Origin of the sequence: Bacillus sp. R86525 (assembly GCF_042466195.1) — a bacterium.
GTDB lineage: Bacteria > Bacillota > Bacilli > Bacillales > Bacillaceae_G > Bacillus_A > Bacillus_A nitratireducens.
Map to the genome: position 1 here is coordinate 1,092,493 of NZ_JAXHPX010000007.1, position 461,373 is coordinate 1,553,865.

General features: G+C 36.0%; 506 protein-coding genes, 1 tRNA gene, 9 pseudogenes, 7 riboswitches and 5 other annotated features (2 of these 528 cut by a window edge). Of the genes and pseudogenes, 383 read left to right on the forward strand and 133 right to left on the reverse strand.

The features are described from left to right. Together exsA and SJY24_RS08145 are read left to right on the forward strand one after the other, a co-directional pair. A protein-coding gene (gene exsA / locus SJY24_RS08140) for a spore coat assembly protein ExsA (protein WP_377864358.1) crosses the window boundary here: on the forward strand, positions 1–1,536 show its 3' portion. 567 nt of this gene lie to the left of the window's left edge; 1,536 of the gene's 2,103 nt are visible here — the last part of the coding sequence; its start codon lies off the left edge, out of view; it ends in the stop codon at positions 1,534–1,536. A gap of 179 nt (positions 1,537–1,715) precedes the next feature. Further along, on the forward strand, positions 1,716–2,360 hold the full coding sequence (locus SJY24_RS08145; protein WP_097808895.1) for a YhcN/YlaJ family sporulation lipoprotein: 645 nt from the start codon (positions 1,716–1,718) through the stop codon (positions 2,358–2,360). Positions 2,361–2,393: 33 nt separating this feature from the next. On the opposite strand, the gene SJY24_RS08150 is transcribed toward SJY24_RS08145, so the two are convergent. Further along, entirely contained in the window at positions 2,394–2,837 is a 444-nt protein-coding gene (locus SJY24_RS08150) for a branched-chain amino acid ABC transporter substrate-binding protein (RefSeq protein ID WP_098764390.1), read from the reverse strand. A gap of 435 nt (positions 2,838–3,272) precedes the next feature. On the opposite strand from SJY24_RS08150, the gene SJY24_RS08155 reads away from it, so the two are divergent. From SJY24_RS08155 to SJY24_RS08165, 3 genes are all read left to right on the forward strand, one after another. Then, positions 3,273–3,593: an ArsR/SmtB family transcription factor gene (locus SJY24_RS08155; RefSeq protein WP_377864359.1), complete on the forward strand. Its 321-nt coding sequence runs from the start codon at positions 3,273–3,275 to the stop codon at positions 3,591–3,593. A gap of 67 nt (positions 3,594–3,660) precedes the next feature. After that, on the forward strand, positions 3,661–4,590 hold the full coding sequence (locus tag SJY24_RS08160; protein ID WP_377864360.1) for a DMT family transporter: 930 nt from the start codon (positions 3,661–3,663) through the stop codon (positions 4,588–4,590). Between the two features lie 120 nt (positions 4,591–4,710). After that, entirely contained in the window at positions 4,711–5,226 is a 516-nt protein-coding gene (locus SJY24_RS08165; RefSeq protein WP_097830581.1) for a BofC C-terminal domain-containing protein, read from the forward strand. A gap of 11 nt (positions 5,227–5,237) precedes the next feature. Here SJY24_RS08165 and SJY24_RS08170 read toward each other — a convergent pair whose 3' ends face one another. After that, positions 5,238–6,182, reverse strand: a complete 945-nt coding sequence (locus SJY24_RS08170; RefSeq protein ID WP_377864361.1) for an iron-hydroxamate ABC transporter substrate-binding protein — start codon at positions 6,180–6,182, stop codon at positions 5,238–5,240. Between the two features lie 188 nt (positions 6,183–6,370). Here SJY24_RS08170 and ruvA point away from each other — a divergent pair, with 188 nt between their 5' ends. From ruvA to yajC, 6 genes are read left to right on the forward strand one after another with little or no spacing between them, the layout of a single operon-like run. Beyond that, on the forward strand, positions 6,371–6,988 hold the full coding sequence (ruvA, locus tag SJY24_RS08175) for a Holliday junction DNA helicase RuvA (RefSeq protein ID WP_098272019.1): 618 nt from the start codon (positions 6,371–6,373) through the stop codon (positions 6,986–6,988). A 5-nt stretch (positions 6,989–6,993) separates the two neighbouring features. Continuing rightward, positions 6,994–7,995, forward strand: coding sequence for a Holliday junction branch migration DNA helicase RuvB (ruvB, locus tag SJY24_RS08180; RefSeq protein ID WP_000344469.1), 1,002 nt, complete (start codon positions 6,994–6,996; stop codon positions 7,993–7,995). Continuing rightward, positions 7,992–8,192: a DUF2905 domain-containing protein gene (locus SJY24_RS08185; protein ID WP_000138162.1), complete on the forward strand. Its 201-nt coding sequence runs from the start codon at positions 7,992–7,994 to the stop codon at positions 8,190–8,192. Before ruvB ends, SJY24_RS08185 begins: the two co-directional genes overlap by 4 nt. Before the next feature lie 19 nt (positions 8,193–8,211). Further along, positions 8,212–9,264 carry a tRNA preQ1(34) S-adenosylmethionine ribosyltransferase-isomerase QueA gene (gene queA / locus SJY24_RS08190; RefSeq protein WP_000354022.1) on the forward strand — a complete coding sequence of 351 codons (1,053 nt, stop codon included), beginning with the start codon at positions 8,212–8,214 and terminating at the stop codon, positions 9,262–9,264. Between the two features lie 12 nt (positions 9,265–9,276). Further along, the gene (tgt, locus tag SJY24_RS08195) at positions 9,277–10,416 is read left to right on the forward strand and encodes a tRNA guanosine(34) transglycosylase Tgt (protein WP_000125371.1); all 1,140 of its coding nucleotides are present in this window, start codon (positions 9,277–9,279) and stop codon (positions 10,414–10,416) included. A gap of 27 nt (positions 10,417–10,443) precedes the next feature. Continuing rightward, the gene (yajC, locus tag SJY24_RS08200; protein ID WP_001068062.1) at positions 10,444–10,704 is read left to right on the forward strand and encodes a preprotein translocase subunit YajC; all 261 of its coding nucleotides are present in this window, start codon (positions 10,444–10,446) and stop codon (positions 10,702–10,704) included. A 36-nt stretch (positions 10,705–10,740) separates the two neighbouring features. Here yajC and SJY24_RS08205 read toward each other — a convergent pair whose 3' ends face one another. Next, positions 10,741–11,124, reverse strand: a complete 384-nt coding sequence (locus SJY24_RS08205) for a TIGR04086 family membrane protein (protein WP_377864362.1) — start codon at positions 11,122–11,124, stop codon at positions 10,741–10,743. A gap of 103 nt (positions 11,125–11,227) precedes the next feature. Here SJY24_RS08205 and SJY24_RS08210 point away from each other — a divergent pair, with 103 nt between their 5' ends. Then, positions 11,228–11,884, forward strand: coding sequence for a DUF421 domain-containing protein (locus SJY24_RS08210; protein ID WP_000455376.1), 657 nt, complete (start codon positions 11,228–11,230; stop codon positions 11,882–11,884). 29 nt (positions 11,885–11,913) lie between these two features. Here SJY24_RS08210 and spoVB read toward each other — a convergent pair whose 3' ends face one another. Then, positions 11,914–13,473 carry a stage V sporulation protein B gene (gene spoVB, locus SJY24_RS08215; protein ID WP_000198277.1) on the reverse strand — a complete coding sequence of 520 codons (1,560 nt, stop codon included), beginning with the start codon at positions 13,471–13,473 and terminating at the stop codon, positions 11,914–11,916. Positions 13,474–13,660: 187 nt separating this feature from the next. On the opposite strand from spoVB, the gene SJY24_RS08220 reads away from it, so the two are divergent. The 11 genes from SJY24_RS08220 to SJY24_RS08270 all read left to right on the forward strand — a co-directional run bounded on the left by SJY24_RS08220 (position 13,661) and on the right by SJY24_RS08270 (position 28,368). After that, positions 13,661–13,945, forward strand: coding sequence for a post-transcriptional regulator (locus SJY24_RS08220; RefSeq protein WP_002112000.1), 285 nt, complete (start codon positions 13,661–13,663; stop codon positions 13,943–13,945). A gap of 281 nt (positions 13,946–14,226) precedes the next feature. Beyond that, positions 14,227–16,491 (forward strand): protein translocase subunit SecDF, encoded by a 2,265-nt coding sequence (gene secDF / locus SJY24_RS08225; RefSeq protein ID WP_377864363.1) that lies wholly within the window; start codon positions 14,227–14,229, stop codon positions 16,489–16,491. A gap of 154 nt (positions 16,492–16,645) precedes the next feature. Beyond that, the gene (locus SJY24_RS08230; protein WP_377864364.1) at positions 16,646–17,539 is read left to right on the forward strand and encodes a cation diffusion facilitator family transporter; all 894 of its coding nucleotides are present in this window, start codon (positions 16,646–16,648) and stop codon (positions 17,537–17,539) included. Positions 17,540–17,640: 101 nt separating this feature from the next. After that, a complete protein-coding gene (gene recJ, locus SJY24_RS08235; protein WP_377864365.1) occupies positions 17,641–19,980 on the forward strand; it encodes a single-stranded-DNA-specific exonuclease RecJ in 2,340 nt (779 codons plus the stop codon). A gap of 46 nt (positions 19,981–20,026) precedes the next feature. Continuing rightward, a complete protein-coding gene (locus SJY24_RS08240) occupies positions 20,027–20,539 on the forward strand; it encodes an adenine phosphoribosyltransferase (protein ID WP_000346222.1) in 513 nt (170 codons plus the stop codon). A 210-nt stretch (positions 20,540–20,749) separates the two neighbouring features. Further along, the gene (gene relA, locus SJY24_RS08245) at positions 20,750–22,933 is read left to right on the forward strand and encodes a GTP diphosphokinase (protein ID WP_377864366.1); all 2,184 of its coding nucleotides are present in this window, start codon (positions 20,750–20,752) and stop codon (positions 22,931–22,933) included. A 17-nt stretch (positions 22,934–22,950) separates the two neighbouring features. Next, positions 22,951–23,391: a D-tyrosyl-tRNA(Tyr) deacylase gene (locus tag SJY24_RS08250; protein WP_001266955.1), complete on the forward strand. Its 441-nt coding sequence runs from the start codon at positions 22,951–22,953 to the stop codon at positions 23,389–23,391. Positions 23,392–23,663: 272 nt separating this feature from the next. Beyond that, complete coding sequence (locus SJY24_RS08255; RefSeq protein WP_001242605.1) at positions 23,664–23,840, forward strand: hypothetical protein; 177 nt, start codon at positions 23,664–23,666, stop codon at positions 23,838–23,840. 54 nt (positions 23,841–23,894) lie between these two features. Further along, positions 23,895–24,125: a binding site (T-box leader), on the forward strand. Between the two features lie 69 nt (positions 24,126–24,194). Further along, positions 24,195–25,466: a histidine--tRNA ligase gene (hisS, locus tag SJY24_RS08260; RefSeq protein WP_000027074.1), complete on the forward strand. Its 1,272-nt coding sequence runs from the start codon at positions 24,195–24,197 to the stop codon at positions 25,464–25,466. 12 nt (positions 25,467–25,478) lie between these two features. After that, positions 25,479–27,254 carry an aspartate--tRNA ligase gene (gene aspS, locus SJY24_RS08265; RefSeq protein WP_377864367.1) on the forward strand — a complete coding sequence of 592 codons (1,776 nt, stop codon included), beginning with the start codon at positions 25,479–25,481 and terminating at the stop codon, positions 27,252–27,254. A gap of 346 nt (positions 27,255–27,600) precedes the next feature. Then, positions 27,601–28,368 (forward strand): tRNA threonylcarbamoyladenosine dehydratase, encoded by a 768-nt coding sequence (locus tag SJY24_RS08270; RefSeq protein ID WP_000903181.1) that lies wholly within the window; start codon positions 27,601–27,603, stop codon positions 28,366–28,368. Positions 28,369–28,702: 334 nt separating this feature from the next. Here the strand turns inward: SJY24_RS08270 and SJY24_RS08275 are convergent, their stop codons facing one another. Both SJY24_RS08275 and SJY24_RS08280 read right to left on the reverse strand, forming a co-directional pair. After that, on the reverse strand, positions 28,703–29,344 hold the full coding sequence (locus SJY24_RS08275) for an RsfA family transcriptional regulator (RefSeq protein WP_377864368.1): 642 nt from the start codon (positions 29,342–29,344) through the stop codon (positions 28,703–28,705). 37 nt (positions 29,345–29,381) lie between these two features. Continuing rightward, on the reverse strand, positions 29,382–30,668 hold the full coding sequence (locus SJY24_RS08280) for a replication-associated recombination protein A (RefSeq protein WP_100061175.1): 1,287 nt from the start codon (positions 30,666–30,668) through the stop codon (positions 29,382–29,384). A gap of 291 nt (positions 30,669–30,959) precedes the next feature. Here SJY24_RS08280 and cymR point away from each other — a divergent pair, with 291 nt between their 5' ends. From cymR to SJY24_RS08315, 7 genes are all read left to right on the forward strand, one after another. Continuing rightward, complete coding sequence (cymR, locus tag SJY24_RS08285) at positions 30,960–31,376, forward strand: cysteine metabolism transcriptional regulator CymR (protein WP_000704117.1); 417 nt, start codon at positions 30,960–30,962, stop codon at positions 31,374–31,376. A 35-nt stretch (positions 31,377–31,411) separates the two neighbouring features. Beyond that, on the forward strand, positions 31,412–32,557 hold the full coding sequence (locus SJY24_RS08290) for a cysteine desulfurase family protein (RefSeq protein ID WP_377864369.1): 1,146 nt from the start codon (positions 31,412–31,414) through the stop codon (positions 32,555–32,557). 16 nt (positions 32,558–32,573) lie between these two features. Continuing rightward, on the forward strand, positions 32,574–33,689 hold the full coding sequence (gene mnmA, locus SJY24_RS08295; protein WP_377864370.1) for a tRNA 2-thiouridine(34) synthase MnmA: 1,116 nt from the start codon (positions 32,574–32,576) through the stop codon (positions 33,687–33,689). A 110-nt stretch (positions 33,690–33,799) separates the two neighbouring features. Beyond that, positions 33,800–34,459 (forward strand): tetratricopeptide repeat protein, encoded by a 660-nt coding sequence (locus tag SJY24_RS08300; RefSeq protein WP_097810848.1) that lies wholly within the window; start codon positions 33,800–33,802, stop codon positions 34,457–34,459. Positions 34,460–34,566: 107 nt separating this feature from the next. Beyond that, complete coding sequence (recD2, locus tag SJY24_RS08305) at positions 34,567–36,903, forward strand: SF1B family DNA helicase RecD2 (protein ID WP_377864371.1); 2,337 nt, start codon at positions 34,567–34,569, stop codon at positions 36,901–36,903. A gap of 127 nt (positions 36,904–37,030) precedes the next feature. Then, the gene (locus SJY24_RS08310; RefSeq protein WP_000469281.1) at positions 37,031–37,219 is read left to right on the forward strand and encodes a hypothetical protein; all 189 of its coding nucleotides are present in this window, start codon (positions 37,031–37,033) and stop codon (positions 37,217–37,219) included. An 18-nt stretch (positions 37,220–37,237) separates the two neighbouring features. Then, positions 37,238–37,366, forward strand: coding sequence for a YrzQ family protein (locus SJY24_RS08315; protein ID WP_001053553.1), 129 nt, complete (start codon positions 37,238–37,240; stop codon positions 37,364–37,366). A gap of 35 nt (positions 37,367–37,401) precedes the next feature. Here SJY24_RS08315 and SJY24_RS08320 read toward each other — a convergent pair whose 3' ends face one another. Then, the gene (locus SJY24_RS08320; RefSeq protein WP_377864372.1) at positions 37,402–37,614 is read right to left on the reverse strand and encodes a hypothetical protein; all 213 of its coding nucleotides are present in this window, start codon (positions 37,612–37,614) and stop codon (positions 37,402–37,404) included. A 176-nt stretch (positions 37,615–37,790) separates the two neighbouring features. On the opposite strand from SJY24_RS08320, the gene SJY24_RS08325 reads away from it, so the two are divergent. Next, positions 37,791–38,858 (forward strand): AI-2E family transporter, encoded by a 1,068-nt coding sequence (locus tag SJY24_RS08325; RefSeq protein ID WP_377864373.1) that lies wholly within the window; start codon positions 37,791–37,793, stop codon positions 38,856–38,858. 43 nt (positions 38,859–38,901) lie between these two features. Here the strand turns inward: SJY24_RS08325 and SJY24_RS08330 are convergent, their stop codons facing one another. Then, complete coding sequence (locus SJY24_RS08330) at positions 38,902–39,246, reverse strand: PH domain-containing protein (protein WP_377864374.1); 345 nt, start codon at positions 39,244–39,246, stop codon at positions 38,902–38,904. A gap of 237 nt (positions 39,247–39,483) precedes the next feature. Then, positions 39,484–39,702 (forward strand) — a binding site (T-box leader). Between the two features lie 40 nt (positions 39,703–39,742). Between SJY24_RS08330 and alaS the strand changes: the two genes are divergently transcribed. From alaS to SJY24_RS08390, 12 genes are all read left to right on the forward strand, one after another. Further along, on the forward strand, positions 39,743–42,385 hold the full coding sequence (gene alaS / locus SJY24_RS08335) for an alanine--tRNA ligase (protein ID WP_377864375.1): 2,643 nt from the start codon (positions 39,743–39,745) through the stop codon (positions 42,383–42,385). 78 nt (positions 42,386–42,463) lie between these two features. Continuing rightward, a complete protein-coding gene (locus SJY24_RS08340) occupies positions 42,464–42,730 on the forward strand; it encodes an IreB family regulatory phosphoprotein (RefSeq protein WP_000348591.1) in 267 nt (88 codons plus the stop codon). A gap of 3 nt (positions 42,731–42,733) precedes the next feature. Then, positions 42,734–43,147: a Holliday junction resolvase RuvX gene (gene ruvX, locus SJY24_RS08345; protein ID WP_001221203.1), complete on the forward strand. Its 414-nt coding sequence runs from the start codon at positions 42,734–42,736 to the stop codon at positions 43,145–43,147. A gap of 12 nt (positions 43,148–43,159) precedes the next feature. Continuing rightward, the gene (locus SJY24_RS08350; RefSeq protein WP_000392249.1) at positions 43,160–43,438 is read left to right on the forward strand and encodes a DUF1292 domain-containing protein; all 279 of its coding nucleotides are present in this window, start codon (positions 43,160–43,162) and stop codon (positions 43,436–43,438) included. Between the two features lie 216 nt (positions 43,439–43,654). Next, positions 43,655–44,725 (forward strand): endolytic transglycosylase MltG, encoded by a 1,071-nt coding sequence (gene mltG / locus SJY24_RS08355; RefSeq protein WP_377864376.1) that lies wholly within the window; start codon positions 43,655–43,657, stop codon positions 44,723–44,725. 215 nt (positions 44,726–44,940) lie between these two features. After that, a complete protein-coding gene (locus SJY24_RS08360) occupies positions 44,941–45,582 on the forward strand; it encodes an O-methyltransferase (RefSeq protein WP_000389099.1) in 642 nt (213 codons plus the stop codon). Between the two features lie 7 nt (positions 45,583–45,589). Further along, positions 45,590–46,519, forward strand: a complete 930-nt coding sequence (locus SJY24_RS08365) for a peptidase U32 family protein (protein WP_098499625.1) — start codon at positions 45,590–45,592, stop codon at positions 46,517–46,519. An 18-nt stretch (positions 46,520–46,537) separates the two neighbouring features. Then, positions 46,538–47,818 carry a peptidase U32 family protein gene (locus SJY24_RS08370; protein ID WP_377864377.1) on the forward strand — a complete coding sequence of 427 codons (1,281 nt, stop codon included), beginning with the start codon at positions 46,538–46,540 and terminating at the stop codon, positions 47,816–47,818. 17 nt (positions 47,819–47,835) lie between these two features. Next, positions 47,836–48,474, forward strand: a complete 639-nt coding sequence (gene udk, locus SJY24_RS08375; protein WP_000537077.1) for a uridine kinase — start codon at positions 47,836–47,838, stop codon at positions 48,472–48,474. Positions 48,475–48,753: 279 nt separating this feature from the next. Continuing rightward, the gene (gene greA / locus SJY24_RS08380; RefSeq protein ID WP_042980016.1) at positions 48,754–49,230 is read left to right on the forward strand and encodes a transcription elongation factor GreA; all 477 of its coding nucleotides are present in this window, start codon (positions 48,754–48,756) and stop codon (positions 49,228–49,230) included. Between the two features lie 92 nt (positions 49,231–49,322). Then, a complete protein-coding gene (locus SJY24_RS08385) occupies positions 49,323–51,077 on the forward strand; it encodes a peptidoglycan D,D-transpeptidase FtsI family protein (protein WP_377864378.1) in 1,755 nt (584 codons plus the stop codon). Between the two features lie 116 nt (positions 51,078–51,193). Further along, positions 51,194–51,844: a YrrS family protein gene (locus SJY24_RS08390; protein WP_377864380.1), complete on the forward strand. Its 651-nt coding sequence runs from the start codon at positions 51,194–51,196 to the stop codon at positions 51,842–51,844. 34 nt (positions 51,845–51,878) lie between these two features. On the opposite strand, the gene SJY24_RS08395 is transcribed toward SJY24_RS08390, so the two are convergent. Continuing rightward, positions 51,879–52,094 (reverse strand): YrzA family protein, encoded by a 216-nt coding sequence (locus SJY24_RS08395; RefSeq protein WP_000010984.1) that lies wholly within the window; start codon positions 52,092–52,094, stop codon positions 51,879–51,881. A 136-nt stretch (positions 52,095–52,230) separates the two neighbouring features. Here SJY24_RS08395 and SJY24_RS08400 point away from each other — a divergent pair, with 136 nt between their 5' ends. The 13 genes from SJY24_RS08400 (at position 52,231) to SJY24_RS08460 (ending at position 64,075) form a co-directional block, all read left to right on the forward strand. Then, complete coding sequence (locus SJY24_RS08400) at positions 52,231–52,869, forward strand: class I SAM-dependent DNA methyltransferase (RefSeq protein WP_000536335.1); 639 nt, start codon at positions 52,231–52,233, stop codon at positions 52,867–52,869. 14 nt (positions 52,870–52,883) lie between these two features. Continuing rightward, positions 52,884–53,579: a 5'-methylthioadenosine/S-adenosylhomocysteine nucleosidase gene (gene mtnN, locus SJY24_RS08405; protein WP_001217032.1), complete on the forward strand. Its 696-nt coding sequence runs from the start codon at positions 52,884–52,886 to the stop codon at positions 53,577–53,579. 82 nt (positions 53,580–53,661) lie between these two features. After that, positions 53,662–54,585, forward strand: coding sequence for an O-acetylserine dependent cystathionine beta-synthase (locus SJY24_RS08410; RefSeq protein WP_098499619.1), 924 nt, complete (start codon positions 53,662–53,664; stop codon positions 54,583–54,585). Positions 54,586–54,588: 3 nt separating this feature from the next. Continuing rightward, positions 54,589–55,722 carry a bifunctional cystathionine gamma-lyase/homocysteine desulfhydrase gene (locus SJY24_RS08415; protein ID WP_377864381.1) on the forward strand — a complete coding sequence of 378 codons (1,134 nt, stop codon included), beginning with the start codon at positions 54,589–54,591 and terminating at the stop codon, positions 55,720–55,722. Between the two features lie 260 nt (positions 55,723–55,982). Continuing rightward, a complete protein-coding gene (adhE, locus tag SJY24_RS08420) occupies positions 55,983–58,586 on the forward strand; it encodes a bifunctional acetaldehyde-CoA/alcohol dehydrogenase (protein WP_377864382.1) in 2,604 nt (867 codons plus the stop codon). Positions 58,587–58,712: 126 nt separating this feature from the next. Beyond that, positions 58,713–58,949 (forward strand): YrhC family protein, encoded by a 237-nt coding sequence (locus tag SJY24_RS08425; RefSeq protein ID WP_377864383.1) that lies wholly within the window; start codon positions 58,713–58,715, stop codon positions 58,947–58,949. A gap of 148 nt (positions 58,950–59,097) precedes the next feature. Next, positions 59,098–60,045 carry an ABC transporter substrate-binding protein gene (locus SJY24_RS08430; protein WP_377864384.1) on the forward strand — a complete coding sequence of 316 codons (948 nt, stop codon included), beginning with the start codon at positions 59,098–59,100 and terminating at the stop codon, positions 60,043–60,045. A 5-nt stretch (positions 60,046–60,050) separates the two neighbouring features. Beyond that, positions 60,051–61,079, forward strand: a complete 1,029-nt coding sequence (locus SJY24_RS08435; protein WP_377864385.1) for a FecCD family ABC transporter permease — start codon at positions 60,051–60,053, stop codon at positions 61,077–61,079. Next, complete coding sequence (locus SJY24_RS08440) at positions 61,066–61,884, forward strand: ABC transporter ATP-binding protein (RefSeq protein ID WP_377864386.1); 819 nt, start codon at positions 61,066–61,068, stop codon at positions 61,882–61,884. Before SJY24_RS08435 ends, SJY24_RS08440 begins: the two co-directional genes overlap by 14 nt. Then, a complete protein-coding gene (locus tag SJY24_RS08445; RefSeq protein WP_377864387.1) occupies positions 61,851–62,246 on the forward strand; it encodes an ankyrin repeat domain-containing protein in 396 nt (131 codons plus the stop codon). Before SJY24_RS08440 ends, SJY24_RS08445 begins: the two co-directional genes overlap by 34 nt. Before the next feature lie 303 nt (positions 62,247–62,549). Then, positions 62,550–63,056: a GNAT family N-acetyltransferase gene (locus SJY24_RS08450; protein WP_000469117.1), complete on the forward strand. Its 507-nt coding sequence runs from the start codon at positions 62,550–62,552 to the stop codon at positions 63,054–63,056. A gap of 71 nt (positions 63,057–63,127) precedes the next feature. Then, positions 63,128–63,586: a GNAT family N-acetyltransferase gene (locus SJY24_RS08455; protein ID WP_377864388.1), complete on the forward strand. Its 459-nt coding sequence runs from the start codon at positions 63,128–63,130 to the stop codon at positions 63,584–63,586. Between the two features lie 111 nt (positions 63,587–63,697). Further along, a complete protein-coding gene (locus SJY24_RS08460) occupies positions 63,698–64,075 on the forward strand; it encodes a hotdog family protein (RefSeq protein ID WP_071747409.1) in 378 nt (125 codons plus the stop codon). Positions 64,076–64,115: 40 nt separating this feature from the next. Here SJY24_RS08460 and SJY24_RS08465 read toward each other — a convergent pair whose 3' ends face one another. Further along, entirely contained in the window at positions 64,116–64,661 is a 546-nt protein-coding gene (locus SJY24_RS08465) for a helix-turn-helix domain-containing protein (RefSeq protein ID WP_097830618.1), read from the reverse strand. Positions 64,662–64,818: 157 nt separating this feature from the next. Between SJY24_RS08465 and SJY24_RS08470 the strand changes: the two genes are divergently transcribed. After that, a complete protein-coding gene (locus SJY24_RS08470) occupies positions 64,819–65,223 on the forward strand; it encodes a DoxX family protein (RefSeq protein ID WP_070144931.1) in 405 nt (134 codons plus the stop codon). Positions 65,224–65,244: 21 nt separating this feature from the next. Then, entirely contained in the window at positions 65,245–66,102 is an 858-nt protein-coding gene (locus SJY24_RS08475; protein ID WP_377864389.1) for a VOC family protein, read from the forward strand. A gap of 16 nt (positions 66,103–66,118) precedes the next feature. Here SJY24_RS08475 and SJY24_RS08480 read toward each other — a convergent pair whose 3' ends face one another. The 3 genes and pseudogenes from SJY24_RS08480 to SJY24_RS08490 all read right to left on the reverse strand — a co-directional run bounded on the left by SJY24_RS08480 (position 66,119) and on the right by SJY24_RS08490 (position 71,654). Continuing rightward, the gene (locus SJY24_RS08480) at positions 66,119–66,433 is read right to left on the reverse strand and encodes a 4a-hydroxytetrahydrobiopterin dehydratase (protein ID WP_000979550.1); all 315 of its coding nucleotides are present in this window, start codon (positions 66,431–66,433) and stop codon (positions 66,119–66,121) included. After that, positions 66,414–68,168: an aromatic amino acid hydroxylase gene (locus SJY24_RS08485; protein ID WP_377864390.1), complete on the reverse strand. Its 1,755-nt coding sequence runs from the start codon at positions 68,166–68,168 to the stop codon at positions 66,414–66,416. Before SJY24_RS08485 ends, SJY24_RS08480 begins: the two co-directional genes overlap by 20 nt. Before the next feature lie 161 nt (positions 68,169–68,329). Beyond that, positions 68,330–68,557, reverse strand: a binding site (T-box leader). Between the two features lie 51 nt (positions 68,558–68,608). Continuing rightward, positions 68,609–68,837, reverse strand: a binding site (T-box leader). A 70-nt stretch (positions 68,838–68,907) separates the two neighbouring features. Continuing rightward, positions 68,908–71,654 (reverse strand): annotated as a pseudogene (locus SJY24_RS08490) (S8 family serine peptidase). 228 nt (positions 71,655–71,882) lie between these two features. Between SJY24_RS08490 and SJY24_RS08495 the strand changes: the two are divergent. Then, positions 71,883–73,121 (forward strand): TolB family protein, encoded by a 1,239-nt coding sequence (locus tag SJY24_RS08495; protein ID WP_377864391.1) that lies wholly within the window; start codon positions 71,883–71,885, stop codon positions 73,119–73,121. Between the two features lie 42 nt (positions 73,122–73,163). On the opposite strand, the gene SJY24_RS08500 is transcribed toward SJY24_RS08495, so the two are convergent. Both SJY24_RS08500 and SJY24_RS08505 read right to left on the reverse strand, forming a co-directional pair. Beyond that, on the reverse strand, positions 73,164–73,286 hold the full coding sequence (locus tag SJY24_RS08500) for a DUF4023 domain-containing protein (RefSeq protein ID WP_000071861.1): 123 nt from the start codon (positions 73,284–73,286) through the stop codon (positions 73,164–73,166). A gap of 72 nt (positions 73,287–73,358) precedes the next feature. Continuing rightward, positions 73,359–73,697 carry a hypothetical protein gene (locus tag SJY24_RS08505; protein WP_000871134.1) on the reverse strand — a complete coding sequence of 113 codons (339 nt, stop codon included), beginning with the start codon at positions 73,695–73,697 and terminating at the stop codon, positions 73,359–73,361. A gap of 168 nt (positions 73,698–73,865) precedes the next feature. Between SJY24_RS08505 and SJY24_RS08510 the strand changes: the two genes are divergently transcribed. The 3 genes and pseudogenes from SJY24_RS08510 (at position 73,866) to SJY24_RS08520 (ending at position 75,551) form a co-directional block, all read left to right on the forward strand. Next, positions 73,866–74,441, forward strand: coding sequence for a histidine phosphatase family protein (locus SJY24_RS08510; protein ID WP_377864392.1), 576 nt, complete (start codon positions 73,866–73,868; stop codon positions 74,439–74,441). Positions 74,442–74,447: 6 nt separating this feature from the next. Next, a pseudogene (locus SJY24_RS08515) lies at positions 74,448–74,834 on the forward strand (hypothetical protein); the annotation flags it as partial. A 216-nt stretch (positions 74,835–75,050) separates the two neighbouring features. Beyond that, a complete protein-coding gene (locus tag SJY24_RS08520; protein ID WP_002122643.1) occupies positions 75,051–75,551 on the forward strand; it encodes a DoxX family protein in 501 nt (166 codons plus the stop codon). A 36-nt stretch (positions 75,552–75,587) separates the two neighbouring features. Here the strand turns inward: SJY24_RS08520 and SJY24_RS08525 are convergent, their stop codons facing one another. Continuing rightward, positions 75,588–76,472: an alpha/beta fold hydrolase gene (locus SJY24_RS08525; protein ID WP_377864394.1), complete on the reverse strand. Its 885-nt coding sequence runs from the start codon at positions 76,470–76,472 to the stop codon at positions 75,588–75,590. A gap of 15 nt (positions 76,473–76,487) precedes the next feature. Further along, on the reverse strand, positions 76,488–77,327 hold the full coding sequence (locus SJY24_RS08530) for a GNAT family N-acetyltransferase (protein ID WP_377864395.1): 840 nt from the start codon (positions 77,325–77,327) through the stop codon (positions 76,488–76,490). 269 nt (positions 77,328–77,596) lie between these two features. Here SJY24_RS08530 and SJY24_RS08535 point away from each other — a divergent pair, with 269 nt between their 5' ends. Further along, entirely contained in the window at positions 77,597–78,982 is a 1,386-nt protein-coding gene (locus SJY24_RS08535; RefSeq protein ID WP_000714901.1) for an alkaline phosphatase, read from the forward strand. Positions 78,983–79,036: 54 nt separating this feature from the next. Beyond that, positions 79,037–79,501, forward strand: coding sequence for a hypothetical protein (locus SJY24_RS08540; RefSeq protein WP_377864396.1), 465 nt, complete (start codon positions 79,037–79,039; stop codon positions 79,499–79,501). Positions 79,502–79,596: 95 nt separating this feature from the next. Here the strand turns inward: SJY24_RS08540 and SJY24_RS08545 are convergent, their stop codons facing one another. After that, a complete protein-coding gene (locus SJY24_RS08545; protein WP_002015229.1) occupies positions 79,597–80,247 on the reverse strand; it encodes a GTP pyrophosphokinase in 651 nt (216 codons plus the stop codon). Between the two features lie 425 nt (positions 80,248–80,672). On the opposite strand from SJY24_RS08545, the gene sigK reads away from it, so the two are divergent. Next, positions 80,673–81,386, forward strand: coding sequence for an RNA polymerase sporulation sigma factor SigK (gene sigK / locus SJY24_RS08550; protein WP_000051382.1), 714 nt, complete (start codon positions 80,673–80,675; stop codon positions 81,384–81,386). A gap of 291 nt (positions 81,387–81,677) precedes the next feature. Beyond that, positions 81,678–82,466, forward strand: coding sequence for a phosphatidylserine decarboxylase (locus SJY24_RS08555; RefSeq protein ID WP_071747392.1), 789 nt, complete (start codon positions 81,678–81,680; stop codon positions 82,464–82,466). A 152-nt stretch (positions 82,467–82,618) separates the two neighbouring features. On the opposite strand, the gene sda is transcribed toward SJY24_RS08555, so the two are convergent. Then, positions 82,619–82,774 carry a sporulation histidine kinase inhibitor Sda gene (gene sda, locus SJY24_RS08560; protein ID WP_265621871.1) on the reverse strand — a complete coding sequence of 52 codons (156 nt, stop codon included), beginning with the start codon at positions 82,772–82,774 and terminating at the stop codon, positions 82,619–82,621. A gap of 246 nt (positions 82,775–83,020) precedes the next feature. On the opposite strand from sda, the gene SJY24_RS08565 reads away from it, so the two are divergent. The 8 genes from SJY24_RS08565 to SJY24_RS08600 all read left to right on the forward strand — a co-directional run bounded on the left by SJY24_RS08565 (position 83,021) and on the right by SJY24_RS08600 (position 88,153). Next, positions 83,021–83,533 (forward strand): YqeG family HAD IIIA-type phosphatase, encoded by a 513-nt coding sequence (locus SJY24_RS08565; RefSeq protein ID WP_097830635.1) that lies wholly within the window; start codon positions 83,021–83,023, stop codon positions 83,531–83,533. A gap of 3 nt (positions 83,534–83,536) precedes the next feature. Then, positions 83,537–84,643 (forward strand): ribosome biogenesis GTPase YqeH, encoded by a 1,107-nt coding sequence (gene yqeH / locus SJY24_RS08570; RefSeq protein WP_000140802.1) that lies wholly within the window; start codon positions 83,537–83,539, stop codon positions 84,641–84,643. Positions 84,644–84,658: 15 nt separating this feature from the next. Next, the gene (aroE, locus tag SJY24_RS08575; RefSeq protein ID WP_377864397.1) at positions 84,659–85,492 is read left to right on the forward strand and encodes a shikimate dehydrogenase; all 834 of its coding nucleotides are present in this window, start codon (positions 84,659–84,661) and stop codon (positions 85,490–85,492) included. Positions 85,493–85,496: 4 nt separating this feature from the next. Then, positions 85,497–85,790: a ribosome assembly RNA-binding protein YhbY gene (gene yhbY, locus SJY24_RS08580; RefSeq protein WP_000955223.1), complete on the forward strand. Its 294-nt coding sequence runs from the start codon at positions 85,497–85,499 to the stop codon at positions 85,788–85,790. A gap of 135 nt (positions 85,791–85,925) precedes the next feature. Continuing rightward, the gene (locus SJY24_RS08585; RefSeq protein WP_377864398.1) at positions 85,926–86,495 is read left to right on the forward strand and encodes a nicotinate-nucleotide adenylyltransferase; all 570 of its coding nucleotides are present in this window, start codon (positions 85,926–85,928) and stop codon (positions 86,493–86,495) included. Continuing rightward, complete coding sequence (gene yqeK, locus SJY24_RS08590; RefSeq protein ID WP_001078255.1) at positions 86,485–87,054, forward strand: bis(5'-nucleosyl)-tetraphosphatase (symmetrical) YqeK; 570 nt, start codon at positions 86,485–86,487, stop codon at positions 87,052–87,054. Before SJY24_RS08585 ends, yqeK begins: the two co-directional genes overlap by 11 nt. Further along, the gene (gene rsfS, locus SJY24_RS08595) at positions 87,051–87,407 is read left to right on the forward strand and encodes a ribosome silencing factor (protein WP_000653209.1); all 357 of its coding nucleotides are present in this window, start codon (positions 87,051–87,053) and stop codon (positions 87,405–87,407) included. Before yqeK ends, rsfS begins: the two co-directional genes overlap by 4 nt. Next, the gene (locus SJY24_RS08600) at positions 87,404–88,153 is read left to right on the forward strand and encodes a class I SAM-dependent methyltransferase (protein WP_071747387.1); all 750 of its coding nucleotides are present in this window, start codon (positions 87,404–87,406) and stop codon (positions 88,151–88,153) included. The genes rsfS and SJY24_RS08600 overlap by 4 nt, the downstream gene beginning before the upstream one ends. A gap of 171 nt (positions 88,154–88,324) precedes the next feature. On the opposite strand, the gene comER is transcribed toward SJY24_RS08600, so the two are convergent. Next, positions 88,325–89,152, reverse strand: a complete 828-nt coding sequence (comER, locus tag SJY24_RS08605) for a late competence protein ComER (RefSeq protein ID WP_377864399.1) — start codon at positions 89,150–89,152, stop codon at positions 88,325–88,327. 77 nt (positions 89,153–89,229) lie between these two features. On the opposite strand from comER, the gene SJY24_RS08610 reads away from it, so the two are divergent. From SJY24_RS08610 to SJY24_RS08620, 3 genes are all read left to right on the forward strand, one after another. Continuing rightward, positions 89,230–89,829: a helix-hairpin-helix domain-containing protein gene (locus tag SJY24_RS08610; protein ID WP_377864400.1), complete on the forward strand. Its 600-nt coding sequence runs from the start codon at positions 89,230–89,232 to the stop codon at positions 89,827–89,829. A 62-nt stretch (positions 89,830–89,891) separates the two neighbouring features. Continuing rightward, on the forward strand, positions 89,892–90,449 hold the full coding sequence (locus SJY24_RS08615; protein ID WP_000439790.1) for a ComE operon protein 2: 558 nt from the start codon (positions 89,892–89,894) through the stop codon (positions 90,447–90,449). Positions 90,450–90,463: 14 nt separating this feature from the next. Next, positions 90,464–92,785: a DNA internalization-related competence protein ComEC/Rec2 gene (locus SJY24_RS08620; protein ID WP_377864401.1), complete on the forward strand. Its 2,322-nt coding sequence runs from the start codon at positions 90,464–90,466 to the stop codon at positions 92,783–92,785. Positions 92,786–92,814: 29 nt separating this feature from the next. Here SJY24_RS08620 and SJY24_RS08625 read toward each other — a convergent pair whose 3' ends face one another. Next, a complete protein-coding gene (locus SJY24_RS08625) occupies positions 92,815–92,949 on the reverse strand; it encodes a YqzM family protein (protein ID WP_001058627.1) in 135 nt (44 codons plus the stop codon). 346 nt (positions 92,950–93,295) lie between these two features. Here SJY24_RS08625 and holA point away from each other — a divergent pair, with 346 nt between their 5' ends. Continuing rightward, the gene (gene holA, locus SJY24_RS08630; protein ID WP_377864402.1) at positions 93,296–94,306 is read left to right on the forward strand and encodes a DNA polymerase III subunit delta; all 1,011 of its coding nucleotides are present in this window, start codon (positions 93,296–93,298) and stop codon (positions 94,304–94,306) included. An 84-nt stretch (positions 94,307–94,390) separates the two neighbouring features. Here the strand turns inward: holA and rpsT are convergent, their stop codons facing one another. Then, complete coding sequence (gene rpsT, locus SJY24_RS08635; RefSeq protein WP_001274011.1) at positions 94,391–94,648, reverse strand: 30S ribosomal protein S20; 258 nt, start codon at positions 94,646–94,648, stop codon at positions 94,391–94,393. A gap of 180 nt (positions 94,649–94,828) precedes the next feature. Here rpsT and gpr point away from each other — a divergent pair, with 180 nt between their 5' ends. The 32 genes from gpr (at position 94,829) to SJY24_RS08795 (ending at position 125,887) form a co-directional block, all read left to right on the forward strand. After that, entirely contained in the window at positions 94,829–95,932 is a 1,104-nt protein-coding gene (gpr, locus tag SJY24_RS08640; RefSeq protein ID WP_000662633.1) for a GPR endopeptidase, read from the forward strand. Further along, positions 95,932–96,294, forward strand: a complete 363-nt coding sequence (locus tag SJY24_RS08645; protein ID WP_377867226.1) for a YqxA family protein — start codon at positions 95,932–95,934, stop codon at positions 96,292–96,294. Before gpr ends, SJY24_RS08645 begins: the two co-directional genes overlap by 1 nt. A 210-nt stretch (positions 96,295–96,504) precedes the next feature. Continuing rightward, positions 96,505–98,328, forward strand: a complete 1,824-nt coding sequence (gene lepA, locus SJY24_RS08650) for an elongation factor 4 (RefSeq protein WP_377864403.1) — start codon at positions 96,505–96,507, stop codon at positions 98,326–98,328. 134 nt (positions 98,329–98,462) lie between these two features. Beyond that, positions 98,463–98,837: a winged helix-turn-helix transcriptional regulator gene (locus SJY24_RS08655; RefSeq protein WP_377864404.1), complete on the forward strand. Its 375-nt coding sequence runs from the start codon at positions 98,463–98,465 to the stop codon at positions 98,835–98,837. Between the two features lie 51 nt (positions 98,838–98,888). Next, a complete protein-coding gene (gene hemW / locus SJY24_RS08660) occupies positions 98,889–100,028 on the forward strand; it encodes a radical SAM family heme chaperone HemW (protein WP_377864405.1) in 1,140 nt (379 codons plus the stop codon). A gap of 133 nt (positions 100,029–100,161) precedes the next feature. After that, positions 100,162–101,178 carry a heat-inducible transcriptional repressor HrcA gene (hrcA, locus tag SJY24_RS08665; protein ID WP_000954960.1) on the forward strand — a complete coding sequence of 339 codons (1,017 nt, stop codon included), beginning with the start codon at positions 100,162–100,164 and terminating at the stop codon, positions 101,176–101,178. Between the two features lie 114 nt (positions 101,179–101,292). Beyond that, on the forward strand, positions 101,293–101,859 hold the full coding sequence (gene grpE, locus SJY24_RS08670; protein ID WP_377864406.1) for a nucleotide exchange factor GrpE: 567 nt from the start codon (positions 101,293–101,295) through the stop codon (positions 101,857–101,859). A 26-nt stretch (positions 101,860–101,885) separates the two neighbouring features. Beyond that, a complete protein-coding gene (dnaK, locus tag SJY24_RS08675) occupies positions 101,886–103,721 on the forward strand; it encodes a chaperone protein DnaK (protein WP_377864407.1) in 1,836 nt (611 codons plus the stop codon). Positions 103,722–103,925: 204 nt separating this feature from the next. After that, the gene (gene dnaJ, locus SJY24_RS08680) at positions 103,926–105,032 is read left to right on the forward strand and encodes a chaperone protein DnaJ (RefSeq protein WP_098499586.1); all 1,107 of its coding nucleotides are present in this window, start codon (positions 103,926–103,928) and stop codon (positions 105,030–105,032) included. A 28-nt stretch (positions 105,033–105,060) separates the two neighbouring features. Further along, complete coding sequence (gene prmA, locus SJY24_RS08685) at positions 105,061–105,999, forward strand: 50S ribosomal protein L11 methyltransferase (protein WP_377864408.1); 939 nt, start codon at positions 105,061–105,063, stop codon at positions 105,997–105,999. Positions 106,000–106,143: 144 nt separating this feature from the next. After that, the gene (locus SJY24_RS08690) at positions 106,144–106,893 is read left to right on the forward strand and encodes a 16S rRNA (uracil(1498)-N(3))-methyltransferase (RefSeq protein ID WP_377864409.1); all 750 of its coding nucleotides are present in this window, start codon (positions 106,144–106,146) and stop codon (positions 106,891–106,893) included. 6 nt (positions 106,894–106,899) lie between these two features. Next, the gene (gene mtaB / locus SJY24_RS08695; protein ID WP_071747371.1) at positions 106,900–108,252 is read left to right on the forward strand and encodes a tRNA (N(6)-L-threonylcarbamoyladenosine(37)-C(2))-methylthiotransferase MtaB; all 1,353 of its coding nucleotides are present in this window, start codon (positions 106,900–106,902) and stop codon (positions 108,250–108,252) included. Positions 108,253–108,597: 345 nt separating this feature from the next. Then, positions 108,598–108,771: a 30S ribosomal protein S21 gene (gene rpsU, locus SJY24_RS08700; RefSeq protein ID WP_000048061.1), complete on the forward strand. Its 174-nt coding sequence runs from the start codon at positions 108,598–108,600 to the stop codon at positions 108,769–108,771. 15 nt (positions 108,772–108,786) lie between these two features. Beyond that, positions 108,787–109,230: a GatB/YqeY domain-containing protein gene (locus SJY24_RS08705; protein WP_000054578.1), complete on the forward strand. Its 444-nt coding sequence runs from the start codon at positions 108,787–108,789 to the stop codon at positions 109,228–109,230. A gap of 107 nt (positions 109,231–109,337) precedes the next feature. Continuing rightward, complete coding sequence (gene yqfC, locus SJY24_RS08710; RefSeq protein ID WP_000732268.1) at positions 109,338–109,631, forward strand: sporulation protein YqfC; 294 nt, start codon at positions 109,338–109,340, stop codon at positions 109,629–109,631. 278 nt (positions 109,632–109,909) lie between these two features. Continuing rightward, positions 109,910–111,109, forward strand: a complete 1,200-nt coding sequence (gene yqfD, locus SJY24_RS08715; protein WP_377864410.1) for a sporulation protein YqfD — start codon at positions 109,910–109,912, stop codon at positions 111,107–111,109. 3 nt (positions 111,110–111,112) lie between these two features. After that, positions 111,113–112,072, forward strand: coding sequence for a PhoH family protein (locus SJY24_RS08720; protein ID WP_000840505.1), 960 nt, complete (start codon positions 111,113–111,115; stop codon positions 112,070–112,072). 196 nt (positions 112,073–112,268) lie between these two features. Beyond that, positions 112,269–114,413, forward strand: a complete 2,145-nt coding sequence (locus SJY24_RS08725; RefSeq protein WP_377864411.1) for an HD family phosphohydrolase — start codon at positions 112,269–112,271, stop codon at positions 114,411–114,413. Then, the gene (gene ybeY, locus SJY24_RS08730; RefSeq protein WP_000054678.1) at positions 114,410–114,880 is read left to right on the forward strand and encodes an rRNA maturation RNase YbeY; all 471 of its coding nucleotides are present in this window, start codon (positions 114,410–114,412) and stop codon (positions 114,878–114,880) included. Before SJY24_RS08725 ends, ybeY begins: the two co-directional genes overlap by 4 nt. Continuing rightward, positions 114,877–115,230, forward strand: coding sequence for a diacylglycerol kinase family protein (locus SJY24_RS08735; RefSeq protein WP_000715486.1), 354 nt, complete (start codon positions 114,877–114,879; stop codon positions 115,228–115,230). Before ybeY ends, SJY24_RS08735 begins: the two co-directional genes overlap by 4 nt. 99 nt (positions 115,231–115,329) lie before the next feature. Beyond that, a complete protein-coding gene (locus SJY24_RS08740) occupies positions 115,330–115,728 on the forward strand; it encodes a cytidine deaminase (RefSeq protein WP_377864412.1) in 399 nt (132 codons plus the stop codon). Next, positions 115,721–116,626, forward strand: coding sequence for a GTPase Era (gene era / locus SJY24_RS08745; protein WP_001080239.1), 906 nt, complete (start codon positions 115,721–115,723; stop codon positions 116,624–116,626). Before SJY24_RS08740 ends, era begins: the two co-directional genes overlap by 8 nt. A 176-nt stretch (positions 116,627–116,802) precedes the next feature. Further along, complete coding sequence (locus tag SJY24_RS08750; protein ID WP_000883924.1) at positions 116,803–116,946, forward strand: YqzL family protein; 144 nt, start codon at positions 116,803–116,805, stop codon at positions 116,944–116,946. A 33-nt stretch (positions 116,947–116,979) separates the two neighbouring features. Then, complete coding sequence (gene recO / locus SJY24_RS08755) at positions 116,980–117,726, forward strand: DNA repair protein RecO (protein ID WP_000487006.1); 747 nt, start codon at positions 116,980–116,982, stop codon at positions 117,724–117,726. A gap of 106 nt (positions 117,727–117,832) precedes the next feature. Next, the gene (gene ccpN, locus SJY24_RS08760) at positions 117,833–118,465 is read left to right on the forward strand and encodes a transcriptional regulator CcpN (RefSeq protein WP_002077328.1); all 633 of its coding nucleotides are present in this window, start codon (positions 117,833–117,835) and stop codon (positions 118,463–118,465) included. 29 nt (positions 118,466–118,494) lie between these two features. After that, complete coding sequence (locus SJY24_RS08765) at positions 118,495–119,307, forward strand: pyruvate, water dikinase regulatory protein (RefSeq protein ID WP_377864413.1); 813 nt, start codon at positions 118,495–118,497, stop codon at positions 119,305–119,307. Between the two features lie 598 nt (positions 119,308–119,905). After that, complete coding sequence (locus SJY24_RS08770; protein ID WP_377864414.1) at positions 119,906–120,061, forward strand: DUF188 domain-containing protein; 156 nt, start codon at positions 119,906–119,908, stop codon at positions 120,059–120,061. Between the two features lie 107 nt (positions 120,062–120,168). Beyond that, a complete protein-coding gene (gene dnaG, locus SJY24_RS08775) occupies positions 120,169–121,965 on the forward strand; it encodes a DNA primase (RefSeq protein WP_098499577.1) in 1,797 nt (598 codons plus the stop codon). A gap of 59 nt (positions 121,966–122,024) precedes the next feature. Further along, complete coding sequence (rpoD, locus tag SJY24_RS08780; RefSeq protein ID WP_000764062.1) at positions 122,025–123,152, forward strand: RNA polymerase sigma factor RpoD; 1,128 nt, start codon at positions 122,025–122,027, stop codon at positions 123,150–123,152. A 385-nt stretch (positions 123,153–123,537) separates the two neighbouring features. Then, the gene (gene cccA, locus SJY24_RS08785) at positions 123,538–123,894 is read left to right on the forward strand and encodes a cytochrome c550 (RefSeq protein ID WP_002015178.1); all 357 of its coding nucleotides are present in this window, start codon (positions 123,538–123,540) and stop codon (positions 123,892–123,894) included. 167 nt (positions 123,895–124,061) lie between these two features. After that, positions 124,062–124,769 (forward strand): tRNA (adenine(22)-N(1))-methyltransferase, encoded by a 708-nt coding sequence (locus tag SJY24_RS08790; RefSeq protein WP_044737727.1) that lies wholly within the window; start codon positions 124,062–124,064, stop codon positions 124,767–124,769. Next, positions 124,766–125,887 carry a Nif3-like dinuclear metal center hexameric protein gene (locus SJY24_RS08795; protein WP_377864415.1) on the forward strand — a complete coding sequence of 374 codons (1,122 nt, stop codon included), beginning with the start codon at positions 124,766–124,768 and terminating at the stop codon, positions 125,885–125,887. The genes SJY24_RS08790 and SJY24_RS08795 overlap by 4 nt, the downstream gene beginning before the upstream one ends. Before the next feature lie 40 nt (positions 125,888–125,927). On the opposite strand, the gene SJY24_RS08800 is transcribed toward SJY24_RS08795, so the two are convergent. Then, complete coding sequence (locus SJY24_RS08800) at positions 125,928–126,878, reverse strand: 4-hydroxy-3-methylbut-2-enyl diphosphate reductase (RefSeq protein WP_002067184.1); 951 nt, start codon at positions 126,876–126,878, stop codon at positions 125,928–125,930. Positions 126,879–126,967: 89 nt separating this feature from the next. Beyond that, positions 126,968–127,693: a VrrA/YqfQ family protein gene (gene vrrA, locus SJY24_RS08805; protein WP_377864416.1), complete on the reverse strand. Its 726-nt coding sequence runs from the start codon at positions 127,691–127,693 to the stop codon at positions 126,968–126,970. A gap of 179 nt (positions 127,694–127,872) precedes the next feature. Here vrrA and SJY24_RS08810 point away from each other — a divergent pair, with 179 nt between their 5' ends. Continuing rightward, positions 127,873–129,183, forward strand: a complete 1,311-nt coding sequence (locus tag SJY24_RS08810) for a DEAD/DEAH box helicase (protein ID WP_377864417.1) — start codon at positions 127,873–127,875, stop codon at positions 129,181–129,183. Between the two features lie 250 nt (positions 129,184–129,433). Then, on the forward strand, positions 129,434–130,330 hold the full coding sequence (locus SJY24_RS08815) for a deoxyribonuclease IV (RefSeq protein ID WP_000912450.1): 897 nt from the start codon (positions 129,434–129,436) through the stop codon (positions 130,328–130,330). Positions 130,331–130,349: 19 nt separating this feature from the next. On the opposite strand, the gene SJY24_RS08820 is transcribed toward SJY24_RS08815, so the two are convergent. Continuing rightward, the gene (locus tag SJY24_RS08820; RefSeq protein ID WP_001048955.1) at positions 130,350–130,604 is read right to left on the reverse strand and encodes a DUF2624 domain-containing protein; all 255 of its coding nucleotides are present in this window, start codon (positions 130,602–130,604) and stop codon (positions 130,350–130,352) included. A 151-nt stretch (positions 130,605–130,755) separates the two neighbouring features. Between SJY24_RS08820 and SJY24_RS08825 the strand changes: the two genes are divergently transcribed. The 4 genes from SJY24_RS08825 (at position 130,756) to SJY24_RS08840 (ending at position 133,844) form a co-directional block, all read left to right on the forward strand. Next, entirely contained in the window at positions 130,756–131,634 is an 879-nt protein-coding gene (locus SJY24_RS08825; RefSeq protein ID WP_000412586.1) for a YitT family protein, read from the forward strand. Positions 131,635–131,813: 179 nt separating this feature from the next. Next, complete coding sequence (locus SJY24_RS08830; protein ID WP_377864418.1) at positions 131,814–132,584, forward strand: metal ABC transporter ATP-binding protein; 771 nt, start codon at positions 131,814–131,816, stop codon at positions 132,582–132,584. Continuing rightward, positions 132,584–133,417: a metal ABC transporter permease gene (locus SJY24_RS08835; protein WP_000613830.1), complete on the forward strand. Its 834-nt coding sequence runs from the start codon at positions 132,584–132,586 to the stop codon at positions 133,415–133,417. Before SJY24_RS08830 ends, SJY24_RS08835 begins: the two co-directional genes overlap by 1 nt. A 13-nt stretch (positions 133,418–133,430) precedes the next feature. After that, complete coding sequence (locus SJY24_RS08840) at positions 133,431–133,844, forward strand: Fur family transcriptional regulator (protein WP_098499570.1); 414 nt, start codon at positions 133,431–133,433, stop codon at positions 133,842–133,844. Between the two features lie 85 nt (positions 133,845–133,929). Here the strand turns inward: SJY24_RS08840 and ispG are convergent, their stop codons facing one another. The 3 genes from ispG to SJY24_RS08855 form a co-directional block, all read right to left on the reverse strand. Next, a complete protein-coding gene (ispG, locus tag SJY24_RS08845; protein ID WP_180230854.1) occupies positions 133,930–135,027 on the reverse strand; it encodes a flavodoxin-dependent (E)-4-hydroxy-3-methylbut-2-enyl-diphosphate synthase in 1,098 nt (365 codons plus the stop codon). Between the two features lie 165 nt (positions 135,028–135,192). Continuing rightward, positions 135,193–135,558 (reverse strand): hypothetical protein, encoded by a 366-nt coding sequence (locus tag SJY24_RS08850; protein WP_377864419.1) that lies wholly within the window; start codon positions 135,556–135,558, stop codon positions 135,193–135,195. A 66-nt stretch (positions 135,559–135,624) separates the two neighbouring features. Further along, a complete protein-coding gene (locus tag SJY24_RS08855; RefSeq protein WP_000021680.1) occupies positions 135,625–136,392 on the reverse strand; it encodes a DUF1189 domain-containing protein in 768 nt (255 codons plus the stop codon). A 238-nt stretch (positions 136,393–136,630) separates the two neighbouring features. Here SJY24_RS08855 and SJY24_RS08860 point away from each other — a divergent pair. The 14 genes from SJY24_RS08860 to glcK all read left to right on the forward strand — a co-directional run bounded on the left by SJY24_RS08860 (position 136,631) and on the right by glcK (position 151,041). Beyond that, positions 136,631–136,704: transfer RNA gene (locus tag SJY24_RS08860), tRNA-Ile, on the forward strand. 224 nt (positions 136,705–136,928) lie between these two features. Next, positions 136,929–137,540: a superoxide dismutase [Mn] gene (sodA, locus tag SJY24_RS08865; RefSeq protein WP_071771673.1), complete on the forward strand. Its 612-nt coding sequence runs from the start codon at positions 136,929–136,931 to the stop codon at positions 137,538–137,540. Positions 137,541–137,661: 121 nt separating this feature from the next. Next, the gene (locus tag SJY24_RS08870) at positions 137,662–138,939 is read left to right on the forward strand and encodes an MFS transporter (RefSeq protein WP_002015154.1); all 1,278 of its coding nucleotides are present in this window, start codon (positions 137,662–137,664) and stop codon (positions 138,937–138,939) included. A 109-nt stretch (positions 138,940–139,048) separates the two neighbouring features. Next, positions 139,049–141,181: a peptidoglycan D,D-transpeptidase FtsI family protein gene (locus SJY24_RS08875; protein WP_377864420.1), complete on the forward strand. Its 2,133-nt coding sequence runs from the start codon at positions 139,049–139,051 to the stop codon at positions 141,179–141,181. A 437-nt stretch (positions 141,182–141,618) separates the two neighbouring features. Beyond that, complete coding sequence (locus tag SJY24_RS08880) at positions 141,619–142,536, forward strand: PstS family phosphate ABC transporter substrate-binding protein (RefSeq protein WP_377864421.1); 918 nt, start codon at positions 141,619–141,621, stop codon at positions 142,534–142,536. 27 nt (positions 142,537–142,563) lie between these two features. Next, complete coding sequence (pstC, locus tag SJY24_RS08885) at positions 142,564–143,514, forward strand: phosphate ABC transporter permease subunit PstC (RefSeq protein WP_377864422.1); 951 nt, start codon at positions 142,564–142,566, stop codon at positions 143,512–143,514. Between the two features lies 1 nt (position 143,515). Continuing rightward, positions 143,516–144,382, forward strand: a complete 867-nt coding sequence (gene pstA / locus SJY24_RS08890) for a phosphate ABC transporter permease PstA (RefSeq protein WP_377864423.1) — start codon at positions 143,516–143,518, stop codon at positions 144,380–144,382. A 28-nt stretch (positions 144,383–144,410) separates the two neighbouring features. Then, positions 144,411–145,226, forward strand: a complete 816-nt coding sequence (gene pstB / locus SJY24_RS08895; protein WP_000226692.1) for a phosphate ABC transporter ATP-binding protein — start codon at positions 144,411–144,413, stop codon at positions 145,224–145,226. A 323-nt stretch (positions 145,227–145,549) separates the two neighbouring features. Then, a complete protein-coding gene (phoU, locus tag SJY24_RS08900; RefSeq protein ID WP_377864424.1) occupies positions 145,550–146,206 on the forward strand; it encodes a phosphate signaling complex protein PhoU in 657 nt (218 codons plus the stop codon). A gap of 274 nt (positions 146,207–146,480) precedes the next feature. Continuing rightward, complete coding sequence (locus tag SJY24_RS08905; protein ID WP_377864425.1) at positions 146,481–148,832, forward strand: sugar phosphate nucleotidyltransferase; 2,352 nt, start codon at positions 146,481–146,483, stop codon at positions 148,830–148,832. A 69-nt stretch (positions 148,833–148,901) separates the two neighbouring features. Beyond that, positions 148,902–149,051, forward strand: a complete 150-nt coding sequence (gene rpmG, locus SJY24_RS08910) for a 50S ribosomal protein L33 (protein ID WP_001265616.1) — start codon at positions 148,902–148,904, stop codon at positions 149,049–149,051. 105 nt (positions 149,052–149,156) lie between these two features. After that, on the forward strand, positions 149,157–149,735 hold the full coding sequence (locus tag SJY24_RS08915) for a 5-formyltetrahydrofolate cyclo-ligase (protein ID WP_377864426.1): 579 nt from the start codon (positions 149,157–149,159) through the stop codon (positions 149,733–149,735). Positions 149,736–149,837: 102 nt separating this feature from the next. Then, positions 149,838–150,038, forward strand: coding sequence for a YqgQ family protein (locus SJY24_RS08920; RefSeq protein ID WP_002173470.1), 201 nt, complete (start codon positions 149,838–149,840; stop codon positions 150,036–150,038). Between the two features lie 19 nt (positions 150,039–150,057). Continuing rightward, positions 150,058–151,041, forward strand: coding sequence for a glucokinase (gene glcK, locus SJY24_RS08925; protein WP_377864427.1), 984 nt, complete (start codon positions 150,058–150,060; stop codon positions 151,039–151,041). An 81-nt stretch (positions 151,042–151,122) separates the two neighbouring features. On the opposite strand, the gene SJY24_RS08930 is transcribed toward glcK, so the two are convergent. Beyond that, the gene (locus SJY24_RS08930; RefSeq protein ID WP_097830682.1) at positions 151,123–151,296 is read right to left on the reverse strand and encodes a DUF2759 domain-containing protein; all 174 of its coding nucleotides are present in this window, start codon (positions 151,294–151,296) and stop codon (positions 151,123–151,125) included. A 170-nt stretch (positions 151,297–151,466) separates the two neighbouring features. Between SJY24_RS08930 and SJY24_RS08935 the strand changes: the two genes are divergently transcribed. Together SJY24_RS08935 and SJY24_RS08940 are read left to right on the forward strand one after the other, a co-directional pair. Further along, positions 151,467–152,096, forward strand: coding sequence for an MBL fold metallo-hydrolase (locus SJY24_RS08935; protein ID WP_377864428.1), 630 nt, complete (start codon positions 151,467–151,469; stop codon positions 152,094–152,096). Between the two features lie 9 nt (positions 152,097–152,105). Continuing rightward, positions 152,106–153,218 carry a class I SAM-dependent methyltransferase gene (locus SJY24_RS08940; protein ID WP_377864429.1) on the forward strand — a complete coding sequence of 371 codons (1,113 nt, stop codon included), beginning with the start codon at positions 152,106–152,108 and terminating at the stop codon, positions 153,216–153,218. A gap of 144 nt (positions 153,219–153,362) precedes the next feature. On the opposite strand, the gene SJY24_RS08945 is transcribed toward SJY24_RS08940, so the two are convergent. The 4 genes from SJY24_RS08945 to metI all read right to left on the reverse strand — a co-directional run bounded on the left by SJY24_RS08945 (position 153,363) and on the right by metI (position 157,028). Continuing rightward, entirely contained in the window at positions 153,363–153,653 is a 291-nt protein-coding gene (locus tag SJY24_RS08945) for an ArsR/SmtB family transcription factor (protein ID WP_000894375.1), read from the reverse strand. A 428-nt stretch (positions 153,654–154,081) separates the two neighbouring features. Next, positions 154,082–154,594 (reverse strand): cysteine hydrolase family protein, encoded by a 513-nt coding sequence (locus SJY24_RS08950; protein ID WP_377867227.1) that lies wholly within the window; start codon positions 154,592–154,594, stop codon positions 154,082–154,084. Positions 154,595–154,755: 161 nt separating this feature from the next. Beyond that, positions 154,756–155,919: a cystathionine beta-lyase gene (gene metC / locus SJY24_RS08955; protein WP_377864430.1), complete on the reverse strand. Its 1,164-nt coding sequence runs from the start codon at positions 155,917–155,919 to the stop codon at positions 154,756–154,758. Further along, positions 155,916–157,028 carry a cystathionine gamma-synthase/O-acetylhomoserine thiolyase gene (metI, locus tag SJY24_RS08960; protein ID WP_377864431.1) on the reverse strand — a complete coding sequence of 371 codons (1,113 nt, stop codon included), beginning with the start codon at positions 157,026–157,028 and terminating at the stop codon, positions 155,916–155,918. Before metI ends, metC begins: the two co-directional genes overlap by 4 nt. A 94-nt stretch (positions 157,029–157,122) precedes the next feature. Beyond that, positions 157,123–157,233: riboswitch (SAM riboswitch) on the reverse strand. A gap of 202 nt (positions 157,234–157,435) precedes the next feature. Then, positions 157,436–157,545, forward strand: a riboswitch (SAM riboswitch). Between the two features lie 70 nt (positions 157,546–157,615). On the opposite strand from metI, the gene SJY24_RS08965 reads away from it, so the two are divergent. The 6 genes from SJY24_RS08965 (at position 157,616) to SJY24_RS08990 (ending at position 165,299) form a co-directional block, all read left to right on the forward strand. Next, entirely contained in the window at positions 157,616–159,448 is a 1,833-nt protein-coding gene (locus tag SJY24_RS08965) for a bifunctional homocysteine S-methyltransferase/methylenetetrahydrofolate reductase (RefSeq protein ID WP_377864432.1), read from the forward strand. Next, complete coding sequence (metH, locus tag SJY24_RS08970; protein ID WP_377867228.1) at positions 159,448–162,846, forward strand: methionine synthase; 3,399 nt, start codon at positions 159,448–159,450, stop codon at positions 162,844–162,846. The genes SJY24_RS08965 and metH overlap by 1 nt, the downstream gene beginning before the upstream one ends. Positions 162,847–162,864: 18 nt before the next feature. After that, positions 162,865–163,923 (forward strand): undecaprenyldiphospho-muramoylpentapeptide beta-N-acetylglucosaminyltransferase, encoded by a 1,059-nt coding sequence (locus SJY24_RS08975; RefSeq protein ID WP_377864433.1) that lies wholly within the window; start codon positions 162,865–162,867, stop codon positions 163,921–163,923. Between the two features lie 96 nt (positions 163,924–164,019). Next, entirely contained in the window at positions 164,020–164,280 is a 261-nt protein-coding gene (locus SJY24_RS08980) for a DUF3966 domain-containing protein (protein ID WP_098498919.1), read from the forward strand. Between the two features lie 76 nt (positions 164,281–164,356). Next, positions 164,357–164,731: a nucleoside 2-deoxyribosyltransferase gene (locus tag SJY24_RS08985; protein WP_377864434.1), complete on the forward strand. Its 375-nt coding sequence runs from the start codon at positions 164,357–164,359 to the stop codon at positions 164,729–164,731. A gap of 79 nt (positions 164,732–164,810) precedes the next feature. Continuing rightward, positions 164,811–165,299 carry a hypothetical protein gene (locus SJY24_RS08990; protein ID WP_377864435.1) on the forward strand — a complete coding sequence of 163 codons (489 nt, stop codon included), beginning with the start codon at positions 164,811–164,813 and terminating at the stop codon, positions 165,297–165,299. A gap of 33 nt (positions 165,300–165,332) precedes the next feature. On the opposite strand, the gene SJY24_RS08995 is transcribed toward SJY24_RS08990, so the two are convergent. Then, a complete protein-coding gene (locus tag SJY24_RS08995) occupies positions 165,333–165,644 on the reverse strand; it encodes a hypothetical protein (RefSeq protein ID WP_001095549.1) in 312 nt (103 codons plus the stop codon). A gap of 252 nt (positions 165,645–165,896) precedes the next feature. Between SJY24_RS08995 and SJY24_RS09000 the strand changes: the two genes are divergently transcribed. Next, the gene (locus SJY24_RS09000; protein WP_128853403.1) at positions 165,897–166,112 is read left to right on the forward strand and encodes a DUF3912 family protein; all 216 of its coding nucleotides are present in this window, start codon (positions 165,897–165,899) and stop codon (positions 166,110–166,112) included. A gap of 87 nt (positions 166,113–166,199) precedes the next feature. Next, positions 166,200–166,592, forward strand: a complete 393-nt coding sequence (locus SJY24_RS09005) for a hypothetical protein (protein WP_377864436.1) — start codon at positions 166,200–166,202, stop codon at positions 166,590–166,592. 80 nt (positions 166,593–166,672) lie between these two features. Here SJY24_RS09005 and SJY24_RS09010 read toward each other — a convergent pair whose 3' ends face one another. The 3 genes from SJY24_RS09010 to SJY24_RS09020 all read right to left on the reverse strand — a co-directional run bounded on the left by SJY24_RS09010 (position 166,673) and on the right by SJY24_RS09020 (position 169,242). Then, complete coding sequence (locus SJY24_RS09010) at positions 166,673–168,067, reverse strand: L-cystine transporter (protein WP_098498647.1); 1,395 nt, start codon at positions 168,065–168,067, stop codon at positions 166,673–166,675. 106 nt (positions 168,068–168,173) lie between these two features. Then, complete coding sequence (locus SJY24_RS09015) at positions 168,174–168,416, reverse strand: DUF2626 domain-containing protein (RefSeq protein ID WP_002015110.1); 243 nt, start codon at positions 168,414–168,416, stop codon at positions 168,174–168,176. Positions 168,417–168,546: 130 nt separating this feature from the next. Further along, complete coding sequence (locus SJY24_RS09020; protein WP_377864437.1) at positions 168,547–169,242, reverse strand: helix-turn-helix transcriptional regulator; 696 nt, start codon at positions 169,240–169,242, stop codon at positions 168,547–168,549. 205 nt (positions 169,243–169,447) lie between these two features. Here SJY24_RS09020 and comGA point away from each other — a divergent pair, with 205 nt between their 5' ends. From comGA to SJY24_RS09070, 10 genes are all read left to right on the forward strand, one after another. Then, positions 169,448–170,491: a competence type IV pilus ATPase ComGA gene (gene comGA, locus SJY24_RS09025; protein ID WP_377864438.1), complete on the forward strand. Its 1,044-nt coding sequence runs from the start codon at positions 169,448–169,450 to the stop codon at positions 170,489–170,491. Continuing rightward, entirely contained in the window at positions 170,478–171,515 is a 1,038-nt protein-coding gene (comGB, locus tag SJY24_RS09030; RefSeq protein ID WP_377864439.1) for a competence type IV pilus assembly protein ComGB, read from the forward strand. Before comGA ends, comGB begins: the two co-directional genes overlap by 14 nt. Positions 171,516–171,526: 11 nt before the next feature. Then, positions 171,527–171,826 carry a competence type IV pilus major pilin ComGC gene (gene comGC / locus SJY24_RS09035; RefSeq protein WP_001178690.1) on the forward strand — a complete coding sequence of 100 codons (300 nt, stop codon included), beginning with the start codon at positions 171,527–171,529 and terminating at the stop codon, positions 171,824–171,826. Further along, positions 171,823–172,278, forward strand: coding sequence for a competence type IV pilus minor pilin ComGD (gene comGD / locus SJY24_RS09040; RefSeq protein WP_377864440.1), 456 nt, complete (start codon positions 171,823–171,825; stop codon positions 172,276–172,278). The genes comGC and comGD overlap by 4 nt, the downstream gene beginning before the upstream one ends. Next, a complete protein-coding gene (locus SJY24_RS09045) occupies positions 172,271–172,567 on the forward strand; it encodes a type II secretion system protein (protein WP_377867229.1) in 297 nt (98 codons plus the stop codon). Before comGD ends, SJY24_RS09045 begins: the two co-directional genes overlap by 8 nt. Then, complete coding sequence (comGF, locus tag SJY24_RS09050) at positions 172,551–173,012, forward strand: competence type IV pilus minor pilin ComGF (RefSeq protein WP_377864441.1); 462 nt, start codon at positions 172,551–172,553, stop codon at positions 173,010–173,012. Before SJY24_RS09045 ends, comGF begins: the two co-directional genes overlap by 17 nt. Continuing rightward, the gene (gene comGG / locus SJY24_RS09055; protein WP_377864442.1) at positions 173,009–173,380 is read left to right on the forward strand and encodes a competence type IV pilus minor pilin ComGG; all 372 of its coding nucleotides are present in this window, start codon (positions 173,009–173,011) and stop codon (positions 173,378–173,380) included. The genes comGF and comGG overlap by 4 nt, the downstream gene beginning before the upstream one ends. Positions 173,381–173,553: 173 nt before the next feature. Beyond that, complete coding sequence (locus SJY24_RS09060; protein ID WP_002167677.1) at positions 173,554–174,204, forward strand: 2OG-Fe(II) oxygenase; 651 nt, start codon at positions 173,554–173,556, stop codon at positions 174,202–174,204. A gap of 150 nt (positions 174,205–174,354) precedes the next feature. Continuing rightward, on the forward strand, positions 174,355–174,852 hold the full coding sequence (aroK, locus tag SJY24_RS09065) for a shikimate kinase AroK (protein WP_377864443.1): 498 nt from the start codon (positions 174,355–174,357) through the stop codon (positions 174,850–174,852). A 38-nt stretch (positions 174,853–174,890) separates the two neighbouring features. Continuing rightward, a complete protein-coding gene (locus SJY24_RS09070) occupies positions 174,891–175,091 on the forward strand; it encodes a YqzE family protein (RefSeq protein ID WP_071747116.1) in 201 nt (66 codons plus the stop codon). A gap of 137 nt (positions 175,092–175,228) precedes the next feature. On the opposite strand, the gene SJY24_RS09075 is transcribed toward SJY24_RS09070, so the two are convergent. Continuing rightward, positions 175,229–175,861: a VC0807 family protein gene (locus SJY24_RS09075; protein ID WP_377864444.1), complete on the reverse strand. Its 633-nt coding sequence runs from the start codon at positions 175,859–175,861 to the stop codon at positions 175,229–175,231. Between the two features lie 128 nt (positions 175,862–175,989). Continuing rightward, positions 175,990–176,108, reverse strand: a pseudogene (locus SJY24_RS09080) (GTP pyrophosphokinase). A gap of 73 nt (positions 176,109–176,181) precedes the next feature. Here SJY24_RS09080 and SJY24_RS09085 point away from each other — a divergent pair. Beyond that, positions 176,182–176,409 carry a hypothetical protein gene (locus SJY24_RS09085; protein WP_000032702.1) on the forward strand — a complete coding sequence of 76 codons (228 nt, stop codon included), beginning with the start codon at positions 176,182–176,184 and terminating at the stop codon, positions 176,407–176,409. Positions 176,410–176,506: 97 nt separating this feature from the next. After that, positions 176,507–176,638 carry a hypothetical protein gene (locus tag SJY24_RS09090; protein WP_377864445.1) on the forward strand — a complete coding sequence of 44 codons (132 nt, stop codon included), beginning with the start codon at positions 176,507–176,509 and terminating at the stop codon, positions 176,636–176,638. 51 nt (positions 176,639–176,689) lie between these two features. Here the strand turns inward: SJY24_RS09090 and SJY24_RS09095 are convergent, their stop codons facing one another. Both SJY24_RS09095 and SJY24_RS09100 read right to left on the reverse strand, forming a co-directional pair. After that, positions 176,690–177,484, reverse strand: a complete 795-nt coding sequence (locus tag SJY24_RS09095) for a YqhG family protein (protein WP_377864446.1) — start codon at positions 177,482–177,484, stop codon at positions 176,690–176,692. Continuing rightward, positions 177,471–179,153, reverse strand: a complete 1,683-nt coding sequence (locus tag SJY24_RS09100) for a DEAD/DEAH box helicase (RefSeq protein WP_377864447.1) — start codon at positions 179,151–179,153, stop codon at positions 177,471–177,473. The genes SJY24_RS09095 and SJY24_RS09100 overlap by 14 nt, the downstream gene beginning before the upstream one ends. Before the next feature lie 390 nt (positions 179,154–179,543). Here SJY24_RS09100 and gcvT point away from each other — a divergent pair, with 390 nt between their 5' ends. The 12 genes from gcvT (at position 179,544) to SJY24_RS09160 (ending at position 188,625) form a co-directional block, all read left to right on the forward strand. Further along, positions 179,544–180,644, forward strand: coding sequence for a glycine cleavage system aminomethyltransferase GcvT (gcvT, locus tag SJY24_RS09105; RefSeq protein WP_377864448.1), 1,101 nt, complete (start codon positions 179,544–179,546; stop codon positions 180,642–180,644). Between the two features lie 20 nt (positions 180,645–180,664). Continuing rightward, positions 180,665–182,008, forward strand: a complete 1,344-nt coding sequence (gene gcvPA / locus SJY24_RS09110; RefSeq protein WP_377864449.1) for an aminomethyl-transferring glycine dehydrogenase subunit 1 — start codon at positions 180,665–180,667, stop codon at positions 182,006–182,008. Continuing rightward, positions 182,005–183,480 carry an aminomethyl-transferring glycine dehydrogenase subunit 2 gene (gene gcvPB, locus SJY24_RS09115; RefSeq protein ID WP_000795709.1) on the forward strand — a complete coding sequence of 492 codons (1,476 nt, stop codon included), beginning with the start codon at positions 182,005–182,007 and terminating at the stop codon, positions 183,478–183,480. Before gcvPA ends, gcvPB begins: the two co-directional genes overlap by 4 nt. 276 nt (positions 183,481–183,756) lie before the next feature. Continuing rightward, entirely contained in the window at positions 183,757–183,960 is a 204-nt protein-coding gene (locus SJY24_RS09120) for a DUF3929 family protein (protein WP_000262494.1), read from the forward strand. A gap of 70 nt (positions 183,961–184,030) precedes the next feature. Further along, positions 184,031–184,222, forward strand: coding sequence for a hypothetical protein (locus tag SJY24_RS09125; protein ID WP_000535934.1), 192 nt, complete (start codon positions 184,031–184,033; stop codon positions 184,220–184,222). A gap of 116 nt (positions 184,223–184,338) precedes the next feature. After that, on the forward strand, positions 184,339–184,713 hold the full coding sequence (locus SJY24_RS09130) for a GntR family transcriptional regulator (protein ID WP_098498659.1): 375 nt from the start codon (positions 184,339–184,341) through the stop codon (positions 184,711–184,713). Between the two features lie 3 nt (positions 184,714–184,716). Further along, positions 184,717–185,589, forward strand: a complete 873-nt coding sequence (locus tag SJY24_RS09135) for an ABC transporter ATP-binding protein (RefSeq protein WP_377864450.1) — start codon at positions 184,717–184,719, stop codon at positions 185,587–185,589. Next, positions 185,570–186,235, forward strand: a complete 666-nt coding sequence (locus tag SJY24_RS09140) for an ABC-2 transporter permease (RefSeq protein WP_377864451.1) — start codon at positions 185,570–185,572, stop codon at positions 186,233–186,235. The genes SJY24_RS09135 and SJY24_RS09140 overlap by 20 nt, the downstream gene beginning before the upstream one ends. 14 nt (positions 186,236–186,249) lie before the next feature. Further along, positions 186,250–186,882, forward strand: coding sequence for an ABC-2 transporter permease (locus SJY24_RS09145; RefSeq protein WP_377864452.1), 633 nt, complete (start codon positions 186,250–186,252; stop codon positions 186,880–186,882). A gap of 74 nt (positions 186,883–186,956) precedes the next feature. Then, complete coding sequence (locus tag SJY24_RS09150; protein ID WP_377864453.1) at positions 186,957–187,580, forward strand: ABC-2 transporter permease; 624 nt, start codon at positions 186,957–186,959, stop codon at positions 187,578–187,580. Positions 187,581–187,597: 17 nt separating this feature from the next. Next, positions 187,598–188,191: an ABC-2 transporter permease gene (locus SJY24_RS09155; RefSeq protein WP_377864454.1), complete on the forward strand. Its 594-nt coding sequence runs from the start codon at positions 187,598–187,600 to the stop codon at positions 188,189–188,191. Positions 188,192–188,439: 248 nt separating this feature from the next. Continuing rightward, on the forward strand, positions 188,440–188,625 hold the full coding sequence (locus SJY24_RS09160; protein WP_377864455.1) for a hypothetical protein: 186 nt from the start codon (positions 188,440–188,442) through the stop codon (positions 188,623–188,625). 16 nt (positions 188,626–188,641) lie between these two features. Here the strand turns inward: SJY24_RS09160 and SJY24_RS09165 are convergent, their stop codons facing one another. The 5 genes from SJY24_RS09165 to SJY24_RS09185 form a co-directional block, all read right to left on the reverse strand. Beyond that, complete coding sequence (locus tag SJY24_RS09165; protein WP_377864456.1) at positions 188,642–188,899, reverse strand: DUF3975 family protein; 258 nt, start codon at positions 188,897–188,899, stop codon at positions 188,642–188,644. Positions 188,900–188,914: 15 nt separating this feature from the next. Beyond that, positions 188,915–189,229 (reverse strand): DMT family transporter, encoded by a 315-nt coding sequence (locus tag SJY24_RS09170; protein ID WP_000312621.1) that lies wholly within the window; start codon positions 189,227–189,229, stop codon positions 188,915–188,917. Between the two features lies 1 nt (position 189,230). After that, positions 189,231–189,563 (reverse strand): DMT family transporter, encoded by a 333-nt coding sequence (locus SJY24_RS09175; protein ID WP_000312339.1) that lies wholly within the window; start codon positions 189,561–189,563, stop codon positions 189,231–189,233. Between the two features lie 71 nt (positions 189,564–189,634). After that, positions 189,635–190,216 carry a TetR/AcrR family transcriptional regulator gene (locus SJY24_RS09180; protein WP_377864457.1) on the reverse strand — a complete coding sequence of 194 codons (582 nt, stop codon included), beginning with the start codon at positions 190,214–190,216 and terminating at the stop codon, positions 189,635–189,637. 98 nt (positions 190,217–190,314) lie between these two features. Further along, positions 190,315–191,292, reverse strand: a complete 978-nt coding sequence (locus SJY24_RS09185; protein ID WP_377864458.1) for a LacI family DNA-binding transcriptional regulator — start codon at positions 191,290–191,292, stop codon at positions 190,315–190,317. A gap of 317 nt (positions 191,293–191,609) precedes the next feature. On the opposite strand from SJY24_RS09185, the gene SJY24_RS09190 reads away from it, so the two are divergent. Next, on the forward strand, positions 191,610–192,146 hold the full coding sequence (locus SJY24_RS09190) for a DNA polymerase III subunit delta (protein ID WP_377867230.1): 537 nt from the start codon (positions 191,610–191,612) through the stop codon (positions 192,144–192,146). A gap of 36 nt (positions 192,147–192,182) precedes the next feature. Here SJY24_RS09190 and SJY24_RS09195 read toward each other — a convergent pair whose 3' ends face one another. After that, the gene (locus SJY24_RS09195; RefSeq protein ID WP_098498670.1) at positions 192,183–192,566 is read right to left on the reverse strand and encodes a rhodanese-like domain-containing protein; all 384 of its coding nucleotides are present in this window, start codon (positions 192,564–192,566) and stop codon (positions 192,183–192,185) included. A 170-nt stretch (positions 192,567–192,736) separates the two neighbouring features. On the opposite strand from SJY24_RS09195, the gene SJY24_RS09200 reads away from it, so the two are divergent. Beyond that, positions 192,737–193,573: a lipoate--protein ligase family protein gene (locus SJY24_RS09200; RefSeq protein ID WP_000514069.1), complete on the forward strand. Its 837-nt coding sequence runs from the start codon at positions 192,737–192,739 to the stop codon at positions 193,571–193,573. Between the two features lie 28 nt (positions 193,574–193,601). On the opposite strand, the gene SJY24_RS09205 is transcribed toward SJY24_RS09200, so the two are convergent. From SJY24_RS09205 to SJY24_RS09215, 3 genes are all read right to left on the reverse strand, one after another. Further along, complete coding sequence (locus tag SJY24_RS09205; RefSeq protein WP_377864459.1) at positions 193,602–194,444, reverse strand: dihydrolipoyllysine-residue succinyltransferase component of 2-oxoglutarate dehydrogenase complex; 843 nt, start codon at positions 194,442–194,444, stop codon at positions 193,602–193,604. Positions 194,445–194,645: 201 nt separating this feature from the next. Then, positions 194,646–195,317, reverse strand: a complete 672-nt coding sequence (locus SJY24_RS09210) for a DUF1129 family protein (protein WP_377864460.1) — start codon at positions 195,315–195,317, stop codon at positions 194,646–194,648. Positions 195,318–195,322: 5 nt separating this feature from the next. Beyond that, on the reverse strand, positions 195,323–195,640 hold the full coding sequence (locus SJY24_RS09215) for a PadR family transcriptional regulator (protein ID WP_000556083.1): 318 nt from the start codon (positions 195,638–195,640) through the stop codon (positions 195,323–195,325). A gap of 167 nt (positions 195,641–195,807) precedes the next feature. Here SJY24_RS09215 and splB point away from each other — a divergent pair, with 167 nt between their 5' ends. From splB to SJY24_RS09230, 3 genes are all read left to right on the forward strand, one after another. Next, positions 195,808–196,833 (forward strand): spore photoproduct lyase, encoded by a 1,026-nt coding sequence (gene splB / locus SJY24_RS09220; RefSeq protein ID WP_377864461.1) that lies wholly within the window; start codon positions 195,808–195,810, stop codon positions 196,831–196,833. Positions 196,834–196,978: 145 nt separating this feature from the next. Next, positions 196,979–197,407, forward strand: a complete 429-nt coding sequence (mntR, locus tag SJY24_RS09225) for a transcriptional regulator MntR (RefSeq protein WP_001143080.1) — start codon at positions 196,979–196,981, stop codon at positions 197,405–197,407. 53 nt (positions 197,408–197,460) lie between these two features. Beyond that, positions 197,461–198,108 (forward strand): HAD family hydrolase, encoded by a 648-nt coding sequence (locus SJY24_RS09230; RefSeq protein WP_377864462.1) that lies wholly within the window; start codon positions 197,461–197,463, stop codon positions 198,106–198,108. A gap of 79 nt (positions 198,109–198,187) precedes the next feature. Here SJY24_RS09230 and SJY24_RS09235 read toward each other — a convergent pair whose 3' ends face one another. Together SJY24_RS09235 and SJY24_RS09240 are read right to left on the reverse strand one after the other, a co-directional pair. After that, on the reverse strand, positions 198,188–198,589 hold the full coding sequence (locus SJY24_RS09235; protein WP_002129056.1) for an SA1362 family protein: 402 nt from the start codon (positions 198,587–198,589) through the stop codon (positions 198,188–198,190). A gap of 79 nt (positions 198,590–198,668) precedes the next feature. Beyond that, complete coding sequence (locus SJY24_RS09240; RefSeq protein ID WP_377864463.1) at positions 198,669–199,589, reverse strand: DUF1385 domain-containing protein; 921 nt, start codon at positions 199,587–199,589, stop codon at positions 198,669–198,671. 244 nt (positions 199,590–199,833) lie between these two features. Between SJY24_RS09240 and SJY24_RS09245 the strand changes: the two genes are divergently transcribed. Genes SJY24_RS09245 through efp form a run of 4 tightly spaced genes read left to right on the forward strand, consistent with a single transcriptional unit; the run spans position 199,834 to position 202,460 of the window. Next, a complete protein-coding gene (locus tag SJY24_RS09245; RefSeq protein ID WP_377864464.1) occupies positions 199,834–200,319 on the forward strand; it encodes a YqhR family membrane protein in 486 nt (161 codons plus the stop codon). 55 nt (positions 200,320–200,374) lie between these two features. Next, on the forward strand, positions 200,375–200,815 hold the full coding sequence (aroQ, locus tag SJY24_RS09250) for a type II 3-dehydroquinate dehydratase (RefSeq protein WP_070144825.1): 441 nt from the start codon (positions 200,375–200,377) through the stop codon (positions 200,813–200,815). A gap of 4 nt (positions 200,816–200,819) precedes the next feature. Continuing rightward, positions 200,820–201,881: a Xaa-Pro dipeptidase gene (pepQ, locus tag SJY24_RS09255; protein ID WP_070144824.1), complete on the forward strand. Its 1,062-nt coding sequence runs from the start codon at positions 200,820–200,822 to the stop codon at positions 201,879–201,881. Between the two features lie 21 nt (positions 201,882–201,902). Next, entirely contained in the window at positions 201,903–202,460 is a 558-nt protein-coding gene (gene efp, locus SJY24_RS09260; protein ID WP_000626521.1) for an elongation factor P, read from the forward strand. Positions 202,461–202,496: 36 nt separating this feature from the next. Here efp and SJY24_RS09265 read toward each other — a convergent pair whose 3' ends face one another. Together SJY24_RS09265 and SJY24_RS09270 are read right to left on the reverse strand one after the other, a co-directional pair. After that, the gene (locus tag SJY24_RS09265) at positions 202,497–202,817 is read right to left on the reverse strand and encodes a hypothetical protein (RefSeq protein ID WP_377864465.1); all 321 of its coding nucleotides are present in this window, start codon (positions 202,815–202,817) and stop codon (positions 202,497–202,499) included. Next, positions 202,798–203,376 (reverse strand): GNAT family N-acetyltransferase, encoded by a 579-nt coding sequence (locus SJY24_RS09270; protein WP_001164979.1) that lies wholly within the window; start codon positions 203,374–203,376, stop codon positions 202,798–202,800. Before SJY24_RS09270 ends, SJY24_RS09265 begins: the two co-directional genes overlap by 20 nt. A gap of 180 nt (positions 203,377–203,556) precedes the next feature. Between SJY24_RS09270 and SJY24_RS09275 the strand changes: the two genes are divergently transcribed. The 9 genes from SJY24_RS09275 to SJY24_RS09315 are packed head-to-tail and all read left to right on the forward strand — an operon-like array spanning position 203,557 to position 209,078. Further along, positions 203,557–203,838, forward strand: coding sequence for a YqhV family protein (locus SJY24_RS09275; protein WP_000816054.1), 282 nt, complete (start codon positions 203,557–203,559; stop codon positions 203,836–203,838). 27 nt (positions 203,839–203,865) lie between these two features. After that, positions 203,866–204,792: a stage III sporulation protein AA gene (gene spoIIIAA, locus SJY24_RS09280; RefSeq protein ID WP_377864466.1), complete on the forward strand. Its 927-nt coding sequence runs from the start codon at positions 203,866–203,868 to the stop codon at positions 204,790–204,792. Continuing rightward, a complete protein-coding gene (spoIIIAB, locus tag SJY24_RS09285; protein WP_000238700.1) occupies positions 204,786–205,301 on the forward strand; it encodes a stage III sporulation protein SpoIIIAB in 516 nt (171 codons plus the stop codon). Before spoIIIAA ends, spoIIIAB begins: the two co-directional genes overlap by 7 nt. Positions 205,302–205,315: 14 nt before the next feature. Continuing rightward, entirely contained in the window at positions 205,316–205,519 is a 204-nt protein-coding gene (spoIIIAC, locus tag SJY24_RS09290) for a stage III sporulation protein AC (RefSeq protein ID WP_000020914.1), read from the forward strand. 8 nt (positions 205,520–205,527) lie between these two features. After that, on the forward strand, positions 205,528–205,926 hold the full coding sequence (gene spoIIIAD, locus SJY24_RS09295; protein WP_255288848.1) for a stage III sporulation protein AD: 399 nt from the start codon (positions 205,528–205,530) through the stop codon (positions 205,924–205,926). Between the two features lie 10 nt (positions 205,927–205,936). After that, positions 205,937–207,109, forward strand: a complete 1,173-nt coding sequence (gene spoIIIAE, locus SJY24_RS09300; RefSeq protein ID WP_000944631.1) for a stage III sporulation protein AE — start codon at positions 205,937–205,939, stop codon at positions 207,107–207,109. 12 nt (positions 207,110–207,121) lie between these two features. After that, positions 207,122–207,754, forward strand: a complete 633-nt coding sequence (gene spoIIIAF / locus SJY24_RS09305; protein WP_001161029.1) for a stage III sporulation protein AF — start codon at positions 207,122–207,124, stop codon at positions 207,752–207,754. Beyond that, positions 207,744–208,406 (forward strand): stage III sporulation protein AG, encoded by a 663-nt coding sequence (gene spoIIIAG, locus SJY24_RS09310; protein WP_071747083.1) that lies wholly within the window; start codon positions 207,744–207,746, stop codon positions 208,404–208,406. Before spoIIIAF ends, spoIIIAG begins: the two co-directional genes overlap by 11 nt. A gap of 15 nt (positions 208,407–208,421) precedes the next feature. Next, on the forward strand, positions 208,422–209,078 hold the full coding sequence (locus tag SJY24_RS09315) for a SpoIIIAH-like family protein (RefSeq protein WP_000914727.1): 657 nt from the start codon (positions 208,422–208,424) through the stop codon (positions 209,076–209,078). A gap of 57 nt (positions 209,079–209,135) precedes the next feature. On the opposite strand, the gene SJY24_RS09320 is transcribed toward SJY24_RS09315, so the two are convergent. Then, positions 209,136–209,333, reverse strand: coding sequence for a hypothetical protein (locus tag SJY24_RS09320; protein WP_002094415.1), 198 nt, complete (start codon positions 209,331–209,333; stop codon positions 209,136–209,138). 468 nt (positions 209,334–209,801) lie between these two features. Here SJY24_RS09320 and accB point away from each other — a divergent pair, with 468 nt between their 5' ends. The 16 genes and pseudogenes from accB to SJY24_RS09400 form a co-directional block, all read left to right on the forward strand. Further along, a complete protein-coding gene (gene accB / locus SJY24_RS09325; RefSeq protein WP_000472877.1) occupies positions 209,802–210,290 on the forward strand; it encodes an acetyl-CoA carboxylase biotin carboxyl carrier protein in 489 nt (162 codons plus the stop codon). Positions 210,291–210,306: 16 nt separating this feature from the next. Continuing rightward, the gene (gene accC / locus SJY24_RS09330; RefSeq protein ID WP_377864467.1) at positions 210,307–211,659 is read left to right on the forward strand and encodes an acetyl-CoA carboxylase biotin carboxylase subunit; all 1,353 of its coding nucleotides are present in this window, start codon (positions 210,307–210,309) and stop codon (positions 211,657–211,659) included. Positions 211,660–211,681: 22 nt separating this feature from the next. Next, the gene (locus tag SJY24_RS09335) at positions 211,682–212,074 is read left to right on the forward strand and encodes an Asp23/Gls24 family envelope stress response protein (RefSeq protein WP_000807630.1); all 393 of its coding nucleotides are present in this window, start codon (positions 211,682–211,684) and stop codon (positions 212,072–212,074) included. 348 nt (positions 212,075–212,422) lie between these two features. Further along, complete coding sequence (gene nusB, locus SJY24_RS09340) at positions 212,423–212,815, forward strand: N utilization substance protein NusB (protein WP_000830246.1); 393 nt, start codon at positions 212,423–212,425, stop codon at positions 212,813–212,815. 23 nt (positions 212,816–212,838) lie between these two features. Beyond that, entirely contained in the window at positions 212,839–213,699 is an 861-nt protein-coding gene (folD, locus tag SJY24_RS09345) for a bifunctional methylenetetrahydrofolate dehydrogenase/methenyltetrahydrofolate cyclohydrolase FolD (RefSeq protein WP_377864468.1), read from the forward strand. A 26-nt stretch (positions 213,700–213,725) separates the two neighbouring features. After that, positions 213,726–215,084, forward strand: a complete 1,359-nt coding sequence (xseA, locus tag SJY24_RS09350; protein WP_097830732.1) for an exodeoxyribonuclease VII large subunit — start codon at positions 213,726–213,728, stop codon at positions 215,082–215,084. Next, positions 215,074–215,304 (forward strand): exodeoxyribonuclease VII small subunit, encoded by a 231-nt coding sequence (xseB, locus tag SJY24_RS09355; protein WP_098498688.1) that lies wholly within the window; start codon positions 215,074–215,076, stop codon positions 215,302–215,304. Before xseA ends, xseB begins: the two co-directional genes overlap by 11 nt. After that, positions 215,304–216,197, forward strand: coding sequence for a (2E,6E)-farnesyl diphosphate synthase (gene ispA, locus SJY24_RS09360; protein ID WP_377864469.1), 894 nt, complete (start codon positions 215,304–215,306; stop codon positions 216,195–216,197). The genes xseB and ispA overlap by 1 nt, the downstream gene beginning before the upstream one ends. Before the next feature lie 306 nt (positions 216,198–216,503). Then, on the forward strand, positions 216,504–218,396 hold the full coding sequence (gene dxs, locus SJY24_RS09365) for a 1-deoxy-D-xylulose-5-phosphate synthase (RefSeq protein WP_377864470.1): 1,893 nt from the start codon (positions 216,504–216,506) through the stop codon (positions 218,394–218,396). Between the two features lie 3 nt (positions 218,397–218,399). Beyond that, a complete protein-coding gene (locus tag SJY24_RS09370; protein ID WP_097830735.1) occupies positions 218,400–219,239 on the forward strand; it encodes a TlyA family RNA methyltransferase in 840 nt (279 codons plus the stop codon). Positions 219,240–219,381: 142 nt separating this feature from the next. Further along, positions 219,382–219,831: an arginine repressor ArgR gene (argR, locus tag SJY24_RS09375; RefSeq protein WP_001032581.1), complete on the forward strand. Its 450-nt coding sequence runs from the start codon at positions 219,382–219,384 to the stop codon at positions 219,829–219,831. Between the two features lie 266 nt (positions 219,832–220,097). Beyond that, the gene (gene recN / locus SJY24_RS09380) at positions 220,098–221,837 is read left to right on the forward strand and encodes a DNA repair protein RecN (protein WP_377864471.1); all 1,740 of its coding nucleotides are present in this window, start codon (positions 220,098–220,100) and stop codon (positions 221,835–221,837) included. Between the two features lie 118 nt (positions 221,838–221,955). Continuing rightward, positions 221,956–223,248, forward strand: coding sequence for a SpoIVB peptidase (gene spoIVB / locus SJY24_RS09385; RefSeq protein WP_377864472.1), 1,293 nt, complete (start codon positions 221,956–221,958; stop codon positions 223,246–223,248). Positions 223,249–223,535: 287 nt separating this feature from the next. Next, positions 223,536–224,330, forward strand: coding sequence for a sporulation transcription factor Spo0A (gene spo0A / locus SJY24_RS09390; protein WP_000411416.1), 795 nt, complete (start codon positions 223,536–223,538; stop codon positions 224,328–224,330). 419 nt (positions 224,331–224,749) lie between these two features. Further along, positions 224,750–225,106 carry a hypothetical protein gene (locus SJY24_RS09395; protein ID WP_377864473.1) on the forward strand — a complete coding sequence of 119 codons (357 nt, stop codon included), beginning with the start codon at positions 224,750–224,752 and terminating at the stop codon, positions 225,104–225,106. 38 nt (positions 225,107–225,144) lie between these two features. Then, positions 225,145–225,372 (forward strand): annotated as a pseudogene (locus tag SJY24_RS09400) (DUF6241 domain-containing protein); the annotation flags it as partial. A gap of 149 nt (positions 225,373–225,521) precedes the next feature. Here SJY24_RS09400 and SJY24_RS09405 read toward each other — a convergent pair. Next, positions 225,522–225,668, reverse strand: a complete 147-nt coding sequence (locus SJY24_RS09405) for a YycC family protein (protein WP_001247671.1) — start codon at positions 225,666–225,668, stop codon at positions 225,522–225,524. A gap of 50 nt (positions 225,669–225,718) precedes the next feature. On the opposite strand from SJY24_RS09405, the gene SJY24_RS09410 reads away from it, so the two are divergent. Continuing rightward, complete coding sequence (locus SJY24_RS09410) at positions 225,719–226,447, forward strand: glycerophosphodiester phosphodiesterase (protein ID WP_377864474.1); 729 nt, start codon at positions 225,719–225,721, stop codon at positions 226,445–226,447. Positions 226,448–226,499: 52 nt separating this feature from the next. Here the strand turns inward: SJY24_RS09410 and SJY24_RS09415 are convergent, their stop codons facing one another. Next, positions 226,500–226,733, reverse strand: coding sequence for a DUF2627 domain-containing protein (locus SJY24_RS09415; protein ID WP_001190193.1), 234 nt, complete (start codon positions 226,731–226,733; stop codon positions 226,500–226,502). Between the two features lie 137 nt (positions 226,734–226,870). Between SJY24_RS09415 and SJY24_RS09420 the strand changes: the two genes are divergently transcribed. From SJY24_RS09420 to SJY24_RS09510, 19 genes are all read left to right on the forward strand, one after another. After that, positions 226,871–228,943, forward strand: a complete 2,073-nt coding sequence (locus SJY24_RS09420; RefSeq protein WP_377864475.1) for a sigma 54-interacting transcriptional regulator — start codon at positions 226,871–226,873, stop codon at positions 228,941–228,943. A gap of 195 nt (positions 228,944–229,138) precedes the next feature. After that, positions 229,139–230,038: a phosphate butyryltransferase gene (gene yqiS, locus SJY24_RS09425; RefSeq protein WP_377864476.1), complete on the forward strand. Its 900-nt coding sequence runs from the start codon at positions 229,139–229,141 to the stop codon at positions 230,036–230,038. A 35-nt stretch (positions 230,039–230,073) separates the two neighbouring features. Then, entirely contained in the window at positions 230,074–231,174 is a 1,101-nt protein-coding gene (locus tag SJY24_RS09430; protein WP_377864477.1) for a leucine dehydrogenase, read from the forward strand. Positions 231,175–231,261: 87 nt separating this feature from the next. Next, complete coding sequence (gene buk, locus SJY24_RS09435) at positions 231,262–232,365, forward strand: butyrate kinase (RefSeq protein WP_377864478.1); 1,104 nt, start codon at positions 231,262–231,264, stop codon at positions 232,363–232,365. A 4-nt stretch (positions 232,366–232,369) separates the two neighbouring features. Continuing rightward, positions 232,370–233,791, forward strand: a complete 1,422-nt coding sequence (gene lpdA / locus SJY24_RS09440) for a dihydrolipoyl dehydrogenase (protein ID WP_002033960.1) — start codon at positions 232,370–232,372, stop codon at positions 233,789–233,791. 27 nt (positions 233,792–233,818) lie between these two features. Next, a complete protein-coding gene (bfmBAA, locus tag SJY24_RS09445; protein WP_000852549.1) occupies positions 233,819–234,820 on the forward strand; it encodes a 3-methyl-2-oxobutanoate dehydrogenase subunit alpha in 1,002 nt (333 codons plus the stop codon). Positions 234,821–234,833: 13 nt separating this feature from the next. Continuing rightward, the gene (bfmBAB, locus tag SJY24_RS09450) at positions 234,834–235,817 is read left to right on the forward strand and encodes a 3-methyl-2-oxobutanoate dehydrogenase subunit beta (protein WP_000290071.1); all 984 of its coding nucleotides are present in this window, start codon (positions 234,834–234,836) and stop codon (positions 235,815–235,817) included. A 15-nt stretch (positions 235,818–235,832) separates the two neighbouring features. After that, positions 235,833–237,152 carry a dihydrolipoamide acetyltransferase family protein gene (locus SJY24_RS09455; RefSeq protein ID WP_377864479.1) on the forward strand — a complete coding sequence of 440 codons (1,320 nt, stop codon included), beginning with the start codon at positions 235,833–235,835 and terminating at the stop codon, positions 237,150–237,152. Between the two features lie 340 nt (positions 237,153–237,492). Beyond that, positions 237,493–238,671, forward strand: coding sequence for an FtsW/RodA/SpoVE family cell cycle protein (locus SJY24_RS09460; RefSeq protein WP_000831174.1), 1,179 nt, complete (start codon positions 237,493–237,495; stop codon positions 238,669–238,671). A 106-nt stretch (positions 238,672–238,777) separates the two neighbouring features. Continuing rightward, positions 238,778–239,482: a DUF421 domain-containing protein gene (locus SJY24_RS09465; protein WP_002067069.1), complete on the forward strand. Its 705-nt coding sequence runs from the start codon at positions 238,778–238,780 to the stop codon at positions 239,480–239,482. 73 nt (positions 239,483–239,555) lie between these two features. Continuing rightward, positions 239,556–240,020, forward strand: a complete 465-nt coding sequence (locus SJY24_RS09470) for an NUDIX hydrolase (RefSeq protein ID WP_377864480.1) — start codon at positions 239,556–239,558, stop codon at positions 240,018–240,020. Positions 240,021–240,143: 123 nt separating this feature from the next. After that, complete coding sequence (locus SJY24_RS09475) at positions 240,144–240,551, forward strand: YjdF family protein (RefSeq protein ID WP_377864481.1); 408 nt, start codon at positions 240,144–240,146, stop codon at positions 240,549–240,551. A gap of 143 nt (positions 240,552–240,694) precedes the next feature. Next, positions 240,695–241,108: a BrxA/BrxB family bacilliredoxin gene (locus tag SJY24_RS09480; protein WP_002015097.1), complete on the forward strand. Its 414-nt coding sequence runs from the start codon at positions 240,695–240,697 to the stop codon at positions 241,106–241,108. Positions 241,109–241,356: 248 nt separating this feature from the next. Continuing rightward, positions 241,357–242,136 carry a transporter substrate-binding domain-containing protein gene (locus SJY24_RS09485; RefSeq protein WP_377864482.1) on the forward strand — a complete coding sequence of 260 codons (780 nt, stop codon included), beginning with the start codon at positions 241,357–241,359 and terminating at the stop codon, positions 242,134–242,136. 36 nt (positions 242,137–242,172) lie between these two features. Then, the gene (locus SJY24_RS09490) at positions 242,173–242,832 is read left to right on the forward strand and encodes an amino acid ABC transporter permease (RefSeq protein WP_002015099.1); all 660 of its coding nucleotides are present in this window, start codon (positions 242,173–242,175) and stop codon (positions 242,830–242,832) included. Then, a complete protein-coding gene (locus tag SJY24_RS09495) occupies positions 242,825–243,547 on the forward strand; it encodes an amino acid ABC transporter ATP-binding protein (protein WP_098498701.1) in 723 nt (240 codons plus the stop codon). The genes SJY24_RS09490 and SJY24_RS09495 overlap by 8 nt, the downstream gene beginning before the upstream one ends. Positions 243,548–243,647: 100 nt before the next feature. Beyond that, positions 243,648–244,616 carry an aromatic acid exporter family protein gene (locus SJY24_RS09500; RefSeq protein ID WP_377864483.1) on the forward strand — a complete coding sequence of 323 codons (969 nt, stop codon included), beginning with the start codon at positions 243,648–243,650 and terminating at the stop codon, positions 244,614–244,616. A gap of 15 nt (positions 244,617–244,631) precedes the next feature. After that, positions 244,632–245,192 (forward strand): L,D-transpeptidase, encoded by a 561-nt coding sequence (locus SJY24_RS09505; RefSeq protein ID WP_377864484.1) that lies wholly within the window; start codon positions 244,632–244,634, stop codon positions 245,190–245,192. Positions 245,193–245,404: 212 nt separating this feature from the next. Continuing rightward, positions 245,405–245,644: a DUF3894 domain-containing protein gene (locus tag SJY24_RS09510; protein ID WP_377864485.1), complete on the forward strand. Its 240-nt coding sequence runs from the start codon at positions 245,405–245,407 to the stop codon at positions 245,642–245,644. Between the two features lie 90 nt (positions 245,645–245,734). Here SJY24_RS09510 and prli42 read toward each other — a convergent pair whose 3' ends face one another. Continuing rightward, positions 245,735–245,827, reverse strand: a complete 93-nt coding sequence (gene prli42 / locus SJY24_RS09515; RefSeq protein ID WP_000549036.1) for a stressosome-associated protein Prli42 — start codon at positions 245,825–245,827, stop codon at positions 245,735–245,737. A gap of 188 nt (positions 245,828–246,015) precedes the next feature. Here prli42 and SJY24_RS09520 point away from each other — a divergent pair, with 188 nt between their 5' ends. After that, entirely contained in the window at positions 246,016–246,561 is a 546-nt protein-coding gene (locus SJY24_RS09520) for a GNAT family N-acetyltransferase (protein WP_071747056.1), read from the forward strand. A gap of 127 nt (positions 246,562–246,688) precedes the next feature. Continuing rightward, the gene (locus SJY24_RS09525; protein ID WP_377864486.1) at positions 246,689–247,807 is read left to right on the forward strand and encodes a tripeptidase T; all 1,119 of its coding nucleotides are present in this window, start codon (positions 246,689–246,691) and stop codon (positions 247,805–247,807) included. 48 nt (positions 247,808–247,855) lie between these two features. Here SJY24_RS09525 and SJY24_RS09530 read toward each other — a convergent pair whose 3' ends face one another. After that, a complete protein-coding gene (locus SJY24_RS09530; protein ID WP_000809197.1) occupies positions 247,856–248,062 on the reverse strand; it encodes a hypothetical protein in 207 nt (68 codons plus the stop codon). Positions 248,063–248,204: 142 nt separating this feature from the next. Between SJY24_RS09530 and SJY24_RS09535 the strand changes: the two genes are divergently transcribed. Further along, positions 248,205–249,443 carry a DNA polymerase IV gene (locus SJY24_RS09535; protein ID WP_377864487.1) on the forward strand — a complete coding sequence of 413 codons (1,239 nt, stop codon included), beginning with the start codon at positions 248,205–248,207 and terminating at the stop codon, positions 249,441–249,443. Between the two features lie 41 nt (positions 249,444–249,484). Here the strand turns inward: SJY24_RS09535 and SJY24_RS09540 are convergent, their stop codons facing one another. From SJY24_RS09540 to SJY24_RS09550, 3 genes are all read right to left on the reverse strand, one after another. Next, positions 249,485–250,186: an MgtC/SapB family protein gene (locus tag SJY24_RS09540; protein ID WP_000262360.1), complete on the reverse strand. Its 702-nt coding sequence runs from the start codon at positions 250,184–250,186 to the stop codon at positions 249,485–249,487. 76 nt (positions 250,187–250,262) lie between these two features. Continuing rightward, complete coding sequence (gene mgtA, locus SJY24_RS09545) at positions 250,263–252,968, reverse strand: magnesium-translocating P-type ATPase (RefSeq protein WP_377864488.1); 2,706 nt, start codon at positions 252,966–252,968, stop codon at positions 250,263–250,265. A 330-nt stretch (positions 252,969–253,298) separates the two neighbouring features. Then, positions 253,299–253,466: riboswitch (M-box (ykoK) riboswitch) on the reverse strand. A gap of 197 nt (positions 253,467–253,663) precedes the next feature. Continuing rightward, positions 253,664–253,915: a DUF3932 family protein gene (locus SJY24_RS09550; RefSeq protein ID WP_377864490.1), complete on the reverse strand. Its 252-nt coding sequence runs from the start codon at positions 253,913–253,915 to the stop codon at positions 253,664–253,666. Between the two features lie 189 nt (positions 253,916–254,104). Between SJY24_RS09550 and rnz the strand changes: the two genes are divergently transcribed. The 5 genes from rnz to sdaAA all read left to right on the forward strand — a co-directional run bounded on the left by rnz (position 254,105) and on the right by sdaAA (position 257,331). Continuing rightward, positions 254,105–255,028, forward strand: a complete 924-nt coding sequence (rnz, locus tag SJY24_RS09555; protein ID WP_377864491.1) for a ribonuclease Z — start codon at positions 254,105–254,107, stop codon at positions 255,026–255,028. 364 nt (positions 255,029–255,392) lie between these two features. Further along, positions 255,393–255,566, forward strand: coding sequence for a hypothetical protein (locus tag SJY24_RS09560; protein ID WP_377864492.1), 174 nt, complete (start codon positions 255,393–255,395; stop codon positions 255,564–255,566). Positions 255,567–255,591: 25 nt separating this feature from the next. Beyond that, entirely contained in the window at positions 255,592–255,729 is a 138-nt protein-coding gene (locus SJY24_RS09565; protein ID WP_377867322.1) for a hypothetical protein, read from the forward strand. Between the two features lie 45 nt (positions 255,730–255,774). Then, a complete protein-coding gene (gene sdaAB / locus SJY24_RS09570; protein ID WP_000877440.1) occupies positions 255,775–256,434 on the forward strand; it encodes an L-serine ammonia-lyase, iron-sulfur-dependent subunit beta in 660 nt (219 codons plus the stop codon). An 18-nt stretch (positions 256,435–256,452) separates the two neighbouring features. Beyond that, positions 256,453–257,331 (forward strand): L-serine ammonia-lyase, iron-sulfur-dependent, subunit alpha, encoded by an 879-nt coding sequence (gene sdaAA / locus SJY24_RS09575; RefSeq protein ID WP_098888588.1) that lies wholly within the window; start codon positions 256,453–256,455, stop codon positions 257,329–257,331. A gap of 57 nt (positions 257,332–257,388) precedes the next feature. Here sdaAA and proI read toward each other — a convergent pair whose 3' ends face one another. Then, on the reverse strand, positions 257,389–258,228 hold the full coding sequence (gene proI / locus SJY24_RS09580; RefSeq protein ID WP_377864493.1) for a pyrroline-5-carboxylate reductase ProI: 840 nt from the start codon (positions 258,226–258,228) through the stop codon (positions 257,389–257,391). Positions 258,229–258,393: 165 nt separating this feature from the next. Here proI and SJY24_RS09585 point away from each other — a divergent pair, with 165 nt between their 5' ends. After that, positions 258,394–259,347: an MBL fold metallo-hydrolase gene (locus SJY24_RS09585; protein ID WP_098498710.1), complete on the forward strand. Its 954-nt coding sequence runs from the start codon at positions 258,394–258,396 to the stop codon at positions 259,345–259,347. Between the two features lie 9 nt (positions 259,348–259,356). After that, on the forward strand, positions 259,357–260,151 hold the full coding sequence (locus SJY24_RS09590) for an SDR family oxidoreductase (protein ID WP_377864494.1): 795 nt from the start codon (positions 259,357–259,359) through the stop codon (positions 260,149–260,151). Positions 260,152–260,181: 30 nt separating this feature from the next. Here SJY24_RS09590 and SJY24_RS09595 read toward each other — a convergent pair whose 3' ends face one another. Continuing rightward, the gene (locus tag SJY24_RS09595) at positions 260,182–260,367 is read right to left on the reverse strand and encodes a YqzH family protein (RefSeq protein WP_377864495.1); all 186 of its coding nucleotides are present in this window, start codon (positions 260,365–260,367) and stop codon (positions 260,182–260,184) included. A gap of 224 nt (positions 260,368–260,591) precedes the next feature. Here SJY24_RS09595 and argC point away from each other — a divergent pair, with 224 nt between their 5' ends. From argC to SJY24_RS09630, 7 genes are all read left to right on the forward strand, one after another. Next, entirely contained in the window at positions 260,592–261,629 is a 1,038-nt protein-coding gene (gene argC, locus SJY24_RS09600; RefSeq protein WP_377864496.1) for an N-acetyl-gamma-glutamyl-phosphate reductase, read from the forward strand. Between the two features lie 10 nt (positions 261,630–261,639). Beyond that, entirely contained in the window at positions 261,640–262,863 is a 1,224-nt protein-coding gene (gene argJ / locus SJY24_RS09605) for a bifunctional glutamate N-acetyltransferase/amino-acid acetyltransferase ArgJ (protein WP_377864497.1), read from the forward strand. 11 nt (positions 262,864–262,874) lie between these two features. After that, positions 262,875–263,642 carry an acetylglutamate kinase gene (gene argB / locus SJY24_RS09610; protein ID WP_377864498.1) on the forward strand — a complete coding sequence of 256 codons (768 nt, stop codon included), beginning with the start codon at positions 262,875–262,877 and terminating at the stop codon, positions 263,640–263,642. After that, positions 263,639–264,799: an acetylornithine transaminase gene (locus tag SJY24_RS09615; protein ID WP_377864499.1), complete on the forward strand. Its 1,161-nt coding sequence runs from the start codon at positions 263,639–263,641 to the stop codon at positions 264,797–264,799. Before argB ends, SJY24_RS09615 begins: the two co-directional genes overlap by 4 nt. Positions 264,800–264,811: 12 nt before the next feature. Beyond that, the gene (argF, locus tag SJY24_RS09620; RefSeq protein ID WP_377864500.1) at positions 264,812–265,762 is read left to right on the forward strand and encodes an ornithine carbamoyltransferase; all 951 of its coding nucleotides are present in this window, start codon (positions 264,812–264,814) and stop codon (positions 265,760–265,762) included. Positions 265,763–265,911: 149 nt separating this feature from the next. Next, complete coding sequence (locus SJY24_RS09625) at positions 265,912–266,463, forward strand: DUF2062 domain-containing protein (RefSeq protein ID WP_377864501.1); 552 nt, start codon at positions 265,912–265,914, stop codon at positions 266,461–266,463. 59 nt (positions 266,464–266,522) lie between these two features. Next, a complete protein-coding gene (locus SJY24_RS09630; RefSeq protein ID WP_377864502.1) occupies positions 266,523–266,735 on the forward strand; it encodes a hypothetical protein in 213 nt (70 codons plus the stop codon). Positions 266,736–266,759: 24 nt separating this feature from the next. Here the strand turns inward: SJY24_RS09630 and SJY24_RS09635 are convergent, their stop codons facing one another. Continuing rightward, positions 266,760–267,206 carry a MarR family winged helix-turn-helix transcriptional regulator gene (locus tag SJY24_RS09635; RefSeq protein ID WP_377864503.1) on the reverse strand — a complete coding sequence of 149 codons (447 nt, stop codon included), beginning with the start codon at positions 267,204–267,206 and terminating at the stop codon, positions 266,760–266,762. A gap of 72 nt (positions 267,207–267,278) precedes the next feature. Continuing rightward, positions 267,279–268,058, reverse strand: coding sequence for a GDSL-type esterase/lipase family protein (locus SJY24_RS09640; RefSeq protein WP_377864504.1), 780 nt, complete (start codon positions 268,056–268,058; stop codon positions 267,279–267,281). A 409-nt stretch (positions 268,059–268,467) separates the two neighbouring features. Here SJY24_RS09640 and cpdB point away from each other — a divergent pair, with 409 nt between their 5' ends. Further along, entirely contained in the window at positions 268,468–270,882 is a 2,415-nt protein-coding gene (gene cpdB / locus SJY24_RS09645) for a bifunctional 2',3'-cyclic-nucleotide 2'-phosphodiesterase/3'-nucleotidase (RefSeq protein WP_377864505.1), read from the forward strand. Positions 270,883–270,934: 52 nt separating this feature from the next. Here cpdB and nhaC read toward each other — a convergent pair whose 3' ends face one another. Then, the gene (nhaC, locus tag SJY24_RS09650) at positions 270,935–272,308 is read right to left on the reverse strand and encodes a Na+/H+ antiporter NhaC (RefSeq protein ID WP_000253738.1); all 1,374 of its coding nucleotides are present in this window, start codon (positions 272,306–272,308) and stop codon (positions 270,935–270,937) included. 278 nt (positions 272,309–272,586) lie between these two features. After that, positions 272,587–272,807, reverse strand: a binding site (T-box leader). 142 nt (positions 272,808–272,949) lie between these two features. On the opposite strand from nhaC, the gene SJY24_RS09655 reads away from it, so the two are divergent. From SJY24_RS09655 to SJY24_RS09690, 8 genes are all read left to right on the forward strand, one after another. Beyond that, a complete protein-coding gene (locus tag SJY24_RS09655) occupies positions 272,950–273,306 on the forward strand; it encodes a hypothetical protein (protein WP_377864506.1) in 357 nt (118 codons plus the stop codon). A 77-nt stretch (positions 273,307–273,383) separates the two neighbouring features. Then, positions 273,384–274,817: an adenosylmethionine--8-amino-7-oxononanoate transaminase gene (gene bioA, locus SJY24_RS09660; RefSeq protein ID WP_377867231.1), complete on the forward strand. Its 1,434-nt coding sequence runs from the start codon at positions 273,384–273,386 to the stop codon at positions 274,815–274,817. Beyond that, complete coding sequence (bioD, locus tag SJY24_RS09665; protein ID WP_000012511.1) at positions 274,817–275,545, forward strand: dethiobiotin synthase; 729 nt, start codon at positions 274,817–274,819, stop codon at positions 275,543–275,545. The genes bioA and bioD overlap by 1 nt, the downstream gene beginning before the upstream one ends. After that, a complete protein-coding gene (bioF, locus tag SJY24_RS09670; protein ID WP_377864507.1) occupies positions 275,511–276,698 on the forward strand; it encodes an 8-amino-7-oxononanoate synthase in 1,188 nt (395 codons plus the stop codon). The genes bioD and bioF overlap by 35 nt, the downstream gene beginning before the upstream one ends. Beyond that, positions 276,695–277,435, forward strand: a complete 741-nt coding sequence (locus SJY24_RS09675; protein WP_377864508.1) for an alpha/beta fold hydrolase — start codon at positions 276,695–276,697, stop codon at positions 277,433–277,435. Before bioF ends, SJY24_RS09675 begins: the two co-directional genes overlap by 4 nt. Continuing rightward, complete coding sequence (gene bioC / locus SJY24_RS09680) at positions 277,401–278,210, forward strand: malonyl-ACP O-methyltransferase BioC (protein WP_377864509.1); 810 nt, start codon at positions 277,401–277,403, stop codon at positions 278,208–278,210. The genes SJY24_RS09675 and bioC overlap by 35 nt, the downstream gene beginning before the upstream one ends. 1 nt (position 278,211) lies before the next feature. Continuing rightward, on the forward strand, positions 278,212–279,210 hold the full coding sequence (bioB, locus tag SJY24_RS09685) for a biotin synthase (RefSeq protein WP_098665378.1): 999 nt from the start codon (positions 278,212–278,214) through the stop codon (positions 279,208–279,210). Between the two features lie 180 nt (positions 279,211–279,390). Then, positions 279,391–279,711 carry a hypothetical protein gene (locus SJY24_RS09690; protein ID WP_000280035.1) on the forward strand — a complete coding sequence of 107 codons (321 nt, stop codon included), beginning with the start codon at positions 279,391–279,393 and terminating at the stop codon, positions 279,709–279,711. 29 nt (positions 279,712–279,740) lie between these two features. On the opposite strand, the gene ribH is transcribed toward SJY24_RS09690, so the two are convergent. The 5 genes from ribH to SJY24_RS09715 all read right to left on the reverse strand — a co-directional run bounded on the left by ribH (position 279,741) and on the right by SJY24_RS09715 (position 284,003). Further along, on the reverse strand, positions 279,741–280,202 hold the full coding sequence (gene ribH, locus SJY24_RS09695; RefSeq protein ID WP_000230900.1) for a 6,7-dimethyl-8-ribityllumazine synthase: 462 nt from the start codon (positions 280,200–280,202) through the stop codon (positions 279,741–279,743). An 18-nt stretch (positions 280,203–280,220) separates the two neighbouring features. After that, the gene (ribBA, locus tag SJY24_RS09700; RefSeq protein ID WP_377864510.1) at positions 280,221–281,414 is read right to left on the reverse strand and encodes a bifunctional 3,4-dihydroxy-2-butanone 4-phosphate synthase/GTP cyclohydrolase II; all 1,194 of its coding nucleotides are present in this window, start codon (positions 281,412–281,414) and stop codon (positions 280,221–280,223) included. A 12-nt stretch (positions 281,415–281,426) separates the two neighbouring features. Continuing rightward, a complete protein-coding gene (gene ribE, locus SJY24_RS09705; RefSeq protein ID WP_377864511.1) occupies positions 281,427–282,071 on the reverse strand; it encodes a riboflavin synthase in 645 nt (214 codons plus the stop codon). Next, positions 282,053–283,165, reverse strand: a complete 1,113-nt coding sequence (gene ribD / locus SJY24_RS09710; protein WP_377864512.1) for a bifunctional diaminohydroxyphosphoribosylaminopyrimidine deaminase/5-amino-6-(5-phosphoribosylamino)uracil reductase RibD — start codon at positions 283,163–283,165, stop codon at positions 282,053–282,055. Before ribD ends, ribE begins: the two co-directional genes overlap by 19 nt. A 310-nt stretch (positions 283,166–283,475) precedes the next feature. Beyond that, positions 283,476–283,619: riboswitch (FMN riboswitch) on the reverse strand. 177 nt (positions 283,620–283,796) lie between these two features. Further along, a complete protein-coding gene (locus tag SJY24_RS09715; RefSeq protein WP_001151582.1) occupies positions 283,797–284,003 on the reverse strand; it encodes a CDGSH iron-sulfur domain-containing protein in 207 nt (68 codons plus the stop codon). Positions 284,004–284,142: 139 nt separating this feature from the next. Between SJY24_RS09715 and SJY24_RS09720 the strand changes: the two genes are divergently transcribed. Beyond that, entirely contained in the window at positions 284,143–284,388 is a 246-nt protein-coding gene (locus SJY24_RS09720) for a DUF2552 family protein (RefSeq protein ID WP_377864513.1), read from the forward strand. 10 nt (positions 284,389–284,398) lie between these two features. On the opposite strand, the gene SJY24_RS09725 is transcribed toward SJY24_RS09720, so the two are convergent. After that, entirely contained in the window at positions 284,399–285,322 is a 924-nt protein-coding gene (locus SJY24_RS09725; RefSeq protein ID WP_377864514.1) for an alpha/beta hydrolase, read from the reverse strand. Between the two features lie 82 nt (positions 285,323–285,404). Here SJY24_RS09725 and SJY24_RS09730 point away from each other — a divergent pair, with 82 nt between their 5' ends. Continuing rightward, positions 285,405–285,881, forward strand: coding sequence for a GNAT family N-acetyltransferase (locus SJY24_RS09730; RefSeq protein ID WP_377864516.1), 477 nt, complete (start codon positions 285,405–285,407; stop codon positions 285,879–285,881). 114 nt (positions 285,882–285,995) lie between these two features. Further along, on the forward strand, positions 285,996–286,922 hold the full coding sequence (locus SJY24_RS09735; RefSeq protein WP_377864517.1) for a LacI family DNA-binding transcriptional regulator: 927 nt from the start codon (positions 285,996–285,998) through the stop codon (positions 286,920–286,922). A gap of 25 nt (positions 286,923–286,947) precedes the next feature. On the opposite strand, the gene SJY24_RS09740 is transcribed toward SJY24_RS09735, so the two are convergent. Both SJY24_RS09740 and SJY24_RS09745 read right to left on the reverse strand, forming a co-directional pair. After that, a complete protein-coding gene (locus tag SJY24_RS09740; RefSeq protein WP_377864518.1) occupies positions 286,948–288,267 on the reverse strand; it encodes a Na+/H+ antiporter family protein in 1,320 nt (439 codons plus the stop codon). A gap of 116 nt (positions 288,268–288,383) precedes the next feature. Further along, entirely contained in the window at positions 288,384–289,385 is a 1,002-nt protein-coding gene (locus tag SJY24_RS09745; protein ID WP_377864519.1) for an alpha/beta fold hydrolase, read from the reverse strand. Positions 289,386–289,506: 121 nt separating this feature from the next. On the opposite strand from SJY24_RS09745, the gene SJY24_RS09750 reads away from it, so the two are divergent. After that, the gene (locus tag SJY24_RS09750; protein WP_000151918.1) at positions 289,507–289,983 is read left to right on the forward strand and encodes a ribbon-helix-helix domain-containing protein; all 477 of its coding nucleotides are present in this window, start codon (positions 289,507–289,509) and stop codon (positions 289,981–289,983) included. Between the two features lie 126 nt (positions 289,984–290,109). Here SJY24_RS09750 and SJY24_RS09755 read toward each other — a convergent pair whose 3' ends face one another. Next, entirely contained in the window at positions 290,110–291,699 is a 1,590-nt protein-coding gene (locus SJY24_RS09755; protein WP_377864520.1) for a bifunctional metallophosphatase/5'-nucleotidase, read from the reverse strand. 211 nt (positions 291,700–291,910) lie between these two features. Here SJY24_RS09755 and SJY24_RS09760 point away from each other — a divergent pair, with 211 nt between their 5' ends. The 3 genes from SJY24_RS09760 (at position 291,911) to SJY24_RS09770 (ending at position 293,722) form a co-directional block, all read left to right on the forward strand. Then, the gene (locus SJY24_RS09760; RefSeq protein ID WP_377864521.1) at positions 291,911–292,174 is read left to right on the forward strand and encodes a YqkE family protein; all 264 of its coding nucleotides are present in this window, start codon (positions 291,911–291,913) and stop codon (positions 292,172–292,174) included. Between the two features lie 66 nt (positions 292,175–292,240). After that, positions 292,241–292,765, forward strand: a complete 525-nt coding sequence (locus tag SJY24_RS09765) for a GrpB family protein (protein ID WP_377864522.1) — start codon at positions 292,241–292,243, stop codon at positions 292,763–292,765. Between the two features lie 129 nt (positions 292,766–292,894). Continuing rightward, positions 292,895–293,722: an aldo/keto reductase gene (locus SJY24_RS09770; RefSeq protein WP_377864523.1), complete on the forward strand. Its 828-nt coding sequence runs from the start codon at positions 292,895–292,897 to the stop codon at positions 293,720–293,722. A 56-nt stretch (positions 293,723–293,778) separates the two neighbouring features. On the opposite strand, the gene SJY24_RS09775 is transcribed toward SJY24_RS09770, so the two are convergent. Next, entirely contained in the window at positions 293,779–294,693 is a 915-nt protein-coding gene (locus SJY24_RS09775; protein WP_377864524.1) for an aldo/keto reductase, read from the reverse strand. A gap of 53 nt (positions 294,694–294,746) precedes the next feature. Next, positions 294,747–294,875, reverse strand: coding sequence for a Z-ring formation inhibitor MciZ (mciZ, locus tag SJY24_RS09780; protein WP_000870295.1), 129 nt, complete (start codon positions 294,873–294,875; stop codon positions 294,747–294,749). A gap of 74 nt (positions 294,876–294,949) precedes the next feature. On the opposite strand from mciZ, the gene SJY24_RS09785 reads away from it, so the two are divergent. After that, entirely contained in the window at positions 294,950–295,489 is a 540-nt protein-coding gene (locus SJY24_RS09785; protein ID WP_000067049.1) for an NUDIX hydrolase, read from the forward strand. Positions 295,490–295,515: 26 nt separating this feature from the next. Here the strand turns inward: SJY24_RS09785 and SJY24_RS09790 are convergent, their stop codons facing one another. Beyond that, positions 295,516–296,067 carry a GNAT family N-acetyltransferase gene (locus SJY24_RS09790; RefSeq protein ID WP_000803499.1) on the reverse strand — a complete coding sequence of 184 codons (552 nt, stop codon included), beginning with the start codon at positions 296,065–296,067 and terminating at the stop codon, positions 295,516–295,518. A 126-nt stretch (positions 296,068–296,193) separates the two neighbouring features. Here SJY24_RS09790 and spoIIM point away from each other — a divergent pair, with 126 nt between their 5' ends. The 9 genes from spoIIM to corA all read left to right on the forward strand — a co-directional run bounded on the left by spoIIM (position 296,194) and on the right by corA (position 304,225). Beyond that, positions 296,194–296,841 (forward strand): stage II sporulation protein M, encoded by a 648-nt coding sequence (gene spoIIM, locus SJY24_RS09795; RefSeq protein ID WP_000269098.1) that lies wholly within the window; start codon positions 296,194–296,196, stop codon positions 296,839–296,841. Between the two features lie 106 nt (positions 296,842–296,947). After that, a complete protein-coding gene (fur, locus tag SJY24_RS09800; protein ID WP_000392654.1) occupies positions 296,948–297,403 on the forward strand; it encodes a ferric iron uptake transcriptional regulator in 456 nt (151 codons plus the stop codon). A gap of 103 nt (positions 297,404–297,506) precedes the next feature. After that, on the forward strand, positions 297,507–297,737 hold the full coding sequence (locus tag SJY24_RS09805; RefSeq protein WP_001250436.1) for a YqzK family protein: 231 nt from the start codon (positions 297,507–297,509) through the stop codon (positions 297,735–297,737). Between the two features lie 6 nt (positions 297,738–297,743). Next, positions 297,744–298,634: a site-specific tyrosine recombinase XerD gene (gene xerD, locus SJY24_RS09810; protein ID WP_000390077.1), complete on the forward strand. Its 891-nt coding sequence runs from the start codon at positions 297,744–297,746 to the stop codon at positions 298,632–298,634. A gap of 143 nt (positions 298,635–298,777) precedes the next feature. Beyond that, positions 298,778–299,506: a FixH family protein gene (locus SJY24_RS09815; RefSeq protein ID WP_033656790.1), complete on the forward strand. Its 729-nt coding sequence runs from the start codon at positions 298,778–298,780 to the stop codon at positions 299,504–299,506. Between the two features lie 365 nt (positions 299,507–299,871). Continuing rightward, positions 299,872–301,056, forward strand: a complete 1,185-nt coding sequence (gene deoB, locus SJY24_RS09820; protein ID WP_001046076.1) for a phosphopentomutase — start codon at positions 299,872–299,874, stop codon at positions 301,054–301,056. A gap of 12 nt (positions 301,057–301,068) precedes the next feature. Next, the gene (locus SJY24_RS09825) at positions 301,069–301,890 is read left to right on the forward strand and encodes a purine-nucleoside phosphorylase (protein WP_001078440.1); all 822 of its coding nucleotides are present in this window, start codon (positions 301,069–301,071) and stop codon (positions 301,888–301,890) included. Between the two features lie 7 nt (positions 301,891–301,897). Further along, positions 301,898–303,202, forward strand: a complete 1,305-nt coding sequence (locus SJY24_RS09830; protein WP_377864525.1) for a pyrimidine-nucleoside phosphorylase — start codon at positions 301,898–301,900, stop codon at positions 303,200–303,202. Between the two features lie 60 nt (positions 303,203–303,262). Continuing rightward, entirely contained in the window at positions 303,263–304,225 is a 963-nt protein-coding gene (corA, locus tag SJY24_RS09835) for a magnesium/cobalt transporter CorA (RefSeq protein WP_377864526.1), read from the forward strand. 32 nt (positions 304,226–304,257) lie between these two features. On the opposite strand, the gene SJY24_RS09840 is transcribed toward corA, so the two are convergent. Both SJY24_RS09840 and SJY24_RS09845 read right to left on the reverse strand, forming a co-directional pair. Further along, a complete protein-coding gene (locus SJY24_RS09840) occupies positions 304,258–305,547 on the reverse strand; it encodes an NCS2 family permease (RefSeq protein ID WP_377864527.1) in 1,290 nt (429 codons plus the stop codon). Between the two features lie 134 nt (positions 305,548–305,681). Beyond that, a complete protein-coding gene (locus SJY24_RS09845) occupies positions 305,682–306,353 on the reverse strand; it encodes an SIMPL domain-containing protein (protein ID WP_377864528.1) in 672 nt (223 codons plus the stop codon). A 160-nt stretch (positions 306,354–306,513) separates the two neighbouring features. Between SJY24_RS09845 and SJY24_RS09850 the strand changes: the two genes are divergently transcribed. Next, on the forward strand, positions 306,514–306,933 hold the full coding sequence (locus tag SJY24_RS09850) for a MarR family winged helix-turn-helix transcriptional regulator (RefSeq protein WP_001004995.1): 420 nt from the start codon (positions 306,514–306,516) through the stop codon (positions 306,931–306,933). 100 nt (positions 306,934–307,033) lie between these two features. Continuing rightward, positions 307,034–307,579 carry a hypothetical protein gene (locus SJY24_RS09855; RefSeq protein ID WP_377864529.1) on the forward strand — a complete coding sequence of 182 codons (546 nt, stop codon included), beginning with the start codon at positions 307,034–307,036 and terminating at the stop codon, positions 307,577–307,579. 18 nt (positions 307,580–307,597) lie between these two features. Here the strand turns inward: SJY24_RS09855 and SJY24_RS09860 are convergent, their stop codons facing one another. The 4 genes from SJY24_RS09860 to SJY24_RS09875 are packed head-to-tail and all read right to left on the reverse strand — an operon-like array spanning position 307,598 to position 311,019. Next, positions 307,598–308,683: an ABC transporter permease subunit gene (locus tag SJY24_RS09860; protein ID WP_377864530.1), complete on the reverse strand. Its 1,086-nt coding sequence runs from the start codon at positions 308,681–308,683 to the stop codon at positions 307,598–307,600. A gap of 12 nt (positions 308,684–308,695) precedes the next feature. Then, positions 308,696–309,763, reverse strand: coding sequence for an ABC transporter permease (locus SJY24_RS09865; RefSeq protein WP_377864531.1), 1,068 nt, complete (start codon positions 309,761–309,763; stop codon positions 308,696–308,698). Next, positions 309,753–310,634 carry an ABC transporter ATP-binding protein gene (locus tag SJY24_RS09870; protein ID WP_377864532.1) on the reverse strand — a complete coding sequence of 294 codons (882 nt, stop codon included), beginning with the start codon at positions 310,632–310,634 and terminating at the stop codon, positions 309,753–309,755. The genes SJY24_RS09865 and SJY24_RS09870 overlap by 11 nt, the downstream gene beginning before the upstream one ends. Next, positions 310,600–311,019 carry a GntR family transcriptional regulator gene (locus SJY24_RS09875; RefSeq protein WP_377864533.1) on the reverse strand — a complete coding sequence of 140 codons (420 nt, stop codon included), beginning with the start codon at positions 311,017–311,019 and terminating at the stop codon, positions 310,600–310,602. Before SJY24_RS09875 ends, SJY24_RS09870 begins: the two co-directional genes overlap by 35 nt. A 166-nt stretch (positions 311,020–311,185) precedes the next feature. Between SJY24_RS09875 and dacF the strand changes: the two genes are divergently transcribed. From dacF to SJY24_RS09945, 14 genes and pseudogenes are all read left to right on the forward strand, one after another. After that, positions 311,186–312,376, forward strand: coding sequence for a serine-type D-Ala-D-Ala carboxypeptidase DacF (gene dacF, locus SJY24_RS09880; RefSeq protein WP_377864534.1), 1,191 nt, complete (start codon positions 311,186–311,188; stop codon positions 312,374–312,376). A gap of 165 nt (positions 312,377–312,541) precedes the next feature. Then, on the forward strand, positions 312,542–312,892 hold the full coding sequence (gene spoIIAA / locus SJY24_RS09885) for an anti-sigma F factor antagonist (protein ID WP_000059128.1): 351 nt from the start codon (positions 312,542–312,544) through the stop codon (positions 312,890–312,892). Further along, positions 312,893–313,333 (forward strand): anti-sigma F factor, encoded by a 441-nt coding sequence (gene spoIIAB, locus SJY24_RS09890; protein ID WP_001243400.1) that lies wholly within the window; start codon positions 312,893–312,895, stop codon positions 313,331–313,333. Positions 313,334–313,345: 12 nt separating this feature from the next. After that, complete coding sequence (sigF, locus tag SJY24_RS09895) at positions 313,346–314,104, forward strand: RNA polymerase sporulation sigma factor SigF (protein WP_000350730.1); 759 nt, start codon at positions 313,346–313,348, stop codon at positions 314,102–314,104. Positions 314,105–314,242: 138 nt separating this feature from the next. Then, entirely contained in the window at positions 314,243–315,769 is a 1,527-nt protein-coding gene (locus SJY24_RS09900; protein ID WP_377864535.1) for a sodium-dependent transporter, read from the forward strand. Next, complete coding sequence (locus tag SJY24_RS09905) at positions 315,769–315,867, forward strand: methionine/alanine import family NSS transporter small subunit (RefSeq protein WP_000016829.1); 99 nt, start codon at positions 315,769–315,771, stop codon at positions 315,865–315,867. Before SJY24_RS09900 ends, SJY24_RS09905 begins: the two co-directional genes overlap by 1 nt. 115 nt (positions 315,868–315,982) lie before the next feature. Next, the gene (locus tag SJY24_RS09910; protein ID WP_000438373.1) at positions 315,983–316,603 is read left to right on the forward strand and encodes a stage V sporulation protein AA; all 621 of its coding nucleotides are present in this window, start codon (positions 315,983–315,985) and stop codon (positions 316,601–316,603) included. Then, positions 316,596–317,012: a stage V sporulation protein SpoVAB gene (spoVAB, locus tag SJY24_RS09915; protein WP_377864536.1), complete on the forward strand. Its 417-nt coding sequence runs from the start codon at positions 316,596–316,598 to the stop codon at positions 317,010–317,012. Before SJY24_RS09910 ends, spoVAB begins: the two co-directional genes overlap by 8 nt. 14 nt (positions 317,013–317,026) lie before the next feature. After that, positions 317,027–317,485 carry a stage V sporulation protein AC gene (gene spoVAC, locus SJY24_RS09920; protein WP_000918879.1) on the forward strand — a complete coding sequence of 153 codons (459 nt, stop codon included), beginning with the start codon at positions 317,027–317,029 and terminating at the stop codon, positions 317,483–317,485. 13 nt (positions 317,486–317,498) lie between these two features. Next, entirely contained in the window at positions 317,499–318,515 is a 1,017-nt protein-coding gene (spoVAD, locus tag SJY24_RS09925) for a stage V sporulation protein AD (RefSeq protein WP_377864537.1), read from the forward strand. A 3-nt stretch (positions 318,516–318,518) separates the two neighbouring features. Next, the gene (gene spoVAE, locus SJY24_RS09930) at positions 318,519–318,869 is read left to right on the forward strand and encodes a stage V sporulation protein AE (protein WP_088292599.1); all 351 of its coding nucleotides are present in this window, start codon (positions 318,519–318,521) and stop codon (positions 318,867–318,869) included. Between the two features lie 5 nt (positions 318,870–318,874). After that, positions 318,875–319,444: a stage V sporulation protein SpoVABEA gene (gene spoVAEA, locus SJY24_RS09935; protein ID WP_001254416.1), complete on the forward strand. Its 570-nt coding sequence runs from the start codon at positions 318,875–318,877 to the stop codon at positions 319,442–319,444. Continuing rightward, a pseudogene (gene spoVAF, locus SJY24_RS09940) lies at positions 319,431–320,902 on the forward strand (spore germination protein SpoVAF). The gene spoVAEA and the pseudogene spoVAF overlap by 14 nt, the downstream one beginning before the upstream one ends. A 96-nt stretch (positions 320,903–320,998) precedes the next feature. Next, entirely contained in the window at positions 320,999–321,802 is an 804-nt protein-coding gene (locus SJY24_RS09945) for a Cof-type HAD-IIB family hydrolase (protein ID WP_377864538.1), read from the forward strand. A gap of 32 nt (positions 321,803–321,834) precedes the next feature. On the opposite strand, the gene SJY24_RS09950 is transcribed toward SJY24_RS09945, so the two are convergent. Continuing rightward, positions 321,835–322,701, reverse strand: a complete 867-nt coding sequence (locus tag SJY24_RS09950) for a DUF1002 domain-containing protein (protein ID WP_328021209.1) — start codon at positions 322,699–322,701, stop codon at positions 321,835–321,837. Between the two features lie 187 nt (positions 322,702–322,888). Here SJY24_RS09950 and SJY24_RS09955 point away from each other — a divergent pair, with 187 nt between their 5' ends. Continuing rightward, positions 322,889–323,326, forward strand: a complete 438-nt coding sequence (locus SJY24_RS09955; protein ID WP_000853785.1) for a peptidylprolyl isomerase — start codon at positions 322,889–322,891, stop codon at positions 323,324–323,326. Positions 323,327–323,812: 486 nt separating this feature from the next. After that, positions 323,813–324,181: a GNAT family N-acetyltransferase RibT gene (ribT, locus tag SJY24_RS09960; protein ID WP_000908403.1), complete on the forward strand. Its 369-nt coding sequence runs from the start codon at positions 323,813–323,815 to the stop codon at positions 324,179–324,181. A 20-nt stretch (positions 324,182–324,201) separates the two neighbouring features. Here the strand turns inward: ribT and SJY24_RS09965 are convergent, their stop codons facing one another. Together SJY24_RS09965 and SJY24_RS09970 are read right to left on the reverse strand one after the other, a co-directional pair. Further along, positions 324,202–324,720 (reverse strand): DUF309 domain-containing protein, encoded by a 519-nt coding sequence (locus SJY24_RS09965; RefSeq protein ID WP_377864539.1) that lies wholly within the window; start codon positions 324,718–324,720, stop codon positions 324,202–324,204. A 99-nt stretch (positions 324,721–324,819) separates the two neighbouring features. Then, a complete protein-coding gene (locus tag SJY24_RS09970) occupies positions 324,820–324,915 on the reverse strand; it encodes a YjcZ family sporulation protein (RefSeq protein ID WP_000510194.1) in 96 nt (31 codons plus the stop codon). A 169-nt stretch (positions 324,916–325,084) separates the two neighbouring features. Between SJY24_RS09970 and SJY24_RS09975 the strand changes: the two genes are divergently transcribed. The 6 genes from SJY24_RS09975 (at position 325,085) to phnF (ending at position 330,345) form a co-directional block, all read left to right on the forward strand. After that, positions 325,085–325,828 (forward strand): segregation/condensation protein A, encoded by a 744-nt coding sequence (locus tag SJY24_RS09975; protein ID WP_002138181.1) that lies wholly within the window; start codon positions 325,085–325,087, stop codon positions 325,826–325,828. Positions 325,829–325,987: 159 nt separating this feature from the next. Beyond that, the gene (gene scpB, locus SJY24_RS09980) at positions 325,988–326,560 is read left to right on the forward strand and encodes an SMC-Scp complex subunit ScpB (RefSeq protein ID WP_000375161.1); all 573 of its coding nucleotides are present in this window, start codon (positions 325,988–325,990) and stop codon (positions 326,558–326,560) included. Positions 326,561–326,638: 78 nt separating this feature from the next. Next, positions 326,639–327,541, forward strand: a complete 903-nt coding sequence (locus SJY24_RS09985) for a ComEC/Rec2 family competence protein (RefSeq protein ID WP_002165118.1) — start codon at positions 326,639–326,641, stop codon at positions 327,539–327,541. A 207-nt stretch (positions 327,542–327,748) separates the two neighbouring features. After that, positions 327,749–328,891, forward strand: coding sequence for an N-acetylglucosamine-6-phosphate deacetylase (gene nagA / locus SJY24_RS09990; RefSeq protein ID WP_377867232.1), 1,143 nt, complete (start codon positions 327,749–327,751; stop codon positions 328,889–328,891). Positions 328,892–328,895: 4 nt separating this feature from the next. Then, positions 328,896–329,684, forward strand: a complete 789-nt coding sequence (gene nagB, locus SJY24_RS09995) for a glucosamine-6-phosphate deaminase (RefSeq protein WP_001024197.1) — start codon at positions 328,896–328,898, stop codon at positions 329,682–329,684. Then, positions 329,614–330,345 carry a phosphonate metabolism transcriptional regulator PhnF gene (gene phnF / locus SJY24_RS10000; RefSeq protein WP_377864540.1) on the forward strand — a complete coding sequence of 244 codons (732 nt, stop codon included), beginning with the start codon at positions 329,614–329,616 and terminating at the stop codon, positions 330,343–330,345. Before nagB ends, phnF begins: the two co-directional genes overlap by 71 nt. Positions 330,346–330,415: 70 nt before the next feature. Here phnF and SJY24_RS10005 read toward each other — a convergent pair whose 3' ends face one another. Beyond that, on the reverse strand, positions 330,416–331,222 hold the full coding sequence (locus tag SJY24_RS10005) for a Cof-type HAD-IIB family hydrolase (protein ID WP_000594218.1): 807 nt from the start codon (positions 331,220–331,222) through the stop codon (positions 330,416–330,418). A gap of 165 nt (positions 331,223–331,387) precedes the next feature. Here SJY24_RS10005 and glcT point away from each other — a divergent pair, with 165 nt between their 5' ends. The 4 genes from glcT to ptsP all read left to right on the forward strand — a co-directional run bounded on the left by glcT (position 331,388) and on the right by ptsP (position 336,751). Beyond that, positions 331,388–332,236, forward strand: a complete 849-nt coding sequence (glcT, locus tag SJY24_RS10010) for a glucose PTS transporter transcription antiterminator GlcT (protein ID WP_377864541.1) — start codon at positions 331,388–331,390, stop codon at positions 332,234–332,236. Between the two features lie 340 nt (positions 332,237–332,576). Continuing rightward, positions 332,577–334,640, forward strand: coding sequence for a PTS glucose transporter subunit IIABC (ptsG, locus tag SJY24_RS10015; protein WP_000473171.1), 2,064 nt, complete (start codon positions 332,577–332,579; stop codon positions 334,638–334,640). Positions 334,641–334,775: 135 nt separating this feature from the next. After that, positions 334,776–335,039 carry a phosphocarrier protein HPr gene (ptsH, locus tag SJY24_RS10020; RefSeq protein ID WP_000411079.1) on the forward strand — a complete coding sequence of 88 codons (264 nt, stop codon included), beginning with the start codon at positions 334,776–334,778 and terminating at the stop codon, positions 335,037–335,039. Then, positions 335,039–336,751, forward strand: a complete 1,713-nt coding sequence (gene ptsP / locus SJY24_RS10025) for a phosphoenolpyruvate--protein phosphotransferase (RefSeq protein WP_000174202.1) — start codon at positions 335,039–335,041, stop codon at positions 336,749–336,751. Before ptsH ends, ptsP begins: the two co-directional genes overlap by 1 nt. Before the next feature lie 93 nt (positions 336,752–336,844). On the opposite strand, the gene SJY24_RS10030 is transcribed toward ptsP, so the two are convergent. From SJY24_RS10030 to SJY24_RS10040, 3 genes are all read right to left on the reverse strand, one after another. Continuing rightward, the gene (locus SJY24_RS10030) at positions 336,845–337,213 is read right to left on the reverse strand and encodes a DUF3915 family protein (RefSeq protein ID WP_377864542.1); all 369 of its coding nucleotides are present in this window, start codon (positions 337,211–337,213) and stop codon (positions 336,845–336,847) included. Positions 337,214–337,410: 197 nt separating this feature from the next. Continuing rightward, positions 337,411–337,629 carry a hypothetical protein gene (locus tag SJY24_RS10035; protein ID WP_377864543.1) on the reverse strand — a complete coding sequence of 73 codons (219 nt, stop codon included), beginning with the start codon at positions 337,627–337,629 and terminating at the stop codon, positions 337,411–337,413. A 236-nt stretch (positions 337,630–337,865) separates the two neighbouring features. Next, positions 337,866–338,483, reverse strand: coding sequence for a nitroreductase family protein (locus SJY24_RS10040; RefSeq protein ID WP_071771568.1), 618 nt, complete (start codon positions 338,481–338,483; stop codon positions 337,866–337,868). A gap of 331 nt (positions 338,484–338,814) precedes the next feature. On the opposite strand from SJY24_RS10040, the gene SJY24_RS10045 reads away from it, so the two are divergent. The 4 genes from SJY24_RS10045 to SJY24_RS10060 all read left to right on the forward strand — a co-directional run bounded on the left by SJY24_RS10045 (position 338,815) and on the right by SJY24_RS10060 (position 342,550). Then, positions 338,815–340,107 (forward strand): GGDEF domain-containing protein, encoded by a 1,293-nt coding sequence (locus SJY24_RS10045; RefSeq protein WP_377864544.1) that lies wholly within the window; start codon positions 338,815–338,817, stop codon positions 340,105–340,107. 91 nt (positions 340,108–340,198) lie between these two features. Beyond that, positions 340,199–341,329: a serine hydrolase domain-containing protein gene (locus tag SJY24_RS10050; RefSeq protein ID WP_377864545.1), complete on the forward strand. Its 1,131-nt coding sequence runs from the start codon at positions 340,199–340,201 to the stop codon at positions 341,327–341,329. 4 nt (positions 341,330–341,333) lie between these two features. Continuing rightward, a complete protein-coding gene (locus SJY24_RS10055; protein WP_144504333.1) occupies positions 341,334–342,212 on the forward strand; it encodes an NAD(P)-dependent oxidoreductase in 879 nt (292 codons plus the stop codon). Positions 342,213–342,217: 5 nt separating this feature from the next. Then, positions 342,218–342,550 carry a DUF3909 family protein gene (locus SJY24_RS10060; protein WP_000365603.1) on the forward strand — a complete coding sequence of 111 codons (333 nt, stop codon included), beginning with the start codon at positions 342,218–342,220 and terminating at the stop codon, positions 342,548–342,550. A 61-nt stretch (positions 342,551–342,611) separates the two neighbouring features. Here the strand turns inward: SJY24_RS10060 and SJY24_RS10065 are convergent, their stop codons facing one another. The 6 genes from SJY24_RS10065 to SJY24_RS10090 form a co-directional block, all read right to left on the reverse strand. Then, complete coding sequence (locus tag SJY24_RS10065; RefSeq protein ID WP_000054656.1) at positions 342,612–342,887, reverse strand: hypothetical protein; 276 nt, start codon at positions 342,885–342,887, stop codon at positions 342,612–342,614. Between the two features lie 303 nt (positions 342,888–343,190). After that, on the reverse strand, positions 343,191–343,703 hold the full coding sequence (locus SJY24_RS10070) for a 1,2-dihydroxy-3-keto-5-methylthiopentene dioxygenase (RefSeq protein WP_377864546.1): 513 nt from the start codon (positions 343,701–343,703) through the stop codon (positions 343,191–343,193). Beyond that, positions 343,681–344,319, reverse strand: coding sequence for a methylthioribulose 1-phosphate dehydratase (locus SJY24_RS10075; RefSeq protein ID WP_377864548.1), 639 nt, complete (start codon positions 344,317–344,319; stop codon positions 343,681–343,683). The genes SJY24_RS10070 and SJY24_RS10075 overlap by 23 nt, the downstream gene beginning before the upstream one ends. Beyond that, a complete protein-coding gene (locus SJY24_RS10080; RefSeq protein WP_377864549.1) occupies positions 344,316–344,975 on the reverse strand; it encodes a 2-hydroxy-3-keto-5-methylthiopentenyl-1-phosphate phosphatase in 660 nt (219 codons plus the stop codon). The genes SJY24_RS10075 and SJY24_RS10080 overlap by 4 nt, the downstream gene beginning before the upstream one ends. Continuing rightward, complete coding sequence (gene mtnW, locus SJY24_RS10085) at positions 344,972–346,216, reverse strand: 2,3-diketo-5-methylthiopentyl-1-phosphate enolase (protein ID WP_377864550.1); 1,245 nt, start codon at positions 346,214–346,216, stop codon at positions 344,972–344,974. The genes SJY24_RS10080 and mtnW overlap by 4 nt, the downstream gene beginning before the upstream one ends. 64 nt (positions 346,217–346,280) lie before the next feature. Next, positions 346,281–346,386, reverse strand: a riboswitch (SAM riboswitch). A gap of 52 nt (positions 346,387–346,438) precedes the next feature. After that, on the reverse strand, positions 346,439–347,629 hold the full coding sequence (locus SJY24_RS10090) for a pyridoxal phosphate-dependent aminotransferase (RefSeq protein ID WP_377864551.1): 1,191 nt from the start codon (positions 347,627–347,629) through the stop codon (positions 346,439–346,441). Between the two features lie 99 nt (positions 347,630–347,728). Here SJY24_RS10090 and SJY24_RS10095 point away from each other — a divergent pair, with 99 nt between their 5' ends. From SJY24_RS10095 to SJY24_RS10110, 4 genes are all read left to right on the forward strand, one after another. Next, positions 347,729–348,508: a carbon-nitrogen family hydrolase gene (locus SJY24_RS10095; RefSeq protein WP_377864552.1), complete on the forward strand. Its 780-nt coding sequence runs from the start codon at positions 347,729–347,731 to the stop codon at positions 348,506–348,508. Positions 348,509–348,580: 72 nt separating this feature from the next. Beyond that, a riboswitch (SAM riboswitch) is annotated at positions 348,581–348,721 on the forward strand. A 90-nt stretch (positions 348,722–348,811) separates the two neighbouring features. Beyond that, entirely contained in the window at positions 348,812–349,990 is a 1,179-nt protein-coding gene (gene mtnK / locus SJY24_RS10100) for an S-methyl-5-thioribose kinase (RefSeq protein ID WP_377864553.1), read from the forward strand. Then, complete coding sequence (gene mtnA / locus SJY24_RS10105) at positions 349,987–351,042, forward strand: S-methyl-5-thioribose-1-phosphate isomerase (RefSeq protein ID WP_377864554.1); 1,056 nt, start codon at positions 349,987–349,989, stop codon at positions 351,040–351,042. Before mtnK ends, mtnA begins: the two co-directional genes overlap by 4 nt. A 74-nt stretch (positions 351,043–351,116) precedes the next feature. After that, entirely contained in the window at positions 351,117–351,254 is a 138-nt protein-coding gene (locus SJY24_RS10110) for a YvrJ family protein (protein WP_000393342.1), read from the forward strand. A 60-nt stretch (positions 351,255–351,314) separates the two neighbouring features. Here SJY24_RS10110 and SJY24_RS10115 read toward each other — a convergent pair whose 3' ends face one another. After that, positions 351,315–352,091: a 3-hydroxybutyrate dehydrogenase gene (locus SJY24_RS10115; RefSeq protein WP_377864555.1), complete on the reverse strand. Its 777-nt coding sequence runs from the start codon at positions 352,089–352,091 to the stop codon at positions 351,315–351,317. 196 nt (positions 352,092–352,287) lie between these two features. On the opposite strand from SJY24_RS10115, the gene SJY24_RS10120 reads away from it, so the two are divergent. The 4 genes and pseudogenes from SJY24_RS10120 to SJY24_RS10135 all read left to right on the forward strand — a co-directional run bounded on the left by SJY24_RS10120 (position 352,288) and on the right by SJY24_RS10135 (position 354,434). Then, positions 352,288–352,632, forward strand: a complete 345-nt coding sequence (locus SJY24_RS10120) for a PadR family transcriptional regulator (RefSeq protein ID WP_166688087.1) — start codon at positions 352,288–352,290, stop codon at positions 352,630–352,632. Further along, on the forward strand, positions 352,619–353,386 hold the full coding sequence (locus SJY24_RS10125) for a DUF1129 domain-containing protein (protein WP_377864556.1): 768 nt from the start codon (positions 352,619–352,621) through the stop codon (positions 353,384–353,386). Before SJY24_RS10120 ends, SJY24_RS10125 begins: the two co-directional genes overlap by 14 nt. 13 nt (positions 353,387–353,399) lie before the next feature. Further along, positions 353,400–354,158: a DUF1129 domain-containing protein gene (locus SJY24_RS10130; protein WP_377864557.1), complete on the forward strand. Its 759-nt coding sequence runs from the start codon at positions 353,400–353,402 to the stop codon at positions 354,156–354,158. Positions 354,159–354,209: 51 nt separating this feature from the next. After that, positions 354,210–354,434, forward strand: a pseudogene (locus SJY24_RS10135) (DNA-binding protein). A gap of 15 nt (positions 354,435–354,449) precedes the next feature. Here the strand turns inward: SJY24_RS10135 and SJY24_RS10140 are convergent. After that, positions 354,450–355,067: an ImmA/IrrE family metallo-endopeptidase gene (locus SJY24_RS10140; RefSeq protein WP_377864558.1), complete on the reverse strand. Its 618-nt coding sequence runs from the start codon at positions 355,065–355,067 to the stop codon at positions 354,450–354,452. Between the two features lie 177 nt (positions 355,068–355,244). Here SJY24_RS10140 and SJY24_RS10145 point away from each other — a divergent pair, with 177 nt between their 5' ends. The 3 genes from SJY24_RS10145 (at position 355,245) to SJY24_RS10155 (ending at position 357,561) form a co-directional block, all read left to right on the forward strand. Next, entirely contained in the window at positions 355,245–355,538 is a 294-nt protein-coding gene (locus tag SJY24_RS10145; RefSeq protein ID WP_000288333.1) for a DUF3928 family protein, read from the forward strand. Positions 355,539–355,796: 258 nt separating this feature from the next. Next, the gene (locus SJY24_RS10150; protein WP_141533248.1) at positions 355,797–356,246 is read left to right on the forward strand and encodes an NUDIX hydrolase; all 450 of its coding nucleotides are present in this window, start codon (positions 355,797–355,799) and stop codon (positions 356,244–356,246) included. A gap of 139 nt (positions 356,247–356,385) precedes the next feature. Further along, on the forward strand, positions 356,386–357,561 hold the full coding sequence (locus SJY24_RS10155; protein WP_377864559.1) for an acetyl-CoA C-acetyltransferase: 1,176 nt from the start codon (positions 356,386–356,388) through the stop codon (positions 357,559–357,561). Positions 357,562–357,592: 31 nt separating this feature from the next. On the opposite strand, the gene SJY24_RS10160 is transcribed toward SJY24_RS10155, so the two are convergent. Together SJY24_RS10160 and SJY24_RS10165 are read right to left on the reverse strand one after the other, a co-directional pair. Beyond that, positions 357,593–358,318, reverse strand: a complete 726-nt coding sequence (locus SJY24_RS10160) for an AAA family ATPase (protein WP_377864560.1) — start codon at positions 358,316–358,318, stop codon at positions 357,593–357,595. 10 nt (positions 358,319–358,328) lie between these two features. Then, positions 358,329–358,592: pseudogene (locus SJY24_RS10165) on the reverse strand (hypothetical protein). 146 nt (positions 358,593–358,738) lie between these two features. Between SJY24_RS10165 and SJY24_RS10170 the strand changes: the two are divergent. Then, positions 358,739–359,458 (forward strand): annotated as a pseudogene (locus SJY24_RS10170) (DUF4184 family protein); the annotation flags it as partial. Positions 359,459–359,645: 187 nt separating this feature from the next. Continuing rightward, entirely contained in the window at positions 359,646–360,404 is a 759-nt protein-coding gene (locus tag SJY24_RS10175; protein WP_377864561.1) for a hypothetical protein, read from the forward strand. Between the two features lie 36 nt (positions 360,405–360,440). Here the strand turns inward: SJY24_RS10175 and SJY24_RS10180 are convergent, their stop codons facing one another. Continuing rightward, positions 360,441–360,872, reverse strand: coding sequence for a DUF3997 domain-containing protein (locus tag SJY24_RS10180; RefSeq protein ID WP_377864562.1), 432 nt, complete (start codon positions 360,870–360,872; stop codon positions 360,441–360,443). A gap of 131 nt (positions 360,873–361,003) precedes the next feature. Here SJY24_RS10180 and SJY24_RS10185 point away from each other — a divergent pair, with 131 nt between their 5' ends. The 3 genes from SJY24_RS10185 to SJY24_RS10195 all read left to right on the forward strand — a co-directional run bounded on the left by SJY24_RS10185 (position 361,004) and on the right by SJY24_RS10195 (position 362,408). Further along, the gene (locus SJY24_RS10185) at positions 361,004–361,459 is read left to right on the forward strand and encodes an RDD family protein (RefSeq protein ID WP_000769075.1); all 456 of its coding nucleotides are present in this window, start codon (positions 361,004–361,006) and stop codon (positions 361,457–361,459) included. Between the two features lie 278 nt (positions 361,460–361,737). Further along, positions 361,738–361,833 carry a hypothetical protein gene (locus SJY24_RS10190; protein WP_000145641.1) on the forward strand — a complete coding sequence of 32 codons (96 nt, stop codon included), beginning with the start codon at positions 361,738–361,740 and terminating at the stop codon, positions 361,831–361,833. A gap of 65 nt (positions 361,834–361,898) precedes the next feature. Further along, positions 361,899–362,408, forward strand: a complete 510-nt coding sequence (locus SJY24_RS10195; protein WP_377864563.1) for an SDR family NAD(P)-dependent oxidoreductase — start codon at positions 361,899–361,901, stop codon at positions 362,406–362,408. Between the two features lie 64 nt (positions 362,409–362,472). On the opposite strand, the gene SJY24_RS10200 is transcribed toward SJY24_RS10195, so the two are convergent. Next, positions 362,473–363,573, reverse strand: a complete 1,101-nt coding sequence (locus SJY24_RS10200; RefSeq protein WP_377864564.1) for an ABC transporter ATP-binding protein — start codon at positions 363,571–363,573, stop codon at positions 362,473–362,475. Between the two features lie 270 nt (positions 363,574–363,843). Between SJY24_RS10200 and SJY24_RS10205 the strand changes: the two genes are divergently transcribed. Then, complete coding sequence (locus tag SJY24_RS10205) at positions 363,844–365,520, forward strand: glycoside hydrolase family 13 protein (RefSeq protein WP_377864565.1); 1,677 nt, start codon at positions 363,844–363,846, stop codon at positions 365,518–365,520. A gap of 39 nt (positions 365,521–365,559) precedes the next feature. Here the strand turns inward: SJY24_RS10205 and SJY24_RS10210 are convergent, their stop codons facing one another. Then, positions 365,560–367,320 carry an alpha-glycosidase gene (locus tag SJY24_RS10210; RefSeq protein ID WP_377864566.1) on the reverse strand — a complete coding sequence of 587 codons (1,761 nt, stop codon included), beginning with the start codon at positions 367,318–367,320 and terminating at the stop codon, positions 365,560–365,562. Positions 367,321–367,645: 325 nt separating this feature from the next. Between SJY24_RS10210 and SJY24_RS10215 the strand changes: the two genes are divergently transcribed. The 4 genes from SJY24_RS10215 (at position 367,646) to malR (ending at position 372,526) form a co-directional block, all read left to right on the forward strand. Then, positions 367,646–368,905 (forward strand): extracellular solute-binding protein, encoded by a 1,260-nt coding sequence (locus SJY24_RS10215; RefSeq protein WP_377864567.1) that lies wholly within the window; start codon positions 367,646–367,648, stop codon positions 368,903–368,905. 65 nt (positions 368,906–368,970) lie between these two features. Beyond that, entirely contained in the window at positions 368,971–370,272 is a 1,302-nt protein-coding gene (gene malC / locus SJY24_RS10220) for a maltosaccharide ABC transporter permease MalC (RefSeq protein ID WP_377864568.1), read from the forward strand. Further along, positions 370,273–371,115, forward strand: a complete 843-nt coding sequence (malD, locus tag SJY24_RS10225; RefSeq protein ID WP_001022595.1) for a maltosaccharide ABC transporter permease MalD — start codon at positions 370,273–370,275, stop codon at positions 371,113–371,115. A 388-nt stretch (positions 371,116–371,503) separates the two neighbouring features. Next, positions 371,504–372,526, forward strand: coding sequence for a maltose operon transcriptional repressor MalR (gene malR, locus SJY24_RS10230; RefSeq protein WP_377864569.1), 1,023 nt, complete (start codon positions 371,504–371,506; stop codon positions 372,524–372,526). Positions 372,527–372,540: 14 nt separating this feature from the next. On the opposite strand, the gene SJY24_RS10235 is transcribed toward malR, so the two are convergent. Together SJY24_RS10235 and SJY24_RS10240 are read right to left on the reverse strand one after the other, a co-directional pair. Next, on the reverse strand, positions 372,541–373,704 hold the full coding sequence (locus SJY24_RS10235; RefSeq protein ID WP_377864570.1) for an aminotransferase A: 1,164 nt from the start codon (positions 373,702–373,704) through the stop codon (positions 372,541–372,543). 117 nt (positions 373,705–373,821) lie between these two features. Beyond that, on the reverse strand, positions 373,822–374,022 hold the full coding sequence (locus SJY24_RS10240) for a hypothetical protein (RefSeq protein ID WP_000929279.1): 201 nt from the start codon (positions 374,020–374,022) through the stop codon (positions 373,822–373,824). A gap of 309 nt (positions 374,023–374,331) precedes the next feature. Here SJY24_RS10240 and SJY24_RS10245 point away from each other — a divergent pair, with 309 nt between their 5' ends. Beyond that, the gene (locus tag SJY24_RS10245; RefSeq protein WP_377864571.1) at positions 374,332–375,606 is read left to right on the forward strand and encodes an ATP-binding protein; all 1,275 of its coding nucleotides are present in this window, start codon (positions 374,332–374,334) and stop codon (positions 375,604–375,606) included. A 58-nt stretch (positions 375,607–375,664) separates the two neighbouring features. Here SJY24_RS10245 and SJY24_RS10250 read toward each other — a convergent pair whose 3' ends face one another. Beyond that, positions 375,665–376,414: a DUF3967 domain-containing protein gene (locus SJY24_RS10250; RefSeq protein WP_377864572.1), complete on the reverse strand. Its 750-nt coding sequence runs from the start codon at positions 376,412–376,414 to the stop codon at positions 375,665–375,667. A 236-nt stretch (positions 376,415–376,650) separates the two neighbouring features. Here SJY24_RS10250 and nucA point away from each other — a divergent pair, with 236 nt between their 5' ends. Continuing rightward, the gene (gene nucA, locus SJY24_RS10255; protein ID WP_377864573.1) at positions 376,651–377,085 is read left to right on the forward strand and encodes a DNA-entry nuclease; all 435 of its coding nucleotides are present in this window, start codon (positions 376,651–376,653) and stop codon (positions 377,083–377,085) included. A 35-nt stretch (positions 377,086–377,120) separates the two neighbouring features. Beyond that, positions 377,121–377,510, forward strand: a complete 390-nt coding sequence (gene comJ, locus SJY24_RS10260) for a competence protein ComJ (RefSeq protein ID WP_377864574.1) — start codon at positions 377,121–377,123, stop codon at positions 377,508–377,510. 37 nt (positions 377,511–377,547) lie between these two features. Here comJ and metE read toward each other — a convergent pair whose 3' ends face one another. From metE to SJY24_RS10275, 3 genes are all read right to left on the reverse strand, one after another. Continuing rightward, positions 377,548–379,836, reverse strand: coding sequence for a 5-methyltetrahydropteroyltriglutamate--homocysteine S-methyltransferase (gene metE, locus SJY24_RS10265; RefSeq protein WP_377864575.1), 2,289 nt, complete (start codon positions 379,834–379,836; stop codon positions 377,548–377,550). 130 nt (positions 379,837–379,966) lie between these two features. Then, a riboswitch (cobalamin riboswitch) is annotated at positions 379,967–380,154 on the reverse strand. Between the two features lie 222 nt (positions 380,155–380,376). Beyond that, positions 380,377–380,934, reverse strand: a complete 558-nt coding sequence (locus tag SJY24_RS10270) for a PadR family transcriptional regulator (RefSeq protein WP_377864576.1) — start codon at positions 380,932–380,934, stop codon at positions 380,377–380,379. A 91-nt stretch (positions 380,935–381,025) separates the two neighbouring features. Continuing rightward, on the reverse strand, positions 381,026–382,567 hold the full coding sequence (locus SJY24_RS10275; RefSeq protein WP_377864577.1) for an MDR family MFS transporter: 1,542 nt from the start codon (positions 382,565–382,567) through the stop codon (positions 381,026–381,028). 613 nt (positions 382,568–383,180) lie between these two features. Between SJY24_RS10275 and SJY24_RS10280 the strand changes: the two genes are divergently transcribed. Then, positions 383,181–383,681, forward strand: a complete 501-nt coding sequence (locus SJY24_RS10280; RefSeq protein ID WP_377864578.1) for a hypothetical protein — start codon at positions 383,181–383,183, stop codon at positions 383,679–383,681. 31 nt (positions 383,682–383,712) lie between these two features. Here SJY24_RS10280 and SJY24_RS10285 read toward each other — a convergent pair whose 3' ends face one another. Continuing rightward, entirely contained in the window at positions 383,713–383,946 is a 234-nt protein-coding gene (locus tag SJY24_RS10285; RefSeq protein WP_377864579.1) for an SPP1 phage holin family protein, read from the reverse strand. Positions 383,947–384,128: 182 nt separating this feature from the next. On the opposite strand from SJY24_RS10285, the gene SJY24_RS10290 reads away from it, so the two are divergent. Then, a complete protein-coding gene (locus SJY24_RS10290) occupies positions 384,129–384,782 on the forward strand; it encodes a diguanylate cyclase domain-containing protein (protein ID WP_377864580.1) in 654 nt (217 codons plus the stop codon). A 552-nt stretch (positions 384,783–385,334) separates the two neighbouring features. Continuing rightward, positions 385,335–385,997 (forward strand): YkyA family protein, encoded by a 663-nt coding sequence (locus SJY24_RS10295; protein WP_377864581.1) that lies wholly within the window; start codon positions 385,335–385,337, stop codon positions 385,995–385,997. 31 nt (positions 385,998–386,028) lie between these two features. Here the strand turns inward: SJY24_RS10295 and SJY24_RS10300 are convergent, their stop codons facing one another. Beyond that, positions 386,029–386,487, reverse strand: a complete 459-nt coding sequence (locus SJY24_RS10300; RefSeq protein ID WP_377864582.1) for a YkyB family protein — start codon at positions 386,485–386,487, stop codon at positions 386,029–386,031. 141 nt (positions 386,488–386,628) lie between these two features. Between SJY24_RS10300 and ppx the strand changes: the two genes are divergently transcribed. Together ppx and SJY24_RS10310 are read left to right on the forward strand one after the other, a co-directional pair. Further along, entirely contained in the window at positions 386,629–388,203 is a 1,575-nt protein-coding gene (gene ppx, locus SJY24_RS10305; RefSeq protein WP_377864584.1) for an exopolyphosphatase, read from the forward strand. A gap of 108 nt (positions 388,204–388,311) precedes the next feature. Then, a pseudogene (locus SJY24_RS10310) lies at positions 388,312–390,419 on the forward strand (polyphosphate kinase). 165 nt (positions 390,420–390,584) lie between these two features. Here SJY24_RS10310 and SJY24_RS10315 read toward each other — a convergent pair. Further along, positions 390,585–390,821: a hypothetical protein gene (locus tag SJY24_RS10315; RefSeq protein ID WP_000283735.1), complete on the reverse strand. Its 237-nt coding sequence runs from the start codon at positions 390,819–390,821 to the stop codon at positions 390,585–390,587. A 97-nt stretch (positions 390,822–390,918) separates the two neighbouring features. After that, the gene (locus SJY24_RS10320; RefSeq protein ID WP_377864585.1) at positions 390,919–391,776 is read right to left on the reverse strand and encodes a metallophosphoesterase; all 858 of its coding nucleotides are present in this window, start codon (positions 391,774–391,776) and stop codon (positions 390,919–390,921) included. A gap of 195 nt (positions 391,777–391,971) precedes the next feature. Between SJY24_RS10320 and fadH the strand changes: the two genes are divergently transcribed. The 3 genes from fadH to SJY24_RS10335 all read left to right on the forward strand — a co-directional run bounded on the left by fadH (position 391,972) and on the right by SJY24_RS10335 (position 394,881). Next, positions 391,972–392,736, forward strand: a complete 765-nt coding sequence (gene fadH / locus SJY24_RS10325; RefSeq protein WP_097830865.1) for a 2,4-dienoyl-CoA reductase — start codon at positions 391,972–391,974, stop codon at positions 392,734–392,736. Between the two features lie 254 nt (positions 392,737–392,990). Further along, on the forward strand, positions 392,991–394,208 hold the full coding sequence (locus tag SJY24_RS10330; protein ID WP_377864586.1) for an EAL domain-containing protein: 1,218 nt from the start codon (positions 392,991–392,993) through the stop codon (positions 394,206–394,208). A 184-nt stretch (positions 394,209–394,392) separates the two neighbouring features. Next, positions 394,393–394,881: a DUF3993 domain-containing protein gene (locus SJY24_RS10335; protein WP_097830866.1), complete on the forward strand. Its 489-nt coding sequence runs from the start codon at positions 394,393–394,395 to the stop codon at positions 394,879–394,881. Positions 394,882–394,907: 26 nt separating this feature from the next. Here the strand turns inward: SJY24_RS10335 and SJY24_RS10340 are convergent, their stop codons facing one another. After that, positions 394,908–395,144, reverse strand: a complete 237-nt coding sequence (locus SJY24_RS10340; RefSeq protein WP_000717868.1) for a glutaredoxin domain-containing protein — start codon at positions 395,142–395,144, stop codon at positions 394,908–394,910. A 232-nt stretch (positions 395,145–395,376) separates the two neighbouring features. Here SJY24_RS10340 and SJY24_RS10345 point away from each other — a divergent pair, with 232 nt between their 5' ends. The 10 genes from SJY24_RS10345 to SJY24_RS10390 all read left to right on the forward strand — a co-directional run bounded on the left by SJY24_RS10345 (position 395,377) and on the right by SJY24_RS10390 (position 402,385). Then, complete coding sequence (locus SJY24_RS10345; protein ID WP_000055151.1) at positions 395,377–395,613, forward strand: YkuJ family protein; 237 nt, start codon at positions 395,377–395,379, stop codon at positions 395,611–395,613. A gap of 173 nt (positions 395,614–395,786) precedes the next feature. Next, the gene (locus SJY24_RS10350; RefSeq protein WP_000440500.1) at positions 395,787–395,936 is read left to right on the forward strand and encodes a hypothetical protein; all 150 of its coding nucleotides are present in this window, start codon (positions 395,787–395,789) and stop codon (positions 395,934–395,936) included. A gap of 74 nt (positions 395,937–396,010) precedes the next feature. Continuing rightward, positions 396,011–396,529, forward strand: coding sequence for a ribonuclease H-like YkuK family protein (locus SJY24_RS10355; RefSeq protein ID WP_071771534.1), 519 nt, complete (start codon positions 396,011–396,013; stop codon positions 396,527–396,529). Between the two features lie 127 nt (positions 396,530–396,656). Further along, positions 396,657–396,848, forward strand: coding sequence for an antirepressor AbbA (gene abbA / locus SJY24_RS10360; RefSeq protein ID WP_377864587.1), 192 nt, complete (start codon positions 396,657–396,659; stop codon positions 396,846–396,848). Between the two features lie 165 nt (positions 396,849–397,013). Then, a complete protein-coding gene (cbpB, locus tag SJY24_RS10365) occupies positions 397,014–397,457 on the forward strand; it encodes a cyclic-di-AMP-binding protein CbpB (RefSeq protein WP_016086509.1) in 444 nt (147 codons plus the stop codon). 177 nt (positions 397,458–397,634) lie between these two features. Then, on the forward strand, positions 397,635–398,519 hold the full coding sequence (locus SJY24_RS10370) for a transcriptional regulator CcpC (protein WP_377864588.1): 885 nt from the start codon (positions 397,635–397,637) through the stop codon (positions 398,517–398,519). Between the two features lie 71 nt (positions 398,520–398,590). Beyond that, entirely contained in the window at positions 398,591–399,313 is a 723-nt protein-coding gene (gene dapD, locus SJY24_RS10375; protein WP_097830870.1) for a 2,3,4,5-tetrahydropyridine-2,6-dicarboxylate N-acetyltransferase, read from the forward strand. Between the two features lie 61 nt (positions 399,314–399,374). After that, a complete protein-coding gene (locus tag SJY24_RS10380; RefSeq protein WP_098498809.1) occupies positions 399,375–400,505 on the forward strand; it encodes an N-acetyldiaminopimelate deacetylase in 1,131 nt (376 codons plus the stop codon). A 264-nt stretch (positions 400,506–400,769) separates the two neighbouring features. After that, positions 400,770–401,636: a hypothetical protein gene (locus tag SJY24_RS10385; RefSeq protein WP_001167314.1), complete on the forward strand. Its 867-nt coding sequence runs from the start codon at positions 400,770–400,772 to the stop codon at positions 401,634–401,636. Positions 401,637–401,719: 83 nt separating this feature from the next. Beyond that, positions 401,720–402,385 carry a potassium channel family protein gene (locus SJY24_RS10390; RefSeq protein ID WP_000504032.1) on the forward strand — a complete coding sequence of 222 codons (666 nt, stop codon included), beginning with the start codon at positions 401,720–401,722 and terminating at the stop codon, positions 402,383–402,385. Between the two features lie 38 nt (positions 402,386–402,423). Here the strand turns inward: SJY24_RS10390 and rnjA are convergent, their stop codons facing one another. Next, positions 402,424–404,091 (reverse strand): ribonuclease J1, encoded by a 1,668-nt coding sequence (gene rnjA, locus SJY24_RS10395; protein ID WP_000670370.1) that lies wholly within the window; start codon positions 404,089–404,091, stop codon positions 402,424–402,426. 4 nt (positions 404,092–404,095) lie between these two features. Beyond that, complete coding sequence (locus SJY24_RS10400) at positions 404,096–404,308, reverse strand: DNA-dependent RNA polymerase subunit epsilon (protein ID WP_000576436.1); 213 nt, start codon at positions 404,306–404,308, stop codon at positions 404,096–404,098. A 548-nt stretch (positions 404,309–404,856) separates the two neighbouring features. Here SJY24_RS10400 and SJY24_RS10405 point away from each other — a divergent pair. After that, positions 404,857–405,630, forward strand: a complete 774-nt coding sequence (locus tag SJY24_RS10405) for a Cof-type HAD-IIB family hydrolase (protein ID WP_097830873.1) — start codon at positions 404,857–404,859, stop codon at positions 405,628–405,630. 62 nt (positions 405,631–405,692) lie between these two features. On the opposite strand, the gene def is transcribed toward SJY24_RS10405, so the two are convergent. Both def and SJY24_RS10415 read right to left on the reverse strand, forming a co-directional pair. Further along, complete coding sequence (gene def / locus SJY24_RS10410; RefSeq protein WP_377864589.1) at positions 405,693–406,247, reverse strand: peptide deformylase; 555 nt, start codon at positions 406,245–406,247, stop codon at positions 405,693–405,695. 163 nt (positions 406,248–406,410) lie between these two features. Beyond that, positions 406,411–406,560 carry a YjcZ family sporulation protein gene (locus SJY24_RS10415; protein ID WP_000274565.1) on the reverse strand — a complete coding sequence of 50 codons (150 nt, stop codon included), beginning with the start codon at positions 406,558–406,560 and terminating at the stop codon, positions 406,411–406,413. Positions 406,561–407,073: 513 nt separating this feature from the next. Between SJY24_RS10415 and pdhA the strand changes: the two genes are divergently transcribed. The 5 genes from pdhA (at position 407,074) to SJY24_RS10440 (ending at position 412,431) form a co-directional block, all read left to right on the forward strand. Next, the gene (gene pdhA / locus SJY24_RS10420) at positions 407,074–408,189 is read left to right on the forward strand and encodes a pyruvate dehydrogenase E1 component subunit alpha (protein WP_000536893.1); all 1,116 of its coding nucleotides are present in this window, start codon (positions 407,074–407,076) and stop codon (positions 408,187–408,189) included. Positions 408,190–408,192: 3 nt separating this feature from the next. Beyond that, positions 408,193–409,170 (forward strand): pyruvate dehydrogenase complex E1 component subunit beta, encoded by a 978-nt coding sequence (pdhB, locus tag SJY24_RS10425; RefSeq protein WP_000068162.1) that lies wholly within the window; start codon positions 408,193–408,195, stop codon positions 409,168–409,170. 93 nt (positions 409,171–409,263) lie between these two features. After that, a complete protein-coding gene (pdhC, locus tag SJY24_RS10430) occupies positions 409,264–410,553 on the forward strand; it encodes a pyruvate dehydrogenase complex dihydrolipoyllysine-residue acetyltransferase (RefSeq protein WP_000863416.1) in 1,290 nt (429 codons plus the stop codon). 5 nt (positions 410,554–410,558) lie between these two features. Further along, positions 410,559–411,971, forward strand: coding sequence for a dihydrolipoyl dehydrogenase (gene lpdA / locus SJY24_RS10435; RefSeq protein ID WP_061678278.1), 1,413 nt, complete (start codon positions 410,559–410,561; stop codon positions 411,969–411,971). A 232-nt stretch (positions 411,972–412,203) separates the two neighbouring features. Further along, on the forward strand, positions 412,204–412,431 hold the full coding sequence (locus SJY24_RS10440) for a hypothetical protein (RefSeq protein WP_001221349.1): 228 nt from the start codon (positions 412,204–412,206) through the stop codon (positions 412,429–412,431). Position 412,432: 1 nt separating this feature from the next. Here SJY24_RS10440 and SJY24_RS10445 read toward each other — a convergent pair whose 3' ends face one another. Next, positions 412,433–412,825 (reverse strand): DUF1885 family protein, encoded by a 393-nt coding sequence (locus SJY24_RS10445; RefSeq protein WP_098765134.1) that lies wholly within the window; start codon positions 412,823–412,825, stop codon positions 412,433–412,435. A 135-nt stretch (positions 412,826–412,960) separates the two neighbouring features. On the opposite strand from SJY24_RS10445, the gene SJY24_RS10450 reads away from it, so the two are divergent. The 4 genes from SJY24_RS10450 (at position 412,961) to SJY24_RS10465 (ending at position 413,944) form a co-directional block, all read left to right on the forward strand. Beyond that, positions 412,961–413,257, forward strand: coding sequence for a DUF3055 domain-containing protein (locus tag SJY24_RS10450; protein WP_000462037.1), 297 nt, complete (start codon positions 412,961–412,963; stop codon positions 413,255–413,257). Positions 413,258–413,453: 196 nt separating this feature from the next. Continuing rightward, positions 413,454–413,582 carry a GapA-binding peptide SR1P gene (locus SJY24_RS10455; protein ID WP_000536778.1) on the forward strand — a complete coding sequence of 43 codons (129 nt, stop codon included), beginning with the start codon at positions 413,454–413,456 and terminating at the stop codon, positions 413,580–413,582. A 59-nt stretch (positions 413,583–413,641) separates the two neighbouring features. Next, positions 413,642–413,770 carry a GapA-binding peptide SR1P gene (locus SJY24_RS10460; protein WP_377864590.1) on the forward strand — a complete coding sequence of 43 codons (129 nt, stop codon included), beginning with the start codon at positions 413,642–413,644 and terminating at the stop codon, positions 413,768–413,770. A gap of 45 nt (positions 413,771–413,815) precedes the next feature. Next, complete coding sequence (locus SJY24_RS10465; RefSeq protein ID WP_000536797.1) at positions 413,816–413,944, forward strand: GapA-binding peptide SR1P; 129 nt, start codon at positions 413,816–413,818, stop codon at positions 413,942–413,944. A gap of 37 nt (positions 413,945–413,981) precedes the next feature. Here the strand turns inward: SJY24_RS10465 and SJY24_RS10470 are convergent, their stop codons facing one another. Together SJY24_RS10470 and speA are read right to left on the reverse strand one after the other, a co-directional pair. Then, positions 413,982–414,812, reverse strand: coding sequence for a protein-glutamine gamma-glutamyltransferase (locus SJY24_RS10470; RefSeq protein ID WP_377864591.1), 831 nt, complete (start codon positions 414,810–414,812; stop codon positions 413,982–413,984). 75 nt (positions 414,813–414,887) lie between these two features. Continuing rightward, positions 414,888–416,360, reverse strand: coding sequence for an arginine decarboxylase (gene speA, locus SJY24_RS10475; RefSeq protein ID WP_377864592.1), 1,473 nt, complete (start codon positions 416,358–416,360; stop codon positions 414,888–414,890). Positions 416,361–416,743: 383 nt separating this feature from the next. On the opposite strand from speA, the gene SJY24_RS10480 reads away from it, so the two are divergent. Beyond that, positions 416,744–417,013, forward strand: a complete 270-nt coding sequence (locus tag SJY24_RS10480; RefSeq protein WP_377864593.1) for a UPF0223 family protein — start codon at positions 416,744–416,746, stop codon at positions 417,011–417,013. 88 nt (positions 417,014–417,101) lie between these two features. Here SJY24_RS10480 and SJY24_RS10485 read toward each other — a convergent pair whose 3' ends face one another. Beyond that, entirely contained in the window at positions 417,102–417,728 is a 627-nt protein-coding gene (locus tag SJY24_RS10485; RefSeq protein WP_377864594.1) for a YktB family protein, read from the reverse strand. A 205-nt stretch (positions 417,729–417,933) separates the two neighbouring features. Between SJY24_RS10485 and SJY24_RS10490 the strand changes: the two genes are divergently transcribed. Both SJY24_RS10490 and SJY24_RS10495 read left to right on the forward strand, forming a co-directional pair. After that, positions 417,934–418,122: a hypothetical protein gene (locus SJY24_RS10490; protein WP_001250167.1), complete on the forward strand. Its 189-nt coding sequence runs from the start codon at positions 417,934–417,936 to the stop codon at positions 418,120–418,122. A gap of 88 nt (positions 418,123–418,210) precedes the next feature. Next, on the forward strand, positions 418,211–419,002 hold the full coding sequence (locus SJY24_RS10495; RefSeq protein WP_377864595.1) for an inositol monophosphatase family protein: 792 nt from the start codon (positions 418,211–418,213) through the stop codon (positions 419,000–419,002). Positions 419,003–419,047: 45 nt separating this feature from the next. Here the strand turns inward: SJY24_RS10495 and SJY24_RS10500 are convergent, their stop codons facing one another. Then, positions 419,048–419,227: a DUF5325 family protein gene (locus tag SJY24_RS10500; protein WP_000400129.1), complete on the reverse strand. Its 180-nt coding sequence runs from the start codon at positions 419,225–419,227 to the stop codon at positions 419,048–419,050. Positions 419,228–419,367: 140 nt separating this feature from the next. Between SJY24_RS10500 and typA the strand changes: the two genes are divergently transcribed. The 3 genes from typA (at position 419,368) to SJY24_RS10515 (ending at position 421,963) form a co-directional block, all read left to right on the forward strand. Further along, complete coding sequence (typA, locus tag SJY24_RS10505) at positions 419,368–421,212, forward strand: translational GTPase TypA (RefSeq protein ID WP_377864596.1); 1,845 nt, start codon at positions 419,368–419,370, stop codon at positions 421,210–421,212. A gap of 158 nt (positions 421,213–421,370) precedes the next feature. Beyond that, positions 421,371–421,673: a YlaH-like family protein gene (locus SJY24_RS10510; protein WP_098235792.1), complete on the forward strand. Its 303-nt coding sequence runs from the start codon at positions 421,371–421,373 to the stop codon at positions 421,671–421,673. A gap of 14 nt (positions 421,674–421,687) precedes the next feature. Continuing rightward, positions 421,688–421,963 (forward strand): hypothetical protein, encoded by a 276-nt coding sequence (locus SJY24_RS10515; protein ID WP_002033723.1) that lies wholly within the window; start codon positions 421,688–421,690, stop codon positions 421,961–421,963. A gap of 35 nt (positions 421,964–421,998) precedes the next feature. Here SJY24_RS10515 and SJY24_RS10520 read toward each other — a convergent pair whose 3' ends face one another. After that, complete coding sequence (locus tag SJY24_RS10520; RefSeq protein WP_002094429.1) at positions 421,999–422,199, reverse strand: YlaI family protein; 201 nt, start codon at positions 422,197–422,199, stop codon at positions 421,999–422,001. Positions 422,200–422,344: 145 nt separating this feature from the next. Here SJY24_RS10520 and SJY24_RS10525 point away from each other — a divergent pair, with 145 nt between their 5' ends. Next, positions 422,345–422,800, forward strand: a complete 456-nt coding sequence (locus tag SJY24_RS10525; protein ID WP_377864597.1) for a PNPOx family protein — start codon at positions 422,345–422,347, stop codon at positions 422,798–422,800. A gap of 246 nt (positions 422,801–423,046) precedes the next feature. Then, entirely contained in the window at positions 423,047–424,375 is a 1,329-nt protein-coding gene (locus SJY24_RS10530) for a PhoH family protein (protein WP_002066912.1), read from the forward strand. Positions 424,376–424,424: 49 nt separating this feature from the next. Here the strand turns inward: SJY24_RS10530 and SJY24_RS10535 are convergent, their stop codons facing one another. Next, entirely contained in the window at positions 424,425–424,922 is a 498-nt protein-coding gene (locus SJY24_RS10535) for a hypothetical protein (RefSeq protein WP_001289780.1), read from the reverse strand. Between the two features lie 150 nt (positions 424,923–425,072). On the opposite strand from SJY24_RS10535, the gene SJY24_RS10540 reads away from it, so the two are divergent. From SJY24_RS10540 to pyc, 3 genes are all read left to right on the forward strand, one after another. Then, positions 425,073–425,360 (forward strand): Fpa/YlaN family protein, encoded by a 288-nt coding sequence (locus tag SJY24_RS10540; RefSeq protein ID WP_000135698.1) that lies wholly within the window; start codon positions 425,073–425,075, stop codon positions 425,358–425,360. A gap of 125 nt (positions 425,361–425,485) precedes the next feature. Continuing rightward, positions 425,486–426,664, forward strand: coding sequence for a putative lipid II flippase FtsW (gene ftsW / locus SJY24_RS10545; RefSeq protein ID WP_377864598.1), 1,179 nt, complete (start codon positions 425,486–425,488; stop codon positions 426,662–426,664). Between the two features lie 331 nt (positions 426,665–426,995). Then, positions 426,996–430,442 (forward strand): pyruvate carboxylase, encoded by a 3,447-nt coding sequence (gene pyc, locus SJY24_RS10550; protein ID WP_377864599.1) that lies wholly within the window; start codon positions 426,996–426,998, stop codon positions 430,440–430,442. A gap of 80 nt (positions 430,443–430,522) precedes the next feature. Here the strand turns inward: pyc and ctaA are convergent, their stop codons facing one another. Beyond that, a complete protein-coding gene (ctaA, locus tag SJY24_RS10555) occupies positions 430,523–431,464 on the reverse strand; it encodes a heme A synthase (RefSeq protein ID WP_001188748.1) in 942 nt (313 codons plus the stop codon). A 496-nt stretch (positions 431,465–431,960) separates the two neighbouring features. On the opposite strand from ctaA, the gene ctaB reads away from it, so the two are divergent. From ctaB to ctaG, 6 genes are all read left to right on the forward strand, one after another. Continuing rightward, complete coding sequence (ctaB, locus tag SJY24_RS10560; protein ID WP_001015049.1) at positions 431,961–432,884, forward strand: protoheme IX farnesyltransferase; 924 nt, start codon at positions 431,961–431,963, stop codon at positions 432,882–432,884. 93 nt (positions 432,885–432,977) lie between these two features. Beyond that, positions 432,978–434,027: a cytochrome c oxidase subunit II gene (coxB, locus tag SJY24_RS10565; protein ID WP_377864600.1), complete on the forward strand. Its 1,050-nt coding sequence runs from the start codon at positions 432,978–432,980 to the stop codon at positions 434,025–434,027. Positions 434,028–434,087: 60 nt separating this feature from the next. Next, positions 434,088–435,923, forward strand: a complete 1,836-nt coding sequence (ctaD, locus tag SJY24_RS10570) for a cytochrome c oxidase subunit I (protein WP_176535342.1) — start codon at positions 434,088–434,090, stop codon at positions 435,921–435,923. Then, the gene (ctaE, locus tag SJY24_RS10575) at positions 435,923–436,546 is read left to right on the forward strand and encodes a cytochrome c oxidase subunit III (protein WP_000557861.1); all 624 of its coding nucleotides are present in this window, start codon (positions 435,923–435,925) and stop codon (positions 436,544–436,546) included. Before ctaD ends, ctaE begins: the two co-directional genes overlap by 1 nt. Before the next feature lie 3 nt (positions 436,547–436,549). After that, entirely contained in the window at positions 436,550–436,882 is a 333-nt protein-coding gene (ctaF, locus tag SJY24_RS10580) for a cytochrome c oxidase subunit IVB (protein ID WP_377864601.1), read from the forward strand. Between the two features lie 85 nt (positions 436,883–436,967). Beyond that, positions 436,968–437,873, forward strand: coding sequence for a cytochrome c oxidase assembly factor CtaG (gene ctaG / locus SJY24_RS10585; protein ID WP_377864602.1), 906 nt, complete (start codon positions 436,968–436,970; stop codon positions 437,871–437,873). Positions 437,874–437,908: 35 nt separating this feature from the next. Here ctaG and SJY24_RS10590 read toward each other — a convergent pair whose 3' ends face one another. Continuing rightward, positions 437,909–438,274: a YugN family protein gene (locus SJY24_RS10590; RefSeq protein ID WP_098498825.1), complete on the reverse strand. Its 366-nt coding sequence runs from the start codon at positions 438,272–438,274 to the stop codon at positions 437,909–437,911. Positions 438,275–438,479: 205 nt separating this feature from the next. On the opposite strand from SJY24_RS10590, the gene SJY24_RS10595 reads away from it, so the two are divergent. The 6 genes from SJY24_RS10595 (at position 438,480) to SJY24_RS10620 (ending at position 442,013) form a co-directional block, all read left to right on the forward strand. Beyond that, positions 438,480–439,514, forward strand: a complete 1,035-nt coding sequence (locus tag SJY24_RS10595; RefSeq protein WP_377864603.1) for a CAP domain-containing protein — start codon at positions 438,480–438,482, stop codon at positions 439,512–439,514. A gap of 186 nt (positions 439,515–439,700) precedes the next feature. Continuing rightward, a complete protein-coding gene (locus SJY24_RS10600) occupies positions 439,701–440,144 on the forward strand; it encodes a YlbD family protein (RefSeq protein WP_098765114.1) in 444 nt (147 codons plus the stop codon). 11 nt (positions 440,145–440,155) lie between these two features. Beyond that, the gene (locus SJY24_RS10605) at positions 440,156–440,401 is read left to right on the forward strand and encodes a YlbE-like family protein (protein ID WP_001200991.1); all 246 of its coding nucleotides are present in this window, start codon (positions 440,156–440,158) and stop codon (positions 440,399–440,401) included. 76 nt (positions 440,402–440,477) lie between these two features. Continuing rightward, entirely contained in the window at positions 440,478–441,050 is a 573-nt protein-coding gene (locus SJY24_RS10610) for a histidine phosphatase family protein (RefSeq protein ID WP_377864604.1), read from the forward strand. Between the two features lie 116 nt (positions 441,051–441,166). Beyond that, the gene (locus SJY24_RS10615) at positions 441,167–441,619 is read left to right on the forward strand and encodes a YlbF/YmcA family competence regulator (protein WP_000634367.1); all 453 of its coding nucleotides are present in this window, start codon (positions 441,167–441,169) and stop codon (positions 441,617–441,619) included. Between the two features lie 127 nt (positions 441,620–441,746). Then, entirely contained in the window at positions 441,747–442,013 is a 267-nt protein-coding gene (locus SJY24_RS10620) for a YlbG family protein (RefSeq protein WP_002088292.1), read from the forward strand. 54 nt (positions 442,014–442,067) lie between these two features. Here the strand turns inward: SJY24_RS10620 and SJY24_RS10625 are convergent, their stop codons facing one another. Further along, the gene (locus tag SJY24_RS10625) at positions 442,068–442,457 is read right to left on the reverse strand and encodes a DUF7147 family protein (protein ID WP_377864605.1); all 390 of its coding nucleotides are present in this window, start codon (positions 442,455–442,457) and stop codon (positions 442,068–442,070) included. 525 nt (positions 442,458–442,982) lie between these two features. On the opposite strand from SJY24_RS10625, the gene rsmD reads away from it, so the two are divergent. Together rsmD and coaD are read left to right on the forward strand one after the other, a co-directional pair. Next, positions 442,983–443,549 (forward strand): 16S rRNA (guanine(966)-N(2))-methyltransferase RsmD, encoded by a 567-nt coding sequence (rsmD, locus tag SJY24_RS10630; RefSeq protein WP_001266992.1) that lies wholly within the window; start codon positions 442,983–442,985, stop codon positions 443,547–443,549. Beyond that, positions 443,546–444,037 (forward strand): pantetheine-phosphate adenylyltransferase, encoded by a 492-nt coding sequence (coaD, locus tag SJY24_RS10635; RefSeq protein ID WP_000200601.1) that lies wholly within the window; start codon positions 443,546–443,548, stop codon positions 444,035–444,037. Before rsmD ends, coaD begins: the two co-directional genes overlap by 4 nt. Here coaD and ylbJ read toward each other — a convergent pair. Next, positions 444,029–445,258 (reverse strand): sporulation integral membrane protein YlbJ, encoded by a 1,230-nt coding sequence (ylbJ, locus tag SJY24_RS10640; protein WP_377864606.1) that lies wholly within the window; start codon positions 445,256–445,258, stop codon positions 444,029–444,031. The two genes, coaD and ylbJ, sit on opposite strands and share 9 nt — an antisense overlap. Positions 445,259–445,370: 112 nt before the next feature. Here ylbJ and SJY24_RS10645 point away from each other — a divergent pair, with 112 nt between their 5' ends. Then, positions 445,371–446,162, forward strand: coding sequence for a patatin-like phospholipase family protein (locus tag SJY24_RS10645; RefSeq protein WP_098498830.1), 792 nt, complete (start codon positions 445,371–445,373; stop codon positions 446,160–446,162). Then, positions 446,155–447,180: a SepM family pheromone-processing serine protease gene (locus tag SJY24_RS10650; protein WP_377864607.1), complete on the forward strand. Its 1,026-nt coding sequence runs from the start codon at positions 446,155–446,157 to the stop codon at positions 447,178–447,180. The genes SJY24_RS10645 and SJY24_RS10650 overlap by 8 nt, the downstream gene beginning before the upstream one ends. A 26-nt stretch (positions 447,181–447,206) precedes the next feature. Here the strand turns inward: SJY24_RS10650 and SJY24_RS10655 are convergent, their stop codons facing one another. Next, positions 447,207–448,433, reverse strand: coding sequence for a nucleotidyltransferase (locus SJY24_RS10655; RefSeq protein ID WP_377867233.1), 1,227 nt, complete (start codon positions 448,431–448,433; stop codon positions 447,207–447,209). A gap of 168 nt (positions 448,434–448,601) precedes the next feature. On the opposite strand from SJY24_RS10655, the gene SJY24_RS10660 reads away from it, so the two are divergent. The 3 genes from SJY24_RS10660 to SJY24_RS10670 all read left to right on the forward strand — a co-directional run bounded on the left by SJY24_RS10660 (position 448,602) and on the right by SJY24_RS10670 (position 449,973). Then, the gene (locus tag SJY24_RS10660; RefSeq protein ID WP_000872151.1) at positions 448,602–449,102 is read left to right on the forward strand and encodes a YceD family protein; all 501 of its coding nucleotides are present in this window, start codon (positions 448,602–448,604) and stop codon (positions 449,100–449,102) included. Positions 449,103–449,163: 61 nt separating this feature from the next. Beyond that, positions 449,164–449,337, forward strand: a complete 174-nt coding sequence (gene rpmF, locus SJY24_RS10665) for a 50S ribosomal protein L32 (RefSeq protein ID WP_001984764.1) — start codon at positions 449,164–449,166, stop codon at positions 449,335–449,337. A 129-nt stretch (positions 449,338–449,466) separates the two neighbouring features. Further along, positions 449,467–449,973: an RsfA family transcriptional regulator gene (locus tag SJY24_RS10670; RefSeq protein ID WP_377864608.1), complete on the forward strand. Its 507-nt coding sequence runs from the start codon at positions 449,467–449,469 to the stop codon at positions 449,971–449,973. A gap of 34 nt (positions 449,974–450,007) precedes the next feature. Here SJY24_RS10670 and SJY24_RS10675 read toward each other — a convergent pair whose 3' ends face one another. Then, the gene (locus SJY24_RS10675) at positions 450,008–450,481 is read right to left on the reverse strand and encodes an N-acetyltransferase (protein WP_377864609.1); all 474 of its coding nucleotides are present in this window, start codon (positions 450,479–450,481) and stop codon (positions 450,008–450,010) included. 295 nt (positions 450,482–450,776) lie between these two features. Between SJY24_RS10675 and panE the strand changes: the two genes are divergently transcribed. The 8 genes from panE to mraY all read left to right on the forward strand — a co-directional run. Continuing rightward, on the forward strand, positions 450,777–451,664 hold the full coding sequence (gene panE, locus SJY24_RS10680) for a 2-dehydropantoate 2-reductase (protein WP_377867234.1): 888 nt from the start codon (positions 450,777–450,779) through the stop codon (positions 451,662–451,664). Between the two features lie 79 nt (positions 451,665–451,743). Further along, positions 451,744–453,360, forward strand: coding sequence for a bacillithiol biosynthesis cysteine-adding enzyme BshC (bshC, locus tag SJY24_RS10685; RefSeq protein WP_377864610.1), 1,617 nt, complete (start codon positions 451,744–451,746; stop codon positions 453,358–453,360). Between the two features lie 366 nt (positions 453,361–453,726). Then, on the forward strand, positions 453,727–454,659 hold the full coding sequence (gene rsmH, locus SJY24_RS10690) for a 16S rRNA (cytosine(1402)-N(4))-methyltransferase RsmH (RefSeq protein WP_078172911.1): 933 nt from the start codon (positions 453,727–453,729) through the stop codon (positions 454,657–454,659). A 15-nt stretch (positions 454,660–454,674) separates the two neighbouring features. Further along, complete coding sequence (gene ftsL, locus SJY24_RS10695) at positions 454,675–455,037, forward strand: cell division protein FtsL (protein WP_377864611.1); 363 nt, start codon at positions 454,675–454,677, stop codon at positions 455,035–455,037. A gap of 22 nt (positions 455,038–455,059) precedes the next feature. Further along, positions 455,060–457,210, forward strand: a complete 2,151-nt coding sequence (locus SJY24_RS10700; protein ID WP_483861725.1) for a penicillin-binding protein — start codon at positions 455,060–455,062, stop codon at positions 457,208–457,210. Between the two features lie 81 nt (positions 457,211–457,291). Beyond that, positions 457,292–459,208, forward strand: coding sequence for a stage V sporulation protein D (locus tag SJY24_RS10705; RefSeq protein ID WP_219919775.1), 1,917 nt, complete (start codon positions 457,292–457,294; stop codon positions 459,206–459,208). Positions 459,209–459,426: 218 nt separating this feature from the next. Next, entirely contained in the window at positions 459,427–460,902 is a 1,476-nt protein-coding gene (gene murE / locus SJY24_RS10710) for a UDP-N-acetylmuramoyl-L-alanyl-D-glutamate--2,6-diaminopimelate ligase (RefSeq protein ID WP_377864613.1), read from the forward strand. A 22-nt stretch (positions 460,903–460,924) separates the two neighbouring features. Next, positions 460,925–461,373 carry the start of a phospho-N-acetylmuramoyl-pentapeptide-transferase gene (gene mraY, locus SJY24_RS10715; RefSeq protein WP_377864614.1) on the forward strand. The gene runs 526 nt beyond the window's last position, so the window shows 449 of its 975 coding nt (coding positions 1–449); it begins with the start codon at positions 460,925–460,927; its stop codon lies beyond the right edge, outside the window.

Genomic DNA, 461,373 nt, shown 5'->3' on the forward strand with positions numbered 1-461,373 from the left:
ACTAAATTTTCCATTAATGTATTACCGCAGCCACCGCAACCGCCAATTAAAGCGAAAAAAGAATATAAAATTTCAGATGTAATAAAAAAGGGAAGCGAGTTAATTGCTCCTCAAATTAATAAAATGAAACCTAACAACGTCATTTCTCCGCAAACGAAAAAAGACAATATAGGAAATGTCTCACCACAAGTGAAAAAAGAAAACGTAGGAAACATAATTTCACCGCAAGTGAAGAAAGAAAATATAGGGAGTATAGTCTCACCGCAAGTAAAGAAAGAAAATGTAGGGAGTATAGTCTCACCGCAAGTGAAGAAAGAAAATGTAGGGAATATAGTCTCACCGCAAGTGAAGAAAGAAAATGTAGGGAATATAGTCTCACCGCAAGTGAAAAAAGAAAATATGGGGAACATAGTGTCACCGCAAGTGAAGAAAGAAAATGTAGGGAACATAGTGTCACCGCAAGTGAAAAAAGAAAATGTAGAGAATATAGTCTCACCAAACGTATCAAAAGAAAATGTTATTATCCCGCAAGTAATACCGCCAAATATACAAGTGCCGAATATAATGCCAATAATGGATAACAATCAACCACCAAACATAATGCCAATAATGGATAACAATCAAATGCCAAACATAATGCCGATAATGGATAACAATCAAATGCCAAACATGATGCCGACAATGGATAATAACCAAATACCAAACATGATGCCGATAATGGATAACAATCAAATGCCAAACATGATGCCGATAATGGATAACAATCAAATGCCAAACATGATGCCGATAATGGATAACAATCAAATGCCAAACATGATGCCAATAATGGATAACAATCAAATGCCGAACATGATGCCGATAATGGATAATAATCAACCGCCGAATATGATGCCGATAATGGATAACAATCAAATGCCGAACATGATGCCGATAATGGATAACAATCAAATGCCAAACATGATGCCGACAATGGATAATAACCAAATACCAAACATGATGCCGATAATGGATAACAATCAAATGCCAAACATGATGCCGATAATGGATAACAATCAAATGCCAAACATGATGCCGATAATGGATAACAATCAAATGCCAAACATGATGCCGATAATGGATAACAATCAAATGCCAAACATGATGCCAATAATGGATAATAATCAATCGCCGAATATGATGCCATATCAAATGCCGTATCAACAGCCAATGATGCCGCCATATCCGCAACAAAATCCATACAATCAAATGCCGTATCAACAAATGGTGCCGCAATATACTTCTATGCCAAATCCAAATATGATGCCAATGGATAATAATATGCCGCCACTCGTGCAAGGTGAAGAAGATTGTGGATGCGGAGGAGAAAGTAGGTTATATAGTCCGCAACCGGGTGGACCACAATATGCTAATCCTTTATATTATCAACCAACTCAGCCAGCATATGCACCACAGCCAGGAACGATGTATTATCAACCAGATCCACCAAACGTATTCGGAGAGCCAGTTTCGGAAGAAGAGGACGAAGAGGAAGTTTAAAAAAGGTGGGATTATTCCCGCCTTTTTTGCATTCATGTTAATTAAAAAAATAAAGTTTTTTCATCAAGTGTTAGAAAATTCCTAGTGAAATATTAACAGTGTAAAAAACCTCTCTGTTACTCATCATAAGGGGGAGCTTTTCGAAAGAGAAGTCCATTCTAACAGAGGGGGTTTTTGTATTGAATACGAAAGTAAAAGTTATTGCTGCTTCTTTGTTAGTTACCAGTGCATTAGCTGCATGTGGTACACCAAAAAATAATAATGCCATGGATGGACGTAACTACAATTATGAGCGTACATCTTATAATGATACACACCAGTATCGTGATAATGTAGCGCGTAACGATCGTTATACAGATTATGTAACATATAGAAATGGTCGTAACGATACAGGATACAATTATTACCGCGATGTAAATTACAACGGGCAAATTGCTAATCCGCATCCAACTCGTAATATTACAATGAACAATTCATACATTAACAATGATGGTAAAACTGCAGAGAAAATTACGAATCGTGTAAAACGTATGAATAACGTAGATCGAGTTTCTACAGTTGTATATGGAAACGATGTAGCGATTGCGGTAAAACCACGTAATACAACGACGAATGAAACAGCGATGGCGAACGAAATTCGTCAAGCTGTTGTGAATGAAGTTGGAAATAGAAACGTATATGTTTCTGTAAGAAATGACATGTTTACTCGTGTCGATGCAATGAGTACGCGTTTACGTAACGGCACAGTTACAAACGATTTTAATCGTGACATAACAAATATGTTCCGAGACATTCGTTACGGTTTAACTGGTACTATGCGATAGCAAAATAAAAGAGGAAGGGCTAGCCCTTCCTCTTTATTCATCGTCGTCTTGTAAACGACGTTTTTTTATGAAATAACTAACGGAATAAGAAGTTAAAAAGCATATGAAGAAAATACTACCTGTAAGGATAGCTTCAAACAGAGGTCTTTCTGGACTGAAAATGATATAAATAATAGCTATAATAATTCCAACAATAAGAGAACGTAAAACAATTTTGTAATAGGGAGTTAACTTTATATCCTTTTCACTTTCTTCTACATCGATTGAAACGCTTAACTGTAAATAAGCAATTAAAATACTCGTAAGCATAAATAATAACCATAATGGAGATTTTGTAATTTGATCCATTCCTTCAGTGAATCCGATATACCCTAAAATTCCAATTATACCGAGTGATTGAAAAAGAAAGGCAATACGTATGTTTTTTAACGTTTGCAGAATGAGTCGTTCATCCTTAATTTTTTTCACAATATCCATCTCCTGTTAATTATGATTTCGCTGTTATATTAATTGTAACATATATATTACATTTATCAATTTATAATTTACATATAATTCATTTGGATGAAAGAGGAAATATAATATTTTTATAAACATGTTGCGCTTCTATCTTATTAATGTTATATTAGCAAAGCGATGAGCTAATTTACGTAAGACGAGAGATATGCTTAAGTGCTAAACACGCGAATGTGGTCGCCTGGTCTCTCGCCGTAAACGCATCAAGACGCCTGCTTTGCAGGCGTCTTTCATTTTATACAAATGTAAAGAGAAGAATGGAGGAATCCGGTCTTCTCTTTTTTATTGCTTTAAAGTCAGAAAATAAAGTTATTTACAAGTGTATGTGAAAGGGTTACTATTGAATGGTAATATATTACATGTGTTTCAGATATAAAAGGTTGGGATGAAGAGAATATGAAGAATTTTGAATGTAGAAATACAGAAGTTGTGTTAGAAAAATTTCAAATCGTAACACCTATATTTCAGGCGCTAGGAGATGCGAATCGTCAGCAAATTATTATGTTGTTATTAGAAAACAAACAGATGAATGTAACACAAATAACAGATGAAATGGGGATTTCTAGACCAGCTGTTTCGCATCATTTGAAAATTTTAAAACAAGCAGAACTAATTGTAGCGGATCGGAATGGAAAAGAAACTTTTTATTCTATAATAGCCGGAGAATTTTTAAAACAGGTAAAGGATTTACTTCAAGCAATAGAGTCAAATTATTAATTTTTTTTAACTAACATGTAAACAAGTTTAAACTTTTAAACTTGTTTACATGAAAGGGGTAATAAAAATGAACAGAATAAACCGTATGTATGTAATTATGTTACTTGTTCCTTTGTTTTGGGGTGGATCTTTTGCAACAGCAGAGCATGTTATTACTGAAATTCCACCGATTACCGCGGCAACAATTCGTTTTGGTTTAGCTGGTTGTATTTTAATAGGCATAGTTTTTATGAAATCTGAGTGGAATACAAGTTTGTTATTAAAGAATTGGAAAGGGTTGCTATTTGTATCACTAACAGGTATTTTTGGCTACAATGTTTTTTTCTTTATGGGACTTAACTATACTTCTACTATGAATGGCTCACTTATTATTGCTACAATGCCCGTTTTTGTAACATTGGGAGCAATATTATTTTTTAAAGAGTCTTGGAGTATAAAAGTGGGAATAAGTTTAATTTTGTCCCTTATCGGTGTAATAGTTGTTATTACGAGTGGTTCAATGAATATACTTATGTCTTTGTCATTTAATAAGGGAGATCTTCTATTTATAGCTGCTTTAATCTGTGGGGTGTTATATAGCTTAACAGGAAAAAAGGTTATGCGTGGCATATCCCCTTTGTTAATTACAATGAGTATGACGGTATTAGGTACTGTGTTTTTAGCAGGCCTTTCTCTATATGAAGATGGATGGGGAAAGGTTTTAACGCTTTCTTTACAAGGATGGATAGAAATGTTGTATATGGTCATATGTGGGACGTTAATTGGATATATCGTGTTTAATAAAGGAGTAGAAGAGCTAGGTGCAAGCAAAGCGAGTATGTATTTAAATCTAACTCCTATTGTGGCTACTGGTATATCAGTCGTATTATATGGAGCAGCTGTTACGTGGCAACAAATAGTTGGGATGATAATCGTATTAATTGGGGTTTATATAGCAACGGTACAATCAAATAAAGGTATAAAAAAGCTTTCACATAATCAATATGTTTCGAAATAGGTAGAAATAATTGGACTCTATAAGTCTTAATGGGAGCAATCTATGAATTAGGGATAAAACCCCCATTTCCGGAAAAACTACAAATGAAAGTATGATTTTGCCTAGAAGAGGTGAACGGAAATGAAATGGATACTAATTGCATTGCAAGCTTTCGTTATGATGTTTTGCTTAGCTTATGGATCCGATGTGAGGGCAGAAGTAGTAGAAAAAGAACCTCAAGTTACAATTTTATTAGAGCGCATGTATGTTGATGGAGAAGTAAGTGAGGAAATACTGACAGAAAAAGTAGCGGATTTAGAAAAGTTTTTGCAACAATATAAGGAATGGCAACTTGTTGATCGTGATGATGTACAAATTGTATTACAAAAGAAAGTTGATGATATTTCTCCTTTACTGAAAACGAGCGGTTATTTTGGTGTTTCAGAGGAAGGGATATTACAAATTTTCAAAGGGGTACCGAAAAGTGATAACGCGATCCACTCCTTCTTTCAAATTGATATGAAAAAGCTTGAGAGTTATGAGCGTGCGAAATTGAAACGTGGTATTCGCATAAAATCAAAAGAAGGTTTTGTGAAGACAATCGAAAAAATGAAGCAGTATGCAGTGCAAAATAAGAAAAAAAGCAGCTCATGGTAAGCTGCTTTTTCTTATTTATTTTTAGCTAAAATTTCTTTTGCAATTTCATCAATTAGCATATCTTTTCCGATTGGATTGAATGCTTTCGTATTGAAGACTTCATTTGATACTTCGTATACGTGATTGTTTTTTACTGCTTTATTATCTTTCCAAACGGCACTGTTTTTATAGTCTTCGTACACTTTATCAGCTTCACCGCCGAAGTTTACGACAAACATTTGGTCAGGCTGGAATGCAACAAGGCCTTCTAGTGATACTTGTGCCATCGTTTGTTTTAAATCTGTACCTTTTGTTGCTGGAAGCTTTAAATCGTTAAAGATGATGTCACCGTATCCGAAGCTACCGTATACACGGAAGTTTTGAGGTGTAACTGCGACGAACATAAAGTTTTCATCTTTTGTTTTTTCTTTAATTTTTTTTGATAAAGAGTCTGCTTTTTTATCGTAGTCTGCAATCCATTTGTCAGCTTTCTTCTCTTCGTCAAATAGTTTACCTACTTCTTTAAACTTACCACGCCAGTCTTCTAGATTTGTTTCTAGAACAACTGTCGGTGCAACTTTTTCTAGTTGATCATAAATTTTCAATTGACGATTGTTTAAAATAATTAAGTCTGGTTTTAAAGCTGTAACAGCCTCTAGGTCAACTTTAGGCGCCCAGTACCAGCCGACTGCCTTTACGCCGTCTAGCTTGTCAGTTAAGTGATTTTGGATTTTATCTTTATATGTGTTTGCTGTGCCAACAGGTTTATGTCCAAGGATTAATAATTCCTCTGTTGATCCAGATAAATCAACAATTCTCTTTGGATTAACTGGAATTGTTGCTTCCCCTTTAGCATGTTTTACAACTTTTGTTTTCGGTTGTTCTTTTGCTTTTGCTTCCTCTTTTTGAGAAGAACAGCCAACGATAGAAAGAACAACTAGCATAATAGTAAATAAAATAAATAGCTTTTGTTTCATCCTGATGTAACCCCTTTAATTAATATTGATAATCATTATCGACTTCTGTATATTAAGGTGCTTTATCCTTTCTGTCAATGGAAAATCACAGAAGTTTCAAATAGAGAACATTTGTTGGGGCAGTCTCGCTTTTCTATTGTTAAATATGTTAAAATGGAATACATGATTTGAGAGGGAGAGATCGTATTTTGTTTGAATATGTTACAGGTTACGTGGAGCATGTAGGACCGGAATATGTCGTAATTGACCATAATGGAATTGGTTATCAAATTTTCACACCAAATCCGTATGTATTTCAAAGAAGTAAGCAAGAAATCCGTGTCTATACATATCATTATGTGAGAGAAGATATTATGGCACTTTACGGGTTTAAAACACGTGAAGAGCGTTTATTATTTACTAAGTTGTTAGGTGTGTCTGGCATTGGACCAAAAGGCGCTCTTGCAATTTTAGCTTCTGGTCAAACTGGACAGGTCGTTCAAGCGATTGAACATGAAGATGAGAAGTTCTTAGTGAAGTTCCCAGGCGTCGGAAAGAAAACAGCGCGCCAAATGATTTTAGATTTAAAAGGAAAACTAGCAGATGTTGTACCAGATGCGTTTGTTGATTTGTTCTCAGATGTTGAAAGTTTTGATGAGAAGAAAGGTTCATCAGTGGAACTTGATGAAGCACTGGAAGCGCTGCGTGCACTTGGTTATGCAGAACGAGAAGTTTCTCGCGTTGTACCAGAGTTATTAAAAGAATCATTAACGACGGATCAATATATTAAAAAGGCACTTAGTCTTTTACTAAACGGTAAGAGGTGAGTATAATGGACGAACGTCTCCTTTCAGGGGAATCTGGATACGAAGATGCGGATTTAGAGTATTCATTACGGCCACAGACGCTCCGTCAGTATATTGGCCAAGATAAAGCGAAACATAATTTAGAAGTGTTTATTGAAGCGGCGAAAATGCGTGAAGAAACGTTAGACCACGTACTTTTATATGGCCCACCTGGACTTGGTAAAACGACGCTTGCGAATATTATTGCCAATGAAATGGGTGTTAACATTCGAACGACGTCAGGTCCCGCAATTGAAAGACCAGGAGATTTAGCAGCTGTATTAACAGCGCTTCAGCCTGGAGATGTATTATTTATTGATGAAATTCATCGTTTGCATAGATCTATTGAAGAAGTGCTATACCCGGCGATGGAAGATTTTTGCCTTGATATCGTGATTGGAAAAGGACCATCAGCGCGCTCTGTACGATTAGACTTACCTCCATTTACGCTAGTTGGGGCAACGACGCGTGCAGGTGCATTATCAGCACCACTTCGTGACCGTTTCGGTGTACTTTCACGCTTAGAGTATTATACAGTAGATCAGCTTTCTGCGATTGTCGAACGTACAGCAGAAGTGTTTGAAGTTGAAATAGATTCGTTAGCTGCACTAGAAATTGCAAGACGTGCTCGTGGTACACCTCGTATAGCGAATCGTTTATTACGACGTGTACGGGACTTCGCACAAGTTCGCAGCGACGGAACAATTGCAATGGAAATTACACAAATGGCGTTAGAACTACTGCAAGTAGATAAATTAGGTCTTGATCATATTGACCATAAATTATTACTTGGTATTATTGAAAAGTTCCGCGGTGGTCCAGTTGGACTAGAAACAGTTTCGGCGACGATTGGGGAAGAATCTCATACGATTGAAGATGTGTATGAGCCATATTTATTACAAATTGGCTTTTTACAACGAACTCCAAGAGGCCGTATTGTAACTCCGCTTGCATATGAACATTTCGGAATGGAGATGCCAAAAGCATGACGGAGATGCCAAAGCTGCTTATTACAGCTGGTATTTTACTCATTGTTGTTGGTCTAGCTTGGAAGTTCATTGGAAGACTTCCAGGCGATATTTTTGTGAAAAAAGGAAACGTTACCTTTTATTTTCCTATCATTACATGTATTGTGTTAAGTATTGTATTATCTTTTATTATGTATATAATAAATCGATTTAAATAAGAAATAGGTGGATATAGTTATGGATATTAATCTGTTTGATTTTCATTTACCAGAAGAACTTATTGCACAAGTCCCATTAGAGGATCGTGAAACATCAAGATTAATGGTGTTAGATCGTGAAACCGGTGATATTGAGCATAAACATTTTACAGACATTCTTTCTTACTTACATGAGGGGGATTGCTTAGTTTTAAATGAAACGAAAGTTATGCCTGCTCGTTTGCATGGTGTGAAGGAAGATACAGGTGCACACATTGAAGTACTTCTTCTAAAACAAGAAGAAGGCGATACGTGGGAAACGCTTGTTAAGCCAGCGAAACGTGTAAAAGAAGGAACCGTGATCTCTTTTGGCGAAGGGAAATTAAAAGCAACTTGCACAGGAACTGCAGATCAAGGTGGACGTCAGCTTGAATTTTCATATGACGGCATCTTCTATGAAATTTTAGATGAACTTGGGGAAATGCCACTTCCTCCATATATTAAAGAGACGCTAGAAGATCGCGATCGCTACCAAACAGTATATGCGAAAGAAATTGGTTCAGCAGCAGCGCCGACTGCGGGACTTCACTTTACAGAAGAGTTACTTGAGAAGTTAAAGCAAAAGGGTGTTCAATTAGCTTTCATTACACTTCACGTAGGGCTTGGAACATTTAGACCAGTTTCTGCAGATACGATTGAAGAGCACCATATGCACGCAGAATATTACCATATGTCTGAAGAGACGGCTGTGTTATTAAATCGTGTGAAAGAGAATGGTGGACGTATTATTACAGTAGGTACGACATCAACTCGTACGTTAGAAACAATTGCGACAGATCATGATGGTAAGCTTTGCGCTGCTTCTGGATGGACAGATATTTTTATGTACCCAGGTTATGAATTTAAAGCAATTGATGGTTTAATTACAAACTTCCATTTGCCAAAATCAACATTAATTATGCTTGTAAGTGCATTTTCAAATAGAGATAATGTACTTCATGCTTACAATGAAGCAGTAAAAGAAAAATATCGTTTCTTTAGTTTCGGTGATGCGATGTTCGTTGCATCTCACGCTAAAATGAGAAACAAATAAAAGGAGTAAATTATGACAGCAATTCGTTATGAATTTATTAAAACTTGTAAACAAACGGGTGCGCGTTTAGGTCGTGTACATACGCCACACGGTTCATTTGATACACCAACATTTATGCCAGTTGGTACACTTGCAACAGTTAAAACGATGTCACCAGAAGAATTAAAGGCAATGGATTCGGGCATTATCTTAAGTAATACGTATCACTTATGGTTACGTCCAGGTCATGAAATTGTACGCGAAGCAGGCGGTTTGCATAAATTTATGAACTGGGATCGTGCAATTTTAACAGATTCTGGTGGTTTCCAAGTATTTAGTTTAAGTGACTTCCGCCGTATCGAAGAGGAAGGTGTTCACTTCCGTAACCACTTAAACGGAGATAAATTATTCTTATCACCAGAAAAAGCGATGGAAATCCAAAATGCATTAGGTTCAGATATCATGATGGCATTTGATGAGTGTCCACCATTCCCAGCTACTTTTGAATATATGAAGAAATCTGTAGAACGTACAAGCCGCTGGGCAGAGCGTTGCTTAAAAGCACATGAACGTCCACAAGATCAAGGTTTATTCGGTATTGTACAGGGTGGAGAGTTTGAAGAGCTTCGTCGTCAAAGTGCGAAAGATCTTGTTTCAATGGACTTCCCTGGATATGCTATAGGCGGTCTATCTGTTGGTGAACCGAAAGATATTATGAACCGTGTTCTTGAGTTTACAACACCACTTCTTCCGGATAATAAACCACGTTACTTAATGGGAGTAGGTTCTCCTGACTCGTTAATTGATGGTGCAATTCGCGGTGTTGATATGTTTGACTGTGTACTTCCAACTCGTATAGCTCGAAATGGTACATGTATGACAAGTGAAGGTCGTTTAGTTGTAAAAAATGCGAAATTCGCTAGAGACTTCGGTCCGCTTGATCCGAACTGTGATTGCTACACATGTAAAAATTACTCTCGTGCGTATATTCGTCACTTAATGAAATGTGATGAAACGTTCGGAATTCGTTTAACGTCTTATCACAACCTTCATTTTCTGTTAAACTTAATGGAGCAGGTGAGACAAGCTATTCGTGAAGACCGTCTTGGCGATTTCCGCGAAGAGTTCTTTGAACAGTATGGCTTTAATAAACCGAATGCTAAAAACTTCTAATACATAATTTAAAAGGAGGAACAAAAGATGAATCCAGGTATGATGAATATCATTATGATCGTTGCGATGTTTGCGATTTTCTATTTCTTATTAATTCGCCCGCAACAAAAGCGTCAAAAAGCAGTTGCTCAAATGCAAAATGAGTTGTCAAAAGGTGATGCTATCATAACGATTGGTGGCTTACACGGTACAATTGAATCAGTAGATGAAACGAAAATCGTTGTTAAATCTGGTGGTTCACACTTAACTTTCGATCGCAATGCGATTCGTGAAGTTGTGAAAAACTAATGATGAAGGCCCTGCATGAAATATGCAGGGCCTTTTTTAGTTATTTTGTTTTGACATATTTACTCCGAAAATACCACCGAGTGTACTCGCACCCATTAATGCTAATTGGTAGAGTAACTGTGGGTTCGATAAAGTTTGAGAGAAGCCTAAATAGTTAACTAGAAAAACAAGTATGGCGAATGTAAGTCCTGTTGTGAAACCTACTAGCCAACCTTTCCCTTGCGCCTTTTTTCCAGCAATAAACCCAGACATAAGCATAGATAGAAGAGCTAGTATCAAAATAGTAACGGTTAATGTCCCTTCATTCATATTCGTAAACTTTAACAATAGAGCTATAACCATGCTAGTAATAGATGCGAGGATAAGTAGGGTAATAATACCGAAGCCGATTGCAGTTGATAATTTTTTCGTTCCATCCATTTATGAATTCCCCCTTTTTAATACAAGCATATTTTCATTTTGATCAAGTTAGACTAGTTTCTTTTTTGTAGGGAAGTCTATAAATAAAAAAGGAGATGTAGAAATGGAATGGGTATCAATAATTGGCCGGACGATGCTTTTGTATATCATTATCTTAATTATTTTCCGCCTTATGGGTAAACGTGAAATTGGAGAGCTAAGTGTATTAGATCTAGTCGTATTCATTATGCTTGGAGAAATGGCCGTAGTAGCAATTGAAAATACGGATAAATCACTTTGGCATCAATTAGTTCCGATGACTTTTCTTATGTGCATACAAATTATTTTGTCAGTCATTTCTTTAAAGTTTCAACGATTTCGGCATTTAATAGAAGGAGAGCCAGCTATTCTTATAAATGCGGGAAAGATTGATGAAAAAAAGATGCGGAAACAGCGCTATAACATAGATGATTTAATGATGCAATTAAGGGAGCAAGGAGTTGGAGATGTGCGGGATGTGGAGTACGCTATTTTGGAACCATCAGGGAAGTTGTCTATTTTTCAAAAACAAAAAAGTAAAAAGAGTAAAAATGATACGCCTATTTTTACTCTCCCGTTAATTATTGATGGAGAAATTCAATTCAATCATTTGCAAATGATTGAACATACAGACGAATGGCTCATTGGAAAATTAAAAAACTTAGGTTATAACGATATAGCACAAATTTTATACTGCAGCTTTCAAAATGGCCAATTTTTTGTGGATTTGAAAGGAAACTAGAGGCTTACCGTATTGAATAGTAAGCCTATTTACTTCAAAAATGAAAGTTTCCGAATGATAGGGAGGCGACTCAGCTCTTCTTTTCGAATGAGTTTGAAAGCAAAGAGGAGGAAAATATAAACGATTGTTGTTAAAGTGATTTCCCATAATGTTTGTACGCCAAGTGAATGAGAGAAAATAATATACTTATGAAGGTAAAAACCGAAGGCCCCTGCAATACCGATGGCAAGTCCTCCAAAAATATAGTCTTTTGCATAAATGGTAAATTTAATTTTCTTTAAAACAGTAGCATAGTGAAGGAATGTTACCGTCACTATATTTGCTGCAATAGCGAGGGCAACTCCCATCATTTGAAACTCTGGCTTTGAAGCTAGTACAAAAATAACGATTAATTTCACGATAGCGCCAATAAATGTGTTCATCATTGCAGCTCTTGCTAAGTTTAAAGCTTGCAACACAGATGTAAGTGGGCTTTGAAAATAATGAAATAAAAAGCAGGGTGCAAGAAGTTGGATGAACGCTGTTGCACTGTCCGATCCATACATAAGCGTTAAGACGGGTGAAGCAAATACATATAAAATAACGACTGACCATCCACCAGTAATTAAGGAAATTCGAAGGGCTTGTTGTAAACGGTGTTCCACTAATTTGTGCTGTCTCTTTGCCATTGCTTCACTAATGGAAGGGACGAGTGCTGTAGAAAGAGCGTATGTAATAAAGGCAGGTAGTGATAGAAGCGGGAAGGCGTAACCGTTCAATATACCGTATTGCTGTGTTGCGACAGAAGCGGCAACCCCGGCAATTGCTAAGCTTTGCATAACAACGATAGGTTCAAAGAAATATGAAACAGAACCGATTAAACGGCTTCCTGTAGTTGGAAGTGCGATATCCATAAGAGAATAAAATGTATTTTTGCTCTCCTTTACCGTAGTGAAAAACCCAGAGCGTATAGATAAATGTTTTTCGCGCTGGAATAAAGTAAGTAAAAATAATAAAGATGCAACTTCGCCAAGAACGGCTGATAGCATGGCGCCAGCTGCAGCATATTCTACGCCGTAAGGTAAAAATAACCGAATGCATACAGCGATAATTGTAATGCGGACAACTTGTTCTATGACTTGAGCATAAGCGCTAGGCTTCATATTTTGTTTCCCTTGGAAATAACCGCGTAAAACAGAAGAAACAGCAATAACAGGAACGACAGGTAAAATGGCCATTAATGGATAGTACGTTCTTTCATCGGTTAATAATGTTTTTGCTAAAATAGGTGTGAGGAGCATAATCCCAATTGTTAAAATGATGCTAATAAAGGAAGTGACAGCTAGTGATACGGTTAATATTTTTTTTATTTTTTGTTTATCGTTCACCGCTTCCGCTTCTGCTACAAATTTTGCGATTGCAACGGGAAGACCTATTTGTGTTAATGTAATTGCTAAAATGAAGGTGGGAACAGCCATCATATAAAGGCCAACGCCTTCTTCGCCTAAAATACGTGCCATTACAATGCGGTTAATAAATCCAAGGATTTTTGTAATAAAGCCAGCTATCATTAAAATAAATGCACCTTTTAAAAAGCTTTGTCTTGTCATACTCTTCTCCTACCTTCTCAAAATCAATGGAATGATTTACAATAATTTATATGCACGTATGAGACAAGAATGACAAGCATTTAAGAGAGTAAAGTGTGAATGGTACTCTTGAAAGAAGTTATTACTGTCCATTAGAGCGGGATTAAAAGCGACTTTTCGTGCTGAAATCAGAAGGAGATGTTTATATATGTTGGATAAAGAGGCTTTGGTAGAATCATACCGCGGACAGTTACAAGTCGTTTTAGAAAGTAAAGTAGAAGAGTTTCAAATGTTCGGTTACGACCGAGTGACAGATAATGATATTTGGAAGTTTCTCAAGGCGAAAAAGTGGAAAAAGATAGACAGTGATGTTAGGTTATATGAATTAGTAAATGATGTATTAAGAGTAAGTACTAATGAATATATGAATTATTTAACTGTTGAAGCATATCAAGCGCCACTTTGGTCGTTTGACGAATATGAAAATAAATAACCGACTGTAATTGGTTTGTTCTTCCTTTTGCAGTATAATGATAGGTATTGATAAAGAGGAAATAATTATGTCTAAGATTATATATAAAGGAGGTAGTGAAGAGGAAAAATAAATAATGAAAGTGAAGGTATGGTGACAAGCTTACCGACACAGCTAGTGATGAACTAGCGAAAATACATGTATTTTATAGAAAGGAAGTCTACTAACTAGGCGTATGCACACGTGTAAAAATGAATCGTAAGAGATTTATTGAAGGAGTTAGTAGCAGAAAGAGGGTACATATGGCAAAGCGTGGTACAAGAATTGCCGCCTTTTTCCTCATCGTTTTATTAATTGGTGGAGTAATTGGTGCGGCAGGAAAAGACATAGCAAAAGGAATTAGTCTAGGACTAGACCTTCGCGGTGGTTTTGAAATTCTGTATGAAGTAAAACCAGCCAAAAAAGGTGATAAAATCGATCGTAATGCACTTGTAAGTACAGTAGGTGCTCTTGAAAATCGTGTCAATGTTCTTGGTGTAAGTGAGCCGAACATTCAAATCGAAGGGGAAGATCGAATTCGTGTACAGCTTGCTGGTGTACAAGATCAGCAAAAAGCACGTGAAATGTTATCAACACAAGCGAAACTAACATTCCGTGATGTGGATGACAACCTTCTTATGGACGGAACGGATTTAAAAGGCGGCGGAGCAAAGCAAACATTTGATGAGCAAGGCCGTGCGAGCGTAGGTCTTACACTAAAAAGCGCTGACAAATTCCGTGAAGTAACTGAAAAAATTTCAAAAATGCCACCACCAACGAATTTAATGGTAATTTGGCTTGATTTTGAAGAAGGAAAAGATTCGTATAAAGCAGAGTCTGCAAAACCGAATCCGAAGTTCTTATCAGCGGCAACAGTAAGCCAAGTGTTTAACCAAGCTGAAGTATCTATCGTAGGTGGAAACTTTACAGTGGAAAGCGCGAAAGAACTTTCATCTTTATTAAATGCAGGTGCACTTCCTGTTGATTTAAAAGAAATGTATTCAACATCTGTTGGAGCGAAATTTGGGCAACAAGCATTAGAGCAAACGATTTTCGCTAGTGCGATTGGTATTGCTATAATCTTCTTATTTATGCTTGTATTCTACCGTTTACCGGGAATTGTAGCGGTTGTTATGTTAGGTTTATACATTTTCGTTACATTGCTTGTCTTTAACTGGATGCATGCGGTTCTTACGTTGCCAGGTATTGCAGCGTTAGTGCTCGGGGTAGGTATCGCAGTTGATGCGAATATTATTACGTACGAGAGACTGAAAGAAGAGCTGAAAATTGGTAAGTCCATGATGTCAGCATTTCGTGCTGGTAACCATCGTTCATTAGCAACAATTTTAGATGCGAACATTACAACACTTGCAGCAGCTGGTGTATTATTCGTTTATGGTAATAGCTCTGTAAAAGGATTCGCGACAAGTTTAATCGTAAGTATTTTAGTTGGTTTCATTACGAACGTATTCGGTACTCGTTTCTTACTAGGATTACTTGTAAAGAGCCGTTATTTTGATAAAAAACCAGCATATTTTGGTGTTAAGGAAAAGGATATTATTCCATTAACAAAAGGTGTGGTACATCCACCGACAAGATTTGATCGTATTAATTTCGTAAATATCGGTCATAAATTCCTTATCTTCTCGATGGTAGTTGTAATTGCAGGTGCAATTATACTACCAATTTTCAAACTGAATCTTGGGATTGACTTTGCAAGTGGTACACGTATCGACTTGCAATCTAAACAAGCACTTACTGTGTCAGATGTTCATAAAGATTTGAAAGAATTGAAGATTGATGTGAAGGAAGAAGATATTGTACCGACTGGGGACGACAATAAAGGTTTCGCCGTTCGTACATTAGGAGTTTTATCAAAAGATGAAATTGCGAAAGCAAAAACATTCTTCCAAGATAAATATGGTACAGAGCCAAACGTAAGTACAGTTTCACCAACAATCGGTAAAGAAATCGCACGAAATGCATTTATCGCAGTATTAATTGCTTCGGTAGTCATTATCTTATACGTAAGTATTCGATTCCGATTTACGTATGCATTATCTGCAGTACTTGCATTACTACATGACGCATTCGTTATGATTGTTATGTTTAGTCTTTTCCAGATAGAAGTAGACTTAACGTTTATCGCTGCGGTATTAACAATCATCGGTTATTCTATCAATGACTCAATTGTTACCTTTGATAGAAACCGTGAATTATACAAACAGAAAAAACGAGTTCGCGACATAAAAGACCTAGAAGAAATCGTAAATGCAAGTATTCGTCAAACGCTTGGTCGTTCGATTAACACCGTATTAACAGTGTTATTCCCGGTAATTGCGTTACTTATCTTCGGTAGCGAGTCACTACGTAACTTCTCGTTGGCGTTACTTGTTGGACTAGTTGTAGGTACGTACTCTTCTGTTTTCGTTGCCTCTCAAATTTGGTTAATGCTTGAAAACCGTCGTTTGAAAAAGGGGAAAAACAAGAAGAAGGTTGAGAAAGTAGAATCTGAACCGCAAGTATAAAAAAGATGATGTCTCTTTATGAGGCATCTCTTTTTTCGTTTGTGGATACAATAAGATAACAACTTTTGAAAGAATAAAATGGAAGAAAGTGGTGAAGTTATCGCTGTTTTTGTTAAAATAAAAAGATAGGTTAAGAAAAGAAGGGATTTTAATTATGGAAAAAGATGAACGTTTTAAACAGGCCGAGTTTGGTGCTATTGTCGGAATCGTTGGTAATATTATATTAGCGATTATAAAAGCGGTAATTGGTTATATTGGAAACAGTAAAGCACTATTAGCGGATGCAGTGCATTCTGGGTCAGATGTAATTGGTTCGCTAGCTGTACTTTTTGGATTACGAGCAGCGAAGCAGCCGCCTGATGAAGATCATCCGTACGGTCATGGCAAAGCGGAATCGATTTCAGCGATTATTGTTGCGGTATTATTATTTATTGTTGGACTAGAGATTGCGATTTCGTCTATAAAAGCTTTTTCACAAGAACTAGAACCGCCGAAGGGAATTACGATTTTTGCTGTTATTTTTTCTATTGTCGTGAAAGAAGGAATGTTTCAATATAAATTCCGATTAGGGAAAAGGATAAATAGTGATGCAATTATTGCAAATGCATATGAGCACCGTTCGGATGTATTTTCTTCAATTGCAGCTTTAATCGGTATTTGTGCAGCGATTATTGGTGGTAAGTTCGGTTTAGATTGGCTTGTATATGCCGATCCAATTGCAGGATTATTTGTTTCACTTCTTGTTGCAAAAATGGCGTGGAGTATTGGGGCAGAAGCGATTCATGCAACGCTTGATCATGTTCTTCATGAGGAAGATGTTATTCCGCTTAGAGGAGCAGTACTTCAAATAGATGGTGTGAAAAAAATCGGTTCTTTATATGCGAGGGAGCATGGTCATTACGTTATTGTTGATATTAAAGTTTCTGTAGATCCATACATTACTGTAGAAGAAGGGCACCGCATTGGAAAGCATGTGAAAGAAACGCTTATGAAACAAGATAACGTACAAAATGTTTTTGTACATATAAATCCGTATTCCCCAAATTAAATGGCATTAATATTTTAGTATATGGATATTGCATCGTAGCTTGCATCATATTGTCACCCCTTAATCTGTCTTGTATAATGGATAGGTTAAGGGGTGATTTCGTGTTACAACCGAAGACGCGTTGGAAAGAAAAAGAATATAATGACGAACGAGTGAGTGAATTAGCAAGTAAGTTGCAATTATCACCTCTTGTTGTTTCGTTATTCCTCGGTAGAGGATTAGATACAGAAGATAAGATTTTAGATTTTTTAAATACAGAAAATCAAGAATTTCACGATCCATTTTTATTAGAAGGAATGGATAGAACGGTAGAACGTGTAAATAAGGCGATTCAAAATGGAGAGCAAATATTAATATTTGGTGATTACGATGCGGACGGAGTAAGTAGTACGACTGTCTTATATCTTGCGCTTCAAGAATTAGGTGCAGATGTAGAATTTTATATTCCAAACCGTTTTACAGAAGGGTATGGACCAAACGAAGAAGCGTTTCGTTGGGCGCATAGCGCTGGGTTCTCACTAATTATTACCGTAGATACTGGTATTGCAGCGGTACATGAAGCGAAGGTAGCGAAGGACCTTGGAATAGATCTTATTATTACAGATCACCATGAGCCACCGCCGGAATTACCAGAAGCACTTGCGATTATTCATCCGAAATTAGAAGGCGGTGTTTATCCGTTTCACTATTTAGCGGGTGTTGGTGTTGCGTTTAAAGTTGCACATGCACTTTTAGGGCGCGTTCCAGAACATTTATTGGAAATCGCAGTAATCGGTACAGTAGCTGATTTAGTATCGCTACATGGTGAAAACAGATTGTTAGTACAGCGCGGGCTTAAACATATGCGTATGACAAGAAATATTGGTTTGAAAGCTTTATTTAAAGTTGCTAACGTTTCGCAAAGTGAAATTACAGAAGAAAGTATTGGCTTCTCGATTGCACCGCGTATTAATGCGGTTGGACGTTTAGAAGATGCAACACCTGCTGTTCATTTATTATTATCAGACGATCCGGAAGAAGCGAAAGAGCTAGCTGAAGAAATTGATGAGCTGAACAAACTGCGAAAAGATATTGTAAAGCAAATTACAGAAGAAGCTATCGCTGAAGTGGAAAATAATTTCCCGCCAGAAGACAATAAAGTACTAGTACTGGCGAAAGAAGGATGGAATCCAGGTGTAATTGGAATTGTCGCATCTAAATTAGTTGAACGTTTTTATCGTCCAACGATTGTATTATGCATTGATCCTGTAAAAAAAACAGCAAAAGGTTCAGCACGTAGTATTGCAGGATTTGATTTGTTTGCAAATTTGTCAGATTGTAGAGAGTTATTGCCACACTTCGGAGGGCATCCGATGGCAGCGGGAATGACGCTACATATGAATGATGTAGATGAATTACGCCGCCGTTTAAACGAACAAGCAGAGGTAATTTTAACAGAAGAAGATTTTATTCCAATTACAGCTGTTGATGTTTTTTGTAAAGTGGAGGATGTAACACTGGCAGCAATTGAAGACATGCAAAAGTTAGCGCCATTTGGTGTTGGAAATCCAAAACCACGTATTGCAGTGAAGGATGCAGAGCTAGAAAGTATTCGTGCAATCGGATCGGATGGATCTCATTTAAAAATGGCGCTTCGTGATGGACAAGCAACTCTGGATACAATTGGATTTGGATTTGGTGCTTATGCGAAAGAAATCTCTCCAGTTGCAAAAGTTTCTGTAATAGGAGAAGCATCCATTAATGAATGGAATAATTTTAAGAAGCCGCAATTAATGGTACAAGATATTGCTGTAGAGGCGTGGCAGTTATTTGATTGGCGTAGTATGCGTAATGTAGAAGCGAATGTAGCAGAACTTCCTACAGAAAAAATAACAATGGTGTATTTTTCTGAAGAGGTAATGAATAAATTTTCTTTAGAAGACTATAAAGAGCATATCGTGCATGCATCAGATGTAACGCATTTGGATGACCAATACATTGTGTTACTCGATTTACCGAAAGGAACAGATGAATTGCGCGATTTATTTAAAGTCGGGTTCCCATCTCGAATTTATACGCTATTTTATCAAGAGAACAACCATTTATTTAGTACAGTCCCAACGCGGGAACACTTTAAATGGTACTACTCTTTCTTGAACCAAAAAGCACCATTTTCTTTAAAACAATATGGGGAACAACTATGTCGTCATAAAGGTTGGTCAAAAGACACAGTAAATTTCATGACACAGGTGTTTTTTGAGTTAGAATTTGTTACAATAAAAGACGGTGTCATTTTTATGGCTGAACAAAAACAAAAGCGTGATTTAATTGAATCGAACACATATCGTGAGAAAATGAACCACTTACAATTAGAAAAAGAATTGGTTTATAGCACATATCAGCAACTATATACGTGGTTTGAAACGATTCGTAATCATAAAGAAGTAGAACAGTTAGGGTAAAGGATTTGTATTTACAAACCTTTAAATCTGAGGAGGATTCAGAAATATGGATTTCAAGCAACATATCGCAATTGTACCGGATTATCCAAAAGAAGGTATTGTGTTTAAAGATATTACACCTTTAATGAACGACGGCAAAGCATACAAAGCAGCAACAGACGCAATCGTTGAGTATGCGAAAAAAAGAGATATTGACGTTGTAGTAGGACCAGAAGCACGTGGCTTTATTATCGGTTGTCCGGTTTCTTATGCATTAGAAGTAGGTTTTGCACCAGTTCGTAAATTAGGAAAATTGCCACGTGAAGTAATTACAGTTGACTACGGCAAAGAATATGGTACAGATGTTTTAACAATCCATAAAGATGCAATTAAACCAGGTCAACGCGTATTAATTACAGATGATCTATTAGCTACAGGCGGAACAATTGAAGCGACAATTAAGTTAGTTGAAGAACTTGGCGGAGTTGTAGCAGGAATTGCATTCTTAGTAGAGCTTACTTACTTAGATGGTCGTAAAATGTTAGATGGTTACGATGTATTAGTATTAGAAAAATACTAATCACTATATAGGTAAAACTACGGTGATAAAAAGTACCCGTGAATCTCTTGGAGAGGAGCGGGTACTTTTGTATAATTGAACAAAAAAATAAGGTGAAATGTCAGTAAAATCTTTTCCTTTTCACAATTCACAATCATTGGGTTATAATGATAGAATATAATTTATTCTATTTAATAAAGACAAAGTCAATTTTCAATAAAAGGTGATTCGATGGCAAATGAGCAAGTACTAACAGCTGAACAGGTACTCGAGAAAGCAAGTCAATATTTAGCGGATGAAGATATTGAGCTAGTAGCACGTGCTTATGAATATGCACGCGATGCACATAGCGAACAATATAGAAAATCGGGTGAACCATATATTATTCACCCAATTCAAGTAGCAGGTATTTTAGTTGATTTACACATGGATCCAGCTACAGTATCGGCAGGTTTCTTGCATGATGTAGTAGAAGATACAGAGATTACATTAGAAGATATTGAACGAGAATTTAATAAAGAAATCGCTATGCTTGTCGATGGTGTTACGAAGCTCGGAAAGATTAAATATAAATCTCATGAGCAGCAACAAGCAGAAAACCATCGCAAAATGTTTATCGCAATGGCTCAAGATATTCGAGTTATTTTAATTAAACTAGCTGATCGTCTTCATAACATGCGTACATTGAAACATTTGCCTCAAGAGAAGCAGCGTCGCATTGCGAATGAAACGTTAGAAATCTTTGCACCTTTAGCACATAGACTCGGAATTAGTACTATTAAATGGGAGTTAGAGGATACGTCACTTCGCTATTTAAACCCGCAGCAATATTATCGTATTGTGAATTTAATGAAGCGTAAACGTGCAGAGCGTGAAGAATATTTAGATGAAGTAATGACTGGCATTCGCGAGAAATTAAAAGAGGTTTCAATTCAACCTGAGATTTCTGGAAGACCAAAACATATTTACAGTATTTATCGTAAAATGGCATTGCAAAATAAACAATTCAATGAAATTTACGATTTACTAGCCGTACGTGTCGTTGTGAATAGTATTAAAGATTGCTATGCGGTGCTTGGAATTATTCATACGTGCTGGAAACCAATGCCAGGTCGTTTTAAAGATTATATTGCAATGCCGAAAGCGAATTTATATCAATCTCTTCATACGACTGTAATTGGACCAAAAGGTGACCCACTAGAAGTGCAAATTCGTACGAAAGAAATGCATGAGATTGCAGAATTCGGAATCGCGGCACACTGGGCGTATAAAGAAGGAAAAGCAGCAGAAACAACAGGTACATTAGAGAAGAAACTAACTTGGTTCCGTCAAATATTAGAATGGCAAAATGAAGCTTCTAATGCAGAAGAATTTATGGAGTCATTAAAAATTGATTTATTCTCTGACATGGTATTCGTCTTTACACCAAAAGGCGATGTAATGGAATTACCACTTGGCTCTGTTCCAATTGATTTTTCGTATCGTGTCCATTCGGAAATTGGAAACAAGACAATTGGTGCAAAAGTAAATGGGAAAATGGTGACGCTTGATTATAAGTTGAAAACTGGTGACATCATTGAAATTTTAACATCAAAACATTCGTATGGTCCAAGTCAAGATTGGGTAAAGCTTGCTCAAACATCTCATGCGAAAAATAAAATACGTCAATTCTTTAAGAAACAACGTAGAGATGAAAATATTGAAAAAGGCCGTGAGCTTGTTGAAAAAGAAGTGCGTGGCTTAGAGTATGAGATGAAAGAAGTATTAGCGCTTGATAATTTAAAACGTGTTGCTGAGAAGTTCAACTTTGCAAATGAAGAAGATATGTTTGCAGCAGTTGGATATAACGGAATTACAGCAGCGCAAATTGTTACACGACTAACGGACAAGTTCCGTAAACAACGTGAAGAAGAAGACATCGTTGAAGTTAAAGAAGTTCGTAAACCGATGAAAATTCGAAAATGGGATTCTGGTGTAAAGGTAAGCGGTGCTGATAATTTACTAATTCGTTTATCAAAATGCTGTAACCCAGTTCCGGGTGATGATATCGTTGGGTATATTACGAAAGGCCGAGGTGTATCGATTCATCGTCGTGATTGTGTCAATGTGCATACAGAAGAAGCTGTAGAGCGTTTACTAGAAGTAGAGTGGGAAGGTAGCCCTGAAAAAGAAATTGAATACAATGTTGATATTGAAATTTCAGGCTATGATCGCCGTGGTTTATTGAATGAAGTATTGCAAGCTGTTACAGAAACGAAAACGTATATCTCAGCTGTTTCTGGTAGAAGTGATCGTAATAAGATGGCAACGATTAACATGTCGATTTCTATTCGAAACTTACAGCACTTGAAAAAAGTAGTGGAGCGCATTAAACGTGTTCCAGAAATTTATGCAGTACGACGCATGATGCATTAATAGGGAGTGTAGAAAAGATGAGAGTTGTTTTACAACGATCAAAAGAAGCGTCTGTCACAGTAGATGGTGAGATCGTAGGACAAATTCCGTTCGGTTTAACATTACTAGTTGGTATTACGCATGAAGATACAGAAAAAGATGCAACTTACATTGCGGAAAAAATTGCAAACTTACGTATTTTTGAAGATGAGAGCGGAAAGATGAACCATTCTGTACTTGATGTAGAAGGACAAGTTCTATCAATTTCGCAATTCACATTATACGGAGATTGCCGTAAGGGAAGACGTCCAAACTTTATGGATGCTGCCAAACCTGACTATGCAGAGCGTTTATATGATTTCTTTAATGAGGAAGTTCGTAAGCAAGGATTGCATGTAGAAACAGGGAAGTTCGGAGCAATGATGGATGTTTCTTTAATCAATGATGGTCCGGTGACCTTAATTGTGGATAGTAAATAGTGTTGCTTAAGAAGAGGGGATTATATAATCCTCTCTTTTTTATACATTGTTGTATGTTTTGTTCATTTATCCCGCTATTTGTGGGAGTAAGACTCTCACCTCAAAATTCGGCGACTGCGAGTCGGACGAATAGTCAGTGGAGATGGACAAAACCCACTGATTAAAGTTTCACTTTAATTGGAATCAATAGCTGTTTCAGTTATGTATAACTCTCTAATCAATATGGAACAATAACAAGTAAAACATCCATATTGAATGTGAGGGATATAAGTATGCGTATGAATGAAAAAGGGCATTCTGTTACAAATGGTGCAAATCAACTGTTTAACGTGAATTTTCATGATTTTATTTCAAAAGAGCAAAACAATACTTCAATGGAGCTTGCTTCAGAGTTCGGAATTTCACTGCAAGATGTAAAGCGCCTAAAGAAGCAAATTGAGCGCTCTTAGAGCACTTGACAATCCTACTCAACAAACGTATAGTAATTTTATATTTACATATGAATATAGCCGTTGATAGAGAAGAGTAAATGAGATACACATGGAAAGAGAAGAAATGTCCTAGGCTGAAAACATTTCTACATGATGACTGATTGAATGACACTCTGTAGGTTTCAACTTGAAAGGCTTATACGCCTAGTAGAGATGAACGCACATTTAAGCGTTATTAAAAAAGTGGAAGCATACGTGCTTCAATTAGGGTGGCACCACGGGTATAATACTCTCGTCCCTACTGTTCAAACAGTAGAGGCGGGAGTTTTTTTATTTTTATTAAGATTAAAACAATTTGAGGAGGAACTGAATATGTCTATTCAAATCCCACGCGGAACGCAAGATATTCTTCCAGGTAGTGTAGAGTTATGGCAGTATATCGAAGGGCAAGCGCGCGAAATTTGCCGTCGTTACAATTATAAAGAAATTCGTACACCAATTTTTGAACACACAGAGCTATTTTTACGCGGTGTTGGTGATACGACAGATATCGTACAAAAAGAAATGTACTCATTCCAAGACCGTGGAGAGCGTAGTTTAACATTACGTCCAGAAGGTACGGCACCTGTTGTACGTTCTTACGTTGAAAACAAAATGTTCGGTGATGCAACACAACCAACGAAATTATACTATATCGGTCAAATGTTCCGTTATGAAAGACCACAAGCAGGTCGCTATCGTCAATTCGTACAATTCGGTATTGAAGCAATCGGTAGTAACGATCCTGCAATTGATGCAGAAGTAATTGCACTTGCTGTAGAGTTTTACCGCGGCATGGGCTTAAAAAATATTAAAGTTGTATTAAACAGCTTAGGTGATGCAGCGAGCCGTCAAGCGCACCGCGATGCATTAATTGCACACTTTGAGCCGCGCATCGGAGAATTCTGCTCTGATTGCCAATCTCGCTTAGAAAAAAATCCTCTTCGTATTTTAGACTGTAAGAAGGACCGTAATCATGAACTAATGAGTACAGCACCATCTATTACAGAATACTTAAACGAAGATTCAGCAGTATACTACGACAAGGTTCAAGAGCTATTAACGATGATGGATGTTCCATTTGAAAAAGATCCGAACTTAGTACGTGGTTTAGACTACTATCAACACACTGTTTTTGAAATTATGAGTGAGGCAGAAGGTTTCGGTGCTATCACAACATTAAGTGGCGGTGGTCGTTATAACGGACTTGTACAAGAAATCGGTGGACCGGAAATGCCTGGTATCGGTTTTGCGATGAGTATTGAACGTTTAATTATGGCGCTGAAAGCTGAAAACATTGAATTGCCAATTGAGCATAGTATCGATTGTTACGTTGTAGCGCTTGGTGAAAAAGCGAAAGACCATGCTGCGAAAATTGCGTTTGATCTTCGTAAAGCTGGATTGTCAGTTGAAAAAGATTATTTAGATCGCAAAATGAAAGCACAATTTAAATCAGCGGATCGTTTAAATGCGAAATACGTAGCTGTATTAGGGGAAGATGAGCTAGATAAAGGCATCATTAACTTGAAAGATATGGCAACAGGTGGACAAGAAGAAGTAGCGTTAGATGTATTCGCTTCATACGTAGCAGAGAAATTAATATAGGGGGAACTTACAGTGGCTGAAAGAACACATGCATGTGGAAAAGTAACGGTAGAAGCTGTTGGACAAACAGTTCAATTAAAAGGTTGGGTACAAAAACGTCGTGACTTAGGTGGATTAATCTTTATCGACTTACGTGACCGTACAGGTATCGTACAAGTTGTATTTAACCCAGAAACATCAAAAGAAGCGCTAGAAGTAGCAGAAACAATTCGTAGCGAATACGTATTGCACGTAGAAGGTACAGTTGTTGAACGTGGTGAAGGTGCAATTAATGACAATATGGCAACTGGTCGTATTGAAGTACAAGCAACGAAAGTAAACGTATTAAATGCAGCGAAAACAACGCCAATTATTATTTCTGACGACACAGATGCATCAGAAGATGTGCGTTTAAAATATCGTTACTTAGACTTACGTCGTCCTGTAATGTTCAACACATTTAAAATGCGTCACGACGTAACAAAAACAATTCGTAACTTCTTAGATACAGAAGAATTCTTAGAAGTTGAAACACCAATTTTAACGAAGAGCACACCAGAAGGAGCTCGTGACTATTTAGTACCAAGTCGTGTGCATGATGGTGAATTCTATGCATTACCGCAGTCTCCGCAGCTATTTAAACAGCTTCTTATGGTCGGCGGATTTGAGCGTTACTATCAAGTAGCACGTTGTTTCCGTGACGAAGATTTACGTGCGGATCGTCAACCAGAATTTACACAAATCGATATCGAGGCATCATTCTTAACACAAGATGAAATTTTAGAAATGATGGAGCGTATGATGACGAAAGTCATGAAAGATGCGAAAGGTGTAGAAGTTAGTGCACCATTCCCTCGTATGAAATATGCTGATGCAATGGCTCGCTACGGTTCTGATAAGCCAGATACACGCTTTGAAATGGAACTAACAGACCTATCTGAATTTGCAGCAGGTTGTGGTTTCAAAGTATTTACAAGTGCTGTAGAAAACGGCGGACAAGTAAAAGCAATTAATGCAAAAGGTGCTGCGAGCAAATACTCTCGTAAAGATATCGATGCATTAACTGAATTCGTGAAAGTATATGGTGCAAAAGGTCTAGCTTGGCTTAAAGTGGAAGAGGACGGCTTAAAAGGACCGATCGCGAAATTCTTCGGTGAAGAAGATGCAAACGTGTTAATGACTACATTAGAAGCTACTGCTGGCGACTTATTACTATTCGTAGCAGATAAGAAAAGCGTTGTTGCAGATAGCTTAGGTGCACTTCGTTTACGTCTAGGTAAAGAGCTTGAGTTAATTGACGAAAGTAAATTTAACTTCCTATGGGTAACTGATTGGCCACTTCTTGAGTACGATGAAGATGCAGATCGTTACTTCGCAGCTCACCACCCATTCACAATGCCGTTCCGTGAAGATGTTGAGCTATTAGAAACAGCACCAGAAAAAGCACGCGCACAAGCATATGACCTTGTATTAAACGGTTATGAGCTTGGTGGTGGATCACTTCGTATTTACGAGCGTGACGTACAAGAAAAAATGTTCAAAGCACTTGGATTCTCACAAGAAGAAGCACAAGAGCAATTCGGATTCTTATTAGAAGCATTCGAATACGGTACACCACCACACGGCGGAATTGCATTAGGTTTAGACCGTCTTGTTATGTTACTTGCAGGTCGTACGAACCTTCGTGATACAATTGCATTCCCGAAAACAGCAAGCGCAAGCTGCTTATTAACAGAAGCGCCAAGCCCAGTTGCAGGAGCTCAGCTTGAAGAGCTAAGCTTAAAATTGAGCTTGAAAGAAGAGAAGTAAGAATAGAGTCTAGATGGTTATACTATAGCCGTCTAGGCTTTTTTTGAGGGGAAGTTTAAAAAGTCTGGTTCAGATAACTGTCGCATCTCATCGTTACGTATGCTAGTCCGGTGCTCGAGTAGTACTCCTACACTGCGCTCCTCCTAGCATACGTGCCTCGATCTGCTCGGCCATCTGAGTCCTCCTTTTTAAACGTGTATTTAGGAAAAAATAAAAGCCGGTTTACACTATGTTTTTATTCTCGAAATATGTATTTTTAGGAATTCTATAACTTTTTCTATACAAATAGTCGGAAAAACGCTAGAATACATGGTAGACCATTTTTGTAATAGGAGTGTAGAGCTGAATGTTACATCAATTTTCACGTAATGAATTAGCCTTTGGAAAAGAAGGCCTTGAAATATTAAAAAATAGTACAGTTGGTATTTTAGGAATTGGCGGCGTAGGATCATTTTCGGCAGAAGCGTTAGCACGTTCTGGCGTAGGACGTCTTGTATTAGTTGACAAAGATGTTGTAGATATTACAAACGTAAACCGTCAAATTCACGCTTTAGTATCTACTGTAGGACGTTCAAAAGTAGAATTAATGAAAGAGCGTATTGCAGACATTAATCCAGAGTGTGAAGTAATTGGACTAGAAATGTTTTATACTGATGAAACATATGAAGAGTTCTTCAAACATGGATTGGATTTCGTAGTAGATGCATCTGATACGATTACGTTCAAAATTCATTTAATTAAACAATGTTTACGTCGTAAAATCAAAATTATCTCATGTATGGGTGCGGCAAATAAAATGGACCCAACTCGTTTCCGTATTGCGGACATTTCTAAAACACATACAGATCCAATTGCGAAAGTAATTCGTACGAAGCTTCGTAAAGATGGTATTAAAAAAGGTGTAAAAGTTGTCTTCTCTGACGAAAACCCAATCGTAATTCGTGAAGAAGTACGTAAAGAAATCGTACCAGACGAAAATGCAAAAATTCGTAAAGCGAAATTACCACCTTCATCAAATGCATTCGTACCATCTGTGGCAGGTTTAATTATGGCAAGTCACGTTGTACGTGAACGTATTAAAAACGTTGAAGTGAAGCGTGTAGGGCAAGAATAAAAGGAAAGCATATATCCATTTCGGATATATGCTTTTTTATATGTATTAAAGAAATATGGATATTTGCATTACTACTAGTTCAAATGTAAGCAAGGCTAGTAAGTAATGATCATATTTATCTGATTTATAGGCGGATGTCTTTTTTAAGCTGTGAATGGTGAAAAGAGCTAAAGTTAGGACGAGAAGGCCAAGAGTTATTTTGAAGATTATTAATGAAATGATTACCAGCTCTTTTTGATAATAATTATTAGGTTTATAATAACATTACAGTTAAGATTATCCAATTAATTATTATGAAAAACTCCCCACCTTTTTATTTTTGGTGGGGAGTTTTTTAATTCTCTGCTGAATATATAATATCTAAATTACCATTTTGATCCGTCTTGAAAATCGGAGCAATTTGCTCCTCCTGCTCTTCAACTGAAACGAGTTTTCGAGCACGATCCATAATTCTGACAAGCATTGCGTAATCTTCTTCAATAGCTTGTTGTTTTTTTGTAAGTACAGCTAATTTTGTTTCAAGTTCATCGTTTGTTTTTTGCAGGGAAGTGAGCTGAGCTTGTAATACGTCATTTTCGGTTTGTAACTTTGCGAGTGAAGGATTATTGTGCTCTAAGTTTTGCAAAAATGAGATGACGTTTTGTATTGTAAGACCTTGTTTATGTGGCGTAATATCTTCTGAAAACTCGGCATCGATTACGAGCTGCCGAGTTTTTGTGAAATGCTCTTTTTCTATTTTAGCTTCGGAACGTTTTAATTCTTTACGTTGTTTTTTTGCAAGCTGCACCGCATCTTCGTAATTCGGTCTGACTTCAGCGTTCCATCTAAATCCACAAGCTGCGGAAGTACGGTTTAATGTATCGCCAACTTCATCGAACGCTTTTATTTGTGTGCTTCCGCCGCGAATATGTCGTAAAACAGTTTCTGCTAAAAGGAGATCGTCTTCTTTTGTCCATGCATCTTGACGTGTTTTCATAAGCGAAGCCTCCATAATGGTGACGTTTTCGTTTATGTTACCCTTTATTTTTCGTTTTATTCGAACTTTGTAATCTTTCATACACAGTAGAAAGTGCTTGCTCAAATTTCCCTGTCGTTTTCGGTTTATAATATTGCTTGTTTTTTATTTTATCAGGTAAGTATTGTTGTTGTACCCAGCCATTTGGATGGTCGTGTGGATATAAGTATCCAATGCCTCGACCTAACGATTCAGCCCCTTTATAGTGACTATCTTTTAAATGACTTGGAATATCGCCTGTTTGTCCGTTACGTAAATCGTGTAATGCGGCATCAAGTGCTTTATAAGCTGAATTTGATTTCGGTGATAGGCAAAGTTCAATAACAGCATTTGCAAGCGGTATGCGTGCTTCTGGGAATCCAACTCGTTCAGCTGATTCAATGGCTGCTAGTGTACGTGGCCCAGCTTGCGGGCTAGCAAGTCCGATATCTTCATATGCCATAATAAGAAGGCGTCTACCAATACTTTGTAAATCACCTGCTTCAATAAGGCGTGCTAAATAATGAAGTGCTGCGTTTACATCACTTCCGCGCACAGATTTTTGAAATGCTGATAATACGTCATAATGAGCATCTCCACCTTTGTCGTGAACGAAGCTCTTTTTTTGTAAACATTCTTCTGCGATTTCTAGCGTAATTTCCGCGGCTTTGTCGTCAGTTGTAAAGCTAGATAAAACAGCTAATTCAAGTGCATTATAAGCTGAACGCATATCTCCGCCTGACGCATTCGCAAAGTGATGTAATGCTTCATCCGTAACAGTTACATCATATTCCCCGAGCCCCTTTTCTTTATCTTCAAGAGCTCGTTTTAAACCAATTAAAATATCATCTTCTGTTAATGCGTGTAATTCGAAGATTTGACAACGACTTCGAATAGCAGAGTTAATAGCATGGAACGGATTGCTTGTCGTTGCACCAATTAAAGTAAGAAGCCCGCTTTCTAAATGGGGTAATAGAAAGTCTTGTTTCGCTTTATCTAGTCTATGAACTTCATCTAAAATTAAAACGAGGTGTCGATGCATCTTCGCTTCTTGTACGACAACTTCCATATCTTTTTTATTATGCGTAACAGCGTTTAAGAGGCGAAACGGGGTTCCAGTACTTCCTGCAATTGCGCTAGCGATTGATGTTTTACCTGTGCCTGGAGGACCGTATAAAATCATAGATTGAAAATGATTTGCTTGGACCATTCGCCATAAAATTTTTCCTTCACCAACTAAATGTTGTTGTCCGATAATTTCTTGAATATTTGTAGGGCGCATTCGATGTGCGAGAGGTTGTTTCATTTAGACCGTCTCCCTTAATATATAATCTCATTCTATCGTATCATTTTTTTTAATGGAATTTGAAATAGGATGCTGTTTTGTGGGAAAAATGAATATGAATATTTTCATTTTTCTTTCAATTGTAATAATTTCCGAGTTTTTCAATGTGATTTTATGTTATCATTTTGATACACAAGTTGAAATTTCTTATAATACTATATTATGCTATAATTTCATAGGATTTTAAATTGTGTTCTTTTATAAATAAGATATAACCAATAGAAGTGAAAATTTGAAATGAGGTGCAAATAGATGAAGATTTCAACGAAAGGCCGCTACGGCTTAACAATTATGATCGATCTTGCAAAAAAGTTTGGTGAAGGTCCAATTTCATTAAAATCAATCGCGCAGGCACATGACTTATCTGAACATTACTTAGAGCAATTAATTTCACCACTTCGTAACGCTCGTCTTGTAAAGAGTACGCGCGGGGCATATGGCGGATATGTATTATCTGATCAGCCAGTCAACATTACAGCTGGAGATGTAATCCGTGTACTAGAGGGTCCAATTAGTGTTGTAGAGATGATAGAAGAAGAAGAACCAGCGCAACGCCAATTATGGATGCGTGTTCGTGATGCGGTGCAAGAAGTGTTAGATAGTACAACTTTAGAAGATTTAGTACGTTATGAGGAAGAAAATCACGGGGGCTATATGTTTTACATTTAATTCCTTGTGAAACGATTTGGAAAGAAGGAGATTTAATGGAACGCATTTACTTAGATCATGCTGCGACATCTCCGACTCACCCAGAAGTGGTCGAAAAGATGATTCCATATATGACAGAAACGTTTGGGAACCCGTCTAGTATTCACTTTTATGGGCGTCAAACGCGCCATGCAGTAGATGAGGCGAGACGTGTGTGTGCACGTAGCATTCACGCGAGTCCAAATGAAATTATATTTACGAGCGGTGGTACGGAAGCTGATAATTTAGCACTTATAGGTGTAGCGCGCGCGAATCGTCATAAAGGTAACCACATTATTACAACGCAAATTGAACATCATGCGATTTTGCATACGTGTGAATTGTTAGAGCGTGAAGGGTTTGAAGTGACATATTTACCTGTTGATGAAACAGGGCGTGTTCAAGTTTCTGACATACAACAGGCATTAACGGATGAGACAATTCTCTTATCTGTTATGTATGGAAATAATGAAGTAGGAACAATGCAACCAATCGTGGAAATAGGTAAGCTGTTAAAAGAACATCAAGCTTATTTTCATACAGATGCAGTACAAGCCTACGGTTTAGTAGAAATTGATGTGAAAGAGTTGGGCATTGATTTACTATCAATTTCAGCTCATAAAATTAACGGACCAAAAGGTGTCGGGTTCCTATATGCTGGTGCAAATGTGAAGTTTGAACCGTTATTAATAGGCGGAGAGCAAGAAAGAAAACGCCGTGCTGGCACTGAAAATGTACCTAGTATCGCTGGACTGCAGCAAGCAATTTTGCTAGCTGCAAAAAATCGTGAGCAAAAAAATGCCCAATATGAAGAGTTTAAAGATATAATAGTATCTGTCTTCAAAAATGAAGGCATTACTTTCGAGGTAAACGGAAACTTGGAATATCGCTTACCACATGTGTTGAATATAAATTTTACAGGAATGAATATTGAACCGTTTCTTGTGAACTTAGACTTAGCTGGCATTGCAGTATCAAGTGGTTCTGCTTGTACAGCTGGTTCGATTGATCCATCACATGTATTAGTAGCGATGTTCGGAAAAGACTCCGATCAAATACGTTCATCCGTACGCTTTAGTTTCGGACTTGGAAATACGAAAGAGCAAATTGAAAAAGCGGCGTACGAAACAGTGAAAATCGTGAAACGATTAACACAAAATTAGTATAGGAGGTGACATGATGAACAAACTACCTCACGAAACACGCGTTGTCATCGGAATGTCCGGTGGCGTCGATTCATCAGTAGCAGCTCTTTTATTAAAAGAGCAAGGTTATGATGTAATCGGAATTTTTATGAAAAACTGGGATGATACAGATGAGAATGGTGTCTGCACGGCAACAGAAGATTACAATGACGTAATTGAAGTGTGTAACCAAATCGGTATTCCGTATTATGCAGTCAACTTTGAAAAACAATACTGGGACAAAGTATTTACGTACTTCTTAGATGAGTACCGAGCTGGTCGTACACCAAACCCAGATGTAATGTGTAATAAAGAAATTAAATTTAAAGCCTTTTTAGAGCATGCAATTGCACTGGGGGCTGATTATGTAGCGACAGGTCATTATGCACGCGTTGCATATATGGACGGCGAATATAAAATGCTTCGCGGCGTTGATGATAATAAAGACCAAACATATTTCTTGAATCAATTAAGCCAAGAGCAATTATCAAAAACGATGTTCCCATTAGGTGAACTGAAGAAACCGCAAATTCGTGAAATGGCGACAGCAGCTGGTTTAGCGACAGCGGCGAAGAAAGATAGTACTGGTATTTGCTTCATCGGTGAGCGTAACTTTAAAGATTTCTTAAGTAACTATTTACCAGCGCAACCAGGTGTAATGCAAACATTATCTGGTGAAGTGAAAGGGAAACATGATGGTTTAATGTACTATACAATTGGACAACGTCATGGCCTTGGTATTGGTGGTAACGGTGATCCGTGGTTTGCAGTTGGGAAAAACTTGAAAGAAAACATTTTATATGTTGATCAAGGATTCCATAACGAACTCCTATATGGTGATGAAGTTATCGCTACGAATATTGGCTGGGTAAGTAATGAAGCGAAAGAAAAAGAATTTAAGTGCACAGCGAAATTCCGTTATCGTCAAGAAGACAATAAAGTAACGGTTCAAATCGTTGATGAAAATACAGTTCGTATTCTTTGCGATGAGCCAATTCGTGCGATTACGCCAGGTCAAGCAGTTGTTTTCTATGATGGAGATGAGTGCTTAGGCGGCGCTACAATTGATGAAGTATACCGTAGTGGTAAGAAATTAGATTATTTAGGATAAAACGAGAAGCCTCTGCCGATTAGCGGTTAGAGGTTTCTTTTACATAAAGCGAATTTTCGTTCGCTTGGAAAATACATTCTTTGTTATAATTTGTTGTAGAGGTGAAGGATATGTCAAACAAACTTGAAACAGGTATTCAATATATGCAAGAAGGAAACTGGGAAGAAGCAGCTAAAAATTTTACAGAAGCAATCGAAGAAAATCCGAAAGATGCGCTTGGATATATTAACTTTGCGAATTTATTAGATGTATTAGGCGATAGTGAAAGAGCAATTTTATTTTATAAACGTGCATTAGAGTTAGATGATAAATCTGCAGCTGCTTATTATGGATTAGGAAACGTATATTACGGTCAAGAGCAATTTGCAGAGGCTAAAGCTGTATTTGAACAAGCTATGCAAGCTGGATTACAATCAGCTGATGTAACATTTATGTTAGGTATTACACATGTGCAGCTTGGAAATGATCGTCTTGCACTGCCATTTTTACAAAGAGCAACTGAATTAGATGAAAGTGATGTAGAAGCTGTTTTCCAATGTGGACTTTGCTTCGCACGACTAGAACATATTCAAGAGGCAAAACCTTATTTTGAAAAGGTATTAGAAATGGATGAAGAGCATGCAGATGCGTATTATAATTTAGGTGTTGCGTACGTATTTGAAGAAAATAACGAGAAGGCTCTTGCTTTATTTAAGAAAGCAACTGAAATTCAGCCAGATCACTTTTTAGCTGGAAATGGTGTTCGTTTATTAGAGCAAGAAGCTGAATAAAGTGAAATTATAGTTTAATGCGCAGTTACCCCTCATCTAAAGATTGTGAAAGAGGTGGGGGATGTACTGCCCATTAAGGTGAAAAGAACTCGGGAAGGAGAGGAAAGATGGGAAATCAACATGCCATGGATTTGTTTGAGGAAGAGAAAAAATTTATAAAAGCGCAAGTTCTTCATACCATTTTCCACAACGAAGAAAACCTCTATTCCGTTGTCAGTATGAAAATCATTGAAACGAATGAAACATACGACGAAAAAAAAGTAATGATAAACGGTCATTTTCCCCGTATGCATGAAGATGAAGTGTTTACATTAACAGGTCACTTTAAAGACCACCCGAAGTATGGGAAACAATATTTAGTTGAAACGTTTAAGAAAGAATTGCCGCAAACAAAAGCAGGTATGGTGCAATATTTAGCGAGCGATTTATTTAAAGGGATTGGAAAGCGTACGGCCGAAAAAATCGTAGATCACCTTGGTGAGCATGCTATTTCTAAAATTATGGATGATCCTGATGCGTTAAATGGTGTTGTTAACAAACAAAAAGCGCAGGAAATATATGAGACAATTGTTGAACATCAAGGGTTAGAGAAAGTAATGAGCTTTTTAAATGGTTACGGTTTTGGAACGAAGCTTTCTATTAAAATCTATCAGCAATATAAAGAAATGACATTAGAAGTGATTCGTAATAATCCATATAAGCTTATTGAAGAAGTGGATGGGATTGGCTTTGGAAGAGCGGATGATATAGGACGTGCGTTAGGTATATCGGGTAATCATGATGACCGTGTACGTGCGGGTTGTTTTTATACGTTAGAGAATGTTTCACTGCAACTCGGTCACGTTTATATGGGGAAAGATCAACTTGTAAGAGAAACGATGTCACTTTTAAACAATCAAGAAGGAAGAGTGACTGAGGAAGATATTGTAGGCTGCGTTGAAATGATGCAAAGTGAAGGGAAAGTCATTATAGAAGAAGAGCGAGTGTATTTAGCTTCGTTATTCTACTCTGAAAAAGGCGTTGTAAAGTCAATTCGTCGTCTTATGAACCAAGAAGAAACCCCTGCATTCCCTGAAGCAGAAGTGTTAAAAGCATTAGGAGAAATTGAAGAACAGCTAAAGGTACAGTATGCACCGCTTCAGCAAGAAGCAGTTCAAACTGCACTTCATAAGCCGATGATGCTATTAACAGGTGGACCAGGAACGGGGAAAACAACAGTTATTAAAGGGATTGTTGAAATGTATGCGTCACTGCACGGATTATCATTAAATACGAATGAATATAGTGATGATAATCCATTTCCAATATTATTAACGGCCCCAACAGGAAGAGCAGCGAAGCGTATGAGTGAATCGACAGGGCTTCCAGCTTGTACGATTCATCGTTTGCTTGGTTGGACGCCAGAAGGGTCTTTCCAGCGCAATGAAACCGATCCGGTACAAGGAAAGTTACTCATTATTGATGAGTTTTCAATGGTTGATATTTGGCTTGCAAATCAGCTATTCAAGTCACTTCCGACAAATATTCAAGTTATCGTTGTAGGTGATGAAGATCAGTTGCCATCTGTAGGACCTGGACAAGTGTTAAAAGATTTATTAAATGCAGGAGCCATCCCAACGGTAAAACTTACAGAAATTTATCGTCAGGCAGAAGGTTCGTCTGTTATTCAGCTTGCCCATGCGATAAAAGACGGAACACTTCCACCAGATTTAGCGCAAAATAAAAAAGATCGTTCATTTATCAGCTGTGCAGGGGCTCAAATTGTTGAAGTTGTAAAAAAAGTATGTGAAAACGCGAAGACGAAAGGGTTTAGCGCAAGAGATGTACAAGTGTTGGCACCTATGTATCGCGGACCAGCAGGTATTAATGTGTTAAATGAAGCTCTTCAAGAAGTGTTTAATCCGAAAAAAGAAAAAAGTAAAGAAATTGCCTACGGTGACGTTGTGTATCGAAGAGGTGATAAAGTACTTCAATTAGTCAATCAGCCGGAAAGTCAAGTATTTAATGGTGATATTGGAGAAATTGTTTCGATTTTTTATGCAAAAGAAAATGTCGAGCAACAAGATATGATTATCGTTTCATTTGATGGGATTGAAGTAACGTATACAAAGCCTGATTTGAACCAAATTACCCATGCATATTGCTGCTCGATTCATAAATCGCAAGGTAGTGAATTCCCAATAGTTATTATGCCGATTGTAAAGAGCTACTACCGTATGTTACGTCGTAATTTAATTTACACGGGCATTACAAGGAGTAAGAAATTCCTTATTATTTGCGGGGAGGAAGCAGCTTTTCAGTCTGGTGTAAATCGCCTTGATGATGCGATGCGTCAAACAACTTTAGCTGGTCGATTGCAAGAATCACAAGGAGAAGTACAGATGGTAACAGTTAATGGCGAAGAAATGGACGTGGAAAACATTTCACCGTATGATTTTATGTAACAAGGTGAAATTATATAGTGAAACTTTCAAACGTATAACGTTGAAAGGCTCCAGCAATGTATAAATGAATGCAGCTTGGACATAATGGCGAATAGTATCTGGGAGACTGTAAGGAGATGAAAGCCATATGTTCATTTGTCCAAATTGCAAAGGGAAAGACATTGGAAAAATAGGTGTCAACCAATTTTATTGCTGGAATTGTTATATCGAATTATCGGTTTCAAAGGGGAAAATCCATACACATCAAGTAGAGGAAGATGGTTCGTTAAGCTCTCTTGATGATTTATTTGATGAAAATGAAAGAACGATCGGATAACGAAAAGGGGGATTTACTTTGAATCTACGCAATTCATTAATCGCATTAGGTGTTGGAGCGGCAGCATATCAATATGCTCGCAAGCAAGATGTATTTTCAAAACGCAATATGAAAAAAGCACGTAAGATGATTAAATCTTATCTATAAGCGCAAAAAACTCCCTTCATGATAAGGGAGTTTTTTTATGCACTTGTATGTAAATATAAAAGTCCAATTTCAGAGAAGAGATAAGAGAGGCCGTAACATCCAACGCCAAGCATTCCATAATGCAATAATTGCTTCGCCCGTTCTTTTCGCGAGGAACGAATAAAGAAACCTTTCCAAATACCAAACCCAATACAAATCCATTCAAGAATCATAAAAAGCGCTGATAATACGAGCATAAATAAAACCATAATTAGCCCTCCTGATTATATTTTGACATTTTGTATTTTCAGGGGTGGTTGTCCTTATTATGTTAAATATATGTACGTCTTTAAAAAACAGTATGGTCTGTATAAAAAGATTTTAAAACTTTTGCACATAACCTAACCTATTTATTTTCAAAATAAAGGTGGAGGAGGTTTTTCGTGTGAAGAATCTTAAAATCATTTGGATATATCGTTTAGGATTATTGTTACTCATTTTTCTTTGTTTGCTTGTCTTTTTAAAAATTAAGCCATTATGGGCACCGATTATTTTTGTATTTAAAGTGGCAATTACACCGTTTCTTATCGCGTGTTTCATTGCGTACTTATTGCATCCTTTAATTGAAAGAATCCATAAAGAAGGAATGCCTCGCACACTTGCCATTTTGCTCATTTACGTACTTTTCTTCGGCGGGATTGGATATGGAATTTATAAAGGAACGCCAATTGTTATTAAGCAGTTGCAAGAGATTAATGAACAATTTCCGCAGTTTACAAAAATGTACGATTCTTGGATGGATGGGGTAACGGAACAAACAGCGAATTTCCCATCATTTATTCATGAAAAGGTGAAACAAATTTTTGGTGGTGTAGAAACGAAGATTCAAGCGCTTTTAAATAAAGTCATGAGCACAGCTCGTGGTGTACTGGATTCGTTACTGATTATTTTCTTAATTCCATTCATTGTATTTTACATATTAAAAGATTACGGTGAGTTTTATCATATCTTTTGGAAATTAGTTCCGAGTAAGTGGCGTAGTACGGGTCAAATGCTTGCAAAAGAAATTGATAAATCACTCGGAAGTTATATTCGAGGACAGTTATTTGTTTGCTTAGTATTAGGGGGAGTATCTGTTCTTTCTTTTTGGTTTATCGGTATGAAATATCCATTGCTGCTCGGCATTATTATTGGGATAACGGATATAATCCCATACTTTGGTCCTATTTTAGGGGCGATTCCGACGTTGATGATTGCGGCAACGGTATCAACGAGCTTACTCATTAAGGCGGGGATTACAATTGCTATTTTGCAATTTTTGGAAAGTAACATTTTATCTCCTTACATCGTTGGTAAGTCGCTTCGTATGCACCCTGTTATTATTATGCTTGCATTACTAGTTGGAGGAGAAGTGGCAGGAATTGTGGGATTACTAATATCGGTTCCTGTTTTAGCGGTCATTCGTACAGTGATTGTTCATGTGCGGCCTCTTTGGAAAAAAGAAGATGTTTAAAATGAAGCCCTCTATTTAAAAAATAGAGGGCTAATAATATGGATTATTTAGGGAGTTGTTCTTGTATTTTTTGAACAAGAGAGTTCACATCATTTGTTTGAATATGTTTTATTTTTTTCCATTCCGTATCATACATAAATACAATTTGATTGCTGAAAAGACGCTTCTGTTCTTTTAGATTAGAAATTTTTGCGAAAGAGTACTCTTCAAATATGGGGTTTTTGCTTACGTCAGGGCCATAAAAGAAGAGCCTTTTGTTCGTTAAGATTAACAGTCCTGGCCTTGCGACGGAACGATATATAAATATATTTAATGAACATGCTGCATAAAAAAGAATTTTTTCATCGGTTGTTAACATTTCTTTAGCTTGATTCAATAAAGTTGTCATTGTAATCGCTCCTTTATTGTTAATAATTTAATTATAACAAATAATGCAATATTTAGAAATTTGTATAAAGTATTTTTTGTGAGGAGATTCCTATTTAGTAATAAATGCATAATATATTTAAAGGCTGTTAAGAATGAATAGTAGAATAACTATGAGTAATAAGTAATTGATATAATATAAATGATTATCTACATTGACAAACTTAAGAGAATTCTATTATATTTAGTCATATAATACATTAAATCAATGACGGAACAAGTACGTTACAGTCCATTTGTAGAGAGAAGCTTCCACTGGCTGAAAGGAGCTTTAAATGAAGGGTAACAGAAAGCTAATCCTGAGAGCAGCTAATCACTGCCGTCTTGCCACGTTACGGCACCATGAGGTGATGAATTGATTGTTATAATAATCAATTCATAATTAGGGTGGTATCGCGAGTTAACTCTCGTCCCTTTTATAGGGGCGGGAGTTTTTTATATTTAAGGAGGAAAATACAATGAAACAACTAACAGGCGCACAAATTCGTCAAATGTTTTTAGACTTTTTCCAAGAAAAAGGACATGCAGTAGAACCTAGTGCATCACTAGTTCCACATGAAGATCCATCTCTTCTATGGATTAACAGTGGTGTAGCAACATTAAAAAAATATTTTGATGGGCGTGTAATTCCACAAAATCCACGTATTACAAATGCTCAAAAATCAATTCGTACAAACGATATTGAAAACGTAGGGAAAACAGCTCGTCACCATACATTCTTTGAAATGTTAGGGAACTTCTCAATCGGTGATTACTTCAAAGAAGAAGCAATTACTTGGGCTTGGGAATTCTTAACGAGCGACAAATGGATTGGATTCGATAAAGAATTACTATCAGTTACAATCCATCCGGAAGATGAAGAAGCATTTACAATTTGGAATGAGAAAATGGGTGTTCCAAAAGAGCGCATCATCCGTTTAGAAGAAAACTTCTGGGATATCGGTGAAGGACCAAGTGGACCGAATACAGAGATTTTCTATGACCGCGGAGAAGCTTACGGTAATGACTTTAGTGACCCAGAATTATATCCAGGCGGAGAAAACGAGCGTTACTTAGAAGTATGGAACCTTGTATTCTCTCAATTTAACCATAATCCAGACGGTTCATATACACCGCTTCCTAAGAAGAACATCGATACAGGGATGGGTCTAGAGCGTATGACATCTATCGTTCAAGATGTGCCTACGAACTTTGATACAGACCTATTCATGCCGATGATTGGTGCAACAGAATCCATTTCTGGTGAGAAGTATCGTAATGGCGACTTAGAAAAAGATATGGCGTTTAAAGTAATTGCTGACCATATCCGTACAGTAACATTCGCTGTTGGCGACGGTGCTCTTCCATCTAACGAAGGCCGTGGTTATGTATTACGTCGTTTATTACGCCGCGCGGTTCGTTACTCGAAAAAATTAAACATCAATCGTCCATTCATGTTTGAATTAGTACCGGTTGTTGGAGAAGTAATGAAAGACTTCTATCCAGAAGTACTTGAAAAGAAAGATTTCATTGCGAAAGTTGTGAAAAACGAAGAAGAGCGTTTCCATGAAACACTTCATGACGGAGAAGCAATTTTAGCTGAAGTTATTGCAAAAGCAAAAGAAGAAAAAACAACTGTTATTTCTGGGGTAGACGCGTTCCGTCTATATGACACATACGGTTTCCCAATTGAATTAACAGAAGAATATGCAGAAGAAGCTGGTATGACAGTTGATCAAGCAGGCTTTGAAAATGAAATGGAAAAACAGCGTGAGCGTGCACGTGCTGCTCGTCAAGACGTTGATTCTATGCAAGTTCAAGGCGGTGTACTTGGTGAAGTTAAAGTAGCGAGCGAGTTTGTTGGTTACGGTACAGTTGCAACAGAAAGTAACGTTGTTGCACTTGTGAAAAATGGTGAGTATACAGATAGCTTACAAGCTGGTGAAGAAGGACAGTTAATGCTTGATGTAACGCCATTCTACGCTGAGAGCGGTGGACAAATTGCTGACCGTGGTTATCTTCTTACTGACGGTGTGAAAGTTCTTGTAAAAGACGTACAAAAAGCGCCAAATGGTCAAAACTTACACAAAGTTGTTGTTGAAGAGGGTACATTAACGAAAGATGCGGCTGTAAAAGCTGTTATTGATACGAAGAACCGTAGTAGTGTTGTGAAAAACCATACAGCAACTCACTTACTGCACCAAGCATTAAAAGACGTACTTGGAATGCATGTTAACCAAGCTGGTTCTCTTGTAACTTCTGAACGTTTACGCTTTGACTTCTCTCACTTCGGCCAAGTACAAGCTGACGAATTAGAAAAAATTGAGCGTATCGTAAACGAAAAAATTTGGGAAAGTATTGATGTTGAGATTTCTCAAAAAGCAATTGAAGAAGCGAAAGAAATGGGTGCAATGGCATTATTCGGTGAAAAATACGGAGATGTTGTACGCGTTGTACAAGTTGGCGGTTACAGCTTAGAGCTTTGCGGTGGTTGTCACGTTGATAACACAGCTTCTATCGGTATTTTCAAAATTGTTGCTGAGTCTGGTATCGGTGCAGGAACTCGCCGTATTGAAGCAGTAACAGGTAAGTCTGCATACGAATTAATGAACGATCAAGTAGGTTTATTAAAAGAAGCAGCAGGTAAAATGAAAACAAATCCGAAAGATATTTTAACAAGAGTTGATGGTTTATTTGCTGAAGTAAAACAACTTCAAAAAGAAAACGAATCTCTTGCTGCGAAATTAAGCAATATCGAAGCTGGAAACTTAACTGATTCAGTAATGACAGTTGATGGCGTGAACGTATTAGCGGCGAAAGTAAATGTTGCAGATATGAACAACTTACGTACAATGATGGATGATCTAAAAAATAAATTAGAGTCTGCAGTTGTTGTATTAGCGTCTGTAAGTGATGACAAAGTAAATATTTTAGCTGGCGTAACGAAAGATTTAATTAGCCAAGGCTACCATGCAGGTAAGCTTGTGAAAGAAGTGGCTTCTCGTTGTGGCGGCGGTGGTGGTGGCCGTCCTGATATGGCTCAAGCAGGCGGTAAAAACCCAGCTCAAGTTGAGGAAGCTTTAGCGTTTGTACAAGAGTACGTTAAATCTGTTTCAAAATAAAGAGATAGTAGTGTACAATGGTAGGGAGAGGAGAAGTTCTTCTCCCTATACTTACTACTTACAAGTGAGGTGCTTGAAATGGACGGTTTTGATAAAACAATGAAGTTTAGCATTCAAGATGAAAAACAGAGTGTCCATGTAAATGATGTACTTTTAACTGTGTATGATGCACTTCAAGAAAAAGGCTATAATCCGATTAACCAAATCGTCGGTTATTTATTAAGTGGAGATCCAGCATACATACCTCGCCATAAAGATGCACGAAGCATCGTTCGCAAGCTTGAACGTGATGAGATAATTGAAGAGCTTGTGAAGTCTTACTTGAAACATCATCGTGAGGAGTAGTTTATGCGGATATTAGGTTTAGATGTTGGTACTAAAACAGTCGGAGTTGCAATGAGCGATGAAATGGGCTGGACAGCACAAGGGCTGGAAACAATCAGGATTAACGAAGAACGAGGCCACTTTGGTTTTGACCGTATTTCTGAGTTGGTAAAACAGTACAATGTGGACAAAATAGTAGTAGGTTTACCTAAAAATATGAATGGTACAATCGGCCCTCGTGGTGAAGCGTGCCAGCAATTTGCAGAAAACCTACGAGAGCTGTTACAATTAGACGTTGTAATGTGGGACGAGCGTTTGTCGACGATGGCAGCGGAACGTCTGCTCATTTCAGCTGATGTAAGCCGTAAGAAGCGAAAGCAAGTAATCGATAAGATGGCTGCAGTCGTAATCTTACAAGGATTTTTAGATAGTAAATAAGAGGTGACCAAAATGGAAGAAAATCAAATTACAATTGTAGACGAAAAAGGTAACGAACATTTATGTGAGATTGTTTTCACTTTTGATGCTGAAAAATTTGGCAAAAAATCATACGTAGTCTTCTCTCCAATCGGTGAAGTAGACGAAGATGGAGACCAAATTTATGATGCAATGGCTTATGAGCAAAATGAAGAAGAGGGCGGAACTTTACTTCCAATCGAATCTGAAGAAGAGTGGGAAATGGTACAAGAAATGTTCAACACTCTAGCTGATGAGCAAGAAGCAGAATAATAAGTACTGAAAAGATGGACGATATATAGTCCATCTTTTTTTATATGTAAGATGAAAGATTTTTTGTCGAAACTGTGTAAGTCTTTGTAGTATAATGAGACGGATTGTAGAAAAATAAAATGGATATTAAAAAGATAGGCGAATTTGTTGTGGCTTTCCATCATGCTGTATAGAAACATATACATATGGTCTACAATTAAATAAGGAGGAAGAGTTTTGATAGAGAATCAAGTGAAAAAGAAGCGTAGACGCATCTTTTTATTTTCGATTATTGCACTGCTTTTAGTTTGTGGTTCAGTCTATGCGTATATTTTATCGGCATTAGGACCGGTTGATAGCGGGAATAAAAAAGAGATCGAGGTAGAAATTCCGAAAGGATCATCTACAAGTAAAATTGGAGAAATTTTAAAAGAAAAAGGTGCTGTGAAAAACGGTACAGTTTTTAGTTTTTATACAAAGGCTAAATCGAAAAGTTTACAAGCAGGTACATATTTATTAAATCCTTCGATGAATGCTAAAGATGTTATCGAACAAATGTCATCGGGCAACGTACATCGTCCGGCTCTTTATAAAGTGACGATTAAAGAAGGAGCACAAGTAACTGAAATTGCAGAAGCGATTGCAGCAGAATTAAAGTGGAATAAAGATGATGTTGTGCGTCAATTAAACGATAAAGCATTCGTTCAAAAAATGCAGCAAAAGTATCCGAAGTTATTAACGGATAAAATCTTTGATAGCAATATTAAATACCCATTAGAAGGCTATTTATATCCTGCGACGTATTCGTTCTATAAGAAAGATACGACGTTAGAAGAAATCGTAATTCCAATGCTTGAGAAAACGAATGCAATCATTGTTCAAAATGAGGCGAAAATGAAAGCGAAGAACTGGGATGTTCATCAACTTTTAACATTGTCTTCACTTATTGAAGAAGAGGCAACGGGCTTTACAGATCGTCAAAAGATCTCTAGTGTTTTCTATAATCGTTTAGCAAAAGGTATGCCACTTCAAACAGATCCGACAGTATTATACGCGCTTGGAAAGCATAAACAACGCGTATTATATGAGGATTTAAAAGTAAACTCACCGTACAATACGTATGTTGTGAAAGGATTGCCAGTTGGGCCGATTGCAAACTCAGGGAAACATTCAGTGGAAGCGGCGTTAGAGCCTGCGCAAACAGAGTATTATTATTTCTTAGCTGCACCAAGTGGTGAAGTGTATTATGCGAAAACATTAGAAGAACATAATGCATTAAAGCAAAAATATATTACGAAAAAACAGTGAAATGGGGAGGGATAGCGAAAAAAGTCGCACATCCCTCTTTTTTGTGGTAAAATATATCGGGTTAAAAACTGGCAGAAGAATCGTTTTTAATATCAAAACGGGACGTACAAGCTAAGGGTGAAGCTGGCTTGTATTTTTATTGCATTCTATGTGTGAAAAGACAAAGATTGACGCGTCATAGAGGCACTTCTCCATGTAAATAAGGAGGACCAATTATGGAGGATGCAGTGAACGAGTACCTATTATCATTTATTGATCCAAAAGATAAATTAATTCTTGAAATGGAAGAGTATGCAACAGAAAACCATGTGCCGATTATGGATCGACTTGGAATGGAATTTATGCTGCAATTTTTACGTTTAATTGGGCCGAAAAGCATTTTAGAACTTGGAACAGCAATCGGTTATTCTAGCATTCGTATGATGGAAGCTATTCCAAATTCACGTATTGTGACAGTAGAGCGCAATCGTGAACGATATGAAAAGGCACTTGAATATATAGAACGTTCTCCAGTAACAGATCGCATTTCTGTTATTTACGGTGATGCTTTAGAAACAGGCGAACAAGTGAAAGAACATGGAACATTTGATGTTATTTTTATTGATGCAGCGAAAGGGCAATATCGTCGCTTTTTTGACTTATATGAACCGTTATTAAATCCTGGTGGCGTTATTATTTCAGATAATGTTATGTACCATGGCCTTGTAACGACAAAAGAGAAAATTGAAAATAGACGTACACGTGGTTTGATTCGTCGTATTAAGACGTACAATGAATGGCTTATGAACCATGAAGGATATGATACAACGATTTTCCCGATTGGTGATGGAGTGGCTGTAAGTAAAAAGAAAGGGTGACAAAGGTATGAAGAAACCTGAATTGTTAATAACGCCTAGAGCAGTGGCGGATATCGAACCTCTTGCAAAAGCAGGAGCAGATGCAGTAATGATCGGTGAACAAAAGTTTGGTTTACGTTTAGCAGGGGAATTTTCACGTGAAGATGTAAAACAAGCTGTTAAAATTGCACATGAAAATGGTGTGAAAGTATACGTTGCAATGAATGCGATGTTCCACAATGATAAAGTAGAAGAATTAACAGACTACGTTGCATTTTTAAATGAGATAAATGTAGATGCGATTGTTTTCGGAGATCCAGCGGTATTAATGGCTGTTCGTGAAGTTGCACCAAACATGAAGTTGCACTGGAATACAGAAACGACAGCAACAAACTGGTTTACTTGTAACTATTGGGGGCAAAGAGGGGCGAAACGCGCTGTATTAGCTCGTGAGCTTAGCTTAGATGAAATTGTTGAATTAAAAGAAAATGCGGAAGTGGAACTTGAAGTGCAAATTCACGGTATGACTTGCATGTTCCAATCAAAGCGTTCATTAGTAGGAAACTACTTTGAGTATCAAGGTCGTAATCTCGACATTGAAAAGAAAAAGTATGAAGAGAATATGTTCTTGTATGATCCAGAGCGTAATAATAAATATCCAATTTATGAAGATGAAAATGGTACACACATTATGAGTCCGAACGATATTTGTTTCATTGATGAGTTAGAGGAACTAATCGATGCTGAAGTCGATAGCTTAAAAATTGATGGTGTCCTAAAAAATTCTGAATACATTATTGAGGTAACGAAGAAATATCGTAAAGCAATTGATTTATGTGTAGAAGATCGTGATGCGTATTATGACGTGAAAGACGATTTATATAAAGAGATAGAAGAAATGCAACCAGTAAATCGTCCGTTAGATACAGGATTCTTCTTTAAAGAGACGGTTTACTAAACGAGGAGGGTGTAGGAAATGACTGTACAAGAAATTTCACGAGTGATCGATGGCAAACGCGTTATTGTGAAGAAACCTGAACTGTTAATCCCTGCGGGTAACTTAGAAAAATTAAAAGTAGCTATCCATTATGGGGCAGATGCTGTATATTTAGGTGGACAAGAATTTGGTCTTCGTTCGAATGCAGGTAACTTTACGCTGGAAGACATGGCAGAAGGCGTTGAATTTGCAAAGAAATATGGAGCGAAAATATATGTAACAACAAATATTTTTGCACATAATGAAAATATGGACGGGCTAGAGGAATATTTAAAAGGGATTGAAAAAGCTGGCGTAACGGGAATTATCGTTGCTGATCCGCTTATTATTGAGACATGTAAACGTGTAGCACCTTCTGTTGAGGTGCATTTAAGTACACAACAATCGCTATCCAACTGGAAAGCAGCACAGTATTGGAAAGAAGAAGGTTTACATCGTCTTGTATTAGCTCGTGAAGCAAGCTATGAAGAGATGAAAGAAATTAAAGACAAAGTGGATATTGAAATTGAAGCATTCGTCCATGGTGCAATGTGTATCGCATATTCAGGAAGATGTACATTAAGTAACCATATGACAGCGCGTGACTCTAACCGTGGTGGTTGTTGTCAATCTTGTCGCTGGGACTATGATTTAGTTCAAACGGTATCACAACATAAAGATGCAAAAGAGCTTCCTTTATTCCAAGAAGAAGATGCTCACTTTGCGATGAGTCCAAAAGATTTAAATTTAATTTTATCAATTCCGAAAATGATTGAAATCGGAATTGATAGCTTAAAAGTTGAAGGCCGTATGAAATCTATCCATTACGTAGCGACTGTAGCAACTGTATATCGTAAAGTAATTGATGCGTATTGTGCGGATCCAGATAACTTTGGGTTTAAACAAGAGTGGTTAGATGAGCTTGATAAATGTGCAAATCGTGACACAGCTCCTGCATTCTTTGAAGGGGTTCCAGGACATCAAGAGCAAATGTTTGGAAATCATAGTAAGAAAACAACGTATGATTTTGCTGGTTTAGTGTTAGATTATAATGAAGAAACGGGCATCGTAACGCTTGAGCAACGTAATCACTTCAAACCAGGACATGAAGTGGAGTTCTTTGGACCAGAAATAGAAAACTTTACGCAGACGGTGGAGAAAATTTGGGATGAGGATGGAAACGAATTAGATGCAGCGAGACATCCGTTGCAAATCGTGAAATTCAAAGTGGATCAACCAGTGTATGTGAATAATATGATGCGCAAAAACATACTTCAATAAGAAAGAGTGGTAGTCGAATGGGGACGAATAAGCCTGTTGTAATTGGAATCGCTGGTGGTTCAGGATCAGGAAAAACAAGTGTAACGAAAGCGATTTTTGACCATTTTAAAGGTCATTCCATTTTAATCTTGGAGCAAGATTATTATTACAAAGATCAAAGCCATTTACCAATGGAAGAGCGTTTAAAAACAAATTATGATCATCCGCTTGCGTTTGATAATGATCTGTTAATTGAGCATTTGCAGCAGTTGCTTGCATATGAGCAAATTGATAAGCCTGTATATGACTATACATTGCATACGCGTTCAGAAGAAATTATTCCAGTTGAGCCGAAAGATGTAATCATTTTAGAAGGAATTCTTATTTTAGAAGACCCACGTCTTTGTGAGTTAATGGACATTAAGCTATTCGTTGATACAGATGCGGATCTTCGTATTTTACGCCGCATGCAGCGTGATATTGAAGAGCGCGGTCGTACGATGGATTCAGTTATTGATCAATACGTAACTGTTGTACGTCCAATGCACAATCAATTTATTGAGCCTTCTAAGAAATTTGCGGATATTATTATCCCTGAAGGTGGACAAAACCATGTTGCAATTGATATTATGGTGACAAAAATTGCAACAATTCTTGAACAAAAAGTAAATTTGTAATAGCATAGTAAAAGATATACGATAGGAAGGGATTTTTTCCCTTCCTATCGAATACAATGAAACATGCAACCTCATCTATATATAGGTGAGGGCATATTTATATCAACTTTCCATACATATCTTCTTTATATAAAGAAGAATTGGGAATACGGGGTTGTATGTGACAACTCCGCTAGTACAAGCGTACTAGAAACCTCCGCTACACATATAAGTGGGGGAGTTTTCATATGGAACTCCTCTTTTTTTTCGGGGGATTGGTATATAAAAGGAGTGGAAAATATGGCAACAGAAAAAACATACCCAATGACGCAAGAGGGTAAGCAAAAATTAGAGAACGAACTTGAGGAATTAAAAACGGTAAAACGTAAAGAAGTTGTAGAGCGCATTAAGATCGCACGTAGCTTCGGAGATCTTTCAGAGAACTCTGAGTACGATGCAGCGAAAGATGAGCAAGCATTCGTAGAAGGACGTATTACACAACTTGAAAACATGATCCGTAATGCGGTTATCATTGAAGACAATGGTGAAGAGTCTACAGTTGTAACATTAGGTAAAACTGTAACATTTAAAGAGTTACCAGGTGGAGACGAAGAAGCTTACACAATCGTAGGTAGCGCAGAAGCAGATCCATTTGAAGGAAGAATTTCTAACGATTCTCCAATCGCAAAAAGTTTATTAGGTAAGCAAATTGGTGAGAAGGTAGCAATTCAAACACCAGGTGGAGAAATGCAAGTAGAGATTATCTCTGTAAAATAACGTGAAAATCACTCGTGTAAAAACGGGTGATTTTTTTATTTGTATAAAAGATGAAACACCTCGTCTAAACTACAGGAGACGAGGTGTTTTTTATGAAAATAAAACGGAGAATTACAGTTGTTTTAATTTGTTTTATGAGTGTAATGTTTTTACTACTTTGTCGCTTAATCCAAATACAGATTTTAGATACGGAATCATTTACTGACCAAAATATCAATTTAATTGAAAAAAGTGTTATGCAACGAACGCAATCACTTACAGTAGATAATGGAAGAGGGCACTTTACAGATCGAAATGGTAAGGAAATCGGTGAAGAGAAATATCCAGTTCTAATTATTTTTCCATTTTTACAAATAAAAAATGACATGTTAGAGAAAATTTCGCATATCATTGGTTTGTCGAGACAAGAGATAAGACTGCAAATGAAAAGTAAGAATAAAGCATTTATATTACAAAGGGGGAATATCCCATTTCAATTAACGGTTGATCAGATGGAGAAGGTAAATCAGTTAGATACTTTAGGCATTGTAGCAGCAGAAGTTCGATTGAAGAAAACGGGAGAGGCGAATCATTTAATTGGTGATGTGGGAGAGAATGAACAGGAATTTCAAAAGCGCTATGGAGAAATGAAAAAACTTTCGGAACAAACGCCCATTGGTATTTCCGGATTGCAACAATCATTTGATGAATTTTTACTTACTGATGGAGAGGCAAAAGTACTATATCAAGTAGATCGGCAAGGAGAGCCGATTTTCGGGAAACAGGCAAAATACACTTCACCAGGAAATCCATTTTATCCAGTTACTATTCAAACAACGCTACATAAAACGTTGCAACGGCAAGCTGAAAAGATTATAAATGAAAACGGAATAAAAAGAGGTGGGTTAGTATTACTAGACATAAAAAATAGTGAAGTTTTAGCAATGGTAAGTAAGCCATCTCTACAGATGAATGATAGGAGCGCATACAAAGCAACACTCGAAAATCAAATGTTAACTCCTCATTTTCCGGGATCTGTTTTTAAAACAGTAGTTGCAGCGGCGGTAATTGATCAAAATTTGGTGCGATTTAACCGTGTATTTAACTGTAATACGGATTTATACGGTGAAAATCTTCCACAAGTTATGATGGGGTCATTAAACTTTAAGGAAAGCTTTGCTAGAAGCTGTAATCGGACGTTTGCCCTATTAGGTGATGAACTAATGCAAAAGGATAGAGATGTGTTAGAAACGTATTTAGAGGCCTTAGGAGCAAGTAAGACGGTTGGTTGGAAAGGTTCGGTATTTCATACATCGGAATTTGAGCAGTTACCAGAAGAAAAGGATGCTGTTATTTGGAGAAGTGAAGAAAATAAAGTTAGTAGAAAAGCCATTGCTCAAACGATGATTGGACAAAAAGATGTACGTGTGTCGCCTCTAGCTATAGCGAATATGATGGCGACAATTGCTAGAGATGGAGAGAAGTTGGAAGTGAAAGCTGTAAAAAAAATAGTATATAAAAATGGAACCGACTTTTTTACATTTGAAAATCATAAATTAACGGGGAAACAGCTTTCTTATGAAACGGTGAAAAAACTACAAGAGTTATTAAGAGGTGTTGTGACGACGGAGAAAGGAACGGGAACAGTGTTCCGTTCGTTACCACTAAACGTTGCCGGAAAATCTGGAACGGCACAAACAGGAAAAGGAGAAAAGGTGAATCGCTGGTTTGCAGGTTATTTTCCATATGAAAATCCAAGGTATGCTTTAGTTGTAGTTGATATAGAAGCAGATAGTAACAAAAATGTAGTTACACCCGTTTTTACAGAACTGGTAGAAGCAATTCATAGATTAGAAAATGAAAAGTAATCTTGCAATTATTTATGAAATGTTTTCATTTCGTGAAAATATTATTGTAAATGTTCAACCTTTCTAGATTTAATGTTACAATAGCAAGTATGAAAAACTGCATGGAGGTTTGAAGAATGGCAGGAGGATCTAGATTTCAACAGAAACAACAAAAACGTCGTCAAAACGGTGTTTTAAATATTGCAATTGCAATTGTATTAATAGCAGTAGCTATTGTAGCATATCAATTGTTTGTTCCTGACACAAAAGAGCAAGCGTCTTCTAATGATAAAAAGGTAGCTCAGCAAACAACAAAAGAGAATAAAGCTGAGAAAGCTAAAGGTAAAGAAGAGACGAAGAAGAACGAGAAAGAGAAAACAGAGGCTAAGAAGAAGGAAGAAGAAGAGAAGCTAAAGGCTGAAGAAGAAAAGAAAAAAGCTGAAGAAGAAGCGAAAGCTAACGAGAAAGTATCAGCTGAAAAAACACAGCCAAAGGCAACCGATGCTTATACGAAATCTTCTTGGAAGCCAGTAGGTACAGAGCAAGGCGCAACACCTGCGATGACGTTTAAAAAAGGTACAGCAGATTGGAATGAGATGAATCAAGCAATTTCCGCTGCAATTGACGTTCCAGTAGAGCAATTAGTTATTCATAGAATCGGAAATAACGGTAAGAATAAAGCTTACGGTAACGTACAAGATAAACAATCAGGTAAAAAATATTATGTAAATATTGATTGGGTAGACAATGAAGGCTGGAAACCAGTACTCGTTCAAACTCTAAACTAAAAAAGAGAGGCTCTTATGAGCCTCTCTTTTTTAGTTAGCGTAATTTTTTTAATTTAAAATGAACAACCGCGCTATAATATGGTCTTTTGCTTTCCGGATCCATAACCATTTGATGCGAGATGTGATGAACCTCAAGCATAAGTGCTTTATTATTATCGATTTGTTCACTAATTTTTCTTTCTAAAGAAGCTAAGTCTCCCGCTTCAAAAAACTCTACTTTATCTTCTAACATTTCAAAGGTAAATGACACGAAGACGACCCCTCTCCTATGTAATCACCTATAGTGTAACAAAGAAAAGAAGGAAATACCATGTACATTTCAATTGACATTTTTAGAAAGAGGGCATATTATACTGATAAAACCGATAAGAAAAAGGGGAATTTTTATGGGGACAGAATTTAATGGTTTATTTGATGAGTGGGCTCATACGTACGACTCATTCGTACAAGGTGAAGATATACAATATAAAGAAGTTTTCGCCCGTTATGAGGACATTTTAGAGGATGTAGTTAACAAGTCATTTGGTAACGTATTAGAATTTGGTGTTGGTACTGGCAATTTAACAAATAAATTATTACTTGCTGGTCGTACAGTTTACGGTATAGAACCGTCACGTGAAATGCGCATGATTGCTAAAGAAAAATTGCCGCAAGAGTTTTCAATTACAGAAGGTGATTTTCTTTCATTCGAAGTTCCAAATTCAATTGATACCATTGTGAGCACCTATGCATTTCATCATTTAACAGATGAAGAAAAGGACGTAGCGATTGCGAAGTATAGTCAATTGCTAAACAAAGGTGGTAAAATAGTGTTTGCTGATACAATATTTGCAGATCAAGATGCATATGATAAAACTGTCGAGGTAGCAAAACAAAGAGGTTTTCATCAGTTAGCAAACGATTTGCAAACAGAATACTATACACGTATTCCGATCATGCAATCTATTTTTGAAAACAATGGCTTCCATGTAGCGTTCACGAGATTAAATCATTTCGTTTGGGTAATGGAGGCAACTAAGCAATAGAAAGAGGGATTAGATTGAGAATTGCTGTAATTGGAGCAATGGAAGAAGAAGTACGTATTTTACGTGACAAACTAGAACAAGCAGAAACAGAAACTGTTGCAGGTTGTGAATTTACGAAAGGGCTATTAGCAGGACATGAAGTAATCTTGTTAAAGTCTGGTATTGGTAAAGTAAACGCAGCGATGTCAACGACGATTTTATTAGAAAGATATAAGCCTGAAAAAGTAATTAATACTGGTTCAGCTGGTGGATTCCATCACTCTTTAAATGTTGGAGATGTGGTTATTTCAACAGAAGTTCGTCACCATGACGTAGATGTAACAGCATTTAACTATGAATATGGTCAAGTGCCAGGAATGCCGCCTGGATTTAAAGCTGATGACGCATTAGTTGCGTTAGCTGAGAAATGTATGCAGGCAGAAGAAAATATTCAAGTTGTAAAAGGTATGATTGCAACAGGCGATTCATTTATGAGTGATCCGAACCGCGTTGCGGCAATTCGTGATAAATTTGAAGATCTTTATGCAGTAGAAATGGAAGCAGCAGCTGTTGCACAAGTATGCCATCAATATGAAGTTCCATTTGTTATTATTCGTGCACTTTCTGATATTGCTGGTAAAGAATCAAATGTTTCATTTGATCAATTTTTAGATCAAGCAGCTCTTCATTCTACAAACTTTATCGTAAAAGTACTAGAAGAGTTAAAGTAATGTAACAAAAAGGCAACTGTCTCATATAAAGAAAATACATACAGTTGCCTTTTCTTTATTGGCAAATAAGGGGGAGAACACGATGAATGTATATCGTGGCGTTCATGAATTGATTGGTCATACACCAATTGTAGAAATTACTCGTTTTTCACTTCCAGAAGGAGTCCGTTTATTTGCAAAGCTTGAATTTTACAACCCAGGCGGAAGTGTTAAGGATCGTTTAGGAAGAGAATTAATCGAAGATGCGTTAGAAAAAGGGCTTGTCACCCAGGGCGGAACAATTATTGAACCGACGGCTGGAAATACTGGCATTGGACTGGCACTTGCAGCGTTACAACATGATTTACGCGTCATCGTTTGTGTACCAGAGAAATTTAGTGTTGAAAAGCAAGAATTAATGAAAGCGCTAGGTGCAACGGTTGTGCATACACCGACTGAGAAAGGAATGACCGGCGCAATTGCAAAAGCGAAAGAGTTAGTAAATGAAATACCGAATTCATACTCTCCAAGTCAGTTTGCGAATGAAGCAAACCCTCGCGCTTATTTTAAAACGCTAGGACCTGAACTTTGGTCGGCACTGAATGGAGAGATTAACATATTTGTTGCAGGGGCAGGAACTGGCGGTACGTTTATGGGAACTGCATCTTATTTGAAAGAGAAAAATATTGATATTAAAACGGTTATTGTAGAACCAGAAGGCTCTATTTTAAATGGTGGTAAAGCTGGTTCACATGAAACAGAAGGTATTGGTCTTGAATTCATTCCACCATTTTTGAAAACATCTTATTTTGATGAAATTCATACGATTTCTGATCGAAATGCATTTTTACGAGTGAAAGAATTAGCGCAAAAAGAAGGACTTCTCGTTGGAAGCTCTTCAGGAGCAGCATTTCATGCGAGCTTACTTGAGGCAGAGAAAGCAACACCAGGTACAAATATTGTAACGATTTTTCCTGATAGTAGTGAGCGCTATTTAAGCAAAGACATATACAAAGGATGGGAATAAAAAATGAGAGCAAAGACAAAGTTAATTCATGGTATTCGCATAGGAGAACCTTCAACTGGATCTGTAAACGTACCGATCTATCAAACAAGTACGTACAAACAAGAAGCAGTTGGTAAGCATCAAGGATATGAATATTCACGTACAGGCAACCCAACACGTGCAGCTTTAGAAGAAATGATTGCTGTATTAGAAAACGGTCATGCTGGATTTGCATTTGGCTCAGGAATGGCTGCTATTACAGCGACGATTATGTTGTTCTCAAAAGGTGATCATGTCATTTTAACAGATGATGTTTATGGCGGAACGTACCGTGTTATTACGAAAGTATTAAACCGCTTCGGTATTGAGCATACATTTGTAGATACAACAAACCTAGAGGAAGTTGCAGAAGCGATTCGTCCAAATACGAAAGCAATTTATGTAGAAACACCAACGAATCCATTACTAAAAATTACTGATATTAAGAAAATATCTACTCTTGCTAAAGAAAACGATTTATTAACAATTATTGATAACACATTCATGACGCCATATTGGCAGTCGCCAATTTCTTTAGGAGCAGACATTGTACTTCATAGTGCAACGAAATATTTAGGAGGACATAGTGACGTAGTTGCAGGCCTAGTCGTTGTAAATAGCCCACAGCTAGCAGAAGACCTTCATTTCGTGCAAAACTCAACAGGAGGTATTCTTGGACCACAAGATAGCTTCCTACTACTTCGCGGTTTAAAAACGTTAGGAATTCGTATGGAAGAGCATGAAATAAATTCACGTGCAATTGCTGAGTTTTTAAATAACCATCCAAAAGTAAATAAAGTATATTATCCAGGTCTTGAATCACATCAAAACCATGAATTAGCAACAGAACAGGCGAATGGATTTGGTGCAATCATCTCATTTGATGTAGATAGTGAGGAAACGTTAAATAGAGTACTTGAGAAGTTACAGTACTTCACACTTGCTGAGAGTTTAGGGGCAGTAGAAAGTTTAATTTCTATCCCGTCTCAAATGACACATGCATCCATTCCAGCAGATCGCCGTAAGGAATTAGGAATTACAGATACATTAATTCGAATCTCTGTTGGTATTGAAGATGGAGAAGATTTAATTGAAGATTTGGCACAAGCACTAGCATAATAAAAATGCACTGCTAATATAGAGCAGTGCATTTTTATTATATTAATTTGTGAAACATTTCACAAATTAGACATACACAAATGAAATGATTTCATGTATATTGAATTCATGAAATGTTATTCACGAACAAACTTGTGAAATGTTTCACAAATGATGAGATTCATGTAGGACGATAACTCTATTTTTTTTCGCTAATCGGGACTTATTATGACCTATAGGGACTTATAAAGACCGTGATAACAGAATAGGAGGAAATTTACATGGTAGTCAAAGAGAAAGTTGTAAATGAAATGCAAGAGGTAAAAGAGATGATTGATACGTTAGTGAAGAACGGTCAACAAGCTTTACAAGCATTAGAAAGTTTTACACAAGAGCAAATTGACAACATTGTTCATGAAATGGCGCTTGCGGGTGTCGATCAACATATGTCGCTTGCGAAGTTGGCTGTTGAAGAAACGGGCCGTGGTGTATATGAAGATAAATGCATTAAAAATATTTTTGCCACTGAATATATTTGGCATAGTATAAAGAAAGATAAAACGGTAGGAATTATTCATGAAGATCCTCATGAAGAAGTAATAGAAATCGCAGAACCTGTCGGTGTAGTAGCTGGGGTAACGCCAGTAACGAACCCAACGTCGACAACAATGTTTAAAGCGTTAATCGCGATAAAAACGAGAAATCCAATTATTTTCGCATTTCATCCTTCTGCACAAAACTGTTCCGTTGCATCGGCAAAAACAGTATATGATGCAGCAGTGAAAGCTGGTGCACCAAAGCATTGTATTCAATGGATTGAAAGACCTTCTGTGGAAGCAACGAAACAATTAATGAACCATGATGGTGTCGCACTCGTTCTAGCAACTGGAGGGGCTGGTATGGTGAAATCGGCTTATTCTACTGGTAAACCAGCGCTAGGTGTAGGTCCTGGTAATGTACCGTGTTATATAGAGAAATCAGCACATGTAAAACGAGCTGTTAATGATTTAATTTTATCGAAAACATTTGATAACGGTATGATTTGTGCATCGGAACAGGCAATCATTATCGATAAAGAAATTTATGATGATGTTAAAACAGAAATGATTGCAAATAATTGTTACTTTGTAACAGAGGAAGAGAGAAAGAAATTAGAAAAGCTTGTTATTAATGAAAATACATGTGCAGTAAATAGTGAAATTGTTGGGAAATCAGCACAGTATATTGCTGAATTAGTAGGAATTACTGTACCTGAACATACAAAAATGCTTGTAGCTGAAATTAAAGGTATCGGGGCAGCATATCCACTATCTCGTGAGAAACTGAGCCCAGTGTTAGCTTGTGTAAAAGCAAATTCATTAGAAGAAGGATTTACATATTGCGAAGAAATGTTAGACCTTGGTGGCCTAGGGCATTCAGCGGTTATCCATTCTACAAATAAAGAAGTACAAAAACAATTTGGGTTACGTATGAAAGCCTGCCGTCTCATTGTAAATGCACCTTCATCACAAGGTGGGATTGGTGATATATATAATGGATTTATTCCATCACTTACGCTTGGTTGCGGCTCCTACGGGAAAAACTCAGTTTCCCAAAACGTAACGGCGACTCATTTATTAAATATAAAAAGGTTGGCAAATAGAAAAAAGAATATGCAGTGGTTCAAATTACCACCCAAAATTTATTTTGAAAAACATGCGACAGCATATTTAGCAAACATGCCTAACATTTCCCGTGCATTTATTGTAACGGATCCAGGGATGGTTGAGCACGGTTATGTAGATACAGTTACGCACTATTTACGTAAGCATGCAAATGATGTGAAAGTTGAAGTTTTCTTTGAAGTTGAGCCAGACCCATCAGATGAAACTGTATTTAAAGGTGCGGACATGATGAAAAGCTTTAAGCCTGATGTAATTATTGCACTTGGTGGCGGTTCAGCTATGGATGCAGCGAAAGGGATGTGGCTTTTCTATGAGCATCCAGAAACAACATTCTATGGAATTAAACAAAAGTTTTTAGATATAAGAAAACGTACGTGTAAATATCCGGAATTAGGAAGTAAGGCGCAGTTTGTTGCTATTCCAACAACATCAGGAACAGGATCAGAAGTGACACCATTTGCGGTTATTACAGATAAGAAAAATAATATAAAGTATCCACTCGCGGATTATGAATTAACGCCAGATGTAGCAATTGTTGATCCGCAATTTGTAATGACAGTACCACCACATGTAACAGCAGACACTGGTATGGACGTATTAACGCATGCAATCGAGGCGTATGTGTCTGTTCTGGCAAATGACTACACTGATGGTTTAGCGTTAAAAGCAATTGATCTCGTATTTAAATATTTACCGAGAGCATATAAAGATGGAAATGATGAAGAGGCGCGAGAAAAAATGCATAACGCTTCTGCGATTGCAGGGATGGCATTTGCTAATGCTTTCCTTGGTATTAATCACAGTTTAGCACATAAAATTGGACCGGAATTCCATATTCCACACGGACGTGCAAATGCAATTCTTATGCCGCATGTAGTCCGCTATAATGCTATTAAGCCAAGAAAACACGCATTGTTCCCAAAATATGAGCACTTTGTGGCTGATGAACGCTATGCACATATTGCGAGAATGCTCGGGCTTCCAGCAAGCTCAACAGCGGAAGGTGTGGAATCACTCGTCCAAGCAATTATTGAGCTTGGAAAAAGCTTAAATATAAATATGAGTATTGCAGGACAAGGAGTTGCTAAAGACCAATTTGAAGAGGTTGTTGGATTATTAGCAGAAAGAGCTTTTGAAGATCAATGTACAACAGCTAATCCAAAATTACCGCTCATTTCAGAGCTGAAAGAAATCTATATGGAAGCATATAAAGGCGTATAATAGTTAAAAAAGAGCCGCGAGTAAGCGGCTCTTTTTTACTTTGGAAAACATCTCCCAGATTGGTTCTATTTACTTGTCTTTAAGCTTGATAGAATGTGATAAAGTGAGGATGGGAGTGATAAGCAGATGAAAGAATTACAAGGAAAAATAGCAGATTATACCCGGTTTGCACAAGTACTTTTAGCTATAAGTACATTTTTAATGATCGGTTTATTAATTCCAAGTGGAATAAAAAGTATGGTACAGTCTTTAGTTATGATGGGAAGTATTATTGTATTTTTAGTTCTTGCTTTTTTCTTCTTTAAGCGTGTTAGAACGATGCGTGACCAATTAGAGGAGAGCGAATATGAAGAAAATTGTTAAATAGGGCGCTACGAAAAGAAGAAATCTTTTTGTAGCGTTTTTTTGTTTTTTGTAGAAAATGTATGCGTTTCATATTGACAATGATAATCCTTATCAATTAAAGTAGAATAGTAGTCAATGATTATCATTATCAATTAGAGGTGAAAGAATGAAAAAATCTATTACGCTGTTCACAGCGATCTTATCTATTTTTTTCTTGTTAATAGGTTGCAGTGCAAAGGAAAACGAAAAAGCATCTGCAACAAAAACAGAAAAAGGAACAGACAAAATCGAAATTACCGATCTCTTAAACAGAAAGGTAACATTCAATAAAGTTCCTGAAAGTTTTGCTACGTTGAGTATGGGAGACATGGATATTATTCATGCTTTAGGTGGAAAAATAGTAGGTCGTCCTGATACAAAATTAACTCTCCCAGAGGAATTAAAGAAAGCACAAGTAATCGGGAATGCACATCAACCGAATTTTGAGCAAATTGCTAGTTTAAAACCGGATGTACTTGTTGCTAACAATGGATTCCAAAAGAACATTCCAACGGTCGAGGGACAAGGAACAAAAGTAATCATTTCCTCAGCCAACTCTGTAAAAGATATTCAAAAGAGTATTGAAATGTATGGAACAGTAATGAAGAAAGAAGATAAAGCAAAAGAACTTAATCAAAAAATTAATGATCAAATGAAGAAATATGAGAAAAAGAGTGACGTTAAAGCATTACTAGTGTATGGAGCACCAGGCACTTATTTAGCAGCGTTACCAACATCTCTGTCAGGTGATGTTTTAGAAAAAACGGGCGGTAAAAATATTGCAGCTGGTTTTCCAGAAATGAAAGAATATCCGCAATATGCACAGCTAAGTGTAGAACGCATTATTGAGGCAAACCCAGATGTAATTTATTTAATTACACATGGAGATCCAAATAGTGTGAAAAAAGCATTTGAAGGCGAAATGATGAAAAATGAAGCGTGGAAAAACTTAGATGCAGTCAAACAAAATCGTGTTGTTATTTTGCCGCCAGATTTATTTGGATCAAATCCTGGAACAAAAGTAACAGAAGCAATGGACTTTATGTATAAAAGTATACAAGATGTAAGGAAATGATGAGTATGGAGAGTAGTGAAGCAGTAAGAGAAAAGGAACATCCTTTTGCGAAAAAAAGATGGGTAACAGCAGTTACTTTAGTTGTGTTAACGATTCTAGGCCTTTTTTATGGTCTTTTCGCAGGAAGTTTATCCTTTTCTTTAGGAGACATTCTAACAGGGATACAAGATGAAGGTTCGACAGTTCATCGAATTGTATGGGATCTTCGTATACCTAGAGTGCTCGTTGGATTTATTGTAGGAACATGTTTAGCAGCCTCGGGAGCATTACTGCAAGGGGTTATGAGAAACCCTCTTGCAGACCCTGGCATTATCGGGGTTTCATCCGGAGCAGGTCTTGTAGCAATTGTAATTATGATTCTATTTCCTCAGCATATGGCTTTTTTACCGCTAGGAGCATTTTTAGGTGCGTTCATAACAGCGATGGTTATTTATGCTTTATCATGGCAAAAAGGGGCACCGCCTTCAAGAATAGTCTTAGTAGGTGTATCAATCAATGCATTAATTGGTGCAGCGACGTCAGCATTAATGTTATTACATAGTGATAAAGTACAATCTGTGTTACCGTGGTTAGCTGGTGGCATTGGTGGTGTAAGTTGGGCACATTTAAACATGATTATTTATTATGCAATATTCGCTATTATATTGGCTCTCTTTGGCATTAAGCATATTCGAGTATTAATGCTAGGAGATGAAATGGCGAAATTATTAGGGCATAACGTGGAGAAAAGTCGGTTTTATTTAATAGTAGTAAGTACATTATTAGCTGGAATTGCGGTTAGTGTTTCCGGACTTATTGGATTTGTCGGTCTTGTTGTACCACATATGTTACGTTTATTAGTTGGAAATGACTATAAATATTTACTGCCATTATCATGCCTTGGCGGAGGGATATTACTTGTTTTCGCGGATGCGATAGCTCGAAGTTGGTTCGATCCAATCGAATTGCCTGTTGGTATTTTATTGTCCTTCTTGGGTGGTCCGTTCTTCTTATATTTAATTCATAGAGGAGGAAAACAACGTGATTTCCGTTAACAAAGTGTTTTACGCACATTCTGAAAGATTTCAAATGCAAAATATGAATGTATATATTAAAGCTGGTGAAATCGTTAGTTTAATCGGTCCGAATGGATCGGGGAAGTCTACTTTGCTTCGTTTAATAGCAAGGCTACTTAAACAAAGCGAAGGAGATATCATTTTAGATGGGGAAAATATTCATACGATGAAGAGTGTGGATGTAGCGAAGCAATTAGCGATGTTACCACAAATGCATGATCATCAATTAGATTTAACAGTGAAAGAGTTAATAGAGTTTGGAAGAGGTCCTCATAAATCATGGAGTAGTCGCTTGAATAAAGAAGATGAAGAAATTGTTGATTGGGCATTGTCTGTTACAAATCTTGAAGGGTATGAATATCGTCTTTTACAGTCTTTGTCAGGAGGAGAAAGACAACGTGCTTGGATTGCGATGACGCTAGCGCAACGTACAAATGTCTTATTATTAGATGAACCAACAACCTTTTTGGATATCGTTCACCAGTTGGAAGTAATGGAACTTGTGAAACGATTAAACGAGGAGTTTGGTATGACAATTATAATGGTTTTACATGACATTAACCAAGCAGCTCAATATAGTGATCGTTTACTTGTATTAAAGCAAGGCAAGATTCAGTATGACGGTGTACCAGAAGAAGTATTATGTCAACAAATGTTTCAACATGTATTTGGCATAGAAGTAGATATTTTTCAAGGAAGCGACAAGCCATTTTTTACACCGAAACGAATTTCTAAAAAAGGAGCAGAGCGATGCAAACAGAAGAACGTATTACCACTGAATTAGTAAGAGAATTTGTTATGGCAGCTCATGGAGATCTAGAAAGGGTACAGGAGCTTTTGTTCGAATCACCTAGCTTACTTCATGCTTCTTATAATTGGGGCGGTTCAGATTGGGAAAGTGCTTTAGGAGCAGCAGCACATGTAGGCCGTAAAGATATTACTCTTTATTTACTAGAAAAGGGTGCTCGGATGGATATTTTCGCAGCAGCTATGCTTGGAGAGTTAGAAGTTGTACAAGCTATTTTAGTGGCACAACCAGAAGCATTACGTGCATCTGGCCCACATGGTATTTCCATTCTTCAACATGCTCGAATGGGTGGGGAAAAAGCACAGCGTGTATTTGAGTACTTAACGGTGCTCTCTTAATAACCGTAAAAGTTCTTATGTGCGGTAAACTTTTCACTTTAATATAATTGGAAAGTTTACCGCCCGTTAGAACGGGATAAGTATCTAGTATATTTGAAAATCCTACACCCCCCTCAGTTGTAGTTTTCTTTTTGCTAGTTATGATATGGATGCAGTAGACACTCTTTTGTTTACTGCTTTTTTTTGATATAATACACCTTTATAAGACTGAATTTTCTTTCTTTTATAAATTAGTTAACATTTATATAGTTTGAAATATATTGATATATAATAAGGTTCAAAATGATGGGAGTGAGTTAAAAAGTGTTCCATACAGATCGCTTACAATTTCGTAAATATACAAGGGATGATTTATCGTTTTATGCGTCTTTATGGGGGAATGAGAAGGTAATGCGCTATATTGGAAATGGGACGTTAAAAACATATATGCAATGTAAAAAAAGTTTGGAGGAATGGGTGCTTCCGAATTATAAAAATGGTCTCGGTTTATTTGTAATGATTGAAAAGGAGACGGGAATACGGATTGGTCATGCAGGGCTTGTCAAGCAGAAGGTAGATGGAAAAGAGGAAATTGAGATTGGCTATTGGCTACTTCCTAAGTACTGGGGGAAAGGGTATGCGAAAGAGGCTGCAGCGGCATTTCGAGACTATGGTTTTCAAGCATTACAAATGAATAAATTAATTTCACTTATTAATCCGAACCACCCAGCTTCAATATTTGTAGCTAGAAAAACAGGACTTAGCTATGAAAAAACAACTGCATTTCATGGGATTGATGTCTTAGTTTATTCTATTAAGAGAGTTGGATGAAAAAATTCACTTTTTTAAAGGTGAAATATACTTTTTGAAGAATGGTATATAAAAATAAAAGGAGGGATTACATGTATATTTATCATAATGGACTAATTATTCGTGAAGGAACGAATGGAGTGCCAGCCTATGCAATTAAAACATTATTTGAAGATGCTGGTTGGAGTAATGATAATATCCCTTCTTGGCAAATTGAAAAATTTTCGATAGCATTTGAAAATTCAACATGGGCTTTCACAATTTGGGATGAAGAAGAGATGGTCGCGATGGTTAGAGTGATTTCTGATCAAATCATGGTTGCTAACATAGTAAATTTAGTTGTGAAGTATGAGTATAGAGGGAAAGGATTAGGTAAGAAACTGGTAGCTCTTTGTTTGCAAAAGCTTCCTCATGGTGATTGGTTTGCACATACAGCCGCTAACAATTTTGATTTTTATAGAAGTTGTGGTTTTGAAGTAAGAGAGTTATCAAGAAATGGGACATGTGCGTACTACGGGTATCAAGTATCAAAAAAGGATGGGCACCGATAAACTTATAAGGTAGTGAAGAAAAAGGATTGCTATTTTAATAATATAAACTGAATTGAGACTCATTTTATGATAAAATGAAAGAAAATTCAGTTTATTAAACGGGGGATAAAAATGAATGTAAAAGTTGGGGATGTATTTAAATATGAAAGAAGATTTACCGAGGAAGAAGTTTTCGAATTTGCCAATATTACAGGTGATAAAGGTAGGCATCATATGGAATATGATGAGAACGGAAGGTTAATGGTTCATGGTTTATTGACGGCTAGTATTGGGACGAAAGTAGGCGAAGAGTTACATTACATAGCAAGGGAATTAGTAAGTGAATTTATTAGGCCAGTTTTTACAGGGGATACGATTACTTGTGAATTAACTTTAACAAATATTGAACAAATGGAAGGATATAAAAAAGTTTCAATTGAGTCAGTATATCGTAATCAACATGAAAAGACCGTACTAGTTGGGACAAGTTATGGAATTATAAGGGGATAAAAAAGAAGCCTGTTACGAAACAGGCTTCTTTTTTTATCAATTAGTAAACGCGTTTTCGATTTTCCGCATGACTAGAGATAAGTAATAACGCAGACTCTTCACCTATATTACGAACAATATGAGGAACGCATGCATTCCAGGAGAAAGAATCACCTTCTTCTACAATTGCAATATCTTCACCATGTTGAATTTCTAGTTTTCCGCGTAATACAAGATGACACTCTTCGCCTTCATGAGCATTTGGTGAGTTTTCTTTTGGAAACCCAGCAGGAATTTCTACGAGATTTAGGCGAAGGCCACCTTGCTCCGCAACATGCTCAATTCTTTGTTCATCTTTTCCATAAACACTGTATTTACGTTTTTCTTTTTTTACAATTTTTAAACGATCTTTTTGTTCTAACAATAAATAGGGAAGGGGAACATTTAAAAAATTAGAGATCGTTTCTAAAGTAGAGATAGATGGTGATGTTTTATTGTTTTCAACTTGACTCATAAAGCCTTTAGAAAGACCTGTTCCTTCACAGATTTGGGCAATCGTAATACCTCTACGTTGACGAATTTCACGAATTGCAGAACCGATATTCATAAAATCATGCTCCTTTTTTGTAAACAACTATTTGTATCATAGCAAAAAAAATATATTTTTTCTCATGAAAAATGAATTGACGAATAAAAATAATTAGTGTATGTTTTGTAATGTAAATAAAAGTTTTGTATAAGAAAACTATAAAGGAGAGAAAGAAATGAATCAACATATTGGTAACTTAATTATTCGTATCGTGTTAGGGGTAACGTTCTTTATGCACGGTTTAACAAAATTTCAATCAGGAATTGACAATATTGCAGGGTGGTTTACAAGCATTGGTTTACCAGGAGGACTTGCATACGGTGTAGCAACAGTTGAATTAGTTGGAGGTCTATTGTTAATTCTAGGTTTAGGTGTAAGATATATTGGCTTATTATTTGCACTTGTTATGGTTGGAGCAATTGTGAAAGTAAAATGGTCAGCTGGCTTGTTAGGAGACGGGAAAAATCCTGGGTTTGAGTTAGAACTTGCATTGTTAGCGATGGGTGCATACTTATTTGTTGCGAAAGCTGATGGTTTTGTAGATAATTTCTTAAAAGAGAAAATGTTAAAGAAGAATTAATTAAAATGGGGGTATAACAAAATGGGCTTTCAACTTCATCCCGAAACAACACTTGGGGTTGTTCATTTATATGTATCAAATTTAAAGAAATCGCTAGAGTTTTATACAGAAGTATTGCGTATGAAGGTATTGGAAGAAAAAAGTACAATCGTTACGTTTGGTAATGAGGAAAATGAGCCACTTCTCATAATAGAAGAAAAGGAAGACGCTCTTCCGAAGCAAAGAGGTCGAACTGGTTTATATCACTATGCAATTTTATTACCAAACAGACAAGACTTAGCAAATATTCTTCGTCATTTTGTTGAGAGAGTACACCCATTACATGGTGGGGCTGATCATTACTTTAGTGAAGCTCTTTATTTAGCTGATCCAGATGGAAACGGGATTGAAATTTATCATGATCGCCAAAAAGAAGTTTGGCGTGATGAGAATGGAGAGCTACCATTTGTTAGTAACCCGTTAGACGGCGAAGGATTATTGCAGCAAGGAAGTGCATGGAATGGGTTCCCGGTTGGTACTGTGATGGGGCATATTCATTTACATGTAGCTGACTTAGAAGAAGCGAAACGTTTCTACGTTGATGGTCTTGGCTTTGAAGTAACAATCCCAGCTCGCAATGGAGCGTTGTTCGTATCCGCAGGTGGTTATCATCATCATATCGGTTTAAATACGTGGCAAGGTGAAGGGATACCACCACAAATGCCAAATTCCGTTGGCTTGAAATATTTCACAATTGTACTGGCGGATGAAAAACAAAAAGAGCAAGTATGTGAAAGCTTAAAAAATATTGGCAAAATTGCTACGTACAAAGATGGAATATTACAGGCCAAGGATCCATTTGGACATTGTATATATTTCAAAATAAAAGGAGAAGCCTAAAAAAGGCTTCTCTTTTTTACTTTCTTATAATTGCTTTTTCGTTTTGTAAAAATAGTTGGTCAAATTGCTTTGCAAGGTCAAAATCTAGTTTCGTTAAACCTTTTGCATTCCAAGATGACAAAGTAATAATGACTGCTTTATACTGGATAAGGATAAATGGATGGTGATTATGTTCTTCTGATAGTTTGGCGGCTTCAGAGACAAATTCGACTCCTTTTAAGTAGTCGGAAAACATATATTTTCGTTCAATCCATTTTTCATCTTTTACCATCCATTTATCTACCTTTAATAATTCCCCTTGAACTTCTTCTTCAGTTAATCGTAGCATCATTTTTCACATCCTTTACCTGCAGTAGCGCAAGACCATTGTTAATAAGGCGTGTTACAGCTTCGTCAGTTGTGAAAGTAGAAAGTTGTTGTAATAATGCTGCTGATGTTTCGTGCCCTTTGTTATGCTCTAAAAGTAATTCTAATATTTCAAGGCGAAGCAGCCATTCTTTCGGATAAAATTTATTTAATACCTCTTGAATTGCTACTAATTGATCAGTGTGAGCATCGTGTAAAATATTTTCGTTACGAATATCCCGAACTGTTTGATACATACGTTCAAGCTCAGTCAGTACAAGCGGATCAGGAGTTTCTTGTACTTCTTCATCCATCGGGAAGAATGCGGCTGCATCTGCTGCTCCTGGGAATACCGAAGTGATCTGTGAGCCAACAGCCATATCAAATGCTCCCCACGAAGCATCAAATAATATGCGATCTTTATGAGTAACTGTGCAATCCATAAAGGAGATAAGAGCAATCTTTTTATCATTCTTTACAATGTCTGTTACTGTTCCTTTTACATGTATGCCACTTGCAAAAGTAAGTTCTACATTATTTCCAATTGTAATACCTAAAGATTGTAACTGTTCTTCTGCACAATTTTCTAATGCAATATCTCCATCTAGTAATCCGATCGGTGTCCCGAATCCATCACTATGTACAGATGTAGAATGATTTGCCAACTGTTTATTATGCATTGCTAATGCAGTTGGAGAGCTTGTTCTCATGTAAATGACTTCACCAGCATCATTTTTAATTGTTTCTGTAAATGTACCTGTAATTTGTAATCCGCTACTTAGCTCAGTTGTAGCATGATTTTCGGAGCGGATTGCTTTTTCTAATCCTTCTGAGCCACCTGTTTTAAACGCCATCGTTGTAGAGAACTGCTCAAGTGCCTCAGTCAACTCTTCAAATGATTCACAAACAAATAGCTGTGGCTGCATTTTTGTTACGTCATAAGTTGTCCCAGTGCAAGCTTGGATGGAAAAAGGAACTTTTTCCACAGCGTCTGTTAAGCAATGTTTGCTTTCACCAACAGAGGAAAGGAGACCGGCACCGTAGATTTTTGGAGCGTCTATATTTCCGATTAAGCCATACTCCACTGTCCACCAGAAAAGACGTGAAATTTGTTCTGCTTCTGATAAGCCAGAAACGAGTTTTTGTTTTTCGATTACAGCATTTTCAGCAGCTGCAACTTCTTCAGATGTAGAAGTCGGGCTCTCTTTTACAATCGTTAATGTACGAACAGCTTCAAAAGCATCATGTTCTTCTTTTGTAGAGAAAGCTTTTGCTCCAATTTGTCCAAAGCGTTTTACATATTTTGCATATGTACGATCAAGCAAAATTGGAGCGTGGCCCGCAGCTTCATGAACGATATCAGGAGCCGGTGTATACTCAATATTTTCTACTTTACGAATATCTGTTGCAATTGGTAATAATCCATGACCTTGAAAATCAAAGAATGCTACGCCGGGAATGAGTCCGTCAATCGTTACAGCTCCCCAGCCGCTTGGTGCTAAACAGTCATTCATTTCTTCTACTTTTGGAATCGCATCTATATTAATACCAGATGATTGTAGTCCATTCACATAGGCTGGATGAGCAACGTCTTTTAAGAAACTATGATTTTGTCTCATAATGTAACGCCAAACAGCGTGATTCACCGGTGTGTATTGATCATAATGCTGTGTGGATACGAATGGTTTTAAATGCGATGGGATTTCTGTTTTCTTTGTCATTTAGACATCCTCCTTGTTTTCTATAAAATTGAATATGAGTTTCGTATAGCTTATATCACCCCCTTTCAAATTGTAAGCGCTTATAAAATTTTATCATAAGATTCGGAATTATTTAACAATTGTTTCTTTGAGAAATAGAAAAAGCCCCTATCGGAAAATCCGATAGGGGCGAAAGAATCGCGGTACCACCCTATTTGTAAGTGAAAATATACTTACATCTCAACTAATGATAACGGAAAAATTCCGTCTCTTCCTTCATGCATAAAAGCACTACGAAAAAGAAGCTCCAGAATTGTAATTCGTACTTATATATGTGCTAATTTCCACCGACCATTAGCTCTCTGAAACAGGGATACAAGATACTACTGCGATTCTTTCAACGCGTATATATGAAGTTATTTAAAAGGGAAGGACGCAAAAAAGCCCCTATCGGAAAATCCGATAGGGACGATAAAAATCGCGGTACCACCCTATTTGTAAACAATCAATTGTTTACCACTTACTTTAAGATAACGGAAAGATCCGTCTTTCTCTTCATGCATTATGTGCACTACGGGAAAGAAGCTCCAGAATTGTAATTCACGCTTGTATATGTACTGATTCGCACCAACCATCAGTTCTCTGAGACAGGGATATAAGTCGCTACTAGTATTCCTTCAAAGCCGATATATAATTCGTTCAACTAAACTATGTTTTGTATTATAAAACTATATTTAAAAGCTTGTCAACAAAAAAATTATTACTTTACTTCTAAATCAACATTTAAATTAGATGTATTTCCAGCTGCATCGGTTGCTACAATATGAATTATATTTTTTCCTTGTTGTAATTGGTTACGATCGAAATAAATTTCAAAATTTTTCTCCCAAGGGTTTAAGAATGCACTTTCCCATACACCATTTCCGTTAATTTCATATTGCATTCTCACTGGAATGCCAGGTGCAACCCAACCAGATTCTGTCATCCAATCTAGTAGAATATCGTCAACTTTCCCTCTAATTATGAGATTTTCTTGATCAATTTCGTGTGTTAACTTAGGTGCTGTTCGGTCGATAAACACAGCTCCTGTTTGCTTTGTTTCTCCACCAGAGTTAGAAGCAACAGCTTCGATTTGGTATAAGCCATCAGGTAGAGAGGATCCATCAGTTTTTGTATCATTCCATTTGAAAGATTTATAACCAGGTGTTTCGTTTTTACCTTGATACACCATGCCTTGATATGTCACATGGTCTTTCGTAATTAAATTAGCATGAAACGCTATGTCCTCAACTGGTGTAACTAAATAGTAATTGATTAGGTTGTCATCTAGTATTTTGTCATTATTTGGACTGAAAGTAGAATTAACGATTTCAAGGTCATCAATTCGCTTGTATTCTTTTGGATCGATGCTAAATGTAAATGGAATACGCATTTCTTCAGTCTTCCCTTGTTCTTTTACATATAGATTTCCTGTATATACACCTTGTGGTAAGGAGCTATCAACAGTAATAGTAAAAGGCTTTTCGATGTTACTATTAGGTTTCATACTAATCGAAGAAGGGAAAGAAGTCTGGACTTTTGTTTTTGTATCTAGTAATTCAATACGAGTTGAAAAGTTTTTCTTTTTGTTAGAAAGATTTTGTAACGTAATATTTTGTGTTAACTTCACTTTACCGCTATTAGGTTTAATAAGGCCGAAACTTACATTGTTCGGTTTCACTAATGCATCTGTTTGAGCTGCTTTTAGAATGTTAATTAAACCAGATCCTTGTGCCATGACAGGATATGTATTTTCATTGACATCCTTTAATGTTTTTGCAGTGTTGGCAAGCGCAGATTTCAATTGTTCTGTCGTCCAATCAGGATGCATTTGACGTAGTAAGGCAACGGCTCCCGCTACTTGTGGCGCAGCCATACTTGTTCCGTTGTGAGATTCATAGCCACCTCGTGGTACAGTACTAGTAATTTGTACTCCAGGTGCAACTATATCAGGCTTTATTAGCCAACTTCCTTGTGATGGTCCTCTTGAACTGAAGTTACCAATAAGTTCAGTTTTGTTTGGTTGTCCAATCTTTATATTTTTCTTTCGTTTTGTAATTAAAGTTTTTAACTCTTCGCCATTTGTATTGGATAGTTGCATAACTGGGAGAGCTATATCTGCACGTCCAAAATATTCGGGCATAAGATCAATTTCTTTTTCGTTAGAAATGAGTAGCACGCCGAGAGCGCCAGCTTGTTTCGCTTGTTTTGCTTTTACTAATGCGCTCGAAGTTCCTTGTAAAACAAGGGCAAACTTCCCTTTCACATCTTGTTTAGCGTAATCGCTTGAATTACCGTAGCCAACATAGACAAGCTGAGCATCGTTTCCTACTTGGAAGTCTGCTTTTGATAACGGTAATCCTTGGTAAGATTTATTGGAACCAGCTACTTGGAATGTTGGAAATGGAATAGAAACGGTCGATGCTCCAACAGATATTACACTACTTGCGTTACCAGGAGCGTCAACAGACCAAGGTTTTGGTCCATCATTTCCATTTGAGACGACCGCAGTAACACCAAGTTTTGCTGCGCGCTCTAACGTCATTGTTACAGGTTGATCAGGTACATTCAAGTCTTGACCGAGAGATAGATTTAAAACATCGGCACCATCTTGAATAGCGCGCTCAATACCTTGAATAATATCTTCGGTCGTACCAGTACCACCATCATTCATGACACGGTAAGCGAGTATAGAAGCATTAGGAGCAACTCCCTTTATTTTTCCGTTACCAGCAATAATTCCAGCAACATGGGTACCGTGGACGTTTCCATCCATCGGATCATTATCTTCATCGACTGTATCGTAGCCACCAATATAATTTGCTTGTAAATCAGGATGGGTATAGTCTACACCTGAATCGATAATAGCGACTTTCATTCCTTTTCCATCAAGGGGTTTGCCAGTTGGATCTTTTAAATTCCATGCTTCAGGTGCACCAATTGTCGGTCCGCCGATATTTGGTGCTTCTTCGTTAGTAGCGCTTTTTGATGTCTCATGTAATTTATATGTTAAGTTCGGATAAATTGCTTTTACTTCAGGTAAAGAAGCTAAAGCAGCAATTTGATCTCCTGGGATAGAAATAGAAAACCCAGAAAATAATGTACTATATGTTTCTTTTATCGTTGCCTTCGGTGCTTTTTCTTTAATTTTTTTTGTTGTATCCTCTTGTGCCTTTTTTAGTTGTGCATGGTATGATTGCACATTGCTATTTTTTAGGTCCGGAGCATGCTGAATGTTACTTTGTGAAGCGAGTGGAGCATGTTGCAATTCTACAATGACTGAAATTTCTTTTGATGTTTTTGTTTCAACATTTTGCGCGATTTTGTTTTCTCCCATTGTTCAATATTCGCTTTTAACTGTGGACTAAATTGCTTCTCTTTTTGCAGTGATTCAGTATGGGCGCTTAAAGCTCCAAAACTTGAAAAGACGAGCGCCATACTTAATAGTGTAGATGTAGTTTTTTTCATTGAAACTCCCTCTAATAAAAAGTGTCAATATTTCGAAAAGTTATCTTACATTTTTATCATTAAATATAAAAACGAATGTTGGCTAAACTATATTTTCGACATAATTCATACCAATCCTCTTTGAATTGAAAATTTCTTGGGAAATTTTTTGGGATTATGTCGAATGGATATTTTTCACATATTGTAGGTGGGAAGTGAGGAATGCTATGAGGGAAATGGAGGGGTGTTATGAAAAGGCTCATAGTAAGTGGTAGCGTATTGTTGTTCATTTTTTTATGCTTAGTTACTATTATTAGCGCAGAAAATAATGAAGTGAAAGTTGCCTTTATTCGTAATCATAATCTATGGATTAAAGTCGGTGAGAAAGAAAAACAAATTACAAAAGGAGAGTACATAACAGGGCCGAAATGGTCCCATGATGGAGAATGGCTTGCATATGCAAAAGGAAAGAAGCGAAATCATTTTGAACTGTATCGGCTGAAAGATGGAAAGAAAGTTACACCATCTCAATCAGAAGCATCGAATTATCAATGGTCACCAACAGAGAATATAATTGCATTTATATTTACAGGTACATTAAACACATTTGATGCAGAAAAAAAGATTGCCGATTTTGAAAATGTAGCCAATGGTGTAGGGGATTATGCTTGGTACCCAGACGGACAGAGGTTTTTTGTTTCCTCTGAAGCGTACTTGCTTCCAACAGGGTGGACAGGTGCTCAGTTATATGAAATACAAAAGGATGCAAATATGAATCCGCACAAAATGAAACATATATATGCATTACCAAATGAGCACGATGATTTTTTAGCGTTAGTCGCAAGTGGATTTAAGTGGTCACCAAATCAAAAATGGATCTCATTTTTAGCGGTGCCAACAGCTTCGCGGTCAGCTGATAGTAATACACTTTGTTTAATACGAGCAGATGGCAGTCGTTTTGAAAATATAGATCAAATGCTGTTAAACACACAATGGTTCAAATGGGCGCCATCAAAAAATATATTAGCATATATTGAAGGAAGCGGGAGAGTTGCATTAGAGAATAAACATTTAAAAGTAAAAGAACTGCCGGCATTACAGCAGAACACATTTACTCCAAAAGGATATGTTGATTGGGATTTCACATGGAAGAACGATAATGTAATTATCATTTCAAGGGCAAAGGAAGCAGATTTATCTTTACCTCTAGAAAAAAGACCACTACCATCTTTATATGAGATAAATAGTATAAATGATGAACAACATCGAATTACAAAGCCACCTAATAGCCAAGGTGATTATAATCCTATTTTTATTAAGAAGAGTAACCAATTAATGTGGATCCGTTCGAATCGTAAGAAAGCTGATGCATGGCTTGCTCATAGCGATGGGAAATATGAAAAGAAGTGGATTGAAAATATAGATGTGCCAGAGTGGTATTATGAGAAATGGAATTGGGAAGATGTCCTTTCGGTTAAAGATGAGTAAAAAACCTGCCTAAAATATAATTTTTAGGCAGGTTTTTTAATGTTATTTATGTGTTTTATTTGGCTTTTTTTTCGCAGGGTTTCCGTTCCCTTGGCGTTTTCTGTTTTGTTCATCTTTTGCTTGTTTTTCATGTAATGTATCTAAAAAGTCATTTGAGTTACTCATTTTTATATCTCTCCTTTTTTCATTGCGTCCTAATTACTATAACCATTTAGGAGGATAATCATGAGATAAAAGTTAAGCGCTTAGTTTTCTTCGGTAGTATAAGTAAAATAGTCCATACGTAATGAATAACATGAGTAAAATTTGTAACTCTACATTTTCTTTAAAAATAGTTGCGACAGGATCTGGTAAATAAGGTGATGTATCGCTCGTTCCTAAACCTAACCATTTGTTTAAGAGGTTCATGATACAAAATATGAAAACACCGGACCAGCTTGCGATAATTGCTTTTTGCTTAATTTTCGTTTTACGTTCATCATCTGTAATCCAAGGATTAGCAGTCTTATCACTAATAAAAAAGCCATTTATGTATCCCCATATGATTATTCCGATAAAGATGATAATCCATTTCATATTTGTATTCCTCCCTTGTTGTAAAAAGTTTTTTACATATATAATTGTAATGTTTTCCAAATATTGATGTCAAATACTTTTTACATTCTACTTTTAAAAATAGCAGGAGTAAAGAAAAAAATAGGGAAGAAATATGTGAGACCATTTTCTAGTGAGAGGAAGAGGAGAATGAAACTTGTCTTTGTTCGGCATGGTGAAGGTGAGCATACGAAAGATTTACCATTAAGTTTACAAGCGGCGAATCCGTCATTGACGGGTGTGGGAAAGAAGCAGGCTAAATTGCTTCAGTGCGATGTACCATTACAAGAAAAGGATATATTAATCGTTAGTCCTACACTTCGAACTTTACAAACTGCGACAATATGGAGTGCGGAAGTCGCTTGTCAAAAAATTGTTCATCCATATGTATCCCCGCGTATTTTTCCTTATCGGGAATCCGCCAAAACATTGCCATGCGATCAATTGTTAGATCGAAAGATAATGAAAAATTTATTTTCACATTTTTCATTAGAAGAAAGTACAAATGAATTGTTATGGAATGAGGGAATCAATATCATCTCAGAGAAGGAATTTCAGCAAATAGTAGATGAATTTCTGCATTGGTGCTATCAGTTAAAAGCAGAAAAAATTTGTATCGTTTCACATGATGGAACAATTACAGCATATAGGCAATATTTACAGAAAGTTGCTTTAAATAGAGCAGATTTTTTGAAAGAAACGGGTATGTATGAAATTGACTTATAGGGTAGGGAATTTGTAATGGAAGAGTTAGGGGAAAATGTATACGGCTTAAACGAGCAGAGGGTATACTTTGGCGTAGCGAAAATTAAGTAATATGCAGAATTGCATATTATATATATTGTAAACGATTGGTGTAAGTTTGGGGAGCTGAAGCTAGTAGAATCGATTTTGCATAATGATGCAAAATCGTATGTTAGATCGATAGATTATGTAGGTGGAAATTTAGCACTTATGTTTACAATATGCTTATTTTACAGGCTTATTAACCATAACAAAACGTTATGAGAAGCTGTTCGAGAAGCGAGATTAATCGATGAGGAGACATGTACATTTCGAGTATATAAGCAACATGAAACGCATTTGTTCTATATTCGAATGAATGCGTTTCACATTTAACTCACATTTTTTTTACATTTTCTTCAATGAAAATGATTATCACTTGTGGTATGATATGTTCAAGTTTTTGCGGGTAATAAAAGTTACTATATAAACGTTAGTATTTAATGTTTTTTATGTATGTCACAAATTATTCATAATTAATATTTCAAAAGTAAGTAACTAATGTTATTATATTATCTGTAACTGACTTAATTACAACTTTAGGAGGAAGATATGATTATTCAATTTTTAAGAGAAAACAAAGCAGTTTCTTTTGTATTAGCGATAGTTCGAGTGTATCTTGGTTACACATGGGTAATGGCTGGAATCGGTAAACTACAAGGAAAAGGATTCGATGCAACTGGTTATTTACAAGGTGCAATTGAAAAATCTAAAGGAGCACAACCAGCTGTTCAATCTTGGTGGGCATCATTTTTACAAGATTTTGCAATTCCAAACGTTGATTTATTTAATACACTTGTGACGTGGGGAGAAATTTTAGTCGGAATTGGTTTAATTGTAGGCTGTTTAACAAAAACAGCGGTCTTTTTCGGCCTTGTAATGAACTTTTCCTATATGTTTAGTGGGTCAATTGGTGTGAACCCTGAGATGGTTATTTTATCGATGTTCGTTCTTGTTTCTGGTATGAATGCTGGGAAAATTGGAGTTGATGGCTTCATTATTCCAAAAGTACTAGGATCAAAAACTCAAAAACGCCAAAAGCAAGCTGCTTAATATATGAAAACGGGTATCTCAACATGAGATACCCGTTTATTTTTCAGCACTTATAGGATTTTTCTCGAAGAAATCTTTTACATACCCTACAAATTCTTGTGGCTCTTGACGAAATGGTGCGTGATAACCTTTTTCGATAATATGGAAAGTACTATTTTTTAAGAATTGATGATAAGTTTCTCCCTCTTTCCAAGAAACGCTACTATCATTTCTTCCCCATATAATTAAAGTTGGTTGTTTAATTTCATTTGCATTGATTTGAAGACGTCTAGGCCATAATTTCATTTTATTATAGTGCTCTTCATCATTACGCTTGAATTTAACTTTGCTCTCATCATAATCTGCAATAGAAGAAACGGTACTTAAATCAGTCGACAACTTTGGTTTAGGTGAACCTTGTTTATTAACGAGCGTATGAGGGCCGCCTGTAGCATCAGTTAAAATAAGGTGGGTAACCGCTTCAGGGTATGAATATGTTAAATTAAGAGAAATTTCTCCCCCCATCGAATGTCCCAGTATTGCGAATGATTCATATCCTAGTTTTTTCATTAGCTTATAATACAAATTTGCATGAGTTGGGAAAGAATAATAAAAATCCATCGGCTTAGAGGAACGTCCGAATCCTAAAGCATCAACAGAAATAATCGTATGATCTTTTGCTAAATCGGAGTAAATCTTTTGAAAACCATCGGATGATCCTCCAAATCCATGGATCATAAGTAAAGGTGGTTTTTTATCACCAATCTTTTTAAAGTAAATCGTTTGACCATCTATCTCTACCATTTTTTCCTCGGTAGCTAGTTTCGCTGTAAGTGTATTTTTAACTTGTTTTACTTGTTCTACTGGCTTTTCTGCTGCACTACATCCTACTAATAGTGTAAGAGTAAGACAACCTACCATAAAATAGCTAAATCGCTTCAATTAGGTGTCTCCTTTCTAACATAACGCTGCATCTATCATAGCAAATAGCATATTACGATTTCCAGGAAGTTGATTACCATTCTTTATCATAAGCGGTGATAGGAGCGTTTCCTGGAAATTTGCTGTTTGAAGAAATTGGCGGAAAATAAATTGTGAATGGGGAACATCAATGCGTATCGTACCATTCCAGGATTTACAAATCATTTCTAATAACTGAATAGCGTCTTTTTCTTTTTTTGAAATAAGTGGAGTGATACATAGTACATCTCCTTTTTGTATGCATAAAGCAAAAGCATCTATTTGATTATCCCGCTCTATTTTAAAGGAGTAAGTTGCTCTCGATAGTAGTGATAAATAAAGCTTAGAACGATCTGCACCAGTCGCAGTTTGATCAAGAGAAATTAGAGATTGAGCACCCGTCTGCTGAATTTGTTTTATGGGAACAAAATTTGTATTTTTGTAAGCCGCTTGTTTTTCGAAACGATGAATGGTTGTTATTGATTGAAATCCATAAGATTCATATAAGGGTTCGCCAGCTTTTGTTGCAATGAGCGTAATAGGGAGCGATGGATGAGTTACTTTTAAGCTATTGTTTAACAAAATACGGCCAATTCCTTTTCTTTGAAAATCAGGATGCACGATTAACATACCGATAGAAGAAAATCCAGGGGCAAATGAAAAGACCCCGCCCGCTGCAATAAGTTTATTCTCATATACATAGCCAAAAACTGTGCCAATGGAAAGGTACATATGGAATTGCTCTTTCATAAAACTCGCATGCTGTAACCACCCAACTGATTCGCAAAGAGAGAGTAAGGCTGGAATGAAAGATTCGTCTAGTTTTACTGTTTTCATAAAGTTCACCATATTTCTATTTAAATTAGAAAAAATAAGAATAATATTACGAAATGTAAAATAATAGGTTCGTATTAAAAGAAATCCAACATGTTTATATTTATCTTTGTAAAGGGGAGTATGCTTGATATGAAAAGACAACCTTATACAAATTATAACTGAAATTTACATAAGTTAACAAAAAATTTACATATAACTCATTTTCTCTTAACAGTCTTCTATTAAATTTGATAGTGGGAAATGAATAACCTAATTAGGGGGACAAGAAAGTGAAAAAGTTTGTAAAAAAAGCATGGCCATTTGCAGTTGTGGCGTCGTTAGCAGTTACTTCGGTAGCAACATGGAATTTTACGCGTTCTAGTGAGGTTAATGCAGATGAGAACGGAAACAATGCAAAAATTAAAAATGTCATTGTATTAATTGGGGATGGTATGGGGCCTTCATATATGACAGCTCATCGTTATATGAAAGATAATCCAAAAACATTTGAGATGGAATCTACAGAATTCGATAAGCATCTTGTAGGAACACAAAAAACATATCCAGAAGATGAACATGAAAATATTACAGACTCTGCATCGGCAGCTACTGCGATGTCAGCAGGTATAAAAACATATAATGCAGCTATTGCAGTAGATAATGATAAAGCTGAAGTGAAAACAGTGCTTGAGCAAGCGAAAGAAAAAGGGAAGTCAACGGGACTCGTTGCAACTTCTGAAATTACGCATGCAACACCAGCTGCATTCGGTGCACATGATATTAGTCGTAAAAATATGGACGCAATTGCAAATGATTACTTTGATGAGAAAATTAAAGGTAAGCATAAAATAGATGTTATGCTTGGCGGTGGTGTAAATAACTTTGTTAGAAAAGACCGCAATCTTACAGAAGAATTTAAGAAGTCTGGTTATAGTTATGTAACAGACCGTAATCAATTATTAAATGATAAAAGTGATCAAGTTCTTGGTTTATTTGCACCAGGCGGTTTAGACAAAATGATTGACCGTACTGATAAAACACCTTCATTAGAAGAGATGACAAATGCAGCAATTGAGCGCTTGAACAAAAATAAAAATGGTTTCTTCTTAATGGTCGAAGGTAGTCAAATTGATTGGGCTGGACATGATAATGATATTGTCGGTGCAATGAGTGAAATGGAAGACTTCGAAAAAGCGTTTAAAGCAGCAATTGAGTTTGCAAAAAAAGATAAGAACACATTAGTTGTTGCAACTGCAGACCATGCTACTGGCGGATTATCTTTAGGTGCGAATGGTGAGTATAATTTTAAAGTAGATCCGATTAAAGCTGCGAAACGTACGCCAGACTTTATGGCAAATGAGATTGTAAAAGGTGCAAATGTAGAAGAAACATTGAAAAAATATATTGATCTACAATTAACACCAGAAGAAATTAAAGCTGTAAATGATATCGCTCCATCAAAAGATGTAACAAAGATTGATAATGCAATTGAAGATATCTTCAATAAGCGTTCAGTTACAGGTTGGACAACAGGTGGACATACAGGTGAAGATGTGAACGTATATGCATTCGGACCAGGTAAATACTTATTCTCTGGCGTTCAAGAGAATACAAATATAGCGAAACGTGTCTTTGACATTGTTGGCGGCGGCGATCCAAATAAAGGAAGACGCTAATTATAAACTAAAGTGAGGCGAAATGCCTCACTTTTCTTTTTAGGAGATGGAAAGATGAGAATTTTTTTAGGGAAATTAAGATTGCTTCTAGTATTCGTATTATTGCTAGTTGGATGTCAATCTCAAGGGAATAATATAGAACAAAAATCTGCTAAAAAAACTGAGGAAAAGGTACATATAACGAGAGAAGAAGAGAAATCCATTCAAGATGTTATTGAGGCATTTGTACGGACGACGAATGAAAAAAATCTTGCTGAACATATGGAGTTGTTTTCAAAGAAGATGCCTAGTGCTGAAGACTTAAGAACACAAGAAGAAGCAGCTTTTCAAAAAGGGAGTAAGAAAATTGAATTGGAACATATGAATATGAAAGTTCTTAAGGATGGGCTTGTTATTGCTGAAACGGAGGAAAAAGAAGTAGATGGAGGAGTTACTCTTCAGAAAAAAGTACAGTATGCACTTGGAAAAGAAGAAGAAGGGTGGAAGATTGAAGAGGTTCGTACGATAGAGAAGAAATAAAGTGAAACTTTAATCAGTGGGGTTTTGTCCATCCCCTACTGATTATTAGCCTTCACCAATCGAGATAAAAAAGGTTCTCATAAGAGAGAACCTTTTTATAGTGGTAATAAAATTTGATTTGAACATGCTTCAATGTCATCGATATCTTGACGGATTGTTGCCATCTTATTATCAAGATCTTCAGCTTTCATAGCAGCGTCATGTAGTTCATCTTTCAAATAATCAGGTATGTTTCCTTCATATTTGTAGTAAAGTTTATGTTCTAAACTTGCCCAAAAGTCCATGGCAAGTGTACGTAATTGAATTTCTGCAAAGACATCTTTCGTACCAGAATTTAGTGACAATGGATATTTTATTATCATGTGTAAACTTTTATAGCCATTTCCTTTTGGATTAGCAATATAATCTTTTACTTCTACAATTTCCATGTCTCCACGATTTTCAATAACTTCTTTTAAATGGTAAATATCTTCTACAAAGCAACATGTAATACGGATGCCAATAATATCTTGTAATTGTGTTTGAGCATTTTCAACTGTTGGAGATAAGTTTTTACGCTCAAGCTTCCTAATGATACTTTCGGGTTGTTTAAGTCTTGTTTTTATATGTTCAAACGGGTTGTAGTCTTCTAAAAATTGAGCTTCCCGGTTCATAATTTCAAATTTAGTTTTTAACTCTTCTAAAGCGAATGTATAAGGTAATACAAAAGCTTTCCAGTAGTTAACTGTTGATTGGTTATATTCCATTTCTATACACACCTTTTCTTATTTACAAGTGAAGTTGTTATTATACTAAACACCAAATCATGTAGGCGCAAGCAGCAAATGATGAAATCATAAAGCGATATTTAGTTTTCATATTTTCAACTCCTTTCAAATGAAATTTTATATATTAATAAACGCAGTTGTTAGTAAGTTCACTATGTACAATTCCTATAGTAATAGATTCATGTGAAATTCGTATGAACTAATTGTTTCAGTTTTTTGTCTTTTTTTTGTAAATAAAAATTATTGCTACAATTTGTAATACATTGGAAAAATTATTCAAGGTGTGAAAGATTTATTTCGTTCGACAAAAAGCTAAGGATTCCATATTTATATCGTACAGACACAAACAACCTCACGCCCACATACAAATAATAAAGACCACTATTTTGGCGGAGGTGAAAGGTTTGAGTCTATTCGCCGCAATTGGATATATGGTTCGAGAAGTGTTTGTCTTTGTTTCTTATGTGAAGAATAATGCGTTTCCGCAGCCGTTATCATCAGACGATGAGAGAAAGTACTTAGAGTTAATGGAGCAAGGTGATGCTCAAGCGAGAAATCTGTTAATTGAACATAATTTACGGCTTGTAGCTCATATCGTTAAAAAATTTGAAAACACAGGGGAAGACGCAGAAGATTTAATTTCAATTGGTACAATTGGGCTCATTAAAGCGATCGAGAGTTATTCTGCAGGGAAAGGAACTAAGCTTGCGACGTATGCAGCACGCTGTATCGAAAATGAAATTTTGATGCATTTACGTGTGCTGAAGAAGACGAAAAAAGATGTTTCACTTCATGATCCAATCGGGCAAGATAAAGAGGGCAATGAAATATCGCTTATTGATATATTAAAGTCAGAATCTGAAGATGTAATTGATATGATTCAGCTTAGTATGGAGTTAGAAAAGATTAAAGAGTATATCGATATTTTAGACGAACGAGAGAAAGAAGTAATTGTGAAGCGTTTTGGACTAGGGCTTGATAAAGAGAAAACACAGAGGGAGATTGCGAAGGCACTCGGTATTTCAAGAAGCTACGTATCGCGAATTGAAAAGCGTGCTTTAATGAAAATGTTCCATGAATTTGTGCGGGCTGAGAAAGAGAAGAAAGCGAAAGAATAGAGTATAGGAAAGGCAACCGTATTTCAAAAGCGGCTGCCTTTTCTTCTGTAAAAAGGAGAGAAAACGAGCTGCTCTAAGAAGAAATACATGTTCACTGTTGAAAATGGCGGGTTCTATCTGTAATATTAGAAGGTGCTAAACAATTTAAGAATAAAAATTATACTTAGTTTTTCTTCATGTATAAAGAGACGACTCCATGCTATATGTGGGAATAAGAACCAATTCTACATATGATATAGAGAGAAAAGAAGGAGAAACTAAAGTTATAGACTGGTTAGGAGGTTTCGTAATTTGCGACGTACATTATATCGACTTATGATCGAACTTACAAATGGTCGTTTTACTTCTTATATATTACGTAAATTTGCACAATCTCGTTTGAGCTCTATCATTATTCCATCGTATGCGAAAGTTTTTCAAATTAATCAAGATGAGATGGAAAAGGGTTTGAAGGAATATCAAACATTGCATGATTTATTTACGCGTAGGCTAAAAGAAGGAAAGCGTAGTATTGATGCAGATGCATCGAGTATCGTTAGCCCTGTTGATGGTGTTTTTGCTGATCAAGGTCCTATTGAGGATACAAAAACATTCGATATAAAAGGAAAGCGTTATTCAATTGTGGATATGCTAGGTAATGAAGAGCGTGCAAAGCGATATGCAGGCGGTACATACATGGTAATTTATTTGAGTCCAAGTCATTATCATCGTATTCATAGTCCGCTCTCTGGCTCTGTCACTGAAAGATTTGTACTTGGCAGAAAATCATATCCGGTAAATGCAGCGGGTATGGAGTATGGGAAAGAACCATTGTCAAAAAATTATCGCTCTGTTACAGAAGTAAATAGTGAAGGTGAACATATGGCGCTTGTAAAAGTAGGTGCCATGTTTGTTAATAGTATTGAGCTCCTTCATGAAAGAAGTACTGTTCAAAAAGGTGAAGAGATGGCATACTTTACATTTGGTTCAACAGTTGTTTTATTATTTGAAAAAGATATGATTGAAGCAGTGCAGGAATTGACAAGTGGACAAGAGCTGCGTCTTGGTGAAAAAATTGCAACACGATTATCTCATAAGTAAAGAAAAGATTTTATAATATACTTATGAAGCTCTAATTAAGAAATATGGACAAAGATGCTTAATGAAGAAATCCCCTAGATGGGAGTACTTGTTTATTCGAGAGCCATCGCAGGATGGCTCTTTTTACAGGTCAATCAGCAATCTATATGTACTCAAGAAGATTTGACGAGCTTGTCCTCTAACGAGCGCCGAATAATTTCTTGTTTTATAAGTAAAATGAAGTCGGGATTTAATTTTAGTTCTTTTGCTTTATAATAAGACTCAGTGAGTAACTTAGTAGATAACTGTTCCATATGTTTTGTTTTCAAGGTGAGTCACCTCCTAATAATATAAGGATTGATTCGTTGTTGCATTTAATGTACCAAAAAAATATGACAGTCACAAACAAGAGGTTATCCACATACCTCAGTGGATAAAGTGTGTACAGATTGTTAGTAAATTCCAAATTGACTGAAAAAATAATGTGGAAAGTGTGTACAAGTTTATCCACAGGTTATCTATCGAAAAATGTTGTCGAAAAATTTTATGAAAAATCCTCAAAGAGGTGAAAGAAATTGAAGTTATTTTTACCAAATGAATATGTGAAAAATGTATATCATGTTCAACCAGAAGATTTGAAAAAGCGTGGAATTAAAGGAGTTATCACTGATTTAGATAACACTTTAATTGAATGGGATCGTCCAAACGCAACACCACAGCTTGAAGAGTGGTTTTTGAAAATGAAAGAAAATGATATTCAAGTAACGGTCGTTTCAAATAATAACGAGCAACGCGTTAAAGACTTCGCTGACCCATTAGGTATTCCGTTTATTCATAGTGCACGTAAACCGTTTGTTCGCGCATTTAAGCGTGCGATACAAGAGATGCATTTACAGCCAGATGAAGTCGTAGTAATTGGAGATCAGCTACTAACGGATGTGCTCGGTGGAAATCGAGTGGGACTTCATACAATTTTAGTTGTACCAGTAGCGCAAACAGACGGATTGGTAACACGCTTTAATCGAAAAATTGAACGAAGAATTATGAGAAACATGAAGAAAAAAGGCTTAATTAATTGGGAGGAATAAAGTTTGACTGAAACAATTAAATGTATTGGTTGCGGTGTAGAAATTCAAACAGAAAATAAAAATGAAGTAGGATACGCTCCTGCATCATCTTTAGAGAAAGAACAAGTAATTTGCCAACGCTGTTTTCGTTTGAAACATTATAACGAAATTCAAGATGTATCTTTAACAGATGATGATTTCCTTCGTATTTTGAACGGAATTGGACAATCAGACGCACTAGTGGTTAAAATCGTAGATATTTTCGATTTCAATGGTAGCTGGTTACCGGGCTTACATCGTTTTGTAGGGAATAATAAAGTATTACTTGTTGGGAATAAGGCTGACTTAATTCCAAAGTCAGTTAAGCATGATAAAGTAAAACATTGGATGCGCTATAGTGCAAAGCAACTTGGTTTAAAACCAGAAGATGTCTTTTTAATCAGTGCAGCTAAAGGTCAAGGAATCACTGAACTTGCGGATGCGATTGAGTATTACCGCGAAGGTAAAGATGTTTATGTTGTTGGATGTACGAATGTTGGTAAATCAACATTTATTAATCGTATGATTAAAGAGTTTAGTGATGAGACTGAGAATGTAATTACTACATCACATTTCCCAGGAACAACACTTGATTTAATTGATATTCCATTAGACGAAGAATCTTCTTTATTTGATACGCCAGGTATTATTAACCATCATCAAATGGCACATTATGTTGGGAAACAAAGCTTAAAGCTTATTACACCGACTACAGAGATTAAGCCAATGGTATTCCAATTAAATGAGGAACAAACATTATTCTTTGGTGGATTAGCACGATTTGATTATGTAAGTGGAGGCCGTCGTGCATTCACTTGTCATTTCTCAAACCGTTTAACAATCCATCGTACAAAGCTTGAAAAGGCTGATGAATTGTACGAAAGACACGCTGGGGAATTATTGAATCCACCGACACCAGAAGAACTAGAAAATATGCCTGAGTTTGTGAAATATGAATTTAATATTCGTGAGCCAAAAACGGACGTTGTATTCTCTGGATTAGGATGGGTTACTGTAAATGAATCAGGAGCAAAAATTGTTGCTCATGTACCAAAAGGAGTAAGTGTTTCATTACGTAAATCTTTAATTTAATATGGAGAGGGATTTATGAAACAATTATATGGTGTAATCGGAAATCCAATTGGACATTCATTATCACCTGTTATGCATAACGATGCATTTGAACACTTGAATATGGATGCCCACTATCACGCGTTTCTTGTAGAAGAAGCAGCGTTAGGGGAAGCAGTAAAAGGTTTAAAAGCATTAGGAATTTCAGGGTTTAATGTAACAACTCCGCACAAAGTTGCAATTATGGAGTATCTAGATGAAGTTGCCCCGCTAGCAGAGCAAATCGGTGCAGTAAATACAGTAGTTCATCGAGATGGAAAATTGATTGGCTATAATACGGATGGAATTGGTTTTGTTCGTGCCTTACAGTCAATTAGTAAAAATCCGCTTCAAGAGAAACGTATTTTATTGCTCGGTGCGGGCGGTGCTAGTCGAGCTATTTATTTCTCACTTGCAGATGTAGGTGTGAAAGCAATTGATATTGCTAATCGTACGAGAGATAAGGCGGAGAATCTTGTCGCTGGATGTTTGGCAAATGTTAATTCACATGCTCTATCGCTAGAACACGCAACAAAAACTCAAGGGGAATATGATATTATCATTCAAACAACAACGATAGGTATGCATCCACATGTTGAGCATACGCCGCTCGAAATTCGTTCATTGAAAAAAGGAGCGATTGTTTCTGATATTATTTATAATCCATTTGAGACGAAAATTTTAGGCGATGCGAAAGAGCAAGGTGCAATAATTCAAAATGGAATCGATATGTTCGTTTATCAAGGAGCGCTTGCATTTGAAATGTGGACAGGGTGTGTTCCGAATATTGATAGAATGAAACAATTAGTAATGAGAGAGCTTGGAGGCTAATTATATGTTAACAGGAAAACAAAAAAGATTTTTACGTGCAAAGGCACATCATTTAACACCGATTTTTCAAGTTGGAAAAGGTGGCGTAAATGAAAATATGGTGAAACAAATTGGAGAAGCATTAGAAGTTCGTGAACTATTTAAAGTGAGCGTATTACAAAACTGTGAATTTGATCGTCGTGAAGTTGCAGAAGAGCTTGCACAAGGTGCGCGAGCTGAAATCGTTCAAGTAATCGGAAGCACAATTGTTTTATATAAAGAATCTAGAGAAAATAAGCAAATTAAGCTTCCACGATAAAAGGTATACGTGAGCTATTTCGTAGTGGACGCTTGATATGTAGAAAGTGAAACTAATTGAACTTTTATTAACAGTAGACTCTCTTCGAATATTTATGGGGAGAGTTGCTGTATGTAAAAGGAAGGAGCGTTTCTTTTGAGAAAAATTGGCATTATTGGTGGCACGTTTGATCCACCTCATAATGGGCATTTGTTAATTGCAAATGAAGTGTATCATGCTTTAGGGTTGGAAGAGGTATGGTTTTTGCCGAATCAAATTCCACCACACAAGCAAGGACGTAACATTACGAGTGTGAAAAGTCGATTAAACATGCTGCAAATAGCGACTGAGGAAGAAGCATACTTTTCAATTTGTTTAGAAGAGCTAGACAGAGAAGGCCCATCTTATACGTACGACACTATGGTACAATTAACGGAGAAGTATCCGGATGTGCAGTTTCACTTTATTATTGGCGGAGACATGGTTGAGTATTTGCCGAAGTGGTATAACATTGAAAAGTTACTTAAACTTGTGACTTTCGTTGGAGTTGCAAGACCAGGTTATACATTAAATACGCCTTATGATATCGTAAAAGTGGAAATTCCGGAGTTTGCAGTTTCTTCTTCTTTGTTACGTGAGAGATATATGACGAAGAAAACGTGCAAATATTTACTCCCCGAAAAAGTACAGGTATATATCGAGAGGAATGGGTTGTATGAATCGTGAGGAAGCACTTAGCATTGTCAAACAACAAATGCATGAAAAACGTTATATACACACGGTTGGTGTAATGGAAACAGCGATTGAACTTGCTAGGTTATATGATGTAGATGAAAAAAAGGCAGAGATGGCTGCTATATTTCACGATTATGCAAAATGTAGAGCGATTCCAGAAATGGAAGAGATTATAAAGAGAGAGGATTTGCCGAAGGATCTACTGCACTATAACAAAGAGTTATGGCATGCACCTGTTGGGGCATACTTAGTAGAAAAAGAAGTAGGCATTACTGATCCTGAAATTCTACAAGCTATTACATATCATACAAGTGGTCATGAAAAAATGACAATGTTAGATAAAGTTATTTATGTAGCAGATTACATTGAACCAGGACGTAAGTTTCCTGGTGTGGAAGAAGCGAGGAAACTCGCATATAAAGATATAAATCAAGCTTTACTGTTTGCTTTAAAGCGAACAATTCAATTTTTAATGGAAAAAGATCAAACGATTTATCCATTAACATTCCAAACATACAATGCAGTTATCAAGGAGGAAATTAATAAATGAAAGATAAAGAGTTATTAGTATTAGCGGCAAAAGCAGCTGATGATAAGAGAGCAGAAGATATGGTTGTACTAAATATGCAAGGTATTTCACCGATTGCAGACTATTTTATTATTTGTCACGGAAATTCAGACAAGCAAGTGCAAGCAATTGCACGTGAAATTAAAGCGAAGGCACATGAGTTCGAAATTAACGTACAACGTATGGAAGGCTTTGATGAAGCGCGTTGGGTTTTAGTAGACCTTGGTGATGTGGTTGCTCATGTATTCCATAAAGACGAGCGTAATCACTATAATTTAGAGCGTCTATGGGGCGATGTGCCGCGTGAAGATATTGCAGATGAGCTAGATCAATGAAATACGAACAATTTGCTTTGCTGTATGACGAACTGATGAATGATGTCCCTTATGATAAATGGGTGGAATTCACAGAGGAAAGTTTGCAACAGGCATCTATGAAAGAGGCAAAAATTCTTGACGTAGCATGTGGAACTGGTAACGTAACACTTCCGCTTGTGCGAAAAGGTTATGATTTAATTGGTGTAGATCTTTCGGAAGAAATGTTAACTGTCGCACAGCAAAAATTGGGGGGAGAAGGTTATTTTATTCCTTTTTACCAACAAGACATGAGAGAACTCGATGTTCCTGGTGAATTTGATTGTGTGACAATCTTTTGTGACTCATTAAATTATGTATTGCAAGAAGATGGAGTGCAAGAGACATTTAGAAGAGTTTTCCACCATTTACGTCAAGATGGCTTGTTTTTATTCGATGTACATTCTTTATATAAAATACATCATGTATTTCAAAATGAAACGTACACAGTGAATGGCGAAGAAATATCACTTATTTGGAACTGCTTCCCTGGAGAAGAATCAGATAGTGTGGAACATGATTTAACATTCTTTGTTCAAGATCCAGAAGAAGATGTGTATCATCGTTTTGACGAATGTCACGTGCAACGTGCATATCAGGTTGAAGAGCTAACGAAATGGCTTGAAGAAGCTGGTTTTACAGTGCTTCGCGTGACTGGTGACTTTGAGCGACTTGAAGTTACAGAACAAACAGAGCGTATTTTCTTCATGGCGAAGAAAAATAGATAAAACAAAAGCAACCGAGAAGGTTGCTTTTGTTTTGTAAAAAAGATGTAATTTTAGTTCTAGAATAATGAGAAGGTGATATGTGTAAAGTGTAAAAGTGCTAGTTTAAGTGAAAGTATAGTATAAAAAAGAAAGTATTTATAAAAAGGATTTGGAATGACGGTGGCGTATTTATTATGTGTGTTTATTGAATTGCTGCTCAACGCATTTTAAATCTTCATCAAATTTCTCATGTGTCCGTTCGATTAATTTATGAAACATATCCCCAACGTGCTCTTCTAAAATACGAATACCTTCTCCTGTAACACCGCCTTTAACGCATACCTTTTCTTGTAAAGTAGGTAATGTGAAAATTTCTTTTTCAAGTAATTTCCCCATTCCAATGACCATTTCACTTACTAAAGTAGTGGCTTCTTCATGTGTAATATTCGTTTTATCTACAGCAGCGTTAATAAAACATTGTAATAAATAACTAAAAAAAGCAGGGCCACAACTTGCTATATCAGATGAAACGCGCGTTATATCTTCTTCTATAACAAGGGGAGTAGAAATTTTTTTGAATAGATGAAGTAGTTTTTGTTTCCATTCTTCAGAGCAGTTATTTCCAAATGTAAATAGTGATGCGCCAGATAAAGCGCGGTTTGTAATGCTTGGAATGATTCGTGCGATATGGCAAGGTATAAGCGTTTCTAATTGTGATGGAGATATTGGGCTTGTAATAGAAACTAAGCACTTTTCATCTGAAAAATGTTCAGCGTATTTTTGTAGGATAGGGTATATGTCTATCGGTTTTACGCAAATGAAAATAAGCTGGGAGTGTTCGATTACTTCTTGGATTGTTTTGGCTATATGAACAGAAGGGTATTTTTCCTTTATATGATATGCTTTGGCAGGCGTCCGATTAATAATAGTAAGGCACGAAGGTTTGACAGCACGGGTTTCTAAAAATGCATCGATTAGTATATTCCCCATGTTCCCTGTCCCTATAATTCCTATGTTCAATGTTTCATCCCTCCTTCGTAACGGCTTTCTCCTAAACAATATGAATGATGTTATGAATTTATGATTAGAGGTGTAAAATGATGTGGGATTTTCCGAAAAAATGGTTGGGATTAGTGGTTATTATTGGAACTGTAATTTTTCTTTTTTTCTGGAAAACGAACCAGCATGCAGAGCAAACAATTATGACAACAGATGTCCAAATGAAAGAGGTGGAGAAGAAAGGAAAGCCGAAAGAATTGGGCACGAAGGAGCAGAAAAAAACCATTGTAATTGATGTAAAAGGAGCTGTTTTTAAAGAGGGTGTGTATGAAATGAAGGAAGGGGAGCGGGTGAAGGATGCGGTTGAAAAAGCAGGTGGTTTTTTACCGGATGCAGAGATAAAGAAAGTGAATTTGGCACAAGTTGTACGAGATCAAATGCTTCTTTATATTCCTAACAAAAATGAACCAGTGCAAGAGGGGGCTGCTTCTTCAAAAAAAGAGGGGAAAGTACAAATAAATACAGCTTCTAAAGAAGAACTTGAAAAAATAACAGGTATTGGTTCCCGGAAAGCGGAAAGTATTTTGAAATATCGAGAAGAACACGGACCGTTTCAGAAAATAGAAGATTTATTGGAGATTGACGGGATTGGAACGAAGTCACTTGAGAAAATAAAAGATCAAATAATTATTCCGTAAAAGATTGACGAAGTTTTTCTTTTTTCGCTACACTACAAGTAGACAAAAAAGTAGGTGAAGATATGGAACGAATTTCATGGGATCAATATTTTATGACGCAAAGCCATTTATTATCTTTGCGTAGTACATGCACAAGGCTTGCGGTAGGAGCGACAATCGTTCGTGATAAACGAATTATTGCTGGTGGATATAACGGTTCAATTAAAGGTGGTGTGCATTGTATAGACGATGGTTGCTATGTCATTGATAATCATTGTGTTCGTACAATTCATGCTGAAATGAATGCTTTATTGCAATGCGCGAAGTTTGGTGTGAAAACAGAGGAATCGGAAATATACGTTACGCATTTCCCTTGTTTGCAATGTTGCAAGGCGATTATTCAAAGTGGTATTACAGCAGTTTATTATGCACAGGATTATAAAAACCATCCGTATGCCATAGAGTTGTTTGAACAAGCAAATGTGACAGTGAAACACGTTCCGCTAGAATACGATATTGCCTCGCTAGAGGAGCAAGAGCGTCATTTGCAGTTAAAAGAACTATTCTCATCTTTCGAAAAAGATAGTTTGTCAATGGAAGAATTACAGCATGTATTCACGAAAGCAAAAATGATGCTATAAGGAGTGGATATGAGTTGCAGGGACAATGGGGCTATGTTGCAATCTCGTTTATAATGGGGATTGCAATTGCCTTTTCCTCGTCGTATTTGTTGACTGCTTGTTGTTTCGTTAGTTATGTTTTATTTTATTTGTATCGTACCTCTCATATAACCTTCATCATTTGTATGTTAGCGTGTTTTAGTGGCGCTATGTATACCACGTATGTTCAAAGTCAAAATAAGCCTCTAGGAGAGTCCTACGAAGTTACACGAGGTGTTATACAAAATACACCTTTTATTAATGGGGATCGCCTTTCTTTTCAAATTAAAGATCAAAATGAGAATATAGTGCAGTTGAACTATAAAATTCAATCTGCATCAGAAAAGGAGCAATTGCGCCAATTATTTGCAGGAATAGCATGTACATTTAAAGGGGAGAAGCAAGAACCGCAAAATGCCAGGAATTTTCATGCTTTTGATTATCGTGACTATTTATACCAGCAAAAAATACATTTTATATTCAATGTGAGCGATATTTCTGAATGTCATAAAACATCGTTGTCTCTCGTGCAGTGGATTTTCTTTTTTAGGCAACAAGCAATCTCGAAAGTTACAGAAATATTTCCGGAACAGTCAGGTGCTTTTATGAATGCATTAGTATTTGGAGATCGACAACAAATGTCGTTTGAAGTAGAAGAACAATATCAACAATTTGGTCTTATACATTTGTTGGCAATTTCAGGTTCGCATATCGTATTGCTGATAGTTATAATGTATTTTGTTTTACTAAGAAGTGGTGTAACGAAGGAGAGAGCAACAGTATGTCTTATAGTTTGTATTCCTCTGTATATGATCATGGCAGGTGCATCACCGTCTGTCGTAAGGGCTTCTATAACAGGAGTATTGTTGCTAGTAGCTTTCATATGTTCTGTTCGCTTATCTAGCTTAGATGCATTAAGTATAACGGCTATATGTATGCTTATATACGATCCATATCTTATTTTCAATATTGGATTCCAGTTTTCATTTGTAGGTAGCTTTGCCTTACTGTTATCTGCTCCGATATTACTAGCGCGTAGTAACGGAGCAATCCGAAATACGATTTATATTTCTGTTGTTTCACAGCTCGTTAACACCCCAATTTTGCTATATCATTTTGGTTATTTTTCTCCTTATAGTATTTTCCTCAATCTTTTGTATGTTCCGTTTCTATCTATTCTTGTATTACCCTGTAGCATTGTTATCCTTCTATGTATGCCGATCATTCCATTTCTTGCGAAAGGAATTGCATATGTATTATCGATATGTTTAACCGTTTCTAATAATTTTTTAAGCTACTGTGAAAATTTCCCGTTTATCCGCCTTACTTTCGGTCAAACACCCTTAATTCTTGTAATTATATATTGTTTTAGCATTATTAGCATATTGGTGTTTTGGGAAAAGAGAATATCCCAAAGGATTTTTTTCATGGTTGTAGGCGTATTTCTTTTTATTTGTACGTGTCATTATGTATCACCATATTTTCGCGAAAGTGGGAGTATTACATTTCTTGATGTTGGACAGGGAGATGCGATATTAATTCGTCTCCCGTACGATAAAGGGGTTTATCTTATTGATACAGGTGGGGCGCTTCATATCAAGAAGGAGGCGTGGCAAGAAAAAAAGCATGAATTTTCTGTTGGGCATGATATTCTTATTCCTTTTTTACAAAAGGAAGGTATTAAAACAATTGATAAATTAATTGTAACGCATGGAGATGCAGATCATATAGGTGCTGCACAGGATGTATTATCATCTATTACTATAAAAGAAGTTGTATTTGGGAGAAAGGACCAAGATGCTGTATTAGAAAAAGCGTTAAAGAAACAAGCGTTAGCAAAGGGAGTGAAGGTAAGTGTAGTAGGAGAGGGTGAGAGCTGGAGAGTAAATGAAGCAGAATTTTTTGTATTAGCTCCAAAAGGAAAAGAAAAAGGAGAAAATGATTCTTCGGTTGTAATATGGGCGAAATTAGGAGGGTTAACATGGTTATTCACGGGTGACTTAGAAGAAGAAGGTGAACGGCTTGTAGTATCAACATATCCGGAGTTGCGGGCTGACATTTTGAAGGTTGCGCATCATGGGAGTAAAACGTCATCTACCGAACCTTTTTTGAGCCTTGTACAGCCGAGTGTAGCGATTATTTCAGTTGGAGAGCGCAATAGGTATGGGCACCCGCATAAGGAAGTTATAGAAGGTTTTAAGAAGGATGGTATTGAAATATGGCGCACGGATAAGCAAGGTGCTATTTCTTATGTTTTTAAAGGGGAAAAAGGAACCTTTCGCAGTAAAATCACATATGATGAAACACATAATAGATAAAAAAGAAGACTGCCATTAAGCGGCAGCCTTTAAGAACCGATAAATTTAATAACAGTTGCAATGATGAAAAGTGTTGCGAAAAAACCAAATGAGACGATAAATCCTACCCCTGAATCAATAGCGTCATTGCGTTTACTTTGAACGTTTTGTTCAAAATTATTCATTTAGAATCCCTCCCCAACATTCCACTTTAGTATAAAATATTGTCAGAAAAAAATCTACAATTTATATATGAAGAGAAATCGAGTATTTTTACTACTTTTAGCTCGTTAAGTAACATGATTTTTTCGTTTCCAATCATGTTAACAGTTGGCACTTATACTCGGATTTTTATTGTGAATAATAAAGGGAAGGTGATTACCGCACACCAATAAGAAACCCGGGACTTATTGCGTGGCGTTTTATATAAATAAAGGGACGGGTTATAAAGCCTGTTCCTTTGTACTTGTAAAACAAAAGCTAGGGCATTAGTATAAATATATATTGCCAAGTTAGGGAGTAGGAAAAAGTATGAGTGATATACATAAGAAAATTAAAAAGAAACAGTTTGCTCCGTTGTATTTACTGTATGGAACGGAAGCGTATTTTATAAATGAAACGATAAAACTGATTACAACGGAAGCACTTGAAGAGGAAGATCGAGAGTTTAATGTTGTGACATATGATTTGGAAGAAGCGTATTTAGAAGACGTGGTTGAGGATGCACGTACTCTTCCATTCTTTGGAGATCGTAAAGTTATATTAATAAAATCACCATTATTTTTAACGGCACAAAAAGAAAAATTAGAACAAAATATAAAAATTTTAGAAGAATATATCGGGGAACCTTCTCCTTTTTCTATTCTTGTTTTCGTTGCGCCTTATGAAAAATTAGATGAACGAAAAAAAATTACGAAACTATTAAAGAAAACAGCGGATGTAGTAGAAGCGAATGCGATGCAAGTGCAAGATGTCCAGAAGTGGGTTGTTTCTCGTGCGGAAGAGGCGCATGTATATATTGATAACGCGGCTGTTAGTTTGTTATTAGAGCTTGTGGGAAGTAATGTCACAATGCTAGCGAAGGAAATGGACAAGCTAACGTTATATGTCGGTATGGGCGGGGAAATTACATCGAAACTTGTGGCGGAGCTTGTACCAAAATCCGTTGAGCAAAATGTGTTTGCTTTGACAGAAAAAGTGGTAAAAAAAGATATCGCAGGTGCGATGCAAATTTTGGATGGATTATTCACACAGCAGGAAGAACCAATTAAGTTACTCGCATTATTAGTAAGTCAATTCCGTTTGCTGAATCAAGTAAAGGAGTTACAACAGCGCGGTTATGGACAAAATCAAATTGCTTCCCATATTGGTGTACATCCGTATCGTGTAAAATTGGCGATGAATCAAACGAAATTTTTCTCTTTTGAAGAATTAAAAAGAGTTATTGTAGAATTAGCCGAAGCTGATTACAGTATGAAGACTGGAAAAATGGATAAGAAACTTGTGCTCGAGTTTTTCTTAATGCGGTTAAACCATCTGTAATGATATAAAAAAGTTCATGTACTTGTTACATGAACTTTTTTTGTATATAAAAAAACGATCCGAATGGATCGTTTTTTAAACGCCTTACGCGTTTACTTGTTTCGCTAAGCGAGATTTTTGACGAGCTGCAGCGTTTTGGTGGATAAGACCTTTACGAGCTGCTTTGTCAAGTTTTTTAGAAGCAGTTTTGAAAGCTTCTTTAGCATTTTCAAGATCGTTATTAGTAACTAAAGCTTCTACAGTTTTAACAGCAGAACGCATGTCAGACTTGATAGAAGCGTTATGTGCACGACGCTCTTCGCTAAGTTTAGCGCGTTTGATAGCAGATTTGATGTTTGCCATACTTTTCACCTCCCTGGTGCAATCGAATGACTCGATTCTTACATAGAACAAGTGATATTCTATCAAACGGTGAAGAGAATTGCAATAGTATATCAATGAAATTTCACGTAAAGGAAAGAATGACCTAATATAACTTGGGGAAATCTAACGATATTTACTATGAATTACGGAGGAGATACGATGAAAGAACCATTAGATTTAAGTAAATATAGTGTTAGAACTGACCTGGCTGTGGAGGCGCACCAAATGCTGCAAGAGCGCCAAGAAGAACAAAAAGGGATACAAGGAGTTATTGTAAAAGAGAGGGAAGAAGAGGGAGTTACAATTACAAAAGTAACTATTGATGAAATTGCATCTGAATCGATGGGGAAAAAACCCGGAAATTATTTAACTCTTGAAGTGCAAGGTATACGTCAACAAGATACAGAACTTCAACAAAAAGTAGAGCGTATTTTTGCGAAGGAATTTTCTTATTTCCTAGAGGATGTTGGAGTTTCCAAAGAAGCAAGTTGTTTAATTGTTGGTCTTGGGAATTGGAATGTAACGCCAGATGCGCTCGGACCGATCGTTGTAGAAAATGTACTGGTAACGAGACATTTATTTCAATTACAGCCTGAAAGTGTAGAAGAAGGATTTAGACCTGTTAGTGCAATCCGGCCAGGAGTAATGGGGATTACAGGAATTGAAACGAGCGATGTGATTTATGGAATCATTGAGAAAACAAAGCCAGACTTTGTAATTGCAATTGATGCATTAGCTGCCCGTTCTATTGAACGAGTAAATAGCACGATACAAATTTCTGATACAGGAATTCATCCTGGATCAGGTGTTGGGAATAAACGTAAGGAACTAAGTAAAGAAACATTAGGAATTCCTGTTATTGCGATTGGTGTTCCAACTGTAGTAGACGCAGTTTCTATTACGAGTGATACAATCGATTTTATTTTGAAGCACTTTGGAAGAGAGATGAAAGAGGGACATAAGCCGTCACGGTCTTTATTACCAGCGGGATTTTCATTTGGAGAAAAGAAAAAGTTAACAGAAGAAGATATGCCGGATGAAAAGAGCCGAAATATGTTTTTAGGTGCTGTCGGTACGTTGGAGGATGAAGAGAAGAGGAAATTAATTTATGAAGTGTTATCTCCTCTCGGTCATAATTTAATGGTGACCCCAAAAGAAGTAGATGCTTTTATAGAGGATATGGCAAATGTAATAGCAAGTGGTTTAAATGCAGCGCTGCATCATCAAATTGATCAGGATAATACAGGGGCATATACACATTGATGGGTAGAGATGCCAATGGTTGGAGTCGATTTGCGCTCTTGTGTATGTGCGGTACAGTCGTATGTTTACTTATGATGATAGCTGGAGTAGGACTGGCTAATCATGGTTTGAAGAGTATGAAGGGATACCGTCAGCTGTCATATGAACAAATTGCTCATATGACAGGAACAGAAGGTGCAGGAGTTGAATCGGGAATTTTGGGCGAGGCATTTTCAGCTGTTGAAAAACAAAAACAGTTAGAAAACTTAAGGAGTTTCAATGTCGTAGAAGGTATTGGTATGGCGATAGCAAGTGTTACTTACGATATAACTAAGTTTGGAACGGATATAGTTGTTGGGAAGCTAAAAGGGATTTTTAGTTAAGGAGAGTGGGAAGGGCGGTTGTCTGTTAGATTTGAAAGACAGCCGTTTTTAAATTTGAAAAGGGTTTGTCTCTTATGGTTTGTTCGCATAAGATATAGATAGAGTGATTTGTATTGTAAGCAGCACGAGTTTTCATTGAATCTTTGCTGCTCTATTGATATAATCAGTGCTAGTGTATATTGGCGAGACTATTAGGAGTTGAGAACATAGATGAATAAAGAAGAAAGAGCAAAAAGACAGTCGAAAATTCGTAACTTCTCCATCATTGCTCACATTGACCACGGGAAATCAACGTTGGCAGACCGTATTTTGGAGAAAACAAACGCGTTGGCACAGCGCGAAATGAAGGCGCAATTGCTTGACTCTATGGAGTTGGAGCGCGAGCGCGGTATTACAATTAAATTAAATGCAGTACAATTAACGTATAAAGCGAAAGACGGTGAAGAATATATTCTTCACTTAATCGATACTCCAGGACACGTCGACTTTACGTATGAAGTATCTCGTAGTTTAGCGGCTTGTGAAGGTGCAATTCTTGTTGTGGATGCAGCGCAAGGTATTGAAGCGCAAACGTTAGCAAACGTATATTTAGCGCTTGATAACAATTTAGAAATTTTACCAGTTATTAATAAAATCGACTTACCAAGTGCGGACCCAGAACGCGTACGTCAAGAGGTAGAAGATGTAATTGGTTTAGATGCATCGGAAGCTGTACTTGCTTCAGCGAAAGCTGGCATTGGTATTGAGGATATTTTAGAACAAATCGTTGAAAAGGTACCAGCTCCAGCAGGTGATTCAGAAGAACCGTTACAATGTATGATTTTCGATTCTTTATATGATCCGTACCGCGGTGTAATTGCATATATCCGTGTTGTAAATGGAACGGTAAAAGTTGGCGATAAAGTACGTATGATGGCAACTGGAAAAGAATTTGAAGTAACAGAAGTAGGTGTGTTTACACCGAAAACAACGCAGCGTGACGAGTTAACAGTAGGTGATGTAGGATTTTTAGCAGCATCTATTAAAAACGTAGGCGATACACGTGTTGGTGATACGATTACACATGCGAAACGTCCAGCTGCAGAGGCGTTAGCAGGATATCGTAAGTTAAACCCAATGGTATTCTGTGGTTTATATCCGATTGATTCTGCTCGTTATAACGACTTACGTGATGCATTAGAAAAACTAGAATTGAATGATTCTGCTCTTGAGTTTGAGCCTGAAACATCTCAAGCTTTAGGGTTTGGTTTCCGTTGTGGTTTCTTAGGGCTGCTTCACATGGAGATTATTCAAGAACGTATTGAACGTGAATTCAAGATTGACTTAATTACAACAGCGCCAAGCGTTATTTATAAAGTGTATTTAACAAACGGTGAAGATTTTATTGTTGATAATCCATCTAATATGCCAGATCCACAGACTATCGATCGTGTAGAAGAGCCGTTTGTGAAGGCTGCAATTATGGTTCCGAATGACTATGTTGGAGCTGTAATGGAAATTTGCCAAGGGAAACGTGGAACGTTTATTGATATGCAATATTTAGATGAAACACGTGTTACATTGACATATGAAATCCCGTTATCAGAAATCGTATATGATTTCTTCGATCAATTGAAATCAAATACGAAAGGATATGCATCATTTGACTACGAGTTAATTGGTTATAAACCATCTAAACTTGTGAAAATGGATATTCTTTTAAATAATGAACAAGTGGATGCTTTATCATTTATTGTACATCGTGATTCAGCGTATGACCGTGGTAAAGTAATTGTAGAGAAATTAAAGAAATTAATTCCAAGACAACAGTTTGAAGTGCCAATTCAGGCGACTATCGGAAATAAAGTTGTATCTCGTTCTACAATTAAGGCGATGCGTAAAAACGTACTTGCAAAATGTTACGGTGGTGACATTTCTCGTAAGCGTAAACTTCTTGATAAGCAAAAAGAAGGTAAAAAACGTATGAAGTCTGTTGGTTCTGTAGAAGTGCCACAAGAAGCATTCATGGCTGTACTGAAAATGGATGACAACTAATAATTAAAATAAAAAAGGAGTCGTTTATGCGGCTTCTTTTTTTCTGTATAATTACTTTTTAGACATCTTAGCTTCTCTCATTTACAATGATGAGAGAGCTTTTTAGTGATTGATCTAGAGTTAGGAGACTATTAATGTCCGAAAATATTCGAAAAGATATTCAAGATAAAATAGAAAAAGGGAATTTTAATTGTGAAAAGGAATTGACGCTTTCTATTATTAGTGGGAAGTGGAAAGTTGTGATATTGTGGCACTTAGGTGTGGAAGGTTCACATCGTTTTAGTGAATTGCAACGACTGTTCCCGAGTATTTCTCATAAAGTGTTGTCGAATCAATTAAAAGAATTAATGGAGGACGGGATTGTTGATCGAACGGTATATCCGGAAATTCCTCCGCGTGTTGAGTACTATATGACAGAACTAGGTATGTCACTTTTACCAATCGTTGAAATGATGTATGATTGGGGAAAAATGCGAATGGAACAAATTCGTAATACATTAGAGAAGTAGAGAATCCTCCGGAGCGCGGAGGTTTTCTTTTTAGAAAGGTAGGAGTTATATTTGGTACAAGCTGCATATATTCATATTCCATTTTGTCAGCATATTTGTCACTATTGTGATTTTAATAAAGTGTTTATTGAACGCCAGCCGGTAGATCAATATTTAGAGTATTTAGAGAAAGAAATAATAAACACGGTTCAAAAAGTACCGTTTGATAGTATGAAAACGATTTTTGTTGGTGGAGGAACGCCGACAGCATTAAATATGGAACAGACAAAAAAACTACTCGATATCATTAACCGTCGTTTGCGTCCATTTGCGCCGAATTGTGAATTAACGTTTGAAGCGAATCCAGGCGATTTACCGAAAGAGAAGTTAAACTTATTGTTAGAAGGTGGAGTAAACCGAATTAGTTTTGGTGTGCAAACGTTTCGTGATGAGCTACTTGAGAAGATTGGGCGTAAGCATACGAGGGAAGATGCATTTTTAGCAATTAGAGAAGCGCAGGAAGTGGGCTTTAAAAATATAAATGTAGATATTATTTATGCTTTGCCAGGACAGACGATAGAAGATGTAAAAGAAACATTAGACATTGCCTTTACGCTTGGTGTACAACATTTCTCAGCATATTCATTAATTGTGGAACCGAAGACTGTATTTTATAACTTAATGAATAAAGGGAAGTTGAGACTTCCGGGTGAAGACCATGAAGCGAAAATGTATGAAATGGTAATGGATGAAATGGAGAAACATGGTTATAAACAGTATGAAATTAGTAATTTCTCAAAAGGGGATAATGAAAGTAGACATAATCTCACATACTGGAATAATGAAGAGTATTATGGATTTGGAGCTGGCGCGCATAGTTATGTAAATGGAGAACGTATCCAAAATGTAGGGCCGCTCAAGCAATATTTCAATAAAATTGATGAAACCGGATTTCCATATTTAGACGTTCACGTAGTGACGGAGAAAGAAAAAATGGAAGAAGAGTTGTTCTTAGGGCTTCGAAAAACAAAAGGTGTTTCCAAGATAGAGTTCCAAAAGAAATTCAATATGGAGATGGATCAAGTTTTCGCGAAGCAGTTACAAAGCAATCAAGAAAAAGGATTGCTTGAAGAGAGAGATGGATATGTGCGTTTAACACGAAAAGGAAAATTATTGGGGAATGAAGTGTTCCAGTCATTTTTGATTGACTAATTAAATGTTCCATAAACGTGAAAAAGTTTCATTATTTCGTGACGTTTCCGTTGACAATTGAATGTCAATTTTGGTAAGTTATTAATAGATTTAGCACTCAAAGACAAAGAGTGCTAACAGAGGTGATGATGAGATGCTTACGGAACGTCAGCTCTTAATTTTACAAACAATTATTGATGACTTTATTGGATCAGCACAGCCCGTTGGGTCTAGAACTTTGGCTAAAAAAGAGGAAATTACATTTAGTTCAGCTACTATTCGAAATGAAATGGCTGATTTAGAAGAATTAGGTTTTATTGAAAAAACGCATAGTTCTTCTGGACGTGTTCCTTCTGAGAAAGGATACCGATTTTATGTAGACCATCTTTTAGCACCACAAAACTTACCGAACGATGAGATTGTACAAATTAAAGATTTGTTTGCTGAAAGAATTTTTGAAGCAGAAAAAGTTGCACAGCAATCTGCTCAAATTTTATCAGAGCTTACGAATTATACGGCCATTGTTCTTGGGCCTAAGTTAAGCACAAATAAACTTAAAAACGTACAAATTGTACCGCTTGATCGTCAAACAGCAGTCGCTATTATTGTAACGGATACAGGGCATGTACAAAGTAAAACGATTACCGTTCCGGAATCTGTTGATTTATCAGATTTAGAAAAAATGGTTAATATTTTAAATGAAAAGCTATCGGGTGTACCTATGTTGGAACTTCATAATAAGATCTTTAAAGAGATTGTTACAGTCTTGCGTGGGTATGTTCATAATTACGATAGTGCAATAAAAATGTTAGATGGTACATTTCAAGTTCCTTTATCGGAAAAGATATACTTTGGAGGAAAAGCAAATATGCTTTCGCAACCAGAGTTCCATGACATTCAAAAAGTAAGGTCCTTGCTGACGATGATTGATAACGAAGCTGAGTTTTATGATATTTTGCGTCATAAACAAGTTGGTATTCAAGTGAAAATTGGTAGGGAAAATTCTTCAATAGCTATGGAAGATTGTAGTTTAATTTCTGCAACATATTCGATTGGAGAAGAGCAACTAGGAACAATTGCGATTTTAGGTCCGACGAGAATGCAATACTCTCGTGTAATTAGTTTGTTGCAGTTATTTACAAGACAATTTACAGACGGACTTAAAAAGTAAATGAGAGTAATACATTCGCTCAAGTGATGAGATTCTCATTGCTGTGTGTAATATATAATGCTTAGGTAATCATGCTATACATGATACCTAATACCTTTTAAGGAGGTGAAAATTGTGGAAGAGCGTAACGAACAAGTGGTAGAAGAAGTGAAAGAAGCGCAAGTTGAAGAAGCTGTCACGCCAGAAAACAGTGAAGAAGCTGTAGAAGAAAAAAGTGAGGCTGCTCTTTTACAAGAAAAAGTAGATGAGTTACAAGCGAAACTAACGGAAACGGAAGGTCGCACATTACGTCTACAAGCTGATTTTGAAAATCATAAGCGCCGTGTCCAAATGGATAAACAGGCTGCTGAAAAATATAGAGCACAAAGTTTAGTTTCAGATATTTTGCCAGCTCTTGATAATTTTGAAAGAGCGATGCAAGTGGAAACAACTGATGAGCAAACGAAATCTTTGTTACAAGGTATGGAAATGGTGCATCGTCAATTGCTAGAAGCGTTGACTAAAGAAGGTGTTGAAGTGATTGAATCTGTTGGTAAACAGTTTGATCCTAATGAGCACCAAGCCATTATGCAAGTGGAAGACAGTGAATTTGAATCAAACGCGGTTGTGGAGGAATTCCAAAAAGGTTATAAACTAAAAGACCGTGTGATTCGCCCATCAATGGTAAAAGTAAATCAATAATTTACATAAAAGTAGGAGGAATCGCCATGAGTAAAATTATCGGTATTGACTTAGGTACAACAAACTCTTGTGTAGCTGTTATGGAAGGTGGAGAACCAAAGGTTATCCCAAATCCAGAAGGAAACCGTACAACACCTTCTGTTGTAGCTTTCAAAAATGAAGAGCGTCAAGTTGGGGAAGTTGCGAAACGTCAAGCAATTACAAACCCAAATACAATCATGTCTGTTAAACGTCATATGGGTACAGACTATAAAGTAGAAGTTGAAGGTAAAGATTATACACCTCAAGAAATTTCTGCAATCATTTTACAAAACTTAAAAGCTTCTGCTGAAGCGTACTTAGGTGAAACAGTAACGAAAGCTGTTATTACAGTACCTGCATACTTCAACGATGCAGAGCGCCAAGCAACGAAAGATGCTGGTCGTATCGCTGGTTTAGAAGTTGAGCGTATTATTAACGAACCAACAGCAGCAGCACTTGCTTACGGTTTAGAAAAACAAGATGAAGAACAAAAAATCTTAGTATATGACTTAGGTGGCGGTACATTTGACGTATCTATCCTTGAGTTAGCAGACGGAACATTCGAAGTTATTTCAACTGCTGGTGACAACCGTCTTGGTGGAGATGACTTTGACCAAGTTATCATCGATCATTTAGTAGCTGAATTCAAAAAAGAAAATAACATTGATTTAAGCCAAGATAAAATGGCACTTCAACGTCTGAAAGATGCAGCTGAAAAAGCGAAGAAAGACCTTTCAGGTGTAACACAAACACAAATTTCATTACCATTCATTAGTGCTGGAGCTGCTGGTCCATTACACTTAGAATTAACATTAACAAGAGCGAAATTCGAAGAACTTTCAGCTGGTCTTGTTGAAAGAACATTAGAGCCAACTCGTCGTGCATTAAAAGACGCTGGTTTTGCTCCAAGCGAATTAGATAAAGTTATCCTTGTTGGTGGTTCTACACGTATCCCAGCTGTACAAGAAGCAATTAAACGTGAAACTGGTAAAGAGCCATATAAAGGTGTAAACCCAGATGAAGTTGTAGCATTAGGTGCTGCAGTTCAAGGTGGCGTACTAACTGGTGATGTAGAAGGCGTTCTATTATTAGACGTAACTCCACTTTCTTTAGGTATCGAAACTATGGGTGGTGTGTTCACGAAACTAATCGAGCGTAACACTACAATTCCAACAAGTAAGTCACAAGTATTCTCAACAGCTGCTGATAACCAACCAGCAGTAGACATTCACGTACTACAAGGTGAGCGTCCAATGTCAGCTGACAACAAAACATTAGGTCGTTTCCAATTAACAGACCTTCCGCCAGCACCACGTGGTATTCCACAAATCGAAGTAACATTCGATATTGATGCGAACGGTATCGTTAACGTACGTGCAAAAGACTTAGGAACAAGCAAAGAGCAAACTATTACAATCCAATCTTCTTCAGGTCTTTCTGATGACGAAGTAGATCGTATGGTACAAGAAGCAGAAGCAAATGCTGATGCTGACCAAAAACGTAAGGAAGAAGTTGAACTTCGCAACGAAGCTGACCAACTTGTATTCCAAACAGATAAAGTTGTAAAAGATTTAGAAGGTAAAGTAGATGCAGCTGAAGTAGCGAAAGCAACAGAAGCGAAAGAAGCATTACAAGCGGCAATCGAGAAAAACGAACTTGAAGAAATTCGTGCGAAAAAAGATGCTTTACAAGAAATCGTACAACAATTAACTGTTAAATTATACGAGCAAGCTCAAGCGGCTGCAGGGCAAGCAGAAGGTGCACAAGGAGCACAAGACGCTGGCGCAAAAAAAGATAATGTAGTAGACGCTGAGTTTGAAGAAGTAAAAGAAGACAAGTAATTTAAGTACAAACATAATAAGTAAGATGACAAAAAGTCAAAGTCAAGCGTGCCTTGGCTTTGGCTTTTTTCATAAATGAGGAGAAATGTGTGAGGATCTTAAGTTTTTGACCTTGCATACTGTAAGTGAGGAAACTTTGTTGCAAAGCACTTTCTTTCGGTGTTAAAATTACGTTTATGTGAAAGATTCGGGGGTTGCAAATTTATGAGTAAACGAGACTATTATGAGGTCCTTGGACTTAGTCAGGGCGCTTCAAAAGATGAAATTAAAAAAGCGTATCGTCGTTTGGCTAAAAAATACCATCCAGACGTAAGTAAAGAAGAAAATGCAATTGAAAAGTTTAAAGAAGTACAAGAGGCATACGAAGTATTGAGCGATGATCAAAAGCGTGCGCAGTACGATCAATTTGGTCATGCTGGTGCAAATCAAGGCTTCGGTGGCGGAGGAGACTTCGGCGGTGGCTTCGGTTTTGAAGATATCTTTAGTTCGTTCTTTGGCGGCGGTGGCGGCAGACGTCGTGATCCAAATGCTCCGCGTCAAGGTGCTGATTTACAATATCAAGTTACTTTAGAGTTTGAAGAAGCTATTTTTGGTAAAGAATTAAACGTTGAGATTCCAGTGGAAGACCCATGTGATACTTGTAAAGGTAGCGGGGCAAAACCAGGAACTTCAAAAGAAACATGTAAACATTGTTCAGGATCAGGTCAAGTAAGTGTAGAACAAAATACACCGTTTGGTCGTATTGTAAACCGTCAAGCTTGTGGTCATTGTTCAGGAACTGGTCAAATGATTAAAGAAAAATGTACGACATGTCACGGTTCAGGTAAAGTACGTAAGCGTAAAAAAATTAACGTTAAAATTCCAGCTGGTATCGATAATGGCCAACAAATTCGTGTATCTGGAAAAGGTGAAGCGGGCGTAAATGGCGGACCGGCAGGAGATTTATATGTAGTTGTTCATGTAAGAAATCATGAATTCTTCGAGCGTGAAGGTGATCATATTATTTGCGAAATGCCATTAACATTTGCGCAAATGGCACTTGGTGCTGAAGTAGAAGTTCCTACTGTTCATGGGAAAGTGAAGCTGAAAATTCCAGCAGGAACACAAACAGGAACAGAATTCCGCTTAAAAGGAAAAGGTGCTCCAAACGTACGTGGATACGGTCAAGGAGATCAATATGTAGTCGTTCGTGTTGTTGTACCAACAAAATTAACTTCACATCAAAAAGACTTATTACGTGAATTTGCAGGGCAAGAAGAGCAGGATGATAGTTTATTTGGAAAGCTTAAACGTGCTTTCAAAGGGGAATAATGGAAATAAAAAATGGAGTTGGTAAATTGTGAAATGGTCAGAAGTTAGTATTCATACAACAGAAGAAGCAGTAGAAGCTGTCTCTCATATTTTACATGAAGCTGGAGCTAGTGGAGTTGCGATTGAGGATCCAGCGGAGTTGACGAAAGAGCGCGAGCAACAATATGGTGAAATTTATGCATTGAACCCAGATGAATACCCGGCAGAGGGTGTATTAGTAAAAGCATATTTCCCGCAAACGGATTCTTTACAGGAAACGATTGCGGGTGTAAAATCATCTATTGATGTGCTTCCATCTTACGACATTGAAATTGGTACTGGAAATATTACCATTAACGAAGTCGACGAAGAAGATTGGGCTACTGCTTGGAAAAAATATTACCATCCAGTACAAATTTCTGATACATTCACAATCGTACCGACATGGGAAGAATACACACCATCTTCTCCGGATGAAAAAATCATTGAATTAGACCCGGGTATGGCGTTTGGTACAGGAACTCATCCAACAACAACGATGTGTATTCGTGCTTTAGAAAAAACAGTTCAATCAGGTGATACTGTCATTGATGTAGGAACGGGTTCTGGTGTACTTAGTATTGCAGCGGCAAAATTAGGTGCGTCTTCTGTTCAAGCATACGATTTAGATCCAGTTGCAGTGGAAAGTGCAGAAATGAATGTACGTTTAAATAAAACAGATGATATCGTGTCTGTTGGACAAAATAGTCTTTTAGAAGGTATTGAAGGACCTGTTGATTTAATCGTAGCGAATTTATTAGCAGAAATTATTCTTCTATTCCCTGAAGATGCAGCAAGAGTTGTAAAATCAGGTGGATTATTCATTACATCTGGTATTATTGCAGCGAAAGAAAAAGTAATTTCTGAGGCGTTAGAAAAAGCTGGATTTACAATTGAAGAAGTATTACGAATGGATGATTGGGTAGCAATTATTGCACGAAATGCGTAATATAGATTTTAGTTTATAATGAAAAGGGGAGTCTCTCACTATAAGGTGAGGGACTTGCCGTTTGTTATATGAAAAATGATAACGTTTCGTTCTTTTCGTAAGTGTTGACTTACGAAAGGAACGAAACTCTACTAAGGTGATTATATGCAACGTTATTTTGTAGAAGAGAAATATGTAAATGAGACAAGTATTCGCATAATGGGTGATGATGTCCATCATATCGCAAGAGTGATGCGCATGTCAGTTGGTGACCACATTTATTGTTGTGTGAATGGTAAAACAGCAGAATGTTCAATTGCTGAAATTACCAGTGAATTTGTAGATACCGCTATTGTAGAATGGGTAGAGGCGTCGAGTGAACTTCCTGTGTTCGTGACGATTGCAAGTGGACTGCCAAAAGGAGACAAGCTTGAGTTAATTTTTCAAAAGGGAACTGAGCTTGGGGCAGCTGCATTTTTACCATTTCAAGCATCGCGATCTATTGTAAAGTGGGATGCCAAAAAGGCAGATAAAAAAGTTGAGCGTTTGAAAAAAATCGTGAAAGAAGCTGCAGAACAATCGCATAGAAGTGAAATTCCAGACGTGCATGCTCCTGCATCATTTAAACAATTACTGGCAATGAGTAGTGAGTATGATAGTTGCTTAGTTGCGTATGAAGAGGAAGCAAAGCAAGGTGAGAAATCTAATTTTGCGAAAGCTTTGGCAACGATTAAGCCAGGCCAGAAGCTTCTGATTGTATTTGGGCCAGAAGGTGGTTTAGCGGAGGAAGAGATTGCTGCACTTCATGAACATAAATTTGTACCATGTAGTTTAGGACCAAGAATTTTAAGAACAGAAACGGCTCCGCTTTATGCGTTAAGTGCCGCTTCTTATCATTTTGAATTGATGGGGTGATAATCAATGGCAACTGTTGCGTTCCACACGTTAGGTTGTAAAGTAAACCACTATGAAACAGAAGCGATTTGGCAATTGTTTAAGCAAGGTGGTTATGAAAGAACTGAATATGAAAAGAAATCTGATGTATATGTTATTAACACATGTACAGTAACGAATACTGGAGATAAAAAAAGCCGTCAAGTCATTAGACGTGCTGTACGTCAAAATCCAGATGCAGTAATATGTGTAACTGGATGTTATGCACAAACATCTCCAGCAGAAATCATGGCAATTCCAGGTGTAGATATTGTTGTTGGTACGCAAGATCGTGAGAAGATGTTAGGTTACATCGAAGAGTTCCGTAAAGAGCGTCAACCAATTAATGCTGTCCGCAATATTATGAAAACACGTGTATATGAAGAGCTCGATGTACCATATTTCACGGACCGTACACGTGCATCTTTAAAGATACAAGAGGGTTGTAATAACTTCTGTACATTCTGTATTATTCCTTGGGCACGTGGTTTAATGCGTTCTCGTGATGGGAAAGAAGTTATTAAACAAGCACAGCAATTAGTAGACGCAGGCTATAAAGAAATCGTGTTAACAGGTATTCATACAGGTGGATACGGTGAAGATATTAAAGATTATAACTTAGCTGGATTACTTCGTGATATGGAAGCGGAAGTAGGCGGATTAAAACGTCTTCGTATTTCTTCTATTGAAGCGAGTCAAATTTCAGATGAAGTAATTGAAGTATTAGATAAATCAGAAGTAGTTGTACGTCACTTGCATATTCCATTGCAGTCAGGATCTAATACTGTACTAAAACGTATGCGCCGTAAGTATACGATGGAATTTTTCCAAGAGCGTTTAGATCGTTTGAAAGAAGCGTTACCAGGTCTTGCGATTACATCGGATGTAATTGTTGGATTCCCAGGTGAAACAGAAGAAGAATTTATGGAAACATACAATTTCATTAAAGAGAATCGTTTCTCTGAATTACACGTGTTCCCTTATTCAAAACGTACAGGTACACCAGCGGCGCGTATGGAAGATCAAGTTCCTGAAGATGTGAAAAATGATCGTGTTCATCGTCTAATTGAGTTGTCTAACCAATTGGCGAAAGAGTATGCTTCTGCGTTCGAAGGTGAAGTGCTTGAAATTATTCCGGAAGAGCAATTTAAAGAGGGTGACCGTGAAGGGTTATATGTAGGTTATACAGATAACTACTTAAAAATTGTATTTGAAGGTTCTGAAGAATTAATCGGTAAGTTAGTAAAAGTGAAAATTACAAAAGCTGGCTATCCATATAACGAAGCGCAGTTTGTTCGTGTTCTTGAAGATGATATAAAAAAAGAGTCAGCAAGCGCATAATAAAAAGCATGCAACCGAAAATGGTTTGCATGCTTTTTTCTTTCGTGGAGAAGTTAAGTATTGAAATAGATGCAATGGAGTGCCCGTTAAATAAGGGTTATTGAGCAAATTTTGTATGGGAAAGTTTTCGTGATAAAAATATATTTGTTTTTAGGTGGGAGCGATAACGGCTGTTTACATAGATTTTTGGAAAAGGAAGAGCATCTATTCTTCTTTTATTCTGCCAAATAGTTGACCTGAAGTGATAAAATGTATTATAATCGTAAAAGACATGCTGAAGAAGTGTTTCTTTTTGCATGCTGAAGTTAGTATGTAAGTGTGATGTTTCGGAGGGAGGGAAAGAGAATGTCAAAAACAGTCGTTCGTAAAAACGAGTCTTTGGAGGATGCACTTCGCCGTTTTAAAAGATCGGTTTCTAAAACTGGTACACTTGCTGAAGCAAGAAAGCGCGAGTTTTATGAAAAGCCAAGTGTAAAACGTAAGAAGAAATCTGAAGCGGCAAGAAAGCGTAAGTTCTAAGAGAGGGTGTAAGTGATGAGTCTTCTCGGTCGTTTAAACGATGATATGAAACAAGCGATGAAGAATAAACAAAAAGAAAAATTAACCGTTATTCGTATGGTTAAGGCTGCTTTACAAAATGAAGGTATTAAACTGCAACATACTCTTACTGAAGAAGAGGAATTAACAGTTTTAGCTCGTGAAGTAAAACAGTATAAGGACTCCCTCCTTGAATTTAAAAAAGCTGGTCGTGAAGACCTTGTTGATAAACTGCAAAGTGAAATTCAGATTTTAAGCGCATATTTGCCGGAGCAATTAACAGAAGAAGAACTAGCGGATATAATTAAGCAAGTTATTTCTGAAGTTGGTGCTACATCTAAAGCAGATATGGGTAAGGTGATGACTGCTGTTATGCCGAAAGTAAAAGGTAAAACAGACGGATCACTTGTGAATAAGCTGGTTATCCAGCTATTAGCATAAAAAAGCGTCTCATTTCGTATGAGACGTTTTTTTATGCTTTTTTCAGTTTGGACGTGATATTACAAGCTCTTTTTTCATACATATGGGATGAGAGGGGGTCTTTTGAGATGAAAAAATTAGAACAAATGAAGAATTGGTTGACGAAGCAAATAGACCTGCCAGTGGATGTGCTAATGGATCTACCTCGGATTACGCTTGTTGGGCAAGTGCATATCTATATAGAAAATCATCGAGGCTTATTAGTATTTTCAGATAAAGAAGTAAGGTTGTTATTAAAACAAGGTCAACTATTAATTAAGGGGCAATCCTTTGTTATTAAAACAATCCTCCCGGAAGAACTTTTGCTTGAAGGGATTATCGAACAAGTGATGTTTTTAGAAAATGAAAAGAAAGAGGAGTGAGGGAAACTTCCGTTTGTGAAGTTTTTCTTCTTTATTTTAGTGATTTGACCTTAATATTCACTTTATCCCGCATTCACTGCCCGTAAAAGCTCGATGGGTGTGCGTTAATAATCAGTGGGTATGGACAAAACCTCCACATATTAAACTTTCATCTTATGCATATGCCCGATTAGTGAGGAGAAAAACCTCACCGATTAAAGCTTCGATTAGTACGAGCTATTTGATGCTTAAAGTGAAAAGTGTTGTATCTACTTTTAGAAAGGTAGTGAAGGTAGTCGATGAAAAATAAATGGTTTATAAAATGGCTTGGGTATGTAAAAGTGCGAATTGAAGGTAGAGGAGCAGAACGCTTCGTTAACGAATGTGTACGTAGGAAATTATTAGTTTGGGATGTAAAGAAGATAGCGGATGAAACGTTAGTTTTTTGCATGTTATTACGAGATGTGAAAAAGATAAAACCAATTTATAGAAAGAATGAATGTAAATTATATTTTATTGGACGTTACGGTTTTCCATTTTGGAATAAGCGTTTAATTAAAAATAGTGGATTTTTAATTGGGTTTTTAATATTTTTTTTCGGAATGATTGCATTATCAAATATGGTTTGGAAAATTGAAATTACAGGAGCAAAACCTGAAACGGAATATATATTGATGAAAGAATTGGACAAAATGGGTATTAAAAAAGGGAAATTACAGTTTCAGATGCCTAGTGTAGAAGATGTTCAGCGGCATTTAACGGACAATATTAATGCGATTACTTGGGCGGGGTTAGAAATAAGAGGGACAACATATCATTTTAAAATTGTTGAAAAAAATGAACCGAAAAAAGAAAGTGAACAACTGCCACAAAACTTAGTAGCAAAAAAAGAAGGGATTATTACAAAAACATTTGTGGAAGTTGGGAAGCCTGTTGTCATGAAAAATGACCATGTAGAAAAGGGGCAACTTCTCGTCTCGGGGATGTATGGTAATGAGGAGAATCCGACAATTGTTTCGGCTAAAGGGATTGTATATGGAGAAACGTGGTACAAATCTGAGGTGGATGTTCCGTTAAAGACGCAATTTCAAGTGTATACTGGTAATTCATACAATGAATATTTTCTTAAATTTGGGAGTGCTAAAATAAAAATATGGGGATTTCAACAGGATGAGTATAAACGCTCTCGTACTGAAAGTGTAAAACATGATGTGAAATTATTTGGATTCACATTACCAGTTGCATATGAAAAAGATATTGTACGAGAAGAGGAAGAAGCGAACCGAGAATATACCGAAAAACAAGCAATGAAAGTAGCGAAAGAGATGGCAGAAAAAGAACTGAAGAAAAAATTGGATGAACATGCTATGATTGTAAGTGATAAGATTTTGAGTAAAGAGATTGAGGCGGATCACTTAAAGGTCACGTTACATTACACAGTGATTGAAAATATTGCAGAGCCGCAACCAATATCTGAATCCGATATTCAAGGAGACTGAGTGATGGCAGAACAATTAGTAGAAATGAACCAACAATTGGAAAACCCTAACGAGGCAATCGCTCTATTTGGGGTAAATGATGCTCATTTAAAAGTAATTGAACGAGAACTTAGTGTATCGATTATAACTAGAGGAGAGTCTGTTCGTGTATCTGGGGCAGATGAAGCTGTAGTGCTCGTAGAAAAAATCTTACAACAGCTACTTGTTGTTATCCGTAAAGGTGTATCAATTTCGGAAAGAGATGTTGCGTATGCAATTCAGCTTGGGAAACAAGGGAAAATTGCTCAATTCGAAGAGTTATATGAAGAGGAAATTTTTAAAACAGCAAAAGGTAAATCCATTCGTGTGAAAACGATGGGACAAAGAAGATATATTCATGCAATGAAAAAGAATGATGTTGTATTTGGGATAGGACCTGCTGGGACAGGGAAGACATACTTAGCTGTAGTAATGGCTGTGAGAGCTTTAAAGCAAGGGTATGTGAAGAAAATTATTTTAACAAGACCTGCTGTAGAGGCTGGAGAGAGTTTAGGTTTTTTACCAGGTGATTTGAAAGAAAAAGTAGATCCGTATTTACGTCCGTTGTATGATGCGTTGCACGATATTCTTGGGCAAGAATACACACAGCGTATGATGGAACGAGGTGTAATTGAAATTGCGCCTCTTGCTTATATGAGAGGACGTACTCTTGATGATTCATTTGTTATATTAGATGAGGCACAGAATACAACTGGTGCTCAAATAAAAATGTTTTTAACACGATTAGGTTTTAGTTCTAAAATGGTTATTACGGGAGATCCCTCACAGGTAGATTTGCCAAAAGGGGTAAAATCAGGTCTTTCTATTGCTGCTAATATTTTATCTGGTGTATCAGGTCTTTCGTTCATAACACTGGAACAAACAGACGTTGTGAGACACCCATTAGTGCAACGTATTATTGAGGCATATGATAAAATGGAATGATCCTATTTGTCAGGGTCATTTCTTTTTGTATGATAAGGTTGGCGAATGGCATATTTTTTACTATCATTAAAGACGAGGGAAATGAACTATAGGTGATAGTGGATAAAAATGTTGTCCAAAAAGTATCGTTGCCTAGAAGAAATGAAAGCTATAAATAGTTTCACTTTATTTCTGGAGAGGAGAAGGTATTGAAATCATGTCAAGATCTCAAGAAATTTCTAAGTGGTTTCGTAATTTACAACATTCGAAAAAACTAAGTTGGGTTTCTTACGTATTATTAGGAGCAGTACTGTTTTTTGCGCTTATGAATAATGTAAAGCCAGAGCAATTAGATGTTAAAGAGCTCGAAATTGCTAAAAAAACAATTCACTCTCCTATTAAAATTGAAGATAAAGCCGCAACGGCGAAAAAGAAAAACGAAGCCGCTCAAAAGGTTGAGGATAAATATACATATAAAAGCGAATATAAGCAAAATAAAGTGGATATTGTAACTTCCGTCTTTGATGCGGTAAGTGAAGTAGAGGCAGAGGCTAAATCGACTGGCCCAGACGAGTATAAAAAAATTTCTGATGTGGACAAATTGGACAAGTTAAAGAAGAAATTACCAACAGATTTAGCAAAAAGCTTAACAGATTCGATTTTGTTGAAATTTATTAATGCTGATTCAAGTCAATTGTCATTGGCAAAGGATGCGGCTGTAACAGCAGTTAATAAAATTATGAGGGAACACATCAAGATGGATCAAGAAGAAGCTGCAAGAGAACAATTCGTTACTGAAATGAGTACTGTAAGTATAAGTAGTGATTTAAAAGATGCGGTGAATACACTAGGGAAGTATGCGGTTACAGCGAACTATTTTTATGATTCAGCTGCGACGAAAGATAGTAAAAAAATAGCGGAAGATTCAGTTGCATCAGTTTTTATCCTTCAAGGGCAAGTTCTTGTGAAAGAAGGCGATACGATTTCACGAGAAGCATATGAGCAGTTGAAGTTAGCAGGATTGTTAGAGAAGGGCAATACCTTCCAACCTTATGTTGGTCTGGCTGTGCTTATTTGTGTGTTATTGTACTTTATGCATAAGCAGTTTGAAGTGTTTTTACAGCGGAAAAGAGAAGATAGGCCGTATGTCTTAGCGTATATCACAATTTTGTCTATCACGATTGTTTTGATGAAAATCATTAGTTTGTTCCAAAAGCTTGAATATGCAGGAATCGCGTATGTTGTTCCAGTTGCGATGGGAACAATACTTGTAAAATTAATGATTGGTGATCGATTTGTATTTTTAACGAGTATGATCTTTTCTGTATGCGGAAGTATTATGTTTAATGAAGGTGTAACGAGTACACTGAATTATAGTGTGGGGATTTATGTTTTATTAAGTTCATTATCAGTTAGTATTTTCTTGAGAGAAAAAAATCGTCGTACGATGATTTTACAAGCTGGTATACTCGTTTCTGTATTAAATGTAGTCGTATTGGCGGCTTTGCTATTATTACGTAACGGGAATTTTTCGCCTCTTGAAATTGGGGTGCAATTATTAATGGCTGCTGTTTCGGGTATTATCTCTTCTGTTCTAGCTATGGGGATTTTACCGTATTTAGAAAGTGGTCTTGGGATTGTATCGAGTATGAAATTGATGGAACTTTCAAGTCCGAATCACCCGCTTTTGCGCAAAATTTTATTAGAAGCACCAGGTACATATCACCATAGTGTAATGGTAGCTAATCTCTCAGAAGCTGCTTGTGAAGCAGTTGGAGCAAATGGAGTATTAGCGCGTGTAGGGGCGTATTATCATGATGTAGGGAAAACGGTACAACCACAGTTTTTTATTGAAAACCAAATGGGTATTGAAAACCCACATGATAGATTAGACCCTGTAACGAGCAAAGATATTATAATTGCTCATGTAACCGATGGGGTGAGAATGTTAGAAGAACACCATATACCTCAAGAAATTATCGATATTGCTGGACAGCATCATGGTACAACGTTACTTAAATATTTTTATTATAATGCGATTAAAGAAGATAAAGAGAAATATACGGAGGAAATGTTCCGCTATCCAGGATCAAAAGCAACTTCTAAAGAGTCGGCGATCGTTGGCATTGCTGATAGTGTGGAAGCGGCGGTACGTTCGATGAACCATCCAACACCAGATCAGATTAATAATTTAGTGCAAAGTATTATTAAAGATCGCCTGCAAGATGGTCAATTTAGTGAATGTGATTTGACATTTAAGGAACTACAAATCGTTGGAAAAACGTTATGTGAAACGTTAAATGGTATTTTCCATTCCCGTATTACATATCCGGAACCGCCGGAAGAAAAGGAGAAAGAATGAGTTTATTAATTGATTTTATTGATGAAACAGAAGAAGTGAAAGACGAATATATAAGTTTGATTCGAGGTTTAGTAGAGAAAGCAGCTCAAATGGAGAACATAGAAGAAGGCGCAGAATTATCGGTTACATTTGTAGATAATGAACGTATTCGTGAAATAAACCGTGATTACCGAGATAAGGATCAGCCTACGGACGTTATTTCTTTTGCTATGGAAGAAATGGGAGAAGGAGAAATGGAAATTATCGGTGCGGAGATGCCACGTATGTTAGGGGATCTTATTATTTCTATTCCAAGAGCGAAAGAGCAAGCTGAGGAATATGGACACTCTTTTGATCGTGAACTTGGGTTTTTAGCGTTACATGGCTTTTTACATTTGCTTGGTTATGATCACATGACAGAAGAAGATGAAAAAGAAATGTTTGGAAGACAAAAAGAAATTTTAGAGGCATTTGGATTAGGGCGATGAAAAAAGGAAAACTTATAAATAGTTTTGGATATGCTATAGCTGGTATATACTTTTGTCTTCGTCATGAACGAAATATGAAAATTCATTATTTAGCCGCAGTCATTGTCATATGCTGCGGCTTTTATTTCCATATTACAAAAATAGAATGGATTGTATTACTTATTGTAATTGGAATTGTAATGAGTTTGGAGATGGTGAATACGGCTATTGAAAAAACAGTAGATTTAGCAACCACCGATATTCATCCGTTTGCGAAAAACGCAAAGGATGTTGCAGCGGGATCAGTTTTATTATTTACGATTATAGCTGTTGTAATTGGTGCTATTATCTTCTTACCGTATATGGTATAGTTGCATTCCAAAGCTTTTATTAAGCTTTGTGAGCGCCGTGAGGGCCTTTAATAGAAGAATGTATCTATTCACAGCTGTGAACGGAAAGGATGCGGGAATATGAATAGCAAACAATTAATTCAAGAAGCAATCGAAGCGCGTAAACAAGCGTACGTACCATATTCTAAATTTCAAGTAGGTGCAGCTTTACTAACTCAGGATGGAAAAATATATCGTGGATGTAATGTTGAAAATGCATCATATGGTTTATGTAACTGTGCAGAAAGAACAGCTTTATTTAAGGCGATTTCTGAAGGAGATAAAGGGTTTGTAGCTATTGCAGTTGTAGCGGATACAAAGCGTCCGGTACCTCCTTGTGGAGCATGCCGACAAGTTATGGTAGAATTATGTAAACAGGATACGAAAGTATACCTATCAAATTTACATGGTGACGTTCAAGAGACTACAGTTGGAGAATTGTTACCAGGAGCATTTTTAGCGGAGGATTTACATGAATAGAAAAGGTTATAAATCAGGTTTTGTCTCTATTATTGGCAGACCGAATGTTGGAAAATCTACATTTTTAAATCGTATTATCGGCCAAAAAATTGCCATTATGAGTGACAAGCCACAAACAACTCGTAATAAAATTCAAGGCGTATATACAGAAAATGATTCACAAGTAATTTTCATTGATACACCAGGGATACATAAACCTAAACATAAACTAGGCGACTTCATGGTGAAGATGGCTCAAACGACATTAAAAGAAGTTGATATTGTTCTGTTTATGGTCAATGCAGTTGAAGGATTTGGTCGTGGTGAGGAATTCATTATTGAGAAATTAAAAGAAACGAAACAACCAGTATTTTTGGTAATTAATAAAATTGACCAACTTCATCCAGAGCAATTATTAGAGTTAATTGATCAATACCGTAAACTATATGAGTTTGCAGAGATTGTACCAATTTCTGCATTAGACGGTAATAATGTGGATGCTTTAATTGGAACAATTAAAAAGTATTTACCAGAAGGACCGCAATACTACCCAGATAATCAAGTAACGGATCATCCAGAGCGATTTATTATTTCAGAGCTTATTCGTGAAAAAGTATTACATTTAACACGTGAAGAAGTGCCGCACTCTGTAGCGGTTGTTATTGATGCAATTCAAAAACGTGAGGGCGGAGCGGTTTATATAAACGCAACGATTGTTGTTGAACGTGCATCACAAAAAGGAATTATTATAGGTAAGCAAGGAAAGATGTTAAAAGAAGTCGGTAAGCGAGCTCGTTTTGACATTGAAGCACTACTTGGTTCTAAAGTATTTTTAGAAGTATGGGTAAAAGTGCAAAAAGATTGGCGTAATAAGATGTCACAGCTCCGTGACCTTGGTTTCCGTGAAGACGAGTATTAATATGGAGTAAAGTTGTAATCAGTGGATGGTCCATTCATCCACTGATTATTGGTTTTTATGAACCTTGATAAATTAGGAAAAATTTTTCTCACATGAAAATGAACAAAATGGGTCAATTTAATAACAACAAAGGAAATTGGTTTATAGGCTACGCTTATTGAGAAAGGTGGATTCTTATGCTAGATTTTACCTGGAAGTTTTTCTCCAAAACAGGAAGCATTGAAACGTATTTGCTTTTGAAAGAAATGGAAAAAGACGTAAACGATGAGATGGATCAACATGAAGAGGAGTTAGCGCATCTAGACTCTCCAATTTCTTGACCCGTTTTGTTCAAACCTTGGATGGTGACGAACATGTTTCAAAAAGTTGAGGGCATTGTTATCCGTACGACAGATTACGGAGAAACGAACAAGATTGTTACAATATTCTCACGGGAATTTGGTAAGGTAAGTGCAATGGCAAGAGGGGCGAAAAAACCGAAGAGTCGGTTAGCAGCTGTTTCGCAACTTATGACACATGGTCATTTTCTTATTCAAATAGGATCTGGACTTGGAACTTTGCAACAAGGCGAGATTATTTCATCTATGAAAGAAATTCGTGAGGATATATTTTTAACTGCTTATGCATCATTTATTATTGAATTAACTGATAAAGCAACAGAGGATAAGAAGAATAATCCGTATTTATTTGAAATGTTATATCAAACGTTGCATTATATGTGTGAGGGTGTTGACCCTGAAGTATTATCATTAATTTATCAAACGAAAATGCTTCCGGTATTAGGGATGCGCCCGTACTTTGATACATGTGCTATTTGTCATCAAGAAACAGATTTTGTCGCCTTCTCTGTTCGGGAAGGCGGTTTTCTGTGCTCGCGTCATGCAGAGCAAGATCAGTATCGTATTCCGGTGGGAGAAGCCGTTCATAAATTATTACGTCTCTTTTTTCACTTCGATCTACACCGGCTCGGTAATGTATCGGTAAAGGATAGTACAAAAAAACAAATGCGCACAGTATTGAATACATATTATGATGAATATTGTGGGATTTATTTGAAATCAAGGCGTTTCTTAGAACAACTTGATAAATTTCAAATATAATTAGGGCCGTATACGGTCCTTTTTACATACTTTCTTTTTCGAATAGCATATTTAGTATATAATATTTAAGAGATAGTATAACTTTTTTCGTTGTGCATTAAAGGTGGTGATTATCATAGAGCTGAATAAACGGCAAGAACATATCATTCAGATTGTAAAAGATCACGGTCCTATTACAGGGGAGTCAATTGCTGCGCAATTGGGTTTAACACGTGCAACGCTAAGACCAGACTTAGCAATTTTAACGATGGCTGGTTATTTAGAAGCGCGTCCACGCGTAGGTTATTTTTATACGGGTAAAACTGGGGGACAGCTATTATCTGAAGCTGTTAAAAAAATTAAAGTGCAAGATTATCAATCTAGACCTGCTGTAATTGATAAAAATGTATCAGTATACGATGCAATCTGTACTATGTTTCTAGAGGATGTTGGTACATTGTTTGTTGTAGATCAAGCTATTTTATTGGTTGGCGTTGTATCTCGTAAAGATTTATTACGAGCTAGCTTAGGAAAGCAGGATTTAACCTCTCTTCCGGTTAATATTATCATGACAAGGATGCCAAACATTGCGATGTGTCGCAGGGAGGATTCTTTATATGATATTGCGATGGAATTAATAGAAAGACAGATTGATGCAATGCCAGTTGTAAAGGACACGAAACAAGGTCTAGAAGTGATTGGGCGAATTACAAAGACAAATATTACACGTGCGTTTGTAAATTTAGTAAATAACGAATAAGTGTAATTTGTTTAAAGTGAGGTAATGTAATGGATAATAAAATCGTATATGTCGTATCTGACTCTGTAGGAGAAACGGCTGATTTGGTTGTTAGAGCGGCAATGGGACAGTTCCCATTCGCTCCTGATATTAGACGTGTACCTTATGTAGAAGATACAGGGACATTAAAAGAAGTAATCTCGATTGCCAAGAGCAATCAGGCGCTTATTTGTTTTACGTTAGTAAAGCCTGATATGCGTCAGTATTTATTGACAGAGGCGGCAAAAGAAGGGGTAGAGGCATACGATATTATCGGACCTCTTATCGATCAAATTGAAGAAATTACAGGGCAAGTACCAAGGTATGAGCCAGGTGTCGTTCGAAGATTAGATGAAGAGTACTTTAAAAAGATTGAAGCGATTGAATTTGCGGTTAAGTATGATGATGGTAGAGATGCACGTGGTATTTTAAAAGCCGATATCGTGTTGATTGGAATTTCACGCACATCAAAAACACCACTTTCACAATATTTAGCGCATAACAAACGCTTGAAAGTTGCCAATGTACCACTTGTACCAGAAGTGGATCCGCCTGAGGAATTATATAAAGTGGCAAAAGAGAAATGTTTCGGTTTGAAAATTACACCGGATAAGTTAAATCATATTCGAAAAGAACGATTAAAATCACTTGGATTAAGTGATGGAGCAACATATGCGAATATTAATCGTATTAAAGAAGAAACCGTTCATTTTGAGAATGTAGTGAGTAAAATAAATTGTCAAGTGATCGATGTATCAAATAAGGCGATTGAAGAAACAGCTAATATTATTGTGAATGCAGTGCAAAACCAAAAAATGTTTTAGCACATTTACCACAGGTGAATGTGCTTTTTTCGCTCGTGAGAAGTAGGGCAATAACTGTCGATTTAGTAATAGAATACAGTGTAATGGTTATACTTATATTCTTCTGTTTTTTTATTATGTTGAAGGAACGATTTAGTTATCTTTAAATGTAAAATGAAAATTAAAGGGATATGTAGCGTAGTTGAAGAAAATATATTATAATAAAAAATTGTGATAAAAACCGATATTTTACGTTTAGACTTTAATTTTTCAGAATAAACTAGGGATAGGATTTGCGAAAAAGACATGTATTTACGTTAAATCGACAAAATCTAAACAAGAAAACGCACATTATGGAAGGATTCGCAGAAGGGATGTAGAATACAGAAATATGCAAAACATCAGTGAGATATTAGTTGATGCAGATGCATGTCCCGTGAAGGATGAAATTGTGCGCGTTAGAACAAAAATTTATGTCGAAATTTTGTTTGTCGTATCGTAGGCTCATCGTTTAAGAAAACAGCAAGATAATTGGGTCTATGTAGATTTTAAGCAAGATGAAGTCGTTTTTTATATTTATCAACATGCAAAAGCTACAGATTTCGTGATCACATAGGATATGTGGCTTGCTAGTCTTCTTTTGAAAAAAGAAGTACATGTATTGTCTCCACGAAGTACATTTGTAAAAGATGAGCAAATGGATACAATTTTATATGGTAGGTATGTATTTGTGAAGTTACGAAGGCAAGGGGCTTATACAAAAGGCCCAAAATAGTTTACACAACGTGATTGACAGCACTTTCTAATAAATTTAGAAAAATATTGTCGAATTATAAAGGAATCTTTTAATTTATATCGAATACAAAATACGGAGATGGAGTTATGGGGAACAGAATTCCCGAAGAAGTTGTTGAACAGATTCGGACGTCATCCGATATTGTAGAAGTGATAGGTGAGTATGTTCAACTTAGAAAGCAGGGGCGTAACTATTTCGGCCTTTGTCCATTTCATGGTGAGAATTCCCCTTCATTCTCTGTTTCATCTGATAAGCAAATTTTTCATTGCTTCGGATGTGGAGAAGGTGGAAATGTATTTTCCTTTCTTATGAAAATGGAAGGACTTGCTTTCACCGAGGCTGTTCAAAAGCTGGGTGAAAGAAATGGAATTGCAGTTGCAGAATATACATCAGGGCAAGGACAACAAGAAAACATATCTGATGACACTGTCATCATGCAACAGGCTCATGAACTTTTGAAGAAGTATTATCACCATTTATTAGTAAATACAGAAGAAGGAAATGAAGCACTTTCGTATTTATTAAAACGTGGTATTACAAAAGAAATGATTGAGAAGTTTGAAATTGGTTATGCATCACCAGCTTGGGATGCAACGACAAAAATTTTGCAAAAAAGAGGTTTTTCGCTATCTAGTATGGAACAAGCCGGCCTTCTTATAAGAAGCGAGAAGGATGGTAGTCATTATGACCGCTTCCGTGGAAGGGTTATGTTTCCAATTTATACTTTACAAGGTAAGGTGATAGCGTTTAGTGGAAGGGCGCTAGGAGATGATACTCCGAAATATTTAAATAGTCCTGAAACACCAATTTTTCATAAAAGTAAGTTGTTGTATAACTTCCACCAAGCAAGGCCGTTTATTAGAAAACGTGGGCAGGTTGTCCTTTTTGAAGGATATGCCGATGTACTAGCCGCGGTAAAAAGTGGTGTGGAAGAAGCTGTTGCGACAATGGGAACAGCTTTAACTGAAGAACAAGCGAAACTTCTGCGACGTAACGTTGAAACTGTTGTTCTTTGCTATGATGGTGATAAAGCAGGGCGAGAAGCGACGATGAAAGCAGGGCAGTTGTTATTGCAAGTCGGTTGCCAAGTGAAAGTCACACCCTTGCCAGATAAGCTTGATCCTGATGAATATGTGCAACAATATGGGACAACTGCTTTTGAAAATCTTGTGAAATCAAGTATAAGTTTTGTTGGTTTCAAAATAAATTATTTGCGTTTAGGGAAAAATTTGCAAGATGAGTCTGGCAAAGAAGAATATGTAAAAAGTGTTTTAAAAGAGTTATCATTGCTACAGGATGCGATGCAGGCTGAATCATATTTAAAGTCATTATCGCAAGAATTTTCGTATTCAATGGAAACACTTTTGAATCAATTGCACCAATATCGCAAAGAACAAAAGGTACAGCAAAAACAAATAAAGCAAGTTTCTAAGCCATCTCAAATTGTTCAAACGAAACCGAAGTTAACAGGTTTTGAAAGGGCAGAAAGAGAAATTATTTACCACATGTTGCAAAGTGCAGAAGTGACTGTTCGTATGGAACCCCATATAGAAGATTTTCATACAGAAGAACATAAAGGGATTTTATATGAACTATACGCATATTATGAAAAGGGAAATGAACCTTCAGTCGGAACATTTTTAAGTTGGCTCTCTGATGAAAAGTTGAAAAATATTATCACTGATATTTCGACGGATGAATTTATTAATCCAGAATACACAGAAGAAGTATTGCAAGGTCATTTGGAGACGCTCAAACGTCATCAGGAAAAACTTGAAAAGATGGAAATCATCTTTAAAGTAAAACAAATGGAAAAAACAGATCCTGTAGAGGCTGCTAAATATTATGTGGCATATTTACAAAATCAAAAAGCAAGAAAATAGCTTTTTTGATAAAATTTTAGTATAATGAATGTTTGTATCTCGCGTAAGGAGGGGAACAGATGGCTGACAAACCAGCTCGTTCTAAACAAATTGAAACTGAAATGACCCTTGAGCAAGTGAAAGAACAACTCACTGAGCTCGGAAAAAAACGTGGCGTTCTTACATATGAAGAGATTGCAGAACGCATGAATGGATTTGAAATTGAATCCGATCAAATGGATGAATACTATGAATATTTAGGTGAACAAGGGATTGACTTAGTTGGTGACAATGACAACGACGAAGGTCCTAATAATCGCCAAATTACAAAAACGGAAGAAGAATTTGACCTTAATGATTTAAGTGTGCCACCAGGTGTGAAAATCAATGATCCTGTTCGTATGTACTTAAAAGAAATTGGTCGTGTAGACTTACTATCTGCAGAAGAAGAAATTCGACTTGCGACACGTATTGAAGAAGGCGATGAAGAAGCAAAACGCCGTCTTGCGGAAGCAAACTTACGTCTTGTAGTAAGTATTGCAAAGCGCTACGTGGGCCGTGGTATGCTGTTCTTAGACTTAATCCAAGAAGGAAATATGGGTTTAATTAAGGCAGTTGAAAAGTTCGACTACCGTAAAGGTTTTAAATTTAGTACGTATGCAACTTGGTGGATTCGCCAGGCTATTACACGTGCGATTGCAGACCAAGCGCGAACAATTCGTATTCCAGTTCATATGGTTGAAACAATTAATAAGTTAATCCGTGTACAACGTCAATTATTACAAGATTTAGGTCGCGAACCATCTCCTGAAGAGATTGGTGAAGAAATGGATCTTGCTCCAGAAAAAGTACGCGAAATTTTAAAAATTGCACAGGAGCCAGTTTCTCTTGAAACACCAATTGGTGAAGAAGATGACTCCCATTTAGGTGACTTTATTGAAGACCAAGAAGCAACATCGCCTGCGGACCATGCAGCGTATGAGTTGCTAAAAGAACAATTAGAAGATGTGTTAGATACACTAACAGATCGTGAAGAAAATGTTCTGCGTCTTCGTTTTGGTTTAGATGATGGACGAACTCGTACGCTTGAAGAAGTTGGGAAAGTATTCGGCGTAACGAGAGAACGTATTCGTCAAATTGAAGCGAAAGCACTTCGCAAATTAAGACATCCAAGCCGTAGTAAGCGTCTTAAGGATTTCTTAGAATAGGCTACCTTTAAGTTTACTTCACTTTTGTGAAGTAAACTTTTTTATTTTGTTAATTTTTGTTAAATTTTAGCTATCGGCAACGATTACAATTTCTTGTAATTTATTTTACAGAATTGTCTTTTGATTTGCAAATGATCATTTTTCGATTTTTCGATTTATTTTGTTTATTATATACAAAATAATATGTAGAAAAGTAAAAAATATGATGAGAAACGTTAGTAATTATCGAAATAATATGCGATGTAATAGTGAAAATCAATAAACTGAATTTATGGAATATTTTTAACAAATATTAGTTTACTCTTTTCTGATAGAACGTTTTCAAGTACAATAAAAATGACTGAATCATCTAACTATTTAGGGGTATAGAGGGGGGAGAAGAGATATGAAACGTAATCCGTTGATTCCGTTCGCTCTTATTGCAGCATTAGGTATTATCGTTATGTTTGTATTTTCATTTCAGGGGCTAAATAAATCTAAAGAGTTAGCTGATGCAAAAAATGGTGGGAAACCAGCGCAAACAGCATCAAAGCCAGAGGATATTGTAAAGCAAAGCTGTACGAGCTGTCACGGTGATCAGTTACAAGGGGCAGTGGGACCTAATTTACAAAAAATTGGTGGGAAACTTTCGAAAGATGAAATTAAAGAAGTTCTTTCAAAAGGAAAAGGAAATATGCCAGCTAATTTAATTCCAGCTGATCAAGCAACGAAAGTAGCTGATTGGTTATCCAAGAAAAAATAAAGTATAGAAAAACAAGCCTTTTGCTTTTGTGCAAAAGGCTTGTTTTTCTATACTTTCTAAAATACGATTAGTAATAGAGAATGGAAGTGTTGTTATGGACTTGCAACAACCACTATAAATTCATTATCATGGAGACAGACTGACAAGAGAAGGAGTAATGGAAATACATGAATGAAGTAAAGCTTTCAAAACGATTAGAAGAAGTTGTGCGGGAGATTCCAGTAGGATCCACAGTAGCTGATATTGGATCGGATCATGCGTATTTACCGTGTTATACAATTATAAATAATATTGCTACAAAAGCAGTTGCAGGAGAAGTTGTAGATGGACCATTTCGATCTGCGCAAGCAACTGTAGCTGAAAGTGGCTTGCAAGATAAGGTAGACGTTCGTAAAGGGAATGGATTAGAAGTAATTACACCAGGGGAAGTAGATGTGATTACAGTTGCTGGTATGGGTGGAGCACTAATTCGTGACATTTTAGAAAGTGGTAAAGAAAAATTAGAAGGTGTAACACGTTTAATTTTACAGCCGAACATTGCAGCGCATCACATTCGTGAATGGTTTATTGAAAATGGCTGGGAGCTTATCCATGAAAAAATCGTAAAAGAAGACGGGAAAATTTACGAGATTTTAGTTGGGGAACGAGGAAATATTGCAGCACCTTACTCGGATAATAAACAAGCTGAATTGTTTATGGGTCCATTTTTAATAAAAGAAAAAAGTGAAGCTTTTGTTGAAAAGTGGGAAGGAGAATTGAAAAACTTCCAAAATATTTTAAAACAGTTAGAGCGTGCGGCAGAATCTGAAGAAACACAGGCGAAGCGTGCAGAAGTAGACGCGAAAATGAAAATGATAGGGGAGGTTTTATCATGAGTAAAATTCCGAATGGTCATGAAATTATTTCTTTATTTGAAAGTATGTATCCGAAGCACTTAGCGATGGAAGGGGATAAGATCGGCCTGCAGATTGGGGCACTTAATAAACCTGTGCAGCACGTACTAATCGCGTTAGATGTAACGGAGGAAGTTGTGGACGAGGCAATCCAATTAGGGGCGAATATCATTATAGCGCACCATCCTTTAATCTTTAGTCCATTAAAAGCAATTCATACAGATAAGGCGTACGGAAGAATTATTGAAGCGTGTATTAAAAATGATATTGCGATTTATGCAGCACATACAAATGTAGATATCGCTAAGGGCGGGGTAAATGATTTACTTGCTGATGCGTTAGGGTTACAAAATACAGAAGTATTAGTTCCTACATATGCAGAAGAAATGAAAAAAATTGTTGTATTTGTTCCGGTAACTCATGCAGAAGAAGTACGCAAAGCTCTTGGAGATGCGGATGCAGGTCATATCGGTAATTATAGCCACTGTACGTTCGGTAGTGAAGGGGTGGGTACGTTTATCCCTCAAGAAGGTACAAACCCTTATATCGGTGAAACTGGACAGTTAGAACGTGTGGACGAGGTGCGTATCGAAACGATTATTCCAGCTTCATTACAAAGAAAAGCTATTAAAGCGATGTTGGCAGCCCATCCATATGAAGAAGTGGCGTATGATGTATATCCTCTTGATAATAAAGGTGAAGCATTAGGACTTGGTAAAATAGGATATTTACAAGAAGAAATGACGCTTGAACAGTTTGCTTTACACGTGAAACAATCATTACATGTAAAAGGCGCGAGAGTTGTTGGGAAGTTAGATGATACAGTGCGTAAAGTAGCTGTACTTGGTGGTGACGGTAATAAATATATAAACCAAGCGAAATTTAAAGGAGCAGATGTATATGTAACAGGTGACATGTATTATCATGTTGCTCATGATGCGATGATGCTTGGTTTAAATATAGTTGACCCAGGACATAACGTTGAAAAAGTAATGAAGCAAGGTGTGCAAAAGCAATTGCAAGAAAAAGTAGATGCGAAGAAATTCAATGTACACATTCATGCTTCGCAGTTACATACAGATCCATTCACATTTGTATAAGAAAAATAAAAACCGTTGCTCATGTAGGCAACGGTTTTTATTATTGTTCTTTTTTCACTTTTACACGAGGTAGTATCTTTTGAAGTGGTACTTTTCGAATTCTTTCCCATGTAGCTGGATTCATTGGGTCATATTGATCTAAGAAAGCAATAACTTCTTTTGTAATTGGCGTTGGAGTAGAAGCACCTGCTGTAACAGCTACGTTTTCTACACCTTGTAGCCATTCTAATTGGATTTCACTTACGTCTGCAACGCGGTATGCTGTCGTACCAGCTATTTCTTGTGATACTTGTGCTAAACGGTTTGAGTTGTTACTTTTCGGATCACCGACAACAATTGTTAAATCTGCAACATCAGCTTGTTTAGCGACAGCTTCTTGGCGAACTTGAGTTGCTAAACAAATTTCCTTGTGGAATTCTGCTGTTGGGAATTTTTTCTGAATGTCCTCCATTAAATGTTGAACATCCCATTGACTCATTGTTGTTTGATTCGTAACTAAAATTTTATCCGTTGGAATTTCTAGTGTTTTTAAATCATCAGCTTTTTCGATAAGATGAACGATATCAGGTGCGATACCAACTGCGCCTTCTGGTTCTGGATGATTTTTTTTGCCGATATAAATGACATGGTATCCTTCAGCTTTCTTTGCTTCGATAAGGTCATGTGTTTTTGTAACATCTGGACAAGTTGCATCAATTGTCGTTAAACCTTTTTCTTTTGCACGTTGTTTAACTTCTGGAGAAACACCGTGTGCAGTAAAAATAACAGTACCAGAATCGATTTTATCTAAAATTTCTAATCGACTTGGACCGTCTAATGTAATGATGCCATCCTCTTCGAAAGCATCTGTGACATGCTTATTGTGAACAATCATACCTAAAATATAAATGGGTCTCGGTAATGATTTATCTAATGCGGCGTTACGTGCAATAACCATTGCGTCAACAACACCGTAGCAATAACCACGAGGGGAAATTTTAACAATCTTCATGTGAGTAATCCTCTCCTTCTAAACAAGGGATACTTTCGTGCATAGTCCATTACATTATAAAGGAGGAGTGGATAGAAAACAAAGGATTGTTACACATATAGTTTTGGTTTTGTTGCTGATTGTTGAACGGGTTCTTTCGGAACTTCTTTTTCTATTACCGGTTCAAGCACTATTTTTTTTCGTTTCCTTTTTGGAGGTGGAGGAGGTGGAGTTGCTACCTCAACCTGTTCTGTTGCATCTTCAGTTTGATTTTCTTCCGTACTTTTTCCAGAGGTGAGGATTTTAACAATGCTTGGTAAACTACGCATAATGGGACCGTACTGTTCGACAACAGGACCGACAGATTGCACGACTTGAGATACTTTTTCGATATTATTTATCATATTAGTTGGGTTCGAAATTAAATTTGAAAAAAAACTACCGATGCCGCTGCTAGATGCCGCTGCAGTTGTAGCTGACGCAGCACCACGTGTATCATTTGATTCATACATTTGAGGTGGTATCATCTGCTCTGGATATTGCTGCATGTATGGTTGGTATTGTTGTGTATATTGTTGTTGGTATGGCTGTTGCTGTTGGTATGGCTGTTGATATTGGGGCGGCGGTTGTTGGTGCATCATCGGTGGCCCTTCCATTTGTCGATAAGGAGGGACCATTTGCATGAAAGGTTCGGTTGGATCGTGTTTTTTAAAGAGTTTAGCAAGGAAACCTTTCTTTTTTTGAGCCATCGGTGGTAGTTGTGGAATCGGATATGGTGTGTAAGATTGTTGTCCTCGATTCGGATACATTTGTCTTATAGGGGATTTCGGAAACATGTGGGAAATCCTCCTTTCTTCAGTTAGGTATATACACATACAATATGCAATGGAAGGAAAGAAGGTTAGTTTTTGAGATAAAAACCTAAACTAAAGATGGATTTTACTTGTAGATTTCGATATAATGTAGACTTGACTGATTTGTGCGCAGTAGAAATTTTAGAAAGAAGGTGTAACTTATGACACTACAAACTTTTACACAGTATGATTTTAAACCATTTTTAATAGATGCAGTTCGTGAACTACGCTTTACAGAGCCAACAGGAATTCAACAGAAAATTTTCCCGGTCGTGAAAAAAGGTGTGAGTATAATTGGACAATCCCAAACTGGTTCTGGGAAAACACATGCATACTTACTTCCTACATTAAACAGAATTGATGCAAGTCGTGAAGAAGTACAACTTGTTATTACAGCGCCTACTCGTGAGTTAGCACAACAAATTTACGAAGAAATTGTGAAACTAACAAAGTTCTGTGCGGAAGATCAAATGATTACAGCACGCTGTTTAATTGGTGGAACTGATAAACAACGATCAATTGAAAAGTTGAAAAAACAACCTCATATTGTAGTTGGAACGCCAGGACGTATTAAAGATTTAGTAGAAGAAAAGGCGCTATTTGTTTATAAAGCGGATACTATTATTGTCGATGAAGCGGACTTAATGCTTGATATGGGATTCATTCAAGATGTAGATAAAATTGCGGCACGTATGCCTAAAAATCTGCAAATGTTAGTTTTCTCTGCAACAATTCCTCAAAAATTAAAACCATTTTTGAAGAAATATATGGAGAATCCAGAACATATTCATATTAATCCGAAGCAAGTTGCAGCAGGAAATATTGATCATTACCTTGTACCTTCAAGACACCGTAATAAAACTGAATTAGTGAAAAATATGCTACTTCAATTTAAACCATATTTAGCAATTGTCTTTACAAACACAAAGAAGAAGGCTGACGAAGTAGCCGATGGATTAACAGAACGTGGGTTAAAAGTAGGACGTATACACGGTGATTTATCACCACGTGACCGTAGAAAAATGATGAAACAAGTTCGTGATTTAGAGTTCCAATACATTGTCGCAACAGATTTGGCGGCACGCGGTATTGATATTGAAGGAATTAGCCATGTTATTAACTATGAACTTCCATCAGATTTAGACTTCTTCGTTCACCGCGTTGGAAGAACTGCACGTGCGGGTCATTCAGGTATTGCGGTAACGATTTATGATCCAGCAAATGAAGAAGCGTTAGATAGTTTGGAAAAACAACGTCATATCGAGTTTAAGCATGTAGATTTACGTGGAGATGAATGGGCGGATTTAGGTGACCGTCGTCGTCGTAAGAGCCGTAAAAAACCAAATGATGGACTAGATGTTATGGCAACAAAAGTTGTTAAAAAGCCGAAAAAAGTAAAACCAAACTATAAACGAAAACTTGCAACAGAACGTGACAAAGTGAAGAAAAAATATAGCAATAAAAAAAGATAAGGGATTTCCCTTATTTTTTTTTATCTCACTACTTGAGAGAAAATCGATTAATGCAGACTATTAATTAGTGAGGTGTAGAAAAAACGTTGACTAAAGTTTCACTTTATTGGGTTAATTTAAGTATAGAGTGCAGACTGTTTAAATAGTCAGTTTAATTTATGTAGTGCCTTTTGTGTGAACAAACAATTCGCTACATATTTCTACAAATTATGCTATCATTATATCTATTGTATATTGAAGAGGTGATTGTATGTTAAAGATTGGATCTCATGTTTCAATGAGTGGTAAGAAGATGTTATTAGCAGCAAGTGAAGAGGCTGTTTCGTACGGTGCAACAACGTTCATGATTTATACAGGTGCACCGCAAAATACACGAAGAAAACCAATTGAAGAATTGAATATAGAAGCAGGAAGAAAACATATGGAACTGAACGGTATTGAAGAAATTATCGTCCATGCTCCCTATATTATTAATGTTGGGAATACGACGAAACCTGAGACGTTTCAATTAGGTGTTGACTTCCTTCGTATGGAAATTGAAAGAACGGCAGCATTAGGTGTGGCGAGACAAATTGTTCTTCACCCAGGAGCTCACGTTGGTGCAGGAGCAGATGCTGGTATTCAACAAATTATTAAAGGGCTTAATGAAGTAATAACGCCAGAACAAACGGTTAACATTGCGCTAGAAACGATGGCAGGAAAGGGAACGGAATGCGGTCGTAGCTTCGAAGAAATTGCGAAAATTATTGATGGCGTAAAATATAATGAAAAGTTATCTGTATGTTTTGATACGTGTCATACGCACGATGCAGGCTATGACATTGTAAATGATTTTGACGGTGTATTAAACGAATTTGATAAAATTGTTGGAATAGATCGTTTACAAGTACTTCATATTAACGATAGCAAAAATGTACGCGGAGCCGGAAAAGACCGTCATGAAAATATTGGTTTTGGTCATATTGGATATAAGGCGCTGCATCATATTGTGCATCACCCACAACTTACACATGTACCAAAAATTCTTGAAACGCCGTATGTAGGTGAAGATAAAAAAGACAAGAAGCCACCATATAAATTAGAAATCGAAATGCTGAAGAATGGTACTTTTGATGAAGGGATTCTTGAAAAAATTAAAGCGCAATAAGGAGGGGATTTTCCCCTCCTTATTTTAGTAGTTGTTGAAATAAAATATTTACTTGTTGGGCAGTGGCAGGAGAAGTTACCTTTGCGATTTGTTTTAAGAGATCTAGTCGTTCGTTATTATCGTAAATGTTAATGTTTTTTCCTTTCATAAGTAAAACAATTTGATCAGCTTGTGCGATTGTAATTGGAACTTCATATTCTTTGCTATATTTTAATAGCTCTTTTGTAGAAATATGGTTTAATTTTTTATTAACAATTTGTTTGATGAGGTTCATCGTGTTGTCCTCCTTCACACGTTCTACTATCGAAATATATGTGCACATAGCTTGTATATATTCTTATAGAGTTTCGTTTTTTCCATGAGAAAAAGAAGCTTATGCTATAATATAAGAACAAAACTATAGATAAAGAGTATAAGGAGGACTTATGGAAAAAAAGCAACATCGAAAAGAAAGTGTTATTCATCTTATGTATCGCTTAGTTATGATTGTCTTTGGAGCAGCGTGTGCGGCGGTAGCGATTGAACTATTTTTAATGCCAAATAAAATTATTGATGGTGGAATTATTGGTATTTCTCTTATATTAGATTATCTTACTCCTAATATTTGGTGGTTAAGTTTTTCTACTTTAGTTGTTATCCTTAACATTCCGTTTATGTACTCGGGTTATAAACAAATTGGAAAAACATTCATGTTATCTTCTGCGTTCGGAATCGTTGCTTTAGCATTTATTGAGTCGACGTTGCACGCTGTCCCGCCATTTACAACTGAGCCAATTTTAGCAACAGTTTTTGGAGGGCTTATTTTAGGTCTTGGTGTAGGGCTTGTTATTCGCCATGGTGGATCAATGGACGGAACAGAAATTATGGGGATTTTATTAACGAAGAAATTACCTTTCTCTGTTGGTGAATTTGTAATGTTTGTGAATTTATTCATTTTTGCATGGGCAGCATTTGTATTTGGTGTTGAGCAGGCGATGTATTCTGTTATGGCGTACTATATCGCATTTAAAACAATTGATACAGTAATTCAAGGATTAGACGAAACGAAAGCGGTTTTAATAGTGTCAGATCAATATGAAGAAGTATCAAATGCAATTTTACACCGCCTTGGCCGTGGAACAACAAAACTTGTTGCTAAAGGTGGCTATACCGATAAAGAAAAAGAAGTTATTTATGCAGTTGTAACGCGTCTTGAAGTGACGAAGTTAAAGTCGATTGTGCATGAAATTGATGAAAATGCCTTTGTTACGATTATGAGTACGCAAGAGACGAATGGCGGTAAGTTTAAATCAGCGATTCACTAAAAATTAATTACAATATCTTTCGAAAGCAGAGAAATTTTCTCTGCTTTTTGTTATAATAGTAAGGTTTCTGGAAATAAGGAATATATTTTGGGCAGATTGGTTTACAACTATAATAAGCTGTACTATAATTCAAATAGAGATAAATCGGAATCATTCTGAATTAAAATAGGTGATGTGTAATGAATAATATATTAGAAATAGAAGGACTTACGTTTCGGTATGAAGATCGAAATGTGTTAGAAGATATTAATTTGCAAGTTCCGAAGGGAGCTTTTTTAGGTTTAGTTGGACCAAATGGTTCAGGGAAATCGACTTTACTTAAATGTTTATTGGGTGTTTTAAAGCCGAAGCAAGGAAGTATTAGATTGTTTGGCATTGATAGTAAAAAGTTTAAAGAGTGGAATAAAGTTGGTTATGTATCTCAAAAGGCAAATAGCTTTAACTCAGGTTTCCCAGCGACTGTTTTTGAAGTTGTTTCAATGGGACTTGTTTCCAAAAAAGGTCTTTTTCGTTTCTTTACGAAAGACGATAAGGCAAAAGTAGAAAAAGCGATTGCTGATGTAGGGATGGGCGAGTTCCAAGGTCGTAACATTGGAGAGCTTTCTGGTGGACAACAACAACGTGTATTTATTGCTCGTGCACTTGTAAGTGATCCGGAATTACTTATTTTGGACGAACCTACTGTTGGGATTGATGTGAAAAATGTGGAAAGCTTCTATGAGATACTAGAGGATTTAAACAAAAGGCTAGGGATCACGTTAATTCTTGTTACGCACGATATGGGTGCTGTAACAGAGAAGGTGACGCATGTTGCATGTTTAAATCAGCATCTACATTTCCATGGGAATGTAGAGAAATTCCGAGAGTTAGAAGATGCCGAAATGTCGATTTTATATGGACATCATGTTCATCGCTTAGAACATGAACATGGGCATCACGGGAGGATATAATGATACAGGATTTTTTACAATATGATTTTTTACGTAATTCTTTATACGCTGGTGTTTTAATAGGGCTTGTCGCACCACTTATCGGCGTGTTCGTTGTAATTCGTCGTATGTCGCTTATTGCGGATGCATTAAGTCATGTGACGTTATCGGGAATTGCAGCAAGTTTATTACTTGAAAAGACAATCTTTACTGGTGGTTTTTTAAACCCCTTATATATGGGAATGTTTTTTTCAATCGGTGGAGCATTGCTAATTGAAAAATTACGTACTGTATATAAACATTATCAAGAGTTAGCAATTCCGATTATACTTTCAGCAGGGATGGGGATTGGAGTTATCTTCATTTCACTTGCTAATGGATTCAATACGGATTTATTTAGTTATTTATTTGGTAGTGTAAGTGCTGTGACAAGTGCGGATTTAATTATTATTGGTATAGTAGCAATTGTAGTTATTATAACGATTGTTTTATTATACAAAGAGTTGTTTTTACTATCATTTGATGAGGAATACGCTGTATCAACCGGTTTGAGTGCAAAGTGGATTCACTTTATTTTCATTATATTAGTTGCTCTTGTAATTGCGGTATCAATGCGTGTTGTAGGTGTTCTTCTCGTATCATCTTTAATGACGTTACCAGTTGCAGCAAGTATTCGTATTGCAAAAGGATTTAAACAAACAATTTTCTTTTCCATTTTATTTGGGGAAATTGCAGTAATTGGTGGAATGTTTGCTTCGTATCAACTTGATCTAGCACCAGGTGGTACAATTGTTATGATAGCGGTTCTTATTTTAATCGGTGCGATTTTATGGAAGAAGAAAAAAACTGCATAAAGTAGGGATAGGTATGAATCTAACAGAAGCGTTACGCCTAATGAAGGAAAAAGGATATAAACATACGGGGAAAAGGGAAGAGATGCTAAGATTATTCGCGGCACATAATCGTTATTTAACTGCGAAAGACGTTTTAGAACATATGAAGGATGATTATCCAGGACTTAGTTTCGATACGATTTATCGTAACTTAACGGTATTCGCTGAAATTGGAGTTTTAGAGCAAACGGAATTAAATGGTGAAAAACATTTTCGTTTTACGTGCTCTATTATGGCACATCATCATCATTTTATTTGTTTAGATTGTGGTGGTACGAAAGAAATCACTTCTTGCCCAATGGATTTTATGAATAAAGATTTTAAAGGTTATGAGGTAACGGGACACAAGTTCGAAATATATGGTCGTTGTCCAAAATGTGCAAAATGAGAGAACTCGTCGGTTATTAACTGGCGAGTTTTTAATTTAAATGTAAAAAAGGTTGCTCACAAAAATTGTGGGCAACCGTCTTTTTTTATTGTTCTTGTTTTTCTTTTTCTCGTTCGGCAGCCATTTCAGCAGCGATTACATCAATCTCTTTTTTCAGTTCTTCTACCATAGTTTCTTCTGGTACTTTACGAACAACTTGCCCTTTACGGAATAATAAACCTTCTCCACGTGCACCAGCAATACCGATGTCAGCTTCACGAGCTTCACCAGGACCGTTTACAGCGCAGCCAAGTACCGCAACTTTAATTGGAACTTGAAGTGTAGAGATATATTCTTCTACTTCATTAGCGATGCTAATTAGGTCAATTTCAATACGACCACAAGTTGGACAAGAAATAAGTGTTGCGGCATTAGATGCAAGACCGAATGACTTTAATAGTTCACGTGCAACCTTTACTTCTTCCACTGGATCAGCACTTAAAGAAATACGTAGTGTATTTCCGATACCTTTATTTAAAATTGCTCCAAGACCAGCAGCGCTTTTTACAGTTCCAGCAAACAAAGTTCCTGATTCCGTAATACCTAAATGTAAAGGATAATCAAAAGCACGAGCGGCTTTTTCATATGCTTCAATTGCTAAGTTAACATCAGAGGCTTTCATTGATACGATAATATCGTGGAAATCTAAGTCCTCTAAAATTTTAATATGGTGCAGTGCGCTCTCGACCATACCATCAGCAGTTGGATATCCATATTTTTCTAAAATGTGACGTTCTAATGAACCTGCATTTACGCCGATACGGATTGGAATGCCGCGCTCTTTCGCTGCGTTTACAACAGCTTCTACTTTATGGCGACGTCCAATATTACCTGGATTGATACGTACTTTATCAATGCCGCCTTCGATTGCTTTTAAAGCAAGGCGATAATCAAAATGAATATCAGCAACAAGTGGAATGTTGATTTGTTTTTTAATATCAGCAATAGCATTTGCTGCGCGCTCGTCTGGAACAGCAACACGAACGACTTGACAGCCTGCTTCTTCTAAACGTTTAATTTCAGCAACTGTAGCCTCCACATCATGTGTTTTTGTTGTCGTCATACTTTGTATAATTAATTCATTGTTACCGCCAATTGTTAAATTACCGACTTTAACTGGACGTGTTTTTGTACGATGAGTCATTTCATTCACGAATAGATCGCTCTCCTTATAAAAGAAGTTTCTTATTTTAGTCCCTTACATCAATGATAGTATGTGTGAGAAAGGGCTATAGAAACCAAAGTACTCGGTTTCACTTTTACTATTGTATCAGCGCCTTCATGTAATTGACAAGGATTAAGTGATGGCTTATTGATATAACGGGAATTTATAAGACTTTCCAACTTGGATTTTTGTAGCAGATGTATTTTTATTTAATTGTTTAAAATCATCAATTACTTTTTCAATAGAAGGAATTTTTTTCTTATTAATCGCTTCTGTAATAGAAAGGACTGTATCACCAGTTTTTACTTCAATTGCTTTATAAGTTGTATCCGTTTCTTTTTCTGTTTCTTTCTCTTTATTTTGTTTTGTCTCTGTATTTTCTTGTTTTATCGTTTGGGCAGCAGAGGTTTTTTTGTATGAACTTAACATCGGTAAAGTACCGATTTTTATGTCGTAATAAAATATATAACCGAGGACAAGCACGAATAAGAGTACACCTAATCTCTTCATATCCTTCACTCCTTTGCTAGGAATATATGCTTGTCCAAAAAAAAAATGCCTATTTAGGCATTTTTTTTATAGTTCTTGTTTATCTTTTGGTTTTGGAACTTCTTTAATTGTTAAGTATAGAACGATTAACACAACTGCAATGTAAATGAATGTTGCTCCAGGTACGTTTATTTTGAATAAATCCATAATCATAAAGAAGATTGTTGGAATTGTGTAGCTGTAAGCAGTTAACGTCCAAACTTGTTTATAAGATAATTTGCGTTGACCGCTCATTGCAGAACCGATGAAGGCAAGTAATGTAACTCCTACAAAGGTAATAAATAATTGGAACAAGTACAGTAAGAATCCAATAACGAATAATAAGATTGGATAAATACTGTCAAATAACGAAATGAAATCTTGTAAATCTTTCTTCTCAAGAGATGCGCCTAGTAAGTCATTATAGGAGTATGTTTGTGTTTGACCATTCCCCATGGAGACTACTTTATCTTTTAAAACAAATAAACCTGTTTTATTTTGATATTTTTCTAAATCTGTTGAATTTGGATCAAATACGAAAAGGGCATTTCCGTCTTCTTTTTCGATAGGTTGATCAATATCAGCTTGTAGCTCGCCGTTTTCGATTTTAAAATCAGGTAAATCTTTTTCGATTACTTTATTTACCATGTTAACACCATCTTGGATGACGCTACCGTACAAGAAAGTTCTTGGAATAGTAGTGATTAGGCAAAGAAGCATAATATACAAAATGGTTTTACCGATTTTTTGAAAACGGAAAAGCGCCATATCTTTAGGCGAATATACGCTTTTTGCTAGCTGTTTAAAAATGGACATAGATTCACTTCCTTTATGTATGTATAAAATCATTGTAACGTACGAATCTAGAGAAGCTCAAGATATATTATATTTACATATAGTAGAAAGGACTAAATTTCTTCTTATTAATTTACTTCTTTTAGTAGAGAAAAATACAATTGACACTTTTCTTTCGTATATGGTAAATTTATCTTACATTTTTCAAACGATATATTCGATGGGAATTTAGTTTTTTTAATATTACATACATAATTGTGGACCCTTAGCTCAGCTGGTTAGAGCAGACGGCTCATAACCGTCCGGTCGTAGGTTCGAGTCCTACAGGGTCCATATCCATTTCATATGTTTATTATGTCAGCAGGAAGCTTCCTTGTAGAAGGAAGCTTTTTTTACGGAATATATGAGCATTTTAATTGAAAAGAAGTGGGAATTTTGCTACTTTAATGATAGCAAGACAATGTGATTTATTTGTTTGCACCCTATGGCAATTAGGGTAGAATGAAGTTGTATGTCACATATGTAGTGACAATACATAAACCGGGAGGAATATAACAATGGCAAAACACGAATTACCAAATTTACCTTATGCGTATGATGCTTTAGAACCTCACTTTGATAAAGAAACAATGAACATCCATCATACGAAACATCACAACACGTATATTACAAACTTAAACGCTGCTTTAGAAGGTCATGCAGAATTAGCTGACAAAAGCGTTGAAGAATTAGTAACAAACTTAAACGAAGTACCTGAAGCAATCCGTACAGCAGTACGTAACAATGGTGGCGGACATGCTAACCATACATTCTTCTGGACAATCCTATCTCCAAACGGCGGAGGACAACCAGTAGGCGAACTTGCAACTGCGATTGAAGCAAAATTCGGTAGCTTCGATACATTCAAAGAAGAATTTGCAAAAGCTGGCGCAACTCGCTTCGGTTCTGGTTGGGCTTGGTTAGTAGTAAACAATGGTGAGTTAGAAGTAACAAGCACTCCAAACCAAGATTCTCCTCTAACTGAAGGTAAAACTCCAGTTATCGGTTTAGATGTTTGGGAGCATGCTTACTACTTAAATTACCAAAACCGTCGTCCTGACTACATCGGTGCATTCTGGAACGTTGTAGATTGGAACGTTGCTGAAAAACTTTACCAAGAAGCAAAATAATTAAAGTTAATACAGCTAGAAAAAAGCTAGGAGTTTTCTCCTAGCTTTTTTCTATGCTCTCCTTTTACATAATTGAGCTTGTCTTTGGAAGACTAGAACATGAAGTGAAGGAGAGTTGTGTATGAAGTGGAAACATGTAATTGGTGATGTTGAAGTGAATCGTGATTTAGTATTATTGCTCGTTATAGGAGGTTTATACACGCTCGCAATTTCTTTATCGAATACGTTTGTAAACATTTATTTATGGAAGCAAACACAAAATTATGTGAATCTAGGCTTGTATAATTTGGCCAGCGTTGTATTGCAACCCCTAACATTTCTTGTAGGCGGAAAATTAGCGAAACGTATTGATCGTTCGATTTTATTACGAATTGGTGTAGGGACGTTAGCTGTTTTTTTTATCGTCGTTTTAGTAGCGGGAAAAAGTGCATCTCACTATATTTTACTAATGGGAGCCCTTTTAGGAGTTGGTTATGGATTTTATTGGCTCGCATTTAATTTGTTGACTTTTGAGATTACAGAACCAGAAACAAGAGATTTTTTTAACGGTTTTCTCGGACTTCTTACATCGTTCTCTGGAATGATTGGGCCGATAGCTGCAGGATATACAATTTCACGTATGGAAAAATGGAGCGGTTATACTGTCGTTTTCTTCCTCTCGTTAATGCTATTTGCGGTTGCTGTCGTTCTAAGCTTTTTTCTATCGAAGAGAGAATGTGAAGGGCGCTATGAAATTGTGCAAGTATTGAAAGAGCGGCAAGTTGATGAAAACTGGGGAAGAATTACGCGCGCTCATTTCTTCCAAGGTTTAAGAGAAGGAACGTTTATTTTCGTTATTTCGGTATACGTCTATTTAGCATCTGGTAGCGAGTTAGCATTAGGGAAATATAGTTTAGTGAATTCTGCAGTATCATTTGTATGCTATTATTTAGTTGCTCGTATGTTAAAGAAAGAATGGCGAAAAAAAGCAATTTTACTTGGTGGTATTATTTTATACGCGGTTGTATTTTTAGTTATTTTTAATGTTACATATACGAAATTACTTATTTATGCAGCATGTATTGCGGTTGCATATCCTATTTTACTCGTTCCGTACGGCTCTATGACATACGATGTAATTGGTAGAGCAAAACAGGCGAGAGAATGGCGTGTAGAATATATAGTGGTCAGGGAATTATGGTTAAATGCTGGAAGAATTTGTTCCATTTTAAGTTTTTTATGTGCTGTCATATTTTTTCCGCCTGAAAAAAGTTTACCTTTCTTACTATGTATTTTAGGAGCTGGACATTTTCTTATTTATTTTGCAGTTAAAAATGTCAAATATGATGAGGGGAATGTGAACAAAACCAGTGTTGTAGCGCAAGGAAGCACGCAGAATCAAACTGAACCAGAAGGTTAACTTATCGTGTGTTTTATGCTAGAATAGAAAAAGATGTAAGACAGCAGTGAGGGCACCTGTATGAAGGTGTCCCTTTCACATTACATAGCTGTTGGTAGAGGGGGTTTGTATGAGTAAGAAGCAGAAAAAGAACCAGACAAAGACAAAAACCCACGTTCCCTTTCGGTTAAACGTGTTGTTTTTTTGCGTGTTTTTAATGTTCTCCGCGGTTATTGTAAGGCTTGGATACGTACAAATTGTTCGTGGTGAGGAATATAAAAATGAAGTTGAGAAAAAAGAAAATTCAACGATAAGTAATCCTGTACCACGCGGGAAAATATTTGATCGTAATGGAGAAGCGGTCGTAGATAATGAGCCTATTCGTACAATTACATTTACAAAAATGAAGGGATCAACTGCAGCAGATCGCTTAGAAACGGCGAAAAAGTTAGCAGATTTAATTGAAGTCCCAACAGATAAGTTAACAGATCGCGATAAGAAAGATTATTGGCTTGCTTTACATAAAGAAGAAGCAGAAGCAAAAATCACAAAAAAAGATCGTGAAGAGTTTAAAACGAATAAAATTGAAGATAAAGAACTAGATGAACGTCAACGAAATCGTGTAACAGAAGAAGAGATTAATCAATTGTCAGCAAAAGATTTAGAAATATTGGCGATCAAAAGCAAAATGGAAAGCGGATATGCAATGACGCCGCAAATCGTTAAAAAAGGTGCAACAGAAGAAGAATACGCGATTATTAGTGAAAATTTAGCGAAATTACCAGGCGTAGATACAAATGTTGACTGGGAGCGAAAATATAAGTATGACGATATGTTCCGAAGTGTACTTGGTGGTGTAACTTCTTCTGATGAAGGGTTACCGAGAGAAAGGCTAGATTACTATCTTGTGCGTGATTATAATCGTAACGATCGCGTAGGAAAAAGTTACCTTGAGCAACAATATGAAGATAGCCTACACGGTACAAAAGCTGAAGTAAGAAATGTTACAGATAAAGAGGGTAATATTTTAGAAACTATTAATGTGTCACAAGGACAACGAGGTAACGATCTGAATTTAACGATCGATATGAAATTACAAAAGCGCGTAGAAGAAATTCTTACAAAAAACTTAATGAGATTTAAAGGGAGCGAACCTCTTTTAGACCGTGCATTCGTTGTAATGATGAACCCGAAAAATGGTGAAGTTTTATCTATGGCGGGGAAACAATTAGTGAATAAAGACGGGGAAACGAAAGTAGATGATTTTGCATTAGGAACGATGACAAGTTCTTATCCGATGGGTTCAACTGTAAAAGGTGCGACAGTACTTACGGGATATCAAACTGGCGCGATTCAACCTGGAGCTGTACAGTTAGATGAACCGATTAAATTAAAAGGGACACCTACGAAGTCATCTTGGAAACAGATGGGGTATATTAATGACCTTACAGCGTTAAAACAGTCTTCAAACGTTTATATGTTTAAAACAGCGATGAATATCGCTGGGGTTCCATATGTACGAGGCGGTACGTTAGATATTCCGAAAAGTGCGTTCGATACTATGCGTTACTATTTTGGCCAGTTTGGACTTGGTGTAAAAACAGGAATTGATTTGCCAAATGAAACTGCTGGTCAAATAGGTAAAGGAAATCAACCAGGTTTCTTATTAGATTTATCAATCGGGCAGTATGATACGTATACACCGCTTCAATTAGCGCAATATATTTCGACGATTGCAAATGGTGGATATCGTATGCAACCTCAAGTTGTAAAGGAAATTCGTCAGCCATCGGCGAAGCCAGAGGAAGTTGGAAAAGTTGTTCAATCGATGGAACCGAAAGTATTAAATCGTGTTGATATGCCTGAATCACAAATTAAACGTGTACAAGAAGGATTTAGACAAGTGTTTAACGATACAGGTGGTACAGCTACAAAATACTTTGCAGGTGCACCATATAAAGCAGCTGGGAAGACCGGTACAGCTCAAACTGTATATGGCGGAGATAAAGAGATTGGTAGAAATGCAAAAGGTGAGCGTGTTGAAACATATAACTTAACATTAGTAGGTTATGCGCCACTTGAAGATCCAGAAGTAGCATTTTCTGTTGTTGTGCCATGGGTACATGATGATAAAACAGGTATTAATGGATATATTAGTCGTGAAATAATGGACGCTTACTTTGATTTGAAGAAACAAGCATTAACTGGTGAAGCTCCAAAAGATGAAAAAGAGAAAAAAAGTAATACACAAGATGATGAATAAAAAAGCTGTAAAAAAAGCACACTATCTGAAAAGATAGTGTGCTTTTTTTTATGCTTTATGCATATGGTTTAGTAAATGTGGACAAGCATAAAATATTGAAAAAACATGTGGTTTCAAAAACGATGAACACAACAAGATTAGTGCATACGCTTTAAATTTGTCTTATGTGCTAGGAGATAGCAGTTGTATCCCGCTATTTGCGGGCTAATAATCAGTGGGGGATGAACAAAGCCCCCACTGATTAAAGTTTCACTTTATGGATGATTAGAAAATTTCCTGCATCTAAAGTATAAAAGTGAAAATAAAGTTTGTGTATACAGTTGTTTTTGTGGAACTTTACAAAACTTTTACAAACAATTAAAACCGAATTAATAGTTTAGCAGTATTCTTATATCTGTAATCCTGTTATTTCCGGTTACTTCTAGGAGGAAGAACACGTGAAATGGATGAGTGTATCGATTAAGGTTTTGACATTATCGGCATGTATTCTTTGTTATAACATGTCTACTGCATTTGCTACAAATGAAATGGGAGAAGTGAGAGTTGATGGATCCTCAACGGTTTTTCCTATTATAGAGGCAGTAGCAGAAGAATATACAAAGGCTCATCCAAACGTGAAAATTTCTATTAGTATTTCTGGGACAGGAGGAGGATTTAATCGTTTCAGTAAAGGAGAAGTAGATATAAACAATGCTTCGAGAGTGATGAAGCGTGTAGAAGAAAATGCAATGAAGAAAAACTCCATTCAATTTACGCCATTTGAGGTTGCTTATGATGGTCTTACGATTGTTGTGAATCGTCAAAATACGTGGATAAACAATATAACGATAGACGAGCTACGTCTACTATGGGGTGAAGATGGAAGTTCAAAACGATGGTCGCAAATTCATTCATCATGGCCACGTGAACAAATTAAATTTTATGCGCCAGGCGTAGACTCTGGTACTTATGATTATTTTCAAAATGTTGTCTTACAAAATAGTCGCCTTGTAAAAACAGTCTCTTTGTCTGAAGACGATCAAGTGATTATGCAAGGGGTAATGAATGATAAAAATGCCATTGCTTTTGTAGGATATGCTTATTATATGGCTAACCGAGATAAGGTGAAAGCAATAAAGGTGAATGGTGTATTTCCAACGAAAGAGACCATTCAGTCAGGTGCGTATAAGCCTTTAGCTAGACCGCTATTTACTTATGTAAATGATGCATCTATCCGAAATAAAATGAATGTAGCAAATTATGTTGAGTTTATGATTAAACATGTCGGCAAGCTCGCTGAAGAGGTAGGATATGTAAAATTGCCAAAAGAAAAATACAATGAACAGCTGCGAATGTTAACAGAAATAAAAAGGTAATGTCAGGGTGGAAAGGGGTTTTCATCTTTGGCTCATAATGACAAAAGTCAAATTACATTTTCTGTACAACATTTGATTGAGAGAAATACAAATAGAAGAAAAAAAGCGCAGCGAATCAATCGAATAGTTCCGTTATTACTAAAAATAATTGCTAGCGTGTCTATAGTGACGACACTTGGAATTATTATTACGTTGGCTAATGAAACAATCATGTTTTTTCAAAAAATATCATTATACTCCTTTTTGACAGAGCAAGAATGGTTACCTTTTTTTGAAGATCCTAAATTCGGTATATTACCACTTATATGTGGAACAATTCTTGTAACAGCAATTGCTATGGTTGTAGCAATTCCTATCGGTTTAGGGTGTGCCGTATTTTTGAGTGAATATGCTTCAAATAGTGCCCGGAAAATATTAAAACCGTTGTTAGAGCTACTAGCAGGTATCCCAACAATTGTATATGGTTTTTTCGCATTAACAGTTGTTACGCCATTTTTACAACGGATCATACCAGATTTGCAGTTTTTTAATGCTATTAGTCCGGGTATTGTTATAGGGTTTATGATGATACCGACGATTGCGTCTCTCTCTGAAGATGCGATGAGAGCTGTAGCGAAAGGAATTAAAGAAGCCTCATTAGCGCTAGGAGCAACTCGTTTTGAGATGGTAAAACAAGTGGTGTTTCCATCGGCTTTTACGGGCATAATGGCAGCGATTATATTAGCAGCTTCGCGAGCAATTGGTGAAACGATGATTGTTGTTATTGCAGCCGGATCGACACCTAATGTATCGATAGATCCGACTCGTTCTATTCAAACATTAACAGCTTATATTGTACAAGTGAGTTTAGGTGATGCTCCGCACGGAACGATTACTTATTACAGCATGTATGCTGTAGGTGCGACTTTATTCATGTTTACTTTTATTATGAACATCATTTCGCAGTATATTATGCGCCGTTTTAGGAGGGTGACATAATATGCGAATGTTAGACCATAAAAAAATACAAGAAAATATGGCATCACGTTTTTTAAAAGATAGAATTTACAAATCATTATTTTATATAGCAATTTTGTTTTCAATCGTAATTCTGTTTGTTTTATTGTTTCAAATTTTTGAAAAAGGTATGAGTTATCTTTCAATAGATTTTTTTACAAACTTCGCTTCACGTAATCCGAAAGAAGCTGGGATTGCTGCTGCTTTGTCAGGAACAATATTATTTATGAGTATTGTTATACCGGTCTCTTTTATATTTGGAGTCGGAACCGCTCTTTATTTAGAGCATTATGCGAAAGAGTCCGTTTTTAAAAAGTTAATAGAATTGAATAATCAAACATTAGCAGGGGTACCTTCCGTTGTGTTTGGTTTACTCGGGTTAACTATTTTCGTATACGCTCTCCATTTGGGAGAGAGCATAATCGCAGCGGCACTGACGATGAGTTTACTCGTCTTACCAACAGTTGTTGTGGCTAGCCAAGAAGCGATTCGATCTGTACCAAGTTCCTTATTAGAAGCTTCTTACGGATTAGGTGCTACGAAATGGCAAACGATGTATCAAATTGTACTGCCAGTAGCTTTGCCAGGGATTTTAACGGGATGTACGTTAGCGGTATCGAGAGCGATCGGAGAAGCAGCACCGTTGTTAGTTATTGGGGCACTTGCATTTGCAAATTATGTTCCGTTTAGTATGTTCGATAGATTTACGGTTTTACCAATTCAAATTTTTAATTGGATGAGTAGACCACAAGAGGAATTTCAGTATGTAGCAGCAGCTGGGATGATTGTTTTGCTAGGATTGTTGCTCTTTATAAATATATTTGTCTTATGGTTACGAAATCGAAAATAAGTTGGAAGTGGATGAAAGGGGAATTCAAATGGTAGCAACAGTAGTAAATGTACAGGTGAAAAATGAGAAGAAGATTGAGACAGCACCAAAAAAAGTAGTGTTTGATACGAAAAATTTAAACTTGTGGTACGGAGAAGACCATGCTTTAAAAGATATCAATTTAAGTATTCATGAGAATGAAGTAACAGCGATTATCGGTCCAAGTGGTTGCGGGAAATCAACATACTTAAAAACGCTAAATCGTATGGTAGAGTTAGTACCTATCGTTCGAACTACGGGCGTTATCGAATATAGAGAAAGAAACATATTCGATAAATCATATCCGGTTGAAGAATTACGTACGCATGTGGGTATGGTGTTCCAAAAGCCAAATCCATTCCCGAAATCTATTTATGAAAATGTAGCATATGGACCGAAAATTCATGGTGTTCGTGATAAAAAAACACTTGATGAAATCGTTGAAAAAAGCTTGCGCGGAGCAGCCATTTGGGATGAGTTAAAAGATCGTTTGCACGATAATGCATATGGTTTATCTGGTGGGCAGCAACAACGTCTATGTATTGCACGCTGTTTAGCGATTGAGCCAGACGTAATTTTAATGGATGAACCAACATCAGCATTAGATCCAATTTCAACATTAAAAGTAGAAGAACTAATTCAGGAGTTAAAGAAAGATTTTAGTATTGTTATTGTAACGCACAACATGCAACAAGCAGCACGTATTTCAGATAAAACTGCCTTCTTCTTAAGTGGAGAAGTTGTGGAATATACAGATACAAATAAATTATTTACAACACCTGCAGATAAGCGAACAGAAGACTACATTACAGGACGATTTGGTTGATATCGTTGTAAGGCTAAGAGTAAATGCCCTCTTAACAGAGGGCATTTCTCACTTTCACCTCATTTTAAATAGGGGGAGTAATATTTCTCTTTTCTCAAGGCTTAATAAACATACAAGAGGCTGAGTAGGAGATTTATCCCGCATTAACGGGCAGTAAAACTCCCACCTCAAAATTCGGATGGAGCAAAGAAGTTAGGTGGGAGATCAACTGCCCGTAAACGCCCGATTGGTTCAACTAATAATCAGTGGGGGATGAACAAAACCCCCACTGATTAAAGTTTCACTTTATATATAATGCACATAATATTGAGGGGGAAGAAGCAATGGTAAGAGAACAGTTTCAATATGATTTAAAGACGTTACAACAAAAGGTAGTCGAACTTGGTGAATTAGCAAGGGAAGCTTTATTGATTGCTATGGAAGGGCTTCACAAAAGAGATGTAGAGAAAGCGTTAGAGGTCATTGATGGTGATTATCGTATGGATAATTTAGAAGAAGAAATAAACGATCTTGCGCTTATGCTTATTACAAAGCAGCAGCCTGTAGCAAGTGATTTACGAAGAATTTTCATTTCAATTAAAACAGCGATAGATTTAGAACGTATTGCAGACCACGCTGTTAACATTGCGAAATCAACAATTCGCCTTGGAGAAAAAGAAGTGGTTGTTAGCTTGCAGAATCTTGATGAAATGTTTGAGATTGCTCATGAAATGTTAAATTTAGCATTAGAAGCATACGAGCAAGAAAATTTAACTTTTGCTAGACAAATTGCTGAAATGGATGATTCAGTTGATGAAATTTACGGGAAGGCGATTCGTGAATTTATTTCCTCTATCCCTGGACAACCAGAAGCGATTACACAAATTACACAACTATCCTTTGTTGCAAGATATATTGAGCGTGTAGCAGACCATGTTACCAATATTGCTGAGAATGTATTTTATTTAGTAAAAGGAAAGCATTATTTATTGAATGAGTAGGTGATGAAAAATCACCTGCTTTTTTTAGTCAAAACATGACAAAAAAAGCTCGTTGTTTCCTTTAGTTTATGATGATAAGATGTATCATAATTAATGGAAAAATAAGTACATATGTGTAAACTATATCTTATTAAATATTTTGCTAAGTTAATAGTAAGCGCTTTCTTTTTGCTAGGATTTATTTATCCCGCTATTTGTGGGCAGTTAATGCGGGATAAATGATATATGTGGTATACGGAGTTCTTGAACATTATATAAGTGGAGGCTGAAGTATATGAAGGGGGTTATTTTAGCTGGAGGAAAGGGAAGACGCCTTAGACCATTAACATGTAATACTCCAAAACCGATGTTACCATTGTTAGAAAAGCCGGTTCTTGAATATAATATTGACTTATTACGTCAGCATGGCATTCGTGAAATTGCAATTACCGTTCAATATATGAGTACAGCTATTAAGCAGCACTTTGGTGATGGTAGTAAATGGGGAGTTAACTTGTATTATTTTGAAGACTCTCCCCCACTTGGAACCGCAGGGAGTATTAAGCAAGCGGAAAGTTTTTTAGATGAAACATTTGTTGTTATTAGTGGGGATGCATTAACTGATTTTCAATTATCAGAAGGAATTGCATTTCATGAACAGAAGAAGAGAATGGTAACGATGTTTGTGAAAGAAGTAGAAAATCCACTCTCATTTGGTTTAGTTGTAACGAATAAAGAACAAGAAATTATACGATATATAGAAAAACCGAGTTGGAATGAGGTAGTTTCTAATGTTGTGAATACAGGTATTTATATAATGGATCCAGAAATTTTTTCTTACATACCATCCATGGAATTTTTTGATTTCAGTCATGATGTATTTCCATTATTGGCAAATAAAAATGCGTTATTTGCATATTTATCAGAAGACTATTGGCTAGATATTGGTACATTTGATCAATATCGGCAAGCTCAATTCGATTTGTTGACGAAAAAATTAAAGGTGCCTATTCCATATACAGAAGTATTACCAATGGTGTGGATGGGAGAAGGCGTAACGATAGGAAAAGGGACGAAAATTCATGGTCCTTCTTTTATTGGAGAAGGAGCAATAATTGGTGCGGGGGCTGTAATTGAACCGTACTCTATTATAGGGAAAAATAGTATCGTTTCAAGTTATTCTCATCTTCAAAAAAGCATCGTTTTTGCAAACGCCCATATCGGAAAATATTGTGAGTTGCTAGAAACAACAATTGGAGAGCATACAATGGTTGAAGATGATGTTACACTTTTTCAAAAAAGTATCGTAGCGGACCATTGCCATATAGGGAAAAGTACAGTAATTAAGCAAAAAGGAAAACTATGGCCATATAAGGTGATAGATAGTCATTCAATAGTAGGCTCTGCTGGTGTTCAAGAGAGTGAAAAGGGAGCTGGATGGTTACAAAAAAGCCGGATTGTAGGAAGAGGAAATGTTGAGATTACCCCTCAGTTTATTGTGAAAGCAGCAATGGCTTATGGTTCTCTTTTTGTAAAAGGAGAGAGTATATTAATTGGAAGTCAAGAAAATATAGAAACAACGTCCTATAAAAACTTATTCCTCCATGCTATTCATGGTATTGGGATTCATACGATGGAATGTAAAGAAATGAACGAGTCACTTTTTCAGTATGCCATTCATAATTTGAACTGTGCAGGTGGGGTTTTTATTCAAGTGGAAAGTGATAGAGGGATTGTTATAAAGATGTATGGCAGGGATGGAATGTTATCGTATAAGCAGCAAAAAATAATCGAACAACTATATATCTCTGAGTCGTTTCGTTACGTATGTGAGAAAGAAATGGGGCGAAGTAAGCAGGTTCATGTTTCTTTAAATAATTATATAGAAGCAGTATTAGAACACATTGATATAGAGAAAATACAAAAACAGAAGTTTCATCTTCTTATTAATAAGAGAAATGATATGTTACAACAGTTACTTATTCTCTTTCTGCAAAGGCTTGGGTGCACAGTTACATGGATTTATGCGGGGGGACAAAAAGATCATGTGAAAGCTTTGATGAAATCGAGTAAAGCAAATATGGCGCTTATGTTTTCTGAACAAGGAAATCAATTCGATCTATATGATAATCATAGTAATATTTACCAAGGAACTGATTTTGAAGAAGTAGATATTCCTGATTTATTATTCGAATCGGCAGGTGAAATTTACCCAATGTCTTTGAAATTGGGCGGTTGTTACCTTCTATTTTATATGCATGATGAAAAAAAGTCTTTTCAAATAAGATGGAAGCGAGATATTTTATATCGAATAGGAAAATTATTTGAGTTAATAGCACTGCAGGAAAAAACATTTCTCAGCATATTAGAGCAATCACCTCCGCTCTATTTACTTTGTGATGAAGTTGTGTGTTCGTGGAAGGAAAAAGGGAAAGTAATGCGGAAATTATTGGCTGACATGGAAAGAAAAGAAGACGGGATATTAGAAGGGGTACAGTTCAAATATACAGAAAAAGAGTGGTCTTATATCGTTTCTGACGCAAAACAACCAAAATTTTTAGTGTATTCACATGCTAGAAACCCAGTAATAGCAAGGGAAAACATGAAAAATCTTATAGAAAAAATTAGACAATATCAAAAGGTGTAGAATTTTTATTTTAAAAGTGGTATTATGGTATAGTCTGATTTAAGTTATTAGTACTGGAGGGAAATAAGAATGCGTGTGAATATTACTCTAGCATGTACAGAATGCGGAGATCGTAACTATATCTCAAAGAAAAATAAACGTAACAACGCTGAGCGTATCGAGCTTAAAAAGTATTGCAAGCGTGACAAGAAGTCTACGTTACACCGTGAAACAAAGTAAGCAGTAGGAATATTTTCCTACTGTTTCTTTTTTTTATGCGATTCCTACGTAAAAGTGATACACTATCCTCGTAGAGTAAAGTGTCACTGTAAGGGGGAAAAGTGTGTGAAAGAAGAGAAAATACGTTTACGTAAACAAATAATAGAACGCATGAATTCTTTATCTGAAGAACAGTATACAACTTTATCGGAACAAATTGCAGTTTCGTTGTATGGACAAAAAGAGTGGATTGAATCTAAAACAATTGGAATCACTCTCTCGATGGAACATGAAGTGAATACATATCCTCTTATCGAAAAAGCTTGGGAAGAAGGAAAGAAAATTGTTGTTCCAAAGTGTAATAAAGGGACAAGAACGATGTCTTTCCGGACAATTAGAAATTTTGATCAATTAGAAACAGTATATATGAATTTACGTGAACCGATTCCAGCGTTTACGGAAGAAGTGAATGCGTGTGAAATTGATCTTCTTATCGTGCCAGGAGTAGCGTATACGCGGCGAGGGGAACGGATTGGATATGGTGGTGGCTACTATGATCGTTATCTCGTGCATTATAAAGGGAAAACGCTATCATTAGCTTATGATTTTCAAATGGTAAAACATATTCCTGTTGAACCATTTGATAAAAATGTAGAAAAAATTATTACAGAAAAAGGAACAATGGTTATAAATGGGCTTGTATAGACAAATAAAAATTGACGAGACTTTTTCTTCTTGATTATAATAAAATATGTGAACGTTTTCTTATTATAGTTTTTATAGTAAGTAAGCATAGAGGGTGATGAAATGATATCCATTTATGATATTCAACAATTGCTAAAGAAATTTGGAACGATTATTTATACGGGTGATCGAATTGCAGATTTACAATTAATGCAAGATGAATTGCGTGAATTAAATCAATCACAGCTAATCGATCCACAAGACTATCAAACAGCTTTATTTTTATTGAAGCAAGAAATTCAAAAAGAGATAAATAAGAATTAGATAAAGGTAGGTAAGCAACATGGAAGAGAAATGGTTAGTTGGTGTTGATCTTGGTGGTACAACGATTAAATTAGCATTTATTAATGTGTACGGTGAAATTTTACATAAGTGGGAAATCCCTACGAATACAAATGAGCAAGGAAAACATATTACACTTGATGTAGCGAAAGCTATTGATAAAAAGTTAGAAGAGTTAGGTGAATTAAAAAGCAAGTTAATTGGTGTTGGTATGGGAGCTCCTGGTCCTGTACATGTCGCATCTGGAATGATTTATGAAGCGGTTAATTTAGGTTGGAGAAATTATCCGTTAAAAGATTTACTAGAAGTAGAAACAGGATTACCTGTTGTGATAGATAATGATGCAAACTTAGCAGCGCTTGGCGAAATGTGGAAAGGTGCTGGTGAAGGAGCAAAAGATTTAATTTGCATGACACTTGGCACGGGTGTTGGTGGCGGTGTAATCGCCAATGGTGAGATTGTACACGGTGTAAGTGGTGCTGCAGGTGAGATTGGACATATTACAGTAGTTACAGAGAATGCTTTTCCATGTAATTGCGGAAAGTCTGGTTGTTTAGAAACAGTAACATCTGCAACGGGTATTGTGCGTGTTGCTATGCAAAAAATACAAGAGACTGATAAAGAGAGTATGCTACGTTCTATGTTAGCAGAAGAAGGGCGTATTACATCAAAAGATGTATTCGAAGCGCATGGACAAGGTGATGAACTAGCAGGCGAAGTAGTAGAAAAGGTAGCTTCTTATTTAGGATTAGCTGTAGCAAACCTGTCTAGCACGTTGAATCCAGAGAAAATTGTTATTGGCGGTGGCGTGTCTAAAGCTGGAGATGCGTTATTAGAACCAGTTCAACGCTATTTCGAGCAATATGCTTTCTCACGTGCTGTAAAGAGCACAAAGTTAGCAATTGCGACACTTGGTAATGACGCAGGTGTTATCGGAGGAGCTTGGCTTGTAAAAAAGCACAAATACGAAGCGAAGATGATATAAGTTGTGAAATATGAGAAGAGGAAGGGGGCACCCCTTCCTCTTTTTATGCAAAATCTTGATGAAGAATTCCATGTAAATGAATTAAGCTGTTGGAGGGTACCCATTATATAGAACAGTCATGATTGTAAACCATCCGAAAACGAGTACGGTTGCAATTGCAAAACCGCCCGCGAAAAAGTTCTTTTCGCGAAGTGTTCTAAGCGTAGCAAATACAGCTAACAGAGTGACTAGCGCAAAAATAATAACAAGGCCCATACAATATCCTCCTCTGTCTTCTCATTTCTTACGATGAGTTTTTGGAATATTTACTCTTTTATATTGTACATGTTTTAAAAATGAATGTCGAGATAGCATCCTTTCTTTTCCTAAGAGAAAGAAATGTTGTATCATTGAAAGTAAGTTCAATAACTGGAGGAGATTTTTATATGAAATGGACACAAATGCCTTTAGGCCCATTACAAACAAATGCTTATATTTTAACGAATGATCAAAATGAGTGTATTATTTTTGATCCTGGTCATGAAGGAGAGAAACTTGTTACATATTTACAAGAAGCGCAGTTAAAGCCCCTTGCGATTTTATTAACGCATGCTCACTTTGATCATATTGGTGCTGTTGATGCCGTGAGAGATGCTTTTCATATTCCGGTATACGTACATAAAGAAGAAGCGGATTGGTTAGGAGATGCAACTGTGAATGGATCGCAAATTTTTATGATGAACCGCAGTATTACAGCGAAACCAGCAGATCAAATTATTGATGCAGAAGGTACATTAACGATCGGTTCTTTTAACTTTGAAATTTTTGAGACACCAGGACATTCTCCAGGAAGTATTTCTTATTATTGTAAAGAGGCGAATGCCGTATTTTCTGGTGATGTATTATTCCAAATGAGTATCGGAAGAACAGATTTGCCTGGCGGAAGCTTTGCTGAATTAATTGGAAGTATTGAAGAGAAATTATTTGTATTACCAGATGAAACAGCGGTGCTATGTGGACACGGTCCAGAAACAAGCATTGGGTTTGAAAAAGAAAATAATCCATTTTTACAATAAGGAGTCATTATGGGGATGGAGCTTATTTTAAGAGATTGGATGGGAAAAGAAAAGGATTATTCAATTTCATACAGTACGTATATGAAACTCGCATTATATGCAGAGGGACATGGATATTATATGAGAGAACGTGAAAAAATTGGGAGGCAAGGAGATTTTTTTACGAGTAGTAATGTATCTTCTGTCTTTGCGAAGACTTTTGCTAAGTTTTTCATTCGGCTTGTTGAAAATGGAGAAGTTTCTTCAAATATTTGTGAGGTTGGTGGGGGAACGGGAAAGTTTGCCTATGATGTTTTACAAGAATGGAAACAATTATCTCCGGAAACCTTTAGTAGTTTAAACTATTCAATTGTTGAAGTGAGCCCTTTTCATAGAAGATTACAGCAGGAGAGTCTTTGCTCATTTGATAATGTATCGTATTATACATCGTATATTGAAATGGGAGAGTCTTTCGAAGGAATTATTTTTTCGAATGAACTATTTGATGCGTTTCCTGTTGAAGTAGTTGAGAAAAGAAATGGAATTTTGTATGAAGTACGTATCACGTATACAGAGGAAGGGGACCTTGCAGAAGTATTTAGGCCAGTAGAGAAAAGAATTGGTCGCTACTTATTGAAATATAATATTCATATTGCAGAGGGACAGCGATTTGAGGTGCCTATTGCAATGGAAGAGTATATAGAAGAGATTGCGGAATGGTTCCAGCGAGGTATATGTATTACAGTTGATTATGGTTATACAAAAGAAGAATGGATGCATCCTGCACATCATGAAGGAAGTTTAAGAGGATATTATAAGCATAAGCTAATTCGTAACCCTCTTGCATATCCAGGAGAAATGGATTTAACTACCCATGTTCATTGGGATGAGTTGAAGGTGATTTTCGAGTTACAAGGGATTCATACGATATGGCACAGGAAGCAATCAGAGTTCTTGTTAGCGGCAGGAATATTAGAACATCTTACGAGTCATCAAGATACGAATCCTTTTTCTGAAACTCAAAAACGAAATCGAGCAGTTCGTTCTATGATTTTGAACGGAGGCTTAGGAAGTGCCTTTGATATTGTTATGCACACGAAAGATATGAAGAATTTACATTTGAATCGATATTTAACAATATGAAAAAACAAGACACAGTATATTTCTGTGTCTTGTTTTTTAATACGACTTATGTAGTATTATATATTTCCTCTCATGATATATATTTATATTAAAGATATGAGATGAAAAATATAGAATACGTTCTTTTTCTCTGTCTATTAGTCCCTAACCTAATAATACACGAACGAGTTGAATAATTGTTTCATTTTCTACTTTGTAGTAAATTTCTAATCCTTTTCTTTCACTAGAAACGATTTTAGCACTTTTTAACTTTGCTAAATGCTGTGAAATTGTAGATTGTGGCATGTTTAAGCCAGTGTACATTGTAGAAACATTGCTTGGGCCACGTTCAATTAATCCTTTTACAATACATAAGCGAACAGGATGAGCAAGCACTTTCAATAATTCTGCATTGCTTTCATATAGTTCTATTTCTTTTTGAAAGGTTTCTAACATGTTCTTTTCCACCTCCGTGTGAGCTGTTATACCATACTATACATACCAAAAAATTAAAGAAAAGAAAACAGTTGTTGCAGAAAAAAAGTCCTAAAGTAAAGAAATTGTAAGAAAAGAGACCCTGATGTAAATAAAGTAGATAAATTTGTACGGTTTTGTAAAATGACACTTTTGGGTGAAAATTTTGATGCGTTTTAAAAATTGAAAGATATAGATATATTTGTAACACAATTTTATCATGATTTTCTTATTCTTTCAAATGAATATACGAAATTTTTAAAATAATATGACAAAGGAATTGTAATGATATATATAGAATATAAAACAGGTTAAAAGAAGCTGATTATAATCAGCTTCCTTATGGTGATAATTAAATATTTGAGTGTAGCTGATAAATCTTAGAATGCTCAAGTCATTAGTCATTTATTCTAGAGTTCATCTTTTATCAACTTTAAAAATCTGAGGTTCCATATATTCTCATAAAAAGCAATTGTCTCTTTTGCGGACATAAATGGATTATGTAACGTAGAGGTTGTTTTCTGTACCATGAAGTTTTCGTATCCTAGTCCGTGGGCAAATTTAATCGTAGCATCCATGCAGTATTCTGTTTGGGCACCACAAAATTCAATACGATGTACAGATAATTGATCTAAAATTTCTTTTAAGTTTGTTTTATAAAATGAATTTGCATGTGTTTTTCTTACAAAAAAATCTTGTTCTTGAACATCTAGATCGGTATGAATAGCCCAAAGTTTTTTTTCGGGTACTAAATCATCATCACAATGTTGAACAAAAATGATTGGTTTATTTGATTTTCTATAGGAAGAAATTCTTTTATTTACTTTTGTAAGCAAGTTTTGTAAATCAAATAAATGCTCTCCGCTATAACATACCCCATTTTGTAAATCGATAACGATTAAAACATCTGCACAAGTATCCATTATTTTTGCCCCTTTTTTACTTTTTAATATATCAATTAATTCATTACTTGGAAATAGATGGTGCTCTTTCGTTTTTTTATGAACTATACGAAAAGTAAAAAATATACTTAACGGCATAAAAAAGAAGATATGAAAACTTAATTTCATATCTTCTTTTCGTCCTATGCATTTACAGGTTCTTCCACATAAGAAAGGGCATTTTCAAAATCGGATATTAAATCGTCAACATTTTCAAGGCCAACGGATAACCGAAGTAATGAATTAGAAATACCTCTTTCATCACGAGCTTCTTGCGACAGTGCTGCATGTGACATTTTAGCTGGGTAGGAAAGAATCGATTCGACAGCTCCTAAACTAACTGCGAAGACAGGTAATTTTACTTTTGATAAAAATTGGCGGAGTGCGTCTTCTGATTGTAAAGTGAAAGATAGGACAGCTCCGGCTGATGTAGCTTGAGATTGTTGAATGTCAAATCCAAGATGTGTTTGTAAGCCAGGATAATAGACATTTTGAACTTTAGTGTGCTCTTGTAAATAGTGTGCAATTTTATTGGCGTTTGCAGCTGAATGTTCAAGACGTACATGCAATGTTTTTATGCCGCGAAGTACGAGCGAACAATCTTGAGGACCTAAAATAGCGCCGAATGCATTTTGTAAAAATCCAAGTTTTTGAGCGAGTTCGGCATCTTTTACAACTGCTAATCCGGCAGTAACATCACTATGACCGGCAATGAATTTTGTGGCACTATGAAGAACGACATCGGCGCCAAGATCAAGCGGCTTCTGGAATAATGGTGTCAAAAATGTATTATCAACAAATGTAAGAGCACCAATAGATTTTGCGAGTTTAGAAACCTCGCGAATATCTGTTACTTTTAAAAGTGGGTTAGATGGTGTTTCTACATAAAAGAGCTTCGTATTCGGTTTGATATTTTGTTTTATTGCTTCTAAATTGGTCATATCAACAAATGTATGTGAAACACCGTAACGAGAGAGAACTTCAGTTATAATCCGATAAGTGCCTCCGTATACGTCTTCTGAAATGAGTACGTGATCGCCTTGTGAAAGAAGGAGAAAAGCAGTAGAAATCGCTGCAATTCCTGATGCGAAGGCGACCCCCTTTGTTCCGCCTTCTAATAAAGCAATGATATCTTCAAGAGCTTCACGAGTTGGATTACCAGATCGGCTATAGTCATATTTCCCGAACGTATCGACATCAAACTGGTGGAATGTTGAAGTGTTATAGATGGGAACGTTAACAGCTCCTGTTTGCGAGTCATGTTTATATTGGTTGTGCAGTAAGAGTGTATCTATAGAATAACTCATATTCTTACACCTTCTTTTACAAGTTTAATGGCTTGCTTTAAGTCTTGAATTAAATCGTTACTATTTTCGATGCCGACGGAGAACCGAAGAAGACGATTACATACACCGTTTGCCGTTCTGATTTCTTCAGGAATATCAGCATGCGTTTGCGTTGCTGGATAAGTCATTAAACTCTCTACACCACCAAGACTTTCAGCAAATGTGATTAAGGATAAAGATTGTAAGAATGGATTAATCCATGTTTCATCTTGAAGGCGAAACGAAATCATACCGCCTCTTCCTGGATAAAATACATGTGTCACACCGTCTTCATCATTTAAATAAGCAACAATGGCTTTCGCATTTTCTTCATGTTGTCTCATGCGAAGCGCTAAAGTTTTCATACCACGAATTAATAGCCATGAGTCAAATGGGCTTAAGACAGCACCGGAGGCATTATGATAATGAGCAAGTTCTTCACAAAGTTCTTTTCCTTTTGCCACGACGAGTCCGCTTAGTACATCGTTATGCCCGCCTAAATACTTCGTTGCACTATGAAGTACGATATCGGCACCTCCTGTTAATGGTTGCTGTATATAAGGAGTGTAGAATGTGTTATCTACAATAAGAAGTAGTCCGTGTCTTTTCGCTACACTTGCGACAGTGGCAATATCAGTAACTTGCATTAATGGATTAGTCGGCGTTTCTATGAAAATAGCCTTCGTTTCAGTTGTGATAGCTTGCTCAATTTGTTTAATAGATTGTGTATTTACGTATCTACATCGAACATTCCACTTTTTTTCATGTTCAGAAAATAAGCGGTACGTTCCTCCATATAAATCTTCGGATACAATAAGTTCATCCCCAGAACGGAATAATGAAAGGACAAGGAGAACAGCTGCCATCCCTGAACTACAGGCATAACCTTGTTCGCCATATTCTAAGTCTGCGATTGCCTGTTCTAAAAGACCACGAGTTGGATTTCCAGTTCGTGAATAGTCAAAGCCGGTAGATTTACCAAGTCCTTCGTGACGATAAGCGGTTGAGAAATAAACGGGTGGATTAACAGTTCCTGTTGTAGTTTCGCTACGATTTCCGATTTGTGCTAGTTTTGTTTCGATAGTTGACATGTAAAAATTCCTCCTTTTTAAATTGAACGATTAGTTGAATATAAAATAAAAAAAGCCTTCTAAGAAGAAGGCTTTCGGATTGAATAGAGTCTTCTTCTCATCTGTCAAATCTTTCACAATTTGCTGGAATTAGCACCTTATTAACAAATTGTTAATGGTTGCTGAGGCGTCATAGGGCCAGTCCCTCTACCTCTCTAGATAAGAATGTTCGTATGAAATTTTTATTATGTTTTTAACTTTACAACAAAAGTTAATTGAATTGCAACTTTATTTTAAATAATTTTTATTTTTCCGCAAGTGTCATTGACTTTTATATTTGTGCATGCTAAATTTATAAAAAATTAACAAACATTGTTAAAAGGGGAACGCATTTCCTTTTAGCTACATAAATAAAATAATAAAGACAACTCTTATTGAGAGCGGTGGAGGGAAAGGCCCTGTGAAACCCGGCAACCTTCAAACGAAATGTTTGAAACGGTGCTAATACCTGCAAAACGAATGTTTTGCATAATAAGAGGAGGAATAATTATGTCCCCCTCTTCAAAGCGAAGAGGGGGTTTTTATATTGATAGAAATGAGGGAGATTCGTGAAATTACTAGATTTATTATCAAAAGGAATTGTAATAGGTGATGGTGCGGTTGGAACATTATTACATTCGCATGGTTTACAAAGTAGTTTTGAAGAATTGAATTTGTCTGATCCAGACTTAATTATATCGATTCATAAACAATATGTAGCTGCTGGAGCGGATGTTATCCAGACGAATACGTATGGAGCAAATGAAGCGAAATTACGTATGTATGGCTTAGAGAATCAAGTTGTTCAAATTAATAAAGCAGCAGTGAAGATTGCTAAAGCATCTGTTACAGACAGAAATGCAATTTTAGGAACAATTGGTGGTATGAAACATATCGGAGCTGTTACAACAACTGATATGGAAAGGGAGTTTATGTTACTTGAACAGGCAGGTGCTTTACTAGAAGAACAGGTTGATGGATTGCTATTAGAGACTTTCTATGATGAATTTGAATTACTTCATGCTGTTAAGGTGTTACGAAAACAAACGAATATTCCAATTGTAGCCCAATTAGCGTTACATGAGGCAGGTACGACTCAAAATGGAAATGATGTAAATGAGATATTAAAACAGCTTTTAGATTACGGTGCGAATGTTGTTGGATTGAACTGCCAACTAGGACCACTTCATATGACGGAAGCTTTTAAAATGATATCGATTCCTCAAAATGGCTACTTGTCAGCATATCCAAATGCGGGTCTCCCGAATTATGTGGAGGGACGTTACGTATATGAGGGAAGTCCGGCTTATTTCGAAGCGATGACACCGAAATTTATTGAGCAAGGTATTCGGTTATTGGGTGGTTGTTGTGGTACTACTCCAGAACATATTGAAAGTATGAAGCGTGCTACTCTAAATGTTACGCCTGTAATAGAAAAGGACACGATTCAAAGACCAAAAGTAGTTCATACACACGAGAAACGTTCGAAATCTCACGTCACTTTAGCAGAGAAAGCAAAGAAACAAACGACAGTTGTAGTGGAACTAGACCCACCGAAAACATTAGACACACAGCGTTTTTTTGAAGGGGCAAGAGCATTGAAAAGAGCTGGGGCAGACGCTATTACTCTAGCAGATAATTCATTAGCATCGCCTCGCGTTTCTAATATGGCAATGGGTGCATTATTAACGAAGCATGATATTCCGGTATTGACTCATTTAACGTGTAGAGACCATAACGTCATTGGGCTACAATCTCATTTATTAGGTTTATCGGCGTTAGGGATGGAGGAAGTGCTAGCTTTAACTGGTGATCCAGCGCGTGTTGGCGATTTCCCAGGTGCAACTTCTGTATATGATTTGTCCTCTATTGAGCTCATAAAAATGATTAAAGAAATGAACGACGGGCGTTCCATTTTAGGGAAATCAATTGGTCCGGCAACAAGATTTTCTGTCGGCGGTGCGTTTAATCCGCATGTAAGACATTTAAAAGCAGCGGTTAAGCGAATGGAACGGAAAATAGATGCTGGAGCGGAATATTTCTTAACTCAGCCAATTTACGATATAGCGTTAATTGAAGAAGTGTATGAAGCGACAAAGCATTTGGAACAACCTATCTTTATTGGAATTATGCCGTTAGTAAGTAAGCGGAATGCAGATTTTCTTCATTTTGAGGTGCCGGGTATTACTCTTCCTGAAGAAATACGAGAGAGAATGGATGGACACGAAACGAAAGAGGCGGCTATTGAGGAAGGGATTCGTATTTCACAAGAGTTAATCGATACGGCGATGAAATACTTTAACGGTGTTTATCTTATTACACCATTTTTAAAATATGAAATTACAGAACATCTCGTGAAATATGTAAGAGAAAAGCAAGAAGTGAAAGAGGGTATTAATTGATGAAGTGTATAGAAGAAAGATTACAAAATAGCATTCTAATATTAGATGGTGCAATGGGGACGATGATACAGCAAGAGGACTTAACTGCGGAAGATTTCGGAGGAGAAGAGTACGAAGGGTGTAATGAATATTTAGTAGAAACAAGACCAGATGTTATTTTAAAGATTCATAAAGCTTATATTGAAGCTGGAGCTGACATCATTGAAACAAATACATTTGGTGCGACGAATATCGTATTAAGTGATTATGAGTTGTCTCATTTAGATGAAGAATTAAATGAAAAGGCAGCACTATTGGCGAAGCAAGCTGTTAAAGAAAGCGGGAAGCAAGTATATGTTGCAGGTGCGATGGGGCCGACAACGAAAGCAATTAGTGTTACAGGAGGAGTTACATTTGAGGAACTGATTGAAGCCTATACAAGGCAGGCGAGAGGGTTATTGAAGGGCGAAATTGATGTATTACTTGTGGAGACGAGTCAAGATATGCGTAATGTGAAAGCTGCTTATATTGGAATTCAAGCAGCTTTTGATGAACTAAATAAAACGGTTCCTATTATGATTTCTGGAACGATTGAACCGATGGGAACGACTTTAGCGGGTCAAACGATAGAAGCCTTTTATTTATCGATAGAGCATATGAAGCCGTTATCGGTTGGATTAAACTGTGCGACTGGTCCGGAATTTATGAGGGAACATATTCGTTCCTTATCTGATTTATCGGAGTGTTATATTTCTTGTTATCCAAATGCAGGTCTTCCGGATGAAGATGGACATTATCATGAATCTCCATCTTCTCTCGCTGAAAAGGTGAAGCGATTTGCTGAAGAAGGATGGGTTAATATTATTGGTGGTTGTTGTGGTACAACACCAGAACATATAAGTGCAATGAAATCCGCGTTAGCATCTCTTAAGCCGCGTGAACAACATGAACGAGAAGGGCATGGAGTTAGTGGATTAGAGGCGTTGCAATATGATGATTCTATGAGACCGTTATTTGTTGGAGAAAGGACGAACGTAATTGGATCACGCAAGTTTAAAAGATTAGTAGCAGAAGGGAAATTTGAAGAGGCAGCTGAAGTGGCAAGAGCGCAAGTGAAGAAGAATGCTCATATTATTGATATTTGTATGGCAGACCCTGACCGTGATGAAATAGAAGATATGGAAAGATTCTTGGCAGAAGTTACGAAAGTATTAAAAGTACCGATTATGATTGATTCAACAGATGAAAATGTTATGGCAAGAGCTCTAACTTATATTCAAGGAAAAGGTGTTATCAATTCTATCAATTTAGAAGATGGAGAAGAACGTTTTGAAAAAGTGACACCTCTTCTTCGGAAATACGGTGCCGCTATAGTTGTAGGAACAATTGATGAAGACGGTATGGCAGTTAGTGCAGAACGGAAGATAGAAATTGCGAAAAGAAGCTATGAGTTACTAACGAAGAAGTATGGTATACGTCCATCTGATATTATTTTTGATGCGCTTGTGTTTCCTGTAGGGACAGGTGATGAAGAATATATAGGTTCAGCGGCAGCGACTATAGAAGGGATTCGTCTTATTAAAGAAGCGTTACCAGAATGTTTAACGATTTTGGGTGTAAGTAATATATCATTTGGTTTACCGCCCGCGGGCCGTGAAGTATTAAATTCGGTCTTTCTATATCATGCAACGAAAGCAGGATTAGATTATGCGATTGTTAATACGGAAAAATTAGAACGCTATGCATCAATTCCAGAGGAAGAAAAACGTCTTGCAGATGCATTATTATTTGAAACGACGAAAGAGACGTTAGAAAAATTCACAAACTTTTATCGTGTTGCCAAAAAGAAAGATGTCGTTGTACAAGAAACACTAACGCTTGATGAACGACTAGCAAATTATATTGTAGAAGGTACGAAACAAGGGCTACATGAGGATTTAAGTCTCGCGCTTACAGAAGGACGAAAACCTCTGGATATTATTAATGGTCCACTTATGACAGGAATGGACGAGGTGGGGCGATTATTTAATGGTAATGAGCTTATCGTTGCTGAAGTATTGCAAAGTGCTGAAAGTATGAAAGCTGCCGTAAGCTATTTAGAGCCACATATGGAGTCTAGTGATAGCGCGAAAAAAGGGAAAGTATTATTAGCGACTGTAAAAGGTGACGTACATGATATTGGGAAAAATCTCGTTGAAATTATTTTATCAAATAACGGATACGAAATTATTAATTTAGGGATTAATGTTCGTTCGGATCGAATTGTTCAAGAAGTACAAGAGAAGAAGCCTGATATTATTGGTCTTTCAGGCTTGCTAGTAAAATCAGCCCAACAAATGGTAACAACTGCTGAAGATTTAAAAGCGGCAAATATTGATATTCCAATCGTTGTCGGTGGTGCAGCGCTAACGAGAAAGTTTACAGATAATCGTATTTCTCCATCATATAAAGGGCTCGTATGCTATGCGAGTGATGCGATGACGGGGCTTGATATTATTAATAAGCTTCAAAAAGAAGAAGAGCGTGAGAAGATGAAACAGGATAAAAAAGAACGTCATCTTCATATCGTTAAAAAAGAGGAGAAACAAGTGGAAATTCCAGCAGTAATTGAGCCATTACCGAAGGCGGAGGTTATGATACCTGATTCAACAAAACGAATTGTATTGCGCGATATTCCAGTTGCACATCTCGCGCCGTTTTTAAATAGACAAATGCTACTTGGACATCATCTTGGATTAAAAGGAAATGTAAAAAAACTCCTGCAAGAAGGAGATAGAAGAGCGCACGAATTAAATGATTTAATTGATGAATTATTACAGGAAGGACAATCTTGGTTACGCCCGAAAGCAGTGTATCAATTTTTCCCAGCACAAAGCGACGGACAAAACATTGTAATATATGATCCAGAAGATCATACGCGTATTATAGAGCGTTTCACATTCCCTAGACAAGGAAAGGCTCCCTACCGTACTTTAGGTGATTATTTACGGCCGATTGGAGATGAAATGGATTATGTTGCTTTCTTATCTGTTACTGTTGGGGAAGGAGTTCGGGACATTGCTGAAGAGTGGAAGGCGAAGGGTGATTATTTACGCAGTCATGCCATTCAATCGTTAGCGCTTGAATTAGCAGAAGGACTTGCTGAAAAAACACATATGCTCATTCGTGATCGTTGGGGCATTCCAGACTCACCTGAACTGACGATGGAAGAACGTTTCCGTACAAAATATAGAGGCATTCGCGTGTCATTTGGTTATCCAGCATGTCCAGAACTTGCTGACCAGGAAAAATTGTTTCGCTTAATTCATCCAGAAGAAATAGGTATTTCATTAACAGAAGGATTTATGATGGAGCCAGAAGCGTCTGTAACGGCTATGGTATTTTCTCACCCTGAGGCAAGATATTTTAGTGTACTATAGTGTAGAAGGGGGAGACGTATGAAAAAAATAGTCTTTACAGGTGGCGGTTCGGCAGGACATGTAACACCTAATTTAGCAATTATTCCACATTTACAGGAAAAAAACTGGGACATTTCTTATATTGGTTCTCATCAAGGGATTGAGAAAACGATTATAGAAAAAGAAGGAATACCTTACTATAGTATTGCAAGCGGGAAGCTACGTCGTTATTTTGATTTGAAAAATATAAAAGATCCTTTTCTCGTAATGAAGGGTGTTATGGATGCGTATGTAACAATTCGTAAACTAAAACCGGATGTTATTTTTTCAAAAGGTGGTTTCGTATCTGTACCAGTCGTAATTGGAGGATGGTTAAATAGGGTGCCAGTTTTACTACATGAATCTGATATGACACCTGGACTAGCAAATAAAATTGCGCTCCGTTTTGCCTCGAAAATATTTGTTACATTTGAAGAAGCTGCGAAGCACTTACCAAAAGAGAAAGTAGTATATACAGGATCGCCTGTACGTGAAGACGTAGTAAGCGGAAATCGAGAAAGAGGTTTAGAGTTTCTAGGGTTTTCACGTAAAAAGCCGGTTATTACGATCATGGGAGGAAGTTTAGGCGCGAAGAAAATTAACGAAACAGTTCGAGAGGCGTTGTTAGAACTTCTTAAAAAGTATCAAATTGTTCATCTCTGTGGAAAAGGTAATCTCGATGAAAGTTTACAAAATAAAGAAGGATATAGACAATTTGAATATGTACATGGGGAGTTGCCAGACATATTAGCGGCAACAGATTTTGTTATTTCGCGTGCGGGCTCCAATGCAATTTTTGAGTTTTTAACATTGCAAAAGCCAATGGTTTTAATTCCGTTATCGAAATTTGCAAGCCGTGGAGACCAAATTTTAAATGCGGAATCCTTTGAAAGACAAGGGTACGCATCGGTATTATATGAAGAGGATGTAACGGTGAACTCGCTTATAAAGCATATAGAGGAGCTATCTCATAATGATGAGACGTATAAAACAGCATTAAAAAAATATAATGGAAAAGAAGCAATTAAAACTATTATTCAACATATTTCAGAGGCATGATTATATAATCATGCCTTTTTTAATAGGGTGAAAGATTCCAAGAATTGATATTTTTATGTTACAATAACAAATGAGTTAGTAGGGAAATTCCAATTGATTAAGCGTGAAAATACGAATGGATTAGGAGTGACTGTGTTGGAGCTAAGTCTCTATGAAAATACTGCACTTATTATATGCTTTGTGTTGTACGTTGGTAGTGTTATTGTTTATATTTCAAGGAAATTTTCGCAAGAAAGAGAGCTTGAAAAATCAGAGATAACAGCTGAACTAGAAATGTTAGCTGATGAAAGTTATAAAAAACAAAAAATAAAAGAAGATCATGAAGAATCCCATCATTTAAACGCGAATAAGTTCTAAAGATGGGGATTTTTTTTGGAAAAATCCTATTAACGCTAAAACGGAGTTTCCCCATTTATATAAGGAGTGGATATAGATGAAATTTTATATTGCTTCGGGATTTCAAAATAAGCATCTTGTACGCTTTATAGCGAATGAACTGAAAAATTCAGGATGGCACCATACATATGATTGGACCAAAAATGAAAGAGCAGTTAATAAAGAACAATTAAGAGAAATTGGTCAAGCGGAGAAGAATGCTATAAAAGAAGCAGATGTCTTTTTACTTATATTAGATGGCGGAAATGGAAGTCATACAGAGTTTGGAATGGCGATTGCGCTAGAGAAAAAGGTATATATGTATCATGAAGGAAACCCGCTCCAAACAACGTTTTATCATTTACCAGAGATAAATATTTTTGAAGGAGATGCAGCTGAGTTTGCATCTTGTGTTATAAATCATATGGAATAATAGTAATTACCTAGAAGGTTATAAAAGGGATCTTTTGGGCACAGTGATTATAAGTAAAGTATATAAAGGAGTTATACATATGAAATTAGAAAATGGTTGGGAAACGAGTTTTTTAGAAGTTGTACAAAACAGTGAATTTAAGAAAGATGCAATTCTTAGTCAATTGCTTTTTGCGGATGGTGAAGAAGTAGAAGAGCTTGTTGATGATTACGGTTACGAAGAGATTATTGAACGCGAACATGATGATGAGTTAGCAGGAATTTTAGGAGAAGAACTATTTAGTGAGATGGAGCGAAACGTATTCTTAGCTTCACAGCCAGAAGAAAAACTGATTTCATTCGTAAATGGATTAGGTTTTCACGTGTTAGATTGGATCGTGCTTCTTGAAACAGAATTTGGCATTGATAGCGCAAATTTCACATCGGATGCGGTGAAAATGTTAGAAAAGCGTTTTAGACAATTCCCGTACATAGAAGATAAAACGATTTTTGATATGACTTTTGGAGAGGTAATGGATGTATTACAATCCGTTACAGGATTACAACTGAAAGAAAAAATGAACATATAAAGAAAAAGAACGTGAGGATATCACGTTCTTTTTTTACATAATAATAATTTTATCATCTAGCTTTGTTTGTCCAGTAAGAAGTGCATTTAAATACTCTACTTTTCGTATGCAAGCTTGTATATGTCTTTCAACCTCTTGTAACTCTGCTTGGTGATGCGTTTCAATTGGATGAATTTGTACGTTAAATTTTTCGAATTGACTACTATATGTTATTTTTGCATAGCCGCTCATAATATCGGTTTCGTTATGAAATAAGAATTGCTTCGTTTCTTCACAGAATGATACATCCTGAAAGCCATATACTTTTAATGCTTCAATTACTTTTTTAATCATGTTTGTATTCATTTTTTAACCCTCTTTACGAAGTTCTACTTTTATATTATAACATAAAAAATTACGTAGAAAGCGCTTCCAAGTGTATTTTATTATAAACTTTACGTTTCAATCATAAAAATGAAACAAAGAAAAAATAATTGTAAAGAAGGAAGGACTCTTTTATTGTTTCGTCATATATATAGAGAAATAGTGCAATGAAAGGAAATTTTTCGAGGTGGAGATTGTATTTCCAATTTGAGCGCAGTAAAAGAGGTGAGAATCTTGAACTTTGATATTGTAGGACAAAAAGCATATATAAAAGACGGACCGTATCGGAACCGAATTGGAACTGTAAAGAAAAACGAAAAACAATTAGAATCCCACTTTGCTATTGTAATTGGAGAACAAAGTATTGATGTAGAGCTAAAGGATATCGTGTTAGTTGGAGTAGATGTAGGACAATTTCATAAATGGTGCGAGCAAAATGGTTATTTGTGAAAGGGACGGGCTGTGAGATAATGAAATATATTTGAGAAAAGAGAATATGTTATTGTATTCTCTTTTTCTATGTTTAAGGAGATGGAAATGAAGTATAAAGAACGAGATTTTACATTGGAATTGAAAGAGAAAATTCAATGTATGGAGAATGAAATAGAGCGAATATCACTTGAACTTTTTAAAGAGTATTCATATTTATACATAGAGAAAAACATGGAACTATCTATGGAACTTGTTAAAGATAAAGAGCATCCTTTTGAGGTGGGTTATTATTCATCAGTTGCCATAGCTATATTAGATGAAGAAAAAGAGATGATTGGATTTTATAATATTCCAATTTGGAAATGCGAAAATGTTTTTTTAGGAGTGCCAATTCAATCGAGAATTTTTGGGAGTAAGAAAATAGGGGAACTTGTTGATGAATCTTACTATGAGATTGAAGAAGAGTTAAAAGGGCAACTAGAAGAATACTTGGAGTGATAACTTTCAAGATAAGATGTATAGAGATGGAACATAATAAAAAAGACGCTAACATTATAAATTGTTAGCGTCCTTTTTTATTATGATGCAATCTCACCAGTTTTTACCTCGTCTTGATTGTACGTATCGTGATCTAATTCTCCAAGCCATTTACTAGAAATAAGACCTGCTGTCATAGAACCACTTACGTTAAGAGCTGTACGACCCATATCGATTAATGGCTCAACTGAGATAACTAGAGCGACGATGCCGATTGGTAAGTTCATTGTAGATAATACGATTAATGCTGCGAATGTTGCACCGCCACCAACGCCGGCAACACCGAATGAGCTAATAGCAACGACAGCGATTAAAGTTAAAATAAATTGTGGTTGTAATGGATCAATTCCTACAGTTGGAGCGACCATCATAGCAAGCATTGCTGGGTAAATACCTGCGCAACCGTTTTGACCGATAGATACTCCAAATGAAGCTGCGAAGTTAGCGATTCCTTCAGAAATACCAAGTTTTTCTTTTTGTGCTTCAATATTTAATGGCATTGCACCTGCACTAGAGCGAGATGTGAATGCAAATGTTAATACCGGGAACACTTTTTTCAAATATTGAATTGGATTTAAACCAGATAGTGCGATTAATAATAAGTGAATGATAAACATTACGATAAGTGCTACGTAAGACGCTAACACGAAGTTACCAAGTTTTAAAATAGCATTTATATCGCTACCAGCGACTGTTTTTGCCATAAGAGCTAACACGCCGTATGGAGTAAGACGTAAAATTAATGTTACCATACGCATTACGATTGCATATACAGCATCAAGCATCTTCTTAAATAGCTCTGCTTGTTCTGGATGCTTTCTTTTTACACCGAGAAAGGCAATACCGATAAATGCTGCAAATATTACAACAGAAATTGTTGATGTTGGACGAGCACCTGTTAAATCAAGAAACGGATTTGTAGGTAACAGTTCTAATAATTTGTCTGGAATTGTTGTCTTTTCAATAGAAGTAAATCTTTCTTCTACTAATTTCAGACGAGCAGATTCTGCATCACCTTGTTGTAATCCTGTTGCTGATACATCAAATCCTGCGCTTGCAGCGATACCGACAGCTGCAGCAATTCCTGTAGTAAGAATTAAAATTCCGATAATAAGACCACTAATTTTACCAAGATTTTTTGTTAACTGTAATTTTGTAAAGGCTGAAATAATAGATACTAAAATAAGTGGCATAACAATCATTTGAAGCAATTTCACATAACCGTTACCGATTAAGCCAAACCAAGTATTTGATTCAATAATTACTTTAGAAGTTGGCTCATAAATAAATTGTAATATAAGACCGAATATAATTCCGACTCCTAAAGCAGTAAATACACGTTTATTAAAAGATACATGCTTACGTTGCATATAATATAATACGCCAACTAAGATGAGCATGACTGCGATGTTAATTCCGACAAGCAGTGTATTCATGTTGATTCCCCCTAATTCCAATGTGTTATATAGAATATAAGGGAATAAAACCTATAAGTCAACTAGGTAATTACGGAATTAAAAAAAGATGGCAATTTGCCATCTCTTAATGCCCAGCTCCAGGGACAAGTAAAAATGTTGTGTACCATGTAAATCCGATGAAGAAAACGGTTAAATACGCCCCGAATACGTATATATACATACGCTCTGTTAATTTTAAATAACTTAAAAGTACGAAGAATCCTGTTTGTCCTAAAAATAGTAGTGCGGTCGAATGCATATCCCCTACGTAAAACATAACCGAGAAAATTCCAGTCCAAAAGCCGAGAACGCGAAACATGCGCTCCATGCCATCTCCCTCCTTTTCTAAAAAAAGTAAACCTCTATTCATTATAGTTTATTTTTCTAACTATTGTAAATATTCATTCATATAAAAGAAAGAAGCCAATTATAATATTGACTTCTTCTTAGTTGAAAAACTAAATTTGAACCTTATAGTTACAAGATTTGCATCCATCTAGTAGACTATCGTTTCGAGTTAATTCCACGTTCGGGAATAGGATTTCAAAAATTCCCTTCATCATATCTCCGTGCATATTACAAATTTCAGTCGGATGATGCGCAGCAACTTCTTTAAATGGGCAATTGTGTACATCATAGAAAATTTTTGTACCATCCGTACTTATTTCAAAAGCAGGAGATAAACCAGCTGTTGAGAATGCTTCTTTTGCAATTTGCATTTTTTGTTCTATCGTCAATGCTTCTGCACTTACATTTAAGCGATGCATATGTTGTTGCATTAATTCTTTGCCGAATTGTTTCCCTGTTTCATATAGCGCTTTTTCACCAGCGCTACCTAAGCTTAGCAGTGAATTAAATGCTATCTGTGCTAATAATTGATAATCGCGAAATGGGAATTGTAACTGGATGACATCTTGAGACAAGACGTATAGTCTGCTTGGTCTGCCGCCTTTCCCAGTTTTTTTTGTTTCTGATTTTAGCATATTAACATCTTCTAATTTAGATAAATGTAAACGAGCTACGTTTGGATGAATTTCAAACTCATCTGCGATTTCTTGTACAGTTACGTAACTATGCTTTTGAGAAATATATTTATAAATGTAATAACGAGTAGGGTCAGATAACACACCTGTAATTTTTAAAGCTTGTTCCATTAGGATCTCCACCTTTATCACTTTATCCAAGATATTAACATTATAATACAGATAAACTACTATATAGGTAATTTCAGACAATAATTCGGAAATTGTTCATAATTTCACAAACATATTTTTCCTTTTTCTCTTAGTGAAAATAAAAAATTGCTAATTTTTGTTTTGCAGTTTTTCATGATATATACATGGTGAGGAGGGAAATTTGATGAATAGTGTCGAGCTTTTTGCAAATATGATTATGAAAGAAGCTTGTGGGGTGCAAGCATCGGACTTACATATTGTGCCCAGGCAGAAGGATATGGCGATTCAATTACGTATAGGAAAAGATTTAATTACGAAACGGTGTATTGAAAAGGAATTTGGAGAAAAGCTTGTTTCGCACTTTAAGTTTTTAGCATCAATGGATATAGGAGAGAGGAGAAAACCTCAAAATGGTTCGTTGTACTTACAAATTGATGGACAAGAAGTGTATTTACGCCTTTCAACACTTCCAACAGTATATCAAGAAAGTCTCGTTATTCGCCTCCATTTACAAGCATCTGCTCAGCCATTGTCTCATCTTTCGTTATTTCCAAGTTCAGCGGAAAAATTACTCTCTTTTTTAAAGCATTCGCATGGGTTACTCGTATTTACTGGGCCGACTGGTTCTGGAAAAACAACAACAATGTATGCGTTATTAGAAGTAGCTAGAAAATGGCAAACACGTCGCATCATTACACTGGAAGATCCAGTTGAGCAAAGAAAAGACGGTTTATTACAAATTCAAATAAATGAAAAAGCTGGTATCACATATAAATCGGGATTAAAGGCTATTTTGCGTCATGATCCAGATATTATTTTAGTTGGCGAAATTCGTGATGAAGAAACAGCAAAAGTAGCTGTAAGGGCCAGTTTGACGGGACATTTAGTGATGACAACCTTGCATACAAATGATGCGAAAGGAGCGATACTACGATTTATGGATTATGGTATTACAAGGCAAGAAATTGAACAATCATTATTAACTGTAGCTGCTCAGCGACTCGTCGAATTGAAATGCCCATTTTGCAGAGGAAAGTGTTCAACTTTATGTAAATCAATGAGGCAAGTGAGGCAGGCAAGTATTTATGAACTGTTATATGGATATGAATTAAAACAAGCGATTAAAGAAGCAAGTGGAGAACATGTTACGTATCACTATGAAACGTTGGAATCGTCGATTCGAAAAGGGTATGCTTTAGGCTTTTTAGAAGAAGATGTATATGTTTAAGAGAAAATGGAGTTTAAGTGATCAAGCATTATTATGGAAAAGATTAAGTGATTTATTAGAGAAAGGTTACTCACTTTTGCAGGCGTTAGAATTTTTGCAGTTGCAACTACCATTAGGGAAGAAATTACAGTTACAGCGTATGATCGAGGAATTGAAAAATGGACAAAGTTTGCACGCTTCTTTTCACCAATTAATGTTTCACCCTGAGGTGTTAAGTTATTTGTTTTATGCAGAGCGACATGGTGACATTTCTTTTGCTTTGCAACAAGGGAGTGTACTTCTTTACAAGAAGGATAAATATAGGAAAGATATGATGAAAGTAATGCGATATCCTATGTTTTTATCGTTCTTTTTAATGATTATGCTTTCTGTTTTTAACCTCATTTTATTGCCTCAGTTTGAAATGATGTATAGTTCTTTACATTCCACAGCACCACCACTTACGGAGCAAATTTTAGTTGCAATTAAATTATTACCCTACTTCATTTATATCATTTTTCTTATCGTTATAACGGGATTTAGTTTATATATATTTTATTTCCAAAAACTTCCGCCTACTCAAAAGGTAAAGATCATAATTCGTATTCCCCTTATGAAAACATTTCTTATTTTAAATCATTCGCATTATTTTTCCGCACAATTAAGTGGTTTATTACACGGTGGATTGTCAGTACACGAAGCATTAATAATAATGATGAAGCAAAAGTATCATCCGTTCTTTCAGTATGAAGCAGCCCGAATTGAGCGGCAATTAATTGCAGGAGAACCGTTACAATCTATTATTGATAAAAGCGGTTATTACGAGAAAGAACTTTCTTATATCATTACGCATGGACAAGCAAACAGTAATTTAGCAAATGAGCTTGGTGATTACAGTGAGCTCATTATTGAAAAGGTAGAACAAAAAATTAAACGTATGTTATTTGTGATTCAACCTATTTTATTTACATGTCTTGGGATTATAGTCATTCTGATGTATTTAGCGATGATTATGCCGATTTTTCAAATGATGAATTCTATTTAGGGGGCATTTACATGCAGAATGAAGAAGGTTTTACTCTTTTAGAAATGTTGTTAGTTATGGTTGTCATAACTGTATTATTACTATTAATTATTCCAAATGTAGTTAAGCAGCGATCCTCGGTGCAGGAAAAAGGGTGTGAAGCCTACGTGAAATCTGTAGAAGCACAAATACAGGCATATCAACTCGAAAATAATAAAATACCTACAATCGAGGAATTAAAAACTAAAAAATATATTGCTGTTGATGAATGTCCGAAAGGTAAACCAATCCATATTTCTGATGATGGCACGGTATCAGTAGGGAAATCGTGAAGCAAAAAGGTTTTACTCTTTTAGAGATGCTACTTGTCTTATTTGCTATTTCTATACTGAGTGTTGTTACGCATTTTAACGTTACTTCATTACATGAAAAACAAAGAGTTGAGTATTTTTTAAAACAGTTTTCAAATGATATTTTGTATATGCAGCAGTTGGCAATTAAGCGTCAAAAACATTATACGTTACGCTGGTTTAAAGGGAAACAGATGTATTATATTTCGGAATCAGAGACGGATTTTTTAATTGTTAAGAGAGAATACAATAAAGATATCCAATTGGATTTGCATACCTTTCCAAATCCAATGACATATAATCCGAGCGGAAATATTAATAGAGGTGGTACGATTTTACTTTCCTATCAAGGGTATAAATATGAGATTGTATTTCAACTTGGAAGAGGGAGATTTACGTATCGTGAAGTGTCAAAAAGGATCAGTAATGGTTGAAATGGTTGTAGCGTTAAGTTTAATAATGGTGGCGGTATCGTTATTACTCCCGCAAACATTATTAATTATGCAGGAAAGAAAAAATATAAATATGAGCTATAAAGCATTAATATTATTAAAAAAAGAAGCGGCCTTGTTTAAGTATGAGGATGAGGAAAAGCGAGAAAAAGAGCAAGTCATAAAAGGGATTGTATATTACACATATTGGAGAGGAGATGAAGTTTGTGCGGTGTGGAAAGATATGAGAGGAAAAGCGATGGAGCAATGCCTTTATGCAGAGAAAAGATAAAAAGGAAGCGGGATTTACATTAATAGAAATGATTGCATGTTTGTTACTTTTATCAATGTTCTTTTTACTTTTACCGCGTCTTCATATTATGGGAGTAGAAAATACACATTCAAAAGGATTAAATGACTGGGAGTGGGATGTGTTTTTAGGACAAATGCAATTAGAATTTCGTGAAGTAATAAGTGGGAGGAAGATAGAACGAGAAAATGATGGGAATATTTTGCGCTTCCAACTTCGTAATGATGATGAGGTGACGTATGAAAAAGTGAATAGTAATTTAATAAGAAAAGTAAATACGCGCGGAAGGGAAGTTATATTACAGAGGATTGAAGCGATTTCGTATAAATTAACACCTCAGTTGCTATATATACGTGTGAAAGGTATAGGTGGTGAAATATATGAAGGCGTGGTTGTACGCTATAGTGAAATTGAGATAGAAACATGAGAAAACAAGATGGATTTGCAATGCCAGGAACAATTATTTTTCTTATTTTATTAATTTCTTTTTTGATGTGGGAAACGAATATGTTACTTTTGGATAAGAAATTTTATGCTGAAATAGAACAAAATTTTTTCATGGAGGAACTTATTGATCGAGCTATTTCAGATATAAAAAGAGACTTACAGCAAAAAGAAAAAGAGGATATTTTTTTGTTTCAGTATGAAAGAGGAGAAGTGAGTGGAAAGTACATCTTTGAAAATGATGTTATTATCATTTCGTTGCAATGTGTTACAAAGCAGAGAGTTTTCTATACAGTGAGCTTTCGCTATAGGAAAAGGGATAATAAAATATTTGATTGGGTAGAAGGATAGTGTGTAAAATACGTGGGAGAGAACCACTAATTCCTATTGTGGCGGGAGTTAATTTCTTTGAGGGAAGGGATAAAACTATGGTCAAAAGTTTAAATTTTCTCAAAAAAGAGAAAGGTAGAAAGAATATGATATATTCATGCTATCCAATCATTTTTTTCTAGGGAGATAAGGAAATGACAAACAACAATCAAATAGGTGAAAATAAGGAACAAACTATTTTTGATCATAAAGGAAATACGATTATGACAGAGGATAGGGAAATACAAATTATTTCAAAATTCGAAGAACCTCTTATTGTCGTATTAGCAAATGTATTAAGTGATGAAGAGTGTGATGAATTAATTGAATTGTCTAAAAGTAAGATGAAACGTTCTAAAGTTGGTTCATCACGTGATGTAAATGATATTCGAACAAGTAGTGGTGCATTTTTGGAAGAGAATGAACTAACTTCGAAGATTGAAAAACGAATTTCATCTATCACGAATGTTCCTGTAGCGCATGGAGAAGGATTGCACATTTTAAATTATGAAGTAGATCAAGAATATAAAGCGCACTATGATTATTTTGCGGAACATAGTAGATCAGCTGCTAATAATCGTATAAGTACTCTTGTGATGTACTTAAATGATGTAGAAGAAGGCGGAGAAACATTCTTTCCGAAATTAAATCTTTCTGTACACCCTAGAAAGGGAATGGCAGTATACTTTGAGTACTTTTATCAAGATCAATCACTAAATGAGCTTACGTTACATGGAGGGGCACCTGTTACGAAGGGCGAGAAATGGATTGCAACGCAGTGGGTGAGAAGAGGTACTTATAAGTAAAAGTGATCAGCTTGTTTGATTGCAAGAAAATAGCGAGTATGTTACGTTTTGTTCTTCATAGCATAAGAAGAACAAAACGTTTTTTTATTAAATAAAGCAACAACTTTCGTTATAATAACAAATAATAACGGATGATTGAGAGGAACGAAAATGAAATCTATATATATAACTGGCTATATGGGAGCCGGGAAAACAACAATTGGAAAAGCGTTAAGTAAAGAACTTCGTATGGAAGTTGTAGATACAGATCAAAAAATTGAAGAGAAGCAAGAGAAGGTAATTCGCCATATTTTTGCCGAAGAAGGCGAAATGGCTTTTCGGGAATATGAAAGTGAAATGTTACGTTTACTACCGGTTCAGAATGTAATTATTACAACTGGTGGAGGGATTATTGAACGAGAGGAAAATCGAAAGTGGATGAAGGAAAATGGAACTGTCGTGTATTTATATTGTGATCCACATGTAATTGCAGAAAGGCTTCGTGAAGATACGACACGTCCACTATTTCAGAAGAAAGATATAGATGCATTTGTAACGAAATTCGAATCGCGCCGAGCTTATTATGAAGAGGCACATATTCATATCGATACGACAAGTAAGTCGGTAAAGCAAATCATGAATGAATTAAAGGAAAAGATTAATGAATAAAAAAGTGGACATACTAATCAAGTAGAGGTGATGATAATATGTCTACTAATGATTATGTACGCTTTGTGACACAGCAATTTGTGTCGTATATGGATGCTCCAAAAGAGGATCGAAAACAAAAGAAAGAACAACGTCGTGCGGAGAAAGAGCCATTCTTAAACAAATGGTTTGGTGTTATGCCATTGAGCGCTGCTTTGTTTTATCGAAATGTAAAAAATAAAAGAAAAAAATCAAGTTAATCATTCTTCGTTCACTTGTGAGGCGTATAGCCAATAAAAATCCCCTAGTATAACAAGATGCTAGGGGATTTTTTGTTTATCCCGCATTAACGGGCAGTTAAGGGAAGGACAAAACCCCCACTGATTAAAGTTTCACTTTATTGCACAGATTCTTTTTCTTCAGTAACTGCATGTATTTTATTGTTTACCCATACAAATCCAATTCCAATACAAATAGAAATGCCCCACCCAACAGCGGTCATAATAGCTCTCATTTCACCATATCCATCTACACCGAAAACAGAGATGAAATAGATTTTTAAGAAACTTTTTAATATAAATTGAAGACCGAAAAATAGTGTTAAATATTGCAGTGCGGGATATATACGGCTATCTCGGTAAAGTTCACGACTTTTATCGCGATCATGACCTTGCAATGCAGCAATGTCTGCAGCGAAATATAACATCAGTGGTTTTTTTATAAAGATTGTACATATGACGATAATACCGAGTACGATGTGATAATACGCATCGTTCCACAACATTCGTTCGGCTGATCCAGATAATAAATCTACCGTCGTATTAGAAATGAGTGTAATTAAAATAAAGAACCCTGTCACGTTAAACTGTTTTTCTTTCTTAAAGGTATACAGTGTATAAATAATCCCCGGAGCAGAGGAAATTAACATCGCGTAATAAGGATCGATATAAGGTTTTGCGAATTTCCAAATGAGGAATGGGAATACGAGATAAAAGACAAGATCTAATATAGCTTTTTTATTTTGATTCATATAAATCCTCCTTAAGTCATACATATATTTTATAATATAATTTCTGAAAATTGTATAAGGTTTAATAAAAAAAAGAAAAGTAGATGATTAGTAGATTTAAAAAATTGTCCCTAGCGTAGTAAGTTTTTTTAGTATATAATAAAGGAAACGCTTTCATTTTTTTGGTTTGTTCACAAAATGGACGGAAAATCACATATTTACTATCGATATGTTGCTTTATAATGAAACTAATTAAATATACATGCATACAATATTGTGAAATAAATAACATAAATAATCTATATAAATGTAAACGTTATCAAAAGAGAGAGGTGGAGACAATGAGTAAATTTTTCTTCAATCATAATCCGGCAACAGTAGAGGATGGAAGGCTTGTTAAGTATGCTGAAATTATTTATGGAGAAGGTGGCCGTTCTGTATTAGAAAATTTAATGGTGAAGGCATCTATCAGGTTGCGTGATCGTTATCCGAATAAATCTGACGAGCAGATCTCGAACCTCGTAAATAAAGGCATCCATGATATGTTTCAAAAATATGTGAGTGAGTAAGAGTAGCCAATGGCTGCTCTTATTTTTTTGTATAAGGATTGTGTCTCTAGCTGAAAATAAGGGTGTATTTTGAAAGACTTAAAAAGGAGTGGAAAAGATGAGCAATGGAATTGGACGTTCAAAAGAAAATCTGCCGACTGATGCTAATCATGTAAGTGCGAAGGATCGCGCATATCAAAAACGTATGACAGAGAAAAAACAACGAGAGCGTAGTGACGATAGAGAATAGGATGGAAAAACATCTTAAAAAAAGCTCCTTCTACAGTTGAAGGAGCTTTTTTTAAGATAGAAAATGATTTGCGGTAATATAAAAGAGGCCGCCGTTTATAATTTGCATTGTAATGCGTGGTTCGTATTGTTCTTGTAATGCTTGCTTTTCAATTTCATAGCTTTCTGGAAGTTCATCACTATCTTCATAAAATCGATTTAAAAGGTCTAAATCGTGATTCCAACGCACTCTTGCTTCTTTTGCCCACGTATGGTCATCTTCTGCGACTATATGTTTTAAAGCGTCCTCTATACGTTGTAAACCACTTTGTGGCTTAATGATAGGGGAAAGCGTAAAACAAAAATCAGGTATTTTTGGGGTGACTCTTATCTCTGTTAAAGTGTCATGGAAGTTTGCGATCATTGTTCCAGAAATAAGGTGAATACCGATGGAATGAAGGATGTCTTTTTTTCGGTCACATTGATAAGATACTTTTATATTTACACCAAGCCAAGGGTGGAGCGGGGTATGTGTTGCCCCGTTATGTTTCACGTCCTCGTATAACCGTATGTATGAGCCTAGTTCTTTTGTCGTTTCAAAGATTTGATGCAAACGTGGTGAACCGTAATGAACAAGTTCACCATCGTTTTCTTCGTTTTCCGGATTTGTAATAAGAGTAAGGCGCATCGGATTCGGAACGCCTCCTGTTTTTTCAAGATAGTGCCAATAGAAAGGGCGATTCATTAATAGCTTATCCATTTCAATTGTTAACTGCACGTCTAATAGGTGAGGGGAATGTTCTAAAATTTCGCAGTTATTCGCCTCAAAAAAGTTATATAAGTAATTATGAATTTCATTTTGCTGCATAGCCCTGCACCTCTGCTTCATTGCGCTTCGCAAAATCGATAATAGATGTTAAATTTTCCATTTTGATTCGAATTTCTCCTTCGCTTTTTGACTGTGCGAAAATTTCTTGAATATGCGCATCGATATTTTTCATGTTGATTCTCGTTAAAATTTCATCGAGTTCGCCGATTACTCGTTCAAATAAATTAATTTTTTCATACAGCAGTTTTAAAATATGCTCTTCAACAGTATGCTTGGTTGCTAAGTTATAAATATGAACATCATTTTTTTGTCCAAGACGATGAATACGCCCAATTCTTTGTTCGAGTCTCATTGGATTCCACGGTAAGTCATAATTAATCATATGGCTACAAAACTGTAAGTTAATTCCTTCACCGCCGGCTTCGGTCGCGATTAACACTTGAGCATGATTTTGGAAAAGTTCCTTCATCCAATCTTTCTTTCCTCGTTTAAATCCACCACGAAATGGAACAGAGGAAATTCCATGTTGTTGTAAGAACCATTGTAAATACATTTGCGACGCTCTATATTCAGTGAAAATGATGACTTTATCGTCAATTTCTTTTATAAGCTCTAGAGCTTTATTTGCTTTTGAGTTGAAAGGGATATGATTAATTTTGTCCATTAACACATCGATATGTGGTTCCTTTATGTAGTGCTCATTTTCTTTCTGTCTTTTTTCTACATGTTTTTTTAATGAATAGTAAACAGCTTCGCGACTACTACATGCTTCCCGTTTTAAAGTTAAAGATGAGAAAGCAGACGTGAAGGCATCTTGTCCTCGCCAATTTTCAATCGCGTTATATAGCGCTTGTTCTTCTTCATTAAACTCAACAAAAATTGTACGTACATGCCTTTTTGGCCAATCAATTCCAGTATTATGACGTCGATTTCGGACCATTACTTTGTTGATGAGAGCTTTTAAATCTTCATCAGATTCAGCCGAGCGATTTTTTGAAGCATAATATTCCTCAAAATTAGATTGGTTGCCTAAATGACCTGGTTTTAATAAAGAAACGAGGTTGAAGATTTCATCGATTTTATTTTGAACAGGAGTAGCGGTTAGTAATAAGCAAAACTTCTTTTTTAATCGTTGTGCAAATTCATAGTTTTTTGTTTTATTATTTTTTAGTTTATGTGCTTCATCAATAATAATAAGGTCATATTCTAAGTTTAAAACGATATCGCGATGCGGCAATCGTTTCGCAGTATCGATTGATGAAACGATGACATCAGCTTGTTCCCACGAATAACTTTTCTTTTGAGCGACCGCAGGAATAAAAAATTTTGTGTTTAGTTCATATGCCCACTGAGATACGAGCGAAGCTGGAACTAGAATGAGTACCTTTTTTACAAGTCCCCGCACCATATATTCTTTTAAAATAAGACCAGCTTCGATTGTTTTTCCAAGTCCAACTTCATCTGCTAAAATCGCTTTACCATTCATTTGTTCAATAACATTTTGAGCGACTTCTAATTGATGCGGAAGTGGCGTGAAATGTGATAAGTGTTTTGGTGCTTGTAATCCATCAAAAGTAGGGACGAGTAATGATTTTTCAGTTTTATAAGCTAATTGATATAAATCCCAATTTGTCCAAGGACCATCTTCATCAATTCTTTTTAAAAAATTATTTTGCCACGTTCGATCTACGGAAATATCAACATTCATTCAGACGCTCCCACCTTTTATAAACTAAAGTGATTATTAAAAAAATCTTTATTATAAGCCTTGTTATAAGGCATTATCACAATTACTAAAAATTAAAGAATAAGCAATGATAAAGTGATAAATCTCAAAAGTTGTATTTAATAATAATAAGAATAAAAAATTCTAAATTATTTTTTATGCTAGAATATTGATGAAATATAGCGAATGATGTTAGGATAATGGTGTGAAATGTGTGGAATCTTTCGTATTTTATCCAAGAAAGTAACTTTTTATTTACGCTTTCATAAAAAAATATAATGAGATTCCGTATATCCTATCTTTTCAGAATGAAAATGTTTAGATATGGAAAGCAACTTTTATTGATTTGTCAGAGCATAAGGGGGAAAGAGCATGATTACATTACAACGTACACCGTTATTTGATGTATACGCGAAGTATGGTGGAAAAACAATCGACTTCGGTGGTTGGGAATTACCAGTTCAATTTTCAAGCATTAAAGAAGAGCATGAAGCTGTACGTACAGCGGCAGGTTTGTTCGATGTATCTCATATGGGAGAAGTAGAGGTAAAGGGTGTAGATAGTTTAGCATTTTTACAACGTGTTGTTACAAATGACGTATCTACCTTAAAGGTAGGGGGCGCACAATATACAGCTATGTGCTATGAAAATGGTGGCACCGTAGATGATTTATTAATCTACAAACGTGGTGAAGAAGACTATTTATTAGTAATCAATGCATCGAATATCGAGAAAGATTACGAATGGTTAGCAAGTCATGTAATTGGCGATGCGACAGTAGTCAATGTTTCTAGTGAAGTTGCACAGCTTGCAATTCAAGGACCAAAAGCAGAAGGCATTTTACAAAAAGTTGTGTCAGAAGATTTGAAAGAAATTAAGTTCTTTAAATTTAAAAATAATATTCTTGTAGATGGAGTTCCTGCACTTGTATCTCGTACAGGTTACACAGGTGAAGATGGATTTGAAATTTACTGTAAGAGTGAAGATGCTGCAAAGCTTTGGGAGAAACTCCTTGAAGTTGGAGCAGAAGAAGGCCTGAAAGCATGTGGCTTAGGCGCTCGTGATACACTTCGCTTTGAATCAACACTTCCGTTATACGGACAAGAATTATCAAAAGATATTACACCGATTGAAGCTGGAATCGGCTTTGCGGTAAAAACAAATAAAGAAGCAGACTTCTTTGGAAAAGAAACGTTAAAAGAGCAAAAAGAAAACGGTGCATCTCGTAAATTAGTCGGCATCGAAGTAATCGAACGTGGTATTCCTCGTACGCATTACCCTGTATTTATAGGAGAAGAGAAAATCGGGGAAGTAACGAGCGGTACACAATCTCCAACGTTAAAGAAAAGCATTGGTTTAGCACTAATTGATGTAAAATACGCAGCAGTTGATACAGAAGTAGAAATTGAAATTCGTAATAAACGCGCCAAAGCAGTAGTTGTTCCAACACCATTTTATAAACGTTCAAAGTAACGGGGAGAGGGGTAGATTTCATGTTGCATCGTTATCTTCCAATGACAGAAGAAGACAAAAAAGAAATGTTACAAACGATCGGCGTTCAAACGATCGACGAATTATTCTCTGATATTCCAGAGAGTGTTCGTTTTAAAGGGGATTTAAAAATTAAAGAAGCAAAATCAGAGCCAGAGCTTTTAAAAGAGTTATCTCAAATGGCTAGTAAAAATGCTAATTTAAAAGAATACGCTTCTTTCTTAGGAGCAGGCGTATACGATCATTACGCTCCAGTAATTGTTGACCATGTTATTTCTCGTTCAGAGTTTTATACAGCTTACACACCATACCAACCGGAAATTTCACAAGGGGAATTACAAGCAATCTTTGAATTCCAAACAATGATTTGTGAATTAACAGGAATGGATGTAGCGAACTCTTCTATGTACGACGGAGGTACGGCTTTAGCTGAAGCGGCAATGTTAGCAGCTGGCCATACTCGTAAAAAGAAAATTCTTGTATCTAGCGCAGTTCATCCAGAATCAAGAGCGGTACTTGAAACATATGCAAAAGGTCAAAATCTTGAAGTTGTTGAAATTGATCATAAAAACGGTGTAACAGATTTAGAAGTATTACAAAGTGAAGTAGATGATACAGTTGCTTGTGTAATCGTTCAATATCCAAACTTCTTCGGACAAGTGGAAAAGTTAGCTGATATCGAAAAAATCGTTCATCAACAAAAATCATTATTTATCGTTTCTTCAAATCCATTATCATTAGGCGCATTAACACCGCCAGGAAAATTCGGTGCTGATATTGTAATCGGTGATGCACAACCATTCGGTATCCCAACGCAGTTTGGTGGACCGCACTGTGGTTACTTTGCAACAACGAAAGCATTTATGCGTAAAATTCCAGGACGTCTTGTCGGACAAACTGTAGATTCAGATGGTAAACGTGGGTTTGTATTAACGTTACAAGCACGTGAACAGCATATTCGCCGTGATAAAGCGACGTCTAACATTTGTTCAAACCAAGCGTTAAATGCATTAGCAGCTTCTGTTGCAATGACGGCACTTGGAAAACAAGGTGTGAAAGAAATGGCACGTCAAAATATTTCTAAAGCACAATATGCAAAACGTCAATTTGAAGCGAAAGGATTCACAGTTACATTTGCTGGACCATTCTTCAATGAGTTTGTTGTAGATTGCAAGCGTCCAGTGAAAGAAGTAAACGATGCATTATTACAAAAGAATATTATCGGCGGTTACGATCTAGGCCGTGATTATAAAGAGCATGAAAACCATATGCTTGTAGCAGTAACTGAGCTTCGTACAAAAGAGGAAATTGACACACTTGTAAACGAAATGGGGGCTATCCAATGAAGAACCAAGACCAAGCACTTATTTTTGAAGTGACTAAAGAAGGACGCGTAGGATATAGCTTACCCAAATTAGATGTAGAAGAAGTGAAACTAGAAGATGTATTTGAGAGCGATTATATTCGAGTAGAAGATGCAGAGTTACCAGAAGTATCTGAACTTGACATTATGCGTCACTATACAGCACTTTCAAACCGTAACCACGGCGTTGATTCTGGATTCTATCCACTTGGATCTTGTACGATGAAGTATAATCCGAAAATTAATGAAAACGTAGCTCGTTTCGCAGGATTTGCAAATATTCATCCACTTCAAGATGAAAAGACAGTGCAAGGTGCAATGGAATTAATGTATGACTTACAAGAACATTTAATTGAAATTACAGGTATGGATACTGTTACATTACAACCAGCAGCTGGTGCACATGGAGAATGGACAGGTTTAATGTTAATTCGTGCATACCATGAAGCAAATGGTGACTTTAACCGTACGAAAGTAATTGTTCCTGACTCTGCTCACGGAACAAATCCAGCATCTGCAACTGTAGCTGGTTTTGAAACAATTACAGTAAAATCAAATGAACATGGTCTTGTTGACTTAGAAGACTTAAAACGTGTTGTAAACGAAGAAACAGCAGCACTTATGTTAACAAATCCAAATACATTAGGCCTATTCGAAGAAAATATTTTAGAAATGGCAGAAATCGTTCATAACGCAGGCGGTAAATTATACTATGATGGTGCAAACTTAAATGCGGTATTAAGCCAAGCACGCCCAGGAGATATGGGATTTGACGTTGTGCATTTAAACCTTCATAAAACATTTACAGGTCCGCATGGCGGTGGTGGCCCAGGTTCTGGTCCAGTAGGTGTGAAAGCTGATTTAATTCCGTATTTACCAAAACCGATTTTGGAGAAAACGGAAAATGGCTATCACTTCAACTATGATCGTCCAGAAGCGATTGGGCGTGTGAAACCATTCTATGGTAACTTCGGAATTAACGTTCGTGCATACACATATATTCGTTCTATGGGTCCAGATGGCTTGCGTGCAGTAACTGAGTATGCTGTATTAAATGCGAACTACATGATGAGAAGATTAGCACCATTCTATGATCTTCCGTTCGATAGACATTGTAAGCATGAATTTGTATTATCAGGTCGTCGTCAAAAGAAACTTGGTGTACGTACATTAGATATTGCAAAACGTCTGCTTGATTTCGGTTACCATCCACCAACAATTTACTTCCCATTAAATGTGGAAGAATGTATTATGATTGAGCCAACAGAAACAGAATCAAAAGAAACGTTAGATGGTTTCATTGATAAGATGATTCAAATCGCTAAAGAAGTAGAAGAAAATCCAGAAGTTGTACAAGAAGCACCGCATACTACAGTCATTAAACGTTTAGACGAAACGATGGCTGCACGTAAACCTATTTTACGTTATGAAAAGCTAGCTCCTGTACAAGTTTGATTAGAATAAAAAAGAACTCGCTATATGCGGGTTCTTTTTTTTGTGCAGGTAGGATGAAAAAAGTGTTAAAAATTATTATTTTTTGTTTCATATTGCTGTAAAGAAGCAGTTTTATAGGTGATTTTGTTGAAAAAGTCGGTTTGATAAAAGTATTTATTTTTGTTAGAATTTTATTGAAATTAAGAAGATGTGATGAGGCAAAAATTACTCATTTTTATGTATATGTGAAAAAACGAGCAATATGGGGGTGAAAGTGTGGGATATCGATGTTATAGAATGGTATACCATTTAGAAAATGGAGAAACAATTAAAGATATAAAAGAATTTTGTTACCGAGACCAAGGGAAAGTGCTAGAAAGAGTAGCTCATCGTGTAATGGACAATAGAGAAGTGACAGCGATTGATAAACAGGGAACGATCATTTCAATAGCGTGTGAGGACATTGTAAAGGTAGAACTTGATTACATAACAGAAAGTTAGCCTTGAGTCATATCGAATTATTCGATAAAATATACTGTTGAATGGTGAAGAGAGCAGAGAGGAGTTTATCATGGGTAGTACAAGACACTTTTATATGTTTATTTTAGCGTTTGTTCTTGTTGTGGCGTTAACAATTTATTTAATTGTTGATAGCAGCTGGTACAATACAGTTCATCCGGCATTCCTTTTATTTATGTATGTAGGAATTGCGGTTGTTAGTTTCGGAATGAGAGACGAAATGTTAGATCGCTTTGAAAAGTGATACATATACGAAAGACCAACAGGAAAATGTTGGTCTTTTTTTCTTTCCAAAAATAGGATGTTCTGTATATACTGTGTATATAAGATATACACAGTATATACACACTGGAGGAAAACATGAATATTATTATTTCGAATTCTTCCCAAGACCCTATTTATGTGCAAATAAGGAAACAATTAAGCCAGCTTATTTTAAATGGTGGTTTAAAGGGTGGAGATCAATTACCGTCTATCCGTAGCTTAGCGAAGGAATTACAAATTAGTGTAATTACAACGAAGCGTGCGTACGAGGAGCTTGAAAAAGAAGGATATATAGAAACTGTTGCTGGGAAGGGCACTTATGTTTCACGTAAAAATAATGAACTATTAAAAGAACAGCGGCTACGTCTATTGGAAAATAAAGCGGAAGAGATTGTGAATGAAAGTAAAGTGTTGCAGCTTTCACTTGAAGATTTACAACAGATGATTGCGTGTTTATATGAGGGGGAATAAGAGATGTTAGAGCTGAAAGGCGTTTGTAAAAATTATCCGGATTTCTCGGTGAAAAATATAAGTTTTACATTGCCACGTGGATATATTATGGGATTTGTTGGACCGAATGGAGCGGGGAAAAGTACGACGATCAAAATGATTATGAATCTAATTAGAAAAGATAGTGGTGATATAAAAATTTTTGGCAAAGACAATAAGAAAGCCGAAAAGGAAATAAAACAAAATATCGGTTTTGTATATGATGAAAATCATTACTACGAAGATTTAACGTGTGAGCAAATGAAGCGTATTATTGCACCGTTATATAAAAAGTGGGACGAAAATCAGTATCAATCGTATATGCATAGATTACAAGTTCCGAAGTATAAAAAAATTAAAGAACTATCAAAAGGGATGAAAATGAAATTTGCGATTGCCATCGCACTTTCACATCACGCGGAGTTTATCATTATGGATGAACCGACAGCAGGATTAGATCCAGTTGTACGGAGTGAATTACTTGATATGTTGCAAGAGATTGTAATGGAAGATGAAGTATCTGTATTATTTTCAACGCACATTACAACAGACTTAGAACGTATTGCAGATTATATTACGTTTATCAATGATGGAGAAATTATATTTACTGGTGAGAAAGATGAATTAATGGAGAACTACGTAATCGTAAAGGGAAGTAATGATTTATTAGATCGAGAAGGAAAAGAACTATTTGTCGGATTACGAAAAAATAAATTTGGTTTCGAAGGTTTAGCAAAGGATAAACAAGCAATTATCGACTGGTTTGGAAATGAGGTTGTAATAGAAAAGCCTACATTAGATGATATTATCGTCTACACTGCGAAAGGGAGAGGTGCCTATGCGTCAGCTCATCTATAAAGATTTATTCTTTTTTCGGGTGATGTGGTTAGTTTATCTAATTGTACCATTGATTTTTTCTTTTATAGAGCCGGTTGGTGAAACGGTATTTTCTACAAGTTGCTTACTTATAACAATTTCCACATCAATGATATTAATAGGGATGGATGAAAAAAATAAAAGTGATGTCATTATGAATAGTTTACCATTAAGTCGAAAGAATATCGTTATCGCTAGATATATTTCCTGTGCAATATTTATCGCTGGAAGTATGTTTGTAACGATGTTCGTTATTTTTCTAATAAGAGGTGTTGTTGTCATTAGTGATATTCATGCATATCATCCAAATTTATATATTGAAATCCCTTGGTATGCAGTAGTTAGAGGAGGGATAAGCTCTTTAGTTTATATAGCGGTGCTGTTTCCTAGTTATTATGGAAAAAAATCCAAAATGGCATGTGGACTATTTACAGGTGGAGCCGCTATGGTAGCTGGTTTTGCGGGGATATTTATAGGTGATGGAGAAACGGCGGCATTATCGTTTGTTGAATGGGTTATAACTCCTTCGAATTTTGTGTGGTTTTTAGTTGGAGTAATTATACTAGCTAGTGTATATATCGCCTCTATGTTTCTCACAATTAAAATTTATGAAACGCGTGATTTATAGAGAGGAGAATTTATATGCAACAGTTGATTTTGAAGGAGTTTTTCTTGCAAAGAAAAGTATTTCCCATCTATTTAATCCTGCCTATTTATGGGGTGTTACAACAGTCTATAGAACCATTTCAGTTGGCGTTTGTTTGTTTTGCTATCTGTCTTTTGATGATTTCAATCTCTTTATCAAATGAAGAGAAAAATAGTACGGAAAAAATATTAGTAAGTCTACCTTTTACTAGGAAAGATATTGTCATTGCGAAATACATATCGACAGTATTTTTTATTGGAGTTAGTCTAATCGTTACATTTGTTTTCTTTGTGCTACCTGTATCTGTATTAAGAGAAAATACAAACATTCCGTGGTATGCACTATTTATAGCTATTTTCTTTTCTGTTCTTTATGCCGTTATGATTCTTCCCATAAAATATAGTGTGGATAAACAAACGGTTACTATTCTGGGAGCGATTATGCTTTTTCCTATAATAGGTTTGTTAGGATTTATGTGCAATATATTTGCTGAGGAAAGGCTTATGCTAATGTTTTTCAAATCTTCAGATGTGCTATTAGTTATTAGTATTTTAAGTCTAGGAGCGTGTTTAAGTTATTTCGCCTCAATGTTTTTATCGATTGTAAGTTTTAAAAAGAAGGAGCTTTAATACTTATAACTTGTCTAATATAAAAACTAATAAGTGATGTTATGGGATGAGATGAGGTCAAGGAGGTGCAATAAATGATCAAGCAATTAGTCTTAAAAGATATGATGTTGCAAAGAAAGTTAGGGTTTGTTTATCTTATATGTTTGTTTTTCCTTGCTATTGTTGATTTTCGTAGTGATAGTTTCCTTATGACGATTAGCGTATCTATACCTTTTCTTGGAATGATACTGTCAATGAGTTATGAGGGGAAAAATAAAAGTGAAATAATAGTAAATAGTTTACCGTTTGAGCGTAAAGATATTGTCATAGGGAAATACATATTTGTAAGTATTTTAGTTGCTCTAGGTGGAGGTTTCTCACTAGTGATTGGCTTAATTCAGTTACAAAATGAATATATAACTGGACTTATGCTGTGGGGAGCGGTTCTTGGCGGAATAACGGGAGGATTGGTTTGTAGCATAATCGTACTCCCAATTGAATTTTTAGTAGGGTATAGCAGTGCAAAACAAATTGCTCCGTTCGCCGGACTTGCGTTGGGGTATTTAAGTGGACTGATTGTAAGTAACGTCTGGTTAGATGTAGAAAATGCTTGGAACACGAGTTTAGTCGTAAATATTTGTTTTATAGCAGGGCTGCTTCTTTTATATATCATGTCTATGTTACTCTCAATTAATTTGTATAGTGAGCGTGATTTGTAAGAGAGAGGAGAATAGTTTTGAAACAACTAATTTTAAAAGATTTCATCATTCAATGGAAATTTTTAATTTGGTATATACTGTATCCTGTTTTCTTTTATATGGCCTTAACAGATACGGAAAATCTGTTCATCATTATGTCAGTAATTATTACAATTGGAGCAACAGTAAAAACATTTGAAGCAGATAGTAAAAATGAGAGTGAAGTTATAGTAAATAGTTTACCAATATTGAGAAAACAAATTGTATTTGCGAAATATATAGTAGCAATTATTATTCTTTTTATAAGCGTAACGGTCGGTTGTTTCACGATGGGAATGAAGAATGGGGTTAATCTATTTGAATTTATTGAAACGACAACGGTTGCTAGTATTAGCTTTATTTTAGTGTATTTAAGCTTTGTTTTACCAATATCGTTTTGGTTAGCGTATAAAAAAACTATTTTTATTACGCTTTTCATACTAATAGCACCGATAGCAATTTGTTCTATGTTCTTTCAAATCAGCCTAGAACAAATTCAACTATATAACAGCGTGCTATTCATTGGTTCAATTTGCATGTTCATAGTATCTATCTTCGTTTCAGTGAAATTGTATGAGAAGAGAGAATTTTAAAAGGTGCCATATAAGGCACCTTCTTTAATAACGACAATATGAAAGTAAGAGTTTATAAACAGAGAGGCTATTCGGTACAACATCTTTTGGAGTATGTAATATAAAGCTGAAAACGATAACGAGAATGAGAAAGAGGAAAAATAAAAATAGGATCTGCTTATGTATAGAATTTTGCATATTATCCACTCCTTTTTTAGGTAGTATGTCCAAAAGAAAGGAGTGTATGAAAAATTTTAGGGGGGAGAATGATGAATAAAAGAAAATGGTTATATAGAATAGGGGTACTTTTCGTTTCAATCGGTCTCATATTAGCAAATTTTTACTCAGATATCCCATCACCATTTTCTAATTTGCATAAAGGGATTGGTATAAGTATTGTCATAGCTGGTCTTCTTTGTCTTATCGCATCAAACTTCTACAGAAAGTCTGAATGAATATAAAAAAGGACAGTTACTCTTTTTCAGAAGTACTGTCCTTTTTAAATAATTTATTCCATAGTTTGGCGATACTCCATATAATGACGATTGCAATGGAAGCAATAATTGACCAAGCGATAGATGCAAATTCAAGTGCCATGTTAGGAAGGAATGTAAGAATGGATAATACTTTATGAAACAACCATTCTATTATATGAAAACTTATTTGTAATAGAATGACGATCCCGAGTGTAATCCATGCTAACATTTGTTTTCCTTTTTCTTTCCACATGACAGTCACCTCACGTTAGCTTAATAGTTTTAAGCCAACAGCACCGCATAGAATGCAGCTTAAGAAGGCAAGACGACGCCAATCCGCTGATTCACGGAAAATAAGAATACCTAGAAGTGCACTTCCGGCAGTTCCGATTCCAGTCCAAATCGCGTAAGCAGTTCCCATCGGTAATGTGTCCATCGCGAGGGATAAGAAGAAGAAGCTTACGCCGAAGTTAGCGATTAAAATAACTTTTGGTGCCCAGCCTTTCTTTTCAGTGGCTACTTTCATAAAGAGTACACCAATAATTTCACAAATACCAGCTAGAATTAAAAATACCCAAGCCATTTTATGCGGCCTCCTTCGCTTCTTTTTCTTCTGTTACTCGTTTTAGCCCGATTACTCCGAAGAAGATTAAACCGATTAATAAAACTTTTACAATAGAGAAAGGTTCTCCGAAGATGAAAATCTCTGTAAGAACGATCCCACCAGCTCCAATTCCTGTAAAGACTGCGTATACAGTACCGACAGGTAAATCTTTATAAGCTCTAAATAATAAGACGAAACTAATTGTAATTAATAACGCAACACCAGCCCATTCAAGTGGTGCCTCCGCTTTTTTAAGTCCAATCACCCAAAAGATTTCAATAATACCAGCTATGATTACATAAATCCATGCCATATGTCATTTCTCCTTCCTACCAGTCGTTAGGTAAAGGGCTTAAAAACGACGCATTGCAAAGGAGCAATCCGTCAGTTTGAAAGTCCGCGCCAAAATACTTTCCAAGAAGCGTCTAAACGTGTCTCAAAACGATTTAAACCTGCGTATAGTAGTTCAACCATAAGACCGTCAAGTAAGCATAGAAAAGCCTCTAAGGCATCTTTTATTTCAATGTTATGCAGCTCATCTTGCTCGCTTGCCCTTTTAAATACAGGGAATAAAAGTTTTCCAACGTTCTCAATGTGTACATTTGCTTTATCAATAATTTGTTCGCGAAATGCATCAGGTGGAAAATAAGAAGTTCGTAACCAAAACATTGATTCTTCACTTTCACCAAATCGTTTTGCATAGCCTTTTAACAGACTTACGAGAAGTTCTTCTGTAGATGACGTTGAAAATTTTTCAATATCATCTGTGAAGCTCTGTACATCTTTTTGAAGAGCAGCCTCTAAACATGTAAAGTACAACTCTTCTTTTCCTTTAAAGTGTGCGTAAATCGATGGTTTTTTAATCCCAACTTCTTGAGCAATATTTGCTAATGAAGTTCCTTCATAGCCGTAGCGTGCGAAATGAGAAAGAGCTACAGCTTTAATGCGGTTTGCTGTCATTTTCATCCCCTACCTACCGTTCGTTAGGTTAATTATATGAGATGGAAAATAAAAAGTCAATAGGTGAAGAATATAAAAAAGAGCGCTATAGTTAACGCTCCTTTTTATACTGTTTCTCGCTCAATTAAATGGAATGAAAGTTCTTCTGCGCTGCCGATAATTTGCTCACTTTGAATTTGTTTATGGAATAAAGAAAAAGCATATGAGCCCATTGTGAGCCCGGGATGTTCAATAGTTGTAATTTCTAATGCTTTTGAAATTTCATGGTTATCAAATCCGAGGATAGCGAGGTCTTCAGGTATGCGAATGCCATGTTTTCGCGCCTCTGTTAATAAACCAGCTGCAACTTGATCGTTCGCTGTAAAAATAGCGGTTGGACGATTTTTCATGTTTAAAATACGATGAAGTATTTTTGCCCCGTCCTGCATCGTATAACATTGATGAAAAATCCAATCAGGGTGTACGGTTTTTCCTTCGTGATGAAGAGTATCGGCGAAAGCTTTTTTACGCTCGATTGAATTAACGCTTGTTTCTCTTGCTAAACAAATGCCGATTTTTTCATGGCCCTTACGGAGTAAATAGGAAGTGCCAAGGCGGAATCCTTCATAATGATCTACAAAGACAGATGAAATGAGCGGATGTTTCATTTTTTCACATGAAATAATGGGGGCAAATTTTGCGAACGGTTCAATTTTTTCCCATGAACTCGTTCGAGAGCAAATAATCATCCCGTCGAATTGTTTCATTTTCATCATTTCAAGAACGCGAATTTCTTCAATACTATCGTAATTCGTTTGGCATAAATTAATATGATATCCAGCTGCTAATGCTTCGTTTCCGATTCCTTCAATAATGGTACTGAAGTATGGAACATTAATGAAAGGGAGCATAACCCCGATTGTATATGTTTTTCCCTTTATTAAATGAATAGCATTAATATTTTTTGCATAGTTCAATTCTTCAACTGCATCTAGAACACGCTTACGTTTTTCTTCTTTTACGTAAGGGTGATTATTAAGGACGCGGGAAACAGTTGCTATGGATACACCAGCAGTTTTTGCAATCTGTTTTATATTGGCCATATGTATCACCTCTTTACTTAATTATAAGGGGAAAATAATAAGAATGAAAAAATCTTGACCTGAAAAGCTTTTCACAAACTATGTTATAAACATGACTTCTGTTATTCGCGTAACCTTTTTATTTGGGCGTGAGAGTAGCGGGGGCCTTTTTTATATGTTTGCAAAGAAGTTTTGTCAAAATGTGTGAGAATAACGTGGAAAGTTTTCGGAGGAGGCGTTTCATAACGAAGCGAATAGAAGAGAGTATAAACGCTTCGCTCGTTAAGAGAGCGGTATGAAAGGGCGGAAACAAATTGAAAAAAGGAATCATTTGTTTCGTGTTTTCTAGTGTAATACTTAGCTCATGTTCATTTCAGCAAACGATGCAAGAAGAAAAAACATTTGTAGGAACAACAGGAGGGGCTAAGGACCGTGTTACTGATCCGATTCCCCTAAAGGAACTTCCAAAATATTTTCCGGCAAAGTTTAAAGTTCCAACGTTTTTACCTTATGACACTATGAGTGATGTGAAGGGAGAGGTAAGAACGATGGGAAAGAAGAATGCTGTATTAACGATTAAATATAAGCAACAAGAGAAAGGAAGGCACGATTATATAGAATTGACAGTGGCCAACTTTTCTTACAGTTTTCCATACCTCGTAGAAGAGAATCGATTTCAAGAACAAATGAAATTGAATAATGGAGCACCTGCTTATTTTAAAAATAAGGATGATTACGAGCGAGGGGACGAATTTGCTACGCTTATATGGAAAGAGAAGGGGATTGAATATCAGCTATTATATCGTAATGTAGACGAGAAAGATGAAGATGTGATTAAACAAAATCTACTGTACATTGCGAACAATATGGAATGAAAAAACTAGCTGAATTATACAGCTAGTTTTTGTATGTTATTTCTTTTTAATTTTGCCTGACCAAGATTTAAATCCACCTTTTAATTGGTAGAAATCTTTGTAGCCTTGTTTTTTTAAGTATTGAGCTGCACGGCCTGTACGGAATCCGCTTTGGCAGTATAAATAAACAGGTTGATCTTGGCGAAGTTCTTTGTGGCGAAGGCGAATTTGTGATAACGGAATGTTACGTGCACCTAAAATGTGCCCTGCGTTATATTCGTCTGCTTCGCGAATATCGATAAGCTGTGCTTTACGGTAGCCAGCGCGAAATTCTTCTTCTGTAAGAGTTTTAATTAATTTTTTCTGATAGAAATACATCCATACAGTGTAACCGATGAACGCTACGATTACGGCTAATAAAATAATCCAACTTGTTGACACGGTTCTATCGCTCCCTTTTTTCTAATCCTACTTTCAATATTATAATGCCCATATGTATTTATGCAACAGATTCATTCGCATATATGAAGAAATTTCGTATTCTTTCACAAATTTTGTCGAATTTGGTAGACTAGAGAATGTGAAAAATAATTGGTTATATGAGGTGCAGGATGGGAAAAGAAAAATGGTGTTATATTAACTCTGGTCAATGTTCACCAGCATTTAATATGGCGTTAGATGAATGCTTATTAAATTGGCAAAGTGAAAAGAAAATGCCGCCAACAATTCGTTTTTATGAATGGGAAGTGCCGACACTAACAGTCGGGTATTTTCAGCGTGTTGAAAAAGACATTAATATGGATGTAGTTAACGAAAAGGAATATGGTTTCGTTCGTCGTCAAACAGGCGGCAGGGGTGTATTACATGATAAAGAATTAACATACAGTGTTATTGTGTCTGAAGATCATCCAAATATGCCAAAAACAGTTACAGAAGCGTATCGCGTTATTTCGCAAGGGTTATTAGACGGTTTTAAGGCATTAGGATTAGAAGCATATTATGCGGTTCCCAAAACAGAAGCGGATCGTGAAAATTTGAAAAACCCACGTTCAGGTGTATGTTTTGATGCACCATCTTGGTATGAGATTGTAGTGGAAGGAAGAAAAATCGCAGGCAGTGCTCAAACACGTCAAAAAGGTGTTATTTTACAGCACGGTTCTATTCCGTTAGAAATAGATTTAGATGAGTTATACGATCTATTTTTATTCCCGAATGAACGTGTAAAAGAGCGTATGAAAAATATGTTTTCTTCTAAAGCGGTAGCGATTAATGAATTAACAGATCGTACATTTACGATTGAACAGTTAATTAAAGCGTTTGAAACTGGATTTGAAAAAGGATTAGATATAGAGCTTGTGCCGTATGAACTAACAGAAGAACAGCTTCATGAAGTTCAAACATTAGCAAAAGAGAAGTATGAAAGTAACGAATGGAATTATAAAAAATAAGGAGATGGCGACCGCCATCTCCTTATTTTTATAGTAAATTAAGTACTTTTTCTACTTTGATTCCTTTATCTTGTAAAGAACGAAGGCGATTTACAACGTCCATAATTTCTTTGTCGAATGTAACGCTAATACCTTGGCTTTGTAGCTCTTCTTTTAATCCTTCAATAGAATCATCTATGTCGATGCCAAGCTCGTAATCTTGACAAACTTCAATTGTCTTTTTCACAAGTTTAACATAATTTTCTTGTAGTTTTGTATTTGTTTCAGTCAAAGCAGGTTGCTTTGGTTTTGCAGGAGTAACCGGAGCTGTCTCTTGCTTTTTAACTGGAGTAGGTACTGTTTTTTTCACAGGTGCTGGAGTAGATAGTTCTACAGCCGCTTCAACACTTACTGGTTTCAGCGTTGGTACCGGAGTAGGTTTAGGTGCTGCAGCAGGTGTTTCTACTCGCGTAACAGGTTTTGGAGCAGGTGTAACTGCTTTTGGAGCTTCTACAACTACTTCTTTTTTCGGAGTAGCTTCTACAACTGTTTCTTCTTGCTCAGCAGCTTCTTTATTTTCTTTGCTCCACATAACGCGTTCAACTTCTAGAGAAACATTGTTTTTGTTCATCGCTGTTAATGTAACTTTACCAACCTCAGCGTTCCCAGTGAAATCAACAATTTTATAAATAACACTCTTGTTCCAATCCACGTTTCCGCTCAAAAATAATTCTTCGTTACATTTTGGCGTTAAGCCCTCGATTTTAATTTCTGCGTTTACACCGTTTTCACTATATACCATAATTAGCGAAGCATTTACATCTTCGTCTGCTAACATTAGTTCACGTACCATTTTGCCGGTGCGTACTTGCGTTTTCTTCTTAACTGACATCTAATTTCTCCTCTCAAAAATTCAGTAATAATAAAAAAATCGTATAACGAAAAATAATTGCTCACGAAGATTTATGATACCGATAATAAAAGCATCACGTCAACAATTAACTTTAATTATTTTGCATTTTTCTTATTTTCTTTATGAAATTTTTCAATTTGTAAAATTAGACAGAAGAAAAAACAGCCTTTTGAGAGGCTGTTAAAAATTTGATTTTTTGTATAGTAATTTATATAAAATAAAAAATAGGATAGCGATTAAGGCGTTTTGCCAAAAGGTTAGATGATAAATGAGATAGGGTTGTTTTTTAAAATAGACATTTAAAAATACAGCTGAACAAAATGGAGTAGCGAAAGCGAAACCAAATAGAATTCTTCTTTTCCAATTCATCTTCTGATCAAAGGAGTAACGCTTTAATAAATATAAAATAAACAGTATGCCTAGTATAATTAGTGAAACAGAAAAAGTAGTTCCAAGGATGCTAAAAGGCGGACTTGATAATGTATTGTTTTTTTCAAAGAGAAACATAAAAAATGAAATAATTGCATCTATGCCAAACTGTATAGCAAGAAGTAAACTAATAGCAAATCCAATTAAAGAAGTTTTTTCTAGCTTTGTTTGGGTTGGTGAAGCTGATATAAGTTCATCGCAATAAGATTGTAAATCATCTCCAAAGATGTCGTAAGCATTTTTATTTTCTGTTTGTGCTTCGATAAGATGATCTAATATTTCTAGTAAAAGTTCCTCCATTTGTTGCTCGGGTACGTTAGATAATCGAAGATATACTAACATATCACCGTAAGCAGATTCGTTTTCAGGTGTTAGAAGTTCTCGTTTTTTATTGTTCAATTCAACCAAATCTTTCGCCTTCATCCCCATCACTCTCCCTGTAATAAGTTGTTTACCGTCGTTGAAACCATTCCCCAGCTTTGCTTAAATTCTTCAAGTTGTTCTAATCCCTTATCAGTTACGTGATAATATTTTCGCTTCGGTCCAAGAGAGGAAGCCTTTAATGTACCTTCAATAAGTTTCTCTTTTTGCATACGTAACAATAAAGGATATATGCTTCCTTCACTTACGAATGTAAAGCCGTGTTTATTTAATTTTGTACTCAGTTCATATCCGTACACTTCTTCTTGTGAAATGATGTATAGAATGCAACCTTCTAGTACACCTTTTAACATTTGGCTGTGCATGATTTCACCACCTTTTATCCAGGTAACATCCAGGTAACTTGCGTTGCAAGGTAGCTGATATCCAAATTATAACATTCAGTAACTTGCAACGCAAGTTACTGAAGTGGAAAACTTTAATCTGCGTTAATTTTACTTTGTTTCCCATACTAACTAGAGGAGGGAAGCATATGAAACCATTTATGCCAAAGCTCGTTTACTTTGAACCGAGGGCACTCGAATATCCACTTGGAAAAGAGCTTTATGAGAAGTTTACGAAGATGGGATTAGAAATTCGTGAAACGACATCACACAATCAAATTAGAAATTTGCCAGGCGAAAATGAATTGCAAAAGTATCGTAATGCAAAAGCGACACTTGTCGTTGGGGTGAGGAAGACATTAAAGTTTGATACATCAAAGCCATCAGCTGAATATGCAATCCCGCTTGCAACAGGGTGTATGGGACATTGTCATTATTGTTATTTGCAAACGACACTTGGTAGTAAACCTTACGTAAGGGTGTATGTGAATCTAGATGAAATATTTGAGAAGGCAAAGCAATATATGGATGAAAGGGCCCCTGAAATAACAAGATTTGAAGCGGCGTGTACATCAGACATCGTTGGAATTGATCATTTAACGCATGCATTAAAGCAGGCGATAGAGTTCATCGGAGAAAGTGAAAATGGACGTTTACGTTTTGTTACGAAATATTCGCACGTTGATCATTTATTAGATGCAAAGCATAATGGGAAAACGCGTTTTCGATTTAGTATTAATTCACGTTATGTGATTAAAAATTTTGAACCAGGGACATCACCATTTGAAGAGCGAATTGAAGCTGCTCGTAAAGTAGCGGGGGCTGGTTATCCGCTTGGCTTTATTGTTGCGCCAATTTATATGCATGAAGGGTGGGAAGAAGGGTACCGTGAATTGTTTGAACGATTGTACAATGCGTTAAAAGACATGAAGATACCAAATTTAACTTTTGAATTAATTCAACATCGTTTTACGAAACCAGCCAAAAAAGTCATTCAAGAACGTTATCCGAATACGAAACTTGAAATGGATGAGGAGAAGCGGAAATATAAATGGGGACGATACGGTATTGGGAAATATGTATATCAAAAGGATGATGCAGAAGTGCTGGAGGCAACAATAAGAAGTTATATACATGAGTATTTTCCTGATGCAGAAATTCAATATTTTACATAAGGGGAATCTGTATGCGAATATGGATTCTTTTTTTGTTTTATATATTTAGGCTCGTTTCCACCTTGTCACGTTATTCTTTCTGGTGTATCATTTTATTGATTGCTTCGCACGGAATAAGCAAAATGAAATTGGATGGAGGAAACCGATGCCTACCCCTAGTATGGAAGATTATATTGAACAAATTTATTTGTTGATTGATGAAAAGGGTTATGCCCGTGTATCTGATATTGCTGAAGCGCTTAGTGTACATCCATCCTCTGTAACAAAAATGGTACAAAAATTAGACAAAGACGAATATCTAATTTATGAAAAATATAGAGGGCTTGTATTAACATCAAAAGGTAAAAAAATCGGAGAACGTCTCGTATATCGTCATGAATTGTTAGAACAGTTCATGCGCATTATCGGTGTGGATGAAAGCAAAATTTATAATGATGTAGAAGGAATTGAACATCATTTAAGTTGGGAATCAATTGACCGTATCGGTGATTTAGTACAATACTTTGAACAAGATGAAGTTCGAGTAGAAACACTTCGTGGTGTTCAAAAAGCAAATGAAGAGAAAAGTAATTAAGGGGAACGTGTGGCGTTTCCTTTTTTATTTCAATCGAAAAGGATGGGAGAATCATGAAAGCGATTATTTTTGATTTTGATGGATTAATTGTGGACACAGAAACAATATGGTTTCACTCTTTCAGAGATGCTGTTCGTGAATACGGCAGCGAGTTACCTTTAGAGGAATTTGCGAAATGTATTGGAACGACAGATGAAGTGCTTTATGCATATTTAAAAGAGCAATTAAAAGAAAAGTTTAATGAGCATACATTAAAGGAAAAAGTAACAACTTTACATAAAGAAAAAATGAAAATACCGAAAGCCCGTGACGGTGTAAAAGAATATTTAGAAGAAGCGAAAGAACTTGGATTAAAAATCGCATTAGCCTCTAGCTCATCTAGAGAGTGGGTCGTTCGTTATTTGGAAGAGCTACAGATTAGAGAGTATTTTGAAGTGATTAAAACGAGAGAAGATGTCGAGAAAGTAAAACCAGATCCAGCCCTTTATAAAGTTGCGATAGAAGAATTAGGAGTTGAACCATCGGAAGCTGTTGTATTTGAAGATTCATTAAATGGATTGAAAGCAGCAATTGCAGCAGGATTAAAATGTGTCGTCGTACCTAATGATGTGACAAGAAATTTACAATTTGAAAACCATCACCTTCGTATCGAAAGTATGAAAGATAAAAGTTTGAAAGAAGTACTTCAACATATAAAGTAAAACTTTAATCAGTCGTGGCTTTTCTCATCCCCACTGATTATTTGCCCATACTAATTGAGATAAAAAAAGACCGTATTTCCTAAAAGGAAGCACGGTCTTTCTTTTTGTTTTTTTTACCTTCAATGACAGTTAAATGAGATTGTTTTCTTTTTCTTTTCAACGATGGAGAATTACCCTTTTTCCCCTTGTCATCAGAAGCATTTCGTTTCAAGAAAGAATTACTTAGGGGTGCTACATTTTGTTTCCCGTGTTTGCGGTTCGATTGTTTCGCTGCACGCTTATATGAGCTTTGCGAATTTGCAGAACCACTAGAGTTTGTAAACATTTTGTAGAGTAAGTAAAAGATACCGACGACAGCTAACATGATACCAATGTTTTTCAATACTCCCATTGGATCTGTAATAACAGATGAAACAAGGCCGAATATTGCTAATCCGATAATAAGCACAAATATAGCGAATGTAAACGAACGACCGTTCATAAGGGACACCTCCTAAAAACATATATTAAAATTAGTATATTAACGATGAGGAAAGGAGTTGAACACCATTTTTAAATAATTATTGTTTGTTTTCTAAACGTAATAATTCTTCAAACGATGCGATTGCAACTTCTGCTTGATCATCTGTTGGTTCTTTCGTTGTTAATAGTTGTAGCCATAATCCTGGATATCCAAGTACTCGCAAAACAGGGACATCTCGTAATCGATTGGTAAATTGTAATACTTCAAAAGAAATGCCGAGAACAACTGGAATTAATAAAATTCGGTTGACTACCCTTGCCCAAAGTGGATCTGTAGGAACTAGGAAATAAACAAACATTCCAATAATGACTGTAAATATTATAAAGCTACTGCCACAGCGATAATGGAGGCGAGTTTGCTTTTGAACATTTTCTACAGTCAGTGGGAGGTTATTCTCGTAAGCATTGATTACTTTATGTTCCGCACCGTGGTACTGAAATACCCGCTTAATAAGTGGGGTTAAAGAAATGAAGTATATATAGCTCAATAATAGCATGAGCTTAATGACACTTTCGACAATGATTTGCCCTGTATGAGATGGGAAAATCGGTCTCGTTAATTCAGCTAAAAGTGCAGGAACTGCTGTGAAAATTACTTTACCGAATATGAACGATAAAACGCCAACTGCTGCAACTCCTAATACCATCGTTAATTTTGATTGTTCTTCTTTTTTATTTGCAATTTGTTCATCTTCTTCTGGGTGGACATCAAATCGTTCTGAAGCAAAGTTTAAATGTTTCGCCCCATTCGCACTTGCATCCACGATAGCGGCAATACCTCGTAAAAATGGAATTTTCTTTAGGATAGATAATGCTTTATTACGAACGCGTGGTAAACGATAAAATTCAATCGATTTATCTTTACGACGAACCGCTGTAACAGTATATTCTCTACCGCCAAACATAACTCCTTCTATGACTGCCTGCCCGCCATATATTTGTTTTGACTCTTCTGCCATGTTAACACCAACCTGTATTTGTTTCTCTCTTATGTAGAAAAAGAGGCAATTGTCATACTTGGTTCTGTCATCTTGAAATAAGACAATCACCGAGTTTCCTTTATTTTATCGACAAATACAGGCAGATGACAAGGGAAAATGTTACGAGAGTCGGACATTTCTTATTCTTTTTATAGACAAATTTTGCAGAATTTAAACATGCTTCAAAATAGTTTCGGGCATACTATTGAGCGGAGGTGTCAATGTGAATCAAGAACAATCAACGATAAGGAACTTTGTACAAATTGGTTTATTTGGTGGCTTGTTTTGGGGAAGTATATGGTATTTCCTTCATATATTCTCGTTTACAGAAGCTGGTCCTAATTATTTCCTATTACCGTTTGCATTTGGCGATTGGAAAGAAGGAGTTTGGGGAAATGTGCTAGGTATCGTTTGTATGGGACTTCTTTCAATTTTAGTGGCCTTGCTCTATAAAGCTCTTTTTAAAAAATTCGAAGGTATATTACCTGGTATACTATACGGTTTATTTTGGTGGGTACTAATATTTTTTGGAATGGGGATAATGGCACCTGTTATTAAAAGTGCACTTCATTTACCGAAAGAAACAATCATAACAACAGCATGTATCTTTATATTATATGGTGTCTTTATTTCATATTCTGTTGCATTCGAAGCGAACAATACAAATAGAGGAGAAGGGCTCGAGAAGACAAACTATTCAAACAAGTGATTCGTATGTTAAAATGTCGTATAGACATTCTTTAATATTAAGGAGTTTTAAGAAAATGAAAAAGTTACTCCTCGTAAATGGTCCTAACCTAAATCGCCTTGGCGTTAGGGAAGTAAATGTATACGGAAAAGGAACGTTAGCGACGCTTGAAACAGATATGAAACAAGAAGCAGAGAAAATGGGAGTGGAGTTAGAATGTTTCCAATCGAATCATGAAGGTGCTATTATCGATCGTCTTCATGAGGCTGAAGATATATATGAAGGGATCATTTTAAATCCTGGAGCATTTACGCATTATAGCTATGCGATTCGAGATGCAATTGCGAGCATTTCGATTCCTGTTATTGAAGTACATATTTCTAACATTCACCAGCGTGAATCGTTCCGTCACGAATCTGTGACGGCGGCTGTTTGTGCGGGACAAATTGTTGGATTTGGTTTTTATGGCTATAAGTTAGCGTTATTTGCATTAATGGAGAAATTAAGGGAGGCATAAAGTAATGGAGAAAATCGAAAGATTAAGAAGCGCATTTGTTGAGGCTGGTATTGACGGTATTTTGTTAACAAATGAACATAGTCGTAGATACATGGCTAACTTCACTGGAACAGCTGGTGTTGTACTTATTTCAAAAGAACGTGCTCAATTTATTACGGATTTTCGTTATGTAGAGCAGGCTAGTAAACAAGCTGTTGGATATGAAATTGTACAGCATGCAGGATTAATTATTGATGAAGTTGCAAAGCAAGTGAAAGAACTTGGAATTCAAAAGCTTGGCTTTGAGCAAGATACTCTTACATATAGCTCTTACGTAACGCATAATGAAGCGATCGAAGCCGAATTTATCCCGACTTCTGGGCTTGTAGAAAAGTTACGCTTGATAAAGACTGATTCAGAGATTAAGATATTAAAGGAAGCTGCACAGATTGCAGATGCTGCCTTTGAGCATATTCTATCATTCATTCGCCCGGGAGTATCTGAAATTGAAGTGTCAAATGAACTTGAATTTTTCATGAGAAAACAAGGAGCAACATCTTCTTCGTTTGATATTATCGTTGCTTCAGGTCTTCGTTCGGCATTACCGCACGGCGTGGCATCTGAAAAAGTGATAGAAAAAGGAGATTTCGTTACATTAGACTTCGGCGCTTATTACAAAGGATATTGCTCTGATATTACTCGTACGATTGCAGTCGGTGAGCCATCTGATAAATTAAAAGAAATTTATAATATCGTTTTAGAAGCACAACTACGTGGTGTGAACGGTATTAAAGCTGGTTTAACGGGCCGTGAGGCTGATGCATTAACGCGTGATTACATAACGGAAAAAGGATATGGTGAATACTTCGGGCACTCTACTGGTCATGGAATTGGTCTTGAAATCCATGAAGCACCAGGTTTAGCGTTCCGTTCTGATACAGTACTTGAACCAGGTATGGCTGTAACAGTAGAACCAGGTATTTATATTCCAGGTGTTGGCGGAGTACGTATTGAAGATGATATCATTGTAACAAGTGAAGGTAATGAAGTAATAACGAAATCACCAAAAGAACTTATTATTTTGTAATACACAGGAGGATTTTTTTACATGATTTCAGTAAACGATTTTCGTACAGGTTTAACAATTTCAGTGGACAATGCCCTTTGGCAAGTAATGGATTTCCAACACGTAAAGCCAGGTAAAGGTGCTGCATTTGTTCGCTCTAAACTACGTAATCTTCGCACAGGATCTGTTCAAGAGAAAACATTCCGTGCAGGTGAAAAAGTAGAAAAAGCACACATCGAAAACCGTCGTATGCAATACTTATACGCGAGTGGTGAGTCTCACGTATTTATGGATAACGGAACTTATGAGCAAATCGAACTTGGTGAAAACCAAATTGAGCGCGAATTAAAATTCCTAAAAGAAAACATGGAAGTATCTATTATGACATACCAAGATGAAGTACTTGGTGTTGAACTTCCGAATACTGTTGAATTAAAAGTGTCAGAGACAGAACCTGGTATTAAAGGTGACACAGCTTCTAACGTAACAAAGCCAGCTACATTAGAAACTGGTCTTGTTGTACAAGTACCAATCTTCATTAACGAAGGCGAAATGCTTATCATCAACACTGGTGAAGGTAAATACGTTTCTCGTGCATAGTAAAAAAAGCACTCGTGATTATCACGAGTGCTTTTTTTATAGAAAGTAAGGTAGATAGTAAATGGCAGTTATAACAAAACTAACTGTGACGAGTGAAAGGGTACCCATAATATATGGAGTCAAAACAATTTGAAACGGGCGTATTTCACCAGTTTCAACACCGGTAAAAGTTTTATTCATTGCATGATCCATATTGTTATTTCTAAACTTACTCATAATAATTAACCATGTAATCGCAAATATTGCTAGGCTACCAAGGAAAAAGCTCTCCATAAATGACCAACCAACGAATTCTGAAAAAAGATAAATAATAGCTAATTCTACTACAATTGTTAAACTAATTTTTAATGCTTTCATATTTTCCCCCCTCATTTTGTACGTCCAGCCAATTTAAAAAATTCTTGCGTGATACGACATGTAGTGAGCAAGGTGACTTTACTTCTTTCTCAAGTGCAGCATGTTCGCCTGGAAACTTGTTTTCCACATGCAATGAAATATAAGGTAGTTTCTCTTGCGCCTTTAAAGAGCGAATGTTAGTCGTTTTAGCACCAGCGAATACGTATGTGAGTTGTAAGTCTAAGAAAGCAACTTTAAAGATTTCTTTTTTAGCGGCCTCGTTATATCCTTTTCCCCAGTATGGATAGCCGATCCAACTGCCAATGTGAGATTGCTTTTTCTCATAATTAATATGTTTAAGTGTGGTGAGGCCAATTATTTCATTTTCTTCATTTACAATCACTCTTGATAAGGAGTGCTTTTTTCGTTCCTCTTCAATTGCAAATAGAATGAATGTTTTTGTATCTTCCACTGATTCTACTTTTAGCCCTAATGCATTTTTTACATGTGGATTGCTTGATAGCTCGAAAATCACATTTGCATAGCGAAAATCGAGTGGTAATAAAGTAACGTGCTGCATCGCCCATACTCCTTTTCTATTAAATATATCATGAAAAATAAGAATATTCAGATTCGAACGAGGCCGGAATAGGAAAATTATGTTTTTACTTCTGAAATAGACAACCTCTGCATATGGTTGTACAAATATATTCTTTTTTAGAATAAGGAACTAGTAACCGTTATGGGAGAAGGTGAGAGAATGAAACAGTGGCTAGCGGCAATGGAAACATCCGTACTTGTGATGGGGTTACTTCGGTTGTTTTCAGGTAGCGCGGAAATATTCGCCGCTTTGCTTATGCTTTATGTGAATGATGCGAAGAAAGCATTGTTTATAAATGGTATGTTGGCGTTTGTTGGACCGACCGTATTAATTTTAACAATGACAATTGGCATAGCGAGTGTAGCAAGTGAAATTTCTTTCCTGAAACTCTTTTTTCTAGCGCTTGGAATTGGCTGCATTTTTATCGCGTTGTTGAAATAGTAAGTCGAGTATAGTGGGGAGAAGCTTATGAAAGAAGTATTAGAGGTATTACCGAAAACGATGAAACAGTTAGTTGAAGGTTGTAAGCAATATGATGCTCTAGAAGAAATTCGCGTTCGAATTGGAAGGCCGCTAGAGTGTATCGCGCATGGAGAAGTGTTTTTTTATGACTATATTGCTACAGCGGAAGATGCACTCTACTTATTGAATAAATTAAGTCAATTTTCGATTTATACGATGGAAGAGGAATTGAAACGTGGATATGTGACACTACGAGGAGGACATAGAATTGGCCTAGCCGGAAAAGTCATTACAGAAAAAAGTGCGGTGAAAATGATTAGGGATGTCTCTTCTTTTAATATTCGTATTGCCCGTCAAAAAATAGGGATTGCTGAGCCGCTTCTGCCATATCTTTATGCATCACGATGGTTAAACACGATGGTAATTGGCCCACCGCAAACGGGAAAAACAACACTTTTAAGAGATGTAGCACGCTGTATGAGTCAAGGTGTGAGTGCTTCGGAAATTCCTTCATGTAAAGTGGGAATTGTGGATGAACGATCAGAAATTGCGGGCTGTGTGAAAGGGGTCCCGCAATATGACTTTGGCACGCGAGTAGATGTATTAGATGCTTGTCCAAAAGCTGAAGGAATGATGATGATGATTCGTTCTATGAGTCCAGACATATTAATCGTAGATGAAATTGGACGTAAAGAAGATAGTGAAGCGATTATGGAGGCGGTGCATGCTGGCGTTCAGCTTTTTATAAGTGCACACGGATTTTCTTATGATGATGTTGTGAAACGTCCATCGTTACAGGCAGTGCTGGAACTCGGTGTATTTGATAGGTTTGTGGAATTGTCAAAAGCGAGAGGACCAGGAACGGTTATGCAAGTGAAAGACAGAGATGGAAAACCAGTATTACCTCATAGAAAGGCTCAAGGCGTATGGTGAAAATATTTGGTGCGGTATTAATAGTTGCTGTTAGCACTTTTTTCGGATTTTCATACGCTAAGCGGTATAGTGAGAGACCGCGGCAGCTTAGGTTATTGAAGGCGGCATTACAATCATTAGAAGCTGAAATTATGTATGGGCACACACCTTTATCTGAAGCTGCAGAGCGATTAGTTAAGCAAATGCCCAAGCCATTAAATTGGATATTTCAAAGCTTTTCGAGACGTCTAGAAAGCGGGGAACAAACAGTTAGAGAAGCTTGGATTGATAGCTTGAAGGAGAACTGGTCATTAACGGCGTTTAAACAAACTGAGTATGAGATTTTGCAACAATTTGGTGAAACACTCGGACAACATGATCGTGAATCACAACAAAAACATATTCGCTTATGTATTACGCATTTGGAAAGAGAAGAAGGCGAAGCAAAAGCTTTACAACTACAATACGAAAAAATGATAAAGAGTTTAGGGGTACTAGCAGGGCTACTTATCGTAATTTTACTGCTATAGGGGGGAGAAAGGCGATGTCCATTGACGTTGGATTAATATTTCAAATCGCCGGAATCGGCATTGTTTTAGCTTTCATTCATACCGTACTAAAAGAATTAAAGCGTGAGGATATTGCAAATTGGGTTATCCTTGTCGGTTTCGTTGTTATTTTATTTCATGTTGCATTTTTAATTAATACTCTGTTCGACAAGATTAAAAGTGTCTTTCTCTTCCAATAAAGGAGGCGATTCGAATCGAAATTATACAAATTGTCGGATTAGGCCTCGTTGCTACATTTTTAGCTGCTGTTTTGAACCAGCATAAATCTAGTATTACATCGTTATTTATTGTGTTCATTGGTAGCATGATGTTTCTTCTGTTAATTGATCAAATCCACTCTATTTTACAAATGATTGAGAGAGTGGCGAGTGAAGCGAAAGTTAGTAACGTATATGTAGAAACGTTATTGAAAATTATTGGGATTGCTTATATCGCTGAGTTTGGAGCGCAAATAACAAAAGATGCTGGTCAAAGCGCAATCGCTTCGAAAATTGAATTAGCTGGGAAAATCTTGATTCTCGTTATGGCGATTCCTATTTTGACGGTTGTAATTGAAACCATTCTCGGATTTTTACCTACGGGATAAGGGGGAGTGAATGTTGAGGAAGTTCGGAGCTAAGCTGCTATTTGCTTGCTTCCTTTTCTTTTCTTTACCGATTGTTGTACAAGCTTCTCCTATAGAAACAAACGTCATGGATCAACAATTGGATAAGCTCGGAATTGAAGATGTGAAGCAATTTTGGGACGGGCTTGTTACAAAATATGGGGGTTATTTACCAGAGAGTCAAAAAGGAAGTTTTATGGAGTTTGTAAAGGGAGAGAAAGAATTCTCCATAAAAGAGTGGATGCTAGGGTTATTAAAATATTTATTTCACGAGCTCGTTGCAAATGGAAAATTACTTGGAACGCTCATTATGCTCACGATTTTTAGTGCATTGTTACAATCACTGCAATCTGCTTTTTCGAAGAGTAGCGTAAGTAAAATTGCTGATGCAGTCGTATACATGGTACTTATTATTTTCGCCTTAAATAGTTTTTATGTTGTTATGACATATGCAAGAGAAACGATACAAACAATGGTAGATTTCATACTAGCATTATTACCAATTTTACTTGCACTCATAGCGACTGGTGGTGGTGTCGTGTCTGTAGCATTTTTCCATCCAATCATCATTTTCTTAATGAATACGAGTGGGCTTCTTATGAATTATATCGTTCTACCACTTTTATTACTTGCAACTATATTAAGTATTGTAAGTACGATGAGTGATCAATATAAAGTTACGAAATTGTCCAAGCTTTTGCAAAACGTTAGCGTTGGGATTATGGGTATCTTTTTGACGGTTTTTTTAGGGGTATTATCTGTACAGGGAACCGCTTCAGCCGTTGCTGATGGCATAGCTGTGAAAACTGCTAAATTTGTAACAGGAAACTTCATTCCTGTAGTAGGAAGGATGTTTACTGAGGCAGCGGATACCGTTATTAGTGCATCTGGATTATTAAAAAACACAGTCGGGATTATCGGGCTCGTCATTCTGTGCCTAATTGTCGCTTTTCCAGCGATTCAAATATTTTGTATCGCATTTATTTATAAATTCGCAGCGGCAGTATTGCAACCAGTTGGCGGAGGAGCAATTATTCAATGTTTAGATATTATCGGACGAAGTATCATTTACGTATTTGCTTGTTTAGCTATCGTGTCGTTTATGTTCTTTTTAAGTATCACGATTATTATTGCTGCGGGGAACATTACGCTCATGATGCGATAGGAGGTGAAGAGTATGCAATTTGTTACAGAGTGGATTAGAAATATTATCGTTTTTTTACTCTTAGCGACAATGCTTCATCTTATTCTTCCGAATTCAAATTTACAAAAGTACGTTAAATTCGTTGTAAGTCTATTGTTAGTTGTATTAATTTTAACGCCTCTATTTAAGTTGTTACAAACAGATGTAAATGAAGTTATCGCAAATTTCAATGAAGAAAAGTACGTAGCAGATGGATCAGTAAAAAATTCGATAGATTCGAAGAAAAAAGAAATACAAGCTCTAACACGTGCATATAGTTTAGAAGAGATGGCTACCAAAATGAAAAAAGACGTAGGAAAAGATTTCGAGAAAAAGTATGGTATGACAGTCTCTGAAATACAAATAGTCGCAGTGAAACATGCAGAAGAAGTAAAGTCAGCGAAAGATATTCAATCTGTTGTAGTGACGTTGAAAGAAAAAGAGCGTAGTAAAAATGATGCAATCGAAACAGTAAAGTCAATTGAAATTAATACGAAAGAACCGCCAAAAAAATTAGAAGAAACGAATGTAGAAATGGAAAATTTCTTTTCAAGCAGGTGGCAACTAGAGGATAAACAAATCCAAGTTCAGATGGAAGGGAGGACAGGTAGCGTAAATGGACAATAAAGATAAAAATTCGAGGTTCTCATTTTTTCGAAACTTATTGAATGGGGATGAAAAAGAAAGTAATGAGAAGGGGAAAAAAGTAACACCTAAGTTTTTGCTTGTCCTACTCATACTTGGGATTGTGCTTATGTTTTCTAGTAATTTCTTTGCACCTAAAAAAGAAGAAGTGCCTGTGTTTAAAGAAAAGACAAGTCAAAACCAAGATAAAGATGTACCAACTTTCGGACAAAAAAACAATGATAATATGTCAAATGTAGAAAAATATGAAAAAGCGTATGAACAAGAATTGAAAGCTTCTTTAGAAGAGATAGCTGGAGTAAAAGACGTAACTATTAAAGTGAACTTAGATTCATCTGAAGAAAAAATACTCGAGAAAAATACTGTAAAACGCTCGCAAACAACAGGTGAAACTGATAAAGCAGGCGGTAAAAGGGAAGTAGAGGACGAGTCTCTTGATGAAAAGACCGTCATTATACGTGAAGGTGATAAAGAAACTCCAATTGTTTTGCGAACAGAGAAACCGAAAGTACGAGGTGTTCTTGTCGTAGCAAAGGGAGTGGATAATATACAAATAAAAGCAATGGTAAAAGAAGCTGTGACGCGATTGTTAGATGTACCATCTCATCGCGTTTCAGTATCACCGAAAAATTGATAGGGAGGAAATAAAGTGTTAAAAAAACAAACGGTTTGGCTATTAACGATGTTAAGTTTAGTGGTTGTACTATCTGTTTATTACGTAACAACTCCTGAAAAAATGAATACAGCAGCACCGGCAACGGGTGAAAAGATGGGGCAAGAAAAGCAAGGTGCTGATAAAGCAGTTACAAAAGAAACAACGAAAGAAACTACAAATAAAGAGACAACAAAAGAAAGTACAAGCAAGGAAACTACAAATAAAGAAACAGACAAAAAAGAGAATGACAAAAAGGAAACAAGTAAAAAAGAGGCTAGCGTAACAGTTCAATCAAGCGATGAGAATTTCACAGCGCTACGTATGCAAATGGAAGATCAGCGTAGTGTAGAGAAAGAAAAGCTACAAAATGTAATGAAGTCATCAAAATCTTCAGCAGAAGAAAAGAGTAAAGCGAAAGATAATCTTGATGCAATAACTACAATGGAAACGAAGCAACAATTACTTGAGACAGTGATTAAATCTCAAGGTGGATATAAAGATGCTCTTGTAAGAGCTGATGGAACGGACATTAAAGTGACGGTTAAATCAGCAAAGCATTCACAAAAAGAAGCGAATAAAATTATTCAGCTTGTAAGAAGTGAAGGTGGTCCAAAAGATGTAGGTGTGAAATTTGATCCATCAGTAAAGTAAATTGAAATTATAATAGGTGTTGCTGCTTCAAATGAGATAAAAGAATAATAGAAAAAGCTATCGATTTCGATAGCTTTTTTCTATTTCATCTTTGTTGTTATATTTAGTCTTTTCAATTGGAAACGGGGAAATACGCTGTGAGTAAAAGATTAATGGTTCATGATAATGGTGATTACTTTTTCCAGATTTGACGTGGATGAAGAGGACCAATGCCCAAATCACTACAGCAGGCAAGAATAGAATGAGCCATATCATATGTCCACACCTCACTACAATAAATTTTATACACTTTGAACATACTATTCTTATATGAAGGAAGAATGAACGGCACGTAAACAAAAAAATAATATTTGGTAAAAATATGTTTTTTATCTTAGAAAAAAGAAGAGTGGTTAGGGAATTACGTGTTTACAATGTGAAGTTTTGAAAAAGTGAAAAATGTTTTTTGGGAAGTGGTCTTGCCAATTTTGCATGAAACTTGGTATTATTACTAGGTAATAATTTTTTAGTGGAATAATATTTTTACAGGAGTTTCGATTTATTACAAAGAAATATAAATTGGAATGTTTAAAAAATTTATCGTAAGATGGGAATAGTAAATATTTCTATTAGTAAATGAAATGAATTTTCTAATAGAATACATCGTATTTTTACAGTCAATCTAGTTTTAGTGATGAGAATCTGTAAAAACGGGACAAACAAGAGTATGGGAGTGGATTTTACATGTTTAAAATTCAAGAAGTTCGTGAATTAATTAAATTAATTGATAGCTCTAATATTGATGAATTTGAATACAAAAAAGACGGTACAACAATTAAAATGAAAAAACGTGGTAATGAAGTAGTTACGGTGCAAGCACCTGTAACGAAACAAGTCATGCAACCAGCAGCACCTGTTGAAGTAGAAACAACAGTAGCGGCGGCACAAGTAGAAGTGCCAAAACAAGAAGAGAAGACAGCTGTTCAAAATGAAAACCTGCATAAAATCACATCACCGATGGTAGGAACATTTTATTCCTCTTCTTCGCCTGATACACCTCAATATGTAAGTGTTGGGGACAAAGTATCGAAAGATTCTATCGTATGTATTGTTGAAGCTATGAAATTATTTAACGAAATTGACGCAGATGTAGAGGGCGAAATTGTTGAAATTCTTGTTAATAACGGACAGCTTGTTGAGTATGGACAACCGCTATTTCTTGTAAAAGCGTAATAAGGGAGTCTTTGTGATGATAAAAAAAGTATTAATAGCCAATCGTGGGGAAATTGCTGTACGAATTGTTCGTGCTTGTAAAGAAATGGATATTGAAACAGTTGCAATTTATTCAGAAGCAGACAAAGAGTCACTTCATGTGCAAATTGCAGATGAAGCGTATTGTGTTGGACCAACGGTTTCGAAAGAAAGCTATTTAAATTTGACGAACATTATTAGTGTTGCGAAATTAACAGGTTGTGATGCAATTCATCCGGGATATGGATTTTTAGCAGAGAATGCGGATTTTGCAGAATTATGCCGTGAGTGTAACTTGATTTTTATCGGTCCAAGCCCAGAAGCTATTTCAAAGATGGGCACAAAAGACGTTGCACGTGATACAATGAAAGAAGCAGGGGTTCCGATTGTACCAGGTTCACAAGGGATTATTAAAAATACCGAAGAAGCGATTGAGCTTGCTAATCAAATTGGATATCCAGTTATTATTAAAGCGACTGCAGGTGGTGGCGGAAAAGGTATTCGTGTTGCGCGCCATGAAGAAGAGCTTGTAAAAGGAATTCAAATTACACAGCAAGAAGCTAGTACCGCTTTTGGGAACCCTGGTGTATACTTAGAAAAGTACGTTGAAGATTTCCGCCATGTTGAGATTCAAATAATGGCAGATACACATGGAAATGCCATTCATTTAGGAGAGCGTGATTGTACAATTCAGCGCCGTTTGCAAAAACTATTAGAAGAAAGCCCATCCCCTGCACTTGATGAAAATATTCGTCAGCAAATGGGTGATGCAGCAGTTAAAGCAGCGGTAGCGGTTGATTATACAGGTGCTGGTACGGTTGAGTTTATTTATGAATATAAAACGAAAACCTTTTATTTCATGGAGATGAATACGAGAATTCAAGTTGAGCATCCAGTTACAGAAATGGTAACAGGGATGGATTTAATTAAAGAACAAATTCGTGTTGCTTCTGGAGAAAAATTATCGTTACAGCAAGAAGAAGTACAATTTAATGGTTGGGCAATTGAATGTCGAATTAATGCGGAAAACCCTGCCAAAAAATTTATGCCATCTCCAGGTAAAGTAGAAATGTACTTGCCACCAGGCGGATTTGGTATTCGCGTCGATTCAGCTGTATATCCGGGATATTCAATTCCACCTTTCTATGATTCGATGGTTGCTAAATTAATTGTTCACGGAAAAACACGTGAAGAGGCAATTGCAAAAATGAAGCGAGCACTCAGTGAGTTTGTCATTGAAGGCGTACATACAACAATCCCGTTCCATTTGCAATTGCTAGATCATCCTGATTTTGTAAAAGGTGAGTTTAACACGAAATTTTTGGAAGAGCATGAACTTGTGACGCAGTGATACATTAAAGGAGGTTTTTTTCATGGCTGAACATATGTTAGATATGGGTCAAGATACAACTCTTGGAAAAGTAGAAATTGCACCAGAAGTAATCGAAGTAATTGCAGGTATTGCAGCTGCTGAAGTAGAAGGTGTAGCGGCAATGCGTGGTAATTTTGCTACAGATGTTGTTGAGAAGTTAGGTAAGAAAAATCACGGTAAAGGTGTAAAGGTTGAGCTAGCAAACGAAGATATTATTGTTGACCTTTATGTTGTTATGTATTTTGGTGTAGCAATTCCAGTTGTTGCACAAAAAATTCAAGACAATATACGCCAGGCACTCTTTACAATGACAGGACTTGAGCCAAAAGAAGTGAATGTTCACATCGTTGGCGTAACATTCGAAACACAAAAAACAGAAATCGAACCAGTGTAAGAGTGAAAAAGGTGCCTAGTAACGTAGGTGCCTTTTTTATCGTTTCATTTCTTCACAAATTAAAAACCTCTAAATTATTATACTATTTCAAAAAATAAGAAATGTAAAAGGGAATGTTTCATTTTTCCAAAAAACGTACATTGTGATAAGATATGGAACTTGAAGTTAATCTTTTTATTATTTTTCAGCCTTGTACCCCGTGTGTGAAACGATAAATTGTGTTATTATCATTGTATTATAAGGTTGGAAAATCAATGAAAACTACAAGAGTAAGTGAATTGACGGCTTATAAATTATAATAATATAACAAAGCATAAGGAAAGACTTGAAGTATAAAGGAGAGTTACAATGAAACGTAGGACGGCTAGAGAAAGAGCTATGCAAGCATTATACCAAATGGATATTACAGGTGAATTAGAACCGAAAGTAGCGGTGGAAAATACGCTAGATGAAGGTGAAGAAACAAATGAGTTTCTAGAATCACTTGTTGTAGGATTTGTAGACAACAAAGAAGAGATTGACGCAGCAATTCGTCAAAATTTAAAAAAGTGGAAGCTTGAGCGTATTAGTATTGTTGATCGCAGTATTTTACGTGTAGCTGTGTATGAAATGAAATACATGGAAGAAATTCCACACAATGTAACAATTAACGAAGCGATTGAAATTGCAAAAACATTTGGGGATGAGGAATCTCGTCGTTTTATTAACGGCGTTTTATCTAATATAAAAGATACACTGTAATTTCTTTAAGGGGGAATCTTAAAATGGTAGCAGTAATCATCAAAGGAAATGAAGTTGCGGAGAAAAAACGAGCACAATTGAAAGAAGAAGTTGTGAAGTTAAAAGAGCAAGGGATTGTACCAGGATTAGCAGTTATTTTAGTTGGAGAAGACCCAGCATCGCGTTCTTATGTAAAAGGAAAAGAAAAAGGCTGTGAGCAAGTAGGAATTTATTCAGAGCTAATTGAACTTCCTGAAACGATTACTGAGGAGCGTTTGCTTGCTGAAATCGATCGCTTAAATGGAGACGACCGTATTAATGGCATATTAGTACAATTACCTTTACCAAAACATATTGAAGAAAAAGCTATCATTGAAAGAATTTCACCTGAAAAGGATGTAGATGGATTTCACCCAATCAGCGTTGGACGTATGATGACGGGACAAGATACATTCCTTCCATGTACACCGCACGGTATTGTGGAATTAGTAAAAGAAATAAATCTTGATATTTCTGGAAAACATGTTGTTGTAATCGGAAGAAGTAATATTGTTGGTAAACCGGTGGGACAACTGTTTTTAAATGAAAATGCAACTGTCACATATTGTCATTCAAAGACGCAAAATATAAAAGAATTATCGAAGTTAGCTGATATTTTAATCGTAGCTGTTGGAAGAGCGAAAATGGTAACAGCTGATTATATTAAAGAAGGTGCAGTTGTAATTGATGTTGGTGTTAACCGTTTAGACACAGGTAAACTTTGTGGTGACGTTGATTTTGATAACGTATTAGACGTTGCGGGATACATTACGCCTGTGCCAAAAGGAGTCGGCCCAATGACTATTACAATGCTTCTTCACAATACTGTGGAGTCTGCAAAGCGTGCAGGTGTTGTTTGTCAATAATTTGAATCGGCTATGAGGAGAGAGCAATGGAGAAACAATATTTAACCGTTACAGCATTAACACGCTATATTAAAACAAAAATAGAGTATGATCCGCATTTACAGTCTGTTTGGTTAAAAGGAGAAATTTCCAACTTTAAATATCATAGTCGTGGTCATATGTATTTTACATTGAAAGATGAAAATGCAAGAATTGCAGCGGTTATGTTTGCGGGTCATAATCGTAACATTAAATTCAGACCGGAAAATGGAATGAAAGTACTTGTAAAAGGAAAGATTTCTGTTTACGAGGCGAGTGGTTCTTATCAAATTTATATTCAAGACATGCAGCCTGATGGAATTGGAAACTTGCATTTAGCTTATGAGCAATTAAAAGTTCGTTTAGAGGAAGAGGGCTTGTTTTCTCAAGTTTATAAAAAAATAATTCCTCCGTATGCTAAAACAATAGGTGTAATCACGTCGCCAACAGGAGCAGCGATTCGCGATATTATAACAACAATTAAACGTCGTTACCCAATTGGGAATGTTATTGTGTTTCCCGTACTTGTACAAGGGGAGTCAGCAGCTCCCTCGATTGTACAAGCGATTCGTACAGCGAATGAAATGGGAGATATTGATGTTTTAATTGTAGGACGTGGTGGTGGCTCTATTGAAGAATTATGGGCCTTTAATGAGGAAGTAGTTGCAAGAGCGATTTTTACAAGTGAGATTCCGATTATTTCGGCTGTAGGCCATGAAACAGATTTTACAATCGCAGATTTTGTCGCGGATTTACGTGCACCAACACCGACTGCAGCGGCTGAGCTGGCGGTACCTAATATTATAGAGCTACAAGAAAAGGTATTACAAAGAACTCTGAGATTGCAAAGAGCAATGAGAGAGAGAGTACATAAAAAAGAAGAAAAACTGCAAGTGCTACAAAAATCTTATGCGTTCCGTTATCCAAGGCAAGTGTATGAGCAAAAAGAAGAGCAGTTAGACAGGGCTCTTGAACAACTTGTTTTAGCGAAAGAGCGTTATATAGATAAAAAAGTAAATCAATTAAAGCAACTTTCATTTTATTTAGAAAAGCACCACCCATCTCAAAAAATTATACAAACGAAAACGGCAATTGAAACGTTGCAAAAGCAGTTGCAACGTGAAATGCAAACATTACTTCAAACGAAGGAGTTCGTATTTGTGAGAGCGGCTCAAAAGCTTGAGGTATTAAGCCCGCTTAAAGTAATGATGAGAGGGTATGGGCTTGTATACGATGAAGAGAAACAAGTATTAAAAAGCGTGAAAGATGTTAGCCTTGGAGATGCTGTTTCGGTTCAATTACAAGATGGAATACTAGATTGTAGCGTATCAAGCATAGAGGAGCGTGAATTGAATAATGGAAAATAAGTTAAGCTTTGAAGAAGCAATTTCGCAGCTTGAGCACCTCGTTTCTAAGCTTGAACAAGGTGATGTACCTTTAGAGGAAGCAATTTCTTATTTTAAAGAAGGCATGGAATTATCTAAGTTTTGTGATGAGAAATTGAAAGATGTACAAGAACAAATGGCAGTTATCCTTGGGGAAGATGGAGAGCTTAAACCGTTTACTGCTTTAGGAGATGAAGCATAGTGACACATATAGCTTTTGATGCTTTTTTGAAAGAGAGTAAAACTTTCGTAGAAGAAAAGCTTGTAAGCTATGCAAATGAATTACAATGTCCAAATGTGCTTCGTGAAGCGATGGCATATTCTTTGGAAGCGGGTGGGAAACGTCTCCGCCCGTTACTTTTATTTGCAACGTTACAAGCGTTTGGGAAAGAAAAAAATCTTGGAGTGGGTGCAGCTTGTGCCCTTGAAATGATTCATACATATTCGTTAATTCATGATGATTTACCTTGTATGGATGATGATGATCTAAGACGAGGAAAGCCTACAAATCATAAAGTATTTGGTGAAGCAATGGCAGTTTTAGCAGGAGATGGTTTGTTGACATATGCTTTTCAAGTTATTATGGCATATGAGCAAAAAGAAATCTCTGCTGAAAAGAAAGTAAGACTTGTACTTGAGCTTGCGAAAGCAGCAGGACCTGAAGGAATGGTTGCTGGACAAGTGGCAGATATGGAAGCTGAAGGAAAACGACTTACAATTAATGAATTAGAGTACATCCATAAGCATAAAACGGGTAAACTACTTGAGTTTGCTGTACTTGCAGGAGCGATACTTTCTGATGCTACAGAAGAGCAGGAAGAGAAGTTACTTGCATTTGCAAAATATATCGGTCTAGCTTTCCAAATTAGAGACGATATTTTAGATGTAGAAGGAATCGAAGAAGAGATTGGAAAACCGATTGGTAGTGATGTTTCTAATGAAAAGAGTACATATACGACGTTATTTACTGTAGATAGAGCAAAATCTATTTTAGAGGAGACAATTGCAAAAGCAAAAGATTCTATTAGCTCCTTGCAATTACAAGATGAATATTTACTATCTATTTGTGATTTAATCGCAAAACGTAATAACTAATATAACAGCGTTTTCATTTGTTGAGTCATTCATCATTTTATGATATAAATGTAGGAAAAGGTTTTTCTTTTCTTGTTATTGGCAAAAATATATGTAGATTACATTGCCGTTATCACTTCGTGTTAGCGGCTATTTTTTTCATCGTGTAGAAATATGATGTATAATATAATAAGTGAAAAAAATGGAAGTGTTTTCTGAAAGCAGGACAAGATAAAAAGAATAGAAAGAGAATTTCTTGTATTGTGTAAATGTTTCTTATAATATTTGACATGTTGACAGATTATGAAATGAAAGTGAGTGATCCGTGTGGATCTAACGCAAATTCAAAACCCTAGTTTTTTGAAAGATATGTCTATTAGTGAACTAGAGGGATTGAGTGAGGATATTCGTAAGTTTTTAATTGAAGAGCTCTCTCAAACAGGTGGACATATTGCACCTAATTTAGGTGTAGTAGAACTCACAATTGCTCTGCATAAATTATTTGATAGTCCGAAAGATAAGTTTTTATGGGATGTAGGACATCAATCCTATGTACATAAAATTTTAACAGGGCGTGCGAAAGAATTCGGCACATTAAGGCAATACCAAGGTCTATGTGGTTTCCCAAAACGCTGCGAGAGTGAGCACGATGTATGGGAAACTGGTCATAGTTCGACGTCATTATCTGCTGCAATGGGAATGGCTCTAGCGCGTGATTTAAAGAAAACGGAAGAATACGTTATACCAATCATTGGCGATGGTGCATTAACAGGCGGAATGGCTTTAGAGGCATTAAACCATATTGGCCATGAAAAAACGGACATGATTGTTATTTTGAATGACAATGAAATGTCAATTGCACCAAACGTCGGTGCGCTTCATAATGTACTTGGTCGTTTACGTACCGCAGGGAAGTACCATTGGGTAAAAGATGAATTAGAGTATATATTGAAGAAAATCCCAGCAGTTGGCGGGAAAGTTGCTGCGACAGCAGAGAAAATAAAGGATAGTCTAAAATATTTACTAGTATCAGGCGTCTTTTTTGAAGAATTAGGCTTTACATATTTAGGTCCGGTCGATGGGCATGATTATGAAAAGTTATTCGAAACGTTGCAATATGCAAAGAAAACAAAAGGCCCAGTACTTGTTCATGTAATTACGAAAAAAGGAAAAGGTTATAAACCAGCTGAGAGTGATGTTATTGGGACTTGGCATGGAACAGGACCGTATAAAATTGAATCAGGTGACTTCGTTAAACCGAAAGAAGTTGCACCGGCATGGAGTGCTGTTGTTAGTGAAACAGTACTTAAGCTAGCGAGAACGGATGAGCGTATCGTTGCAATTACACCTGCAATGCCTGTTGGATCGAAACTTGAGAAATTCCAAAAAGAATTCCCGGATCGTATGATTGATGTAGGTATTGCAGAACAGCATGCTACAACAATGGCGGCTGGTATGGCAACACAAGGGATGAAGCCATTCTTAGCAATTTATTCAACATTTTTACAAAGAGCATATGACCAAGTTGTTCATGATATTTGTCGTCAAAATTTAAATGTTTTCATTGGAATAGATCGCTCTGGATTAGTAGGAGCAGACGGTGAAACGCATCAAGGTGTATTTGACATTTCGTTTTTACGTCACTTGCCGAATATGGTGCTTATGATGCCGAAAGATGAAAATGAAGGTCAACATTTAGTCTATACGGCGATGCAATATGAAGATGGACCGATTGCTTTGCGTTATGCGCGCGGTAATGGACTTGGCGTTCATATGGATGAAGAATTAAAGGCGATTCCAATTGGTTCATGGGAAACGTTAAAAGAAGGTACACAAGCGGCTATTTTAACGTTTGGTACGACAATACCAATGGCAATGGAAGCAGCTGAGCGTCTTGAAAAGGCTGGAGTTTCAGTCAAAGTAGTGAATGCTCGCTTTATTAAACCAATGGATGAAGCATATTTACATGAGCTTTTAGGGAAAAATATACCGATTTTAACGATTGAAGAAGCTTGTTTAATCGGAGGTTTTGGAACAGGAGTAGTTGAATTTGCATCTGAAAATGGATACCATAGTGCATTAATTGAAAGAATGGGTATTCCAGACCGTTTCATAGAGCACGGTAGTGTAACAAAATTATTGGAAGAAATTAGTTTAACGACAGATGCTGTTGTAGACCGTATTCATACAATGATTCCATCAAAACAAAAAAGGGCGTAACAAATGAGCGTAAAAAAAGAAAGAGTAGATGTACTATTAGTGGAGCGAGGGCTTATAGAAACGCGCGAGAAGGCTAAACGTGCTGTTATGGCAGGGCTCGTATATGCGAATGAAATGAGACTCGATAAGCCAGGAGAGAAAATCTCACAAGATACAGAGATTACGGTGAAAGGGCAAGTTATGCCATATGTAAGCCGTGGTGGTTATAAACTTGAAAAGGCATTAGAGACATTTCAACTTGATTTACAAGATAAAGTTATGATAGATATTGGTTCATCAACTGGTGGTTTTACAGATTGTGCGCTTCAAAATGGAGCGAAGTTATCTTATGCATTAGATGTAGGATATAATCAACTTGCGTGGAAATTGCGTCAAGATGAGCGTGTTGTTGTGATGGAACGAACGAACTTCCGTTACGTGACACCGGCAGACTTAGAGCGCGGTTTACCTCAGTTTGCAAGTATCGATGTTTCATTTATATCATTAAAGCTAATATTGCCGGTTTTAAAAACAATGCTTATGTTAAATGGTGACGTAGCTGCATTAATTAAACCGCAGTTTGAAGCTGGACGAGAACAAGTTGGGAAAAAAGGCATTGTTCGTGATAGAAAAGTACATGAAGCTGTCGTGGAGATGATTGTCGATTTTGCTCTGAAGGAAGGCTATGATGTCGAAGGTTTAACATTCTCGCCAATTACGGGTGGGGATGGTAATATTGAATTTTTAATCCATCTAAAATGGCATGGAGAGCGTGAGAATGGCGAAAATCATTCGCCGGTTTCTATTGAGCAAGTTGTTACAGAAGCGCATGACGTTCTAAAACAAAAAGGGAAAGGGGAATAACATATGTTGTTCCTCTTTTTGTTGTAATTGTATAATGATTGTAAAAACAATTGTGTACAAGAAACGAATTATACGTTAACATAAATAAGTGAAGTATACCAATGTTTAAACTATGGTAAGAGATAGTGTGAGGTGCAAATGTATGAATAAAGGTCAGCGCCATATTAAAATCAGGGAAATTATTGCGAACAAAGAAATTGAAACACAAGATGAACTAGTTGATATTTTACGTAATGAGGGATTTAATGTAACGCAGGCAACAGTATCGCGCGATATTAAAGAACTGCACTTAGTTAAGGTGCCATTACATGATGGACGCTATAAATATAGCTTACCAGCAGATCAACGATTTAACCCGTTGCAAAAATTAAAACGAAATCTAGTGGATTCATTTGTAAAATTAGACACGGCAGGACATATGCTTGTGCTAAAAACATTGCCTGGTAACGCTCATTCACTTGGGGCACTTATTGATCATTTAGAGTGGGATGAGATTATCGGAACCATTTGTGGTGATGATACTTGCTTAATTATTTGCCGTACACCTGAAGATACAGGTGTTGTCTCTGATCGTTTCTTAAATATGCTGTAACAAAAAAATCTTGTTTACTTTCCTCTGTAAAGTGGAAAGTAAACAAGATATTTTTATTGGTTAAAAATATGAATTATTAAATGCAATATAATATTTTCTTTAAATAAAGTTAGAAAATAGGTGGATTGACCCGTAAAACGAATGTTTGGTACAATGGAGCGGGTTAGATGAGTAATTTATACATATTATAGTATAACTATTTGAATGAAGAGTACTTAAAAAAAGCCCTTAGTAGGGGATTAGTTTATAACGAGGTGAATGGGGCATTGTTATCGGAATTATCGATCAGAAACTTTGCTATTATTGAAGCATTAAATATTTCTTTTCAAAAAGGTTTAACCGTTTTAAGTGGTGAAACAGGAGCCGGAAAATCGATTATTATTGATGCGATTAGTTTGCTTGTTGGCGGCCGTGGTTCAGCGGAGTTTGTTCGATATGGAACAGAAAAGGCTGAAATAGAGGGTTTATTTTATGTAGAAGATGATAAGCATCCATGTATCGCAAAGGCAGAAGAATTAGATATAGAAATAGAAGATGGCATGATTATTTTAAAACGTGATATTGCTGCGAACGGAAAAAGTGTATGCCGTGTAAATGGGAAGCTTGTTACACTTAGTATATTAAAAGAGATTGGAAAAACGCTTGTTGATATACATGGACAGCATGAAACGCAAGATTTAATGAATGAAGAGCGTCATATGTTTATGCTAGATCATTTTGATGGAGATCGTATTGTTAAACAATTAGACATATATCAGAACGTATACGGAGACTATGAAAAATTTAAAAAACAGCTGAAATCTTTAAGTGAAAATGAACAACAAATGGCTCATCGTCTAGATTTAATTCAATTCCAACATGAAGAAATTCGTAAGGCAGATTTAAAAATGGATGAAGAATATGAATTGACTGAGGAACGATTGAAAATATCCAATTTTGAAAAGATTTATAAAGCGTTAGGGGATGCGTATCGTTCGTTGAGTGGGGACAGCCAAGGGTTAGATCATGTAAGGAATGCAATGAGCCAAATGGAGAGTATTACGCATTTAGATGAGGCGTATCAAGAAAGCCATGATTCAATTGCAAATAGCTATTACTTATTAGAAGAAGTTGCATATCAGCTTAGAGAAAAGTTAGATATGATGGAATATGATCCGAAACGTTTAGATGAAATTGAAACACGGTTGAATGAAATCCGTATGTTAAAGAGAAAGTATGGAAATACTGTAGAAGAGATTTTAGCGTATGCTGATAAAATTGAACAAGAAATTTTTACAATTGAAAATAAAGACGTACATATTGAAACGACGAGAAAGCAGCTAAAGGAATTAGAAGGTGTTATCTTAAAAGAAGCAACGTTGTTAAGTGATATGCGTCATGAACTGGCAGACCATCTTACAAACGCTATTCATCAAGAATTAAAAGAATTATATATGGAAAAAACGAAATTTGAAGTGAGAATAATGAAGAGGGAAGGAAATGCAGAAGAACCTCTTGTAGAAGGAACACCGGTGAAACTTACGGCGGATGGTTACGATCACGTGGAGTTTTATATTTCAACGAACCCTGGTGAACCGTTAAAGCCACTCTCAAAGGTTGCTTCTGGCGGAGAATTATCTCGTATTATTTTGGCTTTAAAAAGTATTTTTTCTAAGCATCAAGGTGTTGCTTCAGTTATTTTTGATGAAGTAGATACAGGTGTGAGTGGTCGGGTTGCACAGGCTATTGCGGAAAAAATCTATCGTGTATCGGTAAACTCGCAAGTACTTTGTATTACGCACTTACCTCAGGTAGCTTCAATGGCGGACTCGCATTTATTTATTAGAAAACAAGTGGCGAATGATCGGACGATTACATCTGTTACGGTGCTAAGTACGGATGAAAAAGTAACAGAAATTGCTCGGATGATTTCTGGTGTAGAAATTACAGATTTAACGACAGAACATGCGAAAGAGTTACTTACGCAAGCACATCATTTCAAACAGACAGCAGAGGCTATCCAGTAATGGATAGCTTTTTTTCTCAAATAATGATTTCTTAATTCTTCCGGTTATAAATAAAGCACTGCAAGGAGAGATTAAAAAGTGAAGCCAAGAGGCTGAATGTGGGGTAGGAGCGAGGAGAGTGAACAAATTGAAATTAGAAAGATTTCGAAAAATAATAGGTCTTTGTCTCCTTGTTTCTTTAGTTTTTATTGGATGTTTTAAACCGCTTCGAACGTTTATTTCATCCCCAAAGCAACTTGTTGTTTTTGAAGGACAACAATCAGAAATAGCATCATTACCAGTTTTTAAGGCTTCATCTACAAATCGTAATGTATTTACAGTAAGTTCAAATGAACAAGAGCTTATGGTGAATTCTCACCAAAATGGTGAAGCTGATATGGTGTTTCAAATCGCTGGTTTTCCAGTGAAAAAAGTAAATGTAAAAGTATTAAAAGATTTTAAAGTTATCCCCGGTGGACAATCGATTGGTGTGAAATTGAACACAAAAGGTGTACTTGTTGTAGGCCATCATTTAATTCAAACTGAAAAGGGTAAAGTATCTCCTGGTGAAACAGCTGGTGTACAGATTGGGGATATGATTACTGCAATTAATGGGAAAACAATTGAAAGAATGAGTGATGTAGCACCATTTATTCATAATAGTGGAGAAACAGGTGAACCGCTTAATCTTGTTTTGCTAAGAGATGGAAAATACATTCGCACTAAGTTAACACCACAAAAAGACAGTGGGGAATCGTCTTATCGTATTGGTTTATATATTCGTGACTCGGCAGCTGGAATTGGAACAATGACATTTGTTCATCCGGATTCCATGAAATACGGGGCACTTGGTCATGTCATTTCTGATAATGATACAAAAAAGCCAATTCAAGTAGAAGATGGACAAATTATGCGCTCGACCGTAACCTCTATTGAAAGAGGAAGTCACGGGAATCCAGGAGAAAAATTAGCAAGATTTTCACCGGATCGTGAAGTGATTGGTAATATTACAGTAAATAGCCCGTATGGTATTTTCGGGAAATTAAATACAAATATGACAAACGGCATAATGGATAAAGCAATGCCTATCGCATTATCCCATCAAGTAAAAGAAGGGCCAGCGAAAATATTAACAGTTATTGATCAAGATAAAGTTGAAGCGTTTGATATTGAAGTTGTTAGTACGGTACCACAAAAGTTCCCAGCTACAAAAGGTATGGTTATAAAGGTGACAGACAAACGTTTACTAGCAAAAACGGGTGGCATTGTACAAGGGATGAGTGGAAGTCCGATTGTACAAAATGGGAAAGTAATTGGTGCTGTTACACATGTATTTGTAAATGATCCAACGTCAGGATACGGTGTTCATATTGAATGGATGTTACATGAGGCTGGAATTAATATTTATGATCAAGAGAAAAAAGCGAGCTAATGCATATTAGCTCGCTTTTCTATTGAAAAATTCGTTGAAATTTTGTAAAAGCTCCGCAAGAGCTGTTTTTTGTTGTAAAATATAAGAAAAGGGTTGAACGTTTCGTTGTAATTCTATGATGGAATGTGTTGCGAAAGAAAGTAAATGGGCGATAAATATATTTTTTTGTGTTTTTATCGGAAAGTAAGAAACTTTAAAAGGGAATTTTCACACAATTGTCGAACAATTCATGTAGCCTAGAAGCTTACACATGTCGGAAGAATCGATTCGGTAAGGGAGGAAAAACTGTGGAGAAAATTAAAGTATGTCTTGTGGATGATAATAAAGAATTGGTATCAATGCTAGAGAGCTATGTTGCTGCTCAGGATGATATGGAAGTAATCGGAACTGCTTACAATGGTCAAGAATGTTTAAACTTATTGACAGACAAGCAGCCTGATGTACTCGTTTTAGACATTATTATGCCACATTTAGATGGTCTAGCTGTGCTAGAGAAAATGCGACATATTGAAAGGTTAAGACAACCTAGTGTTATTATGTTGACAGCATTTGGACAAGAAGATGTGACGAAAAAAGCGGTTGATTTAGGTGCATCATATTTCATATTAAAACCATTTGATATGGAGAATTTAACGAGTCATATTCGTCAAGTGAGTGGTAAGGCAAATGCTACCATTAAACGTCCATTACCATCTTTCCGATCAGCAACAACGATCGATGGAAAACCGAAAAACTTAGATGCGAGTATTACAAGTATCATTCATGAAATTGGTGTACCTGCTCATATTAAAGGGTACATGTACTTACGAGAAGCAATCTCTATGGTGTACAATGATATCGAATTACTAGGATCTATTACGAAAGTATTATATCCAGATATCGCAAAGAAATATAATACAACAGCAAGTCGTGTCGAGCGCGCAATCCGTCACGCAATTGAAGTGGCTTGGAGCCGTGGGAATATTGATTCTATTTCGTCCTTATTTGGTTATACAGTATCTATGTCAAAAGCAAAACCTACGAATTCTGAGTTCATCGCAATGGTTGCGGATAAGCTAAGACTTGAACATAAGGCTTCTTAAATGTTGATATAACAGTATCTGACGCGAATTTAACGTTAGAGAACGTTGAGCAATAAATATCTTTGACTGATAAATAACACGGTCATTTGGGTGATAAACACCGTTCTTTTGGTAGTTACTAAAACTATCGAGAGGGCGGTGTTTTTTGTCTGATTTCGAATTTTAAATCGAAAATTTTATGTTGTATTGCATGTCGAAGAATCTTTCGGTCAAGACTTTGAAAAGTTAAGAACAAACACTTAAGTTGTTTTCAGCGTACATAAAGAAAGAATTTGATAATTGGTACTGCTTATATGTAGCATACAAAATAAAATGAAATGAAATGGGGTACTAAAAATAAGGCGCAATTTGGATTGGAGTAAGGACAGCTTACCGATTTTTGTTTGTGCTATAATCGGTAATAATAAGGGGGCTGACTTATGGGAAATATACTAATCGTTACATTTATTCAGGAACGGATAGCGGACGCATTTAATTTTTCTACTGACCCTATGGATAGTGAAGAACTGGACAGGGACGTATTATTTGAAATGTTAATTGCAATGAATGACATAGACCCTTCTTTTCAATTGGACGACATTATAAAAGAAGCGGAAAAGGTAGGCATGACCGCTGAAGAGGTACACATGGTTGCTATGGAAGTGTGTGACGCATATAAAAGACTAATAGAACTTGTTAAAAAGTCGCCTGAAAGGGTTACGGATGGTTTACTAGAATCATACTTGAAATACGCAGATAACGGGCAGCGTGCAAAATCAAAGACGATGTTAAATTAAGGACACCATAACGGGTGTCTTTTTTATTTGATAAAGTTGAGCAAAAATGGGGAGCAATCCCGATGTCTAAAGAGAATGCTGAAAGATGGATAAACAAAGACTTTAGTAAAGTTGTGGACGATCATAACTACTTTGGGAAGCTGCAAGGTGGTAATATCGGAAAAGCCACAGGAGTTATGAATACGCTAGAAGAGCAAATTTTTTACTTAAATAATTTGGGAGATGGAGTAACAGGTGAATTACATAAATCTGGAGACCTTCAATAGGTTAGTGGAACTTAAAATTTACGATTTGTAGAAAAAAGCTTCTCTATAGAGGCTTTTTATTTTGTTGTTTCCCACATTCATAATTTTAGTGGGTAAGTTATCCGTGATATAATAGATGATAATAAAAAGCCCTGCAAAACAGGACTATATTATTCTTCGTCTTTATTTTGTTTTTCTAATTCAACTAACTTTTGGATTAAAATATGCTGTGGCATATGCATAAGTTGTTCAAGTGGAACACCTAACGCTTTTGATAGGCGGACTGCAGTGTCTGGAGAAATTTGTAATGGTCTCATAGAAGTACCTCCTTTTTCGTATAGTATAGCATAAGATTGGGGGAGTGAGGATGACTCTTATATTTGCACATCGTGGTGCAGCGGGAACATATCCGGAAAATACAATGATTTCATTTGAAGCGGCGGAGGCTTTCGGAGCAGATGGAATTGAACTCGATGTTCAATTCACGAAAGACGGAAAAGTTGTCGTCATTCATGATGAAACGGTGGATCGGACAACAAATGGAAAAGGTGCGGTTCGAAATTATTTATATGAGGATTTATGTAAGTTGGATGCGAGTTATAAATTCGGTGATAAAGTAGGTTTTTGCAAAATACCTCTTCTAGAAGAGGTATTAGAATGGCTCGCAAAAACGAAATTGATACTCAATATTGAACTGAAAAATAATAAAATCCCATACAGAGGTTTAGAAGAAGAGGTTATAACACTTGTACGTAAGTTTAGTCTAGAGGATCGGATTGTGTTTTCTTCTTTTAATCACTACAGTATGAAGCGATGTCATATGATGGCTCCTGATATTCAAACAGCTATTTTGTATCGTGAAGGTTTGCATAGCCCGTGGGCATATGCGAAAAAGATGGGTGCTACTGCAGTACATCCGAATTATCGTTATCTTCAAGATGCTATCGCTGAATTAACGATGGAAAGTGGTGTGGAGGTTCGCCCTTACACGATAAATGAAGAAGCGCTTATGCGTAAATATTTTGATATGAATATATCAGCGATTATTACTGATTATCCTGAAACAGCAAGAACTTTATTACCGATAAAAAAATGAGACCTAATATAATGGTCTCATTTTTTTATTTATGATATGTGAAAACATTATTTTATCTTCTGAAGCGTGCTTGTACTTTATTTCTCTTACGATCTCTGTGTAAGACGAAGCCGCCGAAGATATAAAACCCGAGTGCGAAGCAAAGAGCGCCGATTAAAAATTGTAACCATAATATAGGGATTGGGGAGAACAAAATCCCGAATACAGTATCTCTCATTAGTTTAATACCAAGCACGGCTAATGAAATGGGGATGAGTGCTAATAATAGAGCGAGATAACGCTGCATACATAACGCTCCTTTTCAGATTATTTTGTGTATTTTAATGATGTTATATGGAATGGGGGTTTGTCAAGAGGTTGCTGAACGAGTAAGATAAGAATGTGAAAAATTTTGCAGAGATACTTCGAGAGGAAGTGTAATGTATGAAACAAAAAGTGTTAATTGTTGGAGCAGGTGAAGGTGGGAGTATACTGCTGAGTCTGTTGCAAAATTCGAATATATTTCAAATTATAGGGGTTATTGATATTAATCCAATTGCGAAAGGATTACAAATCGCAAAGGAATATGGGGTTCCGATTGGTGATAGTGTAACTCCGTTTCTTTCTATGCATATTGATGTAATGTTTGATATGACAGGTGATTATGATTTACATAAAGTTTTATTGGGAAGTAAGCATAAAGATACTCTTCTTATACCAGGGGATATTGCGAAAATTGTTACGAGATTAGCGCATGAGAAGGAAGGCTTGATCGGACAGCTAGAGGAACAAACGCAACAAGGGAATTTAATTTTAAATTCAACGCATGACGGTATGATTGTTATAGACCAAGAGGGACAAGTTCGTCTGTTTAATAAAAGTGCAGAGCGTATTATCGGATATAAGAAAGAAGAGGCGATAGGAAAATATATTTTAGAAGTTATTCCAACGAGTAAGTTGCTTCGTATTATACGCACGAAAAAAATAGAAGTGAATCATGAACTGACGTTAGAGAATGAAAAAAAGATTATTACAACGCGTATTCCGATATTAAAAGAAGGTGGAGAGGTTCAAGGGGCATTTGCGATTTTTAAAGACATTACAGAAGTTGTAGATTTAGCGGAAGAAGTTACAGACTTAAAAGAAATTCAAACGCTACTTGAGGCGATTATTAACTCATCTGAGGAAGCAATTTCGGTTGTTGATGAGAAAGGAAGAGGACTAGTTATAAACCCTGCTTATACGAAGTTAACGGGTTTGACGGAAGAAGATATTCTTGGGCAGCCAGCTACAACTGATATTGTAGAAGGTGAAAGTATGCATATGAAAGTACTTCGGACGCGCCGAGCAGTACGAGGGATACATATGAAGATTGGGCAAAAAAAGCGAGATGTAATTGTAAACGTAGCGCCGGTTATTGTTGATGGAATATTGAAAGGAAGCGTCGGGGTAATTCGCGACGTGTCAGAAATTCAAAAGTTAACAAATGAGTTGAATAGGGCAAGGCAAATTATTCGAACGTTAGAAGCGAAATATTCATTTGATGATATTGTTGGCGATTCAGATGAAACGACGGCAGCTATTGAACAAGCAAAACTTGGAGCGAATACGCCAGCAACGGTATTACTTAGAGGGGAATCGGGTACAGGGAAAGAGTTGTTTGCACACGCTATTCATAATGGTAGTAATCGAAAATACAATAAGTTCGTCCGAGTAAACTGTGCTGCTATTTCCGAGACGTTATTAGAAAGTGAATTATTCGGTTATGAGGAAGGTGCGTTTTCTGGAGCGAAAAGAGGCGGAAAACGTGGATTCTTTGAGGAAGCGAATAACGGCAGTATCTTTTTAGATGAAATAGGGGAACTATCTGCAAATACACAAGCGAAACTCCTTCGCGTGTTGCAAGAAAAAGAGATTGTAAAAGTTGGTGGAACGAAAGCGATACCTATAAATGTCCGGGTAATTGCAGCAACACATGTGAATTTAGAAAAGGGCATTCTACAAGGAGAGTTTAGAGAGGATTTATATTATCGATTAAATAAAATTCCGATTCAAATTCCGTCTCTTCGTCAGCGAAAAGGAGATATACCGGCAATTGCAGACAGATTGATTCAAAAAATTAATCAAGATTATGGTCGTAATGTAGAAGGACTCACTGATTCAGCCATTTCGTATTTACAATCATATGAATGGCCAGGAAATGTTAGGGAACTTGAAAATATTTTAGGGCGAGCTATTATTTTTATGAATTATAACGAGATATATATTGACGTACATCATTTACCGCCTTTACATAAAGAAGAACAAGTAGAGACGAAACGAAATAATTTATTACCTGAATTAGAAGAGAAGGCCCTTGAGGACCTAGTGGCAGAATTTGAGGGGAATATTATCCGTGAATATTTAGATAAATTTGATGGGAACAAAACGAAGACTGCAAAAGCGTTAGGAATTTCAGTTCGAAACTTATATTACAAGCTAGAAAAGTACGACTGTGCAAAAAATAGCATGCAATAAATTGCGTACCGTGCAATTTGTTGCATGGTATACAAAAAGCGACAAAACAAGACAGAATATTGCGTTGTTTTCCAAAGTATTGATTTTACTGCGTTTTGAATGCGTTTTCATTATTGGTAAGACCACTTTTAAAAGTTGGCACGGTATTTGCTTAATGAATAGACGAGGGACGACGGAAAGGGTTGATTACAAAATATGAAGTTAGAACATTTAATTGATCAAGCGGCAGGACAGCCTAAAAAAACTGTGGCTGTAGCAGTAGCTGAAGATCATGAAGTAATTGAAGCTGTAGAGAAGGCAACTCAACTACAGCTAGCTCAATTTCGTCTATATGGAAATCAAGAGAAAATAATAGGGATGCTACAAGAGCATGGATTACAAACTTCAGAACATATTGAAGTGATTGCAGCAACGTCAAGTGCTGAGGCTGCAGAACTTTCTGTTAAAGCTGTAAGAAATGGCGAAGCAGATGTGCTTATGAAGGGGAACATCCCAACTGCAAATATTTTGAAAGCCGTATTAAATAAAGAGTGGGGACTTCGTAAGGGCAGCGTACTTTCACACGTTGCGGCGTTTGAAGTTCCAAATTACGATCGTCTTATTTTTGTTACAGATGCAGCGATGAACATTGCACCTGATGTAACACAAAAAGCTGCTATTATACAAAATACTGTAGAAGTTGCCCGGGCAATAGGAATAGATTTGCCGAAGGTAGCGCCAATTGCAGCGGTAGAGGTTGTTAATCCTGCGATGCAAGCGACAATTGATGCAGCGATGTTAACTCAAATGAATCGCCGCGGACAAATTAAAAATTGTGTCGTTGATGGACCACTTGCTTTAGATAATGCAGTATCACAAATTGCAGCAGAACATAAAGGCATAGTAAGTGATGTAGCAGGTAAGGCAGACATTTTACTCGTCCCAACGATTGAAGCTGGAAATGTGCTATATAAATCACTCGTCTATTTTGCAAATGCAAAGGTAGGAGCGATGATTGCAGGCGCTAAAGCACCGATTGTTTTAACATCACGTGCTGATTCAGCAGAAACAAAAGTATATTCATTAGCATTGGCAGTTGCGACTGCTTCAAAATAAACCAAATAGGGTAAAACAATTAGGGGGAAACGACAATGACATTAGAAATCTTCGAATACTTAGAAAAATATGATTATGAGCAAGTGGTATTTTGTCAAGATAAAGAATCTGGTTTAAAAGCAATCATCGCAATCCATGATACAACACTTGGACCAGCTCTTGGTGGAACAAGAATGTGGACATATGATTCTGAAGAAGCGGCGATTGAAGATGCATTGCGTCTTGCAAAAGGGATGACATACAAAAATGCAGCAGCTGGTTTAAACTTAGGTGGTGCAAAAACAGTAATTATCGGTGATCCACGTAAAGATAAAAGCGAAGCGATGTTCCGTGCATTAGGACGCTACATTCAAGGACTAAACGGACGTTACATTACAGCTGAAGATGTTGGTACAACAGTAGATGATATGGATATTATCCATGAAGAAACTGACTTTGTAACAGGTATTTCACCTTCATTCGGTTCTTCTGGTAACCCATCTCCAGTAACTGCATACGGTGTTTATCGTGGTATGAAGGCAGCTGCAAAAGAAGCGTTCGGTACAGATAACCTAGAAGGAAAAGTAATTGCCGTTCAAGGTGTTGGTAACGTAGCATATCACCTATGCAAACATTTACACGCTGAAGGAGCAAAATTAATCGTAACAGATATTAATAAAGAAGCTGTACAACGTGCAGTAGAAGAGTTCGGTGCATCAGCAGTTGAGCCAAATGAAATTTATGGTGTTGAATGTGATATTTACGCACCATGTGCATTAGGTGCAACAGTTAACGATGAAACTATTCCACAACTTAAAGCAAAAGTAATCGCAGGTTCTGCAAATAACCAATTAAAAGAAAATCGTCACGGCGACCTCATTCATGAAATGGGTATTGTATACGCACCAGACTATGTTATTAATGCAGGTGGCGTAATTAACGTAGCAGACGAATTATATGGATACAATAGAGAACGTGCACTAAAACGTGTTGAGTCTATCTATGACACAATTGCAAAAGTAATCGAAATTTCAAAACGCGATGGCATAGCAACTTATGTAGCAGCAGATCGTCTAGCTGAAGAGCGCATTGCAAGCTTGAAAAACACTCGTAGCACATACTTACGCAACGGTCACGACATTATTAGCCGTCGCTAATCATTCATATATAACTTTTACAAAAGGTGTGGTTACCTCTTATGAGGTTTCCACTTCCTTTTGAATTTATTAGTGGAGGTAGCAACATTGTCCTTAAATCGAATTCTTGTTATTAATCCGGGTAGTACATCCACAAAAATTGGTGTTTTTGATAATGAAAGACCCGTTTTAGAAGAAACTATTCGTCATGACGAAGAACAAATTGGAAAATATAAACGAATTATCGATCAATATGAGTTTCGTAAAGAAACGATTTTAGAAGTTCTACATTCTCACGGTATTAACATTTCAAAATTGAACGCTGTTTGTGGACGTGGTGGATTACTTCGCCCAATCGAAGGCGGTACGTATACAGTAAACGGTTCAATGTTAGAAGATTTAAAAAATGGATTTAGTGGTCATCACGCTTCAAATCTTGGAGGCATTTTGGCTTATGAAATTGCTTCTGGATTAAACATTCCGGCATTCATTGTGGACCCTGTCGTTGTAGATGAAATGGAGCCGATTGCTCGTATTAGCGGTATTGCTGGTATGGAACGTAAAAGTATCTTCCATGCATTAAACCAAAAAGCAGTTGCTCGTAAAGTGGCTGAACAATTAAATCACAAATATGAGGATTTAAATTTATTAGTTACACATATGGGCGGAGGCATTACAGTTGGTGCTCATAAAAAAGGAAAAGTTATCGATGTTAACAATGGCTTAAACGGAGAAGGACCATTTAGTCCAGAACGTGCTGGTACAGTACCAGTAGGACAACTAGTTGAAATGTGTTTCTCTGGTGAGTATTACCGAGACGAAATGGTTAAAAAACTTGTTGGACAAGGTGGACTTGTAAGTCTTATCGGTACAAACGATGCAATTAAAGTAGAACAAATGGTTGAAAAAGGTGATCCTGAAGCAACGCTTATTTATAAAGCAATGGCATATCAAGTTGCAAAAGAAATTGGCGGAGCTAGTGCTGTACTTCACGGGAAAATCGATGCAATCGTATTAACTGGTGGACTTGCATACAGTAAAATTCTTGTCGATGAAATAAAAGAACGTGTTGACTGGATTGCAGATGTTATTGTACATCCAGGAGAAGATGAGTTACAAGCATTAGCAGAAGGAGCACTTCGTGTATTACGTGAAGAAGAAGCGCCGAAAGAGTATGTTGTAAGAGAAAAACAAACAGTAGCTAGGGGTTGAGATAATGGCAAGAGAATATGATTTAGTCATCGTTGGCGGCGGTACAGGTGGATATGTTGCTGCTATTCGCGCGTCACAACTAGGATTAAAAACAGCACTTGTTGAAAAAGAAAATCTTGGTGGTACTTGTTTGCACAAAGGATGTATTCCTAGTAAAGCTCTTTTACGTAGTGCGGAAGTATACGCAACTGCTAAAAAAGGAGAAGAGTTCGGAGTTATTGCAAGTAATGTAGAACTAAACTTTGCTAAAGTACAAGAGCGTAAAGAGAAGATTGTAACGCAGCTTCATAAAGGTGTTCAGCATTTAATGAAACAAGGTAAAATTGATGTGTTTGAAGGTATTGGCCGTATTCTTGGCCCATCTATTTTCTCTCCAATGCCAGGGACAATTTCAGTTGAACTTGCAAGTGGAGAAGAGAATGAAATGTTAATTCCAAAAAATGTACTTGTTGCAACAGGTTCTCGTCCAAATTCATTACCAGGATTAGAGTTAGACGGAGAGTATGTAATGTCTTCAGATCATGCTTTAAAAATGGAAACGCTTCCTAGTTCAATCATTATTGTTGGTGGCGGTGTAATTGGTATTGAGTGGGCATCTATGCTTGCTGACTTCGGTGTAGAAGTTACTGTATTAGAATATGCGAAAAACATATTACCACTAGAAGATAATGACGTTTCAAAAGAAATGCAACGTCTATTCAAGAAAAAAGGTATTAAAGTGGTAACTGGTGCAAAAGTATTACCAGAAACATTGGTAAAAGATAATGGAGTAACAATTCAAGCTGAACATAACGGTGAGAACAAAGCATTTAAAGCAGAAAAAATGCTTGTATCTGTAGGAAGACAAGCGAATACGCAAAATATGGGCTTAGAGAACACAGATATTGTTGTGGAAAAAGGATACATTCAAACAAATGAGTTTTATCAAACGAAGGAATCTCATATTTACGCAATTGGAGATGTAATCGGTGGCTTGCAACTTGCCCACGTTGCTTCTCATGAAGGAATTGTTGCAGTAGAACATATCGCTGGTAAAGAAGTTACACCAATTGATTATTCTATGGTATCAAAATGCGTATATAGCAGTCCAGAAGTTGCTTCTGTAGGCTTAACAGAACAAGAAGCGAAAGAAAAAGGCTATAAGTTAAAAGTAGGTAAGTTCTCATTCCGTGCAATCGGAAAGGCGCTTGTATACGGAGAATCAGATGGATTTGTAAAACTTGTAGTTGATGAAGAAACAAATGACATTCTTGGTGTTCATATGATTGGACCACATGTAACAGATATGATTTCTGAAGCTGGTCTTGCAAGAGTACTTGATGCAACACCTTGGGAAGTAGCACATACAATTCATCCGCATCCATCATTATCTGAGGCGATTGGTGAAGCAGCATTAGCTGTAGATGGAAGAGCGTTACACGCATAAAAATGTGGATTTAGGAGGTTATGAAAAATGGCAGAAGTAAAAGAAAAGCGCCATGAAGAGCTTGGCTTAAGTGATGAGCAAGTATTAGAAATGTTCCGTACGATGTTGCTTGCACGTAAAATCGACGAACGTATGTGGTTATTAAACCGTGCAGGTAAAATTCCATTCGTAATTTCTTGTCAAGGACAAGAGGCTGCACAAGTTGGAGCAGCGTTCGCTCTTGATAGAGAGAAAGATTATGCATTACCATACTACCGTGATATGGGTGTTGTACTAGCGTTTGGTATGACAGCTAAAGAGCTTATGTTATCAGCTTTCGCGAAAGCTGGAGATCCAAACTCTGGTGGTCGTCAAATGCCTGGTCACTTCGGTCAAAAGAAAAATCGTATTGTGACAGGTTCATCTCCAGTAACAACACAAGTACCACATGCAGTTGGTATTGCACTAGCTGGAAAAATGGAGAAGAAAGATCTAGTAACGTTCGTTACATTTGGAGAAGGTTCTTCAAACCAAGGTGACTTCCATGAAGGGGCAAACTTTGCTGGTGTACACAAACTACCTGTTATTTTCATGTGTGAAAATAACAAATATGCAATCTCTATTCCGGTTGAAAAACAATTAGCATGTAAAAACGTATCAGACCGTGCAATTGGTTACGGTATGCCTGGATATACAATAGACGGAAACGATCCGCTTGCAGTATATAAAGCTGTAAAAGAAGCAGCAGACCGCGGCCGACGTGGTGAAGGCCCAACTTTAATTGAAACAGTATCATATCGTTTAACAGCACATTCTAGTGACGATGATGATCGTGTTTATCGTGATAAAGAAGAAGTAGAAGAAGCAAAGAAAAAAGATTCAATTATAACATTTGCGGCTTATTTAAAAGAAGCTGGCGTGTTAACTGAGGAATTTGAAAAACAAATGTTAGACGAAATTATGCATATCGTAAATGAAGCAACAGAATATGCAGAAAATGCTCCGTATGCAGCACCTGAAGATGCATTGAAGCACGTATACGCAGAATAGGGGGGAACGTTTCATGGCTGTAATGTCTTATATTGATGCTATTACATTAGCAATGCGCGAAGAAATGGAACGCGATGAGAAAGTATTCGTTTTAGGAGAAGATGTTGGTAAAAAAGGTGGCGTATTTAAAGCGACACACGGATTATATGATCAATTTGGTGAAGATCGTGCGCTTGATGCACCGCTTGCAGAATCTGCAATTGCTGGGGTAGCAATTGGTGCGGCAATGTATGGTATGCGTCCAATCGCTGAAATGCAGTTTGCTGATTTCATCATGCCAGCAGTAAACCAAATTGTTTCTGAGGCAGCAAAAATTCGTTATCGTTCTAACAACGATTGGACTTGTCCAGTTACAATTCGTGCGCCATTCGGCGGGGGTGTTCACGGTGCATTGTATCATTCACAATCTGTAGAAGCGATGTTTGCAAACCAACCAGGTTTAAAAATTGTTATCCCTTCTACACCATATGATGCAAAAGGCTTATTAAAAGCAGCAATTCGTGATGAAGATCCAGTATTATTCTTTGAGCATAAACGTGCATATCGCTTAATTAAAGGTGAAGTGCCAGAAGATGACTACGTATTACCAATCGGAAAAGCAGATGTAAAACGTGAAGGTGATGATATTACTGTTATCACTTACGGATTATGTGTTCACTTTGCTCTTCAAGCAGCTGAGAAATTAGCACAAGATGGCATCTCTGCACACATTCTTGATTTACGTACTGTGTATCCATTAGATAAAGAAGCAATCATTGAAGCTGCTTCTAAAACAGGTAAAGTTCTTCTTGTAACAGAAGACAATAAAGAAGGAAGCATTATGAGTGAAGTGGCAGCAATTATTGCTGAAAATTGTCTGTTTGATTTAGATGCACCAATCGCACGTCTTGCAGGCCCAGACGTTCCGGCAATGCCATATGCACCAACAATGGAAAAATTCTTTATGGTAAATCCAGATAAAGTTGAAAAAGCAATGCGTGAACTTGCGGAATTTTAATCGGGGGGACTATACATGGCTGTAGAAAATATTACAATGCCTCAGCTCGGGGAGAGCGTTACAGAGGGCACAATTAGTAAATGGCTCGTTAATGTTGGCGATCACGTAAATAAGTATGATCCGCTTGCAGAAGTAATGACTGATAAAGTAAATGCAGAAGTACCATCTTCTTTCACTGGTATTGTGAAAGAGTTAATCGCTGGTGAAGGTGATACGTTAGCTGTAGGTGAGGTTGTTTGTGTTATTCAAGTAGAAGGCGCAGATGAAGTAGCAGCAACAGCTGTTGAGGAAAAAACAAAAGAAGAACCAAAGGCAGAAGTAGCTACGCCTGAAAAAGCACCGAAAGCAAAACAACCAACTGATGGAAAACCACGTTTTTCACCAGCTGTGTTAAAACTTGCGGGTGAGCATAACGTTGATTTAGATCTAGTAGAAGGTACAGGATCAAATGGCCGTATTACTCGTAAAGATATTTTAAAGCTAGTGGAATCTGGAAATATTCCGCAAGCTGGTGCGAAAAAAGAGGAAGTTGTTGCAGTAGCAGAACGTCCAGAAGCACCAAAATCAGCGGCAGTAGCACCGGTAGCGCAGAAAGTAGAAGCTTCGAAACCAGTTTCTGTACCGACAATGCCTGGAGATATCGAAATTCCAGTAACAGGTGTGCGTAAAGCAATTGCAGCGAATATGTTACGTAGTAAACATGAGGCGCCACACGCTTGGATGATGATTGAAGTAGATGTGACAAACCTTGTGTCATACCGTAATACAATTAAAGGCGATTTCAAAAAGCGCGAAGGTTTTAACTTAACGTTCTTTGCTTTCTTCGTAAAAGCAGTAGCACAAGCGTTAAAAGAATATCCTCAAATCAATTCAATGTGGGCTGGCGATAAGATCGTTCAGAAGAAAGATATTAACCTTTCTATCGCTGTTGCAACAGAGGACGAACTATTTGTACCAGTAATTAAACACGCGGACGAGAAGACGATTAAAGGTATCGCTCGTGAAATTACAGAGCTTGCAGGAAAAGTACGTACGAAATCGTTAAAAGCGGACGAAATGCAAGGCGGAACATTTACAATTAATAACACAGGATCATTCGGTTCTGTTCAATCTATGGGTATTATTAATTACCCACAAGCGGCTATTTTACAAGTTGAATCAATTGTAAAACGCCCAGTAATTATGGATAATGGTATGTTCGGTGCTCGCGACATGGTTAACTTATGTTTATCACTTGATCACCGTGTACTAGATGGCTTAATTTGTGGTAAGTTCTTAGGACGTGTAAAAGAAATTTTAGAAAATACGTCAGAAAACAATACATCTGTATATTAATAAAAAGCTCGCTTATGCGAGCTTTTTATCATCTTATTTCTTCATCTGCATCCTACTATATGTACAAAACTTTTCCCAGTAATCTTACAATGAACGATTATGTATTAGGAATTTACGAAAATACATTGCTGATATATGGTATATAGATATAAAATAAGAAAAGAATAATTTTTTTGGCAAATCTTACTGATGAAACTGTAGTATAATATATTGTATTGTATGAAAAAGAGAGTTATTCTATATAAGTGTTTTATAGATAATGTGTAATCAGTCGTCAAAACATGAAGAATGTTGACTCCTGGTTTTTTATTTTGCTGTAACAATGTTTCAGGAGGATGTCATGAAAAGAAGTACCGAGTTTCTAAAAAGTTTAGATGTAAAATTAATTTTAATTTTGTGTGCATTTTGTGTTATAAGTATAACTGCTATATATAGCAGTCAGCAAACCGGACAGTATGGAGATGCAAACTTTGCTATGAAGCAGGGAGTTAACTACATAATTGGGGTTGTATTGTTACTTCTTGTTGCTAGCATCGACTTAGATCAGTTGCAAAAATTGTCTTGGCCGCTTTATATTGCTGGGTTTGCTTCACTTATTCTTTTGAAAGTATTACCACCATCAGGTTTCACACCTGAAAAGTTAGGGGCAAAAAGGTGGTTCGTTTTTCCAGTACTTGGACAAATTCAGCCATCCGAGTTTTTCAAAATCGCATTGCTTCTTGTAGTAGCAAGTATAGCAGTGAAGCATAATGCACAGTATATGGCAAGGACATTCCAAACGGATTTAAAATTAGTAGGTAAAATTATGCTAGTATCCCTCCCGCCTATGGCCGTTGTATATAGCCAACCGGATACAGGTATGGTGTTCTTATATGCAGCAGCTATCGCATGTATTTTATTTATGTCAGGAATTCAAAAGAAATTAATTGCGTTATGTACAGTCATTCCGGTGACCATATTGTCTACATTAATATTTATATTTGTAAAATATCCAGATTTCTTCTTTAATAAATTAGTTACTTTGTTAAAACCTCACCAACAATCACGTATTATAGGTTGGCTAAATCCATTTGAGAATGCAAATGAAGGCTATCAAACACAGCAATCGATTTTAGCTGTAGGTAGTGGAGGTATGGAAGGAAAGGGATTTGGCGAAGGGAATGTCTATATCCCGGAGAAGCATACTGACTTTATTTTCGCTACAATTGCCGAAGAAGGTGGATTTATAGTAGCGGCGTTAGTTGTATTCTTGTTCCTATTACTTCTATATCGAACAATTATCATCGGCTATTCTGCTGATAATTTATTCGGTACATTATTATGTGCTGGATCTATAGGTATATTAACAGTTCAAATATTCCAAAACATCGGTATGATCGTTGGATTAATGCCTGTAAAAGGGATTGCATTACCTTTCTTATCGTATGGGGGAAGTTCCTTATTCTCGAATATGATTATGATGGGGCTCATATTGTCCGTACGGAAAACGTATAAAAAATATATGTTTTCAGTTAAGTAAAAAAGCTAGTTCGTGTAAAAACGAACTAGCTTTTTTACATATATGCCCTTAAACGTTGCAAACTAAGACAGAATAGCAGTTTGAGACGGGTAAGGAGTGCAAAGTGATGCATATGCATATTTTTGAAGGGGCACGGCATCTATCTAATAGTGAATGGGTTATTCGAGCTATCATAGCGTACATATTTTTAATATTAGTTGCGAAAGCGATGGGACAAAGGTCCATCGCACAACTTCGTTTTTTAGATGTCGTATTAGTATTATTGCTTGGTGGGAATATTTCTAACGCATTATCTGATGAAAAAGTGGGGTTACTCGGCTCGATGATTACAACGTTCATACTCGTTGTACTTCACATTATAAGCTCAGTCTTAATGTTGAAATGGGATAGATGGAGACGCTTTTTAGAGCCAGCACCTATTATTCTTATACACAATGGTTCCATTGATTTTAGCAATTTGAAAAAAGCGAGAATTACGGTGGAATATTTATTTTCGGAAATTCGTATGCGAAATGTGAGCGATATTCAAACGATTAAATTAGCATTGTGGGAAGCGAATGGTGTTGTTTCTATATTTCAGTATCCAGAATATGAAGCAGTTTCGCGGCTTGATCTGAAAGTGGCGGGAAGAAGATCTCCAGTTTCCTTTGTATTAGTAAAGGATGGGAGGATTCAGCAAGATGTTCTAGCTTTAGTAGGAAAAACAGAAGAGTGGGCGAAAGAGTGTTTAGAGAAGAGTGCAGAAATAGAATCCATTATGTTAGCTACAGTAGATGAAGCGCATAAAATAAATGTTTTGTTAAAAAAATGAAAAACATACGCATTTTGTCGTTTCATACATATGATACAATAGTGTGGACAATGAAAAAATGGGAGGTGTTTCCATGGGATATGTAGAGGAATTAAGAAAAGTAGTTGGTCATCGCCCTTTAATTTTAGTTGGTGCTGTTGTACTCGTTATAAATGAAAATGGATATGTATTATTACAGCAACGAACAGAGCCGTACGGAAAATGGGGGCTGCCTGGCGGGCTCATGGAACTTAGTGAATCACCAGAAGAAACAGCTTACCGCGAAGTATATGAAGAGACAGGGATAGAAGTGAAGAACTTACGATTAATCAATGTGTTTTCTGGAGCGAACTACTTTACAAAATTAGCAAACGGTGATGAATTTCAATCTGTAACGACAGCCTATTATACGGATGAATACGAAGGGGATTTTGTTATGAATAAAGAAGAAGCGGTTCAGCTTAAATTCTTTCAAGTAACAGAACTACCTGACTATATTGTAGGATCACATAAAAAAATGATTGCTGAATATATGAAGATTATGGAAAAAAATATATAATAATAGTGAAAGAAATACAAAAACACAGCTCTGGTTGGTAGTCCAGACACATGATTTCATGTCAGTAACCTTCCCCCTCCGGGATGTCCTGTATTCCTAATTTTTTAAAAGGAGGGGCTGTCAATGGATTTGACAGTATATCACGATGGTCAATTTTTTGTAGGAATTATTACGCATAAAGAAAAAGAGAAATTGTATGGAGCAAGGTATATTTTTGGGATGGAACCTTCAGACGAGGAAGTACTTATATTTGTGAATGGTCCGATGTTAGCATATTTCCAGCACTTTGCAAAATGCGGTGTGGAAGTTAAAGAAAAACAGCGTCCAAAAAATATAAAGCGTATCATACGACAAGCGGCAAAAGAAGTAAATGTAAAACGTTTTACAAAGGCGCAAGAAGCAATTAGTTTATCTTATGAACTGCATAAACAAGAAAAGAAAGTGCAGTCTAAGGAGAAACGGGAAGCTGAAAAGCAGAGAAAACGTTTTATAAAAGTACAAAAAGCAAAGCAAAAACATCGTGGTCATTAAAGAAAAGGTGTTAGAGCAGGGCTCTAACACCTTTTCTATGCTGAAATACAAGTAAACTTACTTGTATTCTCTAAACATTAACTGGTAAGATACAAATAGGTAGAATTAGAGGAGGGAAAAGATTGATTAACTTTAACTTTTTTATGAATGATGTTGTTCGTCAAGCGCGTGAGGAGATCGTCTCTGCGGGATATACAGAATTGACGACACCAGAAGCAGTTGAAGAAGCATTTAAAAGAAATGGTACAACACTTGTAATGGTAAACTCTGTATGTGGCTGTGCAGGTGGCATTGCTCGCCCTGCTGCTGCACATTCCGTACATTATGATAAACGTCCTAACCACCTTGTAACGGTATTTGCGGGGCAAGATAAAGAAGCAACAGCAAGAGCTCGTGAATATTTTGAAGGGTATCCACCTTCATCTCCATCATTTGCTTTATTGAAAGATGGAAAAATTGTAACGATGGTAGAACGTCATGAAATTGAAGGTCATGAACCAATGCAAGTAATTGCAAAACTACAATCTTACTTCGAAGACAATTGCGAAGAACTATAAGGAAGAGAAAAAGCGGTACGTTCACGAATAAGTGGACGTACCGCTTTTTTATTTAGTTTTTATAATGGTTAGACATGCATAGGGTTGTAGTTTTATGCATGTTTTTATGCATCTAAAACGAACTTAATAATGTTTTTTCGTTTATTTTTATTTTAAATATTGCATAAAAATAAAAGTGCTGATACAATACAAACATCGAATAAATATTCTATTAAACTTTTAAATATACATTATTAGGGGGAAGAAAGATGAAGAAGTTATTATCAATATCGTTTGCACTTATTTTAATTGTAAGTATATTCAGTGCTTGTAGTAATGGGGAAGAAAAGGCTGCTGGAAAAAATAAAAAAGTACTCGTTATGGGGACTTCAGCAGACTATAAACCGTATGAATACGTGGAAGCTTCAAAAAGTGATGAAATTATCGGCTTTGATGTTGATATTGCAAAATATATCGGAAAAGAACTTGGGTATGAAGTAAAAGTGAAAGATATGGATTTTGGCGGATTATTAGCATCTCTTAATTCAGGAAAAGTTGATTTCGTTATGGCAGGTATGACGCCAACTGCAGAGCGTAAAAATAATGCTGATTTCACAGATATATATTTTGTTGCTAAAAATATGATCGTTTCAAAAAAGGGCTCTAATATTAAATCGTTAGAAGATTTAAAAGGGAAAAAAGTAGGGGTGCAAACAGGATCAATTCAAGAAGAAAAGGCAAAAGAATTTCAGAAACAAGTCGATTTCAAAGCTGAGGGACGTGACCGTATACCAGAAATCGTACAAGAAATTAAAGCTGGTCGTTTTGACGCTGCAATTATAGAAGACACGGTTGCAAAAAATTATTTAGAAAAAATGAAAGAACTACAAGGAATTGAAATTCAAGAAGCACCAGAAGAAGTAGGTGCAGCAATTGCTCTTTCAAAAAATAGTGATAAAACAGAAGAATTTAATAAAGTAATTAAGAAAATGCAAGAAAATGGAGAGATGGATAAATTAGTTAAGAAATGGTTTGGCAGCGGAAAATAAGCTGCCTTTCACTTTTCTGTGAGGGGAATGAAAAGGATGAATTTGGATTTTTCGGCAATTACGCCTTCAATACCATATATATTAAAGGGCTTAGAAGTTACATTAAAAATTGTAGCTGCATCAGCTTTAGCAGGATTTATTTTAGGGACGTTATTAGCACTTTGCAAAATTGCTAGAATACGAGCATTAAATATTGCAGCAGATATATATACTTCAATATTTCGTGGTACACCACTAGTATTGCAATTAATGATTATTTATTTCGGTGTTCCGCAAATGATTGGATATGAGATACCAGCCTTTTTAGCAGCTGTACTTGCATTTAGTTTAAATTCAGGTGCATATATGTCAGAAGTAATTCGTGCCGGCATTCAAGCGGTTGATAAAGGACAAACAGAAGCAGCTATGGCTTTAGGGATTCCTTACGGGAAAATGATGAAAAATATTATTTTTCCTCAAGCTTTAAAAAATATATTACCAGCACTTGTAAATGAATTTGCGACTCTTACGAAAGAATCGGCTGTAGTAACTGTAATTGGAGCCACAGATTTAATGCGCCGTGCTTATATTGTAGGCGGTGAAACGTTTAAATATCTTGAACCATTATTGTTTGTTGGACTTATTTATTATATGTTAGTCATTATTCTTACATTAGTCGGGAAAGCCATTGAAGGGAGAATGAAGAAAAGTGATTAAAGTTGAAAACCTTCATAAGTCATTTGGAAAAAATGAAGTATTAAAAGGAATTACAACAACGATTGAAAAAGGAGAAGTTGTTGCAATTATCGGACCGTCTGGATCTGGAAAGTCAACGTTTTTACGCTGTATGAATGTACTAGAAGCACCGACAAATGGTCATATTTGGATTGGAACGGAAGAAGTAACGAATCCGAAAACAAATATTATGCACGTTCGTGAAAATGTCGGAATGGTATTTCAACATTTTCACTTATTCCCTCATATGACTGTATTAGAAAATATTACGTATGCTCCTATCAATGTAAAAGGAGTAACGAAGCAAGTGGCTGAGAAAAAGGCTCAGGAACTTTTGGATAAAGTAGGACTGCTTGATAAGAAAGATTCATATCCAAATCGTCTTTCAGGGGGACAAAAGCAACGTGTAGCAATAGCGAGAGCGTTAGCGATGGAACCGGAAGTTATGCTATTTGATGAACCGACATCTGCACTAGATCCAGAAATGGTGAAAGAAGTATTAGAAGTTATGAAATCATTAGTTACGACAGGAATGACGATGGCAATCGTTACGCATGAAATGGGATTTGCAAAAGAAGTAGCAGACCGCGTTCTCTTTTTAGATGGTGGAAAGCTTGTAGAAGATAGCAATCCCGAAGAGTTTTTCACAGCACCAAAAAGTGACCGTGCAAAAGAATTTTTGCAAAAGATATTGTAATATGTGAAGGGTACGTGAATAATAAGTAGAAAAGGATGACATTGCGTCATCCTTTTTTTATACTAACTTTAAATACGTTTATACATATAGGAGTAATGATATGTTTAAAATTGGATATAGAACAGTGAAAACAGCGCTTGGAACGGGGGCGGCAGTTTTTATTGCTCAGTTATTAGGATTAGAATTTTATAGTTCAGCTGGTATTTTAGTCATTTTATGCGTGCAAAATACGAAACGAAAATCCGTTCAAGTATCGTTGCACCGTTTTTTAGCTTGTGTATTATCAATGGTATTTGCGTTTTGTATTTTTGAAACGATTGGTTATACACCACTTGCGATTAGCGTATTACTGCTTACCTTTATTCCGACTGCAGTTATGTGCAAAATTCAAGAAGGTATTGTCACGAGTTCGGTTATCGTTATGCATCTGTATTCATTAAAGCAAATTACATGGTCTATAGTTGGTAATGAAATTGCTATATTAACGATTGGAATTAGCGTCGCTTTATTAGTAAACATGTACATGCCAAGCAGTGAGAATAAACTGAAAGAGTATCAAGAAAAAATAGAAGAGCATTTCAGAACAATTTTGTTTGAAATGGTCGTTTATTTACGAAATCGAGATAGTAATTGGAGTGGAGTCGAATTAATTGAAACAGAAATGATGCTGAAAGAAGCAAAAGATTTATCATTTAAAAAACTTGAGAATGAGTTTATGCGTGAAGATGACTATTATTATCGTTATTTTGATATGCGCATGCAACAATTTGAAATTTTGGAGCGCATGATACCATTAGCTGCGTCACTATCTTGGACGTATGAACAAGCCGATATGATTGCAGATGTAATTGAAAATATAGGGAACTCTATTCGTCCTGAAAGTACAGGAGTCATTTCGTTAAGACAACTTCAAGAAATGCGAGAAGTATTTAGAGAAATGCCTTTACCCGTCTCACGTGAAGAATTTGAGATACGTGCGAAGCTTGTTCAACTTGTGTATGAAATGGAACAATATTTACTCATTAAAAGCCGTTTTAAGGGAAAGGATAATATAAAAGAACTTATATAGAAGGTAGGAATTATTATGCCGTATCTTCTCTCTTTCATATTATGTCTTTCTTTATCGCCTATTTGGCCTCTTGGTGATAATCCACGTGCCGGAGATCCTTTTATTATTGTAAATAAAGCGACGAATAAACTAGCTTATATTGACGATGGAAAGATTCAAAAGGTTTTTCCGGTAGCGACAGGGAAAACAAATGAATTAACTCCAGAGGGAACTTTTGATGTTGTAATGAAGGCGAAGGATCCGTATTATATTGCGAAGGATATTCCAGGTGGGTCACCGAAAAATCCACTTGGGTCAAGGTGGATTGGATTTAATGCAAGAGGAACTGATGGAAGTAAATATGGAATACATGGAACAAACCAACCTAGTTCAATTGGAAAGTATATTTCACAAGGATGTATAAGAATGAAGAAAAACGATGTGGAATATTTATTTGATCGTATTCCAATTGGAACGAAAGTATCGATTGTGAAATCGAAAAAAACATTTCAGCAATTGGCAAAAGAAAAAGGTGCCATTGCATATGAAAAAGCCGACACAAAAGTTGGCTTTTTCTTTTATTATAAGTTGTCTTGACATGTGTACATAACCATGCGTTAATGAAAATATAGAAAGATAAAGTGAAACTTTAATCAGTGGGAGGTTATTACCCGCTGATTATTAGTTGAACCAATCGGGCATTTACGGGCAGTTTATCTCTCGCCTAACTGCTTTGCCCTAGCCAAATTTTGAGGTGGGAGTCTTACTGCCCGTTAATGCGGGATAAAATAGGTAAAGGGGTTGCTCATATGTACTTGAATCCGAAAATTTCTTATATGCAGTTTTTGGTGGGTTTTCTATTTGTTATTACATTCATATTGGCAACTTTTAATATATGTTCTTACGTTGTAGCGATTGTATTTATGGCATTACTCAATCTTACTTTTGTTATTGGGGCATTTCAGCAGAAACAATATACAAGCTTTGTAATAGCGCTTGTAATGGCTTTTTCCTTTAGTATTGTAGCAGTTGTACTATATATAAAATAAAATATTCATTAGAAGATAGACTATCTCGATTTCGAGATGGTCTATTTTGTATGTGTAAACAGTAAAAAAAGGACGAGTGAATCGTCCTTTTTACCAAAACATACTTGCGCCAGTAAGTAGTGTTGTTACAAGCATAGAAATTAGCATTATATAAACCATGATTTTTTGAGCTTTTTTATGCATCGTTAAACCTCCTTGCAAATCAGTACAATTTCATTGTAACGAGAAATGAAATTGTGGACAAGGGGAGAGAAAGGACAAAATTCGGGAAGGGGTTGCAAAATATAACAGGAAATTTGAGCATACGTAGAGAATATGTTAAAAGGTAGATTATTAGTTTTTGTTATGCAAGCATGAAGAATGGAGATACGATGATGAAAATATACGAAACAGAGCGTTTACATTTAAGAGAAATTGATGAGTCGTATGCGGAAAAAGTTCTTCAATATTACGACAAAAATCGTGAGTTTTTAAAAGCGTGGGAAGAGTATAGACCGGAGGATTTTTTTACGTTAGATTACCAAAAGAAAAAGTTACAAAAGGATAGAAAAGAGTTCGCGGAAGGTAAGATCATCAGGCTGTGGATTTTTAAAAAGGGTGATGATACAAAAATTATTGGATGTATTTCATTTAATCTAATTGTTCGCGGAATTTATCAATCTTGTGTGCTTGGCTATAAATTAGATAAGGAAGAATTGAATAAAGGTTACACAACAGAAGCGCTTAGAAAAGCAATTCAAGTTACCTTTAAAGAATTTCATTTACATCGTATAGAAGCGCCGATTATGCCACGAAATTTAGCATCTATACAAGTAGTGACGAAAATAGGATTTCAATATGAAGGTGTATCTCGAAAAATGCTAATGGTTAATGGTGTTTGGGAAGATCATATGCGCTGGGTGTTGTTAAACGAGTAATAGAAAGCAGATGGGTATCTAGATGTATGAACCATCTGTTTTTTGTCTTGTATTTCGAAACTTTTGCGAAATTCTGTTATAATTAATATTGTTACATACATAATGGTAGTGCAGGAGGCGCAGTCTTATGATTAATCAAGAACGTTTAGTAAATGAATTCATGGAGTTAGTACAAGTAGATTCTGAAACAAAATTTGAAGCAGAAATTTGCAAAGTGTTAACAGAGAAATTTACTGCTTTAGGTGTAGAAGTATTTGAGGATGACACGATGGGCGTGACTGGTCATGGTGCAGGTAACTTAATTTGTACTTTACCAGCAACAAAAGATGGTGTTGATACAATTTATTTCACTTCTCATATGGATACAGTAGTTCCTGGTAATGGAATTAAGCCTTCTATTAAAGATGGATATATCGTATCAGATGGGACTACTATTTTAGGAGCGGATGATAAAGCTGGTTTAGCATCTATGTTTGAAGCGATTCGTGTCTTAAAAGAGAAAAACATCCCTCATGGTAAAATTGAGTTTATTATTACAGTTGGAGAAGAATCTGGTCTTATTGGTGCAAAAGCGTTAGATCGCGAGCGCATTACAGCAAAATATGGTTATGCATTAGATAGCGATGGAAAAGTTGGTGAAATCGTAGTTGCAGCGCCAACACAAGCGAAAGTGAATGCGATTATTCGTGGGAAAACAGCTCATGCTGGCGTAGCACCAGAAAAAGGTGTATCTGCAATTACTATAGCAGCAAAAGCAATTGCAAAGATGCCACTTGGTCGTATCGATTCTGAAACAACTGCAAATATTGGGCGTTTTGAAGGTGGCACACAAACAAATATCGTTTGCGATCATGTTCAAATTTTTGCAGAAGCTCGTTCTTTAATCAATGAGAAAATGGAAGTACAAGTTGCAAAAATGAAAGAAGCATTTGAAACAACTGCAAAAGAAATGGGTGGTCATGCAGGTGTTGAAGTAAATGTTATGTACCCAGGTTTTAAGTTTGCTGATGGAGATCACGTTGTAGAAGTTGCGAAACGCGCTGCTGAAAGCATTGGCCGTACACCTTCTCTTCACCAAAGTGGTGGCGGAAGTGATGCGAACGTAATCGCAGGACACGGTATCCCAACAGTTAACTTAGCAGTTGGTTATGAAGAAATTCATACAACGAATGAAAAAATTCCTGTTGAAGAATTAGCGAAAACAGCAGAATTAGTTGTAGCTATTATTGAAGAAGTAGCGAAGTAAGTAATAAAAAAAGACGTGTGAACCAATTATGGTTTACACGTCTTTTTTTTATTTTGATTCAATTGCTTTCACAAGGCGGATAAGCCAATATAAGAAGACCCACGGAAGTACATAAGTTGTTGTAAAACGTATGAAATGAGAGAAGATTCCTAAAGCGTAAATGTTAATGTTAAAAAGGGGAAGTAACAAATAATTAATCGCAAGGATTACTATAATAATAATAAATACATAATTGAGCTTATTATGTTGTTTCATAACGATTCATCTCCTTTACAATAATATCCATTTGTTACATACAGTATAACAAAAAATAGATAGAGAAAAGCCAATAATTATTATAACGTGTAAAGAAATTTGATATAATGAAGGAACAAATGTTCTTTGAGGGGTGAGTAGTATGCGAGAAATGTATCCGAAAAATGGTCGTGTCATTTTACATGTAGATATGAATTGTTTTTTCGCATCTGTTGAGATTGCTCATGACCCATCATTACAAGGAAAGCCATTAGCGATTGCGGGGAATGAAAAAGAGAGAAAAGGGATTATCATAACATGTAGTTATGAGGCGAGAGAATATGGAATACGTACGACGATGCCTCTTTGGGAAGCGAAAAGGTTATGCCCACAATTAGTTGTAAGGCGTCCTAATTTTACATTATATCGTGAAGCTTCATTTCAAATGTTTCAAATTCTTTCTCGTTTTACAGAAAAGATACAACCAGTCTCTATAGATGAAGGGTATTTAGATATTACAGATTGCTATGCACTCGGTTCGCCTCTTGAAATAGCAAAGATGATTCAACAAGTGTTATTAACAGAGTTACAGCTTCCGTGTAGTATTGGAATCGCTCCAAACCTTTTCCTAGCAAAGACTGCTTCAGATATGAAAAAACCTCTTGGAATTACAGTACTTCGAAAACGTGATATTCCAGAAATGATTTGGCCACTTCCAGTTGGAGCAATGCATGGAATTGGTGAGAAAACAGCTGAAAAATTAAATAATATTCATATACATACAATTGAACAGTTGGCAAAAGGAGACGAGCATATCATTCGCGCTAAAATTGGAAAGCACGGTGTTGATTTACAAAAACGTGCAAAAGGTATGGATGACAGGGAAGTTGATCCGAATCAAATGGGACAACATAAAAGCGTTGGAAATTCGATGACTTTCTCAAAGGATATGGATGAAGAAAAAGAATTACTTGATATGTTAGAAAGATTATCGAAATCAGTAAGCAAAAGGCTACAAAAACGAACTCTCGTTAGTTATAACATTCAAATTATGATTAAATACCATGATCGTCGCACGGTAACACGGAGTAAACAATTGAAAAATGCAATATGGGAAGAACGGGTTATTTTCCAAGCAGCATCACGTTTATGGAAGCAACACTGGGATGGTGATTCTGTTCGTCTGTTAGGTGTTACAGCTACTGAATTAGTGTGGAAGACAGAATCAGTGAAACAGTTAGATTTGTTTTCATTCGAAGAAGATGCGAAAGAAGAGCCGTTACTTGCTGTTATTGATCAAATTAATGATAAGTATGGAACACCGCTTTTACAACGTGGCAGCCAATTATTACGTAAGCAAGAAAAGTCGTTTCAGCAAAAGTTAGAAAATAAGTTTATGTAGAAGGTGTCATGAAGTAGTAAATATCATGGCACCTTTCATATTTAACTCGCTTCTAAATCTAAAGAAGTCTTCCACCCAGCAGCAGTAACACCAGATTCTAATAACATTCTACTTACTATTTTTTCAATTAAGATAGCCGCATTTGTCTTGCAATGTAATGTAGCCTGTATACATACTTTTTGATTAGAATCTACATCTTCACTATATAACTCTTTTAAACCGAGACCTTCTGTGCTTACCATGTGCATGAGTAAAAAACGAATATGTGCTTCATTTTCTTCGGAACAAGTAAGAGAAAGTAAGTAGTTTGTTTGTTCAGGGGATTCTTCTTTTGATTTCTTGTTCATAAAGAGAGCGATTGGGCGAAGTAGTATATTTGCTAGTAAAACGCCGGCTGCGCCTAATATAGCTGCAACGAGAAAACCAGCGCCTGTAAGAGTACCGACAGCAGCAGCGCACCATAAAGTAGCCGCAGTATTTAGTCCTCTAATACTAAAACCGTCGCGGATAATAACGCCGCCTCCTAAAAAGCCAATCCCACTAACAACTTGGGCAGCGATACGTGATGGGCTAGCATCATGATCAAGCATGACGGATAATAAAACAAATATACAGGCACCAAGTGATACGAGAGCATTTGTCCGCAAACCGGCCATCCGGTGTCTCCATTGTCTTTCCATTCCGATGCAAGCACCTACAATAATTGCGATAAATAATCTTAATACAATGTCATACCATACCATCATGGTCACCTCCATACATATAAGTACGTGTTATGTTTTTTAAGAATGAGTGGGGAGTACCCACTCATTCTTATTTTTACAACCAGCTATGAAACTTTTTAATATAAACTTTTTTCAGGAATTGTGTTAAGAAAGCATAGCCTAATAGTATTCCTACTAACCAAGGGAAATAGCTAAGTGGTAATGCTTGTAAACCAACGGCCGCACCAAGTGGTGAGAATGGAATATAAATTCCGATTGCCATAATACAAGCGGTTAATAAAAGTACCGGTGTTGATGCAGTACTTTGAATAAAAGGAATCTTCTGTGTTCTTATCATGTGAACGATTAAAGTTTGTGTGAGCAATCCAACGACAAACCAACCAGATTGGAATAATGATTGTTCGCTAGGTGTATTTGCACCGAAGACATTCCACATGACTACGTATGTGATAATATCAAATATGGAACTAATTGGACCGATACAAATAATGAAGTTCCGTAAGTTTGCAGTATCCCATTTTCTCGGTTTTTCTAAAAACTCTTTATCCATTTTGTCCCATGGAATAGACAGCTGTGAAATATCATAAAGCAAGTTTTGAATTAGTAGATGAATGGCAAGCATCGGTAAAAAGGGAATGAAAGCACTCGCTACTAACACACTAAATACATTTCCGAAGTTAGAGCTAGCTGTCATTTTAATATATTTTAAAATATTTCCGAACGTAGTGCGTCCTTCTAAAATACCTGCTTCTAATATAGTTAAACTTTTTTCAAGAAGAATAATATCGGAAGACTCTTTTGCGATATCAGTTGCAGTATCAACAGATATTCCAACGTCAGCATCACGTAGTGCAACTGCGTCGTTAATACCATCGCCCATATAACCTACTGTATGACCGTTCCCTTGTAAGACGCGAATAATGCGAGATTTTTGCATTGGATTTAGTTTTGCGAACACTGTTGTTTCTTCGGCTAGTTTTGCTAATGCTTTATCTGGTAAAGAATCGACCTCGTAGCCAAGGATAGGCTCTCCAATATTTAATCCCACTTCTTTACAAACCTTTTTTGTAACAATTTCATTATCACCAGTTAAAATTTTTACTTGTACACCATGTTTCTGTAATGCTTGAATGGCAGCAGCTGCAGATGGTTTCGGTGGATCTAAAAAGCCAATGTATCCAGCGAGAGTCATATTAGTTTCATCTTTTACCGCGTACTCTTTATCATTTGTTTTTCTATCTTTTTTATAGGCTACAGCAATTACTCGCATACCTTCACCATTCAATGTTTCGCTTAGTTGTTTAACATTTGAACGTATTTCTTCGGTAAGTGGAACAATTTGTCCATCCATTTCAGTGTAGTTGCAAATGGATAAAATTTCTTCTACCGCTCCTTTACAAACCATTGTATGTTCACCTGAAATGTCTTTGACGATGACGGACATACGGCGGCGAGAAAAATCAAATGGAATCTCATCTAGTTTTTGAAACATTGAAGGGTCGAACTTTTGCTTTTCTTCTGTATGCTCAATAACAGCTTTATCTATTAAATTTTTTAATCCAGTTTGATAGAAGCTATTTAAATAGGCAAAGTGTAATACACGATCGCATTTATTACCGTTAGGATCTAAGTGCCGGACAAGTACAACTTTATCCTCTGTCAACGTCCCAGTTTTATCGGTACAAAGAATGTTCATCGCACCTAAGTTTTGAATAGAATTCAGTTGTTTTACAATTACTTTTTGTTTAGACATGTTAACGGCACCTTTAGCTAAATTAGCAGTTACAATCATTGGTAACATTTCAGGTGTAAGACCAACCGCAACGGCAATAGCAAAAAAGAAAGCTTCTTGCCAATCTCCTTTTGTGAATCCATTAATGAGAAGGACAATAGGTGCCATAATAAGCATGAATGTGATTAAGAGCCAACTTACTTTGTTTACACCTTTATCAAAGCTTGTTTCTGCACGTTTTCCGATCACTTTTTTTGCTAAAGAGCCGAAATACGTATCGGTACTTGTTGAGACGACAATAGCTTTTGCGCTACCACTTACAATATTCGTACCCATAAAGCAAAGATTTTCCATATCGAGCGGATTGTAATTTTTTTTCATGTTTTTCGGTAACATATGTTTATTTTCCGTATGGTAGCAGTTCTCGTATTTTTCTACCGGAAGAGCCTCGCCTGTTAAGGAAGACTGATTAACAAATAAATCTTTAGCCGATAAAATACGCACATCAGCTGGAACGATGTCACCGGCTGAAAGTGAAATAATATCGCCAGGTACAAGTTCTTCAATTGGAATTTCTATTGTATAATTTCGATTTAAATTCGTTACGTTTTTTGTTTCGTGTACAAATCCATCTATTCTAAAGACGCTCGCGGTTGTTCGAACCATAGCCTTTAACTTATCCGCGGATTTTTGAGAGCGGAATTCTTGTAAAAAGCGAATCGTTGAACTTAGCAGTACCATTACAGATACGACAATTGTTCCTTGCATGTCATCTGTGAAAAAAGATAGCGCTCCAAGAGCTAATAAAACAAAAATAAATGGATTTTTAAATGCCAGTAGAAATTGAATGTACCACGGCAATGTTTTATTATGAGCAATTTCGTTCGGACCGTATAAAGAAAGTCTACGAGACGCTTCTTGTTTAGAGAGTCCATCTTCTGTTGTTTCTAGAAGTTTTAATGCAGAGTTTACATCTTGTGTTGCAACTTCCACTAATACTTTGTTATTTGTTTGCATGCTATCTTGATCGTAAGCATGCTTCGTTTCTTGTCTTTGTAAATTTAACATTGGTAGTTCCTCCTTTTTCATGAAGGAGGAAACAATCTGTTACTCGACTATTTAAAATTGGGAGGAACAGTTTCTTTCCTACCTACACGGTGAAATATTAACGTAAAACATATGGGTATCTGGGCCGAATCATCACTTGCCACTGTTCCTCACCTCCGTACAATTAGTAGTTTCTGAATATGCTATGTTTGTTTCATAGTAAGGTGCATAAAGACATAAAAAGACCTTTACTCAAAACGAGTAAAGGTCTGAATTCGTAGTCAAAAAGAGTCAACAACAAAGACTGTTATTAAACATAGATAAAAACAGTTTTTGTGTATGACAAAACATACGCACCTCTCCCTCGTTGAGTTTTAGCACTGTATAGCATAGGTACTGAAACCAGCTACGTTAAGAAAGGCCTTCATTCCGACCTTTCCTGTTGACCCATTGGCGTCTCTCGACATTTTTGGGCAGCAGCGTTTCTCTATACAGGAGCCTCACCTAACAGAGACCATATTCAATTACAAGTTGAATGTTAGCACTGTAAAATCGTAGTGTCAATATCTTTTTAATCTGTTTTTTTGAAAAATTAAATAGATTTACGATGGCTATATAGTAGGAAATAAGCGGAGTTTTTTTGAAATAAGGCGGGAAAATAAATACTTTAATGAACATAAATAAAAAGCACTGATTACAGTGCTTTTTATTATAGATTATGAGATTGTAGCATTTTCAAAAATAACAATTTCTGAACTGTTTGTTGTTGAAACGCGTTGTGCGTAATATGTTAAAGCTGAAGAAATATATGTTGGTAACGAATCATTTGTATGTGTTGTTGTATATTCATGGATTAATTCTTTCAAAGTCGTCCATTCTAATTGTGCTGGGTGATCAGACACGAAAGAACTTACCCAGCGATCAAATGAAGATGAACAATCAGTTTGTAAACGAAATGCTTCTTTCATAATAAAACGCTCCCTTAAAATGTAGTGTAATCATTTTAACATAAAATACGAACGATTGCTAAGTTTTTTGAGTATAATGTTCGTGTTATATAGTTGTCTAGATGATTGGTTATGTAAATTCGATTTGCCATTTGAAATAACATTCCGTAAGATGAAAGGTAGATTATATAAAGAGCTGGAGGAAAGAAAGTGGAATTTGTATTTTTAGGAACTGGTGCAGGTGTTCCTTCAAAAGGAAGGAATGTTTCAGCAATTGCTCTGCAATTGCTAGAAGAACGAGGACAGACTTGGTTATTTGATTGTGGCGAGGCGACGCAACATCAAATATTACATACATCAGTACGTCCACGCCGCATTGAAAAAATATTTATTACGCATTTACATGGTGATCATATTTTTGGGTTGCCTGGTTTATTAGGAAGCCGTTCGTTTCAAGGAGGGACTACACCTTTAACAGTGTATGGACCAAAAGGAATTAAACAATTTATTGAAGTGGCATTATCAGTAAGTACGACACATGTGAAATACTCACTTGAAATTGTTGAGATAACAGAAGAAGGTACTGTGTTTGAAGATAATGAATTTTATGTGGAAACGAAAAGATTGTCACATGGTATTGAATGTTTTGGGTATCGTATTGTAGAGAAAGATATACAAGGTGCTCTTTTAGTCGATAAATTGCTGGAGATGGGTGTGAAACCCGGTCCACTCTTTAAACGTTTAAAAGATGGAGAAGTAGTTGAATTAGAAAATGGTACGATACTAAATGGAAAAGACTTTATTGGTCCGCCTCAAAAGGGAAGAATCATTACTATTTTAGGTGATACAAGATATTGTGAAGCGAGTAGAGAGCTGGCACAAGACGCTGACGTACTTGTTCATGAAGCAACTTTTGCGGCAGAAGATGAACAACAAGCGTATGATTATTTTCATTCCACATCTAAGCAAGCTGCGAGTATTGCACTTCAGGCAAATGCAAAACGCTTAATATTGACTCATATTAGTTCTCGTTATCAAGGAGATACATATAAGGAATTATTGAGAGAGGCAAGAGAGCTATTTTCTAATACAGAAATAGCTACGGATTTAAAATCATTTCCAGTAGAAAGATAATAATGTTGTGAAAAAATGGTGACGAAAGGTTGCCATTTTTTTTATTTCTAAAAAAAATTAAAAATAAAACTGTTATCATTTTATTTTTATATAGGATGACACAGAAAGTTTTAATGATGTGAAGATATAGGATAAAAATACATAATACCGATTATTTAGAAAAACTGTTATATAAATCAGACGACATACGAGTGGTACAAATAGCGAAAATAGATTTTTATTCAGAACTTTTAAAATTCATTAAAAGTAAGCGTTTTATTAAAAACAAGCTATAATGAGGGCAGATTATAATTTAAGTGTAGGCTACATGCGTTTTTGCCATTTGTCATAACAAGTGAAGTTGACTAAATCGTGAGAGAGCAACATGGAAATTATAATAGGAAGGATATTACTATTATTTGTACTAAGTCTTTTTTCACTTTTTAGCTTTAAAACACCAAAAGGTATGAAAGCAATGGGAGTTTCACTTGTTTATGCTATGCTTGTAAGGGGTTCTGTGTTAAACTTTGGATTGCTACAAGACTTTATTGTGGATTAACTTATATTATTAGTAAATGAAGGTAATGCTAAGTTTCTTATTTATTATGATAACTGGTATTATTTCAGGATATATTGCTTCACTGTTATTCAAAAACTATCCAATTCGTACAGAGGAACAAATTCGTCGTACAACTGGAAAAGCAACCGATTCGGTAGCTTAATAGAATAGTAAAAATTTTTTTCATAGAGGTTTAGGGGGAGTTATGATGAAGTATCGCTCAGTATTTGATATTATTGGTCCAGTTATGATTGGTCCATCAAGTTCACATACAGCAGGCGCAGCAAGAATGGGGCAAGTTGCTCGCCAGCTGTTTCGTCATGAACCAGAAAGAGTAAGCATTTCATTATATGGATCATTTGCAAAGACGTATCGAGGACATGGTACGGATGTAGCGCTAATCGGTGGAATATTAGGATTTGAAACAGATGACTTACGTATTCCAGAGGCGCTAGACATAGCAAAAGAACGCGGAATTGAAGTGGAATTCATTGAGGAAGATGCAAATGCTCCTCATCCAAATACAGCGAAAATTCGTCTGTATAAAGGAGAAGAGGAAATTGAAGTCGTTGCTTGTTCAATCGGTGGTGGTAAAATCGAAGTTGTAGAATTAAATGGATTCGATCTTCAACTATCAGGAACGAGTCCAGCGCTACTTATTGTAAATAACGATCGCTTCGGTGCTATCGCAGCTGTAGCTTCAATCCTTGCAAAACACGAGATTAACATTAGTACAATGAGTGTTTCTCGTAAAGAAAAAGGAAGAAGAGCGCTTATGGTCATTGAAACAGATGAATTATTAGCAGATGAAGTAATCGCGGAAATAAATGGGCAACAAAATATTTGTCAAGTAACTATTATGGATTAATTGCAGGGGGGACACACCATGTTTCGGAACGCAGCGGAACTAGTGGCGCAAGCTAAAGAGCAAAATGTAAAAATCGCAGAAATTATGATTCAATGTGAAATGGAAACAAGAAGTATCACACGTGAAGAAGTAATTGCTGGAATGGAAAAGAACTTAGTCGTGATGGAACAAGCAGTAGAACGCGGTATTCGTGGTGTAAAATCACCAACTGGTTTAACTGGCGGGGATGCTGTGAAAGTCCAAGCGTATATGCAGAGCGGAAAAGGCTTATCTGGAGATACAATTTTGGACGCAGTGAGTAAAGCTGTTGCGACAAATGAAGTAAATGCGGCGATGGGAATTATTTGTGCAACACCAACAGCAGGATCTGCTGGAACAGTGCCAGGCGTACTGTTTGCACTGCAAGAAAAATTACAGCCGACACGCGAAGAAATGATTGAATTTTTATTTACAGCAGGAGCTTTCGGTATGGTTGTTGCGAATAATGCTTGTATTTCTGGCGCGGCAGGAGGTTGCCAAGCTGAAGTAGGTTCAGCAAGTGGAATGGCAGCAGCAGCAGCAGTTGAGATGGCTGGTGGAACACCAGATCAAGCAGCTACAGCGATGGCGATTTCATTAAAGAATATGCTTGGTTTAGTATGTGATCCTGTTGCAGGGCTTGTAGAAGTACCTTGTGTAAAACGTAATGCAGCAGGAGCTGCGAATGCCATGATTTCAGCCGATTTATCATTAGCTGGTGTAACTAGTACAATTCCATGTGATGAAGTCATTGAGGCGATGTTTAGAATTGGACAAACGATGCCAGTAGCACTTCGTGAAACAGCAGAAGGTGGACTTGCAGCAACACCGACAGGTCGTCGTTTGCAAGAAGAGATTTTTGGTAAGAGTAATAACTAAAAGCATATCATATGATTAAAGTAAAAACGGAGCTCAAATAAAGTTGAGCTCCGTTTTTTATTTTTCTTTTGCTATTTTTTCTAATGTTTTTCCGAGATCGTGTGATCGTTTCGTTGCTTGTGTAATACAGAAAATTAATGCTTGTTGAAAATCATGCTCCTGTAACACTTCAATACCTGCTTCAGTTGTTCCCCCAGAAGAAGTAATTTCTTTTCGCAAAATAGAAGGGTGTTTTTCGCTTGCTTTTAGCATTTCAGCAGCGCCAATCATCGTCTGAAGAATAAGTGATTTTGCAACATCTTCCTTTAAACCAATTTTTTTTGCGGCCTCTTCCATTGCCTCTACTACGTAATAAATATAAGCTGGTCCACTCCCGGATAATGCAGTGACAGCATGCATATCTTCTTCTTCTACAACAGAGACGAGACCAATCGTTTCAAATAACGATGTTGCAATGCGAATATGTTCCTCCGTTGTATGTTCTGAAGGTGAGATAGCGGTAGCGGATTTTAAAATGGCCGCAGATGTATTTGGCATTGCACGAATAATCGGAATGTCTTTTTGAAGTAGGTTTCTAATTGAATGAGTAGAAACACCTGCTAATAACGAAATAATAAGCAAGTCATTATGTATGTATTCTTTAAGAGGAATCATCGCTTCTGCGACATCTTTTGGCTTCATTGCTAGAAAAAGAATATTTGCATCAGCAAGTAATTCCTTTTTATTATGTGTACCTTTGACACCGTATTTTGTATGTAACTCCTGTAATCTTGTCTCGTTAGAACGATTACTTACAGTAATATGTTCCCCTTTAACAACATTTGCGTTTAATAAACCACCAATAATCGCTTCGGCAATAGAGCCTGCACCGAGAAAGGAAATGTTTTGAATAGACATGATGTTCCTCCTTTAAATTTGGTTAGAAATGCTTATAAATGTACATACATTCGTTTTTTTACGGAAAACACCTCTTTTTATCTGAAAATAATGACAAATTTATAGGGAAGTTGTAAACTGAAGAGGTATTCATTTTTGAACCGGAAAAAGACAGGGGGGCTAAGCATGACGGCGATTCATCGAATGGAGATTCCTGTTCCATTTGCAGTTGAGACAGTGAACGTGTTTTTAGTTGAGGGAGAAACATTAACGTTAATTGATACAGGGACAAATACAGAAGAAGCAAAGAAAGCACTAGAAAGTCAATTAGGTGCATTAGGGTATAAGATAGAAGATATTGAAACAGTAGTGATTACGCATCACCATGCGGATCATTGTGGACTTTTAAATACATTTTCTGAAAAAGTAAAGATTATTGGACATCCTTGGAATGAACCGTGGATCACGCAGAATGCCGAATTTTTAAAGAGGTATCATGAATTTTTTAAAGAGACGGCCCTGCAGTTCGGCGTTCCAGCAGCATTTTTGAATGGTGAGGCGTTATTGACGACGAAGACACTTAAATATTCTTGTAATAGGTCGTTAACACATACTGTGAGAGAGGGAGATCGTATAGATTCGTTACCTGGATTTACAGTGATTGAAACCCCAGGTCATGCTTCCACTCATATTTCATTATATAGAGAATCAGATGGAATATTAATTGGTGGAGATGCTCTCATTAGTCATATTTCTTCAAATCCAATATTAGAACCACCATATGAAGGGCAAACAGAAAGAGCGCGTCCTTTATTGCAGTACAATCAAACGTTAAAACGTTTAAGTGAAATGAATATTTCACGTATTTTATCCGGGCATGGGGAAGATGTTCTGAATGTGAAACAACTTATTGAAACAAGATTACAAAAGCAAGAGACACGTGCTTTTAAAGTGCTGGAGCTATTAAAGGAAAAGCCAATGACAGCATTTGAAGTATGTGTAAAATTATTTCCGGTATTATATAAAGAGCAATTGCCACTTACTATCTCAGAAACTGTTGGACAATTAGACTTTTTAGCATATAATCAACAAGTGATGATTGATGAATCTTCACAACAATGGATTTATTATGCAAAGTAGGTGACAGCAATGACTGGACGTTTACAAGAAAAGGTAATCGTCATTACAGGTGCTTCTAGTGGAATTGGGGAGCAAGTTGCAATGCAGGTTGCGGAGCAAGGGGCGACGCCAGTATTAATGGCTCGAACAGAAGAGAAGCTACAAGCATTAGCAGACAAAATTAAAGCAACTTATAATACGCCTTGCTATTACTATGTATTAGATGTAAGTGAAGAAATGAAAGTACAATCTGTTTTTTCAAAGGTATTACAAGAAGTAGGACGTATTGATATATTGGTAAACAATGCGGGATTTGGTATTTTTAAAACGTTTGAAGATGCATCAATGGATGAAGTAAAGGATATGTTTCAAGTAAACGTATTTGGATTAGTAGCTTGTACGAAAGCGGTATTACCTTATATGGTAAAAAAGAACGAAGGACAAATTATTAATATTGCTTCATTAGCTGGAAAAATTGCAACTCCGAAGTCTAGTGCTTATGCTGCAACGAAACATGCTGTATTAGGATTTACAAATAGTTTACGTATGGAGTTATCTAATACAAATGTTTTTGTAACAGCAATTAATCCAGGACCGATAGATACGAACTTTTTTGAAATAGCCGATCAATCAGGTACATACGTAAAAAATATGGGACGTTACATGTTAAAACCAACATATGTAGCAGAACAAATCGTAAAGGCGATGCAAACGAAGAAACGTGAAGTAAACTTGCCGAAGTGGATGGGAATTGGGCCAAAGCTCTACGCATTATTCCCAGGTTTATTTGAACGTGTTGCAGGCAAATCATTAAGTAAAAAATAGGAGATTTCCATATGGAAATCTCCTATTTTTTTATTTTCCAGTCACATAATCGTAAACGATATCTTCAACTGCCTCGTATACATCAATTTCAGTATTTGAATGAATTATCGTTTGAATATGTTTAATTAGCATTTCCTGATCCTCTTTTGAAACAGGATTACATTGATATTGCCGAAAACTTTTTATAATCATTTTCTCAATTAATTTTTTATTCATGTTTTTCCCCGCCTGTATGTATACATGTATTGTTTTATTGTACTTGAAGTGAAATGAAAATACTACTATGCACTGTTTTTGCATAAAAATCCACTTGTATATATTGCTTTTATAGTGAAATTAATATTTTGAAGTTTTTAAAAATTATAAATATTTAATTGACTTTATAATTATGCAATATTATAATCATACTTAATTTAAAGAATAGATATGAGGAGGAGCTTATGAAAGTCGCAATTATTGGAGCAACTGGATATGGAGGTATTGAGTTAATTCGGTTATTAGAGCAACATCCATATTTTTCGATAGCATCTCTCCATTCTTTTTCACAAGTTGGTGAATTTATAACAAATGTATACCCGCATTTTCGAAATGTTCTTGTCCATACGTTACAAGAAATTGATGCGGAGAAAATAGAGAAGGAAGCTGAAATTGTATTTTTAGCAACTCCAGCGGGAGTATCGGCAGAGTTAACACCAAAATTATTGGCAGTAGGTTTAAAAGTAATTGACCTATCTGGAGACTTTCGTATGATAGATCCCTCGTCATATGAATTGTGGTATAAAAGGCCAGCTGCACAGGAAGAAGTTCTTAGGAAAGCAGTATATGGATTAAGTGAATGGAAAAGGTCCGAGATTCAAAATGCTAATTTAATTGCAAACCCAGGATGCTTTGCTACAGCTGCATTATTAGCGGTAGCGCCGTTAGTACGTAGCGGCATGATTGAAGAAGCTTCGATTATTATTGATGCGAAATCAGGAGTATCTGGAGCTGGCAAAACGCCAACAACAATGACTCACTTTCCTGAGTTATACGATAACTTGCACATTTATAAAGTAAATGTGCATCAGCATGTTCCTGAGATTGAGCAAATGCTTGCAGAGTGGAATCGTGAAACGAAGCCAATCACGTTTAGTACACATTTAATACCGATATCACGAGGGATTATGATTACACTTTATGCGAAAGTGAAAGAGGAAATGAAAATAGAGCAACTTCAAAAGTTGTATGAAGAAACGTATGAATACTCAGCCTTCGTTCGAGTTCGCTCGCAAGGAGAATTTCCAAGTCCGAAAGAAGTAAGGGGCTCAAATTATTGTGATATTGGGATAGTTTACGATGAAAGAACGGAAAGAGTTACGGTCGTTTCTGTTATAGACAATATGATGAAAGGTGCGGCTGGGCAAGCGATTCAAAATGCAAATATAGTAGCGGGGCTAGAAGAAACAACGGGGTTACAGCATATGCCGCTTTATCCATAAGGGGGACGTGATGATTAAAGTAGGGTCTATTACAAAATTAGAAAATGGTTCAATTGTAACGCCGAAAGGCTTTTCGGCAATCGGTACTGCAAATGGTTTGAAAAAGGAGAAAAAGGATCTAGGTGCAATCATTTGTGAAGTGCCAGCATCATGCGCCGCCGTCTATACAACAAATCAAATACAAGCAGCACCCCTGCAAGTAACGAAAGATAGTATAGCGGCTGAGGGGAAATTACAAGCAATTATCGTCAATAGTGGAAATGCAAATGCTTGTACGGGAATGAAAGGATTACAAGATGCATACGAGATGCGCGCATTAGGGGCGGAATATTTTGGAGTGAAAGAAAACTACGTTGCAGTAGCTTCAACAGGTGTAATTGGTGTTCCTTTACCGATGGATATAATCCGAAAGGGAATTACGACTCTTATACCGACAAAGGCAGTAAGTGAAGCACATTCTTTTTCTGAATCGATTTTAACGACGGATCTTATAACGAAAGAAACTTGCTATGAGATGATCATTGATGGAAAAGAAGTGACGATTGCTGGTGTTGCTAAAGGTTCAGGGATGATTCATCCGAATATGGCAACGATGCTTAGTTTTATTACAACAGATATCAATATAGAGCATGATGTATTGAAAATAGCATTATCACAAGTTACAAATCATACGTTTAATCAAATTACGGTGGATGGAGATACTTCTACGAATGATATGGTCATCGTTATGGCAAGTGGATTATCAGAAACGAAAACGATGAATATGGAACATAAAGACTGGGAAACTTTCGTATTCGCTTTACAGAAGGTGTGTGAAGATTTAGCGAAAAAAATTGCACAAGATGGTGAAGGGGCTACGAAGTTAATAGAAGTAAATGTGCAAGGCGCTAAAACAAATGAAGAGGCAAAGAAGATTGCAAAGCAAATAATCGGTTCGAGTCTTGTAAAAACAGCAATATACGGTGAGGATCCAAATTGGGGACGAATTATTAGTAGTATTGGGCAGAGTGAAGTAACTATTAACCCAAGTACAATTGATATAACTCTTCAATCTATCGACGTATTAAAAAATAGTGAGCCGCAAATGTTTTCTGAAGAGGAAATGACAAAGAAATTACAAGAACACGAAATAAAAATTGATGTTTATTTGCATTTAGGAGATGAAACAGGATCAGCTTGGGGCTGCGACTTAAGTTATGACTATGTGAAAATAAATGCCTGTTATCGTACATAAGGAGAGAGAAGATGAGCGATTATATTGTAGTTAAATGCGGCGGTAGCATGTTGAATCGATTAAATAGTGTGTTTTTTGAGTGCATAAAGAAATTGCAAAATAAGTATAAGGTTGTTATTGTCCATGGCGGTGGCCCAGAAATTGATGCCAAGTTAGAAAACTCTAATATCAAGATAGAAAAGAAAAATGGATTACGAGTAACGCCAAAAGAGGTTATGGATGTTGTTCAAATGGTGCTATGCGGAAGTACGAATAAAAAATTCGTACTGAATTTACAAAAACATGATTTACTTGTGGTCGGGCTTTCGGGATGTGACGGGAATTTACTTCAAGTTCAACCTGTTGGCGAAGAGATGGGATATGTAGGAGAAGTAAGTTATGTAGAAACAGCCTTATTAAAAGGATTGATGGATATGAATTATATTCCTGTGATTGCTTCAATCGGGATAAATGGTAATGAGATTTATAACATAAATGCTGATACCGCTGCAGCTGGGATTGCGGCCGCACTATCCGCAAAAGAGCTCATTTTTATTACGGATGTAGATGGGATATTACATGAAGGGAAATTGGTAAAGAAAACCGATGAATCTGAAATTGTTACTTTTATAGAACAAGGTGTCATTACAGGCGGGATGATTCCGAAAGTACAGGCGGCACTGACATCATTAAAAATGGGAGTGCAAAAGGTAAGTGTCGTGAATGGTACAAAAGACTTTGCTGAAGTTACGGGAGAGTGTATTGGAACGACGGTAACGAAAGGAGTGAGTATCGTATGACAAGTCATCTTTTTCAAACATATGGGAGAAGAACTATTGAGTTTGTAAAGGGCAATGGGGCGAAAGTTATTGATAAAAATGGTAAGAAATATTTAGATTTCACTTCTGGTATTGGAGTATGTAACTTAGGACATTGTCATCCTACGGTTGTAAAGGCAGTAGAAAAGCAACTTAGAAATATATGGCATATATCTAACTTATTTACGAACTCCTTACAAGAAGAGGTCGCATCGTTATTAACAGAAGATACAGCATTAGATCATGTGTTTTTTTGTAATAGCGGGGCGGAGGCAAATGAAGCGGCTTTAAAGCTAGCACGTAAGCATACTGGAAAATCTCTCGTAGTAACATGTGAGCAGTCTTTTCACGGTAGAACATTTGGAACGATGAGTGCAACGGGTCAAGATAAGGTGAAAGAAGGGTTTGGTCCACTACTTCCGTCTTTTTTACATACCCCTTTTAACGATATACAAGCATTAGAGGAAGTAATGAATGAAGAAGTTGCGGCAGTAATGATAGAAGTTGTTCAAGGAGAGGGCGGAGTCATACTAGCTGATCCATTTTTCTTGAAAGAAATCGAAATCTTATGTAATAAGTACGGTTCTCTATTTATTATAGACGAAGTACAAACGGGTATAGGAAGAACCGGAACACTATTCGCTTACGAACAAATGGGAATAAAACCTGATATCGTTACCGTTGCAAAGGCACTAGGAAATGGTATTCCTGTTGGAGCGATGATTGGCCGGAAAGAACTCGGAACGTCGTTCACTGCAGGATCACACGGTTCAACTTTTGGCGGGAATTATATTGCGATGGCTGCAGCGAAAGAAGTATTACAAGTAAGTAAAAGACCATCGTTTTTAAAAGAAGTACAAGAAAAGGGCGAGTACGTATTAGAGAAGTTGCAAGAGGAATTACAACATGTCGAATATATTCAAAATATACGTGGTAAGGGGCTTATGATTGGAATTGAGTGTAAGCATGAAGTTGCAAGTTTTATAGAACAACTAGAAAACGAAGGACTTCTCGTATTACAAGCAGGCCCTAATGTTATAAGACTATTACCGCCACTCATTGTAACGAATGAAGAGCTAGAACAGGCAGTATATATGATAAAAAAAGTGGTTTGTACAAAAAATGCATCAATAATATAAGGGGGAAATTTCATGTCAACTGTACAAGTACCGAAATTAAATACGAAAGATCTTTTAACACTAGAAGAACTGACGCAAGAAGAAATTATTTCTTTAATTGAGTTCGCTATATATTTAAAAAAGAATAAGCAGGAGCCTTTATTACAAGGGAAAATATTAGGGCTTATTTTTGATAAACATTCAACTCGTACTCGCGTATCTTTTGAAGCAGGAATGGTACAGCTCGGAGGACATGGCATGTTTTTAAGTGGGAAAGAGATGCAAATTGGAAGAGGAGAGAGCGTTTCAGATACTGCAAAGGTGTTATCTCATTATATTGATGGGATTATGATACGTACATTCTCACATGCGGATGTAGAAGAGCTTGCGAAAGAATCGAGCATTCCTGTTATTAATGGATTAACGGATGATCATCATCCTTGTCAAGCATTGGCAGATTTAATGACAATTTATGAAGAAGTAAAGACGTTCAAAGGAATTAAACTAGCTTACGTAGGTGATGGGAATAACGTATGTCATTCATTGTTGTTAGCGAGTGCGAAAGTCGGAATGAATATGACTGTTGCAACGCCTGTAGGGTATGAACCAAATGAGGAAATTGTAAAAAAAGCGTTAGCGATTGCTGAAGAAACAGGAGCTGAAATTGAAATTTTGCATAACCCTGAACTAGCGGTGAGTGAAGCGGATTTCATTTATACTGACGTTTGGATGAGCATGGGGCAAGAGGGAGAAGAAGAGAAATATACTTTATTTCAACCTTACCAAATCAATAAAGAACTTGTTATGTATGCGAAGCAAACATATCGTTTCTTACACTGTTTACCTGCTCATCGTGAAGAAGAGGTAACAGGAGAAATTATAGATGGACCACAGTCTATCGTATTTGAGCAAGCTGGTAATCGATTACATGCGCAAAAAGCATTATTAGTAAGTTTATTTAAAAATGTAGAAGAGCCTTCCTAAAAGGGAGGTTTTTTTATATTGAAATGTCGTATGTATATTTGGTTAACCATCTCTATATCATTTATAATAAAAAGAGTAAACTAAATTTGTTTTTCATATCATGTAAGGACATACTAGATAGAAAAAATATAGTTAAAGAGATGATGAATTTGAAAACAACTAAGAAAACATATTCGTTTTTTCAGCGGATGTGGAGAATATTAAAGTTTCAATATTATAAGTTGCTTCGATCACCAGAAGGAGCAAAGAAGGTATCATTAGGTTTTGCAATTGGTTTTGGTTTAGAGATGTTGGTCATATATACGGCATCGCTCGTATATTTAATATTTTATCCAATCGTTCGATTAGCAAAGGGATCTTTTCCTGCTGCGGTTATTGGCAATATTATTGGGAAAATATCGTTTTTACCGGTATTTTTATTTCCATTTGCTTATGCGCTAGGAAAAATGATTTATCCATTTCATGTGAAAAAAATACATCATGAACCATTTACGATATCTGACTTGTTCTCAAGCCATATTTTCACAATGTTAAAGAGCTTATTGCAGAGTGAAGTGTATGTATTAATTGGTATGACGATAATAGGAGTTGTGTTTGGGGTGATTTCATATTTCGTTGTGCATTATTTATATGAAAAGAACCGTAAATTACGTTTGAAGAACAGAAAGAAACGAGTGAGAGAACCACTCGTGCAAATATAAAGAAGTGTCACATTCATTTTCTCCTTTGAATATGTTTAAGAAAAAGGAGGAGAGAATGAATGTATTATTACGTACCTCAAGTATATCCATATGTAAATTATTATCCGGTTTATGATATGAGTAGACAATACGAATTATATCGACAACAACAATTACATCAATTATCACAAATACCACAAATACCACCACAACAATCTACGCAAGAACAAAAACCATATTTAACGACATGGCCGTATTCAAATGTATACTATGGTAATTATTACGAATCATAAAGCTGCTTCTATTTAGAAGCAGCTTTATACGTTTGTTTTCAAAATTAAATTTTGAATGGTTTTAAGAGAATGAATGAGCTTTTCACGCTCTTCCTCAGATAATGTTTGAAAATTTTCTTTTAGTTTGTCTAAAATGAATTGCTGATATTGATTTACTAGTAATTTCCCTTCAGTTGTTAGGGAAATTAAAATGACCCGTCGATCTTTTTCGCTATAATGACGCTCTATTAGTTCTTCTTGAATAAGTTTGTTTAATAGAGGGGTCATGTTAGGCCGTGAAATCGCTAGCCGCTTGCCAATTTCTGAAACTGCTAATGTACCATTTTCATGCAAAAGCAGTAACACTTGCGTATGTGATGGCGGCATATGTCTTTGAGAAGAAAACTCTCCAGGAAGCATAAATTTGCGATAAAAAAGAGGCACTAGCGAAAGAAGATGATCAACAATACGTTCCCACTCGCGTGATTCCATATAACGGCCCCCTTCCACTATCATTGTAACAAAAAAGACAAGGTATAAAAATAGAATTGTTTCATGGTAGCCTTAATATTTGTAGGATAACACTTGCTTTGTAAATGTATTGGCAATAATCGCATAACCGTTATCATTTGGGTGTACTTGGTCAAATAGTAAATCTTTTTTATCATTCGATATTAATTTGCGAATTGGTAAAACGATCGACGGTTGATTTGCTTTTGAAATAGAATACACAGAATCATTCCAGCCATCTAAAAACATATCTGCATAACTTGAGATGGAGTCATCTAGTTGTAAGGGGTTATAGAGCTCAGATAGAATGAGTAAAGCATTCGGATTTTGATCTCGAACGGTCTTTACAATATTTTTTACATCCGTTTCAAAACGGGCTTTTTCTTTATTTAACATTTTAATACCATCTATAACACCTACATCACGATTTAAGCGGAATAAATTATTTCCTCCAATATTAATAGTAATTATATTTGCTTCCCTAATCTTTTGTTGAAATTCTTCTGACTGGACTTTTTTAGCGAGACGATCTGTAGTGAGACCATTTACACCGAGGTTTTCTACCGTAATTGGTTTATGAATTTGTCCTTCTAGTTGTTTAGAGGCTAATTCGGCAAATCCCCCTTGCGTTGATCCATATCCTTTTGCGAGTGAATCACCTAATACGAGGTGATAAAAGGAGTCATTCGTTTGCTTATCAATCCAACTGGGCGCAGATGTTTTTTCTGTTTTTCTTTCATTTTCTTTTTGTTTTGTCTCATCGTTCTTTTCAAAATTAGAATAAGAAATGATTAGAAGGAGGAGACAAACAATTGTTAAGATGACTTTTTTCATAAATTCATCCTCCTTGTAATTGGTAATTGTATCATATTCAGCAGTATAAGCAATGTAAGGGCATATTATATGTTTATGAAAACTTTACAATAACTTTACAGAAAATTTGTAGAAATGTGTCAAAAAATATTGACGATATGAAAGTACTTTAGATATGATAATGTCAGATAAAGTGAAACTATAATTAGTGGGGTGCTTTATTTCCCGCTAATTATTAGTCTTCACCAATCGGGCGTTTATCGGGCAGTTGATCTCCTCATTGGCTACTGAGTCTTAAGAGGAGTCTTACTGCCCGTTAACGCGGGATAAAGTGAAGATAATCGCTCTAATAGAAGAAAAAAGTATGTGGTTAGAGACTGATTGAGATTCATTTCATTATTTTGGGGTAATTGTATAAGGGGGATTTTTTGTGAAAAAGTCAAAAAAAATGCTAGCTGGAGCAACACTTGCTATTGGCGTTATAGCACCGCAAGTGTTGCCAACAACAGCTCAAGCAGAGGAAAAAGCTGGGGAGAGTACAGTTAACTTACGAATTTTAGAAACATCAGATATTCACGTTAACTTAATGAATTACGATTATTATCAAACGAAAACAGATAATAAAGTAGGGCTCGTGCAGACTGCAACACTTGTTAATAAAGCACGTGAAGAAGCGAAGAACTCTGTCTTATTTGATGATGGGGATGCATTACAAGGTACGCCGCTTGGAGATTATGTAGCGAATAAAATAAATGATCAGAAGAATCCTGTTGATTCTAGTTATGTACATCCATTATATCGTGTAATGAATTTAATGAAGTATGACGTCATCTCTCTTGGGAACCATGAATTTAACTACGGTTTAGATTATTTAAACAAAGTGATTGAAAAAACGAATTTCCCAGTTATTAATTCGAATGTATATAAAGATGACCATGATGACAATGAAGCAAACGATGAAAATTATTTTAAACCATATCATATTTTTGAAAAAGAAGTAGTAGATGAAGCGGGTCAAACACAGACGGTGAAAATTGGTGTAATGGGATTTGTACCACCTCAAGTTATGAACTGGGATAAAGCGAATTTAGAAGGAAAAGTAAAAGCGAAAGATATTGTGCAAACAGCGAAAAAATTAGTTCCGGAAATGAAGGCACAAGGTGCGGACGTTATAGTTGCATTAGCTCATTCAGGTGTCGATAAGGGCGAATACAATGAAGGAATGGAAAATGCATCATATCATTTAGCAACAAAAGTTGCTGGTGTTGATGCAGTATTAATGGGACATTCACATACTGAAGTGAAGGATGTATTTAATGGTGTTCCAGTTGTAATGCCTGGTGTATTTGGAAGTAACTTAGGTATTATTGATATGCAATTGAAAAAGGTAAACGGAAAATGGGAAGTACAAAAAGAACAATCGAAGCCGCAACTTCGTCCGATTGCTGATAGTAAAGGGAATCCATTAGTACAATCTGATGAAAAATTAGTTAATGAAATTAAGGATGATCATCAAGCGACGATTGATTATGTGAATACAGCTGTAGGAAAAACGACAGCGCCAATTAATAGTTATTTCTCATTAGTACAAGATGATCCTTCTGTACAACTTGTGACAAATGCACAAAAATGGTATGTAGAAAAGCTATTCGCTGAAAACGGACAATATAGTAAATATAAAGGAATTCCAGTATTATCTGCAGGAGCACCATTTAAAGCAGGTGGCCGAAACGGTGCTACATATTATACGGATATTCCAGCAGGGACATTAGCAATTAAAAACGTAGCGGATTTATATGTATATCCAAATACGTTATATGCTGTAAAAGTAAACGGGGCACAAGTAAAAGAATGGCTTGAAATGTCTGCTGGTCAGTTTAATCAAATTGACCCAGCGAAAACAGAAGAGCAGCCACTAGTAAATATAGGTTATCCTACATATAATTTTGATATTTTAGATGGTCTAAAATACGAAATTGACGTGACGCAACCAGCGAAATACGATAAAGATGGTAAAGTTGTAAATGGAAATACGAATCGTATTGTAAATATGATGTATGAAGGTAAGCCTGTAGCTGACAATCAAGAGTTCATTGTAGCTACAAATAACTATCGTGGAAGTAGCCAAACGTTCCCTGGTGTAAGTAAAGGGGAAGTTGTATACCAATCACAAGATGAAACACGTCAAATCATTGTGAAATATATGCAAGAAACACCAATTATTGATCCAGCAGCAGATCAAAATTGGACGTTTAAGCCGATTGTTGCAGATAAATTAAATACAACATTTGATTCTTCACCAAATGCACAAAACCATATAAAGAAAGATGGAAAGATATTATATGTTGGACCATCTGAAAATGAATTTGCTAAATATGCAATTGATATAACGAAGAAGAATGATGATAAGGAAACTGGTGGAGAGAATCCAACGACGCCACCAACAGGTGAAGGCAATAACGGAGAGAATCCAACAACACCGCCAACAGGTGAGGGCAATAATGGAGGAAATCCAACGACACCACCAACAGGTGAAGGCAATAACGGAGAAAATCCAACGACACCACCAGCAGGTGAAGGCAATAATGGAGGAAATCCAACGACACCACCAACAGGTGAAGGTAATAATGGAAATGAACCAAAACAAGATGGAAATAATGCAGGATCTGGACAAACTACAACGGATAATCAAAACTCAAAAGAAACAACAACTGTAAGTGAAAATAAAGAAGAACGTGATTTACCGAAAACAGGTACAAGTGTTGTTTCTACAATTGGAGCAGGTTTGGCGTTCGTTGGAGCGGGATTACTTCTGTTATTTAGAAGAAAGAAAGCAAATAGATAGTAAAGCATAAAAAAGGATTACCGTAATCGGTAATCCTTTTTTTATGTGTATATTATGAAACAGGTACTGCTTTTTCTTTCTTCCACGAAAGACCAAATCCAGTGAAACCAACAATAATTGTTAAGACTGGGCAAGCTAAACAGAAAATTGCGAATGGAAGGTAATCAAATGTCGGAACGCCAAGGACATTCGATAAGAATACACCACTTACTCCCCATGGTACGAGCGGGTTAATAACTGTACCTGCATCTTCTAATACGCGTGATAAATTACGACGTTCTAAACCGACTTCATCGTATTTATTAGCGAATGCTTGTCCTGTTAAAACGATTGATAAGTACTGCTCACCAAGTAAGAAGTTTACACCAATTGCAGTTGAAGCAGTAGAAATAATTAAGCGTGTACTATTTTTTACAAAGCTCGAGATGATATTCATCAGCTGCGAGATAATACCCATTCCTTGTAATAATCCTCCCATACAAAGAGCTAGGAAAATAAGGGCAATCGACATCATCATACTTTGTAGACCACCGCGAGATAGTAAGCTATCAATATCTTTTATACCAGTTTTAGAAACGTAACCGTCTTGCATAATTTTCATTAAATCAGCTAAAGAAGTGCTAGGTTTAAAAATAAAGAGAATAATAATTCCTACCACAATTCCTGCAAGTAATGTTGGAACTGCTGGAACTTTTTTAAATGCGAATAGGAACAGTAATAAAATTGGAATAAGTGTAACGATAGAAATCGTTGCGTTTTTTTCTAATGTGCTAATAAAGTTTGTGAAGTCAACGTTTCCACTAGTGCCGCCTCCTAAAATGAAAAATGCGATAAAAGCAATAATGAAAGCTGGAACTGTTGTCCAAAGCATGTTACGAATATGCTCAAATAAATCTACACCCGTTACAGCGGGAGCTAAGTTTGTTGTATCAGATAAAGGAGACATTTTATCTCCAAAGAATGCACCAGAAATAATTGCACCAGCGATCAGAGCCGGATCGTATCCGAGAGCACTACCCATGCCCATAAAGGCAAGTCCCACAGTTGCGGCAGTTGTAAAGGCACTACCGATACTTGTTCCAACAATTGCACAAACAACAAAAACAGTTGGAACGAAAATTTTAGGAGATACAAGCTGGAAGCCGTATACCATTAAAGTTGGAATTGTTCCAGCAGCGATCCAAACACTAATTAATACGCCTACAAGTAAGAAAATAAAAATAGATGGAATACCAGCTGAAATACTACTGATCATCCCTTTTTCCATGGTAGACCAAGAGATTTTTTTCATAAATCCAAATGCTAATAAAAGAACGATACCAAATAAAATTGGGATGTGTGGTGAAACTCCTAATTTGATAACACTAAAGCCAATACAGAAAAAGATAAATAATGTTAAAAGAACAGATTCAATTTTTGAAACCATTGTTTTTCCCCTCCTAAGTAATCTAAAATAGCTCTTTTTTATATAAAATTCGCCAATATTGTTTATTTCCTTCTAAATTTTAGAATTTTGTGACAAATTACCGGTAATTGTTGGTCCTTCAATATGATACGGAAATGATTGGATAAAAAAACGTCCCTGCATATAATTATGCAGGGACGAAGAAATCGCGGTACCACCCTAGCTTGTGAAAGGAATGTATCACAAAATAAAGGGTCATATGATATGCGCTAATAAAATAAAAACGCCCCTGCAATATATGCAGGGACGAAAAATTCGCGGTACCACCCTAAATTGTGAAACAGTGTCGTTTCACCACTCTTAAGACATAACGGTCTATAACCGTCTCTCACTACTCCTCACGTTTCGTAAAAGAAGCTCCAGGGGGTAATTCATAAAACGCTCTGTACTGGTTCGCACCGACCACCAGCTCTCTGAAATCAGAAAACGAAATACTACTAAATCCTATCAACGCCGATTCATATGATGTTAGTTAAATTTTTATCATATATTCATCATACATGTCAATAAAAATGTTTAATATTTTTTTAGGGAAATAAAGGAGAAATGTTTTTAATACTGTAAAAATGTGCGTTATAATGAATTTGAAAGGGGAGGAAAGAGTGAAGAAAAAAATAATTCTTTTTACCACCTTACTAGTCATTGGCGGAAGTGCTGGAATTTACACAGCTTTTGCAGCTGAATCAGAGCAGTCGAAACAAAAGCAAATACAACAGTCAGAAGTGAAGAAAGTTAAAGAAACTGAAGAGAAGAAATCGATGGAAAAAGCAGCTGCGAAACTAGGAGTTTCTACTGATGGGAAAACAAAAGAAGAGGTTACAAAAGAAGTAGATACCGCTAGATTTGAGCAGCGCCATGATTTGTTAATTGAGCATGCTAAGCAACTTGGAATTGATACAGAAGGAAAAAAAGATGAAGAGATTATTTTAGAAATTGGAAAGATACAACATGGAAAGTAGAACAACTTATCGTATGATAAGTTGTTCTTTTTTAAGAACTTTTTGATTTAAAAATAATTGACAGTCATTTGTTTTTAATGTTAACTATATTTATAAATAAGTTAACATTAGGGGTGGCAATTGTGGCTGTTAATAGTAACACGAGTGAAAAATCGTCTTATACATATGAAGAATTATCGAAGAAGAATAAAGATTACGTATGGCACCCATTTACACAAATGAGAGATTATTTAGAAGAAGATCCTGTCATTATTGAACGTGGAGAGGGAAGAAAGCTATACGATGTAAATGGAAATGAATATTGGGACGGTGTTTCGTCTATTTGGTTAAATGTTCATGGGCATCAAGTACCGGAACTAGATGAGGCAATTCGTGAGCAATTAAATAAAATTGCCCATTCTACTATGTTAGGACTTGCTAACGTTCCATCTATTTTATTAGCAGAAAAAATAATTGATGTTGTACCAGAAGGCTTGAAGAAAGTATTCTATTCAGACTCTGGTTCTACCGCTGTTGAAATTGCAATTAAGATGGCTTTTCAATATTGGCAGCATAAAGGAAAACCGAAAAAACAAAGGTTTGTTACATTAAAAGAAGCATATCACGGTGATACGATAGGTGCTGTTTCAGTAGGAGCAATAGACTTGTTTCACCAAGTTTATAGTTCACTATTATTTGAGGCAATTAAAATGCCGTATCCATATACATATCGTTCTCCTTATGGAGATAATAAGGAACAAATTGTAAAGAAACATTTAGAAGAAATGGAAGAATTGCTACAAGAAAAACATGAAGAAGTAGCAGCTATTATTGTGGAGCCATTAATGCAAGGTGCTGGTGGGATGATTACAATGCCAAAAGGATACTTAAAAGGGCTTCGCGATTTATGTACAAAATACAATGTATTATTTATTACAGATGAGGTAGCGACTGGATTTGGGCGCACCGGGAAAATGTTTGCATGTGAACATGAGGATGTGACGCCAGACATTTTAACTGCGGGAAAAGGCTTAACAGGTGGTTATTTACCGGTGGCAATTACGGTAACGACAGATGAAATTTATAATGCCTTTTTAGGGGACTATGAAGAACAAAAAACATTCTTCCATGGTCATAGTTATACAGGGAATCCATTAGGGTGTGCCGTAGCAATTGCAAATTTAGAACTATATGAAAAAACTAATTTAATAGAAGATGTTGCGCATAAAGCAGAATATGTAGCGGCACAATTAGAAGCTCTTAATGAATATAAGCACGTAGGAGATATTCGTCAGTGTGGGCTAATGGTTGGTATTGAACTTGTGAAGAATAAAGAAATGAAAGAATCGTTTGAATGGACAGAAAGAGTCGGTGTTCAAGTGTGTAAACGCTCAAGGGAGTTAGGCATGATTTTACGTCCACTCGGTAACACCATTGTATTTATGCCTCCTCTTGCATCTGCAATGACTGAAATTAATGAGATGTTACGCATTTTATATAAAGCAATCTCGGATGTTACGGAGGGAGAGTAATGAGTGGTTTCTTTATAACAGCAACGGATACAGAAGTTGGCAAAACGGTAGTGACAGGAGCATTGGCAGGTATATTTCGAGAGCGTGGACATAATGTTGGTGTATATAAACCGTTGCAAAGTGGACATGTTGCATCAAATCCTGAGGGTGATGCAGCGAGATTAAAAGCGTTATCGGGTGTACCGACAAAAGAAGATAAAATTTGTCCTTATTCCATTGAAGAACCACTTGCTCCGAGACTTGCTATGAAAAGAGCTGGAAGGACAGTAACGTTAAAAGAAATTACTGATCACTATAATGAACTATTAAAAGAGTTTAATAGCCTATTTGTAGAAGGGGCTGGTGGGCTTGCTGTCCCATATACAGAAGATGCTTTAGTGATTGATTTTGCAAAAGAATTACAGCTTCCTCTCATTGTAGTAGCGCGTCCTACCCTTGGGACAGTTAATCATACTATTTTAACAATTTCTTATGCAAAAGCACATGGATTAAAAGTAGCAGGTGTAATTTTATCTGGATGTAAAGAATATGAAAAAGAAAGAGTGCAAGAAAATAAAATAATGATTGAGGAGCTAAGTGGAGTGCCGGTTTTAGGGTTATTACCATTCCTTGAAGGAGAGTTTACAAAGGAAGAATTATTAGAATCGGCAAAAGAGCATATTATGATTTCAAAATTAGAGGAGCTCATCCAAAATGAATCAAATGTGGCACGCGCATCTTCAATCTAAAGTAGAACAATTAAAGGAGCAAGGGCAGTATCGTAATTTACATGTAACAGAGCGATCCGAAGAGACATGGCTTATTCGAAATAAAAAAAGGATGCTAAATTTAGCATCGAATAATTATTTAGGGTTAGCTGGAGATGAAAGGTTGAAAGAAGCTGCTATTGCCTGTACAAGAAAATATGGAACTGGAGCGACAGCATCTCGTCTCGTTGTAGGGAATTATCCACTGTATGAAGAGGTTGAGAGAAGTATATGCGATTGGAAAGGCACTGAAAAAGCCTTAATTGTAAATAGTGGATATACCGCGAATGTTGGGGCGATTTCTTCGTTAGTTGGTCGCCGCGATATTGTTTTTAGTGACAAATTAAATCATGCAAGTATCGTTGATGGGATTATATTAAGCGGAGCAGAGCATAAAAGATATCGCCATAATGATTTGGATCATTTAGAGAAGATGTTGCAAATAGCGTCACCAGAAAAGAGAAAATTAATCGTAACAGATACGGTTTTTAGTATGGATGGAGATATTGCATATTTGAGAGGTTTAGTTCAGCTTAAAGAGAAATACGGGGCAATCATTATAGTTGATGAAGCACATGCAAGTGGAATATATGGAATCAGTGGAGCTGGATTATCTCATATAGAAAAAGATATCGCTCAAAAAATTGATATACATATGGGGACGTTTAGTAAGGCTTTAGGATGTTATGGTGCATATTTAACGGGTGATTCCATTTATATAGAGTATTTACAAAATATGATGAGAAGCTTGATTTTTACTACAGCTTTACCACCAGGAACATTAGGGGCGATACGAAAAGCAATTGAAATTGTGAAAGAAGATAACGAAAGAAGAGAGCGACTTATAGAGAATGGTGCATATTTCAGGACGCATTTACAAGAAGCTGGTTTTGATATTGGGAATAGCTCAACTCATATTGTACCGATTGTAGTTGGGTCAAATGAAAATACTTTACGGTTTAGTGAAAGGTTACAAGAGGTAGGTATCGCAGCCATTGCAATTCGTCCGCCGACTGTTTCGGTTGGTAGTTCTCGAGTCCGTTTTGCAGTTACGTCACAACATACAATAGCCGATTTAAAATGGGCTATTCAGCATATTATACGCATTGGTAAAGAAGAGGGGTTTTTAGTATGAAAGAGCTAAAGCTTATTTTTATTCCAGGATGGGGAATGGAAGAAGGTGTTTGGACTTTAGTTCTGCCGTATTTTAAAGGATATTCTGTTCAATGCATAGATTGGCGTAACGTGAAAGAACAAAGTGAATTTGCGGGGCGAATAATAGATGTAGCGCAGGATGAAAATGTAGTTTTAGTTGGATGGTCACTAGGAGCGTTAGCAGCAGTACAAGCTTATAAAAAGATTAAGGTCCAAGGTATGGTACTAATTGGTGGTACCGCTAAATTTACCAATACAAGTGACTATACAAGTGGATGGAATTCCTTGCATGTAGAACGTATGAAAAAGAATTTAACGAGAAAGAAAGAAGATACTTTGAAGCGTTTCTATGAAAATATGTTTACAAAAAGTGAGCTGAGGGAGAATACGAGTTTTGAAGAGATTGCGTGGAAGTTTAAAGGAGACTCGATTCAGTCTTTACAATTAGGCTTAGATTATTTAATAGAAACAGATATGAGAAACGAATTAACAAGTGTAAAAGTCCCTTTGTTACTTCTTCATGGAGAACAGGATGTGATATGTCCATTATCCGCAGCTCATAGTATGACAGAGAATACGAATGCTACGTTAAAAGTAGTAAGTGGGGCTGGGCATGCTTTATGTGTGATGAATTTTGAATATTGCGCAAATGAAATTATTCAATTTGTAGAGGGGATACGAAATGATCAACAAAACGTTACTGCAAAAACGGTTTAACGGGGCGGCTGTATCCTACGATCAATATGCAAATGTACAAAAAAAGATGGCGCATTCGTTACTTTCTACATTGAAGGAACGATATAGTGAAACATCATCGATACGTATTTTAGAACTTGGATGCGGGACAGGATATGTAACAGAGCAATTATCAAATTTATTTCCGGAAGCGCATATTACAGCTGTGGATTTTGCTGATGAGATGATTGCAGTCGCGAAAACTAGAAAAAATGTGGGAAATGTGATGTTTCGATGTGAAGATATTGAACAATTAAAATTAGAAAAATCATATGATGTCATTATTTCAAATGCTACATTTCAATGGCTTAATGATTTAAAAGAGACAGTGAAAAATTTATTTAACTATTTGTCTGGAGAAGGAATATTATTATTTTCCACGTTTGGTAATACGACTTTTCAAGAATTGCATACGTCTTTTCAGCGTGCTAAGAAAGAAAAGGGGATACACAATTGTACTTCAATAGGACAACGATTCGTTTCGAAAGAACAGTTAGTGAATATGTGCAAAAATCCATTAGGAGATGTGCATGTTTCTGAAACGTGTTACATAGAAAACTTTACAGAAGTTAGGGAGTTTCTACATTCTATTCGAAAAGTAGGGGCAACCAATAGTAATGAAGAGTCTTACTGTCAAAGCCCTTCACTCTTTCGTACGATGCTTCGTATATACGAAAGAGACTTCACGGGAAAAGAAGGGATAATGGCAACATATCATGCTTTATTTGCGTATATAACAAAAGAGGGGAAGAGATGAAATGAAACAAGTACAAACAAAAAGGGATTGGAAAAAACTTGCATACGACGTAGTAGAAGAAAAAATGATTACGAAAGAAGATGCAATTGCAATATTAGAAGCTGATGATACAGAAGTTTTAGAAATTATGAATGCAGCTTACATCATTCGCCATCATCATTTTGGTAAGAAAGTAAAGTTGAACATGATTATAAATACGAAATCTGGATTATGTCCTGAAGATTGCGGTTATTGTTCGCAGTCTATTATTTCAGAAGCACCGATTGATAAATATGCATGGTTAACACAAGAGAAAATTGTTGAGGGAGCACACGAAGCAATTCGTCGTAAAGCAGGTACATATTGTATTGTTGCATCTGGCCGTCGTCCGACAGATAAAGAAGTAAATCACGTTATTGGAGCAGTTAAGGAAATTCGTGAAACGACAGATTTGAAAATTTGCTGTTGTTTAGGTTTTTTAAATGAAGATCAAGCAGGGCGTTTAGCAGATGCTGGTGTGCATCGTTATAACCACAACTTAAATACACATGCAAATAATTACGATAGCATTTGTTCAACGCATACGTATGACGATCGTGTTGATACAGTCCAAAAAGCGAAGCAAGCTGGCATTTCTCCATGCTCAGGGGCGATTTTCGGAATGGGAGAAACGATTGAACAGCGCGCTGAAATTGCATTTGAATTACAACGCTTAGATGCGGATTCTATTCCATGTAATTTTCTTGTTGCTGTAAAGGGTACGCCACTTGAAGGACAAAAAGAATTAACGCCTGTAGAATGTTTAAAAGTGCTGGCAATGATGCGTTTTGTAAACCCAACAAAAGAAATTCGTATTTCAGGCGGCCGAGAACTTAATTTACGTTCTGTACAGCCACTCGGTTTATTTGCGGCAAACTCTATTTTCGTAGGGGATTACTTAACAACAGCTGGACAAGAACCGACTGCGGACTGGGGTATGATTGAAGATTTAGGTTTTGAGATTGAAGAATGTGCGCTATAACATAGATGAAAGGCAAACTCTTTAAAGGGTTTGCTTTTTTGTAAATAAAATGTAATAAAAGGCCGTTGAGGCTTGATAGTATTGGCTTTTGAACGAAAAAAATAATTTTTGTGGACGAATTTTCCAAGCCCCAATTGTACATAGTAAAAATGTAATTTATATCGGGGCGGAGGATTTTACATGTACAAATACATATTAACCATTATGACTTGTCTGATTTTAATAAAAGCGATAAGTGCTGACCCAGTTAAGGCGGCTGAAAATCCTGAACAAAAAGAAATGCAACAAAGAATTGAACAACATTTTCGAACAAAAGCTGAACATTTTGGACTTGAAACAGAAGGAAAAGATTTAAAAGAAGTGAGGAAGGAAATTTCTATTATAGAAGAAGCGAAAAAAAGAGAGAATGTATGGAGAACAGCACAAACACTTCGTATACAAACAGAAGGAAAAACAATGGATGAATTAATAAAAGATGTACGGAAAAAAGTAAAAAAATAAAAAAAGGCCGCAGCCTCTTTTTTATTTTTTTATGCCCATTGTTTTGATAAGTGAGCCATTTCAATGGCAGCAACTGCTGATTCATATCCTTTATTACCAGCTTTTGTACCTGCACGTTCAATCGCTTGTTCGATTGTTTCTGTCGTTAATACACCGAAAATAACTGGAATGTCCGTTTGTAGTGATAAAGAGGCAACACCTTTTGCTACTTCATTACAAACGTAATCGTAATGTGTTGTAGCACCACGAATTACAGTACCTAACGTAATAACAGCATCATACTTCCCGCTATTAGCCATCTTTTTAGCGATTAAAGGAATTTCAAATGCGCCAGGAACCCAAGCAACATCGATATCAGTTTCTTCTACACCGTGACGCTTTAATCCATCTAAAGCTCCGCCGAGTAACTTACTTGTAATAAATTCATTAAAACGTCCAACAACAACCCCAACTTTTAATCCTGTACCAACTAAATGACCTTCGAATACCATAATGAATCTCTCCCTTTATTATAAGTTTAGTAAATGTCCTAATTTGTTTACTTTCGTTTGTAAATACGTTTTATTCTCTTCTTTTGTTGGCATTTGCAATGGAACACGCTCGATTACTTCTAAATCGTAACCTTGTAAGCCAGCAATTTTTCGCGGGTTATTCGTTAATAATCGTAACTGTTGTAAACCTAAATCTTTTAAAATTTGAGCGCCAATACCGTAATCACGCAAATCAGCTGGGAATCCAAGTTTTTCGTTTGCTTCTACAGTATCGAATCCTTCTTCTTGTAACTTATAAGCGCGAAGCTTATTAAGAAGGCCGATGCCTCGTCCTTCTTGTCTCATATAAAGAAGAACGCCTTTTCCTTCACGTTCAATTTGAGCAAGTGCAGAATGGAGTTGTGGTCCGCAATCACAGCGGCATGAGCCAAATACATCTCCTGTTAAGCACTCGGAATGAACGCGTACAAGTACAGGCTCTCCTGTTGAAATATCACCTTTTACGAGTGCGATATGCTCTTTCGTATCTAATGAATTAGAATAGCCAATTGCATGGAAAGTACCGAAATCTGTAGGTAATGTAATTTCCACTTCTCGCGTCACTAGTGTTTCATGGTGGCGGCGATAAGCAATTAAATCTTCTATTGTAATCATTTTTATATCAAATTGTTTTGCGCACTGTAGTAAATCAGGTACGCGAGCCATCGTACCGTCCTCATTGATAATCTCACAAATGACTCCAGCTGGTTCTGCTCCGCAAAGCTGTGCTAAATCGACGGCAGCCTCTGTATGACCAGCACGGCGCAGTACACCGCCTTCTTTCGCGATTAATGGAAAGATATGTCCAGGACGATTGAAATCTGCACCTTTTGATGCAGGGTTTAACAATTCTTGTATCGTAGTCGCCCGTTCGTGAGCGCTAATCCCTGTTGTTGTAGAAACATGATCAATGCTCACTGTAAATGCAGTATGATGCGAATCTGTATTATGAGCTACCATTGGTTCTAATTGTAGACGCTCTGCGTACCCTTCCGTAATTGGTACACAAACGAGACCACGACCGTGTGTAATCATAAAATTAATCGTTTCTGGCGTAATATACTCTGCTAAAGCGATAAAATCGCCTTCATTTTCTCGGTTTTCATCATCACAAACGATAACGACTTTTCCTTGTTTTAAATCTTCTAGAGCTTCTTCAATACGATGAAACATTGTGCTTCCCCCTTATAGAAATCCGTTTTCTTGTAAAAAGCTTTCGGTCATTGAATCTGTTCTTTTTGCGGGCTTTGAAATAAAGCGTTCAATATATTTTCCAATCATGTCACACTCAATGTTTACGATGTCCCCGGCTTTTTTTTCTCCGATTATAGACTCGCTTACTGTGTGGGGGATGAGTGAAATTGTAATTGAAGATTCGTCTATATCAAATATTGTTAAACTAGTGCCATCAATAGCAACGGATCCTTTATGCAAACAATAGCGTAGTAATTCATCAGCAATAGCTATTTTGTAATAGACGGCATTATAGTGTTGTTTTTTGTTTAATATCGTTCCGATGCCATCAATATGTCCTGAAACGAAATGTCCACCGAATCGTCCGTTTGCAGCCATCGCCCGCTCTAAATTTACTTTAGAGCGTGGTTTAAGTATGCGAAGTGATGTTGATTGCATCGTTTCAGGCATTGCGTCCACTGTGAATGAAGTTGTTGTGAAACTCGTTACAGTTAAGCAAATACCGTTAACCGCGATACTATCACCTAAGTGAACATCTGATAAAATATTATTTGCATGGATCGTTAACTTCATCGCTTCTCCGCTTTGTTGCATGTTTGCAATCGTTCCTAGTTCTTCTACAATTCCTGTAAACATTCCGTCACCTCACTTCGGGCATTGGCAATGATTTTTATATCATCGCCAATTTGTTTCATCTCTTGAATTTCCAAGGAAAGTGCATCCTGTAATTTTGAGAAACCATTTCCACCAAATAAAGTAGGGGCATCTTTCCCACCAATTAATTTTGGGCTTATATAAGTTACAATTTCATTGAAATGCTTTGTTTGTAAGAAGCTTGCATGAATCGATTGGCCTCCTTCAACGAATAGAGAAAGAATTTGCTTTTCTCCAAGAAAGAAAAGGAGGTCCTCAATTTCAATTTGCTTCGTTTTCATTTGGAATATAGCTATATTTTCAGATTCATAAGAAGCTATTTTCTCTTCATTAACATCCTTACCAACTATAATCCATGTTGGTGCTAAGCCATCTGTTATGACATGAGAAGATGGCGGCGTTCTTAAGTGGGTATCTAAAATAACGCGTATAGGATGTTTACCTCCGTTTGGAATTCGTGTTGTTAAGTGTGGATTATCAGTTAGAACTGTATTCACACCGACTAGGATAGCATCATGCATATGACGATATTGGTGAACATCAGCGCGTGCTTCTTCGCCTGTAATCCACTGGCTTTCCCCGGTTACAGTTGCTGTTTTTCCATCTAAGCTCATTGCTGTTTTTATTGTTACAAAGGGACGTTTCGTTTTCATATAGTGAAAAAAGTATCGATTTAATAAAGTAGCTTCCGCCTCAAGAACACCAGTAGTTACCTCGATTCCAGTTTCTTCTAATATCCTTTTTCCATTGCCGGAAACGAGTGGATTGCAATCAAGAGTAGCAATTACAACACGCTGAACTCCTTTTTCAATGAGTAATTCACAGCAAGGGGGTGTTTTTCCAAAATGGCTACACGGTTCAAGTGTTACATAAACAGTAGCGCCTTTTGCTCTTTCGCCAGCCATGTGAAGAGCATGAACTTCAGCATGTTCTTCACCAGCACGCATGTGGGCACCCATTCCTACAATTTTTCCATCCTTTACAACAACAGCACCAACCATAGGATTTGGACTGGTCTGTCCTGATGTACCTTGTGCTAACTGCAAGGCAAGCGCCATATATTCTTGATCTGTCATTCTCTTCACCTCTCCTGAAAAAATCAAAAAACCCCAAGGATATAAAATCCTTGGGGTTTGGGAGACGTGATTTCTAGAAATATAGTTCGAATACGAAAGTATAGGAAAGAAACCTAACGATGACTGATATTTTGGCATAAGGAAAAAAACCTAGCAAAATATCAAATTCTTTCAACGCTAGTCGTATCTTTTTATTTCAGTATAGAAACATAAGTATACAAAATAAAACATATATAAAGGTTCAAAATGAAACTTTAAAAATATGCATACTGAAATAAAAGTGTATTCGCTATATAAAATTACTAGAAAACATATCCTTCTCCCATCCAGACTATACTGTCGGCCCTAGAGTTTCACTAGATCCACCGTTTTCGAGTTGAAAACGGGTCACGGACTTAGAAGCTCTCGCTTCATCACCGCCGGTTGGGAATTTCACCCGACCCCGAAGGATGTTGTTTGCTCACATTATAGCACAAAAAAGAAAAAAGCAAAGTGGAAAATATTCGAATGTGAAGAATTGTGTGAAAATAGATGTAATAGGAATGGGGATAAAATCAGTAGAAATGTTGCAAGTATACGGTGTTAATAGTGAAAAAAACATGCACAAAAAATGTGCATGTTACGTACAAAACTATTCTGCCTCTGGTGCTCTAACAACAGACTCGAATTTGCCTTTATGCGAAGCATCGCAATAAGGCATGTTTTTCGATAAACCACAACGACATAAAGAAAATGCTGGTTTTGCTGGGAATACATTCCCTTGTGAGTCAACTAATTCCACGTCCCCTGTAACGCGAAAAGAGCCATTATCATTTACTTTGATTTGTACTTTTGCCAACCTTATCCCTCCTTCCCAAACGCTTAATCTCATCATATAATCAGGGAGAGTACTTGACAATACAAAAAGAGCACTTTCTTTGAGAGAGAAGAGAGTGTTATAATAGTTTTTATAACTGACTAGAGTAAGGTGACGAAAGATGGATAAAAAATTACGAACACTACAAAATATTGCAAATGAGCGCACGTGGGCATCATTTTTGAATGATAATCATCCATATAGTTTACTTCATTGGTCAATCGCAGGTGTAGGACAAGAACCGAAAGATGTTTGGTTACTGCAAGATGAGGTGACCTTTCAAACGACGGAATTTTCGACGCTAGATGAGGCAATAAAGTGGATTTCTGAAAATATGGAACAAGTTACAGACGTTTTAGCGCAGTAAAAAAACAGGCTTATGCAAGCCTGTTTTTTGTTTCTTTTACATATGTGTTTAAAAATTGATCGATGGCAGCTTCGTACTCTTCTTTATTTTCATTATAAGAGCAAGCGTGTGCACCATGTTCTGCAATATAAAGTTGTTTATTATTTTCTTTCGCTTCATAAAGTGATTTTGTCATATCAGATAAAATATAGTCATCATCTTTACTGTGTATAAAAAGAACAGGATTATTAATGTTTTTTATACAATCAATTGGTGAAACTTCACGAATTGTATAGCCGTCACGAACTTTTAAAAAGGCATTTGCTAAAGGTAATAAAGGCCATTTTGGCAAATGGAATTCAACTTTTAAACGATGTTGTAACTGTCCGTAAAAATCCGAGAAAGGGCAATCTGCAATATAAAAATCGGCACCATCTTCTACAAGCCCTGCATATTGAAGAAGGGTTGCAGCCCCCATAGATTCACCATGAATTCCAAGGATAATATTTGTTCCAAAACGACCTTTTAGCCAGTCAACTACTGACTTTAAATCGTGTTTTTCATAGTATCCATAGCTTGTTGTTTTACCACCTGTTTTACCATGGCGGCGATGATCATAAATAAATACGTTATATCCTCTGCTTAAAAATAAGTTTGCATACTTAACGGAATTCATTTTATTTACAGTCACACCGTGGCAAAAAATCATAAATTTATTGGAATGCCCAGCTGGCATGTAGTATCCGTGAAGTTCGTATCCAAATTGAGAAGATATGTGAATTTCTTCTTTTTGAATAGCGTTAAAATCGTCCAAATGAAAATGCTTTTTCGTTTCGCGCTCTAAAACTTCTTCCTCTGTCTTTTTCTTCAAGTACATAACTTTATTTGTAAAGAAAATCCCAATCGCAGTTATTGCACCTAGTGTAGTAAACAATGCTGTAAAAAAACGTTTCATACTTTACCTCATCCTCCAAATACCTCTACATATGATACACTTACATTGTATCACAATGATATAAAAAGGGGAGAAATCGTATATGGTTCATATACAAAAAATCACACCAGAAATGAAAGAAACAATTCGGGGGTTTATGTGTGAAAACTGGGGGAGTTCAATGATGGTCTCGCGAGGCAGAGCACATCAATTAGAACAATTACCTGGTTTTATCGCACTTGAAAATGACAGAATAGTGGGGATTATAACGTGTGAAGTGCTAAAAAACATGTGTGAAATTGTATCGTTAGATAGTTTTGAGGAAGGAAATGGGATTGGAACAAAACTGGTGGATTGTGTATTGCAAATGGCAAGGGAAAATGAGTGTGAAAAAGTGTGGCTCATTACGACGAATGATAATACGAACGCACTCCGATTTTATCAAAAACGTAATTTCATAATGACGAACTTATACATGGACGCCGTAAAGGAAGCGCGAAAAATAAAGAAAGAAATTCCATTTATTGGTTACGATAATATTGCAATTTTACATGAAATTCAGTTGGAGTATATTTTGTAAGCAAAGTGAAAGTTGTGTAACAATTTTCAGAAATATAAAACAATATCCTTGACGAATGTTATATTTTGGTTTAGTTTAAAATTGTAATCTATTACCATATTAAGGGGTGACGATGTGGCAACTATACGTGATGTTGCAAAATTGGCCGGTGTTTCAGTTGCAACCGTTTCAAGAGTTATTAATGAAAAAGGGTATGTCCATGAAGATACGGTAAAACAAGTAAAGCAAGCAATTGAAGAATTACAATATAGACCGAATGCTACAGCAAAGCCTTTATTTAAACAACCTTCAACAATGATTGCATTACTGGTAGATAATTTGCATAATCCATCATACATCACTTTGCTCCGTTTCGTTGAGGAAATAGCATATAAAGAAGGGTATCAAGTAGTAGTTTGTAATATAGAAAATAAGAATAGATACATAGATATGTTGGTGCAAAATAACATTGCAGGCGTAATAATGACGAAATCTGTTTTTCAAAGTATAGGAGAAATCTCACTTCCTTTCGCTGTGCTTGAAGAACGACAATCTCTGACCAGTTATTATGAAAGTGGGCAGAAAGCAGTTTCTTTATTAAAAGAGAAAGGCTGTCAGTTTCTTGCTTATATTGGCGAGGGAGTAGAAAGTGAAGAAATGGAAGAGCATGTGGCAGGGTTTTTAGATACCGCTTGGAAAGAAGGACTTTCTTATCGAGAGGAAATTGTACAAGGGTATACGAATCAACAGTTTCTTGAATTGTTACAAAAACATCCATACATAGATGGGGTTGTAGCTTCAAGTGATAAGATCGCTATTGAGCTAATCAGGGCGGCGAAAACGCTTAATATTCATATACCAGATAAGTTGCAAATCATTGGATTTAACGGGAGTGCAGAGGGTGAATGGATAAGCCCATCATTAACGACGATTGGAAGTTATATCGAAGAAAATGGGGAGATAGCATTTCAGCAGTTAGTAGGAAAAATAAAGAAGAAACCAGTTGGACAAGAAGAAGTGGAAACAGAATTTAGATGTATTGAGAGAGAAACAACAAAGTAAAAGGTGCGTTGATAAAACGCACCTTTTATAGTGTAATTGCGGCAATAAAGCCGAATATCAGTAACGGTATATTATAGTGTAGAAAAGTTGGTACACATGTATCCCATATATGGTGGTGCTGACCATCAGCATTTAAACCGGACGTTGGTCCAAGTGTACTATCAGATGCTGGAGAACCTGCATCACCTAGTGCACCAGCTGTACCGATAATTGCGATTGTTGCCATTGGACTAAATCCAAGCTGGACGCATAACGGTACAAAAATTGTTGTTAAGATTGGGATGGTTGAAAAGGAAGAACCAATTCCCATCGTAACGAGAAGTCCAATAACGAGCATAAGAAATGCAGCAAGCGGTTTATTATTTCCGATTATATGTGCACTCGTTTGCACAAGAGATTCAACATGTCCAGTTTTTCGAAGAACAGCGCCAAATCCAGCGGCAGAAATCATAACAAATCCGATAAAGGACATCATACGCATTCCGCTCGTTAAAATAGCATCGGCTTCTTTAAGAGGGAGACTACCGCTAACTGATAAGACGATAATACCTGCTAAAGCACCGAAAATCATTGATTCTGTTGCTAATTGAACAGTTAATGTAGCGATTATTGATAATAAACCGAAAGTAATGCTTCTTTTTGTATAGGGAACGATTTCATTCTGTGTAGCATGAACTTGTTCCGTTTCATACGTACGTGGTTTTCGGTATGTAATGAAAACCGCTACACATAATCCAATAATCATACCGATTGCTGGAATAGTCATTGCTTTTGGAATAAGAGCAACATCAAATGTAAGCCCGCTTTGCGCAGCATTTGTTTGCAATACGTCATAATAAATTTTTCCGAATCCTGCTGGGACCCACATGTAAGGGGTAATTAATCCAAATGTAATAAGACATGTTACAAGCCTACGATCCACCTTCAGCTCATTTAATACTTTTAAAAGTGCTGGAATTAAGATCGGGATGAAGGCGATATGAACAGGGATAATATTTTGTGAGAAACAAGCCATTGTTAAAATGATAAATAATATGAGTATTTTAGAATAGACTTGTTTTTTCGTGTCTTGTTCGTTGCCGATCCATTTTAAAGCTGATTGGATCATTGCATCAGGAAGTCCTGTTCTTGAAAGTGAAATAGCAAATCCACCGAGCATTGCGTAGCTTAATGCGATAGGAGCACTGTTCCCAAGACCGGTTGTAAAAGTACTAATTGTTTCTGAAATACCGAGTCCACCGATAAGTCCGCCTGTTAAAGCTCCAACGATAATGGCGACAATGACTTGGACACGTAACAAACTAAGCACTAGCATGACTGCTACTGCGATGAGTACAGCGTTCATAATAAATGTAATCTCCCTAATTTTTATTCTGTTAAGGCAAGCAATTGTTTGCCTTAACATATACTTGCGACATATTATTATAAAATGTTTTTTATGAAATGTAAAAGAGCCTGTCGTTATGCATGTTGAAAAGATAGCTCTTGTTTAATTGATTGTAAAGATTGAGCGAATAGTTCAGGCTCTTCTAAATCTGGAGAGTGTGCCGAGTTTGGAAACCAAATCATTTTTTTTATCGGAGCGTGAATAATATCGCAATATTGTTGAACGAGTGCGTAAGGAGTTTGATAATCATAGCGACCAGAACAAAAATAAACCGGAACAGATAAACTTGAAATAGACGAAAAGAAATCGATTGTTAGCATCTCTTCCCATAAAACGCCTGATTTTAAATTTCCTGCGAGAAATTTGAACCAATCTAATAGCGTATATTCAGGAGAAGAGAAACCTTTTCGTATGAAAGAAAAGGAAGATCCGTTTTGGATTGCTCCGCCGAATGTGCCAAGCCACTTTCTTTGAATGATGAGACGGCGTGTATCTAAAAAGGGTGGTTTCCCTAATTTTAAAAGAGAAGCTAATGCTTTTTTATGGTCATGTTTTTTTGCAGAGCTAATTAAATGTTGATATAACAATTCTTCGTTTTGTTTCATATGTACAATCTGCCCAATACCAATGTAAGCCTCGATATACTTTGGATGTTGATGTGCTATGTTAAGCCCAATAATACTTCCCCAAGAATGACCAGCGAGAAATAGTTTTTGTTTATTGAATTTTTTAAGTACATATTGAATAACTTCTTTTGCATCGGAAACGAATTGTTCAATTGTAAAATTTGCCCCGAAATCTTTCATTGAAAAGGATTTACCTGCCCCGCGCTGATCCCAATTAATAACGATAAAGTGTTTCTCCAATTCTTTCTGGAAATGACGAATAAATCCGATTTGTGCCATGCCAGGTCCGCCGTGACAGCATAATAAAATAGGCTGCTCTACGTTTTGCCCGCGCATAAGGAGAGTTTGTTTTCGATTATTAATCATAACGCTTTCCATCGTAGCGATACTATTAGGAATGAGTTGTTTATTTTCATTATAAAACTGCGGGGTATGGCTACGAAAAAGCATATTGAAAACCTCCTTTTCTGAAATCGTATGAATCGCACAGGCTATTTGTTTTGCATATACTGTTAGAAAATCATTGTAACATACCATACTAGTGTCATTTCAACACGGGAGGAGGGAAATTGTGACGATTGGAGAAATTATAGATTGCTTAAATAGACGTGAATCCATCGCTATCATAGCAAAACGTCTTGAAATAAGCCCGTATACATTATCAAAGAAATTAAGATTGATTGGATATGAATATGATGGAGAACAGAAGAAACGTATTTTTGTAGGAGATGGAGAAGAACCTCGTCACTTACAACTCCAAGAAGCGACAGCCCTTCAATATGCGAAAACGGATTATCAATTATTAATTTATGAACAATTACAAAGTATTTATGAATTACTAAGCAAGAGAGAAGAAGTAATCGCGCCAATTATGAGTATAAGTACAGAAAAAAAGAAACGTACTTTTTCTATTAATAAAGAAATATTAGCAAAACTAGACGTTATATCAGAAGCGAAAGGAATTCAAAAATCTAAACTTGTAGAAGAGGCGTTACAACAATTTTTACAGCAATATGACTTTAACAAAACAGCACGTTTGGATGACTAAAGAAAAGGATACTAAGTTCATTGTAAGAACGAGTATCCTTTTTAGGTTTTACTAATATTGTGGATTAAGTAAGTATAAGTGCGTACCCTTTACAATAAAAATCCGGATCGCATATTAGGGAAATACTTAATTTATTTTTTGAATTCTACCATCAATAACTGGCTGAATTGGTTCTTTTAATTGTTTTACGTAATCGACTAGCGCTTCAAAGTCGTTTGGACCAGTCTCTGCATTTTTACCATTTTTAAATGATACGAATCCATCACCACCAGAAGCTAAGAAGGCATTCGCAACTACGCTATACGTTTTATTTGGAGATAACTCCTCGCCATTTGTTAAGCGTATATTCGTAACCTTTTCACCGTTTGGTTTATTTGCATCCCAAGTATATTGAATACCTGAAATTTGAAGCATTCTTGTTGTTCCTTTTTGCCATTGCTGATTTAAAATGTCGCGAATATCTTGACCTGTTAAATCTACTTTAATCAATTGGTTTCCAAAAGGCTGAATGCCATATAATTCGCCCCAAGTAATATCGCCAGCATCTAAGTCATTACGAATGCCACCAGGATTCATAAGTGCGATTTGAGCTTGCATTGTTTGACGCTGTGCGTCGGCAATTACATTCCCAAGAGTAGATTCACCAGCATCATTTTGTTTACGGTCGATAGCTGCTGTAGATTTTCCTACAACTTCATTTACAAGTGGTGCGATTTTTTCTTTATATTGATCTATTTTTTGTTTTACTTCTTTATCAGGTTCTACACCTTCATGATATGTTGTAATCACTTCAGCTTTTTTCTTTACAATATCTTTTGTTTTACGATCAATTGTTACATCTACGTCCGAGAAAGCTGTTCCATAAGAGTTCGCTTGGACGATTAGTTTATTATTTACAGTACCATTTACATACGTGTGACTATGCCCACCGAAAATAACATCAACTTCTGGATCTGTTTCATTTGCAATTCGAGTAAGGTCTCCATTTGTCACGCCAGATTCATCAGTTGTTCCACCGACATGGGCAAGGACGACGATGGATTTAACACCAAGACGCTTTAATTGTTGCGTTGATTTATTAATTGCTTCTACTTCGTCAGTGATCTGTACATTTTTAAGCATAGTAGGCATAACGACATTTGGTGTATCCGTTGTAACAACTCCAATAAACCCTACAGGAACTCCGTCAACCATTTTTACAGTGAATGGTGGTAAAAATAAGCGGCCAGTTGATTTATTATAGAAGTTTGCAGCGACATAAGGGAAGTTTGCTCCTTTGAAATTCCCTGTTTTTTCGTGATATCCACCGTAAATGAGGCGTTTCATTTCATCGATACCTTCATCAAATTCATGGTTTCCGATTGTACCAACATCAAACTTTAAGTCATTTAAAAATTCAATTGTTGGTTCGTCTTGTAATAATGCGGAAACTGGTGGGCTGGCTCCGACAATATCACCGGCATGTACGAGAAGTGTATTAGGGTTTTGTTTTTTACGTTCTTTTAAATAAGTAGCTAAATAATCAGCGCCACCAGCTTCTTTATTGTTAACTTTTTTTACAGTATCTAGTTGACCATGTAAATCATTAATACCAAGCATTTGTACGTCTATGTATCGGTTTTGTTCGGCGGGAGTCTGAGATGGGGGAGCGGCAAATACAGTTGAAAAAGTTATGGTGCTTAAAACGGCAACAGTAGGAATGATTTTTTTCCACATAATTAATTTCTCCTTTTTTTATAATCTGACATCATACGACATAATTTTAATAGATTACTAGGATTATATCCACAATAAAATTTAGTTTTTTCGAAAAATTAACACATTTACAAAAAATAAATACATAGATAATGGGGAGTAATATACCTTTTTTATTGTCGATTTCACCGTATATCCTCTATAATGGAGAAAAAAGTAAAAGGTGAGCATTATGAAGAAAAAGAAGCAAAGACAAATGCAAAGACAATCTCAAGTGAATCAACCAGAGAAAGAATCGCTTACACTAGGTGATCAATTGAACGATTCACTCATGCAACAATTAAAGAATAAGAAAAAAGAGTTGCAAGTGAGAGAAGAGAAAAAAGAGGCAGCGGAGCAAGAGAGAAAGCGTAAAGAACAAAAAGAACGTGAAAAGAATAAACCATTTGAAGAACTGTTAAGTGAAAGTAACCTTACTTGGAAAGACTTTAAATAATAAAAAATGATCAGTGAAATGCCACTGATCATTTTTTGACGAGTGTGTAAGAAAAGGGGTGTTAGAATGAGGAAAATTGTAGTCGTTCCGTATGAAAATCATTGGAGTGAGAAATTTCAAATGGAGGCCGAAAGATTAAAATTGGCGATGCCAGAAACGGTGAAAATCCATCATATTGGTAGTACGTCAGTGCCAGGACTTGCGGCAAAGCCTATCATTGATATGATAATGGAAGTAGATAATATTGAAAGAGTAGATCATTGGGATGAAAAATTTGATGAGCTTGGTTACATTGTGAAAGGAGAAAATGGTATTTCAGGTCGTCGTTTTTTTATTCATGGAACTGAGGAGAAACGCTCGTATCATTTGCATGTATTTGAAAAAGGAAATCCTGAGATTACAAGGCATTTAGCATTTCGTGATTATATGATGGTTCATTGTGAAGAAGCAGAGGCGTATGCGACTTTAAAGAAAGAACTAGCTGAAAAATATACATATGATGGCACGTTGTATACAGAAGGAAAAAATGAATTTGTACGTGATGTTGATGAAAAAGCGAAAGAATGGAAAGAAAGTAACGTGAACGATTGAGTTCATGTTATTTTCTAAAGGGGTATAAAATTATTATGTAAACTGTACGTATGTTTTGACATTTTGAATGAATCTTGTTGAAATAAAGTTATGGTTTATAAAAATGTAACAATGAAAGGGAGAAAGACTGTGCATATTCCAACAACTACACTTCATAATGGTGTGAAAATGCCGATGATTGGTCTAGGCGTTTATAAAGCGAAAGAAGGCGACGAAGTTAAACAAGCAGTAAAAACAGCATTAGAAGTTGGATACCGTTCGATTGATACAGCAACTGTATATGAAAATGAAAGCGGTGTCGGAGAAGCAGTTCGTGAATCTGGAATTCCGCGCGAAGACTTGTTTATTACAACAAAAGTTTGGAACGACGATCAAGGGTATGAGGAGACTCTTGAGGCGTTTGAAAAAAGTTTAAAGAAATTACAAATGGATTATGTAGATTTATATTTAATCCATTGGCCGATAAGAGGGAAGTATGTTGATACGTACCGTGCTCTAGAAAAGTTATATGAAGAAGGTAAAGTGCGTGCCATTGGTGTTTCTAATTTTCATAAACATCATTTAGAACTGTTATTACCAAATTGCAAAGTGAAGCCGATGGTAAACCAAGTGGAACTTCATCCAATGTTAGCACAATTTGAATTGCGTGATTTCTGTCAAGGTGAGCAAATTCAAATGGAAGCATGGAGCCCATTAATGAGAGGCGGGGAAGTATTCGAGCACCCGATTATTCAGGCCATTGCTACTAAATATGAAAAAACACCTGCGCAAGTTATATTAAGATGGGATATTCAAAGCGGGGTAGTGACAATTCCTAAATCTGTTACACCATCTCGCATTAAGGAGAATTTTACTATCTTTGATTTTTCACTAACAGAAGAAGAGATGACTCAAATTAATACGTTAAATCGTAATTTACATGTAGGAACGAATCCTGATAAATATGATACGTTATAAAAAAAGACTGCCGCCTAGTGTTGGGGCAGTCTTTTGCTTTTATCGGTATCAATATTTTAGCGATGCAAAGCATATGAATCATACTTAACAATCTTTTGAAGTTGTACATATTCTTCTTTTGTTAAAGGTAACTGTTGGCAAGCGTGTACATTTGCCTGTAATTGTTGAATAGAGCTTGCACCAGGTATAACAGCTGCAACAGTTTCGTTATGTAAGCAATATTGAATAGCTGTTCCTGTTAAAGATTTTTCCCCAATAACTTCTTTTACACTCTCGAGTGTAGTATTTAATTCATCGTAAGAATAAGAGAGATAGTCCTTTTCTTTTACTCTTTCTATCTTTCTTGCATTGTTTTCAGTTAAAATTCCTTTTGCAAGTGGTCCGCGAGCAATGACACTAATTTGGTGTTCATTAAGAAGTGAGAACCATTCTTCTGGACGACGATTTAAAAGGCTATATTCCATTAGTACACTAACGATATTTGAGCGTTTTGCATACTCACGAATGACATTTGGACGTATAGAAGAAATACCGTAATGGCGAATAATACCTTCTTTTTTCAATTCTTCAAAAGCTTCAATGGTTTCATCTATCGGATCTTCCAGCGTTCCGCCATGAAGTTGATAAAGATCAATATAATCTGTTTGAAGTCTACGTAAACTCTCTTTTACTTCGGCCTTTATGTAAGCTTTAGAAGGATCCCAAGACCAGCCGTTTTTTTCTTCTGTCCATCGATTTCCAACCTTTGTTGTAAGAACGATTTGTTCTCGTTTTCCCTTCAATGCTTTTCCAACAAATTCTTCATTTAATCCATGATCATATAAATCCGCTGTATCAAAAAAATTAATTCCTAAATCGATTGCTTCATCGATAATACGCATAGCTTCTGTTTCAGATGTACCGAGAGACATACAGCCAAATCCAATTTCCGTAACATATAAATCTGAGTTTCCTAATTGACGTTTTTTCATAGGTCAACCTCCTTACCTTTATTGTACGAAAGGGGAAGGAGGTTGACAAACGTTTACTTTTTATTTGCTGTAATCCACTCTTGCACAGTTGTATACTCTTTTCCGTATTGTTTTAGCTTATGACGAATTTGCCACGCTTTGCCGACTAAAGTGACGCGATTTGGTAAAATATAAACTTTCATTTCTATCACGCTCCTTTCAATGTGGTAAAATGTATGAAGAACGATTAGGAAATAGAACAGGGAGATGAAGTAGTATGAGTAATCTAGCAGAAAGAACAGTAAAAACTGAACCGATTTTTGATGGTAGAGTTATAAAAGTTCGTGTTGATGAAGTAGTATTACCAAATGGAGAAATGAGTAAACGTGAAATCGTAAATCACCCTGGGGCAGTTGCTATTATTGCTATTACTGATGAAGGGAAAATTGTACTTGTCGAGCAGTATCGTAAAGCTCTTGAAAAGGCAATTGTGGAAATCCCTGCTGGGAAGTTAGAACCTGGAGAAAAGCCAGAAGTAACAGCAGTTCGTGAATTAGAAGAAGAAACAGGATATGTATGTGAAAATATGGAGCTTATTACATCTTTTTATACATCACCTGGTTTTGCAGATGAGATTTTATATGTATATAAGGCGACAGGATTAAAACAAAAAGAAAATAAAGCAGCTTTAGATGAAGATGAATTTGTGGAGTTAATGGAAGTGTCATTAGAAGAAGCGATTGATCTTATGAAAGACCTTCGCATTCATGATGCGAAGACGATGTTCGCTGTGCAATATTTACAATTACAAAAATAAAACACTCGCCTTAAGCGAGTGTTTTTTTAATTAATTTTTGCATATACACGTGCATCGCGTAAGCTACCATCTGGTGCTAGGAAATCATTTTCCATAGTACCTTCTAAAATGAATTCTAGACGTTCTGCTAAGTTACATGCGTTCACGTTTGTTGCATCAGTACGAATTTCGATTCTTCTAGCACCTAGCTTATCAAAAGCGAACTGAATCGCACCTTTAACAGCTTCTGTCATATAGCCTTGTTTTGTATAGGCGCTATGTAACCAGAAGTGAAGTGAAAACTTTGGAATGTCCCAGTTTTCAGGCTTAAGAGTAATAGCTCCGATGAATGTACCAGATACTTTATCGTATAAGTGAAAATCAAGTGTTTCACGAAGTAAAAACTGTCCGTGAGCTTCGCGAACAATTTCTTCCGCACTCTCTTCTGTTTCAGCTGTAATTGGCATCCACGGTAATAAGTCTTCTAGAGAAGCTTGGATTGCTTCATATACTTCTGTACCGTCACCCGGAAACGGCTTACGTACTTGCAAGCGCTCAGTTTGAAATAACGTTGGAAAATCTAATAATAATGGTTTCAAGAGAAATCCCTCCTATTCTCTACTATTTAGTTTAGCAAAGTAGAGCGGAATTTCAATGTTAATTCGTCATACTTTTTTTCTTTCTTTCATACATTTTTAGTAAGAGTGTGAACGGAGGGAAGGAAAATGTGGCGAAAAACTTGGCAAGACCGTGTAATGTCTCACATACAGGAAAACTCTTCATTATATATATTTAATGCTGTTTTATTATTGATGGGAGTAATATTTGGAGCGATTCTTGTGAATAGTTTACAAATAAACCAAAAGCAAGATTTATCATTTTATTTACAACGTTTTTTTGGACAAGTTTCTAAAGGAGAATTTGCTATCGCGGGCGAAATGTTTCGAGAAAGTTACTTTTCGCAATTAAAATACATCGGCTTTATTTGGATTTTGGGGATTTCAATTATTGGGTTACCACTCATTTTCATCTTATTATTTTTAAAAGGAGTAGTTGTTGGATTTACAGTAGGTTTTTTAGTAAGTCAGCACGGATGGAATGGATTATTGTTAGCGTTTGTGTCTGTATTGCCGCAAAATTTAATTATAATTCCTGTATTTCTCATTATGACAACAATTGCTGCAAGCTTTTCCTTACGCATGATTAGGCATCAGTTTATTAGGAAAATAACCGAGCCACTATTACCATTATTAATTCGTTATACATGCTTCTTTCTAGTGATCGGAGCGGTGTTAGCTCTTGCTTCTAGTGTTGAGGCATATGCATCGCCAGTTTTAATGAAAGAAGTCGTGGAGGCTATTAACAAACAATAAATACTTTTTGAGAATAATTATCAGTTTGTTTTTATTGTTTTTCTTTTGACAGAAGCCCTTCTTCTGATATAATGGTGTAAGAGTGGCGAGGAGGGAGTAGTACCGAATGGAAGAAAGAATTGAACGAATTAAGAAGCAATTACATGCAGCGAGCTATAAATTGACACCACAACGTGAAGCAACAGTTCGTGTGCTGCTAGAGAATGAAGAAGATCATTTAAGCGCAGAAGATGTATACCTCCTTGTAAAAGAAAAGTCGCCAGAGATCGGATTAGCAACCGTCTATCGAACTTTAGAGTTATTGTCTGAGTTAAAGGTTGTCGATAAGATTAACTTCGGAGACGGTGTTTCACGCTATGACTTACGCCAAGAAGGTGCACAGCGTTTCCACCATCATTTAATCTGTACACAATGCGGTGCTGTACAAGAAATACAAGAAGATTTACTTGGTGAAGTGGAGAATAAAGTAGAACGAGACTGGAGCTTTAAGGTGAAAGATCATCGTTTAACATTCCATGGGATTTGTAAAAATTGTCAAGAAAATGAAACGGATGAAAAATAACCTTTTCCTATTTAACTAGGAAGAGGTTTTTTATTTGAATAAGGTATAAATTGGTGAAAGCTTGGCATATGTTGTAATAACTTATATTTTGGAGGAATTTACAATGCGCCGAGCTTTAAAATTAACTTTTGATGGAATGAAAGTATTTTTATTATTTACGAGTTGTACGATTTTGTTTTATTTCGCTATACTATGGATAAATGAAGAATATGAAAGTTACCATCGTTATGAAAAGCCAAAAGAAGAGACTGTAGAAAAAGTATCAGGGAATGAGGAGCCGGCAAAGGATGCTTTCGTAAATAGAATGATGTTTTTCTATGAAAATGGGGAGTAGTGTATATTGGAAGATCAATTAAAAGATTTTATTCATTATATGATTGTTGAAAAAGGGTTAGCGAAAAATACAGTTGTATCTTATGAACGTGATTTGAAAAGCTATGTGAAGTATTTGCAAAATGTAGAACAGACGAAGACATTTCATGAAGTGACGCGCATACACATTGTTAACTTTTTGCAGTATTTAAAAGAAAACGGAAAATCTTCAAAAACATTGGCGCGTCATATTGCATCGATTCGTTCGTTTCACCAATTTTTACTTCGTGAACGAGCGGTGGAGCATGACCCATCGGTACATATTGAAACGCCGCAAGGGGAACGGAAATTACCAAAAGTATTATCGATTGACGAAGTAGAAGCATTACTTCAGACTCCGAAAGCGGTGAGTGCTTTTGGGATTCGTGATAAGGCAATGTTGGAGTTATTGTATGCAACAGGACTTCGTGTTTCAGAATTAATTGCATTAAATTTAGAAGATGTACACTTGACTATGGGATTTGTCCGCTGCATAGGGAAAGGGAATAAAGAAAGAATTATTCCATTAGGAAGCTTAGCAACGGAAGCAATTCAAAAGTATATTGAAAAAGGAAGAAGAGAACTGATGGGTAAAAAAGCAGTAGATGCACTCTTTTTAAACCATCATGGTAATCGATTATCAAGACAAGGCTTTTGGAAAATTTTAAAACGATTGGCGAAAGAAGCAAATATTGAAAAAGAGCTTACACCGCATACGTTGCGTCACTCGTTTGCTACGCATTTATTAGAAAATGGGGCAGACTTACGTGCCGTGCAAGAAATGCTTGGACATGCAGATATTTCAACGACGCAAATTTATACGCATGTTTCAAAAGCTAGATTAAAAGATGTATATAAACAGTTTCATCCGAGAGCATAGTTACTATGCTCTTTTTTCATAGATTAAGAAGAATAAACTGTTTCACAGAAACTTCACAAACATTTCGTATATTGTTTTCAGCAGAGGACTGGAATATTACAATGTATTTCCTCTATACTAAAGAAAGTATGAAGGAGGAAATGATGATGAAAAAACTTATTATGACGCTATTTATCGCGATGCTAGCATTGGCTGGCTGTAATACAAACAAAGAAGAACCGAAAAAAGAACAGAAACTTGAAGCTATAAAAGTAGCGGTTCAAACGAATCCGAAAGAAATTAAACCTGGTGAAAAAACAGAAGTACAAGCACTTGTTACACAAGGAAAAGAAAAAGTAACGGATGCTGATGATGTAAAGTTTGAGATTTGGAAAGATGGCGACGAGAAACACGAGATGTTAGATGGTAAGCATAAAGGAAAAGGTGTTTATGCAGTAGAGAAAACATTTGAAACTGATGGAGTATATCATATTATTCCTCATACAAATGCGCGTGAAATGCATGTTATGCCAGAAACAAAAGTCGCTGTAGGAAATGCAAAAGTTGAAGATGCGAAAAAAGAAGAAGGTCATGGAGACCATAAAAGTGATACGATGATACACCTTATGGCTGGGGATATTAAAGCGAATGCTGAATCAACAATGAAAGTTCATTTAAAACAAAAAGAAGAAGCGTTAACTGGTGCTGAAGTACAACTTGAAATTTGGAAAGATGGCGTTGAAAAGCATGAATTTATTCCAGCGAAAGAAGGGAATAAAGGAGAGTATGAAAGTAAACATACTTTCAAAGAGAATGGTGCTTACAAAGTGAAAGTTCATGTAAGAAAAGGCGAATTACATGAACACAAAGAAGAAACAGTAGAAGTAAAATAAAAAGCAGCTCTTTAGAGCTGCTTTTTATTTTTATATTAGGAAATATGTTATAAAATAATTAGCACTTCTTCGCAGAATGGATTACAATAGAAGTGTGAATAAAATAAGAAATTCTACGAAAATGTATTAAAAAGAAAGCGTAAACATGTTATGATATCAATATCAGATGTCTGACATCTGACTTAGAAAAAACTAGAAATGTTTTTCAGTCGTTTCAAGTAAAACGAAATAGGTTAGAGAATGATTTAAAGAAGTACTGTTTGACAATGAGAACGAAAGAGAATTCTTATTGAATAACAGTTTCACTTTATAGCGTTTTGAACATACTACAAGAAGTAGAACTGAACTTATAGGAGGTTGCAGTTATGAATAAATATAAACGTATATTCCTAGTCGTAATGGACTCTGTAGGAATCGGTGAAGCACCTGATGCTGAACAATTTGGTGATTTAGGTTCTGACACAATTGGTCACATTGCTGAACATATGAATGGATTACAAATGCCAAACATGGTGAAATTAGGTCTTGGTAACATTCGTGAAATGAAAGGTATCTCAAAAGTAGAGAAGCCACTTGGATATTATACAAAAATGCAAGAGAAATCTACCGGTAAAGATACAATGACAGGTCACTGGGAAATTATGGGACTTTACATTGATACACCATTCCAAGTATTCCCTGAAGGATTCCCGAAAGAATTACTTGATGAATTAGAAGAAAAAACAGGCCGTAAAATTATCGGTAATAAGCCAGCTTCTGGAACAGAAATTCTTGATGAGCTTGGTCAAGAGCAAATGGAAACAGGCTCTTTAATCGTTTACACTTCTGCTGATAGTGTATTACAAATTGCAGCACACGAAGAAGTAGTGCCACTTGATGAGTTATATAAAATTTGTAAAATTGCTCGTGAACTAACGTTAGATGAGAAGTACATGGTAGGACGTGTTATCGCTCGTCCATTCGTTGGGGAACCAGGGAAATTCACACGTACACCAAATCGTCATGACTATGCATTAAAACCATTTGGTCGCACAGTAATGAATGAATTAAAAGATAGTGACTACGATGTTATTGCTATCGGTAAAATTTCTGATATTTATGATGGCGAAGGGGTAACGGAATCACTTCGTACGAAGTCTAACATGGATGGAATGGATAAGCTTGTAGATACATTAAACATGGACTTTACAGGTCTTAGCTTCTTGAACTTAGTTGACTTTGATGCATTATTCGGTCACCGTCGTGATCCACAAGGATATGGAGAAGCTCTGCAAGAATATGATGCACGCCTTCCAGAAGTATTCGAAAAACTTAAAGAAGATGATTTATTATTAATTACAGCAGACCATGGTAATGATCCAGTACATCCTGGTACTGATCATACACGTGAATATGTACCGTTATTAGCATATAGCCCAAGCATGAAAGAAGGCGGACAAGAATTAGCACTTCGTCAAACATTTGCTGATATTGGTGCAACTGTAGCAGAAAACTTCGGTGTGAAAATGCCAGAATACGGAACAAGCTTCTTAAACGAGCTAAAGAAATAGGGGGATAAACAAATGAATCGTGAACTTATTACAAAATCAGCTTCATACTTAAAAGAGAAATTTCAAGAAACACCACAAGTAGGACTAATCCTTGGATCTGGACTAGGTGTATTAGCAGATGAAATCGAAAATGCGGTAACAGTGCCTTACAGCGAAATTCCTGAATTCCCAGTATCAACTGTAGAAGGACATGCAGGTCAACTAGTATTTGGTACACTTCAAGGTGTACCTGTAGTAGCAATGCAAGGACGTTTCCATTTCTACGAAGGATATGACATGCAAAAAGTAACATTCCCAGTTCGTGTTATGAAAGAACTAGGTGTAGAAACAGTTGTTGTAACAAACGCAGCTGGTGGTGTAAATACATCATTTGAACCAGGCGATCTTATGTTAATTTCAGACCACATCAACTTCATGGGTACGAACCCATTAATCGGACCGAATGATTCTGAAATGGGCGTACGTTTCCCTGATATGTCTACATCATATACGCCAGAACTTCGCGAAATGGCGAAACAAGTTGCAGCAGACTTAAACATTAAAGTACAAGAAGGTGTATACGTTGGAATGACAGGTCCTGTATATGAAACACCTGCTGAAATTCGTATGCTTCGTACACTTGGCGGAGATGCAGTTGGTATGTCAACAGTACCTGAAGTAATTGTAGCGCGTCACGCAGGTATGAAAGTACTAGGTATTTCTTGTATTTCAAATATGGCAGCTGGTATTTTAGATCAGCCACTTCACCACGATGAAGTAATTGAAACGACAGAACGTGTTAAAGCTAACTTCTTAGCATTAGTAAAAGCAATCGTAAAACAAATGAAGGGGTGACTTCACAATGAGAATGGTGGACCTAATTGCAAAAAAACGTGATGGACATGCATTAACGACAGAAGAGATTAACTTTATCGTTGAAGGATACACAAATGGTGATATTCCTGATTATCAAGTAAGTTCACTTGCAATGGCAATTTTCTTCCAAGATATGAATGATCAAGAACGTGCAGATTTAACGATGGCAATGGTAAATAGCGGTGATACAATTGATTTATCAGCCATTGAAGGGGTAAAAGTAGATAAGCATTCAACAGGTGGTGTTGGTGATACAACGACACTTGTATTAGGTCCATTAGTAGCTGCTTTAGGTGTACCAGTAGCGAAAATGTCTGGACGTGGTTTAGGACATACTGGTGGTACAATTGATAAATTAGAAGCAGTTCCAGGATTCCATGTGGAAATTGAAAATGATGAATTCATGCGTCTTGTAAATGAAAATAAAATTGCTGTTATCGGCCAAAGTGGAAACTTAACACCTGCTGATAAAAAGTTATATGCACTTCGTGATGTAACGGCAACAGTAAACTCAATTCCGCTTATTGCAAGCTCGATTATGAGTAAAAAAATTGCTGCTGGTGCAGATGCAATTGTTCTTGATGTAAAAACTGGAGCAGGAGCATTTATGAAAACGGATGAAGATGCAAAACGTTTAGCTGAAGCAATGGTACGCATCGGTAATAACGTTGGTCGTAATACGATGGCGGTTATTTCTGATATGAGTCAGCCGCTTGGTGAAGCAATTGGTAACGCATTAGAAGTACAAGAAGCAATTGATACATTACAAGGTAAAGGACCGAAAGATTTAGAAGAGTTATGTTTAACGCTTGGAAGTCAGATGGTGTACCTTGCTGGACAAGCTTCATCTTTAGAAGATGCACGTGAGAAATTAATTGAAGTAATGAACAATGGTAAAGCGCTAGAATCATTTAAAACGTTCTTATTAGCGCAAGGCGGCGATGCATCTGTTGTTGATGATCCTTCTAAATTACCACAAGCGCAGTTTAAAATTGAAGTGGAAGCGAAAGAAGACGGTTACGTATCAGAAATCGTTGCAGATGAAATCGGAACAGCAGCAATGCTTTTAGGAGCAGGACGTGCAACGAAGGAATCTGAAATTGATTTAGCAGTTGGCTTAATGCTTCGCAAAAAAGTAGGCGATAGCGTGAAAAAAGGTGACTCCCTTGTTACAATTTACGCAAACCGCGAAAATGTTGAAGATGTAAAAGCGAAAATTTATGAGAACATGAAAATCGCTAAAGACCACGTAGATGCACCAACTTTGGTACACGGTATTGTAACGAAGTAATAAAAAAAGCTGAGGAGATTTCTCTTTGGCTTTTTTTACTATTTTTTGTTTATAATAATAATGGGTGAAATTATGATTAGAATTTGTGCAATAACGAAAAAAAATGAAGTTTTATATGATGTTTCGCTGGAAGACACGAAAAAAGAAAACATCGTATGGTATTGGCTTGATTTATATAAGCCGACGAAAGAAGAGTATACATATATTTTACAAGATCACTTCAAGTTCCATCCCCTTGCGATTGAAGATTGTGTAGAGTATGTACAGAGGCCAAAGGTAGATTTTTATGATGGATATAACTTTTTAGTTCTCCATGCATTCGGAGAAGACGGATTAGAACCGCATGAAATCGATTTATTTGTTAGTGATCGATATATAGTCTCTTTCCACTTCTCTCATAATAATGCGATTGAAAGAGTATGGAAAACGCTCGGTGAGAAAAAACGTATTAAGAAGAGTCCTTTAAATGTAGCACATACAATTATTGACCAAATTGTAGATGATTATTTCGCACCTGTTTATTACATTGAAGACCATTTAAATGCAATTGATGATAATTTAACGGGTGAGACAGCAGGAAGTGTGTTAGAAGAGGTATTTGATATTCGTGCAGATTTATCTAAACTAAGGCGTACGATTATTCCGATGCGTGATTTATTGTACCGCATTTTAAATTCAACTCGTTTTTACGGTATAAGCGATCATGAAATTTATTTTAAAGATATACATGATCATTTGCTTAAACTGACAGAGATGATTGAAGCAAGCCGTGAATTAACAGCAGATATTCGAGATAGTTACTTTTCACTGAATTCCCACCATATGAACAATATTATGAAAACATTAACTGTTTTCTCAACTATTTTCATGCCGTTAACATTTATTGCAGGGGTATACGGCATGAACTTTTCACATATGCCAGAGCTTGGCGGACAGTACAGTTACTTTATCTGTTTGTTAATTATGGCGTTAATTGGCGGGGGCATGATGGCTTGGTTTTATAAAAAAGGTTGGTTTAAGTAAAAAAACACCGAGGATTTCCTCGGTGTTTTTTACTAGCCAATAGCGTGTAATACGAACATGGCTAAGAATAAGCATGTAATGATATACATGGACGGTGCGACTTCTTTACGCTTTCCAAGAGCAACTTTCAAGATAGGATAAGCAATAAATCCGAACGCAATGCCATCAGCGATACTATATGTGAGCGGAATCATAACGATAATTAAAAACGCGGGAAACCCTTCTGAAAAGTCGTTCAGAGGAATTTGTTGAATGCTTGTAATCATCAGGCCGCCAATAATAATTAAGATTGGTGCAATGGCACTATCAGGAATTACTTTGACAAACGGAAGTGCAAACAGTGATGCGAAGAATAACAACCCTGTAATGATAGACGTCAGACCTGTCTTTCCGCCTGCAGTGATACCTGCGGCACTCTCTACTGTTGATACGGTAGGACTTGTGCCAAATAGACCACATGTCATTGCTGAAATTGCATTTGCTTGGTAAGCACGTGGGAATTTACGGTCATCTTCTAATAAACCGTGCAGTAGTCCCATGTTCTCAAAAATAAGCACCATGCTTAAGGAGAATGTTGCAATCCAAAATGGTAAGGAAGAAAGTTTCCCAAATGACATAGCTCCAAACACATCGCCGTAATTAGCGAATGAAAACGAACTACTTCCCACTTGACTCGTATCAACAAGGCCAAATAGCCATGCAATACCAGTTCCAATTGCAATCGTCCATAAAAAGTTTCCACGTACGTTACGCACAAATAGCACAAGTGCCACAATAAGAGTAAGTAGTGTTGCAAGAACGACAGGACTACTTAATTTCCCCATTGCAACAGCAGTATTAGGATGCGAAACGACTAAACCACCTTTTTGCAAGCCGATGAAAGCTAAAAATAACCCGATACCGACAGTGATAGCTTCCTTTAATGACTTTGGAATCGATACCGAAAGCACGCGAGCAATCGGTGTAAAAGCAGCAATTGCAAAAATAATACCGGCGATAAAAACAGCTGCTAATGCTTCTTGCCAAGTTAAACCGAGCGTATGCACAGCAGTGTACGTGAAGAATGCATTTACACCCATACCAGGGACAAGAATAGCAGGTGCATTTGCCCAAAATGCCATAAGTAGACATCCGACAAATGAACTGAAAACAGTTGCTAAAATTCCAGCTTCAAGTGGAATGCCAGCATCGGATAAGATTGACGCATTTACAATCATAATATAAACGATCGTGAAAAATGACGTAACTCCAGCTAAAACTTCTTGTTTTGGTGATGTTTGGTGTAAGTCTAATTTAAATGTTCTTTCAAGTATTCCTTTCATGTTAAACCTTCTTTTTCATATCCCTCTCCCACCCGTGATATCTCTTATATAAGAGCTCACCGTCCTTTATTATATCAGAACATCATGTTTTTACAACAACGAAAATGATAACGGTTACTTATAAATAGATTTATTTATAAATACGTAAAAATTGCCCGGATAGATGAGATGATTTCTAGTTCTCCTGATTGAATGGGCGGAGCTGCTTGCGCATGCAAAGTAGCATATGATGCAACCTCTCGTGGTAATTGGGCAGATTCTTCAACGAGTGAGAGGGGAACAGGATTAATGTTTAAATTGTATGTACTCGCAATAGCACGAGCTTTTTCTACTGCTTGGTGCAGAGCCTGAATGAGAGCTTGCTCATAATATTTATTTGGATGAGATATTCGAAAACGTAACCCTTTTGCAACGTTTGCACCATTCGAAACGGCTATATCATATACTTCCCCTGCTTTTTGCACATTTAAAACGGTAATTTCATACAAATGTTCCACACGGTAGCCTTGTAGTAAGGCTTTATCATTTACATATTCGTATTGAGGGGTAATCGTATAAGAAATGGTTTCTATATCTTTATCGGCAATACCTAGCTGTTTGAGTGCATCAAGCAATTGTTTCGATTGCATTGCATTTTCTTCTTGCGCTTGTTTTACATTTTTACTATCTGTTTGAATGCCTAGTGTTAATATGACAACATTTGGTTTGGCTTTTATAATGCCTTCTCCTTGTACAGTAATAGTAGCTTCTTTACCAGTATTTGTCGTACGGATATTATGTAAATACGGATTCATTCCACTTTGCATTTATGCTCACCATCCTTTTTTATATGTATATGTGTGAACAAAAAAGAAAATCGTATGAAAAAAGTTACATAAATGAGAATGTTAAGGGAAGAAAGCATATACAACATAGGTATTTATAGATTATAATATGTGTAAATATGATAAAAAAGGGACGAGGCTAGTGAACGAAAATAGAGAAACACTGATTTTAGATTTATCTGCATCATTTCGAAAGATGATACGTTTATTACAAAATGATATTAATACACGTTTTTCAGAGCATATGCCATATAATGAATTCTCTGTATTACGTGCGTTATTTTTGAAAAGTCCACAGATGGCTTCGCAAATTGCGAGTGAAGTAAACGTAACCTCCAGTCATATTACAGCTGTAACAGATCGTCTCGTGCGAAAAGGGTTTGTTGAAAGAAAGAGATCAAATTCAGACCGTCGTATCGTATACTTAGAAATTACAGAAAACGGACGAGAAGTAACTGAAAAACTTGAAGCTGTGCGTAAAGAATATTATAAAGAGAGATTTAAAGGTTGGAGCGACCAAGAGATAGAAATGGTTTTAGAACTATTTGGCCGCGTCTTATAATAAATGAGGATAGGAAGCGAGAGCTTTCCTATCCTTTTTCTTTTGAATAAAAATATTTTGAAACTCCGATACTTTAATTAAAAAGATCGGAGGAAAGATTATGAAATATATTGTGGCACTTACCGTTTTACTTGGAAGCCTTTTCTGCTTTAATACATTCGTGTACGCCGATACCCCTATTCAAGTGGTGCAAAAAGAAGTGAAGTATATTGAAAATGATAATACTGTCTTGTATTCGAAATTATGGGTTCGTTCTATGCAAAATGCAGTATTATTTCATCATAGTGATAACATTCGTAATCAGGACACATTGCGTAATGTAACAAGTTCATCGCTCGTTAAAGCGAAGCACTTACCATTTAAGAAAGCATCAATGTACATTCCAAGATTATCGCAATACGTATCAAAAGCAGGAAAAGAAAACATTCAAGTGTACTACATTGCGGTGCACTATAATGTGAAAAAAGAAAATGCATATCAGCTAAATGGCATGAACTATTTTTTGCAAGTATTTATGAAAGAGCGCGGGGAATGGAAAATTGCTGAAAGTATAGTCGCACCAACAGAGCAAATTGTACAAAACGGTGATGGGTTTGGAATGAAAGAAGAGATGGTGTATGGAGATAGGAGAGAGAATGTGAAATAACCTCCTTTTGAGAGGAGGTTATTTTACACGCCAAGAAAATTTAAATTTTAATAAGCGAGATAATAGTAGGTAGACTATCGTACTGGTCCCTATAAAACCAATATAATAGTTCAAGATAGAGCGACTTCCTCCTGCTACCATTCCTCCAAACATTCCAATAAAGATTACACAACATACCATACATAGTTTTTTGAGCTTCGGATACAATAGAAAGTTTCCATTTTGTTCATTAGGTGATCTTGTATATAAGTACATTCCTAAAGGTAATAGAATAAGTATATTTGCGATTGGACCAATAAGTTTCGTCGCTGAAGGAATATACGTAAAATTCGGCTCGTCGTGACGTACGCCTTGTTGATCAGTATAAGCACGTTGAGGATTATAATTAAAATCAATATTGAATTCGCGAACTGGTGCTAAAATACTCACTTTTTCTATTACTGAGCCGTAACGACCTACATTTTCCTCCGTATAGAAGGTATGGTTGGAAATAAGTCCAACCGTATGAATGGAAATAATCCCGACAATTAGAGAAGGCACAATAAAAGGGAATCCAAGTATAGCGACACTGAAGAATCCTTGTGAGACCATATTACCAGCAATTGTTCCTATGCATAATGCAAGTGTATAGATAGCAATTAAGACGATAACCATGTATAAGAAATAAGTATGAAATGGTGAAAATACTTGATACTTATTATGAAAGGTTGTCTTTTTCATAATAGCAAAAAGTCCCCAATTCAATATAACGATAGCTACAATATTACACACGCCAAAAAGCCATTTCGTCATGAAGAGCTCTTTCCGTTTAAATGGCATAGACCATAGGAAATCACTTGATTGATTTTGACGCTCCCATCCAATAAGGATGCAGGCCAATGCGATGAGGAGCGCCCCTTGAACCAGGATAGTATCGGTAAGTGAAAGGTGATAATTGTACCGGAATATATATTTCCATTTATTATGATCATGTAAAGAGTTTAGTTGCTCGGCAGCTGCTAAATAGTATTTATATGATAGTTGGTAAAAACTTACTAACCAAAATAGCCAAATCATATATTTACTTTGTTTGTATGTATGCATCCATAATGCTTTTTGAAACATAGGATCTCTCCTTTAAAAAACTTTATAGTTTGTAAGACGTGATAATATAAAATAAGTGACGATTCCAAATAAAAAGAATCCAACATAGTAACTAAATAATAAATCAAAACGCTTTAACATTTGCCCACCTATTAATGCGAAATAAAAGATAGTACTCCATATCCAGAGTGAGTTGTATTTTTGAAAAAGGAAGATTTTCTTATTATGTTCATTAGGTGACCTTGTATAAAGAAACATACCAATAAGTAAGCTGCAAATCGTATAGAAGATAGGAACAAGTAGTATTTTTGCAGAGTAGTAACTATGAAAAGTAGGTCCTCTTTGTATTACTTTTCCATGATCTTCATATGATTGGGCAGTAGGATGGTAATTATAACTAATTGAAAAGTTTAATATAGCGCTTGAAATGTTGGTTTTTTTATTGACTTCATAAATGTTTTCGAAATTTGTATAACTTTTGCTCCCTTGTATTGCCTCAGCATGAGCTGTAAAGAAAAAGAGTAAGAGTGAAAAGATTCCCATTCCCATTACACAAAAAGTAATGCTAAAGATGCTTTGTGGAATAATACTGCCAGTAAATGTGCCAATACATAAAGAGACAGTATAGATAGCAATATATGTGAAAATTGCATAAAGGAAATATCGATGAAACGGTTCGAAAGATTGATATTCAAAGTGGATTGTGGATTTATAAATGAAATACATAAGACCCCAATTGATCAGAAGTGATATTACAATGAAAAATCCACCGAAAATCCACTTCGATAAGAACATATCACGTCTTTTAAATGGAAATGTCATAAATAAATTTCCATTTTGATTACTTCGCTCCCAACCAACTAATATACAGGCTAGGATAATTGCGATAATACCTAACCAAAAGCTATTAGAGGAGTAAAAAGAATAATGATAGTAGAACTTTTCGTCACCCATTTTTTCTGGATGGAGAAAGAGGGACTGTTGCTCTTCGGCTGCTTGATAGTATTCGAAAGATAAAAGAAAAAGTGAACTCAAGAAAAATAGTAACGCAGCATATTTCCCGCGCTTCCAATTCCACATCCACAGCGCCTTATGAAACATACTCATTCCCCCCAAGTGTCGTAACGAAGACATCTTCAAGTGACATTGTTAATTCTTCAATGAGTATTGGTTGCTCTTTATAAAACTTCTCCAGTGTTGTAGCTACATTTCCTTCGATTAAAATCGTATATACTTTTCCCGTTTGGTTTAATATTTTAATATTGCTTAAGTTTTCTAGTTTTTGAGGTAATGATCGTTCATAAGCAACTTGTATTTTAGCGAATTGTGATTTTGCATCGTCTAGTGACGTAATGGAAGCTACTGTATGTCCTTTTAACATAATGATTGTATCTGCTATTTTCTCAACTTCATCTAAATGGTGAGTGGAGATAAAAATTGTAATTTCTTTCTCTGCAACTTCCTCGACGAGAAATTGTAGAATTTGTCTTTTAACGATAGGATCGAGCCCGTTTGTTGGCTCATCTAAAATGATATATTCTGCTTTTGCAGCGAAAGCTAAAATGATGGCAAGCAGTGCTTTCATTCCTTTTGAATAACTACGAATTCGTTTATTTGGTAAGTTGAACCGTTCTAATAATTCATAGAAATATTGTTCATCAAATGCTGTATAAACGGTTTTATAAAACTTAACGATTTCTTTCACTGTATAACTGTTTAGTATGTTAGTAGAGTCTGGAACGTATACAACCTTCTGTTTAATTTCAGGATGCTTATGAACATCCGTATCCTCATATGTAACAGTTCCTGCATCTGGGTCTAAAATGCCGACCATCGTTCGTAATAAAGTTGTTTTCCCCGCACCGTTTCTTCCGAGCAATCCGACGATACTACCTTTTTGTAATGTGAAAGAAACGTCGTCTAAAATCGTTTGATTATCAATTGTTTTCTTCAAGCTTGTCACTTTCAGCATCTGCATTCCCTCCAATCTCTTTGTAGTATGAATCTATCCAATCGTGAATTTTATCTTTCGTAATCCCGAGATAAGAGGCTTCTAATAGTAATTGATGAAATTGCTTTTCAACCATAGTGATTTTCCTTTCGTCTAATGTTGGGGTAATCGATTGGGATACAAATGTTCCTTTTCCTCGTAATGTTTCAATAATCCCTTGGCGTTCTAATTCTTGATATGCTTTGCTAACTGTATTTGGATTTATGACGAGCAAAGAAGCGAGCTCGCGTACAGAAGGAAGCTTATCACTTGGAGCTAACATGTTTTTCAATACGAGTTCTTTTATATTTTGAACAATTTGTTCCCATATCGGAGTGTTGCTTCTTGGATCAAGTTGAATATGCAAGAGCAATGTCTCCTTCCTGATGAGTATTAAGTGTACTATTACGTGTAATACACTCAATACAATATAGGCAATGAATTTATTTGTCAACCGAAAATGATAGAAAAATATGGTATTAAAAATGTATAAATTGGAAAAAATAAGTTTGATATAGAATGGAGGGTTAGTCATGAAGCGAGTTTTTGGAATACTTGTTTGTTTCATGTTATTGCTTTCTGGTACTTCAGTTAGTTTCGCACAATCTGAGAAAACGAAGCAGGAAAAAACAGAAGAAACCACGCCGAAGTTAGCGGAACAAGCGTCGTCAGCAATCGTAATTGAGCAAGATACAGGTAAAGTTTTATTTGATAAAAATCCGAATGAAAAGTTGCCACCAGCTAGTATGACAAAGATTATGACAATGCTATTAATTATGGAACAAGTTGAAAAAGGAAAACTAAAACTGACCGATAAAGTTAGAGCAAGTGAACACGCAGCTTCAATGGGTGGATCACAAATCTTTTTAGAACCTGGGGAAGAGATGACCGTAAATGAAATGCTAAAGGGCATTGCCATTGCATCTGGAAATGATGCATCTGTTGCAGTAGCTGAGCATATTGCTGGTTCAGAAGAAGGATTCGTAAATATGATGAACAAAAAAGCGAAAGATTTAGGACTGAAAAATACACATTTTCAGAACCCAACAGGTCTCCCGGCCAAAGATCATTATTCTACAGCAAATGATATGGCTATAATGGCGAGAGAATTGATGAAGTATCCACTTATTCGCAAATACACAGGTAAATATGAAGACTATTTACGTGAAGATACGGATAAGAAGTTTTGGCTTGTTAATACGAATAAGTTAGTACGTTTTTATCCTGGAGTAGATGGTGTGAAAACGGGCTTTACGACAGAAGCGAAATATTGTTTAACTGCATCAGCTGAAAAGAATGGAATGCGTGTCATTTCAGTTGTTATGGGAGCACCTACATCAAAAGAGCGGAACAATCAAGTAACGAAGCTGCTTGATTATGCATTTGGACAATATATGACAAAGAAATTGTATACACGTGGTGAAAAAATTAAGACTGTACAAGTAGGAAAAGGGAAAAAAGAAAAAGTAGATTTAGTTGCGTCAGATAACGTATCTCTTCTTATGAAGAAGGGCGAAAATATGGACAAAGTAAAACAAGAAGTAATCGCTGAAAAGAAAGTGAAGGCACCGATTAAAAAGGGTGACGCACTTGGCACACTTGTCATTAAAAAAGATAAAGAGGTTTTATTAAAACAAACCATTGTAGCGAAAGAAGATGTTGCTGCAGCGAGTTGGTGGGAGTTATTTAAAAGAAGTTTTGGGATGTTTTCAACATCAAAATAGCGGCAAAAATTTTGCCGTTTTTCTGTTCATATTTACTGGAATAATTGCTGAACGGTTTCACATTATGACGAAATAGTTCTTCTTTTGTCAGTAGGAAGGATTCTTATTTTATATCACGAAAATCTTATGTTAAAGAGTAAAGTTTGAGCATAAGGAGGAAATCGTGTGAGTCTTTCCATGCATTTAGAAGTAAAACGTGACGTCTTATGTGTGAGGCTGGAGGGTGAATTAGATCATCATACCGCTGAAGAGTTGCGAACGAAAGTAACAGATATGATTGAGACACATGGTGTTCATCATATTGTTTTGAGCCTAGAGAACTTATCATTTATGGATAGTTCTGGTTTAGGTGTTATATTAGGCCGATATAAACATGTAAAAGGATTAGGTGGAGAGATGGTTGTTTGTGCAATTTCACCGCCTGTTAAACGTTTATTTGAAATGTCAGGTCTATTCAAAATTGTTCGTTTAGAAGAAAGTGAAGCGCATGCGCTCGCGACGTTGGGGGTGGCATAGATGAGAAATGAAATGAACCTTCAATTTTCAGCGTTAAGTCAGAATGAATCATTTGCTCGTGTTACGGTAGCTGCTTTTATTGCGCAATTAGACCCGACGATGGAAGAACTAACAGAGATTAAAACAGTTGTGTCAGAAGCGGTTACAAATGCAATTATTCATGGGTATGAAGGAAATGCAGAAGGTGTTGTTTATATTTCAGTGATTTTGGAAGAAGCGATGGTGAAACTCACGATTCGAGATGAAGGGATTGGTATCTTTAACTTAGATGAAGCAAGACAACCCCTTTTTACAACTAAACCTGAATTAGAGCGTTCCGGAATGGGATTTACTATCATGGAAAACTTTATGGATGAAGTAGAAGTTATTTCAAACGAATCTTTCGGGACAACAATCCATTTGACAAAATACTTATCAAATAGTAACGCTCTATGCAATTAAGGAGAATAGCCAATGGACATAGAGGTCAAAAATGAGAAGAAGAAACCTCAGTTAAAGGACCACGAGCTAAAAGCGTTAATTCAAAAAAGTCAAGATGGAGATCAACAAGCGAGAGATACAATCGTTCAAAGTAATATGCGTCTCGTATGGTCGGTTGTACAGCGGTTTCTTAATCGAGGATATGAACCAGACGATTTATTTCAAATTGGATGTATTGGACTCTTAAAATCGGTAGATAAATTTGATTTATCTTTCGACGTGAAATTTTCAACATATGCAGTTCCAATGATTATTGGTGAAATACAACGATTTTTACGTGACGATGGATCAGTGAAAGTAAGCAGATCCTTAAAAGAAACAGGAAACAAAGTCCGAAAGATGAGAGACGAGCTTTCGAAGGAATTTGGAAGGGCTCCAACGATTAATGAGGTAGCAGAGGCTCTTGAACTAACGCCGGAAGAAGTTGTTCTGGCGCAAGAAGCGAGTCGTGCTCCTTCGTCGATACATGAAACTGTGTATGAAAACGATGGAGATCCAATTACTATTTTAGATCAAATTGCAGATCAATCGGAAACGAAATGGTTTGATAAAATTGCTTTAAAAGAAGCAATTAGAGAATTGGATGAACGAGAACGGCTAATTGTGTATTTGCGCTATTATAAAGACCAAACCCAATCAGAAGTAGCGGAGCGCATAGGCATTTCGCAAGTACAAGTTTCCAGACTTGAAAAGAAAATATTAAAACAGATGAAAGATCGAATAGATGAATAGCTATCTATTCGATTTTTTTTATTGTCACGAAAAGGAGAAGATTCCAACTATCATTAAAAAATTTACAGAATTTATTGATAATTTAGTTAATTTAAACTATAATCCAAGTATGAACTTGTCACAAAGGGGGAAGGAAACATGGAAACGAGGCAACAATGGGGAACGAGGGCTGGATTTATTTTTGCAGCAATCGGTTCCGCTGTTGGACTAGGGAATATATGGCGTTTTCCTTATACAGCGTATGAAAACGGGGGAGGCGCATTCTTTTTACCGTACTTATTTGCATTATTAACGACTGGTATTTCATTGTTAGCTTTCGAGTTTGCTCTTGGGCATCGTCATCGTGGTTCGGCGCCACTTACATTCTTCCGTATTCATCGACGTGCTGAATTTATTGGATGGTGGCAAATGTGTGTGACATTTATCGTTTCAACATATTATGCAGTAATTATTGCTTGGTCTATTTCGTATACGTACTTTGCAATTACTGGAGCATGGGGGAAAGACACGCAATCATTTTTATTTAAAGAATATTTACATGTTGCAGATAAGCCAGGACAATTCGGGGGGCTCGTACCAGAAGTATTAATTCCGTTAGCTCTCGTTTGGATTATTGTGCTTGGTGTTGCATTTAAAGGAGTTAAAAAAGGAATCGAAGTTGTTAACCGCATTTTTATTCCTTTACTAGTTGTTATGTTCCTTATTATCGTTGTTCGTGCAGTGACGATGGAAGGTGCGATGCAGGGGTTAGATGCATTCTTTAAACCAGATTGGAGTCGTATTTTTGATGGAAAGGTATGGCTTGCTGCTTACGGTCAAATTTTCTTTAGTTTATCTTTAGCATTCGGAATTATGATTACGTACTCTAGTTATTTACCGAAAAACTCAGATACAACAAATAATGCTTTTATTACTGGATTTGCAAATTCAGGATTTGAATTATTAGCAGGTATTGGGGTCTTTGCAGCGCTTGGATTTATGGCGAATAACATGGGGGTACCGGTTGATAAAGTAGCTAGTGCTGGTGTGGGACTTGCGTTCGTAGTATTCCCGCAAATTATTAATGAGCTACCGATGTCGCCGTTATTTGGAGTATTATTTTTCTTATCTTTAACCGTTGCTGGAATTACATCACTCATTTCACTTGCGGAAGTATGTTTTGCTGCTGTATCGGAAAAATTCAGCTTGAGTCGTCCAAAGACGATTGGAATTATGGGAACACTTCTCGTGTTAGTTTCTCTTGTTTTTGCAACGCGTGGTGGACTTATGTTCTTAGACGTTGTTGATTATTTCGCTAACAATTTTGGGTTGATTACAATTGCACTAGCTGAAGTAGTTGCAATAGGTCTTATCTTGCGCCGTTTGCCAGTTTATCAAAATCATGCAAACTTTGTATCGGATATTAAGTTAGGGACGTTTTGGAGAGTGAGCTTACTCGTTATTACTCCACTTATGTTAGGGTATATGTTAATTGATGGCACAATCCAAAACATTAAAAAGAACTACGGAGATTATCCAACGGAGTTTGTTGTAACGTATGGTTGGTCAATTGCAGCAGCATTTCTTATAGTTGCACTAGTCATTAGTCTGAAGAAATGGAATGCACAAATACATTCAGACTCTGCCCAGCTTGAAAAAGAATGGAAGGACCGAGGTGTTTCATGATGAGCGGATCAGCGATTATGATGATGGTTATAGGTATGGTAGTCATTTGGGGAGGGCTCGCATTAAGTATTGCAAATTTATTTAAGAAAAAGGCGTAGCTGAAAAACATCTGTACCGAAACGGTACAGATGTTTTTTTTATGAAAAAATTGTATTAGAAAAAATTCCAATAACCATACTACAACTACGAGGAAGAGTAAGGGGTGAATGGAAATTGGAGCAAACGATTTATATTAAAATGCGCAATCGCTTAAAAGTGTCTCCTACGTATGAAGTAAAGCTGAGCGATGTTGCTCAACTTGCCGGAGATTCTTTGGTAGTTGAGTCGTTACAAAATGAGATAATTTACAAAATAACAGCGCATGATAAAACACATGTTGTAATTGATGTTATGAAAGTGATAGAGATTGTTCAACAAAAAGCGGCTCACTTACAAATTAATTTACTTGGTTCTGGACAAACTCTTGTTGAAATTATATATGAAAAAAAGAAAGTGCATCCGGTTTTCTTCGGACTTGTATGGTTGTTACTCTTCATTGGAGCAGCACTTGCAATTATTTATTTTCATGAAGATGTAAGTATGCAACAAGTACACCAACGGTTATATTACATGATTACTGGAGAATTTAAGGCGCAACCACTTTTATTTCAAATTCCTTATTCATTAGGTCTTGGAGTAGGTATGGTTTTATTTTTTAATCATGTATTTCAAAAGCGAATTAATGAAGAGCCGAGCCCGCTGGAAGTTGAGATGTTTCAATATCAACAGTCGCTTGATCAATATGTAATTGTTCATGAAAACAAGGATAATATGAAACAGCTTACCGATGATTGAGTCTGGATTCGTGATTTTAATTGGTTTAGCTGGGGGGATTGCTGTAGGTAGCGGATATGTTGCGTTTTTAGCTGTACTTGGTATAATCCCTCGTTTAGCTCAATTAACGAGAAGTGGAAAGCATATTCAATATTTTGAGTGGGCAGTCATTGCAGGTACTTTAATAGGGGCTTGGTGTAGTTTAAAGAATATTACATTTCAAACGTCGCAATATTGGCTCGTAATATTAGGGTTATTTTGTGGCACATTCATTGGAATGCTAGCTGCGGCGTTAACGGAAGTTTTAAACGTTTTACCTATTTTAGCGAAACGGGTAGGGGTAGAGGGGAAAATTATTATTTTACTCGTTGCTCTTGTACTTGGAAAAGTAATAGGCTCATTGTTTCACTGGATTTATTTCGTAAAGTAGGAGGCAATATATATATGGCAGGGCGGAAACTGAAAGATGATTACATAAATAAAGTGAAAGAGTACCATCCAAAACCGAACTATTTACTAAATTGTGTGAAGGCATTTCTTGTTGGGGGATTCATTTGTACCGTCGGAGAAGTATTGATGAAATTTTATATACATTACTTTCACTTTAGTGAGCAAGAGGCAGGAAACCCTACAGTTGCAACGCTCGTTTTATTATCAGCGATTTTAACAGGATGTGGTGTTTATGATAAAATCGGGCAGTTTTCTGGAGCGGGATCAGCAGTACCAGTGACTGGATTTGCGAATTCTATGGCAAGTGCGGCGCTAGAACATAGGAGTGAAGGGATTGTTCTAGGAATCGCTACAAACATGTTTAAGCTTGCAGGGAGCGTCATTGTGTTTGGAGTCGTCGGTGCATATATTATCGGATTAATAAGATATACATTTCAAATTTTAATGTCTTAAAGGAGGGATAGGTATGAGATTGACAGGAAAACAAACGTGGGTATTTCAAAATGATATCTTCGTGAATGCAACTGGTACCGCTGTCGGTCCGAAAGAAGCTGAAGGCCCTCTTGGAAAGGATTTTGATATTTCATATTCAGACTTACATTGTGGAGAGGAAAACTGGGAACTTGCTGAACGAAGGTTAATGTCAGACTCGATTCAACAAGCATTGCAAAAAGGAAATATAAAACCATCACAAATTGATTTCTTTTTAGCAGGTGATTTATTAAACCAAACAGTGACAGCAAATTATGTTGCTCGAGATTGTGGTATTCCTTTTTTAGGGATGTTCAGTGCTTGTGCGACGTCAATGGAAACTTTGGCGGTGGGATCAGCATTTATAGATGGTGGATTTGCGAATCGTGTCTTAGCGACAGTAAGTAGTCATAATGCGACGGCTGAAAAACAATTTCGTAATCCAACAGAGTACGGAGGACAAAAGCCTGGGACAGCAAACTCGACTGTTACCGGAGCAGGATCCATATTAATTAGTAATGAAGAAAGTGCAATTAAAATAACAGCAGCAACAATCGGAACAGTACAAGATTTAGGAATTGCTAATCCTTTAGATATGGGATCGGCAATGGCGCCAGCTGCTGCTCATACAATTCAACAGCATTTTGAAGATTTAAGAAGAAGTACCGCTGATTATGACCTTATTGTTACTGGTGATTTATCGGCTGTGGGGACACCAATTGCGAAACAACTTTTACTTGAGGAAGGGTATGATCTTGGGCATATATACAACGATTGTGGATTAATGATTTACAGTTCAAATCAAGAAGAAGTGTTTGCAGGTGGTAGTGGTTGTGCTTGTTCAGCTGTTGTAACATACGGCCATTTATTGCGTGAAATGCAAAAAGGGAACTTACAACGAATTTTTGTCGTTGCAACTGGAGCTTTATTAAGCCCGATGATGATGCAGCAGAAGGAAACGATTCCAACGATTGCGCATGGTGTTGTGTTTGAAAGAGTTAAAGGAGAGTGAATTGTGGATTTTATATATGCATTTCTTGTAGGAGGAGCTATTTGTGTCATTGGACAAGTGTTGCTAGATTTTGCAAAGTTAACACCGGCACATTTAATGGCAACTTTTGTAGTCGCCGGAGCTATTTTAGATGGATTCGGATTGTATGATAAGCTTATAAAATTTGCAGGTGCTGGGGCAACGGTCCCTATTACAAGTTTTGGACATTCACTATTGCACGGGGCAATGCATGCGGCAGAAAAACATGGATATTTAGGGATTGGAATCGGTATGTTTAGCTTAACGTCAGCGGGGATTTCAGCGGCGATATTATTTTCATTTTTTATTGCACTTATATGTAAACCGAAAGGATAAATCAAATGAGACGAAGGGTTGTTTTGGTCACAGATGGAGATGAATATGCAAAGCGGACAATTGAGCTTTTAACAAAGGAATTTGGGGGAAGGTGTATTTCAGCATCACAAAGTAATCCGACCAAATTGACAGGGAAGAAAGTTGTTGAGCTTATTATGCAAACGCCATATGACCCTGTATTTGTCATGTTTGATGACAGCGGATTTATAGGAGAAGGATCTGGTGAAAAGGCGTTAAAATATGTAGCAACTCATAAACAAATTGATGTACTTGGTATTTTAGCAGTAGCGTCTAATACACATCATTGGGAATGGGCGCGTGTAGATGTAAGTGTAGATCGGAATGGTAATTTGACAGAATACGGTGTTGATAAATTTGGCCTTCCAGATGGTGAAATCGGCCGGATTAGTGGAGATACGATTTATTGTTTAGATGATCTGAACGTCCCTGTCATTGTCGGGGTAGGTGATATTGGTAAGATGTGTGGAAATGATGAATGGGAGAGAGGATCACCTATTACTAGAAAAGCGATTCAATTAATTTTGGAAAGGAGTGGGTTTTATGACGAAGCCTAAAAAAGTGAATATCCCGATTTCATCTTTTTTAAGTGATAATGAAAATTACTTAAAGCAAACAGTTGGACTAGGTGTTACATACGATGTTGGGATTCGTAAATTTCAAATTTTAAATAAAGAAATCGGTGTGTTATTTGTAAATGGACTTTGTGATACAAATTATATTATCCCTATTTTAGAAGAAGCGGTGGATACGAATGAAATAAGGGATGTAGAAGAAGATACAGTGAAGCTTTTAGAGAATCGTTTAATTCATCAACAAGTAAGTAAAGTGAAAACGATGGACGAGGTAATGCTTCAAGTATTATCAGGACTCATTATTATATTTGTGGAAGGTGAAACGGAAGCTTTCGCAATAGATGTTCGTAGTTATCCGTGCGGACACCGACAGAACCAGATACAGAAAAGGTAGTACGTGGTGCAAGGGATGGCTTTGTTGAAAATATCGTTGTAAATACAGCTTTAATTCGTAGAAGGATACGCGACCCGCGTCTTCGAAATGAAATGGTTCGAGTAGGGGATAGATCGCAAACGGATATTTGTATTACATATGTACAAGATGTTGCAAATCCGGATTTAGTGAAAATTATAAAACAAGAATTAAAAAATATTGAAGTAGATGGGATTACGATGGCGGATAAAACGGTAGAAGAATTTGTAGTCAAACAAGGTTATAATCCATTCCCGCTTATTCGATATACAGAAAGACCAGATGTAGCAGCAAATCATCTGTTAGAAGGACATGTGTTAGTACTTGTTGATACATCACCAAGTGCCATGATCACTCCAACAACATATTTCCACCATTTACAGCATGCAGAAGAGTTTAGACAAAATCCAGCTGTAGGTACATTTTTACGTTGGGTACGTTTTTTAGGTGTTATATTTTCGCTGTTCTTGTTGCCGTTTTGGTTAGTTTTTGTATTTGATCCAACTCTTTTACCGGAAAAGCTTGCTTTTATTGGACCAAACAAGATGACGCATTTACCGATTTTATTACAAATTTTGATGGCGGAAGTCGGACTCGAATTTTTAAGGATGGCTGCCATTCATACGCCGACATCACTGTCGTCGGCAGCAGGATTAATTTCAGCTATATTAATTGGTCAAATTGCAATTGATGTAGGTTTATTTGTACCAGAAGTTATTTTGTATGTAGCGGTTTCTATGATTGGATCATTTGCAACTCCGAGTTATGAGCTTGGACTTGGAAATAAGGTCGGCAAATTATTTGTCATTATTTTAACCGGCATCTTTCATGAGATGGGATTTGTAATCGGGATGACGATGTTGATTTTATTTTTAGCGTCTATAAAAAGCTTACAAACACCGTATTTATGGCCGTTTTTACCGTTTGATTGGGGCGCGTTAACGAAAATTTTACTCCGTCCAACTATGTCTAGTTTAAAAGTGCGTCCTAGTATTGTACGACCTCAAAATGTAAGAAGACAAAAATAAACGGGATTATGCTCCCGTTTATTTTTTTATTGAAAATTTATTTTTTTTTAACAAAAACCAAACATTTTTTGTGTACACTTAGAGTAGATATTGTGTATGAGAGGGGAAGAGGACATGATTAAATTATTTGTAAGTGATTTGGATGACACGCTCGTTTACAATGTGAATGATATGCAAAAAGAAGATGAACGTGCACTTTGTTGGCTGGCTGAAAAAGGGACAAATATTTGTTTTGCCTCTGGCCGCTTTACTCACCGAATTGATGAAGTCGTAAAAAGGTTTTCATTCCCGTATTATACAACTGGTTTAAATGGGGCGACAATGTTACTACCAAATGGAAAAATATTTCATGAATCAAGTTTTGAAGATAGAGTTGCCCAGGAAATATATCGATATATACATAACAAGGGACTAGCAGATATTGTTTGTGCAAATGAGCAGCGATATACAAAAAGAAAGAATGAAAATCATCATACTTTTGAAGAGTATATGGGAGTGCATATTGCTGAAATTGAAGCATTAGAAGAGGAATTTGGGAAAACTGTACATCCAGCAAAATTATTTGTTTTTGGTGAAGAAGAAAAAATTGTAGCATTAGATCAAGAGTTGCGAGATACATTTCATAGCGAAGCGGAAGTTTTTATATCGGGTAAGCGCTATGTTGACATTATGCCAAGAGGTGTAAGTAAAGGAAGCGCTCTGAAGCGATTAATGGAACATTTGCAAATTGAAGCAAATGAAGTTGCGTGTATTGGAGATTCTTTCAATGATATTTCTATGTTTGAAGTAACCCCGCACTCCTTCACCCTCCATCATGCTCATCCGTATGTGAAGGAGAAAGCAAATCATGTTGTTCGTTCTGTTGAAGAAGCTGTTATGAAATTACCGTTGCTTGTATAAAAAAAGAAGCTCGTCACTGACGAGCTTCTTTTTTACTTGAATAAAGATTTAACGAAATCAATGATACTAGAGAAGAAATCTTTAACTTTATCTAGGAAACTTTGCCCTTCTTCAGATCCTAAAAAGGCAGAGACATGTTCTTTTGCTTTATTTAATTGACTACCAACTTGGTTCCAATCAATATTAAGATTTTTCATTTTATCAAATAACGCTACTAAGTTATCTAACTGTTCATCTGTCAATGTTATGCCGAGTTGATCAGCAATTTTTTTAATTAATGTACGTAAATCTTCAGTTGTTTTTGGCTGTTCTTTTGCAATTTCTTCTTTAATTTTTGCAACAAGTTGAACTGCTTTTTCTTCGCCGATTTTATCACCAAGCTGGGCTGTTTGTACCATTTCTTCATTGGCTACTTTTTTTACTTCTTCAGGAATGGCTTTGTTTGATGTTGTTTCATAGGCCTTCATTAAACCTGTTAAAGCAGCAGTTCCTGAAACTTTAAATGGTGCAGTAATTTGAATCTCTGCATCTTTCACACCTGCTGTAATAAGTGCATTTGTGTACATTGCATCTGTTATCGAATTAATATTTTTTGAGCGTACAATGAGACCCGACCCTGGTTTTGTGTATGTAATCATAGAAGAGGAAATAGCTCTCGTACCAATTTGCGCTTTTGGAACGATGCCCTCTAGAAATTTATGTTCTTCCGCATTAGATACAGTAATAATTTGTGCATCTTTTGGTGCTTTCATTTCTTTCAAAAGATCTTGTTTCTGTTGTTCAGATAAGTTTTCTCCTAGTGTAACAATTGATTCTCCCTCAATGATGTCTGCAAATGAAGCTGTTGGCATAATAAATACGGCTACAGCTAATAGCAGAGCTAGTAATTTCGTTTTCACGAAAAATCGCTCCCTTTCTCTTTCTTAAATTTTCGGGCAACACAGTTATTATAGTATATTTTTCTTATTTGTCACCTAGCTTCTTCCACATTTCAAAAAAGAAGTATGTAGATTGTCGGATTCTTTTTGTTTCTCGTCATGAATATGGTAATATAGTGCTGAGATAGTTGAAAGGAGACATATACGTATGAAAACTTTAGGATACATATTAATGGAAAATGGTGAAAAAATCGATTTAGAATTTTTCCCAGAAGAGGCACCGAAAACAGTAGAAAACTTTAAAAAATTAGCAGAGCAAGGATTTTATGATGGTGTGACATTCCACCGCGTTATTCCTGGCTTCGTAAGCCAAGGTGGAGATCCAACAGGAACAGGAGCAGGTGGCCCAGGTTACTCTATCCCATGTGAAACTGATGGAAATCCTCATAGACATCTTGTTGGCTCACTTTCTATGGCACATGCTGGCCGTAACACAGGTGGTAGCCAATTCTTTGTTGTTCATGAGCCACAACCGCATTTAGATGGTGTACATACTGTATTCGGTAAAGCAACAAGCGGTATTGAAACAGTATTAAACATGCGTCAAGGCGATGTAATGAAAGAAGTTAAAGTTTGGGAAGAATAAGTTACGAGAAAAAGAGAGCGATTTTGCTCTCTTTTTTTATTTCGTATGAACAGTAATTGGTATATATTTCGAAATATATGATGCAAATAGGACGGCTACTAACGTTAAAATATATTGTTCATGAGAACACAATTTTAACAAAATACATAGAATGGAGTACCGATTATATGCTTCAATAAATGGATTTCTCTTAACATATTGTTTTTGATAGAACTATTTTGTTCAAAAGTGATTAATAATCAAAATGTGATGAGCAGGGGCATTCTCCTTTTAGTTTCTATACAGTATTGTCTCTTTTCTGAGCGGTATAATAGAAAAAAATAGCGTGGAAACATATATTTGACTTTCTTCTTAACGCTTTGTATGATTATCAAGTTGTTTCAGCCTCTTCTCACTCTGGTAAAAATATTGTAGAATGAATGTGATATGAAAAGAGTGACTGAGGGGATAAATAGTTTGTAACTTTTGTAAGAAGGGATAAGGGTTATGTTAATTCGTTTTAAAAAAAGTTATGAAAAAATTGCAATGGGGCTTCTTTCATTTATGCCAACTGAAAAAGATGTGAAAACATTACAATTGACAATGAAAGAGTATGAGGCGAAAGAAGATTGGCAATTGTATTTGTGGAAACAAAATGAAGATTTTGTTGGGATAATGGGGATTATAAAAAAAGAAGATCAGGTATTGGAAATTCAGCATTTGAGCGTGAATCCGTCTCACCGTCATATGGGTATTGGGACGAAGATGGTTCAAGAGCTTAAGAGTAAATTTCTTGAGTTTACAATTTGCGGAAATGAGCAAACAGCAAGTTTTTGCAAAAAGTGTAAAGAGCTTGAACAAAATATACATTCATGAAAGCAGGGATAAGTAGTTTATTATCTCTGCTTTCTTTTTTGTAGTTGTTCGTGTCGTTCAGAAATGACTTCTGTTCGATCACGCAATGTGTGCTTGTTTATGATGTATTCATCAGGAATGACGTTCGCATCTTTCCAAGAGAGGCTTTGTTTCTTACATAACTGTATGCATTGTTTTTCTAACGATACGTCTAATAATGGTAAAAATAACGGGGTGAAATTGTCCTTTTTGTGGATAGATTGTAATCTTTCATTTAATAAGAATGTAAGTTGTTTATGATCTATTCCGAATTGATGTAATTGCGCGCTGTTCTTTTCTAAAATTGTTATTGCGCTTTTTATCATCTTCTCTGCACCATTCCAATTGGATCGTCTATGATGGTATGAGGAAACAGCAATTTGAATGAGACCGACTAGGTAATTGTCACGTTCTCCTGTAGGCTTTAATTTCCAATATTCTTCTAGTATTTCATGACATTCAAAATAATCATAATCTCCGTGAAAATGAATTAAAAATTGTATGTACTCGGTAGGATACATTTTTTTCGCTCCTGTCTAACGGTTATATGTACAGTGTATCATAGAAATATTAACAATAAGCGACTAGGGAAATATCCCTAGTCGCTTTATTGCTTCGTGTTAGCAGAAGCAAGCTGCTCCTACAATGATTAGTAAAATGAACAGTACAACTAGTAATGCGAATCCACCGCTAAAACCGCAATCAACGTGACCCATAGTTTTTTGACCTCCTACATTGTTCTTACTACATTGTTATCATATGAAGCGGTGGGCATTATGACATGGGCATAGGTCTATTTTTAATTAAATTTCTTAAAAAGGTTGGATAGAACATGAGTATGCTCTATACTTATGTTGTTATAGAAAAAATGTGGTGGGATGCTTTGTGCAGTATAATTTTAAAGTAGAGGCTTTTGAAGGGCCTTTAGATCTATTGTTACACTTAATACATCGTTACGAAATTGATATATATAATATTCCTGTAGCGGAAATTACAGAGCAATATCTATCTTATGTCCATACGATGAAAGAACTGCAATTAGATGTTGCCAGTGAGTATTTAGTAATGGCTGCAACGTTATTACAAATTAAAAGTAAAATGTTGTTACCGAAACAAGAAGAAGATGTACCTGATAACGGTGAAGACTTTATAGATGACCCTCGTCAAGAATTGATGGAGAGGTTAATTGAATATAAAAAATATAAGCAAGTTGCTACTGAGTTAAAAGAAAGAGAACAAGAAAGAGCACAGCTATATACACGTCCGCCAATTGATTTTACATCATTTCAACAAGAAGAGGAGACAAGCTTGCCTCTTGATGTTACGTTATATGATATGTTAGCGGCATTTCAAAAGCTAATGCGTCGTAAAAAAGCAAAGAAACCTGTGACAACGCGAATTACTCGTCAAGAAATACCAATTGCACAGCGAATGACTGATATTCTACAACAGTTAGAAACAAAGGGCGGGCGTCATAGCTTTTATGATTTATTTGCTGATGAAGAACGAGAAATAATGGTTGTAACATTTTTAGCGGTTCTTGAGCTGATGAAAAATCAACAAATTATTATTGAACAAGAGCATAATTTTGATGAAATTTTCGTATCAAGCTCTAGTAAATCTGTATAGAGTTGGTATGTGAAGATGGGGTAGAAATATTTTATCTCATGTTAGGTTTTAATGTATCGTTTGGAACGAGAGAAGAAATATTGAACCGAACGCATTTACTGTGATTCGGTTTTTTTTATGTGTATTTTTATAGAAAAATAGGAGGAAGGAGTTCGTAAAATGGATAGAAAAGAACAAAAAGCGATTATTGAAGGGCTTTTATTTGTTGCAGGTGACGAAGGGATTTATCCGGAACAGATAGCTAAAGTTCTGGAAGTTGAAGTGGAAGAAGTAATAAATAGTATAGAGGAAATGCAAAAAGAATGTGAAGGATCGAATCGCGGTCTGCAAATTGTACAATATGCAAAAGTGTATCGTTTTGCAACAAAGAAAGAACATGCTGCATACTATCAAAAATTAATAGATACCCCAACAACGGCTTCACTGTCTCAAGCAGCTCTTGAAACGTTGGCAATCGTTGCGTACCGTCAACCGATTACAAGGACAGAAATGGAAGAGATTCGAGGAGTGAAAACAGACAAGGCATTACAAACGTTAGTTTCACACTTACTTATAAAAGAAATGGGAAGAGCAGAAGGACCGGGGCGTCCTATCTTATACGGAACGACGAAAGAGTTTTTAGATACGTTTGGATTGAAAACGTTAGATGATTTACCACCTCTTTCGGAAGAAAATGAACAAATGAATGAAGCAGATTTATTCTTCGGTTCTTTACAGGAATTATCAAAATAAAAGCTTAGCATTTTGCTAAGCTTTTTTTGTATATCAATTACAGAGCGTGCCATACTAAATGAAAAAAGGAGACGAGTTATGAGAGGTGTACGGAATATTCTATTGTTGGTTTCTGTTTTATTATGCTTTTCGTTAAACAGCGCATCGGCTAAAAGATATATGATGTCTATTCATACTGCGTCTTCTATACATATGCAGCGGCAACATTTTGGTAAAATGAAAGTGAGTTTTTTAAAAGTTGGACAAGGTGATGCGACACTTATTACATTGCCAAATGGTCAAACGATGCTAATAGATGGGGGTCCTTATGAAGCGGGAGAGGTCATTATTCAAAAACTAATTGAAAAAAGAATTAATCATTTAGATGTGATTGTAAGTACTCATCCTGATATGGACCATATAGGAGGACTTATTCCAATTGTAGAGCAAATGCCAGTTTCCCTCGTATTAGATAGCGGGAAAACATATAGTTCATTTACTTATCATACGTATCGAAATAACATTAAAAAAAGGGGCATTCCTTTCATTTCAGTGAAGGAAGGACAATACATACCGCTAGATCCACATGTTTCTATACAAGTATTGAACAATGGGAAATCGAAAGACGAGAATAACGAGTCTTCAATTGTATTAAAGATTCGATATGGTAAAGCGGACTTTTTATTAATGGGTGATGCGGATATACGGACAGAAAATGAAATATTAAAGCAATTTGATGTACATGCAGATGTATTAAAAGTAGGGCATCATGGCTCGTATACTTCAACGAGTGAAACATTCTTAAAAAAAGTAGACCCACAATTCGCTATTCTTTCGTACGGGAGTAGAAATCCATATGGACATCCTCATCAAAGTGTTGTAAGACGATTAAAACAGCGTGGTATAATGATATACGGAACAAACAAGCGTACAGTAGAAATAGAAACAGACGGTGAACATATTACTATGGGGTCGAGTGGTCTTATGCCACTACTTAAGTAATTAATTATATAAGAGGGTATTTTCCATTTTTGAAAAAATGAATAACATATATTATAATGAAAAAGAAATAAATTTCCTTTTTTTTGCTGAATGAAGAGGAAATTTCATTAGAATGTATAGACAACTACTCGTGTGTATATTAAGATGGAATTAGGCGAATAAGGTAATAATAACAAGTAGGTATTTCATGGGAAAGGATCGATGAAAATGAAAACGCAAGTTGTCATCAATGCCAAAATTTATACAGGTAAAGAAGTAGTGGAAAACGGATTTATTCGTTACGCAGAAACAATTAAAGAAATTGGTTTGATGGCTCAATATGTATCACAAGAAAATGAAACTGTGTTAGATGCGGCAGGAAAGATTGTGATTCCAGGTATGATTGATGTTCATATTCATGGTGGATACGATATTGATGCGATGGATGCAAATAGCGATGGATTAGTAACTCTTGGTAAAGAAATGTTAAAAGAAGGAGTTACAACTTACTTCCCAACAACAATGACACAAGCTCCAGAAGCGATTGAAGCGGCGCTAAGTGCTGCGAAGGAAGCGAAAGATAAGGGAGCACATTTCGAATATATTCACTTAGAAGGACCATATGTTTCAAAAAAACGTGCTGGTGCACAACCACTTGAACATATTGTTCCTGCGAGTATCGAGCAATTTAAACAATGGCAGGAAGCAAGCGGTAATCTAATTAAATTAGTAACATATGCACCGGAAGAAGAAGGTGCGTTAGAGTTTGAACAGTATCTTGCTGAAACAGGTGTTGTTGGCACAATGGGGCATACAGATGCGATTGATGCACAACTGAAAAATAGAAAAATTACACATGCAACACATTTATACAATCAAATGCGTGGATTACATCACCGTGAACCAGGAGTTGTTGGTCATGTGTTATTAAATCCAGATGTAATGGTTGAAGTAATTACAGATGGTATTCATATTCACCCTGATATGGTGAAACTAGCATATAAATTAAAAGGACCGAAAAAAGTAAGTGTCATTACAGATGCAATGCGTGCAAAAGGTCTTGAAGATGGATTATATGAGCTTGGCGGACAGCCAGTGCATGTAAAAGATGGCAGTGCCCGATTAGAAGATGGAACGTTAGCTGGTAGTATTTTGAAAATGGATCAAGCTTTCCGAAATGTAATTGAATTTACAGGATGTTCAATCGAGGATGCAGTACTCATGACATCGGTTAACCAAGCAGAAGAGTTTGGGTTAAATAATAAAGGTGCGTTAGCGGCAGGTAAAGATGCAGACTTTGTTGTTATGACTGAAGAATTACATGTATATGATACGGTTCGTTTAGGAACTCATATGAAGGAAGGGAAGTAATTAGATGAATATTCTTGTTGTAAAAACTCCAGAAGAATTAGCAGAAGCAGGTTTCAAGTTAATTGAAGAGGTTGTAAAATCAAAAGAAAATCCAACATTAGGAATGGCTACAGGAAGCTCTCCATTAGGTATTTATGCAGAAATGCGAAAAAATAAACTTGATACAAGTCATACAACCACTGTAAACTTAGATGAGTACGTAAATTTACCACACGAAGATAAAAACAGCTATCACTATTTCATGCAAGAACAGTTGTTTGATCATCTTCCATTTAAACAAACTTATGTACCAAACGGGATGGCAAGTGATTTAGAGGAAGAGTGCAAGCGTTATGAAGGCATTCTATCGGCTAACCCAGTTGACTTACAGATTCTTGGAATCGGTGAAAACGGTCACATCGGATTTAATGAGCCAGGAACATCATTTAATTCTCCAACTAACATTGTTGAATTAACAGAATCTACACGCCAAGCAAACCTTCGTTTCTTCGAAAAAGAAGAAGATGTGCCAACTCATGCGATTACAATGGGAATTGGAAGCATTATGAAAGCGAAACAAATTCTACTTGTTGCTATGGGGCCTAAAAAGGCAGAAGCACTTAAAGAGTTATTGCAAGGTGAATATAGTGAAGCGTGTCCTGCTACTGTTTTACAACGTCATCCGAATGTAACCGTAATCGCTGATCAAGAAGCTCTATCTTTATGCAGTGAGGCGATTGCTGATGAACATCGACAAGTATTCACCATTTCCGATCTATTATCAGATTCAAGAGTGGGTGAAACAGCTAATTGAGGACGGCGAATGGAAGCCGGGAGACAAAATCCCATCTGAGAATGAACTTTGTGATAAGTTCGAAGTGAGTCGTATGACAATCAGACAGGCGATTAATAATTTAGTGGAACAAGGCTATTTATATCGGAAACGTGGAATTGGAACGTTTGTCCAACTTCCGAAAGTGGAACAAAAATTGCAAGGAATGACGGGATTCACAGAAGATATGATTTCTCGTGGGATGAACCCAAGTAGTCAATTACTTAGTTTCCGCCTAGTTCCAGCTACTGTGAAAATAGCAGACCGGTTGAGAATACAGGAGGGGGAGTCGGTTTATGAAGTGAGGCGTATTCGCTTAGCTGATGATGAACCGATTGCTTTTGAGACGACATATTTGTCGCCAGCTCTTGTAAAAGATATTAACGAAGAAATATTGCAACAATCTTTATATGAACATTTAGAGAAAAAACTAGGCTTTAAGCTTGTTAGCGCTACTCAATCAATTGAAGCTTCCATTGCAACGGATAATGAAGCTGACCATCTGCATATTCCTAAAAAGGCGCCTGTGCTTGTAATGCGTCAATGGTCATATTCAGAAGGTGAAGTACCGTTAGAGTATGTGAAATGTATTTATCGTGGGGATCGTTATAAGTTTATTACAAACATCGCACGTAACAAATAATATATTTCAGTTTGTGAAGTACAGTTAATGTCAAATTGTTTAACATGTAAAGAAAAAATACAACTCATCCTTATAAGGAGTGAGTCGTATTTTTATTATGAGCAATTACGTGGTTAACAGCATCTTTAACTGTATTTACTACATAGTGAGCGTGTTCTTTTACTGCGTCATCTGCTTGAGACATAGCAAAACTGTGGGGAGTTAAAGAAAACATTGGAATATCATTATAAGAATCCCCTATGCAAGCAATTTCCTCTGGTTGTATTTGAAATTCTTTTAATAAAATAGAAATAGCAGAACCTTTACTAATATTAGGTGGCATTACATCTAAACATTGTTCTGCTGAAATGAAGGTGCTAACTTTTCCGTGAAATTTTTCATCAATTTTGTTCTGAAGGAGTTGTAAGCTTTCCTTCGTTCCACCGACAGAAATTTTATTTGGAAAAATTGTATCATCAATTTTCTGTAATAGATTAGGTTCTTCAACAGAAGTCATCGTTACTTGTTGTTCAAGTTCATGAATAAACGGTGTTTTTTCTTCAATGTAGTAGTTATGTTCATCACTTACATAACGGAAATAAGGGTCTTCATTTGTCATAGCTAACAAATCTGGAAGAATGCTGGAATCGAAAGTTGCAGATAATAGCTGCTTATTTTCATGTGTATATACAAAAACACCATTTACACTAATGCGATGGAAATTTGTATTAACCGCTCTCATTAAGTCTGCAATTTCATTATCAAGTCTTCCAGAAGCAAAACAAAGAATTACATTTTGTTCAGCTAAGCTGCGTAAAGCGATAACATCTTTTTCGTCGATAAAACCTCCGTGTTGCATCATCGTTCCATCAATATCACTTACAAACATTTTAATCATGTTGCAATCTCCTTTCTATGTACAGTTGCCCTTACATTATACGCATCATATACAAACATGTCTAAAAAATGAATTTTTATTAAATGGTAGATGTTTTATATTGACGAAAAAGAAGAATGTTCTGTAACATAAAAGCAGGCTATTTAAGTACGAGGGTGGTGTTATATGAGTAATTATCTAGAAATTAAAAAAGTTTTAAATAATAATGTCATCATTGCTAGCCATCCTGAACACGAGGAAGTAGTAGTGATCGGTAAAGGAATTGGATTTGGGAAAAAGGCTGAAGATGTGTTGGAGCAAGAACAAATTGAGAAAATGTTTGTTTTAAAAAATGAACGTGATCGAGAACAATACAAACTTTTAGTACCACATGTGAGTGAAAAGCTAATTGAATTGATGAATGATATTATGTTATATATTCAAGAAAAAGCGGAGTCTCCATTAAATGAACATATTCATATCGCTTTAACAGATCATATTTCTTTTGCAATTAAAAGGCTGAAACAAGGACTTACAATAGATAATCCTTTTTTAGTTGAAACGAAAATGCTATATCCAGAGGAATATAAAATTGCTGAAGGCGTTGTGCAACTTTTAAATTCTCGTTTGCAAATTACATTGCCAGAAGGGGAAGTTGGCTTTATCGCACTTCACATTTACAGCTCGCTTACAAACTCTGATTTATCTTCTGTTAATCAAAATTCCCGTCTTATTGCACAACTTGTGTCTTTAATTGAGACAAGCCTACAAATTACATTAGACCAAGAAAGCATTCATTATTTACGCCTTATTCGCCATTTACAATATGCTATTGAGCGGGTGAAAAAAGGAGAAAAAGTAGAAGAAGCACAGAGTTTTGCTGATTTATTAAAGATGGAATATCCAGTTTGTTATAATTTGGCGTGGAAACTAGTCAAAGTAATGCAGAAAGAATTGCAACTTCCTGTATATGAAGCGGAGAGTATTTATTTAACGATGCATTTACAACGATTAGTGAAAGCAGAACATGTGTAAAAAGACATATATTTTTGTCTAAAATGAAAACGTTAAAAAAAATGATTGAATCGCTTACAATAGTTATGTATAATAACTATTGCAAAGTTATACAAAATTCGACAAACACATTAAGGTGAGTAACGAAAACGTTTGCCTTAATTATAGTGAACTTATACGTAATCCTATTTTTGACACGTGTTACTGATTCGATCAGGCATGAGTGGAGAAAAGTTGGGAATGTAAGCTAAATAAAGGGACATACTACCCTTTGTATAGCTATCGTTCTATCTTTTTTTTCCTCATGCCTTTTTGGCGTTTGTCGAAAAGTATCAATATAGATAAGAGAGGAAGGGTTTCCATGTTTAAGAAGATCTTTGGTGTTCTTCAAAAAGTCGGAAAAGCGCTTATGCTTCCAGTAGCGATTTTACCGGCAGCAGGTATTTTACTTGGATTTGGTAATGCATTTCAAAATCCACAGCTAACAGATGTTATTCCTGCTTTAAAAGCAGATTGGTTCGTAATGGTTGCAAAAATTATGGAACAATCTGGTGATATTATTTTCGCTAACCTTGCATTATTATTCGCAGTTGGGGTAGCAATTGGTTTAGCTGGTGGAGACGGAGTAGCTGGTTTAGCAGCATTCGTCGGCTACTTAATTATGAACAAAACGATGAGTGTGTTCTTAGAAGTAGATAAGCTAGTGAAAGTAACAAGTTCTGGAACAGATCCAGTGAAAATTGGATTTGCAGATCCAGCATATGCAAACGTATTAGGAATTCCAACGTTACAAACAGGAGTATTTGGTGGTATTATCGTCGGGATAGTAGCTGCATATTGCTACAATAAATACTTCAACATTGAATTACCATCATACTTAGGTTTCTTTGCAGGTAAGCGTTTCGTACCGATCGCAACTGCAACATTCTCTTTAGTAGTAGGTATTATCATGTGCTTCGTTTGGCCATACATTCAAGGTGGCTTAAATACGTTCTCACATCAAATGATTGATGCAAATAGAACGTTAGCAGCATTTATATTCGGTTTAATCGAACGTTCATTAATTCCATTTGGATTACATCATATTTTCTATTCACCGTTCTGGTTCGAATTCGGTCAGTATACAAATGCAGCTGGCGAATTAATCCGCGGTGACCAAAAAATCTTTATGGCACAGTTAAAAGATGGTGTGGAATTAACAGCAGGTACATTTACAACTGGTAAGTATCCGTTCATGATGTTCGGTCTTCCAGCTGCCGCTTTAGCAATGTACCATGAAGCACGTCCAGAAAATAAAAAATTAGCAGCTGGTATTTTAGGATCTGCTGCATTAACATCTTTCTTAACAGGTATTACAGAACCACTTGAATTTTCATTCTTATTCGTAGCACCAGTATTATTCGGAATTCACGCAGTATTCGCTGGTCTATCATTTATGACAATGCAAATTTTAGGTGTTAAAATTGGTATGACATTCTCTGGTGGTTTAATCGACTTTATCTTATTCGGTGTACTACCAGGCCGTACAGCATGGTGGTGGGTAATTGTTGTTGGTCTTGTACTAGCAGTGATTTACTACTTCGGATTCCGCTTTGCAATTCGTAAATGGAATTTAAAAACACCTGGTCGTGAAGTAGCAAATGCTAATGACGGCGCAGGAAAAACAGAAGCAGGTGAACTTCCACGTGAAGTATTAGTAGCACTTGGTGGTAAAGAAAACATCGCTTCTTTAGATGCTTGTATTACTCGTTTACGTGTACAAGTTAACGAACAAAAGAATGTAAATAAAGACCGCTTAAAAGAGCTTGGAGCAGCTGGTGTACTTGAAGTTGGAAATAACATTCAAGCTATTTTCGGACCGAAATCTGACACATTAAAATCACAAATTCATGATATTATGTCAGGTCGTACACCTCATGTTGAAAAAGAAGAGCCTGTAAAAGTGGAAGAAACTCCTCAACAAGTTGATGAAAATGAAACAATCGTTTCACCAATTGAAGGAAAAATCTTACCGATTACAGAAGTACCTGACCAAGTATTCTCAGGGAAAATGATGGGAGATGGATTTGCGATTGAGCCAACAGAAGGAACAGTAGTTTCTCCAGTTAATGGTGAGATTGTAAATGTATTCCCTACAAAACATGCGATTGGTATTCAGTCTGAAGGCGGAAAAGAAATTTTAATTCACTTTGGTATTGATACTGTAAAATTAAATGGTGAAGGCTTTGAAGCGCTTGTAGCACAAGGTGATAAAGTGAAGCAAGGACAACCATTATTAAAAGTAGATCTTGCATTTGTAAAAGAAAATGCACCATCTATTATTACACCAATCGTCTTTACAAATTTACAACAAGGGCAACAAGTCGAATTGAAAAAAGATGGAAATGTTAAAAAGGGCGAAAACGCTATTATTGACATTCAATAGGAATTTGACGCAAAATGTTTATAATTATAATAGGCGATGTGGTTGACCGAACATCGCCTATTATATACAATAGATGATGTAGTACTCACGTCTATACAACTAAAAAAATACGTAATTTAAAGGAGATAAATTATCATGGAAAAAATCTTTAAAGTAACTAGCGATTCAGGAATTCATGCTCGTCCAGCAACTCTACTTGTAAACACTGCAAGCAAATTTGGTTCTGACATTAACTTAGAGTATAACGGAAAAAACGTTAACTTAAAATCAATCATGGGTGTTATGTCTTTAGGAATTCAACAAGGCGCGGAAATTAAGATCACTGCAAATGGTGATGATGCAGCTCAAGCACTAGCAGCTATCGAAGAAACTATGAAAAACGAAGGATTAGGAGAATAATGACTCTTAATATTCAAGGGATCGCTGCATCAAGTGGGATTGCTATTGCAAAGGCTTTCAGACTTGAGAATCCTGAATTTAACATTGAAAAGAAATCAATTACGAACGAAGCTGCTGAAATTGCACGCTTAGACGCTGCGCTTGAGAAAGCAAAATCTGAACTAGAAGCTATTAAGGATCACGCTTTTGCTGAGCTAGGTGCTGATAAAGCTGCTATCTTTGAAGCACATTTATTAGTATTAAATGATCCGGAATTAGTAAATCCAGTAAAAGATAAAGTAAATAGCGAAAAAGTAAATGCTGAATTTGCAATGGATGAAGTTGCATCAATGTTTATTTCTATGTTTGAAAACATGGATAACGAATACATGAAAGAACGTGCTGCGGATATTCGCGACGTAACAAAACGCGTTCTTGCACATTTACTAGGAATTAACTTCTCAAATCCTGGTACAATTTCTGAAGAAGTAATCATTATTGCTGAAGATTTAACACCATCTGATACAGCTCAGTTAAACCGTAAGTATGCAAAAGGTTTCACAACTGATATCGGTGGACGTACATCTCACTCTGCAATTATGGCTCGTTCTATGGAAATTCCAGCTGTTGTTGGTACGAAAGTTGTTATGGAGAAAATCCAAAACGGCGATATCGTAATCATTGACGGTTTAGATGGAGAAGTAATTGTAAATCCATCAGAAGAAACTCTTCGTTCGTTTGAAGAAAAGAAAGCGAAATTTGAAGAGCAAAAAGCTGTATGGGCAAAATTAAAAGACCAAGCTACTGTAACAAGCGATGGACATCACGTTGAGCTTGTTGCTAATATCGGAACACCAAATGATGTACAAGGTATTATCGATAATGGCGGAGAAGGCGTTGGTTTATACCGTACAGAATTCTTATACATGGGCCGTGACAATCTTCCAACAGAAGAAGAGCAGTTCGATGCGTATAAAGCAGTTCTTGAAGGTGTAAAAGAAGGTCAACCTGTCGTTGTTCGTACACTTGACATCGGTGGAGATAAAGAGCTTCCATACTTACATTTACCAAAAGAAATGAACCCATTCTTAGGATACCGTGCAATTCGCTTATGTCTTGATGAGCAAGATGTGTTCCGTACACAACTTCGTGCATTACTTCGTGCTAGCGTATACGGTAACTTAAAAATTATGTTCCCAATGATTGCAACTCTTGATGAGTTCCGTCAAGCGAAAGCGATCTTATTAGAAGAGAAAGCAAAACTTGTAGAAGCGGGTACAACTGTTTCTGATTCTATTGAAGTTGGTATGATGGTTGAAATTCCAGCTTCAGCAGTATTAGCAGATCAATTCGCAAAAGAAGTTGATTTCTTCTCTATCGGAACAAATGACTTAATCCAATACACAATGGCTGCGGACCGTATGAACGAACAAGTAGCTTACTTATACCAACCATATAACCCATCTATTTTACGTCTTGTAAAAATGGTTATCGATGCTGCTCACAAAGAGGGCAAATGGGCTGGTATGTGCGGTGAGATGGCGGGAGATTCACTTGCTATCCCATTATTATTAGGATTAGGCTTAGATGAGTTCAGTATGAGTGCAACATCTATCCTTCCTGCAAGAACACAACTAAGCAAGTTGTCAAAAGCAGAAATGGAAACATTAGCAGAAAAAGCATTAACAATGTCAACTGCTGAAGAAGTTGTTGAATTAGTTAAAAGCATATAATAAAAAAACCTGAGTCGATTTGAAATCGGTCTCAGGTTTTTTCTATGAGAAAAGTAAATCTTATTTTGCGGCTATTGAGGATAAAGAACAGAATTAGATAGCGACCGCGATAATATCAGTTGGGCATACACGTAAAATGCCAGTAAAAGTATTTTGATTTTGATTGTTCTTATCGTCTTTATTATTATTATTATCTTTGTCGTTATTATTACGAGCTAAAGCAGAGAAAAGAGCAACACCGTTACAGAATCCTTCAAAAATTACATTGCGGAATGATTGATGGCCTCTAATGCTTAAAAGAGAAATTTCTGTTCCAACTGAAATAGTAGCAAGTACGTTACATACAGCAGGTCGGTGTGGTCTAACTTCTTCTCTTTCTCTCTCTTTCTCGCGATGGTCACACTCTCTTTCACGATGATGACATTCTCTAAAGTTATCACAGCATCCAAATGATCCAAACATAATCCTCATCACCCCCTTCACACTTATAATCTATGTAAGTTCGGTAGTCGGTGACTGGACAGATAATGAAAATTTTTCTAGGGGATTTTCTCATTTTAAATGACTAGCTGGGTGTTTATTACGGAATGATGTTTAAAATAGGGGAAATATCACAAAAAAATGTAAAGACCACCGAAATGAAATAAATTAGGTAGCCTTTACACTTTTTTGCTTTTATATAAAACGATGATATATACAGGAAGAGCTAGGAGTAGCGGTGCAATGGATCGTGCAGTATGTTTTTCTGCTTCTAATTGGAACACTTCTTCTTTTGAGAATTGTAACACTGATATGTTTGCAGCATCGCCAATAAAATATAGCAGTAGTACAGTTACTATGTAACTTAAAAGTGCGATAAAGCTTCCGTATGAACTCAATGAAAATCCCTCTCTTGTTATCTATTTGTTATCATTGTATCACAATTGTAACAAAAATACACGGTTATCTTTCGACGGTTTAACAAATTTCGACACGAAACGCCATATTTGTTTATGGGGATAGCATGAAAATTACGATTTTTCTATGTTTAGATGTCGAATAATACATTGTAATATTACGGATGTGTGACAGAATATAAAAAAACGAAGGTAATGAAATTACCTTCGTTTTTTTATTATTTCGCCCATTCACTCACTTGTTCTACGCTCATGCGCGGTGCAGGGTGACCTTTTAAAGTTGATTCACCAATTGTAATAAGCATAATTGGTACGTAACGAGATGAAACATTAAATTCTTCCATTAGTCCTTGTGGGTTGAAGCCACCAATAGCGCAAGTATCCCAGCCAGTTGCTTTAGCAGCAAGCATAAGTTGCATTGCTGCTAAAGCAGCATTTGAAAAGGCAGCATCTCGTGGGTATTGCTCACGAGTATATGCAGATTCAATGTTTTTAGCTAAGCGCTCTTTTGCTTCTTCTTTCATAAATCCTTGTTCAACAATTGGACCGTAAACAGGTTCAACATTTTTATATGCTTCTAAATCACCTAAAATAGCGACTACGGCAGAAGCATCAAGAATTTGTTGTTGGTTATAAGCAATTGGATGTAATCGTTTTTGTACGTTTTCGCCTTGGAAAACAAGGAATTTCCAGTGTTGCAAGTTCCAAGCAGAAGGGGCTTGTGCAGCGGCTTTTAAAATTTCATGTAATTCTGTAGATGAAATTTCTTTTTCGGGGTTGAATGCACGTGTAGATGTGCGTTCATATAAAACGTTAAAAAAGTCATTGTTTGTCATTATATATCCTCCAAATTACATATCAACTTAATATAAAATAAATGTAATATATTCTACTTACATTTTGTAAGTTATTGAATTTAAGAATATAATAAATTTATTTTAATTGTCAAGTTTTAAGTAACGAGGTGGGGCATTCATACAAACGATACAATTCCTATAATCATACACTAAAAAAGGAATTTCTAGAGTAGATAAGCGAAGATAACATTCTCAATTAGCTTGTTAATATGTATTCCTCACTAATCGGATTTTTTTGAGAACTATTTTTTATAAAATGATTATGAGGAATTCAGTAGAACAAGATATATGAAGTGAGTGAAGACTAGTGATGAACATACTACATTTTTTATTAGAGAATACTGTTTTCCAAAATGTATTACAAGATCTTCAGTTGAATGTCCTTTATATAGAAGATGGATGTACACATCAACAAACGATAGAAAACGTCCATCCAAAATGTATGTTTATAGCAAATAGTTTTGAAGAAGGAGAAATGTTGTTTCATAGAACTAGACCGCATATTGTAATTATGTATGTAACAGATTTTGCTCAAATAAAATATATAAAGAATATATATAATTCACAGAGCACATTCATTATTATTTGGGATCAACAGATAAACAATGAGTTTGCAGATTTACTACTGTTAGGAATACGTAATATTGTTATAGCACCAGTAACCCCACAAGTAGTACTAGAGGAAGTGAATAAGAGCTTATATCAGCTTTCTTTAGTGCGACAAGTAAGTTTACAACAAGAATTACTTCAAACGATGTTTGATTTTCAAAATGATTTATTATTTATAGTAGAAGATGATGAGATTGTTGATTGTAATACAAATTTTTTAGAGTTTTTCGGATATGATAATTTATTTACCTATCGTGAACAACATTTAGTGTTTGCAGAACATCTTATAAGAGAGACCGGATATTATTCGACGACTCACGATGTAACATGGCTGGATGATACTTTATCATATGGAAGAAGAATTAAGATGCACAATTATGAAGGTGAAGCTTCTACCTTTTTATTACGTGCGACACCATTACCAGAAGACTTATCGCGATTTATAGTAAAATGCACAGAGATTACAGAATTAGATGAAATCTATCAAGAGCAAGAAAGACTGGCTATGATAGATTCATTGACAGAAATATATAATCGTTTGAAATTCCAACAAATATTGGAGACAGAGTGGGAGAATGTAATACGTAATGATGAAAAAATAGCACTTATTTTGTTTGATATAGATAATTTTAAATCAGTAAATGACACATATGGTCATGATTTTGGCGATTTAGCATTAGTACAACTTGCAGATCTTATGAAATCTAAAGTTGAACATCAACATATATTTGCAAGGTGGGGAGGAGAAGAATTTATAATATTAGTGACAGATACGGTAGAAAAAGAAGCGTTTCAAGTTGCGGAATCGTTACGATTTTTCATTGAAACAAAGCAGTTCTCTGGAATTTCGAAATTAACAGCGAGTTTTGGAGTTGCGTTATATGAGCAAGGAATTACTAAAGAGGAATTAATGCAAAGAGCGGATATTGCATTATATGAAGCAAAAAAAAATGGGAAAAATCAAGTATGTATATATAGAAAGGAAAAAATGTGATTTTTCGCAACAAATTGTTGCGATTTTTTTTTATTGCCTGATAATAGAATATGGGGGACCACTCTTCACGAAGTAATTATGGAGGAACAATATGAAAAAAAAAATAATGATTATGGCTTCACTGTCTGCTGTAGTTTGCGGCGGAGTATACTATTTTCTCTATAGTCCCGATCTAAAGGAACAAGCAGTATTAACAACAAAGGTAACTCCCGCTATTGAGTCAGAGGTACAGGGTAATATAGAAGAAGTACAAAAAATTGATTATGCTAGTATATCTCAAAAATTAGATCAATATTTAGTAGGAAAGCAATTTAATGGGACAGTTTTGGTGACAGATAAAGAGCATGTTATATTGAATAAAGGATATGGATATGCTAATGTTCAAAATAAAATAGAAAATGCACCTCAAACAAAATATCGTATCGGTTCTATTACGAAAACAGTTGTTGCTACGTCCATTTTACAGTTGCAAGAACAAGGGAAGTTAAATATCCAAGATAATATAAATAAATACATTCCTTCATTTCCAGCAGATAAAAATATTACGTTATTTCACTTGTTAACGCATACATCTGGTTTACCGGAAAATGGGAAAGGAAAAGTTAATGTAGCTTCACGTATAAATTTAGTAACTTGGATTGGAAGTCAAAAATTAGAGTTTCCACCAGGAACAGGTTGGAAGTATACGGATTATAATTATATGGTACTCGCTTATATTATAGAAAATATAACGAAAAAGCCTTTAGGAGACTATATAAAAGAAAATATATTTACAAAGGCCGAGATGCATGAATCAGGTATGGGAAATATGGTACCTGGAGATAAAAACTTCACGCAGGGTTATGTGAAGAAAGATCAAGAGCTTGTACCAGCACAAAAATTAGGGATGGACTGGTTATATGGATCGGGTGAGATGTATACGACAGTAGGGGATATGAAAAAATTAGATGAAGCGATTATAAATGGAAAGCTTCTTTCTGAACAAAGTATACAAGCGATGTTTACACCTTCACAAGAAAGAAAATATGCATTTAGCTTTTACATATATCCAGATTATTTCCATAACCATGGTGTACTATCTGGGTGGAATACGTTTAATAATTTCAATAAAGAAAAAGGAACGTTTGTTATTTTATTCTCAAATGTGAAGAATGGTTTGGATGATGATTTTAATAAGGAATTTCGAAAGATGGTAAATGATTTATTAGAACAAAGGGGATGAGAAGATGGAAAATAAAAATTTATCAATAGGTTTCATTGGTATTGGTGTAATGGGAAAAAGTATGGTTAACCATTTAATGCAAAGTGGTTATAAAGTATATGTGTATAATAGAACGAAAGAAAAAGCGGATTCTTTAGTACAAGAGGGTGCGACTTGGTGTGATACACCGAAAGTGTTAGTAAAGCAAGTTGATGTTGTTATGACGATGGTTGGTTATCCTCATGATGTAGAAGAAGTGTACTTTGGGATAGATGGAATTTTAGAACATGCAAATGAAGGTACGATAGCAATTGATTTTACGACATCTACACCAACATTGGCAAAACGTATTAATGAAGCTGGAAAAAGTAAGAGTGTATATACGCTAGATGCACCTGTATCTGGAGGAGATGTTGGCGCTAAAGAAGCAAGACTCGCAATTATGGTCGGTGGAGAGAACGAAATATATGATAAATGTTTACCGTTATTTGAAAAGCTAGGAACAAATATTCAGCTGCAAGGACCAGCAGGGAGTGGACAACATACAAAAATGTGTAATCAAATTGCGATTGCTTCCAACATGATTGGAGTATGTGAAGCTGTTGCTTATGCGAAAAAGGCTGGACTTAATGCAGATAAAGTATTAGAGAGTATTTCGACAGGAGCAGCAGGTAGCTGGTCATTAAGTAATTTAGCTCCTCGAATGTTAAAAGGAGATTTTGAACCTGGTTTTTATGTAAAGCATTTTATGAAAGATATGAAGATTGCTTTAGATGAAGCTGAAAAACTACAATTACCAGTACCGGGTTTAACCTTAGCGAGGGAATTGTATGAAGAACTAATCGCAGATGGAGAAGAGAATAGCGGAACACAAGTATTATACAAAAAGTATATAAGGGGGTAAATGAGATGGATCTCCAAAAGTTTGATGAGATGATTGATGCTGTGCAGCAATCAACTTGTGTACAGATTAATGATAAGCAAAAAGAAGCATTTAAACAAAAATACGATTTTGAGCCAAGTTTCGAATATGGACGAGATGAGAAAGGGCATTATGTTATCCGAACTTCGAAAAAGATGTTAGAGGAAATGGAATTTTATTTGGCATTGAAATATGATCGAGATGGAATTGCCCTTTATATGCATGCTGAGATTGAAGGGACATGTCACGTATCCGTTAGCTATAGTGAAGATGCACTTCATTTGCAAGAATTGTTTCAATTTCTAGAAGAAAATAAATAAAAAGTCCTCATTTGAGGACTTTTTATTTATTTAGGCAGGCATAATATTTAAGTTGGATAATTTATAGGCTGGAAGCGCGGCGGCATCGTTCAATTGGGAATGGAATAACTTGTGCAGTGTGATTAGGACCAAACTGTTTCGCGCGAGCATGGCGTACTATATAAAATGCGCACAGGATAGCAACAGGAATAGCACCGTACAAACCAAAAAATAAAGCGCTTACACAAGATGCGACAAAACCTAAAACACCAACTTCTAATTCTTCCATAATAGCTCCTAAAATGACAGGAATAGCTCCACATGAAACTCCTAGTATAAGTGCGATAAGTAAACTCATGATTATCCCCCTCTGCTTGCAATATTCTTTTCCTTCTTATTAGTTGTAGTATATCATACGCAAAACAGAATTTTCAGAAAAAATCCAAAAAAAGTTCAATAAATGTTCAAAAAGTGTTCCGAAATATACTTGATAAAATGGAAGTGTGATTTGAATAAACGAAAGGGACAAATTATTTTAGTAAATAAAAAATCAGGCTTACTTCAATGTTATGAAATAAGCCTGTTCCATAGGAGGATGTATATATGTAGAGTGAATAAAAGATTGGAAAAGGGGTTCCAATCTTTTATTCAACTAGCTACCTTAATAAATTGGAACCCAACCTTCTGTTGTAACAAAAATACGAATAGCTACAACTTGGCGATCATCTTGTAAGGTAAAATAATGTCTTGCATTTTCAGGTACAGATATAAGATCACCAGGCTCAAGTTCAACGTCAAAGAATCGACCATCTTTTCCTTCAATAGCGAAGATGCCATGACCGCTGACAATAAAGCGAACTTCATCGTCAGTATGATGGTGTTCTTTTTGGAAATTAATTAATAATCCGTCAAGGTTAGGTGTGCTATTTGAAAGTGAAATTACATCATGAGCTTTATAACCTCGGCGCGCTGAAACATCAGCAATTTCTTTTGAAAACACAGCTAATATTTCAGCCTTGCTTTCATCTGCTAACGAATAATTTTCATTTAAATGAGTAGGAAGCTTAGAGATGTTCCATTTCTCATATAAAACGCCTTCCTCTTGTAGAAATTTAGATACTTCCACTTCATTTTCGATACGAGTATTTCCTTCATGAATACGAATTTGCGCCATTAGAAACGCCTCCTTGAATTGATAATAGTTTTATATGAAATTGGAATAAAAACTCATAAGCTTCTAATCTTTTCTTTGCATCAAAGCTATCTCGGCCCCATACGGTAATACCATGGTTACGGATTAATACTGCTCCCGAATCTCCTTGTATATGCTTTCGGAAGTTTTCTCCAAGCGTTGGGATATGGGCATGGTTTTCGATAATAGGAATGTTAATCGTTGCACCTTCTTCCCAAATATCGAGAGCTTTAATAATTTCTTGATTTTGAAGGGTGACTGCATTACTATATAAATTTGTGATGACATTATTATCAGTTGTATGAACATGAAGTACGCACCCGGCATTCGTATTGTTATAAATATGTGTATGCAATATTGTTTCTGCTGAAGGGCGTAATTCAGTCTCTAATACGGGAACCCCTAGATGATCTACTAATAGAAAATCATCGGGAGTAGTTTTTGTTTTATCTTTACCACTTGCTGTAATAAGAAAAGTGAGTGGCTCATGACTAACCTTTATAGAAATATTACCACTCGTTGCTGGAAACCAATTTCGTGTTGTTAATTCTTTTTTTATCTCGCTTAAGTCATACCATTGGCGAAAAAGTTGTTTCATGATTTCACCTCCAACAAATGTTTTAATTCAGTTTGAACATCATGAAATGTTTCAAAGGGTGTATAAGCAATATGATTCTCTTCACACTTTGTAATAAGGAAGTCGCGGGCAAATACTTTATCTGCTTGTTTTGCAGCTTGTAAATCAGTAATTGAATCTCCAATTACAATATGAAAATCATCTGTAGAGCTTAGTTTCCGAATTAATGATGATTTACAGAGACCACAACTATGCTGACATTGCTCGTCACAAGGGTGCGGCGATTTCACTTCAACAAATTCTCCTGAAAAGTCAGTTGCATTACAATAAATTTGTTCTTTAGGGATTATTTCCTGTAAGAGTGGATAGATGAAGAAATCCATTCCACCTGATATAACGTAAAAAGAAATGTTATTTTCATTAATAAATTGTATGAATTCATGAAAACCTGTACGGATTTCAGCAGTTTCTTGTAAAAACTGAATAATATCATCGTGTAGATTAATAGGTATTAATCGGAATAATTGAGAAACACCTTCTTGAATAGAAAGTTCTTGCGATAAAATTTTTTGCTTTATTTCCTCTGCTTCTGGTGGTGCGAACTTTTCCATAATGGACATAATGTTATCATTATTCGTAATCGTGCCATCGAAATCACAAAACACTTGAATACTCATAATTTCACCTCATGTGAGGGATTTCCCCATATTTGTAATGCGCTATGTAAATTCACTTCATCTACCTCATGGAGTGGTTTATTTTGTAAAGTAGCACCAATTGCAGTACGGAAAGCTTTACCGCCGCCCTGCGCCCCATTCGGATGTCCGTGTATCCCGCCGCCAGCATTAATAACAACATCTTTGCCAAAATCTCGTAGAATAAAGGGAACGAAACCAGGGTGAATACCAGCAGATGGAACAGCAAAACTTTTCTTGAAAAATGGATCGTCTTCAGTTAAATATTTTGAAATGTTGAGAGCTTCTTCTTTTTCTAACGCAACACTTCCGTATGGAGATGGGAATAATGAAAAGTCAGCCCCAGCATAGCGAAGTAGCTTTCCAAGTAATAATGGAGACGAGATTCCATATAACTTCGATGCGGAATAAGCACCACTTACAGCAGGGTGTGCCATAATGGGAACTGGGATTTCATCATCTTCTGCCAGTGATTGTAGTACATCTAGTCCGTAAGCAAATACGTTAAATAATAGAATATCAGCCCCAGCTTGCACTGCGCGTTTCGCATTTTCTTTTAAATCAAAAGTTCGTCCTGTTAAATTTACGGCATATAACGTTTTATGTCCGTATGTTTCATATACTGATTGTAAAACTTCTTTTCCAGATACAATGCGTCTCGTAAGTGGTGTTAATGTATTCTCAAATAATATTTCATCATCTTTTACTATATCTACACCACCACTTGCTTGATCGCGTAATTGCGTTTTCAAATACCCAATATTTCGTCCAATCATGCCTTTAAAAATACTCATTAAAAGGGGACGATCATGCACTTGTAAAAGATTTCGAATACCATCTATCCCGAATTTTGGACCAGGGAAATACTGTTTTAAGTCGTCTGAAAATGTTAAGTCAATTAATTTCACTTCGCCATCAAGTGATAGCTTTCCGAATGTAGTTGTTAAAATCGCTGGTAAATCTGGACTGAAGTTTAATAACGGATATTCGATTTTAATAATCCCGCGTTTTACTTTTTTACGTAAATACGAATTGGTATGTTCTTGTTCAGCTAATCCCTCAACATGGATGACGTTACCTTTATGCTGTTTTAGTTGCTCTTGCAATAAGTGTGGCAAATGAGTCCAAGAGCCAATTGTTAAACCGAGTGCAATTTGCTCAGCCTTTTTGTCTAAGTTATGTGAATCGTTATGGATTAAATACGTCGCTATAATTCCGCTCATTGTTATAACCTCCTAGTTAAATAAAAAAACCTCTCAGCTAAGGAGAGGTTTTTTTACAACCAGCTCCTTATCTGTCAGCGTAATGCTGCGAGAATTAGCACCGTGTCTACAATTGTAGATCGGTTGCCGGGCTTCGTCGGGCTCGTCCCTCCACCTGCTCTTGATAAGAAGTATTTAGAAATGTTTAAATTTTTAAGATAACTGAATTTTGTCAGATATTTTTCATGTTGTCAATGACTTTTTGAAAATTTTTAATTTATCAATTCGATTAATTGCTTCACGTAATCGTTCTTCTGTATGTAAGAGGCCAACACGGACATAGCCTTCACCGTGCTCACCAAATCCAACGCCAGGAGCAACTGCAACGTGTGCTTTTTCTAGTAAAATATTAGAAAATTGCTCAGATGTATAGCCTTCAGGTACAGGGAGCCAAGCAAAGAATGATCCTTTTGGAATATCAACATTCCAACCGATTGCATGACAAGCTTCTATAAGAGCATTTCTGCGAGATTCATAACTATTAACAAGTTCTACTACACAGGATTGCGAACTTAATAGCGCTTCGCGTGCTGCGTCTTGAACTGCACCGAAAATACTAACATACATATGATCTTGCAATAAGTTAATTGTTTCGATGACACTTTCATTCCCTACTGCAAAAGCAATACGCCATCCAGCCATATTGAAAGTTTTTGATAATGTATAAATTTCAATTCCTACATCTTTGGCACCATCTGCTTGCAAGAAACTAACAGGTTTTTGACCATCAAATCCAATAGCACCGTAAGCAAAATCGTGAACGACTAATATATTATGTTTATTAGCGAAGTGAATAGTCTTATCAAAAAATTCTTTTGATGCAGTAGCACCAGTAGGATTATTTGGGTAATTTAAAAACATTAGCTTTGCACGCTCAGCGATAGTGTCATCAATTTTCGTGTAATCCGGTAAAAAATTATTTTCTGCAATTAGCGGCATTGTTTCAAATTGTGCTTTTGCTAAAGCAACTCCTGATAAATAATCCGGATATCCTGGATCTGGAACGAGAATGGTATCGCCAGGGTTTGTAAAACAAATTGGTAATTCTACTAATCCGGCCTTTCCGCCAAACAAAATGGCAACTTCCGTTTTTGGATTTAATTCTACGCCGTATTCACGTTTATAGAATGTTGCCACAGCTTCCTTTAAACTTTCATGTCCGCGAAATGGCGGATATTTATGATGAATGGTCTTTTCTGCAGCATTTTGTAAAGCTTTTACGATATGCGGCGGTGTTGGTTGATCTGGATTACCTTGACCTAGATTAATAACATCGTGACCGGCTGCAACGACTTTGTTAACTTTTGCAACAAGTGAAGCGAAAAATTGTGTCGGCAATGATGTTACTATCTCAGAAGGTTGAAATAATTTCATACTTTCCACCTCTTTTGAAAGTTGTTACAATTCTAGTGACAAATGATATAATCTTTCCAGTATTTTGTAAAGAAAAAAATTAAGAATGGGGCTGACAAAATGAAAGTCGCATGTATTCAAATGGATATTGTCTTTGGAGATGTAGAAAAAAATATTGAAAATGCTAAAAATAAAATAAGTGAAGCGATGAAGGAAAGACCAGATGTTATTGTCTTACCAGAACTATGGACGACAGGATATGATTTAACGAGGCTTTCTGAAATTGCAGATACGGATGGATTAGAAACGAAAGAAAAGTTGAAAGAATGGTCGAAACAATATGGTGTACATATTGTTGGTGGTTCCATAGCGAAGCAAACAGAGCAAGGTGTCACAAATACAATGTATGTTGTAAATAATGAAGGTCAGCTAGTCAATGAATATAGTAAAGTGCATTTATTTCAGCTTATGGATGAACATAAATATTTAATCGCAGGAAATAGTACAGGCGAATTTAAGTTAGATGATATAGAGTGTGCTGGCACAATTTGTTATGATATTCGTTTTCCAGAGTGGATGCGCGTTCATACTGCTAAAGGTGCAAAAGTTTTATTTGTTGTAGCAGAATGGCCATTAGTTCGTTTAGCGCATTGGCGCTTGCTATTGCAAGCAAGAGCAGTTGAAAATCAGTGTTATGTTGTTGCATGTAATAGGGCAGGAAAGGATCCTAATAATGAGTTTGCCGGCCATTCTTTAATTGTGGATCCTTGGGGGGAAGTTGTAGTAGAGGCAAATGAAGAGGAATCAATTTTATTTGGAGAGCTTACATTCGAGAAGATTAAAGAGGTACGTAAAGGAATTCCAGTTTTTGCAGATCGACGTCCAGAATTATACAAATAAAATGTTGACAAGTGATTTTTATTCTTGGTATAGTCTTCAACATAAAGTTAAAAATTCTAAAAAATTATATAACTCTTATCAAGAGCAGGTGGAGGGATTTGGCCCGATGAAGCCCAGCAACCGACCGTAATACCATTGTGAAATGGGGCGTTTATGACGCCAAAAGGCACGGTGCTAATTCCAGCAGAAAGTAAAATTTCTGGCAGATAAGAGGGGAGAAGATAAACTTCAAACCTCTTTCTTAGTGGAAAGAGGTTTTTCTGCGTTGGAAAAACCTCTGAATTTAAAAAGGAGGAAAAGACGATGGGATATTATTCATTAACAGAAGTAACAGCTGTAAAATATGCGAAAGAACATGGATATTTTGAAAAGAAAGCGAATGTAGTTTGTCATGAAATCGGAGATGGAAATTTAAATTACGTGTTCAAATTAGATGATGGAGAGAAGTCTATTATAATAAAACAAGCGCTGCCATATGCGAAAGTCGTTGGTGAGAGCTGGCCACTGTCTATAAAAAGAGCGACGATTGAAAGTAAAGCATTACAAATTTTCGCAAAGTATGTGCCGGAATATGTGCCGGTAGTGTACAGTCATGATGAAGAGTTAGCAATAACAGTCATAGAAGATTTATCAAGGCTAACAATTACAAGAAAAGGATTAATAGATGGAGAAGGATATCCACTTTTATCCCAGCATATCGGTCGTTTTCTAGCACATGTTTTATTTTATACTTCAGATTTCGGTTTACAGTCAGAAGAGAAAAGGGTGCTAGAAGGTACATTTGTAAATCCAGACCTTAGTAAAATTACAGAAGATTTAGTTTTTACAGATCCGTTTGGACATTACGATACGAATGATTATGAGTCAGATTTACAGTCAGTAATTGATGAACTTTGGAGTGACAAAACTTTAAAACTAAAAGTAGCACAATATAAATATAAGTTTTTAACGAGAAAAGAAGCGCTTATTCATGGTGATTTACATACGGGTAGTATTTTTTCATCACCTGCTGAAACGAAAGTGATTGATCCAGAATTTGCAACGTACGGTCCATTTGGATTTGATATCGGTCAATTTATTGCAAATCTATTATTAAATGCTTTATCTAGAGAAGAAGAAGAGAGAAGTGTACTATTTTTCCATATAGAAAAGACATGGAGTTATTTTGTAGAAACTTTTACGAAGTTATGGATTGGAGAAGGTGTAGAAGCATATACGAAAGAAAAACAATGGTTACCAATTATTTTGCAAAATATCTTTACTGATGCCGTCGGGTTTGCCGGATGTGAACTGATTCGTAGAACAATTGGCCTAGCTCATGTAGCGGATTTAGATGAAATAGCAAATAAAGAAAAAAGAATTCAAGCTAAGAAGCAAGCGCTATACTTAGGAAAAGAACTAATAAAATATGAATCCAAGTGTGCTGATATTCAACTATTTCGAACGTTATTTCAACAGACCGTTGGAGGCGTAAAAGCATGAGTACAATTGTTACTGTTCCGAGGTCTGTCAGTTGGAAAGGTGATGCCATTGCAGTATTAAATCAAACAAAGTTGCCGCATAGCACAGAATACAAAACATTAACGACGATTGAAGAGGTATGGAAAAGTATTGTCATGCTAGAAGTACGAGGAGCACCTGCAATTGGAATTGTAGCTGCATTTGGCTTGGCGCTTGCATCAAAAAAATATAACACTTTACATATTGAAGAATTTCAAAAGAAGTTTAATAGAGATTGTAATTATTTGGGGACGTCACGCCCGACAGCAGTCAATTTATTTTGGGCAATCGATCGTATGAGAGAATCCATTCGAGAAATTACTAAAATAAAAGAAGCACAAAAAATATTAGAAGAAGAAGCGCTTCTCATTCAGCAAGAAGATGAAGCGGTATGCCGGAGTATTGGAGAACATGCATTAACATGCTTTAAAGACGGTGATAACATTTTAACAATTTGTAACGCTGGAAGTATTGCAACTGCTAGATATGGCACTGCATTAGCACCGTTTTATATTGGGAAAGAAAAAGGTGTACGTTTACATGCGTATGCGTGTGAAACGAGACCGGTTTTACAAGGCGGGCGTTTAACGACCTGGGAATTAAAACAGGCAAATATTGATGTAACACTTATTACCGATAATACGGCAGGTCATGCTATTCAAACGAAAGAAATAAACGCGATTATAGTAGGAGCGGACCGAATTGTCGCAAATGGAGATACAGCAAATAAAATCGGAACAATGAATTTAGCTATATTAGCAAAGTATTTCGGTATCCCATTTTACGTTGCAGCTCCGTTATCTACGTTTGATATTACGAAACAAACAGGTACAGAAATTGTTATTGAAGAAAGAGATGAAACAGAAGTTACGAAAATTTTTGGGAAACAAGTAGCACCACTTGGAACGCCTGTATTTAACCCTGCATTTGACGTAACACCGCATGAATTAATTACAGGGATTATTACTGAGAAAGGTATTTTACGTGGAGATTATAAGCGAGAAATTACATCATTATTTGAAAAAACAAGTTAATCACAAATAGCTTGTTTTTTTATGCCTAACAATCTCTTTTTCTCTTATTTATGTAATGAAGGGAGGAGAGAAAGATGGAAGAGTGGATCAGGATGATAGGTAATGTGGGGTTTCCAATTGTTGTAACGCTATATTTACTACATCGCATTGAAAGTAAATTAGACGGAGTGATTGTTGCAATTGAGAAACTCCCTAAACAATTACTAAAGTAGAAAGATCCTCGCGATAGAAAGTAAAGTAAAGTTTGCTCGCGAAGAGCAAACTTTATTTTTTTATTGAGCAGTATATCCACCATCGATAACAACAGCTTGACCAGTTATGCCTTTTGCTTTTTCACTTGCTAAAAACATAGCATAATCCGCAATTTCTTGTACTTGCAACAAGCGCTTTTGTGGTACGAGAGGATAAATAACATCTTCTAAAACATTTTCAAGTGGTACATTTCGCGTAGTTGCTAAGTCTTGTAGTTGATTTCGTACAAGAGGGGTATCAACATATCCAGGACAAAGAGCATTTACAGTAATTCCATGAGTTGCTCCCTCTAAAGCAGCCACTTTTGTTAATCCAATTACGCCATGTTTCGCACTATTATAAGCAGCTTTTCCAGCAAATCCGACAAGGCCATTAATGGAAGCGACATTAATAATCCGACCATACTTTTGTTTTTTCATAATCGGAAAGGCATGCTTAATTGCGATGAAAGGAGCGATTTGCATAATTTTGATTAGTAGCTCGAACTTTTCAGTTGGAAAATCTTCAATCGGTGAAACGTGTTGCATTCCTGCATTGTTAATTAATATATCTAATGAACCGAAATGATTAACTGTTTGAGAAATTGCTGCTGTAATTTCTACTTCGGATGTAACGTCACATTTTAAACCGATAGCCTGAAATCCTTCCTTTTGTAATTGTTCAGCAGCTTCTTTCGCACGCTCTTCAAGACGATCAGTAATAACAACTTTTGCGCCTTCTTTTGCAAAAGCACTCCCCATCTCATATCCAATACCACTCGCAGCACCTGTTAAAAAGACAACTCGATTTGTAACCATGATGAAAAGCACTCCTTCATAATAAAAGTTCTCTTATTGCTCTATTTAGAGAGGCAATAATGAAATTCCTGCAAACATTTGGAAAAATATCTTTAGCTATCTTGTTTTGCAAAATAGTCTCTGCTATACTACTTTGTAAAGCAAGATACTTACGCTTATCTATCTTGTAAAACAAGATAGTGGGAGGGTTTGAGTTATGTCGACAAGTCAAATGCTAAAAGGGATTTTAGAAGGTTGCTTACTTGCTATTATTTCTGAAGGTGAAATATACGGTTATGAAATGAGTGAAAAGCTAGCGAAGTATGGTTTCACAATGGCGAGTGAGGGAAGTATTTATCCGTTATTAATACGAATGCAAAAGGAAGGATTAATAACAAGTGTAATGAAGGAATCTCCATCTGGTCCAAAGCGAAAATATTATACATTAACAGAAAAAGGCGAGGAAGCACTGGATGAATTTATGGATCGCTGGGAAGCGATGCAAAGTAGTGTAGAGCGTCTACTTGAGGGGAAAGGGAGAAAAAATAATGCTATCAAGTGAAGCACGAAAGTTTTTATTAGATATGAGATTATTTTTGACCGCAAAGAGTGTGAAAGAAAGCGATATGGAAAGTTTTTTAGAAGATGCAGAGTTGCATTTAATAGAAGGTGAGAGTGACGGAAAAAGTATAGAAGAAATTTTTGGAAGCTCGCCGAAAGAATATGCCAATGAACTTGTAAAAGTGATGGAAAGAGATAGACAGGAAACGTGGAAGCAAATTGGTTTTACAGTAATGAATATCGTAGCATTTTGGATTATTGCTTCTATTGTAATAGTGAATAATGGAGTTTTACAGATTTCACTTATTCAGTGTATTGGCTATAGTTTTACATTGATTTTAGCTGTAATGGGTCCTAATTTTCTACTTCGTAAAATGACCTTTGTAACAAGCTTTACAAAAACGTGGTTTTCTATGTGGTCTTTAGTTATGATCGCTCCAATGTTTTTATTAGGAGCTGTTACGATATTAGATGTAATATATCCTACAAAGATGGTTACATTCACTCAAGTGCAAAGTTATATATTAGGTGGTGGGATTTTTATTATTACAGTAGCGATAAATATGTATTTTGAAGGATGGTTTAAAAACTTATATTTAATCATTCCGCTTTCTATTATGTTAGTGTTTAAAACATTTACATCAGAAGATCTCGTGCCAATGTTATTTCAAATTATATGTTTATACGGAAGTTTGTTTATTTTAATTTTCCTTGAAATTATGATGAAGACGAATAGAAAAGAAACGGTTAAATGAGGGAGGGATAAAAGTGTTATCGAATGAAGGACAAAAATTTTTAGATGATACCCAAGGGTATTTACGAACCAAGGGCATTAGAGAAACTGATATTATTTCCTTTATAGAAGATGCGGAACTACATTTAATAGAAGGTGAGAAGAAGGGAAAGACGGTAAGTGATATATTCGGTCATGCTCCAAAAGAATATGCTAATCAACTTGCGAAAGAGATGGATATAGATAGAAAAGGTAATTATAAATTATTGCTTTACCTTATTGTAAATTTATTGGCTTTCACGATGATGAAGAGTGTATTCTTTAGTGAAGCCGATCATCGCTTATCTTATTCTTTAATTGAATTAATCGGATATCCAATTATGATTTTTGCAGGAATTACTGTATTAATATGGGGAATGAGAACAGCAGCATTTAAGCGTAAAAGAACTGAATTTTTAATTATGTATATATCAGGTGCGATATGGTTTTTATCAATTTTTAGTATTGCATTATTAAATAATTTTTATGGAACTACATTTATTAAATTTACTGTTATAGAAAGCTTCACTCTTGTTGGTGTAGTAGCTCTTTTAGCGGCTATAATAAATATTAAATTTGGTGGTTGGTTTACTTTGTCATATTTACTAGTTCCAATTGTATTAGAATATGCATTTGGAATGATAGGTGTATCAAGTGTTATTGGAATGTATGTACAACAAATAATTCTTTTCATTGTTATTTATATACTTTTAAAAATTCATATCAAATTAGAAAAAAGAGAAGTATACGAATAAGCAAGAGGGACAGTTATTTATATATGAGGGATTTGATTTCTAAGATCAACTATACTGTTTTCACCAAAAGAAATACATGAGGACTATTTTAAGATTTTATTAGGTGATAAGCTAGAATCTATCTTTTTAGATTAATAGGAAAGTGGCTGCTCTGGATATACAATAAATTATTTCCAAAGAAATACTATATATTGATTTTTAGAGGGATTATGCTTAGGGTATAGTGTATCCTTTGCAGCCGGGCTTTGGTTTATTGATTGGAATAAGTTGTTTTAAACAGTAACAAGATTGTTACTGTTTTTTTCTTTGTAATAAAGTACTTTGTAAGGAGAGTTCCTTTTGTTCGTTCGTTAATAAGGAATGAATATGAACGTTTTCTGGGCGGGGGACTATAGGGTACATAAGATTTGATGGAGAAGGATGGTGCTCCGATCCAGTTGGAGAATGAGGATCTGCGTGCGTAAGTTTTCCGTGAATCCGTCTTGTAAATAAAATATGACCAATTTCGTGAGCGAGGGTGTATATATTTTTCGTTGGAGCAGCTGAGTTTGTTAAAACGACGTAACCAGTAAGCTGTTGTTGTTTTGCTAAAGAATAAGCGCAGGCAATTACTGCTGTTTCTTTAAAATAATCACTGCCAATATAACAAATATAAAGATCACATTCTGGAGCTTCATTTACACACGTTTGGAAAAAGGATGCTAATTTTTCCTGACTTTGAATGGAACTTTTATAACTAATCTCACGGTCAGAAAAACGGAAAAGCTCATTTAACACAATTACTTCTTGAATTTGAAATGTAATGGGATGCCAAATTGATTCTGCAACTGCTAAATCTTTTGCGATGCGGTCGTCAGAAATATTAGCGCCTGGCGTAATGCAAATACATATATTGACGTATGGATCCATAAGGAACACCTCAAATGAAAAAATTCTTCCTATAATATATGTGGGGAAAAGATGCTATGTATGGATAAACGCCTTGTTTATTACATGAAAATATTGACTATAAGTCGAAAAAATTTCATAGTTCTATAACGTAGTGTGGTCATCTTTTTGATATAGTAAAGGAAAGGGGGAGAATATATGTATACATTAAAAATCGTTTCAGACAGAGAAGCACTTTATCAATTTGCGAGTTACGTAAGAGTTGTGCAAGGGGTTGAAGATGTATATGTAGAGGTGGGAGAACCTTTATATGAACATCCATTAATGAAATTTTATGTACATATTACAATTGAAGAAACATATGATCAACATAAAGCGTTACAAGAAATAGCTAGATTAGTAGAATTAGGGCGTTTTACATACGTTCATTATAGCAATGAGGAAATTGAAGAAGCTTTTGAAGCTGTAAAATACGAAAGCTTTAAGAAATAAAGTGAAACTTTAATCAGTGGGGGTCTTCATCCCACGCTGATTATTAGTTGAACCAATCGGGCTTTTATGGGCAGTTGATTCCCCACCTAACTTCTTTACTTTCGCTGAATTTTGAGGTAGGGGTCTTACTGCCCGCAAATAGCGGGATAACGGTGAAAAAAGGAAGCGAAAGCTTTCTTTTTTTCTTAAAATTTACATCAACAAAATGAGAAAAATTTTGTTATGATAAGGGAGGGTGAGGAAAGGAGAGTTTACATATTGGGGTATATTGAAGAGTTACGCAAAGTAGTTGGTACGAGACCACTTATTTTAGTAGGGTCAGCAATTATTATATTAAATGATAATCAAGAAGTATTGCTTCAATATCGTTCAGATACATATGATTGGGGTGTGCCTGGCGGGGCAATGGAATTGGGAGAAACGACAGAAGAAACTGCTCGTAGAGAATTATTCGAGGAGACGGGGCTAAGTGCAAAAATAATGCAATTTCTTGGGGTTCTTTCGGGAAAAGAAGTGTACTTCCAATATCCAAATGGAGATGAAATTTTTAATGTAATTCATCTGTATCAGGGTCATCATGTGAGTGGGGAAGTTAAGCTTGATCATGAAGGATTACAGCTTCAATATTTTCCGGTAGATAAGTTACCGAATTTGAATAAAACAACAGAGAAGATTTTACAAAAATTCCTATACGCATTAACAGAATAGAAGGTTAATTCCTTCTATTTTTATTATATTTAATATTTTGATTTTTTAGTATGTTTATAGTATGATAATTGTAGACATACATCTTATGGAATTTCACCTAAAAACTGACTAGGATACATAAGAGAGGGGCAAGTACAAAATGCATAATGTTGTTATTACAGCTGCAGTTCGTTCACCAATCGGAACTTTTGGGGGAGCGCTAAAAAATGTAACGCCAGTAGAATTAGCTGTTCCTGTACTTCAGGAAGCTGTAAAACGAGGCGGGGTAGAACCACATGAAGTTGACGAAGTAATTTTAGGTCATTGTATTCAAAGAACTGATGAAGCAAATACGGCGAGAACGGCTGCATTAGCGGCGGGGTTTCCTGACACAGTTACGGGGTATACAATCCAACGCCAATGTTCTTCAGGTATGCAAGCAATTATGTCAGCTGCAATGCAAATTCAATTAGGTGTGAGTGATGTTGTTATTGCAGGTGGAGTAGAAGCGATGAGTTCGAGCCCTTATGCATTGAAACAGCACCGCTGGGGACAACGTCTACAGCACGGAGAAATTCGTGACACGGTGTGGGAAGTGCTAGAAGATCCGATTCATCATATTATGATGGGTGAAACAGCGGAAAATTTAGTTGAACAATATGAAATTACAAGAGAGGAACAAGATGAAGTTGCGCTTCGCAGTCATACATTGGCACTGCAAGCAATCGAGTCTGGATACTTTGACGATCAAATTGTTCCTATTACAATAAAAGAGCGTAGAAAAGAAATTGTATTTTCGAAGGATGAACATCCACGTGCAGATATTACAGCGGAAAAATTAGCTGGATTAAAACCAGCTTTCCGTAAAGATGGATCGGTAACGGCAGGAAATGCATCTGGTCTTAATGACGGAAGTGCAGTTCTAGTATTAATGAGTGAAGAAAAAGCGAAAGAAAAAGGCTTACAACCGTTAGCTAGAATTGTTGGATATTCAGTAGCTGGGGTAGATCCTAAAATTATGGGAATTGGACCAGCACCAGCAATTCGTAAAGGATTAGAAAAAGTAGATTGGTCATTAGAAGATGCTGATTTACTTGAAATTAATGAAGCTTTCGCTGCACAATATTTAGCTGTAGAGAAAGAATTAGGTCTGGATCGTGAAAAAGTGAATGTAAACGGTAGTGGTGTAGGACTTGGACATCCAATCGGTTGTACAGGAGCTCGTATTACGGTAAGTTTAATTCATGAATTGAAAAGACGCGGGCTAGAAAAAGGAATTGCCTCTCTATGCGTCGGTGGCGGTATTGGGGTAGCATTATTTATAGAAGCACTATAAAAAAGAAGCAGCAATCGCTGCTTCTTTTTTTTTAAGAATCAAATAAATGATGAAATAATCGATCACGATTTTCAAAGAAAAGTTTCGTCGTTTGGTAATGCTCAGTTTCTTCTAATGTGGATTCGTGAATCCCTTCTTGTGTTAAAGAGTATATAGTGGATTCAGGGTAAGCCATTAAAATAGGAGAATGCGTCGCGATAACAAATTGCGAACCTTGTTCCGCTAGTTCGTGCATTCGAATGAGCATGGAAAGTTGTCTCATTGGTGATAGAGCGGCCTCAGGCTCATCTAAAATGTATAAACCTTGTTCTGAAAAACGATTCATAAATAAGGAGAAAAATGATTCACCATGGGATTGCTCATGAAGTGAAACACCTCCATAAGATTTTATAGCATCTATTTCATCAATATAAGAAGCAACGTTATAAAATGATTCAGCACGAAGAAAGAAGCCGTCGTTTGGTGTATTGAAACTTTTTGAAATTCGAAGATATTCATGTAAAGATGAATGTGAATCATTTGTGCTAAAACGGAAATTCTTCGTTCCACCTTCTGCATTAAAACCTAAAGCAACTGCAATTGCTTCGAGTAATGTTGATTTACCCGTTCCGTTTTCTCCAATAATGAATGTTACATTTGGGTGGAAAGCGAGTGATTGTAATGATCGGATAGCGGGTAGACAGTAAGGATAGGCAGAAAAACTAGGGATATTTTCTTTTTTTAATGTGACATTTTTTAAAAAGGGTACGTCAATCAATATATAAACCTCAATTCATAACGGATTTTGATTCTAAAAAAGCAGCAAATACAAGGGGAAGACAATTTGTTAATAGTATTGTATATTGAAGTGCGCCAAGGCCTTCCCAACCGAAAGTCATTCTCTTTCACATGAAAATAAAAAGAACGTTTATAAAACCAATGAGAGCAGGCATATATTTAATACTTTTATAGTGCTTCCATATAAAAAATCTGATGTAAGTACTTAAAAACAAGATAAACAGAATAAGAAAAAAGACAAGTGCTAATGACACGTGAATCCCTCCTTATTTTCTGAATATTTCATGTGGATTATATCATTTAAACTATCATATTCCAATGTGAAAATAAATATTGCATGGAGATTATTCATGTCGTTATGATAGTATGTATTCTATTGAAATTATGAAAAGGAGTTAAAACATGCGAACATCCAGCAGCTGTTCTTCCTTTTGTGAAAAAGCGTTCTCAATATATTTCAGTAACGGCTCTTATATTAGGGAGTATGGCGCCTGATTTTGAATATTTTTTACACTTTAGACCGTATGGTGTCATTGGCCATACATGGCTTGGGTTCTTATATTTAAATTTACCGCTTGTATTTCTACTCGCATACATATATCATCACATTTTAAAAAAGCCGTTTATAACACATTTACCTAAACCATTTGCTGGCTACTATACATATGCAGTAGATGAGAGGTGGGGGCTTTATACTTGGAAAGATTTTTTTGTATTTTGCTATTCTGCTTTATTTGGTATGCTCACGCATGTCGTTTGGGATGCGTTTACTCATCATACAGGCTACTTCGTTATGAAAATACCATTGTTACAAAGAGAATTACATAGTATTCCAGTGTATAAATTTATGCAACACGGGAGTACATGTATTGGTTTATTATTACTATTATACGTACTATGGAAGTATAAAGATGAAACAGGGAAAGATATTATGATAGCTTCAGAAAAAAGGAAGTATTGGGTTTCGGCAATCATTGTCGCAGCTCTAGTATTTATCGTTCACGCGTTTGTAGATCCCTATTTTCATATTTTCCAAATAGGGGGTATAATAGTATCTGGACTGACAAGTTCGTTTTGTGGACTTCTCATTGTTTCTATGGTTTACAAAGCAAGGGACTAATTTATCCCGCGTTAACGGGCAGTAAGACTCCCACCTCAAAATTCGGCTGGAGCGAAGAAGTTAGGTGGGAGATCAACTGCCCGTAAAAGCCCGATTGGTTCAACTAATAATCAGTGGGGATGGACAAAAACCCCACTGATTAAAGTTTCACTTTATATTAATGAATGATAGTGTTAGGAGAAATTAAATGATGAAAGCATGGAAAAGTATTTTTGTTTTATGTAGTTTTCTTCTTATGTTAAGTGGTTGCTTCCATCAAGAAGAAAAGAAGGCAGAACCTAAAAAGAAAGAATCTATTCCAGAAACAAAAGAGTATGGTGGGCGTGAGCTTAAAAAAGTAGGACAAAAAGTGAAAGAAAAAGGATGGGGGACATTTGAATTAGAACAGATTCATTCTGTGAATCAAACATTTGAAGTAGCCCCAATGAAAATTCATGTACAAGACGTTAAAGTTATCTCATTATCACAAATGAGCAAAGATGCAAAAAATACATTGAAAGTGTATACGGCATTAACTCCTGAAGAAGTAAAGCGTAGATTGGGAGATAAAGTGAGTCAAGAAGATGCTGAATTATATGCATCGTTAAGTGGAACAGAGATTAGCGACACGATTCGGTATGTTGAAATTACATATAAGGTAGAAAATAGTGGAAATAAGGACATGCAATTCTTCTCTATGAATGATGTTATTATTAATGATAAACAACATTTTAATGTAGCGACTCAAAACTTTTTATATGAAGAAGACACACTGGTGGGGACAAAGCGTGTATCAAGGGAAGATTATAAGCCTGGTGAGACACGAGCCGGAATTATCGGTTTAATACTTGATGATGGAAAAGAGAAGGTAAAGGATATTAAGTTTACAACAGATGATTTAGCGGCAGGAGATACTCATGAAGCTGTTCAAGAGCCACAAACTTTCAATATCTCACTTTCCAAGTAAGGTGTGTATTTAAACGAAAACAGTCAGCATAAAAATTTATGCTGACTGTTTTTTTAGCTCTTTCACATATGAATCTACGCTTTGAAAAGGTACTGTAATTTTAAATGCATCTTTTTGTTCGTTAAATTGTTTTTCATTATAAGGACCGAATCGTTTATTATGCTTTACATCGATAATCCAATAATGTTCACTTTTTTTATTTGTAATTGCTGCATCGGGATTATTTGGATCTGATTTTTCCACAATTTGTTTTGTGATAATGTATTTATCGTCCCAAGCAATTTCTGTGATTTTTGCAGGAATGTATTGTGTAGCATATACAGCATCTTGCGAGGGGAAAAGTTCAAATGCATCTCCAGAAGTATGTATGAGTTCATATTCGTCGTTAATGGTATAGGTTAAATGGTTTGTATTGCCTGTACAACCTGTTAATAAGAGTGCGGCAAATAGGATTATCCATCTTTTCAATATGGGAACCTCCTTTATAGTGCTGTTGTAACACATTGTACAAGAAAAGTAAGAGAAACGCTAGTTTACAATGTTTTTTAGAAGTGGTACGATGAAACGGGTAAAGAAGGATATGAAGGAGTCGACATAGAATGAAGTTAAAGATGCATCGTCCAGCGCTTGTAATGAATCGCATAGGTGCTTCCCTTATTGACATGTTTTTAATCTCGGTTATGTACGGTGCGATAGTAGCTGTTATCACCGGAAACTATAGTGCTATTTTCAATCGTTTTAATATAAGTTTTGGTGACTATAGATATGACCTTACGGTAGCTTTCATGCTAATGGCTATATATTTTATTTTGTTACCCTTTATTTGGAACGGTTCTACAGTAGGTAAAAAGGTAACAAGAACAAAAGTAATTTCATTAACAAGTGAAAAACTAACGTTACAAACATTAATAATACGATTTTTTGTATTGTTATTACCAAACATATTATTACTTGGAATCCCATTAATATGTAACGTATATATGATGTTATTCCGCAAAGATAATTGTGGTTTCCATGATTTAATTGCAAAGACGAAAGTGATGAGTCTGGTATAAGGAACATTTAGATTATACGTTATAATAGTGAAATAAGACTTTTTATTGTTTGTATATAAAAAGTCTTATTTTTTTTAGAAATTTGATAAATGTAATTGATATAATGGGATTTATATAGGCTGGATATCTCCTATATAGTACTCACCATGTTATTGAAGGATGTTTAAAGAAGCGGTGGCTAATTCAAACATCCTATTTTTCATTTGAATAGATCGAAAATTAAGTTAATGGTATAATGAATATAGATAATATTGTTATATTACAAAGGGGGATTTGGAATGACCGGAGGTAGCTTAATATTTTGGGGGATTCTTATTTTTATCGGTTTAACCTTTGATCAATATAATAGTAAGAAAAAAGAGACAAAAAAGTAATCGTTTACAATTTGTAAGGTTAACTTTTCCTGCTTGCGGACTAATCTAGTAAAGGAGTATACTGAATGACGGTAAGACTTATAGAAGGGGTAATGAAAATGAAGCTTGCAGGAAAGGTTGCCATTGTAACTGGTGGTGGCATCGGTATTGGACGTAGTACAGCTCTTTTGTTGGCTAAGCAAGGCGCAAAAGTAATTGTGACGGACATTGATCAAGAAAGTGGACAAGCAACAGTGGAAGAAATTACGAATCTAGGCGGAGAGGCACTTTTTGTATCCTATGATATGGAAAAACAAGGAGATTGGCAACGCGTTATCAGTATTACTTTGAATGCATTCAGTCGCATTGATATGCTTTTTCAAAATGCTGGTTTATATAAAATAGATTCTATTTTCTCTCGCCAACAAGAGAACGATTCCAATGTACTTTGTATTAATGACGTTTGGATAGAGATAAAACAATTAACGTCATCTTTTATGAAACAGCAAGAAGAAGTGGTGCTTAGTGACTTACCGATTTTCGGTATTATTAGCATGAAAGGACAATCATTTCATACAGTAGACACCCTAGTATAATAATGAAAACCGCCCTCAATGTATGTGGACGGTTTTTTTGTATGTTATATAGAAGAAAAAAATTTTAGCGAATACGTTGTTCTGTTTGGCTGTCAAAGAAATGCGCTTTATTTAAATCAAATGCCAATTTAATTTGGTCTCCAGGTGAAAATATATGTCTTGCATCAACACGTGCTGCAAAATCTTGGTTTCCAAGTTTCATATATAAAATGGATTCAGCACCTAACAACTCAGCAACTTCAATTTTTGTTGTGAAAGTAGTAGATTGTGAAGCTTCTAAAAATAATAGTTCATCATGAATATCTTCTGGACGAATACCTAAAACAATTTCTTTATTTACATAGCCTTGTTCGCGTAATAATTTCATTTTTCCTTCAGATACTTTAAACTTTAGTGAACTGTCTATAACGAAATCGGTTTCAGTTAATTTTCCGCGGAAGAAATTCATTGCGGGTGAACCGATAAAACCACCAACGAAAATATTTTCAGGTGTTTCATATACTTCTTTTGGACTTCCGATTTGTTGGATTTTTCCATCTTTCATAACAACAAGACGTGAAGCCATTGTCATTGCCTCAGTTTGATCATGTGTTACATAAATTGTCGTTGTGCCAAGGCGGTGGTGTAATTTAGAAATTTCGGATCTCATTGCAACACGTAGTTTTGCATCTAAGTTTGACAATGGTTCATCCATTAAGAAAACTTTTGCGTCTCGAACAATTGCTCTGCCTAATGCAACACGTTGTCGTTGTCCACCTGATAACGCTTTTGGCTTTCTAGTTAAATATTGTTCAAGCCCTAAAATTTTTGCTGCGTCGTTCACGCGACGATCGATTTCATCTTTCGGTATTTTTCGAAGTTTTAATCCGAATGCCATATTATCATACACGCTCATATGCGGATAAAGAGCATAGTTTTGGAAGACCATTGCGATATCTCGATCTTTTGGAGGAACATCGTTCATTAGCTTACCATCAATTGAAAATTCTCCTTTTGAAATATCTTCAAGGCCAGCTACCATTCGTAATGTGGTAGATTTTCCACATCCAGAAGGACCGACGAATACGATAAATTCTTTATCTTGAATGTGTAAGTTAAAATCTGTTACGGCTGTTACGTTATTATCATATATTTTATAAATATTTTCTAATTTAAGTTCTGCCATGATATTTCCCCCTAGAAATTTATGCAAACGTTTTCTTTGAATTCATTATAAACGAATAGATTCAAAAAAGAAATAAAAACACTAGAAAAAAATAAAACGTTTTCATTTCTGCAAGAAAATATAGTAAGTTTCGCTCGTTTTCTTAGAAAAAGAAGAATAAATATTGTAAGCGCTATTTTAAATTAAGATAGAATCTGTTATCATTCATTAATGAAAACGTTTGCGCCTTAAAAAGAAAAAAATATAGTATAGATGAAATGGGGTAGCATAATGGAAAAGCAATGGTGGAAAGAAAGTGTAGTATATCAAATTTATCCTCGTAGTTTTATGGATAGTAACGGTGATGGCATAGGGGATCTTCGTGGCATTCTTTCAAAGCTAGATTACTTAAAAGAATTGGGTATTGATGTAATTTGGTTATCACCAGTCTATGAATCTCCAAATGATGATAATGGTTATGATATAAGTGATTATTGTAAAATTATGAATGAGTTCGGAACAATGGAAGACTGGGATGAACTATTACATGAAATGCATAAACGTAATATGAAACTTATGATGGACTTAGTTGTTAATCATACTTCAGATGAACATAATTGGTTTATTGAATCACGTAAATCGAAAGATAATAAATATAGAGATTATTATATATGGCGTCCTGGAAATGAAGGGAAAGAGCCGAATAACTGGGGAGCAGCGTTTAGTGGCTCTGCATGGCAATATGATGAAATGACAGACGAATATTATCTACATCTGTTTTCTAAAAAACAACCAGATTTAAACTGGGATAATGCAAAGGTAAGACAAGATGTTTATGGCATGATGAAGTTTTGGTTAGAAAAAGGAATTGATGGATTCCGTATGGATGTTATTAATTTTATTTCTAAAGAAGAAGGCTTACCAGCTGTTGAAACGGATGAAGAAGGATATGTTTCAGGGCATAAACATTTTATGAACGGTCCGAACATTCACAAATATTTGCATGAAATGAATGAAGAAGTATTGTCTCATTATGACATTATGACGGTTGGGGAAATGCCAGGTGTAACGACAGAAGAGGCTAAATTATATACAGGTGATGCTAGAAAAGAACTACAAATGGTATTCCAATTTGAACATATGGATTTAGATTCTGGAGAAGGTGGGAAATGGGATGTAAAACCGTGCTCACTTCTTACTTTAAAAGAGAATTTAACAAAGTGGCAAAAAGCATTAGAGCATACAGGATGGAATAGCCTTTATTGGAATAACCATGATCAGCCTCGCGTTGTATCTCGTTTTGGTGATGATGGAATATACCGTACTGAATCTGCGAAAATGTTAGCGACGCTGCTTCATATGATGAAAGGAACACCGTATATTTATCAAGGAGAAGAAATCGGAATGACGAACGTTCGATTCCAATCAATTGATGAATATCGAGATATTGAAACGTTAAATATGTATAAAGAAAAAGTGGAAGACCGTGGCGAAGAGAAAGAAAAAGTAATGGAATCTATTTATATAAAAGGCCGAGATAACGCTAGAACGCCAATGCAGTGGGACGATAAGAATCACGCTGGATTTACAACAGGTGAGCCATGGATTGCGGTAAACCCTAATTACAAAGAGATTAATGTGGAGCATGCAATCCAAGATGAAAACTCAATTTTTTATTACTATAAAAAATTAATTGAGTTACGTAAAAATAATGAGATTATTGTGTATGGATCATATGATTTAATACTAGAAAATAATCCTTCTATTTTTGCTTATGTAAGAACATATGGAGAAGAAAAGCTTCTGGTGATTGCAAACTTCACTGCGGATGAAGGTGTATTCGAATTACCTGAGGACATTATTTATAACGAATCAGAGTTATTAATACACAATTATGACGTAGAAAATGTATCGATAGAAAATATTATATTACGACCGTATGAAGCAATGGTATTTAAATTGAAATAAGAAAAAGCCTTATGCCATCCTGGCATAAGGCTTTTTCTATTACCATTTTAAAATAGAGAATCCGTACGGTGGAAGTGTAACTTGTAATACACTTGCTTCCGCTGAAAATTCTTCGTTTGTATAAATGTTAAGTATTTTTTTTCCGGTAATATGAAGTGGGAGTGAAGCTGTAACGTCACCGTTAGTAGGGTTTAAAACGAAAAAGATAGTTTCATCTTCATATGTTTTTGTATAAGAAATATAATTATGTTCATCATTTGCTTCGATAAATTGAAAAATACCGTGTCCTCCAAATGATTTATATTGTTTCCGTAATGATATTAATGTTTGTATATGTGTAAATAATACGTGGTCTTGTTCTTTTGTATCCCAAATCATACATTTGCGGCAATCCGGGTCCATGCCGCCATCCATACCAATTTCATCTCCGTAATAAATACAAGGAGAGCCGATGAAAGAAAGGTGGAATACATAGAGTAACTTTAACTTATTTTTATCTCCGTTACATATTGTTAAAATTCTTGGAGTATCATGGCTATCTAATAAATGAAATGCTGCTTCATTTACATTCATAGAGTAGGAATGTAGAGATTCTGTAATTTGTTTCATGAATTCACTTGCTTTAATGGAGTCGTTAGCAAAGTAAGAAAGTAGAGCGTTTGTAACAGGATAGCTCATGACAGCATCAAATTGATCTCCTTGTAGCCATGGGAGTGCATCGTGCCAAATTTCTCCTAAAATATATACTTCAGGATTTAATGCTTTTATCTCACTTCGGAATTCTCTCCAAAAGCTGTGATCGACTTCATTTGCGACATCCAGGCGCCAACCGTCAATATTAAATTCTCTTACCCAATAACGTCCTACTTCAAGTAAATATTCTTTTACATCTGGGTGTGCTGTATTTAATTTAGGCATATACGGTGTAAATGCGAAAGTATCGTAATTTGGAAGTGGCTCGGTTATAATTGGGAATTCATGAATGTGGAACCACTCTTTATATGCTGACTTCTCACCATTCTTTAGTACGTCTTGAAATTTATCGAAAAAGTATCCGCTATGATTAAACACGGCATCGAGCATTACTTTTATACCACGTGTATGACATGCTTCAATGAGTTCTTTGAAAGTTTCTTTCGTCCCAAATTGTGGATCGATTTCCATGTAGTCAATTGTGTCATATTTATGATTCGAATGTGCTTTAAAAATAGGAGTGAAATAAATGCCAGAGATTCCAAGCTTCACAAGGTAATCAAGATTTTGAAGAATACCAGCAAAATCTCCTCCGAAAAAATTAGTTGGAGTTGGTTCGGTACTTCCCCAAGGAAGGGTGTTTATCGGATTTAATGAGCTGTCCCCGTTAGCGAATCGTTCCGGGAAGATTTGATACCATACTGTGTCCTTAATCCAAGATGGTGCCATGAAAACGTCTTTTGTATGAATGAATGGAAAGCAGAAAAAGTTACCGACATCGTCATTTGGAATGTTAGAAAAAAATCCTCTTTCTGTATAAATAAGAGTGTCTACGTCGTTTTTTAATTCGAATCCATATCGTAAGCGTTTAAATTTCGGTTCGATTGAAACCGACCAATAATCAAATAAATCAGTAGATCCGGTTTTTTTCATAGGTGTACTCGCAGTAATCCATTTCCCATCTTGCCATTCATACGGATCACCGTAGATGAGGGCGGCGCTGTGAACATCATCTCTTTTTGTGTGTATTCGGATGTGAATTGTTTTTTTGTTGTAAGCGTATGCATAATTATCTTTTGGCCTATGATAGATCGCTTCTTTAAGCATATAGAAAATCCCCCTTTAATATCTCTATACATATTGTTACCTAAAATGAAATAATAAAGATTATGTTGCAAACGATTTCCTTTAACATAACTTTAATATTGCTTATAAGAGTAGTATTCATTTTATGTAAAGTCAATGAATAAAGAGTATGAGGAGATTATTTTGAAAATTAATATTTGCAAAATGAATAAAAGAATGTATAATGATAGACAAATAGCGCAAACGTTTTCATAGATTGAGATATTGTTTGCGCTTCTATTAAACTATTCAATGCAAACGTTTTCAATTTCTAGGGTACATAGACAATTTAGGGAGGTTTTTTGGGATGAAGAAAGCATTATCACTATTAACGATTTCAGCATTGTCAATCGGTATGTTATCTGCATGTGGACCGAAAGATTCAGGGAAAAAGGAAGCAAGTAAAGAGAAGAAAGATTATGATCTTCTCGTTTGGGAAGATGATAAAAAAGGTGTTGGTTTAGAACCAGCAGTGAAAAGCTTTGAGGAAAAATATAAAGTAAAAGTTAAAGTTGTTGAAATGCAAATGACAGATCAAGTGAAGAAGTTACGTCTTGATGGACCTGCGGGGACGGGACCGGATGTTGTAACATTGCCACACGATCAAATTGGAAATGCAGTAACAGAAGGCTTACTTTCTGAAGTAAAAGCAGATGATGCTGTGAAGAGTAAATTTACTGACTTATCAATAGAAGCACAGACATATAACGGAAAATTATATGGTTTACCAAAAGCAATTGAAACACCAGTTTTTATTTACAATAAAAAATTAATGCAAAAAGCACCAGAAACGATGGACGAGCTGTTTAACTTCTCAAAAGACTTTACGAAGGATGGCAAGTACGGATTTTTAGCATTAGGAGATAACTTCTACTTTGCTAACGCGTTTATGGCAGGTATGGGCGGATATGTATTTGGTGAGAAAGACGGAAAGCCAAATGCAGGTGATGTTGGATTAAATAATAGTGGAGCAGTACAAGGTGCTGAATATCTTCAAAAATGGTACAAAGAAAAGTTATTCCCGAAAGGTATTATTGGTGAATCTGGTGGCCCTGCTGCGGACGGATTATTCAATGAAGGGAAAGCAGCGTCTATTATGAACGGACCGTGGGCATTCCAAGCGATGGAAAAGAACGGAATTGATTATGGTGTTGCTCCAATGCCGAAATTACCAAATGGTCAACCAATGAAAACATTTGTTGGCGTAAAAGGATGGCATGTAACAAGCTTCTCTAAACAAAATGATTTAGCTACAAAATTCACCGAGTGGGTAACTAATGAAGAAAATGCAAAAATTCGATTTGAGAAAACAAAAGAAATTCCTCCAGTAAAATCAGTAATGGAAGATCCAATTATTAAAGATAATGAAGCTGCAAAAGCGGTTGCAACTCAATCAGAAAATGGAGTTCCGATGCCGAATATTCCGGAAATGCAAGAAGTATGGAAACCAGCTGGAGATGCGCTTCAATTAGTTGTTACGGATAAAGAGGCACCAAAAGCAGCACTTGATAATGCAGTGAAGCAAATTAAAGGTAATATTGAGGCAAATCATAGTAAGAAAAAATAAGGTGAAATTCGTGCCTCTACTATAAGAGGCACGAATTCTCTCCCAAGAAAAAAGGGGGAAGGAACATGCAAACATCTATGGAACCAGCAAACGGCTTAAAAGGTTCAAAACATAGGAAAATGGCAACCATGTTATCAATCATTCCAGGCATAGGCCAAATGTATAATAAACAATTTGTAAAAGGTCTTATTTTTCTAGTATTAACAGGTTCATTTATTGTAGCATTTGCTGATTTATTAAATATGGGATTATGGGGAATTGTAACACTCGGTACAGAAGTTCCACGTGACCATTCTGTCTTTCTATTAGTGGAAGGGATCTTGGCACTTATCGTCATCGTGTTTGGACTCGGAATATATGGATTTAATTTATATGATGCATATCAAAACGGGAAGAAACGTGATATAGGAACCCCATTAAACTCTGTAAAAGAGCAATACCGTAATTTACTAGATCAAGGTTTTCCATATTTAATGGTTTCACCAGGTTTTCTATTACTTATCTTTGTAGTTGTATTTCCAATCATCTTCGTAATTTTAATTGGATTTACGAATTATGATTTATACCACTCTCCTCCAGCTAAATTAGTAGATTGGGTGGGCTTTAAAAACTTTATTGATATTTTCACATTACCGATGTGGAGAGAGACATTTTTAAGCGTATTTTCTTGGACTGTCATTTGGACATTCGTTGCAACGACATTACAAGTTACGCTTGGTATTTTCTTAGCGATTATCGTAAATCAGCCTGGTATTAAAGGAAAGGCAATTATTCGAACAATCTTCATTTTACCGTGGGCAGTTCCAGCATTCGTATCTATTCTTGTTTTCTCTGGTATGTTTAATGAAACATTTGGAGCAATTAACAATCAAGTATTAGCTTTATTCGGAATTGAAAAGATTGCTTGGATGACAGATCCATTTTGGGCGAAGATTGCTTTAATTATGATTCAAACGTGGCTCGGATTCCCGTTCGTCTTTGCAATGACGACAGGTATACTGCAATCGATTCCAGGAGAATTATATGAAGCGGCTACAGTAGATGGAGCTACAGCTTGGCAACAGTTCCGTAAAATTACATTGCCACTTGTTCTATATGCAACAGCACCAATATTAATTACGCAATATACGTTTAACTTTAATAACTTTAGTATCATCTATCTATTTAACGGCGGAGGTCCTGCTGTAGCTGGACAAGATGCAGGTGGAACAGATATTTTAATTTCATGGATTTATAAGTTAACGATGACTTCGGCGCAGTACGGGAAAGCAGCAGCTCTTACAATGATCTTATCGTTAATCGTTATTACAGTTGCGTTATGGCAATTTAAGAGAACAAAATCATTCCAAGAAGAGGATATGATGTAAATGAATATTAAAAGACAAAAGATGTTACGTCTCTCATTAAGTTATTTCGTTATTTTCGTAATGTGTGCCATCATTTTCTATCCATTATTATGGATTATTGGCTCATCGTTTAATCCGGGTGATAGTTTATCTGGATCAAGTATTATTCCGCAAAATGCAACGTTAGATCATTATCGTAAGTTATTAGATTTAGAGAATAGTAATTATTTACTATGGTATAAAAACACATTAAAAGTAAGTGTTTTAACGATGATTTTCTCAGTGTTAGCAATTAGTTTTACTGCTTATGCATTTTCGAGATACCGTTTTGTTGGAAGGAAAAATGGTTTATTAACATTTTTAATTCTGCAAATGATTCCAAACTTTGCAGCGTTAATCGCACTATACGTATTAGCGCAGTTAACAGGATTAATCGATACACATCTTGCATTAATTTTAATTTATGTAGGTGGAGCAATCCCTATGAATACATGGCTTATGAAAGGGTATTTTGATACGATTCCGAAAGAGCTGGATGAATCAGCTCGTATGGATGGAGCTGGACATTTCCGTATTTTTTGGCAAATCATTATGCCACTTGCAAAGCCAATCGTGGCAGTTGTAGCGTTATTCACTTTCATCGGTCCATTTACAGATTTCATTTTAGCGAGTATTATTTTGCGCACACCGGAAAATTATACTTTAGCAGTTGGACTCTATGAAATGGTAGCGAAGAAATTTGGTAATGAATTTACAACGTTTGCAGCCGGTTCCGTATTAATTGCAATCCCGATTTCGATTTTATTCTTATCACTACAAAAATACTTTATTTCTGGTTTAACAGCTGGAGGTACGAAAGGATGAGAAATGGGACATTATGTCCCATTTTTCTTTTCATCTCTCTATAAAAAAATTTATAGAGAGATGAAAAGAGATTTGACATCGCATATGAAAAGAAGTGAAATAAATAGTATATTATAGTATAGGAAAAAAGAGCTATATCCCTTACAATACATGGAGAGGGAGAATATGATAAGTTTTGCAAGATAGAATAAATAAATGACAGTTTATGACTTCTCCTATGACTTGCAACGGGTGCAAGATAAAGTGAAACTTTAATCAGTGGGGGTTTTGTTCATCCCCCACCTAACTTCTTTGTTTTCGCTGAATTTTGAGGTGGGGGTCTTACTGCCCGGTAAATAGCGGGATAAAATATATGAAAATGGCAGAGAAGTGAAAGGAGGGGATTTTTATGACAGTTACAATTAAAGATGTGGCGAAGAAGGCGAACGTAGCACCATCAACTGTTTCTCGTGTAATTGCTGATAATCCAAGTATAAGTGAAAAGACAAAGCGCCGTGTTCGAAAAGTAATGAGTGAATTAGGGTATCATCCAAATTTAAATGCAAGAAACCTTGCGAACCAAACGACGAAGACACTTGGTCTTGTTATGCCGAGTTCTGCAAGTAAAGCTTTTCAAAATCCGTTTTTCCCAGAAGTTATAAGAGGAATTAGTTCATTTGCACATGTGGAAGGGTATGCGCTTTATATGTCGACTGGTGAAACGGAAGATGAAATTTTTAATGGTGTTGTAAAAATGGTACAAGGGCGTCAAATCGGTGGTATTATTCTTTTATATTCAAGAGAGAACGATCGGATTATTCAATACTTGCATGACCAAAACTTCCCGTTTGTTTTAATTGGAAAACCATATGATCGAAAAGATGAAATTACATATGTAGATAATGACAATTATACAGCTGCAAGAGAAGTGGCAGAATATTTAATTTCACTAGGCCATAAACAGATCGCGTTCATTGGTGGTGGATCAGATTTACTTGTAACGAGAGATCGATTAGCCGGTATGAGCGATGCTTTAAAACTAGCAGACATTGTATTACCGAAAGAGTATATTTTACATTTTGATTTTTCAAGAGAAAGTGGTCAACAAGCCGTTGAGGAGTTAATGGGACTGAAGCAACCACCGACGGCAATTATGGCAACGGATGATTTAATTGGACTTGGTGTACTAAGCGCACTTTCTAAAAAAGGATTCGTTGTACCGAAGGATGTTTCTATTGTAAGCTTTAATAATGCTTTATTATCAGAAATTGCGAGTCCTCCGCTTTCGACAGTTGATGTGAATATATATCAGCTAGGATATGAAGCAGCAAAAGCTTTAGTTGATAAAGTAGAGAATGCTGAGTCAACTGCAAAGTGTATCATTATTCCACATAAATTACTGAAGCGTCAAACTTGTGATCAGTATGCATAAAAAAAGCTAAGAGTTTAACTCTTAGCTTTTTGCTTTAGAAAGGCTTCTAAACGGTCACAGCCTTCTTTTAAAGTTTCGATGCTATAAGCATAGGAAAGGCGAAGGTAGCCTTCACCGTATTCCGAAAATGCTGTTCCAGGAACAACGGCTAGCCCGGCTTCTTTTACAAGATCAAGTGCAAAATCAAATGATGAAGATGTTAAATGTCCAACATATGGGAATAAATAAAATGCACCTGTTGGCTTCTCAACCGTTAAACCCATTTGAATGAGTCTATTATATACGTAATCACGGCGTTTTTTGTATTGATAGCGCATCATCTTCGGGGCATCTTTAGCAGCTGTTAAAGCTTCGATTGCAGCATACTGAGCGATTGAAGTAGCACATGTAACATTGTATTGATGAACTTTTAATATGTGTTTTGCTAAATATTCTGGAGCAAATAAAAGTCCGATACGCCAGCCGGTCATAGAATGTGATTTTGATAAGCCGTTAATGACGATCGTCTTATCACGCATTTCTGGGAAACGAGCGATAGATGTGTGTTTTTCTTCATATACAAGTTCACTATAAATTTCATCAGAAAGAACGAAAATATTTTTATCTTTTAAGACAGATACAATATCTTCTAATTCTTCTTTTGATAAGGTAACACCAGTTGGATTAGAAGGATACGGTAAAACGACGCATCTTGTTCGTTCTGTAATTGCATGTTGCAATGCTTCAGCTGTTAAACGAAATCCAGTTTCACGAACATCTATAAAAATAGGAGTTGCACCACATAGTCGAATAATCGGCTCGTAACCAGGGTAAATAGGAGCAGGTAAAATTACTTCCGTTCCTGGTTCTAAAATAGTTCGGAATGCAACATCGATCGCTTCACTAGCACCGATTGTAACAATGGTTTCGTTTTCAGGTGAATAATGTAAATTGTAGTTGTCCTTTACAAAGTTACAAGCTGCCTTGCGTAATTCTAGTAAACCAGCGTTATGTGTATAGCTTGTATAATTTTCTGTAATGGCCCGTTTAGCTGCTTCTTTTACTAGAGAAGGTGTGGGGAAATCGGGTTGCCCAATTGTTAAAGAGATAAGATTATCATAGTTTTGAATCATATTAGAAAACTGGCGAATTCCAGAAATCTGGATGTCCTTCACTCTAGGATTAATGAATTGTTCCATTGTATCTCCCTTTCTTCCGTTTGAAAATTAAGTCCATTTTATCATATTTTCTATGATTACGCTTTGCATATGTTATTTAGAAAGAGAGAAAAGAAAAAAGCCGCTGAAAGCGACTTTTTAATAACCGTATTCCCAATCTATTTCATCTTCGTTCCAAAGTACGGAAGATACTTTGCCGAGATGGACAACGGATTCATTTACAGCACATGTACAGTTATCTTCCCCTGCTTTATGTTGCAGTTCTTCGTATACTGATTTTTCAACGTTTTCTAGCACAACCAAATTTTCTTCTTTTAAAACAAGCGTAGTACCCGCCATTTTTATCTTCCTCCTACTAAAGTAATGATCACTTATTTGTAAACATAGATAGTATGGATTATATGCTGTATTTTGCGATAGTTGTCCGTCTAGTGAAGTGTTTTTTAATTTCTTTGTAATCCGTATTCATTGTATACTGCATGAAGGAAATTTGGTACAGGGTTTACAATCATTTCGGAAATCTGTAACATTTATTATTAGTTGTTAACAAATAATTAACAAATATGTTAAGAAAAATCAAAATTTTAAAACAAATCAACTTATAAAATGATATAATCATATCAAAATACATATAGGGGATGAGAGGCTATGGAGCTGATTCGTGATTTAATGATCCAAATTGCCATCATTATTTTACCACTATTTTTATATGAAGCGATTCGTTTAAATCGTTATCAAGAAATGCTTCCGAAGCCTAATCGCTACTTTATTATGTTTTTATCTAGCGTTACACTCGTTCTCTCCATGACATACTCTATTTGTTTTGGTACCGTTTGCGGATACAATTTTCATCCAATCCCAATTGTTAGTGGTTTTTTATATGGTGGGGTTGTCGGGCTCATCCCTGCCATTATTTTTGTTGCATATGAATGGATTGTTAAGGGACTCAGTTGGTTGCCTATCGTAGAAGTTATATTTCTTTCAATAATTCCATTGTTTTTGTCAAAGAAATGGTCTCTTTTTTCAAGAGATAAGAAGCTAATATTAGCTTTTATGATTGCATCATTTTATGTTCTTGTTTCATTAGTATTTGGGATGTTGAATGTCCTTTTAGAAACAGGTTTTACACCGTACATATCTAATCTATATAGTGGGTATATATTTGCATCACTTATCATGGTTATGACAATGGTGTTTCAAGTGTATTTGACTGAGTATTTAAACGAAAATGCATTATTGCGTACAGAAATGCAAAAATCAGAAAAACTTAATATTGTAAGTGAGTTAGCTGCAAGTGTTGCACATGAAGTTCGAAATCCGCTCACTGTGGTACGTGGGTTTATTCAATTGCTAGAGAGTACGGAAGACGTAAAAAACAAAGATTATATGCGTCTCGTATTAGCTGAACTGGATCGTGCTGAACAGATTATTTCAGATTATTTAAATTTAGCAAGGCCTCAAATTGAAAAAAAAGAACATATTTGTTTATCAGCACAATTAATTGAAATGACAACGCTTATGTCATCATTTGCAGCGATGCAGGGCGTTTATTTACAAGTTGAGATTTCTGAGAGCCTTTATACTATCGGTGATAAAACGAAATTGAAGCAAGCTATTATGAATGTTGTTAAAAATGGTATTGAAGCAATTCAAGGAAACAAAGGGTATTTAAAAGTAACGGCTATTCAAAAAGATGAAATGATAATAATAAGAGTTAAAGATAGTGGCGTTGGAATGACAAAAGAACAGTTAACAAGGCTTGGACAACCGTATTATTCTTTAAAAGAAAAAGGAACAGGATTAGGTCTTATGGTAACATTTAGTATTTTACAAGCGCATAATGGTACATTGGAATATAAAAGTGAAAGTGGAAAAGGAACTGAAGCTATTATTATATTGCCAGCTGTACGATATAAGGAATAAAAGTTACCGGCAGAAGGTAACTTTTTATTTTATTGTGCATTAGAAAATATACAGAAGTTTATTCATTTGTTTTTTCCTGTTTTGTTCGAATGAATAAACTTCTAAATGATTGAAAGAAGCTTTGCTCTTTTGAGGCGGCGACTAATCTTTTTGTTTCTTGAATTTCGCGAATAACTTGCATAAGTTGTGCATCACGGCTGCTGTCTTTATTGTAAATTTGATGGACAAGTTTATTCATTTTTTCTTCTTGTTTAGATTCTCGCTTATACATATGATTCATTAATAAGTCCATCTTTTCTTTCTGGAGTGAATCTGTTTGAGCGGCGTGATCAACTAGATCTTGTAACATTTTTTCTTGAGATCCTTCCTTTACATAAACTTGTTGCATAAGTTCATCTAATTTCTCGTCTTTTAAACGATTTTGTGTAATGAGAGTAGAGTTTTGATGAATAATTGCTTCATTTAATTGAGCAAGCATTTCAAGTTTTAACATGAACTCCTCAAAGTTACGCCCATCTTCTTTTTCTTTTGGTTGTATTTCTTGCTTATCTTGAATAACAGGTACAGGTGGGGCCTCTTTCTCTTTTAAAATAATAGGTATTGTTTCTGAAATATCTTCTTGTAATGTAGCAGCTCTTTCATGTATAGATTTCAATAGTTTTAAATCATCCAATTTATAAATACGAGCATCAGCTGTTTTTGAAATGATATAACCGTGTTCCTCTAAGAGTTGGCTATATTTTCGGACTATATGTTTTGGGATACCTGTTTTATTTGTAACATCTTTCGTTTTATAAATAGCTTCCATAATATTTCCTCCCCAAAAAGTATCGTATATATCATTTCAATCTTTTATGAGGACTTCCTTTGAAAAAGAATGTCGGAAGGTTATTAGTTTTCTACAGCATTAGTGAAAAGATGAGGAAAAATGAATGTTTTTGGCGGAATGGAGAGGAAGAACTAAAATAATGTCTGAAAACATACATAGAAGAAGTTTGTTATAATAGCTGAGGAAAAGAAATTGGTAGGAACACGGAGGTACACATGAAGCAATTAAAAGGTATTATCATTTCAATTATTGCAATTCTTTCTCTTTTGGTAGCAGTATATGAAGTACTTGTGCCAGAAGAGACAAGTACTAAAAAAACAACTACGTATGATCAAATTTTAGAGTTCCCGAAAGAACGATATCCAGAGACCGGGAAACATATAGCGGATGCTATAAAAGAAGGGCATTCAGAAATGTGTACAATTGATCGTAATGGTGCAGCTGATAGAAGGAAATTATCGTTAGCGCCATATCCGACGAAAAAAGGTTATGATCGCGATGAATGGCCGATGGCGATGTGTAAGGAAGGCGGAAAGGGAGCTCATATTGAATATATAAGTCCAGCAGATAACCGCGGTGCAGGTTCTTGGGTAGGGAATAAGCTAGACAAATATCCAGATGGTAAGCGTGTGAAATTTGAAGTGAAGTAGTAGTTGCATATTTCATAATGAAGGAGAAGGGAACTATGGAGTTAACAATTTCTTATTCACAATTAATGTTGATGAACTATGACGGTGAGCAGCCTTACGTAGATTGGACAGATGAAGATTTTGAAAGAGGTTATGCTAAGGCGGATGGAACTGTTATTTTTGAAGCGCTCTCTGATTATACTTGTGAAGTAAAAGTGACTTGTGGAAAACATATTGAGAAAGAAGAAGTGATTAGAACGGTTGCGGTTCCTTTTACAGTTGAAAATGAATGTATCGTTGTAGCGAGTATTCTTTCAAATAAATTTCAGATCCCTATTCCAAATGGTGAGTATACCGTTGTATTACAGGCAATTCCTCTTGAAGAGCCAACGGATGATGAATTATATAAAATACAATATGAATTCTTTTTTGAAAGTAAAGAATAAAAAATAGGTTATCCTTTTGGAGGATAACCCATTTTTATTATGCGTTTGTTTTTAAAAGGGAACGAGCATCTTTTGCTGCTTGTACCATGTGTTCTAAAGCCGGAATAACTTCTTCCGTTCTTCTAGTTTTTAAACCACAGTCTGGATTAATCCAGAAATATTTAGGATCACATACTTGTAAAGATTGTTCTACGATTGCGAACATCTCATCTTTACTTGGGACACGTGGACTATGAATGTCATATACACCTAGACCAATTCCTTTTTCATATGTTGTATGTTTTAATGTATCAATAAATTCTCCATGACTTCTTGATGTTTCGATAGAAATAACATCTGCATCTAACGCACGAATGGCATCTACAATATCTTCGAAGTTACTGTAACACATATGGGTGTGAATTTGTGTTTCGTTTGCTACAGAAGATGTTGCTAAAAGGAATGATTGAACTGCCCATGTAATGTATGCATCCCAATCTTTCTCTTTTAACGGCATACCTTCACGAAGTGCGGGCTCATCGACTTGGATTACTCTTATTCCGGAAGATTCAAGTAATTCAATTTCATGACGAAGTGCTAGTGCAATTTGATATGAAACTTCTTTTCGTGAAATATCATTTCGAACGAATGACCAATTTAAAATAGTGACAGGTCCAGTGAGCATACCTTTTACTACTTTCTCTGTTAAGCTTTGTGCATATATAGTTTCTTTAATAGTCATTCCATTTATAAAGGCAACATCGCCATAAATAACAGGTGGTTTTACGCAACGAGAACCGTATGATTGTACCCATCCGTTTTTAGTAAAGGAGAAACCAGCAAGTCTTTCACCAAAATATTCCACCATATCAGTTCTTTCGAATTCACCATGAACTAGTACATCAAGACCAATATCTTCTTGGTAACGAATCCACTTCGCAGTTTCCTTTTCAATGAACTGATTATATTGTTCATTTGTAATATCACCGTTACGCCACTGTTTACGAGTTTGACGAACTTCAGATGTTTGCGGGAAGCTACCGATAGTTGTTGTTGGTAACAACGGTAATTGTAAAGCAACTTGCTGTAGTTCATATCGTTTTTCAAATGGAAGAGGACGTGAGAAATCATCTTCTTTAAGTGATGTACTTGCAAGTTTTACATCTTCACGATTACGTGCAGCTGATGAGCGGATGGCATTATGTGCATTACGATATGTTGTCAGCTCGCTACTGATGCTTTCTACACCTTTAGTAAGAGCAGAATGGATAAGAACTAGTTCTTCTAATTTTTGATTAGCAAATGCAAGTGCATCAAATAATTCAGTTGATAAGTGTGCTTCTTCTGTTTTATCAATTGGAGTATGCAATAAGCTACAAGAAGGCTGAACAATTAAACCTTTTGCTGCAATTTGATTTTGTAATGTTGTAAATAAAGAAAGTACATCATCAAGATCAGCTCTCCAAATGTTACGGCCATCTATACAGCCGATAGCTAAAATTTTATCAGCTGGGAATCCATATTTTGAAATAGCATTTATATTACCTTCTTTGCCATGAACAAAGTCTAATCCAATACCGGAAACAGGGAATGTAATAATTTCTTCATAGTTCTCTTCTACACTATCAAAATATGTTTGGAGAAGAAGATTAGCATTCGGAACTTCTTTATGAATAGCTTCGTAAAGTTCTTTCGCTTGATTAATTTCATCTTTTGTTAAAGATGCGAAGATTGGTTCGTCAACTTGAATAACTTGTGCTCCAGCTGCGTGTAATTCAGTGAATAATTGAACATAAGGTGCAACTAGCTCTTTTAAAATAGTGGCAAATTGATCTTCGTTATAACCTTTTGCTAGTTTTAGGAATGTATAAGGTCCTAAAATAACTGGTTTTCCATCAACGCCTAACTCTTTTTTCGCTTCTTCATATAAACGAAGAGGACGATTGTCTTTTAATGAGATTTGTAATCCTTCTTCATATTCAGGAACAATATAATGATAGTTTGTGTTAAACCATTTTGTCATTTCAGAAGCAACGTGATCTTTAGAACCACGTGCCATCGCAAAATATACATCAAGGTAAGATGTAAACTCTGAAAAACGTGACGGGATGAACCCTAACATGTAGGCTGTATCCAGAACGTGGTCATAATATGTAAAATCGCCAACTGGAATTAATTCAATTCCTTTTTCTTGCTGTACTTTGACGTGTTGAAGGCGAATTTCTTTCATTGTCGTTAAAAATTGTTCTTCATCAATTTTATTGGACCAAAAAGCTTCCAATGTTTTTTTCCACTCTCGTTGTAGTCCGATACGTGGATAACCTAAGTTACTTGTTTGAATTGCCATTTTAAATTCCTCCCTAATTGAAAGTAAGCATTTCCGTTTACTAGGAAATACCTGTAACAAAAAGCATAAAGGCATAGAAAAATAAGCCTTCCTTTTTGCACTTAACACCTCATCATCATCCGTGAGTCTATCAGTGTTGTTAAAATAGGCAGGTCTCCTGACTTATGCTTCATATAATTTCTTTCACCTTCCCGTTTTCACAGTGGCACAAAAAAGAAATCTTAGCATTTACAGTGGCGGGACCGTGTTGGAGTTTCACCAAACTTCCCTTTTAAACACGAAATGAAATGTTCGTGTACCTATTTTCCTTTTGAAAGGAATGTAACAAGCAATATGATATTGAAACAAATTCTAACACAATTTTCGGAATTTTGTCCACTGTTTTAAAATAAGAAAATTCTAAAGTTTTTTATTTCTTTTTATTCAGAAAATTAAGAGTTTTTAATGGGATTTATTATTAAAATGAGGGTATTTTGAGTTGTGGGGAATAATTATAGTATTAAGTTTTTCTAAAAGAGGGGGCACCTCTTTTAGAAAAACTTAATCATTATCTACACCTATTTCTGAAAGACGACCTACAGCAGCATCTTGTAAGAGTGTGTTTAGCCAACGTAACTCAACGTTAATATGCTCAATGACGCTTTGTAAAATATATAGTTGAGCACGAGGAACTAGTTGTTTGTTATGATCGTATATCGTTTGCATTGTATGTAAATATAGCGTTGTATCATCTCTCTTTTTTTCTAAAATAGGAACTAGTTCTTGTTCGTCGCTAAAGTGAGCGAAAGAGAGCGCAGAATAAATAGGTTTATATATTTGGTTTTTCGCTTCAAATTGTTTTAATAATAAAGTGTGGAAAAGTGCTTTTCCTTCTTCTGTTATATGGAAGATTGTTTTATCTGGTCTATTCGTATCTCGAACAATATGGGTAACGCTAATCGCACCTTGTTTTTCTAATTGCTCGAAGGCATAGTATAGCGATCCTTTTGCATATTTAATATAACAATCCATTTGTCGTTCTTTCATGATGTGTTGAACTTCATATGGATGTTTATCTCCTTCGAGTAACAAGCCGAGAATGACTAACTTCATGCTCATGCTGTCTCAACTCCTGTATATAGAAACTTTATATATATTATAAACGGTATATCCTCTTTCATAAAGGGATATACCGTTTCGTTTTTCTATATTAGCTTACTTGTTTTTGTTTTTGCTTCGTTTTCGGACCTGTTAAAAGACGTTCATTTCCCATAAGTAAAATACAAATTATACTTAGTACAGCTGGGATAAGTGCCCAGAAAAATGTATTGGCAATAGATGTTGCAAGAGCATCCTTAATACCACTCAGTACTTCAGGAGGTAGTTTGTCAGCGGCATTTGGTGATAATAAAAAGCTTGTGTCTCCACCTTTTGGAGCCATTTTTGCTAGTTCAGGTGGGAATACAGTGTTTAATTTATCAGTAAAAATATGATTTTGAATTGTACCGAAAATCGTTACACCAAGGGTCATTCCAAGTGAACGGAAGAATGAGTTCGTTGATGTAGCAGAACCGCGATCTCTCATTTCTAGTTTATGAATAGATGCCATACTTAAAACTGAGAAGGAGAATCCAACCCCAAGTCCAGCAAGCACCATAAACGTTGTTACAAGTGTACGAGGTGTTTCCATTGTTAAAGTACTTAGTAAATAAATACCAAGAACGAAGAACACTCCGGATGCTATCATGATGTTACGATAACTTGTTCGTGAAGCTAACTGTCCGCCAGCTTGACTTCCAATTACAGACCCTACCATCATGGGTGTCAAAATTAATCCAGCATTTGAGGCTGAACCACCGAGAACACCTTGAACGAAGATTGGAATATAAACTGTACAGATGATAAAAGCTGCGCCATAGAAAAAGGCAACACCTTGGCTAGCAGCAAATAAAGGTTTTTTAAATAAATGGAAAGAAATAATAGGCTCTGTTGCGTTTCTTTCTACGAAGAAGAAGATAATAAGCGTAATAACAACAGTTGAAAATAAACCAATAATCAAATTAGAGTCCCATGCATATTCTTTACCGCCAAGTTCCAGGGCAAACATTAAGCAAACGATACTAACGACAAGTGTAATAGCACCAGCCCAGTCGATTTTTTGTTTTCGATATTCTAGAGACTCGTTGTAGTATTTAGTAATGAAGAAGAAGGAAATAAGTCCTAATGGAATATTAATATAGAAGACCCAGTGCCAACTTATATAATCTGTAATGTAAGCACCTAATAAAGGCCCGAAAACACTGGATGTTCCGAAAACAGCACCAAATAGACCTGTCATTTTCCCTCGTTTTTCAGGTGGGAATATATCATACATAATTGTAAATGCGATAGGCATCAGAGCGCCACCGCCAATTCCTTGAATGGCTCTATAAATACTTAGTTGTTCAATACTTGTTGCTGTCCCGCAAAGTGCAGAACCGAATAAGAAAAGAATTAGTCCACCAATAAAAAAGCGTTTCCGTCCGTACATATCAGATAGCTTACCGAAAATAGGCATACCGGCCATTGTTGCTACCATATATGCAGATGTGACCCAAACGAATTTGTCGAACCCTCCTAAGTCTCCAACGATTGTTGCCATCGCAGTTGCGACTATTGTGTTATCCATTGCTGCCATTAGAATACCAAGTAGTAAACCAGCAACAACAAATTTTGTTTTACTTGCTTCGTTTTTTGATAGTTGTGCTTCCAAAAGTAGCCCTCCTTTAATAAAAATTACACTAGCTTAAGTTTTTAGATGCAGTGCATGAAAAATCTTTGTGTGTAGTTTGTTTCATTTCCTCTTTATTTATAAAAATTTGAGCCTACATGATATAAAGAATGGAAATCATAGATTATATTATAGTCAAATTTGACTAAAAGGCAAATGTTTTCTACCGCCAAATTATTTTATCCCGCTTTAACGGGCAGTAAGACTCCCACCCAAAAATTCGGCGAATGCGAGGAAGTTAGGTGGGAGATCAATTACCCGTAAAAGCCCGATTGGTGAGGGCTAATAATCAGTGGGGGATGGACAACCCCCACTGATTAAAGTTTCACTTTATTATATTGACAAAAAGAGAGAGTAAGAGTTGATTTTGTTATGTAGTCAAGGAAGGAAATTGTAAAAAAATATTTAATAAACAATAACCTGTGCCAACCTATTAAAAATGGTTTTTTCTTTATATTGTCGAATAGGATAAAAGGAAAAGAAAAATTAAAGGTGGTTTGTAACAAGCTCAATATTTTTTCCAAGTGTAGTTTATTGCGTCGGGAGGCAGAAGAAAGTTGTATAGATGATACATCTGGAATGAGGTGAATATATTATGAAAATATGGAAACGAATTACGGATCAAGGAAGGTATTCTATACCGTTACAGCCAGTTTTGTGGATTGATGGTTCTAAAAAGGACACGGAAGCACCAAATGTAGCAGTCACATTACAAATCCGTAGTATGTATAAAGAAAATTTTTCATATGAGATGATCTATGATGTTAATGACATACTAATTATTCGACTTGAAGTTGAAAATAAAGGCGTTGAAATGATTTCACGAGTAGTTGTAAGTCATATGATTCGAGATTATTTCGCGTATATTCCAAACTCTTTAAGAGCAGATAAGGGAATAAGTGAGTTTTTATTTCAGCTCGTAAGGTGGCGAATCGATAATTTATCGCCGGGTGAAAAGGTAGAATTAATTTGTCAAATAAAAGCAAATAAAGATAAAGCTCCTCCAAATGCATTATTTCAGGCTACATATACATTTCAATATAAAGGAGTATCATATGGACCGCTACAAACAAATGAAGTGGTTGTCAGAAAATGAGAAGAAGGAACCTACGCGAAAGGTTCCTTCTTTAATGAAGATTATGCTTCTTGAGTAATTTTTTTTGTTCCATTCCTTTTTTTCCAACATAGTTATTTTTGTATCCAAAATATAGAATGAATAGAAATGAAATAACATTTACTAGAGCGTCAATTTGATCGTTTGTAATGAAGTTTATTCCGAAAGAGTTAAATAGTAATTTTAATGATAATAAAAAGCCAGCTAGTAAGCGCATAATATCTGATAGATTTTCTTTTTGAAGCATATATATCACCCCTTTCTAAAAACGATATATATTATATATATGAAATGAATTAGAAAAGGTATACAAGCTTAAGTAGAAATGTACATTAAATATGTACATTTTTTATTTTGTAGAAAAACATTATTGTTATAGAAACGTATATTGTTATAGAAACATATATTGGTATAAAAAGGAGGGAGAGTATGAAATATAAAGGGAAAATTAGTGGGTTATTACTTGGGAACACAGTTGCGGTTACAGAATGGATCGCACTTCAGGATGTAATCGCTAAGCTGGATTCGCGATCATTTTTAACTGTCTTTATTATTTATATATTGCAAATGATACTAAGCTGTTATTTTGGACATTGGTACGATAAAAGAGCGAATACGCATGGAAATATTGAAGTAGGAGGAATGACGAACAACGATTTTGTCGTTGATTTTTTCGGGAAAGTAGCTGCTTTATCAGAAAGAGATTCTCGTAATATTACAGTGTATATCCTTTCTGTAAAAGAATGGGATGTATTAAAAGACACAGTGCAAGAAAAAAAATTAGATGAGTTAGTCCAAAGAGTAGAACGTACAATTGTAAAGACAGTTCGAAAGGGTGATGTAGTGACGAGGTGGGATGAAAATAAATATGTTATCGTAGCTGTTGATAATGGCTATGAAAAGTCAACAATAACAAATCGATTAATCAAAAATATTCAAAATGAAATAGCGAATGATTTATTAAATGTCACACTATTATTTGGGGCTGCAAGTTATCCAATAGAAGGGAAAACCTTTGAAGATTTGCTTAAAAAAGCACAAAATCAATTGTATAATTATAGAAACTTGCAAAGTCATGAATGAAATTTTGATTTGAGGAAGTATGATATAAAGCATTTTTTGTAACATTTTTTTGACTTTTGTTACAAGAAAAACTTTTTTTGTAACAAAAGTCTTTAAAAATATATGGAATCAGCATATAATTGTGTGTGGACGTATCAATGCATTTTGCACAATGTTTTCAGTTTAAAAGTGTAGAGGAAAACATGCTCTACACTTTTCCTTTTTAAGAAATTAGAAGAATCTTTGTAAGAGTTGCGAGGTCATCTTCGCACTATGTAAAATGGACAAAGAGGTTATTTGGTAGAAAGTGAGAAAGGGAATGATAGACGTGAGAGGTTATAGATTATCTTTTATCAGGTGAAACATTATAGTGTTTCTTGCAGTAGGTAAGATTAAAGTAAATACCTTTATGTTTTAAGATATTACATAATTTCAAGTGCTAAAATTGTACAAGCAGTATAAATAATTATTGATGATCTTCGTAAAAAAGATGCGAGCGTGAAATAGATAAAGAAGTTATATGTTTTCATGGGATTTTTGGCACGATGATCGTTTACTAATAGGAGGAAAAAGATGTTGAAATATAGTAAATTAGCAATTGTAACTGCATTATCACTGACTTTACTAGCCGGTTGTTTCGGACCGAAACCAGAAGAGGAATTATATGTTGCATTTGAAAATGCTGCAAAGCAAGAAAAAACAATGTTTGAAGATGCGAAGAAACTTGAAACTTTAGAGAAAGAGGGACAAGAATTATATAACCAGATTGTTCAAGAAGGAAAAGATAATAATCAAACTGTTAAGGAAAAACTGAATCAAGCAGCGAAAAATACAGATGAACGAGAAAAAGTGCTTACAAAAGAAAAAGAATCTTTAAATAAAGCACAAGAAGAAGTGAAATCAGCAGATAAATATGTGAATAAAATTGAAGATAAGAAATTGAAAGATCAAGCGGATAAAGTGAAAAGCACATATGAGAAACGACATGATTCATTTAACAAGATGTATGATAGCTATAATAAATCGTTAAAGCAAGAAAAAGAATTATATACAATGTTACAAGATAAAGGTACGAAATTAAAAGATATTAGTGAAAAAGTAAAAGTAGTAAATCAATCTTATAAGGATATTGAATCAGAAAAAGACAAGTTTAATGAATTTACGAAATCTTATAATACAGAAAAAATAGCTTTTTATAAACAAGCAAATATTAAAATTAAAGAAGAGAAAAAATAAAACAGTTTGGCCTATATTAGGCCAAACTGTTTTATTTTTTTGTATAGGTACGACTATACCATGGAACTGGTTCGCTTAATTTTTTTTCCTGTTTTAATGCTTCAGGACCAATATAATCTTGCAGTGTTTTTTTTGCTATTGTTAAAGATAAGGTTGTTTTCGGATTTCGGTAGGAGGATTCAAGGTGACCAAGATGCGGTAGGGTGCGAAAATCATCTTTCGTAGGAGGGATATGGAAAAAATAATCACCTAAACGTATAAGAACATCGGATTGTTGTTGACTAAAACGTGGATTTCTAGAAAAATGTAATCCTTCTTTGATAGCCTTCTTTTCAGTAATTAAGCGTTCTAAAGCAGTCTTTTTTAACCAGTATAAGTACTTAGGGTTAGTTGCAGCTTTAGCATGACGATTCACAACGAAAATAGATTGAGCTAGTCTATTAATAGAATGTGGGTTATGTAATTGAGATTGTGGTTGTGAAGGTTTCATATTGAATCTCCTTTCAAGTTTTCCTTATTATAGCATAAATAAAATGGGTTTTTATTATATGCAAAAAGTAATTGTATATATTTTCAATATTAAAGCAATATTGTTACAAAAAACAACTATTTTGTATAATAGTGATAGAATATGTTTCAGAAATTTGATAATGAAAGAGTGAGAAGGTTGAAAGAAATATTAAAACAACAATATGCCATTATAGACATTGGTTCTAATACAATGCGCTTAGTTATTTATGAAAAACAAAACGGAGGTTTTTATAAAGAGATTGAAAATACGAAAGTGGTCGCTAGGTTAAGAAATTACTTAGTAGATGGTGTATTAAGTGAAGAAGGAATAGAAGTATTGTTACAAACATTATTTCAATTTCAAGAAAGTACACGATTTCATAAGTTGCATCATGTGCTTTGTGTCGCAACGGCAACAATTAGACAGGCAGAGAATCAAGATGAAATTAAAAAACTTGTTGAAGGACAAACAGATTTTACTCTTAGAGTTTTATCAGAATATGAAGAAGCGCGTTACGGTTATTTAGCAGTTATGAATTCTACTTCATTTTCAGAAGGAGTTACAGTTGATATTGGTGGGGGAAGCACAGAAGTTACATACTTCCGAAATAGAGAAATTTTAGAATATCATAGCTTTCCTTTTGGAGCACTTTCTTTAAAGCAACAATTTATTCAAGGTGATATTCCTACTACAGAAGAGTTAGAGGAAATCAAAAACTATTTATGGAATCAATTTCGAACGTTACCATGGTTAATCGATAAAAAATTACCTCTTATCGCAATTGGTGGGAGTGCGAGGAACTTGGTGAAAATCCATCAAAATTTAATTTGTTATCCTATAGCTGGATTACATTTATACAAAATGAAAGAAGAAGATATTCAACATGTAAAAGAGGAATTAAAAGAATTATCGTTCATAGAGCTTCAAAAGTTAGAGGGGTTAGCAAAAGATCGAGCGGATACGATTATTCCAGCTATCGAAGTCTTTCATATGCTTGTTAACGTTATAGAGGCACCGGCATTTGTATTGAGTAAAAAAGGATTAAGAGAAGGTGTTTTCTATGAAGAATTAACGAAAGATTTGGGGATTTCATACTATCCAAACGTAGTAGAAGAAAGTTTACATCTATTATCATTTGAATACGAAATGGATATGGAATTTGTAATTCAACTTATTAAACAAGGAACATTGATTTGTAAACAACTAGAAGGAGCAGGACTTATTGCTATGTCGGAAAAAGACTGGGAAATATTCCATCAAGCGGCGAAAGTATTTAATATTGGGAAGTACATAGATGAAGAAGCGAGCCGCTTACATACGTTTTATTTACTAGCGAATAAAACAATTGATGGTATGATGCATAAAGACCGAGTTAGATTAGCGCTTATTGCCTCGTACAAATCAAAAATGTTATTTAAACAACATTTAGCTCCATTTGAAGGTTGGTTTGAGAAAAGTGAACAAAAAAAAATTCGGTTATTAGGAGCTGTTTTGCAATTTTCAGCTGCTTTAAATGTGAGACAAAGATCGCTTGTTGAGACGATATCTATAACAGAAGGTAAAGAAGGGTTAACATTTAGAATTGTATGTGAGCAATCGGCGTTATCAGAAAAAGTGCAAGCTGAAAAGCAAAAAAAGCAGCTGGAAAGAGTATTGAAAACGAATATTAATTTATCATTCGAATCCAAACGTTAAGTTGTACGGATGTCTTTACGAAAAATTAACACTTTGGAATATTGTAATTTGATAAAATAAAAGTAACTAAATTATAGTGAAAAAGTTTCAAAGGGAAGTGTGAAGAGAATGGAATTGCTAAAGGGGAATTTAGTAAATTTAAATGATACAGCGTATTATAATAACCGCGAGTTGAGCTGGCTAGCTTTTAATGAACGTGTACTACAAGAAGCGCAAGATGAAAATAATCCACTTTTAGAAAGGTTAAAGTTTATTAGTATTTTTAGTTCAAATTTAGATGAATTTTTTATGGTGCGCGTAGCAGGTTTGAAAGATCAAGTAAGTGCCGGATTTAATCAGCCAGAAAATAAAGCGGGTTTAACACCGAAGAAACAGTTAAATAAGATTGCGATAAAAGCTCATGAGTTAATGACTGTACAGTATGACACGTTTAAAGGTTATGTATTGCCAGCGCTTGAACTAGAGGGGATTGAGCGTCTAACATTCCATGATTTGACGAAAGAGCAGAGAGAATTTATAGAAGAATATTTTGATGAACAAATCTTTCCGGTATTAACTCCTGTAGCTATTGATGCGTATCGTCCATTTCCAATGTTATTAAATAAAAGCTTGAATTTAGCTACTATTTTATATGATGAGAAGCAAGCAGAGGAAGAAAATCGTACGAAGTTAGGAATTGTCCAAGTGCCTTCTTTACTGGAGCGTTTCATATTTTTACCAAGTGAAGGGCAAAAACATAAATTTATTTTATTAGAAGATGTAATTAGTGGTTTTACTCATAAATTATTCACAGGATATAACGTATCACCCGTTACTCGTTTCCGTATTACACGTAATGCGGATTTAACAATCCATGAAGAAGGTGCACGCGATTTATTAAAAGTAATTGAAAAAGAATTGAAAAAGCGTAAGTGGGGAGCTGCCGTTCGTTTAGAAGTTGGTAAAGAACACATTGATGAAAGAGTGTTAGCGTTATTGTATGAGGTGTTGGAAGTAAAAGATGAAGATGTGTACATGATGGATGGACCGTTAGATTTAACATGTTTATTCTCCTTATATAAAAAATTAGCGCCTTTATATGAACATCTAGTATATCCGGCTCTTATTCCTCAACCTCCTCAAGATTTAGGTGATGAGGAAGATGTATTTGAAAAAGCGATAGAACATGATATTTTATTACACCATCCCTTTGAGTCGTTTCAGCCAGTCGTTGATTTTGTCCGTGATGCGGCAGATGACTCGAATGTACTTGCAATCAAACAAACATTATATCGTGTAAGTGGAGATTCTCCAATAATTCAGGCGTTGAAGGTAGCAGCTGAAAAAGGAAAACAAGTGACGGTATTGGTTGAGTTAAAGGCAAGGTTTGATGAAGAGAATAATGTTCATTGGCCAAAGAATTGGAACAGGCCGGATGTCACGTTATTTACGGAGTAAGTCACTTGAAAACGCATAGTAAAATTACGTTAGTTGTAAGAAGAAGAAACGGAAAAATTGAAAGGTTTGTACATCTTGGAACCGGAAATTATAATGATGCAACAGCGAAGTTGTATACCGATTTTGGATATATTACATCGCGAAAAGACTTTGGTGTAGATGCAACAAATTTCTTTAATTATTTGAGTGGTTATACAAAAAAACCGCATTTTCATCATTTATCTGTTGCCCCGTTTGATATAAGAGAGCAGTTTATGGAGTTAATAGATGAGGAAATTCGTTACCATAGACAATATGGAAATGGATATATTATCGCTAAGATGAATTCGTTAACAGATAAACCGTTAATAAAAAAAATGTATGAAGCATCGCAAGCTGGGGTAAGGGTAGAGCTCATCGTTAGAGGGACATGTTGTTTAAGACCTGGGATTCCAAATGTAAGTGAAAATATTCGTGTAGTTAGTGTTGTGGGAAGATATTTAGAACATAGTCGTATTTATTATTTCCATCATAATGGAGATGAGAAAATATACTTATCTTCAGCTGATTTGATGACACGAAATATGGAAAAACGAGTAGAGATATCTTTCCCAATTTTAGATATTGAAATGAAAGCGAGAATAAAGGCAATTTTACAGCTTACTTTAGCTGATAATGTGAAAACACGTGAACAAAATAAAGATGGTGACTATTATTATATTATTAATAGTGGTGCAGAAGAAATTGATAGCCAAGTGAGTTTATTTAAGATGGCTTATCAAAATACAGATGCTGAATAATAGAGAAAAAGAAAAAACCTCTTAATTTCGATTAAGAGGTTTTTTCTTTTTCTCTATTCATGTGTTCCAAAAGTGGAAGAATGAGTAGGGAGAATAGTTTTTATTATATGCGTGTGATGGATCGCTTAGTTGAGAGAATAATAGTGGGAGAATCGTTGTTTTAAATTAGTAATAGTATGGTTGTTGACAAGGCCCTCCGTAACAAGGAAAAGGTGCTGGTGGTGGGAAAGGCGGTGGATAAGGCGGATAAAACGGTCTAGGGCCGAAAGCTAATGCTCCACCGAGTAATCCTCCAGCAATTCCGGCTAGAAATGGAACACCGAAAAATGGAAAGAAGCGTGAGTCGCCTGCTGGGCCAATAGGTGCTGAACGAACTGGGATTGGTTGATAATATGGATACATGAACAAACCTCCTTTATTGGACTCATTTTTATCATATGGTGGACCAAGCGTGGATGAGCGAGTACAAGAAAGGGTAAGTAAGAAAATAGGCGAATTGTTACGAATGTTGTAGGGTGAAGAGTGTAATTTCGGGTTTTGACATAAAGCGGAATGGGACACGTGTTCTTCCAATACCTCGATTGACATAGAGAGTCAAATCCTGAATGTTATAGAAACCTTCAATATATTGTTTCGCAAGTGACGGGGTAATAATAGCACCTAAAAAAGGAATTTGTACTTGTCCGCCATGGCTATGACCAGAAAGTTGAAGGTTGATTGGATATGTAGCGATTTGTGGCGCGATATCTGGTTCGTGAACGAGAACAATTGTATAAATATTTTGTTTTGCGTGCTGTAAAGTTTCCGCTATTTTTGGCTTACCTAGTAGTACATCATCGAGCCCGAAAATGGAAATTTCACTATTATCCAGTAAACGAATTCGCTTTTCACTATTTTGTAAAAGTTCAAATCCCGATTCACGCATGATGTGATCATAGTATTCAGTTCCATATCCACCATGGTCGTGGTTACCGTAAATGGAAAATTTACCAAAGGGTGCTTGTATATTCTTTAAAATGGATGCCACAAAAGGAGCCTCGGTATATGTTTGATAATCATCAATGAGGTCACCAGTAAAAAGGACAATATCTGGTTTTTCAGCATTAATCTTGGAAACGATTTGAGATAAATGTTGGAGAGAGAGATAGTATCCTAGATGTAAATCGCTAAATTGAAGAATCTTCATACCATGAAAACTTTTTGGTATGAGTTGTGATGTAAGTGTGTGTTGGGTAAAAGAAAGCAAATAGGGTTCTATATATTTAGCATAATAATAGCCGATGCTAGCGGTTATAAATGAATATAGACAAGTGCGTATTCCAGCTTTTAAAAAATTTCTTCTTGTAATTTTTTTCATATACAGGTTACTTGAATCTCCCTTCAGTTTTTTAAAAATATATTTTAAATATTAAAAAAGTAGTATTGATTACGAAAAAAATGAACGAAAAGAAACCTCTTTACGTTAAAATATCAGAAAATATTAAAAATATAAAGATTTCTGTTAAATAAAATGATAAAATGAATGTGTATTCATTTTTTGGAGGGGATGTATGTGAAAGAGAAGGTAGTTATTATAACAGGTGGATCAAGTGGAATGGGAAAAGGAATGGCGATTCGTTTTGCAAAAGAAGGGGCACGAGTTGTTATTACAGGACGTACAAAAGAAAAACTAGAAGAAACAAAGCTAGAAATTGAACAGTTTCCGGGGCAAGTATTACCTGTACAAATGGATGTACGAAATACGGATGATATTCAAAAGATGATTGAGCATATTGATGAGAAGTTTGGACGAATTGATATTTTAATAAATAATGCAGCTGGAAACTTTATTTGTCCAGCAGAGGACCTATCTGTGAATGGTTGGAATTCGGTCATTAATATTGTATTAAATGGTACATTTTATTGTAGCCAGGCTGTCGGAAAATATTGGATTGAAAAAGGTATAAAAGGAAATATCATTAACATGGTGGCAACATATGCATGGGATGCAGGGCCAGGGGTTATTCATTCAGCTGCAGCTAAAGCTGGTGTATTAGCGATGACTAAAACGCTTGCTGTTGAGTGGGGACGTAAATATGGGATACGAGTTAATGCTATCGCACCAGGGCCGATTGAACGTACGGGTGGTGCTGATAAATTATGGATTTCAGAAGAAATGGCTAAGCGTACAATACAGAGTGTCCCACTTGGTAGGTTGGGGACACCAGAAGAAATCGCGGGTCTAGCTTATTATTTATGTTCAGATGAAGCTGCATACATAAATGGAACTTGTATGACAATGGATGGTGGCCAACATTTGCACCAATATCCATTTTAAAAGGGATGAAGAATGAATGATTTATTCATTTTTCTCCGGTAAAATGTGACAGAATTGTGACGAGTGAGAGAAAGGTGTTTACAAAGGGGAATATATACGGTATATTTAAGACCTCTTTTTTCTTCATAGTAGAATTGCTAATTCCCCTTAGCATTTTACCCCTCTAATCCCTTCAGGAAAACTGAAGGGATTTTTTATTATTTTTCCGTAAATATCGTGTTATAATTTTTGAAAAGTAAAGGGAGGGAAGCACGTTGATAGATGCATTAGATGTAATGAGTAACTTAGATAAAGTCCTTCCTTATTATCAAGCTATTTTTAGTGCTGATGAGCATACAGTAATTGGATATGAAGTTGTAGGACGTATTCAAACAGAAGAGGGCATACAAAGTTTAGCATCTTTCTTCCATGATGATTCTATTCCGAGCGAGTTCCAACTGGAAGCGGATAATATCATAGTAAAAAAAGCGTTAGATAGGTATTTAGAAACAGATCAAAAATTATTATTATTTATACATCGGAATGCCAATGTATTAATGAATGATGAAGATGAAAGTTTACTTCAACTTTTATTGATGTATGAAAAACAAGGTTTAAATTTGAACCACATTGTTTTAGAGATTACAGAACATGAATGTAAAGAAGATATCGAGCAATTTAATCATTTGCTAATGTATTATCGTACATATGGTATTCAAATTTCGATTAATAAAGTTGGAACGGGTACAAGTAATTTAGAACGTATTAGCGTGTTAGCACCGGATATTTTAAAAGTAGATTTAACAAACCTAAGGCAAACTGCACTTTTACAATCTTATCAAGATATTTTATATTCCTTATCTTTACTTGCTAGAAGAATTGGTGCGACATTGTTATATGAAGAGATTGATGCTTTTTATCAACTACAATATGCTTGGAAAAACGGTGGTAGATATTATCAAGGTAATTATTTGAAAGAATGTTTACCTGATTTTATTGAAACGAATGTTTTAAAAGAGCGACTTGGTAATGAATGTCATCAATTTATTCTGCATGAGAAGAAAAAGTTGCAAAAAATTTATAATTTAACAGAGATGTTACGTGATCGAATTGGTGATGTTCTGTCAAAACAAAAAAAGAATGAAGATATAAATGACTGGTTATTACAATTTAGCCAAAGTGTATCACAATGTAGTTTTCGGATATTTATTTGTAATGAAGATGGTTTCCAGCAATCAGGTAATGTTATGAAAAAAGATGGGGAATGGATTGTGATGCCAGAGTATTATATGAAAAACTGGAGTTGGCGTCCGTATTTTCTCGAGAATATCATGAAAATGCGTTTTGAAAATAAGGCGCGACTTTCAGATTTATATGCCGATATTGAAACTGGTGAAATGGTACGAACATTTTCTTTCCCGATTGATGATGAGAACTTTTTATTTATAGATTTATCATATGAATATTTATATGAAGAAGACGTTTTATTTTAATGCACGAAGAGATTCGTGCATTTTTTTTGTTTGTTTTTATCATAAATTGGTAATAGTGAAAATAATAATGAAAATGCTGTCTATCGTTGTAAAGATTTTACGAACGAAATCATCCCTGTCTTTGCATAATCATTGTTACAATGAATACTACAAAGACAAGCTCTTTTAAAAGGAAGGTGAAAAAATGAGGAAATATGGAATATGGTTTGTTCTATTTATATGTGTTGCCTTTCTAGTTGGCTATAGTGTCACAACTGTTTTAGGGAAAGAAGAAGTGAAAGTGGATCGGAAAGAAGTGTTTACAACGATACAAAAAGGTTATGAGACGCAATTTTCAATTCGAGGGAAGCAAATACCAATGAATAAGATGATAGAGACGTTATCACCATATTTTACAAATAATTTCCTTCAAGTTTTTACAGATGAAAACAGTAGAAATGAAAAACAAAGTGGTGAGTATTTACTTCCAGCAAAAGAAGCTCCGTTTTCCTTTAATTCAGAAACAAAAATGTCATATGATGAGGAACATAAAAATTTATACGTCTATGAACGGGCGAAAAGTGGACAATATCAAATTGTGACATTACAAAAGGATAATGGGAAATGGAAATTAGCAGGGTATCATGAAAGTCAGGAACTTTTGACTGAAATAAAAAGGTTACAACAATTATGAGAATAGGAATAGGTTTCTCCCTATTCCTATTCTATACCAAGTAGCTGTTGTAATTTTTCAATTTGAAAACCTGCGACAACTTCTCCGTCAATTACAACTGTTGGAGTTGAATAGGAGTCATAGTCATATAAAAGACGATTGCGTGCAGCGGCGTCTTTTTTTACGTCAAATTCTTCATACACAACGTCATTATGTTTTAAAAATTCTTTCACAATGGTACAAGGCGGGCAATCAGGCTGTGTATAAACCTCAATTTTTTTCATTGTAATTCCTCCCTTTTTCTGTGTTTTATTATATTCTGTCAGTATAAAAAGAGCAATAAAGAAGGAAAAAGATATTCTTTCTTCTTTTTCCTTCGTATTTCGACAAATTTTAGTTGAGTTTCTGGCCAAGAACCTTTATCCTAGACTGTGGAACATTTTTTCTGTTATGACGGATAGAATGAGTATAGCTGTAAAACCTATTGGTAGGAAGATCAGAGAAAGGAGAGATTTCATGTCTCTACTCCAAGGAATTTTAACTCGACTTGTTAGTCTACAAGAACAAGCTGAAAGCGGTGAAGTAGCACAACGCTATTTTGAAGTGAACGGTGAGCGCAAATGTAGCGTGAAATTTTTCGATAAAAGTGAAATGTATGAGTTAGAAGTGTATCAACAAGGTGAAAAACCTCAAGTGTATCAATTCGACAACATCGACATGGTTGCAATTGAGATTTACGACATCATTTCTTGATACATATAAAAAAGGTACTGCCATTTGGCAGTACCTTTTTTAGTTATATTAATTAATAGGCTATACAGGTAGTGGAAGTCGCAATCAAATAAAAGAATTTCCACAAATGTATATGTATAGGAATTTTTTATTTTTCCTACAATGGTAGTAAATAGTAATAGGAGGTGAAAAGGATGGAACGCTTACCGATTGTTATTTGCCCTAATTGTCATAGTCATGCTGAAATTAATCATGTATTAACTGCTCAGTCTAATCAAAATGTAATTTATACGTGTAGGTTTTGTCAGTATGTAATCCGAAATATTGAAACGAATAAAGGGTAGTGAGTTATAATTTTTGTTTTTGTCCCATACAATGAGAATACGAAAAGTCTGTCTAATTGAAAGGACGTGACTATGTGGACGGTGAACATACATTTTATAATGTTTCTGAGAGACATTTGAATTTTGATATGGTATTTAACCGCATTTGTAGTTTCATTGAAAAGGATCCGCGAAATTTATATCGCTTATCTATTGGGACAGACTCACAAGCGCATCAAAAGGATACGAGGTTTATTACAGCGATACATATTCATCGGGTTGGAAAAGGAGCATGGGGATGTTTGCATCACAAATCAGTAAAAAATAAGCCAGCAACTTTGCGAGAGAAAATATATTTAGAAACGCAGTTTAGTCAAGAAATTGCCTGTCTATTTACTCCAAATCATATACAAACAATCTGGGATTTATTGCACCCATACGCTCAGGATGGAGCGGGATTCATAATGGAAATTCATTTAGATATTGGGAATGATGGTTTAACAAAAGAATTTATTTTAGATATGACGAAGAAAATTCAAGCGATGGGATTAACAGCAAAAATTAAACCGGATGCTTATGCGGCGTTTAGTTATGCGAACAGGTATACGAAATAATGTAAAGTGGTTTCTATATATTCGCAGTTATTAAATACCTTTATTAAAAACTGAATATTACATCTATTAAATAAGTTGAAAATTTTATATAATAAGAGTGATGATGTGAGGGCAAGGAGAGGGACATATGGAAAAGGAATTTGTTTTAACGAGAGAAGAAGAAGATTTATTGTTGGATATTCTGTTTCAGCAAAATTATGCGAGCGAAATTTTAGCGGTGGAGCTTACAGACATTGAGAATGGTTTGAAACAGACAAATGTGACGCAATATAAAAAAATCACAAGATTGTTTTACCGATTAAAAAATAAAGGGTATTAAGCGCTACCGGAATGGTAGTCTTTTTTTTATGTTGTATGCTAAAATAGCTGTGTATCTTTTTATTAGAAGAATGTCAGGACAAAATAATAATATGAAAACGCTATCATAAAATGTGAATAGGATCAGAGAATATAAGCAGGAAAAAGGGAAAATGGGGGATGTAACATGATTAGTATTCCAAAAGACGAGTTTCAACAAATTTTTGTGAAAGATTTAATGATTTCATCAGAAAAAGTAGCACATGTCCAAATGGGGAATGGTTTAGAGCATGCTTTACTCGTTCTTGTGAAATCTGGATATTCGGCGATACCTGTTTTGGACCCGATGTATAAATTGCATGGGTTAATTAGTACTGCTATGATTTTAGACGGTATGTTAGGACTAGAACGCATTGAGTTTGAAAGACTTGACGAAATGAAAGTAGAACAGGTGATGAAGGAAGACATTCCGGTTCTTAAGTTAGAAGATTCGTTTGCAAAAGCTTTAGAAATGACAATTGATCATCCTTTTATTTGCGCTGTCAATGAAGAGGGATATTTTGAGGGGATTTTAACACGTCGAGCTATTTTAAAATTGTTGAATAAAAAAGTGAGACAGCATAATCGATAACATAGGAAAAGTGACTTCATAGAAAAGGAGAAGTCACTTTTTTTCGTGCATATCAGTTGTGTATGTATTATATTTAAAAAGACATAAAACATAAGAAAAGTTTGAATTAACAAACCGTTCTAATGTATAAAATTATTCAATTAAATTAAAGATGAAATGCTTATTAAAATTAGGTGTATGGAAGCTAAGGAAAGAGGGAGAAAGTTGCAAATCGATGATTTTCAAATGATGGTTGTGTTAGCTCAGGAATCAAATATGAGAAAAGCGGCGGAACGTTTATTTGTTTCCCAACCTGCGCTTAGTCAACGATTACAATCTATGGAGAAACAATGGGGAATGAAATTTTTTATTCGTTCACAAAAAGGATTGACAATTACACCTGAAGGGGAAAAAGTTGCAAATTATGCAAAAGAAATGTTACAAAAAGAAGAGGATATTAAAAGTGAACTGGCTCTTTTTAGAACGGAAACATACGGTACGCTAAAAATAGCTGTTGCGTCAGTCATTGGTCAATATTGGCTTCCACCTGTTTTGAAAAAATTTGTGCATAAGTATCCTTCTGTGAAGATATCTCTGTTTACTGGCTGGAGTAGTGAAGTGCAAAAGCAATTTTATGAAGGAGACGTTCACGTCGCCATATTAAGAGGGACACAAGAATATAAAGGTCAGAAGCAACAATTATTTGAAGATGAATTATACTTAGTTGATAAAGAAATAAAAGATATTTCAATGTTAAAAGAGACAAATAGACCTTTTATTCAATTTAAAAGTGATTCGACCTACTATGGACAAATACAAAATTGGTGGTATGGATTATTTTCCAATCCACCTAAGCGAACGATTGTAGTTGACCAAATTGAAACGTGCAAACAGCTTGTTTTAAATGGTATAGGCTATGCTCTTTTACCTTCGACTGTTTTAAAAGAAGTGCAGGAAAACATGTATAAAACACCTGTTCAATTAACGAGAGAAACATGGTTATTGACGAGTGACTCGGCAAGGCAGTTGAAGCAAGTGAAAGCATTTTTAGAAATTATAGAAGAAATTCAAATGGAAAAATAAGATTATTGTCTTGCTACTCGCCCTATCGTTTGGTAGAGTAACATTATAAATGGATTTAGGAGGCAACAAGAATGAAAATGATGGACGCTAACGAAATTATTTCGTTTATTCAAAAGAGTGAAAAGAAAACTCCTGTAAAGGTATACATAAAAGGGGATTTAAAAGAAGTAACATTCCCTGAAACAGTACAAGCATTTGTAAATAAAAAATCCGGTGTATTATTTGGAGAATGGTCTGAAATTAAGACAATTCTTGATGAAAATAGCAAGCACATTGTTGACTATGTAGTTGAGAACGATCGTCGTAATTCTGCAATTCCAATGCTTGATTTAAAAGGTATTACAGCTCGTATTGAGCCAGGCGCAATTATTCGTGACAATGTTGAAATTGGTGACAACGCTGTTATCATGATGAATGCAACAATTAATATCGGTGCTGTAATTGGCGAAGGTACTATGATCGACATGAACGCAGTGCTTGGTGGACGTGCAACAGTTGGTAAAAACTGTCACGTAGGTGCAGGTGCCGTACTTGCGGGTGTTATTGAGCCACCTTCTGCAAAACCAGTTATCGTTGAAGATGATGTTGTAATTGGTGCAAATGTAGTTGTTCTAGAAGGTGTTACAGTAGGTAAAGGTGCAGTTGTAGCAGCAGGAGCTGTTGTAACAGAAGATGTGCCTCCATATACAGTTGTTGCGGGAACTCCGGCACGTGTAATTAAAGAAATTGATGAGAAGACAAAAGCAAAAACTGAAATTAAACAAGAGCTTCGTCAATTAAACCCAGAGAAATAAAAAACCAAAAGCGTAAGAGCATGAATGTGCTCTTACGCTTTTTATAGATAGAGGTGCAAAAATGACAGTAAGCAAATTCGTCCAAGTTCGTAGAGATTTACATAAAATTCCGGAAATCGGATTTAAAGAGTGGAAAACACAACGGTATATTTTAGATTATATAGGAACGCTTCCTAATGAATATTTGGAAGTGAAAACATGGAAAACAGGGGTAATTGTTAAAGTAAATGGAAAAAATCCAGAAAAAATAATAGGTTACCGTGCAGATATAGACGGCCTACCAATTACAGAGGAAACTGGATATGAATTCTCTTCTGTCCATGAAGGCATGATGCATGCATGTGGACATGATTTGCATACAACAATCGGTTTAGGACTTCTAACAGCGGCTGTAAGCGAAAGAATAGACGATGATCTTGTGTTTATATTCCAACCAGCTGAAGAAGGTCCAGGTGGTGCACTTCCTATGTTAGAAAGTGAAGAGTTAAAAGAATGGAAGCCGAATATGATTCTTGGACTTCATATTGCTCCTGAATACTCTGTGGGAACAATTGCTACAAAAGAAGGTTTATTATTTGCGAATACATCAGAGCTATACGTTGATTTAAAAGGGAAAGGTGGACATGCTGCATATCCGCATACAGCAAATGATATGATTGTTGCAGCGAGTCATCTCGTTACACAACTTCAATCAGTTATTAGTCGTAATGTGAACCCTCTTGACAGTGCGGTAATTACAATTGGGAAAATTACAGGTGGTACAGTCCAAAACATCATCGCAGAAAAGTCTCGTTTAGAAGGAACAATTCGAACGCTATCAGTGGAATCAATGAAACGTGTTAAAAGCCGAATCGAGGCAATTGTTGCGGGAATAGAAGCTTCTTTTCAATGTGAAGCTGTTATTGACTACGGAGCGATGTATCATCAAGTGTATAACCATGAAGAGTTAACGAGAGAGTTTATGCAATTTACACGTGAACAAACGAATATGGACGTAATTACATGTACGGAGGCAATGACAGGTGAAGACTTTGGTTATATGCTTCGAGAGATACCTGGATTTATGTTTTGGCTTGGAGTAAATTCAGAATATGGTTTACATCATGCGAAATTAAAACCCGACGAAGAGGTTATTGAGAAAGTGATTGTATTTTTAAATCAATATGTGAAGTGGAAGGGAAATAGAAAGTGAACTTCCGCGCTAATTTTGCAACAGTTTAGAGTGGGGACTTCTTAGTTCCGGGACGAAAACATCTGTTAGTGTTAGACATCTTTATACAAATGAGTAAAGTTAAATTTGACGTCTTAATAATGAGCAGGGGGTTTTTAGCCACTGCTCATTATTAATTATTGCTAATAGGGAAGATAATTATTTAACTACCCTATATATGTTTACTTTTAGTATGAAAAGTGTGTAAAATCAATGTGATACATAGAAAAAAGGGTGGGGAATTACGTGCAAATTAGCAGTGCGATTTTATGTTTCGTCTTATATGCATATGTTATTATTGCGGCGGTTTATTTTGGGATAAGTTTTTACGCCTATCGTTTAGCGAATAATAGTGAATATGAAGAAACATACAAATGGGTGAAAAGATATTTGTCACCTGTACTAGAAATTATGAATGGATTTGTTCTTTTTTTATTTATTGGATTAATTGCTTTCTCAACGAGCTTAGTAGGGAATAAGACTGCATTATTTGTGCTAGGTATCATTATTTTTATGCTATTAGGAATTCGGATTGGTAATACGGTATTTTGGAATGAAAGAAAAGTAGATGGTTGGACGGGAATGCTAATTCCATGTATGTTAGCTGCAATCGTGACGAATATAGAACATGAATATTATGAATTACATTTTTGGCTTATCATTGTTTTAACAATCCTTTCTGTTTTGTATATAAGTACTGTCGTGCTAACATACATTGCAAACGAAAAAGGCGATGCAAAAGGTACGCGCTTCTTTAGAGGGCGTGCATTATTATGGAGTGTGCCGACGATGGCAGTTATAGGAATTATTGCGATATTAGTAAATGGATATCAATTTACTAATTGGCAACTGTTTTTAGAAACTTGGTGGATTTTTATAGTTTCGTTTATAGCTTTTTTAGGCGCAACACATTATTTATTCCATCAACATCATTATATATTGGCATTGTTATTCGCATTTACACAACTGTTATTTGCTTTTTTCGGACAAGAAACGTTATTGTTCGTTTTTGAAACATTTAGTTCATTTGGAAATATATTTGTATTCGGTATGTTAATTTTCAGTATCGCATTTTATTTACAACAGTATTTTTATATGCAAAAACAAAAATAAGAGTTTTATACAGGTTTTTGTAGCAAAACTAAAGTATGTTACAATAAAAGTACATAGTATTTGATATTATTGGAGGAATTCCTGTGGGCGAAAAAGAGAAAGAATTTGCTGTCATTGGGCTTGGGCGTTTCGGTGGAAGTATTTGCCGTGAACTCGCTCAATTAGGTATGGAAGTAATGGCAATTGATTCAGACGAAGATAAAATTAATGAGTTTGCAAATATAGCTTCGCATGCCGTAATTGCAGATTCAACAGATGAGATGGTATTAAAAAGTCTTGGTATTCGCAATTTTGATCATGTAGTCGTTGCTATTGGAGATAATTTAAATTCAAGTATTTTAACAACGTTAATTTTGAAAGAATTAGGTGTGAAAAATATTACTGTGAAAGCTCAAAATGACTATCATGAAAAAGTGTTAAGTAAAATAGGGGCCGATCATATTGTGCATCCAGAACGAGATATGGGAAAAAGGATTGCAAATAATATTGCATCAAGTAATGTGTTAGATTACCTAGAGCTTTCAGATGAGCATAGTATTGTAGAGATTATTGCAAATAAAAAAATTGATGGACACTCTTTAATTGAATTAGACATTCGTGCGAAGTTTGGTTTGAACATTGTAGCAATTAAACGTGGAAAAGAAGTTATTGTATCTCCTCGAGCTACAGAAAACATTCAAGCGGGGGATATATTAATTGTAATTGGTCATGACGATGAAGTAGATCGTTTTAAACATTTCTTAAGATAAGAGAAAAGGACAATGCCTCCTCGGCATTGTCCTTTTTCTTATATTTCCATAATGATTGGTAAAATCATTGGACGACGTTTCGTTTTTTCGTATAGGAATGGTGCTAATGTGTCTGTAATCTCATTTTTAATTTCAGACCATTGTGTTGTTTTTCGCTCCATTACTTTTTCTAAATGTGTTGTAATTAATGTTTGAGCATCGTTGATTAAATCGCTGCTTTCACGCATATAAACGAAACCACGCGAGATGATATCGGGTCCTGCTGCAACTTTAAATTCTTTCATATCAATGCTTACAACTACAATAACAAGTCCTTCTTCAGAAAGAATGCGACGATCACGTAATACGATATTCCCGATATCTCCAATACCATTTCCATCGATATAGACAGAGCCAGATGGGATTTTCCCAGCTACGCTTGCTTCATCAGAACGTAAAGCAAGAACATCTCCATTATCCATAATGAAACAATTTTCTTCTGGAATACCACAATCATTAGCTAATTTCATATGCATACGCTGCATACGATACTCACCATGAATTGGCATGAAATATTTCGGCTTAATAAGACGTAACATTAACTTTTGTTCTTCTTGTCCACCGTGTCCACTCGTATGAATATTTGAGAGTTTACCATGGATTACATCAGCGCCAGCACGGTACAACATGTTAATTGTACGACTTACACTAATTGTATTGCCTGGGATTGGTGAAGAAGAGAAAACAACTGTATCGCCAGGGATAATTTGAATTTGACGATGTGTACCATTGGCAATACGTGAAAGTGCTGCCATCGGCTCCCCTTGACTACCTGTACATAAAATAACAACTTTATTAGCTGGTAGGCGGTTTAGCTGAGCTGTGTCTATGAATGTATCCTTTGGACATCGGATATAACCAAGGTTTTGTCCGATTTCAATAGCTGCTTCCATACTTCGACCAAATACAGCTACTTTACGATTGTTTTCAACAGCGGCCTCAACAACTTGTTGTAAGCGATGGATATTCGATGCAAAGGTTGCGAATATAATACGACCTTCTACTTTGCGGAATATATCTTGAATACTATCACCAACACGGCGCTCAGACATCGTAAAGTTTGGTACTTCACTGTTTGTACTATCAGATAAGAGACAAAGTACACCGTCTTTTCCGATTTCGGCCATTTTTGTTAAATCTGCTGGCTCACCGACTGGTGTGAAATCGAATTTGAAATCACCTGTATGAACGACTTGTCCTTGAGGTGTTTTCACAACAACTCCGTATGAATCTGGAATACTGTGAGTTGTACGGAAGAAGGAAACAGATGTCTTTTTAAATTTAATAACATCATCTTCTTGAATTTCATAAAGTTTTGCTTTACGAAGTAATCCGTGCTCTTCTAATTTGTTTTTTATTAGGGCAATTGCTAATTTTCCGCCGTAAATTGGAATGTTTACTTGACGTAATAGATAAGGAATTCCACCAATATGATCTTCATGACCATGTGTAATGAATAACCCTTTAATTTTATCTTCGTTTCGCACAAAATAAGTGTAATCTGGTATTACATAATCGATCCCGAGGAGTTCGTCTTCTGGAAATTTAATTCCAGCGTCAATTATAATAATTTCATCTTGAAATTGAACAGCATATGTATTTTTACCGATTTCACCAAGACCACCGAGGGCAAAAACGGCAGCTTGATCATTTTTTAGGAATTTCATATGACTATACGATCTCCGCTAATATTAAATCAGCGTTTTGTTTTTCATATTCAAGATGAGCACCAGTAACAGACTGAACGAACTCGATATTATATGCGAACTTATTTAATTTTTTACGAACATCCTTTTGAGACGTAGCCTCTAAATATAAAACTTTTGTATTTTCACGTACTGGGACCTCAGTTAATTTTTCTTGATAAAATACTTTAAAAATCATTGGGAAAACCTCTCCTTGTCTATGTTTTGCATTATCTGTTACTTATTATAAAGCAAACAGTCATGATTTTCATGTTTTTTCGAACGAGAATGAAGAAAAAGCCCGAAATGGGCACAATTTAAGCGATTGTCTTCTTACGGACTAAATCGTTTAAATAACGCTTGAGCTTTTTCTTCAGCTTCTTCAGCATGATTACTCCTTCCTTTCCTTATTTTAAACATGCATGTTACTAATGATAACTCCGTCTCCCGTACAAGAAAGAAGATTAGAAGTGAATAGTGAATCTTGTTCTTTTTAGTATAGTGTAAGTTATCCTGTAGTAACGATTAGTAGCCGTTAGTTATAGATATAGTATGAGGAAGAATAGAAAAGAAAATTCATCCGAACAAGTATCCACATTTTTTTCCTAATATTATATGCATATTTCATAAATAAGGTCAGAAAGTGAACGCTTTCTTCACAGATGTTTAATATGTTATACTTTTTTTTGAAATTTGAAAAGTGATAATCAAAATAGGAATATAGAGTGCCAGAAAGGATTTTGACAAATGAATGATAAAATTGTTTTTTTTGATATTGATGGAACATTATTAGATCATGATAAAAAAATTCCGCAATCTACACGTGATGCAGTAAAAGATTTACAAGAAAAAGGTGTGCACGTAGCGATTGCAACAGGGCGTGCACCATTTATGTTTGAAGATATTCGTAAGGAACTCAATATACATAATTATGTTAGTTTTAATGGACAGTACGTTGTATTTGAAGGTGAGACAATATTTAATAATCCGTTACACCCAGCGGCTCTACATAAGTTTACCCAGTTTGCAAAACAAGAAGGATACCCACTTGTATATCTTGACCATCAAGAGATGAGAGCGTCAGTGGAATATCATGATTATGTAAAAGAAGGTTTTGGAAGCTTGCAATTTGATCATCCGGCATATGAACCTGATTTTTATGAGAAACGTGATATTTATCAAACGCTTCTTTTCTGTGAAGTAAATGAAGAGGAAAAGTTCATTAATCAGTATCCAGATTTTCATTTTATTCGTTGGCATGCGTATTCAATGGACATCATTCCAAATGGTGGTTCTAAGGCAAAAGGGATTGAGAAGTTCATTGAAAAATTAGGATTTAACCGTGAACAAGTGTATGCGTTTGGGGATGGCTTAAACGATTTAGAAATGATTGAAGCAGTAGGCACAGGTATTGTGATGGGAAATGGTCATGAAGACTTGAAAAAACTTGCAAATCATGTGACAAACGATGTAAGTGAAGACGGTATATATCATGGGTTAAAATGGGCTGGATTGTTATAAGTGAATATGGAACCCATTTCAGATAATAAAAAGGCGGAAGGTTAACTTCCGCCTTTTTATTATTATCGCTCTAGAGGTTTTGAATCATCGGGAGCCGCAAATGGATTGTCTTTATTAATATGGTCATAGAACATAACGCCGTTTAAATGGTCTATTTCATGTTGGAATACAATTGCTGGTAAACCTTTTAATCGCAGTTTTACGTCTTCGCCATTAATAGTCGTTGCTTTTACTGTAATTCTTGTGTAACGAGGGACATAACCAGGTACTTCACGATCTACAGATAGACAACCTTCACCATTTTGTAAATATGTACATTCAACAGAATGACTAATGATTTTTGGATTAAATAATGCGTAGCTATATAACGTACCGTTCGTATCAGCTACATGAACCGCAATCATTTTCTTTGAAATACCGATTTGCGGAGCTGCTAATCCGATTCCGGGGCGTAAATTATATTTTTCAGCCATTTCAGGGTCCTGGCTATTTATTACAAATTCAATCATTTCTTTAAGGGTATTTGTATCTTCCTCGCTAGCAGGTAAGGAGACCTCTTCTGCAACTTCGCGCAAAATCGGATTTCCTTCACGAATTACCTCATTCATTGTAAGCATATGTAATCTCTCCTTTCTTCTTTAGTCTACCAAAGGAGATAAAAAAAGTCATCGGCAAGTAAGGAAGGGCTACTTGGAAACAAATCTTCTATAGATAAGTTATATAAAAAAAAGAAAAGACGGCAAAGCCGTCTGTTTCTTTCCATAGTTGTTTCATTTTACATTAGCGAATGCAAGCAGCACCAACGATAATTAAAAGGATAAACAACACAACGATTAAGGCGAAGCCGCGTCCAGACCCGCCACAAGAACCGCCATAACCGTAGGAAGGATATGAACAAGTTGTTGGATAGCAATATGAGTATCCGTACATGAGATGACCTCCTTTATCATTTCCCGCTAATACTGCGGTTACAATAATGTATGGAAGAAGGGTTAGAAATGTATAGATATTTACCTATAAAAGGAAGAAGTGTTTGTATAATTTTATTGAGAAGAGAGAAAAACTAAAGAGAATTAAATCGTTTACATATTATTCTAAGAGAAAAAATAAGTTAAAAAGGGAATAATATAACAGTAGGTTATTGCTTACTAATACAGATGTGAAAAATAAAAACACGTTTGTGTAGAGGAAACCTGCATATTATTTATAAAAAAACGTATTCAAAGTAATTGACATCGTAATTAGAATAGTTGTAAACTAAAAAACGTGATCAAGATTGTATTAATATGTTTTTGAAAAAACATTAGTACAGATTGTTAGGTACACAAAATTATTCTCAACCGACAAACAAATTTGTTGGTTTACATTGTTGCGTTTTCAGTCTAGCTAATAGGTAGTGAAAGCGTTTCAGAATATGGTTCAAGAGAGGAAGAGGTGAACGGAATGGGTACTAAAACAAAAAAGACCCTATTTAATGTTGATGAGCAAATGAAAGCTATCGCAGCTCAATTTGAAACATTACAAATTTTAAATGAAAAAGGCGAAGTTGTGAATGAAGCAGCTATGCCTGAATTATCTGATGATCAATTAAAAGAATTAATGCGCCGTATGGTGTATACTCGCGTACTAGATCAACGTTCTATTTCTTTAAACCGTCAAGGACGTTTAGGTTTCTACGCACCAACTGCTGGACAAGAGGCTTCTCAATTAGCAAGTCATTTCGCACTTGAAGCAGAAGATTTCATCTTACCAGGATATCGTGACGTTCCACAATTAGTGTGGCACGGTCTACCATTATACCAAGCATTCTTATTCTCTCGTGGACATTTCATGGGTAACCAAATGCCTGAGAATGTAAATGCACTTGCTCCACAGATCATTATCGGTGCGCAAATCATCCAAACTGCTGGTGTTGCGTTAGGTATGAAATTACGTGGTAAAAAATCTGTTGCAATTACTTACACTGGTGACGGTGGTGCTTCACAAGGTGACTTCTACGAAGGTATGAACTTTGCGGGTGCATTCAAAGCTCCAGCAATCTTCGTTGTACAAAACAACCGTTATGCAATCTCTACTCCAGTAGAAAAGCAATCTGCAGCTAAAACTGTAGCACAAAAAGCAGTAGCAGCAGGTATTTACGGAATTCAAGTAGACGGTATGGATCCATTAGCTGTATACGCAGCAACTGCTTTCGCTCGTGAGCGCGCAGTAAACGGCGAAGGCCCTACTTTAATCGAGACTTTAACATTCCGTTATGGTCCACATACAATGGCTGGTGATGACCCAACTCGTTACCGTACAAAAGATATCGAAAACGAATGGGAACAAAAAGATCCAATCGTACGCTTCCGTGCATTCTTAGAAAACAAAGGCCTATGGTCTCAAGAAGTTGAAGAGAAAGTAATCGAAGAAGCAAAAGAAGATATCAAACAAGCAATTGCTAAGGCTGACCAAGCTCCAAAACAAAAAGTTACTGATTTAATGGAAATCATGTACGAAAAAATGCCTTACAACTTAGCTGAACAATATGAAATTTACAAAGAAAAGGAGTCGAAGTAAGCCATGGCTCAAATGACAATGATTCAAGCAATCACTGATGCTTTACGCGTTGAAATGAAAAATGATCCTAACGTACTTGTGTTTGGTGAAGACGTTGGTGTAAACGGCGGAGTATTCCGTGCTACTGAAGGTTTACAAGCTGAATTCGGTGAAGATCGTGTAATGGATACTCCACTTGCAGAGTCTGGTATTGGTGGACTTGCAGTTGGACTTGCACTTGAAGGTTTCCGTCCAGTTCCAGAAATCCAATTCTTCGGTTTCATTTATGAAGTAATGGATTCAGTTTCTGGTCAATTAGCTCGTATGCGTTACCGTTCTGGTGGACGTTGGACTGCTCCAGTAACAATTCGTTCTCCATTCGGTGGTGGTGTTCATACTCCTGAACTACATGCTGATAGCTTAGAAGGATTAGTGGCACAACAACCTGGTCTAAAAGTTGTTATTCCATCTACTCCATACGATGCAAAAGGTCTTTTAATCTCTGCGATTCGTGACAACGATCCAGTTATCTACTTAGAGCATATGAAATTGTACCGTTCATTCCGTCAAGATGTACCAGAAGGCGATTACACAATTGATTTAGGTAAAGCTGATATCAAACGTGAAGGTACAGATGTATCTGTTATCGCTTATGGTGCTATGGTTCATGCTGCATTAAAAGCTGCTGAAGAACTTGAAAAAGAAGGTATCTCTTTAGAGGTTGTTGACTTACGTACAGTTCAACCATTAGATATCGAAACAATCATCGCTTCTGTTGAAAAAACAGGCCGCGTAGTTGTAGTTCAAGAAGCTCAAAAACAAGCTGGTATTGCAGCTAACGTTGTAGCGGAAATTAACGACCGTGCAATCTTAAACTTAGAAGCTCCAGTTGTACGTGTTGCAGCTGCTGATACAGTATTCCCATTCTCTCAAGCTGAGAGCGTATGGTTACCAAACCATAAAGATATTGTTGAAGCTGTTAACAAAGTAATGAACTTCTAATTTTTAGTTTTTCATGTGCAAAAGAAATCAGCACATGCTGGTTTCTTTTGTACATATTCCATAATAATGAAATGAATCAGGGGGCTGAATTCCGTGGCATTTGAATTTAAACTACCAGATATCGGTGAAGGTATCCACGAAGGTGAAATCGTAAAATGGTTTATTAAACCAGGTGACGAAGTAAACGAAGACGATGTACTTCTTGAAGTACAAAATGATAAAGCAGTAGTAGAAATCCCTTCTCCTGTTAAAGGTAAAGTACTTGAAGTACTTGTAGAAGAAGGAACAGTTGCAATTGTAGGAGATACATTAATTAAATTTGATGCTCCTGGATACGAAAACCTTAAATTTAAAGGTGACGATCATGATGAAGCTCCAAAAGCTGAAGAAGCAGCAGTAGAAGCTCCAGCAGCGGAAGCTACTCCAGCAGCAACTGCAGAAGTAGTAAATGAGCGTGTAATCGCTATGCCATCTGTTCGTAAATATGCTCGTGAAAAAGGTGTAGATATTCATAAAGTAGCTGGTTCTGGTAAGAACGGCCGCGTTGTGAAAACTGACATCGATGCATTTGCAAATGGTGGACAAACTGTAGCAGCAACTGAGGCTCCAGCAGCAGTAGAAGCTACTCCAGCAGCAGCGAAAGAAGAAGCACCAAAAGCACAACCAATCCCAGCTGGTGAATATCCAGAAACTCGTGAGAAAATGAGTGGTATCCGTAAAGCGATTGCGAAAGCAATGGTTAACTCTAAGCATACAGCTCCTCACGTAACATTAATGGACGAAGTAGATGTAACAGAACTTGTTGCTCACCGTAAGAAGTTCAAAGCTGTTGCAGCTGACAAAGGTATTAAATTAACTTACCTTCCATACGTTGTAAAAGCTTTAACATCTGCATTACGTGAATTCCCAATGTTGAATACTGCTTTAGACGATGCTTCTCAAGAAATCGTTCATAAACATTACTTCAACATCGGTATCGCAGCTGATACAGACAAAGGTCTATTAGTACCAGTTGTTAAAGATACAGATCGTAAATCTATCTTTACTATCTCTAACGAGATCAATGAACTTGCTGGTAAAGCACGTGACGGACGTTTAGCTCCAGCTGAAATGAAAGGTGCTTCTTGCACAATTACAAACATTGGTTCTGCAGGTGGACAATGGTTCACTCCAGTTATCAATCACCCAGAAGTAGCAATCCTTGGTATCGGCCGTATCGCTGAGAAACCAGTTGTGAAAAATGGTGAAATCGTTGCAGCTCCAGTATTAGCATTATCTCTAAGCTTTGACCATCGTTTAATTGACGGCGCAACTGCTCAAAAAGCATTAAACCAAATTAAACGTCTATTGAATGACCCACAATTATTAGTAATGGAGGCGTAATAACAATGGTAGTAGGAGATTTCCCAATTGAATTAGATACAGTCGTTGTTGGTGCAGGTCCTGGTGGATACGTTGCGGCAATTCGTGCAGCACAATTAGGTCAAAAGGTAGCAATCATTGAAAAAGCTAACCTTGGTGGCGTATGCTTAAACGTTGGATGTATTCCTTCAAAAGCGTTAATCAATGCAGGTCACCGTTATGAGAATGCAATGCATTCTGATGACATGGGTATTACTGCAGAGAACGTAAAAGTTGACTTTACAAAAGTTCAAGAATGGAAAAACGGCGTAGTTAAGAAATTAACTGGCGGTGTTGAAGGCCTTCTTAAAGGTAACAAAGTTGAAATCATTCGCGGTGAAGCTTACTTCGTAGATGCTAACACATTACGCGTAATGACTGAAGATGCAGCACAAACTTATACGTTTAAAAATGCTGTTCTTGCAACTGGTTCTACACCAATCGAAATTCCTGGATTCAAATACTCTAAACGTGTTATCAACTCTACAGGCGCTTTAAGCTTACCTGAAATTCCTAAAAAACTTGTTGTAATCGGCGGCGGTTACATCGGTATGGAATTAGGTACTGCATATGCTAACTTCGGTACAGAAGTTACTGTAGTAGAAGCTGGCGACGAAATCTTAGCTGGTTTCGAAAAAGCAATGAGCTCTGTTGTTAAACGTGCTCTTCAAAAGAAAGGTAACGTAAATATCCATACAAAAGCTATGGCTAAAGGCGTTGAAGAAACAGAAACTGGCGTAAAAGTTAGCTTTGAAGTTAAAGGTGAAATCCAAACTGTAGAAGCAGATTACGTATTAGTAACTGTAGGTCGTCGTCCAAACACTCAAGAAATTGGTCTTGAGCAAGTTGGAGTTAAAATGACTGACCGCGGCATCATCGAAATCGATGAGCAATGTCGTACAAACGTACCAAACATCTATGCAATCGGTGATATCGTTCCTGGACCACCATTAGCTCACAAAGCTTCTTACGAAGGTAAAGTAGCTGTTGAAGCAATTAGTGGCCATGCATCAGCTATCGATTACATCGGAATTCCTGCAGTATGCTTCACTGATCCAGAATTAGCATCTGTTGGTTACACTAAGAAACAAGCTGAAGAAGCAGGAATGACAGTAGCTGTATCTAAGTTCCCATTCGCTGCAAACGGTCGTGCGTTATCATTAAACAGCACTGACGGTTTCTTACAACTTGTAACACGTAAAGAAGATGGTCTTCTTGTAGGTGCACAAGTTGCAGGTGCAGGCGCTTCTGATATTATCTCTGAGATTGGTTTAGCTATCGAAGCTGGAATGACAGCAGAAGATATCGCTCAAACAATCCACGCTCACCCAACATTAGGTGAAATCACAATGGAAGCAGCTGAGGTTGCTCTTGGAATGCCAATTCACATTGTAAAATAATTTAAGTAATGTAAATAACCCATCTCTTATTTAAAGAGATGGGTTATTTTTAATATAATGGCGTGCAAGGTCTTTATATGTACTTGTCGAATGAATATATATAATACTTTAAATGAATCGTTAGAACATACGTTAATCCAAAAGCAGTATATATACTTTCATATAATATGTAATTGATTCAAACTTAATCCCATATATTAATAAAATAGGGCATGTCAAAGGAGAAGGTTCCATGAGAATATTACATGTTATATTTTATCATTTTCTATTATGGAGTGGTTTTTCCATTGTATTAACATTATCGAATGGTGATAAGTTTCATTATAAAGTAATTCTCTTTTTCGTATTTCTTTATTTGGCATATGTAATTGCATGTTTTGTATTACACGCAAGGAAGCAGGCATTATTCCTTACGTGTTCAAATTGCATACTTTTTTTAATCATATTCTCAATTTTTTAAATTAACGTTTATAGAAATACATTGTTCTTCCATTAAATAATTGTAACTCTCCTTCCAATTTCTTCGCTAGAAAACGGCTAAATTCATTTGCTTTTCCTTTATCGCCAAATGTTGCTGTGGTGGGTAAAGAAATCTGTATGAAAGATTGTTCCTTTTCTATTCCAATCCCCACATAAATAGAATTATATCGGTCGTGACTCGATTGGAGTTTTAATGTTGTTGCTGATGTATCTAATATTTCATAAGGAAAAGCTGTATTTGTATAGGCGTAATTAATTTGATCACCAGTCTTGGAAGTAACGGTTTTATAGTTATGAAACAGATGTTTGACATCCTCTATTGAAACAGATTGTTGATTGGATTTAGGTACAAGTGTAATAAAGGCGTGTTGCATACAAATTTACCCCCTAGTTTAGTAGAATAATATCATTCTACATCCTACTGAATTTTTTGACAATTAAAAGGAGTATTACTTTTTTTGTTTAATATATTATTGAGTAGGAAGTGTTATTGAGAAAGGTGGAAACTGATGTTTGAAAAATTGTATGATGAGCATGAAAGTGTGAAGGTACGATTTTTAGGATTTATGACGCATGATACACGTTATGATTTTGGAGTTATTTATACAAATATGTTTTTTGGAAAGCCACTTATTGTTTGTATGCAAACAGGGAGATCTACTTTGCTTGGACGAGATGATGTGGAAAATGTTCCTTATATACAAGAAACTTTTAAGTTAGGGTCGGAAGAGGAGGCAGAGGAGTTAGCTCAGTTTTTTAAATTTCTTGTTCCGTCTACTTCTTTGCATGCGGAGTATGAAGAATAATTAACAAGAAACAGTCGTACGTATGAGATATGACTGTTTTTTTGTGTTAATATCGCATACTAATTTAATTTAAAAATATTTAATGTGTTATACTAAAAACCTATTGACGTAAAAAGTATAACATATTAAAATAAAAACAGAAAGTTAAGCGGTTACAAAAAGTTTTTGGGATTATAAACTTAGGGGGAAATGAAAAATGGGAACAATCGTATGTCAAGATTGTGAAGGTACAATTGCACACTTTGAAGATGAGAAAGTAACGGTACTTTACGGGAAATGTGGATCTTGCGGATGTGATCACACAGAGCATACAAAAGCCCAATAATTGATAGGAAATGGACAGCTAAAAGTTTTTAGGACCATAAACTTAGGGGGAAATGAAAAATGGGAACAATCGTATGCCAAGTATGTGAAGGAACGATCGGACATTTTGAAGATGAAAAAACGACAGTGCTTTACGGAAAATGTGGTACAAATTGTGAATGTGCTAAAAGAGACAATGCGAAAGCTTAATTATAAATAAGTAGATTATTATTAAAACTCAGGGGGAAATGAAAAATGGGAACAATCGTATGCCAAGTATGTGAAGGAACAATCGGACATTTTGAAGATGAAAAATCAACAGTACTTTACGGGAAATGTGGATCTCATTGCGAATGTGACCAAAAGGAACACTCAAAAGCTTAATAATGAAGAAAAAACGCCTACACATGTAGGCGTTTTTTTAATAGACTGTAGTTGTATGTCCGACTGTTGCAACGATTGCATCATCTCTAATTGGAATAAATCCTATTGATGTTTGTGGTGTGCTAGGCGAACTGTAGTGGCTCATAGTACGACTATCGATACGAGTAATAGTATCAGTCAAGAAAGCCGAAATAAATGCATAAGGGACTCGTCGTTCATTTAATGAGTAGATAATTTCCTCTTTTGTTTTTACACCTACGCCATGCCCGTAAAAAAAGAAATTTCCTAAATAGATTGTGTTTTCTCCTTGCCACTCGATTGTAGCTGGATTCACTTGTGGATTTTTAAAGTAAACGAGATCGCCTGGAACAAGATCGCCACCCGTTTTTGTTATGAGCTTTAAATCATGATCATAGTCCCATGTATAAAGTAAAAGGTTTGCAAATAGTCGGTTGAAAGTTTCTTCCTCGTACAATGATAGTAATGCTTTGTAAAAAATAATTATCATAGCGGTTGCGCATTCAGTTCCATATAGTTTTCCGTTTTTGAAAATATCTTGGATGGCAATGGAAGGCGGTATGTTTGGAAGTAGCTTAAATCCACCAAGTGATGTTCTTTCCCAAAACTTAGTGTTGCAAAAAGATTGTTGAAATGTACGAAACTGAAAGCCACTTTGAAAAAGTTCTAGCGCGGAAGTAATAATATTAACTCGCAAATTAAGATCAAAGCTGAGTTCATCAGCTGTTCGGAAGGAATAAACTTCTTGATTTCCTGCCATAATGGATAAAATTTGTTGTTTCTCAGCTGCAAATGGCTCATATTCATTTGTGATATAAGGATGTACAATAGAACGGCCTATTACAATCATAATAGTATCCCCACCTATACGTTACATTCTTTAATATCGTATGAGAAAAGGAAAAAAAGGTGAAAGAAAAGCCTATCAACTGATAGGCTTGTACTCTTTAATAACACGTAATGTTTGTAACGTCATATCTTCGGGTCCTTGTACAGGTAACCCTGCTTCTAAATTTTTACGAATATACTCTAAGTTTTCTTGTGTAATAATTTCCCCCGGAGTAAAGATTGGAATCCCTGGCGGATAAACCATAACAAAATCAGCTATTATGCGACCTGCTGCGTTTTCAAACGGAATGACTTCCGTCTCTGAATAAAAAGCATCTCTAGGAGAAAGTGCTAGCACAGGTATTTCTGGAATGTCTACTTGTACTTGAACACCTGTATCTACTCTATTTCTGTATGTTGTTGCTAAATCTTGTAATGCTGTGATAAGTGTATCAGTTTCACTTTCGGTATCTCCAAAAGTGATAAGACAAAGTATGTTATATAGATCAGAGAGTTCTACTTCAATGTTGTAATGTTCTCTAAGCCATACTTCAGCCTCATGGCCAGTAATACCTAAATCTTTTACAGATATAATTATCTTTGTAGGATCATAGTTAAAAGTAGCATCTGTTCCTAGCATTTCTTTTCCAGGACAATAAAGATGCTCAATAGCATTAATAGCATCACGAACATGTTCAGCTAATTTTATTGTTTGTTCTATGAGAACTTTTCCTTCTGTAGCAAGACGTTTTCTAGCAACATCAAGGGATGCTAACAAAATGTAAGAAGTTGATGTTGTCGTAAGCATGCTAATAATGGATTGGACATGCTTTACGTTCACAAGGCCTTCTTTTACATTAAGAATAGAGCTTTGGGTTAAAGACCCTCCTAATTTGTGAACACTTGTTGCTGCCATATCTGCACCTGCTTGCATAGCCGAGATTGGTAGTTCATCATGAAAATGGATATGAACACCGTGAGCCTCATCAACAAGTACAGGAATATCATAAGAATGAGCTAATTTTACAATCTGTTCTAAATCTGCAGCAAACCCAAAGTATGTTGGGTTAATAACAAGTAAGCCTTTCGCATCTGAGTGCTCTTCGAGAGCTTTTTTGACAGACTGCATTGTGATCCCGTGTGAAATACCAAGCTTCGGATCAATCTCAGGATGCATGAAAATCGGTTTTGCACCTGAGAAAATAATAGCTGACATTACAGATTTATGCACGTTTCGTGGCACGAGGATTTTATCGCCAGGGCCGCAAACGCTCATCACCATTGTCATAATTGCACCACTTGTACCTTGAATGGAAAAGAAAGTATGATCTGCACCGAAAGCAGCGGCGGCTAAATCCTGAGCTTCTTTAATCATACCTTTTGGATGATGTAAATCATCGAGTGGCGCAATGTTAATTAAATCAATTGCTAATGCATTATGCCCAATAAATTCGCGAAATGTTGGATCCATGCCCTGTCCTTTTTTATGACCTGGAATATGGAATTGAACTGGATTTCGCTTACTGTGCTCAACTAAAGCGGTAAACAATGGTGTTTCGTATTGGGACAATCTATACACCCCTTCTTCTTCGTAATATTTATTAGAATTTGTTTTATATAATTTCATCTCATTCTAAAAGGGATTTAAGATGACTAACTTTTAGAACGTGACTTGTTTTCCTGCCATTCACAAAAGCCTTTTTGGGGATGGTAGTCTCACTTTACTTTCTATAAAACAAAAGCATTATATCACCAATAATTATAGATGTATAGAAAAATCTTATTTTCAAGGTGAGTATGTTTAATAGTTATATTTTAAATACCGCAAAGAGGAAGACAATTCCATTGAAATGGATAAATGGTGTATAATGCAGAGTGGCTATAGTGAAGAATAAAAGGTTCTTTTAAAGGTAGCATAATGGAAAAAGAAAGAATACTGAATGAGGTGCAAAAATGGAATATCAATATCCACTTGATTACGATTGGTCAAATGAAGAAATGGTAGCTGTTGTAAAGTTTTATGAAACGATTGAAAAGGTATATGAAAAAGGAGTTTTGAGAGAAGACCTGATGGAATTATATCGTCGTTTTAAAGAAATTGTGCCATCGAAGGCAGCGGAGAAAAAAATTGATAAAGAATTTCAAGAAGTAAGTGGCTATTCTATATATCGTGCGATTCAAAAGGCAAAAGAGGTAGCGGAAAAAAAGATTGTAAAAATGTAAAAATATTTTGAAAATTAAAATACAAAGTGCTATAATGTGATAACAACTAAAAACGGACAATATAAATTGTCCGTTTTCTACTATCGATTTATCGATTAGAAATCGCATATAAAGGAAGGAGTGATTGCATCGTAGATTCAATCTTAGCAAGGAATTGTTCGTTGGCCATTGCTGAAAACTCCTCTGGTGATATATGAATACCAACTAATAATTCTGCTTTTTTCACAGTAGCTAAACGTTCAATCATCTTTTGTAAGTCTTCCGTTTCAAGCGTTTTATGTAATTTTACACCTGGTTTAGTATGGTCAATGGACCAAACGAAGTCATTTGGAATATTCGTTTTTAAATCATTTAAGTGTTCTAAGAAGGCGTGAGCCGTCTCCACTTTTTGTGGACACTCATAGATTAAACCAAAGTATATGAAAGCGTGAGTACCCCATAAACCAATTTGAAAATGTGGTAACATTTTATATCCACGTTTATTTGTTGAAAAAGCAACCCAAGTATCGTTTGGTGGATTGACTTTGCGGCGTGCGTGTTTGGCTACATGGTAGAAAAAGTTTTCATCGGTTTGTTTTGATAAGTATTCTGCAAACTGTTCCCCTAAAGCTTCTAGCTTAGGATGAATATTCGTTTTAATTGCGCTCATTCGTTCTTCAAGACCATCAACAGTAAAAACTTCAAAATCAGTTGATGTGAATGTTTGTAGTGGCATGATTGTTCCTCCAACTCCTATTTTGTTTTATTTTAGCATAGCTTGTACTATTCATAAAAAAAACAGCACAAAAAAATTTTAATAAAAAAATATAATTTTGTTGCATAGATGATTTATCCAACATAGTATAGTATAAAACAAAAAATCAGAAAATTGAATCAATTCTAGTCCGAGGGCAAACGAATATTGGGAGGAGGCAAATAATATGAGACAGGTGATTAATGCGTTAAAGAGAACAGATGCTGAAAAAAGAATTCCGGTGCTACGTTTGGAGCTAGATTATGAATTAGCAACTTTATATGATGCAATGATGGAGAATGACAAACAGAAAAAAGAAGAGTGCGTAGAAAAATTAGAAGTGTTAAGACTTGAAATGATTCGTTTAGAAGCGTAATAATAGTATATGAATAAAAAATTAGTTGGTGCGAACCTTATAAAGGGTTCGTTTTTTCTGTGAACAGTATAGATCGGAGTGTTTAAACATGCACGAGATATGGAAAGATATTGATACACACGCAAAACAGTGGATTCGAGAAGCGGGAGAACGTTTAATGGGATCGCTGAAAAAAGCACTTATTATAGAAACAAAATCTAATGCAGCGGATTTAGTAACAAACATGGATCGAGAGACGGAGCGGTTTTTAATTGGGAGAATTAAAGAAACATTCCCGGCCCATAATATTTTAGGAGAAGAAGGCTATGGAGATGAAATCACTTCTTCTAATGGGGTTGTTTGGTTAATTGATCCAATTGACGGCACGATGAACTTTGTTCACCAAAAAAGAAATTTCGCAATCTCAATTGGAATTTATGAGAACGGTATCGGAAAAATTGGCCTTATTTATGATCCAGTTCATGATGAATTATATCATGCGGTAAAGGGAGAAGGGGCCTTTTGTAATGATTTACCTATTCCCATGCTAGAAGAAGGAACAATAGAGCAGGGAATTATAGCTCTAAATGCGATATGGCTTACTGATAATCCATTGCTGAATACGAAAAAAATGATGAGGCTTGTTAAGAAAGCGAGAGGAACGAGGTCTTATGGTTGTGCTGCGCTAGAAATGGTATATGTTGCAACGGGAAGATTAGATGCGTATGTAACACCACGTTTATCGCCATGGGACTTTGGCGGGGGACAGATTATTGTAGAAGAAGTTGGCGGGAGAGTGACAACCTTCTCTGGAACTCCTCTTTCTATCATAGAGAAGAGCAGTGTGTTAGTTGCAAAACCAGGAGTATACGAAGAGGTATTCCTATTTGTATCGCAGTAACAAAAAAAGTAAGAGGCTATAAAAGAAGCTTCTTACTTTTTAACGTTATTGCGATTTACGCATTTTTCTTTTTGTTACAAAACCGTATCCAACTGTAACAAATGTGCCGATAATGCAAATAATAATACCAATGGGACTATTTTCAGCAACCATAATGCCGATACCGATTAAGAAAATAACACCGATAATTGCAGTTAATAAAAAGCGATATTGAATGTGTTCCATTTCTTCACCCTCCAATCTCATTTTACTTTCACAAAAGTAAGAATACAACTATATTTTCATTCTTGATTTTATTTTGATTGCCATAGTATCCCCTTCGCTCTTATAATAGAGAAGGATTAAAAAGACATTAGGAGTTGGACATGTTGAAAAAACGACAAGATTTACGAAATATAGCAATTATTGCCCACGTTGACCATGGTAAAACAACACTTGTTGACCAGTTATTACGTCAAGCGGGGACTTTCCGTGCAAACGAACACGTTGAAGAACGTGCAATGGATTCGAATGATCTAGAAAGAGAACGCGGTATTACAATTTTAGCAAAAAATACTGCGATTCACTATGAAGATAAACGAATTAACATTTTAGATACACCTGGTCACGCTGACTTCGGTGGAGAAGTAGAACGTATCATGAAAATGGTTGATGGTGTTCTGCTTGTTGTTGATGCATATGAAGGTTGTATGCCACAAACACGATTTGTTTTAAAGAAAGCTCTTGAGCAAAACTTAACGCCAATCGTTGTTGTAAACAAAATTGACCGTGACTTCGCTCGCCCTGATGAAGTAGTTGATGAAGTAGTTGACTTATTCATCGAACTTGGTGCAAACGAAGATCAATTAGAGTTCCCGGTTGTATTTGCATCAGCAATGAACGGAACAGCAAGCTTAGATTCAAATCCAGCAAACCAAGAAGAGAATATGAAATCATTGTTTGACACAATCATTGAACATATTCCAGCACCAGTTGATAACAGCGAAGAGCCACTTCAATTCCAAGTAGCGCTTCTTGATTACAATGACTATGTTGGTCGTATCGGGGTTGGACGTATATTCCGTGGTACAATGAAAGTAGGACAACAAGTTGCATTAATGAAGGTTGACGGAACTGTAAAACAATTCCGTGTAACTAAATTATTTGGTTATATTGGATTAAAACGACAAGAAATTGAAGAAGCAAAAGCTGGAGATTTAGTAGCTGTTTCAGGTATGGAAGACATTAACGTAGGTGAAACGGTATGTCCGGTTGAGCATGAAGAGGCTTTACCATTATTACGTATCGATGAGCCAACATTACAAATGACATTCCTTGTAAATAACAGCCCATTTGCAGGTCGTGAAGGTAAATTCATTACATCTCGTAAAATTGAAGAGCGTCTTCGTTCACAATTAGAAACAGATGTAAGTTTGCGTGTAGATAATACAGATTCTCCTGATGCATGGATCGTATCTGGACGCGGAGAATTACATTTATCTATCTTAATTGAAAACATGCGTCGTGAAGGTTATGAACTACAAGTATCTAAGCCTGAAGTAATTATTAAAGAAGTTGATGGCGTAAGATGTGAGCCTGTAGAGCGCGTGCAAATCGATGTGCCTGAAGAATACACAGGTTCTATTATGGAATCTATGGGTGCACGTAAAGGTGAAATGTTAGATATGGTGAATAACGGAAACGGTCAAGTTCGCCTTACTTTCATGGTTCCAGCACGTGGTTTAATTGGTTACACAACAGAATTCTTAACATTAACTCGTGGTTACGGTATTTTAAACCACACATTCGATTGCTACCAACCAGTACATGCTGGACAAGTGGGTGGACGTCGTCAAGGTGTTCTAGTTTCACTTGAAGCAGGAAAAGCATCACAATACGGTATTATGCAAGTTGAAGATCGCGGTGTAATCTTCGTTGAACCAGGTACAGAAGTATATGCTGGTATGATTGTTGGAGAACATACACGTGAGAATGATTTAACAGTTAACGTTGTAAAAATGAAACAACAAACGAACATTCGTTCTGCAACGAAAGATCAAACTTCAACAATGAAAAAACCACGCTTAATGACTTTAGAAGAGTCATTAGAGTACTTAAACGATGACGAGTTCTGTGAAGTAACTCCAGAATCAATTCGTCTACGTAAAAAGATTCTTGATAAGAGTGAGCGCGAAAGAGCTGCTAAGAAAAAGAAATCTGTAGAAGCGTAAAAATAAAAAAACAACTACCTTTATAAAAGGTAGTTGTTTTTTTATTTTGTTTATTTTTAGAATATTTATTCTTTTTTGTGGACAGTATTTTTTTTGCGAGTTACTCTTGTATTAAGTACATAAAGAAAATTTGTTTTTATGAGAAGGGAGGAAAGATAGTGTTAGAAAGAATGTCATTTTTCGCGAAATTGTGCAAAGTTGATGGAAATCCAGAACTAGGGATGTGGTTACTTTATGGAACAATTATTATATTGAGTGCACTTGTATATAATTTAGGATTTGCAAGGAAGCTATCAGTGCTAAAAAATATAGTAATATACATATCTTTAGCAATTGGATGCACGGTATTAACTTTCTTTGCAGTTTTTCTACCAGTTGGAGAGGGGCTCGTTGTAGCGGCGATTGTACTTGGAATTTATAGATTGCGTTTACGTCAAGCGAAACAACAAAAAGCAGGGTGAAAAGGGGGAGTTTCATGCGCTCGGTACAAGATGCACTATATAATTGGTTAACAATTAAAACTGTTGCGGAAGCGCGTCCAGATGATAGCGCTGCACAAGAAACGTATGTATTATTTCGAAATATGATATATGAAGAGCATAAATTACGAAATGTAGAAGTGGAAAAGAACGAGGAAATGTATTTAATTACATATGAAATTGATGGAGAAATAAGATGTGCAAGATTTCCAGTAGAAGCAATTGATTGTTTTTTGGATCAGATGAATCGTGAACCAGAAAAATACAAATAAGTCCTTATCTATATGATTAAGGACTTATTTACGGTTTACCAATCGTCTTCTACTTTTTTATCACGATATAATCGGAAATTACCACTTGCATGGCGTTCCATAGTACGCTCTGCAATGCGTTCCGTACATTCCATGCACATATATGTATGAATAGGGCGATTACGCAGTTTTTTTGCCATAGGATTTTCGTCATCTAACATATCTTTTTTATCACAAATCATACATCTGACTCTCATTTCGTCACCTCAATACGAATTCTATCAGTATAAGTATATCATGGAAGCATAATGTTTTTGAATAATAGCGGGAAAAAATAATATTTTCGCAATTCGAAAAATAAGTTATGATAGGGATATAGAAAGATTATTTGGAGGTGGAGATATGGCGAATGTAGTAGAGCCTACATTGACAGATGATTTAGTACAATCGTTACGTAAAGAGTGTATCGTTATGGTAGCAACGACAGATTTCGAAAAACAAATTCCTAACGTAAGTGCTATTTCTTGGGTATATGCAGTGAGTGAAACTAGTATTCGATTTGCGGTAGATCAACGCTCACGTATTGTGGAAAATATACGGCATAGTACAGGGGTAGTATTGACTATAATGGCGAATGAATCCGTATTTTCCATATGTGGTGAAGGTGAGATTTTAACAGATAGAATGGAAGGGATTCCTCTAAAATTAGCTGTAATAGAAGTGAATGTGCAAGAAGTTCGTGATGTTATGTTTTATGGAGCGAAACTTGCTACAGAACCAGTATATGAAAAAACATATGATCTTCGAGCTGCGAAAAAGCTGGATAATCAAGTGTTGGTAGGAATGAAAGAATTATAAATGGGATGAATAGGAAAGTCGTTCATTAACTTTTGTAATCGAGTATTGTGATTTAATGTGAAAAATAATAATTAAAAGTAATATATTGAATAGAAATGAATAAAAAATAAAGAAAAGGTTTAATTTCTATGAATTTCGATTCTACCTCGTTTATACGTTACATATAATTATAACAATGGTTCGTCCATATTTTATGGATGAAACCCTTGTTCTACAAATTTAAAAGTGGAGTCAGGGGGTAACAGGTTGGATAAAATTTATGTGTTAGATACGAATGTACTTTTGCAGGATCCTTTATCTATTTTTTCATTTGCAACAAATGAAGTAGTGATTCCAGCAGTTGTATTAGAAGAGGTTGATTCGAAAAAACGTTATATGGATGAAGTAGGACGAAATGCTCGTTATGTGTCTAAGTTAATAGATAAATTTCGCGAAATAGGAAAGCTGCATGAAAGTATTCCGTTAGAAAACGGCGGTACATTTCGTATTGAATTAAATCATCGCTCATTTGTTCAACTGCAAGATATTTTTGTAGAAAAAACAAATGATAATCGAATTTTAGCGGTAGCGAAAAACCTATCTTTAGAAGAACAAGAAAAAGAGGACGGGAAGTCTGTTATTTTAGTAAGTAAAGACGTGCTCGTAAGGGTAAAAGCTGATGCAATTGGTTTGAAGGCTGAAGATTATTTAAGTGACCGAGTAATAGAAGTGGAAAATATATATTCAGGATTTTTAGAAGGATATATATCCAAAGAACAATTGGATTATTTTTATGAAAAAGGTGAACTGCCTTTATCTGAAATCGCAAATCATCCTTTTTATCCAAATCAGTTTGTTGTAATGAAAGATGCACTAGGGGGCTCTAGTTCTGCACTTGGGATTGTGGATCATTTAGGTAAGAAGGTAAAGAAACTTATTTTTCACAATGAGCAAGTGTGGGGGATACGCCCACGAAACGTGCAGCAAATTATGGGATTAGAATTGTTGCTTCGGGAAGATATTCCACTTGTAACGTTAACAGGGAAAGCCGGTACAGGAAAAACGTTACTTGCATTAGCTTCGGGGCTCATGCAAACGGAAGATTTAGGGTTATATAAAAAGCTACTTGTTGCGAGACCAATCGTTCCAGTAGGAAAAGATATCGGTTATTTACCAGGAGAAAAAGAAGAAAAATTAAGACCGTGGATGCAGCCGATCTTTGATAATCTAGAGTATTTATTTAATACGAAAAAGCCTGGAGAGCTAGATGCTATTTTAGCTGGAATGGGTTCGATTGAAGTAGAGGCGCTTACGTATATACGTGGGAGAAGTATTCCAGACCAGTTCATTATAATTGATGAGGCACAAAATTTAACGAAGCATGAAGTAAAGACGATATTAACAAGAGTAGGCGAAAAAAGTAAGATTGTATTAATGGGAGATCCTCAGCAAATTGATCACCCGTATTTAGATGAATATAATAATGGCTTAACATATGTTGTAGAGAAGTTTAAAGAGCAACGTATTAGTGGTCATGTAAAATTTGTTAAAGGAGAGCGTTCTAATTTAGCTCAACTAGCAGCGGATTTATTATAAAAAGGAGTGGGCCTCAGCTCACTCCTTTTTTGCCTTTTAATTATACAATTTAAATGATAGTAAATTTACGGATGTTACGAATCGGATTTTGTCTATTAGATCCATCGTGGAAATATAGATGAACAGGCCCGTCTTCTCTTAATGGTTTACCTTCTTTTGAAAAACCGAGAATTGCTTGATTGGCTGTTTCTAACGGAAGTGTAATCGAATTGTCTGTGGTTTCAATTTCGACTTGAGTAGCACCTTCTAAAATTTCAGCATTTTTAAGAAATGGCTGAAGTGGTATACCAAATGTTCCGTTAATAAGCTGTTCTTTTTTATATTTCTTTACGCTTTGTTGGATTGGCGGGAAGGCAGCGCCATCACGGATTTCGCGATCCCAATGCTCTGAAGTATGTTTTAAGTATGTTTCTAATTCGGACGATTCTTCTCTAGTTTCATCAAAGTAAGTTGTCAAATCTAATTTTCGATCATCAAAAATCCAAACAGTTGGATCGATAGTGATTGGAAAACGTACTTTTCCATTAATAAATAAAATTTCGCTCATTGTTGTTCCCCCATTTGTGTTATACTCCCACTTTTCAGTATAATAGTATTAGACACTATTGTCACAAAAAATGTTTCTATTGCAATTTATTAAAACTATCGCTAATATTAATAGATAGAAGAGAGTTGGACGGAAACGGAGGGAATCAATTTGGCGTCTGAGACAGTATCAAATCATCAGGAAAAGGCACTTGCCCTTCTACAAGCGGATGCGGAGAAGATCTTAAGACTTATTAAGGTGCAAATGGACAATCTTACAATGCCGCAATGTCCATTATATGAAGAAGTGTTAGACACACAAATGTTTGGACTATCCCGAGAGGTCGATTTTGCGGTTCGTCTTGGTCTTATTGCAGAAGAACAAGGGAAAGCAATGTTAGGAGAGCTCGAACGTGAGTTATCTGCACTTCATGAAGCATTTACAAACAAACAACAATAACGGGTTCAAATAAGGGGGCTCAAACTGAAATAGTTTGGGCTTTTTATTTGTATAATAAAGCAGGAAGAACCTATATACATATGGAATACAACAATAATTAAATTGAAACAGAAAGAGGAAATGAAATGAAAAAAGTATGGAAATCGATGGATTATTCATTATTACTTCCTCTTGTTATCTTATGTGTGTTGGGAGTTATAATGGTATATAGTTCTAGTTCCATTGTTGCGATTTCAAGGCATAACTGGCCAGCAAATTACTTTTTTAAAAAACAATTAATTGCTCTAGCTATTGGAACGATAATGTTAGCGATTATCGTTGCTATTCCTTATAAGTTTTGGAGAAAGCGAATAGCTTTGATTGCAATGGGAATAGGGAGTATTGGTCTATTATTAGCAGCCTTGATTTTCGGTAAGGACGTAAATGGTGCAAAAGGATGGATATTAGGTATACAACCAGCTGAGTTTGTGAAAATAACGGTTATTATTACGTTAGCAAACTTTTTTGCTAAGAAACAAGAAACGCAAACAGCTTTTGTACAAGGGATAATTCCTCCTCTAGCTGTTGTCGGTGGAGCGATGGGATTAATTTTACTTCAAAATGACTTAGGGACCGATATACTAATAGGTGGAACTGTATTGATTATGTTCTTTTGTTCAGGAGTTAACGTTAATTTAAGTATAAAGCGATTCCTCTTAACGTCTATAATATGGATTCCAGCGCTATATTTTATTGGGAATTATATGTTAAGTCAGTACCAAAAAGCTCGCTTTTCAGTTTTTCTGGATCCATTTAACGATCCTCAGAATGATGGGTTCCAATTAATAAATTCTTTTATTGGAATTGCTTCAGGAGGGCTAAATGGTCGAGGATTAGGAAACAGTGTACAAAAATATGGATACTTACCAGAACCGCAAACAGATTTTATTATGGCAATTATATCTGAAGAGCTTGGTTTTATAGGTATAGCTGTCATTTTGATCTGTTTACTACTCATTATTATTCGTTCATTTAGAATTGCACAAAAGTGTAAAGATCCGTTTGGAAGTTTAATAGCAATTGGAATTGCAAGTTTGTTTGGAGTTCAAACTTTTATTAATGTCGGTGGTATGTCTGGGTTAATACCACTTACAGGGGTACCATTACCGTTTGTAAGTTATGGTGGTAGTTCTTTATTAGCTAATCTGCTTGCAATGGGTGTACTGTTAAATATCGCCAGTCATGTAAAACGACAAGAGAAACTACAAAATGAAATGAATACAGAAATAGGGCAAGGTGGACCACATCTTGTTGTTGTAAAATAAAAAGCACACTGGGATGAAGAACTCAGTGTGCTTTTTATTTCGTTCATTTTTAATGTGATATACTAATTCGTTATATCGATTAAAGATATATCATATTAAAAATAATGTGACATACAATATTGTTGTTAGAAAAGGAAGAGGTATGCTATACTATTTTTGTGAAACAAATTGATCAGAAAACTTATCATTTGTTGAAAAATAAGGTATGATGGATAAAAATAAAGTGAAGCTTTCTAAGTATAATATAATGTAGAAAGTGAAGAACTTCACGCTCTTTAGAGTGTGTATGTATTTTATCTCTAGAGTGGTAGGAAAATAGAGGGGGAAAATCATGACAAAGCTGCAACGTATTCAAAAAGTATTGGTAGCTAACCGTGGAGAGATTGCAATTCGTGTGTTCCGAGCATGTTCAGAACTTGGATTAAACACAGTTGCAATTTATTCGAAAGAGGATAGCGGTTCTTATCATCGCTATAAAGCGGATGAGTCCTATTTAGTTGGGGAAGGGAAAAAACCAATTGATGCTTATCTAGATATTGAAGGCATTATTGAGATTGCGAAAAGTAATCATGTAGATGCAATCCACCCTGGATATGGTTTCTTGTCAGAAAATATTCAATTCGCAAAACGATGTGAAGAAGAAGGAATTATCTTTATCGGTCCAAAAAGTAAGCACTTAGATATGTTTGGAGATAAAGTTAAAGCAAGAACACAAGCGCAGTTAGCACAAATTCCAGTTATTCCTGGTAGTGATGGTCCAGTAAATTCAATAGAAGAAGTCGCAGAATTTGCTGAAAAGTATGATTACCCGATTATTATTAAAGCATCGCTTGGTGGTGGCGGTCGCGGTATGCGTATAGTACGTGCTAGTGAAGAATTAAGAGAATCGTATAATCGCGCGAAATCAGAAGCAAAAGCAGCCTTTGGTAATGATGAAGTATACGTTGAAAAATTCGTTGAAAAACCTAAACATATAGAAGTACAAATTTTAGCAGATGAAGAAGGTAACGTTGTTCACTTATTCGAGCGTGACTGCTCTGTGCAACGTCGCCATCAAAAAGTTGTCGAAATCGCACCAAGCGTGTCGCTTTCAGATGATTTGCGTCAACGTATTTGTGATGCTGCTGTTAAGTTAACGAAAAATGTAAACTATTTAAATGCAGGAACGGTAGAATTCCTTGTAAAAGGTGATGAGTTTTACTTCATTGAAGTAAACCCACGTGTTCAAGTTGAACATACGATTACAGAGATGATTACAGGAGTGGATATCGTTCAATCGCAAATTTTAATAGCTGATGGACATGCATTACATAGCAAAATGGTAGGTGTTCCTAAGCAAGAGGAAGTGGTTGTGCATGGATTTGCAATCCAATCTCGTGTAACGACTGAAGACCCACTAAATAATTTCATGCCGGATACAGGGAAAATTATGGCGTACCGATCAGGCGGTGGTTTTGGTGTTCGCCTTGATACAGGCAATAGTTTCCAAGGTGCAGTTATTACACCGTACTACGATTCTTTACTTGTAAAAGTTACTACTTGGGCACTTACTTTTGAACAAGCCGCTGCAAAAATGGAACGTAACTTAAAAGAATTCCGTATTCGTGGTATTAAAACAAATATTCCATTCCTAGAGAATGTAGTAAAACATAAAAACTTCTTATCAGGAGAATATGACACTTCATTTATTGACGCGTCACCTGAACTATTCTTGTTCCCGAAACGTAAAGACCGAGGAACAAAAATGTTAAATTATATTGGTACAGTAACAGTAAATGGCTTCCCAGGAGTAGGGAAAAAAGAGAAACCAATTTTCCCAGATGCTCGTATACCAAATGTGATACACTCAGAGCCAATCCAAAATGGAACGAAACAAATTTTGGATGAGCGTGGAGCGGATGGATTAGTAAAGTGGGTACAAGATCAAAAGCGTGTACTTTTAACTGATACAACATTCCGTGATGCACATCAGTCATTACTTGCAACTCGTGTTCGTACAAAAGATTTACATCACATTGCAGAGCCGACAGCGAGAATGTTACCAAACTTATTCTCAGCGGAAATGTGGGGCGGTGCAACGTTTGATGTTGCATATCGTTTCTTGAAAGAAGATCCATGGGAACGATTACTAGATCTTCGTGAAAAAATGCCAAATGTTTTATTCCAAATGTTACTTCGTTCTTCAAACGCAGTAGGTTACAAAAACTATCCAGATAATTTAATTCAAAAATTTGTGGAATGTTCTGCTCAAGCTGGAATTGATGTCTTCCGTATTTTTGATAGCTTAAACTGGGTAGAAGGTATGAGAGTTGCGATTGATGCTGTACGAGATACTGGTAAAATTGCAGAAGCGACAATGTGTTACACAGGAGATATTCATGACCCGTTACGTAGTAAATACGATTTAAATTATTATAAAAACTTAGCAAAAGAGTTGGAAGTATCAGGAGCTCACATTTTAGGAATTAAAGATATGGCGGGCTTACTAAAGCCAAACGCAGCATATGATTTAGTTTCAGCATTAAAAGAGACGGTGTCGATTCCAATTCACCTGCACACACACGATACGAGCGGAAATGGTATTTTAACGTATACAAAGGCAATTGAAGCAGGTGTTGATATTGTCGATGTAGCGGTGAGTTCAATGGCTGGTCAAACGTCACAACCAAGTGCGAATACACTATACTATGCGTTAGGTGGAAACGAAAGACAGCCAGATGTTAATATAGACTCATTAGAAAAACTATCTCATTATTGGGAAGATGTACGAAAATACTATGCTCCATTTGAAAGTGGTATGAATGCTCCTCACACAGAGGTATATATGCATGAAATGCCGGGCGGACAGTATAGTAATCTTCAACAACAAGCGAAAGCGGTTGGCTTAGGAGATCGCTTTGATGAAGTTAAAGTGATGTATCGCCGTGTTAATGATATGTTTGGCGATATTGTAAAAGTAACACCATCATCTAAAGTTGTCGGTGATATGGCATTATTTATGGTTCAAAATCACCTAACAGAACAAGATATTTTAGAGCGTGGACATTCTATGGACTTCCCAGGATCTGTTGTTGAAATGTTCTCGGGAGATTTAGGACAACCATATGGTGGTTTCCCGAAAAAATTACAAGAAATAATTTTAAAAGGGAAAGAGCCATTAACAGTAAGACCAGGTGAATTATTAGAGCCAGTAAATTTCGATGCTTTACAAGAAGAGTTATTCCATAAACTTGGACGCGAAGTGACGATTTTTGATGTAGTCGCATATGCGTTGTATCCAAAAGTATTTATGGACTACGAAAAAGTTGCTGAGCTTTATGGAAACGTATCTGTGCTTGATACACCGACATTCTTCTATGGAATGAGACTAGGTGAAGAAATCGATGTGGAAATCGAACAAGGTAAAACATTGATGGTTAAACTAGTATCAATCGGGGAGCCTCAGCCAGATGGAAACCGTGTACTTTACTTGGAGTTTAACGGTCAACCACGTGAGATTGTTGTGAAAGACGAAAGTGTAAAAGCAACAGTTGCACAACGTGTGAAAGGGAATCGTGAAAATCCAAACCATATTAGTGCAACAATGCCAGGGACAGTTATTAAAGTAGTTGTAAAAGAAGGCGATGAAGTGAAAAAAGGCGATTCTATGGCAATTACAGAAGCGATGAAAATGGAAACGACAGTTCAAGCGCCGTTCAATGGTAAAGTGAAGAAGGTATATGTTAATGATGGTGATGCAATTCAAACGGGTGACTTACTCATTGAGTTAGATCACTAAAATAAAGAAAAGAGCTGTGTGAAAGCAGCTCTTTTTTTAGTACAAATAATCCCTTGCCGAATTGGCAAGGGATTAAAGTTTTACTTTGTTTTATTTTGCTTAGAATTCAATTCAGCTTCTTTTGCATTGACCGTACTTCTTGTACCTAACATAACTAAATAGCACAGTACAGCAAACAAGCAAGAAATGAAGAGAGAATGTAATAATGCCATTGATAAACTAGCATTTGTAAATACGACTAAAACTCCCACTACAGCTTGAAGTGTAACAAGGATAAATGAAATAATCCATCCCCAGTATACTACAGGTTGTTGCTTGTAATGGCGAATAGCGATAATCATCGCATATAGTATCCAAGCGAAAATTAACATCGCTGCAACTCTATGCCCCATTTGAACCCACTCATGTAGTTGAGTTGGCATAGGTCTATTTTTGCTACATAAAGGGAAGTCTGGACAGGCTAAGCTTGCTCGTTCGTGACGTACTAGAGCTCCTGTGTAGACAACAATATAACTGTAAATTGTTACACCGTAAATATGAAATTTCATTTTTTTGTCCATAATAAGAGAACGTGCATCGAATTTTTGATCAATTTCAAAAATAAGACACGTTAACAAGATAACAGAAGCAAATGAAATTAAGGAAATACCAAAGTGAATAGCTAATACAGCAGGCATTTGTCCCCAAACAACTGCCGCCGCTCCCATTAATGCTTGGGCCACTAAAAATACGAAGGATAAAATTGCTAACGTCTTTGTTTCGCGCACATGTTTATAATATTTCCAGGACAAAATACAAAGAAGAGTAACAAGGATTCCTGCTGACCCTGATGTAAGGCGGTGACTTAGCTCAATAATAGTTTCCATTGATAAATTAGATGGAATCAATTCACCGTTACAAAGTGGCCATGATTTACCGCATCCTTGGCCTGACCCTGTTTTTGTAACTAAAGCGCCTCCTAGTAAAACTATTAGTAAATCGAGACTTGTAATGACTGCTAACCATTTAATAAAGCGTTGCAATCTCTTTCACCATCTTTCTGCTATGAAGTTATTGCGAAATATTTTCATTCCATTATGTATAGAATAAAACGTGCCACAGTCCTATGATATATAAAAAATAATAAAATAGCAAAGAAATGAAGGGTGAGGGCAATGTACGTATCGCGAAGAAAAAAATGGGAATTAACATACATATTTTGGGTGAAAATAAGGAGATTTTAAAAAGAAATAGGGAGAATACATGCTAAATATGACAAAATAGTTTATTATAGAAGATAACATCGTGTTATGATAAGGATAGAGTAGAATAAAGTTTTTTAACATTCGACACAAAAAGTTCATGTTTTCTTCACAAAATGTTCGGGAAATATGATTTAATATATTGGAGTATGGGCGTAGATTAGTAGTAGAATGGGTTAACAATATTTCTACTGTAATAATATTGCTATATAAAGCGAAATATTTCATATGAAATAAAAGCTAAGAAAGATGATAGGTTTAAGAGGGGGTTAAAGTGATGAACCATGCAACAAGTGAGCTGCATGATGAGTCAGCTGTTTCAAGTGTACCGGAAACAACTCGGTTACAAGATTTATCAGCACTCGTTAAAATGGGGATTGTAAACTCAAATACACTTACTGTATTTACAGGATTTTGGCTGGCTTTACATTTTAATGGATTAAGTGTTATGGACCATCTAGATAAGCTGTTTTTCACAATCGTTGGTTCTGCATTAATTATGGCAGGGGTATGTTGTTTAAATAACTACATTGACCGAGATATCGATCCATTAATGGAAAGAACAAAAAACCGTCCAACGGTAACAGGTAAATATAAACCTGGATTTGCACTGGCATTTGGACTTGTAATTTTACTACTTGGATTTGCATTTTTATTACTTACTACACCAATGGCAGTATTCATCTCGTTTATTGGTGCCTTCACATACGTTGTTTTATATACGTTATGGACGAAGAGAAAATATACATTAAATACTGTTGTAGGTAGTATATCAGGAGCAGTTCCACCTTTAATTGGATGGGCGGCAATTGATCCGTCTTTAAGTCATCCAATTGCTTGGATGTTATTTTTAATTATGTTTATTTGGCAAATCCCACATTTCCTCGCATTAGCGATGAAACGTGTTGATGAATATCGAAATGCAGGAATCCCAATGCTTCCTGTTGTACAGGGATTTGATATTACGAAACGTCAGATTATGATTTGGACAGTATGTTTATTACCACTACCATTTTATATGAGTGGGCTTGGAATAACATTCATGGTAATTGCAACATTGCTAAACATCGGATGGATCGTACTAGGGTTTTATGGCTTCCGTAAGCAAGATGACATCAAATGGTCCGTAAAAATGTTTGTTTATTCCCTGAATTACTTAACAATCTTATTTGTGTCAATGATTGTAGTTACATTCTTCTAAGACAACGACATGATTGGATTTCTTTACGTTGAGATTTACTTTACTTAACTATAAAGTACAATCTAATTCACAAAGAAAGTGGGGGTTGTTTGTATGAAGAAACAGTGGCGACTGCTTTCGTTCGTTTCACTGCTGGCTTTACTGTTAGGGGGATGCGGTAAAGCCTTTCAATCTACTTTAATTCCGCAAGGAGAAGTAGCAAAAATGCAATATGATTTGCTCTTATTAGCGAGTGCAATCATGATAGGAGTAGTACTTGTAGTTACTATTATTTTCTTATATGTAATTGTGCGTTTCCGACAAAAAAAGGGTGAGGAAGATTATATTCCAGAGCAAGTTGAAGGAAATCACAAACTAGAAATTATATGGACAGTTATTCCGATTATTCTTTTGTTAATCTTGGCTGTTCCGACTGTTACATATACATTCAAACTTGCTGATGTAAGTGCGATGGAGAAAAAGAATATTGATAAAGATACTATCGTTGTTGATGTAACAGCGAATCTTTATTGGTGGGAATTTTCTTATAAATCAGAAAAAATAGTAACTTCTCAAGATTTAGTCATCCCCACAGGTAAGAAAGTGTATTTGAATTTGAAGGGTGCCGATATTAAACATTCGTTTTGGGTTCCATCTTTAGCTGGGAAAATGGATACAAATACAGATAATGTAAACAAAATGTGGTTAAAGGCAGATAAATCGGGCACTTATAATGGTTTTTGTACAGAATTTTGTGGCCCATCACATTCTTTAATGCAATTCAAAGTGAAAGCTCTGGATGAAAGCGAGTACAAAAAATGGCTTGCTGATATGAAGAAGATTGATGGAAAAAAAGAAGTAGCTTCTACAAAGGCGCAAGAAGGTCAAGAAATATTTAATAAAAGCTGTATTGGTTGTCATGCGGTTGGATCAAATGATAGTAGACCACCTTCTGCTCGTATCGCACCGAACCTAGCAAACTTTGCAGATCGCGATACAGTTGCTGGTATTGCCGAAAACAATGAAGAGAACGTAAAAAAATGGCTCAAAGATCCTGAAAATATGAAGCCAGGTAATAAAATGACTGGTAAATATGGCAACTTAACGGATGATCAAATTAATGCATTAAATGCATATTTACAAACGTTAAAGATTGAAAAGTAAAGAGGGATCATTTGCGAAGGGGAGGTTGAAAACGTGAGTTCTGTAGCAAAAAAACAGGGGATGGGTGCTGTCATATGGGATTATTTAACGACAGTAGACCATAAAAAGATTGCCATTCTCTATTTAATTGCAGGTGGAGTATTTTTTATAATAGGCGGAATAGAAGCGCTATTTATTCGCCTTCAGTTAGCGATTCCTAACAATGCTTTTCTTGTTGGGGATGCTTATAATCAAGTATTAACGATGCACGGTACAACAATGATTTTCCTCGCAGCTATGCCACTCGTGTTTGCATTTATGAACGCCGCAGTACCACTTCAAATTGGAGCACGTGATGTGGCGTTCCCGTTTTTGAATTCACTCGGATTCTGGTTGTTTTTCTTTGGTGGAGTATTTTTAAATTTAAGTTGGTTTTTAGGAGGAGCACCTGATGCAGGTTGGACATCGTATGCATCTTTAGCTTTAGCCTCAAAAGGGCATGGTGTTGACTTTTATGTACTCGGCTTGCAAATATCAGGTATTGGTACATTAATTGGAGGTATTAACTTCCTTGTTACAATTATTAATATGCGAGCGCCAGGAATGACCTATATGCGCATGCCGATGTTTACATGGACAACATTTGTAACATCGTCACTTATATTATTCGCATTTCCTCCATTAACTGTAGGATTAGGTCTTTTAATGCTAGATCGCTTATTTGGCACAAGTTTCTTTAATCCGGCATTAGGTGGGAACACAATTATATGGGAGCATTTATTCTGGATCTTCGGTCACCCAGAAGTATACATTCTTATACTCCCAGCTTTCGGAATATTCTCAGAAATCTTTGCCACATTTTCGAAAAAAAGATTATTTGGTTATTCATCGATGGTGTTCGCGACTGTATTAATCGGCTTTTTAGGATTTATGGTATGGGCGCATCATATGTTTACAGTTGGTCTTGGTCCTGTTGCGAACGCTATCTTCTCAGTTGCAACAATGGCGATTGCAGTTCCGACAGGTATTAAAATATTTAACTGGCTCTTTACAATGTGGGGTGGAAGTATTAGGTTTACAACACCAATGATGTGGGCGGTAGCTTTTATTCCATCATTCGTTATGGGTGGAGTTACAGGCGTTATGCTTGCATCTGCACCAGCTGATTATCAATTTCATGATAATTATTTTGTAGTAGCACATTTTCATTATGTAATTGTCGGCGGTGTTGTATTTGGTTTACTTGCAGGTGCACATTATTATTGGCCACTTATGTTTAATAAGGTATTAAATGAAACGCTAGGAAAGATAACATTTTGGTTATTCTTTATCGGTTTCCATTTAACGTTCTTTATTCAGCATTTCCTTGGATTAATTGGTATGCCACGACGTTATTACACATACCTAGAGGGACAAGGATTAGAAATGGGGAATATGATTAGTTCTATTGGAGCAGTATTTATGGCTCTTGGCACAATCGTTCTTTTATTCAATGTAATTAAAACAACATTGTCAAAAGAGAAGGCTGGTCGTGACCCATGGGATGCACGTACATTAGAGTGGACAATGCCAGCACCTACACCGGAATATAATTTCAAACAATTACCATTTGTTCGCGGGCTAGATCCGTTTTGGATTGAAAAACGTGAAGGGAATAAGGAGATGACAGCTGCGGAACCAGTTGGTGATATTCATATGCCAAACCCTTCGTTTTCACCGTTTATCATTTCTTTAGGTTTATTTATAGCCGCGTTTGGTGCGATGTATATGCAGGGTGGAAAAGATAAGTTTTGGTTGTTAGTAGCAATTATTGGTTTAATCATTACATTTGGCACAATGTTCCTTCGCTCAGTAGTCGATGATCATGGATATCATATTCATAAAGAAGATCTAGAGGATAAGGGGGGCAAGGCATAATGCATGTAGATGAAAAATTAACGAATGAAACATTTCCAGCAGAGCCTGAAAAAGCAACCCTTGAGGGGAAAAATAAGTTTGTCGGTTTTTGGTTATTTCTTGGAGGCGAAACGGTGTTGTTCGCTTCCTTATTCGGCACATATTTAGCGTTAAAGAACTCTACAAATGGCGGACCAACATCTCAAGAGATGTTTCAAATGCCACTTGTTTTCATCATGACGATGCTTTTGTTAACAAGTAGTTTAACGAGTGTATATGCAATGTATCATATGAAAAATTTCAACTTTAAGAAAATGCAACTTTGGTTACTTGTAACAGTGTTGCTTGGCTTAGGATTTTTGGGGTTTGAAATATATGAGTTTTATCATTATACGCATGAATTTAAGCATACTATGAGAAGTAGTGCATTTGGTTCTGCATTTTATGCTCTTGTAGGTACACACGGGCTCCACGTGTTGTTTGGATTATGTTGGATTTTAACATTAATCTTTAGAAATGCGAAGAGGGGCTTAAATTTATACAACGCACCAAAGTTTTATGTTGCATCAATTTATTGGCACTTTATTGACGTAGTTTGGGTGTTTATTTTCACTGTAGTATATTTAATGGGAATGGTGGGATAAACAATGGCCGTAAAGCAAACGAATAATCCTAAGGTTGATCTTGTTTATCGGAAGAGAAAAAGTGCGGAGGAGATGAAGCATCAAGTTGTTACGTTTGCATTAATGATTTTTTTAACATTAGTTGCATTTGTAGCAGTTGCATATCCGAAAACTTTTAGTCCGACTTTCTCTGTACCGTTTATTTTACTATTAGCAGTGGTACAAGTGATTTTTCAATTGTATTATTTTATGCATATGAGTCATAAAGGACATGAAGCGGCAAGTTTCTTTCTTTATTCTGGTCTGTTAATAGGGTTAATTACAATTTTAGCTTTTATGACGATCGTGTGGATTTGAAAAGTGAAAAATAAGGGAGCTTGTGTTGTCACAGCTCCCTTTTCACATTATGTGAAAGGATAACCTTAAGAAGGTGGGTGTGACAATGAGTAACTTGTGGATATTTGGTTTTCAAGCTCTATGGAGTCCGATCTTTTTATTATTTATGCTTTCGATTCTTATTGGGTACTTTTTAATTATTGGACCATATAGAACGCGGTTTGAAAATGCGACTAAGGTAAGTAAGAAGCAAATTTTTTATTTTACGACTGGGATTGTCCTCTTGTATTTTGTAAAGGGAGGACCTATTGATTTAATTGGTCATATTATATTTAGCGCACATATGTTCGAAATGGCGATAATGTATATTGCGGTTCCCCCGCTATTACTGCTTGGTATACCTGTATGGTTATATCAATATATTACTTCTTTTAAGTTCGTTCAAATTGTGCTAAAGGTTTTTGCAAATCCGCTTATTGCATTGTTTGTATTTAACGGTCTGTTTTCCTTTTATCATTTGCCAGTTGTTTTTGATACAGTAAAACAAAGTCAAATAGCGCACCCTATTTGCCTTGCTATATTGTTTTTTGCAGCAATAATGATGTGGTGGCCTATGCTGAATCCGTTGCCGGAATATCAAACGTTAAGTGATATAAAGAAGCTTGGTTACATGTTTGCTAATGGTATTTTATTAACACCAGCTTGTGCATTAATAATTTTTGCGACTGCACCATTATTTGCAACATATACGGATCCAGCCGCTTGGATGAAGGCAATGGAACTTTGTGTACCAGCGGGTACTTTATCAGATTTAAATATAACCGGACCAGAATTTTTACATTGGATGCCAGTAGTACAAGACCAGCAAACAGGCGGCATCATTATGAAAATTGTCCAGGAAATAGTGTACGGTACGATTATCGGCTATGTGTTCTTTAAATGGGCACGTAGAGAGCGTGAAAAGGATAAAGAGCAGTTGCAAGAGTTACCCCCTTATTTGCAGACAAAATAAAAACGAGTGCATCTTATTGATGCTCTCGTTTTTTGTTATTCAATAATCTGAAGTTCTTTCAATTCTTTTTCAATATTTTGTAGGAGTTGTTCGCTTTTTTGAAGTACATTCGTTGGGAAAATCTCATCATCACCATATTCAACGCCATGAGGATAATAATGTTTTCCTAATAAGGGGGGTAATAGTTTTACTTGGGCGTGTCTACCGCCGATGTCACCTTCAACAGCAAAACCTTGTACACGTAAATAATAAATATCCTTTAATATTTCAAATTTATAATCATATGTAATGCGTTCATAATCCCATTGTCCAGCGAGTACAAAATGGTTGTTTTCCATGATTTCAGTTAAAAGAGTTAAATCTACGACTGCATCATTAAACTTCGCATTTGTAAATTGCATAAAATACCTCCTTCTTATTATTCATACTATTATTTTTATAATAGTATGAATAATAAGAAAGTGCAATTCATATTGAGAGAAAAGGGATAATCCAGACTTTTTTCGTGAAAATATGATATAGTGAAAAGAGTACGGTACACACAAAAAGGAAAGAAAAGGATTTGTGTATATCTCAATTTTATGTTTTGTTCAGGAGGTATATCGTTTGAAAAAAGTATTACGTATCGTAATTATTACATTTTTAATTTTAGCTGTGGATTTATACGGGAAATTACTCGTTTCGCAATATATATTAACCCCATCTCACTCTAAGCAAGAAAATAAAATTGTGAAAAAGAAAAAGCAAATAAATGAAGAAACCTCAGACACTGTTTTAAATATGATTGGTGGGGACCCTGAGAATTTATTAGCAAAGTGGGGCGAACCATCTCGAATAGAGCCGTCTGCTTATGGATATGAATGGTGGGTGTATAATCAAGATTTAACTCGGTATGTTCAATTTGGAGTTGCTGAACGTAAAGTTGTAACGGCGTATGTTGCTGGTGAACAAGTTAAGGTGACACCTTATTATATAAATGAAAAGTATGAAGAAGTATATAAAAAGAATCCGATTTCACATGAGATTTCATTAAAAAGAGGGAAAAATAATTATCAATTTGAGTTATCTGATACAGAAGTAATGGAACAACCACTAATACCTGTAGAAGATGGATGGGCACAATTATACTTTGATCATTTTACGCATGAGCTTGTTGGTGTTCGTTATATGGATGATGAAACGTTATTACGCCAAAGACCGTATCAGCTGGTTTATTCAGGAGAATTAATAGCGGAACAACCATTGACTCCAGAAAAAATGAAGCAAGTAGAAAATGGAAATATGCAGCAAATCCTAGATTTAACAAATATTATTCGAAGTCGTCATGAATTACCGTTGTTAACATGGGATCAACAAACGGCAGACGTTGCATTTGGCCATAGTAAAGATATGAAGGATAATAATTATTTTTCCCACGACTCGCCTACTTTTGGTACGTTAGGAGATCGCCTGCAACGTGGTCAAGTAGCTTTTCAACTTGCTGGTGAGAACATAGCGGCGCAACATAGTGATGGAATTGCGGCGTTGCAAGGTTGGTTAAATAGTGAGGGACATAGAAAGAATTTATTGAATGAACAATTTACAGGATTAGGTGTTGGGGTATACGAAAAGTTTTATACACAAAACTTTATTCGGAAATAAAGTGAAACTTTGAGTTGTGGATGGGACACCTCCCGGTTAATTGCTTTGTATTCACTGAATTTTAGGTAGGAATCTTACCGTATGCAAATAGCAGGATAAAAAGGTGCATGAATCGTCTAAAAATAGGCGAACCATGTGCCTTTTTTTTCTTACTATATAGTAGATATACATGAAGAGGTGAGGATTATGCCAACAACAAAGGGACCGTTACATCCATCGGTTCAACAGTTTAAAGAGTTTGTAAACCATCACCCTAAAATGGTCCATGAGGTTAGAAGTGGTCACAAAACTTGGCAACAGTTTTATGAAGAATGGTACTTACTTGGTGAAGAAGATCCGATATGGGCAACTTTTAGACCTGATGGAGCGCCTGCTTTTTCTTCGGTAAAAGAAAATAAACAAGAAAAAGAAAAAGATAATCGAACTGAAGAGGAAAAAACTGCTGATGTGATGGGACAAATGCTTTCTTTCTTTAAAAAGCTAGATGTGGAACAAATGCAACACCATTTAGCCAATGTGACGAGTGCCATTGGTAGTGTGCAACAAGTTATTCAACAATTTCAAGGGAAGCCCGCGCGGCAAGCAGAAAGCACTTCCGAAAACAATCCATTTTTCTTTCAGAAGGATTAGGGGGAAAGAGGATGAGAGCAGAAATTATGGAGTTTATAAAGGCTGATGAGGATTTATCTCGCTATATTAGGGAGCAACCGTACTGGTATAGAAAACTAACGCGAAACCCTGAAGAAAAAGAAGCCTTTGAGTTAGCTGCTATGCAACATTTCAAAAAAACGATACCAGATAAAGTTGAGAAATTCCAAAATCAATTAGCAGTTGCTTCCATTATGATCGATATGTTTCAGTATATGAAGCAGCAAAATACAACATAATTGGAAGGGAAAACTATGTCCGTCATGCAGAACTTTTGATACAATAGAAGCGGATTATTTAAAAAGGAGTTGCAGCATGACGGAAATTTGTTTAGTACGACATGGACAAACTGATTGGAATTTTCAAGAGATTATTCAGGGACGTGAAGATATTCCACTTAATGAAGTGGGGAAGAAGCAAGCGAGTCAAAGTGCAGCTGCTTTGCAAGCGGAATCGTGGGATATTATTATCAGTAGCCCTTTAATTAGAGCTCAAGAAACAGCTAGGGGAATTGCTGAGGCTATTGGATTGCAATCTATTTTATTAGATGAGCGATTTATGGAACGTAATTTTGGAGAAGCTTCTGGGAAACCAGTTGCGACAGTTAGAGAGTTAATTGCAGAAGGTAATGTAGAAGGTATGGAGCGGGACGAAGAGATTGTAGAACGCTGTTTTACCGCTTTACAAGAGGTTGCAGCAACCCATGGAGATAAGCGTATTATCATTGTTGCGCATTCACATGCAATAAAAGCGATTTTACATGCGATTGCACCAGAGGAAATTACATTTAAAACGCCGTTAAAAAACGCATGTATTAGCTACGTGAAAGAAAATAGTGGGAAATGGGATGTTCTTAAATACAATATTGCGGAGCATATTAGCGTATAGGAGTATAAGAGGATTATATGAAAAGTAGTTAGAAGCATATCTTTCTTTTAGGTGAGAGACTTCAATTAGTAGTTCTGTCCCAAATGTGTTATGATGAATACTCGGAGGTGTCTCTCATGATTGTAGCGACGCTGGAAAGCGTACTGATTTTAGATAAGGCAGAGCAGCTTGCAAAATCAATCATTTGTTCAGATATAGCAGAAGATTATCGTAAGTGTTATAAGGATATACAAGAAGATATAGATGTCCAGACGCTAATTCAACAGTTTACAGCGATGAAAGAGCGATATGAAGAAGTGCAACGCTTTGGTAAATATCATCCTGACTACACTTTCGTTTCAACGAAAATGAGGGAATTAAAGCGTTCTGTAGATTTGCATGATAAAATTGCAGCCTTTAAAAAAGCAGAAACTGCTTTGCAAAAGTTATTAGATGAAGTTAGTGTAGCAATCGGTTCAGAGGTATCCTCTTCCATTAAAGTTCCAACAGGAAATCCGTTTTTTGATGCGGGTGGCTGTGGCGGTGGTTGTGGTACCGGAGGCGGTTGTGGTTGTAAAAAAACGGGGTAATTTACCCCGTTTTTTAGAATATAGAAGAAAACGTATACAGAGTTTGTCTTTTAATGTCATAAATTTCTGATTGGTTTTCATAAAATATAAGAATATAAGTTTTTAAAAGGAGAAGATGGAGAAGATTATGTTCGGGCAACGACAAAGTATGATTGTTTATTTACATTCATTGAAACATGCCAAGATTTTAAGGAAATATGGTAACATTCATTACATATCAAAACGATTGAAATATGCGGTTGTATATTGTGATATGGAACAAATTGAGCATATGATGCAAAAATTGAATAAACTTCCTTTTGTAAAAAAAGTAGAACAGTCGTATCGCCCATTTTTAAAAACGGAATTCGAAAATTCACGTCCTGATCGGGCAAAGGAATACGATTATAGTTAATAAAAAATCCCCTGCTAAATTTAGCGGGGGATTTTTTTTACTTAAAATAACGTATTACTTCATTGGAGGAATGAAATTGTTCATTCGTAAAATACCAATTAGATGATTAAAAAAGAGTTCTTTTTCAGGGAAGGTTGTCGACGGTTTTACAGTAAAGGTAGTAACCTTTTTCCCTAATTGTTCTGCCATTTCTTCAAATAAAATAACACGTTTGCTTTTTTTATTTTCAAGTACAGGAATGCCTTCACGACATATGTATAATGGCTGGAAATCACCAGTAGTTGTAGGTTTTAGTATTACAACAAGTGAACACGCTTTTTTTTCGTTTTTTACAGTTTCAAATTGTAACATATGTGTTATACGTTCTTTGTTTGCTTTGGCAATTTCAAGTAATTCATATAAATCAGAGTAGCCTTCTCCGAGTTCTATAAAGCGTTGAATCATATTTTTTCCTCCTCTTTCTTTTACTGTACCATCTCACTTTTTAAATGAAAAGTAGACAAAGAAAAAAACCCTGCAATGCAGGGCCCTTCTTATACTAGTATGAACTAGCAAGAAGGCAAAGGGAGAGGAGAAACCGGAGGAAGAACTTATGGGGAAACGTAAGTCTTCTCCGCGGTTGGCAACAACATCGAAGGTGATGTTGTTATATTTATTTATGTCCAATCTAAATGAAGATATACATAATGAAATTAAAATTTATGTTAGGCTTTTTATTTTTCTTTTTTTTATTTTATGATAGGATAAAAAAGGTAAAGTGGAACTGATGTACATAGAGGGTTGTTGCTTGCAAATAGTGAAATGGATATGAAAGAAATAGCGAGCGATTATTTTAACTGAGGTTTTCAATTAGTTAAATAACAGATTAATGAAAAGATGTATGAAATAGTATGAATCGGTAGCGGTTACCGAATTGAAATGAATTTGCTGTAATCGCTCTATAGATTGAAATAAAGGTAGTGACAACAGATGAGAGTAGTTTCAGGAAAATGTAAAGGGCACCCACTTAAAGCGGTACCTGGTAATACAACGCGTCCAACGACAGATAAAGTGAAAGAATCTATTTTTAATATGATAGGTCCTTATTATGATGGTGGTATCGCTCTTGATTTATTTGGTGGTAGCGGTGGTCTTGGAATTGAGGCCATAAGTAGAGGGATTGATAAAGCGATTTTTGTTGACCGAGATAGTAAAGCGATAAAAGTCATTCATCAAAATTTAGAAAGCTGTAGACTACAAGAACAAGCTGAAGTGTACCGAAATGATGCAGAGCGTGCGGTAAAGGCGCTTATAAAGCGTGAAATATCATTCGATCTTATACTAATAGACCCTCCATATAAAGCTCAAAAAATTGTGTCTTTAGTTAGTGTAATGGATCAACATGGATTGTTAAATAAAGATGGAATCATTATGGCAGAGCACGGGGATGACGTGGTTTTACCAGACTCTATAGGAGAACTTGTAAAAGTACGAGCGGAAAACTATGGGATTACAGCAATTTCGATTTATAAGTATGAAGGTGAGGGGACGGAATGACAAGTATAGCTATTTCTTCAGGGAGTTTTGATCCAATTACCCTTGGACATTTGGATATTATTAAAAGGGGAGCAAAAGTATTTGATGAAGTATATGTAGTTGTTTTAAATAATTCATCAAAAAAACCATTCTTTTCGGTAGAAGAACGCTTAGAGTTAATTCGAGAGGCGACAAAGGATATTCCGAATGTAAAGGTTGATTCACATAGTGGATTATTGGTGGAATATGCAAAAATGCGTAATGCAAATGCAATATTACGTGGTTTGCGAGCGGTTTCTGATTTTGAATATGAGATGCAAATTACTTCAATGAATCGAAAATTAGACGAAAATATAGAAACCTTTTTTATTATGACAAACAATCAATATTCATTTTTAAGTTCAAGTATTGTGAAAGAAGTTGCGAGATATGGAGGAAGTGTAGTAGACCTTGTTCCTCCGATTGTAGAGCGAGCTTTAAAAGAAAAGTTTCAAACCCCGTTAAAGTGAACGGGGTTTTTCTTTATAAATACGTAAAAACAATAAGATAACATATAAATATAAACAAAATAAGGTGAAGATTGGTCCGTAGTGTATAAATGCTGTCCAAATATCATTTAGTGTAAAAGAATGATTCAATAAAAATACGGGAATATCTTCTTGTGTAGGCGAGACAGAATGAACTTTTTCATAAAATGGTTCCCAAAATATAAAAGTGAGAATAGGAGCGATAATACTTTGGATAATTCGAGCTAAAAAATATGGTTTAAAACGGATATCTGTCTCCGCTAATATGCTTGCTACTTGTGCCTGAATAGAAAGACCACTAAATGCTAAAATGAAGCTTGTTACCATTGCTTGTTGAAGAAGTGTTGTTTCATTTATTTGGCTGATCATTTGGCTTCCGAGCGTCATTTCAAAAATACCGGATAATATCGGAATATTAAATTGGGAGGTAAGTTGGAAGAATGATAAAATATGTTGCATAATAAAAGAAAGCGCTTCTGTAATTTCGAAAACAGTAATCATTTTATTTAAAACAGAGAATAAAATAATAAACCCACCAATCATGAGCAGTGTTTGAATAGAAGAAACGATAGCGTCACCAAGTAGTTTTCCGATTGGTCTTTTTTCTTGCATACGTGTTTGGTGGAGAATGGAAAAAGGGTTTTGAAAGGCACGTTTTTGATTTGTATGTTTTTCTTTTATGTAAGTATCGTTACTACCATAAAAGCGCATCAGTAACCCGACGGTAAAGTTACTTATATAATGTGCTGCTGCTAATACGAGCCCTAATTTCGGATTATTGAAAAAACCAATAGAAACCGCTCCAAAAATAAAAAGCGGATTAGAAGAATTTGTGAAAGATACGAGTCGTTCCGCTTCAATTTGTGTTAGTTGATTACTCTTGCGTAGTCTAGCGCTTAATTTGGCGCCAGCGGGGAATCCTGAAGCCATTCCCATTGCCCAAACAAACCCGCCTACCCCTGGAACACGAAACAATGGACGCATTAGTGGTTCTAATATAACACCGATAAATTTTACAATACCAATACTGATTAGAAGTTCCGCAATGATGAAAAACGGTAGTAGTGAAGGGAATACAACTTCCCACCATATATTTAACCCGCGAATTGAAGCTTGCAGAGCAGCTTGGGGGTGGAGTACAAGAGAAAAGGTTAAAAACAACATTGATATGGTAAGAAAAGCAGTTTTCCATTTTTCGTACATGTAAGAAAATCCCCCTTTGTCCCAAAAACGTTCATTTCAGTATACGTGGATATGTGGTGAATTTAGACCATAAGTATGAAAAAGGGATGAAAAAAATTAAAGGGTGAGAAAAATGAAGGAACCAAAAATCGGTTTAGCACTTGGATCCGGAGGTGCAAAAGGTTTTGCTCATATAGGGGTAATAAAAGTTTTAAGGGAAGCTGGCATCCCTATTCATATGGTAGCAGGTAGTAGTATAGGAGCATTAATTGGTACATTTTATGCAGCGAGTTGTGACGTTGAAAGACTGTATAGATTGGCCGCTGTTTTTAAAAGGAAATATTATTTGGATTTTACAGTTCCTAAAATGGGATTTATTGCTGGAAAACGTATCAAAGATATGATTAAAATGTTTACATATAATAAAAATTTAGAAGAGTTAGATATCCCGACGGCTGTTGTGGCTACTGACATTTTGAAGGGGGAAAAAGTTGTTTTTACAAGCGGTCCGATTGCGGAGGCGGTTCGAGCTAGTATATCTGTGCCGGGGGTGTTTGTTCCAGAGAAAATAGATGGCCGCTTATTAGTGGATGGAGGGGTGATTGACCGTATTCCCGTATCGGTTGTAAAAGATTTAGGGGCTGATATTGTTATTGCTGTTGATGTATCTCCAATTAAGGTGAATGGAGAGGTTACATCGATTTATGATGTGATTATGCAGAGTATTGAAATCATGCAACATGAACTTGTGATGAATCGGCAAATAGCATCAGATTTAATGATGCGGCCAGCGGTAGAACAATTTAGTTCGCGTGCTTTTACACATATTGAAGACATTATTCGGGTCGGAGAAGTGGAAGCAGAAAAACATGTTGCAAACATTTATTTACTAATTGAGCAGTGGAAGGAGAAACATAATGTTTAAGCGTTTTCGGTTTATATATGCAATTTTAATAGGGGTTATATTGGCGATGCTACTTGTTTATGTGCGTTTGCCATACTTTGTGACAAAACCAGGTATGGCCGCGAAATTAGCGCCGTACGTGCAAGTTGACGGTGGAACTAAAGAGTCTGGTGATTTTATGCTTGTCACAGTCTCAATGGGGCCTGCAAATGTTGTGAACTTAATAGCCGCGCAATTTAATAAATATACACACGTTTCAAAAGCGGAAGAAATATTGCAAAAAGGTGAGAGTGATGAAGAATATCAATTTCGCCAAAATTATGCAATGAAAGATTCACAAAACGCTGCAATTTATAATGCATATAAGCGTGCAAATCGTTCCGTATCTTTTGAAAATAAAGGGGTCCTAGTTGCTGGTGTGACAAAGGGAATGCCGTCAGAAGGGAAACTTAAGCTTGGAGATGTCATCATAGCTGTCGACGGAAAAACATTCGAAAAGACGGAACAATTTATTGAGTATATGACAGGAAAAAAAGAGGGAGATATAGTAAATATTGAGTACAAGCGAGGTGGAAAACAGTTTAAAGAAAATTTAAATGTAAAGACAATTCCTAATGGAAATGGCCGCGTTGGTATAGGTGTCTCCATTGTTACGGAAAGAGAGTTAGTGGTGAATCCGAAAGTGAAAATTGATTCCCATGAAATAGGGGGACCATCAGCGGGTTTAATGTTTACGTTAGAAATTTATAATCAGCTCGTTGAAGAAGATTTAACAAACGGACATGAAATAGCTGGAACAGGTACAATCAATGATAAAGGAGAAATTGGTCCCATTGGTGGTATTCAGCAAAAAGTAGTAGCTGCTAGTGATGCGGGAGCTGAAGTGTTCTTTGCGCCAAATGAAAAGGGTGTAGAGAAATCGAATTATAAAGATGCTCTTGAAGCTGCGAAAGATATTAAAACAAAGATGAAAATTGTACCGGTGGACACACTGGACGATGCATTAACCTATTTGGAAAAAATGGGTAAAATAAAGTAAACCTCTCTGAAGAAGAGAGGTTTTTCTTATAGGAATTTTTTCGTTATTTCATCATAACGAATTGGATGATGCGTTGCGTCTTGTTTTAGCAATTGTGTCCGCAAAGGTTCTTGCATTATGGAGAAATATACAGCATTTGATTTTCGCTCTATGTCTAAAATAGGGTGTTCGAATGTTTTTGTATGAGTAAGGATTGGCAGTTCTATTTTTTTCTTATTTCTAGAAAGGTAAGTTTGTCCTTTTTGTGACATTCCGAGTAGACGGATATACGGCGCGTGCTGTTCTATATTTGCTTTATATATTTCTTCCTTCGTTGTATTTGTTAAAATATGTGTACAAGCTCTTTGTAATCTAGTCCATGTATAACGTTTTGTTTTTAATGCTTCCATGAATGAATAGAAAGATGAACTGTCTTGTATTTTTGATAAAATACGATGCTCTAAACCCTCTTCAATTTCATATATATGTTGTAAGTCTCCTGGAGACATCGTCATAAGTTTGTATTTAAAAAATGAAAAGTATTTTTCCCAGTTATGTAACGTCCCATAGTTTTGTTTGTAGTTTTCTAAAAGAGAAGCAGTTGTTTTCGGGATAAAAGGCTCAATAGTTGTAGATGAACCGTGTTCATTAAATAGCTGTTTGCGGATACTTGTTGCACTTGCAATATGTTGATCGTGAAATGTTTCATCATGATAATGAGAGGCGAATCTTTTTATAGTTTGTGCTTGCATGGAGCTATTTTGTAAAAGGATAGCTTTAATGTACTGTAAACCTAAAATGTTATTTGGTTGTGACATATCTACATTTTTTTCAGGTGGTAAGATGTGTTGAAAGGCTTCAGATGTAGCTTTTGCATAACTATTACCCGCATTCATAAATTGCTTCACAAGACGATTAAAAGTCTCTTCTTCATTTTTTTGTACAGAGATGGTATTGTAGAAATTTTCAGTTGTCCCATCTTCACTACCGAAACAAATCTCAGAAACATGAAGGGCGTTTAAAATCGAAATTGCACCATTTGCAAAAGTTTCGGCCTTTTGTGTTGCAAATGCATAAGGAAGCTCCACAACGAGGTCTACGCCGTTTGTTAAGGACATTTTAGTACGATACCATTTGGAGATGAGTGCTGGCTCACCACGCTGCAAAAAAGGACCACTCATAACGGCGATAATAATATCAGACTGTGTTAACTTTTTTGTTTGTTGCACATGATAAGCATGACCGTTATGAAAAGGGTTATATTCAACAACAATACCACTGGCTTTTATGGTAATCTCTCCTTTCGATGTAGCATCTTTTTGGAAAACGTGATAATCTATATATTATTTCCTATGATGACTTCATTATAGTGTAAAGAAAAAACATTGACAAATATAAAATGGCTAGCTATAATTTTGTTTGTTGCCTTGAGGTGATATGATATGAAATGGTCCATCCATCAATTGAATAAATTGAGAAATAAAGGATTGACATTGAATGAAATGGTAGATGTAAGTGAGCTAAAAGAGGTCGAGAAAGATATTCGTGAAATTAATCCTGTTCATGTAACAGGAAGAGTTGATTTTGGCTCCGGTAAGTTTACGTTTCATCTACATATAACTGGAAGCATGGTTTTACCATGTTCTCGCTCTTTAGTAGATGTGACATTACCATTTGACATTAAAACAACTGAGGTGTTCCAAACTTCAGAAGAAGAATTTGAAACAGAAGCTGAAATTCATTGTTTAGAAGGAGAAGTACTTGACTTACTGCCCGTAATCAAGGAAAATATACTTTTGGAGATTCCAATGCAAATTTTCAGTGATGATGTTTCTGGTGGAGCACCGATGCAAGGTCAAGACTGGCAAGTGATTTCGGAAGAAAACAAAGAAAAGACTGTTGATCCAAGATTAGCAGGACTTGCAAAGTTTTTTGACAAATAATCGGAAGACTGGTTTAGGCCTTCATATGAAAATAATTATTTCTTTTAAGGAGGTGGGAAGAATGGCTGTACCTTTTAGAAGAACTTCTAAAACAGTAAAAAGAAAGCGTCGTACGCATTTCAAATTATCAGTACCTGGTATGGTAGAGTGCCCAAGCTGTGGTGAAGCGAAATTAGCTCACCGTGTATGTAAAGCATGCGGTACTTACAAAGGTAAAGAAGTAATCAGCAAGTAATTGCGGGAAAATAAACGTAGAAGATATCTTCTGCGTTTATTTTTTTTGTCTTATTCTTTATTTGTTGTATTCTATCTTTTCTAGTAACTGCATATGCTTAATAAAAAATGCATAGGGAGGACTAGAGAGATGGCGACAACAAGACAAGATGCTTGGACTGATGATGAAGATTTGCTTCTGGCAGAAGTAGTACTCCGGCATATTCAAGAAGGTGGAACGCAACTTTCTGCCTTTAAAGAAGTGGGTAGACACTTGTCTCGCACACCAGCAGCATGTGGATTTAGATGGAATTCTTACGTTAGAAAGCAATACAAAGAACGTATTGAAGAAGCAAAGCAACTTCGTAAGGTAGAAAATTATGAAGTGAAAGAGACAAAGGTATTAGAGCCGAAATCTATTACGTTGAATGATGTTATTGATTTCTTACGAAATTATAAAGATGAAAATTCTTTAATGGTGTTGCAACAACAAATTGAATCGTTACAAACAGAGCGAGAACGTCTTCTGGATCGATTATCAGTATATGAGGAAGAATATAGAACATTACTTGATTATATCGATCAAAAAAGAAGTGTAATGGTAGCGGAAAGAAATGGTGCTCGCTCGAATGGGAAATTAGAGAAGTTAAAGAAATAAAAAACAGCTGTTACGCAGCTGTTTTTTTTATTTCTTATGCAGACTCTTCATTTGTAACCGCATTCACGATTGTTTCTGGAAGCCAAATATAAAAATCGCCATCAGTTACTGATACTGGTTGGAAACTTAATTTATCCCAAAAACCAGCTGAATGGATACGTGCTATCGTTTTAATTGGGAATTTCAGTTGCTTTGCATAGTTAACAAGTATTTGTCCGAACCCTTGTTTTTGAAAAGTCGGTAACACTTCAAGTTTATAAAGTTCTAGGTAAGGTCCTGTAATTTCAAATGGTTCCCCGCCGTTCCTTTTCATGTATAGACTCATACGTGCGATTAGCGATCCACCGTAATAAATACCATAAAATGGAGATTCGCTATCATTTTCAATAATGTTTGCTTCTAATTCTTCCAACATGGATAGTTCTTGAGCTCCGCAACCTTTAAACTTTTTAAATTCATCTAATGTTTTATAATTGATGAGCAAGCGCTCAACTTTTGGGAATCCCATTACATCACATCCTTTTCATATCTTGTTGAATGCAGAAAAGTTAAAATATTTATAATAATATTATAACTCATTTTTTAATTTTTATGAAGAAGATAGAGTATTTCTTTCATTATTTTTTTGAGGATTTGCTAAACTAAGAGTAGAACTATGTATATAAGTGGTATATACATAGTGAAAGAAGAGGTTGCATTTGTTAAAAAATAATTGAATCCTTAACTATGCAATTATAATTTAATAAGCCGTAAAGGGGGAAGGGCAAAGGAACGTAAATCACTTGTTAATATACGTTCCTTGTGTGAAGATGAAAATTGGAATTGTTGGACCAGGAGCTATTGGTCTACTATATACATTTTATTTACAAAAAAATAATCAAGATGTTACGTTGTTTACAAGGACGGCTAAGCAGGCTGAGGAATTGAATGTAACAGGTGTAACTTGTATTAGAAATGGGGAAAGTGAAACGGTATTCCCAACTGTTTTACCAATAGAAAGTATGCCAGATGAGAAGTTGGATTATACATTTATTGCTGTAAAGCAGTATCATATAACTGACGTATTACCTTTTGTGCAGGCTGAATCGTCATTAATCTTTTTGCAAAATGGAATGTCTCACCTTTACATTATGAAAAAATTAGGGAATGAACGTATAGCGGTTGGGATAGTGGAGCATGGTGCGAAAAAAGAAGGGAAACATACAGTCCATCACACTGGAATAGGTGTTACAAAGTTTGGTGTAATGCGTGGTCAATCTAATGGTTTTGAAAAGGTATTGAATCATTTTCCTTTACATTATTTTCCGATTCAAATAGAAGATGATTGGAATGGGATTATGCGTAATAAATTAGTGGTGAATGTATGTATTAATCCACTGACCGCATTATTACGGGTTGAGAACGGAGAGTTAATTTCAAATCCGTTTTTTTATCAAATGATGGAGCAAGTATTTCAGGAAGTCGCATTTCTTATTAAAGAAGAGGACAAAAGAATGGTATGGCAAATGGTATGCCAAGTATGTAAAAAAACATCTCGTAATACATCATCTATGTTAGCGGATGTAAAAGAGAATAGACAAACGGAAATTAATGCGATTGTCGGATATGTATTAGAAGAAGCGAAGGGACAACAACAATCCGTTCCGACACTTCAATTTTTGTATAATGCAATAAAAGGGATGGAATTATAAGTGTTTTTCTTTGCTTTTACGTGAAACATTGACTACAATGTGGGTTGGTGAGAGAACAGGATACGAAAGGAAGAATTATATGGAGATAAAAGAAATCTCTGTTCCACTACAAGGTGTTGTAGCGGACTATGTGAACGGTAAAAAAGAGATACAGTCATGTTTTGACTATTTGTTAACAGAAGATGCTTTTAAACAGCGTTTACATGATTTACGTGAGAGAGAGTTTTTCCGTCAAGATTTAGTAACGCATTTATTAGAATATAATACACAATTGCAAGCGGGAGAATCTACAATTCAAAATATAAAAGCGCTTGAAGATGAAAATACATATGTAGTTATAGCTGGACAACAAGCTGGATTGTTAACTGGACCACTTTATACAATGCATAAAATCATTTCGATTTTACAGCTTGCAAAAGAAAAAGAAGAGAGCTTAGGGGTTCGAGTTGTTCCGGTCTTTTGGATTGCTGGTGAAGATCATGATATGGATGAAATTAATCATACATTTGTAACGAAAAATAAAAAAATAAAAAAGACCATTTTTCATGATCGTCATCCGAAAAAGGCGAGTGCTTCTGAATCAGAGCTTTCTATTGAAGACTGTAGAAAATGGATCGAAGAGATTTTTAAAACATATCCGGAAACGAATTTTACAAAGGATGTATTACAATTTGTTGAGGATGCTTTAGATAAATCGCATACATATGTAGATTTCTTTGCACACCTTATTACAAAAATGTTCGTAAATTCTGGTTTGATTCTTGTAGATTCCCATCACCCTGCATTAAGAAAATTAGAAGTACCGTTTTTACAACAAATAATAAGTAAATATAAAGAAATTCAAGTAGGCCTTCATAATCAACAGGAAGTAATTAAGGAATTAGGATTTAAACCGATTATTGAAACGAAGACAAACGCAGTGCATATATTTATGGAAATTGATAATGAGCGAGTATTACTTGAAGAGAATCAAGGGAAGTTTATTGGAAAAGATGGAGTACATTCATTTTCGTATGAAGAATTGATGGAAGAGATGGAAAGAAGTCCAGAACGTTTTAGTAATAATGTTGTAACGCGTCCTCTTATGCAAGAGTATGTGTTTCCTACGCTAGCGTTTATTGGCGGTCCGGGGGAGTTAGCTTATTGGAGTGAATTGCAACAAGTGTTTCATACTGTCGGTTTCCAAATGCCACCTGTCGTTCCTCGGCTGACGATTACTTATATGGAGCGAGATATAGCGACAGATTTATACGATTTAGATTTGCAAGAAATTGATCCATTTCTAAATAAAGTAGATAATTTGCGTGACAATTGGCTCTCTAATCAAATAAAGGAACCGATAGACGAACGATTTCTAGAAGCGAAAAAAGAAATAATGGATATTCATACATCATTACAACTATTCGTGAAAAAAATAGATCCGGGATTAAATGAGTTTGCAGGGAAAAATGAACTGAAAATTAATGAACAAATTGAACTGTTAGAAAAAATGTTGAAAAGAAATGTTGAGAAGAAGCATGAGGTTCAACTAAATAAATTCCGACGTGTGCAATTTGCGCTTCGTCCATTAGGAGCACCGCAAGAACGTGTGTGGAATGTCTGTTATTATTTAAATCAATTCGGCCTTGATTTTGTGGACCAAGTAATGGAACAATCATTTTCGTGGGACGGAAAACATCATGTAATAAAACTATAAAATCTTGCTCTTTTGAGCAGGATTTTATTTTTATCCCGTTGAATTAACTGTGAAGTGAAATATTTCTGAATTATCTATCTTATATTGATGTAACGAATCGCTATGTACCAAGTTTATATATATGACAAAATAGCACAAAATGTAAACGGATTAATATCTTTTTCGACAGGTTTTTGTTTAAATTCCCGCAAAAAATGATAAAATTTAGTATATAATAAAATAAAATAGCGATTTGTATAGCAGGCTACCTTGTTGGAAGTTAAATGAGTCGTTCTTTATTAGCATTTCATCCTCTAGTAGTAAATAATGTTTGTAGAGTGAGAAATGTATTTAACATAATTAATTGGAAAAAGAGTAGGTGCAGCAATGTTCAAACACGTAACAGTACTTTTGAAAGAAACAGTAGATGGCTTAGATATAAAGCCGAGTGGTACATATGTAGATTGTACACTGGGTGGAGGAGGACATAGTTCTTATTTATTATCCCAGCTAACAGATGGTGGAAAATTAATAGCATTTGATCAAGATGAAATAGCGATTCAAAATGCAAAGGAAAAATTTTCTTCTTATGGTGAACAATTTGTAACAGTGAAGAGCAACTTCCGTTATTTATCTGAAAAACTACATGAATTAGGTATCACAGAAGTAGACGGGATTTTATTCGATTTAGGTGTTTCATCCCCACAATTAGATACACCAGAGCGTGGCTTTAGTTATCATCATGATGCACCGTTAGATATGCGGATGGATCAAGATGCCCCATTAACAGCATATGATGTTGTAAACAGCTGGTCATATGAACAACTCGTAAGAATTTTCTTCCAATACGGCGAAGAAAAATTTTCAAAGCAAATAGTAAGGAAAATTGAAGCGTATCGCGAGAATAAGGCTATTGAAACGACAGGAGAATTAGTAGAATTAATTAAAGAAGGTATTCCAGCTCCAGCACGTAGAACAGGTGGACATCCTGCAAAGCGAGTATTCCAGGCGATTCGTATTGCTGTAAATGATGAATTAAAAGTATTTGAAGAGGCGTTGGAGTCTGCAATTGATATGGTCAAGCCTGGTGGAAGAGTTAGTGTTATAACGTTCCATTCCTTAGAAGATCGTATTTGTAAAACGACGTTTAAGCGAAATAGCACAACGCCGCAATTACCACAGGGACTACCTATTATTCCGGATGAATTTAAACCGAAATTAAAGCTTATTACAAGAAAACCGATTTTACCTTCTGACATTGAATTAGAAGAAAATAATCGAGCGCGTTCTGCGAAGTTGAGAATCGCTGAAAAACGATAAAAAGGAGAGAGAGGTATGACTAATTTAGCTGTAAAGTATAAACAACAGGCGCAAGAAGAGGTACAAATTCAAACGCCGCCACAGCAGATGGTTAAGCCAAAAGTTAAAGCGAAAATTACAAGAATTGAAAAGCTATTGTATGTAACGTTTATTGGATTTTTATTATATGCTTGTGTAGCTTTTATTGGGAATAAAGCGGGTCTTTATCAAGTGAATGTAGAAGCAGCGACGATAGAAGAACAAATTGTGAAAAAACAAAAGGAAAATCAAGAATTGCAGGCTGAAGTAGAGAAGTTAAGCCGTTATGAACGTATCGCTGAAGTTGCAAAAAAACACGGGCTAGAAATTAATGCGAATAACGTGAAAGGCCTAAAGTAAGGCAAATAGGTGTGAAGAAAAGATGAAGAGAAATATGACCAAATTTCATACCAATAAGGGAGCAGGTTATTTTATGATATTTTTCCTCCTGCTCTTTTTGCTGTTATTAGCCCGATTTTTTTACATACAAGTAACAGGAACAGTGGACAATCATGATTTAAAGAAACTTGCTGAGCAGAAACATAGTAAAAAGGGAGTTCTCGAAGCGAATCGAGGAACAATTTATGATCAAAATGGTCATGTGCTAGCGCAAGATGCAAATTCTTATAAACTTGTAGCCGAGTTAAAAGGAGCTAAACCTGTAGAGGATAAAGAGGATACTGCAAAGAAAATTGCAGGAGTACTCGGAAAAGATGAAGATAAAATTTTAGCTACTTTAAATAAAGAAGGCAAAAGTCAAGTGGAATTTGGAACATTGGGTAAGGGCTTGACGAAAGAAAAGAAAGAACAAATAGAAGCATTGAAATTGCCAGGAATAACTTTTATTACCGAAAATGCGAGAGTGTATCCAAACGGTGATTTCGCATCTTACGTCATAGGTCATGCCAGACCTGATGAGAATGGAATCGCAGTAGGTCAATTTGGCTTAGAAAAGAGTTTGGATAAGTATTTAGGTGCTTCTAATGGTGAGGTAGCTTATACAGGTGACCGTAAAGGAGTATCTCTTGACGGTGGAAAAGTGAATGTAAAGGCACCTAAAAATGGAGATAATGTGTATTTAACGCTTGACCAACGTATTCAAAGTTATTTAGAAGACGCGATGAAAGAAGCGAGTAAACATTATGAACCAGAAAATTTAATTGGAATTGTAGCGGATCCAAAGACAGGGAAAATATTAGCGATGTCTAGTAAACCTAGTTATGATCCGAACGAAGGACGGATGAATTACTATTATAACGACGCCATTGCAAATGCGTTTGAACCGGGATCAACAATGAAGATTTTCACATTAGCGGCGGCCATTAATGAAGGTGTATACAATGGGCAAGACTTTTATCAGTCTGGTACATATCAAGTTGGTAATCGCAAAATAAAAGATCATAACGGCGGCGCTGGATGGGGTTCTATTACTTTTGATGAAGGGGTAGAGCGATCTTCAAACGTAGCGTTCGCAATTTTAGGGGATCAAAAACTTGGTGCAGAGCGTTTTCGAAAATATATTCACAGTTTTGGATTAGATGAAAAAACAAACATTGATTTATCTGGTGAAGGGTCAAATACAATTTTATTTGATCAACAAATACAACAAGTAACAACGGCATTTGGACAAGGTTCTACAGTTACACCAATTCAACTTGTACAAGCTGCAACAGCGATTGCAAATGATGGTAAAATGATGAAACCTTATACAATTGATAAAATTGTGGATCCAATAACAGGTAAAGTACAGCTAGAGCATAAACCAGAAGAAGTAGGAAAACCTGTTACCAAAGAGACAGCCGCGCAAGTAAGACAATTACTAGAACGTGTTGTTACATCACCGAAAGGAACAGGGACTGCATATAAAATTGATGGCTATTCAGTCGGTGGTAAAACAGGTACAGCACAAATTCCTGACGGGAAAGGTGGCTATATGACAGGAAGAGAGAATTATATATTCTCATTCTTAGGTATGGCACCGATGGACGATCCACAACTTGTTGTGTATGTCGCCGTTAAACAACCAAAATTAAAAGATGATGAAAACGGGGCTAAACCTTTAGCTGATATCTTTAAATATGTAACGAAAAATAGTTTAGAGTATTTAAAGATTAAGCCAAATGAAGTAAAGGATCCGAAGAAATATGTGAAAGAGCAACAAACTGTCGTTCCGGATGTAACAGGAAAAACGATGGATGAAGCGAAAAAAGCAATTGATAAAGCAAAACTTCGTCCAATTGTATTAGGTGAAGGGAAGGTACAGCAGCAAGTGCCAAAAGCAACTGAACAAACATTAAAAGGTGATCGAGTCTTCTTAGTAGGAGATAAGCCTACGATGCCAAATATACAGGGATGGGCACTGCGTGATGTTATGAATTTAGCAAAAACATTAAAGCTTAACTTAAAACCTTCTGGTACAGGATATGTAACGGAACAAAGTGTGGCGGAAGGAACATTGTTGCAACCTGGTACAGAACTAGGTGTAACACTCGTACCACCACTTGAGCCACAGCAAGAAGCAGAAAAGCCATAATGGTAATAGGGAAGAAGTTCTAATTAAATAAGTACAAGCATATATTGGAACAAGCTAGGCGTAAGGGAGGCTTGTTCCAATATGCGTGTATCAAATGTAACAGTTAGGAAACGACTTATTTTTATACTTATATCAGGTATACTTATTTTCACCATCATCGATATTCGTCTTGGATATGTGCAATTTTTTCTTGGAAATATGTTAACAGATCGTGCGAAGGATTCATGGAGTCGTAATATTACTTTTGAACCAGAGCGAGGGAAGATTTTAGATCGAAATGGTGTGGAGCTTGCTACGAATAAAAGTGCACCGACCGTCTTTGTTGTGCCGAGGCAAATTGAAAAACCAGCAGAGACTGCAGAGAAGTTAGCTGCAGTATTAGGTGTGGAAAAAGATGATATTTATACGCGGATTACAAAAAAAGAATCGATTGTAAGGCTTGATAAAGGCGGAAGGAAAATATCGCATGACAAAGCGAAAGAAGTACGCGGATTAAGTTTAAAGGGTGTGTATATCGCTGAGGATTCTATCCGGTACTATCCATTCGGTAATTTTTTATCACACGTATTAGGATTTGCGGGCAGTGATAATCAAGGGTTAATGGGACTAGAGAAATATTATGATAAAGAGCTAAATGGCGATAAAGGTCATGTGCGATTTTTTGCAGATGCGAAAGGACAGAGAATGCCTAACGTTGGAGATGATTTCAAAAAACCAGAAGCCGGCTTGAATTTAGGGTTAACAATTGATTCCCGCATTACGAGGATTATGGAAAGAGAAATGAATATTGCGGAATCGACGTATAATCCCGACGGTATGATAGCAATTGCAATGAATCCGAAAAATGGTGAAATTTTAGGTATGTCAAGTCGGCCAAGTTTTGATCCAGCAGATTTCCAAAGTGTTTCTCCCGAAGTATATAACAGAAACTTACCTGTATGGAGTACGTATGAGCCGGGGTCAACATTTAAGATTATTACATTAGCTGCAGCCTTGAATGAAAATTTGGTAGACTTAGAGAAAGATACGTTTTATGATGATGGAGCAGCTGAAGTTGGTGGAGCTAGATTGCGCTGCTGGAAAGCTGGAGGCCATGGTAGCCAAACGTTTTTAGAGGTAGTTCAAAACTCTTGTAACCCAGGATTTATTGAACTCGGTGATCGTCTTGGTAAAGATCGATTGTTTAAATACATTCGCAATTTCGGGTTTGGACAGAAGACCGGAATTGACTTGCAAGGTGAAGGTAGCGGGATTTTATTTAATTTAGATAAAGTTGGTCCAGTCGAGCAAGCGACGACTTCATTTGGGCAAGGTGTTTCTGTTACACCGATTCAACAAGTAGCAGCTGTGGCGGCCGCTGTAAATGGTGGAACTTTGTATCAGCCATATATAGCGAAGGAATTTATTGATCCGAAGAATAATCAAGTTGTCAGCAAAAAGACACCAGTTGCGAAAAGGGAAGTTATTTCCAAGGAAACTTCAGAGAAAGTTCGGTACGCATTAGAGAATGTTGTAGCGAAAGGTTCTGGTAAAGGAGCTTACATTGATGGATATCGTGTAGGTGGAAAAACTGGAACTGCTCAAAAGGTAAAAGACGGAAAATATTTAGATAATAACTACATTGTATCATTTATCGGTTTTGCTCCAGCCGACGATCCGCAAATTGTTGTTTATGTAGCTGTGGATAACCCAAAAGGAGTCACTCAATTTGGTGGAGTTGTAGCAGCACCTATTGTTGGGAATATTCTTCGTGACGCACTTCCTGTAATGGGAGTGGAACCGAGAAAAGAGCAAGTTGAGAAAGAATATAAATGGGGCGATACACCAACTGTGGAAGTTCCGAATTTAATTGGTATGAAAAAGAAAGATTTACAAACGCAACTTGTAGACTTGAAGCTTGATATAAGTGGTGATGGTGGGAAAGTAATTAAACAATCACCAGAAGCTGGAGCTAAAGTAAAAGAGGGTTCAAAAGTTAGAATTTACTTCGGGAATTAAAGGTAACTGATTGTGTTTTATGGTACAATTGGTGGAAGTGAGTTTTTTATAGGGAAATTGCTTTATTTGAGACGATAAGTGTCTCATTAATAAATAAATAAATAAATCTATTGATTAGGCTATAGTAGCACTTACCTCCTATTTTTATATAACTAGGAGGTAACGTGTTACTTGCTAAAATAAGAGATAAATAAACAATGTAGAGAGGGTTTAGTGAAATGAAGTTGCATACACTTTTATCATGTTTGCATGATTTTCCAGTTGTTCCAAAAGAAAATCCAGAAATAACATCTATTGAAGCGGATTCACGTAAAGTGAAAGAGGGAAGCTTATTTATATGTATGAAAGGATATACGGTTGATAGCCATGACTTTGCTAAGCAAGCAGCCGCACAAGGAGCGGCTGCTATTGTTGCGGAAAGACCAATTGATGTTGACGTTCCAGTTGTACTTGTGAAAAATACTTTTCGTTCGCTAGCGGTTTTAGCTGATTATTTTTATGGCCAACCAACACACAAGTTACATTTAATCGGTATTACAGGTACAAATGGAAAGACAACAACATCGCATATTATGGATGAAATTATGCGCGCACATGGTCATAAAACAGGGCTAATTGGAACGATTAATATGAAAATCGGTGATGAAACATTTGAGGTGAAAAATACAACACCAGATGCACTAACACTTCAACAGACGTTTTCGAAAATGGTTGAACAAGGTGTGGATAGCACAGTAATGGAAGTTTCGTCTCATGCTTTAGATCTTGGCCGTGTACACGGGTGCGATTACGATGTTGCAGTATTTACGAATTTAACACAAGATCATTTAGACTATCATAAAACGATGGAAGAATATAAACATGCGAAAGGGTTGCTTTTTGCACAGCTTGGCAATAGTTATCATCATAATCGTGAAAAATACGCTATATTAAACAGTGATGATCCAGTAGCAGAGGAGTATATGAGAAGTACAGCAGCTACTGTTGTAACGTACGGTATAGATGTTGCAAGCGACATTATGGCACGAGATATCGTGATGACGAGTGGCGGTACAACATTTACACTTGTAACACCGTATGAAACTGTCAATGTTACGATGAAATTAATTGGTAAGTTTAATGTATACAACGTGTTAGCTGCTACAGCAGCAGGTCTTGTTTCAGGTGTGAGCTTACAAACAATTATTGATGTGATCAAAGAGCTTGCTGGCGTTCCTGGACGTTTTGAAGTTGTTGATGGTGGACAAAATTACACAGTTATTGTTGACTATGCACATACACCTGATAGCTTAGAGAACGTACTGAAAACAGCAAAACAATTTGCAAAAGGGAATGTATATTGTATCGTTGGTTGCGGTGGTGATAGAGATAGAACGAAAAGACCAATAATGGCAAGTGTTGCAACAGAATATGCAACGCATGCAATTTATACATCAGATAATCCAAGAAGTGAAGATCCGAAGGCTATTTTAGATGATATGGTAAATGGTGCGAATGGGAATAATTACGAGGTAATTATTGATAGAAAAGAAGCGATACGTTGTGCAATTGCTAAAGCAAAAGATGCGGACATCATTATTATTGCTGGTAAAGGGCATGAAACATATCAAATTATTGGTAAAGAAGTTCATCATTTTGACGATCGTGAAGTCGCTAAAGAAGCAATCACGGAGCGTTTAAACAACGAAGAGTAACAGCATGAGAGGAGGACTACATGTGCTTGAACAAGGTTTATTAGTAACGGCAGGGGTAGCGTTTTTAATTTCTGTTGCCCTTTCGCCATTATTTATTCCATTTTTAAGAAAGTTAAAGTTCGGACAGAGTATTCGTGACGAAGGACCGAAGTCACACCAAAAGAAATCAGGGACACCAACGATGGGTGGTATTGTCATATATGTATCCATGATGGTAACTACGCTCATTATGGCGATTAAATTTAACAATTTAGGTGCAGAAGTATCATTATTATTATTAGTTACATTTGGATATGGATTAATCGGATTTTTAGATGACTATATAAAAGTCGTTAAGAAAAGAAATCTTGGTTTAACATCAAAACAAAAATTGATTGGGCAGCTTCTAATTGCTATTGCGTTCTTTTTAATTGGAAAAGGGCAAGCATTTCATACTTATATTATGATTCCAGGAACGGATGTTGAATTCGA

Coding starts and splice junctions, on each gene's coding strand:
- SJY24_RS09860 (WP_377864530.1), bottom strand. CDS start 308,683: ATGTTTCAAAAAGCATTATGGATGCATACATACAAACAAAGTAAATAT.
- corA (WP_377864526.1), top strand. CDS start 303,263: ATGGGTGAAATTATGATTAGAATTTGTGCAATAACGAAAAAAAATGAA.
- ribH (WP_000230900.1), bottom strand. CDS start 280,202: ATGGTATTCGAAGGTCATTTAGTTGGTACAGGATTAAAAGTTGGGGTT.
- SJY24_RS10215 (WP_377864567.1), top strand. CDS start 367,646: ATGAAGAAAGCATTATCACTATTAACGATTTCAGCATTGTCAATCGGT.
- fur (WP_000392654.1), top strand. CDS start 296,948: ATGGAAGAAAGAATTGAACGAATTAAGAAGCAATTACATGCAGCGAGC.
- SJY24_RS10405 (WP_097830873.1), top strand. CDS start 404,857: ATGAATGATAAAATTGTTTTTTTTGATATTGATGGAACATTATTAGAT.
- SJY24_RS08850 (WP_377864419.1), bottom strand. CDS start 135,558: ATGAAGAGATTAGGTGTACTCTTATTCGTGCTTGTCCTCGGTTATATA.
- murE (WP_377864613.1), top strand. CDS start 459,427: ATGAAGTTGCATACACTTTTATCATGTTTGCATGATTTTCCAGTTGTT.
- alaS (WP_377864375.1), top strand. CDS start 39,743: ATGAAACAACTAACAGGCGCACAAATTCGTCAAATGTTTTTAGACTTT.
- SJY24_RS08165 (WP_097830581.1), top strand. CDS start 4,711: ATGAAATGGATACTAATTGCATTGCAAGCTTTCGTTATGATGTTTTGC.
- SJY24_RS08255 (WP_001242605.1), top strand. CDS start 23,664: ATGCGTATGAATGAAAAAGGGCATTCTGTTACAAATGGTGCAAATCAA.
- SJY24_RS09420 (WP_377864475.1), top strand. CDS start 226,871: ATGAAACAAAAAGTGTTAATTGTTGGAGCAGGTGAAGGTGGGAGTATA.
- ruvX (WP_001221203.1), top strand. CDS start 42,734: ATGCGGATATTAGGTTTAGATGTTGGTACTAAAACAGTCGGAGTTGCA.
- SJY24_RS08480 (WP_000979550.1), bottom strand. CDS start 66,433: ATGATGCTACGATTAACTGAAGAAGAAGTTCAAGGGGAATTATTAAAG.
- SJY24_RS08155 (WP_377864359.1), top strand. CDS start 3,273: ATGAAGAATTTTGAATGTAGAAATACAGAAGTTGTGTTAGAAAAATTT.
- SJY24_RS09560 (WP_377864492.1), top strand. CDS start 255,393: ATGGAAATTATAATAGGAAGGATATTACTATTATTTGTACTAAGTCTT.
- SJY24_RS08220 (WP_002112000.1), top strand. CDS start 13,661: ATGTTGGATAAAGAGGCTTTGGTAGAATCATACCGCGGACAGTTACAA.
- SJY24_RS08360 (WP_000389099.1), top strand. CDS start 44,941: ATGGAGGATGCAGTGAACGAGTACCTATTATCATTTATTGATCCAAAA.
- SJY24_RS09955 (WP_000853785.1), top strand. CDS start 322,889: ATGAAAACTTTAGGATACATATTAATGGAAAATGGTGAAAAAATCGAT.
- ribT (WP_000908403.1), top strand. CDS start 323,813: ATGTTAATTCGTTTTAAAAAAAGTTATGAAAAAATTGCAATGGGGCTT.
- SJY24_RS08645 (WP_377867226.1), top strand. CDS start 95,932: ATGGGTAGAGATGCCAATGGTTGGAGTCGATTTGCGCTCTTGTGTATG.
- pepQ (WP_070144824.1), top strand. CDS start 200,820: ATGGAGAAAATCGAAAGATTAAGAAGCGCATTTGTTGAGGCTGGTATT.
- rpsT (WP_001274011.1), bottom strand. CDS start 94,648: ATGGCAAACATCAAATCTGCTATCAAACGCGCTAAACTTAGCGAAGAG.
- SJY24_RS10415 (WP_000274565.1), bottom strand. CDS start 406,560: ATGTACGGATACTCATATTGCTATCCAACAACTTGTTCATATCCTTCC.
- SJY24_RS08330 (WP_377864374.1), bottom strand. CDS start 39,246: ATGACAACTTTATTGAATCAAGCTAAAGAAATGTTAACAACCGATGAA.
- mtnW (WP_377864550.1), bottom strand. CDS start 346,216: ATGAGCGGAATTATAGCGACGTATTTAATCCATAACGATTCACATAAC.
- SJY24_RS09730 (WP_377864516.1), top strand. CDS start 285,405: ATGGTTCATATACAAAAAATCACACCAGAAATGAAAGAAACAATTCGG.
- SJY24_RS09540 (WP_000262360.1), bottom strand. CDS start 250,186: ATGGTATGGTATGACATTGTATTAAGATTATTTATCGCAATTATTGTA.
- malC (WP_377864568.1), top strand. CDS start 368,971: ATGCAAACATCTATGGAACCAGCAAACGGCTTAAAAGGTTCAAAACAT.
- SJY24_RS10320 (WP_377864585.1), bottom strand. CDS start 391,776: ATGAAAAAAATTACAAGAAGAAATTTTTTAAAAGCTGGAATACGCACT.
- SJY24_RS10490 (WP_001250167.1), top strand. CDS start 417,934: ATGAGACAGGTGATTAATGCGTTAAAGAGAACAGATGCTGAAAAAAGA.
- SJY24_RS08350 (WP_000392249.1), top strand. CDS start 43,160: ATGGAAGAAAATCAAATTACAATTGTAGACGAAAAAGGTAACGAACAT.
- SJY24_RS08310 (WP_000469281.1), top strand. CDS start 37,031: ATGTTCATTTGTCCAAATTGCAAAGGGAAAGACATTGGAAAAATAGGT.
- SJY24_RS09020 (WP_377864437.1), bottom strand. CDS start 169,242: ATGGAACAAGCTTTAAAAATTACAGGTGTGTTATCTGACCCTACTCGT.
- xseB (WP_098498688.1), top strand. CDS start 215,074: ATGGAAAATAAGTTAAGCTTTGAAGAAGCAATTTCGCAGCTTGAGCAC.
- SJY24_RS10615 (WP_000634367.1), top strand. CDS start 441,167: ATGATTGTAGCGACGCTGGAAAGCGTACTGATTTTAGATAAGGCAGAG.
- SJY24_RS08735 (WP_000715486.1), top strand. CDS start 114,877: ATGAAAAAAGGAAAACTTATAAATAGTTTTGGATATGCTATAGCTGGT.
- SJY24_RS09855 (WP_377864529.1), top strand. CDS start 307,034: ATGAAATATATTGTGGCACTTACCGTTTTACTTGGAAGCCTTTTCTGC.
- SJY24_RS09170 (WP_000312621.1), bottom strand. CDS start 189,229: ATGGCTTGGGTATTTTTAATTCTAGCTGGTATTTGTGAAATTATTGGT.
- yajC (WP_001068062.1), top strand. CDS start 10,444: ATGAATCCAGGTATGATGAATATCATTATGATCGTTGCGATGTTTGCG.
- SJY24_RS10075 (WP_377864548.1), bottom strand. CDS start 344,319: ATGAAACAACTTTTTCGCCAATGGTATGACTTAAGCGAGATAAAAAAA.
- SJY24_RS09690 (WP_000280035.1), top strand. CDS start 279,391: ATGTACAAATACATATTAACCATTATGACTTGTCTGATTTTAATAAAA.
- glcK (WP_377864427.1), top strand. CDS start 150,058: ATGGAAGAGAAATGGTTAGTTGGTGTTGATCTTGGTGGTACAACGATT.
- SJY24_RS08920 (WP_002173470.1), top strand. CDS start 149,838: ATGATATCCATTTATGATATTCAACAATTGCTAAAGAAATTTGGAACG.
- SJY24_RS08430 (WP_377864384.1), top strand. CDS start 59,098: ATGAAAAAATCTATTACGCTGTTCACAGCGATCTTATCTATTTTTTTC.
- SJY24_RS09090 (WP_377864445.1), top strand. CDS start 176,507: ATGAGCAATGGAATTGGACGTTCAAAAGAAAATCTGCCGACTGATGCT.
- SJY24_RS09765 (WP_377864522.1), top strand. CDS start 292,241: ATGAGGAAAATTGTAGTCGTTCCGTATGAAAATCATTGGAGTGAGAAA.
- SJY24_RS09145 (WP_377864452.1), top strand. CDS start 186,250: ATGCAACAGTTGATTTTGAAGGAGTTTTTCTTGCAAAGAAAAGTATTT.
- bfmBAA (WP_000852549.1), top strand. CDS start 233,819: ATGGCAGAAGTAAAAGAAAAGCGCCATGAAGAGCTTGGCTTAAGTGAT.
- pstA (WP_377864423.1), top strand. CDS start 143,516: ATGCGAATGTTAGACCATAAAAAAATACAAGAAAATATGGCATCACGT.
- SJY24_RS09525 (WP_377864486.1), top strand. CDS start 246,689: ATGATTAATCAAGAACGTTTAGTAAATGAATTCATGGAGTTAGTACAA.
- accC (WP_377864467.1), top strand. CDS start 210,307: ATGATAAAAAAAGTATTAATAGCCAATCGTGGGGAAATTGCTGTACGA.
- bshC (WP_377864610.1), top strand. CDS start 451,744: ATGGAGATAAAAGAAATCTCTGTTCCACTACAAGGTGTTGTAGCGGAC.
- SJY24_RS08790 (WP_044737727.1), top strand. CDS start 124,062: ATGAATGAAGTAAAGCTTTCAAAACGATTAGAAGAAGTTGTGCGGGAG.
- SJY24_RS08475 (WP_377864389.1), top strand. CDS start 65,245: ATGGGCTTTCAACTTCATCCCGAAACAACACTTGGGGTTGTTCATTTA.
- SJY24_RS09410 (WP_377864474.1), top strand. CDS start 225,719: ATGACTCTTATATTTGCACATCGTGGTGCAGCGGGAACATATCCGGAA.
- nhaC (WP_000253738.1), bottom strand. CDS start 272,308: ATGGTTTCAAAAATTGAATCTGTTCTTTTAACATTATTTATCTTTTTC.
- SJY24_RS10175 (WP_377864561.1), top strand. CDS start 359,646: ATGATGAAAGCATGGAAAAGTATTTTTGTTTTATGTAGTTTTCTTCTT.
- SJY24_RS10055 (WP_144504333.1), top strand. CDS start 341,334: ATGGAAAATAAAAATTTATCAATAGGTTTCATTGGTATTGGTGTAATG.
- gcvPB (WP_000795709.1), top strand. CDS start 182,005: ATGAAGAACCAAGACCAAGCACTTATTTTTGAAGTGACTAAAGAAGGA.
- phnF (WP_377864540.1), top strand. CDS start 329,614: ATGAACATCGACAAGTATTCACCATTTCCGATCTATTATCAGATTCAA.
- SJY24_RS09505 (WP_377864484.1), top strand. CDS start 244,632: ATGCCGTATCTTCTCTCTTTCATATTATGTCTTTCTTTATCGCCTATT.
- SJY24_RS09045 (WP_377867229.1), top strand. CDS start 172,271: ATGGTTGAAATGGTTGTAGCGTTAAGTTTAATAATGGTGGCGGTATCG.
- comGA (WP_377864438.1), top strand. CDS start 169,448: ATGAATAGTGTCGAGCTTTTTGCAAATATGATTATGAAAGAAGCTTGT.
- SJY24_RS09010 (WP_098498647.1), bottom strand. CDS start 168,067: ATGAATACACTGCTTGTCGGAATTAACATCGCAGTCATGCTCATCTTA.
- SJY24_RS08725 (WP_377864411.1), top strand. CDS start 112,269: ATGTCAAGATCTCAAGAAATTTCTAAGTGGTTTCGTAATTTACAACAT.
- sdaAA (WP_098888588.1), top strand. CDS start 256,453: ATGTTTCGGAACGCAGCGGAACTAGTGGCGCAAGCTAAAGAGCAAAAT.
- rpsU (WP_000048061.1), top strand. CDS start 108,598: ATGTCAAAAACAGTCGTTCGTAAAAACGAGTCTTTGGAGGATGCACTT.
- SJY24_RS10040 (WP_071771568.1), bottom strand. CDS start 338,483: ATGACAAACAATGACTTTTTTAACGTTTTATATGAACGCACATCTACA.
- folD (WP_377864468.1), top strand. CDS start 212,839: ATGGTAGCAGTAATCATCAAAGGAAATGAAGTTGCGGAGAAAAAACGA.
- SJY24_RS08795 (WP_377864415.1), top strand. CDS start 124,766: ATGAGTAAAATTCCGAATGGTCATGAAATTATTTCTTTATTTGAAAGT.
- SJY24_RS08240 (WP_000346222.1), top strand. CDS start 20,027: ATGGATTTCAAGCAACATATCGCAATTGTACCGGATTATCCAAAAGAA.
- SJY24_RS10335 (WP_097830866.1), top strand. CDS start 394,393: ATGAGGAAATATGGAATATGGTTTGTTCTATTTATATGTGTTGCCTTT.
- rpmF (WP_001984764.1), top strand. CDS start 449,164: ATGGCTGTACCTTTTAGAAGAACTTCTAAAACAGTAAAAAGAAAGCGT.
- mgtA (WP_377864488.1), bottom strand. CDS start 252,968: ATGTTAAATTTACAAAGACAAGAAACGAAGCATGCTTACGATCAAGAT.
- SJY24_RS09755 (WP_377864520.1), bottom strand. CDS start 291,699: ATGTGGAAAAAAATCATTCCTACTGTTGCCGTTTTAAGCACCATAACT.
- ribBA (WP_377864510.1), bottom strand. CDS start 281,414: ATGTTTCATCGTATTGAAGAAGCTCTAGAAGATTTAAAACAAGGAAAA.
- def (WP_377864589.1), bottom strand. CDS start 406,247: ATGCTTACAATGAATGAGGTAATTCGTGAAGGAAATCCGATTTTGCGC.
- bioA (WP_377867231.1), top strand. CDS start 273,384: ATGTTAACTATATTTATAAATAAGTTAACATTAGGGGTGGCAATTGTG.
- SJY24_RS10245 (WP_377864571.1), top strand. CDS start 374,332: ATGGAGCTGATTCGTGATTTAATGATCCAAATTGCCATCATTATTTTA.
- comJ (WP_377864574.1), top strand. CDS start 377,121: ATGGAGTTAACAATTTCTTATTCACAATTAATGTTGATGAACTATGAC.
- relA (WP_377864366.1), top strand. CDS start 20,750: ATGGCAAATGAGCAAGTACTAACAGCTGAACAGGTACTCGAGAAAGCA.
- SJY24_RS10110 (WP_000393342.1), top strand. CDS start 351,117: ATGGAAGAGTGGATCAGGATGATAGGTAATGTGGGGTTTCCAATTGTT.
- SJY24_RS08150 (WP_098764390.1), bottom strand. CDS start 2,837: ATGGATATTGTGAAAAAAATTAAGGATGAACGACTCATTCTGCAAACG.
- SJY24_RS09760 (WP_377864521.1), top strand. CDS start 291,911: ATGAAGAAAAAGAAGCAAAGACAAATGCAAAGACAATCTCAAGTGAAT.
- SJY24_RS08875 (WP_377864420.1), top strand. CDS start 139,049: ATGAGTAAGAAGCAGAAAAAGAACCAGACAAAGACAAAAACCCACGTT.
- SJY24_RS08205 (WP_377864362.1), bottom strand. CDS start 11,124: ATGGATGGAACGAAAAAATTATCAACTGCAATCGGCTTCGGTATTATT.
- SJY24_RS08990 (WP_377864435.1), top strand. CDS start 164,811: ATGAAATTAGAAAATGGTTGGGAAACGAGTTTTTTAGAAGTTGTACAA.
- SJY24_RS08275 (WP_377864368.1), bottom strand. CDS start 29,344: ATGAAAACACGTCAAGATGCATGGACAAAAGAAGACGATCTCCTTTTA.
- dnaJ (WP_098499586.1), top strand. CDS start 103,926: ATGAGTAAACGAGACTATTATGAGGTCCTTGGACTTAGTCAGGGCGCT.
- SJY24_RS09500 (WP_377864483.1), top strand. CDS start 243,648: ATGTTTAAAATTGGATATAGAACAGTGAAAACAGCGCTTGGAACGGGG.
- rpoD (WP_000764062.1), top strand. CDS start 122,025: ATGGCTGACAAACCAGCTCGTTCTAAACAAATTGAAACTGAAATGACC.
- yqfC (WP_000732268.1), top strand. CDS start 109,338: ATGAAAAAATTAGAACAAATGAAGAATTGGTTGACGAAGCAAATAGAC.
- dnaG (WP_098499577.1), top strand. CDS start 120,169: ATGGGGAACAGAATTCCCGAAGAAGTTGTTGAACAGATTCGGACGTCA.
- SJY24_RS08820 (WP_001048955.1), bottom strand. CDS start 130,604: ATGAACCTCATCAAACAAATTGTTAATAAAAAATTAAACCATATTTCT.
- SJY24_RS08370 (WP_377864377.1), top strand. CDS start 46,538: ATGACTGTACAAGAAATTTCACGAGTGATCGATGGCAAACGCGTTATT.
- SJY24_RS09510 (WP_377864485.1), top strand. CDS start 245,405: ATGTACTTGAATCCGAAAATTTCTTATATGCAGTTTTTGGTGGGTTTT.
- lpdA (WP_061678278.1), top strand. CDS start 410,559: ATGGTAGTAGGAGATTTCCCAATTGAATTAGATACAGTCGTTGTTGGT.
- gcvT (WP_377864448.1), top strand. CDS start 179,544: ATGATTACATTACAACGTACACCGTTATTTGATGTATACGCGAAGTAT.
- SJY24_RS10600 (WP_098765114.1), top strand. CDS start 439,701: ATGCCAACAACAAAGGGACCGTTACATCCATCGGTTCAACAGTTTAAA.
- SJY24_RS09370 (WP_097830735.1), top strand. CDS start 218,400: ATGAGCGTAAAAAAAGAAAGAGTAGATGTACTATTAGTGGAGCGAGGG.
- SJY24_RS09985 (WP_002165118.1), top strand. CDS start 326,639: ATGAGAGGTGTACGGAATATTCTATTGTTGGTTTCTGTTTTATTATGC.
- comGF (WP_377864441.1), top strand. CDS start 172,551: ATGCAGAGAAAAGATAAAAAGGAAGCGGGATTTACATTAATAGAAATG.
- SJY24_RS10120 (WP_166688087.1), top strand. CDS start 352,288: ATGTCGACAAGTCAAATGCTAAAAGGGATTTTAGAAGGTTGCTTACTT.
- bioD (WP_000012511.1), top strand. CDS start 274,817: ATGAGTGGTTTCTTTATAACAGCAACGGATACAGAAGTTGGCAAAACG.
- pyc (WP_377864599.1), top strand. CDS start 426,996: ATGACAAAGCTGCAACGTATTCAAAAAGTATTGGTAGCTAACCGTGGA.
- SJY24_RS09900 (WP_377864535.1), top strand. CDS start 314,243: ATGGAAACGAGGCAACAATGGGGAACGAGGGCTGGATTTATTTTTGCA.
- SJY24_RS10445 (WP_098765134.1), bottom strand. CDS start 412,825: ATGCAACACGCCTTTATTACACTTGTACCTAAATCCAATCAACAATCT.
- nucA (WP_377864573.1), top strand. CDS start 376,651: ATGAAGCAATTAAAAGGTATTATCATTTCAATTATTGCAATTCTTTCT.
- SJY24_RS10095 (WP_377864552.1), top strand. CDS start 347,729: ATGAAAGTCGCATGTATTCAAATGGATATTGTCTTTGGAGATGTAGAA.
- metC (WP_377864430.1), bottom strand. CDS start 155,919: ATGAGTTATTCTATAGATACACTCTTACTGCACAACCAATATAAACAT.
- SJY24_RS09805 (WP_001250436.1), top strand. CDS start 297,507: ATGCGCCGAGCTTTAAAATTAACTTTTGATGGAATGAAAGTATTTTTA.
- argR (WP_001032581.1), top strand. CDS start 219,382: ATGAATAAAGGTCAGCGCCATATTAAAATCAGGGAAATTATTGCGAAC.
- SJY24_RS08495 (WP_377864391.1), top strand. CDS start 71,883: ATGAAAAGGCTCATAGTAAGTGGTAGCGTATTGTTGTTCATTTTTTTA.
- SJY24_RS10045 (WP_377864544.1), top strand. CDS start 338,815: ATGAACATACTACATTTTTTATTAGAGAATACTGTTTTCCAAAATGTA.
- pstB (WP_000226692.1), top strand. CDS start 144,411: ATGGTAGCAACAGTAGTAAATGTACAGGTGAAAAATGAGAAGAAGATT.
- SJY24_RS10675 (WP_377864609.1), bottom strand. CDS start 450,481: ATGGGATTCCCAAAAGTTGAGCGCTTGCTCATCAATTATAAAACATTA.
- argB (WP_377864498.1), top strand. CDS start 262,875: ATGAGCGATTATATTGTAGTTAAATGCGGCGGTAGCATGTTGAATCGA.
- SJY24_RS10525 (WP_377864597.1), top strand. CDS start 422,345: ATGGCGAATGTAGTAGAGCCTACATTGACAGATGATTTAGTACAATCG.
- SJY24_RS08995 (WP_001095549.1), bottom strand. CDS start 165,644: ATGAATACAAACATGATTAAAAAAGTAATTGAAGCATTAAAAGTATAT.
- metE (WP_377864575.1), bottom strand. CDS start 379,836: ATGGCAATTCAAACAAGTAACTTAGGTTATCCACGTATCGGACTACAA.
- SJY24_RS10030 (WP_377864542.1), bottom strand. CDS start 337,213: ATGTTTGGATCATTTGGATGCTGTGATAACTTTAGAGAATGTCATCAT.
- SJY24_RS08530 (WP_377864395.1), bottom strand. CDS start 77,327: ATGAAAACAGTAAAACTAGACGAATCTTTCATTCCAGCCTTACTCTCT.
- argF (WP_377864500.1), top strand. CDS start 264,812: ATGTCAACTGTACAAGTACCGAAATTAAATACGAAAGATCTTTTAACA.
- SJY24_RS08750 (WP_000883924.1), top strand. CDS start 116,803: ATGCTAGATTTTACCTGGAAGTTTTTCTCCAAAACAGGAAGCATTGAA.
- SJY24_RS09150 (WP_377864453.1), top strand. CDS start 186,957: ATGATCAAGCAATTAGTCTTAAAAGATATGATGTTGCAAAGAAAGTTA.
- SJY24_RS08810 (WP_377864417.1), top strand. CDS start 127,873: ATGACACTACAAACTTTTACACAGTATGATTTTAAACCATTTTTAATA.
- lepA (WP_377864403.1), top strand. CDS start 96,505: ATGAATAAAGAAGAAAGAGCAAAAAGACAGTCGAAAATTCGTAACTTC.
- SJY24_RS10190 (WP_000145641.1), top strand. CDS start 361,738: ATGACCGGAGGTAGCTTAATATTTTGGGGGATTCTTATTTTTATCGGT.
- efp (WP_000626521.1), top strand. CDS start 201,903: ATGATTTCAGTAAACGATTTTCGTACAGGTTTAACAATTTCAGTGGAC.
- SJY24_RS10270 (WP_377864576.1), bottom strand. CDS start 380,934: ATGAGCATGAAGTTAGTCATTCTCGGCTTGTTACTCGAAGGAGATAAA.
- ftsL (WP_377864611.1), top strand. CDS start 454,675: ATGACTAATTTAGCTGTAAAGTATAAACAACAGGCGCAAGAAGAGGTA.
- rpmG (WP_001265616.1), top strand. CDS start 148,902: ATGCGTGTGAATATTACTCTAGCATGTACAGAATGCGGAGATCGTAAC.
- SJY24_RS08825 (WP_000412586.1), top strand. CDS start 130,756: ATGGAAAAAAAGCAACATCGAAAAGAAAGTGTTATTCATCTTATGTAT.
- SJY24_RS10140 (WP_377864558.1), bottom strand. CDS start 355,067: ATGGATCCATACGTCAATATATGTATTTGCATTACGCCAGGCGCTAAT.
- SJY24_RS08940 (WP_377864429.1), top strand. CDS start 152,106: ATGGGGATGGAGCTTATTTTAAGAGATTGGATGGGAAAAGAAAAGGAT.
- SJY24_RS10520 (WP_002094429.1), bottom strand. CDS start 422,199: ATGAGAGTCAGATGTATGATTTGTGATAAAAAAGATATGTTAGATGAC.
- spoIIM (WP_000269098.1), top strand. CDS start 296,194: ATGTGGCGAAAAACTTGGCAAGACCGTGTAATGTCTCACATACAGGAA.
- SJY24_RS10660 (WP_000872151.1), top strand. CDS start 448,602: ATGAAATGGTCCATCCATCAATTGAATAAATTGAGAAATAAAGGATTG.
- dapD (WP_097830870.1), top strand. CDS start 398,591: ATGAAAATGATGGACGCTAACGAAATTATTTCGTTTATTCAAAAGAGT.
- hrcA (WP_000954960.1), top strand. CDS start 100,162: ATGCTTACGGAACGTCAGCTCTTAATTTTACAAACAATTATTGATGAC.
- SJY24_RS09130 (WP_098498659.1), top strand. CDS start 184,339: ATGAATATTATTATTTCGAATTCTTCCCAAGACCCTATTTATGTGCAA.
- SJY24_RS10070 (WP_377864546.1), bottom strand. CDS start 343,703: ATGGCGCAAATTCGTATTCATGAAGGAAATACTCGTATCGAAAATGAA.
- malR (WP_377864569.1), top strand. CDS start 371,504: ATGACAGTTACAATTAAAGATGTGGCGAAGAAGGCGAACGTAGCACCA.
- ftsW (WP_377864598.1), top strand. CDS start 425,486: ATGAAAAAAGTATGGAAATCGATGGATTATTCATTATTACTTCCTCTT.
- SJY24_RS08600 (WP_071747387.1), top strand. CDS start 87,404: ATGAAATACGAACAATTTGCTTTGCTGTATGACGAACTGATGAATGAT.
- metI (WP_377864431.1), bottom strand. CDS start 157,028: ATGTCAACTATCGAAACAAAACTAGCACAAATCGGAAATCGTAGCGAA.
- ctaB (WP_001015049.1), top strand. CDS start 431,961: ATGAACCATGCAACAAGTGAGCTGCATGATGAGTCAGCTGTTTCAAGT.
- glcT (WP_377864541.1), top strand. CDS start 331,388: ATGAGTAATTATCTAGAAATTAAAAAAGTTTTAAATAATAATGTCATC.
- cccA (WP_002015178.1), top strand. CDS start 123,538: ATGAAACGTAATCCGTTGATTCCGTTCGCTCTTATTGCAGCATTAGGT.
- SJY24_RS09455 (WP_377864479.1), top strand. CDS start 235,833: ATGGCTGTAGAAAATATTACAATGCCTCAGCTCGGGGAGAGCGTTACA.
- ribE (WP_377864511.1), bottom strand. CDS start 282,071: ATGTTTACAGGAATTGTAGAAGAACTAGGAACGATTGCAAACATGCAA.
- SJY24_RS10345 (WP_000055151.1), top strand. CDS start 395,377: ATGTCTCTACTCCAAGGAATTTTAACTCGACTTGTTAGTCTACAAGAA.
- SJY24_RS09215 (WP_000556083.1), bottom strand. CDS start 195,640: ATGCACAGCCAAATGTTAAAAGGTGTACTAGAAGGTTGCATTCTATAC.
- SJY24_RS08280 (WP_100061175.1), bottom strand. CDS start 30,668: ATGAAACAACCTCTCGCACATCGAATGCGCCCTACAAATATTCAAGAA.
- SJY24_RS08930 (WP_097830682.1), bottom strand. CDS start 151,296: ATGGGCCTTGTTATTATTTTTGCGCTAGTCACTCTGTTAGCTGTATTT.
- SJY24_RS09205 (WP_377864459.1), bottom strand. CDS start 194,444: ATGTCAGTTAAGAAGAAAACGCAAGTACGCACCGGCAAAATGGTACGT.
- SJY24_RS10535 (WP_001289780.1), bottom strand. CDS start 424,922: ATGAGCGAAATTTTATTTATTAATGGAAAAGTACGTTTTCCAATCACT.
- SJY24_RS09615 (WP_377864499.1), top strand. CDS start 263,639: ATGACAAGTCATCTTTTTCAAACATATGGGAGAAGAACTATTGAGTTT.
- SJY24_RS08615 (WP_000439790.1), top strand. CDS start 89,892: ATGGAACGAATTTCATGGGATCAATATTTTATGACGCAAAGCCATTTA.
- SJY24_RS09865 (WP_377864531.1), bottom strand. CDS start 309,763: ATGTTTCATAAGGCGCTGTGGATGTGGAATTGGAAGCGCGGGAAATAT.
- SJY24_RS10050 (WP_377864545.1), top strand. CDS start 340,199: ATGAAAAAAAAAATAATGATTATGGCTTCACTGTCTGCTGTAGTTTGC.
- holA (WP_377864402.1), top strand. CDS start 93,296: ATGAGTGATATACATAAGAAAATTAAAAAGAAACAGTTTGCTCCGTTG.
- SJY24_RS08385 (WP_377864378.1), top strand. CDS start 49,323: ATGAAAATAAAACGGAGAATTACAGTTGTTTTAATTTGTTTTATGAGT.
- SJY24_RS08740 (WP_377864412.1), top strand. CDS start 115,330: ATGAATAGCAAACAATTAATTCAAGAAGCAATCGAAGCGCGTAAACAA.
- SJY24_RS10300 (WP_377864582.1), bottom strand. CDS start 386,487: ATGAAACCTTCACAACCACAATCTCAATTACATAACCCACATTCTATT.
- SJY24_RS10670 (WP_377864608.1), top strand. CDS start 449,467: ATGGCGACAACAAGACAAGATGCTTGGACTGATGATGAAGATTTGCTT.
- SJY24_RS08935 (WP_377864428.1), top strand. CDS start 151,467: ATGAAATGGACACAAATGCCTTTAGGCCCATTACAAACAAATGCTTAT.
- spoVB (WP_000198277.1), bottom strand. CDS start 13,473: ATGACAAGACAAAGCTTTTTAAAAGGTGCATTTATTTTAATGATAGCT.
- xseA (WP_097830732.1), top strand. CDS start 213,726: ATGGAGAAACAATATTTAACCGTTACAGCATTAACACGCTATATTAAA.
- SJY24_RS08160 (WP_377864360.1), top strand. CDS start 3,661: ATGAACAGAATAAACCGTATGTATGTAATTATGTTACTTGTTCCTTTG.
- comGB (WP_377864439.1), top strand. CDS start 170,478: ATGTATATGTTTAAGAGAAAATGGAGTTTAAGTGATCAAGCATTATTA.
- sdaAB (WP_000877440.1), top strand. CDS start 255,775: ATGAAGTATCGCTCAGTATTTGATATTATTGGTCCAGTTATGATTGGT.
- SJY24_RS08985 (WP_377864434.1), top strand. CDS start 164,357: ATGAAATTTTATATTGCTTCGGGATTTCAAAATAAGCATCTTGTACGC.
- SJY24_RS08185 (WP_000138162.1), top strand. CDS start 7,992: ATGACGGAGATGCCAAAGCTGCTTATTACAGCTGGTATTTTACTCATT.
- SJY24_RS10650 (WP_377864607.1), top strand. CDS start 446,155: ATGTTTAAGCGTTTTCGGTTTATATATGCAATTTTAATAGGGGTTATA.
- scpB (WP_000375161.1), top strand. CDS start 325,988: ATGGATAGAAAAGAACAAAAAGCGATTATTGAAGGGCTTTTATTTGTT.
- SJY24_RS09185 (WP_377864458.1), bottom strand. CDS start 191,292: ATGGCCAATATAAAACAGATTGCAAAAACTGCTGGTGTATCCATAGCA.
- yqfD (WP_377864410.1), top strand. CDS start 109,910: ATGAAAAATAAATGGTTTATAAAATGGCTTGGGTATGTAAAAGTGCGA.
- spoIIIAB (WP_000238700.1), top strand. CDS start 204,786: ATGGTGAAAATATTTGGTGCGGTATTAATAGTTGCTGTTAGCACTTTT.
- splB (WP_377864461.1), top strand. CDS start 195,808: ATGAAACCATTTATGCCAAAGCTCGTTTACTTTGAACCGAGGGCACTC.
- accB (WP_000472877.1), top strand. CDS start 209,802: ATGTTTAAAATTCAAGAAGTTCGTGAATTAATTAAATTAATTGATAGC.
- secDF (WP_377864363.1), top strand. CDS start 14,227: ATGGCAAAGCGTGGTACAAGAATTGCCGCCTTTTTCCTCATCGTTTTA.
- recO (WP_000487006.1), top strand. CDS start 116,980: ATGTTTCAAAAAGTTGAGGGCATTGTTATCCGTACGACAGATTACGGA.
- ctaF (WP_377864601.1), top strand. CDS start 436,550: ATGGCCGTAAAGCAAACGAATAATCCTAAGGTTGATCTTGTTTATCGG.
- SJY24_RS09480 (WP_002015097.1), top strand. CDS start 240,695: ATGAATGATGTTGTTCGTCAAGCGCGTGAGGAGATCGTCTCTGCGGGA.
- SJY24_RS08835 (WP_000613830.1), top strand. CDS start 132,584: ATGATACAGGATTTTTTACAATATGATTTTTTACGTAATTCTTTATAC.
- SJY24_RS08905 (WP_377864425.1), top strand. CDS start 146,481: ATGAAGGGGGTTATTTTAGCTGGAGGAAAGGGAAGACGCCTTAGACCA.
- SJY24_RS08950 (WP_377867227.1), bottom strand. CDS start 154,594: ATGGATACTTGTGCAGATGTTTTAATCGTTATCGATTTACAAAATGGG.
- SJY24_RS10125 (WP_377864556.1), top strand. CDS start 352,619: ATGCTATCAAGTGAAGCACGAAAGTTTTTATTAGATATGAGATTATTT.
- SJY24_RS10200 (WP_377864564.1), bottom strand. CDS start 363,573: ATGGCAGAACTTAAATTAGAAAATATTTATAAAATATATGATAATAAC.
- SJY24_RS10315 (WP_000283735.1), bottom strand. CDS start 390,821: ATGTATCCATATTATCAACCAATCCCAGTTCGTTCAGCACCTATTGGC.
- SJY24_RS09165 (WP_377864456.1), bottom strand. CDS start 188,899: ATGTGGAAAGAAAAAGGAAAACAAATGTTAGCATGGATTACACTCGGG.
- SJY24_RS08485 (WP_377864390.1), bottom strand. CDS start 68,168: ATGACAAAGAAAACAGAAATCCCATCGCATTTAAAACCATTCGTATCC.
- SJY24_RS09180 (WP_377864457.1), bottom strand. CDS start 190,216: ATGAAAATGACAGCAAACCGCATTAAAGCTGTAGCTCTTTCTCATTTC.
- SJY24_RS08510 (WP_377864392.1), top strand. CDS start 73,866: ATGAAACTTGTCTTTGTTCGGCATGGTGAAGGTGAGCATACGAAAGAT.
- SJY24_RS09265 (WP_377864465.1), bottom strand. CDS start 202,817: ATGAAAGCATTAAAAATTAGTTTAACAATTGTAGTAGAATTAGCTATT.
- SJY24_RS08445 (WP_377864387.1), top strand. CDS start 61,851: ATGCAAACAGAAGAACGTATTACCACTGAATTAGTAAGAGAATTTGTT.
- SJY24_RS09970 (WP_000510194.1), bottom strand. CDS start 324,915: ATGGGTCACGTTGATTGCGGTTTTAGCGGTGGATTCGCATTACTAGTT.
- SJY24_RS08830 (WP_377864418.1), top strand. CDS start 131,814: ATGAATAATATATTAGAAATAGAAGGACTTACGTTTCGGTATGAAGAT.
- yqiS (WP_377864476.1), top strand. CDS start 229,139: ATGAAGTTAGAACATTTAATTGATCAAGCGGCAGGACAGCCTAAAAAA.
- vrrA (WP_377864416.1), bottom strand. CDS start 127,693: ATGTTTCCGAAATCCCCTATAAGACAAATGTATCCGAATCGAGGACAA.
- spoVAD (WP_377864537.1), top strand. CDS start 317,499: ATGAGATTGACAGGAAAACAAACGTGGGTATTTCAAAATGATATCTTC.
- SJY24_RS10705 (WP_219919775.1), top strand. CDS start 457,292: ATGCGTGTATCAAATGTAACAGTTAGGAAACGACTTATTTTTATACTT.
- SJY24_RS08505 (WP_000871134.1), bottom strand. CDS start 73,697: ATGAAATGGATTATCATCTTTATCGGAATAATCATATGGGGATACATA.
- SJY24_RS10465 (WP_000536797.1), top strand. CDS start 413,816: ATGGGAACAATCGTATGCCAAGTATGTGAAGGAACAATCGGACATTTT.
- SJY24_RS09815 (WP_033656790.1), top strand. CDS start 298,778: ATGATGAAAAAACTTATTATGACGCTATTTATCGCGATGCTAGCATTG.
- bfmBAB (WP_000290071.1), top strand. CDS start 234,834: ATGGCTGTAATGTCTTATATTGATGCTATTACATTAGCAATGCGCGAA.
- nusB (WP_000830246.1), top strand. CDS start 212,423: ATGAAACGTAGGACGGCTAGAGAAAGAGCTATGCAAGCATTATACCAA.
- argJ (WP_377864497.1), top strand. CDS start 261,640: ATGATTAAAGTAGGGTCTATTACAAAATTAGAAAATGGTTCAATTGTA.
- SJY24_RS08320 (WP_377864372.1), bottom strand. CDS start 37,614: ATGGTTTTATTTATGCTCGTATTATCAGCGCTTTTTATGATTCTTGAA.
- SJY24_RS10515 (WP_002033723.1), top strand. CDS start 421,688: ATGCGCTCGGTACAAGATGCACTATATAATTGGTTAACAATTAAAACT.
- SJY24_RS10610 (WP_377864604.1), top strand. CDS start 440,478: ATGACGGAAATTTGTTTAGTACGACATGGACAAACTGATTGGAATTTT.
- udk (WP_000537077.1), top strand. CDS start 47,836: ATGGGGACGAATAAGCCTGTTGTAATTGGAATCGCTGGTGGTTCAGGA.
- yqeK (WP_001078255.1), top strand. CDS start 86,485: ATGAATCGTGAGGAAGCACTTAGCATTGTCAAACAACAAATGCATGAA.
- SJY24_RS09405 (WP_001247671.1), bottom strand. CDS start 225,668: ATGAGACCATTACAAATTTCTCCAGACACTGCAGTCCGCCTATCAAAA.
- SJY24_RS10005 (WP_000594218.1), bottom strand. CDS start 331,222: ATGATTAAAATGTTTGTAAGTGATATTGATGGAACGATGATGCAACAC.
- aroK (WP_377864443.1), top strand. CDS start 174,355: ATGAAATCTATATATATAACTGGCTATATGGGAGCCGGGAAAACAACA.
- SJY24_RS08170 (WP_377864361.1), bottom strand. CDS start 6,182: ATGAAACAAAAGCTATTTATTTTATTTACTATTATGCTAGTTGTTCTT.
- queA (WP_000354022.1), top strand. CDS start 8,212: ATGGATATTAATCTGTTTGATTTTCATTTACCAGAAGAACTTATTGCA.
- SJY24_RS10645 (WP_098498830.1), top strand. CDS start 445,371: ATGAAGGAACCAAAAATCGGTTTAGCACTTGGATCCGGAGGTGCAAAA.
- deoB (WP_001046076.1), top strand. CDS start 299,872: ATGAATAAATATAAACGTATATTCCTAGTCGTAATGGACTCTGTAGGA.
- SJY24_RS10605 (WP_001200991.1), top strand. CDS start 440,156: ATGAGAGCAGAAATTATGGAGTTTATAAAGGCTGATGAGGATTTATCT.
- SJY24_RS09640 (WP_377864504.1), bottom strand. CDS start 268,058: ATGAAAAAAGTCATCTTAACAATTGTTTGTCTCCTCCTTCTAATCATT.
- cbpB (WP_016086509.1), top strand. CDS start 397,014: ATGATTAGTATTCCAAAAGACGAGTTTCAACAAATTTTTGTGAAAGAT.
- ptsP (WP_000174202.1), top strand. CDS start 335,039: ATGACTCTTAATATTCAAGGGATCGCTGCATCAAGTGGGATTGCTATT.
- SJY24_RS09870 (WP_377864532.1), bottom strand. CDS start 310,634: ATGCTGAAAGTGACAAGCTTGAAGAAAACAATTGATAATCAAACGATT.
- pdhB (WP_000068162.1), top strand. CDS start 408,193: ATGGCTCAAATGACAATGATTCAAGCAATCACTGATGCTTTACGCGTT.
- bioF (WP_377864507.1), top strand. CDS start 275,511: ATGAATCAAATGTGGCACGCGCATCTTCAATCTAAAGTAGAACAATTA.
- mtnK (WP_377864553.1), top strand. CDS start 348,812: ATGGGATATTATTCATTAACAGAAGTAACAGCTGTAAAATATGCGAAA.
- SJY24_RS09965 (WP_377864539.1), bottom strand. CDS start 324,720: ATGTATCCTACCGAGTACATACAATTTTTAATTCATTTTCACGGAGAT.
- SJY24_RS09585 (WP_098498710.1), top strand. CDS start 258,394: ATGACGGCGATTCATCGAATGGAGATTCCTGTTCCATTTGCAGTTGAG.
- SJY24_RS09590 (WP_377864494.1), top strand. CDS start 259,357: ATGACTGGACGTTTACAAGAAAAGGTAATCGTCATTACAGGTGCTTCT.
- SJY24_RS08800 (WP_002067184.1), bottom strand. CDS start 126,878: ATGAAGATTGTTAAAATTTCCCCTCGTGGTTATTGCTACGGTGTTGTT.
- SJY24_RS09160 (WP_377864455.1), top strand. CDS start 188,440: ATGAATAAAAGAAAATGGTTATATAGAATAGGGGTACTTTTCGTTTCA.
- SJY24_RS09015 (WP_002015110.1), bottom strand. CDS start 168,416: ATGGAGCGCATGTTTCGCGTTCTCGGCTTTTGGACTGGAATTTTCTCG.
- SJY24_RS08435 (WP_377864385.1), top strand. CDS start 60,051: ATGGAGAGTAGTGAAGCAGTAAGAGAAAAGGAACATCCTTTTGCGAAA.
- SJY24_RS10290 (WP_377864580.1), top strand. CDS start 384,129: ATGAAATATAAAGGGAAAATTAGTGGGTTATTACTTGGGAACACAGTT.
- SJY24_RS10250 (WP_377864572.1), bottom strand. CDS start 376,414: ATGGAAGCTATTTATAAAACGAAAGATGTTACAAATAAAACAGGTATC.
- nagA (WP_377867232.1), top strand. CDS start 327,749: ATGAAAACGCAAGTTGTCATCAATGCCAAAATTTATACAGGTAAAGAA.
- mtnA (WP_377864554.1), top strand. CDS start 349,987: ATGAGTACAATTGTTACTGTTCCGAGGTCTGTCAGTTGGAAAGGTGAT.
- SJY24_RS10480 (WP_377864593.1), top strand. CDS start 416,744: ATGGAATATCAATATCCACTTGATTACGATTGGTCAAATGAAGAAATG.
- SJY24_RS09095 (WP_377864446.1), bottom strand. CDS start 177,484: ATGCAGCAAAATGAAATTCATAATTACTTATATAACTTTTTTGAGGCG.
- dnaK (WP_377864407.1), top strand. CDS start 101,886: ATGAGTAAAATTATCGGTATTGACTTAGGTACAACAAACTCTTGTGTA.
- ispG (WP_180230854.1), bottom strand. CDS start 135,027: ATGACTCATCGTACAAAAACACGTCCAGTTAAAGTCGGTAATTTAACA.
- SJY24_RS09320 (WP_002094415.1), bottom strand. CDS start 209,333: ATGATATGGCTCATTCTATTCTTGCCTGCTGTAGTGATTTGGGCATTG.
- SJY24_RS10065 (WP_000054656.1), bottom strand. CDS start 342,887: ATGAGTTTACTTATCGCACTTATACTAGGAGTTTCATGTGGAGCTATT.
- SJY24_RS10620 (WP_002088292.1), top strand. CDS start 441,747: ATGTTCGGGCAACGACAAAGTATGATTGTTTATTTACATTCATTGAAA.
- SJY24_RS08855 (WP_000021680.1), bottom strand. CDS start 136,392: ATGTCCATTTTTAAACAGCTAGCAAAAAGCGTATATTCGCCTAAAGAT.
- adhE (WP_377864382.1), top strand. CDS start 55,983: ATGGTAGTCAAAGAGAAAGTTGTAAATGAAATGCAAGAGGTAAAAGAG.
- SJY24_RS09845 (WP_377864528.1), bottom strand. CDS start 306,353: ATGCAAAGTGGAATGAATCCGTATTTACATAATATCCGTACGACAAAT.
- SJY24_RS08300 (WP_097810848.1), top strand. CDS start 33,800: ATGTCAAACAAACTTGAAACAGGTATTCAATATATGCAAGAAGGAAAC.
- aroQ (WP_070144825.1), top strand. CDS start 200,375: ATGAAAAAGTTACTCCTCGTAAATGGTCCTAACCTAAATCGCCTTGGC.
- SJY24_RS10155 (WP_377864559.1), top strand. CDS start 356,386: ATGCATAATGTTGTTATTACAGCTGCAGTTCGTTCACCAATCGGAACT.
- SJY24_RS10060 (WP_000365603.1), top strand. CDS start 342,218: ATGGATCTCCAAAAGTTTGATGAGATGATTGATGCTGTGCAGCAATCA.
- SJY24_RS10400 (WP_000576436.1), bottom strand. CDS start 404,308: ATGATTTTTAAAGTATTTTATCAAGAAAAATTAACTGAGGTCCCAGTA.
- spoIIIAC (WP_000020914.1), top strand. CDS start 205,316: ATGTCCATTGACGTTGGATTAATATTTCAAATCGCCGGAATCGGCATT.
- coaD (WP_000200601.1), top strand. CDS start 443,546: ATGACAAGTATAGCTATTTCTTCAGGGAGTTTTGATCCAATTACCCTT.
- SJY24_RS08390 (WP_377864380.1), top strand. CDS start 51,194: ATGGCAGGAGGATCTAGATTTCAACAGAAACAACAAAAACGTCGTCAA.
- SJY24_RS09520 (WP_071747056.1), top strand. CDS start 246,016: ATGATGAAAATATACGAAACAGAGCGTTTACATTTAAGAGAAATTGAT.
- SJY24_RS09235 (WP_002129056.1), bottom strand. CDS start 198,589: ATGAACGGTCGTTCGTTTACATTCGCTATATTTGTGCTTATTATCGGA.
- SJY24_RS09635 (WP_377864503.1), bottom strand. CDS start 267,206: ATGGAATCACGCGAGTGGGAACGTATTGTTGATCATCTTCTTTCGCTA.
- spoVAB (WP_377864536.1), top strand. CDS start 316,596: ATGATTGAGTCTGGATTCGTGATTTTAATTGGTTTAGCTGGGGGGATT.
- mnmA (WP_377864370.1), top strand. CDS start 32,574: ATGAACAAACTACCTCACGAAACACGCGTTGTCATCGGAATGTCCGGT.
- ruvB (WP_000344469.1), top strand. CDS start 6,994: ATGGACGAACGTCTCCTTTCAGGGGAATCTGGATACGAAGATGCGGAT.
- ctaD (WP_176535342.1), top strand. CDS start 434,088: ATGGGTGCTGTCATATGGGATTATTTAACGACAGTAGACCATAAAAAG.
- phoU (WP_377864424.1), top strand. CDS start 145,550: ATGGTAAGAGAACAGTTTCAATATGATTTAAAGACGTTACAACAAAAG.
- SJY24_RS10590 (WP_098498825.1), bottom strand. CDS start 438,274: ATGCAATTTACAAATGCGAAGTTTAATGATGCAGTCGTAGATTTAACT.
- spoVAC (WP_000918879.1), top strand. CDS start 317,027: ATGGCAGGGCGGAAACTGAAAGATGATTACATAAATAAAGTGAAAGAG.
- SJY24_RS08465 (WP_097830618.1), bottom strand. CDS start 64,661: ATGAATATCGGTTCTGCAATTCGTGAAATTCGTCAACGTAGAGGTATT.
- rsmD (WP_001266992.1), top strand. CDS start 442,983: ATGAGAGTAGTTTCAGGAAAATGTAAAGGGCACCCACTTAAAGCGGTA.
- rnjA (WP_000670370.1), bottom strand. CDS start 404,091: ATGAAATTCCTAAAAAATGATCAAGCTGCCGTTTTTGCCCTCGGTGGT.
- SJY24_RS09135 (WP_377864450.1), top strand. CDS start 184,717: ATGTTAGAGCTGAAAGGCGTTTGTAAAAATTATCCGGATTTCTCGGTG.
- SJY24_RS08365 (WP_098499625.1), top strand. CDS start 45,590: ATGAAGAAACCTGAATTGTTAATAACGCCTAGAGCAGTGGCGGATATC.
- cymR (WP_000704117.1), top strand. CDS start 30,960: ATGAAGATTTCAACGAAAGGCCGCTACGGCTTAACAATTATGATCGAT.
- SJY24_RS08690 (WP_377864409.1), top strand. CDS start 106,144: ATGCAACGTTATTTTGTAGAAGAGAAATATGTAAATGAGACAAGTATT.
- ctaG (WP_377864602.1), top strand. CDS start 436,968: ATGAGTAACTTGTGGATATTTGGTTTTCAAGCTCTATGGAGTCCGATC.
- SJY24_RS10485 (WP_377864594.1), bottom strand. CDS start 417,728: ATGCCACTACAAACATTCACATCAACTGATTTTGAAGTTTTTACTGTT.
- era (WP_001080239.1), top strand. CDS start 115,721: ATGAATAGAAAAGGTTATAAATCAGGTTTTGTCTCTATTATTGGCAGA.
- spoIIIAF (WP_001161029.1), top strand. CDS start 207,122: ATGCAATTTGTTACAGAGTGGATTAGAAATATTATCGTTTTTTTACTC.
- SJY24_RS10240 (WP_000929279.1), bottom strand. CDS start 374,022: ATGGCGGGTACTACGCTTGTTTTAAAAGAAGAAAATTTGGTTGTGCTA.
- mciZ (WP_000870295.1), bottom strand. CDS start 294,875: ATGAAAGTTTATATTTTACCAAATCGCGTCACTTTAGTCGGCAAAGCG.
- SJY24_RS09595 (WP_377864495.1), bottom strand. CDS start 260,367: ATGAATAAAAAATTAATTGAGAAAATGATTATAAAAAGTTTTCGGCAA.
- ribD (WP_377864512.1), bottom strand. CDS start 283,165: ATGACAGATCAAGAATATATGGCGCTTGCCTTGCAGTTAGCACAAGGT.
- SJY24_RS08655 (WP_377864404.1), top strand. CDS start 98,463: ATGTCCGAAAATATTCGAAAAGATATTCAAGATAAAATAGAAAAAGGG.
- ptsG (WP_000473171.1), top strand. CDS start 332,577: ATGTTTAAGAAGATCTTTGGTGTTCTTCAAAAAGTCGGAAAAGCGCTT.
- SJY24_RS09565 (WP_377867322.1), top strand. CDS start 255,592: ATGCTAAGTTTCTTATTTATTATGATAACTGGTATTATTTCAGGATAT.
- bioC (WP_377864509.1), top strand. CDS start 277,401: ATGATCAACAAAACGTTACTGCAAAAACGGTTTAACGGGGCGGCTGTA.
- SJY24_RS08545 (WP_002015229.1), bottom strand. CDS start 80,247: ATGGAATATAACCAATCAACAGTTAACTACTGGAAAGCTTTTGTATTA.
- SJY24_RS10080 (WP_377864549.1), bottom strand. CDS start 344,975: ATGAGTATTCAAGTGTTTTGTGATTTCGATGGCACGATTACGAATAAT.
- SJY24_RS09785 (WP_000067049.1), top strand. CDS start 294,950: ATGAGTAATCTAGCAGAAAGAACAGTAAAAACTGAACCGATTTTTGAT.
- SJY24_RS09905 (WP_000016829.1), top strand. CDS start 315,769: ATGAGCGGATCAGCGATTATGATGATGGTTATAGGTATGGTAGTCATT.
- spoIIAB (WP_001243400.1), top strand. CDS start 312,893: ATGAGAAATGAAATGAACCTTCAATTTTCAGCGTTAAGTCAGAATGAA.
- SJY24_RS08340 (WP_000348591.1), top strand. CDS start 42,464: ATGGACGGTTTTGATAAAACAATGAAGTTTAGCATTCAAGATGAAAAA.
- SJY24_RS08460 (WP_071747409.1), top strand. CDS start 63,698: ATGAATGTAAAAGTTGGGGATGTATTTAAATATGAAAGAAGATTTACC.
- SJY24_RS08470 (WP_070144931.1), top strand. CDS start 64,819: ATGAATCAACATATTGGTAACTTAATTATTCGTATCGTGTTAGGGGTA.
- rsfS (WP_000653209.1), top strand. CDS start 87,051: ATGAAAGATAAAGAGTTATTAGTATTAGCGGCAAAAGCAGCTGATGAT.
- SJY24_RS09475 (WP_377864481.1), top strand. CDS start 240,144: ATGGATTTGACAGTATATCACGATGGTCAATTTTTTGTAGGAATTATT.
- SJY24_RS10370 (WP_377864588.1), top strand. CDS start 397,635: ATGGAAGCTAAGGAAAGAGGGAGAAAGTTGCAAATCGATGATTTTCAA.
- SJY24_RS09945 (WP_377864538.1), top strand. CDS start 320,999: ATGAGAGGGGAAGAGGACATGATTAAATTATTTGTAAGTGATTTGGAT.
- spoIIIAE (WP_000944631.1), top strand. CDS start 205,937: ATGTTGAGGAAGTTCGGAGCTAAGCTGCTATTTGCTTGCTTCCTTTTC.
- lpdA (WP_002033960.1), top strand. CDS start 232,370: ATGGCAAGAGAATATGATTTAGTCATCGTTGGCGGCGGTACAGGTGGA.
- SJY24_RS10470 (WP_377864591.1), bottom strand. CDS start 414,812: ATGATTGTAATAGGCCGTTCTATTGTACATCCTTATATCACAAATGAA.
- metH (WP_377867228.1), top strand. CDS start 159,448: ATGAAGTGTATAGAAGAAAGATTACAAAATAGCATTCTAATATTAGAT.
- SJY24_RS10495 (WP_377864595.1), top strand. CDS start 418,211: ATGCACGAGATATGGAAAGATATTGATACACACGCAAAACAGTGGATT.
- SJY24_RS09240 (WP_377864463.1), bottom strand. CDS start 199,589: ATGGCAGAAGAGTCAAAACAAATATATGGCGGGCAGGCAGTCATAGAA.
- SJY24_RS09830 (WP_377864525.1), top strand. CDS start 301,898: ATGAGAATGGTGGACCTAATTGCAAAAAAACGTGATGGACATGCATTA.
- SJY24_RS08230 (WP_377864364.1), top strand. CDS start 16,646: ATGGAAAAAGATGAACGTTTTAAACAGGCCGAGTTTGGTGCTATTGTC.
- SJY24_RS08500 (WP_000071861.1), bottom strand. CDS start 73,286: ATGAGTAACTCAAATGACTTTTTAGATACATTACATGAAAAACAAGCA.
- SJY24_RS09470 (WP_377864480.1), top strand. CDS start 239,556: ATGGGATATGTAGAGGAATTAAGAAAAGTAGTTGGTCATCGCCCTTTA.
- abbA (WP_377864587.1), top strand. CDS start 396,657: ATGGAAAAGGAATTTGTTTTAACGAGAGAAGAAGAAGATTTATTGTTG.
- coxB (WP_377864600.1), top strand. CDS start 432,978: ATGAAGAAACAGTGGCGACTGCTTTCGTTCGTTTCACTGCTGGCTTTA.
- malD (WP_001022595.1), top strand. CDS start 370,273: ATGAATATTAAAAGACAAAAGATGTTACGTCTCTCATTAAGTTATTTC.
- greA (WP_042980016.1), top strand. CDS start 48,754: ATGGCAACAGAAAAAACATACCCAATGACGCAAGAGGGTAAGCAAAAA.
- SJY24_RS09745 (WP_377864519.1), bottom strand. CDS start 289,385: ATGCTTTTTCGTAGCCATACCCCGCAGTTTTATAATGAAAATAAACAA.
- SJY24_RS09120 (WP_000262494.1), top strand. CDS start 183,757: ATGGTATACCATTTAGAAAATGGAGAAACAATTAAAGATATAAAAGAA.
- SJY24_RS09415 (WP_001190193.1), bottom strand. CDS start 226,733: ATGCAGCGTTATCTCGCTCTATTATTAGCACTCATCCCCATTTCATTA.
- SJY24_RS10210 (WP_377864566.1), bottom strand. CDS start 367,320: ATGCTTAAAGAAGCGATCTATCATAGGCCAAAAGATAATTATGCATAC.
- hisS (WP_000027074.1), top strand. CDS start 24,195: ATGTCTATTCAAATCCCACGCGGAACGCAAGATATTCTTCCAGGTAGT.
- mtaB (WP_071747371.1), top strand. CDS start 106,900: ATGGCAACTGTTGCGTTCCACACGTTAGGTTGTAAAGTAAACCACTAT.
- ctaE (WP_000557861.1), top strand. CDS start 435,923: ATGCATGTAGATGAAAAATTAACGAATGAAACATTTCCAGCAGAGCCT.
- SJY24_RS10460 (WP_377864590.1), top strand. CDS start 413,642: ATGGGAACAATCGTATGCCAAGTATGTGAAGGAACGATCGGACATTTT.
- SJY24_RS08290 (WP_377864369.1), top strand. CDS start 31,412: ATGGAACGCATTTACTTAGATCATGCTGCGACATCTCCGACTCACCCA.
- yhbY (WP_000955223.1), top strand. CDS start 85,497: ATGTTAACAGGAAAACAAAAAAGATTTTTACGTGCAAAGGCACATCAT.
- SJY24_RS09490 (WP_002015099.1), top strand. CDS start 242,173: ATGAATTTGGATTTTTCGGCAATTACGCCTTCAATACCATATATATTA.
- comGC (WP_001178690.1), top strand. CDS start 171,527: ATGCAGAATGAAGAAGGTTTTACTCTTTTAGAAATGTTGTTAGTTATG.
- SJY24_RS10500 (WP_000400129.1), bottom strand. CDS start 419,227: ATGGAACACATTCAATATCGCTTTTTATTAACTGCAATTATCGGTGTT.
- SJY24_RS10115 (WP_377864555.1), bottom strand. CDS start 352,091: ATGGTTACAAATCGAGTTGTCTTTTTAACAGGTGCTGCGAGTGGTATT.
- SJY24_RS10625 (WP_377864605.1), bottom strand. CDS start 442,457: ATGATTCAACGCTTTATAGAACTCGGAGAAGGCTACTCTGATTTATAT.
- SJY24_RS09085 (WP_000032702.1), top strand. CDS start 176,182: ATGAGTAAATTTTTCTTCAATCATAATCCGGCAACAGTAGAGGATGGA.
- recD2 (WP_377864371.1), top strand. CDS start 34,567: ATGGGAAATCAACATGCCATGGATTTGTTTGAGGAAGAGAAAAAATTT.
- SJY24_RS10340 (WP_000717868.1), bottom strand. CDS start 395,144: ATGAAAAAAATTGAGGTTTATACACAGCCTGATTGCCCGCCTTGTACC.
- aroE (WP_377864397.1), top strand. CDS start 84,659: ATGAAACAATTATATGGTGTAATCGGAAATCCAATTGGACATTCATTA.
- tgt (WP_000125371.1), top strand. CDS start 9,277: ATGACAGCAATTCGTTATGAATTTATTAAAACTTGTAAACAAACGGGT.
- SJY24_RS09125 (WP_000535934.1), top strand. CDS start 184,031: ATGGGTAGTACAAGACACTTTTATATGTTTATTTTAGCGTTTGTTCTT.
- SJY24_RS08840 (WP_098499570.1), top strand. CDS start 133,431: ATGAATCTAACAGAAGCGTTACGCCTAATGAAGGAAAAAGGATATAAA.
- rsmH (WP_078172911.1), top strand. CDS start 453,727: ATGTTCAAACACGTAACAGTACTTTTGAAAGAAACAGTAGATGGCTTA.
- SJY24_RS09175 (WP_000312339.1), bottom strand. CDS start 189,563: ATGGCATGGATTTATGTAATCATAGCTGGTATTATTGAAATCTTTTGG.
- SJY24_RS09630 (WP_377864502.1), top strand. CDS start 266,523: ATGTATTATTACGTACCTCAAGTATATCCATATGTAAATTATTATCCG.
- SJY24_RS09460 (WP_000831174.1), top strand. CDS start 237,493: ATGAAAAGAAGTACCGAGTTTCTAAAAAGTTTAGATGTAAAATTAATT.
- typA (WP_377864596.1), top strand. CDS start 419,368: ATGTTGAAAAAACGACAAGATTTACGAAATATAGCAATTATTGCCCAC.
- SJY24_RS09275 (WP_000816054.1), top strand. CDS start 203,557: ATGAAACAGTGGCTAGCGGCAATGGAAACATCCGTACTTGTGATGGGG.
- SJY24_RS09825 (WP_001078440.1), top strand. CDS start 301,069: ATGAATCGTGAACTTATTACAAAATCAGCTTCATACTTAAAAGAGAAA.
- SJY24_RS10295 (WP_377864581.1), top strand. CDS start 385,335: ATGTTGAAATATAGTAAATTAGCAATTGTAACTGCATTATCACTGACT.
- SJY24_RS08520 (WP_002122643.1), top strand. CDS start 75,051: ATGATTATTCAATTTTTAAGAGAAAACAAAGCAGTTTCTTTTGTATTA.
- SJY24_RS09720 (WP_377864513.1), top strand. CDS start 284,143: ATGGATAAAAAATTACGAACACTACAAAATATTGCAAATGAGCGCACG.
- ybeY (WP_000054678.1), top strand. CDS start 114,410: ATGAGTTTATTAATTGATTTTATTGATGAAACAGAAGAAGTGAAAGAC.
- SJY24_RS09335 (WP_000807630.1), top strand. CDS start 211,682: ATGGCTGAACATATGTTAGATATGGGTCAAGATACAACTCTTGGAAAA.
- SJY24_RS08410 (WP_098499619.1), top strand. CDS start 53,662: ATGAATGTATATCGTGGCGTTCATGAATTGATTGGTCATACACCAATT.
- SJY24_RS09740 (WP_377864518.1), bottom strand. CDS start 288,267: ATGAACGCTGTACTCATCGCAGTAGCAGTCATGCTAGTGCTTAGTTTG.
- nagB (WP_001024197.1), top strand. CDS start 328,896: ATGAATATTCTTGTTGTAAAAACTCCAGAAGAATTAGCAGAAGCAGGT.
- SJY24_RS10380 (WP_098498809.1), top strand. CDS start 399,375: ATGACAGTAAGCAAATTCGTCCAAGTTCGTAGAGATTTACATAAAATT.
- sodA (WP_071771673.1), top strand. CDS start 136,929: ATGGCAAAACACGAATTACCAAATTTACCTTATGCGTATGATGCTTTA.
- SJY24_RS10700 (WP_483861725.1), top strand. CDS start 455,060: ATGAAGAGAAATATGACCAAATTTCATACCAATAAGGGAGCAGGTTAT.
- SJY24_RS09530 (WP_000809197.1), bottom strand. CDS start 248,062: ATGAAACAACATAATAAGCTCAATTATGTATTTATTATTATTATAGTA.
- bioB (WP_098665378.1), top strand. CDS start 278,212: ATGAAACAAGTACAAACAAAAAGGGATTGGAAAAAACTTGCATACGAC.
- SJY24_RS08720 (WP_000840505.1), top strand. CDS start 111,113: ATGGCAGAACAATTAGTAGAAATGAACCAACAATTGGAAAACCCTAAC.
- SJY24_RS08210 (WP_000455376.1), top strand. CDS start 11,228: ATGGAATGGGTATCAATAATTGGCCGGACGATGCTTTTGTATATCATT.
- SJY24_RS09465 (WP_002067069.1), top strand. CDS start 238,778: ATGCATATGCATATTTTTGAAGGGGCACGGCATCTATCTAATAGTGAA.
- SJY24_RS10205 (WP_377864565.1), top strand. CDS start 363,844: ATGGAAAAGCAATGGTGGAAAGAAAGTGTAGTATATCAAATTTATCCT.
- SJY24_RS08540 (WP_377864396.1), top strand. CDS start 79,037: ATGAGAATTTTTTTAGGGAAATTAAGATTGCTTCTAGTATTCGTATTA.
- SJY24_RS10185 (WP_000769075.1), top strand. CDS start 361,004: ATGAAGTTAAAGATGCATCGTCCAGCGCTTGTAATGAATCGCATAGGT.
- SJY24_RS08870 (WP_002015154.1), top strand. CDS start 137,662: ATGAAGTGGAAACATGTAATTGGTGATGTTGAAGTGAATCGTGATTTA.
- dacF (WP_377864534.1), top strand. CDS start 311,186: ATGAAGCGAGTTTTTGGAATACTTGTTTGTTTCATGTTATTGCTTTCT.
- SJY24_RS09060 (WP_002167677.1), top strand. CDS start 173,554: ATGACAAACAACAATCAAATAGGTGAAAATAAGGAACAAACTATTTTT.
- SJY24_RS10280 (WP_377864578.1), top strand. CDS start 383,181: ATGAAAATATGGAAACGAATTACGGATCAAGGAAGGTATTCTATACCG.
- SJY24_RS08815 (WP_000912450.1), top strand. CDS start 129,434: ATGTTAAAGATTGGATCTCATGTTTCAATGAGTGGTAAGAAGATGTTA.
- spoIIIAG (WP_071747083.1), top strand. CDS start 207,744: ATGGACAATAAAGATAAAAATTCGAGGTTCTCATTTTTTCGAAACTTA.
- proI (WP_377864493.1), bottom strand. CDS start 258,228: ATGTCTATTCAAAACATTTCCTTTCTCGGTGCAGGCTCTATTGCCGAA.
- SJY24_RS09395 (WP_377864473.1), top strand. CDS start 224,750: ATGGGAAATATACTAATCGTTACATTTATTCAGGAACGGATAGCGGAC.
- SJY24_RS08400 (WP_000536335.1), top strand. CDS start 52,231: ATGGGGACAGAATTTAATGGTTTATTTGATGAGTGGGCTCATACGTAC.
- SJY24_RS09140 (WP_377864451.1), top strand. CDS start 185,570: ATGCGTCAGCTCATCTATAAAGATTTATTCTTTTTTCGGGTGATGTGG.
- SJY24_RS08610 (WP_377864400.1), top strand. CDS start 89,230: ATGATGTGGGATTTTCCGAAAAAATGGTTGGGATTAGTGGTTATTATT.
- SJY24_RS09550 (WP_377864490.1), bottom strand. CDS start 253,915: ATGAAAGAAGCATTTCGTTTACAAACTGATTGTTCATCTTCATTTGAT.
- SJY24_RS09485 (WP_377864482.1), top strand. CDS start 241,357: ATGAAGAAGTTATTATCAATATCGTTTGCACTTATTTTAATTGTAAGT.
- SJY24_RS08765 (WP_377864413.1), top strand. CDS start 118,495: ATGGATAATAAAATCGTATATGTCGTATCTGACTCTGTAGGAGAAACG.
- SJY24_RS08415 (WP_377864381.1), top strand. CDS start 54,589: ATGAGAGCAAAGACAAAGTTAATTCATGGTATTCGCATAGGAGAACCT.
- SJY24_RS10090 (WP_377864551.1), bottom strand. CDS start 347,629: ATGAAATTATTTCAACCTTCTGAGATAGTAACATCATTGCCGACACAA.
- SJY24_RS10455 (WP_000536778.1), top strand. CDS start 413,454: ATGGGAACAATCGTATGTCAAGATTGTGAAGGTACAATTGCACACTTT.
- SJY24_RS08455 (WP_377864388.1), top strand. CDS start 63,128: ATGTATATTTATCATAATGGACTAATTATTCGTGAAGGAACGAATGGA.
- SJY24_RS10450 (WP_000462037.1), top strand. CDS start 412,961: ATGTTTGAAAAATTGTATGATGAGCATGAAAGTGTGAAGGTACGATTT.
- SJY24_RS10440 (WP_001221349.1), top strand. CDS start 412,204: ATGAGAATATTACATGTTATATTTTATCATTTTCTATTATGGAGTGGT.
- SJY24_RS08625 (WP_001058627.1), bottom strand. CDS start 92,949: ATGAATAATTTTGAACAAAACGTTCAAAGTAAACGCAATGACGCTATT.
- spoIIIAA (WP_377864466.1), top strand. CDS start 203,866: ATGAAAGAAGTATTAGAGGTATTACCGAAAACGATGAAACAGTTAGTT.
- SJY24_RS09075 (WP_377864444.1), bottom strand. CDS start 175,861: ATGAATCAAAATAAAAAAGCTATATTAGATCTTGTCTTTTATCTCGTA.
- SJY24_RS08770 (WP_377864414.1), top strand. CDS start 119,906: ATGTGGCTTGCTAGTCTTCTTTTGAAAAAAGAAGTACATGTATTGTCT.
- mntR (WP_001143080.1), top strand. CDS start 196,979: ATGCCTACCCCTAGTATGGAAGATTATATTGAACAAATTTATTTGTTG.
- SJY24_RS09725 (WP_377864514.1), bottom strand. CDS start 285,322: ATGAAACGTTTTTTTACAGCATTGTTTACTACACTAGGTGCAATAACT.
- SJY24_RS09840 (WP_377864527.1), bottom strand. CDS start 305,547: ATGAAAGGAATACTTGAAAGAACATTTAAATTAGACTTACACCAAACA.
- SJY24_RS08705 (WP_000054578.1), top strand. CDS start 108,787: ATGAGTCTTCTCGGTCGTTTAAACGATGATATGAAACAAGCGATGAAG.
- SJY24_RS10350 (WP_000440500.1), top strand. CDS start 395,787: ATGGAACGCTTACCGATTGTTATTTGCCCTAATTGTCATAGTCATGCT.
- SJY24_RS08945 (WP_000894375.1), bottom strand. CDS start 153,653: ATGTTAGAAACCTTTCAAAAAGAAATAGAACTATATGAAAGCAATGCA.
- SJY24_RS09535 (WP_377864487.1), top strand. CDS start 248,205: ATGCGAGAAATGTATCCGAAAAATGGTCGTGTCATTTTACATGTAGAT.
- SJY24_RS09070 (WP_071747116.1), top strand. CDS start 174,891: ATGTCTACTAATGATTATGTACGCTTTGTGACACAGCAATTTGTGTCG.
- SJY24_RS09100 (WP_377864447.1), bottom strand. CDS start 179,153: ATGAATGTTGATATTTCCGTAGATCGAACGTGGCAAAATAATTTTTTA.
- SJY24_RS09430 (WP_377864477.1), top strand. CDS start 230,074: ATGACATTAGAAATCTTCGAATACTTAGAAAAATATGATTATGAGCAA.
- comGG (WP_377864442.1), top strand. CDS start 173,009: ATGAGAAAACAAGATGGATTTGCAATGCCAGGAACAATTATTTTTCTT.
- ptsH (WP_000411079.1), top strand. CDS start 334,776: ATGGAAAAAATCTTTAAAGTAACTAGCGATTCAGGAATTCATGCTCGT.
- argC (WP_377864496.1), top strand. CDS start 260,592: ATGAAAGTCGCAATTATTGGAGCAACTGGATATGGAGGTATTGAGTTA.
- SJY24_RS08270 (WP_000903181.1), top strand. CDS start 27,601: ATGTTACATCAATTTTCACGTAATGAATTAGCCTTTGGAAAAGAAGGC.
- SJY24_RS09210 (WP_377864460.1), bottom strand. CDS start 195,317: ATGAAGGCGAAAGATTTGGTTGAATTGAACAATAAAAAACGAGAACTT.
- SJY24_RS09200 (WP_000514069.1), top strand. CDS start 192,737: ATGGGAAAAGAAAAATGGTGTTATATTAACTCTGGTCAATGTTCACCA.
- SJY24_RS10195 (WP_377864563.1), top strand. CDS start 361,899: ATGACGGTAAGACTTATAGAAGGGGTAATGAAAATGAAGCTTGCAGGA.
- pdhA (WP_000536893.1), top strand. CDS start 407,074: ATGGGTACTAAAACAAAAAAGACCCTATTTAATGTTGATGAGCAAATG.
- prli42 (WP_000549036.1), bottom strand. CDS start 245,827: ATGCATAAAAAAGCTCAAAAAATCATGGTTTATATAATGCTAATTTCT.
- SJY24_RS09230 (WP_377864462.1), top strand. CDS start 197,461: ATGAAAGCGATTATTTTTGATTTTGATGGATTAATTGTGGACACAGAA.
- gcvPA (WP_377864449.1), top strand. CDS start 180,665: ATGTTGCATCGTTATCTTCCAATGACAGAAGAAGACAAAAAAGAAATG.
- SJY24_RS08975 (WP_377864433.1), top strand. CDS start 162,865: ATGAAAAAAATAGTCTTTACAGGTGGCGGTTCGGCAGGACATGTAACA.
- ppx (WP_377864584.1), top strand. CDS start 386,629: ATGTTTCAGAAATTTGATAATGAAAGAGTGAGAAGGTTGAAAGAAATA.
- SJY24_RS08425 (WP_377864383.1), top strand. CDS start 58,713: ATGAAAGAATTACAAGGAAAAATAGCAGATTATACCCGGTTTGCACAA.
- SJY24_RS10285 (WP_377864579.1), bottom strand. CDS start 383,946: ATGCTTCAAAAAGAAAATCTATCAGATATTATGCGCTTACTAGCTGGC.
- sigF (WP_000350730.1), top strand. CDS start 313,346: ATGGACATAGAGGTCAAAAATGAGAAGAAGAAACCTCAGTTAAAGGAC.
- SJY24_RS09775 (WP_377864524.1), bottom strand. CDS start 294,693: ATGAAAAAACGTCAATTAGGAAACTCAGATTTATATGTTACGGAAATT.
- SJY24_RS09005 (WP_377864436.1), top strand. CDS start 166,200: ATGAAGTATAAAGAACGAGATTTTACATTGGAATTGAAAGAGAAAATT.
- SJY24_RS09675 (WP_377864508.1), top strand. CDS start 276,695: ATGAAAGAGCTAAAGCTTATTTTTATTCCAGGATGGGGAATGGAAGAA.
- gpr (WP_000662633.1), top strand. CDS start 94,829: ATGAAAGAACCATTAGATTTAAGTAAATATAGTGTTAGAACTGACCTG.
- spoVAEA (WP_001254416.1), top strand. CDS start 318,875: ATGAGACGAAGGGTTGTTTTGGTCACAGATGGAGATGAATATGCAAAG.
- ylbJ (WP_377864606.1), bottom strand. CDS start 445,258: ATGTACGAAAAATGGAAAACTGCTTTTCTTACCATATCAATGTTGTTT.
- SJY24_RS10145 (WP_000288333.1), top strand. CDS start 355,245: ATGTATACATTAAAAATCGTTTCAGACAGAGAAGCACTTTATCAATTT.
- SJY24_RS10235 (WP_377864570.1), bottom strand. CDS start 373,704: ATGGAACAATTCATTAATCCTAGAGTGAAGGACATCCAGATTTCTGGA.
- SJY24_RS09270 (WP_001164979.1), bottom strand. CDS start 203,376: ATGCAGCACGTTACTTTATTACCACTCGATTTTCGCTATGCAAATGTG.
- SJY24_RS08250 (WP_001266955.1), top strand. CDS start 22,951: ATGAGAGTTGTTTTACAACGATCAAAAGAAGCGTCTGTCACAGTAGAT.